The organism is Arthrobacter sedimenti (assembly GCF_042652025.1).
GTDB classification, from domain to species: domain Bacteria; phylum Actinomycetota; class Actinomycetes; order Actinomycetales; family Micrococcaceae; genus Arthrobacter; species Arthrobacter sedimenti.
On the sequence record NZ_JBHSDQ010000004.1, the window covers coordinates 111435 to 460721 of the forward strand.

Consider the following 349287-nt stretch of genomic DNA (forward strand, 5'->3'; position numbering starts at 1 on the left):
TCCAGTACTGCTCGAAGTGCTTTACCCAGCCGCCGATCTCGGCGAGCCGGGCAGGCTGGAGGTAGTACACCCTGTTCCTGCCCTGGCGTTCCTCCCGCACCAGGCCGGCTCCCCGGAGCACGGCAAGGTGCTCGGACGCGGCCGGACGGCTGAGGTGCAGCAGGCCGGTGAGTTCACCGGCGGTGCGTGACCCCTGCCGCAGTTCGTCCAGGATGACGCGCCGCGCCGGGTTGGACACGGCGGCGAAGACATCGGGAAGCACCAGCCCAGTATACGTCGGAAATATCCGACGCATTGATCACGACCAGCAGCCATGTTCCCTCCGTCACGGCCGGACTACGCTGGGCCGGAACAGGCGTAGTGTGGAATTGCATGCAAATGCATGAACTTATCCAACGGATCCGAAGGAGATGCCCCATGAAGGCATGGCAGTTCACCGGTACCAATAACCCCCTGACGCTGAACGAAGTGGCTGACCCCAGTGCAGGTCCTGGCCAGGTGGTGGTCAGCGTCAAGGCCGCCGGGGTGTGCCACTCCGACGTCACCGCCATCGACGACGCCGGCTGGATGCCGCTGTTCCCTGAGCTCCCGCGCACCATGGGCCACGAGAATGCGGGCGTCATCACGGAAGTGGGTCCCGGAATGGAGCACTGGAAGGTTGGCGACCGGGTTGGCCTCTCCCCCGTCATGAAGGACGGCGACGCATTGGGTTACGGCAAATGGGACGGCGGCTTCGGACCCAAACTCCTCGCCACCGATGACAACCTGGTGAAGCTGCCGGACGAGGTCTCCTTCGAGCTGGGCGCTATGGCAACCGACGCCGGACTTACCGCGTACCACGCCATCATGGCTGTGGGCGGGGCCAAGGCGGGCATGAAGGTGGGCGTGATCGGCCTGGGCGGCCTGGGCTACATCGGCGCCCGCGTCGCAGCGCTGTCAGGCGCAGAGGTCTACGGCGCCGAGGTGAACCCCGAGACGCAAAAGCTCGCCGGCGAGATCGGCCTCGTCGGAGTGGCCGAATCCATTACCGCCTTCAAGGACAAGAACCTGGACCTTATCGTGGACTACGCCGGCTTCGGCACCACCACGTCCGCGGCGCTTGAAACCCTCGCCGAGTTCGGCACGCTGGTCCAGGTGGGCATGGGACGCCTCGAAGCGACCATCAACACCTACCCGCTGATCATCAACCAGCTCTCCATCAAGGGGTCCAAGTCCGGCACCAAGGAGGACCTCGAAAACCTCTACGCCCTCATGAAGTCCGGCGAGCTGAACCCGCCCATGAACCTCATCAAGCAGGCGGACATCCCGGGCGCCATCGACAAGCTGCGCAAGGGCGGCGTGGTGGGCCGCTTCATCGCGGTCTACGAGGACTAAGCCGCTTCGCAGCTTCCCAAGCGGACGACTGCGGGCGCGTCCCGCCGTCGTCCGCTGACTTTTTTGACGGCTCCTGCAGCGCGCCCGCGGTTCATCCACTAGGCTCGCTTTGGTCCGTTGTGGGCCTTGGCCGGGCGCAGCTGGACTTATTGGGGGCATACTCATGGCGGGAAGCAGTACATCAAAGACGACGACGGGCGTGCCCCTGACTCGGCCAGCGGCGCTCCTCGTTGCTCTGTCGCTCGGGCTGGCCGGATGCACCTACTCCGATCACCCGGCAGAGCCGGCGGCAGCCGTCCAGTCCACCCCCGCCCCCACTGCGTCTTCGGCCGCGAAGCCCGCGCTGAGTGGGGAAACTGTGCGGGACTCGTTTGGCAACGTGGACTTCTACACCACGGCAGCGGGCGACACGCTCGCGGCAGTGGCCAGGGCCTACAAGCTTTCGGAGGCGAAGGTGGCCGGGTTCAACGGACTCCAGCCCGGAGCCGTCATCCTTGCGGGCACGAAGCTCCGGCTGATGCCGGCCGGTCCAACGCGGGGCGCAATGGGCGCTGCCACGGGCGAAGTAAACGGCATTCCAATGGATTACACAGTGGAACCCGACGACAGCCTGGCCGGCATCACCTACCGGTTCAACCTGACCGAGGAGCAGTTGGCGGAAGCCAACAAGGTTCCGTTCGCCTACGAAAAGGGGAACGTCTTCTTCATCCAGGCCGGAAGGGCCATCCGCCTGCAAAAAAACCCGGTGGACAGCCGCTCGGGGGCCGGAGCCGAGATCAAGAACTCGTTCGGCCAAACCGTCTACTACACCACGGTGGAAGGCGATTCGTTCGACAGCCTTGGCTACAAATACCGGTCCACCACTGCACAGATCCTGCTGTACAACCCATCATTGGCGGGGGACCAGCCCATTCCTGCCGGTACGAAGGTTCGCCTGATTCCGGGCGAGTTGAAGATCAAGGGTGCCCAGGGAACCTTCACCACCGACGCCAACGGCATCCCGTTGACCTATACCACCGCGCCGGGCGACATCGAGCGGCAAGTTGCCTTCCGCTTCGGTGTTGACCAGCTGCGCTCAGCCAACCGTCCGAGCTCGGGCACCGCCGGGGCTTGGTATGACTTCACCGACCTGCCCAGCGGCGAATTGGTGCCGGGCCAGACCATCAGCCTGGCGTTGGACAAGCCCATCAACAAACCCAGTCCCTGACCTCTGCTCCTTCCTGTCCGGGACCTCTCCCAGCAGGTGGTGTGGTGTCCTACTCTTGAGTAACCCTAGAGAGGACCCCACTTTGGCTTGTGACGGCTGCACCGCATCTTCCCGGCTGGACTTCGATTTCAGCATGGCCTTCCAGCCGATTTACGACGCCGAGGCGGGCCGCGTCTGGGGCTATGAGGCCCTGGTCAGGGGCTTGTCCGGCGAGGGTGCGTACGAGGTCCTGGGAAGAGTGCTGCCGGAACAACGGTACCGTTTTGACCAGGACTGCAGGGTGAAGGCCATCGAACTGGCATCCCGGTTGTTCCCGGCGGATGAAGAGCTGATGCTGTCCATCAACTTCATGCCCAACGCAGTCTATGAGCCGGCAGCCTGCCTCCGCGCCACGCTCCTGGCTGCGACACGCTGCGGCTTCCCGACGTCGTCCATCATGTTCGAGTTCACGGAGAACGAGGAAGTCACCGACACCGGCCATCTGACCAACATCATTACCGAGTACCGCAAGCACGGCTTCACCACGGCCATCGACGACTTCGGCGCCGGGCATGCGGGACTGGGGCTGCTGGTGGACTTCCAGCCGGACCTGATGAAAATCGATATGAAGCTGATCCGGGGCATCGACACCAGCCCGGCCCGGCAGGCAGTGGTGGCCGGCATTGGGGGTATCGCCAGGGAACTCGGCATCAAGGTCCTCGCGGAGGGCATCGAGACGGAGGAAGAGTTCCGGGTGCTCAAGGCAGCCGGGATCCGCCTGTTCCAGGGCTACTGGTTCGCCAAACCGGAGTTCGAGACCCTGCCGGAGATTCGACCCTTCGCTACGGCCGCGTAGATCCCCTCCGGCCCAGCCTGTATCCCGCCCAGAACGCGAGAATCAGCAGCCCCGCCACTGCCAGGGTCAGGCCGAACTGGGTGCCCCGCGTGATAAAGGCGGCACCGGGCACGCTGAACGGCTGATTGCTCAGCGGTGCGTACGCAAACCAGCCCACAAAGTCACGGTTCAGGTAAGCGATCAGGCCCCCGGCAAGCACCGCCACCAGTCCGCATAAGGGCACGACGGCGGCAGCAACTTTGCCCCGACGCGACGGTTGGCGTTCATGATCTACGGTGTTTTCCCCCATGCCCGCGAGTCTAGCTGGGAGCACAGCCCGCCCACCAAGGAGGAGGGCCGCCCCTTTCGCCTCTCCAAAAACATCAGCCACTTCTATTGCCGAGAAACCGCTTTCTCGGTAGGGTCCTTGTCAGCGCCCTCCAGTGATCGGCGTCATAGTGGACCGCGGACCGGGGCGCAGTTCATTCCAATGACGGAAGAGAGAACATGCGAAAACGCCATGCCCACCTGTCTTTAGCCGCAGCAATGGCAGTAGCCGGCGCCCTCATCATTCCAACCCAGGCAGGGGCGGCTCCAAACCCTGCTGCCGACCCCGCAGCCCAGACGGCGCAGACACCACTGGAACGCCAGATCCTCGCCCCGCGCGATGGCTGGGCGGCCGAGGGACCAGGAACCACCGGCGGTTCAACAGCATCAGCTGCCCATGTATACGACGTGCACAACAAGGCCGAAATGCTGGCGGCCTTCGCGGAAGCCGGTACCCAGCCGAAGATCGTCCGTGTCCACGGAACCATCAACGCGAACACGGCAGCGGATGGTTCGCCCCTGACCTGCCAGGACTACGCACAGGGCACCGGGTACAGCCTGGAGCAGTACCTGACCGACTTCGACCCCGCGACCTACGGCCGCGACCAGGAGCCCGCGGGCCCGCAAGAGGCCGCCCGCCGACTGGCCGCCGCCAAGCAGGCGAAAACCATCCGCTGGGACATCCCCAGCAACACCACCATCGTAGGAGCCACTCCGGACAGCAGCATCACGGGCGCGGCGATGCGCATCAACGGTGCCACCAACGTGATCGTCCGCAACCTCACACTGCGGGACTCCGCCGACTGTTTCCCCGCCTGGGACCCCACAGACGGGGCCGAAGGCAACTGGAACAGTGAATACGACCTGCTGCAGGTCATCAACAAAGCCACACATGTCTGGATCGACCACTCCTCGTTCACGGACGCCCCGAACCTGGACAGCTCGCAGCCGCTCTACTTCGGCCGCCCCTACCAGGTGCACGACGGGGCAGTGGATGTCACCAACGGTTCGGACCTGGTGACCATGTCCTACAACCGCTTCTCCGACCACGACAAACTGCTGCTGATCGGCTCCACCGACTCAGCCACGCGGGGCGACCCGGGCAAGCTCCGGGTGACCATCCACCACAACATCTTCGAGAACGTGGGCCAGCGCGCTCCGCGGGTCCGCTTTGGCCAGGTGGACGTCTACAACAACCACTACAAGGTAGCGGCGGACAGCCCCATCCCCTACGAGTACAGCCTCGGCGCCGGCTTCAGCTCCCATCTGTATGCGGAAGCCAACGCCTTCACCCTGCCGGACGGGATCACCGCCGCGGACATCATCGGCCGCTATAAGGGAACCGAGATCACCACCATCGGCAATGCTGTGAACGGCAAGATCACTGACATTCGTGCCGAGTACAACGCCGCTGCCGCGCCCGCAGACCAGCTGGCAGCAGACACCTCCTGGGCACCCGCCTTCCGCACCCAGGTCCATCCTGCCCAGGCTGTGCCGGCCCTGCTGCAGAACTCCACCGGCCCCATCTTTACCTCGGGGGCCGACTCCTGATGGCCGCCATCCAGCCCAGCCGGCGCAGCGTCCTGGCAACGCTGGCCCTTACCGCGGGGTCCGTGGCCTTGTCGGGAACAAGTATGGCGAGCGCGCTTGCCCAAACCAGCCCCGACCCCACCAAACCCCGCACCAAACCGGTCATCTTCGTGGTGGGGGACTCGACGTCGTCGGCGTACCAGCAGTCGGAGCGGCCCCGCGCGGGATGGGGCCAGGCACTCCCCCTCCTCCTGGGGCCTCAGGCCACGGTGTTCGATTACGCGTGGTCGGGAGCCTCCTCGAAGAGCTTCGCCGACGCAGGGCTGCTGGACAGGGTGCTCACTCTCATGCAGCCGGGCGACTACCTCCTGATCTCCTTTGGCCACAACGATGAGAAAGTTTCAGACCCCAGCCGCGGAACGCTTCCGGGCTCCACTTACAAGGAGTACCTGGGCCGGTACATTGACGGTGCCAGGGCACGCGGCGGCAAGCCGGTCCTGGTGACGTCCGTGGAACGGCGGCGCTTCGATTCCTTCGGTACTGCCCAGGATTCGCACGGCGCGTACCCACAGGCAGTGCGGGACCTCGCCGCAGCGACGGGGACGCCGCTGGTGGACCTGACGGTCTCTTCCAAGGAGCTGTGGCAGAAGCTGGGTCCGGAGGGGACCAAGAGGCAGTTCCTGTTCCTGGCTCCCGGCGAACACCCGCAGTATCCGCAGGGTTCGGAGGACAATACCCATTTCCAGGCGGCAGGGGCACTCTCCGTTGCACGCCTTGTGGCACGCGAATTGCAGCAGAAAGAGATTGCGCCGCCGGGCTACTTCCTGAACATTGACGCCGGCACAGACCCCCTGATGGCAATGTTCTGGCCCAGCGAGCGCCCGGTGGATGTGCCGCGAACCCTGGACGTGGGGCCTGGCAAAGCGTTCGCTACGGTCCAGGCGGCCGTCGACTCCATTCCATCCGGCAGTACGCAGCGGACAGTCATCCGGATCCAGCCCGGAACCTACCGCGAAGCACTCCGGGTGCCGGCGAACAAGCCCCGGGTCTCGTTGGTGGGGCAGGGCAGCAGGCCGGAGGACGTTCTGCTCGTGTTCAACAACGCGTCGGGCACGCCCAAGCCGGACGGCAGCGGGAATTACGGGACGTCCGGCAGCGCGTCGGTCCGGATCGACGGGCCGGACTTTGTGGCCCGGAACCTGACCATCAGCAATGATTTCGATGAAGCCGCGAATATGGGCATGAAGGACCGCCAGGCCGTGGCACTGCACATCACTGCCGACCGGTCCGTGCTTTCGCAGGTGAGGCTGCTGGGCAACCAGGACACCCTGTTGGTCAACTCGCCCGGCGCCGGCGTCCCGGCCCGCTTCTATTTCGACCGTTGCTATGTGGAAGGGGACGTCGACTTCATCTTCGGCCGCGGCACCGCCGTGTTCAGCGCCTGCGAGATCAAGTCACTGGACCGGGGTTCCACCACGAACAACGGGTATGTCACCGCCGGAAGCCAGGATCTCTCCATCAAGTACGGCTACCTTTTCGACCAGTGCCGGTTGGTGTCCGACGCCGCCAGGGACAGCGTCCACCTCGGCAGGCCGTGGCATCCAAGCGGCGACCCGAAGGCAGTGGCCCAGGTCCTGGTACGGGATTCGTGGCTCGGGGCGCATATTTCCGGCAGCCCGTGGACGGACATGAGCGGCTTCTCCTGGCGGGAGGCTCGGTTCCACGAGTACAACAACCGCGGACCGGGAGCCCAGGTGACCCCTGACCGCCCGCAGTTGCCCGGGCCGGAGGCGGGCAACTACACGGTCCGGAACTACCTGCAGGGTACGGACGGCTGGGCACCCCAGCTGGAAGGAACGACGGCGGACTGCAGCGTAGTGCCGTCGGCACCGGCAGCGTAACGACAGGCAGGGGCAGGCCCGGTTCCACCGCGGAACCGGGCCTTTCCCCTGCCGGCCATCCCTAGCCGGGCCGCACCGGCCGGGTCTAGGCTGGGCGGATGCTGACCATCGGAACCATTGTCCTCGGCGTCAACGACGTCGCCGCTGCCACCAAGTTCTGGCATGACGCCCTTGGCTATGTCCCCCGGGAAGAAGGCGACGAAACCTGGGTGACCCTTGTGCCGTCGTCGGGCCCTGGTGCGGAGCTGTCCCTGATGCTCAGTGAAACCCCTGTCCAGCACCATCCAAGGATCCACCTGGACCTTTATGCGGACGACCAGTCCGCGGAGGTGGAGCGGCTGGTATCGATCGGTGCGCAGCGGGTTGATTGGGATTCGTACCCGGACGACCCCGACTTCGTGGTCCTGGAGGATCCGGACGGCAACCGGTTCTGCGTGATCGACAAAAGCCCGCGCTAGCGCCGCCCGGGAACAATGCCTCCGACCAACCCGTTGGCATCCGTACAACCGCATCCTTCACGGGGCGGCAGCGACGGAAGGGAACTCATGGTCAGGGCTGTCTGGAACGGGAAAGTCATCGCCGAATCGTCGGACACCGTGGTGGTGGAGGGCAACCACTACTTCCCGCGCGAGGCCGTGAATCCCGCCTATTTGCGGGACAGCGACAAGAACACGTTTTGCCCGTGGAAGGGCACGGCCAGCTACCACACGCTGGACGTGGACGGTGAGCTGAACGAGGCCGCGGCCTGGTACTACCCCGAGGCGAAGCCGCGCGCCAAGCACATTCAGGACCGGATCGCTTTCTGGCGCGGCGTCACCATCGAGGACTAACGGGCATAGGACGCGGACGACGGCGGGTGGGAACCCGCCGTCGTCCGCTCTCCCGGCAGTGTGGCCCAGCACGCGCCGTTGAGCGCTGGGCCGGCTAGGCGGCGAGCGGCAGGTCGAACAGCTGCTCGGCAAGCCTGATGAGGTGGCGGGGAGCGTCGCATTCTTTATCCCGCCTGTCCAGGCCCAGGAAAAGGGCCGTCCCCTGGATCGTTCCGTCGAGGTCGGTTCCAGCCTCCCGAATGAGCACCTCAGCGCGGGGATTCATGAACGTCCTGTCAGTGTGGCTGTCCAGGTAGACGTGCCAATCGGTGCCCGCGAGGAGGCCGATGCCGCCTGATGCGATCTTCTGGAAGGCCGTCTCGTCGAGGTGGATCGGCTTGATGTGGACCGGTTGGGTGAGGCGCGTGGGGACGACGAGCGCGTTGAATGGGGTCAGCATGGTGTTGTCCTTGGGGGTCACGCCATTGATGGCTGCCCTTCGTTTCTGCAGTGTTGGCGCGGGCGGCCCCAGGCTAGGAGACCCGGCGGCCGCCCGCTGGCATGGTCAGCGCTGATTCTTGCGCGGTTTGGTGAAATTCAGCTCACTGTTTTCAGTTTTGGCTCTTTTTTCGGCACGTTTTTCGAGAATTGACTTGCCGACCTTTTTAGCGGCGCCGCTTTTGGGGGATTTTCCGGACATCGGAATCACGCCTTTCTTTGCTTGCGTTACCCGATACCATACCCACTTTTATTTTTTTATCCAGTCCTGCAAGCGCCCCCGCAAATCCGGCACTTCAGGCACCCAACGTCTTTTCACGAAGTACAACCCGGCAGAGAACATCGCCTTGCCGTTTATTTCCGACGACCAGCCCAGCATCTTATTCTTCTCTTTTGCGGAAATGCAGATGACTGTTCAGGGAACGCACGAAAAGAGGCTTTTTCTTTCCCCCCTTCCACTCACTGCCAGAATTCCGTAAGCCTCCCGGCGAGGGCTTTGCCTTGGTTATGTCCAGCTTGGGCCGCGGCGGGCCGCAGGGACAGGTCCATGGCGTTGGGTCCGAACATGTGCTCAGCATCGCTGTCCGGACCGATCACCTCGACTCTGCTGCCGCCGGCACGCAGTTCCTCAACCTGCGCTGCCAACTGCATTCCCCACTCAAGTGGCATGCGGGTCCTGCCGCCGAAGGGTGACAGCACCAGGACCAGGCCGTACCCGGCGGCCAAATCGGCGTTCTCGTTGCGCCGGTAGCCGCCGTCGATATAGCTGTTGTCCCCGATCCGGTACGCGGAGGCGCTGGAGCAGCTGGCCGCCACAGCGTCCACCAGATCGATGCCGCTGTTGCGGTGGAACACCGCCGGTTCCCCGGTACTGGCATCGACCGCAGTGATCAGCAGCTCGTGGTCTGGCCATTCCTGCCGGGGCAGGCGCGCGGCGACAGTGGCCCGCCACCGCTCGGAGCCGTCGTAGTCAGCCGCCAGGTCGAGTGCGGCCGCACCCATCCTGCGTCGCATGTCGGAGGCGTCCGTGGAGGCGGCGATGATCCTGCCGGTCCGCTCTAGATGGTTCGGCACCGGGCCCCCGCGAGCCGGGGTTCCTGCGGGACGGGGCCGCTGCGGAAGGGGAGCATCGAGGACGGCGGCATAGAGTTCCGCGGGAGTTGAGCCGGCGATCTGGGCGGCAGCCGTGGATCCTGCAGATGTTCCGATGACCATGTGGGCATTGGTCACGTCCAGTCCGGCATCAGCCAGGCCGGCCAGGACGCCAATCAACCAGGCGTTGCCGGTGGAGCCGCCGCCGCCGAGGACCAGTGCGCGGCGGGAATTCCCCGCCGGCGTGGCGTGCGGGAGGTAAGAAGATGTTGTGTTCATGGGAGTCGCCTTTCGCGAATTGCCTGTTCGGCGCTCCCGGTAGCGGCTGGGTCAGCCGCGGATCGTAGGCTGCGAGGGAGCACCCATTACGGATACAGCTTTCATGGGTCCCACCTCCTCGGCTCGTGTCACGATCATGGGAATCTTGGCACACCGCCCGCACGGTCCGCAACGGGTAAATTTGGAGCGGTGATTTCCATTGACCGCGACGACCCCGCACGTGACGATGTCCAACTGCTCCTGAGTGAACACCTGGCCGACATGTACGCCACCTCGCCGCCCGGAAGCGTGCACGCCCTGGACCATTCCGCGTTGTCCGTACCGTCAATCTCGTTCTGGACGGCCCGCGAGGACGGCAACCTGCTGGGGTGCGGCGCCCTCAAGCTCTTGGCCTCCCCCGCCGGGACGGAAAGGCACGGCGAGATCAAGTCGATGCGCACCACCGCGACTGCACGGGGCCGCGGCGTGGCCACGCTCATGCTCGGACACATCCTCGAGGACGCCCGGAAGCGAAACCTTGAGCGCGTCTTTTTGGAAACCGGAACTGAGGACTACTTTGCTCCCGCCCGCCGCCTGTATGCGCGGCACGGCTTCACCGAGTGCATGCCCTTTGCGGACTACGTCTTGGACCCGAACAGCGTCTTTATGGAGCTTCGCCTCCAGCGACCCACCCCCGGCACCCAGGAAAGCTGACGACGGCTGGTGGGCACCCGCCGTCGTCCGCTTGCTGCAATTGCCTAATTTCTATAGCTGCCCGCCGGGCCCGCTGTCCTTGACGTCACCGCGCCAACCGCCGGTTTCCGAGCCGCGCGATTCGATGAAGTCCTTGAACTTCCGCATGTCGGCTTTGACCTGCATCTCGTCGATCTTGAGGGCCGCCCCCGCCTTCTCGGTGACGGTCTCGGGCGCCCATTCAAGATGGACTTTGACCTTGGTGTGGCCCGCGTCCAGCGGCGTGAACCGGACGATGCCGGCGTGCGACCTGCCGTCGGTGCTGCGCCAGGCGATGCGGTCGTCGGGCTCCTGGTCAACGATCTCGGTGTCGAACTCCCGCTGGACGCCACCCACCTTGGTGACCCAGTGGTTGGTTCTGTCGGTCAGTTGGATCACCGATTCCACTCCGGACATGAAATGCGGAAAGGATTCGAACTGGGTCCACTGGTTGTACGCGGTCCGCACCGGAACTGCGACGTCAACGGTCTCTTCAACCTCTTGAAAGTGTTCCATCTGCTTCCTCCTCATCACGGACGGCCGCAACGGCGGACCGGCAGATCTGGCCTTCCTGCCAGCCAGGCAGCCGCCACCCCTGCACGATAGATCCGGGGGCCAGCTGTGTCCAGAGCCTTAAATACCAAAGCGGACGACGGCGGGTGGGCGCCGCCGTCGTCCGCTTTCCGGTGGCGCCTACTGGCTGAAGGGGACCTTTTCCCAGCTCAGGACGTCTGCGCCCTTGGCGCTGTTGCCCGCCACCGTGAAGCGGACGTAGTCCACAGCATTGTTGGCGCCGTCGACGGTGATGCGCTGCAGGTTGTCCGCGGCCGGTGAGCCGTAAATCTCCAGCCACGGGGAACTGGCGGCGAGAGGCTGGTTTTCAGCGAAGACGTGGCTGTCGCCGTTGACCAGGTACACCGGGGCATCGAAGTTGTTGGTTTCCTGGACGATGGCCTGCACGATCCCGCGGAAGCCGGAGACGGTGTCCGGGTTGGCGGTGGCGTCGGCCAGGAGCGACGGATCGAACATGTCGGCCTGCTGCATGAGCACCACGGCGCGGTCGTTGCTGCGCCTCGCGTCGGTGAAGGTCTGGTGGATCTGGGCGATCACGGCGTCCGTCCGGTGCTCCACTTCGGCCAGTTGCTCCGGCGTTAGTGCGGTCTTGCCCAGGCCGGTCCACGGCAGGAGGGAGTTGTTGCTGCCCTGGACGTTCAGGACGGAGAACGCCACCCGGTTCTTGTCGAAGCGGACGTCCTCGGGGAGGCCCAGGTCCTCCTGCGACTTCACCGGCATGGTGGTACCAAGCGTTTTGCCGGGCTGGTTGAAGAAGACCTCCCGGATCTTGTCCAGTCGCTCCAGCGGGTTGTAGGCGCCGTTGTTGGTGCGGTGGCAGTCGACCCACTCGTTGTCGCCGGGGGTGTAGACCAGCGGATGGGTGAAGGTGTCGAACTGGGTGCGGATGTAGGAGAAGTATTCGTCCGAGCAGACGGAGGAACCGTTCTTTATATCGCCCACGTGTGCTACAAACTTCAGGTCCTTGTCCGCATTAAGATCCTGGATCCGGGAGGGGAATTTGGCGATCTCGCTGGCTCCGTAGGGGATATCGCCGATGGCGGCGAAGGTGAAGGCCTGGTTGCCGTCGCTGGTGCTGTCCGCCTGTGCTGTTTCGGCGAAGGCGGGCTGCGAGGCAAGGAGGCCGAACGCCAGGGTGAGCGCCGCCGTCGTGATGTTGACTGTCTTTGAAGGCAAGGTGGTGGTCCTGTTTCTCGTGAGGGTCTGGACGGGGGCTTATGCGCCGCGGGCGGTGAGGAACTGCTGCAGGCCGGCGAGGTCGTCGGTGTTGATGTGGTCCACGCCGGCATCGGCGAGTTCGGTCCAGACGGCGTCGCGTGCCGCGCCGGGCTGGTCGGGGGTGGCCCAGAAGCGGACGCGGTAGCCGTTGGCGTGCGCGGTGGCGACGAAGTTGCGGAGCTTGGTGCGCTCCGCCTCCGGCATGGGGCCGACGCCCTGCCAGGTGAAGAGCTTGGTCCAGTTGTCGCTGACCAGCGGCATCAGGGCCGCGGGCAGTCCGGACGTAAGGTCGGTGGCGCGGCCGTCGTAGAAGCTGAAGCGCTGGGTTTGCGCCTGCATCGTGGTCAGCGGGCGGTTGCCACTGATGACCGCGGTGACCGGGCCGGTCTTGACGTTGCCGTTGGTGTAGCGGCTCATGATGTCCCGGTGGTCGGTCAGCTCCTGCTCGATGGCGGCGTAGGTGGCCTCGCCTTCGCTCTTGATGTCGATCAGGAGCTGAAGGCTGCCGTCCCATTTGGGTTAGACGCTGTGGCCGGGCTGGCTGCGGACCAGGTCCTGGAGCGGACCGAGGTAGAGGCTTTCGAGTGTGACCCCCTGCTTGGCGTCGGCCAGGTCATGGGCCACGCGGAGTTCACCGTCTACGAGCCAGACGTCCGCTTCAACGCTGGTGAAGCCGTGTTCCAGTGCGTCGAACAGGGGGGGTCATGCTCGTAGTCGTTGTGGGCGTGCGTCCCGGCAAGCGGCTGGCCGACGACGACGGGCGCGGGTTTGGGTGCCGCAACCTGCGCTGCGGCTGGGGCTGCTGCCGCCCCTGCCATGGAGGCGAGGATGGCGACGGCGGCGAGGGTGCTTTTCACGAACACGGGGAGTACTCCTGGTACCTCGGGATTTGTTGCCCGGTTGGCGCGACGGGCGGAAGGGTGCGTGAAAAGACTGCTTGACCTGCCGAAACGGCGTGAGGCCCCTTGGTTGCTGGGTGGTGAACGAGAGGGAACAACGGAACTGGGGCATGGCCGATACCGCTTGGACCGACCGCGCGCCAATCCGGGCAACGCAACAGCACGGAGGCACCAGAACGCAGGGACCGGGCCGACGGGCGGCGTCCTATAAGGCGATAAGGAAGTCCACAATTGACTCCAGTGGGCTTGTTCCCTCCGGTAGGAAGCCTGGTGGCCAGAGTGGTGGCTCCCGGTCCGGTTGTTCGGCGTTGTAGCGGCGGCCGGTGGGCGAGATCCAACCGGGTGGCTCATTGCTTGTTGCCGGACCCGGGCTCCAGCCGGTTCGATGCTTGAGTCGATGATGTTTGGGGCACAACTGTCCCAAGTTACTGATTCCGGTGGATCCTCCATGTTCCCAGGCCTTGAGATGGTCCGCCTCATTGTCCGGGCTGGGGTTGCTGCAGCCGGGGAAGGTGCATTTTCCGTCCCGCATCCGCAACCACCGTTTGAGCGGCTCCGTGAGCCGATAGTTTGTGCGGCCAAGTTCAAGCGGAGTTCCGTCGCTGGGGTCCACCAGGACCCGGTAAAACGAGCCGGCACCCTCAGCGACGAGCCTGCGGGCCATCGACGCCGGGATCGGCCCGTAGTTATCGAGTTCGGCTGGTTCGTCGGTGGCACCGAGGAGGGAGCAGGCCGGGACCGTAACCAGCACGTCCGCTTTGATAGACGGTCCGCCTCCGGCGAGCTGGCCGGTCTCGCCGAGCAGCAATCGGGCCGCCTCGTCGACCTTGAGTTGGGTAAGGGTCCGGGGTTCATCCGGCCCCTGCAGTCCGCGGGCCAAGGCAGACGACTTGTTCCAGATGGCACACGCCTTGTCCGCAGCCATGTAGAGGGAGACCCATGCCATGCCGTCGCGGTCCGGGCTGTACTCCATCCGCCGGTCTTCAACCGACTTCGCATGCCTGCTTTCGAGTGACTCGGGATGATGGCGCTCCCGCCAAGCACGCACCTTCCGCCGGAACCGGGCTGGTGCCAACTCCCCCGCCGCGGCGCCCCTGGCTGCGTTTGGGGCTTCCGGGTCCAGGAAGTGCGCAACAAGTGCAGCGGCAGCGGCGTTCTTGAGACCGCTGGTTTCATCAACGATGATCCGGGCATGCTGCCATGAGATTTCCCCGGCCTGCAAGGCATCGAGTGCGGCCGGTAAGGAAGTGGTCAAAGCGTGGGCGTCACCCAGCAAAGCCGCTGCAGCCCGTTCCCCAACAGTCAGCACGCAGGCGACTTCCGCTACCAGGCTCATCTCACGCGCTGATGACTCGTACGCACTCTCCGCCGGCGCCTCTAGCGCGTCTGCTGCGTCTGCATAGGTCGCCAGCAGGTGAACTTTTGTCGCCGCAGTGACGGCTTCAATCCGGGCCACAACGCCCAGACCGTCCAAGCACGAATCAGCAACTTCGCGAAGCGGATCCGCTTCGACCCGACCAGCGTGATCCGGGGTGGCCGTGGAGCCAGCCAGGACGGCGGCAAGCTCACCAGCCAGCGAGGCGAGGGATGTGACAGCAGCGGCCAGATCGACCTTGCTTCCACTTTCCAGAACCGCCCTGGTTTCCATAACCAAAGCCTGCCACTAGGGTCCGACATTTTGATTCCGGTGCCTAGGCCGGTTCAGTTTCGGGCTCCGAACAGGAGCCTTGCCTGCAAATTCTCATAAAAGAGGAAGACGCTAGACCTCCGCCACCGGCGCCGCGAACTGTGCCTCATACAGTCGGGCGTACGCCCCACCGGCGGCCAGCAATGAAGCATGCGTCCCCTGCTCAACGATCTGGCCGGCCTCCATCACCAGGATGAGGTCGGCGTCACGGATCGTGGACAGGCGGTGCGCAATCACAAAGGACGTCCGGTCGGACCGCAGCGCGCTCATCGCCTTCTGCACCAGCACCTCGGTCCGGGTATCCACGGAAGACGTCGCCTCGTCAAGAATCAAAACCGAAGGCTGCGCCAGGAACGCCCGCGCAATCGTCAACAGCTGCTTCTCGCCGGCGGAGACGTTGGAGCCTTCGTCGTCCAGCACGGTGTCGTACCCCTCGGGCAACGACTTCACGAACCGGTCCACGTACGTCGCCTGCGCGGCCTCCAGCACCTCGGAAGTAGAAGCAGCAGGCCGCCCGTACGCGATGTTGTCCCGGATGGTCCCGCCGAACAGCCACGTATCCTGCAGCACCATCCCCATCCGCGAGCGCAGGTCGTGCCGGGTCATGGTGGTGATGTCCACGCCGTCGAGCGTGATCCGGCCGCCGTCCAGCTCGTAGAACCGCATCATCAGGTTCACCAGGGTGGTCTTGCCGGCACCCGTTGGCCCAACAATCGCCACGGTCTGCCCTGGCTCAGCGACCAGGGACAGCCCACTGATCAGAGGCTTGTCCGGCGAATACGAGAAGGACACATCCTCGAACACCAGCCGCCCCCGCGCACGCCCATCCGGGCTCTGCAAGGCAGCCCCGGCAGGATCCGCCGACTGCTCCTCCGTATCCAGCAGCTCGAACACCCGCTCGGCGGAGGCCACCCCGGACTGCAGCAGGTTGGCCATGGACCCCAACTGCGCCAACGGCTGGGTGAACTGCCGCGAATACTGGATGAACGCCTGCACATCGCCCAGCTGCATCGCCCCGGACGCCACCTGCAAGCCTCCCACCACGGCGATGCCCACGTACACCAGGTTCCCGATAAACGTCATGGCCGGCATGATCAGCCCGGAAATGAACTGCGCTCCGAAGCTCGCCTCATACAGCTCTGCGTTCTTTTGCCGGAACCGGTCCCCCACTTCGCGCTGCCGCCCAAAGACCTTCACGAGCGCATGCCCGGTGTAGGTCTCCTCGATCTGCCCGTTCAGCTCGCCGGTGTTGGTCCACTGCTGCACGAACAGCTTCTGCGAGCGTTTGGCGATCAGCGTGGTGATCCCCAGCGTCAACGGAATGGTCACCAGCGCGATCAGCGCCAGCGTGGGCGACAGGATGAACATCATCACCAGCACGCCCAGCACCGTCAGCACCGACGTCACGGCCTGGCTGATCGACTGTTGCAGGCTCTGCGAAATGTTGTCCACATCGTTGGTCACCCGGCTGAGCAGCTCGCCGCGCTGGATCGAATCGAAATACCGCAGCGGCAGCCGGTTGATCTTCGCCTCAATCTGCTCGCGCAGCCCGAACACCGTCCGCTGCACCACGCCGTTCAGCACATACGCCTGCCCCCACATGAACGCCGAGCCAAGCACGTACAGCACCAGCGCCCACGTGAGCACACCCGCCAGCGCGGCGAAGTCGATCCCTGCGCCCGGCGTGAGCGTCATGGCGCTGAGCATGTCCGCCTTCTGGTTCTCCCCCGATGCCCGCAGCATCGCAATCAGCTGCGCCTGCGTCATCCCCGGCGGCAGCTGCTTGGACACCACCCCGGAGAAGATCAGGTTGGTGCCCTCGCCCAGCAGCCGCGGCCCAATCACCTGCAGCACCACGCCCGCCACAGCCATGGCCAGCACCAGCATCAGCCAGAACCGCTCCGGCCGCAGCGTGCCCAGCAGGCGTTTAGCGGAGCCGCTGAAGTTCATCGCCTTCTCCGCCGGGACGTTCATCCCGGCAAAGGGGCCGCCGTGTCCAGGGCCGCCGCGCGGCCTTGGGATGCGTACGACGTCGGCCTGGCCAGCTCCAGCGGCAGGCCCGGCTTTGGTGCCGCGTGAGGGGGTGGGACCGTGGCTCATACCGTCTCCTCCGCTGCCAGCTGGGACGACACAATCTCGCGGTACGTCTCCGACGTCTCCAGCAACTCATGGTGCGTCCCGTGCGCAACGATCCTGCCGTCGTCGAGCACCAGGATCTGGTCCGCATCGACGATGCTGGACACGCGCTGGGCGATGACCACCATCGTGGCCCCCGCGATATTGCGCTTGAGTGCCTGCCGCAGCCGGGCATCCGTCCCCGTGTCCAGGGAGGAAAACGAATCGTCAAAGATGTACAGCTCGGGCCGCTTCACCAAAGCCCTGGCGATGGCCAGCCGCTGCCGCTGGCCGCCGGAAACATTGGTGCCGCCCTGCGAGATGGGCGCGTCGAGCGCCTCTTCCATGCGCTCCACGAAATCGCGCGCCTGCGCAATCTCCAGCGCGGACCACAGCTCCTCCTCGGTGGCGTCCGGGTTGCCGTACAACAGGTTGCTGCGGACGGTTCCGGAGAACAGGTAGGGCTTCTGCGGCACCAGGCCAATGTGCCCCCACAGCAGGTCCGGGTCCAGATCCCGGACGTCCACACCGTCCATCAGCACCGCCCCGGAAGTGACGTCGAAGAGCCGCGGCATCAGGTTCACCAGGGTGGTCTTGCCCGAACCGGTGCTGCCGATGATCGCCGTCGTCTCCCCCGCACGGGCCGTGAAATTGATGCCCGACAGCACCGGATGCTCGGCACCCGGGTAGGCGAATCCGACGTCGCGCATTTCCAACTCACCCCGCCGGACCGCGCTGGTGACCGGCTGCTCAGGCGGCAGGACGCTGGAACTGGTGCCCAGCACCTCGCCGATCCGGTCCGCAGACACCGACGCCCGAGGAATCATCACCGCCATGAAGGTGGCCATCATGACGGACATCAGGATCTGCATCAGGTAGCTGAGGAACGCGATCAGGGTGCCCACCTGCATGGACCCATCCTCGATCCGGAACGCGCCGAACCAGATCACCGCCACGCTGGAGACGTTCAGGACCAGCATCACCGTGGGGAACATCAGGGCCATGAGCTGGCCGGCGCGGAGTGCCACGTCGGTGACGTCGGTATTTGCTCCGGCAAAGCGTTCCGTCTCCACGTCCTCGCGCACGAACGCCCGCACCACGCGGATGCCGGTGAGCTGCTCGCGCAGCACGCGGTTCACGGTGTCGATCCGGGCCTGCATCTTCCGGAACAGCGGCACCATCCGCGTCACGATAAGCCCGACGGCGATCAGCAGCACCGGGACGCACACAGCGATGAGCCACGAAAGTTGGGCGTCCTGCCGGATGGCCATGATCACCCCGCCGATGCTGAGCATGGGCGCCGCAACCATCAGCGTGGCGGACATCAGGACCAGCTGCTGCACCTGCTGCACGTCGTTGGTGGAGCGGGTGATAAGGCTGGGGGCACCGAATTTGGTGACTTCCTGCTCGGAGAACTGTCCCACCCGCTCGAAGATGGCGCCGCGCAAGTCCCGGCCCAGCCCCATTGCGGCCTTGGCACCGAAGTACACGGCAATGACGGTGCAGGCGATCTGCGCCAGCGTGACCAGCAGCATGACGCCGCCGGTGGACAGGATGTAGCCGGTATCGCCCCGGGCCACGCCCTGGTCGATGATGTCCGCGTTCAGCGTGGGCAGGTACAGCGACGCGATGGACTGCGCCAGCTGGAAAACCACGACGGCGGCCAGCAGCGGCCGGTGCGGCCGCAGGTATTCGACAAGCAACTTCCAGAGCATACGCAGAGCCCTCACCTGACGGAGTGTCCACAAAACCTCGTGCGAAGGTCAGTGTACGTCCGGAAAGGGCAGTTGATCCTGCCAGATGGCTGGGAAAAACGGCAGTTCTCCCACGGCGTATTGCAACGGTCCTGCGGGAGATTCGGAGGCGCCGGTGGGTACGTCCATGTGAGAGAACCGGTGGGGCGCTGGGAGCGCTCCGCTCACCGAAGGATGGAAGAACGAACGATGCCTGCCGCCACAAAGAACGCCCCACAACGCACTGCCAGGTTTGGAATGGCCTTCATCGGTGTCCTGCTCATCGCCGTCAACCTTCGGGTGTCCTTTGTCAGCGTGGGGCCGGTCCTGGTCAACATCAGCAGCGACCTGGGACTCTCCAGCGCCGCAGCCGGGTTCCTTACCGGCCTGCCGCTGATCGCTTTCGCGGTCTTCTCGCCATTGGCTCCCGGTTTCGCTTCCCGCCTGGGCCTGGACCGGGCACTGTGGATGTCCCTGCTGATCCTCGCCGGGGGCATCGTGCTTCGCTCCTTGCCCGTGCCCGGCTTGATCTGGGCGGGGACGATACTGATCGGCGTGGCCATAGCGTTTCTCAACGTCTTGGTGCCCTCCCTCGTGAAACGGGACTTTCCGTTGCGGGTCAGCCAGGTCACCGGAAGCTACACCGCTGCCCAGGCCGCCTTCGCAGCAGTGGGGGCCGCCGTCGTCGTACCCGTGGCGCAGACGTCCCCGGCAGGGTGGCGACTCGCCCTGGGAGTCTGGGCGGGACTGGCCCTCTTCGCCATGGCGGTGCTCCTGCCCTGGCTTCGCCGGCACACGGCAAGCAAGCAGCAATCCGCCAAGCCCGAAGCCGCCTACCGGTCACCCTGGGGTTCAGCCCTGGGCTGGCAGGTGACGGCCTTCATGGGGCTGCAGTCCATCGCCTTCTACGTCCTCATGGCGTGGTTGCCCACCATCGAACAAAGCCGCGGGACCCCGGCCACCACTGCCGGCGTGCACTTGTCCGTTTTCCTGCTGATCAGCGTGTTCGCCAGCCTGGGGACAGGCGGCGTCCTCCACCGGGGATCGGACCAGCGGCTGGTCTCCTTTGCCAGCGGGGCATTGGTGTTCGTGACCTTCCTCGGCCTGGCCCTGGCCCCGGACCTCGTCCTGCTGTGGGTTGTCCTGGGTGCTTTGGGGTGCGGGAGCCTCATTGTCATCGCCCTGTCGCTGTTCAGCCTCCGGACCGTGAACCACCCGCAGGCAGCATCACTGTCCGGAATGGCCCAGTCCGTGGGCTACGCCCTTGGCGCCGCGGGTCCAGTGGCTTTCGGCGCACTCCACGACGCCACCGCTGACTGGACGCTTCCACTGTTCGCCACCGCCGGTGCCATGGCGGTGCTGGCGCTGATGGGCCTGCTGGCCGGCCGTGACCGCGTGATCAGGGAACCAGTCGATCGGCACGGTAGCGGTCAAACAGCGCGGTAAAGGCATCGAGCGTCCGCCGATATCCCGTGAAGCCGGCATCCCTGCTCTTGCCCATGTCCGTCACCACCTCGATGTTCCGCCCCAGGTCGCCATCGGTGTGCCACCAGCTGGCAACACGGCCCAGGTCCGGTTCGCTGAGGTTGTTTTCCCCGGCAATTCGCCGCCACTGGTCCTCCCGGCCTGCCATGGACTGCTCCAGCGGACGGGGCTTCCCCTGGTACCCCTCCCACTCCACACCGAAGTAAGCGGCGAGCTTCGGCCACATCCAGCGCCAGCGGAACACATCACCGTTGACGATATTGAAGGCTTCGTTGGCGGCCACGGGAGTAGTGGAGGCCCAGACCATGTGCTCGGCGAGCAGGCCCGCGTCCGTCATGTCCGTCAGGCCGTTCCACTGGGTTTCGGATCCGGGAAAGACGAACGGCTCCCCGCTGTCCCGGCAGAGGGTGGCCTGCGCCGCGAGTGTGAGGCCCATGTTCATGGCGTTACCCACCGCATGGCCAATTACGGTGTGGGCGCGGTGTACCGACCAGGTGAATCCCTGCTCCCCGGCCGCGGCCCAGAGCTCGTCTTCCTGGGCATAGTAGAAGTTCCGCACCGGAAGGCGGGGCTCCTCCTCATGGAACGGCGTATCCGGCATTTCCCCGGCTGCATACGCCTCGAACGGTCCCAGATAGTGCTTGAGCCCGGTCATCAGGGCCACATGCGCCACGTCCTTTCCCCGCAGTGCGGCGAGGAGGTCACGCAACATGCCCGCATTAACGGCGATGTTCTCCTCCTCCGTGGCGCGCCGGGACCACGCGGTGAAAAAAACATGCGAGGGGTTCTCCGGAGCAAGCGCGGCGGCGAGGGAGGAAGCCGAGGTCAGGTCCGCGGAAAGCCACTTGACGCCGGCACGCTCCGGTCCGGGCCGCCGGGACAAGGCGAGGACGCCCCAGCCTGCACCAACCAGGGTATCCACCAGGGCGGACCCCGCGATGCCGGTGGCGCCTACCACCAGGGCCGTCCGTCCGTTGCCTGCTGCTGTTCCTGATTCGATGGTCATGGTACTCCTCTTGGTTTGGGTGCTGGGTGTGTCCGCGCGTCAGCACGGCCTCACGCTTTGGCGGAGGCCCGCGCGCTGCATCGCGCCGGGACAATGGGCCAACGAGGACCCACTGGCGACAAGCCACGGCGTCCGGCAGATATTCCGTTCGTAGGAAATCGCGTCGGAAGCGAGGAGCCAGCTGCGTTCGATCAGGACGATTCGCCCACAGGTTTCACCCATGGCGTAGGCGTGACTTGCGCTGTCAGCGGTCCATGTTCAAATAGGAGGGTTGCACCGGCTGCCCGAGTCCAACCGCGGCCTCGGCCCAACGGAAGGAAAAAGCACATGACCGAACCCCAAGACCATCCTCCGGTCCCCACTCCCGGGAGCGCACAGGGCCTGGACCAGAAGGTTGAGGGCGGGTGCCCGGTGGCCCATGGCAGTGCCACCGCCCAGGGCAGTGAGAGTGAAAACCCGGCAATCGATTCGCCCCAGCCCAAGGGTCACCGGCCGCGGACGAACCAGGACTGGTGGCCCAACCAGCTGGACCTTTCCGTACTGCACACCCACGGCCAGGCAAGCAACCCGCTGGGCCCCTCCTTCAGCTACCGGGAGGAATTCCAGAAGCTCGACGTCGAGGCGCTCAAGCGGGACATCACTGAGGTCCTCACCACTTCCCAGGACTGGTGGCCGGCGGACTTCGGCCACTATGGCGGCCTGATGATCCGCATGAGCTGGCACGCCGCCGGAACCTACCGCGTCCACGACGGCCGCGGCGGCGCAGGCGACGGCAGCCAGCGGTTCGCGCCGCTGAACAGCTGGCCGGACAACGCCAACCTGGACAAGGCCCGCCGCCTGCTGTGGCCCGTCAAGCAGAAGTACGGCCAGAAACTGTCCTGGGCCGACCTGCTGGTCCTCGCGGGCAATGTTGCCCTTGAGTCCATGGGCTTCAAGACGTTCGGCTTCGCCTTCGGCCGCGAGGACGTATGGGAGCCCGAACAGATTATCTGGGGCCCCGAGGACGCCTGGCTCGGTGACGAGCGGTACACCGGTGAAGGCACCATGGCGGACAACGTCGGTTCCACCGAGATGGGCCTCATCTACGTCAACCCGGAAGGCCCCATGGGCAACCCGGATCCCGTGGCTGCTGCAGCGTTCATCCGGGAGACGTTCAAGCGCATGGCGATGAACGACGAAGAGACCTTTGCGCTGATCGCCGGCGGCCACACCTTCGGCAAGACCCACGGCGCCGGCCCTGCAGACGCACACGTGGGTCCCGAACCCGAGGGTGCCAACCTCGAGGCGCAGGGCCTTGGCTGGCTCAGCACCTACGGCAGCGGCAAGGGCGGCGACACCATCACGTCCGGCCTGGAAGTCACCTGGACGGACAAGCCCACGCAGTGGAGCAACCGCTTCCTCGAGATCCTGTTCGAGTACGAATGGGAACTGGTCAAGAGCCCCGGCGGCGCCCACCAGTGGGTGGCCAAGGACGCCCCCGAGATCATCCCGGACGCGCACGACTCCAACAAGAAGCACCGCCCCACCATGCTCACCACGGACCTGTCGCTGCGCTTCGACCCCACCTACGAGAAGATCGGCCGGCGCTTCCTGGAGAACCCGGACGAATTCGCGCTGGCCTTCGCCAAGGCGTGGTACAAGCTGCTGCACCGCGACATGGGCCCGGTTGGCCCGCACATGCTGGGCCCGTGGGTTCCGGAACCGCAGCTGTGGCAGGATCCCGTTCCCGCCGTCGACCATGAACTGATCGATGAGCAGGACATCGCCCAGCTCAAGGCAAAGCTCCTCGATTCCGGCCTGACCATCCCGCAGCTGGCCGGCACGGCCTGGGCATCGGCCGCCACGTACCGCAAGACCGACCGCCGCGGCGGTGCCAACGGCGCGCGCATCCGGCTGGAGCCGCAGCGCAGCTGGGAGGCGCACGAGCCGGAGCAGCTGGATGCCGTGCTTCCGGTGCTGGAGCGGGTGCAGGAGGAGTTCAACGCGGCACAGTCCGGCGGCACGAAGGTTTCGCTTGCGGACCTGATTGTCCTGGGCGGCGCCGCCGCCGTGGAAAAGGCAGCGGCCGACGCCGGGTTCCCCGTCACGGTGCCGTTCCGTCCGGGCCGCACGGACGCGGCACAGGAGCAGACCGACGTCGAATCCTTCGGTTACCTGCAGCCGGAGGCCGACGGGTTCCGCAACTACCTGCGCCCCGGCCTGAAGCTCCAGCCGGAAACCCTGCTGCTGGACAAGGCGTACATGCTGGACCTCTCCGCACCGGAAATGACGGCGCTGGTGGGCGGCATGCGCGCGCTGGGCACCAACGTGGGCGGTTCCAGCCATGGCGTGCTGACGGACAAGCCGCAGGTCCTGACGAACGACTTCTTCGTCAACCTGCTCTCGCCCGGCACCAAGTGGAAGGCTTCCGAGTCCGAGGAGAACGCCTACGAGATCACCGACGTTGCCACCGGCGAACTCAAGTGGACGGCCACTTCGGTGGACTCGGTCTTCGGTTCCAACTCGCAGCTGCGGGCGCTGGCCGAGGTGTACGCGAGCGGGGACGCCAGGGAGAAGTTCGTGAACGACTTCGTGGCCGCCTGGTCCAAGGTCATGGAGCTGGACCGCTTCGACCTGAACTAAGCAACACCACGAGCCTCCGGGCCGGCCGCACTCCGCGGCCGGCCCGGAGCCGTTTAAAGTCCCTACAAGTCAGCCGGGAAGCTGATCACTGCCGTGGTTCCGCCGCCCGGCGTCTCCTTGAGCGTCAACTCTCCGCCGTGCGCCTCGGCAATGCGGCGGCAGATCGCCAGTCCCAGGCCGGACCCTTGTCCGTCGCCCTCCCGGTACAGCCGGACCAAAGGCTCCAGCACACGCTGCCGGTCCTCCACGGCAATGCCCTTGCCGTTGTCCGCCACCAGGACCGTCACACCGTGATAATTGGAAATGCCGCTGATGCGCACTTTCAAGTCCCGGTCCGGGCTTGGATAATTCACGGCATTGGCCACCAGGTTCTGCAGCAGGGTGCGCAGCTGGCCGGGGTCCACGTGAAGCTTCAGGTCCTCGCTGTCCACGGCAGCGTCGGGTCCGAACGGGAGGCCCAGGTCATTGGCCACCTCAACGGCCACGGTATGGAGGGATGCGGGCTGCCGCTGGATGCTTCCGCCCATCCGTGAGTAGCTCAGGACGTCTTCAAGCATCGCGAGCATCCTGTGGCCGCTGGCACCGATGAGCTGGAAATACTCTGCGGCGGGGTGGTCGGTGTCCACGTCGTCCTCGCCCATTTCCACGTAGCCCAGCATGGTGGTGAGGGGGCCGCGAAGGTCGTGGCTGACGCGGCCGGCGAACTCCGCCAGTTTGGCGTTGCTTTCCCGCACATCATTCAGCGCGGTGTGCAGCTGCAGGGTGCGGCGCTGGAGTTCGAGCAGTTGCACGGCCTGGCGGGCCAGGACCTCCAGCATGTCCTGCTGTTCCTTGCTCAGCACCGCAGGCGAATCGGAGAAGACACACAGGGACCCGATAACGAACCCGGATGCCGTTTCCAACGGCACGGACGCATAGAACCTGACGGCGGCGATCTCGCCGGTCACAAACGGGTTTGCCGCGAAACGCGGGTCCAGGGAGGCGTCCGGAACCACGGTGGCCTCCCCCGAGAGGAAGACCTTGGAGCACATGGAGTCGTCCCGGGAACAGACACCCGGATCGATGCCGACGGCTGCCACCTGGCGCTGCTCGTTAGACGTCACAACGTTAATCACGCCGTAGGGGACGCCGGAGAGCCTGACGGCGAGTTCGACGAGATTCTCAAGGGGCTCGCCGGACAATTCTGCGACTGCGGCCAGCGGGGCCTCGTCGAGCCGGGTGGCCAGGCCGTAGTCCCGCAGTAACTCGTCCCGCCCAGCCTGATCCATGAGAGCTGCCGTTGTTGTATGAATGCCCGTCACTAACCGTCCCCTTCCAGACCGCAATGTGGGTCCCGGGGCGATAGTACCGGCCAGCGGCAGCGCCCGCGAACACGTTTCAGCACGGTGCAGCCGGATCCCGCACGCACATATCTGCAAGACTGGCTCCCGTGATCACTGAACATGCGCTGCTCCCTGTCATTGCGGGCCGGGAAGAGGAATTCGAGGCCGCATTCGAACAGGCCCGCCCCATCATCGCTTCCATGCCAGGCTTCCTCTCGCTGTCCCTTTCCCGGTCGGTCGAAACGCCCAGCACCTATCTGCTCCTCGTGGAGTGGGAGTCGATTGAGGACCACACTGTTGGTTTCCGCGAATCTCCCGAATACCAGCAGTGGCGCGCGCTGCTGCACCGCTTCTACGAGCCGTTTCCAGTGGTTGAGCACTTCAATCGGGTGGAACAGGCCCGCTAAAAACCAGAGCCTTAATTGGGGGGAGCCCCCGCGCGAGTCAAGCTCCAGCGCGAGGGCTCCTGATGCTTCCTGCCGGGGAACTGACGTGGAAGCAATTACAAATTACCGGCCAGTAGGTTGGGCCTAGACCAAAAACTGACGCCTTGGGCCAATCTTGATCCAACCTTGAGCAGTGATTTTCAGGCTCCTAGTCGGCGGGATCGGCAGCAGCGTCCGGGTCCTCTTCGGGTTCGAAAGTGTTCGGCGCGGCGCCATCGGAAATCCCGACGCCGTCCTTCCCGCCCGGGATCCCGCCGTCGGCCTTGCCCTTGCCGGCTGGCGAATCCTCCTGCGGCTCATCCTCAGGCAGTGAATCAGGTGAATTGATGGACATCGCTCCTCCTTCTGTGGCTGGGCCTCCACGCTAACAGCACCCAAAGCAAAAGGCGCCGGAACGGCTGGAAGTTTCTGCCCGCCGTCGTCCCTTCCGCCCCTGTCAGCTCCCCAGTTCGGGGGCCCGCTGCTGCCTCAGGATGAAGCGCTGCAGCTTTCCCGACGGCGTCTTGGGCAGGTCCTTAACAAAGTGGATGCGGCGCGGATAGGCGTGTGCGGCGAACTGCGTCTTGACCATGTTTTGGAGCTCGGCCACCAGGGCATCACTGCCCGTGGTCCCCTCCGCCAGGACCACGTAGGCCTCCAGGACTTCGCCGCGGAGTTCATCCGGAGCGCCCACCACGGCAGTTTCCAGGACCGCCGGGTGGGTGGCCAGGACGCTCTCCACATCGAACGGGCCAATCCGGTAGCCGGCCATGATGATCACGTCGTCATCCCGGGAGGAGAAGAAGTAAAAGCCGTCTTCGTCCACCATGCCGGCGTCACCGGTCAGGTACCACCTGCCGTCCGGGCTGAACCGTTCGGAGGTCTTCTCCGGCGCGTCCTGGTACCCCCTGAACCACATCATGGGACTCTCCGCCACGTTGACCGCCACCCGGCCCAGCTCACCCGGCGCAGCCGGTTCGTCGGCATTGTCCTTGAGCACCGCGCAGCTCCATCCCGGAAGGGGGCGTCCCATGGAACCCGGCCTCAGCTCCGTCCGCACGTCGTCATGCCAGGCGTTGATGATCATCATCCCGTGTTCGGTCTGCCCGTAGTGGTCCCGCACCGGAACGCCCAGCACCTCCCGGGACCAGCTGATCACCTCCGGGGTGAGCGGTTCGCCGGCGGACGAGGCACGTCGAAGGCCGAAAGGGCCCGTTGCGGCGTCGGTTTTCGCGCGCATGGTCCGGTACACCGTGGGAGCCGCCGCGAAATTGGTGACGGAAAATGCCTCCAACACTTTGAAGCTGAGCTCCGGCGAGAACGCCGCCTGCAGCAGGAGGTTCCGCCGCCCCGCCGCCATCGGCCCCAGAATGCCGTAGTACAGGCCGTAGGCCCAGCCGGGGTCCGCCGCATTCCAGAAGACATCCTCTTCACTGACGTCCAGGCCCAGCTCGACGTACTGGCGGAACGCGGCCAACGCACGGACGGGCACCGGCACCCCCTTGGGGGCACCCGTGGTTCCGGAGGTAAAGATCAGCACCAGCGCGCCGTCCCCGCCCACCGCCTCGGAGGCGATTCCCGGCTCCTGCTTGGCCAGGAGCGGCGTTAGCGCCAGGTCCGGCTGTGATGCTTCCGCACCGACCACCACCACGGCGGCCGCGGTTTCCTGGATCTTCATCCGCTGGTCGGCGTCAGTGATCACTGCCTTGGCGCCGGAGGCTGTGAGGCGGAGTTCGATGGCCGGCCACGCGAACGCCGTGAACAGCGGCACATGGACTGCCCCGCGCCGCCAAATGGCCAGCAGCATCACCACAAGGTCCGCCGACTTTCCCATCAGCGTGGCCACCGCATCACCGGGACCGACGCCAAGCTCCGCCAGGGCCGCGGCTCCCCGTTCCGAGCGCTCCCGGAGCTCGCCGTAGGTGATGTCCTCCGCCGAAAGGTCGGCCGCGACCACCGTGAAGGCAACCTTGTTGGGATCGTGGCTGTCACACAGGAGGTCCGCGGCGCAGGCGTCGGCCGCACCGTATGTGGCAAGAAGGGCATCAACTGCTGGAACCGGACGGGACATTCGTTCTCCTTTGAACAGTTACACCGGAAGGGCAATGGCACCTGAAGGGCAGTGACATAAACCTACTGCAGGGTAGGGCCCTCCGCGCCATCCGGATGATGGGCGACGGCGGGACGCGGCAGGGTGCCGGGCCACGCCCTCGCGCTTTCGCAAAAGTCAGCCGTTGGCACCCGGCGGCCGGATGATCCGCCGCTGGGTGGCGGCGGCGATGGCGGCGGTGCGGTTGTCCACTCCGAGCTTGCCGTAGATGTGCACCAGGTGCGTTTTTACGGTGGCTTCTGAAATGAAGACTTGCTTGGCGATGGCCCGGTTGGACAGGCCGGTGGCGAGCAGTTCCAGCAGCTGCACCTCGCGCGGGGTCAGGGATGTGCCCGGATTGCTGATCCGGTCCATCAGCAGCGCGGCAGCGCGGGGTGCCAGCACGGTGCCGCCCGCAGCGGCCTGCAGGACGGCCTGCCGCAGCTGCTCCGGCGGGGCGTCCTTCAGCATGTAGCCGCCCGCCCCGGCCTCTACCGCCGCGAGGATGTCCGCATCCGTGTCGTAGGTGGTGAGGATAAGCACCGGCGGCGGCGCGGCGAGCTTCCGGATTTCGGCAGTGGCTGTGACGCCGTCCATCCCCTCCCCCATCTGCAGGTCCATCAGGACAACATCAGGCCCCTCGCCCAGTGCCGTCAGCCGCGCCAGTTCCTTCAGCGCGGCCTTGCCATCGGAAGCCTCGGCGGCAATCGAGATGCCTTCGAATCCTGTGAGCATGGCGCGGAGCCCGGCGCGGACCACCGGATGGTCGTCCACCAGCAGGACACGCACTTCACTCACTGTTCCTCCACAGGCAGCCGGATGGCCACCACCGTACCCTCACCCGCCGCCGACTCCACCGCCAACGAGCCGTTCAAAGCCGTGACCCGCTCGTGCAGCGAGCGCAGCCCGTATCCGCTGCCGTCCGCTGCGCCCGCTGCACCTTCCGGAGCTGACGGATCAAAGCCCGTGCCGTCGTCGTAAATGTCCATGGTCACCTCGGTGCCCAGGAAGGCGACGCTGACGACGGCGGTGGCGGCCCTGGCATGTTCGCGGACGTTCGCCAGGGACGCCTGGGCCGCGCGCAGCAAGGTGACGCGGACGGGCTGGGGCAGCTCCTGCGGTTCGCCGTCCACCTCCAGCCGGCAGCGCAGCTCCAAGCCTGAAGCCGCGGCTGAGGTCTCCGTCGTGTCGCAGAGCCGGCGCAGGGCCTCCACCAGCGAGGTGCCTTCGAGCTGGGGCGAGGAGAGGCCTCGGACAAAGCTGCGGGCCTCGGCCAGGTTGTCCGCCGCGGTCTGCTGCATCAGCGCCAGCCGGCCGGACGCAGTAGCGGCATCTCCGTCCGCGAGCGACTGCTCCGCCGCCCGCCCCAGCAGCACAATGCTGGACAGGCCCTGCGCCAGGGTGTCGTGGATTTCACGGGCCAGCCGCTCCCGCTCCGCGAGCACGCCGGCTTCGTGCTGGGACCGCGCCAGCTCCTCCCGCGTGCGGCGCAGCTCGTCGGCCGCGCGCCGCTGGTTTTCGGCCTCACGGTAGAGCGCGGCGTACGCCAGGCCGGTGATCACCGAGAAGACCGCGCCGAGGACGGGCCCGACCACGGCGGCCGCATGGGGTACGGGGGCACCGCTGGCTGCCCACTGGGAGGCGATCACCGCCACCGTCATCAGAGCGATGGTCAGCAGCGCCGGCCGCCGCGGAAGCAGGTGCAGGTGCAGGAAAAAGATGGGGAAGGCCAGCCAGGCGAAATCGGCACTTCCGGCGAGCAGGAACGCCCACAGGACCGTCACCAGTCCCAACCACAGCAGGCCGTGGCGGCGGGGGTCGAAGGCGATGCGGCCTTCCGCGTGCCGCTTCTCCAGGACGGTGCCGGTCAGGTAGACGGCAGCGAGGACGACGGCGGCGCCCGCCCACACCCAGCGGAGCGGGCCTCCGGCCATCAGCATCCGGACCAGGCCGACGGCCAGCAGCAGGGCGAATCCGGTGTGCAGGGTGACCCGCAGCACGCGGAGGATGGCCGCCGACGATGCGTTTTCCAATGCGCCCAGAAGCCCGCTGGATGGGGCCGTCTCCGAAGTTGGCGGCAGGGGCGTGGAGGGCATTGCATCAGCTTATGCCGGGACAGCGCGGAGGGGATCAACCAAAAGGTTGACCCCGGGATCAACCCTTCCATTCCCCCGGATCAACCATCCCCGCGATGCCCGCGCGGGAAACCGCCGGAAGAGTGGAGGTACAGAAACCATCCACCCCTGCTGAGAGAAGAAACAACGTGTTCCTGGCAATCCGCGATATCCGCTTCGCCAAAGGCCGGTTCGCCATGATGGGCGGCGTCGTAGCCCTGATCACCCTCCTGCTGGTCATGCTTTCCGGGCTAACGGCCGGCCTGGCCGAGCAGTCCACCTCCGCCATCGGGAAGCTGGGCGCGTCAGCTGCCAAGCCGGTGGACCTGGTGGCGTTTGGCGCCCCCGGCTCCGGCGTCCCCAAGGCGTCCTACACCGAAAGCTCAGTCACCGCCGCGCAGGTGGACAGCTGGGAGAGCCAGCCCGGAGTCCAGTCCGCCGAGCCGCTGGGCATCACCCAGACAAGGGCGCAGACGGCGGACGGCTCCGGCACCGCGAACGTGGCACTGTTCGGGGTATCACCCGGCAGCCCGCTGGCGCCCGTGGACGTATCCGCCGGAACCGCCGCGGTGGGGTCCTCGGTGGCAGAGGCCCTGGCGGTCGGCCAGGGGGACAAGGTGTCCCTGGGCGGGGTGGAGCTTTCCGTCGCCGCCGTGGTGCCGGACCAGTGGTACGCACACACCAGCGTGGTGTGGACGGCCCTGCCCGCATGGGCCAAGGCTGCGCACGTGTCCGACGCCGGACAGCTGGCCACCGTCGTCGCCGTCACCTACGCGGACGGGGCCACGATGGACGAGGCAGCGGCGAACGGCGCGGCAAACACGGTGAGCGAATCCCGCACCGGATCCTTTCAGGCCCTGGGCTCCTTCAAGAGCGAGAACGGCTCATTGACCCTGATGCAGGCGTTCCTTTACGGGATCTCCGCCCTGGTGATCGTGGCCTTCCTGACCGTCTGGACCATCCAGCGGACCCGGGATATCGCCGTCCTCAAAGCCATGGGCGCGCCCAGCTCCTACATCCTTCGGGATGCGATGGCCCAGGCAGCCATCGTCCTGCTGGCGGGAGCCGGCGTCGGTGGCGCCGTAGGTGTAGCCGCCGGCTTCTTCGCTGCCAAGGCGGTCCCATTCCAGTTGAACGTGGGCACCACGGTGCTTCCCGTCGTCGGGATCGTTGCCCTGGGTCTGGCCGGCGCAGCGCTGGCCGTGCGCCGGGTGACAAAGGTCGATGCGCTCCTCGCGCTCGGCGGCAACTGACCTCTTCCCTCCCCTGAAAGGAACTCTCCATGTCCACTCCCGCGCCCCTGAACTTGCTCAACGTCACCCTCCAATACCCCGACGGCGGCGGCACCACCACCGCCCTGGACCGGGTCAGCCTCACCGCGGAAGCCGGCCAGCTGGTGGCACTCGTGGGCCCTTCGGGGTCCGGAAAGTCCAGCCTCCTGGCCACCGCCGCCACCCTGGTCCGCCCCAATACGGGGCAGGTGGTCATCGACGGCACCGACACTGCAGGGCTCAAGGACAAGGAACTCACCACACTCCGGCGCGAAAAGGTGGGCATCATCTTCCAGCAGCCCAACCTGCTCCCCTCGCTCACCGCCGTCGAACAGCTCACCATCAGCCACCACCTGCGCGGAAAGTCGGCCAAAGCGGCCGGGTCCAGGGCAGCAGAACTGCTGGACATCGTCGGGCTGTCCGCCAGCGCAGGGAAACTTCCGCACCAACTCTCCGGCGGCCAGCGCCAGCGCGTGAACATCGCCCGTGCGCTGATGGGCAGCCCCAAAGTGCTGCTGGTGGACGAGCCGACGGCGGCACTGGACCACGAACGGAGCGCCTCCATCATCGCCCTCCTGCGGCAGGTGACCACGGAGTTTTCGGTGGCGACAGTGATGGTCACGCATGACACCGAGTTCGTGCCGCTGACCGACGTGGTGGCCACCATGCGGGACGGCAGGCTCACGACGCCGGTCCTGACGGATGTGTGAGCCTGCAGGAGGCTCCTGCGTCACATAGGAACTGCCTGCCCCTGGCCGGTCTCCTGCTGCACAGCGCTGCTGGTCAACGGTTCTGCGGGTTGCGGTGCTTCGGCCAGGGGCAGGATCAAAAGGTTGCGGTGCAGCGTCACCCACCCGTCCCGTTCCAATTCGCGGTGGTCGAACTGGTCAGGCACGAAGACAACTGTCCTATTGCCGGGGTCCGGCACCTCCACCAGGATGTCCCGGCCGTCACCGATACTGTTGCACGCTTCCCAATAGTTGTGTTCGTCGTACGGGTACTTTCCCACCAGGCACACCACACCGGGCACCATTCCGGGTGCAGCGTAATAGGTCATCGACTCGTACTCCGCCAGGAGCCGCGACTCACCGATCCTCGCGTCCCCGTCCTCATCCTGGATGGCGTGGACGGCATCCAGCTTGGTCAACTGCCGCTCCAGCACTTCCACCGTCCCGGGAACTGGGACGAAAAACTTCACGTAGAGGAACCCCAGGACCGCGCAGGTGCCAACGCCAACAACCGCGGCGAGGGTGATGATGAGTTTCCAAAACAGCGTCAGTGGTTCCGCGGGTTTTTGGACGGTCACGATGGTCAAGCGCTGCCCCCTCAGGCTGGTGAACTCCCTGAACGCTACACCAGAGACCTCACCCCAACCCCGCGTGTCGGTGGGACAGGCAGGTGGGGGCCCGGCCCGTCCCCGCCACACGCAAAATTGATGGGATCTTGAGGCAAACCTTGCCCTCCCTAGACGTTGCGGGTCCACGCTGGAGTCACAGGCAAAACCAGCTTTTGGGGAGCAGGAAGTCATGGGAAGCAAGACAGCGTTGGACAGCGAAGTCACAACCGTTGGCGGCGTGCTGACAGATCGTCAGCCGTTGGACTTCCACATGCTGGGGGTGGCAGGGTGCATCGACCGGCTGACGGCACCCCTGCGCCAGCGCGGGACGGCCGTTCAATGGGACACTCCGCACTGGGGCCTCGAGATCCCTGCGGAGTCCGCATTCCTCCTGTACCAGTCCGCCCGCGAGTTACTGAGCAACGCGTTCAAGTACTCCTCCGCGCACACGCTCACCATCCAGCTTGCGGCGGTTGACCACGGCATCCGCCTGGCAGTGTCCGACGACGGCACAGGCTTTGACAGCAACCTTGCCACCAGCGGACGGCACCACGGCTACGGTCTCCGGCTCATGTCAGTAGCCGTTCAGGAAGCGGGCGGAACGGTGGAGATCACCTCCAGCCCCGGCCGGGGCAGCAGCGTCACGGTCACGCTGCCGCTGGACTGAACGTACGGCTACACAGCCAAGGCGCCAAGAGGCTCGGATGCCCGCCGTCGCTGGGACGGCGGGCATCCGTACGCCCGGAAGGACGCCCGCGCGCACGTCCTTCCGCTGGCAAGCCGGCATCGTAATCCTTGACAGGTCCGGGAGCGAAGCGCTGAATGAGGGATGCGCCAACCCAACTATCCCCGCTCTACAAGTGACAGGAGCAGCCATGACTGAGAACCCAGCCAAGGACGACGACGACCGGGTCCATAGCGAGGCCCCCGCCGAAGGCGACCCCAATGCCAACCCCAGCGACCTGCGCGTCCACCCCCAGGATCCTGCCGAAGGGGCGGACGACGACGGGAAGACCACGAAGAGCTGAGCCTCCCTCAGATCCACTCAACCCTCCCACTCCGTGGAACACCCCTTGCGGGTACGAATCTCCGAGGCTATTTTGAAACGTATCAGAAAACGCTTTCAGGACAACGGAGTTGGATACATGGCGGACAGTCTCATCCGGTGGATCGACGGACAGGCCCCTACGGAAATCGGCGGAACCACCTGGGGCATGCCGTTCCCACGCGGGACAGTGCCCGGAGTGGAGTCCCTGACAGTTACCGATGCCGCCGGCACCCGGGTGCCCAGCCAGGCATGGCCCCTGGCCACCTGGCCGGACTCCTCATTGAAGTGGGCAGGCATCGCCCTGCCGGCAACAGAGGCACCGTCGGACAGCTACCAGGTGACGTCAGACGGCGACACAACCACCGCGGCCAGCCAGCCGGCGTCGGACGGTGCTTCAGTCAGAGTCACCGAACGTGCCGACGCACTGGTTGTGGACACCGGCGTCCTGGAGATGATGATCAACCGCAGCGGCTCCACCCTGTTCAGCAGCCTGGCCCGGGACGGCCGGGAAGTTGCCCGCGACGCACGACTGGTCAGCCTCCTGCAGGACGGCGTTGCGGAAGGCGAGGGCACGGTGGGCCGGCAGGCCTTCACGGGTGAGGTCACCGCCGTCGCCCTGGAACAAAGCGGCCCCGTCCGCGCGGTGGTTCGGCTGGAAGGCGCCCACCGCCCGGACGCGCCGGACAACGGGAAGCGGGAGTGGCTGCCATTCGTGGTGCGGTTCTACTTCTACGCCAATGCCCGCAGCGTGCGGATGGTGCACTCCTTTATCTGGGACGGGGACGCGGAGCAGGACTTCCTGGCCGGACTCGGCGTGCGCTTCACCGTGCCGCTGGAGGCCGACCTGCACGACCGGCATATCCGCATTGCGGGCGCAGACGGCGGCTTCCTCACCGAGGCGGTGCGCGGACTCACGGGACTGCGCCGGGACCCCGGCGCGGAGGTGCGGGAGGCGCAGATCGCCGGCCGCCCCACTCCCCCGGCGGATGCCTGGAACCCGGAAGTCTCCGGCCGCCTGCACCTGATCCCCACCTGGGGCGACTACACCCTCAGCCAGCTCAACGCGGACGGTTTCGAACTGCGCAAGCGCACCGCCGCCGGCCACGGTTGGGTGGGGATCTCCGGCGGAACGCGTTCGGCGGGCTTCTGTTCCCTCAGCGATACCCGGGGCGGCCTGGGCGTGGGGATCAAGGACTTCTGGCAGTCCCATCCGGGGCAGCTGGACATCCGCGGCGCCGCCACCGGCGAGGCAACGGTCACCGCCTGGCTCTACTCGCCCGAAGCGCAGCCCATGGACCTGCGGTTCTACCACGATGGCCTGGGCCAGGACACGTTTGAGGAACAGCTTGAGGGCCTTGAGATCACGTACGAGGACTATGAACCGGGGTTCGGCAATCCCACGGGCATTGCCCGTACCCACGAGTTGACCATGTTCGCCTATGAGGCCACCCCGTCCACCGAAAGCCTGGCCGCGGATGCTGCCTCCGCCTCCACCCCGGCCCTGCTCCAGGCCACTCCGGAATACCTGCACTCCGTGGGGGTTTTCGGCGACTGGGCCCCTGTGGACCGCAGCACTCCGGCGCGTGCCCGCCTGGAGGACCGGCTGGACTTCCTGTTCGACTTCTACGCCGGGCAGGTGGAGCAGCGCCGGTGGTACGGCTTCTGGAACTACGGCGACGTGATGCACACCTACGACTTCGACCGGCACGTCTGGCGTTATGACGTGGGCGGCTATGCCTGGGACAATTCCGAGCTCTCCCCCGATCTCTGGCTCTGGTACTCCTACCTGCGCTCGGGCCGGGCGGACATTTTCCGTTTCGCGGAGGCCATGACGCGGCACACCGGCGAGGTGGACGTGTACCACCTGGGCCCATGGAAGGGGCTGGGCTCCCGGCACAATGTCCAGCACTGGGGCTGCAGCGCCAAGCAGTTGCGGATCAGCACCCCCGCATACCGCCGCTTCTACTACTATCTGACGGCGGACGAGCGCACCGGGGACCTGCTCACCGAGCTCGTGGACAGCGACCAGAACTTCCTGGGCCTGGACCCGGTCCGCAAGGTCCGGCCGGACGCCGCCACCTACCGGCCCAACCGCGGCGCCCTGGGCGTCGGGCTCGGCACGGACTGGGGATCGCTCGCCGCCACCTGGCTGACGGACTGGGAACGCACCTGCAATCCGCGCTCACGGGACCGGCTGCTGGGCACCATGGCGGACATCGGGGCGCTCAAGTACGGGTTCCTCACCGGCGAAGCACTGTATGACCTGGACAAGGGCCGGTTCGATACGGGCCGGGAGCAGATTTCGGTGTCACACCTCAGCGCCGTGTTCGGGTTGGTGGAGATCTGCAGCGAACTGGTTGATCTCGTGGATGATCCGGAGTTCGAGCGCGCCTGGCTGCAGTACTGCCGGCTGTTCCTGGCCACCAAGGAGGAGCAGGTGGAAGCTGTGGACCAGCCACTGGAGGGCATCTACCTCACCCAGGCGCACAGCCGGCTCACGGCCTATGCGGCGTCGAGGTTGCAGGACCGTGACCTGGCAGCCCGGGCCTGGGTGAGCTTTGCCGAGGGCGGGGAGCACCTTAACCACGAATCCGCGTTCACCTTGCGGAAGATCGAACCGCCGTACGTATTGCTGCCGGTGGATGAAGCGCCCACGGTCTCCACCAATGACACCGCGCAGTTTGGGCTTGCGGTAATCCAGAACCTGGCACTGGTGGGCGACCACCTGGACTGACGCGTCGTCCCCAGCCGGGACCAACGACGGCGGCACCTGGCTTTCCCTTCCCTGGAAAGCAGCGTGCCGCCGTCGTCCGTTTCCCCGGCCTGGTGGAGCGAAAGGTAACGCCTGCATAACGCCCTTTTGGCGCGTAAACAGAAGTTACCCAGTCGACGCCTGCCACCTGTTTACACCCGCTTTAAGCCCGCCATAGGGTGCTCACCTAAACAAGGTTGAAAGCAACCTTGGGAAGGGAAAAGAGCACCATGAAGAGCAAGATCGCCGTCGTGGCTCTGGCAGCCGCGAGCCTGGTACTGGGCTTGCTGGCGGGCGCCCCCGCAGCAAACGCCGCCGACAAGCCGCTGATCGGCCTGACCTTCGATGACGGGCCGTCGCCCCAGCGCACCGCCTTTGTCCTGGACACCCTCAAAGCGAAGGGCGTCAAGGCCACGTTTTTCCTCCAAGGTTCCCATGTCCAGCAGTACCCGGACCTCGTCCGCCGGATCAAGGACGAGGGCCACACCATTGGTAACCACTCGTATAACCACTCCAATTTCCCGGAACTCACCCAGGCCAACCAGAAGCAGGAAATCGACAGCACCAACGCCGCCATCAAGGCCGTGACCGGCACAACGCCCACGCTGATGCGCTTCCCGTTCGGAAACAGCACCCCCTACACGATGGACTACATCAGGAGCATCGGTATGAGCGGAGGCATCCAGTGGCACTGGGAGGTCGGCGAACCCGGCGACTACGAGTGCCCCGGCGCAGCTGCAGTCCAGAAGTACGTACTGGATGAAGTTGCCCCCGGTGCAATCATCCTGCTCCACGACGCCAACGACGTGCTGTCCTGCCCCGCCTCCCAATGGGACTACCTGGCCGGCACCATCGACGCAATCCGCGCCAAGGGCTACGACTTCGGCGTGGTTGCTCCCTCCCCAACGGCCAATGCCCTCAACGAAGGCTCGTATGGCGTCGTGGTGGCGCCATAGGTAGGCCAGGCACCGCCGGTTTCACCTTTTGCACCGCCCGCTCTGGAAACCGAACCGACCAAAAGGTATGTTGGTAAGCATGCTGATGATTTTTACCACGTCATCGGTTCCCGGTAACAAAGCGAAGGAGACGTTATGAGCACGAAGGTGGAAAAACGCATTCTGGTGAACGTACCGGTGAGCACGGCTTACAACCAGTGGACCCAGTTCGAGGAGTTCCCGCACTTCATGGGCGGCGTCAAGAGTGTTACGCAACTCAGCGACGACCGGCTCGAGTGGGTGGCCGAGATCGGCGGCGTCCGCCGGCAGTGGGAAGCCAAAGTCCTTGAGCAGGTCCCGGATCGCAGGGTTGCCTGGGCCGCCACCGAAGGCGCCACGAACGCCGGCGCGGTGGATTTCGAGGACGTGGGAGGCGGCCAGACCTCCATCCAGCTGACTCTCGAATACGAGCCCGAAGGCATCGTCGAGAAGGTGGGCGACAAGCTCAACGTCGTTGACCGCCAGGCCGAATCGGACCTGCAGAAGTTCAAGGAATTTATCGAGGATGAGGGCTACGCCAGCGGCGCCTGGCGCGGATCCGTCAACGCCGGTTCCGCTGTGGGTACCCCCGGTGTTGAACACGCGGGCGCATCCCGTGGTGACTCCGGCAAGGCTGGCGTCTCCGGCAAGGTTGCGGCCGGCGTAGGCATCGCAGCTGCTGCGGGCGCGGCAGCAGCGATGGCGGCCAGCAGCAACAAGGACAAGACCGAGACCACTGACGTGACGGTTACGGAGACCACCCCCGTGGTTCCGGCGGAACCGGTGGTTCCTGCAGAGCCCCTGACCACCGGCGCCACCACCGGCGCGGCGGACGCGGGCACCGGGATCCCCGCAGCGGGCACGACGGCGGCAGCCGGCTCCACCGGTTCCGTCGCCGACCTGGACGACAGCAGGATCGGCCACCAGTTCGACCAGACCAACGGTTTGGTGGACACCACCGGCGAGTCCGATGACACGGTGGCAGGCGAGAACCTGAGCGCAGGCGAACGGCGTGAGGGTGACCGCAGCACCGAAGGCGGCCTGCCGCCCGTCGGCGGCAACCTCGGCGGTCACTGACCCGTCCCCCACAAGCAAGCGCCGCCTGCCTTCCCCCAAGGCGGGCGGCGCTCTTGCGTCCGGGCAGGTTTACTTCGTCTTGCCCGCGTAGAAGACAGCCGGCGCGGCCGGAGCCTGCATTCCCTCGCCGATGAAGAAGCTCGGGTGCGGCGGCTGGTTGTAGCCAACCGTTTCGCGGGCCACGCCCGTGCGGTACATCGGATCATGCATCAGGGTGCGCAGCCGGACCTCAGTGGGCGAGGTGGTGGTGTAGATCCGCAGCTCGGTGCTGTCCGCCGACGGGAACACCAGTTCCTCGCGCCAGTCACCCAGGAGGTCCGCCTGCAGGGACGGGTTGCCCTTGGTGTAGTTGTTGGTACGTGCCCCGGTAGCAGTCAGCAGTCGGTCGCTGGACTCGGTTTCCCAGTTCCATTTCGAGATGGTGGGGACACCATAGCCAACCTCGGCGTTGAAATCGTGGTCAACGATCTCGCGCAGCAAATCGCCGTCCCACCACGCCATGAAGTTGGCGGCCGGGATCTTGTCCGAGATCCGCTCACCCTTGGCAGACATCAGGTACCCCACGGTGGAGTTCCAGGCCGCGTCCCCACCTACTGCCCAGCTCTCCGAGCCCGGGAAACGCGGGTCGATGTCGCCCGTGGCACCGCGGCCCGTGTCCTTGAACGCCGGGATGCTCCACAGCACCTCGCCGGTGGCGGCGTCACGGAAGGTGGCGCCCCGGTTGCCGCTTTCCTTCATGCTCTCGTGCACGGCAAAGGTCTCCAGCCCGGGGCGCGAGGGATCCAGGTCGCCGGTGTGGATGGCGTCGCCATGCCCCAGCTTTGTGTTGTACAGCGGCGCGCCGTCGTCGTCGATGGTCATGGAGCCGAAGACGAACTCGTCCTTGCCGTCCTGGTCCACATCCGCCACGGACAGGTTGTGGTTGCCCTGGCCCTTGTACTCGGCCCCCGCCACGTCCGAGTCGAACTTCCAGCGCTTCACCAGCTTGCCGTTCACCAAGTCATAGGTGACCAACACCGTGCGGGTGTAGTAGCCGCGGCTGAACATCATGGACGGGTGCTCGCCGTCCAGGTAGGCCACACCGGCAAGGAAGCGGTCCACCCGGTTGCCGTAGTTGTCACCCCAGGCCGCAACGCTGCCGCGGGGAGGATCGTAGGGGACTGTGTCCATGATGGTGCCGGAGGCACCGTTGAAGACCGTGAGGAACTCCGGACCGGACAGGACATAGCCGGCGCTGGTGCGGTAATCGGCCGCGGGGTCACCGATGACAGTGCCCGCGTTGTCGGTGGTGCCGTCCGCCGTCTTGAATGCCACCTCCGCCTTGCCGTCGCCGTCAAAGTCGTACGCCAGCATCTGGGTGTAGTGGGCACCCGCGCGGATGTTGCGCCCCAGGTCGATCCGCCACAGCTTGGTGCCGTCCATCTTGTACGCGTCCACGTAGACGTTGCCGGTATAGCCGGACTTGGAGTTATCCTGCGCGTTGGACGGGTTCCAGAGCTGGATGATCTCGTAGGCGCCGTCACCGTCCAGGTCCGCCACGCTGGAGTCGTTGGCGCTGTAGGTATATGGCTTACCGTCCTTGCTGACGCCGTCCGCGGGCTTGTCCAGCTTGATGGGCAGGTAGTTCTGCGCCAGCGGGCTGAACTCGGCGCTGAGTTTGTCCTGCCCGTTGCCGTTGCCCACGGTCTTGATGACGTACTTGGAGTCCTTCGTGCCATCCGGGTCCAGATACGTGGTGGTGTCCCGGATGGGTTCGTCGGTGATGATGGCGCCGTCGCGAATGACCTGGAAGCCAATGCTGTCCTTGTCCAGGCCCAGCATTCGCCAGCCCAGCGAAACGCCCTGATCGGTCAGGACGGCAACCGGGGCGCGGTCCAGGTTTTCCACCTGCCGGGCGAGGCCCGAATTTGCCGGAGCCACGGGAGCGGCAGGGTTTCCCGCACCAGGGTCAGCGGCGGCAAGCGGGACGCCTGTAAAGGCCAGGGCGGCGGCAGCGAGGGTGGCCGCTGCCGCCGGCGCCGCCTTCCACGCCCCGCCTGCCCGGGATTTCGGGGAACACATTGAGGGGTATGCCAAAAGAACATCTCCTTTGATGCAGCGGCGGCTTAGACACCGCTGGTTTTGGAACGTTTCATTCGTACGGCGTTCCGACCCCTCGCGAGTGATTTCGAGGGATGTGAACTACGAGGAAGCGCTTTCTGCCCTTTAGGTCTACCAGCGCGTGACAAACAAGGTCAAGGGTTTGACCGAAAGGGATTGGGAGAATTTGTTCTTTTACGATTGTTTCTGGACATCACGCTCTGTCACCTTTGACACCCAGCCGGAAACGCCGGCTCTCCTTTTGAGTGGAAGGAGAGCGGGCGTCCGATGGGAGCCTGCCAGAGGTGAGCGGGCATCTAATGGGGTCAGCGGATGCCGCGGAACTTCACTCCCGCCACGAGGGCAACGATGCTGATAATCGCGATGACGGCAAGGTAGTAGCCGGGGGCCACCGCCTGTCCCGTCTGCTGCACCAAGTAGGAGGCGATCATTGGGGTAAAGCCGCCGAAGGCCACCACAGCGGTGTTGTAGCTGAAGGAGAGCCCCGTCGCACGGGCCCGGGCATCAAAGCAATCCGACATGACAGACGGCAGGGCACCGAAATACGCCGCCTTTAGTAGACCGAGGACGGTCATCACCAGGGCCAGCACCAGGAAGGACCGGGCGCTGATCACCCACAGGAACAGCGGGACGACGGCGACCAGCAGCACCACCACGGTGGGCACCATGATGGCCATCCGGCCAAACTTGTCCGAAAGGTGACCCACCACCGGTGTTCCAAAGGTCAGGATGACGCCTGTGATGATCAGCGAGGTGAAGGAAATGCCGGGTTCCAGGCCGAGTTCCTTGATGGCAAACGTGGGCATGTACTGAAGAATGAAGTTCAGGGCGGTGGAAACCGCCAGCGCGCCAGCGGCGATCAGCATGCCCACCTTCTGGGTGGCGAACACGTCCCGGATGGGCGAGTGCTTTTCGTCCTCCGGCTTTTCCGGAAGGGGAACCTCCTTCATCTCCTTGCGGATCAGGTAGCCGGCGGGGCCCACCAGCAGTCCGAAAAGGAAGGGGATGCGCCATCCCCATTCGGTCATCTGGGCATCCGAGAGGACGGTGGTGAGAACGGCCACCAGGATCGCGGCCAGCAGGCCGCCCAGGCCCTGGCTCGCGAACTGGAAGCTGCCCAGGAACCCTTTCCGCTTGCCGTTCTGCGCGATCAGGTAGGCGGTGGCGGCACCAAACTCTCCGCCGGCAGAAAAGCCCTGGATCAGGCGGGCCAGGACGATTCCGATCGGAGCCAGGATGCCGATGGTTCCGTAGCTGGGCATGAAGGCCAGCAGGGCCGTCCCCAGGACCATCAGCCGGATGGTGACGGTCAAGCCCTTTTTCAGGCCGTGCCGGTCGGCAAATGAACCCAGCACCAGGCCGCCGAGCGGGCGTATGAGGTAGGAGACGCCAAACACGGCAAAGGCCTGGATCAGCTCGACGCCGGGATCGTGGCTTGGGAAGAAGTTCCGGCCAATGTAGATGGCCAGGAGTGCGTAGATGGCAATGTCAAACCATTCGAGTGCGTTCCCGATGGTGGCGGCAACGATCCCGCGGGTGGCGGACTGCGTGCCCTCCGCCTGGACGACGCCGGGCTGGTTCTTTTGCTGCGGGATGGTCATGGGGGCTCCAGGGATTTCAGGAAGCGGAGCCGGCGGGAACGGCGGCCCCGGGGCGGGGGTTGCCGGCTGGAGTGGGGGTGGTGGCGAGGTCGAAGAAGAGTCCGGCCGCAATCTGCAGGCCTTCCCGCGCCACCGATTTGAGGAGATGCTCATCCGGGGCGTGCTGCTGGCAGCCGGGATGGGAATGCGGAACCCACAGCGTGGGCAGTTCAAGGACTTCGGCGAAGACGAAACTCGGCAGCGATCCGCCGATGTTGGGCAGCAGCACTGGGCTGCGCCCAGTGGTTTCCTCCAGGGACGACAGGGCCCACGCGACCCAGGGGCTGTTTGGGTCGAGCCGGCTGGCGGGGAAGGACTGGCCTACTCTGACGTCCACCATGGCGAATCCGGCCGCATCGAGGTGGCGCCGGACTGCGGACTCAAGGTTTGCCATGTCCGTTCCGGGAACGAACCGGAGTTGGAGGCTGGCGCTGGCTGAGCCGGGAATTGAGTTCACGGGTTTGGCAGGGTTGCCGGCACCGAGGGCCAGGACCTCCAGGGTGTTCCACGCGTACAACCGCTCGGCCGGACTGAGGGACCGGTCACCCCAGGTGGCGTCGGTTTTGGGGTCGCCCGGCTGGGGGACCACGTCGATGAGTTCCAGCGCCGCGGCCACTGAATCCGGGATTCCGGCGGGCAGCAGTTCCGGGAGCCTGATCATGCCGTGCCCGTCCACCAGGGATGCCACCGCAGCTGCCACGGTGGTGGCCGGGTTCCGCAGGAGGCCGCCCCAGTTGCCCGAGTGGTAGGACCCGCCGCGGAGGTCGGCCGTCAGGTGGAAGGTCATGCCGCCGCGGGCACCCAGGAACAGCGTGGGGTTGTCTGCGGCCAGGCGCGGCCCGTCCGACCCAAGAAAGACGTCCGCCTGCAGGGCCTCGCGGTGTTCACGGGCGAAATCCGCCAGGTCAGGGGACCCAATCTCTTCTGCCCCTTCCAAGAGGAACACCAGGTTGAAGCCAAGGTTCCCCTGCTGTTCCAGGAGCAGCCGCAGGGCCACGATATTGAGCCAGTGCTGGCCCTTGTTATCGGCGGAACCCCGGCCATACCAGCGGTCCCCCTCGTCGCTCAGCACCCAGGGGTTCCTGCCGCTGGTCCAGCCCGCGGCCTGTCCGTCCACCACGTCCGCGTGGCCGTAGCAAAGAACTGTCGGCAGCTCGGGGCTTTCCTGCCGGGTGGCCAGGAGGAAGGAATTGTTGCCGCTGCGCCAGGAGTCGAATCGCTCCACCGAGCAGCCAAGGGAAACAAACGCCGGCTCAACCACCTCGTCAAGGTATGACTTGAGCGCAACCCGGCCTTCCGCCGTCGAACTTTCTGACGGATAGGAGACGATCCTCTCCAAGTCCTCCTGGAAGCGGCCCGAATCCACGTACTGCCTTGCTGCCGCCGTCAGTTGTTCGCGTTGCTGCATCATTACTCCCCGTTGCTGTTGGAACGTGAGTTCAAAATTAGGGCTGTCCAGCCCAAACAACCAGTATCATTTTGTCGACGAGCTTTGACTTGGATGCAAACCGGCAGGAAACACCCCCTCATGAACATGCTCACCCCGGCCCTCCTGTACTTCCACGCCGTCGCGCAGGAGGGCACCCTCACCGAGGCGGCCGTGAAGCTCCACGTCTCGGCGTCGGCCATCAGCCGGCAGATCAACAAACTGGAATCGTCGTTGGGCACACCACTGTTCAACCGTCATGCGCGTGGTGTGGAGCTGACTGAGGCCGGACGGCTCCTGCTCGCCTATGTGCGGCGTGCCGAGGCCGAAGGGGCAGCTGTCCGGGAAGAACTGTTGGTGTCCATGCAGCGGAAGACCCGGACCCTGCGCGTGGCCTGCGCCGAAGGTTTTGCCCGCGTTTGGGTCCCGTCAGCCATCGCCAACTTCAGCCGCCAGCATGACGACGTGGAGTTCCACCTTGATGTCGTCTCATCATCGGAGGGCACACGGCGGGTTGCCGAGGGAGAGGCGGACATTGCCGCGGTGTTTTCCCTGGGACCGCAGTCCAGGGTCACTGTGGAGCACTCCATGCCCACCCCCGTCGCCTTCGCCTTGGTGGCGCCCGGGCATCCGCTGGCAGGCCAGCCCCGAGCCACCCTCCAGGACCTGTGCCGCTACAAACTGGCCATCACTGCACCGGGGTCCAGCCAGCGCGAACTCCTGGACCTCGCCATGCAGATTGAGGGCCTCACTCCCTCCATCAGCCTGCAAAGCGACCACATCAACCCGGTGATCCAGTTCGCGCGGGCAGGGGTAGGCGTTTCCCTGGTCAGCGGGCTTTCCCTGGACCGGCGGGACCGCGAGGACCTGGTGCTGGTCAACCTGGACCATCCGGTGCTGCGCCAGCGGCAGGGCCAGATCCAGACCATGACCGGCCGCACCCAACCCGCGATCCTCACAGCGTTCGTGGACGCCCTCATCGACGCCCTGGAACTGTTCGACTAGGGCGCCACTACTTCCGCGCCATAGCCTGCAGCAGCGGCACAGTCCGGGTGGGCATCACTTCCACCAGCGACATGGCGGTGCTGGTACGGACGACGCCGTCAATTGCCAGCATTGCGTTGGTGATCCGGTGCAGGTCGGCCGGGTCCCGCGCGGCCACCTTGGCAAGCAGGTCTGCATCCCCGGTGGTGGCGTGCATCTCGATGATTTCCGGGATGGTCTGCAGCGCTGCAACAGCAAGGTCGCTGGAGGACTGGCTGATGGAAATCGAGATGAAGGCGATGAGCGGCAGGCCCAGCGCCTCGGTCCGAACCCGTTGGCTGAAAGGGCCCAGGCTGCCGTCGCCGGCCAAACGGCGGAGCCGGGCATGCACGGTATTGCGTGCCACGCCCAGCGTCCTTGAGAGGGACAGGACCGTCGCCTGCGGGTCCCGGTCCAGTGTGAGGAGGATCTCTGCGTCCAGCGCGTCAATAGGGTGCATACTGAGCATTTTGCCACTCCAAGGCCTTCCAACTGCTGGATCTGTCCTACCTGATCCAATCCTGTTGCGCAGGCGTCCCAATTTCCCGCACCATGCTGTCCATGACCAGCACCCTTACCGAAGCCGCGGCGCCCGAGGTCCGCGCCGCCGTCGCCCAACTCCCTGCCTACGTGGCCGGCAAGAGCGCGCAGTCTGACCTGACCGCCGCCCTTGCGTCGAACGAAAGCCACTTCCCTCCCCTGCCGTCCGTCATCAAGGCGATTTCGGCGGAGGCGGACCGGATCCACCGGTACCCCAGCATGGGCGCGGTGGAGGCGCGTGAAGCCATCGCCGCGCACTTCGGCGTCAGCCCTGACGAAATTGCCGCCGGCCCGGGAAGCTCAGGGGTGCTGCAGCAGATCATTTCGGCCGTCTGCGGGCACGGGGACGAGGTGGTCTACGCCTGGCGGTCCTTCGAGGCCTACCCCATCCTGGTGGCGGTGGCCGGAGCCGTATCGGTGCCGGTGCCGCTACTGGCCAACGAACACCACGACCTTCCGGCCATGGCAGCCGCCATCACCGAGCGCACCCGGCTGGTGATCCTGTGCTCGCCGAACAACCCCACCGGAGTGTCCATCAGCGCGGAGGCGCTGGAAGAGTTCCTGCAGTCCGTGCCCCCGCGGGTCCTGGTGGTGCTGGACGAGGCGTATGTCGAGTTCCAGCGCGGGCCCGGCGTGGACTCGCTGGACTTCTACCGCCGCCACCCCAACCTCTGCATCCTGCGCACCTTCTCCAAGGCGTACGGGCTGGCGGGGCTGCGTATCGGCTACGCCATTGCCCGGCCGGACATCGCAGAGGGCCTTCGGCGCACGGCAGTTCCGTTTGGCGTGAACCGCATGGCGCAGGCCGCCGCGGTTGCCTCGCTCGCTGCCGGTGACGAGGTCCTGGAGCGGACCGAGGCAGTGGCGCAGGAACGCACCCGGGTGATCGGGGCCCTCCGCGGCTACGGCTGGGACGTGCCGGACAGCCAGGCCAACTTCTACTGGCTCCGTGCCTCCGACGAACTGCGGGAACAGCTCCTGGACGCACTGTCCGGCGCCGACATCCTGGCCCGCGGTTATGCCGTTGACGGCGTCCGGATCACGTTGGCTGACAAAGCCACCAACGACCGCGTGCTGGCGGTCCTGGCCGACCGCAAGAGGTTTGTGTCCCGATGAGCACCTCCACGAAACTTCCAACTGACTCAACCGTCGCTGACCCGGCCCGGCACCTGGAAGAGCCGACGGCGGCAAGTTCCGCGCCGCCGTCGGCCGTCCGCCACTCCGTGGTTGAGGATGTCCTGGGCATCCTGACCGGCACGTTCGCCGCATCGCTGGGGCTGTTCCTGCTCAAGTCGAGCGGCGCCGTCACCGGCGGCACGGCCGGGCTGGCGCTGCTGCTCAGCTATTCGGTGGCGCTGCCCTTTGGCGTCATCTTCTTCTCCGTCAACCTGCCGTTCTTCGTGCTGGCGGTGTGGAAGAAAGGCTGGAACTTCGCCCTCCGCACCGGCGCGGCAATTGCCCTGGTGTCCCTGATGGCCAGCCTGCATCCGGCGGCCCTGGGGTCACTGCACATCGACCCCACGTATGGGGTGCTGGGTGGAAACCTGCTCGCCGGCGTCGGCCTGCTGATCCTGTTCCGGCACCAGTCCAGCCTGGGCGGGTTCAACATCCTGGCCCTGCTGCTGCAGGAGAAGCTGAAATGGCGGGCCGGCTATGTGCAGATGGTGCTGGACGTGGTCATCGTCCTGGCTTCTCTCGTCCTCGTGTCGCCGTTGATGGTGCTGATGTCCGCTGCAGGCGCCACCCTCCTGAACCTCATTCTCGCGCTGAACCATCGGCCGGGGCGCTACCTCGGAAAGTAGACACCTGCCTGGCCTTTTATTCCCCTGGACCGGCTGAAATATCTTGGCAGGGGGCGGTGTTGGCGCCTATATGACGACAATCGGAATCATCGGTGCAGGACATATTGGAAGCCAGGTTGCACGGAAGGCCGTGGAACTGGGCTACGACGTGGTCATCAGCAACTCACGGGGGCCGGAAACCCTCCAGGACCTGGTGGCTGAGCTCGGCCCGAAGGCCCGGGCGGCCACGTCAGCGGAAGCGGCAGCAGCCGGCGACTTTGCGATGGTCACGGTGCCGCTGAAGAACTACAAGGACGTCCCGGTGGAGCCGCTGGCCGGCAAGATTGTGATCGATACGAACAACTATTACTGGGAGCGGGACGGCCGCATTCCGGCCCTGGACAACGGCGAGGCCACCACCTCGGGAATGCTGCAGGAACACCTCCCCCAGTCCAAGGTGGCCAAGGGCTTCAACCACATCATGGCCAAGGACATCACCACTGACGGAACTCCGGCCGGCACGGAGAACCGGCGCGCCCTTGCCACCGCCAGTGACCACCCTGACGCGGCCGAACTGGTAACCCGCCTGTACGACGAATTCGGTTTTGACACCGTCAACGTTGGCCCGCTCTCCGAGAGCTGGCGCGTGGAGCGCGACCGCCCGGCTTATGTGGCACGGCAGAACGCCACGGAGCTGAAGGACAACCTGGCCAAGGCGCCGCGGACCATCTGATTCGTTCCCATACAAAGACTGGCTGGCAGCTCCCGCTGCCGGCCAGTTGTGTTTTAAGCGGCGCTAATTTCGGGCCGAATCCAGCACCGCGAAGGCACGGGGGTACCCAATCTGCTTACAATCGAAACCTCTGACCACTACCGAGGGACCCATGAAGAAATTCGCCACAGCCCTGTTTGCCGCCGGCCTCGTTGCTTCCGCCACGGCCTGCACCGCCACCCATCAACTGACCACCGCTGAAACCTGCGAGCGGATCCAGGCCGTTGTGTCGAATCCCGCCAACAACGCCGGCAAGACGGGCATGAACAACCTCGCCAACCAGATCCGCCCCATCCACGCGGTGGCATCTGACGACCTCAAGCCCGCCCTCGCCTCGATCCTGGCGTACACGGACGAGCAGGCCAAGGAGAACCCGGACAAGGACAAGCTGGCCGGTCTCCAGTCCGGCTACCAGGAAGCCGGGGCAACCTACAGCAAGTTCTGCGGCCAGGCGGGCGGCTAAACGCTTGGATGAAAGGACCGGCCCCCTGTCCAGGTGGCCGGTCCTTTTGGCAGTGGCCTAAAGCGTTGCAGGGTCAGTGTTGGCGCCGCACAGAATGACGGCAACGCGTTCATCTTCCGCCGGCACGTACGCTCCGGAGAGCAGCGCAGCGTAGGCGGCTGCCGCCCCGTGTTCCACCACGATGCGGTAGTCGTTCCAGAGTGCGGAACGTGCTTTGATGGTGTCCGCGTCCGTTACCAGGACGCTGACGACGCCGCAGCGGACCGCGACGGAGAAGCCGATGTCGCCTACGCGGCGGGCACCCAGGGAGTCCGCGGCAACGCCGGATATAGCCACGTCCACCGGTTCGCCGGCAGCAAGGGCGGCGTGCAGGGTGGGCGCACCTTCCGGTTCCACGGCCACCACTTTGGCGGAACCTTCGACGGCGGCCGCCACTCCCGCCATCAGCCCGCCTCCGCCCGTGGCCACCAGGACCGTATCGACATCCGGCAGCTGTTCCAGCAGCTCGGAGCCCACGGTTCCGGCACCGGCCGCGATTTCCGGCTGGTCATAGGCGTGGCAGTACACCGCGCCGGTTTCCCCTGCGTGGGCCACGGCGGCCTGGTAGGCGGCTGCGTACTCGGCGCCGCCCTGGACCACCTCGGCTCCGATGGCCTTGAGTTTGGCAACTTTAACGGCCGGCGCGGCTTCGGGAACGAACACGGTGGCCGGCACCCCGAGCTGTTTCGCGGCATAGGCGTTGGCCAGTCCGGCGTTTCCGCCGGAAGCCACCACGATTCCCACGTCGGTTCGCAGCTCCCCGCGCTCCTTGCTGGCCAGGATGCGGTTAACGGCGCCCCTGGCCTTGAAGGTGCCGGTGTGCTGCATGAACTCACACTTGAACCAGACCTGGCCGTTGAACACTCCGGGGTCTGCCTGCATCACGGGTGTCCTGCGGATCAGGCCTGCCGTCCGGCGGGCTGCCTGATCGATATCGGCGTGGCTGATCATGCCTAGACTTCGTCGTCCCAGGTTCCCTGATCCTTGAGGGCGTCTTCCGGCTCGGGTTCCCGCGCTGCTTCTTCACCACCCACATAGGACGCCGGTACCGTTCCGGCGGCATGGGCCTGCTGTTCCTCCCGGATGTTTCCCGCGCCCGGCTGTTCCAGGTGCTGGCCGGATGTGGGTGCCTTCGTGGCCTGGTCCTTGGCCTCGTCCGGGTCGCCCGGCCCGCGGAGGTCTGCGGTGTTCTGGGGATCGTCGCTGGAAATGGTCATGGTCCTGCCTTTCACCTGGGAACTGCCTGTTTTGGATCCTGATGTTCAGCCGGGCAATCCCGGCCAAGCCTCCAGCCTACGGTCTGGATGCAGGCGGCGGGTCTTTCCGATTGCTTCGCATGGACCGCAATTTCCTCCCGGGCCCGGTCACTGGTCCCAGGCTGCCTCGCTTCCACCCCACTGCGCGCACATCCTGGTTTGGGCCTGCAATCGCGCTCCAGCCGGGACGCTGCGTCCGGCTCAAGCGTTAACAGAGCGGCGGAAGGAGGCCGGATGATCATTGTGCTGACGGGCATTGACGGGTCGGGAAAGTCGACGGCGGCACGGTCCCTGGTTGCATCGGTGCGGGCCCGGGGCGGCCGGGCCCTGCTGGTAAGCAACCACGCAGGCCGGCGGGTCATGTCCTTGGCGGCGGGCAGGCTCGGAGTGCGGCTGCCCGCGCGGCTGGCTGACGCCGTCGAAACAGTCCTCCGGGTGGGCAACGTGCTGCTCTCGCACCTCCGCGCCACCCGGTTCGACGGATTGGTGGTCATGGACCGCCACCTTCACTGCCAGCTGGCACTGCGGCGCGCGAAAGGGCTGCCCCGGGGACGGTTCCTTCCCTGGTTGTTGGCCCGCCTGCCGCAGCCGGACGCCATCCTTCACCTGGATCTGGACCACGCCGAAGCGCACCGCCGGATCAGTGCCCGGGGAACCGATTCCGAGACCCTTGATGACCTCGCGGCCTTCAACAGGGGGTACCGGGAACTGCCGGAGTACGCGGCATTTTTGCGAATCGATGCGTCGCGTACGGCGGTCGAGGTTGCGGCGGAGATGGACAGGTGGCTCGCCGGCGTAGCGGTCACAAAGCCCCATTAGCGTTCCGCATTGCGGAATTAGGTTTTCCTCTTGCGGAATAGTGTGACGAGGATTACTTTGGAAACGGCCCCGCGAACGGGCTGTTCCCAATTGATAGGCAAAGGTCAATGAAGATCCCCACCCCTGAGGCACTGAAGGCGAGTTCGGTGCCCGCGAAGAGGAAGCCGCTGCACAAGTCGCTCTTCTTCCAGATTCTGATCGCCGTCGTGGCAGGTGTCCTCATCGGGCATTTCTGGCCGGACCTCGGATCCCAACTGAGGCCGCTCGGAGATGGCTTCATCAAACTCATCAAGATGATCATCGCGCCGTTGATCTTCCTGGTGATCGTTACCGGAATTTCAGCCGTCGGCGACGTCAAAGCGGTTGGAAGGGTGGGGGTCAAGGCCCTGCTCTACTTCACGGCAGCAACACTGTTTGCCCTGGTCTTTGGACTGATTGTGGGAAATATCGTCCAGCCCGGTGCCGGCCTGAACATTGACCCGTCAACACTGTCCCAAGCAGACCTGGACGCAAAAACCGGCTCCGCGGCCCCCAAGGATGCCGCTTCCTTCATTCTCGATATCATCCCGGCCAGCGTCATCGGGGCGTTTGCCAGCAACAGCCTCCTGCAGGTCCTCTTCTTCTCTGTCTTCTTCGGTGCCGCGATCGTCGTGATCGGCCGCGAGAAGTGCCTGCCGGTCATCAACGTCATGGAAACGGTCCTGGAACTGATCTTCAAGATCATGGCTTGGATCATGAAAGTCGCACCGCTCGGCGCGTTCGGGGCCATGGCATTCATCATCGGCCAGTACGGTTTGGATACCTTGAGCACCTACGCAGTCCTGATCGCGGCCTGCTATGGCGCTGCAATTATCTTCATCGGCCTGCTGTTCGTTGTGGCATGGAGTTTCGCCCGGGTGCCGCTGTGGCAGTTCCTCAAGTACACCCGGGAGGAATTCCTCCTGGCCCTGGGCACTGCCTCAACAGAAGCGGTGATGCCCAGGATCATGACCAAGCTGACCAACGCCGGCTGCTCCAGGGCCACGACGGGCCTGGTGGTCCCCACTGGCTACTCCTTCAACCTCGATGGCGCAGCGATCTACCTTTCGATCTCGCTGCTGTTCCTGGCACAGGCCTTCGGGCACCATCTTGACCTGGGCCAGCAGTTGGCGGCACTCGGAGTGCTGCTGCTGACGTCCAAGGGCATGGCAGGGGTCCCGGGCTCGTCATTCCTCGCCCTCTCGGCTACCGCCGCAGCACTCGGGATCTTCCCGGTTGCCGGCGTCGCGCTCCTCCTCGGAGCCGACCGGCTCATGGACTCGATGCGCGTGGTAGTCAACCTGCTCGGCAACTGCGTGGCTACCTTCATCGTTTCCAAGTGGGAAGGCCAGTTCGACCGCAGCGTCATGGTCCGCGCCTTCAACGGTGAGATCACCAACCACGACTCTGCGATCCTGCTCGGCAAGGAAGAGGATTTCGAGGGCCAGGAGCTGCAGCGGCTGACGGAGGGACAGGAACCATCACCCAGGTTTAGCGGAGCACCCACACGCGACGTTGTTGCCGAACTTCCGGTCGATACCGGCGCCAGCGTCAGGCTTGGCGGCAAAGCCAAATAGCGCCTGCCCACGCAAAGGATGCGGGCCGGGACCCCAAGGTCCCGGCCCGCATTCGTTTTATGCTGGAAAGTTGCCTGCTACCGCGAAGCAGTCGGCGAGGCCGACGACGAGGCGCCAGTACCGGAGGACATCGTCGACGAAGAAGTCGGCGAGGCTGTCGACGAGGCTGAGCTGCTCGGCGAGGACATGCTTCCCGAACCGGACGAGCTGCTGGAGGTGGAGGTAGCGCTGGACGTTGCGCCGCCGCTCTCGGCCTTCTTCAGGACGTCGTTAATGAGGCCCTCAAGTTCCTTCTGGTCCTTGTCGCCCAGGTCGGAGCCGCTCTTGGTGGCGACCACCAGCAGGCGACCCTGGGCAGCGGATACCTGCATCAGCTTCTGCTGGTTGTCACCGCTGCGGGTACTGACGGTGGCGAAGGTCTTCTCCGCGTCCGTGTCAGCCTGCAGTTCCTCGCTGGAAACGTCATACTTCTGCCCCAGCGCGGAGACGGAGAACTTGGCGCACTGATCCATCTTGTCGCTGATGTCGGTCAGGGTCTTGACGGCGTCGGGGCCGTCGCTGCCGGACTGGGCGGACAGGGTACGCGGCTGGTTGCCTTCGGAAAGCGCCACGGCTACGTCCCCGTTCTCCACCTTGTCCAGCAGGCCGGCGGTGGCGATGTCCTTGCAGTCCTTGGGATCAATGGTCGCCGTGCTCATGAGCAGGTTGGCGATGTTGCCGCCCTGGGCCACCTGATCCTTGGAGTACAGCTTGAGTTCGTTGCCGTCCGCGTCCTTCATTCCGGAGATGAGGTCGCGGAGTTGGTCTTCCGAATACACCTTGGCGTCCGCCGTCTTGCTGGCAGAGGCCGACGCCGAAGCCGACGTGCTTGCCGTGCCCGACGGGCTGGCGGTACCGCTGCCTCCTCCCGAGCAGCCGGCCAACGCCAGCATCGCCGCAGCAACCACTCCAAGCGCAGAGACTTTTCGCATTAGGTTCACCCTCCGAAATAGACAGCATGCTTAGTAACTTCCACTGTAGATGTTCCCATCAGGAGTGTGAAATAACGCGGCGCGACTTTGGCCGGGTTCTCGTTTGGCCCCTGTGGAATAATCCGAGGCGGAAGGCGGGTGGAACGTGAACAGCGAATTGACCCTCCGCGGACGGATTGTCACCGCCACCATGGACTTACCGGACGGGGTTGTAACGGTCGACGGCGGCCTGGTTACCTTCGCCGGGCCGGCGCCGGATTTTCCGGGGGTTCTTCCGGAAAAGGGGCCTGGCGGCCAAATTTTTGTACCAGGACTGGTGGACCTGCACTGCCACGGCGCCTACGGTTCAGACTTTTCAGAGGGCGACCTGGACGGTGCGTCCCGAGCGGCCCGATACCTGCACAGCCGCGGCACCACCACCCTGCTGGCCAGTGTGGTGACCGGGACACAACCGGACCTGATCCGTAACCTCGGGATGCTCAAGGAACTGGCCGAGCAGGGCTTGGTTGCCGGCTCCCATCTGGAAGGCCCTTTCCTCTCGAGGCAACAGTGCGGCGCCCACGACCCTGACCTGCTGATCAATCCCGATCCGGCGTTGGTAACCGAACTACTGGAGGCGGCAGGACCCTCCCTCGTGTCCATGACGCTGGCGGCAGAACTCCCGGGCACCTCCGACCTGGTGGATCAGCTCAGTGCACTCGGCATCGTCCCGTCCCTGGGCCACACCGCTGCGGAACATATGACAGCGGCGGCCTTCCTTGAGCGCGCGGCCGCCGGGTTGCGCTCTGCGGCTGATAGCCACGGCAGGATCCGGCCCACGGTGACGCACCTTTTCAATGCGATGCCTCCGCTGCACCACCGCTCCCCCGGGCCCGTCTCGGCCAGCCTCAGCGCGGCACGGGCCGGCATGGCAGTGGTGGAGCTGATCGGAGACGGCGTGCACCTGGCACCGGAGACGGTGAAGCTTGTCTTTGACCTTGTCGGAGCGGACAACATTGCACTGGTGACCGATGCGATGGCCGCTACGGGTTTGGAGGATGGCCAGTATCGCTTGGGGTCGCTCTCGGTAACCGTGAGCGGCGGGGTGGCGCGGGTGGATGGTACGGGTGCCATCGCCGGCGGTACCGCCACATTATTGGACGTCGTCCGGGCTACCGTCGCTGCTGGTGTTCCCCTCCAGGATGCCGTGACGTCCGCGTCCGCCGTCCCGGCATCCGTACTGGGCCTTTCGACGAAAGCAGGGGACCTGCGCCCCGGGATGCCTGCAGACATCGTAATTCTTGGCCAGGATCTGCAGCTGGCTGGGGTGCTGCGCCGTGGTGAGTGGGTGCACGAGGCCGGATGAGTGCATGTCCTGCCACGTAGCTGCCCGCTCCCTTGCTGCCTCCGACCTCAAATTGTCAGACCCCTGTTAGATGATGCTTGTATGGGAATCAGCAGCGGTGTTGGGGCAGGTGCAGAGGGTATTCATGCCTCTGTGGGTGCCCTTGATGCCCTGGACCGTGAAGATGCTTTCCTGGCCTCCGGCACTGCTGTTGGTTCGGGTGCTGCTGTTGGTTCCGGTGTTGATGTCTTGCAGCGGCGGTACGAGATCCGGCTGGAACGCCTGGAGGTCACGGCACGCCTGGAGGCGCAACTCGCCCCGATGAAGGCACGGGACTCAGCCGAGGCCGTCGGGTTTCAGCAGGCCATGACACCGCCGGACGCGTCCCTGCACGACCGCACCTACGCGGAGATGTCCGTGGTGGAGGAGATCGCCGGGGTCCTGACCATCAGCTCCGCCGCGGCCGGTGCGTTCCTGGAACAGTCCCGGAAGGTTTGCTCCCTCCCGCCCGTGTTCGAGGCCCTGGCCGCCGGTGACATGTCCTGGCAGCACGCCAAGGTCATCGCCGACGAAACCGAAGGCCTCGACCCCGCCGGTGCTGCCGGGCTCGTGGCGCACTTCTTCGACCCCGACGCACCCAACGCCGCCCGCGGGGCAGCCCCGGGTGAACTCGTCCCGTCCCGGTTCCGGGCCAAGGTCCGTGGCTGGCGTGAACGCCACCACCCCGAATCCATCGAAAGACGCCACGCCAAAGGTTTTGCCGACCGGCGCATGGAATACACCCTCGACCGCGACGGCATGGCCTGGATCTCCCTCCACCTCCCTGGCGACACCGCCTGCGCCATCTGGAACCGCACCACCGCCACCGCCCGCGGACTCCAAGGCCCCGACGAACCACGCACCATCACCCAACTCCGCCCCGACATCGCAGCATCCCTGCTCCTCGGCACCGGCAACGCCATGGAGACCAACCGCAACACCACCGCCGCAGCAACCGAGCCGGTCAGCAACGATGAAGGAACCGGTAACGACGACGGGACCGGCACCGCTGCCGGTTCGCGGCCCGTCCGGGAGATCGGCAAGGTACCCGCCCCGCGGGCCGATGTCCTGGTCATGGTGCCGGTGTTCTCCCTGCTGGGTGCGACGGATGAGCCGGCAGTACTGGACGGGGTGGGACCGATCCCGGCCTCGATGGCACGCAAACTCGTCGCGGACGGGGCGGAGTCCTTCTACCGGGTCCTGGTCGACCCCAGGGACGGGGCACCGCTGGAGATCGGGAGGAGGAACTACCGGCTTCCCGAGTCCATCAAACGCTGGATCAGGATGCGCGACGCCAAATGCACCTTCCCCGGCTGCACCAACCGCACCCCGGACAACGAAACCGACCACCTCCAAGCCTGGCAACACGGCGGCAGTACTGATGTCAGCAACCTGGCGCAGCTCTGCCCCAAGCACCACCGGCTCAAACACCACAGCCAATGGACACCAGACCCAGCCACCAACAATGACCCACCCGGCTGGACCTCACCCACCGGCCGCCACTACAAACCCGAACACCCAGACCCCGAACCACCACACTGGCCGCAATGGCTGATGCCCACCAAAGGCCAGTGCCTCGATGCGGGGTGCGCAGATGCCCGGTGTGTAGACGCCGGCCCGGAAGACCTCCCACCATGGGAACCCGACGACGACTCACTCATCGACCCCGACGACCTCTCACCGGACGATCCCCTCTGGGCCGAACTCCTCGCAACGCCGCTCGTACCATCCGGGTGATGCCGCCCCGCGTAAGTAGCGCTGCTCTGCCCAAGTGATGCTGACCTGAGTAGATGGCAGTGTCCTGCCCTGCCCTGCCCTGCCCTGCCCAAGCCAGGCTGCCCTGCGTAGATAGCAGCGTCCTTGCGCTTCCCAGCAGGTCACCGCGACGCTCCCCCACGGCAGCTCTCAATCGGCAGCCCTGGATGCTCCGGCTTATGCAGCTCTCAATCGGCAGCCCTGGATACTCCGGCTTATGCAGCTCCCAACCCGCAGCCTGGGGTGCTCCGAGTTATGCAGCTTTCGGCGCTCCGCCGGTGCGGCGTCGAAGTGCCAGCCGTTGTGCCTGCTCCTTCGTCGCGACAGCGCGGAGCCGGGGAACGACCCCCATCGCAAGGGGCTGCCCATGTCCAGGCGCCAGCACCCGGGGGCCCAACTCAGCCAGTCGCGAAACGGTATCCATGGAGGTCTTCCAGTTCCAGGTGGTGTACCAGGGCGGACCGGACAGGTCCGGCGATCCCAGCAGGACTCCGCGCAGCGAGTTCAAGTTCACCGTCACCACCGCATCGCCCGTCATCAGGACGCCGTCTTTGGAGCGCCAGTAGGCGACGTGTCCGGGTGTGTGCCCAGGGGCCGGAACGGCAACCCAATCTGGCAGACCGGGGACTTCCCCGCTGAGCGGAAGACTTTGCACGACGTCAGTGATGTCGTTTGCCGCTTCCAGGCGTCGACGGGCACGTGTGGGCAATGACCACAGGAACGGGGCCACCAGCCAGCGGTCCATCGGCATGGAAAATTCGGGAATGTAGCGTCCGGCAGCCATGGGCAGTTCGGCCTGATGGACATACACCGGGATGCCCCAAGAGCGCGCCAGTACACCGGCGGCACCTGAGTGGTCCGGATGGATATGTGTCAGGAAGATGGCAGCCGGCGCATTCCCGGGTCCGAGCATCTTCTCCACCGCATCGAGAAGAGGCCTCGCACTGCCAGCCCACCCGCAGTCAATCATCACCCAGCCGGAGCCCGAACGGACAAGGTAGAGGTTTGCTGCCCTAGGCCCGCTGCCGGCAGTCATGAGCACCACGCCGGAGGCAATCTCCCGCGGTTCCGAAACCCGCATCACCGTGGCATCACACCGCTGGAAGAAAGGGGGTGTGCGGCGCACAGACGTGCAAAAGATCCACGCGCACGGGATATGCCGGTGCACTGCAGCGGGGACCGGCCGGACGGTTGCACCACTGGACCTCGCATGCACCCAGTTTTCCGCGGTCCTACCTTGCCCAGTAGGGCCGAATGGCCTTTCTAACCGTCCGCCCCGGGCAGGCACACCTCCACAAGCTCCCCACTGACGCGCGTCTCGAAAAGGGGCTGCCGGGAAGTTGCCGGCCCGGCCTTCACCTCTCCGGTGCGCAGCGAGAAGGTGCTCCGGTGCCATGGGCAGACGACGCACGGGTCCCCGCCGTCGTCCTTGATCTTGCCTTCGTGAAGCGGTCCGGAAAGGTGGCTGCAGACATCAGACAATACGTTAACGGTGTCGCCCTCGCGGTGCACCAGCAGCGGAATACCGGCCACCTCGCGCTTGTGCAGGCCACCCTCGGGCAGTTCCACCAACGGTGCCAGCGGATGCCAGCCGGCCGGGAACCGGTGCGGGATTTCCTCGCTGTGGTTCACGCCCGCGGCCTGGCGATAAGACAGGTGGCCGCCGAGGAAACCGCCGGTGCCGACTGCGGCAAGTCCAATATAGGCAAGGACCTTGCCGCTGCCTTCGCTGCCCCTGGCCCTTTGGACAAGCGACGCGATGTAAAGGCTGGTTGCGGTTACGTTGGCCGCCGCATGCACCAGGCCTACCCGCTGCTGCTGCGGGTGCAGCTGCGACCAGTCCGTGAAGCCGGCGAGCGCCGACGGAAGCACGCTGGCGGTGCCTACTCCGATCAACAGCCTGGCCGCTTTTTCAGCGCCTGGAACCGCGTCGAGCACGCCGGCTGACACCCAGGCACCGATCGGGACCTGGACGGCAAGGGGGTGCACGGGGTGGCCGATGGGAACGCCGTGCATGATGTCGCGGGCCCACTGCGGTTTGATGACCTTTTTGACGACTTTCCTGACGCTCTTGGCCAGCGGGTCAAGCCATTCGGCGTCCTCGAGGCGGGTGACAAGCTCAAGTGCAGGCAACGGTTTCATGTGACGTCCCTTACCCCGATCAGTGCCATCCAGTCGTCACGGAACGCCCCGTTTTATCCCAAACGCACTTTTAGGAAAAGCGGCTTGTTGGGGAGACCGAAAGTCACCGCAGCGGCGAGCCCAGAACTGTGAACCGATGGCCACCCATCTCCCCGGACAGCAGCGGCATGGCCTCAGCGATCGCCGCGCGGGTGCTGTCGAGTTGCAGTGAGGCCTGGTGTGCCTCCGCGGATTCCCAGAGTTCGGAAACGAACACTGTGTCCGGCACGTCGTCGTTGATGCCCACTTCATAGAGCAAGCAACCGGCTTCCTTCATCCCCGGCTTGGGCCGAAGCAGTATGGCAACGAGGGCATCCCGCTGCCCCGGCTTGGTACCAAGAGTTCCCACATTCGCAAATGTCATGGGAACAGTGTGCGGCAAGGCCCCGACAAACGGAGTGCCACTCCCCCTACCCACGGCAAAACCCCGCGAGTAGGGTAGTCGTTCCCCTAGTCCGCCCCTAGACGCCGGCGGAAGATTAAAAAACCGGATACCCGCATCAACATCAGACGGACGAATCCGGAGTCGAAGCCGCCCGCGTTTGCGGGTGAGCTGTTTGAAATGGGACGGGCAGGCCCGGGGCCGCCACACTGGTTTCACAACATACTCATTATTCGCGACGGTTCTGAAGGCTGCCCGCAAAGGTGAATCACACCCTTTGAGGAGCAACAAGAAATGTCCAACACTGCAACAAACCGACCAGCCAAGGCGCGGAGGGCCCTGGTCCCGTTGGTGTCACTGGGCCTGCTCGGGGTTTCCCTGGCAGTGGCCGCGCCGGCCAACGCGGAAACAAGCCGCAACGGCTGCACCGTGAACCCCTTGGATCCAAAGGATGTCCGCGGCAACGACGTCGATTTCAGAATCACCGTGGACTGCAACGGCCCAAAGACCGTCGAGATCCGCCAGCGGGCCTATGAAGACGAGCGCGGACCTCGCCACAACGACGACCTGCTCGCCAAACGGCAGGTCACGGAGGAGTTCAGCCACCATGACGACGCCAGGACCCTCCACTTCTATGTCGACGTCCGCAACCACGACCGCAAGGGTGAAGAGGTCTACCAACTCGTGTCGTTCCGGGTGGAGAACCACGGCGGCCATTGGTCGGACTGGACGCCATGGGAGAAGAGCGCCGTAGTGGAAGTGGACCATCACGGGCTTTAGGCGATTTAGTGCCACAAGTTCAGAGCCAGGGCAACGCCCCTGGCTCTGAACTTGCCGTTTCAGTCGGCGGCACCAGGGTTTCCGGCATGGACGACGGCGCCACTCGCCGTCGTGTCTTCGTTCAGCATCCAGCCCACCCGCTTCACCGTCCGCAACATCACTGCGCTCTCCACGATGTCGATTCCCGGCACCTTCTGCTGCAACGCCAGCTCAGCGGACATCACATCGGCCAGGGTCTGCAGCCACATAATGATCACAAAGTTGGTGGGACCGGTGGTGGAGGCGCTCAACCGGACATTGCTGATGGTGCGGATCTGGGCCGCAGCGGCGTCATGCTGGCCGGCCGGGACATTGACGAACCACTGGCAGGTCACCGGAAACGATGAGTAGGCCTGGGCGATCTCGCAGCGGAAGGACAGGATGCCGCTGGCCAGCACCCGGTTCAACTGTCGCTGGACGGTGGCCGGATGGCGGCCGAGGGAGCGGGCGATGTCCGCTGCCGTCGCCCGGCCGTCCCGGGCCAGGAAAGGCAGAAGGTCGAGGTGGCTCTGCGGAAGCTGGGCGGCCTGCACGGACTCCGGCGCAGGCGGGGAAGCAAGCGTCCGCAGGGTGGCAAGCTGGGCACGGCTCAGGACGTTCAGCCGCCAGTCGTCCCCGCTGCTGTGCAGGCGGGTGCACAGCGCCACCTGGTACTTGGTGAGCCCCTCGACGGCCTTCAGGCGGGTGATGATTTTGGCACTGAATTCCTCCAGGGAGCGGGTGATGACGGTCAGCATCAAATCGCGGTTGCTGGCTGCCTCCTCCACCGTGACGATCTCGGGGACGGCCGCCAGTTCCGCCGTGACGCTGTCCCGCAGGTTCATCTCGCAGTCCACCGCCACGTAGGCCAGGAGCATCTGCTTCGGGTCACCCGCCAGGTGCGCCGTCACCCAGGCTGCCCCGTTTGACGTCAGGCGGTCCCAGCGGGCGGCCAGGGTGGTGGCGTGCACGCCAAGGACCTTTGCGGCATCGGCCCAGCCCAGCCTCGGGATGGCCTGCAGGACCTGGATCAGGGCGAGATCGTCCTCGCTGAGCTCCACTGCGTCCTCCTATTGGTTGCACGAATCCTGCCAGGAATGGCAGGCGGAAGGATAATTCCTGCGGTTTCTGGAGATGTGAACTGCGCCACTTCAGAATAGTCCCCAAGCCCTGATGCCGACTGCCAAGGAGTTACCCGTGCCCATGAGAGACGACGCCCAAGACCTGCAGGAAGACCTGATCCGCCTTCGCCACGACCTTCACCGCCAGCCGGAAATCGGGCTCCACCTCCCGCGCACCCAGGAGAAGGTCCTTGAGGCGCTGGATGGGCTGCCGTACGAGATCACGCTGGGCAAGGAGACGACGTCGGTCACGGCAGTCCTGCGCGGCGGAAACACGGGTGGTGGGAAGCAAAAGGCAGAAGCAGACGACGGGCAGCGTCCTGCCGTCCTCCTCCGCGCGGACATGGACGGATTGCCCGTCCAGGAAAAGACGGGAGTGGACTTCACCTCCCGGGCCGATGGGGCAATGCACGCCTGCGGCCACGACCTGCACACCTCCATGCTCGCCGGAGCCGCCACCCTCCTGGCCGAGAAGAGGCACCAGCTCAGCGGCGACGTCGTCCTCATGTTCCAGCCGGGCGAGGAAGGCTTCGACGGCGCCAGCTACATGCTCCGCGAAGGCGTCCTGGATGCCGCGGGCACCCGGGTCAGCGCGGCCTACGGCATGCATGTCTTCTCCTCACTCGAGCCGCACGGCATGTTCTGCACCAAGCCCGGCGTCATGCTCAGCGCCTCCGACGGCCTGGAAGTCACAGTGCTCGGCGCCGGCGGCCACGGCTCCGCCCCGCACTCCGCGAAGGACCCCGTCACCGTTGCCGCGGAGATGGTGACGGCCCTGCAGGTAATGGTCACCCGGCAGTTCAACATATTCGACCCTGTGGTCCTGTCCGTGGGCGTGCTGCACGCCGGCACCAAGCGGAACGTCATCCCGGAATCGGCCCGCATCGAGGCGACCATCCGGACGTTCTCCGAGGCCTCGCGCCTGAAGATGATGGACGCGGTACCGCGCCTGCTCAAGGGGATCGCCGCCGCGCACGGCGTGGAGGTCGCCGTCGACTACCTCCAGGAGTACCCCCTCACCATCACCAGCGAGGACGAAACCCACACCGCAGAGAAGGTGATCACCAAACTCTTCGGCGAGCGGCGCCTCGCCCGCTGGGCCACCCCGCTGAGCGGCTCGGAGGACTTCTCCCGCGTGCTCGCCGAGGTGCCCGGCACCTTTGTGGGGCTCAGCGCCGTCGCCCCCGGCGATGACCACGACACCTCGCCGTTCAACCACTCACCGTACGCAACGTTCGACGACGGCGTGCTGGCTGACGGGGCCGCACTCTATGCGGAACTCGCCATTTCACGGCTGGCCGCCCTCGCCAACGCCTCCTAAAGAACCCGGCGCCTCCAAAAGAGCACAGCGCCGCCCAACAAACCGGCAGCAGCGCCGCTGCCCCTCCAGACCAACCGACCAGGAAGAAGACCATGTCAGTTGCAGCAACCAAGCCCAGGACGGGCCGCGTGTCCACCGCCAAGACTGTCGTCGGCACCGGCATCGGCAACGCCGTCGAGTGGTACGACTGGGCCATCTACGCCACATTCACCCCTTTCATCGCCAGCCAGCTCTTCAGCAAGGAGGACCCGGCGTCGGCAGTGCTGTCCACCCTGGCGATCTTCGCCGTCGGTTTCGTGGCCCGGCCCTTTGGCGGCTTCCTCTTTGGCTGGATCGGCGACCGGATCGGCCGCAAGTCCTCCATGACCCTGGCCGTGGGCCTCGCCTCGCTGGGCAGCCTGATGATCGGTGTCGCCCCCACGTTCGCCAGCGTCGGCGCGTTCGCCTCGCTGATGCTGCTGGCGGCCCGGCTGGTGCAGGGCCTGGCGCACGGCGGTGAGCTGCCGTCGTCGCAAACGTATCTGTCCGAGATGGCGCCCAAGGAGCACAGGGGCTTCTGGGCCACCCTGATCTACACGTCCGGGACGGTGGGCATCCTGTTCGGCACACTGCTGGGCGCCGTGCTCAACATGGCGCTGAGCACCGAGGCGATGAACGCATGGGGTTGGCGCGTGCCGTTCCTGATCGGCGCCGCGATGGGCCTGTACGCCCTGATCATGCGGTCCCGGCTGCACGAAACCGATGCCTTCCAGGGCGAGGCCGCCACCGAGAAGCGCGCCGCGATCTGGCCGCAGATTGTCCGTTACCGTAAGCAGGCGCTGCAGGTCATCGGGCTGACGGTGGGCCTGACGGTGATCTACTACATCTGGGGTGTGGTGGCACCCAGCTACGCCACCACCGCACTGAAGATCGACCGGGGCGAAGCACTGTGGGCGGGCGTTGTGGCCAACATCGTGTTCATTGCCGCGCTGCCGGTCTGGGGCAAGCTGTCCGACCGGATCGGCCGCAAAAAGGTCCTCTGGGCCGGCGCCATCGGCTCCGCGGTGCTGCACTTCCCCATGACCTGGCTGCTGAAGGACTCCGCCTGGCAGCTGGCCGTGAGCATGTCCGTGATGCTGATTTTCATCGCCGCGAGCGCCGCCATCGTCCCCGCCGTGTACGCGGAACTGTTCCCGACGTCGATCCGCACCGTGGGCGTGGGCGTCCCCTACTCCATCTGCGTGGCAGTGTTCGGCGGCACCGCACCGTACCTGCAGCAGTGGCTGGGCTCCTCGCTGGGCGCGCCGCAGGTGTTCAACGTGTACGCAGTGCTGCTGCTCGTGGTCAGCGCGGCGTTCGTCTTCACCATCCCCGAGACCAAGGGCAAGGACCTGACGCACTAGGCTTTGGCCCGTCGAAAGGTCCCCGGCGCATATGGGCGCCGGGGACCTTTGGTTCATGCCTGTTCGAGCCCTCCGGTCAGTGCGCGCCGATCCGCCGTGCCTCACGGACCGCTGCTTCCGCACCCTCTTTCCAGGGCATGCCATGGCCGGGCAAGAGCGTGGTTGCTCCCGTGGCCGCAATGGCCTCCAGCGAGGCCAGCGCTTGGCCTGTGTCCTTAGTGGCGGCGGATGCCACGATCTGGGGTCCGGACTGGCCGGTGTACGGGTCGAGTGTCACCAGGGCGTCGCCGGTGAGGAGGACGCCCCGGTCCGGCAAGTGCAGGATGCAGTGCCCGTCGGTGTGCCCGGGAGTATGGACGACGTCGGGACGCCCGGTGACAGCGTCAGCCACCCCGGTGCCCAACGGCTTGGTGTCGGGGACGCCTTTCACCGTCAAGGCTCCTGCTGCCGCCATCCGGCTAAGTGCCGGCAGCGACTTGGGATGGGTGAAGGGGTAGAGGAAGCGGTTGCGCTGCGGCTTGTAGCGGTACGGGTGGGCCGCCAGGCGGGCGTCCTCCGGATGGACCAGGACCGGGATGCCCCATTGCCTGTGTGCCCGCAGCGCAAAACCGACATGGTCGAAATGGCCGTGGGTGAGGACCAGGGCCTTGACGTCCTGCGGGCGCCAGTTCCGTTCCTCCAGGAGCTGCGTGAGCATGGGCCACATGCTGGGCAGGCCTGCATCCACCAGGGTCACGCCGTGGTCATCCTCGACAACGTAGCAGTTGACGTTGGCGTGGGTTATCAGGTGGACGCCGTCTGCGACGTTGGGGATAAGCATGAAAGGAAGGTACCCAGGAACCGTGTACCTAACGCTGCGACGGCAGGGGAACCGATGGCGGCATTGCCGTGAACGCGTTCATGGCCCTGGACCGGAGGAGCTAGGTTGCTGGGCCGGCAGGGGCAGCGACGGAATCGCGGACCATCAGGGTGCAGCCCAGTACGGAAGGCCCAGCTGCCATCCGGGAAAGGTCGATCTTCCCTTCGAGGGCGTCCATCAGGAGCCCGGCCGCCCAGGCAGCCATCCTGTAGTGCGGCAGTTCCACGGTGGTCAGGGCCGGGTGGAGACTGTCCGCAATCAACTCCTGGTCGGCGAAGCCCATGACGGAAAGGTCACCCGGAATGGAGAGTCCCAAGTGAGCAGCCGCGCGGTAGGCGCCCATCGCCATGCGGTCGTTGCAGCAAAACAGTGCAGTAGGCGTGTCGGCGGGGTGCTTGGGCGTGAGGATGCGCAGGGCTGCCTCGTAGCCGCCCTGCGCCTTGGGGACCCCTGACTCCACAGGTGCCGCGCCGCCGTCGAGCCCTGCTTCGTCAAGCGTCGCCCGGAAGGCCTGGACCAGTTGGCGGGATGAGGGAACGTCGTCGGCGTTGTCGATGAGGCCAAGGCGGGTGTGGCCTGCGTCAAGGAGGGCGTTCACGGCGTCGCGCATGCCGCCTTCCTCATCCGGAACCACTGCTGGAACTTTTGATTCCCCAGCCCCGGAGCCGATTAGGACTGCCGGCACACTGCCCAGGCTGGCCGGGACTTCCACCTTTCGGTGATGCAGGGTGGCGTACAGGATGCCATCCACGCGACGGTCCAGGAGGGCCCCGAAGTCTGCCTGGCGGGACGCACGGCCGGCTGAACCTGACGTGTTGATGATCAGAAGGCTGTACCCCCTGGCTTTGGCGGCCTCCTCCGCACCCAGGATGATCCTGCCTGCATGGGGCGTGGTGGCGATGTCCTCGCAGACCAGGCCCAGCATGCCGGTCCGCCGGGTACGCAGGGCCTGGGCCAGACGGTTTGGCCCGTACCCCAGCTGCTCCGCCGCGGACCGCACTTTGCTGCGGGTTTCCGGACTGATCCTGGCGTAGGGCACATCGTTCAGGACATGGGAAACCGTGGTGACGGACACGCCGGCGGCCACCGCCACGTCCTTGATGCCGATAGTCCTGTTGCTCACCCGATTCCCACCCACCTTTTGGGCTCTAGGGTATCGGCCCTAACGGATGTTGCCTGATGCCCGGCAAGGCATGCACGCAGGTCAGCCGGCCTGCGGCAGCACCAACAGATAACCGGCAGGCAGGGAGCTGCTCCACCGCCGCGGCTCGCGGACCACGAACTGCGTGGCCAACTGCTCCGGCGTCAGCAGTGCATTGGGTGCCGGCGACGGCCCCCACTGCCCGCTCCCGTAGGGGTACAGCGGGTCAAGGACGTGAATGCCGGTTACCTGGAAGTCCGGAAACTGGCGGGGGTCGCCCACCGACTCGAAGCCGCTCATCACCCAGGCGTGCCGGCCGCTCCACATCACCAGGCCGACGGGCCGACCCGTTTCGGTGATGGCACGCGCCGCCGTCCGCAGCGCTTCCTGGTAGTCGGGAACGCTGACGACGCCGTACGGTCCCATTCCAGACAGGGTCAGCACCTGCGCCCAGCCGAACGGGTTGGCACCGTTGAACGATTCGGACGAGCGGGCGCGGGCCATCTCCCACAGTTCACTCTGCTGCGCACGGTCGGCCCAGGTTCCGCCCCCGGTGTCGTCAATCAGGTTGTGCGCCATCTGGATGCTCGCGGCCACGCACCAGTCGAAGGTGTACTGCGGAACGAAGTCCCCCTCGCGATACAGGTTCAGGGCGAACGCCTCCGGCGCGGGCGCCGGGACCGGAACCTGCGCTGGGACGGGGACAGTTGACGAAGTAGTGGCCGTTGCCGGCGGCGGGACGGGTAGAGCTTCGGCGACGGCGGGCTGCGCCGGCGCAGCCGACACGGATGGAACCGGGGTGCCCTCATCCAGGCTGACCGCCGGCGCGCAAGCGGCAGCCGCGGTCACCAGGCCAAGAAGCCAAGCGAGAAGACGGAGTCGGGCACCGTTCATAGTTGGTCCAGTCTATCGCCGGGGAACCGGATTGGACCGGGGACCGGCGCCCCAATCCCGGCCTGCCATCCCACCTCCGGCGGCCCTCCAGTTGACTTGACAAATGCTCGGTGATGTTTATTGACAGAATAAAACAATTAACTTGACAAACTACACCAGTAGGCCGGTAGTCTCCCCCGGTAAGTTATTTGCCAAAAAAGGGGGAAATATGGAAAACGAAACCACTGTAGGCGACGTTGATTCATTGTTTGAGGTTGTTGTCGAAGAAGCGCCCGTCGTCTCACCTCGGCAGGACGTAGGCCACTAACCGAATGGTGGGTTCCGGGCCCACGTCCGGAACCCACCAGGCTGCACAGAATTATTTGGGGAATATTGAGTCTTACAAACGAACTCACGGCTGCGATCGACCGCGCCCTGACCTCCCGGAAAGCGGAACCTCGGTACCGTGTGTTCAAGGATGGCAACCTTGATTACCGCGCTTGCGCGGACGTCGCCATGAAGTGGCGGCAGCACGGCGGAAGGCCCCAGGACCAGTTGCGGGAGATTGCCGGCGGCGGCTCCGTGCTTGCCCTCAACGACATTGCTGCGTGGAACGATGGCATCCGCCAGTGCCTTCTTGACGACCAGCGGATGCTTCCGCCCACAGTTTCCGGCGGTGATATTGAGGCTACCGACGTCTACGCCTTCATCTCTGCCGGCGCCGGCTGGACAGCTTTCGGAGCCCACGTCGACTTTGAGCACTCCATCATCCTGGATGCCGACGGAGCCGGACGGGATGTCCTGACGTGGCCTGAAGGTGCGCAGTACGGACAAAGAATGAACGAGGCACAGTCCTTCTTCGGTATCTCCTTCGATTGGAAGAAGTACGCCGGTGAATCAACACGCAATCGGATCGGACCTGGAGAGGTCGCCGTCATCCGGTCCCGGCAACCGCATATCTTCCACGCCAACGGACCGGGCATGTTCCTGGGCATCAGCGCCGAGGGGCAGAACGGGACAGGGGCTGGATCCCCTATATCCCAACTGGCCGCCGGTAAGGCGTGGGCCCCCAAACACGATTCAGCTTTGGTAGAGGAAATCATGACCGCACCAATTCCTCCGCCGATCAGCATTTCAAGGGAATCTGGAATACGCCATTCCAGTACAGGAATACACTTTCACGGCAATTTCGTTGCAATTTCGTCCCATGAACACAAAATTATCGAGTCGCAGACAATTGGGGGCATTATTGCCTCCTACGGACCCGGCTCAAGCCCTGCCATCCGCGCCCTTACCGCCAAGCTCGTTATGATCGGAGCAGCAATTGTCCCAACAAGTTTGTGAAAAAGATGAGCTCCTCGGTGCCCTCGATGACCTGGGCCTCGTCCACGATGGCGGCACGTACACCTCGCTGCGCCAGGCCCTCACCCCGGAGACATGTTCGCGGCTCGCAGGCGTCTTTTTCAACGCCTTTGGCAACGTCGGCACGTCCCGGTTCTCGGTGCGCGTCATCCACGCAGGGAAAGACCTTCATCCGGCCCAATTCCTTGAAAGCCGCACCGGTGATGGACTGATTGACCATGTAAGCGTCAAGGATCGGGTCCTGCACCATTATCTGGAGCGGGGCGCAACGGTGGTTTTCGACCATGTGAACGACCACGTACCGTTTGCGCAGACCATCCAGGACCGGGTTGAAGCCCTCACCGGATCGAAGTGCTGGGTACAGTGCTACATCACCCAGGCCTCCAGCTCCGCTTTTGACATGCACCGGGACGATCATGCCTTCGTGATCGTCCAATTGTTCGGCAGTAAGGAGTGGCGCCACTCTGCCGAGACGGTACACGCGCCCGAGGCCACGGTGTACTCGCCGGGGACCGTGTCTTTTTACCCCAAGGGAACCCCGCACGATGTCCACGGCCTCGGTGAAATCTCCATGCACCTCACCATCGCCTTTGAAGCATTCGACGGCCGGAAGTTCCAGGAACTTCCCGAGCAGAGCGCGGAATCATCGATCGTCCGCCGCCGCGGATCGGGGCTCCCCTACTCCATCAATACCGCTCTCATCAGCGAGGACACCCCGGCACGCCTAGCAGTGAGCCACGTCCCTGACAAAGCGGAAGATTCGGCAGCCCTCCACGTATGGTCCGGCGCGGGTAAACTCGCCGTCCCGGCAAAATTCGAAGCGCTCCTCCACCACCTGGCCAGGCAACCTGAACTAACGCCGACGCAGGCAGCAGAGTGGTCCGGCATCGGCCTTGAAGACATCATGAATCTTTGGACCTTCGGGTTCAAGAACGGTCTTCTCCACAACCCGGCGCAGTAATGCTGCCAAAGTTGCTGCAGACTGCCGAACCGTTCAGGGTCCACGGATTTCCCCGGCTCTTCTTTGCCACCTTCGTCTCAGGATTGGGCGGAGCCCTCGTCCCCATTGCCTTCGCCCTTGAGAGCCACCGGATCGAGCCCTCTGGCTGGGGACTTACTGTTGTGTTGCTCGCGCTGTGGTCCGGCCGGTTTGCCGGGATGTTCATCGTCCAGAGGAGCCGGCCCGCCCGCAATCCACTGCGAGTTATGATCTCCTCGGACCTCGTACGCTTCGCCGCGCAGGCCGGCCTGCTGGTCTGGCTGCTCATCACGGGAACCGGGGAAAGCCCGGGCGGGGCCATCACCGTCCTGTCCATCTCATCCGGGATCTACGGTGCTGCCCTGGCCTTTTTCCAGCCAGCACGGTTCACGGCAATTCCTCGCCTGATCCCGGTTGAGCACCGGGGCCAGGTCAACGCCTGGCTGTCCGTGCTCGGCGATGCCTTCGCCATCATCGGGCCGCTCTTGGGCTCGCTGATCTTCCTATCCTTGGGGTTCGAAGCCATCCTGCTGATCGACGCGGCCGGATTCCTACTGGGCATCGCCGTCCTCTCCGGCATACGCCTGTCCGCCGGTTCCCGCGTGCCGGCTACTTCCTCAGAGGTACCGTCCCCGGCCAAGCCGTCCAGTCCCAGCCTGCCACCAGGGATCAACATGGGGCTGCTGACATGGCTGTTCGTGGCTTTGACAATCGGATTTCTGGGAACCGCCGGTCCCACACTGGTGATTGAGCAGAACTCACCGGCAACCTGGGCCGTTACGGCGGCGTTCATGGCCGCCGGGTCTTTAGTCGGTTCTGCGTCATCCTTGATCGGAGTCCTGCGGGAAATACCGTGGAAGTACCTGCACCTGTTGTGCTGCGTGGGTATCGCAGGCCAGCTGCTCTGCTTCCTGCTTGTTCCTGTTCCAGCGCTGCTTTGGGCCGCAGGGTTCATTGGGGCTGCATTGACTACGGCATCCGGGATCCAATGGGACACGTTGGGCCAGTCCCTGGAGGCTGAGCTGGAAGTCCACGCATTTGCCGCGCGTGACCAGATCGTCAACACCGTGGGAGTCCCCGCAGGCATGTTGCTTTTCGGTGTTGCCGGTGCTTCCGGATCCACGCCGTTCATTGTGGTCGCCGTTGCGGGCACTGTGGCGCTAATGGGCCTGCTGATTGTCTTTACCCGGCAACCAGCTGCCGAGGAGGTTCATCCCGTCCCCGCGGGGTGAACCGCCTACCTACGCTTCCTGCTCATTTTGGTGGCCTGTTTCCACTGCTTCCGCTGTTCGGCCATGGCCGCGGGGTTGTTCCGCCGTTCCTGGAAGGACAGCTCGCGCTGAACTGCCAGCCAGCTCTCCAACCGCCGCGCCGGAATCTCCCCGGCAGCGACTGCAGCCGCAACTGCGCATCCGGCGATTCCGTCGTGCGTGCAGTCCCCGAACCGGCAGTTCCGGGCAACGCCTGCGACGTCCTCGAACGTATCCGCAATCCCTTCCTGGGTAGCCTTCAGCGACAAAGACCGGATCCCGGGAATGTCCAGCATGACGCCGCTGGGCCACATGAAGAACAGGCGCCTCGTGGTGGTGGTGTGGCGGCCTTGCCCATCGCGCCGGACCGCTGCCACCGCCGCGTCAGCTCCGTCGAGGGCGTTGAGAAGCGAGGTCTTCCCGGCCCCTGAAGCACCGAGCATAGTGGTGGTTCCATGCTGTATCAGGCCACGCAAGTGGTCCAACCCGCGCCCATCGGCGATGCTGCTAAGGACTACCTCGATTCCAGCGCTGACCGGCGCCACATAGTCCAGTAGTTCCTCGGGGTCCGCGCATAAGTCAGCCTTCGTCACAACTAATACCGGTGTTGCACCCGAGTCCCATGCCATGACCTGCATGCGTTCCACGGCCCTGAGGCTGGGCCGCGGAACGGCGGCAACAACTATCAGCACAACGTCGATGTTGGCCGCCAGTACTTGCGTCCGGTTGCCGTCCGGATCGGGGCGTTCCACCGCAGTCCTGCGCCCGGCCAAACCCAGGATTTTTCCGTCCCGGACCGCCGCCCAGTCTCCGGCTACAGGAGTTACGTCCAAGGCGGAACTGAACGTAACAGTCTCACTGGCCATATACCCGTCCACAAGTAACATCACGTCTGCATATCCCCCATGGACAATAACCACCCGGGCGATCCGGGCACCTTCATGCGCCAGGGCGAATGAGGTGTCGTCGCCAGGCGTCCAGCCAAGGCGTTCATGCTGATGTCCATGCGAGGGCTGAGGATGTTGGGGGAGGTCTTCCGGCACGCGTCTTCCTTCGGCCTTTCAGCGGGGCCGGCAGACCGCAGACGGGCCCCAGCCTTCGGACGTAGACCCAATCCTATCGGCATGGTCCGGAATCCTTGCTTCAACAACTGGGCGTTGGCGTCCTCCCCCCGGAAGCGACAAATGCGGGATGGTTGCCGCGGAGCTTGCGCCGGCTCCCCTTGACTACCCTGCCCCACCTTACCTACACTTTTCATAAAGCAGAATCTAAATTCCACAAAGCGGAAAAGGTAAGGATGCCGGAAGCGCGGGAAGATAGATCAAAGCCCCTCCCTCGGAAGGACCTACGATGACGTACACAGTGAACTGCTCCATCCTCCTCACGGAGCTGCCCCTGCTCGAGCGCCCCGCCGCCGCAAAGGCAGCAGGCTTCGATGCTGTTGAGTTCTGGTGGCCCTTCGAGACGTCCGTCCCGGCGGACAGCGAGATCACCAAGTTCGAGAACGCCATCACGGACGCCGGCGTCCAGCTGACAGGCCTGAACTTCAACGCCGGAAACATGCCCGGCGGCGACCGCGGCCTGGTCTCCTGGAAGGGACGCTGCTCGGAGTTCAAGGACAACATCGACGTCGTAGCCGGCATCGGTGAGCGCCTGTGCTGCAAGGCCTTCAACGCCCTTTACGGCAACCGGCAGGACGAGTTCACCCCCGAAGAGCAGGACGAACTGGCCGTCAAGAACCTGGCGGCAGCAGCCGAAGGCGTCGCCCGCATCGGCGGCACCGTCCTCCTCGAGCCGGTGAGCGGCGCACCCAAGTACCCGCTCCTCACCGCCGACGACGCACTCAAGGTCATCGCCCGCGTCAAGGCGGAATCCGGCGTCGACAACATCAAGCTCCTCGCCGACTTCTACCACCTGGCAGTCAACGGCGACGACGTCCAGGCCGTCATCGAAAACCACGCCAAGGACTTCGGCCACATCCAGATCGCCGACAACCCCGGCCGCGGCGCACCCGGCACCGGCACCCTCCCCCTCGGCGAATGGATCGCCCGCAGCCGCGAACTCGGCTACGAAGGCTACATCGGCCTCGAGTACAAGGAACCGCAGGAAACGGCCTTCAGCTGGGCCATCCGCGAGCGCGTTTCCAACTGACCCCTCCCGCCGAACACATACAGACTTCAGAAAGAGAACCATCATGAGCAACGTTGCAGTTATCGGACTCGGAATCATGGGCCTGCCCATGGCCATCAACCTGGTCAAGGCCGGCCACACCGTCACCGGCTTCAACCGCAGCCAGGACAAGATCGACAAGCTGGTCTCCGAAGGCGGCAAGGGTGCCGCGAGTATCGCTGACGCGGTCAAGGATGCCGACATGGTCATCACCATGGTGCCGGACTCCCCCGACGTTGAGGGCGTAGTCAGCGGCAAGGACGGCGTCTTCGCCAACGCCAAGCAGGGGACCCTGTGGATCGATGCCTCCAGCATCCGCCCCGACGTGGCGGTCCGCCTCTCGGAAGAAGCCCGCGAAGCCGGCATCCGCCCCCTCGACGCCCCGGTATCCGGCGGCGAACAGGGTGCCATTGACGCCGTCCTGTCCATCATGGTCGGCGGCGACAAGGCAGACTTCGACGACGCCCAGGACGTCCTGAACGCCGTCGGCAAGACCATCGTCCACGTTGGTCCCTCCGGCTCCGGCCAGACGGTCAAGGCTGCCAACCAGCTGATCGTCGCCGTCAACATCGAGGTCCTCGGCGAAGCCGTCGCCTTCCTCGAGGCCTACGGCGTGGACACCGACGCCGCCCTCAAGGTCCTCGGCGGTGGCCTGGCCGGCTCCAAGGTCCTGGAACAGAAGGGCCAGAAGATGCTGGACCGCAACTTCGACCCCGGCTTCCGCCTGGCCCTGCACCACAAGGACCTGGGCATCGTTACCTCCGCCGCCCGCGAAGCAAACGTCGCCATCCCGCTCGGCGCCGTCGTCGCCCAGCTCGTCGCCGCCACCGTCAACCAGGGTGACGGCGCACTGGACCACTCCGGACTCTTCAAGCAGGTCCTGCAGCTCAGCGGCAGGAAATAGGGCAGGCACACAGCCGCCTAAGACACACAGCAGGGAACCCGCCGTCGTGAATTACGACGGCGGTTCCATCACCACACCCAAAAACAGACTTTCAAGCTTTCAAGGAGCACCCCATGAGCAAGATGCGTACCGTTGATGCAGCGGTGGCCATCCTGGAAAAGGAAGGCGCCATCGAGGCGTTCGGCCTGCCAGGCGCTGCCATCAACCCCTTCTACTCCGCAATGCGCGCCCACGGCGGCATCCGCCACACCCTGGCCCGCCACGTTGAAGGCGCCAGCCACATGGCCGACGGCTTCTCCCGCGCCAAGGACGGCAACATCGGCATCTGCATCGGCACCTCCGGCCCCGCCGGCACCGACATGATCACCGGCCTCTACGCGGCGTGGGCCGATTCCATCCCCATGCTCTGCATCACCGGCCAGGCCCCCGTGGCCAAGCTGCACAAGGAAGACTTCCAGGCCGTGGACATCGAGTCCATCGCCAAGCCCGTCACCAAGATGGCCATGACCATCCTGGAGCCCGGCCAGGTTCCCGGCGCCTTCCAGAAGGCCTTCCAGCTGATGCGCTCCGGCCGCCCCGGCCCCGTGCTGCTGGACCTGCCCATCGACGTGCAGATGGCAGAAATCGAATTCGACATCGACACCTACGAGCCACTCCCCGTCGAGAAGCCCAAGGCTTCGCGCAAGCAGCTGGAGAAGGCCCTGGACATGCTGCTCGCCGCCAAGCACCCGCTGATCGTGGCCGGCGGCGGCATCATCAACGCAGGCGCCTCCGCGCAACTGGTGGAGCTGGCCGAGACCCTCAACGTTCCGGTCATCCCCACCCTGATGGGCTGGGGCACCATCCCGGACGACCACCAGCTGATGGCCGGCATGGTGGGCCTGCAGACCTCGCACCGCTACGGCAACGAGAACTACCTGCAGAGCGACTTCGTGATCGGCATCGGCAACCGCTGGGCCAACCGCCACACCGGCGGCCTGGAGACCTACACGGCCGGCCGCAAGTTCGTGCACATCGACATCGAGCCCACGCAGATCGGCCGCGTGTTCTCGCCGGACCTGGGCATCGCGTCCGACGCCGGTGCGGCGCTGGCAGGGCTGGTGGAGCTCGCCAAGGAGCGCAAGGCGGCAGGGTCCCTGCCGGACTACAGGGCCTGGGTTGCCGAGTGCGCGGACCGCAAGGCCTCCCTGCACCGCAAGACGCACTTCGAGAACATCCCCATCAAGCCGCAGCGCGTGTACGAGGAGATGAACAAGTCCTTCGGCCGCGACACCACCTACGTGTCCACCATCGGACTGTCCCAGATCGCCGGCGCACAGATGCTGCACGTGTTCGGCCCCCGCAAGTGGATCAACGCCGGCCAGGCAGGTCCCCTGGGCTGGACCGCTCCGGCCGCGCTCGGCGTCGCCCGTTCCAATCCGGGCCAGACCGTGGTGGCCCTCTCCGGCGACTACGACTTCCAGTTCATGATTGAGGAACTGGCCGTGGGCGCGCAGTTCAACCTGCCCTACATCCACGTGGTGGTGAACAACTCCTACCTGGGCCTGATCCGCCAGTCCCAGCGCGGCTTCAACATGGAACAGAACGTGTCCCTGGCGTTCGAGAACATCAACAGCGCGCACCTGTCGGAGGACACCCGCGGCTACGGCGTTGACCACCTGAAGGTGGCCGAGGGCCTGGGCTGCAAGGCCGTGCGCGTCGAGGACCCCAGCGACCTGGCCGCCGCGTTCGACAAGGCCAAGGCGCTGATGGGTGAGTTCCAGGTTCCCGTGGTGGTGGAAGTGATCCTGGAAAAGGTCACCAACATCTCCATGGGCGTGGAAATCAACGCCGTGAACGAGTTCGAGGAACTGGCCGAAACCGTTGCCGACGCCCCCACCGCCATCCTGGCCCTGCAGGCATAACCATGCGCGTGGTTATCGCCCCGGACAAGTTCAAGGGATCGCTGTCCGCCCCGGAGGTGTGCAGCCACCTGGAAAAGGGCCTGCAGCGCGGCGCGGGCGGCAATCTTGACGTCGTCCGGATTCCGGTGGCCGACGGCGGCGAGGGCACCCTCGATGCCGCCGTCGGCTCCGGTTTCACCCGCCGCACGGCAACGGTGAGCGGCCCCATCGGGCAGCCGGTGGAAGCGGACTTCGCAGTCCGCGGGCACGAGGCCGTCATCGAAATGGCCGCCGCCTCCGGGCTCGCCCTGGTGCCAAGTGTCCAGAAGGGCGGACGGCCCACCCCGGCCGAGGCCACCACGGCCAGCAGCCTGGGCACCGGCCAGCTCATCCGCGCAGCGCTCGACGCCGGCTGCCGGAGGATCGTGCTCGGCGTGGGCGGCAGTGCCAATACCGACGGCGGTGCGGGGCTCCTGCAGGGGCTCGGCGCCAGGTTCCTGGACAACAGGAACAACGAACTCCCACCGGGCGGGGCTGCGCTGGCAAACCTGCACAGCATCGACTTCACCGATTTCGAACCCCGCCTGGTGGACACCCGGTTTGTGCTGGCATCCGATGTGGACAACCCGCTGCTGGGCGCCCAGGGCGCCGCGGCGGTGTTCGGTCCACAGAAGGGCGCCACACCCCAAGACGTCGGCATGCTCGACGCCGCCCTGGCCAGGTTTGTCGAAGTCCTGGCCAGGGAAATCGGATTCCGCGCCGTCAAGGCTGCCGAGGCTCCCGGAGCCGGGGCAGCCGGCGGCGTGGGCTACGCCGCCATCGCCGCACTGGCCGCAACGCGGCGGCCGGGCATCGACGTCGTCCTCGAATTCACCGGACTGGCGGACCGCCTGAGCGGCGCCGACCTGGTGATCACCGGAGAAGGCAGCCTGGACGAACAAAGCCTGCTGGGCAAAACCCCCATGGGTGTTGCCCGCGCGGCCGCGGCGCAGGGCGTTCCGGTTATCGCCGTCTGCGGCCGGACCACCCTGGACCAGGGACAGGCGGCGGCCGCCGGATTCGAGGACGTCTACGCTTTGACGGCGCTCGAAACCGATGTAAACAGGTGCATAGCAGAGGCCGGGCCGCTGCTGGAGCAGCTGGGCACCCAAATCAGTGCGGGGCTGGCGGCCAACAGGCCCGCCGCCGCAAGTACCAAGGAGGACCTCCGTGTCTGAAGAACGTTTTGACCTCGTCATCCGGGGCCAGCGCATCCTGACCACCGCCGGCATCGCGCCGCGCGAGGTAGGTGTCCGCAACGGCAGGATCGTGGCCATCGAACCGCTGGGCAACGGCCTGGCCGGCGCCGAAGTCATCGATCTGGCCGACGATGAAACCCTGCTCCCCGGCCTGGTGGACACCCACGTCCACGTCAACGAACCCGGCCGCACTGAGTGGGAGGGCTTCGCCTCCGCCACCCGCGCAGCCGCGGCCGGCGGCGTGACCACCATCATCGACATGCCGCTGAACTCCGTCCCGCCCACCACCACGGTGGAGAACCTCAAGCTCAAGCGCGAGGTAGCCGAGGACCAGGCCTTCATCGACGTCGGCTTCTGGGGCGGCGCCATCCCGGGCAACAAGGCAGACCTGCGTCCCCTGCACGACGAAGGCGTGTTCGGATTCAAGTGCTTCCTGCTGCACTCCGGCGTGGACGAGTTCCCGCACCTGGACGCGGATGAGATGGAAGAGGACATGGCCGAGCTGAAGGCCTTCGACTCGCTCATGATCGTCCACGCCGAGGACTCCCACGCCATCGACCGCGCACCCCACCCGGGCGGGGACCACTACGAAACCTTCCTGGCCTCCCGCCCCCGCGGCGCCGAGAACAAGGCTATCGCCGAGGTCATCGAACGGGCCCGCTGGACCGGTGCGCGTGCGCACATCCTGCACCTGTCGTCGTCGGACGCCCTGCCCATGATTGCCTCCGCCAAGCGTGACGGCGTGAAGCTCACCGTGGAAACCTGCCCGCACTACCTCACGCTGATGGCGGAGGAAATCCCGGACGGTGCCACCGCCTACAAGTGCTGCCCGCCCATCCGCGAAGCGTCCAACCGCGAGCTGCTGTGGCAGGGCCTGCAGGACGGCACCATCGACTGCATCGTTTCGGACCACTCCCCCTCCACCTTGGATCTCAAGGACTTGGAAAACGGCGACTTCGCCGTGGCCTGGGGCGGCGTCTCGTCACTGCAGCTGGGCCTGTCCCTGATCTGGACCGAAGCCCGCCACCGCGGCATCCCGCTGGAACAGGTGGTGTCCTGGATGGCAGAGAAGCCCGCCAACCTGGCCCGGCTCACCAACAAGGGACAGCTGGCGCTGGGCTACGACGCCGACTTCTCCATCTTCGCGCCGGACGAGGCCTTCGTGGTGGACGTCTCCAAGCTCAAGCACAAGAACCCCATCACCCCCTACGACGGCAAAGCGCTGTCAGGCGTGGTGCGCAAGACCTACCTCCGCGGCGCCGTAGTGGACGGCCAGACCCCTACGGGCAAGCTGATCCGCCGCGGCGGCGTATAAGGGCGCGCCATGGCAGTGGAAGCCCATCATCCACGGACGGCGGCCCCATACCAGGTTCCGCACCGGCCTCCAGCCAGGCGGGCCACGGCCCACGGGCTGGCCGTGTGGGTGGTTCCTGCCGAAGGAACCACCCCGGAACTCCTGCAGCACGCCGCCCAAATGGTCCTTGCAAGGGCCCTCGAAACTGCTCCGGAGGCGGAAGTCCATTGGCCTGCCGCCGGAGCCCCCACGTCCGCCGCGGAGGAAGCAAAAGATGACTCCTCCCGCGCTTCCTCCGCGGCGGAGAACCCCGACGCAACTGATGCCGACGGCGGCACCCGCCTGCCGCCGTCGGCCGGCCCCGTCAGCCGCGTCGCCGTGGACCTTGCCGCCGACACCGTCCTGCTGGACGGCCGCCCGGTGGCGCTGACCGGCGTCGAGTACAAGGTGCTCCGGTACCTGGTGACCCACCTGTCCCGCACGGTGGGCCGCGAGGAGCTGCAGGAGTTCCTGGAATCGCTGGATTTCCCCGGCGCCACCGCCCGCTCCATCGACGTGTACGTGGGCAGGATCCGCAAAAAACTGGGCAACGCCCGCCATGCCGTAGCTACCGTACGCGGCGGCGGATACCAGTTTGTTCCCGGCCCCCACGCGGCGGTTCGGGGTCCTGCGGAATACTGCATATGACGCGCTGGTTTGTATCAGTAAGCGGCAACCCGCTTCACTTGATGTTTGGCCATCACTGACCGAGTCTTACAAAGGAACGCCATGAGCCCCACCCTGACCACCAAGCTTCAGCCCGGCACCCCGGCTCCTGATTTCACCCTCCGGGACGCCCAGGGCCGGGAAACCTCCTTGGCCGATTACCGTGGCAAGAACGTCATCGTGTACTTCTACCCCAAGGCCGCAACCCCCGGTTGCACCACCGAAGCCTGCGACTTCCGCGACAGCCTTGCCTCCCTCCAGGGCAAGGGCTACGAAGTTGTCGGCATCTCCCCCGACGCCCAGGAAGCCCTGGCCGGCTTCAGCGGCGACTTCTCCCTGACCTTCCCGCTGCTCTCCGACCCCGACCACACGATTGCCCTGGCCTACGGCGCCTGGGGCGAAAAGCTGGTCAACGGCGAAATCCACGAAGGGATTGTCCGCTCCACGGTTGTGGTGGACCCCGCAGGCAACGTCACCCTGGCCCAGTACCAGGTCCAGGCCGACGGCCACGTCGCCCGCCTCAAGGAAGCCCTGGGAGTCTAAGCCCGCCGTCACTTCCTGCAGCTTTTTCCGGACGCCCCGGCACACAGTGCTGGGGCGTCCGGCATTTAACCTGCGGTCTGTGCCGCAACCTGCGCGTACGAGGCCGACACCCGGCGGTAGACCGGGGTGAAGAATGCCAGCAGCGCTGCCGCGATCATGATGATGCCGGCCACCAGGAACACCAGGGCGATCCCGCGGGAGGTGCCCTCACCCAGCAGCGGCGCCAGGGCGGTGGCGCCGTCCGCCGACCGTGCGTAAGGGATGATCCAAAACTGGGCAATGGGTGCGATGACGAACGCTGTCACCGGTGCCGCAGCGGATTCGAATGCCATGGCGAAGCCAAAGACGCGGCCCTGCCGTTCCAGCGGCACCACCCGCTGGATGACGGTCTGCTCGGCCGCCTCCACGAACGGGACCAGCAGCAGGTACAGCCAGATACCCAGGATGTAGAGCCACGCCCACTCCCGCAGCGTGAAGACCGCACCGAGCACACCCATGACCGCCACCGCCGCCAGCAGGGTGCGCAACGGGTTGTCCCCGAGCCCGAACCTGCCGATCAGCGCACCGCCGATGATGAATCCCGTGGAACCAACAGCAAAAACGGCGCCCCACATCTCCACCGAAAACATCTCCAGCCCGTACGGGTCCATCAGGGCCATATAGACACCGCCGATGAAATTGTTGAACGTGGAAAACACGATCAGCGCGAACAGCCCCGAAATGGCCAGCACCGCCGCGAAAGAGCCGCGCAGGTCGAACCCACCGTGGGCGTCCGTCGCCGCTGCCCGCACCTCCTCGGGCATCCGCAGGGTCAACAGGTGCGCCGCGGCCAGCGCCGTGAGCACCAGCGCCACGGCGATGGTCCAGCCCATGCCCAGCAGTCCGACGGACAGTCCGGAGAGCAGGGAGGTGACGATGAACATCAGCCCCTGCACCATTCCCACCAGGCCGTTGGCGTTGGCGCGGCGTTCCGGTTCGATGAGGATGGTGACGGTGGTGGACAAGGCGATGTTCCGCAGGTTTTCCACCACGGCGCCAATCAGGATGATCAGGGTGAACACCCAGAACCACGGCTGCCCCAGATCCAGCAACGATGCCGCAGGCGTCAGCAGGAACATCACCCCGGACAGCACGAACATCACCAGGGTGAATCCGGCGGCGAATCGCATCACTGCCAGCTTGCGGTAACGGTCCACTAAAGTGCCGAAGCTGATGCTGGACAGCGCAATCAGCAGCATGTACGCACCGCCCACCACGCCGGTGGCGATCACGTTGCGCGTCTCCAGGTAGAGCCAGAAAGTCAGGGCGAACCACAGGTAGCTGGTGGTGATGTTCGCCAGGGCGGTGTTGACCAGGATTCCGGCAAAGGTGCGGGAACGCTGGGCCGGGGTTCGCGGTGAGGTGCCGACGGCATCGGTATCCGCAGCGGCATTGCCCGGTTCCTGCTGGGTCATGCGTCCCAGTGTAGTGAGGGGCAACAGGAGCCAACAGGGTGGAAACTAGGCTGGTCAGGCGTTCAACTCCCAACCCATTGAGGAAAGGACCGGCATGGACAATGTGACGGAGAAGGAACCGCCGGAAGACGGGACGGATGCACGCCTCCGTCTGCTGCTGGACTCGGTCTTTGGAACAGGCCCCGACGCCACCTTGGAACTCACCGTGGTGGTTGACGGTGCCGTCATTTCGGGATCGGTGGTGTCGGAGCATGCGTGGACCCAGCGGCAGAATGACCAGGTACGGATCGGCAGCTGGGCCATCGCCGGGATCCTCGATTCCTGGGAAGCCGGGGCGGATGCAGCCAGTACGGCAGACCAGCCACGGTACATCCATTTCCTGGGACCCGTCCTGCTTTCCGGAGGTGTCAGGGTGCCGCTCCAGGCAACCAGGGTGGATGTCCGCAGGGTGGCGGCATGGAGCATCGGCAGGATGCCGGAAGACTAGGATGGCCGCATGGCGATTGAGGTGCGCCCGGCGACGAACTTCGAGGACGTAAAGGCACTGGTGGGGCCCAAACGGCCTGATGCCACGGTCTGCTGGTGCCTGAGCTACCGGATCCCTTCCAAAGAGAACGTTGCCCTGCGGGGCGAAGAGCGCGGAGAACTGGTCAGGCAGGTGGTTGCCCAGGACCCACCGCCCGGAGTTTTGGCGTACGACGGCCGCGAGCCGGTTGGGTGGGCAGCCGTCCACCCGCGGGCGGACACCAGTTTCGCCCGCAACCGAAAAATCCCGCACGTCGATGCCCGGGACGCCTGGTCGGTCTGGTGCCTCCGGGTACGCCCCGGCCACCGCGGGAAGGGAATCTCGCACCATCTCCTGGCCGGCGCCGTCGAGATGGCACGGGCCTACGGGGCGCCCGTAGTCGAGGGCTATCCGGTGGACAACGCCGGCAGCAAAGTGGACCTCACCATGGCCTACGTGGGCACCCGCAAGCTGTTCGAGGACGCCGGCTTCACCAAAGCCGCGGACACCACCTCGGTGCTCAACGGGTTCCCCCGGGTCCTGATGCGGGTGGAGTTGGCGTAGGCGCGGGCTTCAAAGGTGCCCGGACCTATTTCCGCCGCCAGTACTTGCCCCAATCAACTTCCATGGCCCACAACGCAAGCAGCATCGCGTCCATGGTCATGAGTCCCGCCATCAGGTACGACCAGCCCAGCAACAAACTCACAGCAATCTCCTGACTATCCCCCAGCCAATCGATTGCTGCTAAGTGTGGCACCTACAGGGCTGCGAAGGAATGCCCTCCACCCGCAGTCTTTAAAAGGGCCTCAAGCCTGTGGTGCGTCTCGGTCTCCAGCTTGAGCCGGTGGGTAAGCCTTTCCACCTGCCTGGACATGTCCTCCCCCACCTGCAGCCGGTCCCCCGGCCAGCTGGATACTTCCCGGGATTCGGCGAGCGCGTGCTCCAGATCCCTGGCAGCAGCCCGTACTTTGCGTGAGTGGAAGTAGAGGCGAAGCAATGCTTTGGCTTTGTCCGCTCCCTTCCTCTTCATCTGTTCCATTTGGCTTCCCCGCCTTCCGCAAGCCGTACAGCCTCCGTGCGGTTCGTCGTCGTGCGCTGTTGTGGAAGCTGCTGGTCCCTTCGAGTGTGACCGCTGGACCTCAACGTCCCGGCAAGCAGATGCCAAGATTCCCGCAAGATCTGCTGAGTGCCCCACCGGCAACAAGGGCGGGGATGCGGCGATGACGCCGCTGTCAGGCAAGTCACCGGAAACTGTGAAGCATAAGACATGCCCCATGCGCCTTAATACGGTAGAAGTAGAGCTATGGTCTCTCCCTCCGAATCCCGCCGTGCGGTGGTCATCGAAGATGATCCGGACATCCGCGGACTCTTGGTCCGCGTCCTGGTCAAGCAGGGCTTCGACGTCACCCAGGCCGGCGCCGGGCTGCCCGGAGTGGAGGAAGTCCGCCGCACAAAACCGGACCTGGTGACGCTGGACCTCAACCTGCCGGACCTCGACGGGCTGGAGGTGTGCAAGCTCCTGCGCGAATTCTCGGACGCGTTCATCGTGATGCTCACTGCCCGCGCGGACGAACTGGATAAGCTCACCGGCCTGGACAATGGCGCCGACGAATACATCAGCAAGCCGTTCAGCCCCCGGGAACTGCAGTCACGGATCAACGCCCTGTTCCGCCGCCGGCCGTCCCCGGCAGCGGCCTCCGCCGCACGCAGCGAGCTGGAGCGCGCCACGGAGGTGCAGCAAAGCCTGCTGCCCAAGGAGGATATCCGGGTGGACGGCTACGACGTTGCCGGCCTTTTCCGCCCGTCCCGCAGCGTGGGCGGGGACTTTTATGACTGGTACCAGACGCCGGACGGGCTCCACCTGACGTTCGCCGATGCCATGGGCAAGGGAATGGGCGCGGCGCTGATCGCGGCCACGGTCCGCGCAGTGATGCGCTCCACCGGCCTGCGGCAGGACCTGGACGCAGGGTTCGCTTCCGCCAGCAAGGCGATCGCCAGCGACCTGGACTCCTCCAACTCCTTCGTCACCTTGTTCCACGCCCGGCTTGATGCAGCGTCCGGCAAGGTCAGCTATGTCGACGCCGGTCACGGACTTGCGCTGCACGTCCAGCCGGCAGGTCCCGCGGACAGGCTCCCCACGGGAGGACCTCCGGTGGGTGCCTGGCCCGGAACGCAGTGGCCGCAGGCAGAGCTGGAGCTTGCGCCGGGCGATTCCTTGGTGGTGGTCAGCGACGGCGTGCTGGACGTGTTTGACTCGGTGGAGGACTTCACGGACGCCGTGCAGTTGGCAACGCAGTCTGCAGGGTCGGCCAATGAGGCCAGCAACTCCATCATGGCGCTCGCACCGGCGGAAACCGCCGAAGACGACGTCACTGTGGTTGTGGTCCGCCGGCTCCCCCTGGAGGTGGCAGCATGACCCGCTTCTGGACCCGCGTGGTGGTGGTCCTCACCGTCCTGACCGGCCTGAACTACATCGCTTGGCGGTGGGCGGCGTCCCTCAACTGGGATGCCTGGTGGATCGCGCTCCCCCTGGTGGTGGCCGAAACCTACAGCCTGATCGACGTCATGCTCTTCGGCATGACGGTATGGAAGCTGAAGATCCGCAAGGGCGCTCCGGAGCCGCCGTCCGACGCCACCGTGGACGTCTTCATAACCACCTACAACGAGGACCTGGACATGGTCCTCACCACCGCGCGGGCGGCGCAGAAGATCCGGCACCCGCACAGCACCTGGATCCTGGACGACGGTGCCCGGCCCGAGCTCAGGGCCCTGTGCGAACAGCACGGCCTGGGGTACGTCACGCGCAGCGAGGACTGGACCAAGGACCTCCCCCGGCACGCCAAGGCCGGCAACCTCAACAACGCCCTCATGGTGACCCACGGCGAGTTCCTGTTGATCCTGGACGCGGACCAGATCCCGGAGCCGGACATCCTGGAAAAGACCCTGGGCTACTTCAACAACCGCCGCGTTGCCCTGGTCCAGACGCCCCAGTACTTCAGCAACGTCCCCGCCTCCGATCCGCTCGGCAGCCAGGCACCGCTGTTCTACGGCCCCATCCAGCAGGGCAAAGACGGCTGGAACGCCGCCTTCTTCTGCGGCTCCAACGCCATTCTGCGCCGCGAGGCCCTGATGCAGCTGGGCCTGGTGGGCTACGTCAAGGAAACCGAGAAGAGCATCCGCCGTGCACTGGCCGCCTCCCGGGCAGCCATTAAGCAGGCCCGGAAGTCGACGGACATGGAGTCGCCCCTGGTGGCGGAGGTCCTGGACGAGGTGGAGGCTGCCACCCGCGAAGCCCAGGAGGAAGTGGACGCCGGCCGGCCCCTTAGCGAGGTGACCTACCGGGTCCGCCGCCGGGTGGACGCCGCCGTCCAGACCCTGGTCCAGGCCGACGTCGCAGCCCTGCAGGCTGACCTCGAGGAAATTGCCGCCATGGAACTGGCCCACGTGGGCGAGTCCGGCGTCCCGGTGGTGGCGGACGACGCCGTCCAGCGCATGTCCGCCCGTGATTGGTCCCCGCTGGGCGCCCTGGAGTCCGTCCAGGCCGTCCTTGACGCGCTGACCGTGGAGCGCAGCAACGAGGCCCAGCCGGTCATGCCGCTGGCCACCATTTCCGTCACCGAGGACATGGCCACCGCCATGCGCATGCACGCCATGGGCTGGGAGAGCGTCTACCACCACGAGATCCTGGCCTACGGGCTGGCCCCGGAGGACCTGAAGACCATGCTCACCCAGCGCCTCCGCTGGGCCCAGGGCACCATCCAGGTGCTCCTGCGGGAGAACCCCCTGGTGCAGAAGGGCCTCAAGCTGGGCCAGCGCCTGATGTACTTCGCCACCATGTGGACCTACCTCAGCGGATTCGCGGCGGTCATCTACTTCGCTGCCCCCATCATCTACCTGCTGCTGGGCATCCTTCCCGTCAGCAGCCTGAGCTGGGACTTCTTCATCCGGTTTATCCCGTTCATGGTGGTCAACCAGCTCCTGTTCGCCGTGGCCGGCCGGGGCATCCCCACCTGGCGCGGGCAGCAGTACAGCCTTGCGCTGTTCCCCACCTGGATCAAGGCATGCACGACGGCGGCCCGCAACGTCTGGTTCGGCCGTCCCCTTGGGTTTGCAGTCACCCCCAAGGCACGCCAAAGCGGCGGACCCAGCTGGAGCCTCATCCGGCCCCAGATCGTGGTGTCCGTCCTGCTGGCCGTGGCCACCGTCGTCGGAATCATCCGCCTGGCCACCGGACTGGCCGAGCCGTTGGGCACCTTGGTCAACGTTGTCTGGGTGGTCTTTGACCTGGTGGTCATGAGCATCCTGGTCCGCGCCGTGCTCTACAAGGGGTACGAGCCGGCCGCAGAACCTGCAAACAGAGAGGAATCCTGATGGAGTTCAGTTACGAGGTCAAAGATTCGTACGCGGAGGTCAAGGCGGACGGGCGGCTCAACATGGTCTCCGCGCCCAAGCTGCGCGAGTTCGTCACCGACGTCATCGCCGGCGGATCCAACCGGATCGTGGTCAACCTGGAGCACACGGCTTTCATGGACTCCTCCGGCCTGGGCGCGCTGATCGGCTGCCTCAAGGCCGCCCGCCAGGCCGGCGGTGACCTGCGCATCGCCGCCGTGCAGCCGCAGGTGAACATGGTCCTGAAGCTGACCAGCATGGACAAGGTCCTCACCGCCTACCCCACGGCCGAGGAGGCGTTCAGCAATGACTGAGGTGCTTGCTTCACGCAGCTTCCGCGGACCAGCTGCGGAGGACGCCATCGAGGCGGTCCACAACGACCTCGACAGCCTCTGGCTGGACGTCCCGTTCGTGAATGACATGGACCAGATGACGTTCACGACGGCCGTCATCGAGTCCGCGTCCAACATCGTCCAGCATGCGCAGCCGGCCGGGGACCGCGAGGTGGAGCTGGGTGTGGAGACCACGGTGCAGCCTGCCCTGCTGCAGGCGCGGGTCAGCGCCTATTACGCCAAGCCGCCGTTCGGCCCCATGGAGGCCTCCATTCCCGGGGACGACGCCGAGTCCGGACGCGGCCTGGCCCTGATCGAGGCGCTGGTGACCACGGTGACGTTTGAGCGCCAGGACGGAACCAACACGTGGGTGCTTTCCAGGACGTCGTCGGAAGACTGAGTCGTCACCGTCACCGCTTGACAGGGCACCGCAGCTGATCTTGAATATTACGTATGCTGAAATAACAGTTCCATGATGCGGAAGCTTGCTCGCTGCAGGCGCCGGGCAGTCCGGCATCCGCATAGCCGTCACCATGGATGCCAGCATGACACCAAGGATTACGACCAGCATGAAGCTTGCCGAATTCAACAGCGCGGATCCCACCGCGGCCCAGGCCACGCTCCGGCCGTGCATCGACATCAGCCGCTGGGTGGAGGCTGTGGCCGGGGCACGCCCCTTCGCCGGCCGGGACGAGCTCCTTGAGTTCGCCGCCCGGGCCGCCAACCCCTTCACCCCCGCCGAGGTCGAAGCCGCCATGGCGCACCATCCCCGAATCGGAGAGCGCCCGACGGCCGCCAGCACCGAAGCGTCGATGTCCCGTTCCGAGCAGGCCGGCGTCGACCCTGCAGATGCCGGGGCCGCAGAGGCCCTGGCCCGCGGGAACCGGGAGTACGAGGAGAAGTTCGGCCGCGTCTTCCTGATCCGGGCCGCCGGACGTACCGCACCGGAAATCCTGGCGGCGCTGAACCAGCGGCTCACCAACTCCCCCGAAGAAGAAGACACCATTGTGGCGCAGCAGCTGCGCGAAATCGCCGTACTGCGGCTCGAAGGACTGATCAGCGAATGAGCGTTTCCCACGTCACCACCCACATCCTTGACACCGGCGCGGGGCGCCCGGCGGCGGGTGTCGCCGTCGTCCTTTCAAAGAACGACGGCGGCACCTGGCGCGAGCTGGCAGCGTCCAGCACCGACGCGGACGGCCGCGCGAAGGACCTGGGGCCGGAGCAGCTGGAACCCGGGCACTACAAGCTGAACTTCGCCACGGGCAAGTACTACGCGGACCTGCAGACGCAGACGTTCTTCCCGGAAGTGGACCTGGTTTTCGAGGTCACCGGCCCCGAGCATTACCACGTCCCCCTGCTCCTCAGCCCGTTCGCGTACTCCACCTACCGGGGGAGCTAACCGACCGCTTCGGGGCCTCCAGGGCATCGACCGGCACCGCCTGATGTCACGGCCGTCACAATTCCCGGCATAGGATCAGGAAGTATGGCTCCTAAAAATGAACCCGAATCCGATACCGACGCCGAAGGCGGCCAGTCCGGCGGGGTCCAGTCCGTGGAGCGTGCGCTGACCGTCCTGGAGATCCTGGCCCGGGAGGGCCATGCCGGCGTAAGCGAGATTGCCGAAGAGATGGGCATCCACAAATCCACGGTGTCCCGGCTGATGGGTTCGCTGGTCACCCGCGAGATGGTCCACCAAAACAGCGAGCGCGGCAAGTACCAGCTCGGTTTTGGCATCCTGAGGCTGGCCAGTTCCATTCCCGGCCGGCTAAGCCTGGTCCACGAGGCACGTCCTGTCCTGGAAAGCCTTGCCGAGGAATTCAAGGAAACGGTCAACCTTGCCGTCCTGCGCTCAAACTACGCGGTGAACGTGGACCAGGCCATGGGCCCCTCCACCCTGGCCACCTATGACTGGGTGGGAAGCCTGACGCCGCTGCATGCCACGTCCAGCGGAAAGGTGCTGCTGGCGGCGCTGGAGGCGGACGACCGGGACCGGATCCTGAAGGAGACAGGCCTGACTGCCCGCACCGCGCGCACCATCACTTCCCGCAAGGAGCTGGACGCCCAACTGCTTGAGGTTGCGGCGAAGGGCTACGCGGTGGTGCGGGAGGAGTTCGAAATCGGCCTGAATGCCGTGGCCGTTCCCGTCTACAACCACCAGGGCATCGTGATCGGCGCCCTCAGCATCTCCGGCCCGGCTTTCCGGTTCGCCCCCGAGAAGATCCCGGGACTGCTCGAAACCCTCAAGGAAGCGGGGCTCAAAGTCAGCGCCAACATGGGCTACCACAGGCGTTAACAGAAAACGATGCCGGAGCCGACGGACCGCCTTAGGACCTGCAGCAACGCCGGCGCAGGGGAGAGCTAAACCCAGATCTGGTAGCCGGAGGACTTGTCGAAGATACGCCGGGTACTGATGCCCTCCGCCGCTATCCAGAGCACCGAGCCGTCCTCCGCAGCCTGGTCCACCACCCCGCAAGCCACGTACTCCCCGTGCAGCCACACTTCGACGCTGCGGCCGGGCAGGCGCGCCCAGTCGGCACGGAGGCCGAGGGCCTTTTTCAATGTGCCGCCGCCCTGGCCATCTTGTCCGAGGTCGTTGACATCACCTGGGGGTTCAAGGGTTGCCTGGAAGTTCACTGCTCACTCCGATCACCGGCACCTTCGCCGCTCGATTCCATCCCTGATATTTGATTGATATATCAATCTGGTTTCCGAGTATGGTCCAGGTCACAATCCAATGTCAACAGCGGCGCCGGCGCGGGTGGCCCTAGGCCTTGAAAAGCGTCTCCCGGACCGCACTTTCGAATCCGCTCACGTGGACTCGGGCAAGCTCCGCGGCCCGCTCCTCATCCCCGTCGATAACGGCGCGGAGCAGATCGAGGTGTTCATGCACGTGGCGGGACAGGTCCGGCAGCCGGTCGATCACCATGCACCAGATGCGCGTTGCCAAGTTGTCGTAGCGGATCAGGATGTCTTCGAGGTGCGGGTTGGCGGCGGCGGCATAGATGCCCTGGTGCACCCGGGCATCCAGCTGCAGCGTCTCCGTCACGGTCGCCGAGGACACATCGAACGCCTCAACCTTTTCGAGCGTGGCGCGCAGCTCGTCCCGGACGGCAGGGGAAGCCACCCGCGCGGCACGCGCCGCCGCGAGGGGCTCAAGTTGGGCACGGATCTCCGAGATGTAGGAAAGGTCGGTTACGTCCACCCGCGTAGCGAAGGTGCCCCGCCGGGGATAGGTCTTCACCAGCCGATCCAGTTCCAGCCGCTTCAGGGCCTCGCGCACCGGAGTGCGGCCCACCCCTAGGTTCTTGGCCAGGAGCTCGTCGTTCAGCAGCTCGCCGGGTTTGATCTCAAGGGTCAGCAACCAGTCGCGGATGCTCTCATAAGCAACGTCGGCCAGGGATTTCCTCCCCAAGTCGTCCGTCACCGCCAAAGCTTCGAATGCCATGCCGAGCCCTTTCTTCCCAACAAGAAAAAAACTATTGACCTCGCCTGTGACCCAGTATACGCTGGCAGCCAATCTAATATATCAGTCCGTTGCATTGGAATATATCTAGAAGGAGGAGGGTATGACCCTCATGGAAGCAGCATCAGCAACCGCCACTCTGCCGGCGCTCAAGGAAGAGCAGGCGCAGAAGTTCGTGCTGACCCTGTCCTGCAAGGAGCAAGCAGGAATTGTGCAGGCAGTAACCACGTTCCTGTTCGAGCGAGGCTTCAACATCGACGAGCACCAGCAGTTCGACGACAGCCTGCGCGAGACGCTCCACCTGCGCACCGCGTTCTCCGGCTCCCCCAACTACACGCCCGCCATGCTCGAGGAAGAGTTTGCGGGCATCGCCAGCCGGTTTGACATGAAGTTCAGCTTCCACGACCAGACCGCCAAGCGCGTCCTGGTCATGGTGTCCAAATTCGGCCACTGCCTCAACGACCTCATCTTCCGCTGGCGGGGCGGCAGCCTTGGCGGCGAACTGGTGGCAGTCGTTTCCAACCATGAAACCCACCGTGCAATGGCGGAAGCCGCAGGGCTCCCCTTCATCTACGTCCCCGTCACCCCGGACACCAAGGCCGACGCGGAGCGCCGGCTGCTGGAACTGGTGGATGAGTACGAGGCCGACCTCGTGGTCCTGGCCCGTTACATGCAGGTGCTTTCCGACGACCTCTGCCGGGCGCTGGAGGGCCGGGCCATCAACATCCACCACTCCTTCCTCCCCGGGTTCAAGGGTGCGCGCCCCTACCACCAGGCCTACGACCGCGGCGTGAAGCTGGTGGGTGCCACCGCCCACTACGTCACCGCCGACCTGGACGAGGGTCCGATCATCGAGCAGGAAGTCATCCGTGTGGACCACACCTATGGCCCGGCGCAGCTGTCCACCGTGGGCCAGGACGCCGAGGCGTTGGCCCTCTCCCGCGCCGTCCGCTGGCACTGCCAGCACCGCGTGCTGCTGGACCAGACCAGCACCGTGGTGTTCCGGTAGGCACCACTCGTCCGCAGACATAACCCGTAAAGCAGCAGGAGAGACTCCTTGGAATCGTCACCACGCATTGTCATTATCGGAGCCGGCATCGTCGGCACCAACCTCGCGGATGAACTCGTCACGCGCGGCTGGAACAACATCACAGTCCTGGACCAGGGACCCCTCAACATGACCGGCGGCTCCACCTCGCACGCCCCCGGCCTGGTCTTCCAGACCAACCCCTCCAAGTCCATGGCCCTGTTCGCCAAGTACACCGTGGAAAAGCTGCTGTCCCTGACGGAGGACGGGACAAGCTGCTTCAACCAGGTCGGCGGCCTGGAAGTCGCCACCACCGAAACCCGCCTCGCGGACCTGAAGCGCAAGCTCGGCTACGCGCAGGCATGGGGAATCGATGGCTCCATCCTCTCCCCGGCCGAGTGCAAGGAGCTCTACCCTCTCATCAACGACGAAGACATCCTCGGCGGCCTTCACGTTCCCAGTGACGGCCTCGCTTTGGCCGCCCGCGCCGTACAGCTCCTGATCAAGCGCACCGAGGCCGCCGGCGTGAAGTACATCGGCAACACCGAAGTCACCGGCATCGAGCAGTCCGGCCGCCGGGTCACCGGCGTCCAGACCCCCGACGGCGTAATCCCGGCAGACATCGTGGTCTCCTGCGCCGGGTTCTGGGGCGCAAAGGTGGGCGAGCTGATCGGTATGTCCGTGCCGCTGCTGCCGCTGGCCCACCAGTACGTCAAGACCACCCCGGTTCCGGCCCAGCAGGGCAAGAACGAACTGCCCCACGGCGCGCAGCTGCCCATCCTCCGGCACCAGGACCAGGACCTCTACTACCGCGAGCACGGCGACCGGTACGGCATCGGCTCCTACGCCCACAAGCCCATGCCCGTGGACCTGGACGAACTCGGCAGCTTCAAGCCGAATGAGATCAGCGAGCACAACATGCCGTCCCGGCTGGACTTCACCCTCGAGGACTTCCTCCCGGCATGGGAAGCCACCAAGCAGATCCTGCCGGCCCTGCGCGAAAGCGAAATAGAGGACGGCTTCAACGGCATCTTCTCCTTCACCCCCGACGGCGGCTCCCTCGTTGGCGAGTCCAGGGAACTGGACGGCTTCTTCGTGGCCGAGGCCGTCTGGGTAACCCACTCGGCAGGCATCGCCCGCGCCGTGGCCGAGCTCCTGGTGGACGGCAAGTCCTCCATCGACTTGGGCGACTGCGACATCCACCGCTTCGAGGAAGTCCAGCTGACCCCCGAGTACGTCAGCGAAACCTCGCAGCAGAACTTCGTGGAGATCTACGACGTCCTGCACCCGCTGCAGCCCAAGCTCTCCCCGCGCAACCTGCGCGTCAGCCCCTTCCACGCCCGCCACAAGCAGCTGGGCGGCTACTTCCTGGAAGGCGCCGGCTGGGAACGCCCCTACTGGTTCGAAGCCAACGCCGAGCTGCTCAAGGAGATGCCCGCCGACTGGCAGCCGCCGGCCCGCGACTCCTGGTCCGGCATGTTCAGCTCGCCCATCGCCGCGGCCGAGGCATGGAAGACGCGCACCGCCGTCGCCATGTACGACATGACCCCGCTCAAGCGCCTCGAAATCTCCGGACCCGGCGCCCTGAAGCTGCTGCAGGAACTGACCACCGCGGAAATGAACAAGAAGCCCGGAGCCGTCACCTACACGCTCCTGCTGGACGAGAAGGGCGGCGTCCGCAGCGATATCACCGTCGCCCGCCTCACCGAGGACACTTTCCAGCTCGGCGCCAATGGCAACATCGACACTGCCTACTTCGAACGCGCCGCCCGGCACCAGACAGCGAGCGGCAGCGCCGGCGACTGGGTCCAGGTGCGCGACACCACCGGCGGCACCTGCTGCATCGGCCTCTGGGGCCCGCTGGCCCGTGAGGTTGTCGGCGCGGTCAGCAGCGACGACTTCTCCAACGACGGCCTGAAGTACTTCCGGTCCAAGCAGGTGGTTATCGGCGGCGTCCCGGTGACGGCCATGCGCCTGTCCTACGTCGGCGAGCTGGGCTGGGAACTGTACACCAGCGCTGACAACGGCCAGCGCCTCTGGGACGCGCTGTGGAAGGCCGGCCAGCCGTTCGGGATCATTGCCGCAGGCCGCGCCGCTTTCAGCTCGCTCCGCCTGGAAAAGGGCTACCGCTCGTGGGGCACGGACATGACCACCGAGCACGACCCTTTCGAGGCCGGCCTCGGCTTCGCAGTGAAGATGGCCAAGGAGAACTTCGTCGGAAAGGCAGCCCTGGAAGGACGCACCGAAGAGAACTCCGCGCGGCGCCTGCGCTGCCTGACGGTCGACGACGGCCGCAGCCTGGTGCTGGGCAAGGAACCGGTGTTCTACAAGGACCAGGCGGTCGGCTACGTCACGAGCGCCGCTTACGGCTACACCGTCCGCAAGCCCATTGCCTACTCCTACCTGCCCGCCGAGGTCTCCATCGGCGACTCCGTGGAGATCGAATACTTCGGGCGCCGGATCCTCGCCACGGTCACCCAGGACCCGCTGTACGACCCCACCATGACCCGGCTCCGCGGTTAGCACCATGATCAGTTCAGAGACAATCAGCAGCTACCTCACCCGGTTGGCCGCAAAGCAGCCCACGCCAGGCGGCGGTGCTGCTGCTGCCCTGCACGCAGCCCAGGGCGCCGCCCTGGTGGCCATGGTGGCGCGCTACACCACCGGCAGCAAATACGAGCAGCACGCACCGCTGGTGCAGCGCATCACCCAGGCAGCCGACACCCTTGTCGTTGAGGCACTGGGGCTGGCCGATGCGGACGAAGAAGCCTTCCAGGCAGTCATTGACTCCTACAAGCTCCCGTCCGACACCGACGAGCTCAAAGCCGCCCGGGCGGCCGGGATCCAGTCCGCGCTCATCCAGGCGGCACAGACGCCGGCCCGGCTGATCAAGCTGTCCGGCGGCGTTGTGGACCTCGCCACCGAGCTGTTCGACGTGGCCAACCCCAACGTCATCAGCGACGTTGCCGCGGCCGCTGACGCCGCCCGCGCAGCTGCCACCACGGCGCGCGTCAACATCGACATCAACGTCGTGGCGGTCAAGGATCCGGAGGCACGCGCGCTGCTTGCCCAACAGACGGACGGCATTGAAGAGAAGGTGGTCCTGGCCGCAGATGCCCTCTCCGCCCGCGTCCGGGAAAGGATCCTCGGTTGAGCGCCGCAGAACTTTCCGGAAAGCCCTTGGCCGGTTTGTTCCAACAGAAGGTCCAGGACCAGGTCCGGTCGCTTGAACTGGACGGCGTCCGCCCGCTCGTGGCGGTGGTCATGGCCACCGCCGATGAGTCAACGCGCTGGTACGTCCGTTCCATCGAGCGGGCAGCGGAGCGCGCAGGAGTCGGCTGCCGGATCGTCGACCTGGGCCATGATGCAACGGAACCAGTGCTGGCCAACGTCCTGCGGGACCTGAGCGCTGAACCGTCCGTAAACGGCATCATCCTGCAAACCCCGCTGCCGGCGGGGGTCCGGACCGACAACCTCGTGGGCCTCATCGCTCCGGAAAAGGACATTGACGGTGCCAATCCCCTCAGCCTGGGACGCCTGGCCGTCGGTCAGCCGGCCTTTGCTCCCGCTACCGCCCGTTCCGTCGTCGAAATCCTGGACCACTACCAGGTTCCCGTCACGGGCAAGGGCGTGGTGGTGGTGGGGCGGTCCGCCGTTGTGGGCAAGCCGCTGTCCCTCCTCCTGTTGGCACGGGACGCCGCGGTAACGGTCTGCCATTCGAGGTCGGGCCCGCTGGAGCGCTACACGAAGGATGCCGACGTGGTGGTGGTCGCAGCCGGCCGCGCCGGGCTGCTGACCGGCCGCCATGTCTCCTCCCGGACCGTAGTGGTCGACGTCGGCACGAATGTCCTTGCCGACGGCTCGCTGGTGGGTGATGTGGACAAAGCCAGCGTCACCGGGACCGCAGCGGGGCTCACTCCCGTTCCCGGCGGCGTCGGCTCCGTGACCACCGCGCTGCTGCTCCTGCATACAGTGGAGGCCGCACGCCGTCAAGCGTCTTCCATGCCACTGCCGGCCGAAGCGCGGTAGGCCCAGGTACTGGAGGCCGCTGGCTAGGGAAAGCACAGCGTCAACAACGGGTGTCCCGTTTTTCGTAAAAGGTGCTTCGGTGGGCCTAAGACCTGGGGAGGTATTCCCCATCGAAGCACCGTTTTCGGAAAACGGGGCCCCGTAACGGGTGGTGCCTTCGGCGTGCCCGGGATTACCAGCCAGTACGCCTACATACTCCGTGTTTCTCGGGTCACACTCTTGACATTGAGTGTGACCCAGCGCACGATTTTGTTGCATAAAGCGAACGTTGTTGATCATCACGGAACGAAATTCGCCCGGACATGCTCCCCTCGTCCCCGGACACCACCCGGGCCGGCCTGGGGAACAGACGAACGAGTCCACGATGGCCGATCCATAAGGGGCCCTTGCCCGCGCATCGGCCGCACAAACATTGCCAGCATCCATGCGGCAGCGCTAAGTCACAGAAGGAATCTGTTTATGACTATCAAAGGTGGCAGCACCATCGATCAACGCAGCGCGGAGCGCCGGAACCTGGGGGCGACACCGGAGTCTGTCCCTGCGTCCACAAAACGGCACTCTGGCACCTTCAGCGGTTTGCGCTGAAGCCGGAAGGGAACGAATCTCAATGATCAATCCGACCAAGACGACGGCAACCGTCGACACCTCCTCATCAAAAGAGACCAGCTCCAGGTTCAAACGCCGCTTCATGGTGCGGCTTGTTGCGGTCTTCATCGGCGGGATGTTCCTCGACGGTTACATCCTGGGAATCATCGGCCCCGTCACCGGACCCATGCGGTCAGATCTCCAGCTCGACGCACTGTCGCTGGGCATGATCGCCGCAGGCCCCCTCGCAGGTATCTTCATCGGCTCCCCGCTGGCCGGCTGGGCTACTGACAAGTTTGGACGCAAGCCCATGTTCCTCGTGGACATGGGCCTGTTCCTGGTCGCCTCAGCGGCCCAGTTCTTCGTAACCTCCGGAGACGGCGCCGTGATCCAGCTGGCGCTCATCCGGTTCCTGATGGGCGTCGCGATCGGCGGCGAGTACTCAATCGGCGGCCCACTGCTGTCAGAGTTCTCCCCTCCAAAGCTCCGCGGGCGGCTGCTCGGGCTGACCCTGATCGCCTGGTACGTCGGTTTCATGATGGCATTTATCATTGGCACGCTCCTGCACGACGCCGGCACCCCCTGGCGCCTTGTCATCGGCACGAGCACGATTCTCGCCTTCGTCCTGTTCCTCGCACGCATAGGCCTCCCCGAATCGCCGAGTTGGCTCATCACGAAGGGACGGCGTGAGGAAGCACTCGCAATCGCACACAAATACGTGGAATCGCCCCAGATGCACAACAGCATCACCGAAGAAATCGACCTGAGGATGATCCAGGAAGCCCAGGCCGCGCAGGGCAGGACCAAAATCAAGAGCGCCTCGGTTGGAATGCTGTTCTCGAAGCAGAACTGGCGCACCACCCTCTTCACCTCGGGTTTTTGGTTCTGCGCTGTCACGCCGTACTTCGCGATCGCGACCTTCGCCGATGACGTGCTCACCCAGTTTGGCTTCGGCGGCGGCTGGGCCGGTGGAGTCGGGCTCTCCGCACTTGCCACCGCGGGTGTTGTCACCACCGTGCTTCTGATTGACAAGCTGGGCCGCCGGATCCTCACCGTGCCCGGACAGTGGCTCTGCGCAGGCATCCTACTGGTCATCGGCGTCTGGGCGGACGCACCAGCCATCCTCGTGCTCGCCCTGTTTCTCGCCTTCTCCTTCTTCAACGCCGGCTACACCACGTTGACCCAGGTCTATCCGGCCGAGCTGTTCCCCGGCCACCTGCGGGGCATCGGCATGGGCTTCTCGGCGGCTTTCAGCCGCATCGGAGCCGCACTCGGGACGTTCGCCCTGCCGTGGGCGATCAGCAACATCGGCATGGGCCCGAGCATGGTTGTAGCCGCCGCCGTCGCCCTACTCGGCGCAATCCTCTCGCAATGGCTCGCGCCTGAGACAAAGGGACGTACCCTCGCCGAAATCTCAGCAGACGTCACCCACTGACACCGGGACTGCACAGTAACTACAAGAGGCCCCCGCCGCACCAGCGGCGGGGGCCTCTTCGTCACCTCCCGACACAGCGCCCCGGACCCCCGCAACAAAGCAGAAAACCCTTGACATCGCCTGTGAGCTAGGACACCCTGTTGCATATAGTGATGCGCGTTGCTCATAGCGAAGCACGAACCATCACCCGGTCAGGCGGATTCCAGCACCAACCAGGAGAATCAGGAACTATGAGCGCATCATCCCGCGTCGTCATCATCGGAGCCGGCATCGTCGGCACCAACCTCGCCGACGAGCTGGCAAGCCGCGGCTGGAACAACATCACCGTGGTCGAGCAGGGCCCGCTGGAGCTCGCCGGCGGCTCCACGTCCCACGCTCCGGGCCTGGTGTTCCAGAACAATCCGTCCAGGACCATGACGGAGTTCGCCACGTACACCGTCAACAAGCTCCTCGCCCTGGGCAAGGACGGCGAGTCCTGCTTCAACCAAGTGGGCGGCCTCGAGCTGGCCACCACGCCCGAGCGGCTGGCCGACCTCAAGCGCAAGATGGGCCTGATGACCTCCTGGGGTGTCGAAAGCCGGATCATCGACGCCGACGAATGCGAAAAGATCTACCCGCTGTTGAACTCCGGCAAGCTTTCCGGCGGCCGCGAGGTCCTGGGCGGCCTGCTCATCCCCACCGACGGGATCGCCCTGGCGGCCCGGGCCGTGCAGCTGCTGATCGAGCGCACGCGCGGACGAGGCGTCACCTACCGCGGCTCCACCACCGTCACCGGCATCGCCCAGGAGGGCGGCAAGGTCACCGGCGTCGAGACCTCCGCCGGTGTGATCCCTGCCGACATCGTGGTGTCCTGCGCAGGGTTCTGGGGCCGTGAGCTCGGCCGGATGGTGGGACTGGAGGTGCCGCTCCTGCCGCTGGCACACCAGTACGCCGTCAGCACGCCCCTGGCCGAACTTGAGGGCGTCAACGAGCTTCCAAAGGGCGCCAGCAAGCCCATCCTGCGCTACCAGGACAAGGACCTGTACTACCGCGAATGGGGCGACCGGATCGGCATCGGCAGCTACGCCCACCGCCCGATGCCCGTGGACATGTCCGCACTGCCGAAGGTCCCGGCCGGGGAGATGTCGGACCACCGCATGCCCTCCCGCCTGGACTTCACCCTCGAAGACTTCCTGCCGGCCTGGGAGGACAGCCAGGACCTGCTGCCGGCACTGCGCAGCACCGAAATCCAGGACGGCTTCAACGGCATCTTCTCCTTCACACCGGACGGCGGCCCGCTCATGGGTGAAGCGCCGGACCTTGAGGGCTTCTTCGTGGCCGAGGCCGTCTGGGTTACGCACTCGGCCGGAGTTGCCAAGGCCATGGCAGAACTGATCGTCGACGGCCGGCCGCAGACCGACCTGCACGGCTGCGAGCTGACCCGTTTCGAAAAGGTGCAGACCTCCGACGCGTACGTCAGCGAGACCTCGCAGCAGAACTTCGTGGAGATCTACGATGTCATGCACCCGCTGCAGCCCCGCGAATCACCGCGGGACCTGCGCGTCAGCCCCTTCAACGTCCGCCAGAAGGAGCTCGGCGCCTTCTTCCTGGAGTCCGCCGCCTGGGAACGCCCGCACTGGTTCGAAGCCAACCGCGGACTCCTGGCCGAACTGCCGGAAGAATGGCGCGCCCCGGAGCGCGAGGAGTGGGCAAACATGTTCCACTCCCCCATCTCCGCCGCCGAAGCCTGGAAGACGCGTACCGCCGTCGGACTTTATGACATGACGCCGCTCAAGCGGCTCTCCGTCACCGGACCCGGCGCCCAGGCACTGCTGCACCGGCTGAGCACGGGCAACATCGCCAAGAAGCCCGGCGCAGTGACGTATTGCCTCCTACTTGAGCACGACGGCGGCATCCGCAGCGACGTGACCGTGGCCAGGCTCGCGGAGGAAGAGTTCCAGCTGGGCGTGAACAGCAACGTGGACTTCGACTACCTCCGGGTGGAGGCCCGCCGGCAGTCGGCGGCGGATCCCGCCCAGTGGGCGCACGTCACGGACATCACCGGCAGCACCTGCTGCATCGGCCTGTGGGGCCCGCTGGCCCGCGAAGTCATCGGCAAGGTCAGCGAGGACGACCTGACCAACGACGGCCTCAAGTACTTCCGGACCAAGCAAATCTCCGTGGCCGGCATCCCCGTCACGGCGATGCGGCTCTCCTACGTGGGCGAACTCGGCTGGGAGCTCTACACCACCGCCGAGTACGGGCTGAAGCTGTGGGACGTGCTGTTCGAAGCCGGCCGGGAGCACGGCATCATCGCCGCCGGCCGCGGCGCCTTCAACAGCATGCGCCTGGAGAAGGGCTACCGGCTCTGGGGCACGGACATGAACTCCGAGCACCACCCGTACCAGGCTGGCCTGGGCTTCTCCGTGGCCAAGGACAAGACCGGGTTCGTCGGCGCCGAGGCACTCGCCGGACTCAAGGAACAGCCGGCCGCCAAGACGCTGCGCTGCCTGACGGTCGACGACGGCACGTCAGTGGTGCTGGGCAAGGAACCGGTGTACGTGGCCGGCGAAGCCGCCGGGTACGTCACCAGCGCGGCTTACGGCTACACGGTCCGCAAGCCCATCGCCTACGCCTGGCTGCCCTCCGCCGTCGAAATCGGCGACTCGGTGGAGATCGAGTACTTCGGGCGGCGCGTGGCGGCCACCGTTTCCGCCGAGCCGCTGGTGGATCCCGGCATGGAGCGCCTCCGCGGCTGACCTGCTCCCACCGCACCAGGTGGTTGGGCCTGCTTGAGACCGGCAGGCCCAACCACCTTTTTGTTGCCCGGGGAACGCGCACTGCGGCAACGAAAAAGGAGCCAGTCCCAAGGTTGGTCCTTGGGACTGGCTCCTTTGCCCTTCAGAAACCGGGCTCCGGGTATCAGTTGTTGAGGTAGCCGTTCGGGTCCAGGACATACTTGGTGGCAGCGCCGGCGTCGAACTCCGCGTACCCGCGCGGGGCGTCGTCGAGCGAAATGGCCTGTGCATTGACCGCCTTGGCGATCTGGATCCTGTCATGCAGGATCGCCATCATCAGCTGCCGGTTGTACTTCATCACCGGGCACTGGCCCGTGGTGAAGGACAGGGACTTGGCCCAGCCGGTACCCAGGGACAGGGACAGGCTTCCTTTCCTGGCTGCCTCGTCCGCGGCCCCCGGATCGCCCGTGACGTAGAGGCCGGGAATGCCGACGGAGCCGCCGGCGGTGGTGAGGTCCATCAGCGAGTTGAGCACCGTGGCCGGTGCTTCCTGGGCGCCGTGGCCGTGTCCGCGGGCCTCGAAACCGACCGCGTCGATGCCGGAGTCGACCTCCCGGACACCGAGGATCTGCTCGATCTGGTCTGCGGGGTCGCCGTTGGCCACATTGACGGTTTCGCAGCCGAAGGAGCGGGCCCGGGCCAGGCGGTCTTCGTTGAGGTCGCCCACGATGACCACCGCGGCTCCCAGCAGCTGCGCACTGGCCGCTGCGGCAAGGCCTACGGGACCGGCTCCGGCAACGTAAACGGTGGACCCGACGCCGACGCCCGCCGTCACGGCGCCATGGAAGCCGGTGGGCAGGATGTCCGAAAGCATGGTCAGGTCCATGATCTTCTCCAGCGCCTGGTCGCGGTCCGGGAACCGCAACAGGTTCCAGTCCGCGTACGGAACCAGGACGTACTCCGCCTGTCCACCGACCCAGCCGCCCATGTCCACATAGCCGTAGGCAGAGCCGGGACGGTCCGGGTTCACGTTCAGGCAGATTCCGGTCTTGCGCTCTTTGCAGTTCCGGCAGCGGCCGCAGGAGATGTTGAAGGGGACCGAGACGATGTCCCCGACCTTGATGAACTCGACGTCGGGCCCGGTTTCGATGACTTCGCCTGTGATCTCATGCCCCAGGACGAGGCCGGCGGGGGCGGTGGTGCGGCCGCGGACCATGTGCTGGTCGGACCCGCAGATGTTGGTGCTCACGGTGCGGAGGATGACACCGTGCGGGACGTTCCGGCCGACGTTGGCGGGATTGACGCCGGGGCCGGCTTTCAGTTCAAACGAGGGATACGGGGTGTCGATGACCTCGACGACTCCGGGCTCCTTGTACGCAACAGCTTTGTTACCTGACATGGGCATGGCTCCTATCGTTGATGTTCACTTGCCACGGAAGGCCTGACGCTGGTGCATCAGACCTTCCGTGTGGTTCTACTTTTCACTTGCGGTGAAACTTTGGGGCGGCGCCGGGCGCCGGCCACTCCGGGGAACGGCTAGGCGTCGATCACCATGTCGGTGCGCGCCGTGGAGCAGCAGGGAAGGAACTTGCCGGCATCGATTTCCCGTTTCCGGATTCCGCCCTGGTGGTTCATGTCGATCTCCCCGGACAGCTTGACCACCTTGCAGGAGCCACACATGCCTTCCTTGCAGTTGGCGCCGATCCGGACACCCGCACGCTGCGCCACCTCCAGGATGTGCTCCTCCGGGTCGATCCGCACATTGATCCCGGTGCGCATGAAGGACAGGGTGAGGCTGCCGGTTCCCACGGTGTCGAAGCCAGAGGCATCGGGGACCTGCGCCTCCGGGGCCGCAGCCGGGGTGCCGCCGGCGGGAGCTTCAGGGGTGGCGGCTTCCAGAGCCAGTCCCGTGGCCTGCAGGGTTCCTTCCTCGTCGTAGCCGGGCTCGTAGATCCCGAACGCTGCCGGCTGGCCTTCGAAGTAGTCCTCCGCGGACTCCGCGATTTCCTCAGCGATCTCCCCGGCGATGTCCGCCGCCAGCGCGAGCTCGGCCTGGTATTCAAGGAGGGTCTGCCGGTCGCCGGAGAAGAACTCCATGTAAATGGAGGTATCGTCGACGCCCACTCTCCTGAGCAGCTCGGTGGCAGTGTTCAGGTACCCCTCGGGTCCGCAGGCGTAGACCTGCCGGCCGTTGGCGTCGGGCGCCACCTCATCGATCATGGCTGAGGTCAGCCGTCCGCTGAAGCCTTCCCAGTCCTCGGGCCGGCCGCGGTCACCCAGGGCGTAGAAGACCTTGATGCGCGAGTCCACGGAAGCGATGTAGGCCAGCTCCCGGTGGAAGGCAAAGCCGCCGGCTTCCGCGCCGTGGTAAAGCACCACCACGTTGGCGGTTCCCGGCAGGGAGTGGATGGTCCGCAGCATTGACATGATGGGGGTGATCCCGGCGCCGGCGGCCAGGAAGAGGTACCGGGCGCGCCGGTCGGCATCAGGCAGGTGGAACGCCCCCACGGGTCCCAGCATGTCCAGGACGGTGCCGGGCCTGACATTCTGGTGCACCCAGGGTGAAACCAGTCCGCCGGCGTCCTTCTTGACGGTGACGCTGAAGGTCCACGGCTCCGTGGGCGAACTGGACAGCGAGTAGCTGCGGTCCACGGGCTCCTGGTCCTCGCCGTTCACGGGGAAGGCGATGTTGACGTACTGCCCGGCACGGAACGCGAGAGGCGCACCGTCGGTGCGGCGGAACACGAACGTCATCATGCCGCCTGCCTCGGGGATGGTCTCGACGCATTCGGCCATGAATTCCTGCGGATGCCACGGGCCCAGGGCCTTGGCTGCGCTGGCGGGTCCTTCGATGCTGCCCATGACCCGGTTCCACGGCATTTCAAGGCCGCGGATGCGCTGCGGTTCCTGGACGGGCGTCTCAGTCAGGGCAACGTCAATCATGCCAAGTGCTCCTGCACCCGCTGGACGTACCAGTTGATGAAGGCCTCCACCTGGTATTCGCTCTTCATGTAGGGGCCGGGCTCGTAGGCGGGGCTGGCGGCACCCTGCTGGCACAGCTCAACGAATGCCTTGTCCTGGATGTTGGTCTGCTTCCAGGTGTAGGTCAGCTTGTCGAGGTCGTAGTCGACGCCTTCCTCGGCGTCGTCGGCCACCAGCCAGGTGGTGCGGACCAAGGACTGGTGCTCGTTGATGGGGAAGACGCCGAAGGTGATGACGTGGTCGCCCAGGAAGTGGAACCAGCTGTTGGGCTGCAGGTGCATGGAGCAGCGGCCCAGCCGGAAGTCCGGCAGGTCGCCGAGCAGCTTCTTGGAGAGCCTGCGGCCGTCGGCCGAGAACGATTCGCCTTCGCCGTCCAGGGATTCCCGGGAAATCCGGATGCCGGCAATGCGGGTATCGAGTTCCTCGACCACCTCGTAGGGCAGGCCGTAGCGGCGGCACCGCTCCTCGAGGGAGGACTGGGCTTGCTTGTTGCGGTCCCAGACCTCTTCGAGGTGGGTCGGGATCAGGCCCTCGGTGAGGCCCCAGGTGGGGAACAGCGAGCAGGCGAGTTCCGGGTGCCCGTCACAGTGGTAGCACTCACGGTTGTTTTCCATGACGAGCTTCCAGTTGCCCTCTTCAATGATGTTCTGCTGGTAGGCAATCTTCGTCTTGGACAGGTCATGGGGTGCCAGGTAGGGCTCGAAGATCTTGGCGGTCTCGTCGAAGTCCGCGGGCGGAACGTCTGCGATGCAGACGAAGATGAGTCCGGCGACCTCGCGGCTGTGGGCGCGCTTGAGCGCGAAGCAGTTCTTGTCGAACTTTGCTTCGCCGGGGGCGGAGGCATGGATGAGGTTGCCCTCGGGAGAGTAGGTCCAGGAGTGGTAGCCGCAGACCAGGTTTCCGGTGGAACCGGCAGCTTCGGTCAGGACACGTGCACCGCGGTGGCGGCAGACGTTGTGCAGGACGTTGACCTCGCCCTCATCGGTGCGGAGCACGATCAGGGAGTAGGGGCCGTAGTCCACCGTGATGTAGTCGCCCGGCTCCGGAAGCTCGGCAACGCTGCCGGCAAAGATCCAGTGCTGGCCGAAGATGGCCTCCATGTCGAGCTTGAAGATCGTCGGGTCGGTGTAGAAGGGGGCATCGAGGGAGTAGCCGGTGCGCCGCAGGGCGAACAACTCCGTAATCTCAGCCAGTTGTTCGGCAGGCAATGTCGACGGGAGCTTTCCGCGTGCGCTGAGGGGCGCGTTCACTGAGGTGGTCATGTGTTTCCTCCCGATCGGGCTGGATATTGAGCGTATTGAAGTGATTACGGAGCAGATGGGCCACCGCGAAGTGCCCGGGACGTTCTGTTCGTGAATGTGGGGAGGTCCATCAGCAACAGAAGCGATGACTCCAGGGGAAGCCTGGAAGCATCCAACGCAACAGCGATCACCATATGCAACAGTGTGACTCCTGCCACGCGCACTGTCAATGAATTTCAGATATGACGAACAAGTACGGAATGTGGCGTCCGAAGCGTGGTGCCCGCAGGCCCTTCCAAGTCAGCTGCAGCCCTGAAACTTGGGGATTGGCGAAGGTCCATGGTGTCTGTCCCGGGCCTACCTCTTGCAGCTGCTGCCTACCAAAATGTTTGGCTGTTGGAATGGCTGATGACGAGGTGTCCAAGAACGTTCCGGAAGACGAGCACCTGCGGCAGGACGTCGCACCTGAACCTGAGAGAGCAGCCCCGGACCCGCAGAAGGACCAGTTCGCGCCGGGCCAGACCAATGCCGGGCAGCAGGTGTCCGGGTTGGCCTCCGCCAGCGGCTACGGCAAAGACCTGGATCCGGAGGCCGGGCCTGACGGCAACAACCCTGCGTAGGCCCCGGGCCCCTGCCCACCCAACCAAAAACGGTAATACTGGAACAGTCCTTGAGCCGGCGTGACCCAGCCAAAAACTGACGTACCAGGCGGAACTGTCTTCCCGACGATCTGTCCGCCGGCTCAAGGTCCGTTAAAAGGGGTGTCGAGCCAGGCGGACATGACCTCATAGGAGCCTGATACGACCAGTCCCGTTACCGTTTTGTCTGCCCACCTGGCCCGCGCCCGATCGATCAGCATTCGACGCGACTGAGGGGCAATTTCCATCTTGGCAAGCGAACCAACAAAAGTCATCGCAGGTATCGACACCCACGCCGACACACACCACGTGGCCGTGATCAATGAGCACGGCAAATCTCTTGCGGACAAGGAATTCCTGGCCGTGGGGTCCGGATACCGGAAAATCATCGACTTCATCACCAGCTACGGGACAGTCACCGCCGTCGGTGTCGAAGGAACAGGCTCCTACGGCGCCGAACTCGGCCGAACCCTCCGGGGTGAAGGGCTTGCCGTGCTGGAGGTCAACCGCCCGAACCGGGCCGCCCGTCGACTCAACGGGAAGTCTGACCCGCTCGATGCCTACCAAGCCGCCAAATCCGTACTCGAGGGACGAACGAAGGCGATCCCGAAGGCCAAGGACGGCCCGGTGGAATGCCTCCGGATTGTACGTTCCGGACGCGCCTCAGCAATTAAGGCCCGGACCGCGGCCATCAACCAGATCAAGGCACTCCTCGTATCGGCCCCGGACAAAATCCGGGCGAGATACCGGGCAATGGCCAACTCCGCGCTGATTACTGCCCTGCAGCGAACAAGACCTTCAGGACATCTGGGTGACCCCGAGTACGTGACCCTGCTCAGCCTTAAAGCATTGGCAGCCCGCTGCCAAGTACTGACAACAGAAATCGAAGCTGCTGATGCGGCACTCAAGGAAATCCTCGCCAGCTATGCTCCGATGCTTTGTGATCTTCCGGGTGTCGGGACGGAAGTGGCCAGTCAGCTGTTGATCACCTTCGGGGATAACCCGGACCGTCTGGGGAACGAAGCCCAGTTCGCATCACTCGTCGGAGTCGCACCCGTACCGGCGTCATCCGGCAAGACAACCCGCCACCGGCTCAGCAGAGGCGGCGACCGTAGCGCCAACAACGCCCTGCATCAGGTAGTCCTGGTCCGCATGGGCTCGTGTCAACGAACCAAGGAGTACGTGGCCAAACGTACCTCCGAGGGCAAGGGTAAAAGGGAAATCATGCGCTGCCTCAAACGCTACGCAGCCCGGGAAATTTACCGCCAAATCACCAACCCACGGCCGGCACCCGACAACTCCGACCTCCGCCGCATCCGGACCGAACTCGGCCTCACCATCACGAACGTCGCCGGCGAACTCGGCCAATGGGTTTCCCTCATTTCGCGTCTGGAGCGTGGACATATCCGCAATGACAAGCTCGCGGCGACCTACCGCCAATGGCTCACCGAGCAATCGGACAAGAGAGCGGAGGTAGCCCAATGCCGGCGCGGTTGAGGCCGAGGCGCTGGAAACGAAGCTACGACGGAACAGGCGGCTGCCGTCGGGCTACTATTTTTTTAGGTGGGAGACTTACTGTGGGCGGATCCTCTCAACCAGGCTTGGGCTGGGCAGGAAAGGTGTGGATGGGCGGTACGGGATGAGGCTCAGTGAGCTGTGGGACCGGCTTGACTTAGGGACAGGTCAGTGGCTCTTCGATAATCCTGCGTGCGTGCTTGTTCCGAACACGGTCACGGCGCGGGTTCAGGAAGCTTCTGACCGGCAGCTCGACGTCGATGAGCACGGACAGATGATTCTTTGCCGCCAAGATCTTGATTTTATCCGCGAAAAAGGAGCCGGGGTGGGCGCCGCTCACATCAGCGTCGACCTGCGTTTCTTCGACGCGAACCAACCCAAGCAGAGCAACTAAGCCTTCAATCTCTCAGGGGCATTTCCCCGTATTTCCCTCATTTGGACCTAGAGCGCGTTGTCTTAGGCGGCCACTGAGGTTGTCGGCCGGTCAACAGATTGACCGAAACCGGCCGTGAAGGGAGCGCACTTACCGCGTGGGGCGGGGTCAGACCAGGTTCGGTGCGCTGGAAATGATGTAGTCGGCGGCGGCGGGTCCCTTCATCCCAACGTGATTGTTCCCGGGCGTAATGTTATGGGCCTTGAGCGCTTCCCACAGCATTGCGGGAGGCTGAGGTTCTTCGTTGTTCAGCAGACACCAGCTCGTGTACAGGCCGTACAGCTGATCCGTGCCAAGTCCGGTGTCTTTGTCCTTCTCTTCATCGATTGCCTGGGAGACGAAAGCCTCAAAATGCTGCCGGCTCATCACAACTGCCTTTCATCAACCCAACCCGGGCAGTAGCCGCGTTGTCCTACGCTGTGTTGATGAATCTACACCGCGGTTCGCCGACCGTCATGTCCCGTCTGGTGGGCCCATCCCGCCGCCAGGTGCCGGAACGGGACGCGTCTCAGGCAAGACTTAGCCGTGGCAGAGCACACGACGCTTGCCCGCGGACTCAGCACTCCCAATCGCGGTCGCTGTCCTACCTAGCTTGAGGTATTTCCCTTGCCGGAACCCGTTGTGGGCTGGGTCAACAGATCAGGTCTTAGGGCATTAGCTGCGGACTATTGGTCGCTGCATGATGTCGCTATGGCCTTCTTCCTGCAATACGCGACCAGCGTGACTGTCGGCCACATTACGGTCGAGGGGCCGGACTTCAGCACTATCCTGTCAAGCGCGCAAGCAGCCGTGCAGGGTTTGGGCTGCCGTTGCGCGGCGTTGTTATATTCCCCGGACCCCGTTCCGGCCTTCGGCAAAGGCAGGCTCCTCGCGGCCTATACCAGCACCGCCGGGTGGATCACGGCGGAGGAGTGGCCAGAGTAATCCGTTCCCCGCCATGGGCCCGGCAGTTCAGCGGGGTCGGTCCCGGCCCCTGGGATGGGGGAACAAAACTGCAGGCCAGCGGGGGTAACCATGCCTCATACATCTTCGGCCGCGCCAATAACGCCTTACACTAGTGGCCAAGCGCACGTCCGAGGGCAAGAGTAAACGCGAATCATGCGCTGCCTCAAACGCTACGCAGCGCGGGAACTCCACCGGCAAGCCACCAATCCCCGGCCGGCACCAGATAACTCCGACCTCCGACAGACGCGGACCGCCATCGGAATGACCATCACGACCGTTGGGGGCGGACTTGGCCAATGGGTTTCCATCATTTCGCGGCTGGAACGCGGACATATCCGCAATGACGACCTCGCGGCGACCTACCGGCAATGGCTAACTGATCAGCTCAAAGGAGAGGCACCCACCGCACCGGGATCCTGGGTCCCGTAAAAGCGTAGCCTTGAAGGACGGTAGATGATGGCCGTTCAAATACCTCACATAGCTGAACCCTGCAGAGGTCAAAATTGAAAAAATACGATCCTCGCCCAGCAGCCCTTCATCTCCTGGAAAAGGGTGAGTTCTCCCTTGACGACCTATGGCTTCAGTACATATCGCGGGGAGGAAGTGCTGACGTCTTGGAGTTGGATGGCTTCATCCATGGCATCCCCCTCCTCCAAGGGCTCGAGGTTGAAGTTCTGAGGGTGACACTGGAAGAACTCGTTCGCTCTGCCCGATGAGCGGGCGGGATTCGCCGTCCGGTAGTCCGGTCAGGCGGAGGCGTGTCCGTTGGGTATGCCTTCCTCTCGGTTGTTCGGTGCGCGGCCCCTGGTCTGGCTAGATGAATTGCGGCGGTGCTCCGTCTCTGATAGAGGGTCGTTGCCCGGAGCGGTAGGCCGAGGCAATGACGGGTTCGAGTTCGTCGATGACGGTGTGGTTTCCCGGAAGTACTACGTTGGCGAGAAATTCCGACTCCAGGGTAGCGACGCCGGCAGCGGCCGCTGCGAGTTTGGCGTCTGTTGAGAGGGCGAAGGCGTACCAGAATCTACGGATCTTCAGGTCCAGTGTCTTCGCTGCGGATTCCCCGGATGGTAAGGGGTCCCCGTGGACAGCTGGATGCTCGTCGGATTGCGGCACGGAAAGGACGATGCGGAATTGCCGCCCGCAGGCCTTGAAGGCGATGGCGTGCAGGTGTCCGCGTTGGCTGAAAAGAACATCGGTGGCGCCAAAGTTCAGGAGCGCGTGTTCGATGTGTTCCCGTGAAGCGACCACGGTGAAGGAATCACCTCGGGTGTAGTAACTTCGGGAATCATTCGAGGCCATAGTCCAACTATGCTCCTTCCCGGGCTGCCCGGCCCTTTAACACGAGCGGAAATGGACGATTGCCGAAAGGGCCGGCAAAACGGCTGGATACTGGGAAGTCGCACCGGCCGCGGATCGAGGGCGCGCCGCGACGGGTGGCAGGCAATATTCACTTCCCTGACAGAGGGTGCGGAGCGAGTTGCGTTTCCAGGCCGGTGAGTAATAAGTCGAGACCCTGATCGAGTTCGCCCGCGCCGTCGTACCCGGCCATCGCGGGCGCCAGGGCCCTAAGCCGAGGAAACGCCCGGGCAGGCAGCCTTTGCAGTCCCAGCCGCAGTAGCGGTTCGTCTTCGTCCGGATCCACGATATATTTCTGCAGTTCGATGAGGATGTGCCCGTAAAGGAATGCTTGAAAGGCCCGGTAGCCGCGGGCGGTATCTGCGGGTCTAAAGCCCGCGGCGGTCAGCAGCGAGAGGATGTTCTCGAGAGGACGCAGAGTGCCCGGCGGACGGAGCCCGAGTGGTGTAGACAGCGGCCGGGTGAGCAGAAGGGGCGCCACGTTGGGATGCCGGAGCGCCACCAGGCGCAGTTCCTGGGCCAGGAGGCGGAGTTGGCCCTTCCAATCCCCGTACCCGGACAAGACGGGGAGATCGTCCATGACGTGCCCGGCCACGGCATCCAGCAGCGCGCAACGGTTCCCGGTGTAACGGTAAAGGCTCATCGGGTCCCTGCCCAGTTCCCGGCCAAGCCGCCGCATCGTCAGGGCAGCCACACCTTGGGCATCAATCACCTCCAGTGCCGCTGATAGGACCCTCTCCCTGTTCAGCGGCAGCCCCTGGCCCTTCAGGCCGGGCCTGGGTGATCTGGGTTCTCGAGGTGATGCCATCAGTCCGTCCCGGTTTGTCCTGTGCCGCGCAGCTGGTGCGGGCTGTCGGCCCCGGCAGGCAGAAGGTGCCTACGAATGAAGTCGACGCTGAAGGTGTGTCGAGTCGGAGGCCAGTGGCTGAGGGCAGACCATGGGCCGGCCCCCCAACCGGGCACCGGCCCATGGCGGTGACCCCTCCAGGCCACCAGCACCTGCCGCCGCGCCTTCGGGGCAGCAGGTGGTCTCTCATCTCCTGCGGTGCGGGTGCCGCGCCGGTGCAGTGTTGCCAATGCCGAACGCGGCAGACCTGTCACGGCTACGCAGGCGGAATGCCAGGAGGGAAATGAGCTGGGTTAGGCCCTGTGTTGGTGCAGGAAGTCATGGGAGCTCTTATCGCAAGCGCGGTACGGCCGGATGCTCAACCACGATAAGTAATAGTTACCCCTACGCTCTTGAGCTAAACCGATTCAGAAATATTGACAGTACCGCCATCAGTTCAGGACCGTCGGTCAGCTTCTAGCCTGACTGGGCATGGTCCTGCCAGGGGCCCTCCGTTGAGCCGCTGTTCTTACAAGCACTCCCGGGCAGCTGGGCAGTGCCGAAGGGTGGGCGGTAATGATTGTTTTCCACCCGTTCGTCCCGGTTTGACCGCCACCTGGTATTGGTTCTCTCTAGACGGTGCCCATTTCCCCCTTAGAGATCACGCGTCACCGTCCAAGCAGAGGCGTTGACCGCACCCAGCCTCGCAAGGTCCCCTCAACGCCCCCAATAAACGACGCTGAGAGGAACCTGCCCGGGCCCCTTAGTGCTGGCCGCGCCCTGGCACAGCGTCTGTGCCGGGGGACTCGGCGGTCCTGAAATCGTGGCCTCAGGACCTTCAAACTTCATTCGCCTTCCTGCAAGTACCTTGCGACACGGGCCTTAGCCCTTGTGACCGTCAAGGTATCAGCAAGCCGCATGGCATCCAGTAGCAACATTCTGCTGGACGGCGGCGTGTTGCCAGCCTCGCTCGTGCAGATAACCAACGCCGCGGTGACTTCCGCGATCAGGTCCGGGTCACGGCTCCGTCGATACTCCTGTGCGAGGTCTCCTGTGTTTTCAAGTGCCCCGGAGACGAACACCGCGACCTCGGTCCTTCGTGCCATGTGCAATTTCATCAACACCGATGAGACCATGTTCTTCACGGTCTTCTCGGCCAGAAACAGCTCCTGTCCGATCTGACCGTTAGTCAGCCCTCGGGCAATCCCGATCGCTACCTTCAGTTCCTGCTTCGAAAGCATCCCCAACCGACCGTCGGGCCCATTCGTCCCGTCAGCATGGATCGGGGCCAGGATACCCGCCTGGAAACGACGACTGAAGGCTGTATACCCGTGCATTGCCCGCCGGATCAGCCTGAGTTGCTCCTCATTGTCGTCCTGTTGTGACAAACACCCCCAGGCACCGGCCAGAATAGCGCCAATAAGAACCGCTTCGTCAGTTTCGCCCGTCATCAGCACGCACCGGATGGTGGCATCAGCGGCTGCAATAGTTCGGCAAAGCCCCGCACCGGAACCATCGGGAAGAACATCGTCGATGATAGCCAGATCCGGACGTACCGCAGGGATCCGGCGGGCCGCCTGACGCACAGACCGGGATTCACCGGCAACGTCGAACCCGTTATCCTCCAGCAGCCCCCGCAAACCCCGCCCCACCAGCTCTTCAGCGGTCACGACATACACGCTCCCGAAGGAAGACGACGCCGAATCAGGTTGATAGCCAGTAGCCATATTGGTTCCGTTCGCTCGCCCTTAAAAAACCCAAAGGCGCCTGTTAGTCTCCTGCTGCCACCCTGGCCCCACCGTGAAAAGGAGAACAGCTACCTAAGAACGGGTACCTGCAAAAGCGAACGAACTTCCCGACTCACCTACAGGCTAGACCTACAAGCAGCATCCCAACACCCCGCCCGGGCTCCAACGCAGGACAACCTGTCACTACCAGCGCAAACCCATCCCCAGTTTGACGACTATAGGAGCATCGACGGCGACATTCGGCACAATGCCGGATGTCGCCGTCGTCCTTTCCGCCAGGCGGCTTTCCGCCTGCTACTCCGGAACCTTCGCCAACGTTTCCTGCTCCGCTCCTATGGTGGTGCTGTCCCCGTGGCCGGTACGGACCACGGTCTCAGCCGGCAGCGTCAGCAACTGTTCGCGGATGGAGGTCAGGATGGTGGGGTAATCGCTGTAGGACCGGCCTGTGGCACCGGGACCGCCGTTGAACAGCGTGTCCCCGGTGAAGACCGTACCTTCGCTCTCCAGGTAGAAGCAGGTGGATCCCGGCGAGTGCCCCGGCGTGTGGATCGCCTTCAGGGTTGCCCCTCCCACCTCGAACACGTCCCCGTCGGCGTGGTAGCGGTCCGGCTTGGCGTCCGGGTAGACCTGCTCCCACAGCACCAGGTCCTCCTGGTTCAGGAGGACCGGGGCGCCCAGAGCGTCAGCTACTTCGCGGGCGGCGCCGATGTGGTCATTGTGCGCGTGCGTGAGCAGGATGGCCTTGACCTTGCGGCTGCGGACCTGGTTGATGATCGCGGCAGCGTCGTGCGGCGCGTCGATGATGACGCATTCCTCGTCGTTGCCCACGATCCAGACGTTGTTGTCCACGTCCCAGGTGCCGCCGTCGAGCGAGAACGTCCCCGAGGTGACCAGGTTCTCGATGGTCACGGCCATCAGATCTCCACCGGGCTGACTTCTACAACAGAGCGCAGGACCTTGCCCTCGTGCATCTTGCCGAAGGCTTCCTCCACCTGATCAATGGTGATGCGTTCGGAGACAAAGGCCTCGAGGTCCAGGTTGCCCTGCTTGTAGTGCGAGACGAGCATGGGGAAGTCACGGGAGGGCAGGCAGTCGCCGTACCAGGAGGACTTCAGCGATCCGCCGCGGCCGAAGACGTCCAGCAGCGGCAGTTCCAGCGTCATCTCCGGCGTCGGGACGCCCACCAGGACCACGCGGCCGGCAAGGTCGCGGGCGTAGAACGCCTGCTTGTACGTTTCGGGACGGCCGACGGCGTCAATCACCACGTCCGCGCCGTGCCCTCCGGTGAGGGCGCGGATGGCTTCCACGGCGTCTTCCTGCCGGGAGTTCACGCCGTGGGTGGCGCCGAGGGACTTGGCCATTTCAATCTTGTTGTCGTCGATGTCCACGGCGATGATCGTCGTCGCACCGGCCAGCTTCGCGCCGGCGACCGCGGCGATGCCCACGCCGCCGCAGCCGATCACTGCCACGGACTCGCCGCGCTTGACCTCACCGGTGTTGATCGCAGCCCCGATGCCGGCCATGATGCCGCAGCCCAGCAGCCCCACCGCGGCGGCGTCAGCGTCGGGGTCCACCTTGGTGCACTGCCCGGCGGCCACCAGGGTCTTCTCGGCGAAGGCACCGATGCCCAGGGCCGGGGACAGGACCGTGCCGTCCTCGAGGGTCATCTTCTGGGTGGCGTTGTGGGTGTTGAAGCAGTACTGCGGCTGGCCCTTGGCACACGCACGGCACTCACCGCACACCGCGCGCCAGTTCAGGATGACCCGGTCCCCTGGCGCCACCGAGGTGACATCGGGACCCACGGCACTGACCACCCCGGTGGCCTCATGGCCCAGCAGGTAGGGGAAGTCATCCCCGATGCCGCCCTGCTTGTAATGCAGGTCCGTGTGGCAGACACCGCAGGTCAGGATGTCCACCAGCGCCTCGCCCGGGCCCGGATCCGGCACCAGGATGGTCTCCAGCGTCACCGGAGCGTTCTTTTCCTTAACCACTACTGCTTGGACTTTATGGACCATGGTCTTGTGTTCCTTTCCTGGATCCGGCTGGATCCGGTGAGTCGGCACCAAGTGCCAATCTAGCTGACATGCCATGTCCGGGGACCTCATCATGCCCTTACGGTGCACGCAATGGATTGCGTAATACGCAACACGGTGCACAAAACTCTCAGGGGAAATATGACAGCGGACACATTCCCTGTCAATAGATATATCAGTGAGCGGGCAGTTGGCTAGCAACCTTTGGACCTATGTACCTACCATGCGCTTGCTCCCGTTACACGGGGGCGAAAGTCCGGCAGTAGGCTGGATGGCATGGCTTTTGAGGAAACCCCTGCCGAGCGGCGCGAAGTGACCGTCCGCCGGGCACCCAAGTATGTTCCATTCCTGATCCTGGGTGCTGTGGTGGGAATTGTCGCTGCCGCAGTGGTGGCTTATGCGGTTCCGGGCGATGCCTCGTTCGATCCCGGGTCCGTCTTTGGTTTCTTCCTGATCATGTTCGCTGCCATTGGCGCCATCCTTGGCGCGGGCCTGGCGTTGGTCCTTGACCGTCGAAGCGTGAAGCGGCAGCAGCGGGCCGTGGTGGAAGCCGTCCCGGACTCGGAACCCGATACCGATCCCCAGGGGTAGCAGGTCACAAACCGGCAGCCGGAAAAGTCATACCCCATATCGTGCGATAATCGATCAGTGGCACGCGGCGACGGAAAACTTTCCCATGATCTTCTCCCCGGCGAAAAAGGCCCCCAGGACGCTTGCGGCGTCTTCGGCGTCTGGGCACCGGGTGAGGAAGTAGCAAAACTTACCTATTACGGGCTGTATGCACTGCAGCACCGCGGTCAGGAGTCGGCTGGCATAGCGACCAGCGACGGCAAACGGATCAACGTCTACAAGGACATGGGCCTCGTGTCCCAGGTCTTCGACGAGACCACCCTGAACACCCTGACCGGGCACTTGGCCGTGGGCCATTGCCGCTACTCCACCACCGGCGCCAGCCACTGGGCCAACGCGCAGCCCACCCTCGGCGCCACCGCCACGGGCACGGTGGCCCTGGCGCACAACGGCAACCTGACCAACACGGTGGAACTCAACGCCATGATCACCGAGCGCAACGGTGGCCAGCTCACCGGTGAGATGAAGCAGGGCAACACCTCGGACACTGCCTTGGTCACCGCCCTGCTGGAGGGCGAGCCGGGCAAGACCCTCGAAGAAACCGCCCTGGAACTCCTGCCCAAGATCAAGGGCGGCTTCTGCTTCGTCTTCATGGATGAAGGAACCCTCTACGCTGCCCGTGACACCTTCGGCATCCGCCCGCTGGTCCTGGGCCGGCTGGAGCGCGGCTGGGTGGTCGCCTCCGAACAGTCCGCCCTGGCCACCGTTGGTGCCAGCTTCATCCGCGAGATCGAGCCGGGCGAGTTCATCGCCATCGATGAGGAAGGCGTGCGGTCCCAGCGCTTCGCGGAGCCGACGCCGGCCGGTTGCGTTTTCGAATACGTCTACCTGGCGCGCCCGGACGCCGCCATCGCCGGCCGTTCCGTCTATGAGTCCCGCGTGGAGATGGGTCGGCAGCTGGCCCGGGAGAACACCCACGAAGCCGACATCGTTATCCCCGTGCCGGAATCCGGTACCCCGGCGGCCGTAGGCTACGCCGAAGAATCCGGTATTCCCTTCGCGCACGGCTTCGTCAAGAACTCCTACGTGGGCCGGACCTTCATCCAGCCGTCCCAGACCCTCCGCCAGCTGGGCATCCGGCTCAAGTTGAACGCACTGGAATCCGTAATCCGCGGCAAGCGCGTCGTAGTGGTGGATGACTCGATCGTCCGCGGCAACACCCAGCGGGCCATCGTGCGGATGCTCCGGGAGGCCGGCGCCGCCACTGTCCACGTCAAAATCTCCTCGCCGCCGGTCCAGTGGCCCTGCTTCTATGGCATCGACTTCGCCTCCCGGGCCGAACTGATCGCCAATGGCGCCACCATTGAAGAGATCTCCCAGGCTATCGGCGCTGACTCGCTGGCCTACATTTCCGAGGACGGCATGATCGGCGCCACCCGTCAGCCGCGCGAACGTCTCTGCACCGCCTGCTTCACCGGCAAGTACCCCATCAAGCTTCCGGATGCGGACAAGCTGGGCAAGAACCTGCTGGAGCGCACGGACCTGGGCGGCCTGAAGCCTTCCCCTTCCGCGCTTCCCGGTGAAACCGCAGCCCTTGCCGTGGACGCCACCGAGGATCCCGCGGAGAAGTCCGGTGCCACCGGCTGCGACCCGGGTCCGGACTCCGAATTCGAGAACCTGTTGACCGAAGCCGACCTTGTGCCCGACGTACCCGCCGCCACCAGCGCCGACAAGAAAGAGTCCGTATGACTTCCGCTAACACCGCCGCAGAAAACTCCGGCATCACCTACGCCTCCGCAGGTGTGGACGTCGAAGCCGGGGACCGCGCCGTCGAGCTCATGAAGGATGCCGTGAAGGCAACCCACAACTCCTCGGTGATCGGCGGGGTGGGCGGATTCGCGGGCCTCTACGACGTCTCCAGGCTGCTGACCTACGAGAAGCCGCTGCTGGCGACCTCCACCGATGGTGTGGGGACCAAGGTGGCCATCGCGCAGGCCATGGACATCCACGACACCATCGGGTTCGACCTGGTGGGCATGGTGGTGGACGACATCGTTGTGGTGGGCGCCGAACCGCTGTACATGACCGACTACATCGCCTGCGGCAAGGTGGTCCCCGAGCGCATCGCGGGCATCGTCCGCGGCATCGCCTCCGCCTGCTCGGTGGCCGGCACCGCCCTGGTGGGCGGCGAGACCGCCGAGCACCCCGGCCTGCTGGGCGAGCATGAATACGATGTTGCCGGGGCAGCCACCGGCGTGGTGGAAGCCGATGCGCTGCTGGGCCCGGACCGCGTACGCGCCGGGGACGTTGTGATTGGCATGGCCTCATCCGGCCTCCACTCCAACGGCTACTCCCTGGTCCGCCGCGTCATCAACCACGCCGGCTGGGCCCTGGACCGCCAGGTCTCCGAACTGGGCCGCACCCTGGGTGAAGAACTCCTGGAACCGACGCGCGTTTACGCGGCCGATTGCCTCGACCTCGCCCGCACCTTCCCCGTAAACGCCGGCGCAGCCATCCATGGCTTCAGCCACGTCACCGGCGGCGGCCTGGCCGCCAACCTGGCCCGCGTCCTCCCGCAGGGCCTGGTGGCAACAGTTGACCGCGCCACGTGGGAACTGCCGGCCATCTTCAAGCTGGTGTCCGAGCTGGGCAACGTCCCGCTCGCGGACCTGGAGCGCACGCTGAACCTCGGCGTGGGCATGGTGGCCATTGTTTCCGCCGAAGCTGCGGATGCCGCCGTTGGCCGCCTCAACGAGCGCGGGCTGCCGTCTTGGATCATGGGCACCGTCGCTGCGGACTCCGGCTCGATCGACAAGTCCGGCCCGGATTACGTGCAGGGCGCCAAGGGCGTGGACGGCGGCGCGGTCCGCCTGGTCAACGCCTACGCCTAATACCTTTCATCGAGTGCTGAGTATTTGTCGTTTTCACGCCTGGGAACGACAAATACTCAGCACTCGATGCATTTAAGCGATCTGGATCAGGTTGAGCACTCCGCCCTGCGGGTCCCTGATCGTGGCCAGTGAGCCGTCGACAGGGTATTCGTCCGGCTCCACGATGACTTCGCCGCCCGCTGCCTGGGCCTCCGCTGCCGCCCCGGCAACGTCCGCCACGCCAAAGTAGACCTGCCAGTCGGCCTGCTCGCCTTCGTCGGCAGGTACGACGCCAGCCACCTCGCTGCCGTCGATGAGCAGCGTGCTGTAGCTGCCGCCGTCGTCCTGGGGGTACTCGGTGACCTCGTGCCCGAACAGCTGCTGGAAGAAACCGACGGCGACAGGCGTCTCTGGTGTGAACAGTTCCGCCCACGCCAGCGCACCGGGCTGGTTGAACACGTGGCTTCCGTAGTGCGTTCCGGGCTGCCAGATGCCCGTGGTTCCGCCGCCGGGAGGGGCCAGGAAGCCAAGTACTCCCGTATCGCCTACGCTCTCCGGGCCGAACAGGGCAGTACCGCCGGCGTGGCGCGCTTCTTCCAGCACGTCCGCGGCGTCCTTGGCGGAGAAGTAGATGTTCCACCTGGCGGCAGTGCCTGCTTCCAGTTGCAGGGGGCTTTGCGGCGCGATCGTGGACACCAGCTCGCCGCCGACGAAGGCCTGGGCGTAACTGCGGCCGTCCGGAGTGGGAAAGTCCTGGTAGGTCCAGCCGAATATGCGGCCGTAGAAGTCTTTGGCGGCGGCAACATCGGGGGTCTGCAGATCCGCCCAGCAGGGCTCGCCGTGACGGTATCCCTCAACTTTTGGCATGGGACCAACGGTACACGGACCCCTTGAGCCACAAGGTTCGGCGGGGGAAAATAGCGCCAGAAAGATCCGCTGGGTACACCGCATGGCGGCACATCAGCAGCGGTCGATCCGGAATGGGAGTACACGAACATGGCCGGCTTCCTCGACATTGACGGGCACCCGACGTGGGTGGAAGACCGGGGTGGTGCGGGCGTTCCGCTGCTCCTGCTTCACGGTGGCCTCAGCAACAGCGACGCCCTCCTCAACACGCTCGGGGCGGGGCTGTCGAGCCACTACCGCGTTATCGCGTTCGACCGCCGCGGACACGGATATACGGCGGATACTGATGCGGACTTCCACTACGACGATATGGCCCGGGAGACGATCAGCGTCCTCGAAACAGTCGTGGGCGGGCCCGCGCATTTGGTTGGCTGGAGCGACGGCGGCATTGTCGCCCTCCTGGTGGCGCTCGCGAGGCCGGACCTGGTGAAAAAAATGGTTGTCATCAGCGCGAACTACGACGTGGACGGCGTTCAGCAAGTGGAAATGGACCCGGATTCGCCGGTCTTCCAAGAGCTTGGCCGGGCCTACGCCGAGCGTTCTCCTGATGGACCCGGGCACTTTGAGGAAGTAGCCCGGAAAGCCATGCAGTTGATCAGCAGCGAGCCGTCACTCAAGACATCCCAGATCTCGCGGATCCAACAGGCGGTGCTGGTGACTGTCGGGGACGACGACATTGTTACCCTGCCCCACGCCATTTCGTTGTATGAGGCACTGCCGAACGGACAGCTGGCGGTGGTTCCCGGCACGTCCCACGGCCTGCCGATGGAACGGCCCGCTACGCTTACCAGCCTTATCCTTCCGTTCCTGGAAGAGGATGGGCCGCCCAAGACCCTCATGCCTGTCAGGCGGGCCCGCATGTCAGGCGGGAACGGCGAAAGGACCCGTGGGGACATGCCGGAAACAGGCATGCCTCAACGGGCCTCTTGAGCGAGGTCAGCACTTTGGGGTGCTGCAAGGAAAGCAGCGTGGCGAAGGTTATTGCGACTGAGTGCCAACTGCTCTAGCGCAGCGACGGCCAGCGACAACTAGCCGATGCGACGGTGGTCTACCTCGTCGTCATCGTCATCCAAATCATCCGCGTACTTGTCCACATAAGCCGAATAATCCGGTTCGACCGGCTCATTCGAATATCGGCTCGTTGAACGACTGGCAGGGCCCGTCAGCTCACGCTGAAGTGCCGAGTAGTCAGTGTTCGGGGAGTAGTACTTGATGTCCCGAGCCTGCTTGGTAGCTTTTGCCTTTTGACGGCCGCGCCCCATGGCGTGACCCCCTTTTGTACTTGGACCGGAGGTGGTCACCTTGGCGATCGGTGAGGCCCCGGAATGTTTGGTCAATTTGTCGTACACCTAGATTACATGCTTTCGGCGGGCCCCGCTTGCCGCCAGGAGGCCCGGAGGGGCGCGTGGGGTACCATGACGCACTCCGGCCCGCAGGATTCCGCCATTTTTCTTCGGTAGAGTCACTTAAGAACTGCCAATTTTGTCTGGCCATTGGCGAGCCGCGGAACCAAAACCAGGAGGATGCGCACCCGTGAACCAGCAGGACCTTCCGCCGAAACCCTCCTCGCCGCCACGCACCGGAAACCTGCCGAAAGTCCCCGGCGGGAACGGCACTTCGGCCCCCGCCCCGGAATCCGTCACCTGGTCCCAACCGCGCCACGAGCCCGCCCCGGAGAGGCACACCAACAGGCGGCCCGCGTACTGGAAGGTGTTTTTCGCCGTCGTGATCCTGGCTGTTGCGGGCTCGCTGGTGTGGCTTGCCATGTGGCTGAACTCCTCGTCGGGCACCCAGGCGCCGAAAGCTGCTGCGCCGGGCGTACTGCAGACTGCCGTCACTCCGCCCGCCAGCCCCCAGCCCCTCCCCCGGGAAGGGGTGGCGCCGGCAGCGTACGCCGTCGGTGATTGCTTCAAGGACTTCGACCCCCAGGCGCTGACGTCCACGGTGGTGCCGTGCGATACGCCCCATTCGTCCCAGCTGGTTGCCACCCTCCGATACCCGGACGACGGCGACTACCCCGGCGCTGACCCGCTCAAGGCCAAGGCGCTGGAGGTTTGCCAGGCAGCAAAGCTCAGCCCGGCGGCCAAGCAGTTCCCACTCAACTACCAGCGCAGCTACCCCAGCAGCACCAGCTGGGGATCAGGCGACCGGCGGGTGGACTGCTACGTCGCGGCCGACGGCGGCAACGTGATCAACGCAAGCGTGCTGCCCTGACAGTCAGCCTGACAGGGCAGCACACCTCCACCTTCACCCGCGGCTAGTCCTTCCGACGCACCGACAGCCCTGAGCTCCGGGCACCGGTCAGCGTATCGACGCTGGATTCGGTGAGTTCGCCGAAGTCTGGCGCGGTATCCACCAGGACGGTGTCGCCGTCGCTGATCTCGCCGGCGAGGATGGCCTTGGCCAGCCGGTCGCCGATCTCGCGCTGCACCAGGCGGCGCAGCGGCCGGGCGCCGTAGGCGGGGTCGTAGCCGGACAGCGCCAGCCATGCCTTGGCGCCATCAGTAACGTCGAGGGTGAGCCGCCGTTCGTGCAGCCGCCGCCCCAGTTCCGCCACGTGCAGTTCCACGATGTGCGCCAGTTCCTCCACGGTAAGGGCGTCGAAGAGCACCACCTCGTCGAGCCGGTTCAGGAACTCCGGCTTGAAGGACGCGTTCACGGTAGCCATCACGGCGTTGCGCTTGGCCTCGGCGTTCAGCGATTGGTCCACCAGGAACTGGCTGCCCAGGTTGGAGGTCAGTACCAGGATCACGTTGCGGAAGTCCACGGTACGGCCCTGCCCGTCGGTGAGGCGGCCGTCGTCGAGCACCTGCAGGAGGATGTCGAACACCTCGGGGTGCGCCTTCTCCACCTCGTCCAGCAGCACCACGGAGTACGGGCGGCGGCGGACGGCCTCGGTGAGCTGGCCGCCTTCCTCGTAGCCCACGTATCCCGGAGGCGCTCCGACCAGGCGGGCCACGCTGTGCTTCTCGCTGTACTCGGACATGTCGATGCGCACCATGGCGCGCTCGTCGTCGAACAGGAAGTCAGCCAGGGCCTTGGCCAGCTCCGTCTTGCCCACGCCGGTGGGGCCCAGGAACAGGAACGAGCCGGTGGGGCGGTTGGGGTCGCTGATGCCCGCCCGCGCGCGGCGGACGGAGTCGGACACTGCCTGCACGGCCTTGGCCTGGCCGATCAGGCGCCGGCCCAGTTCCTCCTCCATGTGCAGCAGCTTCTGGCTTTCGCCCTGCAGCATGCGGCCGGCGGGGATGCCAGTCCACGCCGAGATGACCTCGGCGATGTCTTCCGCGGTCACTTCCTCCGCCACCATCTGAGCCGGCTTGTCCGTCACGGCAGCCTCGGCTTCGGCGGCGGCATTCAGCTCGCGCTCCAGGGCCGGGATCTCCCCATAGAGGATCCGCGACGCCGTCTCCAGGTCACCTTCGCGCTGGGCCTTGTCGGCGGCGGAGCGCAGCTCATCCAGCTTCGCCTTCAGGTCACCCACCCGGTTGAGGCCGGCCTTCTCGGCTTCCCACCGGGCATTCAGCGCGGACAGTTCCTCTTCCTTATCTGCTTTGTCCGCACGCAGGGCCGCCAGCCGCTCGATGGACGCCGGATCCGACTCCCCGCTCAAGGCCAGCTCCTCCATGGTCAGGCGGTCCACCTGGCGGCGCAGCTGGTCGATCTCCTCCGGGGCGGAGTCGATTTCCATGCGGAGGCGGGACGCTGCCTCATCCACCAGGTCGATGGCCTTGTCCGGCAACTGGCGGCCGGAGATGTAGCGGTTGGACAGCGTGGCCGCCGCCACCAGGGCAGAGTCGGCGATGGACACCTTGTGGTGCGCCTCGTAGCGTTCCTTCAGGCCGCGGAGGATGCCAATGGTGTCCTCCACGCTGGGCTCGCCCACATACACCTGCTGGAAGCGGCGTTCCAGGGCGGCGTCCTTCTCGATGTTCTCGCGGTACTCGTCAAGGGTGGTGGCCCCGATAAGCCGCAGCTCGCCGCGGGCCAGCATTGGCTTGAGCATATTGCCGGCGTCCATGGAGGAGTCGCCGGTGGCCCCTGCCCCCACCACGGTATGGATCTCGTCAATGAAGGTGACGATCTGGCCATCGGAGCCCTTGATTTCCTCCAGGACCGCCTTCAGCCGTTCTTCAAACTCTCCGCGGTACTTGGCACCGGCAACCATGGAGCCCAAATCCAGGGAGATCAGGGTCTTGCCGCGCAGGCTTTCCGGGACGTCCCCGGCCACCATCCGCTGCGCCAGACCTTCCACCACGGCGGTCTTGCCCACGCCGGGCTCACCGATGAGCACCGGGTTGTTCTTGGTGCGCCGGGACAGGACCTGGACCACGCGCCGGATCTCCGAGTCGCGGCCGATCACGGGGTCCAGCTTGCCTGCCCGGGCCATGGCAGTGAGGTCCGTGCCGTACTTCTCAAGCGCCTGGAAGGTGTTCTCCGGGTCCGGGCTGTCCACCTTGCGGTCATTGCGGATACCGGGCAGCGCGGCGAGCAGGGCTTCGCGGGAAGCGCCGGCGTCGCGCAGCAGGCGGGCAGCGGCATCATTGCCGGCGGACAGGCCTACCAGGAGCACTTCGGTGGACACAAAGCTGTCGCCCAGCCGGTCAGCTTCCTCCTTGGCCTGCTGGATGGCCTGCAGGGCGGGCCGGGACAGCTGTGCCTGCTGGCTGGAGCCTCCGGACGTGGCGGGCAGGGCCTTGATGGCGCTGCTGGCCTGGACGCTGACGGCATCTGGGTCGGCGCCGGTGGCGCGGAGCAGCGCGACGGCCACGCCCTCCCGCTGATCCATCAGCGCCTTGAGGAGGTGGGCCGGTTCCACCTGCGGGTTGCCGGCCGTCGAGGCGTTCATTGCCGCGGCGGAAAGAGCCTCCTGGCTCTTGGTGGTGAATTTGACGTCCAAAGAGAGCTCCTTTCGGGGGCTTGTTGACTAAGTTGAGTCTACTACGCTCAACTTTGGACGGCGAGGTCCAGTAGCCATGTTTGCCCACGGCGAAACGGCTGTCCAGAGCAGGAGGTCCCTTCCCGCCGGACGGCGCGGGATTCGGCGCTACTGCTCCGCGGCGGCGGCAGGTTCGGCTTGGCGAACGTTTGAAAAGGTTCCTTCGGGCGTCATGCCGAGGGCCACGTAACCCTTGCGGATGCGGTGCCGGAAATAGATGCCGGTCCCGTAGTAGATGACGAGGCTGGCCACCACGAACAGCAGGGCCAGGTCGCTCTCGGTGCGGTAGGAGTAATAGGCGGGATGGCCGAAGGCGATATCGCCGCGCAGAAGCGGGAAGACCACCCCTGCCCAGTACGCCCCGCTGGCAAGGAAGAGGATGGAAAACAGGGTGGTCATAGCGCCCATGCCCTTGCAGCTTCTTACAACCTGCTTTTCAACTTTTTTCCATGCTTCAAGATCGTCCACCAATAGGACGGGCGCTCCGTTTTCCATTTATCTCCCCCAAGATCGCGCAATGCTGCACAGCATACCGTCCTGCGGAAGTCCGCTGCGGCCCTACGTTCCGCCCCCTAGGTCCCGTACACCGATACGGCCGCAGCCTTCACCACGAAGTGCACCGTCATGCCGGGAACCAGGGCCAGGTCGGCGGAGGCGGCCGGCGTGATGTCCGCGGCCAGGCTTCCGGCACGGACGCGGACCTGGTCGCCGTGCGGCTCAAGGTCGGTGATGGTGACGGCAAACGAGTTCCGCGGGCTTCCATGGGCGTCCGTCAGGAACACGGAAACGGCCGACGGCGGAAACACCGCGACGCCGAAACCGCCCGGCGTGGGCAGTTGGCCGGGTTCGTCGTCGTGCCCGGCGATCCTGAGGCCGCCATCGGTCCGGACCCCGGTTCCGTCCAGGGTGCCGGGAACGAAGTTCAGCCCGGCAAGTCCGGCAGCGAAAGAACTCCGCGGGCGCTCCAGCACGGTCCGGGTTGGACCTTCTTCCGCGATCCTGCCGCCCTCCAGGATCACCACGCGGTCCGCGAGCATCAACGCATCCAGCACGTCGTGGGTGACGATGATGGCTTGCCGCCCGGCCAGGACACGCTTGAACAGGCGGCGCAGCAGCGGCGCGGAGTGGATGTCCAGGGCGGCCAGCGGCTCGTCGAGCAGGAGGAGGGCGGGGTCGGCCGCGAGCGCCCGGGCCACGGCGACGCGCTGGGCCTGCCCGCCCGAGAGCTCGGCAGGACGACGTGCGGCAAGATGGTCCGCTTCAACGTCAACCAGCAGGCGCAGTGCCCGCTCCTTGGCTTCACTCCTTGACACACCGGCACTCCGGGGACCAAAGGCGACATTGTCCAGGACGCTCAGGTGGGGAAAGAGCAGGGGTTCCTGGGCGAGCAGGGCCGTGCCCCGGTTGTGCGGCGGTGACCACGTGTGCCGGGATCCGTCGAGGTCGAAGAGGGTCCTGCCGTTGAGTTCGGCCCTGCCACTGTCCGGCCGCAGCAGGCCGGCGATGCCGGCCAGCAGCGTTGATTTGCCGGCGCCGTTGGGCCCCATGACGGCCACGGTTTCGCCCGGCCGGACGGTCAGGGCCACGTCGAAACCCCGCCCGGCCACGGCTGCCTGGAAGGACAGCGTCACTGGGCGTTCCCTCCTGCCGGGGCTGCCGCCGTCGTCCGTTGCCCTGGCCCGGCGCGGCCTGCTGCCGGGCGGCGGTAAGCGAGGGCAACCACCGCCACGGCCACGGCGACCAGGACCAGGGACAGGGCGACGGCGGCGTCCGGGTCCGTTTCGCGCTGCAGGTAGATCTCCAGCGGCAGGGTGCGGGTCACCCCCTGCAGGCTGCCGGCGAAGGTCAGCGTGGCACCGAACTCGCCCAGGCTCCGCGCGAAGGAGAGGACGGCACCGGACGCCAGGCCGGGCAGGACGAGGGGCAGCGTGACGCGCCGGAAGACGGTGCCGGGCCTGGCGCCCAGGGTCGCGGCCACCGCCTCATACCGGGATCCGGAGGTCCGTAAGGCGCCTTCCAGGCTCACCACCAGGAAGGGCAGCGCCACGAACGTCTGCGCCAGGACCACCGCCGTGGTGGAGAAGGCAATCTGCAGACCGAACACGTCCAGGGTCCGTCCCAGCAGCCCCTGCCGGCCGAAGGTATAGAGCAGGGCGATGCCGCCCACCACCGGGGGAAGCACCAGCGGCAGGAGCACCAGCGAGCGCAACAGGCCCTGCAGGCGGAAGGTATCCCGGGCCAGGACCAGGGCCAGCGGCACACCCAGCACGATGCACAGCACGGTGCTGGCGGCAGAGGTCCGCAGGCTCAGCCCCAGCGCCGTCAGCGACGGCCCGGACGTCACCAGCGGAATGAAGTTGGCCCAGTCCACGCGCAGCACCATGGCCAGCAGCGGAAGCACGACGACGACGGCGGCCACGGCTGCCAGCGCCCGCACCCAGGCCGGGATGCCGGAGTACCCGGCTGGGTGGGTGCGCGGGCGCGCCTCAGGCCGTCCTTGCTGCCGGGCCACCTCCCCCTGCCGGCTCACTTGCTGCCCGCGCCCTGGGCGGGCGGGCCGAATCCTGCGGCGGCCAGGACCTTTTGGCCTTCCGGCCCGGTGACCAGGTCCAGGAAGGCCTGGGCGGTGGCCTTGTTGCGGCCAGTGGCAACGCCGGCAATCGGGTAGGTGTTGACCGCACTCCCGGCTTCCGGAAACGGGATGCCTTTCGCGCTGGAGCCGGCGGCTTTGATGTCCGTGCCGTACACCAGCCCGGCGTCGGCCTCGCCGGAAGTGACCTTGCCCAGGACATCGGTGACGGCGTTTTCCTCGCTGACCGGGCTCAAGGCTAGCCCCGCCGCCTGCGCCACCTTGGCCGTGGCGGCCCCGCATGGAACCTGCCGGGCGCAGGTGACCAGTTTGATGCCCGGCCGGGCCAGGTCCTGCAGCGATGTGATTCCCGCCGGGTTGCCGGGAGGTACGGCGATGGCCAGGGTGTTGGTGGCGAACTCTTTCGGCGTCCCGTCCGCGAGGCCTGCGTCCTGCACTTTCTTCATGTTGGCCGTGTCCGCGGAAGCGAAGACGTCAGCGGGGGCGCCCTGGCTGAGCTGGCCGGCGAGGTCGGAGGATCCCGCGAAGCTCAGGGTCACCTTTGTTCCCGGGTGTTGCGCTTCGAAAGTGTGGGCGAGCTCGGTGAAGGTGGCTTTGAGGGAGGCGGCGGCGAAAACGGTGATGGTGCCGCTTGGCGTGCCGCCGGTGCTGGAGTCGGGGGCACTGCCCTGCGCGGCACATCCGCTAAGTGCGGCCGGCAGGAGGATGCCCAGGGCAAGCAGCGCGGTGGAGAACCGGGCCATCCGGATGGTCATGTTCCGCAGGCTCATGCCGTGGCCTTCCCCTTCGGGGCTTCGATAATGACCGTTGTTGCCTTGACGACGGCGGTGGCCACGGCCCCCGGTTCGAGACCCAGTTCGCGGACCGCCTCGCTGCTCATCAACGACACCACCCGGAAGGGTCCGCACTGCAGTTCCACCTGGGCCATCACCTTGTCCGTGATCACGTTGGTCACCAGGCCCACGAAGCGGTTCCGCGCGGAACTGCTGCCGCCTTTGGGGTCGTCCGGGAGCTGGGCAAGCTTCTGCGCGTGGGCCGCCAGTTCCAGCCCGTCGACCGCGAGGCGGCCGGAACTGTCACGGCCCGGGGTGAGGGTTCCGTTCTCGGTCCAGCGGCGGACGGTATCATCGCTCACGCCGAGGAACCGGGCAGCTTCGGAAACGCGGATAAGGGCCATTCGGCGATTCTAGCCCGCAAATACGGAACCAGAAACCGATTATGGGCGCAAAGAAGGAGCTGCACCTGTCCCGCGGGCCCCCGGCTTCCGGAAGTACTGCAGCACTAGACTCGCTTCCATGGCCATCTACATTGACCCGCCGCTGTGGCCTGCACACGGAACCCTCTTTTCACACCTGGTCTCTGATTCGTCCCTGGCCGAGCTTCATGCCTTCGCTGCCGCCGCCGGGATCCCGAAACGGGCGTTCGACGGCGACCACTACGACGTGCCGGAGCGCCGCTTCGACGAGTTGGTGGCGGCTGGCGCGGTGTCCGTGGAGGCCAGGGTCCTGGTCCGCAGGCTCATCGCCAGCGGCCTGCGGATCCCTGCCCGCCGGCGAAACAAGGCGCTGAAGGTCCCGCTGCTGAACCGGTGGGAGGCCATCATGCCGGGCCATGATGCGCTGTTCCTGGACCTGCTGGACCGGTGGAGCGAGCCGCACCGCCACTACCACGGCTGCACGCATTTGCTCTCCGTGCTGGAGGCGCTGGACCTGCTCACCGAACCGGACGAGGCGCCGCGGACCGTGCTGCTGGCCGCCTGGTTCCACGACGCCGTGTACCGCGGGGCCGCCGGCCAGGATGAGGAGGAATCCGCACGGCTCGCCGAGAAACGCCTTGAGGAGGCCGGGCTGCCGGAGGAAGAGGTGGCGGAAACGGCGCGGCTGGTCCGGCTCACATCCGACCACCGGCCGGAACCAGGCGACGGCGACGGGGCCCTCCTCTGCGACGCCGACCTGTCCATCCTGGGCGGCGAACCGGACGAGTACGCCCGCTACGTCGCCGCCGTACGGAAGGACTACGCGCATATCGGCGACGCCGACTTCGCAGCCGGCCGGGCCGCCGTCGTGCGCCAGCTGCTGGAACTGGACCCGCTCTTCCACCACCGGCGGGCAAGGGACCTGTGGCTGGACGCGGCACACCGCAACCTGGAAAGCGAGCTGGCATGAACGCGCCCGGCTCCAGCCCCCGGCACACGTTCTCCGCCAATGCTGCCCACCGGCAGCTCCCGTTCGCGGTCCGGCTGGACTGGGGGCTCGCCGGGGCGCTGACGGTGGCACCCGGCGCGGACATCGCGGTGGTGGTGGACGTGCTGTCCTTCGGCACCTGTGTCAGCGTGGCACTGGACCGGGGCGCCGACGTCTTCCCCTACCGGTGGCGTGACACCAGCGCGGAGGATTTCGCGGCCCACCATCAGGCGCAGCTGGCGGGGCCGCGCGACGGCGGCGGGCTGAGCCTGTCCCCGGAAAGCCTCCGGACTGCGGCGGCGCTGGAAAGAGTGGTCCTGCCATCCCCCAACGGATCGGAACTGTGCCAGTCGCTGGCCGGGGCGGTGCCTTTGGTGGCCGCGGTGTGCCTGCGGAACGCGGCAGCAACAGCGGAGTGGGTGGCCGCCAACCTTCCGGACGACGCGGTGGTGGCGGTGGTTGCCGCCGGTGAGCGCTGGCCGGACGGCACCCTTCGCCCTGCCGTGGAGGACCAGATTGGAGCGGGCGCGTTCATTGCCGGGCTGGTGGCCACGGGCAAGGGCGGCTATGAAGCCGGGGACGGCCGGCACGGCTATGCACCGGAAGCGGTGGCGGCCATGGCTGTCTACGAATCCGCCGAACCGCGCTTGCGGGAGGTGCTGCAGCAGTGCTCCAGCGGCCGGGAGCTGTCCGGGGCCGGGTACGCCGGGGACCTGGACATCGCGGCTGAACTGGACCAGAGCGATTCGGTGGCCATCCTGCGGAACGGGGCGTTCCGGCAGCTTTGAGAAGCTGCCGGTTTCGGGGACCTGCTTCGATTTAGCCGGGAGCTGTGCCACACTGCACGGATGAGCCTGCGCATCCAAGCCATCGCTGTTGATTCGACCGATCCCAGCATTCCCGCAGCCTTCTGGGAAAAGGCGCTTGGATGGCGCCGGACCCATGAAGAGGATGACGAGATCGTGCTGGAGCCGCCGGCAGGCAGCACCGAAGACGGCGTGCTGCCCGACCTGCTCTTCCTCAAGGTCCCGGAGCAAAAAGAACTTAAGAACCGGCTCCACCTGGACCTCCGACCGGAGGACCAGGACGCCGAAGTGGCGAGGCTGGAGGAACTGGGTGCCCGGCAGGTGTCGGTGGGCCAAGGCGTGGCCGCGACGTGGGTGGTGATGGCCGACCCGGACGGCAACGAGTTCTGCGTCCTCCGCGCCCTGCGGCCCGGCGGAACCGGCTAGCGGTACGTCCTGACCGGATAGGTGCTCACGAAAGGCGTGCTGGTGGGCACGATCTGCTTGCCCAGCGGCATCAGGGACACCGGGATGAGCTTCAGGTTGGCGATGGCCAGCGGAATGCCGACGATGGTGATGGCCATGGCGAACGCCGTGACCACATGGCCAATGGCGATCCAGATCCCTGCTACCAGCAGCCAGATCACATTGCCCAGCAGCGAGAAGACACCGGTGCCGCCGGGCTTGTCCACCACCATCCGGCCAAAGGGCCACAGGGTGTAGGCGGCGATCCGGAACGAGGCAATGCCCCACGGGATGGTGACGATCAGCAGGCAGCAGACCACGCCCGCCAGGAAATAGCCCAGGGCCAGCCAGAGGCCGCCGAAAACCAGCCAGATGATGTTCAGAAGTGTCTTCATGCACCCATTGTGCCCCCGCCCCTCTGACAAAAGGGTGGGGGACTCCCCTGATCCTGCCCTGATAACCGCCGGTGGCGAGGCAGGACAGTATCTAGACCGTGGCGGCGTCCTTGGCGGCGTGCACGAAAGCCCGGACCTTGGCCAGGTCCTTCACGCCCCGGGATGCCTCCACACCGGAAGAAACATCCACGCCCCAGGCATGGGCGGCTGCCGATGCCTGGCCCACATTCCCGGGTTCAAGCCCACCGGCCAGCAGCCAGGTCCGTCCCTGCAGCACCGGCAGGGCCGCCACGGAGGCGTAGTCCCAGGACTCGCCGGATCCGGGCACGGCTGCATCAATCAGGAGCAAGTCCTCGCCCCAGTCTTCGAACTCATCCTGCGCGGCACCCATGGTGATGGCCCTGACCAGCTTCATGCCGGCGTCGTGCACGGTTGTCACGTCCGCACGGGACCGGCTGCCATGCAGCTGGATCCATTCCAGGCCTGCGGCCCGGGCGATGGCGATGGCGTCGGCCACGGGTTCGTCGCGGAACACCCCGATCGGAGAGACGGTTTTGGGGACCCCTGCGAGCAGCGAAGCCGCCTGCGACGGCGAGACGACCCGGGGGCTGGCGGTGAGCACGAACCCCACGGCGTCTGCGCCGGCATCCACTGCTTCGCGCACCGATTCGGGCGTGCTGAGACCACACACTTTGACGAACATTCCCGGCTCCTTCAGGCTGTTTTCGTGTTGACCCCCCGCAGGAGATTAGCAGGGACGGGACGCAACTGCGATGCCGCCCGCAGGAGCAAACTAGGCTGGGCTGATGCAGATCATCCGCTTCGCAGAGCTCAAGGCCGAACCGTGGCGCAACGGCGGCGGGGTAACCAGGGAAATCGCACGCCAGGGCTCCGAAGACGGCGGCTTCGACTGGCGGGTGAGCATCGCTGACATTGCCAAGGCAGGGGACTTCTCGGCCTTTGCGGGAATGGAGCGCGTCCTGACGGTTATCGAAGGGGAGCTGCTCCTGCTCTCCGTCGATGGCGCGGAGCAGCCCCTGGAGAAGTACCGTCCCTTCCGGTTCGACGGCGGGGCCGCAACTGCAGCCAAGCTGCCCACCGGGGACATCAGGGACCTGAACGTCATCACCCGGGCCGGGGCCTACAAGGGCTTCACATCGATCATTGAGCTGTCCAGGAAGCGCGCCCACCCCGTGTTTGAGGGACAGTTCGGTGTGCTGCTGCAGGGGCAGGCGAAGGTCAGCCAGGGCGGCGGCGAGCCGGTGGAGCTGGGCCGCTATGACGCCGTGGCCGGCTCGGACGCCGATTCCCCCGAGATCCTGGGCCGCGGCTTCCTGGCCGTGGTTTCCATCGACGCACAGGAAGCCACAAACTAAGCACCCGCAGGTGGTGAGGTTGGGCACCAACGGTGGCTGGCCGCCGTCGTGCGTTGCTACGCTGAAATCCAAGGCTTCACACCCGAGCCTCCGGACGACGGTTCAGTACCCGGCATGCGACAAGACTGGCCAAAGGAATCTGTCATGTCGTGGGTAATCCTCATTCTTTCCGGCGCGCTGGAAGCCGTCTGGGCCGCGGCCCTGCACCGGACCTCCCAGGTTTCCGGACGCCGGCGCCTCGCCCCTGCCGCCCTTTTCCTCGTGGCCGTGGCGGCCAGTACCGGCGGCCTTGCCGTCGCCATGCAGTCCATTCCCACCGGCACCGCCTACGCTGTGTGGGTGGGTGTGGGCGTGGTCCTCACCTCCGCCTACGCGATGGCCACCAAAGTTGAACGCCCGACGGCGGCGCGCCTGCTGCTGCTCTCCGGCATCGCGGCCTGCGTGGTTGGCCTGAAGGTGGTGGCGTGATGCTGAGGGGCATGCTTCCGTGGCTGGTGCTCCTGGCGTCCGCGGTCCTTGAAGCAGTCTGGGCAACGGCCCTTGGCCTGTCCGACGGTTTCAGCAACCCCCTGCCCACCATCGTCTTCGCCGTCACCGCAACCCTGAGCATGCTGGGCCTGGGCATGGCCATCCGCAGTATCCCGCTGGGTACGGCCTACGCGATCTGGGTGGGCATCGGCGCTGCGCTCACCGTCGGCTGGGCGATGGCCACCGGCGTGGAACCCTTCAGCGTGGTGAAACTGCTGTTCATCGCCGGCATCGTGGCTTGTGCCGCCGGCCTGAAAGCGCTGCCGGCCGGGAAAAACGCGCCGGCTGCGCGCAGCAGTGACTAGGCTTTTGCCATGGACTCCCCCGAGATCGCCCAGGCCGTCGATGCGCTGCGGCGCAGGATGGTGCCTGGCTCGCGGACCATCCTGGGCATCGCCGGGGCGCCGGGGTCCGGAAAGTCCACGTTCGCGACCTGGCTCCAGGAGCAGTTCAGCCTGGGAACCTCGGTTGTGGTGCCCATGGACGGCTTCCACCTGGGCAACGCGATCATCGAGGGCACGCCGTTGCGGGCGCGGAAGGGCGCCATCGACACGTTCGACGGCGGCGGGTACCTTTCGCTGCTGCGGCGCCTGGCGTGCCGGGACGAGGCAGTGGTGTACGCGCCGGAGTTTCGCCGCACCCTGGATGAACCGGTGGCCGCGTCCATCGCCGTTCCCGCCGACGTCCCGCTGGTGATCACCGAGGGGAACTACCTGCTGGCGGACCAGGAGCCGTGGAAGGGGGTGCGGGCGCAGCTGGACGAGGTATGGTTCCTCGAAACCCCGCACGAGCTGCGGCTGCAGAGGCTGGTGGACCGCCATGTGTCGTTCGGGATGGACCGGGAGGCCGCGCTTGCGTGGGCCACTGGACCCGACGAGGCCAATGCCCGGCTCATCCAGGCCACCCGCCCGGCCGCGGACCGCGTCATACCCTGGCTGTAACTTCATTTTCAGGAAACGAACAGGAGCACCCATGGCTAACGCCCCCACCCATTCCGGCAGTACTGTCCAGCTCGGCGACGGCCTGGCCGTCAGCCCCCTGGGCTTCGGCGGCATGGCACTCACACCCGTGTACGGCGAGGTGGACCCAGCCGAGGCGCTGCAGACGCTGCACCACGCCGTCGACGCCGGTGTCAGCTTCATTGACACCGCGGACATCTACGGCGGGGGCAGCAACGAGGAGCTCATTTCCCAGCTGCTCAAGGACCGGCGGGACGAGGTCCAGCTCGCCACCAAGTTCGCGCTGGTGGGCACGCCCACGGACGGCTACACGGACATCCGCGGTGATGCTGCGTACGTGCGCCAGGCCGTGGAGCGGAGCCTGCAGCGGCTGGGCACGGACGTGATCGACCTCTACTACATGCACCGCCGGGACGTGCGCGTTCCCATTGAGGAAACCGTGGGCGCCATGGCCGAGCTGGTGAAGCAGGGAAAGGTCAAGCACCTGGGCCTGTCCGAGGTGACGGCACAGGAACTACAGGACGCCTCGGCGGTCCACCCAATCGCCGCGGTCCAAAGCGAATGGTCCATCTGGAGCCGGGACGTGGAACGCAACGTGGTTCCCGCAGCCGCCGCCCTGGGCGTGGGCTTCGTTCCCTACTCCCCGCTGGGCCGCGGTTTCCTCACCGGCACCGTGGACACCTCGAGCCTGGGCGACAAGGACTTCCGCCGGAACATCCCCCGTTTCGCCCCCGATGCCGCAAGCGCCAACCAGGCCGTGGTGGACGCGGTCCGGTCCGTGGCGGACCAGCTGCAGGCCACACCCGCGCAGGTTGCCCTCGCCTGGCTGCTGGCGCAGGGCAAGCGGCTGGGCCTGCCTGTGGTCCCCATCCCCGGCACCCGCAAGGCCGCCCGCATCGACGAAAACCTCGGCGCATTGTCCCTGGAACTCACCCCGGCGCACCTGGAAGCACTGGAGGCGGCCTCGGACGCGGTCGTCGGCTCCCGTTCCGCGGACCCTAAATGGGTGTCCGAGGGCCGCGAATAGCATCTCGTTCCACCACCAACCGACCCAACCCCAAGGAGCCCCATGCCTGCCATCGTGCACTTCGAAGTCCAGATTGACCCGGCCCGCCGGGACGACGCCGCCGGATACCTGTCTGAAACCCTCGCCGCCACCCGCGCCTGGCCCGGCAACCTGGGCATCGAAGCCCTGGTGGACGACGCTGATCCCTGCCACATCCTGGTAGTGGAAACCTGGGCCACCACCCAGGACCACGACGACTACGCGGCATGGCGGAAGACGCCGGAGGGAAAGCACAGGCTGGGTGAGGTCCTCGCCGGGACACCGTCAAAGCAGGTCTACTCCGCAACCATGCCGCTCGACCTGCAGACTTCCCAGGACTAGGCCCGTGGACTCACTTCTCTACGACCTGCCTGCCCTCACCATCCGCAGCATCTCCGTCAGCGCGATGGACAACAACGTGTACCTGCTGACCGCCAAGGAGAGCGGAGCGCAGCTGCTGATTGATGCCGCTGACGATCTGCCCGCCATCCAGCAGTTGCTGGCGGACGGGGCCGCGGACACGTCGGCGGCCCCCCGGCTTGCCCTGATTGCCACCACGCACCAGCACTGGGACCACGTGCGGGCGCTGGAGGAACTGGTGGCGGCAACGGGGGCGCGGACAGCTGCCGGCGCGGATGACGCCGATGCGTTGCCGGTCGCCGTGGACGTCCGGGTCAGCCATGGCGACGTCGGCAACTTCGATGGTTTTGATGTGACCGCAGTTCACCTGCGCGGCCACACGCCCGGTTCCATTGCCTTTGTGTACCAGGACCCGGAAGGGCCGGCGCACATCTTTTCGGGCGACTCGCTGTTCCCCGGCGGGGTGGGCAACACGGATAAGGATCCTGCACGGTTCAACCAGCTCCTGACCGATGTCACGGAGCGGCTGTTCGGCGCCTACCCGGACAGCGCCGTCGTCCATCCCGGCCATGGCAAGCCAACCACCTTGGGTGCCGAACGCCCGCACCTGGAAGAGTGGCGCGCCAGGGGCTGGTAGTGATCAGCCAACTGCCGCCAAATCCCACGAAGAGAGGGTCCGGGAACGCATGAAGGACATTGCCGTGGGCATCGACGCCCAAGACAACGGGCGGCTGGACCAGGAGCTGACGCCGAACTCCGCCGCGCGTCACCGGCGAATGCTCCTTGCAGGAACGCTGGCCACGGCCGGGATAGCCATCGCGGTCCTCGTGTGGGCCAAGTGGTACCCCTACGCCCTCAAGATCCCGGTGGTGGCGGGCAGCCACTCGCTGGGAAACTCCGTCCTGTCCGGCAAGGCAAGTGCGCCGCCTGCCCCCTCGTGGAACGCGGCCATCGAGTACAGCCTGGGCTACGTCGCATCGATCTGGCAGGCGCTCGTGGCCGGCCTGCTCGTGGCCGCGGCGGTGGAGGCGTTTCTTCCGGCCCGCCGGCTGCTCGCGCTGTTCCAGGCCAGGCGTGGCCCGGCGGCGAGCACGGTCTGCGGCGGGCTTCTGTCGATGTCGTCAATGATGTGCACGTGCTGCGCCGCCCCCGTTGCGTTGAACGTCCGCCGCAGAGGGGTTCCGGTGAGCTCCGCCCTCGCTTACTGGTTGGGCAACCCCGTGCTCAATCCGGCAGCCCTGGCATTCATGGCCTTTGTGCTCCCATGGCAGTTCGTCGCCGTCCGTGTGGGCACCGGCGTGATCCTTGTCTTTGGTGTCACGCTGCTCGTGAGCCGCCTGGCAAAAGGGACCAGCGTCGCGGAACCGGTGGAGCAGTCCGCCGAAACCGTGACTGCCGTTGGCGCTGTCCGCCGGTTCGCCAAGGCCCTGGCCCGGTTGTCGGTGCGCCTCCTGCCGGAGTATGCGGTGGTTGTGATGCTCCTGGGTGCCTTCCGTGGCTGGCTGTTTCCGGAGGCCGGCACGCTCGCGTCGTGGGGCGTGCTCGCAGCCGTCCTGCTCGCCGTCGTCGGAACCCTGTTCGTGATCCCGACGGCCGCGGAGATCCCCATCATCGGCGCGTTGATGGCCGCTGGAGTTGGACTGGTTCCCCTGGGCGCCCTGGTGCTGACCCTGCCCGCCCTGAGCCTGCCGTCGATGCTGATGGTCCGCGGGGCCTTCCCCGGCCGGGTAATTGCAGCCACGGGGGCTGCCGTGATGGGACTGGGCCTGGTGGGTGCCGCCGCGATGGCCGCCCTGACCTGAGCAGGACCGCGGCGGGCAGCCGCGTCCTTGGCTGCTAAACACCGTTTAACGCATCGAGTGCTCCGTAACTGTCGTTTAGAACCTCCTAAACGACGTTATCGGAGCACTCGATGGGCTGGGCGGGGCCCACGCCGGCAGGGTTCCCTGGTCGAGCTTGCGAGACGAGGGAGCCGGTGGGGCTACCGTCCCCGGCGCTCGTTGGAGGCCGGGGCGGAGGCGCGGCGGGGGCCGCTGCGGGCCGGACGGCCTGAACCGCCGTTGCCCGAACCGCCGTTGCCTGAGCCGAACGAACCGCCGGAGGTGCCGCCGGTGTTGGAAGACCAGACGGCCTTGCTGCCGCCGGTGGCTGCTGCGCGCTGTCCGGTCGCGGGGCGTCCACTGCGCTGGCCGCCGCCGGTTGCCGGACGCCCGCCGGAAGCGGCGCGTCCACCGGATGCGGGACGGCCCGTGCCGCCGCGGGGAGCCTCGCTGCGGGTGATCCGGGAATCGCTGCGGCCCTCGGCTGCACGTCCGTTCGATCCGCGGCCGGCCGATGAGCGGCCACCTGCTGCGGGAACGTCGTTGCGGTGCGTGGAAGCCGTGCCGCGGCCGCGGGCGTTGCGGCGGGCAGCTGCTGCGGCTACTGCGCGGTCCTCGTTCTGCTCGGCGTTGCGGTCGAATGCTGCGCGGGCCTCGGTGCGGCCTTCGAATGCAACGGCGCGGCGCTCGGCGCGGGGTACGTCGGTGCGTACTGCCTCGGCTGCAACCTTGCCGCGTCCGCCACGGCCACCACGGCCGCCGGCGGTGGGGGCAGCCTGGCGGCGTGCGCGCTTGCGCTCGGCGTTGGCTCCGGTGGAGGTGCCGCCGCCCTGTTTGGGGGCTTTGGCGGCCAGCAGTGCCGCGCGGGTACGCGGGTCCACCTTTTCGGCGATGTCACCGACGAGTTCGGCCACGATGGGCGAGTTGGCGGTGACGCGTTCGAAGCTGACGTCCACGCCTGCGGCCTTCATGAGCTTCTTCACGTCCGTCTGCTGCTCGGGCAGGGTCAGGGTGACCACGGTGCCGTCGGAGCCGGCACGGGCGGTGCGGCCGGAGCGGTGCAGGTATGCCTTGTGCTCGGTGGGCGGATCCACGTGGATGACCAGTTCGACGTCGTCAACGTGCACGCCGCGGGCTGCGACGTCGGTGGCGACCAGGACGCGGACGTCACCGTTGGAGAACTCGGCCAGGTTGCGGTCACGGGCGTTCTGCGAGAGGTTGCCGTGCAGGTCGACGGCGGGGATGCCGGCGTCGGTCAGGGTCTTGGCCAGCTTGCGGGCGTGGTGCTTGGTCCGCATGAAGAGGACGCGGCGGCCGGCACCGGAGGCCAACTCCACGATCAGCTGCTTCTTGACGGTCTGGTCGTTGACCACCAGCACGTGGTGCTCCATGGTGGTCACAGCTGCCTGCGGATCATCCACCGAGTGCGTGAGCGGGTTGGACAGGTAGCGCTGGACGATCTTGTCCACGCCATTGTCCAGGGTGGCGGAGAAGAGCAGCCGCTGGCCCTGGCTGGGGGTCATGTCCATGAGCTTCTTGACCACGGGCAGGAAGCCGAGGTCGGCCATGTGGTCGGCCTCGTCCAGGACGGTGATTTCCACGGCCTCGAGGGTGAGGATGCGCTGGCGGATCAGGTCCTCCAGGCGGCCGGGGCAGGCGATGACGATGTCGACGCCGGCGCGCAAGGCCTTTTCCTGGCGCGCCTGGGAAATACCGCCGTAGATCACGGTGGTGTTCAGCCCGGCGGCCTTGGCCAGCGGCTCGATGGTGGCGTTGATCTGGGTGGCCAGTTCACGGGTGGGTGCCAGGACCAGGCCCATGGGGCGGCCGGGCTTGCGGAAGTGCTTGGCTTCCCGCTCAGCGAGTCTTGCTACAAGCGGGATGGCGAAAGCGATGGTTTTACCGGATCCGGTCCGGCCACGGCCCAGGACATCTCGACCGGACAGCGTGTCCGGAAGGGTCTTGACCTGGATGGGAAACGGTTCAACGATTCCCTGCGCGGAAAGGGTGTCTGCAAGGGCCTTGGGAGTACCGAGGGCAGCAAAAGTAGTCATGTAGTTTTTACGGTCTTTCTGGCGGTATCCGGGCGGATATCGGCCCCCGATGCCGGTTGGACCAGGGGTTTCGCCGAAGAAAAGTCAGGTGATCAACCGGGCGCTGTAAATAAGGACAGCCGGCCGGGACCAAATGGAACGCGTTCATCGACGCAGGATGTGCCTCTCACATGAAGAAAGCCCACTCCCTGGAAAGTATCTCCAGACGCGGAGCAGGCGGGCATCACTGCACATCAAGTTCCCCCAGTCTAGCATCCCGACGCCCGGCACCCTTCCGCGGCGTTGCCTTGGACGGCCCGGCGGGGCAGTGTTGACGCATGAACGAACACCCTGAGCAGCACCAGGACAGGCACCAGCAGGAAGCGCACGGGAATCAAGCGCACGACGGCGGCGGCGCACCGGAGGCGGCCGGCGGCAGCATTGATGCCGCGTCCGTATGGGACGAGCGGTACCGCACCAAGGCGCGGCTCTGGAGCGGGAAGCCCAACCCGCAGCTGGTCCGTGAAGCCGGCGGCCTGCGTCCTGGAAAGGCGCTGGAACTGGGCTGCGGCGAAGGTGCCGACGCCATCTGGCTTGCCCAGCAGGGCTGGTCCGTGACCGCCGTCGATGTTTCCGCCGTCGCCCTTGAGCGGGCGCACTCACACGAGCTGGCCGAACTGGCGCGGGAAAGCGTGCAAGCGTCCAACGGTGGGATCGACAGCCGGATCATGTGGCAGCTTGCGGACCTGACGCAGTGGCAGCCGGAAGCTTCCTACGACCTGGTGACGTCACAGTTCCTGCATTCGCAGGAACTCGACTGGCGGATTCCCCTGCGCACAGCGGCCTCCGCGGTGAAGCCGGGCGGGACCCTGCTGGTGGTGGGCCACCACCCGGACCGGCTGCCGCCCTGGGGCCCGGCGCACCACCACGCCGGCATGTTCTACACGGGCGACCAGCTGGTGCAGGAGCTCGGGCTGGACCGGCATGATGCCAACGGCCGCCCGGAGTGGCAGCTGGAGGTCCTCACTGCACGGGAACGGCCGGTGACCGGGCCGGAAGGGCAGGAAGCGACCATCGCCGACGTAGTGCTCCGGGCAACCCGGCTCGCCTGACCGTCTCGTTCGGCCGTACTGGTGGTTCAGCGTGTACGGCCGGTAACCCGGGGCGCTACCAGCGCGGCGCCGACTGCAATGGCCGCGGTGAAGGCGAAGACGCCCGCGAAGGACTGGACCGCCGTCGTAGATGCCGCAAAGACTATCCCCGTGGTGGCCAGCGACAGCGCACCGCCCAGGGAGTCGGAAATGGACATGGCGGAGCTGTTGAAGCCCTCATTTTCCTTGGTGGAGAGCGCCAGGGTCATCACGCTGAGGCGCGGGTAGAGCAGGCCCATGCCACCGCCGGCCAGGACCCAGCCCGCAATGGCGATGGCGGGCGGCCAGTGCAGTGCCGTGGTGGCGAGGGCCAGGAGCACCGCGGCCAGGACCATCAGCGAGCCGGTCTGCACCGCGCTTTGGTGCGGCAGCCGGGACCCCAGCCTTCCCTGGACCGCCGCAGCACCGGCCCAGGCCAGCGCTCCCCCGGTCAGCGTCAGGCCGGCCAGGGTGGGCGGGAACGCGTACTGGTCGATCAGCAGGTAGGGAAGGTAGACCTCCGCACCAAAAAACGACGCCGACGCCAGCCCCCGTGCCAGGATCACGCTTGGCAGTCCGCGCCGGGCGGCCAGGGTACCGCGGGGCACCAAGGGCCGGACGGCCACCAGGGCAAGGACGACGGCGGCCGCTGCCAGGAGTGCCGTGGCGGCGGGGAACGAGGGGACGCTGGCGTCGGCCGAGAGGTTGAGGCCCAGCACCGCGAGCGCTGCCAGCGCCGCCCACCCCAGCCGCCCCAGAGCCCACGGCGGAACGGCTTGGCTTGATGGTCCTGCCGCGTCCGGTTGGCTGGTTCCTTGCGGCTGAACGGACTCCCGGGGCTCGTCCAGGCTGCGGAGTACCGGCACGATCATCGCCAGCGCGGGAATCACCAGGCCCACCACGCCCAGGAACACCCAGTGCCAGCTGAAGACCTGGGCCACCACGCCGGCGGCGAAGGGTCCCACCAATGAGGGGACCACCCACGCGGCTGAGAACGCGGCGAAGATCCGGGGATGCAGCGGGCCGGGAAAGAACCTCGCCACCAGCACGTAGAGCGAAACAGTCAGGGCTCCGCCGCCGAGCCCCTGGACCAGGCGCCCCGCTACGAGCATCGGCATCGACACCGAACTGCCCGCAATCAGGAGCCCCAGCACGAACAGCGACACAGAGGCGTACAACGGCATGGCAGGCCCGCGCCGGTCGGACCAGTTGCCGGCTCCCACCATGCCGATCACGCCGGTTGCCAGCGGCCCGGCGAAGGCCAGGGCGTAGAGGCTGCCGCCGTCCAGCTCCCGGCTGACCAGCGGCATGATGGTAGTGACGGCCAGGGACTCGAACGCGGCGAGGAACACCAGGGCGCACGTACCGATGGTCACCCAGAGGTACGGGGGCCGGAAGATCCCGGTGGCGGGATGGGCGGCCGGAAGGGTGGAGTCCCGCACGGCAGTTCCTACCCCACGAACCGGTTCCGGCCCGAGCGGTAGCCGAAGACCGCCGCGAGCATGCCCACCACCATGAAAAGGATGCCGGCAGGCACGAAGGAGCCGGTGGCCTGGTGCAGCTGGCCCACCATGAGCGTCCCGGTGGAGCCCACCCCGTAGCCCACGCCCTGCATCATGCCGGAGAGGTGGGCGGCGGTGTGCCCGTCGCGGGTGCGGAGCATGATCAGGGTCAGAGCCGCTGCGGTGAGGCTTCCCTGCCCCAGCCCCAGCAGTCCGGCCCACACCCAGATGAGGTTGAGCGGACCCAGGATGCTCAGCACGAATCCGCCGCCGGTCATCAACGCCACCACGGTATTGATGGCGCGCTGATCCCGGAACCTCGCGGCCAGGGCAGGGGCGAACAGCGAGCCCAGCATCTGCAGCACGATGCAGACGGCGACAATGAGCCCTGCGGTGGCACCGTCCACGCCCCTCTCCCGGAGGATGGGCGCCAGCCAGGCGAAACCGCTGAAGGACATCATGGCCTGCAGCACCATGAAGATGGTTACCTGCCAGGCGACCGGGGAGCGCCACACGTTCACGCCGTCCCGTACCGCCTGGTGCCGGACGGCCCCCTGCCGGACGGCTACGGGAAGGAACAGGAGAAGCACGACGGCGGCGGGCAGCGCCCAGACCCACAGCGCCTTGGTCCACTCCCCCGTCGCCGTGTAGACCGGGTAGGTGAATCCGGCTCCCAGCGCGGCGGACGCACAGATGGCCGTTGTGTAGAGGCCGCCCATGAGGCCCAGCCGGTGGGGAAAGTCGCGCTTCACCAAGCCGGGAAGCAGCACATTGCAGAGAGCGATGGCCGCGCCGCAGGCAGCCGTGCCAACCAGGAGGGCCGGCAGGTGGCCTGCGCCGCCCGTGCCTGCCCCGGTGTCCACGGGCCGCAGCAGCAGCCCCGCGGTCAGCAATGCCATGGCCCCCAGCAGCACCCGTTCAGCCCCGAACCGACGGGCCAGGACAGGGGCGAGCGGTGCGAATACGCCGAGCAGTGTCACGGGGACCGTGGTCAGCACCACCACGGACCAGCCCGGCAGCGCCGCCTGGGACGTCACTTCCGGAAGGACTGCGGAGAGGCTGGAAAAGACGCTGCGCAGGTTCAGGCCGATCAGGACCAGGCACACCCCCAGGTAGGCCAGGGCCCGGCGGCTGCCCACCCGGGTGGGTGCGGCCGCCGGGAGTTCATCGATTTCCGCATCCACCAGGGTGCTGAGGTCCACCAGGCTGCTGCCGGCACGGGTCCCGCCCTGGGAGTCCCCGGAGTCTGTCCTTCGCCGCTGCTTCCTTGCCTCGGCATTCATTGCGTCCTTCATGGGCCCATTCTTGCAGGAGACCGCAGAGGTGGGTTTTCCACATAGGGGAAGGGGCAGCTTCCAGCCTTTCCCGCAGCTTCGTAGGTTGAAAGCAGCCGCGGCCGCGCATGGCTGCATCAACCGACGGGAGCACCATGGAAAACACGCCACAACCGGAACCCGGTCCGGCACGCGTAGAAACTACGGGCACCGGGGCCGGCATCAATGGGCTGGGCAACAACGGCCCTGGAAACGAAGGACCAGGCAATGCGGGAGCCAACAGCAAGGCCACCAACAGCCTGGTCCTGGCGATCCTTGCCCCTGCAAGCATGCTCCTCACCGCCCCTGCTTCCATGTTCGCCATGTTGATGACCTACTCGGACAACGGCCATTCGGACAGGCCGTGGGTGACGCCCTTCGTGCTGTTCAGCCTGCCGGTCCTTTTCGCCTCGCTCGGTCTCCGCCAGGCCCTCCCAGCCCTGAAACAGTTGCCACGCGGATCCGGAAGTTGGTCCGCGGCGGCTGTTGCCCTTTGTATCTGCGGCCTGGTGTTCGCCCTTGCCCTCGGTCCGGTGCTCGACCTCATAGGCGTGTTCTGACCACAAGCATGTTCCGGGCACCAGCACGCACCGCCAGTTCCCGCGGCGCTATTCTGGAATGGATGAGCGAATCCCCTGAAAACCCCCAGCAGCCGCATGTCCCAAGGCCCGTGACGCCCGGAACCCAGGCCTCCTTTGGCACTTACGGCGGCCGCCCGGTCAGCTTCGTGCGCCGCGGCACCCGCCTGCAGGGGCGGCGGCAGGCCGCCTGGGCTGAACACGCCGAGCGGTGGGCCGTCGACGTACCGCGGCACGTAGCGAACACCTCGGTCCACCCCGACTACACCTTCGACGCGGCGGCTGAGTTCGGCCGCGATGCCCCGCTCATTGTCGAGATTGGTTCGGGCCTTGGCGATGCCATCTGCCACGCGGCGGAACAGAACCCGGACACGAACTTCCTGGCCGTGGAGGTCTACACCCCAGGGCTGGCCAACACCATCATCAAGATCAACAGCCGCCGCCTGAACAATGTCCGGGTGGTGGAGGCAAACGCCCCGGAGGTACTGGCCACCATGCTGCCCGAGGGCTCGGTCAGCGAACTGTGGGTCTTCTTCCCTGACCCCTGGCACAAGTCGCGGCACCACAAGCGCCGGCTCATCCAGCCGGAGTTCGCCAGCCTGGCGGCACGGGCCCTTAAGCCCGGCGGCCTGTTCCGGATCGCCACTGACTGGTCCAACTACGCCGTCCACGTCCGGGACGTGATGGCAGCGTCCACCGACTTCGAGAACCTGCACACCGGCGAGCGCCGCGGCCCCGAAAGCCCCCTGACCCAGGTGTGGCAGTCCGGCGTTGAATCCGTGGTGGGCGGCGCACCCGTCCGCGAGGGACGCGCTCCCGTGAGTACGGAACACACCGGCCCCAACGAAGGCGTGGACGAAACGGGCGGCTGGGCACCGCGCTTCGAGGGCCGGATCAGGACCAGCTTCGAGGCAAAGGCCCACGAGGCCGGCAGGTTGATTTTCGACCTCTGCTACCGGCGGCGCTGAACGGCGACGTCCAGGGCAGGACTTCAGCCCACGCTGATGGAGCCCACGATCTCCTTGAGCATGTCCAGCCGGGGCTCCGCCTCCGGGTTCAGGTAGGGCCAGATGACCACGACGCCAATGAAGCGCCCGCTCTCCCACACGCCGACCGTGGCAGCCACCTTGGCCGGCCCGCCGTCGTCGTCATATCCCACCACCACGGCGTAGGCAGCCTTGCCGGGCAGGTTCAATTCCCCCTCCGCCAGGAGGGTCCCGCCCCGTTCCTCAAGGTAGAAGTCCGACATCAGGTGCGCCCAGCCGTTGGCCTGGGGGGCGTCCTGCACGGAGGTGTCGTCCTTGATCACGGTGACCAGGACGCCGTTCAGCAGGCCGTACTGTTCGCTGTTGGGCCCGGCCGTGGAGTCGTCCAGGACCTGGGTGTGCTCGGGGAAGTTTGCGGTGAAGCCCAGCGGGGATTCGATGTGCACTGACATGGGTTTCAGAGCCTCTCGAGCTTGGTGTCGTTGGGGACCTTATAGTACGTGGAAACGTTGGTGGTGGCCTGGTTCTCGGTCTTGACCTCCACCTCGCCCAGCTTCACGTCGAAGCCTGCCTCGTTTTTGGCCGTCACCACCGAGTTCACTTGGACGGTGGCGGATCCGGCCTCGTAAAGCCGTGCCGCGTCACGGGCGGCGCCCGTGTCATTCCCCAGCGCGACGTTACGCAGGTAGCTGTCAATGATGGGGCGGTTCTCCGGGGAATAGTCCACGTCGATCTTGACGGTGCCCTGGGTTCCTGCCGTGACGGTGGAATCGAATTTTGCGGCCTCTGTCTTCACACCGGAGGTGACGCCCTGCGCCACGGTGCCGTCCATCGACACCGAGACGGAGTCGATGTTGTTGCTCTTGTCCATGTTGACCTGCAGCCCGCCCTTGCCCGACGCCTCGAAGACCCGGCCGTCAAGCTTAAGCTGGCCCTGCGCCGAGATCTCCCCGCTGGCTGTGGAAGTTCCGTCCGTCAGGTTCCGCTCATAGGCCAGGTCCAGCTTCGCCCCGCCCGAGGCCGTGCCGGCCTCGCCCTTTGCATCGAGCGAGAACGTGCCCTTGGCCTTGTCCGTCTGTCCCATGGAACCGTTGTCCTTGGCAGCGTCATTGATGGTGTCCAGGACGTAGCCGGGAGGATTGCCCGCCACATCCTTGATGTCGCCGATGCTGTCCGGCGGCAGGTCCCGGTACATCTGTTCACGGGCAGCCATGGCTTCCTCCACGCTCCCGAAGGTGTACTCGCGCGATACCTCGCCGGTCAGGGTGGCCCCCGCCGTGCCGGTGGTGTCATTCACGCCGAGGCCCAGGTTTCCGTACACCTTCATGGTGGCGGACCCGTCGGCGTTCTCCACCACCTCGGTCCCCACTTCGGCACCCCCGTGGACCCAGGCGACCCTGGCTTCGATGGAGGCCTTGCCCGTCTCCGAATAGACCGGGATGTCCGCCTTGGCCAGCTCCTGGAGGTGCTGCTTGGCCAGCTGCTGCGCGGCCGCGGGGATTCCGCCGTCCATGCGCATGAGGTCTTCGGCGAAGGGGCCATCGCTGCCCTCGCCCTCGATCAGGTATCTGCGGTCGGCGTCGGACAGCCCGGCCCACCACTTCGCCTGCTCTTCGGGGCTGGCGTTGAGCATCCGGTCAAGCCCAGATTCCAGTTCCCGGTGGTGTTCCGCGAGCGCCCTGGCGGCTTCGGCCTTTTCCTGGAACCATTCCTTGGCCTGCGTCGCCAAAGAGGTGATCCGGTCCCAGGTGCCGCCGCCGGAGCCGCCGCTTCCCTGGGTGGAAGCTTTCTCCTGCTCGTCGGCGTGCTTCATCAGGATTTTGGAGTTTTCCCGAAGGCTGGCGACGACTTTGTCGAGGCTGGGCCGGTGGCTGGCGCTCCACTCCTGGCGGAAGCGTTCACCGTCCCTGCCCTTCCAGGGCGCGGACTGGATCTGGCTGTGCAGTGAGCCGGCACGGCTGCTCAGCAGGGACGCTGCCTGGTCCGCCGCTTTTGCCAGCGCCCGCAGCTGGCTTATGTCTGCGCCGTAAAAAGTCATGGTTTCCCCCGGGAAAAGAGTGCGGTACCTGTCAATCGCTGGTCCTTATGGTTGCACAGGTACCGGGACCGGGCGATGGGGATCCCTCCCCATCGCCCCAGCCTCCCCATGCCGCGGTATTCCGGGAGGCGATGATGTGAGGAGCCGACTGTCCACCATCCCGGCACACGTGGCACGATTGCCCTAGTACGAAGGGCACGCACACCAGCGCACTACCGCGCCTGCTCAAAGGAAAGACGATAAAAGAAGAACTGAAACAGGTGGTCGACAAGGCCGAGGACGTCACGAATTCGCGCATCCTCGAGCTCCTGGCCCGGGCCGGGTTTGCGGTCAGCGGCATCCTGCACCTGCTGGTGGGTGCCATTGCGGTCCGGCTCGCCGTGGGCGGAACGGGCAGCGCGGATTTCAGCGGCGCGGTGGCCGAGTTGGCAACCATGCCTGTGGGTCCGTTCCTGCTGTGGGGCAGCTTCGCGGCCTGCGCCGCGTTGTCGCTCTGGCAGACGGGCGATGCGATTTTCGACTTCAACCACCAGGCCACCAAGACAAAGGTCAAGAACAAGGCCAAGGCCGCCCTGCAGGCGGTTGTATACGCCGTCCTAGCCGTGACTCTTTGGCATTTTGTCACTGGCACCGGGACAGGCGGGGACAACCGCAAGGCCACCAGCGATTTCACCATCGCCATGGTGCAGGCCCCGGGCGGGGTGGCCTTGCTCGTGCTGATTGGCTTGGCCGTGGCGGTGGCGGGCGTGGCGTACGGCATGCGCGGCCCTAAAAAGTCCTTCCAGAAGCACCTGCGGATGCCGGCCTCCGGGACGGCCCGGACCGCGGTGGTTACCCTGGGCGTTGCGGGTTACCTGGCCAAGGGCGCGGTGCTGCTGCTGACCGGCTTGCTCATCGTGATTGCCACCATCAAGGAACACCCGGAGGACTCCACCGGCCTGGACGGCGGTCTGCGTGCCCTCCGGGACCAGCCCATGGGCCCCTATCTCCTCGCCGCAGTGGGAGCCGGGCTGGTCTGCTACGGCGCGTACATGATCATGCGCGCCCGGCTGGCCAAAATGACCAAGTAGCCGGCCGAAGTGTGATGAGGTGGGGTGATGCCCCAGGTACGTGCCGAACGCCTAATCCGCATCGACCCGGAGACTGCGTTTGCCTTCTCCCAGACCACCGGGGAGTTCCGCCTCAAATGGGACCCCTTCATCTCCGCCCAAGCTTTCCTTGACGGAGCGCAGGCAGCGGGCAAGGGCGTCCGCACCCGCACCAGGTCCCGCCTGGGCCTGAAGATGGTGAGCCAGTACGTCTCGTACGCGCCTCCCCGGAACGTGGGCATGACCATGGTTTCAGGGCCCTGGTTCTTCACGAACTTTGGTGGCGGCTGGCGTTTCACGGCTGACGACGGCGGCACCCGGGCCGTCTGGAAGTACACCTTTTCGTGCCGCCCGGCCCTGCTCCGGCCCATCATGGAACGGATCGGTGGCTGGCTGTTGCGCTACGAGATCGAACGGCGGATTGATGCCTTCGCCCGTGCCTGCGAGGACGAGGCCCTGGTGGCGGAGTTCAAAGCACTGGGGAACCGGGACCACTCGCCAAGGACCTAGGGAACCGTAATCACCGCCACCGCGTGCTGCGCACCGTCCCTCAGCTCCACGCTGGAGATGCTGCCCAGCTGGATGGGCGTTGCACCCGTGACCTTGACCTTTCCGCTGGGCGTGGCCGTCCAGGCACAGGCCCGGTCCTCCCCGCCGGCGCGGTCTCGCACCCACAGCGAGAGCGTCCCATCCGCCGGCAGGCTGCTGCCGCTCACCGCAAGCTCGGTCCCCCACGTCTTCCGGGCCATGTCGATGTTCACCTGCAGCCCTCCCCCGGACACCACGGAATAGGTTGCGTCCGGCTGCGGCGGCCGGGCCAGCAAAGGCCCCACCGCCAGGCCCACCGCCAGGCAGGCAGCGGCGACCGCGCCCGCCAGGGCTGCCCAACGCCGTCGTGATGTCCGACGCCGGCGCGCCAGTTCGTCGAACAGGCGGACGGGGACGCCCGGGTCAGCCGTCTCGCTGCCGGGAGCGTCGGTAAGCGCCACGGCGTCGGGGACGGGAAGCGCGTCCAGCAGCGCGGGCACCTTCTCCAGCACTGCAAGTTCCTTGCGGCAGCCGGTGCAGCCCTGCAGATGTGCCTCGAAGAGGGCAAGGTCGGCGGGCTCGAGGCCGCCCAGCACATAGGCGCCCAGCAAAGTGTGCGGATTGGTGCTCACCGTTCCACCCCCATTTCGTCCAGGATGGTGCGCAGGGCCCGGAGTGCATAGTACGCGCGGGACTTGACCGTGCCACTGGGGATGTTGAGCTGGACCGCTGCCTCGTTGACCGTGAAGCGGCGGTAATGCAGGGCCACCAGGACGTCCCGGTGTTCCTTGCTCAGCCGGAGCAATGCCTCCTCCATCAGCACCCGGTTGAGCAGCTCATCAACGCGTCCCATCACCTCGACCGGGTCGGTGGGGCTGCCCTCCAGCGCCTCCGGCGGGCGGCGCCGGCTCCGGCGGTAGTTATCGATCATGATGTTCCTGGCTGTGCGGTACAAGTAACTGCGGAAGCTGCCGTTGACGTCCGGGGCGTGCTGCCAGACGCGGAGCACGGTTTCCTGCACCACGTCCTCCGCGATCTGGGGGTCATGGGTGGCGCTGAGCACGAACCGGCGCAGGGCGCTGCCGTGTTCACGGTAGATGGACTCCACCACGCTGTCGTCGAGCGGCATCCCGGCCCTCCCATCGTTGCCCCGGCGCTGCACCGCCCATGTCCCCTCACGCGGCCGGCTGCGCGGGAACGCCGCAGCAACCGGCGCTCCTGGCTGTTACCACGTATCAAGCCTCCCAACGGTTCAACGGCCCGCTCCGTAGCCCCGCTCGACGGTGATGTGAACCATTCTTTACCCGGCGGCGTCGTAGGGGTAGGCGCCCAGTGGCAGGAGTCCGGGCGCCGGCCATGACGGCATCAGCCACGAAGATCCCGGCAGGGAACATCACAGCCAAGGAGCACACCATGAAACAACATCTCGGGGCAGGCCTTGCCATCCTGGCCCTGGCGGCAACCCTGAGCGGCTGCGGCAGCAGCAGTACAGCGCCGGCAGGCAGCAGCCCGGCTGCGGGCAGCACAACCGGCAGCACCGCCGGCACCGGCTCGTCCGGGGCGTCGTCTGCCAGCCCGTCCCCAACTTCTTCGTCACCGCCCGCATCATCGTCGCAGGCGGGGGCCGCTGTCGACCTTAAGACGGCTTCCTCGACGGCAGGCAGCATCGTGGTGGACGCGAAAGGGATGAGCCTCTACTTCTTCACCAAGGACACCAAGGACTCCGGCACCAGCGCATGCACCGGTTCCTGCCTGGTCTCGTGGCCGCCGCTGACCACCACCTCGGGCACACCATCGGCCGAGGGAGTGACCGGGAAACTGGGCACCATCAGCACTCCGGACGGGAAGAAACAGGTGACCCTGAACGGCATGCCGCTGTACTACTTCGCGAAGGACACCAAGCCGGGCGACACCCTTGGCCAGGGCGTTGGCGGCGTCTGGTACCTGTCGGATCCGTCCGGTGCGATGATCAAGGCCGCCGGCCAGGGTTACTAGGGCTGCGTTCGGCCTACTTCAGCGGAACGTCGGGGACCTTGCCCGGAAGCGGGATTTCCGTGGGCACCGGAACAGGCAGTTTGGGGCTGCCCTGTTCCAGGCCCTTCTTGACTTCCCCCGGAACATCCGTGGGAAGTGAAGGCCGCGCCGGGGTCTCCGCCGGCTTTTCCGCGGGTACTCCGTGGGTGGGGGCGTTCCCGGGCCGGGCAGGAACGCTCGACGGCGCCACCACGGCAGGTGCCGACGCAGGCCCCGGTGCCGCCGGAACGGAGTCCGGGCTGCTGGTTGCCGACGGCCGGGGTGCCACGGGCATGGGTGCGGGTGCCTGGCCGCCGGTGTTGCCTGCGGGCGTCACGCCGGAGCCTGTCACGAAAGTGGTGACGGCATGGTTCAGCTGGGTGAAGGAGTCGCGGAAGCCCTGGTCCGAGGCGGCGGCAACCGCACCGCCGGCCGCCAGCGATGCCGCTACGGACAGTGTGGTGAGCGTGATGCGGCGCTTGGCCTTGCGGCGGGCGGCGAGTTCGTCAGCAGGCTGGTCCGCGGTTTTCGATGCGGCCCAGTGCTGCCCTGCGCCGGCTTGGGCGGCGCAGTCTTCAACGGTGGCCCCTGCTGTGGGTCCGGCGGTGGGAAGCACAGAGGTTTCGGCCAGCGTGGCTGCTCGCGAGGAGCCTGCCATCAACGCCGCGATTTCGGCGGAGGGCGCCGGTGCCTCTGCTGCGAGGGATCGCAGGTCGGCCAGGGCGTCGCGGAGCTGGCCGTCGTCGCCCATGCCTGCCTCCAGCAGGAGCTGGTCAATGGCCCCGCCTTTGCGGGATCCTGCGGTGTCACTCATGATGTGCCTGGTTTCTCTTGAGCGTTTGTGCCTTGAGGTTCTGCAGGGCCCGGCGCTGGAGCTGCTTGATGGCTCCGGCGCTCTTGCCCATGATGGCGGCCACCTGGTCGATGGACAGGTCGGCCACGACGCGAAGGGCCAGGACCTCCTGGTGTTCCTCGCTGAGCCCCGCCAGCATGGCCGCGGCTCCGCCGGTCAGTTCCACGGCGTGGTCTTCGGCTGACGGCGTGGTCCGGCCGTCGTGCTGGGGGTCGTAGGGTGTGAGCTGCGGCCTGCGCTCCAGCCGGCGGTAGTGGTCCACCATGCGGGCGTGGGCAATGGAGAAGATGAGGGACTTGGCCCCCTGCATGCCGCCGGTAAGGCTGCTGATCCGGGGATAGAAGGCCAGGAAGACGTCCTGGGTGACGGCCTCGGGGTCATCCACTCCGCGCGCTTTGAGGTACCCCTGCACCGGGCCCGCGAAGGTTCGATAGGCAGCAGCGAACAACGCGGCCGGATCGGTTCCGGCTGCGTTGTCGAATATATCGATTTCTTCTTGGGCCAAAGTGTCTAGCACCAGCGGCTCCTCCATCCCGGAACCTGGCTCACGCCGTGTCCCGGTTTCCGGTACGGACTGCCAGTCCCCCTGGTCATCCGGCTGCTTCTTTGCGGGTCTTTCAGGGGCGCCCTGCCAACCATGCGCGCCCCGCCCGGCTGACCGGACTGCGGCCGGTAAGCCGCAGTCCAGACTAGCCAATGAGCCTTAGCGGGCCGAAACCGACGGCGCGTGGACCGTGTTGCCCGTGGCCGGAACAGCGGGGACAGCAGGAACCGCGGGGACGGTGGTCTTGCCGTCGACACCCGGAACTGCCGGAACGGCGGGAACTGCGGGAACCGACGGAACAGCCGGAACCTCGGGCTTTTCAGCCTGGACGGACACGGAACCCTTGGTTTCGGCGCCGGCCTTCGCGGCGGCGTCAGCCTTGGTAACGACGTCAGCGCAGTAGCTCTTGATGTTCGCATCACCCTTGGCTGCGATGGACAGCGAGGAGAACGCCTTGGAGGAAGCGTCCAGGCCACCGTGAGTGAAGGCGGTGCAGAGGCCCAGGGCGGCGGGGCCGGCAGCGTCAACGGCCGTGTTGGCCTTTGCCGTCTCCGTTGCGTCGGCGCTGACCTTTTCGTCCGAAGCCTCGGCGGTGGCGGAAGCCTTGGCGGTGGCGTCCCCGGTGGCTTCTGCGGTCTTCACGGCATCGGACCCAGCGGCGGTTGCGGTGGGAGCGGGGGTTGCCTTCGCGTCAGCAGCTGTTTCCGCTGCCAGCTTGGGGGCGGGAGCACCGAAGACATCGTGGGCGGTCTGCTGGGCCTGGGTGGGGAGGACGCCCGAGACGGCGGCGGCACCGGTTCCTCCTACTGCCAGGGTTCCGGCGGCCAGGACTCCGGCGGCGACTTTGCTGGTGGCGAGAACGGTGAACACAGACATTTACTTCTCCAAACCTAGACAACACATCGGACTGGGCCCGCCGCGCGGACCCATCACCGACTACATCGCCTGGGGTCGCGGAAAGGTTACGGACCTTCAAAAGTTTCTTTTCCTGCGCCCAAATCGCTGGAAAAGTTCCGGATCGCCGGTCCGCACCGGCTGCTTCGCAGCGCTCCCGCGATCCGCGAAGCCGGGGCACCGGCGAAGGCCGCTCTCCTGCCGGCCAAGTCAGGAACCAGGGCCGCCGCGCGCTGAATGTAGGGCCCAATCTCCTCGTCATCCAGCACCAGCAGGTCCGGCTGACCACGCAGCCACCTGGAGTTGAGGGCGGTGATGTTTTCGCGCTCCAGCAGCTCTTCAAACTCGCCGTCCAGCTCCGCCAGCCGGAAGACGCCGTCGTGATCAGCTTCGGTGCCGCAGGCTCCCACGGCGCGGTTGAACAGGTCCAGGTGCGCGGCGGCACCCATTGCGGCCATGCCCTCACGCACCAATGCGTCGGCGGCACCGAGGCGGCGGCCCACCATCACGGCATACTGCGCAAAGCCGCCCTCCAGTACCTCGGAAAGGTAAAAGTCCACCAGGCAGCTCCGCACGGCAACCGGAGACATCTCATCCCTGAACAGCAGGGCGTGATGCATGGCGTTGACGATCGCAGCGTTGGCCTCCACCACTTCTTCGTCCCTGCCGCCGTCGATGCTGCTGCTGGTGAGGACGACGGGCAGGTACGTGAGGGTGGCCATGGGGATCCTTGCTGGAGGTGGTGGTGCGCCGGACGCCTTCACGGTACGGGGGAAGGGCCACAGCTGAGCCGGCGGGAAATGAACGCCAAGCGAAGTTTTCGGGGCCTGCGGAGAAAGCGCCCGGCAAAGGCCCGCACTGTGGCGAACTAAGATGGATCAGATAGCCACCCACCGGACCCGGCCCCGCCGTGACCTCCCGAAAGTAGTGCCACCATGCCATCCCAACCGGACGAAAGTGCGGATCTGGCAATACAGACACCTGCCATCAACGACCGCTCGCTGGCGGCCGGACTGGCGTATGCCATGGCCAGCAGGGTCTCCGGCATATCGTTCGACGGCGGTACGGGCCTCATGCTGGGAAAGGTCCGGGGCGGCGCGGAGGTTCCTTACTCCACCACGGCCAAGCTGGTCCGCAAGGCCGGCGGCTGGAGCTGCACCGTGGGTGTCTGCAGTTGCCCCGTCCGGAAGGACTGCAAGCATGTGGCGGCCCTGCTCTTCGCCGCGGAGGACAACCCCTCGGTCCGGATGCAGTTGCTGGCGCCGTCCACCGCGACGCAGGTGTCCCGCGCACCCTCCACCGCCCTTTCCGACTGGGAGCAGGCCCTCAGCCCGCTGATCTCCCAGCCGGGTTCCGCCCCCTCCACCAGCGGGGTTCCCCTGGCGCTGCAGTTCGAGGTGGAGGAACCGCCCCCGCACTTTTCCTACACGGGGCGCCGGGATCCGGTCCGCGGAGTGCGGCAGCTCAAGGTCCGGCCCGTCATCATGGGCGCCAAGGGCAAGTGGATCCGCGGCGACGTTTCCTGGAACACCCTGAGCTACCTGAACTTCCGGCGGGAGTCGAACCAGGCGCACGTGGAGTGGCTGCAGGAGTTCCTGGCCGGCCACTCCTCCTCCGCCAGCCGGATGCACAACTCCGCGGGCCTGTGGCTGGGGCTGAACTCCTATGCGGGGAAGAACCTCTGGGGCCTGCTGTCCGACGCCCGGAAGATCGGGCTCGCCCTGGTCCACTCGCGCGGCACCGAGCCGGTCCGCATCGCCGAGGCCCCTGCCGCCGTCGGACTTTCCCTGAGCCGGTACGGGGCTCCGGTGGCCGAGCCGTCCGGGGTGGACGCCGCCACGGCAGACGCGTCCGACGGCGGGCTGGAGCTTTCGCCCACCATCACCGTTGAGGGCGCAGAGGTTGATCCGGCGTCGGTGGGCACCATCGGCCGGCCGGCGCACGGGCTGTTCTTTACCTCCGGGGAGGCGTCACTGCCGGGCGTGCCCGACCCCAACGGAACCATTACCCTGGCCCCGCTCGAGAACGGGCTGAGCGAGGAACTGCTGGCGTTCGTCACGGCGGGAAGCACGCTGCACATCCCGGCTAAGGACGAGTCGCGGTTCCTGACGGGCTTCTACCCGAAACTGAAGCAGACGGCCCGGGTGACGGCGCGGGACGAATCCGTGGAACTGCCCGAACTCGCCCTCCCCACCCTGTCGCTGCTGGCGAACTACGGTGCCGACCACCGCGTGCGGCTGCACTGGGAGTGGCACTACAAAACCGGCAAGCTGGTCACCGCCCAACCCCTATGGCGGCACCCCGGCGATGCCGGCTACCGTGACGACACCGCCGAGTCCCGCATCCTGGAGGGCGTCGGCCAGCCTTGGGATGTGGTGCCCGCCCTGGGCGAATCGGCCACCGGCGGCTGGGGCACGCCCCGGCTGGCGGCTTCTGCCGAGCTGACAGGCCTGGATACGCTGGCGTTCACGGAGGAAGTGCTGCCGCGGCTGCGGGAGGCGCCGGACGTGGATGTGGAGACCGTAGGCGAGATCGCGGACTACCGCGAGGCCGAGGAAGCGCCCGTGGTGTCCATCTCCACCAAGGCTACGGAACAGCGCGACTGGTTCGACCTGGGCATCCAGATTTCCCTGGAGGGCCAGCCCGTTTCCTTCGCTGCCGTATTTTCAGCCCTCGCCGCCGGCCAGACCAAGATGCTGCTGCCCAGCGGCGCCTATTTCTCGCTGGACCTGCCGGAACTGCACCAGCTGCGGGCCCTGATCGAGGAAGCCAGGTCGCTGCAGGACAACAAGGACGCGCCGTTGCAGATCAGCCGGTTCCAGGCCGGGTTGTGGGACGAGCTGGCGCAGCTGGGGATCGTCGATGAACAGGCCGCGGCCTGGCGGTCCGCGGTGGGCGGCCTGCTGGAGGGCGGCACGGACGGACTGCCGCTGCCGGCTACCTTGAACGCCGAACTGCGTCCGTACCAGCTGGAGGGGTTCAACTGGCTCAGCTTCCTGTACAAGCACGGACTGGGCGGCATCCTCGCTGACGACATGGGCCTGGGCAAGACGGTGCAGGCGCTGGCACTGATGTGTGCGGCGAAGGAGCTGGCTGTTGAAGCTGCGTCGGCCCTGGCCGAGTCCGACGGCGGTGCTGCCGCTGTCTCCGTTGTGGACGGCGCAAACCGGCCTGCCGCCGTCGCGCCTTTCCTGGTGGTGGCGCCCACCAGCGTGGTGGGCAACTGGGCCGCGGAAGCCGCACGCTTCGCTCCGGGCCTGACCGTCCGGACTGTTGGCGAGACCTTTGCCAAGAGCGGGCAGGATGTGGCGGAAGCCCTGGGCGGCGCAGACATCGTAATCACGTCCTATGCCCTGTTCCGCATCGACTACGAGTCCTACGCCTCCCGCACCTGGTCCGGGCTGGTGCTGGACGAAGCGCAGTTCGTGAAGAACCACCAGTCCAAGGCCTACCAGTGCGCCCGCAAGCTGCCGGCGGCGTTCAAGCTGGCCATCACCGGCACGCCGCTGGAGAACAACCTCATGGAGTTCTGGTCACTGACGTCCATCGTGGCGCCGGGCCTCTTCTCCAGCCCCAAGCGCTTCGCGGAGTACTACCAGAAGCCGGTGGAGAAGAACGGCGACAAAGGGCAGCTGGAGAAGCTCCGGCGCCGGGTCCGTCCGCTGATGATGCGCCGCACCAAGGACCAGGTGATCAAGGACCTGCCGCCCAAGCAGGAGCAGGTCCTGGAGGTGGTGCTGAATCCGCGGCACCAGAAGGTGTACCAGACGCACCTGCAACGCGAGCGGCAGAAGATCCTGGGGCTGATCGAGGACGTCAACAAGAACCGGTTCACCATTTTCCAGTCGCTGACCCTGCTGCGGCAGCTCAGCCTGGACGTTTCGCTGGTGGATCCTGCCTTGTCCGCGGTGCGGTCCTCGAAGCTGGATGTGCTGTTCGAACAGCTCGAGGACCTGGTGGCCGAGGGGCACCGGGCACTGATCTTCAGCCAGTTCACCGGATTCCTGGGCAAGGTCCGGGAGCGGCTGGACCAGGAGGAGATCGAGTACTGCTACCTCGACGGCGGAACGCGGAACCGGGCCGACGTGGTCAGCGAGTTCAAGAACGGCACCGCGCCCGTGTTCCTGATTTCGCTCAAGGCCGGTGGATTCGGCCTGAACCTCACCGAGGCCGACTATGTCTTCCTGCTGGATCCCTGGTGGAACCCGGCATCCGAGGCGCAGGCGGTGGACCGGACGCACCGTATCGGCCAGGACCGGAACGTCATGGTGTACCGGCTCGTGGCCAAGGACACCATCGAGGAAAAGGTCATGGCGCTCAAGACCCGGAAGTCGCAGCTGTTCGCGGACGTCATGGAAGGCGACGCCCTGGCCGGCGGGGCCATCACGGCCGAGGACCTGGCGGGGTTGTTCAAGGAGTAGGACTGCGGGGCGCGGTTCTCGACGCGGATCGTGGTATTCGACGCGCGTGTTCCTTTTCGCGGCCCACATATCCGCCGCGCCAGGGAACCTGCGCAGCGCGGATGCGTTTGCGCGTCGTCAACGGGCGAATATGCTGGTTCCAACGTAAAACTACAACGTTGGAGAAACCGGTGAACCACCAGCAGACAGCCCCATCAACGGCAGAGCAGTCCGCCGCACCAGCGCCGCTGCTGCCCCTGCGCCCGGACGCCTTCACCGTCCCCTACCGCGATCCGGTCTGGGATGGCCCCACCGACCCCATCCTTGTGGCGGACCACCTCAAGGGCGAGTGGGTGCTCTTCTATACCCAGCGCCGCGCCACCGCCCCGGGACTGACCGGAGTGGAATGGGTGCACGGCACCGGCATCGGCGTCGCGCGGTCGTCCGACGGCGGCACAACCTGGCGCTACCAGGGCACCGTGGAGGGACTCGTCCCACCCGGAACGGAACTGCCGGCAACCCTCTGGGCGCCCGACGTTGTCCGCATCGGCGACCGGTGGATCATGTACCTGACCATCCTGGGCGGCAGGCGGACGGACTGGACCGGGAAGGCGGAAATTGTCCAGTTCGCCAGCCGGGACCTGGAAAACTGGGAGTACCTGGGGGCCATCGACCTGGACTCGCCGCGCGTGATCGACGCCGCCGTCGCCCTCTGCGGCGACGGCCGGTACCGGCTCTGGTACAAGGACGAGGCCAGGGGCTCCAACACGTACAGCGCGGTCAGCGACACCCCGGACGACCCGTCCTCGTGGGTTTTGGAAGGCGTCGCCATCCCCGGCCGGCCGCACGAAGGCCCCAAGGTCTTTCAGCTTGGCGGCAAGTACTGGATGATCGTGGACGAATGGCGCGGCCAGGCCGTCTACCGCTCCGATGCTGCGGCGGGCACCTGGGTCCGGCAGGAACACCTTGGCGGGTTGATCCTCACGGCGCCGGAATCGGTGGACGGAAGGGCCGTCGTCGGACGCCATGCTGATGTGGTGCCCCTGCCGGACGTGGTGCCCCTTCCGGAGGGAATGCAAGGTGGAACGTCCGACGGCGGCACGCAGCGGGCGCTGCTGGTCTACTTCACGCATCCCTACTGGGGCGGCGAGGACATCGACACGATGGCACCGGACCCGCGCACGCATCTTAGCCATGTCCGGGCAGCCGTGCTGGAAGTGCGCGACGGAAACCTGATCTGCACGGAACACTAGGCACTACGCGCAAAATTCCTGGCCACGCAGAAGGGCCAAACCTCGGAACTATAAGCCGGCGGCTGCCGGCACCGGTCCAAGGTTTGGCCCTGACTGGTGCGCTGGACGTGCGGGGTCAGACCCGCTGCGGCGAGCCCAACTCCACCGGGTCCTCGTCCGTCAGGTACGCCAGCTCGGAGTGCGCTGCAAGGTCGATGCCGCGCAGTTCGTCCTCGGGCTTGATGCGGAGGCCGCCCATGGCCTTGTCCAGGATCTTGGCCAGGACCCACGTGACGACGAAGGAGTAAGCCAGCACCGTAACTGTGGCCAGGGCCTGCACGCCCAGCAGTTCGAACCCGCCGCCGTAGAAGAGGCCGCTGACGCCGTTCGGAGCCTTGTCCGTGGCGAAGAGCCCGATCAGCAGGGTGCCAAGGATGCCACCCACCAAGTGGACGCCTACGACGTCGAGCGAGTCGTCGAAGCCCAGGCGGAACTTCCATTCGATGGCCAGCGAGCAGACGGCACCGGCGATCGCACCGATGGCCAGTGCACCCAGCGGGCTGACCGCGCCACAGGCCGGAGTGATGGCCACAAGGGCTGCGACCAGGCCAGAGGCGGCGCCCATGCTGGTGGCCGCGCCGTGGCGGAACCGCTCCACCAGCGCCCAGGCCAGCAGGCCGGTGGAAGCTGCCACGGCGGTGTTGAGGAACACCACCGCCGCCGACTGGCCGGCGGAGAGGGCGGAGCCGGCGTTGAAGCCAAACCAGCCCACCCAGAGCAGGCCTGCGCCCAGCAGCACCAGCGGGCGGCTGTGCGGCTTGGCGTGTTCCACCTTGGGCCAGCCGGAGCTCTTGCCCAGGACCAGTGCAAGTGCCAGGGCTGCGGCGCCGGCGTTCATGTGCACCGCGGTGCCGCCGGCGAAGTCGATGGCCTTGATGCCGTTGGCGATCCAACCGCCCACGGTGCTGCCGTCCGCCGAGTCGAACGCAAAGACCCAGTGTGCAATCGGGAAGTAGACAATAGTGGCCCAGATGCCCGCGAACAGCATCCAGGCGCCGAACTTCATCCGGCCTGCGGCGGCTCCGGCAACCAGGGCCGTGGTGACGCAGGCAAAGAACAGCTGGAATGCGGCAAACAGGATGACCGGGATGGACGCCGAATCATCCTTGGCCAGCAGCTGCCCCATGCCGGGGAATTCGGTGACGTCACCGATCAGGCCCAGGCCGCCGACGGAGTTGCCGAAGGCCATCGAGTACCCGAACAGGGCCCACAGGACGGCCACCAGGCTGGCGCCGCCGACGCACATCATCATCATGTTGAGGATGCGGCGCGACCCCACCATGCCCCCGTAAAACAGGGCCAGGGCGGGGATCATCATGCAAACCAGCGCCGAGCTGGCCAAAATCCAAGCGACATTTCCCGAGTCCATGGGAAACCCCTTTCAAGATGCGAACAGAGCGGTGAGTTGCCGTCAGAGCCGTTTCGCCGGAGGGACGTGGACGGAGAAACCACGTGCGGCGGAGGGGCGGCTTTTGCCGTCTGGTCTCAATCTATGGCGGCCATTTCTGGTTGGGTTTCAGGGGTGTTAAATGATGGTTTCCTTCATTTGCGCCGGGGTTTCAGGTGTAACGCAAGGCGCAGGAGCACCTGATGTTTCAGGGGCAGGACGACGTGGCAGCGCAGGACCAGGCGGTTGCGGGGCTAGGCTGGGGAAATCCGGGCAGCAACCCACCCCGAAGGAGCCAGCCCTTGAACAGCACGCAGCCCTCCCGCATGCCTCCCACTGAGCTCAGGGTGGGCGTGGTGGGCATCGGCTGGGCCGGCCAGCAGCACCTGAAGGCCTACGCCGCCATCGAGGGCGTCCGCATCGTCTCGCTCGCAGGAATGGAAAATGAGCTCCGGGACTCACTGCGGGCCGAATACTCCATCCCGAACGGCTTCGCCGACTGGAAGGAGATGCTGGACCACGGCGGCCTGGACGCCGTCAGCGTGGCACTTCCCACCTTCCTGCACGCGCCGGTCGCGATCGCCGCGCTGGAACGCGGGCTTCATGTGCTGAGCGAGAAGCCGATTGCGCGCAATGCCGTGGAAGGCCAGGCCATGGTGGACGCGGCGCGGAGGGCCGGGCGCGTGCTGGACGTTGCGTTCAACCACCGCCGCCGTGGGGACATCCAGGCCCTCAAGCAGGTCGTTGACGACGGCGGCCTGGGCCGCCCCTACTACGCCAAGGCATCCTGGCTGCGCCGCTCGGGCATCCCCACCCTGGGCAGCTGGTTCACCAACCCTGAGCTGTCCGGCGGCGGACCGCTCGCCGATATCGGTGTCCACGCACTGGACTACGCGCTGTACCTTCTGGGCGAACCGAAAGTTGTGGCTGTCTCCGCCGCCACCCACTCGGAGCTCGGGCCGCAGGGCAGGGGCGGCGGCACCCGGTTCACGGCCCAGGCCTCCAGCCACGCGTTCGAGGTGGAGGACTTTGCCTCGGCCTTCCTGCGGCTTGAAGGCGGCGGAACGCTTGTGGTCGAAGCAAGCTGGGCCACATACCGGGAAGCGGACGACCAGCTGGAGTTCACGGTCTACGGCACCGACGGCGGCGCCGAGCTCAAGGCCCATGGGGCTCCTTTTCCACCCATCGGCGAACTCCGGGTGTTCACTGACAAGGACGGCGAATCCGCCGACTACATGCCCGCCGTCATACCCGGCCGCGCCCACGATGCAGTGGTGGAGGATTTCGTCGCTGCCGTGCGCGGCGGTGCCCAGGTGTGGGGCCGGCATGACGGCTCCCTGGCGCTTTACCGGGCACAAATCATCGATGCCTGCTACCAGTCGGCACTGGAGCAGAGGGAGGTGCGGCTCTGATGAACAGCAAACTGCGGATCCGGATGTGGAACGAGGGCGCGCATGAGGCCAACAACGAGCCGTCCCACATTGGCACGATGTACCCCGACGGCATCCACGGCGCCATCGCTGCGGGGCTTCGCTCCCACCTTCCGGACGCGGAGGTTACGACGGCGGTCCTCGCCACAGATGATGAGCACGGCCTTGCGGAGGAGGTGCTCGCGGGCACCGACGTCCTGCTCTGGTGGGGGCACATAGCCCACGCCGAGGTCAGCGATGCCGCCGTCGAACGCGTCCACCGGCACGTGCTGGGCGGGATGGGGCTGATCGTGCTCCACTCGGGGCACTTCTCGAAGATCTTCACCAAACTGCTGGGGACAAGCTGCTCCCTTTCCTGGCGGAACGACGGCGAGCGCGAACTGGTGTGGACCGTGAAGCCCTCGCATCCCATCGCGGAAGGCGTGGACAGCCCCATCGTCATCCCCGAGCAGGAGATGTACGGCGAGCTGTTCGACATTCCGGACCCGGACGACCTGATCTTCATCAGCTCCTTCGCGGGCGGTGAGGTGTTCCGCTCCGGCGTCACCTTTACCCGGGGCAAGGGCCGCATCTTCTACTTCAGCCCGGGCGACCAGGAGTACCCGGTGTACCACCACCCGCAGGTCCAGCGCGTTCTGGCCAACGGTGCGAAGTGGGCGGCGCAGCCGGGCCTTGACCGTTCCGCCCCCTCGGTGACCAACCCCGGGCGGGAGTGGTTCCAGGCCGAAAACCGTCATTGACATCGGGTGCGCGCAAGAGCAGATTTGAGAGCGTTGATCCATGGGTCCGGCAGGCTCTGGACGGGGCACATCCCGCCCTGCCGGCCCCGATTCCCGGCCGCGCACAGCCCCGGACGAACTCAATAACCACTCCTTACGAAGGAGCCAGCAATGCCCGCAGTAACGGTGAAGGACCTGGAGTCCAAATCATTTGACCAACCGGATGAAAAGCGCCGCCCTCCCAAGACTCAGGTGGACGTAGTAAACATTGGTGGCGCCACCCTTGGCCGGTTCACCTTCGAGCCCGGCTGGCGCTGGTCGGAAACCGTCAAGACGGTGGTCCATACGGACAGCTGCCAAGTCAGCCACCTTGGTGTCTGCACCGCAGGGACCCTGACAGTGCAGCTGGACGACGGGAGCCGGATGACCATCCACGCCGGGGACGCCTACTCCATCCCGGCCGGCCATGACGCCTGGGTTGAGAACGATGAGACATATGTCAGCTACGAGGTCATGAGCGCAGCGGAGTTCGCCAAGCCGGCCTGATCGCGTAGAGTGCCGCCGGTTAAGGGGGGTCCGCCAGGACCTCCCTTTCCTGTTGCCAGGGCCCTACGGTGGAGGGAACACAACGATCGGAGAACAATGAAAGTCACCGTCATCGGCGGCAGCGGCCACATCGGGTCGTTCCTGGTTCCCCGGCTGGTCCGTGCGGGCCACGACGTCACCGTCATCAGCCGCGGCAGCCGCAAGCCCTACAGCGAGGCACCCGAGTGGCAGGATGTGCACCAGGTCACCGCAGACCGGGAGGCGGAGGACCGCGACGGGACTTTCGGGGACCGGGTGGCCGCCCTGAAACCGGATGCTGTGGTGGACCTGGTCTGCTTCACCCTTGAATCGGCAGCATCGCTGGTGCAAAGCCTGCGCGGCGAGGTGGGGCACCTGCTGCACTGCGGCTCCGTCTGGCGGTACGGTCAAAGCCTGAAGCTGCCCATCAGGGAAGGATCGGACTCGGCCGCGGAGCCTTTCGGCGAGTACGGCGTCCAGAAGAACCGGATCGCCCTGATGTTGAAGGAGGAAACGGCGCGCGGCGGACTGGCCACCACGTCGCTGCACCCAGGCCATATCGTCGGACCGGGCTGGCATCCGATCGGCCCGCTGGGAAACCTCGACCCCGCAGTCTGGCAGACCATCTCCGCCGGCCAGCCCCTCCGGGTTCCCGGCAGCGGCGCCGAGCTCATGCACCACGTGCATGCCGATGACGTGGCCCAGGCCTTTGAGAAGGCCATCGCACAGCGGGAAGCTGCTGCCGGCGAGGACTTCAACATCGTCGCCCCCACCGCACTGACCGTCCGCGGCTACGCGGACATCGCTGCGGCCTGGTTTGGCCACGCCGCGGTGCTGGAGACGGTCACGTGGGACCGCTTCCGGGAAGACACGACGCGGGACTACGCCGAGTCCAGCTGGGGCCACCTCTACCGCAGCCAGTGTTTCAGCATTGAAAAGGCGGCCTCAGTCCTGGGCTACGCTCCGCGATACGAGCCGGAGCAGGCCATCTTTGAAGCCGTCGAGTGGCTCGTTGACCACGGCCAGCTGCATGTCGCCCGCCCGCTGGGCGTGCCTGCCGGCTAAGCACGGCACCTACACAGACAAGTGCCGCAGTCGGGCCACCAGCGTGGCTGCGGACAAAGCCGTTGCCAGTTCCAGGGCGATTACCAGCAACAGTTGCGTACCGCCGGAGACAGCAACAGCGGACGACGGCGCCGGCGCACCATGCGCGTGTCCGGCGCCACTGCCGAGCAGCAGCAAAGCGTGCAGTGCAGCCATGGCCACGGCGGCCACCGTGACCTGGTGCAGGGCGCCCAGCCTGCAGTGCCGCCAGATGTGGCCCGTGCAGGGCAGGCAGACGGCGGCGAGCGCCACCATCAGGACGCCCAGCCACACACCGTGATGCCCCGAGACGGCCACCCAAAGGTGCACCGCGCAGGACACCGTGGTGACCACGGCCACCAGCCGGGGATGCAGGACGGGACCATTGGCACGGACCCGTCCCGCCGCCGTCGTACTCCCTGCCGGAGCAGGTACAAGGCTAGTGGCAACCACCGCTGCCGCCCTCGCTGTGGCAGGAGGACGCCTGCTGGTTGGGGTTGGCGGGGACGTCTAGAACGGGGCTGCGGTCGAAGAAGCCCTCGGGGCGGAGCTTGAAGCCCACCGTGTCCACGGGCATGATGGGCCAGTCCTCCACCCGGGGGAAGTGGGTGAGGCCGAAGGTGTGCCAGACGACGATGTCCTGGCCGTTGATGTCCCGGTCCTGCGCCACGTAGGCGGGCAGTCCGGCACCGCCGGCGTGCTGGTTCACGAAGTCGCCGGTGGGGTAGCGCTCGTCGTCCGCGTACCGCGTGACCCACACGTCCTTGGTGGCGAAAGCGGCGCGGCGGGCGATGGACGATTCCGGGTCCGCCAGCAGCGTGGGCTGGTTGTGCGGGTGCAGTTTGTAGCCCACGGGCTCGCCCAGCCGGTTGCGGGATTCGGGGTTGGAGATGATCCAGGTCCGGCCGGCGCGGGCGTCGGCTTCACGGACGCCGTCGGATTCGCGCGAAAGCACCGTGCGCCTGCGGGAGAAGGCGTTGCCGCGCTCGTTGCCGGGGCCCATTGGCTGCCGGACCACATCCTCTTCCTCCACACGGTTGGTGAACCCGTCGATGGCCATGTCCAGCCGGGCGCTGAACAGGTGCTGGTGGAAGGGCGCACCCAGGCCAGGGGCCAGCTGGGAGATGTTGTCCGAGCCGCCGTCGGGGAACGCGGAGGTGAAGACGATGCCGGTGGCTTTGGCCTCGAATTCGATGGTGCCGTCCAGGTAGAGGTACCAGTAGAAGCCGTAGTCGTAGTTGCCGATGGTGGTGAAGAAGGAGATCACCAGCCGGCGGTTGCGGCGGGTGTAGGTGACACCGCTCCACAGGTCGGAGTGCTTGGAGAGGATGCTCCAGTCCTCCTCATGCATGCAGATGCCATTGCGGATTTCGCGTGGGTTTCCGAACGCGTCACTGATGACGGGGCTGAGGTACGTGATCTCACCCAGGCAGTCGCAGCCCAGTTCCAGCGAGTTGGCGTACTGTCCCACCAGGTATTCGCCGGTGTCGAAGTAGTTCTGCCAGGACCGGATGGGCGACGGGTCGCCGTACGGGACCACCATTTCGGCGATGGAGGCGCGGTTGATGATCTGCCGCTTCCGGCCACCGTCCTGGAAGGCCAGGTTGTGCAGCACCACGCCTTCGCGGACATCGAAGCCGACGTCCACGCTCCACTTTTCCCACTCCACGTGGTTGCCGCCGGTGACGGTGAAGCTCGGCCCTTCGGGCTGGGTGATGCTGATGGGCTTCTGGGTTTCGCGGATGGGGCCGGTCAGCTCCGGGTCCGTGTAGTTGCCGTGTTCGGCGGGGATGGGGATGGCGCCGAGGTCGATCACCTGGGTGACCTCCTTGCTGACCACATCCACGTACGCCACCAGGCCGTCGACGGGGTGCGCCCAGGCGCTGTCCTCCGGGAAGTCCTGCACGAAGGCCAGCCCGCGAAGGATGCGCCGGCCCTTTTCCTCCGCATACTCAAAGACGCCTGCGGACAGCGGGGCCACCCGGACTTTTTCGACAGCGAGCCCGCGGTCCGCCAGCGCCTTGAGCCATCGCTCATCGGTGGCCAGGAGCGACTCCACCACCTCGAACTCCTCCTCCAGGACGGGCAGTTCGCCGGTCACCGCGGTGTCGAGTTCGACGGCGGAGAGCACCTTCTGCTGGGCGGTGGAGACGACGGCGTCGCGCGGCGCAGCCCCGGAAACGTCGTGGATAAAGACGCGGAAGCGCCGGTCCGCCGTGGCAGGGCCACCACCCCGGGCGGGGTCCAGCAGGCCCAGGTAGGCGATCCGGTGCTGCGGGCCCAGATGGCCTTCGGCGTGCAGGATGGAACGCACATCCAGGATTTCCGGCGCTGATGCCAGGCGGAAGGCGGAGGCAGTTTCGGTGGGTGCAAGAGTCATGGGAGAGCCTTTTGTCAGGGCCGTCACCGGCCGCTGGTTTATTTTCTATAGTTGTAGAGAATAAAGGTCCGTAACATGGCTCACAAGAGGTTGAGCCGAATATTTCCGGGGAGTGGCCGCGGTGCCGAAGATTGTTGACCATGACGAGCGCCGCCTGGAACTCGTGGATGCCACCTGGCGGATCATTGCCCGTCAGGGCCTGGAAAGCGCCACCATGCGGGAGATCGCCACGGAGGCAGGCTTCGCCAACGGTGCCCTGAAGCCGTACTTCCCCACCAAGGACACGCTGCTGGAATTTGCGTTCAGCCACGTGTTCAACCGGACCAATCAGCGCATCGCTCGGGTGACTGCGGGCAAGGCCGGGTTGGACGCGCTGCGGGCTTTCTGCCTCGAAGTCCTCCCCCTTGACGAGGAACGCGTGAACGAGGCGAGGATCGTGGTTCCGTTCTGGCAAAGGGCCATCAATGACCGCCAGAAAGCCGCGATCCACCAGCAGTCCATGGACGAATGGCTGGCCTCCATCCGCCGCTTCCTCGCCGAGGCGAGGGACAGCGGGGACGTGAGCGCCGCCGTCGACGACTCCGTCCTTGCCGGCCAACTGCTCAACATGCTGCTCGGAGCGCAGATCGAGGCAGCCCTGGCATCGGACGGACGGGTGGACTTTGGCCACGCGGAACAACTCGAGGGCTACCTGGCACTTCTGGGATGCTCCTGACCCGTTTCACAAAAAAGTACGACGCCGGATGGGCACCAAAGTCGAAAGCATGCTTAGTATGGAGGGGTCAGGCTCTGGCTTTGGCCAGGGAGAGCACCAACTGTAAGGAGCACCTCCATGGGTTTGGATGACAAGATCGGCAACGCCGCAGAGAAGCTTGGCGGCAAGGGCAAGGAAGCTGCCGGCAGCGCAACGGGTGACGAGAGCCTGAAGGCCGAAGGCAAGACCGACCAGGCCAAATCGGACCTGAAGCAGGCCGGCGAGAACGTCAAGGACGCCTTCAAGAAGGATTAGTCCGCGTCTTACAACAATGGGTGCAGCTCCAGCGGGGGCTGCACCCATTGGCGTTTCTAGGGTTTGTCGCGCAAGTCCCGGAGCTCCTGCAACAACTTCAGCTGTTCGGCGTTGATGTCCATGAGCATTTCGATTTGGGCGGCCGCGCGCACATCTGTCTCATAGTCATGCTGGGCCATGGCAGAGGCGATGGCATCCTGGCGCTTGGCCGCAATGAGCAGGATGGCACCCTGCAGCCCAGCAAGCATTGACAGGAACAGATTCAGCAGGATGTAGGGGTACGGGTCCCATGCATTAGTGGCCAGGACGTAGGAATTCACCGCCGCCCAGAGCACCATGAAGCCCACGAAGATGCCCACGAAAGGCCAACTGCCCATGCCGTTCCGGAGCCTGTCCGCAGCCCTGTCGCCCGCACTGAGGCCCTCTTTGTGCTGCCGGTGCCAGTTCACTCTCATCTCAACCATGCGCTCAGGATAAATCCCCGGCCCCAGGCAGGCCGGCTCCTGAGGGCGCGGCTTCTATCGGCTAGTGAATGAGCCCCGAAACCAGGTTGATGGTGGTGGCCAGGACGATGGCGCCCAGGAGGTAGGACAGCAGCGCCTGCCGCAGGACCGTGGAGCGGATGGCATTGGTTTTCAGGTTGGTGTCCGAGACCTGGAAGGTCATGCCGACAGTGAAGGCCAGGTACGCAAAGTCCGAGTAGCGGGGCTGGGATTCCTCGTTGAAATCGACGCCGGTGCCGTCCCGGTAGTAGATGGCGGCATACCGGAGGGTGAACAGCGTGTGCACCAGGAACCATGACAGGGCGATGCTGCCCAGTGCCATGCCGACCGTGGCGTCCTTTGCTCCGCCCTGCTCATTGGAGGCGTCAAGCAGGATCAAGGCCACCCCCGCAAAACTGGCCACCGTGGCAGTGAGCACCAGGGCGTCCGAAAAGACGCGGCCCGGATCCTCCCGCCGGGCATGGGCGGCGGTGGCCGCGGGCCCGAGCCGCCCGATGACGCTCCACACCCAGACCAGGTAGGTGGCCGAGGCCGCTGCCCACCCGAGCGCTGGCGCGTAGGCCCAGGCCCCCGAAGGGCCGACCAACAGCGCCGCAGCGAGGCCAATGACCAGCATGACCAGCACCCGAAGCCGCGAATGGTGCGCCCGGGAGTTGAAGTTCCGGTGATGGTCGCCGGTAACCGTCGTGGACTTCATTGCCCGATCATGGCACGGCAGGCTGAAGCGTGGCTGGAAGAGCACGACTTCTTATTTTCGCCAACCGTTGAAAAACGTTTCGCCGGGCGTTAACCTGAAAGCACTGTGTCGCAGGGCACGCCAACGGGGAACGTCGAGTGGCCATCCGTCGCGAGGAAGATCCATGCCAGCAACCGCAAAAACCGGCGCAACCGCCAGTCCCCCACGCCAGGATCTGACATCCAGCGTGGCCACGTCATTCGATCACTGGAAGCACATGGTGGCCGAGTCCTTTGTGCCGCTCAACGCCCGGACGGCCGACGTCGACGGCTTCCGGGGCCGGATGCGCTCCCGCGCGCTGGACCGGATGTCCGTCGTGGAGGTGACCGCCACCTCGCATGAGGTGCACCGCACGCCGGCGCTGATCGCCCAAGCCCACGAGCGCTATTTCAAGCTGAACCTGCAACTGGAGGGCACCGGCCTGCTGATCCAGGACAACCGCGAAGCGGTCCTGCAACCCGGCGACTTGGCCATTTATGACACCAACAGGCCATACACCCTCGCATTCGAGGAACAGACCCGGATCATGGTGCTGATGTTCCCCTGCGACGCACTGTCCCTGCCCACCGACTATGTGGGACAGCTCGCAGCGGTCCGCATGGGCAGCGGGGGCCTCAGCGGAATAGTTGGCCAGTTCATCCGGGAGCTGTCAGCCAACCTGGACGTCCTGAACGGGCCCAGCGGAGCCCGGCTTGCCACCAACGCCCTGGATCTGGTGTCCACCATGCTGCACGCGGAAATGGACATCATCCCGGACCGGATGAAGCCGCAGGCGCTGCTGGCCGTCTCGGTCCGGGAGTACATCGAAGCGAACCTCTCCGACCCCCTGCTCTCCCCCGCGAGCATTGCCGCGGCGCATTTCATCTCCACCCGGCACCTGCACAACGTCTTCCATGAGTCCGGAACCACGGTGGCCGGCTGGATCCGGACACAGCGGCTCGAAGGGGCCCGGCGCGAACTCCGGGACCCGCTGCACGCGGGCAAACCGGTAGGGGCGGTAGCAGCGCGCTGGGGGTTCCTGGATGCCGCCCATTTCAGCCGCACCTTCCGGGACGCGTTTGGTGTTTCGCCCAGCCAGTGGCGGCGGGACGGCTGAAGCAACCCGCCTAGATCAGCCCCTGCGCCAGCATCGCGTCGGCCACCTTCACGAACCCGCCGATGTTCGCACCCAGCACGTAGTTTCCGGGTTCGCCGTACTCGTCGGCGGCGGCGGCGCAGCGGTCGTGGATGCCCACCATGATCTCCGTGAGCCGTTCCTCCGTGTGTTCGAAGGACCATGAATCGCGGCTGGCGTTCTGCTGCATCTCCAGGGCCGACGTGGCCACGCCGCCGGCATTGGCAGCCTTGCCGGGTCCGAACAGCACCCCAGCTTCCTGGAACACCGCCACTGCGTCGCGGGTGGAGGGCATGTTGGCCCCTTCGCCGACCGCCAGCAGTCCGCCGCGCACCAGACGGGCGGCAGCATCGCCGTCGAGCTCGTTCTGCGTGGCGCACGGCAGCGCCACCGTGGCGTCCACGTCCCAGACTGAGCCGCCGTCCACGTAGGAGACTCCGGCGCGGCGTTCCGCGTAGTCCTTCAGGCGGCCTCGCTCCACTTCCTTCACCTCGCGGAGGAGGTCGACGTCGATCCCCGCCTCGTCCACCACGTAGCCTGACGAGTCGGAGCAGGCCACAACGGTGGCGCCGAGGGTCTGCGCCTTGGCGATCGCATTGATGGCCACGTTGCCGGACCCGGAGACCACCACGCGCTGGCCGTCCAAGGACGTGCCGCGGGTTTTCAACATTTCCTGGGTGAAGATGACGGTTCCGAAGCCGGTTGCCTCCGGGCGGACCAGGGAGCCGCCCCAGGAGATGCCCTTGCCGGTAAGGACACCGGACTCGTAGCGGTTGGTGATGCGCTTGTACTGGCCGAAGAGGTAGCCGATTTCACGGCCGCCCACGCCGATGTCGCCTGCCGGCACGTCCGTGTACTCGCCGATGTGGCGGTAGAGCTCGGTCATGAAGGACTGGCAGAACCGCATGACTTCGGCATCGCTGCGGCCGCGGGGATCGAAGTCGGAGCCGCCTTTGCCGCCGCCGATGGGCATGCCGGTGAGGGCGTTCTTGAAGATCTGCTCGAAGCCGAGGAACTTGACGATGCCCAGGTATACCGACGGATGGAAGCGCAGGCCGCCCTTATAGGGGCCCAGCGCCGAGTTGAACTCCACCCGGAAGCCGCGGTTGATCTGGACACGGCCGGAGTCGTCGGTCCAGGGAACGCGGAAGATGATCTGCCGTTCGGGCTCGCAGAGGCGCTCCAGGATGGCAGCCTCAAGGAATTCGGGGTGCCTGTCATGGACCGGACCAAGGCTTTCGAACACCTCTACCACCGCCTGGTGGAACTCCGCTTCGCCGGGGTTCCGCGCGAGGACAGTGTCCTTGATGGATTCGAGCCGTGCGTCCATGAACAGTTCCTAACTTTGCCGACATGAAGGACGGCACAGGAAAGCACCGTCGCTTCGAAGGTTCACGTTTCAACCTATCCGATTACGACCGGGCACCAGTAGGCCGATCCCCCCAGCTCCACTAACCTCCGTAATGTGACAGCAAAATTCCATTATTCGATAACCGCCAAGCCTCGCCCTAGCACCGGAAGGAGGCACTGATGCCCTACATTTGCCTTCTCCTCTCCGGCGCCGCGCTGCTGGTCAACGGGCTGGCGGCGCTCGGGCAGCTCCCCCGCCGCGACGGAGCCGCGTTCAGCCTGGTGCTCGGCGGTACCCAACTGGTGCTCGGCGTCGTGCATCTTTCCGGCGCCGGCACCGGCACCGAAGCCCTCATGACGGCGGCCGGCATGTTCCTGTTCGGACTGACCTACGTCTATGCCGGGTTGGACGTCCTGCTGGGGCTGGGTTCGAAGGGACTGGGCTGGTTCTGCGGCATGGTGGCTTTCGTGGGGCTGCTGCTGGCGGGAACCTGGCTGGGCACCGACCCGCTGCTCGCCGTGCTCTGGGTGTGCTGGTCGGTGCTGTGGGGTCTGCTGTTCGCCTCCTCAGCCCTGGGCGCGGTACGGCTGGAACCGTTCGCTGGCTGGGCGCTGGTCCTGGCAAGCCAGGTGACGGCCACGGTTCCGGCATTCCTGGGCCTGGCCGGGGCCTGGCCGCGGAGTTCCTGGGCTGCAGGGGTGGCCGCCTTGCTCGTGGCCGCGGTCTTCCTGGCAGCACGCGCATTGGCCCGGCGCGGACGTGGTGGTCCGCGCCGGGCCGGTGCAGGCGCTTCGGAACAGGCGGTGGGGCAGGAACGCCTTACGGCCGGCTGAGCACCGGACGGGCGGCGGTGGCGTGGCTCCGCCGCTCGATCACGGATTCCACCAGCACCCCGGCCAGGAAGACCACCGGTACGACGGCCAGCAGGGCGGTGGCGGTTTCAGCGCTGCCACCGATCAGGGCGGTGAAGTTGCTGACCACCAGGAACAGGACCCACCCGAGCAGCACCGTTGCCAGCACCGGGGCGATCCTGGTTTGCCAGAGCTGGGCGCCGGCACGTTCGCGGCGGAAGAAGCTGACCACGGCGACCGAGCACAGCATGTAGAGGACCAGCAGCGCAGCCACGGCCAGGCCGCTGAACCAGGAGAAGAGGGTCAGGACCGGGTCCAGGGCAAGGATGGCGAACGGAAGCACCAGCACGACGGCGGCAGCGGACTGGATCCAGGCAGCGACGGCGGGTGCGCGGTGCCGGTTGGTCCGGGCCAGGACGGCGGGCATGGAGCCCTGCAGGGCCAGGGAGTGCAGGTAGCGGTTGATGCCGTTGTGGAACGCGATGATGCCCGCCAGCAGCGACGTGACCAGCAGGATGCCCGCCACGACGCCCGCCCACGGGCCGAACAGCTCCACCAGGGGGCCGATCACGAACGAGGTGGCGTCCCCTGATTCGAGGGCGGCACCTGCAGCACCCATCACCTGGGACGGGCCGTAGTAGCTAACCAGCATCCACGAAATGAAGGCGAAGAAGATTGAGATGACGCCGACGGACAGGTAGGTTGCCCGGGCCACTGTGCGGTGCGGATCCTTGGCTTCCGCCGAGTAGATGGCGGTGGACTCGAAGCCGAACATGGACGCCACGGCGAACATGATGGCCACGCCGGGCGCACCGGCGCCGATCGCTTCGGGCGAGAAGGACGCGGCCACGCTGATGCCTTCGGGGCCGCCGCCACTGAACAGGACGGTGAAGCCGAACAGCAGCAGGATTGCCACCTCGAGCCCCACCAGCAGGGCCAGGACGCGGGCGCCGAGTTCAATGTTCAGGGAACCGAGCACCTGGACCCCGGCCATGGTGGCCAGGGCCAGCAGCCACCACGGAACCTGAAGTCCAATGGAGGCCAGCAGTCCCGAAAAGGCGGAACCGTAAAGCCCGTACATGGCGGCTTGGACGGTGTTGTAGGCAAGGAGGGCCAGCCAGGCGGCGCCGGCACCCGTCTTCCTGCCGAACGCAGCAGTGACGTAGGCGTAGAACGCGCCGTTGGCCTGGATCTTGCGGCTCATGGCCACGAAGCCCACTGCGAAGATCACGATGACGATGCCCACGATCAGGTAGGCGCCGGGTGCGCCGGCACCGTTGCCAAGCGCGGCGGCAAGCGGCGAGGCACCCACGATCCCCGTCAGGGGCGCCTGTGCCGACAGGACGAAGAAGAGGATACCCAGGACGCCGATGCTGCCGGCGCGGAGGGCAGTTGAGCGCTCCTTGACCGGAGCGTCAGTGGTCCGGGGCTCGGAATTCGAAATACTCATTTGATCCTTCTTAACGGTCATGAGTTGGGGAAAATTGCTATGGAATCCAGACTGGCAGCGCGGCGCGGCAGCCCGTTGTCCGCCAGCGCCCAGTTGTTGTATGTCAGCGCAGTGCCTGCTCCCGGCGGAAGCGGTAAGGCATTGCTGCACACGAAAAAGACCCCTGCCGTAAGCTGGGTGGCTTCGCGGCAGGGGTCTTTCGGTTTACGAGTCGGTGGTTCTCAGGGAACAGCGACTTCTTCCGCATGCCGCCGGTGGCTTCCGTGCCTGCTGCTGCGGCCCGTGCGGGCGGTCCAGCGCTCGTGCCGGTACTCGACGTCGATGGGGTGCCCGAAGGCGGCAGTGATGTTTTCGCTCGTGATGACCTCGGCAGCGCGCCCGGCGGCCACGGCCTGCCCGGCTGTGATCAGCAGCGCGTGGCTGGTGGTGGCAGGCAGTTCCTCGAGATGGTGGGTGACCAGGACGGACGCCATGCGCGGGTGGGTGTAAGCGAGGTCGTCGATGGTCTCCAGCAGTTGCTCCCGGGCAGCGATATCCAGACCGGTGCAGGGTTCATCGAGCAGCAGCAACTCCGGGGAGGAGATGAGCGCCCGGGCGATCAGCGCACGCCCACGCTCGCCCTGGGAGAGGGTGGGCCAGCGCAGTCCGGCTTTGGGGGCCAGGCCGAACTGTTCCACCAGGGCGTCAGCCTTGGCCAGCTCGGCATGGGTGGGCTCCCATCGCGGCGACAGTTCGTTACTGCCGGTCAGCCCGGTCAGTACAACCTGGCGGATGGTGAGAGGTGCAAGGATCTGGTGGCGCGGGTTTACATGGCCGATGGACCGGCGAAGCGCCTTCATTTCCACCCGGCCCAGGCGTTCGCCCAGGACAGAGACCGTGCCGGAGCTGGGGTGGTTGACAGCCCCGCACAGCGCCATGAGGGTGCTCTTCCCGGCTCCGTTCGCACCCAGCAATGCCCAGTGTTCTCGGGCTTTGACCGAGAGCGAGATCCCGCTGATGATTTCCCTGCCATCCCGGCGGAACGAAACGTCGTCCAGTTCCAGTACCTGGTCGCCCATCGGCCGGTCATTCATCCTGGGATCTCCTCAAAGGGGTTGGTGTTTCCCCAACTCTCCCGCCCCGTCCCGCGGCAATGCAAAATGGGCCGGTAATACAGCAACGCGGCCGGCTGTCCCTTGGGACAGCCGGCCGCGCTTTCGTGTGGAGGCTTGTTCCGCTACCGCAGCACCACGGTGCGGTTGCCCTGCAGGATGACCCGGCCTTCGCAGTGCCACTTCACGGCGTTGGACAGGGCCTTGCATTCGGTGTCGCGGCCGGCGGCCACCAGGTCCTCCGGCCCGTAGGTGTGGTCCACGTCCACCACCTGCTGGGAGATGATGGGTCCCTCATCCAGCTCGGCGTTGACGTAGTGAGCGGTCGCACCGACCGTCTTGACGCCGCGGGCGTAGGCCTGGTGGTACGGCTTGGCACCCTTGAAGCTGGGCAGGAACGAGTGGTGGATGTTGATGGCCCGCCCGTCCAGCTTCCGGGTCAGGTCATCGCTGAGCACCTGCATGTAACGGGCCAGCACCACCAGTTCCACGTCCAGTCCGTCCACCAGCGCCATCAGTGCCGCTTCCGCGGCGGGCTTGGTGTCGGCCGTAACCGGGATGTGGTGGAACGGGATGCCGTGCCACTCCACCAGGGCCTCGTGGTCCCGGTGGTTGGACACCACCGCAACGATCTCCACGGGCAGTTCGCCGATCCGGGACCGGAACAGCAGGTCGTTGAGGCAGTGCCCGAACTTGGACACCATGATCAGGACCTTACGCTTGGAGCCCTGGCGTTCCAGCTGCCAGCGCATGCCGAACTTTTCCGCCACCGGGGCGAACGAGGTCCGCAGCTCCTCCAGCGTGGAATCGTCGCCTTCGGAGACGAAGTGCACGCGCATGAAGAAGTGGCCTTCGGAGCGCTCACCGAACTGCTTGTTGTCGATGATGTCGCAGCCGTGTTCCAGCAGGAACCCGGACACTGCGTGCACAATGCCGGGGCCTTCCGGGCAGTCCAGGGTCAGGACGTGTTCCACGGTGGCGGGCGCCTTTGATGCGGGGAGATGGGTTTCAGTAACAGTCATGGCTCAGCACTCGATCACATTCACGGCGAGGCCTCCTCGGGAGGTTTCCTTGTACTTGGTTTTCATGTCGGCTCCGGTGTCGCGCATGGTCTTGATCGCCTTGTCCAGCGAGACCTTGTGACTGCCGTCTCCGTGCAGGGCCAGCCGGGCCGCGTTGATCGCTTTCACGCTGGCGATCGCATTCCGCTCGATGCACGGGATCTGCACCAGGCCGCCCACGGGATCGCAGGTAAGGCCCAGGTTGTGCTCGATCCCCACCTCGGCGGCGTTCTCCACCTGTGCCGGCGTTCCGCCGAGCACTTCGCAGAGACCGGCCGCAGCCATCGAGCAGGCGGAGCCCACCTCGCCCTGGCAGCCCACTTCGGCGCCCGAGATGGAGGCGTTCAGTTTGAACAGGATTCCGACGGCGGCCGCCGCCAGCAGGAAGCGGACCACACCGTCGTCGTTAGCCCCTGGAACAAACTTCACGTAGTAGTGCAGGACGGCCGGGACGATGCCAGCGGCTCCGTTGGTGGGGGCGGTGACGATCCGGCCGCCGGCGGCGTTCTCCTCATTCACGGCCAGGGCGAAGAGGTTTACCCATTCCATGGCGAGCAGCGGATCCGCCGGTGCCTGGACGGGCGACGGCGACGCTGCCGCGGCTTCGGCGGTGGCGGCCGAAGCCGTCAGGGTGCGGAACAGGGCCGGCGCCCGCCGGGTGACGTTCAGTCCTCCCGGCAGGATGCCTTCGGCGTTGCAGCCGTTCTCCACGCATTCGCGCATGACGGCCCACAGCCCCAGCAGTTGTTCGCGGAGTTCCGCTTCGCTGCGCCAGGTCAGTTCGTTGGCCAGCATGACCTCGGAGATGGATATACCTTCACGGCTGCAGATCTGCAGGAGTTCATCCGCCGTGGAGAACGGGTACGGCAGCACGGTGTCGTCAGGCACCACCTTGTCCGCACCCTCGGCGTCGCCGTCCACCACGAAGCCGCCGCCGATCGAGTAGAAGCTCCGCTCGCTCAGGACTGCTCCGGTGTGGTCCAGGGCCCGGAAGGTCATGCCGTTGGGGTGGGCGGGAAGAGACTTGCGGCGGTGGAGCACCACGTCCTCTTCCCAGTTGAAGTCCACCCGGTGGCTGCCTGCAACGTGCAGTTCAGCGTTCAGGGCCGCGGCCGCCACCTGGTCGTCGGCAGTGAAAGTGTCCACGGTCTCCGGTTCCAGGCCCTGCAGTCCCAGGACCACGGCCTTGTCCGAGCCGTGGCCGCGCCCCGTGGCGCCCAGGGAACCGAAAAGTTCCGACTGGACGCGCACGGTGGAGGCCAGCTGCCCGTCGCCCTTCAGCCCGTCCGCGAACAGCTTGGCCGCCCGCATCGGGCCCACCGTGTGTGACGACGAGGGCCCGATGCCGACGGAAAAGAGGTCAAGGACGCTGAGCGCCATCAGGGGACCTCTGGCGAGGCGTACTCCCGCATGGCGTCCAGCAGCCACCGGCCCAGGAACTCGGCGAAGGAAGCGCGCGGGAAGATCCGGAAGGACTCCTCACCGGTCTTCCACAGGATGGCGGGGATGTTCGCGATTTCGGTGGAGAAGGCGGTGCCGGCTTTGAAGACCCGCGGGTGCAGGTCCAGCGAGTTGCCCTTTTCCAGGACGGCGCGGGCCCGGGGGCCCGTCAGTTCGAACGTGGTCCGGTTGGCGGACAGGTCCACCACCTGGCCCGCGTCGCTGCCCAGCGCTTCCCGGAGGGCGGGGATCAGGTCCCCGCCGAGGGATTCGTGCGCCTCGGTGGGTGCCACCACCAGGAATTCGGAGGGGCCAAGCCACAGCACGGACACGTCGCCGTTGCCGGCCACCGCGCCGGAGCCGGAGGGGAGGCCGCCGGTGACGCCGGCCAGGCGCTCCGCCGCGGCGGATCCGGCCGGTGCGCGGAGGCCCACCATGGTCAGGAAGGGCACCTCGGAGATTTCAACGGTGCCGGCCAGGGAGCCTGCTGCGAACTCGTCCGCCAGCTGGCGGGCCGGGCTGACGCGGGCGGCGAGGTTCTTCTCGGCATTGGTCTTTGCGGAGGTCGGGGATGCTGCTGTCTCAGCCATCTTTACGGGTCCCTTCAGAGTCAAAAAGCACTGTTTCTGCCACAACCACGTCCACCAGCTGGTCGCCGGCGGCTGCCACCAGCGTTTCGCCGATGCGGTTGCGTCCGTTCTTGATCAGGGCCAGGCCGAACGAGCGGCCCAGCGCTGCGCTGTGGTAGCTGGAGGTGACGAACCCTTCCATCGGCACGGGGCCGTAGGCGGGGTTGGTGGAGCGTCCCTTTTCCACGAGCTGGGTGCCTTCCGGCAGGCGCAGCGAGCCGTCCACGGGAAGGACGCTGACCAGGTGCTTGCGGTCCTGACGCTGGGCGTCCGACCGGGTGTAGGAGCGCTTGCCGATGAAGTCCTTGGCCTTGGAAACGATCCATTCCATGCCGGCGTCCTGCGGGGTGACGGTACCGTCGGTGTCCTGCCCGACAATCGGGTAGCCCTTCTCGGCGCGCAGCACGTGCATGGTTTCGGTGCCGTACGGGGTGATGTTGAACTCGGCACCGGCGGCGGCCACTGCCTCCCAGGTGTTCAGCCCGTACCAGGCCGGAACGTTGATCTCGTAGGCGAGTTCACCGGAGAAGGAGATCCGGCAGACCCGGGCGCGGACGCCGGAGGCGAGGGTGGTTTCGCGGAAGGTCATGAACGGGAAGTTCTCCGCGTCCAGTCCGCCGTTGGCGGCGAGTTCCGGGGCCACCTTGGCTATCACTTCGCGGGACTTGGGCCCGACGACGGCAATGGTGTTCCACTGTTCGGTCACCGAGGTGCACTGCACGTCCAGCTCGGGCCATTCGGTCTGCAGCCATTCCTCCAGGTGGTCCAGCACCTTCGCGGCACCGCCGGTGGTGGTGGTCATGAAGAAGGTGTCCTCATCCAAGCGGAGGGTCACGCCGTCGTCGAAGATCATGCCGTCAGCCAGGCACATGACGCCGTAGCGTGCCGAGCCCGGGGCGAGCTTCTTGAACGCGTTGGTGTAAACGCGGTTCAGGAACTCGCCCGCGTCCTTGCCGCGGATTTCGATCTTGCCGAGGGTGGTGGCATCCATGAAGCCCACGGAGTCGCGGACGGCGGCGCATTCACGCAGCACTGCAGCGTCCATGTCCTCCCCGCCCTGCGGGTAGTACCAGGGGCGCTTCCACTGTCCGACGTCCTCGAAGAGTGCGCCCTTGGCAACGTGCCACGGCTGGATCGAGGTGATGCGGGCGGGGTCGAACAGTTCCCCGCGCTGGCGTCCTGCCAGTGCGGCAAAGGCCACCGGGGTGAACGGGGCGCGGTAGGTGGTGGTGCCGATGTCGCCGATGCCGCGCGAGGCCTCGCCGGCCGTGCGCAGCGCCGCGGCGATGACGCCGATGGCGTTCACGCCGGAGGTCTTGCCCTGGTCGTTGGCGGTGCTGATGGAGGTGTACCGCTTGATGTGTTCCACGGAGCGCATGCCCGCGCCGGTGGAGCGGAGGACATCCGCCACGGACTGGTCGCGCTGGAAGTCAACGAAGTGGTTGTGCCAGTCGTCAGGGGTGCCGTTCTCGCCCGGTACCAGCCAGAGCTGGCGGGTGGGGGCGGAGGCCTTCGGCTCACCGAACACGGAAGGCTCGACGGCGGACGCGAACCCGGCAGCGATGGCCGCCTTTGCGCCGGCGGAGATGCCTTCGGCGAGGCAGTCGGCGGTGGCGAAGGAGCCGCGGCCGGAGCCGATGGTCTGCTGGTTGGGCACTTCGGTGCTGGGCACGAAGGCGGCCAGGTCCTCGTCCCAGCGCAGCTTGCCCTGCCGCTGTGAGTGGAGGTGGACCAGCGGGCTCCAGCCGCCGGACACCGCCAGCAGGTCGGCGGCGATCTGTTCGACGCCGGAGGTGAGCTCGCCGTCGTCGTTGATGCTGCGGACCGTAACCCCGTCCAGCCGGCCATCGGCGCCTGCGGAGGTGTTGGCCACCGCACTGCCGATCAGGACGCGGATCCCGGATTCGACGGCGGCCGTTGCCACCGTGGTAAGCGACGGACGGGCATCCACCACGGCTGCCACCTTGACGCCGGCGGCGGCGAGGTCTGCGGCGACGGCATAGGCGCTGTCATTGGTGGTGCTGATGACCACGCGCTTGCCGGCGGCAACGCCGTACCGGTTGAGGTAGGTGCGCACGGCCGAAGCGAGCATGATGCCGGGGCGGTCATTGTTCTCGAACACCAGCGGACGCTCGTGGGCGCCGGGGGCCAGCACCACCTGATTGGCACGGATGTGCCAAATCCGCTGGCGGGAGACGCCGGGGGCTGCGGGGCTGGAGAGGTGGTCGGTGCGGTTCTGGACGGCAATGACGTAGTTGGCGTCGTAGGCGCCGAACGCGGTGGTGCGGTTCAGGACGGTGGATTCGGCGCCGGAAACCAGCTCGGCTTCAACGTCGGCAACCCATTCCAGGGCGGGCTTGCCTTCGATGGTCTCGGCCAGTCCCTCGGCGGTGGAGCCGGAGAGCAGGGAACCGCCGAGTTCGGGCTGGTCGTCGAGCAGCATGACGCGGGCTCCGGTGCGGACGGCTTCGCGGGCCGCGGCGAGTCCGGCGGGGCCGCCGCCGATGACCAGGACGTCGGTGTGGACATACTTCTTGTCGTATTCGGCGCGGTCGTCCTCCGGGTCAAGCTTGCCCAGGCCGTTCAACAGTGTCGCTTGCAGCCCGTCCACCAGGGAGACGGTGGTGGCGGGAAGCATGGATTCGGCCACGTGGCCGGGGAAACGGGCTTCCACTCGGACAAGGGCGTTGGCCTCTTCAACGCCGGCGGACATGATGCCGCGGGGCCGGTCCTCGTAGAGCGAATTCCCGGCGGCGATGCGGCCGTTGGCCAGCAGGGCGGAAGCCAGGGTGTCGCCGGGGTGGCCGGTGAATTCCTCGCCGTCCACGGCGAAGCGCCAGGAGATGGTGCGGTCGATGCGGCCGCCGGTAGCCAGGCGGGCGTTCTGGGAAGTCACTTGGTCGCTCCTTCCGGGGCGGTGGTGGTCGGGATGCTGGTGCCTGAGATGTCGGGCGCGGCGGCCCCGGTGGTGGTGCTGTCCGCGGCAAGGCTGGCGGTGCCGGATTCGGCGGCCGGGGAGCCGGCCACGTCAGGCCGCTTCGATCCCATCGGGTAGACAGCCTTGATGTCGTAGCTCACGGTGTCGCGGAGCATGTTGAACCACTGGCGGCAGCCGGTGCTGTGGACCCAGCGTTCAGCGAAGATGCCTTTGGGGTTCTCCCGGTAGAAGAGGTAGCGGGACCACTCCGTGTCGGTCAGCTCGTTGGGGTTCTCGGGGTAGGCGACGTGGGCCTGTCCCCCGTAGTGGAATTCGGTTTCGTCCCGCGGGCCGCAGTTGGGGCATGGGATCAGCAGCATGTGCGTTAGTCCTTTTCTGGTGGCGGCGGCTAGTGGGCCACGGCGGCAGCGCCGTGTTCGTCGATGAGGGCGCCGGTTTCGAAGCGTTCCAGCGAGAACGGCGCATTCAGCTTGTGCGGAGCGCCGGTGGCGATGGTGTGCGCGAAGGTCAGGCCGGCGGCGGGGGTGCCCTTGAAGCCGCCGGTTCCCCAGCCGCAGTTCACGAACATGTTCTCCACCGGGGTGGTGCCGACGATCGGCGAGGCGTCCAGGGTGGTGTCCACGATGCCGCCCCAGGTCCGGAGCACGTGGGCCCGGGCGAAGATCGGGAAGAGCTCGACGGCGGCGGCCATCTGCTGCTCAATGACGTGGAAGGAGCCGCGCTGGCCGTAGCCGTTGTAGGAGTCCACGCCGGCACCCATGACCAGTTCACCCTTGTGCGCCTGGGAAACGTAGACGTGCACGTGGTTGGACATGACCACCGTGGGGTGGACGGGCTCGTGCAGTTCGGACACCAAGGCCTGCAGGGGGTGGGACTGGATGGGCAGCTGGAATCCGGCCATCTCGGCCAGGACCGAGCTGTGGCCGGCGGCGCAGAGGCCCACCTTTTCGGTGTTGATGGTGCCGCGGTTGGTCTTGACGCCCACCACGCGGTCGCCGTCCTTGAGGAAGCCGGTCACCTCGCAGTTCTGGATGATGTCAACGCCCAGCTCGTCGCACTTGCGGGCGAAGGCCCAGGCAACATGGTCGTGCTTGGCGATACCGGCGCGGGGCTGGTAGGTGGCACCCATGACGGGGTAGCGGATGTTGTCGCTGATGTTCAGGATGGGGCAGAGTTCCTTGACCTGCTGCGGGTCCAGCCATTCGGCGTCCACACCGTTGAGCTTGTTGGCTCCAACGCGGCGCATGCTTTCGCGCACATCGCCCAGGGTGTGGGCCAGGTTCATCACGCCGCGCTGGCTGAAGAGGAAGTCGTACTCGAGCTCTTCCGGCAGGATCTCCCACAGCTTGAGGGCCTGCTCGTAGATGGCCGCGCTTTCGTCCCAGAGGTAGTTGGAACGGATGATGGTGGTGTTGCGGGCCATGTTGCCGCCGGCCAGCCAGCCCTTTTCCAGGACGGCGATGTTGGTCATGCCGTGGTTCTTGGCCAGGAAGTAGGCGGTGGCCAGGCCGTGTCCGCCGCCGCCGACAACCACGGCGTCGTAGGAGGACTTGGGTTCCGGGTTCCGCCAGAGGAAGTCCGGGTGCTCAGGAAGGTGCGGGGCGCTCACTGTGCGGCTCCAATCAGGTCTGCCTCGGCGTCGGCCAGGGTGGCGTCGGCGGTGAGGTGCGGGTAGAGGGGGAACTTTTCGGCCAGGGTGGTCACGCGTGCGCGGAGTTCGACGGCGGTGTCCCCGGGCAGGGTGCCCGTGCTGTTTGTGCCAGAAGCGGCAGCCGCGATCAGTGCCGTGGCGATGATGTCTGCAACCTCGGTGAATTCGGCGGCGCTGAAGCCGCGGGCGGCCAGGGCGGGGGTGCCGATCCGGAGGCCGGAGGAGACCATCGGGGGGCGGGGGTCGAACGGGACGGCGTTGCGGTTGACGGTGATGCCGATGCGGTGGAGGGCGTCCTCACCCTGCTGGCCATCGAGTTCGGAGTTGCGGAGGTCCACCAGGACCAGGTGGACGTCGGTACCGCCGTTGACCACCGAAATGCCTGCGGCTGCGACGTCTCCCTGGAGGAGGCGGTCGGCCAGCAGCTTGGCGCCTTCCAGAACGCGCTCCTGCCGCTCCTTGAACTCGGGGGCTGCTGCGAGCTTGAAGGCCACGGCCTTGGCGGCGACAACGTGCTCCAGCGGGCCACCCTGCTGGCCCGGGAAGACAGCGGAGTTGATCTTCTTGGCGTACTCTTCCTTGGCCAGGATAACGCCGCCGCGGGGGCCGCCCAGGGTCTTGTGGGTGGTGGTGGTGACCACGTCCGCGTACGGGACGGGGTTGGGGTGCAGCCCGGCGGCGACCAGGCCGGCGAAGTGCGCCATGTCCACCATCAGGTAGGCGCCTACGAGGTCTGCGATGCGGCGGAACTCGGCGAAGTCCAGCTGGCGGGAGTAGGCGGACCAGCCGGCCACGATCAGCTTGGGCTTGTGTTCGAGGGCAAGGGCTTCCACCTCGGCCATGTCGATCCGGAGGTCCTCTTCGCGGACGTGGTACGGGACCACGTTGTAGAGCTTGCCGGAGAAGTTGATCTTCATGCCGTGGGTCAGGTGGCCGCCGTGGGCCAGGGAGAGGCCCAGGATGGTGTCGCCCGGGTTCAGCAGGGCGAACATGGCGGCGGCGTTGGCCTGCGCGCCGGAGTGCGGCTGGACGTTGGCGAATTCGGCGCCAAACAGGGCCTTCACGCGGTCGATGGCCAGCTGCTCGATGACGTCCACGTGCTCGCAGCCGCCGTAGTAGCGCTTGCCCGGGTAGCCCTCGGCGTACTTGTTGGTGAGGACCGAGCCCTGGGCCTCCATGACGGAGGACGGAGCGAAGTTCTCCGACGCGATCATTTCCAGGGTGGACTGCTGGCGGTGCAGTTCACGTGCCACAGCGGCGGCGACGTCGGCGTCAACTGTGGCGAGCGAGGCGTTCAGTACGTCCTGCATTGTTCTCCTTCAAAGCCCTTCGGAGTTACTGACCTATAACTGATCTGTAACTGATATATTAGAACTGTCGTAATAGTATGTTCCAGATCACTTGGACGTCAATAGCACTCCTGGGAAGGCTCGGAATGAGCGTCACATTAGAGAACCACCTGGCCGGGGACGGCGACCTCTCGCTCTCCGAACAGGCCTACCGGCACCTCCGCGACCGGCTCATCATGCTGGACATCCGGCCGGGCGAGGCCATCAACGACGGCAAGCTCGCCGCCGAACTCGGGATTGGCCGGACGCCGGTCCGGGAAGCACTCAAGCGCCTGGAAAGCGACCACCTTGTAGTCTCCTACCCGCGCCGCGGAACGTTCGCCACCATCGTCGACATCACCGAGCTCGCCGACGTCTCCGAACTGCGCGAATCCCTGGAGCCTCTGGCGGCACGCCGCGCGGCCAAGCTGGCGACGCCCGCGCTGCGCGCGGAAATCCGGGAGACCGCGGCGGCAATCTCCACCATGGGCGATGGCGACGATCCCTACGACCTCATGCGGTACGACATCAAGGTCCACCGGCTGATCTACCGGGCCGCCGCGAACGCGCACCTCGAGGACGTCCTGATCCGCTACGACAACCTGGCCACGCGCATCTGGTGCATGGTGCTGGAAAAGGTGCCCTCCGTCGCGTCCCACATCGCCGAGCACGTGGAGCTGCTGGAGGCAGTGGCCGATGGCGATGCGGAGCGGGCGGGCAAGCTCGCCCTGGAGCACGTCACCAGTTTCGAACAGGCCATCCGCAACGTGCTTTAGTGGTGGTGCTTCAGGCGCAGTTACCGCAACCGGCTGCGCACTTCCTTGGCAAACTCCAGCGTGGTGGCTGAACCGCCAAGATCCGGCGTCGCAATCCCTTCCGCGAGCGTGGACTCGAAAGCGGAGGTCAGGGATCGCGCCGCGGCCTCCTCCCCCAGGTGGTACAGCATCATGGCCGCGGCCCACAGGGCCCCCACGGGATTCGCGATGCCCTTGCCGGCGATATCCGGGGCAGAACCGTGGACCGGCTCGAACATTGAAGGGTATCGGCGTTCAGGGTTCAGGTTGGCGCTGGGAGCGATGCCGATGGAGCCGGCAACTCCGGCCACCAGGTCGGACAGGATGTCGCCGAACAGGTTCGACGCCACAATCGTGCGGACGCTGGTGGGCTTCATGACCAGTCGTGCCGCGAGCGCATCGATCAGCACCTTGTCCACGGTGACGCCCGGGAACTCTGCCACCGTCCGGGCCACCACTTCGTCCCAGAACGGCATGGTGTGGATGATGCCATTGGATTTGGTGGCTGAGACCAGCGTGCCGCCGCGTCCGGCAGCGACCTCCGCAGCGTAGCGAGCCGCCCTTCTAACGCCTGCCTTGGTGAACACGCTCTCCTGGACGGCGAATTCGGCATCCGTCCCCGCGCCGAAGCGGCCGCCGATCTGAGAGTATTCGCCCTCAACGTTCTCCCGCACCACCACGATGTCCAGGTCCTCGATCCCTGGCATCGCCCCCTTCACGCCGGGCAGCAGCTTCATGGGGCGAAGGTTGATGTACTGGTCGAACTCGCGGCGGATGGGAATCAGCAGTCCCCACAGGGTCACGTCATCCGGGACGTCGGGCGTTCCCACGGCTCCCAAATAAATGCCGTCGCCGCTGCTCAGTTGCTCGATGCCGTCAACCGGCATCATCCGGCCCGTCTTGACGTACAGGTCGCTGTTCCAGTCGCGGACCCGCCACGAAACAGAGAAACCGTGCAGCCCGGCTACCGCGTCCACGCACTCCATGGCCACGTCGGTGACATCAACGCCGATGCCGTCACCGGGAATGGAATCGATGGTGTAGGTGCGCGTCATGTTTTTCCTGTCTTTTCCGGCGTTCGTGGGTCTGGGTAAAGCTTAGGCCCGGGGCGGGCATCCCCTGCCTCCGGCCCGCCCGGGATCCAATGAACGTAACTGTCCCGCCGCCGTCGAACGCCTTCCGCTTGTGACGTGGAATACTTCCCTACAGGTGCGCGGCCAGGGAGGCCGGTGGAAGTGCGGAAAGGCCGGTCAACATGCAGGAAACGGTGAACGAGGACCAGGAAGCGCGCCGGCATGTGCTGTCCGCCGTATCCCGCGAACGGGGCCTTGGGCTGCACCCGGACCCGGACTTCGACCGGCGCCTTGAGGAGCACTTCCCCACGCTCCGCAGCCTGTTCCACTCCCTGTACGGCGACCGCAACGACTGGCTGGACCAGCTCACTGACCTGGTCCTCCAGTGCGCCCGGTCGTGGCAGGAGCGTTCCGCCGAGCTGAAGGCCACCGATGCAGAGCGGGAAGGCAACCCGGACTGGTTCCAGTCCAACCGGATGCTGGGCGGCGTCTGCTACGTGGACCGCTACGCCGAAAGCCTCGAAGGGGTGCGGGCCCGGATCCCGTACTTCAAGGAGCTGGGCCTGACCTACCTGCATCTCATGCCCCTGTTCCTGGCACCCGAACCGCACTCGGACGGCGGCTACGCGGTGTCCAGCTACCGCGAGGTCAACCCCAAACTGGGCACCATGGAGCAGCTGCGCTCCCTGGCCGCGGAGCTCAAGGACAACGGCATCAGCCTGGTGGTGGACTTCATCTTCAACCACACCTCGGACGAGCACGATTGGGCGCGGAAGGCAGCGGCAGGCGATCCGGAGTACAGCGACTACTACTGGATTTTCCCGGACCGGACCATGCCGGATGCTTTTGAGGCAAACGTCCGCGAAATCTTCCCGGAAAACCACCCGGGCTCCTTCATCCAAATGGACGACGGCCGGTGGGTGTGGGCAACCTTCCACACGTACCAGTGGGACCTGAACTACTCCAACCCTGAGGTCTTCCGGGCCATGGCGGCCGAGATGCTGTTCCTGGCCAACCAGGGCGTGGACATCCTGCGCATGGACGCCGTGGCCTTCATCTGGAAACAGCTGGGCACGCCCTGCGAAAACCTTCCGCAGGCGCACACGCTGCTGCGCGCCTTCAACGCCGTGTGCAGGCTGGCGGCGCCGTCGCTGTTGTTCAAGTCCGAGGCGATCGTGCACCCGGACGAGGTGGCTCTCTACATCGACCCCAAGGAGTGCCAGCTCTCCTACAACCCGCTGCAGATGGCCCTGATCTGGGAGTCGCTGGCCACACGGGACGGCTCACTCCTGGCCCAGGCACTGGAACGCCGGCACAACATCCCGGACGGCACGGCGTGGGTGAACTACGTCCGCAGCCACGACGACATCGGCTGGACCTTCGCGGACGAGGACGCCGCCGAGCTGGGCATCAACGGCTTCGACCACAGGCGCTTCCTGAACTCCTTCTACGTCAACCGGTTCCCCGGCAGCTTCGCCCGCGGCGTCCCCTTCCAGGACAACCCCAAGACAGGCGACTGCCGGATTTCGGGCACGACGGCGTCCCTGTGCGGCATGGAGGTTGCCCCGGCTGAGGCGGTGGAGCGGATCCTCCTGGCCCACTCGGTGCCGTTCAGCACCGGCGGCATCCCCCTGCTGTACCTGGGTGATGAGGTGGGGCAGGTCAACGACTACGGTTACGCATCCGAACCCGGCCACGGCGAGGACAGCCGATGGGTGCACCGCCCGCACTTCCCCACGGAGCAATACGCCCGCCGATTGGACCCGGCCACGCCGGAAGGTGCCGTCTACGCGGGCCTGAAGCGGATGATCGAAGTCCGGAGCGCCACCCCGGAGCTCGCCGGGACCACGCTTATCGATTTCGCCACGAACAACCGGTCGGTCCTGGCGTACCAGCGGCCGGGTGGGGAAGAGGGCGGCAGCAACGTCCTGGCCCTCGCCAACTTCAGCGACTCAGCCCAGACGCTCCCGGCGGAAACCTTCGGCGGGTACTCCCCTGCCGCCGTCGACCTTCTCTCCGAGGCAGCCCTGCAGCTGGACGACGGCGTGACGCTCCTTCCCCGGCAATACCTCTGGCTGCGCGTCACCCCCGCGTAGCATCACGGGGCCTGTTTTCGTATCGGACGCCGGCGCGTGAAACCATACGGATCATGGCCTCCAAGATTGCGTACCAGGGTGAGCCCGGCGCCAACTCCAATATCGCGTGTCAGCAGATGTTCCCGGACATGGAAAGCGTCCCGTGCGCCAGCTTCGAGGACGCCTTTGAGCTGGTGACCAGCGGCGAGGCGGAGCTGGCCATGATCCCCATCGAGAACTCGATCGCCGGCCGGGTGGCGGACATCCACATCCTGCTGCCGCAGTCCAACCTGCAGATTGTGGGCGAGTACTTCCTGCCCATCCACTTCGACCTGCTGGGCATCCCGGGCAGCACCATTGACGGCGCCACCGAGGTGCACAGCCACATCCACGCGCTGGGCCAGTGCCGGAAGCTGATCCGCGAACACGGGCTCAAGCCGGTCATCGCGGGTGACACCGCCGGGTCCGCCCGCGAGGTGGCCGAGTGGAACGATCCCCGCAAGCTCTCCCTCGCTCCCCCGCTGGCCGCACAGATCTACGGCCTCGATGTCCTGGCGTCCCGCGTTGAGGACGACCCCTCCAACACCACCCGCTTTGTGGTCCTGGCCCGGGAAACGGCACTGCCGGCCCGGGATGAACTTCCCGGCCCGGCAGTGACGAGCTTCCTGTTCCGCGTCCGCAACGTTCCCTCCGCCCTTTACAAGGCGCTGGGCGGCTTCGCCACTAACGGGGTCAACATGACCCGCCTGGAAAGCTACATGGTGGGCAACGAGTTTGCCGCCACCATGTTCATGGCGGACGTCGAAGGCCACCCCGAGGACCTGCCGCTGAAGCTGGCCCTCGAGGAACTGGACTTCTTCACCACCGAGGTGCGGATCCTCGGCGTGTACCCGGCAGCGGACTACCGGGCGGCCGCCACCGCCTGACGCGGCTGCGCGCCCGGTTCCCCGCTCTTGAGCAGGGGGCCGAAGAACGCCCCCAGCTCAGCAGTTGCCGTCAGCGGCAGGACGTTGGCCACGTACTGGTCCGGGCGGACCACCACTACGGCGCCGTTGCGGTCGATGCCGCGCAGGTCAAAGATGTCGGCCTTGGGATCTGTGGCGTACACCTTTTCGTAGTCGGTCAGCTTGAACGGGCCCACCTGTGGCTTGAAGACGGCGGGCGCGGCGTTGATGTCGACGGCGGTGTGCGGCTGCTGGTAGATGACCTTAAGGTCGAACCAGGCGTCCAGGTCCGCGCCGGCGGGGGTGGCGGCCAGCGGGGACTCGGGCGAGTTTGCAAACCAGTCGGCAAGCTTGTCCGTGGCGGAGTTGGTGCCGGGCAAGGCGGGATCGGCGAAGACGTAGATCCGCCAGCGCCCGTCGGCGGTGGCGTGGTGGCCCAGGTGGATGGGGTTGGTGTCGCCCACCCGCATCACGGGTGCGGACTTGAAGCGCTTGCCCACGGGGAACCCGGCAGCCAGGTCCTGGTGGTCGCTGCTGCCAACGATCAGCGACGGCGTGTACTGGGTCATGAAGCCGGCCGGGAATTCCGCCGTCTGCACGTAGAAGTCCTCGAGGTCGGAGGGGTGCTCGAACTCCTCCGGCTTCTTGGCCATCATGGTGGACCATTCCTTGTCGAAGTCGATCAGGTTCTTGGCCACCACCTGGCGCTCCTCGGAGTAGGTGCTCAGCAGGCTCTCGGGGCTGCGGCCTTCCAGGACGTGGCCCAGTTTCCAGGCAATGTTGAAGCCGTCCTGCATGGACACGTTCATGCCCTGGCCGGCCTTGGCGCTGTGCGTATGGCAGGCGTCGCCGGTGATGAACACGCGCGGGGTGCGCGTGCCGCGCTCCGCCGGCAGGACGTCGTCGAACCTGTCCGTGAGGCGGTGCCCCACTTCGTAGACGCTGTGCCACGCGACGTTCCGTACGTCCAGGGTGTAGGGGTGCAGGATCTCGTTGGCCTTGGCGATGATCTCCTCGATGGAGGTGTCCCGCACCGAGTGCTGGCTGTTGGGATCAACTTCGCCCAGGTCCACGTACATACGGAACAGGTGGCCGCCCTCGCGTGGAATGTGCAGGATGCTGCCCTTTTCGCCCTGGATGGCGCACTTGGTGCGGATGTCCGGGAAGTTGGTGACGGCGAGCACGTCCATGACGCCCCAGGCGTGGTTGGCCTGGTCGCCGGCCAGGGTGCAGCCGATTGCCTGGCGGACCTTGCTGCGGGCACCATCGGAACCCACCACATACTTGGCGCGGACAATCCGGTCCCGGCCTTCGTTGGGTCCGGCAGTGTGGCGGAGCGTGACGGTCACCGGGTAGTCGCCGCTGTCCGCCACCTCCAGGCCCTGGAACTCGTAGCCGTAATCGGGCTTGAGGCGGGTGGGTGAGTTTGCGGCGAATTCGGCGAAGTAGTCCAGGACGCGGGCCTGGTTGACGATCAGGTGCGGGAACTCGCTGATGCCCATCTCGTCGTCGACGGCGCGGGCGGTCCGGATGATGTTGGCATGGTTGGCCGGGTCCGGCTTCCAGAACGCCATTTCGGTGATGCGGTACGCCTCGGCGATGATCCGCTCCGCGAAACCGAAGGCCTGGAACGTCTCCACGCTGCGCGCCTGGATGCCGTCGGCCTGGCCGATGGCAAGCCTGCCGGGACGGCGTTCGACGATGCGCGTGGTCACGTTGGGGAACATGGACAGCTGCGCGGCGGCGAGCATCCCAGCCGGACCGGAGCCGACGATGAGGACGTCCACTTCCTCCGGGAGCTCCTCGGGGCGGTTAAGTCCGACGCCGGCGGCCGGTTGGACGCGGGGGTCTCCGGATACGTATCCGTGGTGGTGGAACTGCACGGGCTTTCCTCACTTCGTTGTGGCTTGTTCTCAGCAGAGCGTGTTCTATATCTGAACAGACGATTCGATAATCGAAAACTAACTTGATTTCCACTGTACGCCGCATGTGACGAGGGCGACAAGTGGCAACAATCAGGCCTGAAATCTCCCGGGATTTAGGGGTTGACGGATCCCGCGAAAGCGGTAATAGTGATCGTATACGATTTCGTACCTGATGAGGAGAAGGCTTTGGAGCAGGTCAACGGCGACACCCTGGCAGCAGCACGCAAGGTGATCGCGGTGCACATCAACTACCCCAGCCGGGCGGCGCAGCGTGGCCGTGCCCCGGCGCAGCCCTCCTACTTCCTCAAGCCTTCCAGCTCCCTGGCCGTGAGCGGAAGCCCTGTTGAGCGGCCGGCCGGCTGTGAACTGCTCGGCTATGAGGGCGAGATTGCCCTGGTGATCGGCAAGGCCGCCCGCCGCGTTTCGATCGAGGACGCCTGGAGCCACGTCGCCGCCGTCACCGCCAGCAATGACCTCGGCGTCTACGACCTGCGCTACGCGGACAAGGGTTCCAACCTCCGGTCCAAGGGTGGGGACGGGTTCACCCCGGTGGGCCCGGCACTGATTCCGGCAGACGCCGTCGACCCTTCAAAGCTGCGCATCCGCACCTGGCATAACGGCGAGCCGGTCCAGGACGACACCACGGAAGACCTGCTCTTCCCGTTCGCCCGCCTTGTGGCGGACCTGTCCCAGCTGCTCACCCTCGAAGAGGGGGACATCATCCTTACCGGCACCCCAGCCGGCGCCTCCGTCGCAAAGCCCGGAGACATCCTGGAGGTGGAGGTGGACACTTTTGATGGTGCGCTGTCCACCGGCCGCCTGGTCACCACTGTTGAGGAAGGCACGACGCCGTTCGCTGACTTTGGTGCCCGGCCCAAGGTTGATGACCTGCAGCGGGAGGAGGCCTACGGGTCCCGCGAAGCCGCAGGACTTGCCACAGTTTCTCCTGCCCTCTCCCCCGAGCTGAAGGCCAAGCTTGAGTCGGTGGCCACCGCAACATTGTCCTCGCAGCTGCGCAAACGCGGCCTTAACAACGTGAGTATCGACGGGCTGCAGGCCACCCGACCGGACCGGCGCGTGGTGGGCCTGGCCCGCACGCTGCGCTACGTCCCCAACCGCGAGGACCTGTTCAAGACCCACGGCGGTGGCTTCAACGCGCAAAAGAAGGCCATCGACTCCGTCAACGAAGGCGAAATCCTGGTCATGGAGGCCCGCGGGGAAAAGGGCACCGGCACGGTAGGGGACATCCTGGCCCTGCGCGCCCAGGTCCGCGGCGCAGCCGCCATCATCACCGACGGCGGCGTCCGCGACTATTCAGCCGTGGCGGACCTGGAGATGCCCACCTACTTCGCCAACCCGCACCCAGCCGTCCTGGGCCGCCGCCACATCCCCTGGGACACGGACATCACCATCGCCTGCGGCGGCGCCACCGTGCAGCCCGGCGACATCATCGTGGCCGACTCGGACGGCATCCTGGTGATCCCGCCGGCCGTCGCCGAGGAACTGGTGGACGACTGCATCCAGCAGGAGAAGGAAGAGGCCTTCATCTTCGAGATGGTCAAGCAGGGCAACAGCGTGGACGGCCTCTACCCGATGAACGCCGAATGGCAGAACAGGTACAAGCAGTGGGCAGGGAACACCAATGACTGACACAACATTGACCGGGGTGCCGGTTTCCAACGCCGCGGTCGGCAGCAAGGCGGAGCAGGCCTATCAGGCCGTCAAGGCCCGGATCGTGGAAGGCACGTACACCCCCGGCTACCGGCTGGTCCTGGGTTCGATCGCCAAGGACCTGGGGTTCAGCGTGGTCCCGGTCCGGGAAGCCATCCGGCGGCTCGAGGCCGAGGGCCTGGTGACCTTCGAACGGAATGTCGGCGCCACGGTGGCGGGGATCGACCCCACCGAGTATCTGTACACGATGCAGACACTCAGCATCGTCGAGGGTGCCGCCACCGCAATGTCCGCTCCGCTGATCGACTCCGGCGCTGTAGCCCGGGCCCGCGCCGTGAACCAGGAGATGCGCGAATGCCTTGAGCACTTCGATCCCGTCCGGTTCACCCAGCTCAACCAGGACTTCCACAGCGTCCTGTTCGAGCACTGCCCCAACCCGCACATCCTGGACCTCGTCCACCGCGGCTGGAATCGGCTCGCAGCCATCCGTTCCTCAACCTTCCGCTTCGTCCCCGGCCGCGCCCGCGACTCCGTGGACGAACACGAGAACCTGCTGAAGCTCATCGAAACCGGAGCTGACGCAGACGCCATCGAAAAAGCAGCCCGCCTCCACCGGACCGCCACTCTCGACGCCTACCTCGCCCAAACCACCTAGCCGCTCTGCCCGGCAGAACGCACACACCACCTGTACGCAAAGAACACAGTAAGGACTTCAACGATGACTGCCTCTGTAGAAACCGCCAAGCACTACGTTCCCGAGGATCTGCCCACGCACATCCAGCACTGCATCAACGGCCAGTTCGTGGACTCGGTCTCGGGAAAGACGTTCGACGTCCTGGACCCGGTCTCCAACCGCAACTACGCCACCGCCGCAGCAGGCCAGAAGGAAGACATCGACCTGGCCGTCGCCGCTGCCCGCGAAGCCTTCACCAACGGCCCCTGGCCGAAGATGAAGCCGCGTGAGCGTGCCCGCGTCCTCAACAAAATCGCCGACGCGGTCGAAGCGCAGGAAGCCCGCCTGGCCGAACTCGAAACCTTCGACACCGGCCTGCCCATCACCCAGGCCAAGGGGCAGGCCCTGCGCGCAGCCGAGAACTTCCGGTTCTTCGCGGACCTGATCGTGGCCCAGTTCGATGACGCGATGAAGGTCCCCGGCTCGCAGATCAACTACGTGAACCGCAAGCCGATCGGCGTCGCCGGCCTCATTACCCCGTGGAACACCCCGTTCATGCTGGAGTCCTGGAAGCTCGCCCCGGCACTGGCCACCGGCAACACTGTGGTTCTCAAGCCCGCCGAGTTCACCCCGCTCTCCGCCTCCCTGTGGGCCACCATCTTCAAGGACGCCGGCCTCCCGGACGGTGTCTTCAACCTGGTCAATGGCCTTGGCGAGGAAGCCGGCGACGCGCTGGTCAAGCACCCGGACGTTCCGTTGATCTCCTTCACCGGCGAGACCACCACGGGCCAGACGATCTTCCGCAACGCCGCCGCGAACCTCAAGGGCCTGTCCATGGAGCTTGGCGGCAAGTCCCCCTGCGTCGTCTTCGCTGATGCGGACCTGGACGCCGCCATTGACTCCGCGCTGTTCGGCGTCTTCTCCCTCAACGGCGAGCGCTGCACCGCCGGCTCCCGCATCCTGGTTGAGCGCGCCATCTACGACGAGTTCTGCGAGAAATACGCCGCCCGGGCCAAGAACATCGTGGTGGGCGATCCCCACGACCCCAAGACCCAGGTGGGCGCCCTGGTCCACCCGGAGCACTACGAGAAGGTGGCATCCTACGTGGAGATCGGCAAGTCCGAGGGCCGGCTCCTGGCCGGCGGCGGCCGCCCGGACCACCTGCCCGAAGGCAACTACATCGCACCCACGGTGTTTGCCGACGTCGCCCCTGACGCCCGGATCTTCCAGGAGGAAATCTTCGGACCCGTCGTGGCCATCACCCCGTTCGAGAACGATGACGAGGCCCTCGCCCTGGCCAACAACACCAAGTACGGCCTGGCCGCCTACATCTGGACCCAGAACCTGACCCGGGCGCACAACTTCTCCCAGAACGTGGAGGCCGGCATGGTCTGGCTGAACAGCCACAACGTCCGCGACCTGCGCACCCCGTTCGGCGGCGTCAAGGCCTCGGGCCTGGGCCACGAGGGCGGCTACCGTTCCATCGACTTCTACACCGACCAGCAGGCCGTGCACATCACGCTCGGCTCCGTCCACACCCCTAAGTTCGGCGCCTAAGCCAGCCGGCCGCCGTCGTACTTTCCAAGCCCCCTTTCAAAGAAGAGAGAATCCAATGACCAACTTCGTTCCCACCCCCACCGTCCCGGCTCCGGACATCGTCCGCTGCGCCTACATGGAAATCGTGGTCACCGACCTCGCCAAGTCCCGCGAGTTCTATGTGGACGTCCTGGGCCTGCACGTCACCGAAGAGGACGAGAACGCAATCTACCTACGCTCCCTGGAGGAGTTCATCCACCACAACCTGGTGTTGCGCAAGGGCCCCATCGCCGCTGTCGCCGCCTTCGCCTACCGGGTGAAGTCCCCCGCCGAGGTGGACGCCGCCGAGGCCTACTACAAGGAACTCGGCTGCCGGGTGGAGCGCCGCAAGGAAGGCTTCACCAAGGGCATCGGCGACTCCGTGCGCGTCGAGGACCCGCTGGGCTTCCCCTACGAGTTCTTCTACGACGTGGAGCACGTGGAACGCCTCACCCAGCTCTACGACCTCTACTCCGCCGGTGAACTGGTCCGGCTGGACCACTTCAACCAAGTCACCCCGGACGTCCCCAAGGGCCGCAAATACCTGGAAGACCTGGGCTTCCGCGTCTCAGAGGACATCAAGGACTCCGACGGCGTCACCTACGCCGCGTGGATGCACCGCAAGCAGACCGTCCACGACACCGCCCTGACCGGCGGCAACGGCCCGCGGATGCACCACGTTGCCTTCGCCACGCACGAGAAGCACAACATCATCCAGATCTGCGACAAGATGGGCGCCCTGCGCATCAGCGACCGGATCGAACGCGGCCCCGGCCGGCACGGCGTCTCCAACGCCTTCTACCTCTACATCCTGGACCCCGACGGCCACCGTATCGAGATCTACACCCAGGACTACTACACCGGCGACCCGGACAACCCCACCATCACTTGGGACGTCCACGACAACCAGCGCCGCGACTGGTGGGGCAACCCCGTGGTCCCGTCCTGGTACACCGAGGCCTCCCTGGTCCTGGACCTGGATGGCAACCCGCAGCCGGTGATCGTCCGCGAGGAAAAGTCCGAGATGGCAGTCACCGTGGGCGCCGATGGCTTCTCCTACACCCGCAAGGAGGGCTCGCCGGAAGGTGACCGGACGGGCTTCAAGCTGGGAGTCCAGGTCTAGCCATGCTGGAGCCGACGACGATTGAGGCCATCGCAGACGAGCTGGTGGAAGCCGGCCGGACCCGCACCCCTGTTCCCCGCCTGACCGCCCGCTACCCGGAGATGACGGTGGAGGACTCATACGCGGTGCAGCAGCTGTGGCGGCGCCGCAACGAGGACGCCGGCCGGACCCTGGTGGGGCGCAAGATTGGCCTCACGTCCAAGGCCATGCAGGCCGCCACCGGCATCACCGAACCGGACTACGGCGCCATCTTCGATGACATGGTGCTGGACACCGGCTGCTCGGTGCAGTGGGACCGGTACACGCACCCGCGGGTGGAGGTGGAGCTGGCGTTCGTGTTGAAGGACGGGCTGAAGGGCCCGGGCGTCACCATCTTCGATGTCCTGAATGCCACCGACTACGTGGTTCCGGCCCTCGAGATCCTGGATTCCAGGATCGAGATGGAGGGCCGGACCATCGTGGACACCATCTCCGACAACGCGGCCATGGGTGCCATGGTGATCGGCGGAAACCCGGTCAAGCCGGACGCTGTGGACCTGCGCTGGGTCTCGGCCATCCTCTACAAGAACCAGACCGTGGAGGAGACCGGCGTGGCCGCCGGCGTCCTGGACCACCCCGCCAACGGAGTGCACTGGCTGGCCAACAAGATCGCCGCCCACGGTGACGCCCTGAAGGCCGGGGACATCATCCTGGCCGGGTCCTTCACCCGGCCCATGTGGGTCTACAAGGGCGACACCGTCCACGCCGACTACGGCCCCCTGGGGAGTGTGACATGCCGCTTCGAATAGAGGACACCTTCCGGGACGCCTTAGCCCAGGCGGGCCGGCCCCTCGCCGGCATGTGGGTTTGCTCCGGCAGCCCGCTGGTCGCCGAACTCTGCGCCGGGTCCGGCCTGGACTGGCTGCTGGTGGACGCCGAGCACAGCCCCAACGGGCTCGAATCCATCCTGGCCCAGCTCCAGGCCATCCACGGCCACCCGGTCCATGCCATGGTCCGGCCGCCCGTGAACGACACCGTGCTGATCAAGCAGTACCTGGACCTGGGCGTGCAGAACCTGCTGATCCCCATGGTCAACTCGGTGGCCGAGGCCGAAGCCGCGGTGGCCGCCACCCGCTACCCGCCGCAGGGCGTCCGCGGGGTGGGTTCCGCCCTGGCCCGGGCCGCCCGCTGGAATCGGGTCCCGGACTACCTGGCCCGCGCCAATGAGACCATCAGCGTCACCGTCCAGATCGAATCCACCTCCGCAGTGGAGTCAGTGGAGGACATCCTGAAGGTGGACGGAGTGGATGCTGTCTTCGTCGGACCCTCCGACCTCGCCGCCTCCATGGGCCTGTTGGGACAGCAGGAACACCCGGAGGTGCGCGCCGCCGTCGAGCACTGCCTCTCCGCCGCCAAAGCAGCCGGCAAGCCCGCCGGCGTCAACGCCTTCAACCCCGACACCGCCAAGCGCTACCTCGCGAACGGCGCCGGTTTCATCCTGGTGGGCGCCGACGTCGCCCTCCTCGCCCGCGGCTCCGAAGCCCTTGCTGCCAAGTTCGTGAAGCCAACCGACGGCGACACCCCGCCCAGCTACTGACCAACTTTTAGGACTTATGCAATGACAGTCACTTCTGCGGTTACCCCTGCCCATTCACCGGAGCGCGAGGCTTCCCTGCTCGCGTGGGTGCCCACCGGCCTGCTGATCAACGGCGAGTGGCGGGACGCGTCCGACGGTGGCACGTTCGATGTGCATGATCCCGCCACCGGGGAGGTGCTGGCCACCCTCGCGTCCGCCACGAGCGACGACGCGGTGGCGGCATTGGACGCGGCCGACGCCGTGCAAGCGTCCTGGGCACGGACCGCGCCGCGGGTGCGGTCGGAGATCCTGCGCCGCGCCTTCGACCTGGTGACCGAACGGGCCGAGGACTTCGCGCTGCTGATGACCCTGGAGATGGGCAAGCCCTTGGCCGAGGCCCGCGGCGAAGTCACCTACGGGGCGGAGTTCCTGCGCTGGTTCGCCGAGGAAACCGTCCGCGACTACGGCCGCTACCTCACCACCCCCGAGGGCAAGAACAAGATTTTGGTCCAGCACAAACCCGTCGGGCCCTGCCTGCTCATCACCCCCTGGAACTTCCCGCTCGCCATGGCCACCCGCAAGGTCGCCCCCGCCGTCGCCGCCGGCTGCACCATGGTCCTCAAGCCCGCCAAGCTCACCCCGCTGACGGCGCAGTACTTCGCGCAGACCATGCTCGACGCCGGCCTCCCCGCCGGGGTTTTGAATGTGGCGGCCTCCTCCTCTGCTTCCGGGATCTCCAGGCCCCTGCTGGCCGACCCGCGACTGCGGAAGGTCTCCTTCACCGGCTCCACCCCGGTCGGAAAGCGCCTCATGGCCGACGCCGCCCAGAACGTCCTCCGGACCTCGATGGAACTCGGCGGGAACGCCCCTTTCATCGTCTTCGAGGACGCCGACCTGGATGCCGCCGTCGAAGGCGCCATGGCCGCGAAGATGCGGAACATGGGCGAGGCCTGCACCGCCGCCAACCGGTTCCTGGTCCACGAGTCGGTGGCGCAGGAATTTACTCGGAAGTTCGCCACGGCCATGGGCGCCCTCGCCACCGGCCGCGGAACCGACCCGGACACCAAGGTCGGGCCCCTCATTGACGGGGGCGCCCGCGACGACGTCCACGCCCTCGTGACGGCTGCAGTTGATGCCGGGGCGGTAGCGGTGACCGGCGGGGCCCCTGTGGACGGGCCCGGCTACTTCTACCAGCCGACCGTCCTGGCCGACGTCCCCAACGACGCGGCGATCCTGGGCCAGGAAATCTTCGGCCCCGTCGCCCCCATCACCACCTTCACCACCGAAGAAGAGGCCATCAAAGTCGCCAACGCGAGCGAATACGGGCTCGCGTCCTACCTCTACAGCCGCGACTTCAACCGCCTCCTGCGCGTAGCCGAACAGATCGAGTTCGGCATGGTCGGGTTCAACGCCGGCGTCATCTCCAACGCCGCAGCACCCTTCGGCGGCGTCAAACAGTCCGGGTTGGGCCGGGAAGGCGGATCCGAAGGCATCGCCGAATACACCACCACCCAATACATCGGCATCGCCGACCCCTACGCGGGCCACTAGCGCCAAACTGGCCCAGTTTTGACGGCGGGAACTCGGAAACCCCGGGTTCCCGCCGTTTGCCGCGCCCCAAAACTGGGCCAGTGCAGGCCTTCCTGACGTTCGCAGCCTTCGGTTTCGCCTATCCCGCCAGCGCGTTCGCCACCAGGATCAAGGTATTGGCGGCGTACTGGCTGACGTGTTTTTGCGACTGGGCCTTCAGCTCCTGGATGAACGCGCCCAACTGGTGGTCTTCCAGTTTGTTCAGGAGGCTATCCCGCAGGCCTTGGTTGTCGATGTCACCTGAGCTGCCATAGACATCTAGGAGCTTCTGCAAGGTTGCATAGGGATTGCCCTGGTCAGCGAGGTAGCCCAAGCCATGGGTTTGCAACGCACTGCCGGCCACCGGCTTCATGAAGGAAACATCGGGGAGAGCACCGTCTGGTTTCCGTGGTGCCATGAGTTGCTGCATGTCGAGGCTTTCGAAGTCACCTGCAGCTACCTGGAGACCACCGTCAATCGTCCACGAATTGTTCGTCTCGTTTTCTGCCGGAGTATTGTCGTTCGAGGTCGGCGCCCCGGTGTAGGCCACGTTGTTGTGCAGGACCTCCCGGTAGCCGGGAATGTTGTCCGGGCTTGTGGGGCTTACGCGCTCCAGCATGTTGAAGTTGGCGCCGTACCCTGGCTTGTAGGCTGTGTTGTTGATCCAATAGGCCGACTGGCCGGGCTGGTGATTGGCATAGAAGTTGTTGGCACCGTTGTCCGCAGCCATGGAATTGATGACCGTGTGCAGCGGGATGGGCTGGGGAAGCCCTGTGGTGCGGTAGGCATATCCGCCAACCTTGAATCCGTTTTGGTCGCCTACCCCGTTTTGGTTGCCATGGTGGTCGAAGGACCAGTCGTTGACGTAGGCGACCCGTCCCTCCGATGTGATGCTGTCGAAGCCGTCGTCGCTGTTATGCCATGCCCGGTCGTTGATGAACCACACGTCTTTTGCGTGGGCACCGAACCCGTCCGTATTGCCCGCTGACCGGGCCGTGGGACCGATGTTGTTGTAGGCGTCGCTGTTCAGTACCACCCCGGTCCCGTCCATGGTGTAGTAGAAGCCGATGGCTTCGTTGTCATGGGCGGCCATGTTTACGAAGTTGGCACCACCGGCAATCCTGAAAGCCTCTGATTGCTTTTGGTCTCCCACCTTGACGCCCGTTACGTCAAAGCCGACGAAGTTCACGTCGGTCACCTGCGTTTCCACGTAGAACGCGGCCACACGTTGATCGGTGGGCACACTGCTGAAATCAAAGACGGGCCGATTATCCCCCGGGAACGCGGCGTAAGTGATCCCGCTCTTATAAATGTCATTGACGTAGTGATAAACGTCTTCGAACGGGTTATCGGTTTCGCGCACTTCGAACTGGTTGTAGCTGCCGCCCCGGATATAGACGGTGTCTCCGGCCGCTGCTGCTGCCTGCGCTTTCATCAGCGTTTTGAACGGCGCGTCCTGCGTACCCGCGTTGTCGTCGTTTCCTTCCGGCGAGATGAACCAAACGTGGGCATCTGGAGAGGGGACCACCTTCAACGCACCCAGCACCGACAGTGCCGAATCCCGGGTACGGTCCACTGACGCCGCATGGGCAGGGGCTGTGATGCCGAAGGCTCCCAGGACACAGACGCCGGCCACTGCTACAGCCGCTCGCTTTGAGTTTTTCACGGACATGACTCCTTTGTATGTCGATTCATGGCGTCGGCCCCCTGGCGCCCAGCCACCCCCAGCATGGGTGGAGTCATAATTCGGCACCATCACGACGATGAATCGATTCAAGCAGCCGGAAAGCGCTTTCACAAGGGGTCGGACGAAATTCGCGTTCTCTTGGTGCTCCGTTGCTGGCACCCGTCCGGCTCCGTCCGGCTGCTCAGCCTTCGCTCCCACACAACTGTCCTGCGCCCAGAGACAAGAGCACGGACGGGGGTGCAACCCACACTGGGAGTAACCCGCTACGCCGTCCGGCTGGCGTCCTTGCCTACTCGAAGTGGAGTATCCCTTGGAAACCTACGATGCGCTCCTCGCGTCCATTGCCCCCGCAGCCGGCACCGGCCGCACCATCTTTGATCCGGCAACCGGCGAAGCAGTGGGCGAGGCCCCCATTCACGACCTCGACTACCTGGAAAATGCCGTGGCCACCGCCGTCGCCGCCCAGCTGGCCTGGGCTGCCCTGGGCCACGCCGCCCGGTCCGCCGCGCTCCTCAAAGCGGCCGACGCCGTCGAACGGTCCGCCGAGGAACTGGCCCGGCTGCTCTCCCGGGAGCAGGGCAAGCCGCTGAACGGCCCCAACGCCCGCTTCGAAGTCGGCGCCTGCGTCGCCTGGCTGCGCGCGACGGCCAGCCTTCCACTGGAACCGGAAACCATCGTGGACGACGGCGAGACCCGGGCCGAGCTGCACTACCGGCCCATCGGCGTCGTCGCGGCCATCGGCCCGTGGAACTGGCCCATGATGATCGCCGTCTGGCAGCTCGCCCCCGCCCTGCGGATGGGCAACGCCGTGGTGGTCAAGCCCTCCGGCAACACTCCCCTGTCCGTGCTGGCCCTGGTCAAGGTCCTCAACGAGGAACTCCCCGAAGGCATCCTCTCCGCCGTCTCCTGCGGCCGCGAAGTAGGCGCCCGCCTGACCGATCACCCCGCAATCGGCAAGATCATGTTCACCGGCTCCACCGCCGGCGGCCGCGCCATCATCAAATCCTCTGCCGACACGGTCAAGCGGCTCACCCTTGAACTGGGCGGCAACGACGCCGGCATCGTCCTGCCCGACGCCGACCCCAAGGCCATCGCCCAGGACGTCTTCTGGGGCGCGTTCCTCAACACCGGCCAGACCTGCGCAGCCCTCAAGCGCCTCTACGTCCACGACTCCGTCTACGACGCCGTCTGCGAAGAACTGATCGCCGTGGCCAAAGCCATGCCTATGGGTAACGGGCTGGACGAAAACAACGTCCTGGGCCCGCTGCAGAACAAGGCGCAGTACGACATCGTTGCCAACCTCGTTCAGGCCGCCAAGGACTCCGGCGCCCGCATCCTCCTGGGCGGCAACCCGGACACCAGCCAGCCCGGCTTCTTCTACCCCACCACCCTCGTGGCGGACATTGACAACGACAACCCGCTGGTGGCCGAGGAACAGTTCGGGCCCGCGCTGCCGATCATCCGCTACAGCACGGTCGATGAGGCGGTGGAAAAGGCCAACGGGCTCGACGTCGGCCTGGGCGCCTCCGTATGGTCCCCCGACCTGGCTGCGGCCCGGGAAGTCGCCGCCCGCATCCAGGCTGGAACGGTGTGGATCAACCGGCACGGCGCCGTGGACCCCCGCATCCCGTTCGGCGGAGCCAAGCAGTCCGGCTACGGGGTGGAGTTCGGCGTCGAAGGCCTCAAGGCCCTCGGCGTACCACAGGTCATCAACGGCTGACCGCTTTGATGCCGCCGCTCCGGTCCTGGGTTCAGCCCATGGCCGGGGCGGTGGACGTCCGGCCGGCGAACTGGCGGCGGGCCCAACGCGCGAGTTTCTTGCCTTTGCCCTTCCACCAGTTGTCCTCGTCCTGGTTGTGGTGGAAGCGGAACACGATGGCCACCAGCACGAACATTCCCATCACCACGTCCACCCAGGAGGAGAGCACCAGGGCGACGAAGACGGTCAAGGCGTTGGCCATGATCGAGGGGATGGCCAATGTCCGGAACACGGTGCTGGCCACATAGCGCCGGTGCGATCGTGGGACGGACAACTCGCGGACCATATCAAAGCAGACACAGACCACAACGATGGTTTGTCCGATGGCCAGCAGGACCTGGCCCGGCAGGGAGTGGCTGAAAGCGGCCACGGATTCCATTCCCGGACTCATGGCCGGGCCTTGCTGTTGAAACCTTTGCTGAGAACTTTAAACACGGAAAACCCCCAGAACTTGTGGAACCACCGCCGCTGATCCGGCGATGGTTCCATTCAAGTTTCAGGGGGCTTTTCGGTCACGAGTAGTGGGTACTCTATTTTGGCCAGGCAGCCGGACGCGGTACTTACTGTCCGATGGCCCGCGGCCGCCACAGCATGACGGCCTGCGACCTCGGCCGGGGCCGCTGACCGCGCGCCAGGCTCACCACGTCACCGGCTGCGCCAGCTGCGAAGATCCGCGAGTCCACCGCGCGGGGCCTCCGCCCGAGTTCCTCGGTAAGATCGCTGATGCGGCTCTGGAGGGCCGCCACCTGGTTTTCGAGTTCCAGGATGCGCTTGATTCCCTCCAGCGACACGCCTTCCTGGGACAAACGCTGCACTTCCCGCAACATGTTCACGTCACGCTGGGAGTAACGCCGCGACTTCCCGGGGGCGCGGCTGGGCTTGACGATGCCCAGCCTGTCGTACTGCCGCAGGGTCTGCGGATGCATGTCCGCCAGCTCGGCCGCCACGGAAATCACGAAGATCGGCTGGTCAGCACTGATGTCCACGGCTCACCTCCGCCCTAAAGCCGGGCCTTGGCTGCCAGGCCTTCGCGGACGTCCGCCGACGACGTTGCCTCGGCGAACGCCTTGACCGCAGCTTCGGCGTCCTTGTTGAGATTCTTGGGAACTGCGACGTCGATGGTCACCAGCAGGTCGCCGGTGCCCTTGGACGTCTTCACGCCTTTGCCCTTCACCCGCATGGTGCGGCCCGACGGCGTTCCCGCCGGAACGCGGACCTTCACCGTCTCGCCGTCGATGGTGGGCACCTGGATGTCGGCGCCCAAAGCGGCCTCCGGGAAGGTGACCGGGACATGGATGCGGAGGTTGTCGCCGTCGCGCGTGTAAAAAGCGTGGGGCTGTACGGACACGGAAACCACCAGGTCGCCATTGCCGGCGGCACCGGGCTGGCCCTTACCGCGCACCCGGACCTTCTGGCCGTCCTTGATGCCTGCCGGGACACGAACGTCGATGACCTCGCCGCTGGGCTCGCGCAGGCCGATGGTGGTGCCGCGGATGGAACCGGCAAACGAAATGCTGGTGGACGCGGTCCGGTCGGCACCCTTCTGCGGGGTGCGCTGGAATCCGGGCGCTCCGCCGAAACCGCCAAAGAGGTCGGCGAACTCGGGCGGGATGCCGCCGCCTGCGGGGTTGAACCCGCCCGCGTGGCGTCCGGTGTTGCCGGTGAAGAGGCCGCCGAACATGTCCTCGAACCCGCCGTTGCCGCCGGCGGCACCGCCGGGGGCAAACCTGGCCCCGCTGCCCATGGCCCGGATGGCGTCATACTGCTGGCGCTCATCGGGATCCGAGAGCACCGAGTAAGCCTCGGAGATGTCCTTGAACTTCTTCTCGGAAGCGGCGTTCCCCGCGTTGGTATCAGGGTGGTGCTGCCGCGCAAGCTTCCGGTAGGCCTTCTTGATATCGGCATCGGAAGCGTCCTTGGCAACACCAAGGATCTTGTAAAAGTCCTTGTCCACCCAATCCTGGCTAGCCAATGGCGTTTCCTTTCAAGTCTCTTAACTAATAGCTCTCCGCGGTACAGGGGGCCCCCGCCCCTACGCTGGGTGGCTGAGGATCTACGATCCCCAGCCACCCAGCTTCGGCAGGCCCGATGCCACTCCCGGGGCCCCTGTACCGCTGCGAGCTTCGTGGTTACCTCACCTTAGGCGAGATGACCGCCGGCGCGGAGGCCGGATATGGGGCGGCGGTGTGGAGGGCACCGCGAAGCGGGCACCGCCCCATATCCGGCGTAGCGCGAGCCAACCCCGGCTAGGCCGGGACCGCCACGATGACCTGCGCTGCGCGGAGCACGCGGTCTCCTGATTTGTAGCCCGAGCGGAGGACCTGGCTGACGGTGTCAACCTCGATGTCCTCGCCGGGCTGCTGGATCAGGGCCTCGTGGATTGTGGGATCGAACTCCACGCCCGTCTCGTTGATGCGGACCAGGCCGTAGGTCTTCAGCGCGTTCTCCAGCTTGTTGGCGATCGCGGCGAAGGGTCCGTCGGTGAGGTCGCCGTGCTGCCGGGCGGCGTCGACGTCGTCCAGGACCGGAAGCAGGGAGTTCAGGACGCCAATGACGGCCATTTCCCCTGCCACGGCGCGGTCGCGTTCAACGCGCTTGCGGTAGTTGACGTACTCAGCCTGGAGGCGAAGCAGGTCGTTGCGCAGTTCGGCTGCCTCGGCGTTGCCGCCGGAACCTGCCGGAGCCCCCTGGGCCACGGATTCCTCGGCCGGCACGTCCACGCCGTTGAGAATCTCCTCGGCCTGGGCCAGCGCGTCGCCGTCGGAATCTGCTCCGGCCTGGGCACCGGCCCCGGGGGCGGACTGGCCGCCCTCGGGGTGCCGGGCCTGCCCGGTCACCGGATCAACCTTGCGGTTGTCCCGGATGACCGGCTCACCGTTCTGCCCGCGCTCCTGGCCGGCGGATGCGTTGTGCTCTTCCTCGTTACCGTGGTGCGGCATGGGTTACTTCTTCGCTTCGTCTTCGTCGATGATCTCGGCGTCGACGATGTCCTCGTCGGACGAACCGGCCGAAGCTCCGGCGGCACCTTCAGCACCGGCAGCACCTGCGCCGTCCGGCGAACCGGCCTGGGCGTAGATCGCTTCGCCGAGCTTGGTCTGGGAAGCCTGCAGCTTCTCGAATGCAGACTTCACAGCGGCGTCGTCGGTACCTTCGAGGGCCTTCTTGAGGCTGTCGACGTCACCCTGGACCTCGGTCTTGACCTCTTCGGGCAGCTTGTCCGCGTTGTCGGCGATCAGCTTGTCCACGGAGTAGGCCAGCTGCTCGGCGGTGTTGCGGGTGTCGGTGGCCTCGCGGCGGGCCTTGTCCTCGGCTGCGTGCTCCTCGGCGTCACGGACCATGCGCTCGATGTCTTCCTTGGAGAGGCTGGAGCCACCGGTGATGGTCATGGACTGTTCCTTGCCGGTGCCCTTGTCCTTCGCGGAGACGTGCACGATGCCGTTGGCGTCGATGTCGAAGGTGACCTCAACCTGCGGAACACCGCGCGGTGCCGGGGCGATGCCGGTCAGTTCGAACGTGCCCAGCGGCTTGTTGTCGCGGGTGAATTCACGCTCGCCCTGGAAGACCTGGATGGCCACGGACGGCTGGTTGTCGTCGGCGGTGGTGAAGGTCTCGGAGCGCTTGGTGGGGATGGCGGTGTTGCGCTCGATCAGGTGCGTCATCACGCCGCCCTTGGTTTCGATGCCGAGGGACAGCGGGGTGACGTCGATCAGGAGGACGTCCTTGCGCTCGCCCTTCAGCACGCCTGCCTGCAGGGCTGCGCCGACTGCCACGACCTCGTCCGGGTTGACGCCCTTGTTGGGCTCCTTGCCGCCGGCCAGTTCCTTGACCAGCTCGGAGACGGCGGGCATACGGGTGGAGCCACCGACCAGCACGATGTGGTTGATGTCGGAGAGCTTGATGCCGGCTTCCTTGATGACGTCGTGGAACGGCTTCTTGGTGCGCTCAAGCAGGTCCTTGGTGAGGTCCTGGAACTTGGCGCGGGTCAGCTGCTCGTCCAGGTGGACTGGGCCGTCAGGGGTGACGGAGAGGTACTGGAGCGAGACGTTGGTACTGGAGGAGGAGGACAGTTCCTTCTTGGCCTGCTCGGCAGCTTCACGGAGGCGCTGCAGGGCGATCTTGTCCTTGGAGAGGTCGATGCCCTTGACCTTGAGCTGGTTCAGCAGGTAGTCAACGACGCGCTGGTCCCAGTCGTCACCGCCCAGGCGGTTGTCACCGGCGGTGGCGCGAACCTGGATGGTGGAGAAGTTGTCTTCGTCCTTTCCGACTTCCAGCAGCGAGACGTCGAAGGTACCGCCACCGAGGTCGAAGACCAGGATGAGTTCGTCTTCCTTGCCCTTGTCCAGGCCGTAAGCCAGTGCTGCGGCGGTGGGCTCGTTGACGATGCGCAGGACGTTCAGCCCGGCGATTTCGCCTGCTTCCTTGGTGGCCTGGCGCTCGGCGTCGTTGAAGTAGGCCGGGACGGTGATGACGGCGTCGGTGACCTTTTCGCCCAGGTAGGACTCGGCGTCGTTCTTCAGCTTCATGAGGATACGCGCGGAGATTTCCTGCGGGGTGTACTTCTTGTCATCGATGGCAACGGTCCAGTCGGTGCCCATGTGGCGCTTGACCGACGCGATGGTGCGTTCGATGTTGTTGACGGCCTGGCGCTTGGCGATCTCGCCAACCAGGACCTCGCCGGACTTGGAGAATGCAACGACCGACGGCGTGGTGCGGCCACCCTCGGCGTTGGCAATAACGGTGGGCTCGCCACCTTCGAGAACGGAGACGACGGAGTTGGTGGTTCCGAGGTCGATACCTACTGCACGTGACATGTGTTGCTTCCTTCTTTCCTTGGAAACTGGGTGGCGCCCTAAGCATTGAGCGTTCTGCACTCAACTTTACTCAGGGCGCCGGCGATGTCAATCCAAAGTTGAGTGAGGTCCGCTCAACTTTGAGCCCGAGGACAGACGTGCGCCGCCACATTGCTTGAAACGACGCGGAACCTGATGGGAAAGTACGACGGCGGCACGCCGGTTCGCTCTGCGAGAACGTGCCGCCGGACTGCTTAGCGTTCCGTGTTCCGATCCCCGTGCAGCGGCCCGCGCTCTTCCGCAGTGGTCTGGACCTGGCCGTCCGTGAGCCCTTCGCGGATGGCGTCCTCGGTCCTCGCGCCGCCGGCGGTTCCGGCGTCGCCGTAATCGCCTTCCTCGTACTCGTCGTCGGCCGGCCCCGGAGCGGGCTCGTTGAGGCTGCCCGCTTTCCCGTAGTTGCCATCCGCGTACTGGCCCTCATCCAAGCTGTCTGCACGGGCAGCCCCGGCGGCACCATAGTTGCCTTCTTCGTACTCACCGTCCGCCGGGCCCCGCTCCGCCTCGCTAATGCTGCCGGCGTCGCCATAATCCCCGTCGACGTACTGGCCGCCTTCCCCTTCCAGGCCAGGTGCGCTGCTGCCGCTGCGGGGTTCCTCGGCTGCAAATTCCGGGTTCTCAGTCATGGTGCATCTCTCCTTCGAGGCTCCGCGTCCGTGCGGGCGCACTGGCAGTCTACCGACGGGGCAGGCACTCCAACAGGCCCCGGCAGGCGGCGTCAGGAGGCCGCCACCTGCAGCCCCGCGACGCTGGCCAGAACGGCGAGATGGTGGTCGAAAAGCTCTTCGGGCGCTTTAAAGGTGTCCGAACCGTACTGGTTGAACACCTCGAAGCTGACGGCGCCGAAAAGGGAACTCCACACAAGGACACCCCGCGCCACAAGTTCCTCCGGGATGGCAAGCCCGAACTCGGAGCGGATGGCGTCAAGGTCGGCAGCAAGGGTGGGCGCCAGCTCCGCGGACCCCGGGGGAACTGCAAGCTGCCCGGCCCGGGAGGCAGCATCCAGGATGCCGATGAGGCCGACAATGACCCGCGTGCCCGGACCCGTCGTGCGCTCGGTCGGGGCGTTGTAGCCCGGCACCGGGCTGCCGAACAGGAGGGCGTAGCTGGCCGGCTCGCGCAGGGCCCAAGCGCGGACAGCCTGGCCCAGCGCCATGAAGCGTCCAGCATGGTCATCTTCGGACACTTCCCCGACGGCGGCATCCACTGCGTCCCCGAGCTCACCGAAAGCGTCAATCAGCAACAGCGTCAGCAGTTCGTCCCGGCTTTCCACATACCGGTAGACGGCGGAGGACACGACACCCAGGTCCCTTGCCACTGCGCGCAGGGAGAGCGCTGCTGCGCCATGTGTTGCCAAGTGCTTCCGGCCGAGCCGGACGATGTCCGCCACGGTCCGGGTCCTGGCCCGCTGCCGGGGCGTCAAGGGGCGGGCAGCCGCGGCGGGTGTATTGCTGGCTTCAGTCACGGGTCCAGCATGCCACAAGCAAGAGCGGCGGCAGCAAAAGAGAGCGCCGCTCTTGACTTTGCCGCACCAAACCCTCATTCTATTTCTGAGAGCACTGCTCTCTCATTCGAATAAGGAGACCGAGATGTCGAAGGTATACGTCGTGACCGGAGCGGGACCCGTGGGGTGGACTGTGGCGGAACAACTGGCGGAGCAGGGGCGCCAGGTGCGTGTCCTGACGCGATCGGGCAGCGGACCGGAGCACGAGCTGATCGAGCGGATAAGAGGGGACGCGAAAGATCCTGCGGTCCTTCGCTCGGTCCTTGCCGGCGCCCAGGCGGTGTTCCACTGCATCCACGGCTCGGCGTACAACGCGTCGGTCTGGCAGGCAGAACTTCCCGCCGCCGAGCAGGCGGTCCTTGATGCCGCGCAGGAGGTGGGCGCCGTCGTCGTCTTCCCCGAAAGCCTCTACTCCTACAGCGAGCCGGACAGCGTCATGGCGGAGGGCAGCCTGCGCCGGGCCACCGGGGGCAAACGGGGCGTGCGGACGGAACTGCTTCGGGCGCGCGCCGCCTCGGCCACGCCCACGGTGAGTGTGGTGTCCGGTGACTTCTTCGGCCCGCGGGCCCGGATTGCCCACGCCGGCGAACGCATGGTGGCGCCGATCCTGGCGGGAAAGAACGTAAGCGTGGTGGGCAGTTCCCGGCAGCCGCACTCGTTCACGTACGTTCCCGATCTGGCCTCCGCCATGATTGCGGCAGCGGATCGGCCGTCCGCCTGGAACGCCGTGTGGCACGCGCCCACCGGCCCCGCGCTTACCCAGCAGCAACTCGTCCATGCCTTCGCTGCCGCAGCAGAACGGCCAGCCCCGAAGGTGCGCGTCCTCCCCGGGTGGACGCTGCGGGCCGCGGGAATTTTCTCAGCCGATGCACGCGAACTCGCGGAGATGCTGTACCAGTTCGAGCGGCCGTTCATCATGGGCTCGGCCGCTTCCGAGGCCGCCCTTGGCGTTACCCCTACCCCGCTGGAAACGGCGGTTGCCGCCACCGTGGACTGGTGGCGGCAACAGGGTTAGTGCCATCGAAAGCAGGGCTAGCGGCTGGGAACCTCTTCCAGCGGCTCGACGCCGGGTTCCCGCGGCCGGGCGGCGTCGCGGCCATCCGTCCGGCCCAGTTTGCTGGGCCACCAGATCTTCGGCCCGATGTCGTAGGCCAGCGCCGGAACCAGCAGCGAGCGCACCAGCACGGTGTCCAGCAGCACGCCGAACGCTACGATGAAGGCCAACTGGACCAGGAACATGATGGGAATGACGCCCAGGGCAGCAAATGTCGCCGCCAGGACCACGCCGGCCGAGGTGATCACACCGCCGGTGACCACCAGACCGCGCAGGATACCGGGCCTGGTGCCGTGCTTGAGCGATTCCTCGCGGACGCGGCTCATCAGGAAGATGTTGTAGTCCACGCCCAGGGCCACCAGGAACACGAAGCCGAACAACGGTACGGTGGCGTCGGCTCCCGGGAACCCGAAGAGGTTGTTGAAAACGAAGGCCGAGACTCCCAGTGCGGCCGCGTAGGACAGGACCACCGAGAGCACCAGCAGGACCGGGGCCACGATGGAGCGCAGCAGCAGCATCAGGATGAGGAGGATCACCACCAGGACCACCGGGATGATGACCAGGAGGTCGCGCTGGGCGGTGGTGTTGGTGTCCAGCGCCGTAGCGGTGACGCCGCCTACCAGGGCACCGGGATCAATGGCCTTCACCTCGGTGCGCAGGGACTTGATGGTTTCCTCCGCCTCCAGCGAGTCCGCGGCATTCTTCAGGGTGGCATTGATGAGGACTTTCCCGTCCCGGACGTCCGGCGTGGTGGGAGCACCGGGGGCGCCGGTAACCGGCACGCTGCCGCGGCCCAGCAGGTAGGCCTCGCCCACGCCGCCGTCCGCTTTCACCTTGTCCAGCACCTCTGCCGCCTTGCCTTGGTCGGCGACCACGACGGCGGGGCTGCCGCTGCCGGCGTCGAAGTGGCGGGCCAGAGCGTCCTGGCCGTCAACGGCGTTGGAGGCGGTGAGGATGACGTCCGTCTGTGGTACGCCGTTGGCTTTCAGCTGGAACAGGCCGCCGGCGGCGACGAGGAGCAGGAGGACCGAGGCAACCCAGACGGTCCGGGGCCGCCGCGACACCAGGGAGCCGGTGGCGCGCCAGAGACCCTTCTGGCCTTCCAGGCCGGTGACCAGTTCCGGTTCGCGCTGGTCTGCAGGGAGGAGCTTGGGCCGGAAGGGCCAGAACGCGGCCCTTCCGAGCAGCGCCATGAGGGCGGGCAGCAGGGTCAGCGCGGCGAACAGGGCGCACAGGATGCCTGCGGCGGCAACCGGGCCCAGGGCCTTGTTGGAGTTCAGGTCGGAGAAGAGCAGGCACAGCAGCGCGATGATCACCGTGGCACCGGAGGCAAGGATGGGCTCGAAGGACGCTTTCCAGGCGGTCAGGACCGCCGCGGTGCGGTTGGTGGTGTGGGTGAGGGCCTCGCGGAAGCGGGCCACGAAGAGCAGCGCGTAGTCGGTGGCGGCGCCGATCACCAGGATGGAGAGGATGCCCTGGCTTTGGCCGTTGAGCTGGATCCAGCCGGCCTTGGCCATGCCGAACACCAGCAGGATGGCCGCGCAGAGGGCAAACACCGAGGTCAGCAGCACCATGATGGGCAGCAGCAGGGACCGGTAGACGATCAGGAGGATCACGAACACGGCGGACAGGGCCACGAGCAGGAGGATGCCGTCGATGCCGCCGAATGCAGCGGTAAGGTCCGCCGCAAGCCCGGCAGGTCCGGTCACGAAGGTCTGTGCACCTTGCGGCGCTGCCGCTTTGACCGTGTCGCGGAGTTCCTTGACGGCGTCCTTGAGCTCGGCCGACGATCCGATGGGCACGACGAACTGCACGGCCTTGGCATCCTTGGAGGGAATGGGGCCGATGACCGCGCTGCCCAGCCTGAGGTTTTCAAGATCGGACTTCAGGGTGGCGAGTTCGCCCAGCTGCGGGGGCGTGAAGGCCTCACCCTTTTCGATGACGATGATGCCGGGAACTTCGTCAGAGTCGCGGAACTTCGCCTGCCAGTCCTGTGCCTCTGTGGCCTCAGCGCTGGCGGGCAGGAAGGATGCCTGGTCGTTGGACGAGACCTCCTCCAAGCGGCCGAAGGTGGGGCCGCCCACCCCGGCCAGTCCCAGCCAGGTCAGCACCAGGACAACGGGGACCAGCCAGCGCAGCCAGAACGGGACACGCTCCCTGCCAACTTTTGTGCGTTTCATGATGCCTTCCGTGGATGAGCAGGAGGAGTAGTATTTGTTCCAGCATAGATTATCTCCATGACAGAGATAAGTGCCAGTCAAGCTTTTCTATATCGTCGGAACCAATGGGCCGGTGGTGCAGTTGGCTCCATGGAGCCTGGAGTAATATCCGTCAGGACGCCTGGGCAAAAACACGGCGCAGGAGCGAAGGCTGGGAGGTGGAGATGGCGGATTACAACACTCCGGGTGCCTCCCCCTTCGAGCAGGGCGGCCCGGAGTTCGGGCACCCGCTGCTCCGGATCCTGCAGGAGTTCACCATCGAGGCGAACCGGTATGTGGACGCGGCCGGGGACCGCAAGGACATGCACCGCACGGACATGAACGCCCTCGCCGTGATCATGCGCCATACCGCCAGGGGCAACGTTGTGACGCCCGGGCTGCTGCGGAAGGAACTGAACCTGAGTTCACCCGCCACCACCGCACTGATCGACCGGCTGGACCATTCCGGGCACGTGGTCAGGGAACGCCACGCCACGGACCGGCGGCAGGTCCAGCTGAAAATGACGCCCAAGGCATTCCGGGAGGGCGGCGCCATCTTCGCCCCGCTGGCGCAGCGCATGGGCAGCGCCATGGCCGGGTTCTCGGAGGAGGAACTGGACACTGTCACGCGCTTCATGACGGCAATGATTGACGCAACCGTGGCGGCACGGACGGAATCCGAATAGCAAGCCCTCGCCAGGGGTAGCGTTTGGGTTATGAGTGCGCAGCAGCCCGGGGACGACGTTTACACGCACGGCCACCACGAATCGGTGGTCCGCGCCCATGCCGCAAGGACCGCGGAAAATTCCGCGGCCTTCGTTCTGCCCTACCTCTCCCCCGGATCCACCCTCCTGGACGTCGGCTGCGGGCCAGGCACCATCACCTGCGACTTCGCCGCCCTGGTCAGCCCGGGCAAGGTCACCGGCCTGGACCGCTCACCGGACATCATCGCCCAGGCGCAGGCGCTCGCCGTCGAGCGCGAAGTGCCCAATGTGGAGTTCGCGGCGGGCAATATCTATGACCTGGACTTCGCCGACGAAAGCTTCGACGTCGTCCATGCCCACCAGGTGCTCCAGCACCTGACCGATCCCGTGGAGGCTCTGCGGGAGATGCGGCGCGTGGCCAAACCGGGCGGCATCGTGGCGGTGCGGGATGCCGACTTCCACGGCATGAGCTGGTACCCCGAGATCCCGGAGCTGGACGAGTGGATGGACCTGTACCAGCGGGTTGCCCGCCGCAACGGAGCAGAGCCCGACGCCGGGCGGCGGCTGGTCAGCTGGGCCCAGTCCGCGGGCTTCACCGATGTTGCACCCACCAGCAGCAACTGGCTTTACGCCACGGCGCAGCAGCGCCGCTGGCAGGCACGCGTCTGGGGTGAGCGGGTGCTGCATTCGGCCTTCGCCGAGCAGGCACTGGAGTACGGATTTGCGGAGCCCGCGGACCTGGCGCGGATCTCGGCCGGCTGGCACCGCTGGGGATCCACGGGCGACGGCTGGTTCCTGATCCCCAACGGCGAGGTCATCGCACGGGCGTAGCAACGCAGGGGCCTGCTGTTGCCCGCGTAAGATTGGTTAGTGCAATTTTCCCTGTGGCTGGCCCTGGCGGGTGCCGGCGTCCTGGTCAGTTTCACCCCGGGGGCCGGGGCCATCAACACCATGAGCAATTCGCTCAACGCGGGCTTCCGCCGCTCCATATGGGGAATCCTGGGCCAACAGGCGGCCCTCGTAGTGCACGTCCTGATCGTGGCCCTGGGCGTTGGCGTGCTGGTGGCAAGCTCCCCCGTCGCCTTTAACGTGATCCGCTACGCCGGCGCCGCCTACCTGGTGTACCTGGGCATCCGCCAGTTCCTCAGCAAGCCCACGGCCCAGCAGGAGCAGGCGGCCGCCCTGCGCAACGAACCCACGTGGTCCATCTTCCGGCGGGGCTTCTGGGTCAACCTGTTGAACCCGAAGGCAATAGTCTTCTTCCTTGCCTTCACGCCGCAGTTCATCCGGCCGGACCAACCCCTGTTCACCCAATACGCCGTCCTCACGGCCACCATTGTGGCCATCGACATCCTGGTGATGTGGTTCTTTTTTGCGGCCGCCGCGCGTTCGTTCCAGCGCTTTACCAGCACCGAGCAAGGCCAAACAGTGCTCAGCAGGGTCTTCGGCGTCCTGTTCGTAGGCGTGGGCATCTTGCTGGCCCTGATCCACTGACAAGCGCCCTTTCCGGTTCGCCACCAGCATGGGACGTACCCATTTCCCATCGAGTAATGCATCTTTACAAGCTTGTAAAACAATGTGAACAGGCGGGTAGCCAAGAGGGTTCGCCAGCGCGCATGCTAGGTTCCATGAACTCAACGTCGAGCGCATATCGCGTTATCACCGTCTGCACGGGCAACATCTGCCGGTCTCCCATGGCCGAGCTTATGCTCGGGGCGGCCTTGGAACGCGAAGGCCTTGACGGGCTGGTGGAGGTGGACTCCGCCGGCATTACCGGTTACGAGGCCGGCCGGCCCATCGATCCCCGCGCGGCCCGCCGCCTGGCGGTGACCCAGCTGGCCTCGGAGCACCATGTGGCCCGGGAGTGGGAGCCTGAGTGGTTCCGCGAGCGCGACCTGATCCTGGCGCTGGACATTGACCACTACGCCTGGCTGACCGAAGCCGCCCCGGACCAGGAAGCGCTGGACAAAATCCGGATGCTTCGCAGTTTTGATCCGGCCATGGCGGACCTTGACCGGCTGGACCAGGGCATCGAGGACCCCTGGTATGGCGGGCACGCGGATTTCGATGCAGTCTGGCATCAGATCCACGCCGCCCTGCCGGGCCTGGTCCAGCACATCAAGGGCGCGGTCCTGCAGAACACCCAGCTTCAACCGCACTAGCCGAAAGCGCCCGGCAGAGGCTGCGGGTGCAAAAACGGGTGCGGCACGGCGGCACCAGGAGTATTTTGTGCTCATGCGCGCCGCTTCCAGCCCCGGCAGGTACACCCGCTTCCTTGGCAGCCTTGAGGATGCCACGACGTTGGACGCCGCTGTCGAAGCAGCGGAGCCACTGGCATCCAGGCTGATGTCGCAGCCCCGGATCCGGTCAATTGTCCGCGGCGACATTACCGGCATACCGCTGCACACCATCCTCACCGACGGGCCCTTCGGCGCCTGGTGGTCGGCAGTGTTCCTGGATTTCTTTGCTGACGACAGTTCCCGCCGCTCCGCCCAGCGGCTGGTGGCCCTCGGCGTCATTGCCGCCGTTCCCACCGCCCTGTCCGGCTGGGCGACCTGGTCCGGCAAGGACCGGCCCCTGAAGCGTGTGGGCATCGTGCACGCCGGCGCCAATGCCGCAGCCACCGTTGTTTACACCGCTTCCTGGCGTGCGCGCTCCCGCGGCAACCACCGGCTGGGCGTGCGGCTGGGGCGGGCCGGAGCAGTCCTTCTGCTGGTGAGCGGGTTCCTGGGCGGCCACCTCAGCAGCGGCCGCCATGCGTCACGGCAGGGTGTGCTTCATGCCTGAAAGCGGACAACGGAAAACGGTACGCTCTAGTCCATGAGCCCAGCCCCCGTCATCATCGCCGTCGACGGGCGCTCCGGCGCAGGGAAAACCACCCTCGCCGTCGAACTCGCGGCACGCCTCCGCGCCCACCACAAAGTCTCGCTGTTCCACCTGGAGGAGATCTACCCCGGCTGGGACGGACTGGCCGCCGGCATCGAACGCTATGTCACCACGGTCCTCACGCCGCTGAGCCGCGGCGAGGCTGCCGCCTGGACCAGCTGGGATTGGGAAAACCATTACGACGGCGACGCCCGGGTGACGCTGCCCGCGGAGATCGTCATCGTGGAGGGCGTAGGGGCCGCCGCGGAAGCCGCCCGCCCCCTGATTGACGCAGTGGTCTGGGCCGAGTCGCCGGACGACGTCCGCCGGACCCGGGCGCTGGACCGGGACGGCGCAACCTTTGAACCACATTGGGACCGCTGGGCTGCGCAGGAGGAAGAGTGGCTGGGACGCGACGACGTGCCCCGACACGCTGACCTCCGCGTACAGAACCTTGCAGACGGATCGGCCCCGTACGACCTGCTGCAGCTCCTCCCCTACCTGCCTGCCCTGGCACAGGTCCTCGCGCCTGAACTCTCCGCACGCCGGGGCCTCCGGCTGCACGCCGAGCGGCTGGATACCGCGCCGGACGCGCCTGCACTGTTCCAGTCGCTCTATGGAGCATCGGGCAATGCCATGTGGCTGGACTCCTCGAACGCGGGTACAGGTGGACAGGACGAACCGGACCCGGCGGTGCGTACTGCCGCCGGGCGCAGCCGGTTCAGCATCATGGCGGACGACGGCGGCACGTTCGGACAGTCCGTCACGCACCGCTCGGGGGTAAGCCGGATCAGCGCCGGCTCCTGCACCGCGAAAGTCCCGGGCCCGTTCTTCCGGTGGCTGGATAGCGTCTGGGGCCGTCGGGCGGTGCGCAGCCCGGAGGGCTACCCCGGTGAATTCACGCTGGGCTGGCTGGGCTGCCTGGGCTATGAGTTGAAGCGCGAAACGGGCGGCAGCGACTTGTCCGCCCCCACCCCGGACGCCGCCTTGGTTTTCGCCGGCCGGGCCGTGGTCCTGGACCATGCCGAAAAGGCCACCTGGCTGCTGGCGCTGGAGGCACCCGACGCCGGCGAGTGGCTGGCCCGGGCGCGGGCGGCCGTGAAAGCCGCCGCAGCCGTGGAAGCGGGCGCAACCGTGGATGCCGGCGGCAGCACCGGCGTCGTACCTTCCCCGCCGCCGGCCTTCCTCAGCCGGGACACCGGCGCCGGGTACCGGGAAAAGATCGCCGCCGCCCAGCACGAGATTGCCCAGGGAAACACCTACGAGGTGTGCCTGACCACCACGCTCGAAGCCCGGATCCCGGCCGGCTCGCTGGACCCGTGGGCCACCTACCTGGCACTGCGCCGCAGGAACCCGGCGCCGTTTGCCAGCTACCTCCGGCTGGGAGACCTCACAGTGGCCAGCACCTCACCCGAGCGGTTCCTGAAGATAGCGTCCGACGGCGGGATGCGCGCTGAACCGATCAAGGGCACCCGGCGCCGGGCCGCCGACCCGGAGGAGGACGGCAGGCTGCGCACGGACCTGGCCGCCTCCCTGAAGGACAGGGCCGAGAACATCATGATCGTGGACCTGCTGCGTAACGACCTCAGCCACTTCGCCGAACCCGGCTCCGTTACGGTCAGCCGGCTTTGCGCGATCGAAAGCTACGCCACCGTGCACCAGATGGTCAGCACCATTGACGCGCAGCTCCTCCCGGGGGCACCACGGGCAGAGGCGGTGGCAGCCTGTTTCCCGGCGGGCTCCATGACCGGGGCCCCCAAGATCAGCACCATGGCCATCCTGGACCGGCTGGAGGCGGGGCCGCGGGGGCTCTATTCCGGCGCCGTCGGCTACTTTTCGCTCAACGGGGCGGCCGACCTCGCCGTCGCCATCCGGACGCTGGTGCTCAACACGGAGGGGGACGGGACCGTGGAACTCTCTCTCGGCGTCGGCGGCGCCATTACCTCGGGCTCCGTTCCTGACGAGGAATATGAAGAGATCCGCACCAAGGCCTACGGTGTGCTCTCAACCCTGGGCACAACCTTCCCCGAAGCCTGACACAGGGACCGCCCCGCCCCTGCCACGCGGCCTCCATCGTGCCTTGCATCCACACTGCGGACGCCGGTTTAGGAAGTCGGCACCGGGGGTAGGGCCTCAGAGCGTCAGCTGAACCGCTCAAGCCATGCGGCGGGCTCCAAGGCGCTTCAACGAGTTAGGTTTGCCGCGTGACGGACTCCTCCCATCCCCGCACCACCAGCAAGCAGGCACCGCGCAGCTTCAAATATGTCCTCATGCTGGGCGCCCTGGCCGCGCTTCCGGCACTCACCACGGACATGTACCTGCCCTCGCTGCCCGCCGTGGAAGCCGATCTTCACACCACCCAGACCGCGGCCCAGCTGACATTGTCCGGAACCCTGGTCGGGGCAGGGTTCGGCCAGCTGGTGATCGGCCCGTTCTCGGACCGGTTCGGGCGGCGGCTTCCGCTCATCATCGGCATTACCCTGCACGTGGCCATCTCGCTGCTGTGCTCCATGACCCCAAACATCGAAACGCTGACGGGGCTGCGGGTGCTGCAGGGCTTCTTCAATGCGGCCGCCGCGGTGGTGGCACTCGCCGTGATCCGTGACCGCTTTGTTGGCTCGGCTGCCGCCCAGCTGCTCTCCCGGTTGATGCTGGTGATCGGCGTGGCGCCGCTCCTTGCCCCCACCGTGGGGCAGGCCATCGCCGGGGCCTGGAACTGGCGTGCCGTCTTCTACGCGCTGGCACTCATCGGGGTGGTCCTGGTGGCAATCGTCCTGAAGTTCATGCCGGAGACGCTGCCGGAGGACCGGCGCAGTCCCGGCCACCCCAAGCACGTTGCCCGGGCCTACTGGGCGCTGCTGCGGGACAGGCACTTCATGGCGCTGGCCGTCATTCCCGGGCTGGGGCTGGCCCTGATCATGAGCTATGTGGTGGGGTCGCCCTTCGTCTTCCAAAACGAGTACGGCCTCACCGCCCAGCAGTTTGCCCTCGTCTTCGCACTCAACGGCGCCGCGCTTGTCCTGTCGGCCCAGCTCAACGCCGCCTTGGTCAAGAAATTCCCGCCGGTACGCCTCCTGCGCACCGCACTGCTGGTCCAGCTGGTCCTGGCCCTGCTGCTGCTCGTGGTGGTGGCAACGGGTGCCGGCGGAGCATTCGGGGCAGTCGCAGGCCTCTGGCTGGTGCTGTCGATGCAGGGCATGGTCCCGGCGAACGCCTCAGTCCTGGCACTGCACAATTACGGCCACATGGCGGGAACCGCGGCAGCGGTGATCGGCGCCCTTCAGTCCGGGGTGGCCGGACTCGTCAGCCCACTGGTGGGGGTCCTGGGCGGGAATTCGCTGTCGATGGTCATCGTCATGATCGGCAGCTGCGCCCTGGCGGTGACGGTGCTAGCCGTGGGAACGCCCGCCTACCGGAAGGGCGGCTGGGCGGAACATGCAGGGCGCGACGACGGCCAGCGGGTAAGTGCCGACGACTAGGGGTTGCGGCAGTTAGTGCACGTACCTCTATTGGACGGTGGCTATTGCACGGTGGCCGTCAGCCGGGCCACATTGTCCACGTAGCGCGCAGCGAGCGGGCGGTTGAGCCAGTCCTCCAGCTTGAGCTCATGGGATATGTCCCGGTAGGTGTCCTCCACTGCGCGCATCTTGTTCACGATGTCCTCGCCCAGGAGCATCACGGACACCTCAAGGTTCAGTGAGAAGGACCGCATGTCCATGTTGCTGGAGCCCAGGACGGCCACTTCGTCGTCAATGGTGAAGTGCTTTGCGTGCAGCACGAACGGGGCCTTGTACAGGTAGATGCGCACGCCGGCTTCCAGGAGGGCCTCGTAATAGGACCGCTGGGCGTGGTGGACCAGGAACTGGTCGCCCTTTTCGGACACGAACAGCTCCACGTCAACGCCCCGCTGGGCCGCCGTGGTGATGGCGTACAGCAGGGAATCGTCCGGAACGAAGTAGGGGCTGCAGATGGAGATCCGGTGCTGCGCCGAGTAAATGAGGGTGTTGAACAGCCGCAGGTTGTTCTCGGTAATGAAACCCGGGCCGCTGGGCACCACCTGGGCCGTGATGCCTCCGGGATGGGGGTCGGAGGGAAGCTGGAGCTGGTGTTCCAGGGATTCGTCGGTTTCGCTCAGCCAGTCCGTGGCAAACACCACGTTCAGGGTGGTGACGATGGGTCCGCGCAGGCATGCCATCAGCTCCACCCATTCGCGGCCTGCCTTGCGGTGGCGGGGGTTGTTGTAGGAGGGCTCGATCAGGTTCTGCGACCCCGTGAATGCAATTTCACCGTCCACCACCATGATCTTGCGGTGGTTGCGGAGGTCCGGGCGGCGCCACTGACCGTGGATGGGCAGGAGGGGCAGCATCCGCTTCCACTGGATCTTGCCCGCCTTGAGCCGCTTGAGCAGCTTCCTGTACCCCTGGATGCGCAGCGTGCCGATGTGGTCGAACAGGATGCGCACTTCGACGCCGCGCTCGGCCGCTTCCTCCAGGGCGGTGAGGAGATCGTTGGTGACGTGGTCCGAGCTCATGATGTAGAACTCGGCATTGACGAACTTCTTCGCCTTCCGCACAGCCTTCGTCATTTCCAGGATGGAGTCCGGGTAACCGGGAATGAGGTCCACCGTGTTGCCGTCCACCATGGGCAGCGACCCCAGGGTGCGGTTGAGCTCAGAGGCGGACTTGACCCACTCCGGGCCGGGGTAGTCGCTTTCTACATCCGACAGCGCCGTGATGCCTGCCTGTACCCGGTCGTTGACCAGCTGCTGCTGCGCGCGCCGCCGGCGGGACAGCTGGAAATTGCCGAACAGGAGGAACAGGACGATGCCGACGAATGGAATGAAGAATATCCCCAGCAGCCAGGCCATGGCCGTGGTGGGGCGCCTGTTGCCGGGAATGATGCCCAGGGCCAGGACCCTGATGGCCAGGTCGGCAAAGCCCAGGAGGACCACCACCCACGTGGGCGCGGTGCCGGCAAGCGAAAAAGGCCACAACACGTCTATAACTCCCGGGAAATTGGGCTCCGGAGGACTGCTTCCGGCCGGGGCGCTCTGCCCAGCTTATCCGCGGTGTCGCACTAAGCTGGTGCCATGACCTCTCCAGCCCCAGTGGTTCTCCTTTTCCTCGATCCCGCATTTCCTGACGGCAGGGCGGCCGACGCGTCCCAACCCCAGTTGCTGGTCACGGATCTTGGGGTTACAAGGGGCGACGGCGTCTTCGAAACCATGCTGGCGGTGGGCGGGTCGGTGCGGAAAATGCAGGCCCACCTGGACCGCCTGGCAGGCTCCGCCGCAGCACTGGACCTGGACATCCCGGACCAGGACCCGTGGCGCCGTGCCATTGCCGCTGCCGTGGCCCGGCACCGGTCAGAGAACCCGCCTGCGGACCCTGCTGCCGATGAACTGGTGGTCAAGCTGGTGGTGACCCGCGGCGTGGAGGGCGCTCCCGCACCCACGGCCTGGGTTCAGGCATCCCCCGCCGGGTCCGTCGGCCGCCGGCAACGTGAAACGGGCATCGACGTCATCCTCCTTGACCGCGGCTACGACAGCGACGTGGCCGAACGGGCACCCTGGCTGCTCCTGGGCGCCAAGACTCTTTCCTACGCCGTCAACATGGCAGCGCTCCGCTATGCGCACAAGCAGGGCGCGGACGACGTCATCTTCCTGTCCTCCGACGGCCGCGTCCTGGAGGGCCCCACGTCCACGGTCCTGCTGGCGCATGCGGGAAAGTCCGACGACGGCACGCCGGTGAAGCGCCTCATCACACCCCAGCTGGACAGCGGCATCCTCCCTGGAACCTCCCAGGGCGCCCTTTTCGCTGCCGCGAAGGCGGCGGGCTGGGAGCTGGGCTACGGCCCGCTGGAACCGCAGGACCTCCTGGACGCGGATGCGGTCTGGCTGATCTCCAGCGTCCGCCTGCTTGCTCCCGTGAACACGATCGACGGAAAGCAGATCGGCAGCCCCTCCCTCCAGAAGGAGCTGACTGCAGAGTTGAGCGGGCTCTTTGCGGGCATCCAGTAGGCCCCTGCAACAGGCGCTTAATCCCTTTTCCCGCTCCCGGTTCACCCGTAAGGTGTGGACCATGGACTCGCGAAACCTGCCGATCGAAAACCTGTCCTTCGACGACTGCTGGGAACTGCTCGACAATGACACGGTGGGCCGTCTGGCCATCGTGGTGGACGAGCATCCGGAAATCTTCCCTGTGAACTATGTCGTGCACCTGCGCAGCATCGTCTTCCGCACGGCTCCTGGGTCAAAGCTCTGGGGCGCCAGGATGGAACGGCCGGCCGCGCTGGAAATCGACGGCTACGACTCCTCCACTGAACGGGCCTGGAGCGTGGTGGTCCGGGGCGACACGGAAATCATTGAGGACCAGGCCGTCAGGGATGCAGTGGACGGCCTTGGCCTGGAGCCGTGGCAGCCCGGCGAGAAGGCCAACTATGTCAGGCTGGGAGCTAAGGCGTTGACAGGGCGTAGGTTCCAGGTGAACCGGCCGGACGTCTGGAACACCCGGGTCCAGGACCGGCGCCGCGCCTCGTTCGAGTAGCAGGCGCCTGCGTCAGGCGCCGGAACGGGCCGCCTGCCGTGAAAGCTGTGCCTCCAGCCCGGAGAGCAGGATGGTGAGTCCCTGATCAAGCTCCGCGGCGCCGTCGTATTCCGCCAGGGCCGGAGCCAGGGCACGCAGCCTGGGAAACTCCTTGGCAGGCAGGCGGTGGAGCCCCAGCCGCAGCAGCACCTCGTTTTCTTCCGGGTCCACCACGTACTCCTGCAGCTCGTTGAGGATGTGCCCGTAGAGGAAGCCGTAGTAGGCGCGGTAGACGTGGAGCGCATCGGCCGGCTTGAATCCTGCCGCCACCAGCAGGGACAGGATTTGCTCCAGCGGCCGCAGCGTGCCCAGCGGCCGCAGGCCCAGCGGAGTGGACAGGGGCCGCGTCACCAGCAAGGGCACAACGTTGGGGTGCTCAAGTGCCAGGCCGCGCAGCTCGTGGGCAAGGACCCGCAGCTGCGCTTTCCAGTCCGGGTCCCCGGCATCGATTGAGAGCTGGTCGAGGACAAGCTCTGCCACGCCGTCGAGCAGGGCGGCGCGGTTTTCGGCATACCGGTACAGGCTCATGGGATCCCTGCCGAGTTCCTGCCCTAGCCGCCGCATGCTCAGCGCTTCCAGGCCTTCGGCGTCAACCAGTTCCAGGGCTTTGGCCAGCACGATGTCCCTGCTGAGCCTCGTTTTGGGCGAGCCGGGCCCGGAAGTATCGGCGGAAGCCATCGAAAAATCCTTACTGCCGGCCGTGGTCCTGATAGGCGCCGGGCCGGTTGCCTCATATCTGGTCTACAGGTAAAGTCTACAGTGTAGACATCGTGGTGAGAGCACATGCGCTCCCCGAAAGTCCAGGGGAACGCCTACAAAATCCTTTGCCATCTTGTGCAGGGCATCGAGATTCGCCGCTGTAGCCTACCGGCGGCACCAGGCACCGAGCGAAGGGACGCCGTCATGGCCAATTCGCAGTTCGATCTTTTCTTGTACGAAGCCACCTATTCCGACCACGCTTCCGGCTTCACCCTGGACCGGGACCGGCTCTATGGGTTGTACACCAGCTGGTGCATGATCAATCAGCAGCGGCTCGGCAGCGAATCCACTTTCTGGTCAGCCATGAAGCACAGGATCAACCCCGGGCACAACGGACTCCGCATGAAGGGCCCAGCCGCCGCAGACTATATCCTCGCCAGCTATCCGGGGCTTGTCTAGCTTCCCCGGGCCGCCTTGGGGCAACCCGCGGGCGCACGAACACATGCTGTGGCACTCCGGTGCCACGGCATTTTTCATGTCCGGCTCAGGTGGGGATGATCCGGAAGAGGAACCTGGTGCGCACCATCACCCACAGCAGTCCCAGGACCACGGCATAGGCCGCGGTGTTGAGGAAAATGCTCTGTTGCTGCAGCGCCGGAATGTTGGCTACGACGGCGATCAGCAGCACGTGCATGATGAACACGTAGAGCGTGGCCCGGCCCAGTGGAATCAGGAACCAGCCCAGGGCCCGCTGCACCGGCTTCCAGTAGGCGCTGAGGAATGCGTAGGCCGCTACCACCAAAACCATGACATTGAGCAGGCGGCCGGGAGCCAGGTACGTGCGGCCAAAGAGGGCGTCGTACATGCCGCGGTATGCCGCGTCCGGCATGAGCGCCAGGCGGACGTCGTAGTTGTTGGCCAGGTAGGGGTTGCCCCAGGACAGGAAGGCCAGCGCAAACGCCGCGGCGGTGCAGGCAACCACCACCCAGATGTGCCTGGACAGCCAGGAAATGATGGCACGGCGGTGATAACCGGCAACCAGCCCCAGCACGAACAGCACCTGCCACACCAGCAGGGGGAACGAATCCTCGAACTGCGACGGCAGGACGCGGAACCTGGTCACCGTACCCACCACGTACACGGCGAGGGTCGCCGCCAGCACCCAAACGGCCTTTCCACGGTTCAGCGCCGCCAGGATGAGCGGGCTGATGAGCAAAAGCACCACATAGAGGCCCATGACGTTGAACTGCCACGGCCCGAACTGTAGCAGGATGATGGCCGGCAGCACCTGGGGCGGCACGGGGAACTGGAACAGCGACGACATGCCCGCGTAGAGGTCGTAAGTCCTGCCGGCACCGTTGTGCCCGGCGCCGCCGGTTCCCTGGTCCACAAAGGTGGTCAGCGCCTCGGTGTGGAAGAACGGGAGCAGGGACAACAGGAAGACGCCGATCAGCACGGCGAGCGCCGTCAGGTAGAGCTTGCCGGCCCGGCGTGACGTGAGGTCCACAACCCGTCCGAAGTCCTCCTTGGCTTTGGGCCCGTACACCATGCCCACCACCAGTCCGGAGAAGAGGACAAACAGCTCTGCGCCTGACACGAAGCCCACTGCCTCCTGCGTGAGCAACTGGAACAGCGAGGCCATGCCCAGGTGGTTGACCACCACAAAGACGATGGCCATGCCGCGCAACAGGTCCACGCGCGAGTCCCTGGTGGAAGGATCCTGGTAGCTCCAGGCCGTGGCTGCATTGATCCTGCGCGGAACCTGCCACAGGGCCACCAGAAGGATGAGCATGGCAGCGGCAACAGTCCAGGCAGCAGGCCCGGAAAGTGTGTTGGCGCGGACATAAGTGCCGGTGGATGCCTGATCGGTCACAGGGCCGGTGACCATCGGCGAGGCTTTCAGCCGATCCGCCGCCGCTTTGGCAATGTCCGGGCTTCCGGTGAGCAGCCAGCTGATGCTCGCCACCCCGGTGTCCCTGGTGCTGGTGCGCTCATCCCACACGACGGCGGCCGTGCGGCCGAATCCCGGGGAGGTGGCAGTTCCCACCACCTGGTCCCACCAGCCGGTTTTGATGTCGGCTTCGGGTGCGCCGCCCGTTGAAGGGCTGTAGAAGGCCGACGTCTGGAGCAGGAAGGGTTTCCGGCGCCCCTCTGAATAGGTGCCGTAGAAGTTTTCGCCCCCGGAGGCTGTCAGCATCTCCTGGAGTTCACCGGCCCGGGGCACGGTGTTGACGGCGGCTCCGCCGGCCGTGTCGTCGTGGTAGGCGGCAAGACCCACCCAGTCCACGGCGTCGTCGCCCGGGTAATACGGTGCGTAGGCGTTATCGCTCCCGTTCCAGGCCCCGTCCCCGTTCGTGTCCAGCAAAGCGAACCCGTCGCTTCCCGGCTGCGGCGCGTTCCGGCTCCGGTCAAAGGGGTAGTCCTTGCCCAGGTAGGGTGACCACACCATGGCGACCCGGCCGCCGTCGTCCTTCTTGAATGCCTTGGACACTGCTTGGAAGGCCTGGCGGTACGCGGCGGGCTGCTGGCCCCAGCCCACCCAGCTGGTGTTCATGTCAGGGGCAAACCGGATCAGCAGCTGCCCCTTGAACCCGGAGGTGAGGCCGTGCACCTGCTGTGCGAAGGCTTCGGCCTCGCTGGTGCCGAGCTGGTCCAGCGGCACCGACGGCTTCACCGTGAGCAGGGCGTGGGAGCCTTTGGCTGCGGCCTGCTGCAGGAAGCCGTCGATGTCATTCCGTTCCGAGTCACGGAATGGAATGGTGATGTCGTGTCCGAAGACAGCGGGGCTGGCACCCAGCCGGTCGCTGAAGCCTGCGGCGGTATCCTCGCCCCACTCGAGGACCGCACCCAACCACGGCTTTCCGTTTTCAGGTGCAGTCTGGGCCGCCTGCGCCGGACCTGCCGGCGCCAGCACGGCCAGGAAGGCGATGACGATGGTTGCCAGATAGGCGACGGCAGAACGCGGACGGTTCCGCCAGACGGCGTGGTGGTGCGATGTGACTGCCCGCATGTTGCAAGGACCCCCCGGTACTCATTGCTCTGCTGCCCGTTGCTTAGGCGACGGGGCGGTGCCCCCGGTAAGACTTTATCGGGCGGCGGGCCTTCGCGTGTCGCCTGGGCGTCCGGCGAATTACGGAACATGACGACGGCGGCCGTGCGGCTCGGGAGCGCAGGTGTTACGTTTTTGGGGAGTAATGAGTACCGGCGCCAAGCCCTGACTGGCCGGTCGGCAACCCTCCCTTTCGCGGCGGGGTGCCTCAGGTGAATACTCGGCATATCGACCCATTCGAGCTGCAAGCGTGAAAGAAGGAGATCCGTCGTGTCTGACGCACCCGCCCCTGACGAAAGACTGTCCTACCGCCTGATTACCGGCGCGGACACCCGTGAGTTCTGCGAGCGGATCTCCGCTGCACTCGCCGACGGGTACGTGCTGCACGGCAGCCCTGCGGCAACCTTCAACGGCACCACCGTCATCGTGGCGCAGGCCATCGTCCTTCCGGCCGCCATCGCCTCGGCGGATGCCGCCGTGGCCACTGCCGTGGACGAGCTCGAGGGCGAGTTCGACGGCGAGGGCCACGCATGAGCTACGCCGGAGACCTGACGCCGCAGGAAGCCTGGGCCAAGCTGGAGCAGGGCGCCGTCCTGGTGGATGTCCGCACCGAGGGCGAATGGGCCCACATCGGCATCCCCGACACCAAGGCCACAGACAACGACCCCCTGTTCATCCAGTGGACCTTCCCCGGCGGCATCCCCAACCCGGACTTCATCAAGGACCTGACGAACCAGGCACCGGAGGATCCCCAGGCGGAACTGGTGTTCCTGTGCCGCTCCGGCAAGCGCTCCATCGCCGCGGCCACCGCCGCCACCCAGGCGGGATTCACCGCCTACAGCGTCCTCGAGGGCTTCGAAGGCGATCCCGACCGCTTCGGCGAGCGGACCGTCAATGGCTGGAAAAACCGCGGCCTGCCCACCAACCTCGGAAAGAACTAAGTGAGCTTCAACCAAGACGCCCCCGGCTGGAACCCCGACACCCAGGCAGTCCGCGGCGGGCTGGACCGCAGCAACTTCCAGGAAACGTCGGAGGCCATCTTCCTCAACTCCGGCTTCGTCTACGAATCCGCGGCCGCTGCTGAACGCGCCTTCACCGGCGAGGATGAGCGCTTCGTCTACTCCCGCTATGGCAACCCGTCCGTGGCCACCTTCCAGGAACGGCTCCGGCTGCTCGAAGGCACTGAAGCATGCTTCGCGACGGCGTCGGGCATGTCCGCGGTGTTCACGGCCCTGGGTGCCCTGCTGGCAGCCGGCGACCGGGTAGTGGCCGCACGCTCGCTGTTCGGTTCCTGCTTCGTAGTCCTTAACGAGATCCTGCCCCGATGGGGTGTGGAGACGGTGTTCGTGGACGGGCCGGACCTGGACCAGTGGCGCGAAGCGCTCTCCAAGCCCACCACGGCTGTCTTCTTCGAATCCCCGTCCAACCCCATGCAGGAAATCGTGGACATCGCCGCTGTCAGCGAACTGGCGCACGCCGCCGGGGCCACCGTGGTGGCGGACAACGTCTTCGCCACTCCCCTGCTGCAGCGCTGCGGGGACCTCGGCGCCGACGTCATCGTCTACTCGGGCACCAAGCACATCGACGGGCAGGGCCGGGTGATGGGCGGTGCCATCCTGGGCACCAAGGAGTTCATCGAGGGACCCGTGAAGCAGCTGATGCGACACACCGGCCCCGCGCTGTCCCCATTCAACGCCTGGGTCCTGACCAAGGGCCTGGAAACCATGGGCCTCCGCGTCAACCACTCCTCCGCCACCGCCCTCCGGCTGGCCGAGTGGCTGGAGGAGCAACCGGCCGTGAGTTGGGTGAAGTATCCGCTGCTGAAGTCGCACCCGCAGTACGGGCTGGCGGCGAAGCAGATGAGCGCGGGCGGGACCGTCCTGACGCTGGAGCTTGCTCCTTCGGGTGGGCGCTCCGGCAAGGAGGCCGCCTTCGCCCTGCTGGACGGGCTGCGGATCATCGACATCTCCAACAACCTGGGCGATTCCAAGTCCCTGATCACCCATCCCGCCACCACCACCCACCGCGCCATGGGACCGGAAGGACGGGCTGCCATCGGGCTCAGCGACGGCGTGGTCCGTCTCTCCGTGGGGCTTGAGGACCCGGACGACCTCATCCGAGACCTGGAACAGGCTCTGAAGCAGATCTAGGTTTTCGACGCGCTTTCCCGTTTTCGCGGCGCAGATTCCCGGGCGCGGCCCAAATGCGGGCCGCGAAAGGGAATAAGCGCGTCGAAAAGGAAGCTGCGCGTCGCGATGCGCCAGGCGGCCGGTCAGGATTGGCGGACCCGCAGCAGCTCGGGAGTGGCCGCCACTTCGGAGAGATCAAGCGCTCCGCGCATGGTCACGTTCACGGCCTGCCTCACCACGGCCCCGAACCCCATGTCCCCGGGCGGCGGACCGGCCAGGGCATTGTCACGGGCGCGGCGTTGTTCGGCTGCCCCCGTCCCGCGGGCGATGATGTCCTCTACACCCTGCCGGGCAAGGGCCAGCTCGCCCTGTTCCTGCAGGACGGGAGCCAGGTAGTCCACCAGTGAACGGGCCACGTCCGCAGCGGGGGCAGGACGGAAGTTGCCGAAATCCAGGAGTTCGCCGCTGAGCCCTTCACTGCTGGCCTGCCAGGAAGCCATCCGCAAAAGAACCGTGGGAACGGGTGCAGGATCAACGTCCTCGCGCCACTCCCTGCTTGCTGATTCCACCAGCGCCCGGACCAGGACCGCAATGAGGGCCGCGTCCTCGGCCCGGAGGCAGACGTCCGCCACCCGTACCTCGACGGTGGGATGGTTGCGGGACAAGCGGGCGTCGAAGTAGACCATGCCCTCATCGAGCATGACGCCGGTTTCCAGCAGCCGGGCCACCACCCGCCGGTAGGTGGGGTACGTTCCGTAAATGCCTGCCGGTCCGGCCGTCGGCCACCGGTTCCATGCCTGGGTCCGGTAGCTTTCGAACCCCGTGGGTACGCCGTTCCAGAACGGCGAGTTGGCGCTCAGTGCCGTCAGCACGGCCAGCTTGTCGCGGATGCGGTCCAGGACGGCCACGCCTTCTTCCGGCGATTCGATGTAGGTGTGGACGTGGAAGCCGCAGGTCAGCTGCTCCTGCGCAGTGAGGCCAAAGCGTTCCAGCATCCTTGCGTAGCGCGGGTCCGGCGTTGTGTGGCTGGGAGATGCCACCGGCGACGTGGCGAGGGCCGCCACCCTTGCACCATGCTTCCGGGCCGCCTGGTCCGCCAGGGCACGGCCCGCGCGGATCTGTTCCAAGAGGCTGCCATAGTCCACGCAAGGCCGGGTCTGCGTCTCGATCTGCTCAAGCTTCAGCTCGGCACTCAGGCCCATCTCGTCGTCGTAATCCCTGTGGGTCCCGGCGTGATGGGCGTCAGGATCGACGGGGAGATCGTCCGCCGCAACGCGATGGCTGGCAAGGAGGGCGTCAGCCAGCGCAAGCGGTTCTCCGGACTCCGGATCAACGATCAGGAGTTCTTCCTCTACGCCGAACGTACGCATACGAACATTCTGCGGCAGCGCCGGGGCATTGGAACTGTCAGACGCGGTTCATGACGAACCGTGAAAGCCTAGTCCTGGAAGTACTCCACCTTGGCGCCGATGGTGTTCAGCCGCTCCGCCAGGTCCTCGTAGCCGCGCTCGATCACATAGATGTTCCGCAGTTCGGAGACGCCGCGGGCAGCCAGCATCGCCAGCAGCAAGCAGGCGGCCGGGCGGAGTGCGGGCGGGCAGCCCACCTCGGCGGCGCGCCATTTGGTGGGCCCGTTGACGTAGATCCGGTGCGGGTCCAGGAGCTGCACCTGCGCACCGAGCCGGTTCAGCTCCGTCAGGTAGATCGCCCGGTTTTCGTAGACCCAGTCGTGGATCATGGTTTGGCCGTGGGCGTTCGCCGAAATGACGGCAAAGAACGGCAGGTTGTCGATGTTCAGCCCGGGGAAGGGCATGGGGTGGATCTTGTCCTCGGGGGCACGCAGCTCGGAGGGTTTGGTGGTGACGTCCACCAGGCGGGTGCGGCCGTTGCGGGCCATGTATTCGCCCGAAACCTCAAGCTTCTGCCCCATTTGGCCCAGGGTGGCCAATTCGATTTCCATGAACTCGATGGGAACGCGCCGCACCGTGACCTCGGAGTTGGTGACGATGCCGGCCGTGATCAGGCTCATGGCTTCGATGGGGTCCTCGGAGGGGAAGTATTCAATCTCGGCGTCGATTTCGGGCCGGCCGGTGATCTTCAGGGTGGTGGTGCCCACCCCCTCGATGGTGACGCCGAGCATCTGCAGGTAGAAGCAGAGGTCCTGGACCATGTAGTTGGGGCTGGCGTTGCGGATCACGGTTGTTCCCGGCCGATGCGCCGCGGCCATGATCGCGTTCTCGGTGACGGTGTCGCCCCGCTCGGTGAGGACGAAGGAACGGTCCCGGGTGTCGGCAGGGGGTGCCTGCACGGTGTAGAAACCTGCAGTGGCCTCCACGGACAGGCCGAACTCGCGCAGGGCCTGCATGTGGGGCTCCACCGTGCGGGTGCCCAGGTCGCAGCCGCCGGCGTAGGGCAGCCGGTACTCCCGGGACTCGTCCAGCATGGGGCCGAGCAGCATGATGACGCTGCGGGTCCTGCGTGCCGCGTCCACGTCCATCGCTTCCAGGTCCAGGACGGCGGGACGGCGCAGGCGCAGGTCCGTGTCGTTGAGCCAGGTGCATTCCACGCCGATGCTGGTCAGCACCTCGACAATACGGTTGACTTCCTCGATGCGGGCCAGCCGGCGGAGCACTGTGGTGCCGCGGTTGATGAGGCTGGCGCAGAGCAGGGCGACGCCGGCGTTCTTGCTGCTGTTCACGTCCACGGCCCCGGACAGGGTGCGGCCACCCTCCACCCGGAGGTGGGTCATCTGCGGCTTGCCCACGTTGACGATGCTGCGGTCGAAGATGTTTTCCAGCCGCTGGATCATTTTCAGGCTCAGGTTTTGCTTGCCCTGTTCCATCCGGGCCACAGCGCTCTGGCTGGTGCCGAGTTCGGCGGCCAACTGGCCCTGGGTCCACCCTTTCTCGCTCCGGGCGTCCCTCAGCATGGCGGCAACGTGTTCAGCGGTTTCCTGGGTCATACCGCGAATATATCATAAATGAGTTATCGGGCCTCCCGTGAGACTACCCAACGGCGCTTATGGGGGCTACGGGACGGCTGTACCCATCGGGTGCGATAGGGAAGCATACGTAGTTCCTGGGCCGGACGCTCAGCTACCCAGCCACACCATATTCCACGTACCGGCGGTGACAGCCGCGAAAAGAGCCAGCCCGGCCACCACGATGCCGCCGGCCACCACTCCGAGATCCAGCAGGCTGAAGGTTGATTCCCGCGCCCAGGTCCGCGTGGCACCGCCAAAGCCCCGCGCTTCCATGGTGACGGCCAGCCTCGACGCGCGCCGGATGGCCTGCACCAGGAGCCCGAAGCTTTGCCCCAGCGTGGCCTTCACCCGCTGGGCCAAACTGCCGCGGGAACCCACGCCGCGGGCACGCCGTGCCATGCCGATTGTCTGCCATTCCTCGGCCATGAGTCCCACCAGGCGCATCGCGGCCAGTGTTCCCAGGACGAACCTGTGCGGCAGGCGTGCTTTCTGCGCCAGCGCATCGGCGAGGTCCGTGGGATCGGTGCAGCTCATCAGGAGTACCGCCGGAAGGGCGATGGCAAAGCCGCGCAGCAAAAAGCCGATCCCCAGCTGGAGGGAACCTTCACTCATGGTCCAGATGCCGGCGTCGAGCAGGATCCTGCCGCTGTCCGGCGCCAGGATGGACGTGCTCCACCCGCCAATCGCCGCCGCAAGGATCAGCGGCCACCCCCGCTGCCACAGCAGGGACAGGGTGAGCCCGGCCAGGGGAAACAGCAGCAGCTCAAAGACCAGTGCCACGGAGGCCGAAACCCAGTCGATGGACAGGGCAAGGACGGCCGTGATGAGCAGGACCGCCGCGAATTTGCTGAGTGGATTGGCGCGGGTCAGGAGCGCGCGGTTGCCGCTGAGGGTGAGTTGCTGCCTCATGGCGCCACCGCTTCCGCAGCGGCCATGCGCAGCTCCTCGCCGCCCAGCGCCTCCGTGAATTCGGCGTCGTGGGTCACGGAAACCACCGCCGTTCCGGCGTCAAGCAGCTCGGACAGGAACGAGGCCAGCTCGGCCCAGGTGTTGGCATCCTGCCCGAAGGTGGGCTCGTCAAGGACAAGGACCTGGGGGCTGGCGGCAAGGACGGTGGCCACGGACAGCCGCCGCTTTTCACCCCCGGAGAGCGTGTAAGGGTTGGCGTCCACCAGTTGGGTGAGCCGCAGCCTCTCCAGCAGCTCGTCAACCCGGCCCTCCCCGTGGCCCAGGTGCCGGGGACCAAAGCGCAGCTCATCCAGCACCTTGCCGGTCACGAACTGGTGCTCAGGCTCCTGGAACACCGTCCCCACGCGCGAAATCAACTGCTCGGCCTTCCACCGGACCGGGTCGATGCCCGCACCGCGGCTCAGGTCCAGGGTGGCGGACACCTTTCCGGACACCGGCTCCAGGAGGCCGGCGAGGGTCAGCGCGAACGTGGACTTGCCGGCGCCGTTGGGACCGGTGATGGCCAGCGCCTGCCCGGCGCGGACCTGGGCGGCTACACCTTCCTGGACGGGGACGGGCGGGATTTTGCGGAAGCCATGGCGGCGGGAACGTTCGCGGGAGACGCCCAGCTGTTCGGCGGCCAGCAGGAGGTTGCCCGTTCCCGGCGCCGGCACCGCAGCCCGGGCCCGGGTGGCCGGGACGTACCCGGGGACCCATACCCCTGCGGTGGCGAGCATGGTCCGTGCCTCGCTGAGTACCCGGTCCGGCGGCCCGTCCAGGAGCACGGCGGGCTCGCTGGACGAGCCCGGCTGCAGGACCACGATCCGGTCCACCAAGTCCTTCCACACGGACACGCGGTGCTCCACCACCACCAGCGTGGCCCCCGTCTTGTCCAGGCAGCGCGCCACGGCGTCGCGGACTTCCAGCACCCCGTCCGGGTCCAGGTTGGCGGTGGGCTCGTCCAGCAGGATCAGCCCCGGCCGCATGGCCAGGATCCCCGCCAGCGCCAGGCGCTGCTTTTGCCCGCCGGACAGGGCCGACGTCGGGTGGTCCAGCGGGAGGTGGGACAGTCCGACGTCGGCAAGCGCCTCGTGCACGCGCGCCCAGATGGCATCCCGCGGCACGGCAAGGTTCTCGGCGCCGAAGGCGACGTCGTCCCCCACGCGCGAAAGGACCACCTGCGTCTCCGGGTCCTGCTGCATCAGGCCGGCGCGGCCACGCTGGGAGCGGGGCACGGCACCGTCAACCAGCAGCGAACCCGACTCGTCGGCGTCGCCTGCCTCGCCGTCGTCGTTGATGTCTCCCAGCACGCCGGCGAGGGCATGGAGGAGCGTCGACTTTCCGGCGCCCGAGGGGCCAAGCAGCAGCACCCGCTCGCCGGGGCGGATGTCCAGGTCAAGGGCATGGACGGCGGGCTTGGCCCTGCCGGCGTGCCGCCAGCCCCAGCCGCGGGCGGTGACGGCGGCTGGGCGGACGGGGCCGCCGGCGCCCTGGGAGGGTGCCATCAGGAGAAGACTGGCTCCGTGGCAGCCTTGCGGGAGGCGAAGGAGCTCAGGACGCCGGTGCGGGCCAGGCCGCGGGTGGCGAGCCAGGCCAGGGCACCTGCCAGGACTGCCCCGGAAATGGTGGTGAGGACGATGTAGGCGAACTTGTCCGCGCCCGAGTAGGCGATGTTCCAGCCCCACGGCGCAAAGGAGTCATTCAGGCCGCAGAAGAATCCGGCCGCGGCGCCGGCGAGCAGCGATACGGGCAGGTTGAACTTGCGGTACACGAAGATTGCGAAGATGATTTCCGCGCCGAGGCCCTGGATGAAGCCCGAGAAGAGGACCGAGGCGCCGTACTGGGAGCCCATGAGCAGTTCCCCGGTGGCGGCCACGGTTTCGCAGAACAGGGCGGCGCCGGGCTTGCGGATGATGAGCATGCCCAGCACGCCCGGGATCATCCATCCGCCGGCCAGCAGCCCGGTGAGGGGTGGGTAGGCGGCGTTCATGGGGGCCGACAGCGCTGCCGCGCCCTGGTCCCACGCCCAGAAGATGACGCCGCCGGCGATGGCCACCAGCGCAGCCACCACGATGTCCACGACGCGCCAGGACCTGCTGGTGGTCTTCTTGATTGCTGCAGTGCTCATGTGATCCTCCTGGGAAACAGGAGGGGAAAGTGGACCCGGCTGACGGCCCGTTGCCGTGCAGCCGCGACACTTTGAGAACTCGACTCCCTTGCGCCGGTACTAACCGGATCAGGTTCGAGGGTCTGCGGCTGTCCGCACTCTCAGCGCCCACCTGCGGTGCCCGGCTTGTGCCAGGATGCCCGACGGCGGCGCTCCCCTGTCGTTTTTAGTGTTGCTTTTTGGTTTGGGTAAGGCTTGTGATTGCCCTTCCGGGCGTGCTCCAGTTTACACCGGCCGGCGCAGGATTGAGGGCTGCGGGCGCCAAGCGGACCGGATGTGACCGGCCGCTTTGTGATGGCGTGACGCCTGGAGGTCAGTGCGCTTAGCTTTTATTAGTAATCATGCTTACTATGTTGTCTCCCGGGTTTCGAGGAGGACGGGCATGGGACTCACCATGGGCGGCCCCCCGTTCGTTCCCGTCAGCAGTGCGGCAGACCAAGGAGCACCATGAGAATCCCGGAACCCAGAGGACCCGTCAGCAGCGCACTGTTCCAGGTCCTGGCGCAGGCTCCGGACACCGCCGGGCCGGGCCTGGACGGGCTGTACTCCCTGGTGGTGCGGCAGCTGGCCGGGTCCGGCGACATCATCTCCGACGAGGACATCCAACTTTCGCTTTTCTGCCTTTACGAACTCCATTACTCCGGCCTGGACGGCGTTTCAGACCTCTGGGAATGGGAGCCGGCGCTGATCAGCGTCCGGCGGTTGATCGAGGAACCCTTCGAAGCGGCACTGCGCGCTGCCGCGTACCAAACCGCCGGGAACTTCGAACTGCCCGGCGGGGTTGCCATGACCAGCGACGCGGTTGCCGACGTCCTCTTTGGCCTGGCCGCCACGGATACCGGTCCCAGCGTGTCCCGCTACGTGGCCAGGAAAGCCACACTGGACCAGCTCAAAGAGTTCCTGGTCCACAAGTCCATGTACCAACTGAAGGAAGCCGATCCGCACACATGGGCCATTCCGCGGCTCAGCGGCCGGCCGAAGGCGGCCCTGGTGGAAATCCAGGCGGACGAATACGGCGGCGGCCGGCCTGAGCGGATGCACAGCGCGCTGTTTGCCCGGACCATGCGCGGCCTGGGCCTGGACGACAGCTACGGCGCCTACGTGGACGCCGTACCGGCGGTCTCCCTGGCTTCGGTCAACCTCATGTCGCTCTGCGGCCTGAACCGGCGGCTCCGCGGTGCCATCACCGGGCACCTGGCAATCTACGAAATGACGTCCTCCCAGCCCAACCGCTTCTACGGCAACGGATTCCGCCGGCACGGCTTCGGCCCGGAAATCACGCACTACTTTGACGAGCACGTGGAGGCCGACGCCGTCCACGAACAGATCGCCGGACGCGACCTCGCCGGCGGCCTGGTGGAAGCTGAACCCCAACTGCTGGCCGACGTCCTGTTCGGGGCCACGGCCGTCATGGCCATCGACAGCCGCCTTTCCGCCCACCTGATGTCGTCCTGGGAAGCCGGGCAGACTTCACTCCGGGCGGCCGTGCCGGCGGCAGCGTGACAGGCGCCGCCGCGGCAGGGCCAGGGCGTCCCGGGCCGGCCAGAAACAACAACGATGGATGCGGTGCAGGCATGAGCCTGGAACAGCAGGGAACAGGAGCCGACATGGACCAGGTACACGAGGAGCAGGAACCTGCCGCGAGCTCGATCGTGGTTTGCCCGGACGGGCCACTCATTGTCCGGGGCGAATTTGAGATCGTCACCCCATCCGGCGGTGCCGTGCCCCGGGAGCGGAAAACGGTGGCCTTGTGCCGGTGCGGGGCGTCCGCCATCAAGCCCTACTGCGACGGCACGCACAAGATGATCAAGTTCCGCACCGAGCCCCAGGCCACCTAGCCAGCCGGCGGGCTAGCCAGTTCAACAAGCCCCGCCGGCCGGCCACGCCCTTGCCCCGACTCTTGCCGGGACCGCGACGGGTGTACGGCTAGGCTGGAGGCAGTCCGTTTTCCGTCCGCAAGGAGTATTAGGAATGAACCTTCTCATCAAGCTGCTCGGGACCGGGGTGAGCCTCGGCGCAGGCCTGGCCGGCACCAAGCTGGTCAACACCATCTGGGAAAAGACCACCGGACAGAAGCCGCCCACCGGCAAGCACGAGGATGTCCCCACCAGCCTACGTTCGGCGTTGACCTTTGCACTGATCTCGGCATCGGTCAGCGCCATCATCCAGGTCCTGGCAAACCGCGGCACCCAGCGCGCCATTGCCCGGTTCGCCAAGACCCAGGACATCGTCTAGCTCTTCCTTAGCGTTGCCGGCCGTCGTCGGGGCTGTCCTTCCGGGCAGCCTCGGCGGCGGCTTTTTGCACCACGGCCTCCAGCTCATCGGCGGTGAGCAGCTCCCGGTGCAGGTGCTTGGTCCGGTAGCCCGCGCGGCCCACCATGTGCGCGGATACGGGCACCGTCAGCAGCTGGAAGATCCAGGCCACCACCAGCACCGGCCACACCCACCATGTCCGCATCTGCAGCCCAATCGCGGCCAGCAGCAGGAACAGGCCCAGGACCTGCGGCTTGGTGGCCGCGTGCATGCGGCTCAGCAGGTCCGGGAAACGGAGCAGGCCGATCGCGGCGCCCAGGGACATGAGCGCCCCCACCACCATGAACACGGCCGACACAAGGTCGATCCAGGCGTCAGGGCCCGAAAAGTCAGGATTCATCAGGCTTCACCCTCCGGTCCGCCACGAACCTGGCCACCGTCACGGACCCGATGAAGCCGATGACGGAGATGGCCACCACCAGCATCAGGTTGTTCAGGTGCCGGTTCACGGCCATGTCGATGCACAGCGCCCCGCCCAGGATGGCCAGCAGCACGTCGGTGGCGAGCACCCGGTCCAGCAGCGAAGGTCCGCGGGCGATCCGGATGATGGCTGCGGCCGCGGCCAGCGAAAAGATGACGGCTGTAACAGCCAGGACTACGTTCATCATGCGGCGGCCTCCATGCGGACGGCTTCAAGTTCTTCCCGGCTGCCCATGATGCGGATCAGGCCGGCCTCAATGGACCGCACCTCGTTCCGCAGGCCCTCCACGTCTTCCGGGGAAGTGATGTTCAGTGCGTGCAGGTAGAGGGTGGAGGTGGAGCGGTCCACCTCCACCACCAGCGACCCCGGGATGAGGGAAATGACATGCCCGGTGGCGGTGACGATCAGGTCCTGGTGGCTGCGCAGCCGTACGGCGACGACGGCGTTGGTCACCTTGGACCCGCGGACCGTTGCGAGGTAGAGCACCTGGCCGCTGGCCACCACCACCTTCCACAGGAACACCAGGGCAAAGGGCACGGCGTAAAGGATGTTGAACCGGCCGCTGAGCTCCACGGGCGGAAGGTAGAAGAGCCGGGCCACGCCTACGGCCAGCAGGGCACCGAACAGGAGGTTGCCGGGGCTGAAATCCTGCCAGAGGGCACCCCATACAATTACCAGCCAAACCAGGAGCGGCAGTTCCTGGCGCAGGGAAATGCGTTTGCGGCTCATCGCGCTCCTCCCCCGGTGCTTGCGCTTGTCCCGCCCATGGCTCCCGGTACGGCGGTGCCCTCTCCCAGGACCGCGTGGATGTATGGGGTGCGGTCGAGCATGTCCCGGGCTGCCCGGTCCGAAAGACTGAACAGCGGCCCGGCGAACACGGTCAGGGCGACACCCAGGACCACCAGGCCCGCCGTGGAACCCACCATGGTGCGCGGCAGGAGCGTCACCGTGTTGTTGACCTTGGCCCCGGGGCCGGACACCCTCGCCGCGGGACTGGCAAGGAGCACCGGATCCGGATGCTCGGCGTCGGTGGGGCGGCGCCAGAAGGCGCGGTTCCAGACCCTGGCGATGGCCAGCAGCGTCAGCAGGCTGGTGACCACCCCGCCGATCACCAGCGCGTAGGCCAGCGGCGTGCCCAATTCAATGCCCGCCTGCAGCAGCCCCACCTTGCCAAGGAAGCCTGAGAACGGCGGGATCCCGGCCAGGTTCATGCCGGGGATGAAGAACAGCAGGGCCAGCATGGGCGACAGCTTGGCCAGGCCGCCCAGCCGGTCCACGGAGGAACTGCCGCCACGGCGTTCAATGAGCCCCGTCACCAGGAAGAGGCTGGTCTGGATGGTGATGTGGTGGGCCACGTAGAACACTGCGGCCGCCAGGCCAACCGCGGAGGACATGGCCAGCCCGAACACCATGTAGCCGATGTGGCTGACCAGGGTGAACGACAGGAGTCGTTTGATGTCGCTCTGGGCCAGAGCGCCCAGGATGCCCACCACCATGGTCAGCAGAGCCGCCACCATCAGGGGCGTGTTCAAGGTGTCGCCGGGGAACAGCAGGGTCTCGGTGCGGACCATCGCGTACACGCCCACCTTGGTGAGCAGGCCGGCGAACACAGCGGTGACCGGCGCCGGGGCCGTGGGGTAGGAGTCCGGGAGCCAGAAGGACAGCGGGAAGACGGCTGCCTTGATGCCGAACGCCACCAGCAGCATCACGTGCAGGAGGGTCTTGGTGCCTTGGTCCAGGTCGCCGAGTTTGAGGGCCAGGTCCGCCATGTTGACCGTTCCGGTGGCGCCGTAGACCATGGCGATGGCGATCAGAAACAGCACGGAGGACACTACGGACACCACCACGTAGGTGACGCCGGCCCTGATGCGCGGCCCGGTGCCGCCCAGGGTCATCAGCACGTAGCTTGCGGTCAGCAGGATCTCGAAGCCGACGTAAAGGTTGAAGAGGTCCCCGGACAGGAACGCGTTGGACACCCCGGCCACCAGGATCAGGTAGGTGGGGTGGAAGATCGAGACCGGGGCGTCCTCGTCGCCGTCGGCCATGCCCTGCCCGGTGGCGTAGACCAGCACGGCCAGGCTCACGGCGGAAGACACCACCAGCATCAGCGACGAGAACTGGTCCACCACCATGACGATGCCGAACGGCGGCACCCAGCCGCCGATGGTCACCGCGGCAGTGCCCCCGTTCCAGGCGGACGCCAGCAGGAGGCACTCAAGCAGCAGGGTCAGCGACAGCAGGCCGATGCTCACCGCACGCTGGGCCCGGGAGTGCCGGATGAGCAGGAAAGTGAGGGCCGCGCCCAGGATGGGAAGGACGACGGCGAGCGGGGCCAGGCTTGCGATGTTCACTTGCCGCCTCCTTCCGGGTTGGGGTCAACGTTGAGCGAGCCGGGCTTTTCCTCCGCGGCAGCGTGTTCGGCGGGCATTTCCCGGCCGCCGGCCACCAGCGTGGCCACGGGCTGGTCCGTTTCGTGGCCTCCGTCGGCGAGGCCCGCATCGGCGCTGGAAGCGCCGTGGTTGGAGATGTCCCGGCCGTCGGACCCGAGCATGGTGAGCGGGAACTCGGAGGTTTCCGCGGGGATCTCGGCGTCGTCCTCAGCGTCAAAGCTGGGGGTGGCGGCCACGCGGCGGTCCTCGAGGTCGTCCTGGATCTCGTCCTGGCGGGCCAGGACCCAGGTGCGGTAGATGATGCCCAGCATGAACGCCGTGACCGCGAAGGAAATCACGATCGAGGTCAGGATCAGGGCCTGCGGCAACGGGTCGTTGTACTCCTGGGCGGCCGTGTCCTTGGCGAACAGCGGCGCCAGGCCGGCGTAGCCCCCGGTGGCCAGGATCAGCAGGTTGGTGGCGTTGGCCAGGAGCATCAGCCCCAGCAGCACGCGGGTGAGGCTGCGTTCCAGGATCAGGTAGATGCCGCAGGCATACAGGGCGCCCATCACGATCAGCAGGGTCAGGTTGACGCTCATGCGTGGCCCTTTGCGGTGGTCTCGGCAGGAATCCCGTCCGGTTCCTGTTCCTGCTGGACCGGTTCCTGCTGGCCCTGGACCTGCGTGCGGTCAGGTTCCTGCCCGTGCCGGTCGTGGTCCGGTTCGTGCCCGCCTCCGGCAGACCGTTCCTCCATGTGTTCATCGATTTCAGCCCCGAGGCTGCGGAGCACGTCCAGCACCAGGCCCACCACCACGATGTACACGCCGATATCGAAGATGGTTGAGGTGACGAACTTGATGTCACCGAACACGGGCAGCCACACCTGGATGATGGCGGACTGGAACACCTGGCCGCTCAGCAGCAGGGGCATCACCCCGGAGATGGCCGCCAGGGCCAGGCCTGTCCCCAGCAGGCCGCCGGCACTGATCGGTGCCGCTTCCCGGAGTTCGAAGCGCCCGCCGGCCAGGTAGCGGATGGTCAGGGCCAGGCCTGCGGTGAGGCCGCCGGCAAAGCCGCCGCCTGGCAGGTTGTGGCCCGCCAGCAGCAGGTAGAGCGAGAAGATGATCATGGAGTGGAAGATCAGGCGGGTGATCACCTCGAAGATGATGGAGCGGCGTTCCGGGGCCAGCGTCCGCCCTGCCACGATCCAGGCGTCGCGGGCGGAGGCTGCGAACTTCCGGCTGATGGCCAGTGCGGCCCCGTCACGGGATCCGGGGTCCACGCCGCGGTAGCGTCCCACCGTGCCTTCGGCAACGGACGCCGATGCCTGCAGGCGGTCGCCGCGTCCCCGCACGAAGATCAGGCTGGCCACGCCGGTGGCGGCGAGCGCCAGCACGCTGATTTCCCCGAACGTGTCCCAGGCGCGGATGTCCACCAGGGTGACGTTGACCACGTTCAGCCCGCCGCCGCCCTCGTAGGCAAGCTGCGGGAACTGGAGCGAAATGGGAATGGCGGTGCGGGCACCCATGGCGAAGATGGCGGCGAACACCATGGTCACGCCGAATCCCACGCCGATGATGACGCGCACCACCCGGTACCTGCCGCCGGTACGGTCGCGCAGTTCGGGCGGCAGGCTGCGCATGGCCAGGACGAAGGCCACCAGGATGATGGTCTCCACCAGCATCTGGGTCAGGGCCAGGTCCGGAGCGCCCTGCAGGGCAAACACCAGGGCGATGCCATACCCGGTCACTGACACCATCAGGACTGCAAGGAAGCGTTTGTTCGCCTTGACGGCCGCAAGCGCGCCGATCACGATCCCCGCGCCCGCCACGAGCTGCAACGGGGAGTTGGGATCCACCAGGTAGATGTTCTGCGGCATGGCGCTGCCGCCCAGCAGGATGGCCACGAGCGGCAGGACGAAGGCCACGCTGAGGATCACGGCAAGGTAGAAGTACAGGGAACCGCGCTGGGTGCGCCCGGTGATCCACACTGCAACATCGTCCAGGGCCCCGATGGTCAGCTGGTAGGCGCGGTCGCCGTCCACCCACGCCGGGACCAGCGACTGGGCCCGGGCCACCGCGTTGCGGCCAAAGTACATGGCGGCGCCCAGCACGAAGGTGAGGGCTGTCAGCCCAAGCGCCGGAGTGAGGCCATGCCACAGCGCAAGGTGCCCTGCCTGCTCGGCCGGAGTGCCGGCGTCGGGCGCTGTGGACGCGAAAAGCGCGGCGTACGGCTGGATCCATGCGTCCACCGGAACCGGCCAAAGCCCATAAACGATGGTGAGGAGGCTGAGGATGGCGGGAGCGGCAAGGAAGGAGGGCGTGATCGCCTTGAACGGGGTGGGGTCGATGCCTGGCTTGACGGCAAAGGCACCCCACATGAAGCGGGCGCTGTAGGCAAAGGTGAGGATGGAACCCAGCACCAGCCCCACCAGGACCACCAGGCCCCACGGTCCGGAGTGCGGCTCCTTGGCGTGGTGCACGAAAGCGTCCAGCACCGATTCCTTGGCCACGAAGCCGCCCAGCAGCGGAATGCCCGCCATGGACGCGGCACCGATGGCAGCCACGATGCCCAAAGCGCGTGAGGAGCGGAAGACGCCGGACAGCTTGCGCACGTCCCGGGTTCCGGACTGGTGGTCGATGATGCCCACCACCAGGAAGAGCGTGGCCTTGAACAGGCCGTGGGCAAGCAGCATGGCCAGGCCCGCCAGCGCGGCGTCGGGCGTTCCCAGGCCCACCACCATGGTGAGGAAGCCCAGCTGGCTGACGGTGCCGTAGGCAAGGATCAGCTTGATGTCGGTTTGCCGCAGCGCCCGGTAGCCGCCCACCAGCATGGTGGCCAGGCCCAGCCCCAGGACAACGGGCTGCCAATAGGCAGTCTCCGAAAAGCCTGGCGCGAGCCGCGCCACCAGATAGATGCCGGCCTTAACCATGGCGGCGGCGTGCAGGTAGGCGCTGACGGGAGTGGGCGCGGCCATGGCGCCGGGCAGCCAGAAGTGGAACGGGACCAGCGCGGACTTGGTGATGGCACCCACCAGGATGAGGACGACGGCGGCGCTCACCAGGGCGGCCGACGGGCCGGTTGCGAGCGCAGCGGCTTGCTCCAGGATGCCGGAAATGCGGTAGGTCCCGGCGGTGTAGCCAAGCATGATGAGGCCCACCAGCATGGCCAGGCCTCCGGCGGTGGTGACCATCAGGGCCTGGAGGGCGGAGCGGCGGGCGGCAAGCCTGGTCCTGGCGAAGCCGATCAGCAGGTAGGACAGGATGGTGGTCAGTTCCCAGAAAATGAACAGCAGCAGGAGGTCATCCGCTGTGACCAGGCCGAACATGGCGCCGGCAAAGGCCAGCAGTTGGGCGCCGAACGCACCCAGGTCCTGGTCCTTCCGTTTGAAGTACCGCGCGCAGTAGACCAGCACCAGGGAGCCGACGCCGAGCACCAGGAGGGACATTACCCAGGCCAGCGCGTCCATGCGGAAGGCCAGTTCCAAGTGGAGGCTGGGGATCCATTCGAAGGTCTCGGTGATGGTTCCCGGACCGGAATAGATGGGCCCGTGCTGGAGCATCAGCCAGCCGAAGGAAACCGCGGGAACTGCCGCCAGCGCGTAAAAGGCGTTGCGGCCCCAAACCCGGAAAAGGAAGGGCGCGAGGACAGCCACCGAAAAGTGCACGGCAAGGACTGTGATCACTGGATTCTCCGCAACGTCAGGGATTCGATTGTCAAAAGTTGGAGCAGGCGGCAAAAAAGTAAGGTTCGGGAGGGCCCAGTTTACCAAGGTAGGTGCGCTATCCTTCACCCCTCATTGGCCCGCAATGGGCAGAATCCCCGGCAGCACGGGCCCACGCTCCCCCGGGTGTTCGCCGTCGGCGGATACGATGCATCGTATGAACAGCGCCAGCGCGCCGGGGGCAATGCAGCCGGCCTCGGAACTCGAAGCCGGAACCCCCTTGTCCAGCAAGGGCCGCATCTTGGCCTGGGCCTCCTGGGACTGGGGTTCGGCGGCCTTCAACGCAGTGATGACCACCTTCGTCTTCACCGTCTACCTGACGTCCAAGGCCTTCGGCGGCGAGGACAGCGCGTCCGCCGTGCTGGGCGCGGCCCTGGCCGTGGGCGGATTCGCCATCGCGCTGCTGGCACCCGTGACGGGCCAGCGCTCCGACGCGGGCGGCAGGCGAAAGCTGTGGCTGGGAGTGAACTCAGCCGCCGTCGCCGTCCTCACGGCCCTGTGCTTCTTCGTGTTCCCGCGCCCGGAGTTCCTGCTCCTCGGCGCATGCCTGATCGCGCTGGGCAACGTGTTCTTCGAATTCGCCGGCGTCAACTACAACGCCATGCTGGCCCAGGTTTCCACGCCGCAGAACATCGGAAAGGTCAGCGGCTTCGGCTGGGGCGCAGGCTACCTGGGCGGCATCGTGGCCCTCCTGATCGTCCTGCAACTGTTCGTCCAGCCCGCCTTTGACTGGTTCGGTGCGTCCACCCAGGACAGCCTCAACATCCGGCTCGTGGCCGTCTTCTCCGCCCTGTGGTTCTTCGTCTTCGCCCTTCCTGTCCTGTTCGCCGTCCCAGAGCTTCCGCGGACCACCCAGGCCACGCGCCTGGGTTTCCTTGCCAGCTACGGCCTGTTGTTCCGGCGGATCAAGGCCATCTACGCCACCAGCCCGCACACCCTCTATTTCCTGCTGGCCAGCGCCGTCTTCCGTGACGGGCTCGCCGCCGTCTTCACGTTCGGCGGGATCATCGCTGCCGGCACCTTTGGCTTTGCCCTGTCGCAGGTGATCTTCTTCGCCATCTTCGGGAACGTGGTGGCGGCCATCGGCGCGATGCTCGGCGGGTTCCTGGACGACAAGGTGGGTCCCAAGGCGGTCATCACCGGCTCGTTGGTGGGACTCCTCATTGCCGGCACCGCCATCCTGGTCCTTGGCAACGGAACATATTCCCTTTTTGGAATGCAGTGGGCCGGCAGCACCACGTTCTGGGTGTTCGGGCTGTTCCTTTGCCTGTTCGTGGGACCGGCCCAGTCCTCGTCCCGGGCGTACCTGGCTCGGCTCGCGCCATACGGGGAATCCGGCGAGCTCTTCGGCCTGTATGCCACCACCGGCCGGGCCGTCAGCTTCCTGGCGCCCGCCCTGTTCACACTCTGCATCACCCTGGCAACCCCGCTGGTGCCTGCCGGCCAGGCACAGCGGTGGGGCATCCTGGGCATCATGTTGGTCCTCCTGGCCGGACTCCTGGTGCTGCTCCCGGTGAAGTCACCAGCAAAGGCGCCCGTCGCCGTCGTACCCGCCAACTAAGAGGACCGTTCCAGTCCGGCTCCGGCACTCCGCCAAGCAGGGCAACGCAGACTAGGCTGGACCCATGAACGTGGACGAAACGAACCTTCCGGGCCTGGGCCTCCGGAAGGACTTCATGACCGCCTCCGGACGCCGCATCGGCGTAGTGGAGCGGCGGGAAGGCCAGACGGAACTCATCGTTTCCACCTGGGACGATCCCGATACCTGCCAGGCGTCGATTCCGCTTACCAGCGACGAAGCAGCCACCCTTGGCAACCTCCTGGGCGGCACGCACCTGGCCATGAAGCTCGCGGAGGAGCACAAGGACGTCCCGGGGATTGTCACCCGGCAGTTCTCCATCGCCGCCGACTCGCCGTTCCAGAACCAGCCCATGGGCAAGGCGTCCATCCGCACCCGGAGCGGCGTCTCCATCGTTGCCATCATGCGCGAGGGTGAGGTGCTGCCATCGCCCGGGCCCGACGTCGTCCTCCACCCCGGTGACCTGCTGGTGGCAGTGGGCACCCAGGAAGGCCTCGACTCGGCGGCCTATATCCTGCGCCACGGCTAGCTCCCATGGACCCGTTGGCCCAGACCCTCGTTGAACTGGGGGCCGTTGTGTTCTGCCTCGGCCTCCTGGCCAGGCTGGCCGGACGGATCGGCATGTCGCCCATCCCGTTCTACCTGCTGGGCGGACTGGCCTTCGGCGCCGGCGGCATCATCAAGCTCGAGGGCATGCACGAGTTCGCCCATCTCTCCGGCGAGATCGGCGTCATCCTGCTCCTGCTTATGCTCGGGCTGGAATATACGGCTGCTGAACTTTTCACCGGGCTGCGCCGTTCGTGGCAGGCCGGCATCCTGGACCTAGTCCTGAACTTCCTGCCCGGGGCCGGGCTCGCCCTGCTCCTGGGCTGGGGCGGCGTGGGTGCCATGGTCATGGGCGGGGTCACCTACATCTCTTCCTCGGGCATCGCCGCAAAGGTCATCACGGACCTGGGCCGGCTCGGAAACCGCGAAACACCCGTGGTGCTCTCCATCCTGGTGTTCGAGGACCTGGCCATGGCGGTCTACCTGCCCATCCTCACGGCCACGCTGGCCGGGGTCAGTTTCCTGGGCGGGCTGACCACGGTGGGGATTGCCCTGGCGGTGGTCAGCGTGGTCCTGATGGTGGCGCTGCGGCACGGGCACCACGTGTCCAAGGCCGTCCACAGCGAGAACTCCGAAGTCTTCCTGCTCAACGTCCTGGGCGCCGCCCTGCTGGTGGCGGGCGTAGCGTCCGCCATGCAGGTCTCCGCGGCAGTGGGTGCCTTCATGCTGGGCATCGCCATCTCAGGCGCCACCGCGCACAACGCCACCCGGATCCTTGAGCCGCTGCGGGACCTGTTTGCCGCGATCTTCTTTGTGGCATTCGGGCTCAACACGGACCCCACCTCCATTCCGCCGGTCCTGGGCTGGGCCCTGGTCCTGGCGGTGGCCACGGCGGGCACCAAGATGATCACCGGGATCTGGGCCGCCAAGCAGGCCGGGATCGCCCGGCCCGGCCGTTTCCGGGCGGGCGCCGCCCTGGTGGCCCGCGGCGAATTCTCCATCGTGATTGCCGGCCTGGCTGTTGCCTCGGGGGCGGTTCCGCATGACCTCGCGGCGCTGGCCACCGCCTACGTGCTGCTGATGGCGGTGTTGGGCCCGCTGGCCGCGCGGTACGTGGAACCGCTGGCCAAGCCGTTCATCCGGCCGCGCCAAGTGGCCCCGCAGCTTTAGGCGGCCGAGGGCCTTAGGGCGCGCAGGAGTTCTAAGCGCCGTAGCTTTAGGCGCGCCGCTACCGGGTGGTGCTGCTAGATGCTGGTGCGGTGGAAGTTCAGGTGGCTGCGGCTGGCGGTGGGGCCGCGCTGGCCCTGGTACCGGTTTCCGTACTCCCCCTGGCCGTACGGGTACTCCGCGGCCGAACTCAGCCGGAAGAAGCAGAGCTGGCCAATCTTCATGCCCGGCCACAGCTTGATGGGCAGCGTTGCCATGTTGGACAGCTCAAGGGTGACGTGGCCGGAAAAGCCGGGGTCGATGAAACCTGCAGTGGAGTGCGTCAGCAGGCCCAGCCGGCCCAGCGATGATTTGCCTTCCAAGCGGGCCGCGATGTCATCGGGCAGCGTCACGGTCTCATAGGTGGAACCCAGGACGAACTCCCCCGGATGCAGGATAAAGGCCTCGTCCTGCTCCACTTCCACCAGCCGCGTCAGCTCGGGCTGCTCCTGTGCCGGATCGATGTGCGCGTACTTGTGGTTGTCGAACAACCGGAAGAACTTGTCGATCCGGACATCCACGGACGACGGCTGGACCATCGCCGGATCGTACGGTTCAAGCACGATCCGCTCGGAATCAATTTCGGCACGAATGTCGCGGTCAGAGATCAGCACCGTCCCAAATTACCGTATCGGTTATCCACAGCCACACTTTCCCGTTGTTGCTGTGGCCTCCTGGGGCTAATGTTGCGAATGAAAGCCGCCGGAATGGTCTCCCGGATGGCGTAACAGAGCTGGGGATGTTGTGAATAAATTAGTGGCACCGTCTTTTATTGGCGTGCTCTGTGCGTTGGCGTTGGTCTCTTCGTCCGCTGCCGCACCACCCGAACCGCTGCCGTTCGGCCAGGCGTCGGGCACGGCGAGCATCACGTTGCAGACCCCGCTGGTCCGCAGCGGCGGAACGTCAGCTCAGGCGGACCCGGCAGGCAAACTCACCCCTGCCGTGGACCCGGACATTCGCATCGCTTCCCCCCTGACCGGGCCAACCCCAGCACCGCAGCCTGCTCCCTCGACCGGCACGCCCGGCCCCGACGTCGCCCGTTCGTCCGAGGCAGGGGTTGCGCCTGCCACGGAAACGCTGTCGGCTCCGGAGGCCACTGCCGCTTCCACGCAGCCCACACCCCAAACGGCGTCCATCCCACCGCTGTGGGCACCAGACCAGGAACTGGCATCACCGTCCACAACACAGCTGCCGGCTCCCGAATCCGCTACCCTTTCCACCGAGGCACTGGTACCGGACAGCAACGCGTCCGCCGTCCTTACCGTCTTTAACAAGATCAACGAGTACCGGGTGGCCAACGGCCTGAACAAGGTCAAGTACCACCCCACGGTGGCCGGGATGTCGCAGGAATGGTCGGACAGCATTGCCTCGCGTGAAGTGATCGAGCACCGGGCGAGTTTCTGGACCGATCCGCGCGCCCTGAACCCCAACAACGGCGCCGGCGAAGTCATTGCCATCCGCACCGACCGCGACGCCGCCCAGCTCGTGGAGTGGTGGAAGGGATCGCCGGGCCACAACGCCATGCTTCTCGACCCGCGCTTCAACGTAATGGGCGCCGGGATCTCCTACACGAACTCCACCTACCAGATCTGGGGTGTAGTGAACTTCTTCGGATACACCACACTGCCGGCAGGTACGCTCGATTCCCCGGGCGGCGCCGGGTCGGGCGGGGCTTTCCCGCCGCCGCCGCCAAGTCTGTGCGATGCACCCGTCAAGCACATGCCGCCCACCCTCAACCTCGCCGCCGCGGCAATCACCGGCCCGGCCGACCTCGTTTCCGTCGACTCCGCCGGCCAGCTGCTGAACCGGGCGTCCACCGGGCCCCGCACCTACGCCGCAGCCAAGGTCATCGGATCCGGCTTTGGCGGAGCCAAGGAAGTCTTTGTCACCGACTGGGACCGGGACGGCGCCTATGACGTCCTGACGCAGTGGACCGGCGGCAACCTGACCCTGCACAGGGGCATCGCCAGTGGCGGGTTCCAGGCGCCCATCACCCTCGGAACAGGCGGCTGGAACACCCTGACCCTGGCGGTCGGTGGGTGGTGCGCCAACAACCGGATGCCCCAGATCCTGGCGCTGGATGGCGCCGGCAACCTGTTCATGTATGCCAACAAGGGCACGGGGGATATCGCGGACCGGGTCACCATTGCCACGGGCGTCTACGCCTCCCGGCTCTCCATGGTGGACTACGACGCTGACGGCTTCCAGGACGTCCTGGCGTTGAAGACCGACGGCACCGTGCAGCTCTACCGCGGGTGGGGCACCACCGCCGTTCGCGCTGAGGCCCGGCCCACCGTCGCGACGGGGTGGACAGATGTTACGGGAATCCGGGCGCTGCGCAATGTCACCGGACTGAATTCCACTGGCATAGCGCTTCGGCGGGCCAACGACACCGTGCAGTACTGGGACCTGACCTCGGGAAGCCTCGCGTCGCCGTCGAACATCGCCGGCCCCTGGGCCGGGCAACGGCTGGCGCAATAGGCCAAAGCCGGCAACCGAAACCCGGAACCCTGGCGCCCCTCAGCCGGCGTCAGATTGCGGGCTGCAGTTCCAGTACGTGCTTCAGCCGGTCCAGCTGGGCCACATCGGAGCAGACGCGGCGCTGCAGCATCCCGTCGAGAAACGTGAACGTGCTGAGGAAGCCGAAGCGGCCGCCGCGTTTCGCTTCCATGGAGAACCGCACGCGGGTCCCGGCGTCCTCGGTGCTGAGGTAGTAGCCGCCCCAGCGCGTTGCCGGGCCGGAGACAATGTGGAATTCTATTTCGGCCCCGGGCCGCACGTTGGTGATCTCCAGCTCGGCCGGGATGCTCAGGCCGGAGCGGCCGGCCACCATTTTGCGGTACAGCGCGCCGTTGGCATCGGCCGGGCCGTGCAGGAGCTTCACGCTCCGGACATCGCTGCGCCAGGCGGGAAGATTGGTCGCGTCAAGGAGGTATTGGTACACGGCCATGGCGTCGCGTTCGATGAGGACCTCGTGCTCTGCGATTGCCATGAAAAAAGTTCCTGTGGTTGACGTCGGCTGCCGCAATAGCTGCCTCCCCCAAATGCGGCCGCTACCCGGATCAGGTTAGCCAGCGCTCACCGCCCGGACCTAGCAGGCAGCGCGGACGTTATTGAAGAGTTACTGGATGACGCCGCGGGTTGCATGGCCTGTTTCAAGGACACGACGCCGCTGCTTGCCGGGTTGGCGGGGAGCCCGGAGATCTGCGCTAAGCTAAGTTCTGCCCCGCTCAAGCGAGGGCGCTGCGGCTGTAGCTCAATGGTAGAGCGCTAGCTTCCCAAGCTTGATACGCGGGTTCGATTCCCGTCAGCCGCTCCAACCCCTTCCTGCCGGACCAGGCCCCCTCCCCTCTTCCCTGACCCTGCCAGCACGGCCCTGTTACGCCGCCGCCCGCCGCGCGATCTGCACCGGATGCCGCCGGTCCCGCCAGTCCACCTTGAGCTGCAGCGAGCCCTTCCGCGCGAGGATTGCCCCCACCGTCGCGGCCGCCAGCGCCGGGACGCCGCCGGAGACCAGCAGGGCAACATGGGGGTTGGCATGTTCGGCGATCGAACCCAACATGGGCCCGCCCAGCGCCTGGCCCCCGATCTGCACCATGATGTACAGGCTCATCACACGGCCGCGGATGCCTAGGTTGGAACTGATCTGCACCAGCTGGTTGCAGCCGGTCAGGAACATAAGGCACCAGAATCCGGACAGCACCATCACCGCCCCGAAGGTCACCATCGACGGGGCAAGCGCGGCAAGGCAGAGCATCAGGCCGTACATGCCGGCGCAGAACACCACGGACCGAAGGCGCAATTGACGACGGCGGGTGGATGCCACGGCGCCGGAGAGGGCACCGAGTGCCACCAGGGCATTGAGCACGCCGTAGCCGCCGGCGCCCACCTGGAAGATATGGTCCGCGAAGGCGGCGAGGATTACGGGCAGGCTCATGGCAAAGACTGAGACAAATCCGGCCATCAGCCATGGCCAGTAGATGGTGGGCTTGCTCAGGGCATAGCGGAGCCCCTCCCGCAGCATTCCCTTGCTCTTGGGTGTGGGGGCGCTGACGAACAGCTGGTCCTTCCGCAGGACCAGGAGCATCACCACGGTGGAGCAGCAGGCCAGGGCGTTGGCTGCGAAGGCCCAGCCGGCACCCACCGCCGTCAGCAGCAGGCCTGCGATGGCCGGGCCGATCAGGCCGCCCAGCTGGAAGGTGGTGGAGTTGACGCTGATAGCGTTCCGTAGGTAGGTGGGGCCCACAAGTTCGTTGACGAACACCTGGCGTGCGGGCTGGTCCAGGACTGTCACCAGGCCCAGGATCAGCGCAATGCCGTAGACATGCCAAACCATGATGACACCGGTGAGGGCAAGGGTGGCCAGCGTTGCGGCCAGGACGGCGGCCATGCTCTGGCACAGGATGAGGATCTTCCGCTTGGCGAACCGGTCGGCGATCATGCCACCCCAGGGGCCCAGCAGCAAGGAGGGCAGGAACTGCAGCGCCACGGTGACGCCAACGGCTGTTACGGAGCCGGAAAGCTGGAGCACCAGCCAGTCCTGGGCGATCCGCTGCATCCAGATGGCGATGACCGCGATGAAGTGGCCGGCAGCAAAGATCCGAAAGTTGGGCACCTTCAGCGAGATGAAGGTGTGCTTCCATGGGAGCCGGTCTGCGACGACGGGAATCGGCTGGGTCTGGTTGTCCGGCGGCGCTGAGCCCGCCGCGTCGATGATTGGCTGGGAGATGGAGGCCGACGAAGGCGGTGGGGGTGCCACAGGGATGTCCTCAAAATTGCGGGGCGGTCTGGGATGTCCTTAACGCTAGGCTGGCAGAGCAGATTATGGAGGCGTATGGTCCCTATAACTCGTATTGCAATACGCAATAGGTCCGCAGCCCCAGAGACACCGGAGTCCCCATGTTCGAACCAGCCCAGTTGCGCTCCTTCCTGGCCGTGGCCGACACCCTCAGCTTCACCAAGGCCGCCGAGCGCCTGGGGCTGGCCCAGCCCACCATCAGCCAGCACATCCGCAAGCTGGAAGCGGCAGCCAAACGCAGCCTGATCACGCGCGATACCCGCGACGTCCGGCTCACGGACAACGGCGATGCCATGGCCGGATTCGCCCGGAACATCCTGTCCGCCCACGACGCCGCCGCCCGTTATTTCTCCGGCTCCGCGATGCGGGGCCGGTTGCGGTTCGGCACCGCGGACGACCTCGCCATCACCGGGCTGCCCCGGATCCTGCGCGAGTTCCGGCAGATCTATCCGCAGATCAACCTGGAACTGACGGTGGGGCAAAGCGACCAGCTGTACCGCAAGCTCAACGCCGGACAACTGGACCTGGTCTTCGTGAAATGGGTGGCCGGGGCAAAGGACGGCACTGTGGTTCAGCACGATTCCTTCTCCTGGGTGGGCCTGGAGCAGACTGTGATGGAGCCGGGCAACCCTGTACCGCTGATTGCCTACCCCGCCCCCAGCCTCAGCCGGAAGCTCGCCATCGATGCACTCGAAGCGCATGGCAGGACGTGGCGGATCACCTGCACCACCCGGCAGATCAGTGGCGTACTGGCAGCGGTCCGGGCCGGGATCGGCGTTGCGGTGATGCCGACATCACTGGTGCCCGAAGACCTGAAGATCATCACCCGCCGCTTCGATCTTCCCCCCGTGGGGGATGTGGACTTCACTTTGATCCGCAACCCGCTGGCAAACGCCGAGGTGATCGACGCCCTTACCCAGTCGATCGTCGGCCGGACCATTAACCGGCAAACCTAACTCTCTTCCGGCACGATTTCCAGCATTTGGGGGAGTTAGGGGGTCCGTGTCCATTGATAGGGGAACTGGCATGGCCTATGCTGAATTTTCAAGGTCAAGCAGCAGGCCAGTTCACTAAATCAAGCGCGTCCCCTGCATGGGAAAACGCTTGGGACAGGCAGCCAATGACGACAGCCAGGAACATCCATCTCGGTTCTGCCCACGCACGCCCGTACTCTGCACCGCGGCCGTCCACGCGCCAGAACACCCTCGGAACCGGACACGCCTCCCTTGACTCCGGTTACGTGGGAAAACCAACCTGCGACAAATGCCGTACTGACGAATTCGTCTACCTTGAGTCGTACATTCCGCCCACGTACCGACGTGACGGAAGCGTGGCCACCCTTGGCGAGGTAGCCTACACCTGCACCCGCTGCGAGGATTTTTCCGCGCACAGCGTCCCGGCCACCTGGGCACCACCCGGCTGGTACCTGGGCTAAAGGACATAGAAAAGGTCCGGTGGTTGGGCTTGTGTAAACAAGCCCAACCACCGGACCTTTTTACCGCCTGCCTGCCCTAGATCAGCGTGTCCGACAGGTGGTTTGGGGTACCGAAGCGGTGGGCGGTGATGCTGACGGCCTGCTCGTGCAGGAACGGCAGCAGCTCCACCCGGCCGGCCTCGGTAACGGCGTGGGCGTAGATGGCCAGGTCCGGGCGTCCGCCGGTCGCTTCGGCCAGTGCGGAAGCGTCGCCTTCGATCAGGCGGATGCGCGCCCCGGACAGCCTGCCCGCCGCGGCGAGGTGCCCCGCCGAAGCCAGCCAGTCGGCGTCGGAGTCCACCTTCACGTCAATGTCCTGCGCGGTGAGCACGGAGCGCAGCTGGGCGGGAAGTTCGACGGCGGTGGACACCGTGAGTGCCGAACCCGCCAGCACCCCGGCTGCCACAGTCCGGACGAGGTGTGCCAGCGGCGCACCTTCAGAGAGGCGGATGGTGACCGGCAGGCTGCGGTAGCGGAAGACGTTGCGCTCCGCGCTCAGCCCGGAGACGTCCTTGGCGGTGCCGAACTCCTCAGCCCAGGCCTCGGCGTCGGACGCCAGGGCACGCTGGACGGACTCGAGCTCGGCGGGCTGCAGGGCGGAACCAGTTGCGTCCAGGATGCGGCGCACCCCAGCGTGGGTGACAGAGGCAGTAGCCGTGCTCTCGGCCGGCGCCCAATCCCCCAGCCCCGCCAGGTAGTTGGGGCCGCCCGCCTTGGTGCCGGCGCCGACTGCCGATTTCTTCCAGCCACCGAAGGGCTGTCGCTGGACGATGGCGCCGGTGATGCCGCGGTTGACGTAGAGGTTGCCGGCCTGGATGGTGTCCAGCCAGATGCCGAGTTCCTCGGTGTTGAGCGAGTGCAGGCCCGCGGTGAGGCCGTACTCGATCTGGTTCTGGATGGCGATGGCCTCTTCCAGCGTCTCGGCGGTCATCACGCCCAGGACGGGGCCGAAGAACTCGGTGAGGTGGAAGTAGGAGCCCCGCTTGACGCCGTGGCGCACGCCCGGGCTCCAGAGCCGGCCGGTTTCGTCCAGCTTCTTCGGTTCCACGGCCCAGTTTTCGCCGTCGCCCAGCGTGGTGAGGGCGTTTAGCAGCTTGCCGTTGGCGGGCTCGATGATCGGGCCCATCTGACTGGTGGGATCCTGCGGGTAGCCCACCTTGAGGGAGGTGACGGCGTCGATCAGCTGGTTGTGGAACCGCTTGGAAGTGGCCACCGAGCCCACCAGGATCACCAACGAGGCGGCGGAGCACTTCTGCCCGGCGTGGCCAAACGCGGAGTACGCCACATCCTTGGCAGCGAGGTCCAGGTCCGCGCTGGGGGTGACGATAATGGCGTTCTTGCCACTGGTTTCGGCCAGCAGCGGCAGGTCCTTACGGAAGGAACGGAACAGCTCAGCGGTTTCGTAGCCGCCGGTGAGGATCACGCGGTCCACGGCAGGATGGCTGATGAGCTGGGTGCCGAGCTCCCGCTCCCCCAGCTGCACCATGGTCAGCGCACCCTTGGGCACGCCAGCCTCCCACAGCGCTTCGACCATCACAGCGCCGCTGCGGGCGGCCTGCTTGGCGGGTTTAATCACGACGGCGGAGCCGGCGGCGAGTGCCGCAAGGGTGGACCCGGCCGGGATGGCGACCGGGAAGTTCCATGGCGGGGTGACAACGGTGAGCTTAGCTGGGACGAACGTGGCGCCGTCGACCGTTTCCAGCCTGCGGGCGGATTCGGCGTAGTAGTGGGCGAAGTCCACGGCCTCGCTGACCTCGGGATCGCCCTGGTCGATGGTCTTGCCGGTCTCGCTCGCCATGACCTCGAGCAGGTCAGCGCGGCGGGCTTCCAGGATCTCGCCCGCGCGGTGCAGGATCTCGGCACGCTCGTTGCCGGAGAGCCGGCCCCAGGCCTTGCCCTTCTCAAGGGCATTGTCGATGGCGCTATTGAGGGTTTCCTCGTCGTTGATGAAGGCAGCCTTGACGGAGTCCTCGCCCAGGGCGGAGGAGGCGACACGGCCCAGGATGGCGCGGCCCCAGGTGCGGTTGGCGGGGAGCGCGGGATCGGTGTCAGGGGTGTTCCGGAAACCGGTGTGCGGCATCGGCTCCGGCGGGAGGCTCCGGTCCTGGCGCCGGTTTGGCAGCGGGACGGTGTTGTCCAGGGCCTCCAGCGAGGAGAGGAAGCGCTGCTTTTCGCGCTCGAACAGGCCCTCGTTTTCGCTGAGCTCAAAGACCGCGGACATGAAGTTTTCCTGGCTTGCGCCCTCTTCCAGGCGGCGGATCAGGTAGGCGATGGCCACGTCGAATTCGGCAGGGTGCACCACGGGCGTGTAAAGGAGCAGGGAGCCAACGTCCTTCTTAACGGCCTCGGCCTGGCCCTGCGCCATGCCCAGCAGCATCTCGAACTCAATGCCCGACTCCACGCCGCGCTCCTTGGCCAGCAGCCAGGCGAAGGCGATGTCGAACAGGTTGTGGCCGGCCACGCCGATGCGGATGTTCTTAATCCGGTCCGGGTGCAGCGCGTAGTTGATGACCCGCTTGTAGCTGGTGTCGGAGTCCTGCTTGCTGCCCCAGGTGGCCAGCGGCCAGTCGTGGAGGGAGGCTTCCACCTGTTCCATGGGCAGGTTGGCGCCCTTCACCACGCGGACCTTGATGCCGGCACCGCCGTTGGCGCAGCGCTCTGCGGCCCAGTCCTGCAGGCGGATCATGGCGGACAGCGCGTCCGGGAGGTAGGCCTGGAGCACGATGCCGGCCTCGAGGTTCTTGAACTCGGGTTTATCCAGGATCCGGGTGAAGACCGCGATGGTCATGTCCAGGTCCTTGTACTCCTCCATGTCCAGGTTGATGAACTTGGCCTTGCGGCCGCCCGCGGCGAAGGAGTTGGCGCGCTGGAAGAGTGGGGTGAGCTTTTCGACGACGTGTTCCACCGCTTCGTCGAAGGCCCAGGCGGAGTGCGGTGCCACGGTGGAGGAGACCTTGATGGAGACGTAGTCGACGTCGGGACGCGCCAGCAGGGTATGCGTTCCCTCGAGGCGGCGGGAGGCCTCATGCTCGCCGAGGACCGCCTCGCCGAGCAGGTTGACGTTGAGCTTGATGCCGTCCTTCTTGATCTTTGCGATGGCCGGGCCCAGCTTGGCGTCGGTGGCGTCCACGATCAGGTGGCCCACCATTTCGCGCAGTACCTTGCGGGCGATGGGGATAACCACCTGGGGCATGACCGGAGCCATGGTGCCGCCGAGTGCCACGGCGCTGCGCATGTACCAGGGCAGGAAGGCCGGAACCTTGGGGGCGAGTGCGGCGAGGTTGCGGGCTGCGACGTTCAGGTCCTCGGGACGGACCACACCGTCCACGAAGCCCACGGTGAAGTCCAGGCCGTTGGGATCCTTGAGGACGCCGGCAAGCTGCTGGGCCGACGGGTCCACCGGCACCTTGGCGGCCTCGGTAAGCCAGTGGCGGACCAGTGCGACTGCCTCATCGGCGAGGGCCTTTGCCTGGGGGACGTCGACGTCGACCGCCTGCGGGGTGGCCGCTTTGGCGACTGCCGGTTCCATTGCAACGTGGGTCATGATGTTCCCGATCTTTCTTACTGAGGGAGGGGTCTTTCCATCAGTATGAGCTTCCAATCACATAAGATAAAGCGATCTTTTCCAACTAATACAGGTTAGAAAAACCAATGCTTTGCAAACTCCAAACGCCCGCTCACTTTTGGCGGCTAAAACCCAAACGCCCGCTCACTTTCAGCGGCTAAACAAAGAACCCTCCTGCACGTGATGTGCAGGAGGGTTCCTGTTCTGACGGAACGTGAGCGAGGGTTTTAGAAAAAACCGCAAGACGTGAGCGGGCGTTTCAGGAAAACCCGCGAGACGTGAGCGGGCGTGCGGGGGTTGGGGTTAGGAAAGCGGGCGGTGGAGGTCCGCCAGTTCCTGGTGGCGGGGGCTGTTGGGGTTCATCAGCGAGTGCTTGCGGCCGTAGCCGAAGTAGATGACCAAACCAATAATCAGCCACACCACGAACCGCAGCCAGGTTTCCCAGTGCAACTGGAGCATCAGGAAGGCCGAGGCCAGGACACCGAAGGCAGGGATCACAGGCATCAGCGGCAAGCGGAAGGTGCGGGGAGCATCGGGGCGCTTGTAGCGGAAGATGATGACGGACAGGCATACGACGACGAACGCGGCCAGGATGCCGATGTTGGTCAGATCCGCGACGGCCTTAATCGGGAAGACGCCGGCCAGGAACGCTGAGGCGATGCCGCCGATCCAGGTGACGCGCTGCGGGGTGCCGTGGCGGTCGGTCTTGGAGAACCAGCCGGGAAGCAGCCCGTCGCGGCTCATCGAGAACCACACGCGGGTGACGCCCAGCAGGAAGGTGAGCATCACGGTGAGGATGGACAGCACGGCAAACACCGAGATGATGGTGGCGATCACAGGCAGGCCCACGGAGGTGAAGGCGGAAGCGAAGCCGGCCTTGGGGTCGATGTCCTTGTAGTTCTGCATGCCGGTAAGGACCAGGGTGGCGGCAACATAGAGCAGCATGGCGATGATGAGCGAGAGCACGATGGCCTTGGGCATGTGCTTCTTGCCGTCCTTGGCTTCCTCGGCCGCGGTGCTCATGGCGTCGTATCCAAACACGGCAAAGAAGACGGTGGCGGAGCCTGCAACAACCGGGCCGAATCCGCTGGGCATGAACGGGTTGTAGTTGTTGGTGTCGATGTAGAACACGCCGAGGCCGATGATGAAGAGGATCAGGACGATCTTGATGGCGACGGCGACGAGTTCGAACCGGCCGAACGCCTTGGTGCCGCGGGACAGGATCCACGTAACCAGGAGGCAGACCAGGATGGCGGGGATGTTGATGATGCCGCCCTTGCCCTCGTCCACCGTGGACGTCATCCAGGCAGGCATGTGGATGCCGATGCCGGACAGGAAGGCGTCAAGGTAGCCGGAGATGCCAATGGCCACCACGGCCACGATGGCGATGTATTCCAGCAGCAGGTCCCAGCCGATGAACCAGCCGATCACCTCGCCGAGCGCCACGTAGCCGTAGGTGTAGGCGGAACCGGCGCGGGGAATCATGCCCGCGAATTCCGCGTAGGACAGGGCCGCGGCCGCAGAGGCCAGGCCCGCGATCAGGAAGGAAATCAGTACCGCGGGCCCCACTCCCGGGTTGCCTTCACTGCCGGCGGCCACCAGTCCCGCGAGGGAGAAGATGCCGACGCCGATAATGCCGCCAACGCCGATGGCGGTGAGCTGCCACAGTCCCAGGGACTTAAACAGTCCGCTGTGCTTGCTCTCTTCTTCGATGTCATCGATGGGCTTGCGCCGCATGATCGACTGGCTCAAATCTTTGGTGCTCATCAGGAACTCCTGCTTGGGGGGCGACCCCGCCGCGGCACGCCAAGGGACCTGGCTGTGACGGGGGTAACTCGATTTCAACAGTATGCGTGCGGGTTTGCGTTAGATAAAGTGACTACTTCTAACCTATATTCGTTAGTTTCAGTTAGGAATATGCCATGCTCGACGTCCGCAGGCTCCGGCTGCTCCGCGAATTAAGCATCCGGGGGACGCTGGCTGAGGTGGCGGAGGCCCTGCAGTACAGCCCGTCGTCGGTCTCGCAGCAGCTGGCCCTGCTGGAGAAGGAAGTGGGCGTGGAGCTGCTCCGCAAAACGGGGCGCCGGGTCCAGCTGACCCCGCAGGCGGAAGTGTTGGTGGCCCACACCGCCCAGCTGCTGGAAACCATGGAACAGGCGGAGGCGGATCTGGCAGCCTCGCTGACCACCGTCACGGGCACGGTGCGCATCGCGGTGTTCCAGTCCGCGGCGCTCGCCCTGATGCCGGACACCCTGACGCGCATGGCCAGCACGTACCCCGAAGTCCGGATCGAAATGATCCAGCGGGAGCCGGAAACGGCGCTGCATGAAACATGGGCGCGCGACTTCGACCTGGTGATCGCTGAGCAGTACCCCGGCCATGCGGCACCGCGGTACCCGGAGCTGGACCGGGTGAAGCTGACCACCGATGCCATCCGGCTGGCCGTTCCCCCGGCGTCCCACGGCGCACCCGCCATCCGTTCACTGGTGGACACCGCGGAGCTCGCCTGGGTCATGGAACCGCGGGGTGCCGCATCGCGCCATTGGGCGGAGCAGGCGTGCCGCAGCGCGGGCTTCGAGCCGGACGTGCGCTTCGAGACAGCGGACCTCCAGGCCCAGGCGCGGCTGATCGAGTCCGGCAATGCCGTGGCCCTGATGCCGGACCTGGTGTGGACCGGCCGCGGCACCACCGCCCAGCTGCTGGAGCTGCCCGGCAAGCCGCACCGCACCATCTTCACCTCGGTCCGCCGCTCCAGCGCCCAGCGCCCTGCCATCCTCGCCGCCCGGGAAACCTTGGCTGCTGCCGCCGCCGCAGTGGCAACGGACGACGCCGGGTGACCGGCCGCCGTCGTACGCCTCCTTACTGCGCACCCAGGGAGCTCGTGGTTGCGCAGGTGCGTCCCCTGCGCACTGACGGCCGGACTCAGTGCGCAGCGGCGTCATCTGTGGGCCTGTGTTTCGTGCGTCACTGCAGGTGAGGAACCGCAGGTCTAGACTGGACCCGTTATGAATCGAACAATGTTCAAGTCCAAAATCCACCGGGCCACCGTCACGCACGCCGACCTGCACTACGTAGGCTCGGTCACCGTTGACCTCGACCTGCTTGAGGCCGCCGACATCCTTCCCGGCGAGTTGGTGTCCATCGTGGACGTCACCAACGGCGCGCGGCTTGAAACTTACACCATCGCCGGCGAACGCGGCTCCGGCGTGATTGGCATCAACGGTGCAGCGGCGCACCTGATGCACGAGAACGACATCATCATCCTGATCACCTACGCCCAGATGACCACAGAAGAGGCCAAGTCCTTCGAACCCCGAGTGGTCCATGTGGACGAGAACAACCGCGTGATCCAGCTGGGCAATGATCCCGCCGAGGGCCTTACCCCTGGCGTAGTGCGCCCGCCGTTCGCGCTGAACAACGCCACCGTCTGATCCCGGAGCGTGAACTCCGGTAGACCCTTCTTCCATGCCCCGCGAGGCATCCTTTGCTAGGGGTGCTGGCCGGATTCTTCGTGGTGTGGTGCATCATCCTGGTGGGCTGGTTCGTGGGCCGGCAAAGGATCCTCGGCGACAACGCCCGGCCCGTCCTCAGCGGCCTGACCTTCTTCGTCGCCAGCCCGGCACTGCTCTTCGAAACCCTCAGTAAGGCGCGGCTGCAGGAAGTTTTCGCTGAACCGCTGCTGGTCACGGCGGTCGCAGCAATTGTTACGGCGGCCATTTTCTTCACCATCACCAGGTTCTGGCTGAAACGGGCACTCCCGGAATCGCTGATGTCGGCAATGTCCGCCTCCCTGGCCAACTCGGCAAACCTGGGTATTCCCATTGCGGTATATGTTCTGGGCGATGCCAGCTATGTGGCACCGCTGCTGATTTTCCAGCTGGCGTTCTTCACCCCGATGTTCCTGATGATCCTTGACTCGAGCACCAGCACGCACCGCACCACCGTGCTGGGCTTCTTCCTGATGATCCTGCGCAACCCCATGATCGTGGGGTCCGGCTTGGGGCTGCTGGTGGCCGGCACCGGCTTCCAGGTCCCGGAGCTGGTCATGGAGCCCATCCACCTGATCGGCGGCGCGGCGATTCCCGCCATGCTCATCGCATTCGGCATGAGCCTGAACGGCACCCGGCCGCTGCAGGCATCCGCCAACCGGCGCCTCGACACCCTGCTGGCCAGCGGCTTCAAGCTGGGAGTCCAGCCGGCCCTTGCCTACCTTTTTGCCCGCTTCGCGCTGGGGATGGACGGGCATGCCCTGTTCGCCGTGGTGGTCACCTCGGCCCTGCCCACTGCGCAGAACGTGTTCGTTGCGGCCAGCCGCTACCAGACAGGGCTTACCGTGGCCAAGGACACCGTGCTGATCACCACCGTGGTGGCGGTACCGGCGATGATCGGTGTGGCGCTGCTCCTGGCATAGGCATTGAGCAGGCATAACCGCAGCTTGGAGGGCTGATGAATACTGTGCTGGATACCGTGGTGATCGGCGGCGGGGCCATGGGTTCCGCGGCCGCGTGGGCCTTGTCGCGGCGTGGCCGGCAGGTGACGCTGGTGGAGCAGTTCGGCCCCGGACACAAAATCGGCGCGTCGCACGGCGCCACCCGGAACCTGAACCCGGGCTACCACCAGCCGGACTACGTGGCCATGCTGGCCGAGGGGCTGGCGCTGTGGGAGGAGCTGGAGCAGGAAAGCGGCGAGCGGCTGCTGACGCGGACCGGCGTCGTCACCCACGGCCCGGGCTTCGACGCTCAAAGAATTGCGGCAGCCCTCACCACCGCCGGCATCCGCGCCGAGTTCCTGCACCCGGCCGAGGCCGGCGAACAGTGGCGCGGCATCCACTTCGATCAGCAGGTCCTGCACATGCCCGACGGCGGCCAACTCAACCCGGAAGCGGCGCTCCCCGCCTTCCAGCGGCTGGCGTCCGCCCGGGGCGCCGAAGTCAGGCATAACACCAGAGTGGTGGGCTTCGAGGTGTTCGACGACGGCGTGCGGCTGACGCTTGATTCGGCCGCAGGCACTGAGCTGGTCACCGCAGCCCAGGCCGTGGTGACGGCAGGCGGCTGGACCGAGAAGCTGCTGGGCAAAGTTAGCGGCCCGCAGGGCATCAGGATTCCCCGCCTCAGGGTGACCCAGGAGCAGCCGGCGCACTTCCGGGTGACGGACGCCGGCGCCGTGTGGCCCGGCTTCAACCACTACCCCGCCCCGGACTACCAGGGCTGGTACTCCCCTGTTTACGGCATGCAGACCCCAGGCGAGGGCATCAAGGCAGGCTGGCACGGGGTTGGCCCGGAAGTGGACCCGGACCACCGCGACTTCCTGCCGGAGCCAACGCAGCTCGCCGCCCTTCAGGAGTATGCCCGGCAGTGGCTGCCCGGCGTGGATGCCGACTCGTTCGAGGCCATCAGCTGCACCTACACCACCACCCCGGACGAGGACTTCATCCTGGACCGGATCGGGCCGGTGGTGATCGGCGCGGGCTTCTCCGGGCACGGCTTCAAGTTCACGCCGGTGGTGGGGCGGATCCTGGCGGACCTGGCCACGGGGACCCGGCCGGCACCGTCGATCTTCCGGGCGTCGCGCTAGCTGCTGCGGCCTTCCGCCCGGCTGGGAACCTGGCCTGCTTCACCTGCACCGTCGCCCGCCTGCTCCACGCTGTCAGCCTTGACTGCAGGCATGGTCAATACGGCGACAACGGTCAGCAGCCCGGCCACCAGCGCGGCCAGGAAGACGGCCCCGGACGCGGAAATAACAGTGGCGGGATCGGCGTCGCCACCAGTGCTGCCGCCGTAGATGGCGTTGGCCACGGCACCGAAAACGGCCACGCCCAGGGCGCTCCCGATGGAGCGGGCAAACATGTTGGTGCTGGTCACCACGCCGCGTTCGTGCCAGGGGACGCTGGACTGGGCGGAAATCAGCGTCGGGGTGGCCAGCAGGCCCAGGCCGAGCCCGACGACGAAGCAGCTCACCGCGATCAGCGCCACGTTGGGCGAAGAGGCCGTGAGCGACAGGATCAGCAGGCCAACCACGGAGATGGCAATGCCGATCAGCGCCGTGGTCTTGAACCCGATTCGCAGGTAGAACTTCCCGGCCTGCGAGGCGCTGAGCGGCCAGCCGAGGGTCAGGGCGGCGAGCGCCAGGCCGGCCACCAGCGGCGAGGAGGACAGGGCGCCTTCAAGGAAGGTGGGCACGTAGGACGTCAGGCCGATCATTACCGTGCCGACGCCGAAGGACACCAGCGCGGTGGTGGCGAGCAGGCGGCGGGACACCACCCAAGCCGGCAGGATGGGCTCCGCTGCCCGGCGTTCCACCAGGAGGAATGCCGCCAGCAGGACTGCGCCCACCACGAACACGCCGATGCCGATGGGCGAATTCCAAGCCCACGCCTGGCCGCCCTGGAGGGCGCCGAGGATGAGCAGGCCAAGTGAGCCGGCCAGCAGCACGGCGCCTGCGTAGTCCACCTTGTGCTTCTTCCGTTCCACGTTCTCGTGCAGGGTGCGGACCAGCATCCACCCGGCCAGGAGGCAGAGCGGGACGTTGACCAGGAAAATGCCGCGCCAGATGCCCAGTGCGGAGAAAACACCGCCCAGGCTGGGGCCCACTACGGAGGAAATGGCCCAGACGCTGGCCAGGTAGCCCTGGACCTTGGCGCGCTCCTGAAGGGTGTAAATGTCGCCGGCGATGGTGACGGCCACCGGCAGGACAGCGCCGGCACCGAGCCCCTGCAGTGCCCGGAAGGCGATCAGCGAGGGCATGCTCCAGGCCACGCCGCACAGCACCGAACCCAGCAGGAACAGGCCGATGCCGGTGAGGATGATGGGTTTGCGGCCCGCCATGTCGGACAGCTTGCCGTAGATCGGCACGGACACGGCCTGCGCCAGCAGATACGCGGAGAAGAGCCAGGGGAAGGAGGAGAAGCCGCCGATGTCCCGCACAATCGACGGGACGGCCGTGGCCACGATGGTGGAATCGATGGCCACGAGTCCCGTGGACAGCATTAGGGCAATGAGGATGGGCCCGCGCTCGGACCGGAACCCTACGCCGTCTTTGGCGTTCGCCGCGTTTGCCATGTCAGACCGCCACCAGGCCGGCGGCCTGCGCCAGCAGCTCGACGGACCGCAGGCGGTCCTGGGTTCCTGGGCTCTGGTGCGCCACGATGAGTTCGTCGGCGTCGGCGTGCTTGCCGAAGCTCTCCAGGTAATCGATGACGACGTCGGGCGTCCCCACCGCGGAGTACGTCATCATCTGCGCCATGTGCCGTCCCTGCGGCGAGTCAAGGATCATGTCAGCTTCGTCGTCTGTGAACTCGCGGCCGCCGCCGAAGAACAGGGAGACGCGGGCGCGCTTGGTGGCCTGGAACATCGCCTGCGCTTCCGAGGCGGAGTCGGCGGCGATCACGTTGACGCCGGCGATCACGTGCGGGGCGTCAAGCTGGGCTGACGGCTTGAACTCGCGGCGGTAGATTTCCACCGCATCCTGCAGCGCGGCCGGGGCAAAGTGCGAGGCGAAAGCGTAGGGCAGGCCCAGCTGCGCGGCCAGGCGGGCGCCGAACAGGGACGAGCCCAGGATGTACAGCGGGACATTGGTCCCCTTACCCGGGGTGGCCTCGACGCCCTGGATGCGGGTGGGGCCGGTCAGGTAGCCCTGCAGCTCAAGGACGTCCTGCGGGAAGCTGTCCGCGGACATCGGGTCGCGGCGCAGCGCCCGCATGGTGTTCTGGTCGCTGCCGGGCGCCCGGCCCAGGCCCAGGTCGATCCGGCCCGGGTGCAGGGTTTCCAGGGTGCCGAACTGTTCTGCGATGGTCAGCGGCGAGTGGTTGGGCAGCATGACGCCGCCGGCACCCAGCCGGATGCTTTCGGTGTGCGCGGCCACGTGCGCGATCAGCACGCTGGTGGCGGAGGAGGCGATGGAGGACATGTTGTGGTGCTCGGCGTACCAGATGCGCCGGTAGCCCAGCTTTTCGGCGCTCTGCGCCATGGCCACGCTGCCCGCGAAGCTCTCCGCCGCCGTCTGGCCTTTGCCGATGGTTGCCAGGTCAAGGATGGAAAGGGGAAGAGTCACGTCAGTTGCGGCCTTTCAGGAACGTTTCGTAAGAATCGCCGGCCGGATTGCGGCGGGCACTTGAGGCATAACGACGGCGGAGCCCGGCTTATTTCGTCTCCGCCGGAATACTCAGCACGCTTACGATGTTGCCGCCCCTATGAGCCATGATTCAAGGAACCAGCTGGAACTGTCCGCAACGATCGACCTCAAGGACCTGGGAACCGTGCACCGGCTCGGTTTTGGTGCCATGCGCATCGTGGGTGACGGTGTCTGGGGTGAGCCCAAGGACCGCCAGGCCGCCATCGACGTGGTGCGCCGCGCCGTCGAACTCGGCGTGGACTTCATCGACACCGCCGACTCCTATGGCCCCAACATCAGCGAGGAAATCATCGCCGAGGCCCTGCACCCGTACAAGGAGGGGCTGAAGATCGCCACCAAGGTGGGCTTCACCCGCACCGGGCCCAACAAGTGGATTCCCGTTGGCCGGCCCGAATACCTGCGCCAGCAGACCGAGCTGAGCCTGCGGAAGCTGAAGGTGGACACCCTTGACCTGCTTCAGCTGCACCGGATTGATCCCAAGGTGGACGCCGAGGAACAGTTCGGCGTCCTGCGCGAACTCCAGGACGAAGGCAAGGTCCGCGCCCTGGGCCTGTCGCAGGTGAGCGTTGAGGACCTGGAGGCTGCGAGCAGGCATTTCACGGTCTCCACCGTCCAGAACCGCTACAACCTGACCGACCGGAGCTCCGAGGACGTGCTGCGCTACTCCGAGGAAAACGGCATCGGCTTCATCCCGTGGGCTCCGATCTCGGCGGGCGAGCTCGCCCAGCCGGGCGGCCCGCTCGACGAGGCCGCGAAGCGCCTGGGCGCCACCACCTCCCAGGTAGCCCTGGCCTGGCTGCTGCGCCGCTCACCCGTGATGATGCCCATCCCCGGCACCGGCTCCGTGCAGCACCTCGAGGAGAACATGGCCGCCGCCGGCATCACGCTCGACGACGACACGTACGCTGAGCTTGAAGCAGCCGGCAAGTAGCAAGCGGCTTCCAGCCACTCACGTCAGCAAAGACACTCACGTCAGCAAGGACAGGAGAAACACCATGGCAAACATTTTGATGGTCGTCTCGGCCGCAGATTCCCTCACCATGAAGGACGGCAGCGAACACCCCACCGGCTACTGGGCAGAGGAACTGGTGGTGTCCCACCAGACCCTGACCGAGGCCGGCAACACGGTACACATCGCCACCCCGGGAGGCCGGAAGCCCACGGTGGACCAGGTGAGCCTGGCTGCCGAGTCGGCAGGTGGGGACGAGCGGGCGCAGGGGTTTAAGGACTACATCGCGAAGATCGACGGCGAGCTGGCGCACCCGCTGGTCCTGGCCGACGTCGACGTTGCCTCCTACGACGCCGTGGTGATGCCCGGCGGCCACGGTCCCATGGCCGACCTGTACAAGGACGCCGACCTGGGCCGCATCCTGGTGGCAGCCAACAAGGACGGCAAGATCATTGCGCCGTTCTGCCACGGCCCCGCCGGGCTGCTGAGCGCAACGGACGACGACGGCGCATTCGCCTTCAAGGGACGGCGCCTCACGGTCTTCACCAACGAGGAAGAGCTTGGCGGCGGCACCGGTGAGAACACGCCGTGGCTGGTGGAGGACGCGCTGAAGGAGAAGGGCGCCGTCGTCGAAAACGGCGCGGCCTGGTCCTCCAATGTGGTCCGGGACGGCAACCTCATCTCCGGCCAGAACCCGCAGTCCAGCGAGGACGTGGCCAAGGAAGTTCTTACCGCGCTGAGCTAGCCGGCACGTCTTTCAGGCAGTAACAGAGGGGACCAGTTCGTAAAGAACTGGTCCCCTCCTTGCGGCGCACGCCATTGGACGCCGGTCCTCACGCCTCGTTGATCAGGCGGCGCAGCCCCCGTTCGCGATGGTGGGATCGATCGCGGCGATCTGCTTCTGGATGTCCGCCAGCTGCGTTTGCAGACTGGCTACGACCAGCTTCTGCGCCTCCACCGCGTCCTTGCTTGGCTTTTTCTGTGTCTGCAGGGTTCGGAGCTGGCCCTGCGCCGCGGTCAGCTGGGTGTCCACCGCGCTCAGCTGGCTCTGCAGCGCCTTGAGGTTGGCTTCAGCGGCGCTGATCTCGCCATTGAGGCCATTGAGCTGATCCAGCAGCGGCGTCACCCGGCCCTGAAGGTCAAGGACGTTGGCTTCGGCGGTGGCGATCTGGCCATTGAGATCGTTGATGCGGGCGACCAAGTCGTCGCCCAGCTGATTGAGCGAGTTGATTTCACCGGTCTTCGTGGCGACGGCCGTGTTCGCGGCATCAAGGGTGGCCTGGAGTCCGCTGATCTGGCCCTGCAGGGTGGAAAGCTCTGTCTGCTTGTCCTGAACGGCGGTATTGGCTGCAGTGAGCGCCCCCTGCGCGACCGTCAATGCTGCATTTTTCGCGTCGAGGACCGTTTTTTGGTCCGTGATGGCCTGCTGTGCCTGCTCAACGTTTTCGGTGAGGGTTGGCAATGCGTCTTCGAGGTCCGCCACCACCTGCTGCTGGGCGGTCACCGCGCCGGCAGCGTCCTTCGCCGCCTGTTCCAGCGCCGGGAGCTGCCCCTGCAGGGTGCTGAGCTCGGACTGCTTGCCGGCAACAGCGGCGTTTGCCTGGTTCACGGCATCCTGCAGCCCGGGCACCTGCGCCTTGAGGGTGGCGATGTCGTTCTGTTTTGCCGTGACCGCTGAATTGGCTGCATCGAGCGCTGCCTGAAGCGGGGCTGCCTGCTGCTGCAGGGCGCTGCTTTCCTGCTGCTTGGCCACAAGCTGGGAGTTCAGGCTGTCCACCTGGCTCTGGAGGGTAGCCAGGTCGCCCTGAAGGCCGGAGATGGTAGCGCTCTTGTCAGCGATCTGACTGTTTACAGTTACCAGCTGGGCCGCGGCGGCGTCGCGCTGGGCCTGAAGCGTCCGTTTCTTACTGGAGTTACCGTTGATGGCGGCGATTTGACTGTCCAAATCGGCAATCTGCGCAGTTAATGTGTTCTTCTGCGTAACCAGGGTTGCGAGGTCGGACTGGGCTTGGGTAAGGGTGGCCTGCTTCGTGGCGATCTGGCTCTTCACGCTGTCAATCTGGCTCTGGAGGTTGGCGATGTCAGTGTTCACGGCAGAGATCTTCGCGTTGTTGTTGCTGACCGCCTTTGCAGCGGCCGCCGCGTTGGTTTGAAGGGTCCGCAGGTCCGACTGGGCTGCGGTGATCTCTGCGTTCTTGGCATCGAGTGCCGCCTTGGCAGTGGAGGCTGCGGACTGCAGGGCCGTAAGCTCCGTCTGGGCCGTCGCGATCTGATCCTTCTTGCTGCTGACAGCGGCGTCCGCGGCGGCAGCGGTTTCCTGCAGTGTGGCCAGTGCGGCTTTGGCCGCATCCACCTTGTCCTGCTGCGCCTGAAGGTCCGCGACCGCGGTGGTTCCGGCAGCTTCAAGTACCTTCAGCTGATTTTCGGCGTCAGTGACTTCCGTCTGTGCAGCGTTCACGGCATCTGCGGCCTGCTGCGCCTGAGTGGTCAGGGTGGCCAGTTGTTCCTTGGCCAGCTGGATCTGTGCATTCTTGGCAGTGACGTCTGAAGCCGCCTGGTCCGCGGCCTGCTGCAGCCGGGAAAGCTCGGTTTGGGCAGCCGCAATCGCCGTGCTGTTGGCCACCAGTTCTGCGCCGAGCTTGTCCGCCTGGTCCTTCAAGCCGGCGGAGGCGGCCTGGGCCGCGGCGAGTTCATCCTGCAGCGGCGCCAGCTGGCCCGCCACGCTTGCCTGCTGGTCCTGTAGGTCGGCGAGGGCGGCTTCCGCTGCCGTCACCTGGGAGGCCAGGCTCGTCTGCTGGGCAGTTAGCTTGTCCACCTCTGCCAGCGCTGCTGCTTCCTGGCTGTCCAGCTGCGTCTCCTGCGCTGCAAGGTCAGCCAGCGCCTTCTCCGCGTCCGCCTTCTGTGCCGCCAGTGCATCTGCCTGGGCCTGAAGGGCAGCCTTCTCCGCCTGCCGGGCAGCAATGGCGTCGGCGTTCTTCTTGGCGGCGGCCTTCAGGAGGTTCTCCTGGACGGCGCCGCGGTGCGCCAGCTGGTTGACCACGCCGTTACAGATTCCGGGGGCCGTGCCGGGGGCTGCCACCGCGGGCTGGACCAGCACCAGGCTTGTTGTGAGCAGTCCGGGCAGGACCACAGCTGCAGCCAGGCGCCGGGGCAGGGGGGATTTGGACGGGGAAGTGCGCATGCGAGCTCCTGATAAGACCATTGCGGCGGACCTCTCTGGCCGCCTCACAGCCCCACCGTAATTTCCCGGGTATGGGGAGAACACGCGTAATCACCACTTGTCTTTTTTCCCCAAGTACTCGCTTTCTGCTGAATGTGTGACAAGCCCTACTTGACTGCAGGAACAGGGATCGGAGGGAAGCCCAAATGTGACCGCCGCGGTCCTCCGGTTAACCGCCGTTACTCCCTGTATCCCAGGGTTTCGAGGGCCTTTGGTTCCCCCTCCGGGGGTGCCGGATAGTTGCTGCAACGCGCACATTCCGTTGCATCTTTCGCCCCTTTCCCAGGAGGAACCATGGCCTTCACAACCAAGCCGGCCGCCGTCGTGGCCCTTGCCGTCTCAGCGCTGCTGGGACTGGCTGCCTGCTCCGATCCCGGCGCCTCGGCGGCGGAAGCACCGTCGTCGTCCGCTGCCAACTCAGCCGGCAAGACCTTCAACCTCTCCCCGCAGCAGGACCGCTTCAAGGTCTCCGCCGACCCCGCCGCTGCCGCCTTGGTCCCGGAGGCGATCAAGGCCGACGGCAAGCTCACCGTGGTGACCACCGGCGGGGCGGCTCCGCTCAGCCTCTTCGCCACGGACAACAAGACCCTGATCGGCAGCGAGGTGGATATCGCCTACGCGGTGGGCGAGACGCTGGGACTGGAAGTCGAGGTCCTGCCCGTAGCGTGGGCGGACTGGCCGCTGGGCATTGAGTCATCCAAGTACGAGGCCGTGCTCTCCAACGTCACCGTCACGGAGGCGCGCAAGGAGAAGTTCGACTTCGCCACCTACCGAAACGACCTGCTGGGCTTCTACGCCAAGAGTGATTCCAGCATCGGCGAGATCAAGGAAGCCAAGGACGTGGCCGGCAAGCGGATCATCGTGGGCTCCGGCACCAACCAGGAAGCCATCCTGGTGCGCTGGGACGAAGAGAACAAGAAGAACGGCCTGGCGCCGGTCCAGTTCCAGTATTACGACGACGACTCCGCCTCGAGCCTGGCGCTCCAGTCAGGCCGTGCGGACCTGACGTTCGGGCCCAACGCCGCCGCCGCGTACAAGGCGGCGCAGGACGGGAAGACGAAGCAGGTGGGCACGCTGAACGGCGGCTGGCCGCTGACGGCACAGATCGCCTTCACCACCAAGAAGGGCAACGGACTGGCAGTCGCCGCGCAAGCTGCGCTGAACCACCTGATCGACGACGGCACCTACGCCAAGATCCTGGACCGCTGGGGCCTTTCCTCCGAGGCCATCCAGAAGTCCGAACTGAACCCGGCGGGCCTGCCCAAGAAGTAGCGGCCTGCCGACGAAGGAATCCCCGCCGGTCCCAGCAATCGCTGGCGCCCGGCGGGGATTCTTTGGCTTTACCAGGCCGGCAGCGCGGGCACCGGACCCCCCGCTTCAATATCTTCGGCGTCACCGCGTGCCAGCCATTTCAGGAGGCCTTCCCGGTCCGACTCAATGCGCAGGCCGCCGTCACCGATGATCCACTCGTCGCGTTCCTCGGTCACCAGCGTCATCCCGGGTGCACCCTTGGCGCGCATGGCACGGACCACGGCCTCGATGGCGTTCAGCAGTGAATCGGGGTCGGCCTCTTCAATGGTCCAGGCGGTGTCCAGGTCATGATGGTGCACCACCACCTCGGCAATCCGCAGCGCCACAATGGACGTTGCCGGCAGCTCCCGGCCACCCACCTTAACTTCCGGCGCCGCAAGCTCCCCGGTCAACCGCCGGGCTTCATCGGCAAAAGCGGCGACCGAGTCCCGCACTTCAGCCAGGAGCTCCTCCCGCGGCAGGGCCGCCAGGGCAGCGATGGCCTGCGAGCGCGCTTCGGGGGACGCGTACAGCTGGCGTTCCTCCCCGGACGTAGCCCAGTCGATCAGCCCAACCAGTGCGCGCCCGCTGGAGGCGACGTGCGCGATGACGTGGGCGCGGGTCCACCCTTCACACAGCGAAGGAGCAGCCAGCTCTTCATCGGACAAGGAGGAGACCGTGGCAAGGAACATGTCCGTCTCCCGGCCCAGGCGGGACAGGTCTGAGTGCAGCCGTGCTGGATTGATCATTCCGCCAGCCTAACCGCGGCGCCATGCCCCCGGCCACGGTTACGGGCCGCCTGGTTCATACCGTCCGCCTATGGAATAAGACGCGGTCTGCCAGCACCGGCCGGACGCCCCTGCCGCCGGGTGCATTGAGCCTGTTCCTGCGGGATCCATCGCAAAAACAGCCCCTTTGATACGCAGGAACGGCACAATGCACCCCCGGCGCGAAACCGGGAATTCCCCTCATATGCCGTGCGTCACATTGCCTGTCACGCTGGGGTGCCGAGGCCCCCTGCGCGGATCCATCCGAATACCGCAAACGCCTCTCCACCCGCTCCCCCGAAAGGACCTGCGCCATGACGCTGCCGCACCCCCAACCCACGATCTCCGGAAACCCGGGAAAGGAGACACGGACAGCCAACTGGGTGGCTTTCGTCATCTGCGCCGCCCTCCTGTTCGACGGCTACGACCTGGTGGTCTACGGCACCGTCCTTCCGGGACTGCTCGCAGACGCAGGCCAAATCGGGCACTTCGATGCTGCCACCGCCGGGCTCCTGGGGTCCTGGGCCCTCATCGGCGTACTGGTGGGGTCGCTGGCATGCGGGGCGATCGGTGACTTCTTCGGCCGCCGCCGGCTGATGCTCGCCGGCATCGCCTGGTTCTCCCTGGGCATGTTCGCCACCGCCCTGGCCACGGACGTCACCGCCTTCGGCGCCCTCCGGTTTGCCACCGGGCTGGGCCTGGGCGTCGTCATCGCCAGCGCCGGCGCCACCATGGCCGAGTTCGCACCCGCGGGACGGCGGCAGTTCTACAACGCGGTCGTGTACTCCGGGGTCCCCGCGGGCGGCGTGCTGGCATCCGTCCTGGGCATCGCCTTCCTGGACAGCATCGGCTGGCGCGGCCTCTTCATCATTGGATCCCTGCCCCTTCTGGTCATCCTGCCCATTGCCTGGCGGAAGCTCCCGGAATCCCCGCGCTGGCTGCTGGCCCGGGGTCGGGAAGAGGAAGCCCTCGCCGCAGCATGGCGCACCGGGGTGCCGCTCGGCGAAGAGCAGGTGATCAGGGAGGCCGGCGCCGCTCCGCGGAAGTCCGGGTTCGCCGCCGTCTTCTCCCGCCAGTTCGCCGTGGCATCCATCCTGCTGGGCCTGATGTCCTTCTGCGGCCTCCTCCTGACCTACGGGCTCAACACCTGGCTGCCCAAGATCATGGAGGGCTACGGCTACGGCCGGACCTACGCCCTGTTCTTCCCGCTGGCCCTGAACCTCGGTGCCGTGGTGGGCGGACTGGTGGCCTCCCGGATGGCAGACCGGAACGGACCCCAGCGGGTCATCGCTGCCACGTTTGCCCTGGCCACCCTCTCCCTGGGGCTGATGACCTTCAGCTTCCCGCTGCCGCTGCTCTTCACGTTCATCGCCACCGCAGGGGTGGGAACCCTGGGCACCCAGGTGCTGGTCTACGGTTTCCAGTCCAACTACTTCACCACCAATGCCCGTGCCGCCGGCGTCGCCTGGTGCGCCAGCGTGGGCCGGCTCGGCGGGGTCCTGGGTCCGATCATCGGCGGCTGGCTGGCAGCCGCGGGGATCGGCGGGGCAACAGCCTTCTACATTTACGGCGCGGTGGCCCTGCTCGGCGGCGCCGTCACCATCCTGGTGCCGCGCCAGCACAGGCTGGAGGAAGCCCTGCCGGTCGTTGAAGAGCCACAAGATTACGTCGAAAAACTATCTAAGTAAGGCCTTTTATGGTTACTCTATGAATCAATGAGGCCACGCCGCGCCTCCTCCCGGCCAGTGGAAAGGTGGCACAGGATGGAAATCCGCCAGCTGAACTACTTCATCGCGGTCGCGGAGGAGCGGCATTTCGGCCGGGCGGCAAAGCGCCTGCACATGGCGCAGCCGCCGTTGTCCCAGCAGATCCGCCAGCTCGAAGACCAGCTGGGCGTCCAGCTCCTCAACCGCACCACCCGCCGGGTGGACCTGACGGCGGCGGGCCAGCTCCTGCTGGACCGCGGCCGCCAAATCGTCAACGACGTCGAGACGCTCCGCGCAGATGTCTACCAGGTGGGCAAGGGCGCCACCGGCGTCCTCCGGGTGGGGTTCTCCGGCTCGGCAACCTACGGTGTCATGCCCCGGATCGCGCGGCTCACTAAGCAGGTCCTTCCCGGCCTGTCGTTGGCGCTGAACGGAGAGATGCTGACGCCGTCCATGGAAGCGGGGCTGCGGAACGGCACCCTGGACGCGGCACTGCTGCGTCCTCCCGTTGCCTCCGAGGAAATCGACTACCGCGTGGTCACCCAGGAGCCACTCGTCGTCGCGCTCCCCTCCTTCAGTGCCCTGGCGGTGGACCGCCCCGTGGCCATGCACGAACTGCAGGACCAGGACTTCATCGCCTACTCACCGGAGTCCGTGCTGAACCGCATCACCTCGGACCTCTGCCGCCAGGCAGGCTTCCAGCCGCGGATCACGCAAGTGGTGGGTGAGACCTCCACCATGCTGGCGTTCGTGGCCGCGGGCGGCGGCGTCGCCGTCATGCCGTCCAGTGTGCGCGCCTTCCAGCTCGACGGCGTCGCCTACCGGGAAATCGACAATGTTCCCCCGGTGGAACTCGCCGTCGCCTGGCTGCGCGGCCACCCGTCCGCACTGCTGCAAAACTTCCTGGACATCGTGGCCACGGCAACCGCTGACGCCGCCACCCCCGCTCCTGCTGATGAAAGGCTCCCGCCATCATGAAGATCGCAGCCATCGAGGCGATCCCCTACTCGATCCCGTACCGCCACCCGCTCCATTTCGCCTCAGGCTCCGTGCACGAGGCCGACCACGTCCTGGTCCGCGTCCACACCGACGACGGCGTGGTGGGAACCGCAGACACCCCGCCCCGCCCGTACACCTACGGTGAGACGCAAAAGTCCATCGTCGCGGTCATGCAGGACGTCTTCGCCCCGCAACTGGTGGGCCTTGACGTCTTTGACCGGGAAAAGATCCAGGCCGTAATGGCACGCACCATCCACAACCAGACGGCCAAGGGCGCGGTGGACATCGCTGTTTGGGACGTCATCGGCAAGACCCTTGGGCAGCCCGTGACCAAGCTCCTGGGAGGCTACACCGACTCGCTGCGCGTCTCGCACATGCTCGGCTTCAAACCCGCCAAAGAGCTTCTGGCCCTGGCCCTGGAGTTCCGGGAAACCTACGGCATCAACACCTTCAAGCTGAAGACCGGACGCCGTCCGCTGAACCTGGACATCGAGGCCGCCAAGGTACTGCGGGAAGGCCTGGGCGAGGACGCCGAGCTGTACATGGACGCAAACCGCGGCTGGACCGCCAACGAGGCCGCCGAGGTGCTGCGCCGCACCGCCGACCTCGGCCTGCAGTTCCTTGAGGAACCGGACGACGCCCGCGAGGTCCTGGGCCGCCGGCGGCTGGTCACCAACTCCCCCATCCCCATTGCCGCGGACGAATCCGCCGCCAACCTGGGCGAGGCGGCCCGCGAAATCCTCACTGGCGGGGCCAACCTGCTGTCCATCAAGACCGCCCGGTCCGGCTTCACCGAAGCCGCCAAGATCGTTGGCATGGCCGAGGGCATGGGCATCGACGTCTACATCGGCAACCAGATCGACACCCAGGTAGGCACCGTGGCCTCCGTGGTGTTCGGCGCAGCCTTCGCCCACACCGCCAAGCGTGCGGCGGAACTTTCCAACTACCTCGACATGACCGATGACCTGCTGGCCCAGCCGCTGGCCATCACCGGCGGGCGGATCCACGTTCCCGAAGGCCCCGGCGCCGGCACCGACGTGGACGAGGACAAGCTCGCCCATTACCGCACCGACTGACACCCTTCCATTCCAATTCCACCGAGAGGTCACCATGAAGTATCTGGTCCATATGGACGTCAACCTGCCCGCCGGCATGCCTGCCGAAGAAGCCGCCGGAATCAAGGCAAAGGAGAAGGCCTACTCCCAGGAACTGCAGCGCTCCGGCAAATGGCCCGAGATCTGGCGGGTGGTGGGTGAATACGCCAACTACTCCGTCTTCGACGTCGAATCGAACGACGAGCTGCACGGGATCCTGCAGGGCCTTCCCCTGTTCCCGTACATGGACATCACCGTGGTGCCGCTTGCCAAGCACCCCTCGGACGTGAAGTAGCCGGCTCAGTCCTTGGCCCGGAACGCGGCCGCGAGTTCGCTGCGTGACCGGATTCCCATCTTCCTGTACAGCCGCGTGAGGTGGTACTGCACCGTCTTTTCGGCCAGGAACAAGGCCCGGGCCGCCTCCTTGTTGGTTGCGCCCGCCGCCACCAACTCGGCCACGGCCTGTTCCTGGGCCGTGAGCTGTTGATGGTGGCTGCCCACCGACGAAAGCACCGGGTCCGCCGGGTCCGGCAGGTTCCCGATGTCCAGGCCGGTGGCCTTCAGCTCGCGGTCGCACCGTTCCACATAGGTGGTCGCGCCAAGGGTGTCGTACAGGTCCCGCGCCGCCCGCAGCACCGATGAGGCCAGGCGCCGCTTTCCGGCCCGGCGCATGCTTTGCCCGAACGCGAAACTGATCCGCGCCCGCAGATAGGGGCGGTTGAGCCCACGAAGGTGACCCAGCGCCGCCTCGAAGTACTCCCTCGCCGTGTCCGGGTCCCCCTGGGCGGCCAGCAGCCGGCCCCTGGCCCACGCCACCCGGGCCAGGTCGGAGGGGACTTCGCGCTCGCGGTGCACTCCTTCGAATGCGGTAAGGAACGTCTCTGCGGCGTCGAGTTTGTCGGTCATGACCAGCGCATTGACATAGGTGTCCTGCCACGGCCAGAAGGACACCCGTTGATCGGTCCAAGGGTCCAGCTCCGGCAGCGGCTGCAGGGCCGCCAGGGCGCTTTCGTAGTCCGCCCGCGCCTCGTGGAAGCGGGCACGCGCCAGGCTGGCCGGGACCTGCATGGCCCGGTATGTTCCCGGCTGCACCGCGGCCTGCGACACGTAGTAGCGTGCCCGGTCCCAATCGCCCCGCATGGACCACAGCTCGGCGGCCGTCCAGTACAGCAGCGGCCGGATCAGCGGCATCCGCGAGGTCTCCAGCCGGACGCTTGCCCGGGAGATGGTGGCGGCGGCCGCGTCCCAGTTGCCCAGCACCAGGTGCGTGCGGGCCAGCCAGGCCTCGGCCCACAGGGAGATCCGCAGCGATCCCCCGCGGTACTCGGTGGGGGCGGCAGACTCGAAATTCACCAGCGCGGATTCGGCGTTGTCCAGGCGCAGGGCCAGCCAGCCGGCGCCCATCTGCACCCGCTGCTTCTGGGCATTCTCGGCGGCCTGGGCAGAGGCCCGCTGGTAGGAGGCCTCGGCGTCCGCTATCCGGCCCTGGGCGTACAGGCCCAGGCCGTAGATGGCCTCCGACTCGATGTGCGCCGGAGTTCCAGGCTCCGTCAGGGCCATGGCGCGTTCGGCCCAGCCGGTGATTATCGGACCATTCCAGGAGGCCACCCCGTGGAGCACGAAACGCTGGGCCACCTGCGCCGCCGCGGCGGGTTCGTGCTGCGGATTGCTGGTCCGCCAGGCCATCTCCAGCTGGCTTTGGGCGCTGTCATTCTGGCCGGACACCGTGGACAGGTACCCCAGCACCGAGGAGCGCAGGGGCGACGGCGGCAGGGCGTCCACCGCGCCGGCCCAGGCCTGCGCCTGGGCCACGTTGCCGGAGCCCACCAGGGCGTCGACGGCTTTCAGGAGCCGGAGGTTGCGGGCGCGGATGTCAGGGGAGAGCCGCGAGGCGGAGAACAATGCGGTGGAGGCATCCTGCCATGCGCCCACCGTGGCCTGCCGCCGGGCGAATTCCTCCAGTTCGGCGGCCAGGGTTTCGTCCGCGGCCGGGGTGGCAGCGACGCGGTGGCCCAGCTGTTCGCCCTCGGACTGGACAACCTCGGCGGCTTTCCGGTGCAGGGCAATGCGCCGGCTGGGGACGATCTGTTCGTAGACGGCTTCCGCGGTGCCGGGTTCCAGGAAGGCGACGGCGGAGCGGGACTGGTCCACGGACAGCCCCAGCAGCCCGGCGCGGTGCCCCTCATCGAGCGCCGGCATGACGGATTCCAGGCCGCCCACCCTAGCCACCTCGGCCAGGCCCGCGCCGGGGCCGAGCACCGCAGCGGCTTCCGCGGCGGTCACCAGGGCAGGGGACGCGGCCGCCAGGACACTGCGGACCCTGGCGCGCACCCGGGAAGTGGGCGGAAGGGACGGGAACCACGACTGCCAGGTCTCCGGCGGCAGCTCACGGAGCAGCTCCACGATGGACTGGGCGATCCCGCCGGTGTGCGTCACCAGGCCGTGGGCCGCCGTCGCGCTGAGGTCCAGGCCGAACAGGCCCCGGGCCACGTCCTGGACCTGCTGCGGCGTGAGCGGTTCCAGTGGAATACGGACCACCTGGTGGCCGGTGAGGAAGTCGAGGACACCGGCGGGGACGCGGGACGCGTCACCAGGGTTCAGTGTCAGCAGGAACAGGACCCGCTTGTCGTGCAGCCTGCGCATGACGAAGGTGAGGACACGCAGGCTCTCCTCATCGAGCTTGTGGACGTCGTCGACGGCGACCACCACGCTGCCGTGCGTCTGCAGGCCTTCGAGATGGGTGCTGAAGGTGGAGGCGTAGTTGATCACCTGGTCGGGGGTCAGGGAGGCGACGGGCCCCGGCGCCACGGCCGGGCCGCCGTCGTAATCCTTAGCCGTCCGGAGCGGCAGGGTCCGCATGAGCTGGGAGTAGCCGGCCAGGGCGAACTGCGCCTCCCAGTCGTCCCCCATGGCGGACAGGACGCGGACGCCGCGGGCGGCCGTCCGGCAGTGGTCAAGGAAGAGTTCCAGGAGCGCGGTTTTGCCGGACCCGGACGGTCCGGAGAGGACCACGGTTCCCACCTTGCCCTTGCGGACGGTGCGGAGGATTTCCAGCAGCTGCTCGAACGCCGCGGCCCGGCCCGCCAGCGGGAAGCCCTCCGCCATCTCGCCCTGGGTGGAGCCCGCCGTCATGGCCGCCATCCTACCGGAGCGGCCCGGGCGCCCCCATTGCGCGCATCCACCGGATGCACTAGCCCAGGTCGCCGCCGGCCACAGGGAGGATGCTGCCGGTGAGGTAGGAGGCCTCGTCCGAGGCAAGGAACACGATGGGCGCTGCCTGCTCATCCAGGGTGCCGTAGCGCTTCATGAACGAGGACTCCACCGTCTGGTCAACGATGGTTTGGTACCAATCCTTCTCGGTGGCGGATTCGGCTTCCGGCCCGCGCTTGACCTTGCGCGGAGGGGCTTCCGTGCCTCCCGGGGCGGTGGCCACCACGCGGATGCCGTGCCCGGCCACTTCCATGGCCAGCGACTGGGTCAGGGCGTTCACGCCGCCTTTTGCGGCGGCGTAGGGCACCCGGTGCATTCCCCGGGTGGCTACGGAGGAGACGTTCACGATCGTGCCGGAGCCCTGCTCCATCATCGCCGGCAGGACCGCCCGGCAGGTCCAGAGCGTGGGAAAGAGGGAGCGGCGGATTTCCTTCTCAATCTTGTCCTCGTCGTACTCCTGGTAGGGCCGGGCCCAGATGGTGCCGCCCACGTTGTTGACCAGGACGTCCACCCGGCCGTGGGCGGCGAGGGCGGCCTTGACGGCCTGGGTGGCGCCGGCGAAAGTTTCCAGGTCCGCGGTGACGGATGTGGCCGAGCCGCCCGAACCCGACGCCTTGGCGGCCTCCCCGACGCCGCGGGCAACATCGTGGACCAGGTCCGCGCGGTCCACCAGGACCACGGCGCCGCCTTCGGCGCCGATGCGTTCGGCCACCTTCTGGCCGATCCCCTGGGCGGCACCGGTGACGACGGCGACCTTGCCGCCGAACCTGCCCGGGGTCACGTATTGCCCGGCGTACGGCGCGGCCATCAGTGGGCCGCCTTGGCGTCGATGGCACCGACCATGGTGCCCTTGGCATCCTGGGCGTGGGCCATGATGACTTCGCGCAGCCGGGCTTTGTCCCCGCGTTCAAAGGCGTCGACGACGTCGAGGTGGTCCTGCGTGACGCGCTCGAAGATCGGCGTGCCGGCTTCGAAGGCCGCGGCCATCTGCGCGTGGACGTCCAGGCGGCGGTAGGACTCCAGGAGCATCGGGTTGTCGCAGATCGTGAAGAGGTACTCGTGGAATTCCTCGTTGGTGCGTGCAAACGCGTCGGGATCGGTGATGTTTCCTGCCTGCACCGAACCGGTGGTAGCTTCGGCCAGGCGGCGGAACTGGCGCAGCTGCTCCTGGCTGAGCCGCCCCAGCAGCAGTTCGCTGACGGCAAGCTCCAGGCCCATGCGGGCGTCCAACTGGGCGAAGCTGTCCTCCTTGCGGAAGTCCAGCCTGCCGGTCTCCAGCGAGGACACGGCCTCGCCGCGGCTCATGGTGTCGCCATCGGCCTGGATTTTCTCAACCGGAGCCGGGGCACCCGTTTCGGCGTCGCCTCCGGTGGTTTCCTTCGGCGCGAACCGTTCGAAGTAGAAGTTGGCGGGCTTGATGCCTTCGGTGTCCAGCCATTTGGAGACGGCGTTGACCATGGGCGGCGGGCCGCAGAGGTAGATGTCCACGTCGCCGTCGTTGAGGTGCTTCGGTTCGATGATCTGGGTGACGTAGCCGGTGTGCGGGGCGGAGGTGCCGGGCTCGGAGGCGATGTAGTCCCAGGTGAAGCCGGGCAGTTTCGCTTCGTAGGCGCGCAGCCAGTCCAGGCCGACGATGTCGGCCTCGCGGGTGAGCCCGTAGATCAGGTGGACCGGGGTGGAGGGCGGGTTTTCGGCGAGCTTTTCCAGGATGGACAGCAGCGGGGCCAGGCCGGTGCCGCCGGCCAGGAGCAGCAGGGGCCGCTTGGGCTCGCGCAGGAAGAACGATCCGTACGGGCCGGTGAAGTTGATGGTGTCACCCACGGCGGCACGGTCGCGGAGGTACTCGGACATGGCGCCCTGGGGGGTCACCCGGACCATGAAGGATGCGTCCTGGACCTCGGGGCCGCTGCTGAAGGAGTAGGAACGCTCGGCGTCGGTGCCGGGGACTTTGAGGTTGACGTACTGTCCGGGGAGGAAGGCCAGCGCGTCGCGGTTGTCCACCTCAAGGGTGAAGGAGACGGTGGTGTCCGTGTGCCGGTTGAGCTCCTTGATGGTGGAGGTGAAGGACGCGGCTGCCGTCTTCGCCGATTCGGACGTGGCCGGGATCTGGATGGCGAGGTCCGACTCCGGCACGGCCTGGCAGGTAAGCAGGTAGCCCTTTTCGAGTTCCTCCTCCGTCATGGCGTCGTCGATGAAGTCGCCCGGGTCGAAGGAACCGGAATCGCAGAAGGCCTTGCAGGTGCCGCAGGCGCCGTCCCGGCAGTCCGATGGAATGTTGATGCGTGCCTTATAGGCGGCATCCATGACGGTCTCATAGTCGCCGACCTTGATGACTTTGGTGACGCCGTCCTCGAAGCTGAGGGCTACTTTGTGGCCCATGGGGTCCTCCTGACTGTCCGGGCGCGCCATCGCGGTCCGGAAAAAGTTATGGCGTGCCCGGTGGGCACAGGGTGGAAAATGCCGTGCGGCGCCCGCAGGTCCCGGGCGCCGGCTGCTGGCAGGTCAGATCATGTAGACGTCCACCACGTGGTGGATGTAGTCGTTCTTCAGGACCACCTTCTTCTTCAGGATCACCGGCTGCGGACCTGAAAGGTCCAGGGTGTAGTAGCTGGTGCCGAAGTAGGTGTCCGTCGTGTTGTAGCGGAAGTAGAGGGTGAACCAGTTGAAGCGCACGTCCACCGTGCCGCCGTCGTTCGTCAACACCTCGACGTCCGTGATGTTATGGCCCGTGCGGGGCTCCGGGAGGGAAGTGGCGGAGGACCTGTCGGTCTTGATCCGGAACACCCGGTCCTCGATGCCGCCTCGGTTGTCGTAATAGATCAGGGAGATCTCGTTCTGGGGGTCCTGCGTCAGCTGGTCGTCCACGTCCCAGGCCGGCATCCAGAATTCGGAGTCCGGGTGGTAGCACTCCAGCCATTCGTCGAACTGGCGGTCATCCAGCAGGCGGGCTTCCCGGTAGAGGAACGCGCGGACGGTTTCGAGGGTTGCGATCTCCTCCGCGGTCTTCAGGGCCGGGGCGGTGTGGGTCAGGTTGGTCATGGGTTCTGCGCTCTCTGTGGTTCGGCGGGCTCTCAGGCGGAGACGGGAACGGATTCCAGGGCGGAACGCTCCTCTTCCTCCGCCAGGGCCCGGTCCATGACTTCCTTCCAGTACCCGTGCTGGATGGGGTAGAGCCCTTCGTCTTCGGTGCGCATGCCGGAGGCGATCACCCGGGTCATGCCCAGGGCCTGTGCCTGCTCATCCGGCCCGGTGATCTCGTGGGCAGAGCCGCGGGTCATGTCGTTCCACGGGGCGCTGGTGGCCCAGTAGGTCTTGTTGCAGGAGCGGAATTCCTCCAGGTCGTCCGGCGTGGCCATGCCCGTGGCGTTGAAGAAGTCCTCGTACTGGCGGATGCGCTTGGAACGGTTCTCCTGGGACTCGCCCTTGGGGGCGATGCAGTAGATGGTCACCTCGGTCTGGTCCGCGGAGATGGGCCGGAAGTGCCGGATCTGCGAGGAGAACTGGTCCATGATGTAGACGTTCGGGTACAGGCAGAGGTTGCGCGAGATGTTGATCATGAAGTTCGCCATCTCCTCGCCGTACTTGGCCACAAGCTCGTCGCGGCGGTCCCACAACGGGCGGTCCTGGGGGTTGGTCCATTCCTGCCACAGCAGCAGGTGCCCGTGGTCGTAGGAGTAGAACCCGCCCTTGACTTTGCCCCACTTGCCGGCGTCCATGGCCTTGGTCTTGTTGGCCGAATCCCCGGCGCTGCGGCGGGCCGTGGTGGCTGCATAGTTCCAGTGCACGGCGGTGACGTGGTAGCCGTCGGCGCCGTTCTCGGCCTGGACCTTCCAGTTGCCGTCGTAGGTGTAGGTGGAGGAGCCGCGCAGCACTTCCAGGCCCTCGGGCGACTGGTCCACGATCGAGTCGATGACCTTGGTGGCATCGCCCAGGTGCTCCTCGAGCGGGAGCACGTCGGCCTTCAGCGAGCCGAACAGGAAGCCGCGGTAGGACTCGAAGCGGGCCACCTTGGTGAGGTCGTGTGAGCCTTCCTTGTTGAAGGTCTCGGGGTAGCCGGCGTTCCGGGAGTCCTTGACCTTCAGCAACTCGCCGGAGTTCTTGAAGGTCCAGCCGTGGAACGGGCAGGTGAACGTGGTGCGGTTGTCCGTCTTGCGGCGGCACAGCATGGCGCCGCGGTGCGAACAGGCGTTGACCAGGCAGTTCAGGTTTTCATCCTTGTCCCGGGTGATCATCACGGGGGTACGGCCGATGTAGGTGGTGAAGTAGTCGCCCACGTTAGGGATCTGCGACTCGTGGGCGAGATACACCCAGTTGCCTTCGAAGATGTGCTTCATCTCGAGTTCGAAGATCTCCTGGTCGGTGAAGATCTCGCGCTTGGCCCGGATGACGCCGTTCTCGCGGTCGTCGATCACGGCGTCGGCAAGGACCTCGCGGGCATGGATCAGGTTCTCGGTCATGGCGTGCTCCTTCATTGGAGATTGCTGGACGGATGGTCGGAGGTCCACTCGGGAAGGGGCTTCGGCGGCGGACGTTGTCCAGCAATTCTTGCCGCTCGTGATTGGCCTCACATCAGGCAAATACCTAGGTTCCACCAAGGGTGTCTTTATGTATCGATAATGACTCAAAAGACGCCTAGTTGATATTTGTAGCGTCCTTATCTGCGGGCCTACGATTGAGACCGACATCACGCGGTGCGGCGCAGGGCATGACGACTGGCCCGGCAGCCCGCGTCGGGTGCAGGAGCCCTTCCTGTCCCCATTCAATGAGGAAGGTGGACATTGTCATGACCCAAACCCCAACGGACAGCCGCACGGAAAACGAAGGCACCGCCGTCGAAGCAGGCACCAAGGCAACCGAGCGGTTCGCAGCGTCGGGCAAGCTCTCCAAGGTGGATGTATCCAAGGAACGGGTGAGCCTGCTGGCCGGCGCGCTGATCAAGGCCGCCAACGACATCGTCGAGGAACACCAGGTCACCTACGAGGAATACAACGCGCTCAAAGCGTGGCTGATCAAGGTCGGGACGGACGGTGAATGGCCGCTGTTCCTCGACGTCTGGCTTGAGCACACCGTTGAGGACGTCAACTCCCAGGACCGTCCCGGCACCGTGGGAACCATTGAGGGCCCGTACTACGTTCCCAATTCCCCGGAACTCCAGACGCCCGCCACGGTTGAAATGCGCGACGGCGAGGAGGGCACCCCGCTGCGCTTCAGCGGCCAGTTCACCGACACCGACGGCGACCCCATCCAGGGTGCCCAGGTGGAGATCTGGCACGCGGACGCCGCCGGTTTCTACTCCCAGTACGCCCCGGGCCTGCCCGAGTGGCTCTTCCGCGCCACCGTCAAGGCTTCCGACGATGGCCGGTTCGAGATCAACACGATGCGTCCGGCGCCCTACCAGATCCCCACGGACGGGGCCTGCGGGCAGCTGATCAGTGCGGCGGGCTGGCACGCCTGGCGTCCGGCGCACATCCACATCAAGGTGTCCGCACCGGGCTACGAGCCGGTCACCCAGCAGCTCTACTTCCCCGGCGATCCGCACAACGCCGACGACATCGCCTCGGCAGTGAAGCCTGAACTGATGCTGGACCCCCGCCCCCGTACCGACGGAAAGGGCGAGGAAGTAGTTTATGACTACGTCCTGGCAAAGCAGGGCCAGAAGAAGTAGCACGCAAACTGGGAGATATCCCCGCACGGAGGCGCTCCGGAGCTGATGCTTCGGAGCGCTTCCGGTTTTTCCGCCCCCCAGCCAGGAGCCCCGATGAGCCACCCCCGCCACCATCCGACCGCCAGCTCCGTCGAGCCAGGCCGGCCGGCGCCGGAACCCCTGCTGGAACGTCCGGGGGTCCGGCCCGCGGGTCCCCGCCGGATCCTCCGCGACCTGGGCCTGTCGTATGTCTCAAACGGCGCCATTGGGCTCATTTTCGCGGCGTCCGGGCCCATCGCCGTCACGCTGGCCGTCGGGACCGCGGGCGGCCTGACCCAGGGCCAGCTGTCGTCCTGGGTTTTTGGCATCCTCTTTTCCGGCGGGGCCGCCACCCTGCTGATGTCACTGATTTACCGGCAGCCGCTGGGCTTCGCCTGGTCCATCCCAGGGACGGTACTCCTGGGGCCGTCCCTGCAGCACCTGGCCTTCCCCGAAGTCGTCGGGGCCTTCTTCACCTCCGGCGTGCTGATCCTCGCCCTGGGCGCAACCGGCGTGGTGCGCAAAGCCATGGCACTGGTGCCCATGCCGCTCGTAATGGCCATGGTGGCTGCGGTGTTCCTGAAGTTCGGCACGGACATTGTTGCCTCCGCCCAGGACAACCCGGCCGTGGCTGCCCCGATGGTGGCTGCGTTCCTGGTCCTCACCGCGGTTCCCAGGCTGGGCCGGTACCTGCCGCCGGTCCTGGGCACCCTGGTGGCGGGCGGCATCGCCGTGGCGGCCAGCGGCCAGTTCAACCTGCCACCCGGCGGACCGCTCCTGGCCACCACGGTCTTCACCGCCCCTGATTTCACGTGGGCCGCCCAGCTCGAACTGGTGGTTCCCCTGACCCTGACCGTCCTGTTCGTCCAAAACGGCCAGGGCATCGCCGTCCTCCGCGCTGCCGGCCATCAGCCGCCGGTCAATGCCTTCGCTATTGCCTCCGGCGCCTTTTCGGTGCTGAATGCCGGTTTCGGCGCAGTTTCGGCGTGCGTTACCGGCCCCACCAACGCTCTGTTGACCTCGTCCGGGAAGAGGGAGCGCCAATACACGGCGGCCGTGGCATACGGGCTGCTGGCCCTGGTGTTCGCGGCATTTGCCCCCACCCTGACACGGCTGATGCTGGCCGCGCCCAAGGAGTTCGTCCTGGCACTGGGCGGCATCGCGATGCTGCGGGCCCTCCAGCAGGCGTTCGTCACGGCCTTCGCCACCAGCTTCACCCTGGGTTCGCTGGTGACGTTCGTGGTGACCATCTCCGGCATGAACCTCTTCAACATCCATGCAGCCTTCTGGGGCCTGGTCATTGGCTACGGGGTGTCCCGCCTGCTGGAGCGCGCCGACCACGCCCAGCCTTGATCCTGACCGGGCTTCTCACAGCGGCCGCCGGAACCTTGCGTCAGTGCGGGTCCGGCTCCAGCGCCCACGCCAGCCGGTGCAGGAGGGTCGCGGTCCTGCTCCGGAAAGCCAGCCAGGCGGACCGCTTCCGCCCGGGCTGCGCGCTGAAATGCGGCGCGTGGGGCTGCGCGCTTTCGCCGGCGCGGAAGGCGCCGGCGAATAAGAGGGCCATGAGGCTGGCGCTTTCCATCGTTCTCCAAGCTGTACTAAAGAATCCCGCGTGTACAACCACCGTGCCCTTTAGCGGGGACTTCAAACACAATTCACTGGCTGGCCGCCCGCCGGCAGAGCGCGCTGGAGCCGCGTTAGGCACGCGCAAGGCACAGGCAATAGTCTGGCCAGATGGGGACCAGTGCCGTGAACTCCGGCGAACAGACTGACAGGCAATCGCGCATCCTTGACGCAGCCATGGAACTGCTGTCACGCCACGGGATTTCGGGCGTAAGCATGCGCGCCGTGGCGCGGGAGGCCGGCGTGGCGCTGGGCCTGGTCAACTACTACTACGACGACAAAACCACCCTGATCCGCGCTGCGTTGAGCCGCGTGGACGAGCATGACCTGTTACTCGTCGCCCCCGACCCGTCGGTTGCCCCGGATGAACAGCTGCGGCGGGCGCTCCGGCGGGTGGCAGGAGCCGACCTGCTCACCACGCGCTACCTGTCATTGCGCCTGCATCTGTGGGCCCTGGCCCAGGCCGATGAGGACTACGCGCAGATCAACGCCGCCGCCTTCGACCGGTATATCGACGGCGTCGCGGCACTCATTTCCAGCGCCAGGCCGGAGTTGCCGTGGGAGGTGTGCAGGGAGCGGGCGTCGGACATTGTGGTCATCCAGAACGGCGTCTGGCTGACCGCGCTGCTGGGCGTTGACAAGGCTTCAATTGAGCGAAGCATCGAGCGGACGGAGCAGATCGCGTTCGCACCGCTGGACGGCACGGCCAGCCAGGAGCAGGAAGCCGGCCAGCCCTAAGAAACCCTGCAGCAGCGCAACTGTAGCGCCCCTGCGTAGTATTGAACAAGTGTTCAAGAAAAGTATTGAACACTCGTTCAATGTGCATTACTGTCCTTCCTATGACTTACGCCACACCGGCCCAGGAAGCCGCCCAGAGCACTGCAACCGAGACAGCCGCCACCTTGTTCGTCAACGGCAAATGGGAACCGGCAGCCTCCGGCGCCGTCCGTGAAATCCGCAACCCGGCCGACGGCGAGCTGGTGGCCCTGGTGTCCGAGGCAGGCCGCGAAGACGCCGAACGCGCCATCACGGCAGCCCGCGCTGCCTTCGACTCGGGCGTCTGGTCCTCCGTCCCGGCCCCTGAGCGCGGCACATTCCTCCTGAAGGTGGCCGCCGGGCTGCGGGAGCGCCGGGAAGAGTTTGCCCGTGCAGAGTCGCTGGACACCGGCAAGCGGATGGTGGAAAGCCGCATCGACATGGACGACATTGCCGCCTGCTTCGAGTATTTCGGCCGGCTGGCCGGGCAGCAGGCAGGGCGCGTCGTGGATGCCGGGAACCCTGCCGTCGCCAGCAAAATCGTCTACGAACCCGTGGGCGTCTGCGGACTCATCACGCCGTGGAACTATCCCCTGCTCCAGGCGGCGTGGAAGATCGCCCCCGCGCTGGCCGCAGGCTGCACCTTCGTCCTCAAGCCCTCCGAGCTGACCCCGTCCACCAGCATCCTGGCCATGCAGCTGCTGCAGGACCTCGGCCTGCCGGACGGCGTGGCCAACCTCGTCACCGGTGCCGGCGCCCAGGCAGGCGCACCGCTCTCGGAACATCCCGACGTCGACCTCGTGTCCTTCACCGGCGGCCTGGAAACCGGCAAGCGCATCGCCGCGGCCGCCGCCGGCACCGTCAAGAAGGTGGCGCTGGAACTCGGCGGTAAGAACCCCAACGTGGTGTTCGCCGACGCGGACTTCGACGCCGCCGTCGACAACGCCCTCAACGGCGCGTTCGTCCACTCCGGACAGGTCTGCTCCGCCGGCGCCCGGCTGGTGGTGGAGGAATCCATCGCCGGCCGCTTCGTGGATGAACTGGTCCGCCGCGCCAAGGACATCCGGATCGGCGGCCCCTTCGACGAGGACGCCGAGACCGGCCCGCTGATCTCCGCCGCCCACCGGGACAAGGTGGACGCCTACGTCCAGCGCGGCATCGCGGAGGGCGCGCGGCTGCGGACGGGCGGCGCGGCGCCGCAGGGAGAAAAGTACGACGCCGGGTTCTACTACCAGCCCACCATCCTGGACCAGGTGCAGCGGGGCATGTCCGTGGTCACCGATGAGGCGTTCGGCCCGGTGGTGACGGTGGAAACCTTCCGCACCGAGGACGAGGCAGTGGCCACCGCCAACGACACCATCTACGGCCTGGCCGGCGCCGTCTGGACGCAGGATGCCGGCAAGGCCCAGCGCGTGGCCGGCAGGCTCCGGCACGGCACCATCTGGATCAACGACTACCACCCCTACCTCCCCCAGGCCGAGTGGGGCGGCTTCGGCCAGTCCGGCGTCGGCCGCGAGCTGGGCCCCACGGGCCTGGCCGAGTACCAGGAAGCCAAGCACATCTACCAGAACACCAGCCCGCAGGTCACCGGCTGGTTTGCTGACCACGGCAAGGAGAACTAGATGCACTACGACAACATCGAGGACGTGAGCGACCGCGGGTTCGACTACGTCGTCATCGGCGGCGGGTCCGCCGGTGCCGCCGTGGCAGCCCGGCTCAGCGAGGATCCGGACGTGATCGTGGCCCTCGTCGAGGCGGGCCCGGATGACCGGAACATTCCCGAGATCCTGCAGCTGGACCGCTGGATGGAACTGCTGGAATCCGGGTATGACTGGGACTACCCCATCGAGCCGCAGGAAAACGGCAACTCCTTCATGCGCCACGCCCGCGCCAAAGTCATGGGTGGCTGCTCCAGCCACAACTCCTGCATCGCCTTCTGGGCCCCGCGCGAGGACCTGGACGAATGGGAGTCCAAGTACGGCGCCACGGGCTGGAACGCCGCCAACGCGTGGCCTCTGTACCAGCGGCTGGAGACCAACGAGGACGCGGGCCCGGACGCACCCCACCACGGCGACTCCGGCCCCGTGCACCTGATGAACGTGCCCCCGGCGGATCCTGCCGGCGTCGCGCTTTTGGATGCCTGTGAGCAGACCGGGATTCCCCGGGCGAAGTTCAACACCGGCACCACCGTGGTCAACGGCGCCAACTTCTTCCAGATCAACCGCCGCGCTGACGGCACCCGCTCGTCCAGCTCCGTCTCCTACATCCATCCCATCGTGGACCGCCCCAACTTCACGCTGCTGACCGGACTCCGCGCCCGCCAGCTGGTGTTCGACGCGGACAAGCGCTGCACTGGCGTGGACGTGGTGGACGGCGCGTTCGGCCGGACCCACCGGCTCACCGCCCACCGGGAAGTCATCGTGTCAACCGGCGCGATCGACTCCCCCAAGCTGCTGATGCTCTCCGGCATCGGCCCGGCAGAGCACCTCGCCGCACACGGCATCGAGGTCCTGGTGGACTCCCCCGGCGTGGGCGAGAACCTGCAGGACCACCCGGAGGGCGTGGTGCAGTTCGAGGCCAAGCAGCCCATGGTGCAGACCTCCACCCAGTGGTGGGAGATCGGCATCTTCACGCCCACCGAGGACGGCCTGGACCGCCCGGACCTGATGATGCACTACGGCTCTGTCCCGTTCGACATGAACACGCTTCGGCACGGCTACCCCACCACGGAGAACGGCTTCAGCCTCACCCCCAACGTCACGCACGCCCGCTCCCGTGGCACCGTCCGGCTGCGCAGCCGCGACTTCCGCGACAAGCCCATGGTGGATCCCCGCTACTTCACGGACCCGGAAGGCCATGACATGCGCGTGATGGTGGCCGGCATCCGCAAGGCCCGCGAAATCGCCGCCCAGCCCGCCATGGCGGAATGGACCGGACGCGAGCTGTCCCCCGGCATCGAAGCACAGACCGACGAGGAGCTCCAGGACTACATCCGCAAGACCCACAACACCGTGTACCACCCCGTGGGCACCGTCCGCATGGGAGCGGACGACGACGGGATGTCGCCTTTGGATGCCCGGCTGCGGGTCAAGGGGGTCACCGGCCTCCGGGTCGCCGATGCGTCCGTCATGCCTGAACACGTCACCGTCAATCCCAACATCACCGTCATGATGATCGGCGAGCGCTGCGCCGACCTGATCAAGGCGGACTACGCCGGCACCGACGCCCTGGAAGAGAAGGAGCTCACCACGTCCCTCGCCTGAGCGGCGGGTCACAAGGGGCCGCGTTCCCAACAGCGCGGCCCCCGCAGAACGTTTATCTCGCCGCACCCCAGGGCGGCCGTACCCATCGTGCTTTTCTGAACTAGGAGTCCATATTGGAACCCAGCAAGAGTATTGATTCAAGCGGCATGGACGAATTCGGCTACACCCAGACGCTGGATCGAAGCATCGGCAAGTTTGCCAGCTTCGCGGCGGGTGTCAGCTACATCTCCATCCTCACCGGTGTTTTCCAACTGTTCTACTTCGGCTTTTCCATGGCCGGCCCGGCCTATGCCTGGTCCTGGCCCATCGTGTTCGTCGGCCAGCTGATGGTGGCCCTCTGTTTCGCCGAGCTGGCCGGCCGCTACCCCGTGGCCGGTTCCGTCTACAACTGGGCCAAGCGGCTCGCCTCCGGAACCTCGTCCTGGCTGGCCGGATGGCTGCTGCTGCTGTCCTCCATCATGGCGCTCGGTTCCGTGGCCCTGGCCCTGCAGATCACCCTCCCCCAGCTCTGGGAGGGCTTCCAGTTCGTCGGCGACGGCACCGGCCCCTACGACTTCGCCATGAACGGCGTGGTGCTGGCCACCATCATGATCACCATCTCCACCCTCATCAACGCGTTCGGCGTGAAGCTGATGACCCGGATCAACAGCATCGGCGTCTTCGTGGAACTCATCGCCGCCGTGCTGCTGGTCCTCGCCCTCGGCTGGCACGTGGTGCGCGGACCCGAGGTCTTTTTCCAGACCAACGGCTTCGGTGAAGGCAACGACCTTGGCTTCTTCGGCGTCTTCCTGATCGGCGCCATGGCCTCCGGCTACGTCATGTACGGCTTCGACACCGCCAGCTCCCTCGGCGAGGAAACCAAGGACCCCAAGAAGACCGCACCCAAGGCCATCCTGCGGGCTGTCACGGCGTCCTTCGTGCTGGGCGGCCTGATCCTGCTGTTCGGCATCCTGGCAGCACCGGACCTCACGGACCCCCAGGTGGGATCCCCCGACGGCGGGCTGCAGCACATTGTCCTCTCCGTCCTGGGCGGCCCTTTCGGCAAGGCCTTCCTGGCCTGCATCGTGGTGGCCGTGGTGGTCTGCACCCTGGCCGTGCACGCCGCCGCCATCCGCATGATGTTCGCCATGGCCCGCGACAACAACCTGCCTTTCAGCCGGCAGCTCAGCAAGGTGGACCCGGTTCGCAGGACCCCAACGGTCGCTGCGATCGTCATCGGCATCATGGCGGTCATCCCGCTGCTGGTCAACGTCATGCAGCCGGCCATCTTCACCATCCTGTCCAGCATCAGCATCGTGCTGATCTACCTGTCCTACCTCCTGGTCACGGTGCCCCTGCTGCGCAAGCGGTTCGCCAGGAAGTGGCCCATCCTGGATGACGGTTCCGAGCCCGGATTCTGCATGGGCAAGTGGGGGCTGCCGGTGAACATCCTGGCCGTCCTGTGGGGCGCCGCCATGACCATCAACCTGGTCTGGCCCCGGCCCGAGATCTACAACTCGGTGCCGCCGTTTGAGTGGTACCTGCAGTGGGGCGGGGTGATGTTCGTGGCTGCCGTGGTTGTTGGCGGTGCCCTGCTCTACCGCCTGAAGATCCGGCACCAGACCGGCGTACTGGCCGAGCACGCCGCAGCCGTGGCGGCCCATCCTTCGTCCAATGACCCCCGGTACGACGCGCCGGAGGAGACGGTGCCGGCAAACGCGGTCATGGCAACCGAAAGCTAGCAACACCACATGCCAGGGGTCGACGGCGGCACTCACTCGAGTGCCGTCGTCGGCCCTTTTCCGTCCCCAGCGCCTGCGCATGGTGAGGGCCCGCGTCACACAACGGAACGGCCATCGGCTCCGGGGCGCCAACGCCCTACCCTTGACAGGTGACATTGACTAAACTTCGCACCGCGTCCGCGGGCTCCCTGGCCGCCGCAGGCCTCCTGCTGACCCTCGCCGCCTGTTCCACGCCGGCCTCCACCCAGCCCAGCTCCTCGGCCCCTGCCACTTCCGCAGCGGCTTCGTCGAGCGCCAGCGCCGCTTCAACCTCCGCCGCCCCCTGCGCCGGCGTGAAAGTCATCGTCGATTCCGGCGCCTTGAAGCAGTCCGCCGCCGACACCTCCGCCTGCGTGTCCGTGGACGGACCCACCGTGGCCGCCAAGGTCCTCGAACAGGCCAAGATCAAGACCGAGGGCACCGCCAAGTACCCCACGAGCTTCGCGTGCCGCGTCAACGGCGTGCCCGCCGCGGACTTCGACATCAAGCACAAGGGTGGCACCACCCGTGAAGCGTGCGATGACAAAAACACTGTCTCGTACTGGGCACTTTGGGTGAAGCCCGCCGCCGGCACGTGGGCTTACGCGCAGGAAGGCCTGGACAGCCTGAAGCTCAACCCCGGCGAGAGCCTTGAACTGCTCTACACCGTGGACAACGAACCGGCAGCTCCCGCGTCATGACCTTCCGGCCCGCGCCGTTGCGCGCAGCGGCGGTTCTCGCTGCTGTGTTCATCGCGGCGCGGGTCGTCTACCGCGTCCTCTTCAACGGAGCCGGCACCGGCAGTCCGGTCCTGCTCAATCTCCCGCCGCTGCGGCTTCCCGCCCCATACGCCCATGTGGTGTTCCTGGGCCCCATCACCGCCCCGGGGCTCTGGGCGGCCGTGCTGTCAGCGCTCCCGATCGCCGCGACGATCCTCGGCTTCGGCCTGCTCAATGCCTGGGTGGATGTGTCCCGCGGCTTTGTCCGCCTGGCCCGGGGCGGTCCCCTGCAGGGGGTGGCCCGGATGCTGGTGGTGGCCTGGGCGGCGCTCCCCGCGCTGGCCGACGCCGTGGCCTCCATGCGCCTGGCCTTCCGGCTCCGCGGCGAACGCTTCGGCCCCCGCGCCCTGGTTCCCATCCTCGAACGCACCCTGGAACACGCCGGCCGCATTGCCGCGGCCCTGGAGCTGCGCGGCTTCGGCAGCCGGGCATCCCGCCAAGGACACCACGACGACGGCGGCCCGCTTCAGGTGCGCGACGCACAGTTCCGCATCGCTGACGCGCGCATCCAGGTTGATTCGTTTGCACCGCCGGCCGGGTCCGTCGCGGTGATCACCGGGCCCACGGGCTCCGGCAAGTCCACCATCCTGCGCGGCCTCGCGGGCCTCCTTTCCCACGTGGACGGAGGGGAGCTTTCCGGCACCGTACAGATTGCCGGGACGGACCGCGCCTCCGCTCCCCCGCGTGATACCGCGGACTTGGTGGGCGTCGTCCTGCAGAACCCACGGGCCGCCTTCGCCACCACCCGAGTCGGGGACGACATCGCCCTGGCCCTTGAACTCCGTGGCGTGCCCTCCACTGCCGTGAAGGCCCGGGTACGGGAGGTGGCCGACAGGATCGGGGTCGCGGCGCTGCTGGACCGGAACGTCAGCACCCTTTCTGCAGGTGAGGCAACGCTCGTTGCTATCGCCGCCGCCGTCGTGGATAACCCGCAGCTGCTCCTGGTGGATGAGCCCCTGGCCGACCTTGATGCCGCACACCGCCGCCGCGTCATTTCCGTGCTAGACGCCCTGGCCCGCGAACACGGCGTGTGCGTCATCGTGGCCGAACACCGGGCGGCGGCGCTGGTTCCCGTGGCTGATTCCTGGTGGGCCATCGACGGCGGCGCGCTGGTGCCGGGCGCCCCTCCCTCCCCCGCAACTCCCGCCGAGGCCCGGCCAGCGGCCGTTCCGGATCCCGGTCGCGCCCCTGTGCTGACGGCAACCCACCTTGAGGTGCGTCGGAAGGGCGTACCGCTGGTCCGCGACGCCTCGCTGGCCCTGCACCACGGCGAGATCGTGGCGCTGGTGGGACCGAACGGGGCCGGGAAGTCGTCCCTGCTGGTGGCGCTGGCCCTGGGTGAAGGTACCGGCGCAACGTCCGACGGCGGCCGGGTCGCCCTGGTGCCGGACGCGTCGGACGACCTCTTCACCAGGGACACGGTAACGGGCGAGCTGCGGTCGGCGGAGCGGCGGCAGGCGCGGCGGAACAAGGGCACAGCGGTTACTGCCGGTACCGCGGCGGCACGGCTGTCCCGGCTGCGGGGAGGCAGCAGCATTCCCGTCGGGAACGGGCATCCGCGGGACCTCTCCGCCGGCGAACGCAGAATCCTGGCCATCACCCTGCAGACGATGGATGACCCGGATGTACTGCTCATCGACGAACCCACGCGCGGGCTCGATCCTGCCGCACGGACTGCGGTGGCCGCGGCCCTGCGCACCGCGGCAGAGGACGGCGAAGCGGTCCTGATCGCCACGCACGACCTCGACTTCGCCCACAGCCTGGGCGCCCGGATCCTCCCGATGCGCGATGGCGTGGCACCATCTTTGGAACCTGTCGCTGCTCCGGAACCGTATGTCCGGGCGCCCCGCGTCCAAACATCCGGGCCCGCTCTTGCCGGAGCACAGGCGGGGGTGTCCACCGCTGAACAGGCAGACGACCCGCGTGCCAGGAAGCCCCACCGGGTACGGATGCCGCGCGGCGCCGAGCTTGCTGTCCTCGCCGTTGCCAACCTGGCCGCCCTTGCGGCGTTCTGCTGGCCGCTGCTTGCCGCGGCGCTCCCCCAGGACGCTGCCGCCGCAACCCCTTACATTGCCCTGGCCATCGCACCCGTGGCCGCGGTCGCCGTCGTGCTTTCGCTGGACGGATCGGTGCGCTCGGCACATACGGTGGCGCTGCTCGGCGTGCTGGCTGCCGTCGGTTCCGCCGTGCGGGTGGCGAGCACCGGCGTCGGCGGCGTGGAGGCCGTGTTTATCCTGCTGATCCTGGCCGGGCGTGCGTTCGGTGCCCGGTTCGGGCTGCTGCTGGGCGCCGCCACCATCGCCGTGTCCAGCGCACTTTGGGGCGGCATCGGGCCCTGGACGCCGTTCCAGATTTTCGCCTGCGCGTGGGTGGGCGCCGGCGCCGGGCTGCTCCCCAAGCGGGTGCGCGGCAAGGCCGAACTGTGGATGCTGGCCGGCTACGGCGTCGTGGCGTCCTACGTGTTCGGGCTGCTGCTGAACCTGTGGTTCTGGCCGTTCGCTGTGGGTGCGGGCACCGGCATTTCCTATGTTCCGGGCGCACCGCTGGGCGCCAACCTCAGCAGCTTCCTGCTCTACTCGCTGCTGACCTCGACGGCGGGCTGGGACACCCTGCGCGCCGTCACCACGGTAATTGGCATCGCCGTGGTGGGCCGGGCGGTGCTTGCCTCGCTGCGGCGGGTGAAGCCGGTATCCAGCGCGGTTGCGGGCCGGGGCCGGCAGGACTCACTGCCGCCTGCAGCGCGTGGCGGATCGGATCGCAGGGAAAGCGCCGGCGCACACCTGTGATGGCGGATTGCGTTCCCGTACTGAATTTGTGACACTGATGTCCTCTGTTCCCCAGTGTTAGGCAATCTTGTGACGGGCATTTCAGGTTTCGCGACGCAGTCCGCGCGCTGACACTTCCCTGATGCCCTAAGGGCCCGGCAGGTCTCAGCGCTTCTACCGCTGAAACCACCCGGAGCCCGATGCCAATCCATGGCGTTCTTTGCCCTGCACTGATTTCCCGCCACCCTGCACAGCCTGGTGCTTATCCCCGCGCGCCCTGGCCGGCTTCCGTGGCAGCCCGTCCCCCGTAGGACTTCCCGCGCGTTCCACACCTGACCTTTTTGGCGAACCGCGGCCCGGCCGCCCGGCATCTTCTATTGGGAGCACCATGCCTACATCACATACTCCATCCGTCGTCCTCACGGACGTCCATTTCCAGTGGCCGGACGGCTCACCGGCGCTGTCCGGGATCTCCGGCAGTTTCGGGCCGGGAAAAACCGGGCTGGTGGGAACCAACGGTTCCGGAAAATCCACCCTGCTACGCCTGATAGCAGGGACGTTCGCGCCCACCGCCGGCACCATCTCCACCGGAGGCGACGTTGGCTACCTGCCTCAGACCCTGACGCTGCGCCGCGATGCCACGCTGATGGAACTGCTGGGAATCAAGGACAAGGTCACCGCCCTGCGCGCCATCGAATCCGGAGATGCCGCAGTGGAGCACTTCGACGTCCTCGGTGACGACTGGGACATCGAAGCCCGCGCTGGTGAAGCGCTGCAGGATATCGGGCTCTCCGGGGCCGGGCTTGACCGGAGCGTGGGTGAGTTGTCCGGCGGGGAGGCGATGCTGGCCGCCATCAGCGGGCTGAGGATCCGGCGGACTCCCATCACGCTGCTGGATGAACCGACCAACAACCTGGACCGGGATGCCCGTTCGGCACTTGGCCGGATGCTGGGTGATTGGCCGGGAAGCCTGCTGGTGGTCAGCCACGACCTTGCGCTGCTGGAGCTTATGGACGAAACGGCAGAGCTGTTTGAGGGAGGGCTGACGGTGTTCGGCGGACCCTACAGCGAATGGCGGGACTACCTGGATGAACAGCAGGCCGCCGCGGTGCAGGCCACCCGTTCGGCCGAACAGCAGGTGAAGAAGGAAAAGCGCCAGAAGCAGGAGGCGGATACGAAGCTGGCCAGCCGGGCCAGGACAGGCCAGAAGAGCTACGAGAACAAGAAGGGGTCCAAAATCCTGATGAACCAACGGGCCTCCGACGCCCAGGTGGCGGCAGGAAAAATGCGCTCCGGAATGGATTCCAGGGTGCAGGCGGCCCAGGATGCCTTGGACGCCGCTGCTTCCCGGGTGCGCGAGGAGGAACGGATATCGGTGGATCTTCCCGACCCGCAGGTTCCGCGCAGCCGGCGGATCGCCGAGCTGTGGGGCACCGACCGCTCCTACGTGGTGCAGGGCCCCGAACGGGTCGCGATCATTGGCCCGAACGGAGCCGGAAAGACCACGCTCCTGGAGAGGCTGGCCGGTTGCCTTCCGTGCACCGACGGTGAAGCCGGCGGCAGCCTGCTCACGGACCGGGCCGGGTACCTGCGCCAGCGGCTCGATGGGCTCAGGGAAGAAGCCACCACGCTCGAAAACGTCCAGGACGCCGCTGCGGCGGTGCCTTCCGGTGATATCCGGAACCGGTTGGCACGGTTCCTTTTGCGCGGGGACAGCGTGAACCGGCCGGTGCGGACGCTCTCCGGCGGTGAACGGTTCCGGGTTTCCCTGGCCACGCTGCTGTTCGCGGACCCGCCCGCCCAGGTGCTGATCCTGGACGAGCCCACCAACAACCTGGATATCCGCAGCGTGGACCAGTTGGTGGAGGCCCTCGCTGCGTATCGGGGCGCCGTGATTGTGGTCAGTCACGATGACGCGTTCCTGGACCGGCTGGACCTGGACCTCATCCTCAGCCTGGACCGCGGCGGTTCGTTGACCCAGCTGGCCTCGCTGCCGGGCACCTCCCTCCCGGGCGGGGAATGACAGGAAACGGCCCCGGAGTGACAGTCGTGCCGCTCCGGGCCGGCCCACCTCACACCTTGAAGTACTTGGCCTCCGGGTGGTGGAACACGAACGCGTCGGTGGACTGCTCGGGGTGCAGCATGAGCTCGTCGCTCAGGATGACGCCCATGCGCTCGGGCTTCAGCAGCTCGGTGACCTTTCGGCGGTCCTCCATGTCGGGGCAGGCGGGGTAGCCCAGCGAGAACCGGGCACCGCGGTAGTCCAGCTTGAAGTACCCTGCCGTGTCCTTGGGCTCCTCGGACCCAAAGCCGAGTTCCTTGCGGATGCGCGCGTGCCAGAACTCGGCCAGCGCCTCGGTGAGCTGCATGACCAGGCCGTTGAGCTCGTAGTAGTCGCGGTACTGGTTGGCAGCGAACATCTTGGACGTGAACTCTTCGATCTTGGAACCGGCGGTGACCAGCTGCACCGGCAGCACGTCGATCTGGCCGGACTCGCGGGACTTCACGAAGTCGGCCAGGCACAGGTGCCGGTCGCGGCGCTGGCGCGGGAAATCGAAGCGCAGGCGGTCGGTGCCGATCGGGCCGCCTGAACCACCGTCGGGGGCGAGCAGGCCTGCCTGGCCCAGGACGCCGTCGGGATCCTCGCCGTGGTGGAGGACCACCACCTGTTCGCCCTCGGAGACCACGGGGAAGTAGCCGTAGGCCACGGAGGCGTCCAGCATGCCTTCGCCGAGGATGCGGTCCAGCCAGTAGCGCAGGCGCGGGCGGCCTTCGCGTTCCACGAGTTCCTCGTAGGAGGCGCCGTCCTCGCCGCGGCCGGGCTTGAGGCCCCACTGGCCCATGAAGGTGGCGCGCTGGTCGAGGAACGCGGAGTAGTCGTGCAGCGAGACGCCGCGGACGATGCGGGTGCCCCAGAACGGCGGCACGGGCACGGGGTTGTCGGTGGCGACGTCGGACCGGCCGGGCATGGCTTCCGGCTCAGTAATTGTGAACTTGGCGCCGCCCTTGTGGATGCGCTTTTTCAAAGGCGGCAGGCCGACGTCGTCCGGTGATTCTCCGCGGGCCACGCGGACCAGCGGCTCCATGAGGGAGAGGCCCTCGAAGGCGTCCTTGGCGTAGCGGACCACGCCATCGAACTGCTCGGCCAGGTCCTGCTCCACGTAGGCGCGGGTGAGGGCTGCGCCGCCCAGGATCACGGGCCACTTCTTGGCGAGGCCGCGGGACTGCAGCTCGGCGAGGTTTTCCTTCATCACCACGGTGGACTTCACCAGCAGCCCGGACATGCCGATCACGTCGGCGTTGTGCTGCTCAGCCGCTGCGATGATCTCGGCGATGCCCTGCTTGATGCCGATGTTGACGACCTTGTAGCCGTTGTTGGTGAGGATGATGTCCACCAGGTTCTTGCCGATGTCGTGCACGTCGCCGCGGACGGTGGCGATCACCATGGTGCCCTTACCGGAGGAGTCCGCCTTCTCCATGTGCGGCTCCAGCAGGGCCACGGCGTTCTTCATGACCTCGGCGGACTGCAGCACGAACGGCAGCTGCATTTCGCCCGCGCCGAAGCGTTCGCCCACCACCTTCATGCCCTCGAGCAGATGGTCGTTGATGATGCCGAGCGGGGTCATGCCTTCGCTGCGGGCCAGGTCCAGGTCCTCTTCGAGGCCCTTGCCCTCGCCGTCGATGATGCGCCGTTCCAGGCGTGCGCCCGTGGGGAGGGCAGCGAGTTCAGCTGCGCGCTGGTCCTTGAGTGCTGCGGTGTCGACGCCGGCGAACATGTCCAGCATGCTGGCCAGGGGGTCGTAGGTGGTGTTGCCGTCGGCGTCGTATTCGCGGCGGTCCCAGACCAGGTCCAGAGCCACCTTGCGCTGTTCCTCCGGGAGGGAGGCGAGCGGGACGATCTTGGCGGCGTCGATGATGCCGCTCGTCAGGCCGGCCTGCACAGCTTCGTGCAGGAACACGGAGTTCAGCACGATGCGCGCGGCCGGGTTGAGGCCGAAGGAGACGTTGGAGACGCCGAGGGTGGTGTTGATGCCGGGGTATTTCGCGGTGATCTGGCGGATGGCCTCGATGGTTTCGATGCCATCGCGGCGGGTTTCCTCCTGGCCGGTGGCGACGGGGAAGGTGAGGCAGTCGACGATGATGTCCTCGACGCGCATGCCCCACTCGCCCACCAGGGAGTCGACCAGGCGGGAGGCGATAGCGACTTTGCCCTCGGTGGTGCGGGCCTGGCCTTCTTCGTTGATGGTCAGGGCGATGACGGCGGTGCCGTGTTCCTTCACCAGCGGCATGATGCGGGCGAAGCGGCTGTTGGGGCCGTCGCCGTCCTCGTAGTTGACGGAGTTGACCACGGGGCGGCCGCCGATGAGTTCCAGGCCAGCTTTGAGGACGGGCGGTTCGGTGGAGTCGATGACCAGCGGGAGGGTGGAGGCGGAGGCGAAGCGGGAGACGATCTCCTTGACGTCCGCCACGCCGTCGCGGCCCACGTAGTCGACGCAGACGTCCAGCAGGTGCGCGCCCACGCGGATCTGTTCGCGGGCGATGTCCACGCAGTCATCCCAGCGTTCCTCGAGCATGGCCTGGCGGAAGGCTTTGGAACCGTTGGCGTTGGTGCGCTCACCGATGGCCAGGTAGGCGGACTCCTGGTCGAAGTTGACGTGCTGGTAGAGGGAGGCGACGCCGGCCTCGCGCTCTTCGGGGATGCGGGCTGGTGCGTTGGCTTCCTTGGTGTCCACGGCTTTAGTCCGGAAGGGAGCCAAACGTTCGACGACGGCGGCCATGTGCTCCGGCGTCGTACCGCAGCAGCCGCCCACCAGGCCCAGGCCGAATTCGCGGACGAATTGTTCGTGCGCGGTGGCGAGTTCGGTGGGGGTGAGCGGGTAGTGCGCGCCGTTGGCGCCGAGGATGGGGAGGCCGGCGTTGGGCATGCAGGCGATGGCGACGGAGGACTGCTTGGCGAGGTGGCGGAGGTGCTCGCTCATCTCGTCCGGGCCGGTGGCGCAGTTCAGGCCGATCGCGTCGACGCCGAGCGGCTCGAGGGCGGTAAGTGCGGCGCCGATTTCGGAGCCCATGAGCATGGTGCCGGTGGTTTCGACCGTGACTTCGACGAAGATGGGGAGGCGGATTCCCTTGGCGACGATGGCCTGTTTGCAGCCGTTGACCGCAGCCTTGGTCTGCAGGAGGTCCTGGCTGGTTTCGATGAGGAAGGCGTCGGCGCCGCCGTCGATGAGGCCCTCAGCCTGGAGGGCGAAGGTCTGCTTGAGGTAGTCGTAGCTGGTGTGGCCCAGGCTGGGGAGTTTGGTGCCGGGGCCCATGGAGCCGAGGACCCAGCGCATGCGGCCGTCTGTTTCTTCTGCCGCTTCCGCTCGCTCGCGGGCGATCCTTGCGCCCTTTCTCGCGAGTTCTTCGATGCGGTCATCGATGCCGTAGTCGGAGAGGTTGGACCAGTTGGCGCCGAAGGTGTTGGTCTCGACGGCGTCGATGCCGGTGGCGAAGTAGGCGTCGTGGATGTCGGCGATGACGTCCGGACGGGTGTCGTTAAGGATCTCGTTGCAGCCCTCGAGGTTCTGGAAGTCCGTGTCCAACTGCAGATCGCGGCCCTGCAGCATGGTGCCCATGGCGCCGTCGGCAATGACCACCCGGTGGTTTACGGCGTCCAGGAGTTCCTGTGAACGGGCGGGGCGGGGGACGGACTCGATGTCCAGTGCGAAACGAGGCATTTAAACAGGTTACGGGCGGGGGCGCCAACGTTGCGCTGTGTGTCTGGATGCTACGGCGGGAGGGATCTGAGGTGGTCCCGAGCCGACCCCGGTTCAGGACCGGGCGGGGCAGTTGCCGACACAATGATGTTGTTCAGGCTTCGTCATGCGAGGCAAAGGGATCCCCTCCGGGGAGGCGCTCAAGCCTCGCTGTTTGTTCGTATTCTCGACCTAGGAGCGAGAGCGTTCTAAATGCGCTGCTCAGGAAGTCCAGACGGCCCAAAAAGAAGTTGGAGTCCAGGAGACTCTCTGGAGGACCATCAAGTGCCTTAAGTTCTGCCTTCAAGTTGGCGGTACGCTCCTTCAGTTCATTGAGGGCCTGGCGATGATTTTCAAGTGCCGCCCACTCGTTGTCGGTCTTGCGCCAAATATCTAGCTCTGCCACTTCATTCGTAAACGTCTCAACCCTGTGAATGTAGTCCGCCGCCGCGGGCCCAAAAAAAGTTGGGTCCATCTCGTCTGCGAAGAGTTTGTCTGAAGCATGCTCGAGCTCTACCGAATAGTGGTGCGTCAGATTCGCGGCACTGTAGATCTTGCTTCTTTGCGCGAGCCTGGCGAAGTATCCCCAGTGCGACGACCCATCGAACTCTTCATCAGTAACCCTGATTTCGTTCCGGATAGGGATATACAGAGTGATGCTCTGCTGGTCTCGCCACGTAGGGCTGCTAACGGCCAGCTTCTTGGAGATGTAGTCGTTCAGGCATACATAGAAGAGCTTCATGTCTGCTCTATCCACCACGAGGAGAACGACAGGAACACTGGCCCCCATAGCCTCCACCAGCTTGAGTTCTGCAGTCTCTATCGAGAACTTCAGCACAGGGGTGACGCGGTCATCCTCCACGTGTTTGGAAAATTTGAACTTGTCCGTCGTCTTCACCTGAAGGTAAAGGTGCTCGCCCCAAGTTTGATACATCTGTTTCCCCCCTCTGCCCGGACAGGGTGGAAGACCTCGACTTCCAGGTCGAGTCCGTAGTCGTGCTGGATGGGACGGACGACCCATTCTGGTGGGAAGGCAAAAGACGCAAGCAACTCCCCAAATCGGCCTTTCAGCTGATTTTCGTTCTGGAATTTGGTCAATGTGTCTCCTCTATATGTCAAAGTAAAGGCTTCAAAATGGTCAGTGCGGTCACTCAAGTCATACCCAATTCATAGCTCGCCGGACCGCCGGGTTTTCTGAGTATCTCTCCAACCGTATTCCGGGGAAGCCTCTGCTTATGCGCCTCACCGTTGTCGCTGCGACTGGATCATGTAGGGACTTCGCCTTCGCAGCTGTTCCGTCAAGGAAGCCACGGAAGGAACCACCCCTGGGGCGCTCCGAAGCCTCTGATGAGGCGCAATTTGAAGCAGAAGGCAAGCTTTGTGAAACCAAACCATCGACACGCATGACTCCATGCCTGGGACCGCGAACGTGGTTATATCTTCATCTACACAGAGCGTGGCGTCTTGGGAGGTAGCCTTGGGGAGGCGATCGTTGGGAATCGCTATTGGCCACTACGGGGGTGACGATGCTACTGACACCAAACTGGCGTGATTGGTACCACTTCCGTCACCAGCAGGAGTGCTTCAAATCCGGCACACCCTTTGAGGATTACGTCTCGAAGGTCCTCTCACTTTTTCACCCAGACTTCGTGAACCCCGCCCCATCCGGGACGCTTGGAGACGGCGGCTGTGATGGCTTGGCTGAAGGGGGCACCATCTTTTACGCCTGCTATGGGCAGAGGCCGGGTCGCAACGCCGAACGAGAACTGGCCGCGAAAATCAGCTCCGACTTCACACGCGGTTTGAGTCAGTGGGGCAGTTTCCACACTTGGAAGTTCGTGACGAACGCACCCATCGGCCCAGAGTCATTGAGGACCGTAACGGAGCTGCAGAAGGATCACGGACCGGCAAGCGATCGGCCCTTGACAGTCCGCGTCGTTAATTCGGAGGCCCTGTGGCGGCAGGTAGTCGGCACTCTGGAGACGGCAGTCCTTAACGAACTTTTCCCTGGCGCACCTGGAGCCGAAAACGTGGAGCTCGCAGATTTGCTCCCGCTGCTCGATACTCTTGGTACTCAGGGTTCAGCTATCGACGCTGGCGCAGACGTACTTCCGGTTCCCGCTTCCAAAATGGACTTCAATGAACTGCCGGAGGCAAGCCGTATCGAATTTAATGCAGGAAGGCTTCTGGCGCCCCGGATTGATCGTTGGTACGAGGAGTCGTCGGATCCAGGTCTCTACGATGTTCACGGGGACAAGTTCCGGTCTCTTTATGAGGAAGCCCGAGCAGTCACGACAGTGCCGGCCGAGATTCTGGAGCGGCTGTATGTGTCTGTGGCCGGCGCTAACTTCCGGATGGATGGAAAGCGGGCCAATGCAGCGTTCGCCGTTGTCTCGTATTTCTTCGATTCCTGCCACATTTTCGAGACGCCACCGGCAGAAGGAGATGTGGCAAGGGGAGAGGTGCCCGATGCTGTTGCCCACTAAAGGAGTATCATCCGAGCGCGCCCTCATGACAATCGGCTCAGAAATCCTTGAAGAGCTTCGCGATCCGATGTCCGTGTCAGCGCTCTGGGAGCGCTATAGGGTTCGGCAGCGTGCTTCGGCTAGGTCGCGCCGAATCACATTTGACTGGTTCTCGCTAGCACTAGCCGCCCTTTATGCAATGGGATTGGTAGATAGGTCGGTTGATGGCTACCTCAGGCGTGCGCATGTTTCTTAGCTCGCTTACCTCATCTGACCCGAGGTTTAAAACCCTTCGCTTTCGCGAAGGACTGAACATCCTAGTCGCTGACCGCACGGAGGCATCAGCGCAGGGTGACAGCCGAAACAGTATTGGCAAGACAAGTTTTGTCAAAATTCTGCGGTACATGCTCGGTGGTGATCTACCATCTGAATTCAAGGTGCCTGAATTGGCTGAACACAGTTTCACAGTCATCCTCGGACTTCCGACAGTGGAGGGGGCCGGGGAAGAAAAGGTTTCCGTCACACGCGCCGTTTCCCCAACTACGCGGGTCCAACTATCTGGTTGGTCCGCAACTCCCGGGTCCACGGACCTTCATGTTGATGAGTGGCGCGAGCTACTGTCTCGTCATGTTTTTCGCATCCCCGCTGATGCAATTCGACCGACAGTCGGACAGCTTTGGGCGCAACTCATCCGGACGTATTTCGGCAACCCCATCAAGGGTCACCAAGCCGAGGCCGATTGGGAATCCGGTGTGAAGATTGGCTTCATGTTGGGCCTGTCGCCAGAAATCCTAGGCAAGGCTGGAGATGTCGATCGTCTCACCAAGCAAGGTAAGGCAATCCGCCGAGCAGTCCGGGAAGGAGCAATAGCGCACCTCTCACTTGATGAGCCAGCGCTGCGTGCACAGCTCGCCACAACCCGTCGTCAGCGGGATCGCATGCAACAGGATTTGCGCTCGTTCAAAGTCGACGAACGGTACGCCGACCACCAACAAGAAGCCGACAGGATCAGTGGTGCGATACAGAGTCTCAATGATGAGGCGCTGGCCCTGCAACGCCGATCACGTGAGCTAGATGAAGTGTTGAGGGATGAGGTACAGCCTCCCCAAGGCGGCGATCTGACGGCGAGACTTGCTCGCGTATATGCTGAAATAGGTCTCGTTCTCCCTGACGTAGTAAGCAGACGCTACGACGAGGTCGTGGCTTTCCATGAGTCCGTCGTGCGTAATCGGCGGTCGTTTTTGGAGCAGGAACTCGGCGCCGTAAAATCACGGCTTGAGTCCATAGACGCGGAACGCCGAGCTTGGACGGCCAAAGATCTCAGATCATGCAGCTACTCAACGAGACTGTAGCGCTTGACACTTTTTTGAGCATTCAGCGGGATCTTGCGAAGCAGGAAGCCGACGTTGCGGACTTGGAGCGTCGGCTAGAAGCGGCAAATTCAATCAGCACCATCAGCGATACGATTAAACTTAGAACCGCAGAACTCGTCGCATCAGTTCGTATAGAACTAAACGAACGAGATGACAAACTCGATGAGTCGATCTCATTGTTCAGCGATCTTGGTGCGGAAATATACACCGATCGTGAGGCTTCGCTGCTTGTTTCTCCAACCGCGAAGGGTCTCCTTAGCGTCGAGCCTCAAGTTTCAGGGGATGCGAGCACCGGTGTCCGAAACGTTGAGACGTTCATGCTTGATGTTGTTTGTGAGATAGCGGCAATCAAGGCGGGGCGATCACCCCGGATACTCGTCCACGATAGTCACCTATTCGACGCAATTGACGGACGGCAAGTGGCTTCGTGCCTAAACATTGGGGCCAGGCTGGCCGAGAAGCACGGTTTCCAATACATCGTGACTCTCAACTCCGACTTTCTCGCGACTGTTGAGGCTCAGAGTAACGGCGCCTTTGACGCAGAGCCATATATACTTGAAACTCGGCTCACTGACGAGACAGACGCGGGAGGGCTTTTCGGCTTTCGCTTCGGCTAACCCGCGCCGACGCGGAGACTTAACCTTGGTTATATTCCTTGATTGTTGGGCCTGCTGCCTTTCTTCAAACTTTGTTGACTGGCAGCCGGCAGCCGTGTAAACGCATCCCCGCAATAAGGACATTAGGGCAGACCGTCGTCTCCTTTCCCAGCCCCCGTTTGGATACCTCAAGCTAACGTCAGGTTTCGGAAGAAGGTAGGCGTCGGAATAGGGTCGTAGGCACTAATTCCCTAGGAACCACGAACACTCATAGAGTCAAAGCTGACACTTTCGTCCCAAGGTTTTCGAGCAATCGGGCCAAAGTCTTGATCGCGGTGAGGCTCTGCTTCTCCAGGGCACGCTCATTCAGCACTGTTGCCGTGCTGGCTGGCAGCAGGCGAGCTCACAAAACCAGCATATGCTACTACGCCGGCTGCCCAGCCTCCCCTGCCACCCAGCCCAAAGCCGGCCCCAGCTTTCCGGCAATGTCGGTAAGGATCTGGACGTAGTCCTCATGCTCGAAGCTGAAGGGCAGGGCAAAGGCCACCTCGTCCACTTCCTGGAACCCGGCATGCGCGTATAGCTGCTCGGCAATCTCCTCGCTGGTTCCAATGAGATCAGCCGCGAACATCATGCCTCGCGGCCCCTGCGGCGCAGCGGTGCGGGGAGTGCGTTCGTCCACGTACCGCTGGTACTTCTCCCGCTGGGCCGGCGATGCCGAGTCGGTCGGAATTACCACCAGGCCCTGCGACACCCGCGCCCCAGCATGCCCCGAGGCCAAAGCAGCCTCCCGGAACGCCCGGATCTGCGACTGCTGGACCAGGGCGAAGTCCGGTTCCTGGTCCTTGTCCGGGAAGATCACGCTGCTGGACAGCAGATTGAACCCCTGAGCACCCGCCCACACCGCCGACTTCGTGCTGCCCGCTCCGTACCAAAGCCGGTCTCGCAGCCCAGGTGAGTGCGGCTCCACCCGATTGGAGAACTCCTCCACCACGCCCTGCTTGCCGGAGAACTCCCGCACCGGCGCCCCCGCTACCAGACGCGCAAACCGCTCCACCCGGGCGTAACTGAAGTCCTCCACGTCCGCGGTGTCCGGGTACAGCTCATGCTTCACCGTGTCGTACTGCATCGGCTCCCCCACGCTCACGCCGGGATTGATGCGTCCCCCGGCCAGCAGGTCCACGGTGGCCAGGTCCTCCGCCAGCCGCAGGGGGTTCTCCCAACCCAGGGGCGTCACGGCGGTACCAAGCTCAATCCGGGAAGTCCGCTGGCTGGCCGCGGCCATCACCGCCACAGGAGAGGAGATCCCGAACTGCAGGTGCCGGTGGCGCAGCCAGGCACTGTCGAACCCCAGCTGCTCCCCCAGCTCGATGATCTGCAGCGTGGACTCGTGGCCCGCGGCCGGATTATCGGGATCGAACAAACCAATGGTGAGGAATCCCAGCTTGCGCAGGGGACGGTCGGGGTGCGGCATCGGCTTCCTTCAAAGAGACGGGATTGGTTTCAGACTAGGCGGAAGCCCCCTAGATGAACCAGCAATCATTGACGCACATGACGGCCTTATGGTTAGGCTCGCCTCAAGCCGGCGACGGCGCCGGCATGGGAGGAAGATATGTCACTGCAGGAAATCGAATTCATGTCCGCCAACGGCCGCGACACCATTCAGGCGTGGGTCTACGAACCCATCGGGCAGCCCAAGGCCATTGTGCAGCTGATCCACGGGCTCGGCGAGCACTCCCGCCGCTACCTCCACCTCATCTCCACCCTGGTGGAGGCGGGGTTCATCGTGGTGGCGGGCGACCACTCCGGGCACGGGCGCACGGCCATGCAGCAGGGCACCTGGGGCGACGCCGGCGAGGACGCCGCCAGCGTGGTGGTCGCCGATGAGGTCACCCTCCAGGCCAAGGCCCGGGAAGCACTCCCCCACCTTCCCTACGTGGTGTTCGGCCACAGCTGGGGATCCATGATCGCCCGCGCCCTGGCCACGGACCCGCAGGCGCAGCTCTCCGGCCTGATCCTCTGCGGCATCGCTGCCCAGATGCGCGGCATCGAGAAGATGATCGACCGGCCCGAACTGGCGCGGCTTGCCACCGGCGAGCGCGCGGCAGAGCCGGCGCCGCAGGAGCTGGTGGCCCAGCTGTTCGACGGTTTCCTGGGCCGCTTCGGCGATGATGCCGAACCCACCGCCTGGGTGGCCCTGGACGCCGACGTCGTCACCGACCACGGCAGGGACCCCTTCAACAACTTCGGCGCACCGCTCAGCGCCCGGTTCCTGCAGGGCTTCGTGGACCTCTACGACCAGGTCACCTCCGACGACTGGTACAAACAGCTCCCCGCGGAACTCCCCGTCCTGATCCTCGCCGGCGACCAGGACCCCGTCACCAACTACGGCGAAGGCGCCTACCACGTGGCCAACCGCCTGGCTGATTCCGGCCACGCGGACGTCCGCACCCGCGTCTTCCCCGGCGTCCGCCACGAGGTCCACAACGAACCCACCACCCGCGCCGAAACGGAACGCGAAACGGTCGAGTTCATCCAGCGGGTAGCAGGCAGCTGACGGTCCCAAAGCACCTCCAGCAGAAGGCACGACGGCGGCACTCGCCGCGCCGCCGTCGTCGTGCCTTCCAGCAGTAGCACCTCCAAAGTACTTAACGTTGCTTAACGCTCAAGCAGGCTCCTACTGTAATTGACGTCACAAGGACACCGCGGATGCACGTCAATGGAGAGGGGGCCGATGGTGAGCGGCCATAAAGTCAGCGCAACCCCCGGGCCCCGCGCCACAACGGTTTCCGCTGCTGCTGTTGCCCGTGCGGCCGGCGTTTCCCCTGCCACGGTGTCCTACGCGCTGAACGGCAAGGGTGGTGTGTCGGTCGAAACCCGGCGGCGCATCATCGGCGTGGCGAATGAACTGGGGTTCAGGCCCCGTAAGTCGTCTTCATCTTCTGATCCGCTGCGGACTCGTGTCGTTGGGCTGATCCTGCCCAACATCATCAACCCCATGTATCCCCGGTGGGCCCAGGGCATCATCTCCGCAGCCGCCGAATCCGGATACGAAGTGTTCGTTGCCACCACGCAGGACGACGCGGCCACGCTTGCCCAGGTCACCGCCACGCTCGCGAACCGCAACGTGGACGGCGTCATCCTTGCCGCCGCCCTGAGGGAAGACGCCACCGCCTTACGCACCCTGCGGACTGCCCGGATCCCCTACGTTTGCCTGTCCCGAAGGGCGGACTTCCTGCAGGGCGACTTCGTTGGCATTGATGACGACGCCGCGGCAACCCTGCTGATGGAACACATGCTGGGCCACGGTTACCGGGACATCGCCACCGTGGTGGGACCGCGCTTCTCCACCGCCTCCCTTACCCGCGAACAGGCCTTCGTCCGCACTGCAGCCATTGCCGGCGTCACCATCGGCGGCGAGTGGAAGATCAGCACCTGCGTCAACAACGAAGGTGGCCGGCTGGCAGCCGAACGGCTGTTTTCCTCGCCCAACCCGCCCCGGGCCGTGGTGTGCGGCAGCGACGAACTCGCCATCGGCGTCATGGAATACGCGCTTGCGCAGGGCCTGCGCATCCCGGAGGATGTGGCGGTTGCGGGGTGCGACGGGCTGGCCCACAGCCGTTCCGGACTGATCAACCTGACGAGCATTGTCCAGCCGCAGCAGGAGATGGCCCAGGAGGCATTTGCCATGCTGCTGCGCAGGATCGGATCCCCGTCCAACACCTACAGTTCTTCGATTTGTCCGCACCGCATTCACATCGGAAGAACGTGCGGGTGTAACGCACCGCCCGCCTAACCGCCCCTCCGCTTCACCAGCCAGGGCATCGGCATCTGTTGCCGGCGCCGTGATCCCGCACGCCCAAAAAGCGTCTTCCCACCCACCCAACAAAGGAAACCCTATGGACTTCAGTTCCAAACGCGTCCTGGTTACCGCCGGCGCAAACGGCATCGGCCTGGCCATCGCCACCAAATTCAAGGCCCACGGGGCGAACGTCTTCGTGACGGACATCGACCCCGACGCCGTCGAAAAAGCGCGTGCCGAGGGCTTCCACGCCGCTGTCAGCGACGTATCGGATGAATCGCAGGTCCAGGACCTCATGGCCCGGATCCAGGACGACTTCGGCGGCCTTGATGTCCTGGTGAACAACGCCGGCATCGCCGGACCAACCGGTCCAATCCAATCCCTCAACAGCGCGGACTGGAAGGCGACGTTCGACGTCAACATCCACGGACAGTTCTACTGCATCAAGCACGCCCTGCCGCTCCTGCGCTCCACCCCGGAGGCATCAATCATCAACCTCTCCTCGGCGGCTGGCCGCCTGGGCATGGCCGGCCGGAGCGCCTACTCGGCATCCAAGTGGGCAGTGGTCGGATTGACGAAGACTCTGGCGATTGAGCTCGGGGCGGAGGGAATCCGGGTCAACGCCATCTGCCCGGGTGCCGTCAATGGGCCAAGGATCGCCGCTGTCATCGCGGCCAAAGCGGACATGCTGGGCGAGCCCGTGGAGACCGTCTCCGCCCTGTACCACAACCAGTCGTCGCTGGGCCGGCTGATCGAAGCCGAAGACATCGCCAACATGGCCCTCTTCGCCGCCAGCGACATGGCGCGCAACGTCAACGGCCAGGCCCTGGCCGTCGACGGAAACACCGAAAAACTCTACTAAGACCCCGAAAGGAAACGTCCCATGGCAGCAACACGCAAGGTCATCATCACCAGCGCCGTTACCGGCGCCATCCACACCCCCTCCATGTCCGAACACCTGCCCGTCACACCCCAGGAAATCGCTGATGCGGCCATCGGCGCCGCTGAGGCAGGAGCCGCGATCGTGCACATGCACGCCCGCGATCCACGGGACGGGCGCCCATCGCAGAATCCCGAGCACTTCGAGCCCATCCTGGACAAGCTCAAGCGGAACACCGACGCGGTCATCAATATCACCACCGGCGGGTCACCGCACATGACCGTCGAAGAACGCATGCAGCCGGCGGCCCTGTTCAAGCCCGAGCTCGCCTCGCTGAACATGGGGTCCATGAACTTCGGGCTCTACCCGATGCTGGACCGGTTCAAGGACTTCACCCACGAGTGGGAACGCGAAGGGCTGGTCAAAAGCCGCGACCTGGTTTTCAAGAACACGTTCCAGGACATCGAGACCATCCTGGAGATCGGCAATGCCAACGGGACACGCTTCGAGTTCGAGTGCTACGACATCTCCCATTTGAACAACCTGGCCCACTTCCACGCCCGCGGCCTGGCCAAGGGACCGCTGTTCGTCCAGTCCGTCTTCGGCCTGCTCGGCGGCATCGGCGCCCACCCCGAGGACCTGATGCACATGCGGCGCACCGCGGACCGGCTCCTGGGCGACGACTACCAGTGGTCCATTCTTGGCGCCGGCAAGAACCAGATGCCGCTTGCCACCATCGGCGCAGCCATGGGCTCCCACGTCCGGGTGGGGCTGGAGGACTCCCTATGGATCGGGCCAGGCCAGCTGGCACGCTCCAACGCCGAGCAGGTCACGCGCATCCGCACCATTCTCGAAGCACTCAACTTCGAGATTGCAACACCCGATGAAGCCCGCGAGATGCTGGGCCTCAAGGGCAGGGACAACGTCGGATTCTGACCGCTCCGCCGTGGCCCACACGGAAGGTACGACGGCGGCACTCACCTTGCCGCCGTCGTCGGCCCTTCCAGCGGGAGGGTCTTCGTGGCAACACCTTCTCCGGCTGCGCCTGCAGAATGTGGCCGGATCTTCCTTTACTGGATTTCAAATGTGGCGGTGAGCCTGGCCCGTCCAATGGCGTGGCTGAAGAGCTGGAAGCCAAGGTAGGCGGGGCTTGCATCGGCGGGGATGTCGAGTTGTTCCACGTCCACTGCGTGAACCACGAAGTGGTAGTGGTGCGGACCGTGCCCTGCGGGAGGAGCCGCGCCGACGAAGCCCCGGAAGCCGGCGTCGTTCATCAGTTGCACCGCAGGCGCGGGCAGGCCGGCCTCGGCCGCGCCCGAAGGAAGGGAGGTGGTGGACGCAGGCAGGTTGAAGGCTGCCCAGTGCCAGAACCCGCTGCCGGTGGGAGCGTCCGGGTCCAGGACCGTCACGGCAAAGCTTTTGGTCTCCGGCGGGAACCCCTCCCAGGCAAGTGCCGGAGACCGGTCTTCTCCGCCGTCGACTCCCATTTTCCCGCTCGCTTGGGCCGCGGGGAGCGCCTGCCCGTCCTGGATATCGGTGCTGGACAAGGAGAATTCAGGAAGCTGGGGAAGTGCGGCATACGGATCGTGGGACATCTCTTTATTACCTTTCCTGACAACGGGATGTGAACTGCCGGCATACGCCATTGAAACGGGCTGCCTGCTGCACACTCTAATGCCCAGTTCTGTGGATGAGTTCGACGGCGGGCCCACCCCGCCGCGGTCGTAGCCCGCGTGGGCCGTGTCGTCCTAGATGGTCACGTTAAGCCCCGCCGTGTAGCCGGCGGCAGCTGAACCCGTCATCGTTGCCAGCTGGTAGATGCCGCCGTCGTCGCCGAACACGTTGTCCGACTTCAGCGAAGTACGGCTCATGTTCGTGATGCTGCGCTCGTACCCCGGAGTGGCGTACACGTCGTCGCAGGCGGCTTGCGGCAGCGCGATCTGGGAAACAGCCAGGACCTGCCCGGCCGCCGTTGCGTTGTTCATCGACTCGAACACCTCGAAGTGGATGTGCGGCCAGCGCCCGGAGTAGGCCGCCGGGAAGATCGACGTAAAGGTGACCTGTCCATTGGCATCCGCCTCCTGCACGCCGCGGAGATAGTTTTCGTTTTTCAGGCTCGAGTCGTACATCGAATACTTCCCGTCCCTGTCGCAGTGCCACGCGTACACGGCGGCACCAGCCATCGGGGCGCAGCCGTTGGCGTTGTCCAGGAGGGTCAGCGTGAACGTCAGCGGAACGCCCTCCGCCTTGGCGGACGCGCTTCCGAAGCTCGCGGTGATGTCCCGGCGCACCACTCCGGACGCTTCCAGGACGTTCGGTCCGTTGGAGCCGTCGCCGGGATAGGGGCCCGCGGTTTCCTGTGGGATTTCCACGCCGCACTCAGCGATGGCCCGCGTGAGGGTCGGGGTGGCAGTGGCGGCGTCCGTGGCAGAGGCAGCCGCGGAGGAGCCTGCTGCGGACGAGGCTGCGCTGGTAGCCGTGGATGTCGCAGAAGAAGTGGATCCGGTGTTTCCGGCCGGGGCACAGGCGGCGAGCGCGGCGGCGGCCCCGCCTGCACCGAGGAACAGCCCCAGCGAGCGGCGGCTCACCAAGGTATTCAAGTCGAACTCCAGCCCCCGGTCGTGGTCGGGATGCGGCTGGTCGACGTCGGGCAGGCGGGGTGTGCGTGAAGTGGTCATGGCTCCAACAAAACCGCACAAGGCTATGGACCGGACCATTCGCCGCTGTGCCCTGACTGTGAGTCGGCTGGACGATGCCGGCGAGCACCGGCCCCTACCCGGCGGGCTCCTCCGCTATGTCCTCTGCCCACAGATCCGGGTTGTCCTCCTGGAACGTCCGCATCATCTCCACGCACCGCTGATCGTCCAGGACCACCACCTCAACGCCACGTGACCGCAAAAGGTCGAACTCGCCGTCGAACGTTCGCGCCTCACCCACCACCACGCGCGGGATCTTGAACTGGATGATGGTTCCCGTGCACATGGCACAGGGAGCCAGCGTCGTGTAGAGCGTGGTGTCCCGGTAACTCTTCTGCCGGCCTGCGGCGCGGAGAGCGGACATTTCCCCGTGCGCTATGGGGTCGCCGCTCTGGACCCGTTCGTTGTGGCCGCTCGCGATGACCACACCGTCACGGGCAAGCGCGGCCCCAATCGGAATGCCGCCCTCGTTGAGGCTCTTTTGCGCAGCCTGGTAAGCGGCCTCGAAGGCGGGGTCGAAGGGTGCGGCTCCTGCCGAGGCGGACGGCTCATTGGGGTGCGTCATGCGGTCATTCTTGCATGCGGTCTCATGACCCTGCGGAGAATTCGTCGGTCGATGAGTATCGAGTCGCCAAGCACGAAACGAGCGAAGGCGCCGGGCCTCGGTAAAAGTGCCTCACACGAGTTAGCTAAGCTGGTCCGAGAGGCAAGGGGATGAGCATGGCGAAACGTAAGGCGACCGCACTGGACGTGGCGAAGCGCGCGGGCGTGTCCCGCAGCGCTGTATCGCTGGTGCTTAATGGCAGGGCTCAGGGCAATGTCACGGCGGAACGACAAGAGCGCGTCCTCCGCGCTGCCGCTGAGCTGGATTACACACCCAATTCAGTCGCCTTGAGCCTGCGCAACCAGCAGACGTCAACCATCGGCGTCATCACGGACGACATCGTCACCAGCCCGTTCGCCGGCCGGCTGATCAGTGGCGCCTCACGCACGGCCCTGACCCGTGGATACATGCTCTTTGTCATTGACTCGGAGCACGACGTGTCCCGTGAAAGCACTGCAGCACAGCAGCTGGTACACCGGCAGGTGGACGGCATCATGTATGCCACCGGCAGCCTGCGCGAAGTAACTACCCCTACTACGATGCGCACTCTGCCGGCCATCCTTGCCAATTGCACTGACGCCGCCTCCCCGTTCCGCTCGGTCATACCTGCGGAGGTCGACGGCGGGCGCGCCGCCGCACAGCTGTTGATCGACCTGGGCCACCGCCGCATCACCCTGCTGACCGGGACCCTCAGCTCGCCTGCTGCCCCGCAGCGCGAACAGGGGTACCGCGAGGCGATGGAAGCGGCGGGACTGGGCCGCGAGCAACAACGTGTCCACCCGACCGGCTGGGACATTGACGACGGCTACCGGGCTGCGTCTGCCGTCCTGGGCGGCGAAGACCGGCCGACGGCGATCATCTGCTCCAACGACAGGGTGGCCACCGGCGTTTTGCTGTTTGCGGCATCCGCAGGACTGCGTGTACCGCAGGACCTGTCCGTTGTGGGATACGACGATCAGCAGCACGTGGCCGCCAACCTTGTTCCCGCCCTCACTACCGTGGCACTTCCGCACGCCGAAATCGGAGAAACGGCCATGTCCATGCTCTTGGATGAGGTTGAAGGGAAAGCGCCCGAAGCAGAAAAGGATGAGGGCGAAATCATCCTGGTGCCTTGCCGGGTGATCACCCGGGCATCCACCGGCGCTCCCCCTTCTTCCTAGGACGACGGCGGCTCCCGCACCAACGGGGTCAGCTGAGTAAAAAAATCCCTTGACACGTGTTAGGTGCCGCTTCTAATCTACTTAACACGTGTTAGGAGGAGCCGACAATGACGTCTGAAAAGACACCGGGGCAACCAGCCCCTTCGCATCCGCTGCCGTCCAGCAGCAAACTCTCACAACTCACCCGCCGGTCCATGCTTGGCCTGAGCGGACTCGCCCTGGCGGGAGCCACCGTGGGGGCGTGGCCCCGACTGACTGGCGCCGATATCCCGGGCCGCGGCAGCAAGGCCCTGAACATCGCCATCCTGGGGACGGCAGCGGATGCCGCGGGACGCCAGGGCCTCATCCAGGCCTTCACCGCCGCGCACCCCGACATCCCGGTGCAACTGCAGGCCATTCAGGGTGCGGACTGGAAGGACTTCTTTTCCAAGATCCTGACCATGGTGGCCGCGGGAACGCCGCCGGATGTCGTCTATGTAGCCACCGAAGGCGCCCAGCTCTTTGCCGACAAGCTCGCCGAGCCTCTAGACAGTTATGTCCGCCGGGATGCCGCCGCCATGAGCGATTACTTTGCCGACGTCCACCCGAGCCTGCTGGAAGCCTTCATGTACCAGGGAAGCCTCTACCAGCTTCCACTGGACTGGAACGCGGCGAACATGAATTTGAACACCACCACCTTCGCCCAGGCCGGGCTTGAGCGGCCAAAAGACGACTGGACGAAGGACGACTTCACCGCCACCCTGCGGGCCCTACGCAAGGCCCGCCCGGCTGACTTCACCCCGTACTACTGGACCAACCGGCTTTTCGGCGGCGTCGTGCCGTGGCTTTACGCCAATGACACCAGCTTCCTGTCCGAAACGAAGGCTCCCGGCGGGGACTGGCTTTGGGACCGCTTCTACGCAAACGATCCTGCCCGGAGCACCCGCGGCGGCGGGTATCAGTGGCTGGCCCCCAACGCCGAGGACGGGCGGGTTGTCGAAACCTTCGACTACCTGCGCGAACTGGTGGCCGAAGGACTCGGCGTCCGTCCCGAATCCGGCGGCGGAAACGCCCTGGTGGGCCTGTTCGGCAACAACCGCATCGGCACCACGCCGGCCGGTGGCTATTGGGCGCAGGGCCTGCACGAGGCCGGGATGACCGCCGATCAATTCGACGTTCAGTTCTTCCCCCGCTGGCGGACCCAGCGCCATCAGTTCGGCGCTGCCGGCTACGCGATCATGCGCACGGCCAAAGACAAGGACGCGGCGTGGGAATGGGTGAAGTTCTGCTCCAGCCGCGAAGCGATGCAGTTGGCCATTCCCAAGCCCAACACCACGCCCACCCGCCGTTCGATGGTCAACGAATCCTTCTACGCAGCCACCGGGCCGCGGCACTGGAAGGTCTTCTACGACACCCTGGACAGGTTCCCCACCTCCGGTCCGATCCCCGCGCCGCCGCAGCAGGCGGCCGTCGAGACTGCCCTGATGAAGAACGTCTCCACCGCAGTCAGCGGCAGCTCCGCCGATGTGCGGGCAGCCATGGGCAACCTGCAGCGTGACCTTGAACTGGCTCTGAGGAGGAACTCATGACCACCACTTCCGCCGCCCCGCGGCAAACCGTGAAACCACCGGCCGTGCGCCGCTCCTTTGTCGAGCGATGGCTGGCCAGGATCTTCCTTGCTCCCACAGTGCTCGGGATGGCCCTGTTCACGTTCCTGCCGATCATCGCTTCGCTGGTCCTGGCCTTCTTCCGCTGGGACATCATCTCCGCACCGCAGTTCGTCGGTTTCGCCAACTTCGCAGCACTGGCACAGGACCCCACCGTGCGGGTGTCCTTCCTGAACACCATCGGGTTCGTAGTTGTTGCAGTAATCCTTCAACTGGGCATCGCGCTTGGCCTGGCCTCCATGCTGCAGGCCAGGATGCCGTCCTGGCTGAGGGTGTTCCTCCGTTCCACCTTCTTCTTCCCGCTGGTCCTGTCCGCCGCATCGGTGTCCATCTTCATGCGGTACATGTTCAACGAACAGTTCGGCGTGGTGAACTGGCTCCTGTCGCTCGTCGGGATTCCCGCTGTGCCGTGGCTGACAAGTCCCACGGCGTCTGCCGCCGTCGTTGTCCTGGTCTACGTCTGGCAGAACTTCGGGTTCTCCTTCCTGCTCTTCCTCGGCGCCCTCACCAACATCCCGAAAGAACTGCACGAAGCAGCGAACCTGGATGGCGCCACGGGCTGGAAACAGTTCAGCAATGTGACTCTTCCATTGATCAGCCCCACTGTGCTCGTGGCCTCTGTCATGGCCATCATCAGTGCCCTGCAGGTCTTCGACCAGCCGTACGTCCTGACCAACGGCGGTCCCGGCGACTCCACAAGGACCGCCGTCATGGTGATCTTTGAATCCGCGTTCCAGCAGCTGGAGTTCGGCAAAGCCTCTGCAATCGGCCTGGTGCTCACCGTGCTGATCCTTGCCGTCACCGCTCTCCAATTCCGCCTTAGCCGCCGCTTCGTCTTCTACCAGTGAGGCCCCCCATGTCCAGCCAGACTTTGCAGACCAGGACCGGCAAGCATTCCGGTTCCACCGCCGAACCGCCCGCCACCCCCAAGCCGTACCGCACCCGCCGCCTGCCCGCAGCCGGCACCATCGGAAGGTACGCCGCCCTGGCCGTGGCAGCGGCGCTGACCCTCGGCCCTGTCCTGTGGACCCTGTCCACCTCGCTGCGGACGCCGTCGGAATCGTTCAACCTGCCGCCGTCGTTTCTGCCCATCAACCCTGACTTCACCGCCTACCAGGAGGTGTTCAAGCAGATCAACGTCGGCCTCCTGGTCCTGAACAGCGCCCTGGTGACCGGGCTGATCGCACTTGGCCAGATGGCGTCGGCCACCCTGGCCGGCTACGCCTTCGCCCGCCTGGACTTCCGCGGCAAGAACGCCATCTTCTCGCTGGTGCTGGCCACCATGATGGTCCCGGTGCAGGTCACTATCGTCCCGGTGTTCATGCTGATCCGGGGCATGGGCCTGTCCGATACCCTGCTGGCCCTGATCCTGCCGGCTATTCCGACAGCATTCGGCACCTTCCTGATGCGCCAGTACTTCCTGGGCCTGCCAAACGACTTCGCCGAAGCAGCCGCCCTGGACGGTGCCGGACCATGGCGGATCTTCCAGTCGGTCTACGTCCCCCTGGCGGTCCCCGGCATGGCCATCGTCGGGATCCTTGCCTTCAACTTCCACTGGAACGAGTTCTTCCGGCCACTGATCCTGACGATCAGCGAACAGAACTTCACCCTTCCCCTCGGCCTGGTCACGCTCCAAGGCAACCTCGGCACCGGCAGCATCTCCGTGGTCCTCGCCGGCGTAATCCTGTCCATGCTGCCGGCACTGGTCGTCTTCATCTTCGGTCAACGAACCCTGCGGGAAGGCCTCACGGCCGGCGCCAGCAAATAGCCCAGACTTCCAAAGGAACCCATGGAAACCCTCACGACGAACAATGCAGCAGCCACCGACATTTACAGGCCTGCCCTGCATTACGCAGCCCGGGACACCTGGCTCAACGACCCCAACGGCCTGATTTTCCATGACGGCGTCTACCACCTCTATTACCAGAACAACCCGCTGGGCAACGTCTGGGGCAACATGTCCTGGGGACACGCGACATCCACGGACCTGCTGGCCTGGACCGAACACCCCGTCGCCATCCCCTGCGACGACAACGAAGACATCTTTTCCGGCAGCATCGTCTATGACAGGACCAACACCAGCGGCTTCGGCACCGGTTCCGTTGCCCCGCTCGTGGCCATCTACACCAGCGCCTACAAGCCGGGCTCCGAGCACGAGGGAATCCAGGCCCAGTCCCTGGCGTACAGCCTGGACGGTGGCTACACCTGGACAAAACACGCCAACAACCCCGTACTGGACCGCCGGTCAGCCAACTTCCGCGACCCTAAAGTCATCCGGTACGACGGCGGCGAGGGCAGTTGCTGGGTGATGGTCGCCGTTGAGGCGCAAGACTTCAAGGTGGTGTTCTACAAGTCCGAAGACCTGAAGAATTGGGAATTCCTCAGTAGCTTCGGCCCCGCGAACGCCACCGGCGGCATTTGGGAATGCCCCGACCTTTTCCCGCTGCCTGTGGACGGCGACCCGGAAAACGTCAAGTGGGTGCTGACCGTGAACCTCAACCCTGGCGGCCCCAACCGCGGGTCGGCCGGCCAATACTTCATTGGCGACTTCGACGGAACCTCATTCACCTCCACCAGTGCGGAGACCGCGGGCCTCCACAGCCCTGACGACCACGGCGCCTACCACTGGCTGGACTGGGGCCGGGACTACTACGCAGCCGTCTCCTTCAACGACGCCCCGGACAACCGTCGCCTCATGATCGGGTGGATGAACAACTGGGAGTACGCCAACCACATCCCGACCACACCCTGGCGCAGCCCCATGAGCCTGGCCCGCGAAGTCTCCCTTCAGACCATCGACGGAAACCTGTGCCTGGTCCAGCGACCCGCAGGCGACTGGACTGCATTGGTGACGCAGGAGCCTTTCTCCCTTGCTGAAACCACTATTGACGACAGCGAGCAGGTGCTGCCGGGCGCGGCAGGCACGGTTCAGCGCATTGATGTCAGCTTCGCTCCCGGAAGTGCTAAGGAATTCGGACTTGTCCTGCGGGGGGACGGCGCCAAGGGCACCCATGTGGGCATCCGGCCGGACGAAGGCAGACTGTTCGTCGATCGGCGGCAGTCCGGGCAGACTGACTTCCACGAATCCTTCCCCTCCGTCGACACCGCACCCGTCCGGTCATCATCGGATTCCTACGACCTCAGCATCTTCGTTGACCGCTGCTCCATAGAAGTGTTCGCCCAGGGCGGCCAGGTCACCATGGCTGAACTGATCTTCCCGGCCGAGGACAACACCGACCTCGCGGTCTTCGCCGCCGGCGGTACAGCGACGATCAGCAGCCTTCAGGTCACGCAGCTCGAGTAGGAGGCGACCTAATCACCGAGGTCGGCGCCCTCGGCGTTCAGGCCCCCACGCACACTTCAAGTGGTAAGTTCGGGCGCATGGAATGCGTCGTGCTGTACACCGTGCGTGAGGGCGTGGATCGCTCCAGGATCATGGAGATCTACCCGCGCCACAAGGCCTATTACCAGGCCTTCCACGCAGACGGCGGAGGCCTCGTTGCCCTCGGCCCGTTCCAGGACCCCGACCCGGCCGCCAGCTCGATGGGCATCTTCACGTCCCGCCAGGAAGCGGAACGGTTCGTCGCCGGCGACCCTTTCGTCACCGAAGGGCTGGCCGACGCGCGGCTCCTGGAGTGGAACGCTGTGCACCCCGCATAGGAGAACCCTTCCGGTCCAGGATCAGCGCCAGGGCAATGCCGAACATCCAGATGTCCTTTGCCAGTACGGTGCCTTGCTGGCTGGGCCGGATCCCGTCCTCCAGGGTCATTTCCGGAATCCTCCGGTACATGGTCAGGAGGGACCCGGAGAAGATACCAAGGCCCAGCCCCGCCAGCCTGCTCGGCACGAACGGCGCCAGGAGTATTGCCCCCAGGGTCATCTCGGCATAGCTAAGAAGCTTGCCAAATTTTTCCGGCTCCAACCGGGCCACCTGCGGGTACACCTTGGCCCCCATGCCCTGCAGTCGAGCGGCGCTGTCCTTGTCCAGGTTCCGCTTGCTGTAGCCGGCGTTGAAAATAAAAGCTCCGGTGGCCAGGCGGAGGGGAATGTGGCTCAGTTTCATCATTAATCCCTTCACGACGTGCTGGGTGATGCGAGCGAGCATAGTTCGGCCGGCCTTGCACCGCCAGAGCCTTGTGTCCCGGGGAGTTCCTCCCAGCGGAAGCACCCCCGGAAGGGCCGACGGCGGCACTCACCTGCCCGCCGTCGTCGTACGTTGGACCATGGCTGGCTGAGGGGAAAGGCAAGGTGGAGCAGGCTCATTGGAGCCTGCCCCACCTCTTGCGCCGGCGAATCTCCTGCGCCCGACTTTCGGGTTACCTGTTGCGATGGAGTATGCAGGAACATCTGCCGGCGGGCTTGAAAAGGAACGCCTCGGGGCCGCCGATGCGGCCTAGAGCGTCCTGGGATCTTCGGCGTACATCTTCAGCCTGATGGCCAAAGCGTCCGACATGTGGCGGGCGGCGATCTCCCCCGCGTGCCCGGAGTCCCCGTCCTCGATGGCGGCCAGCATGGCGGCGTAGTCCGCCAGCACTGCCGGCCACCTGCCGGGGTAGGTCAACGTGGTCAGGGTGTACCGGCGCACCTGCTGGTCCAGGCGTTCCAGCAGTCCGATCAGCGACGGGCTGTGCGTGGCGTGCCACAGCTGCGCGTGGAAGGCGCGGTTGGTTTCTGCGAGCGCACGGCCGTCGGTGGGATCCAGCTGCTGCATCTGCAGCAGCAGTCCCTTGAGCAGCTGGTGGTCCAGGGCGGTGGCCTTGACGGCGGCCTTGGCCGCGGCGGCCTGCTCGAGGATGATTCTCGACTCATAGATGTCGATGATCTCCTCGGCCGAATGCGTGCGGACAACCACCGCTTTGCCGCGCCTTTCCACCAGCCCGTCCTGCTCCAGCCGCTGCAGGGCTTCCCGCACGGGCGTCCGGGATGCCCCGTACCGCTCGGTGAGCTTGGCTTCCGTGAGCGGCTCGTCAGGCGCAAAGACACTGGCGAGAACGTCTTCGCGAAGCCGCTGATGGACGGGACTGGCCACTTTTTCCTCTTTTCCGTTTGATCTTCGGGACTGCTGTGTTGGCGTCTAGGCGATTGAACCGGCCCGGCGTCCGAAGACCGCGCCTGCCGCAAGCCCGGAGCCGCCGGGGTAGTTTCCGCTGAACAGTCCGCCCAGCGCTTCCCCGCAGGCATAGAGCCCTTCAAGCGGCTCCGGGTCTTCGGTGAGCACGCGGCCCCAGGTATCAGTCTTCAGGCCGCCGAAGGTGAAGGTGATGCCGCAGGTAACGGGGAAGGCGTAAAACGGTCCGGTGGCGATGCTGCGGGCCCAGTTGCTCTTCGGGGGCTGGGTGTCGGCGCGGCGTCCGTCCTTGACGTTGGGGTCAAACGGCGCGTCCTCAGCGATCGAGTTGTTGAAGCCCTGCACCGTCTCTGCCAGGCCTTCCGGGCTGATGCCGGCTTTCTGGGCCAGCTCGGCCAGGGTGGGCGCGGTGACCACCGAGACTCCGGGCATGTCGTACTCCTCGGCCCGCAACATGGGGCGGGAGGAGGCGTCAAAGATCTGGAAGGCGGCCGAGCCCGGCTGGGCAAGGATGTCGCGGCCGTACTTCGCGTAGGTGTAGTTGCGGTAGTCGGCGCCTTCGTCCACGAACCGCTTGCCCTCGGTGTTTACCACGATGCCCAGCGGGTACCCGCCGCGGGTGAGCTGGTTGGTGAGTTCCAGGTTGCCCTCGTTCTCCGGGTGCCAGGCGTCCCAGGCGACGCTGTGGCAGGTGGACCAGTCCCCGCCTTTGGCCGCCCCGGCTTCAAGGGCAGCGAGGATCATCTCGCCCGTGTTGCCGGGCGTGCCGCGTACTTTCGCGTTCTGCCAGCCCTCACCCAGGTGCTCGCGACGCAGTTCAGGCGATGCCTCGAAGCCTCCCGACGCGAGGACTACGGACTCAGCCCGGAACTCGCCCTCTTCGGTTGAGGTGCGGTACCGGACCCCGCTTACACGGCCGTCCTCCTGGATGAGGCCGGTGGCTGCGCAGTCGTAGATGACCTCCACGCCCATGCGCTCCGCGGCTGCCCGGTGGTCGGCCATGAGCCCCTTGCCGCCGCCCACGTTGCCCACGTGCAGGCCGCCCCAGAACAGGTATCCTCCGTCCTGGGTGCGGTATGCCTGGCGTTCATACATCAGGCGGTATTTGAGTCCCACGCCCTGGAGCCAGCGCAGCGTCGGGTTGCTTTCGCTGACCAGGACGGCGGACAGTTCGGGGTCGTTGCGGCCTTCGGAGACCTTGGACAGATCGGCGAGGTATTCGGCAGCGGTGTAAGCGGGGACTTCGGTGACGGCGTGCCGGTCATCAGGCTCCACGAATTCAATGACCTCCCCGAGCCCGTCATGGGAGATGCGGGTGGCGCCGGCGGTGTAGAAGCTGTTGCCGCCGGATGCGGCTTCCCGGGCCTTTTCCAGCAGGACAACCTTGCGTCCGCGCTCGGCGGCTGCAAGTGCTGCCGCGAATCCGGCGTTGCCGCCGCCAACTACCAAAACATCGCTCTTGTTCATCATCATCTCCTCAGCTCCATCGCTGTACACGATTGTATACATAGGTATGCCCTTGGATGCAATGACGTGGTTGCTGCCTTTTTCGGGTGCGCAGGAGCGGACTGAGGTGTGGGTCCTTGCGGCTAGCCCAGGCGCGGAGGGCTGATTTCCTGCGCGTCGATGTACATCTGGATCCGGATGTTCTTCGCCTCGTCCATATGGGCGCTGGCAATGCGGCCGGCCTCCTCCGCGTTCCGCGCGCGGATAGCCACCAGCAGTTCCTCATGCTCCTTCAGCACCCGGTCCCACCGCTCCCTGGTGGAAAGCGTGGTGCCGGGGTAGCGGATGAAGTGCACCAGGATCCGGTCCAGCAGGTCAAGGAGCGCTGCGCTGTGGCTGGCAGCCCAGATGCGCTCATGGAAGGTGCGGTTGGCGGCGGCCAGCTCAGCCGGAGTGGCGGCATCAAAGTCGAGGGTGACCATGGCCTGGTGCGCACGGTCAATGAGCATCAGGTCCATGTCCGTATGCCGGAGGGCGGCGGTTTTGGCGGCCGCTTCCTCGAGGAAGGTCCGGACTTCGTAGAGGTCCAGCATCTCCTCCGGCCGGTACTCCCGCACCTGCATCCGTGACCCGTAACGCTCCACCAAGCCCTCCGTTTCGAGGCGCCGCAACGCTTCCCGAATGGGAGTCCTGGAGACGTTGTACTTCTTAGCCAGGGCGCTTTCCACCAGCTGGGCACGGGGAGGCAGCTCCTGCGAGATGATGGCGTTCCTGATCATCAGGTAGGGGCTTGTCTCAGCTTGCGACGCCACGGGCGGCCTCCGGTCTTCATGGAACAAGCGGCAAGACGCAAACAGCGCCATACCTTTAGCCGCAATTCTAACGCACTGCATACCGTTTCGCGCGGCTGTGAACACCGTGCACGATCAGCAGCACGCGATGGAGCGGGGCTGCACGCTGTTGAAGCAGATCTGTATTCAACAATTCCCAATCTGTTGCTTAAGTCACTCCAGCGGTATACCGTTTGTGACCAACGCCATACAGACCAGGAGTTTCCGGATTCCAGATCGTGCGGCTCTGAACATTTATCCACCAGCTGCACACGGCGGTTCGGTGTTTTCAGGAGAATCAATGACGCTTCTATTCAGGGAAGAACCGCAGGCAGGCAGCCTTCCCGTCACCGCAGTCCCGGCAACCCTGGTCCGCGGAGGTACCAGCAAATGCTGGATCTTCCGTGACGAGGACCTTCCCGCGGACCCCCAGGAGACCGAACGGCTCCTGATCCGCACCTTCGGCTCACCGGACCTTCGCCAAATCGACGGGGTGGGCGGCGCATCCTCAACCACCAGCAAGGCAATCACCGTGGGTGGCACCGGCCCGGACGGAACCGTGCATTACCGGTTCGCGCAGGTTGCCATCGATAAACCAGCGGTTGAATGGGCCAGCAACTGCGGAAACTGCGCAACCGCACTGGGGCTCTATGCACTCCACGCCAGGCTGGTCACCCCCACCGGCGACGTCACCCGGGTCCCCATCCTGAACACGGTCACCGGACTGCGCCTCATCTGTGAAATCCCGACACCGGGCGCGCAGGTTCCGGCGTACGGCGGCCGCCGGCTCGATGGCCAGCACTACCCCGGCGTCCCCATCGACGTCGTTTTCCAGAAGACGTCGTGGTCCAGCTACGGAGCACAGTTCCCTACCGGCAAGGCCCTTGATGAAATCGACGTTGACGGACGGCGGTACCAGGCGACACTGATCGACGCGGGTGCCCCGGCTGCGCTCTTCGATGCACGGGACCTGGGACTGGACGCGACGGGCAGTGAGGAAGCGCTGGAGGCGCTGGTCCGGATTGCACCGCAGTTGCGTGCCGCGGCTGCCCGCAAGATGAACCTTCCGCAGAACCTCAGCTCCATCCCCAAGGTGGGCGTCGTGGGGCCTCCGCCCGAAGGAACAACCGGAGTGTCAGCCCGGATGATCTCGATGAGCGCGCTGCACCCCGCCATCGGGCTCACCAGCGCCGTCGCCGTCGCTGCCGCTTCCGGGACGGAGGGCAGCGTAGTGCGGCGCAGCATGGTTCCCGCAGCCGAGGCCGGACTGTCCATCCACCTGCTGAACGGCAAGACCGCACTGGCGCTGGATGCAGCCGATCCGGCTGAGGTCTCCTTTCAACGCTCGGCCCGCGTCATCAGCGAAAGCACCATCCTGGTGCCAAATGACTGAAGTAACCCCTACCGGAAAAACCCAGCCCAAGGAACCAGCCATGAAGATCAGCATTCAAAACCTGCAGCTGAAGTACGGAAGCTTCACTGCCATCGAAAACCTCAACCTCGACATCGAGGACGGCGAGGCGCTCGTCCTCCTGGGCCAATCGGGATGCGGCAAAACCAGCACGATGCGCAGCATCGCCGGCCTGGAGGAGCCCACCTCAGGGCGCATCATCATCGACGACGTGGTGGTCTTCGACTCCGAAAAGGGCATCAACCTGCCACCGAACAAGCGCAACGTCGGCATGGTCTTCCAGTCCTACGCCGTGTGGCCGCACATGACCGTGGCCCAAAACGTCGCCTACTCCCTGAAACAGAAGAAGCTTTCCAAGAGCGAAATCGATGAGCGCGTCATGGAGGCCCTTACCCTGGTTGGCCTGGAGCCCTATGCGGACCGCGGCGCGAGCCTGCTCAGCGGTGGCCAGATGCAGCGCGTCGCCCTGGCGCGCAGCCTGGTGATGCGGCCCAGCGTGCTCATGCTCGACGAACCGCTTTCCAACCTGGACGCCCGCCTCCGTGACCGCCTCAGGGTGGAGCTGCGTGAGATCCAGCTTCAGTTGGGCCTCACCTGCGTATATGTCACCCACGACCAGCACGAAGCCTTCGCACTGGCGGACCGCATCGCGCTGCTCCAGGGCGGCCGGATCGTTCAGATGGGCGCCCCCCAGCACATGTATGAAGCCCCCGCCAGCGCCTCGATCGCGCACTTCCTGGGCGTCTCCAACATCATGGACTGCACTCCGGAGGGCACGGCTGCCGGATCCACCACCGCACGCATCACCGACAGCGGACTCACCGTCCAGTCGGCGCAGACAACCACCGACGCGGGCACATCCCCCAAGGTGTGCATCCGCGCCGAGGACCTGCAGATCACCGCCATGCCCACCGAACACCCGAACTCATGGCCGGGAACCGTGCGGGTAGCCGGCTTCCAAGGCAACGACATCCGGTACGCCATCCAACTGGAATCCGGGCCCGAGCTGGACGCCCTGGGCGGCCTGCGCCGCGGCGAACAGCACAAAGTCGGGGACCGCGTCTGGGTGACGGTCAACCCCCGTGAAGTCCAGATCCTTCCGGCCGAGGTCCTCGCATGAGCCTCAAGACCGTAGCGACCAGCCGGGCCGAGGCCCGCCCGGCCTCGACGCCCGCGCCCAAGGATTACCGCTCTGCCCGGACCCTTGCGGGCCTGCGGAAGAACACGCCGGGCCTGATCGTCCTGGTCATCCTCGGCATCCTCATTGTGCTTCCGCTCGCCCTGGTCCTGCTGGCAGCCTTCTCCGACAGCGTCCCGCGGCCCGGCAGCATCTCCCTGGGCGGCCTGACGCTGTCCAACCTGGCACTGCTGGCCACCCCGGAGGCACTCGGGGCTCTGGTCAACTCGCTCATGGTGGGAGCAGGCTCGGCCGTCATCGCCCTGCTGATCGGTGCGTTCCTGGCCTTTGTCTGCGCCCGCTCCGATGCGCCGTGGCGGAAGTTCATCTTCTTCATCGGCATGGCCCCGATGTTCATCCCGGCCCTGGTCGGCGCCCTGGCCTGGTCCCTGCTGTGCTCGCCCAGCGCCGGCTACATCAACATCTTCCTCCGGGACCTCGGCATTGATGCCGCGATCAACATCTACAGCCTTCCGGGCCTGGTTTTCGTGCTGGGAATCTTCTACGCCCCGTACGCCTTCCTGCTGCTGCACAGCTCCCTGTCGATGATGAACGCCGACCTCGAAGAGGCTGCGACCGTCCACGGCGCACCGCTGCGCACCATGCTGCGGACCGTCACCCTGCCCCTGGCCCTGCCGGCCATCCTGGGCTCCGCCGTCCTGGTCTTCGCACTGACGATGGAAAACTTCCCCGTGGCCCAGGTCATCGGCAACCCGGCCGGCGTGGACACGCTGCCTACCTATATCTACCGCCTGATGAGCGCCACACCGGCCAAGAGCAACCAGGCCGCCAGCGTCGCCGTCATCCTGACGGTTGCGCTGATGGCCGTGACGCTCATCCAGCAGCGCATCATCAACAAGCGCAAATTCACCACGATGACCGGCAAGGGCAACCGTCCCCGCCAGGTGCCTCTGCGCAAGATGCGCTGGCCTTTCACCATCATTGCCCTGGCCTACTTCGCAGTGTCCGTGGTCCTGCCCATGCTCGCCCTGCTGGCCGCGTCGATGCAGGCCACCCCGTTCGTGTCCTCGATGTCCCAGCTACTGGAGGCGAATGCCCTCAGCTTCGCCAAGCTGGGCGAGGTCCTGGGCTCCAACGACTTCCAGCTCGCCCTGAAGAACAGCGTGCTGGTGGCCCTGATCGCGGCCTTCGCCGGCACAACCCTCAGCTTCATCGCCTCCTACATCCGGTACCGCACCAAGTCCAAGGTGGGGCGCCTGATCGAACTGGTGGCCATGACCCCGCTGGCCGTCCCCGCCATCGTCATGGGCATCGGACTGCTCTGGACCTGGCTGCTGCTTCCGTTGCCCATCTATGGCACCCTGGCGATCCTCGCCGTCGCCTGCGTGGCAGTGTTCATGCCGCAGGGCTACCGCGGCGTCTCCGCCTCCATGCTCCAGATGGACCAGGACCTCGAGGACAGCGCCGTGATGCTCGGCGCCGGCCGGACCAGGTCCGTCCTGGACGTCACCCTGCCCCTGATGCGGGTGGGCATCATGTCCTCCTTCCTGCTGTTCCTCATGCTCTCCATGCGTGAGCTCAGCGCCTCCATCTTCCTGTTCACCTCCAACACCCGCATCCTGTCCATCCTCGTGTTCGACAACTTCGACAACGGCCAGAGCCAGGCAGCTGCCGCCGTCAGCGTCCTGTACTGCCTCGTCATCGGAATCCTCGCCGTCATCGCCCAAAAAGTCGGCGGCGAACGCAAGACCAAGAACTGACCTTCCACCCCACCTTTGAAAGGGACACCCACAATGAAGTTAGCGTCCAAACTCCCCGCCCTCACCGCCGCCGGAGTGCTCCTGGCCCTCAGCCTGACCGGCTGTGGAAGCGCCGCCCAGAGCGCCGGCGTCGTCACGGCCACCGCGGCCGTGAACACCGACAACGGCCTGGTGATCAACGGCGAATCCATCGCGGACAAGGCCACCTACGAGAAGGCCAAGACCCAAACCCTGTCCCTCTACTCCGGCTACACCGATTCCTCCGAAAGCGCCCTGGTGGACGCCTTCACCAAGGACACCGGCATCAAGGTCAACGTCGTCCGGCTCACCCCGAACAAACTCTCCGAACGCGTACTGTCCGAACAGGGTGCCGGCAAGCTCAGCGCCGACGTGATCCGCACCTCCGACTACCGGATCGCCAAGTCCATGGAGGACGCCAAGGTCTGGAAGGCCTACGACGTCCCCGGCGCCTCCGCACTCAAGGACGTCTCCGTGGACGGCGGCCAGTTCACGCGCATGTTCAACTCCGTGTACACCCTGGGCTACAACACCCAGCTGGTGAAGGAAGCTGATGCCCCCAAGTCCTGGGCAGACGCCGTCGGCGGCAAGTGGCAGGGCAAGCTGGGCATCGTCCAGGGCGGCTCTGGCGGCAGCACCGCTGCGCTGAACCGCTTCATGGAAACCAAGATGGGCGGCGACTACTTCGCCAAGTATGCGGCGCAGAAGCCCAAGATCTACGACTCCCTGGGTGCTGAAGCCACCGCCCTGGCCCGCGGTGAAGTCGCCGTCGGCACGGTCACCATCAGCGGCACCAACATCTCGGCCGTGCAGGACAAGGCTCCCGTGAAGTTCATCGTGCCGGAGGAAGGCCTGGTCTCCTACGACTACTACCTGGGCATGACGGGCACAGCCACGAACGTGGAAGCCGCCAAGGTGTTCATGAACTACAACCTTTCCAAGCAGGGCCAGCAGGTCTTCGCGCAGATCGGTGAATACCCGGTCCGCACCGACGTGGCACCGCCCACCATCATGGGTGTGACCCTCCCCGCCGTCGATTCCGGCAAGGTCTACCGCATGCAGAACAGCGACGCCACCACTTACGGCAAGGACGACCTGGCCAAGTGGAACCAGGTGTTCGGCTACACCAAGTAAATCCCTCCCGTGCCTGGGGACCCGGCAGCCGCCGGGTCCCCAGGCACGTTTTTTATACCCCAGGAGCCCCGTGACCTCCCCGCACCCCGCCTTGCCTGTCCCCCGGAACACCACAGCCCTGCTGGTCCTCCGGGATGGGGCAACCGTCCTTGAACTCGGCGACACCGCCCGGGCCAGCTACGTCGCCTCGGTGCGCAAAAGCCTGCTCTCCATCCTCTTCGGCATCCAGGTGGAAGCCGGCACTGTCAGCCTGGATGACACGTTGGGCGCGCTGGGGATCGATGACACCGGCAGCCTGCTCCCCCTCGAGAAGACAGCGAGGCTCCGCCACCTCCTGACGTCGCGGTCGGGGGTCTACCACCCACCGTCCAGCCCCGGCAGTGATGAGGACGCCTTTCCGCCACGCGGCACGAAGACGCCGGGGCAGTACTTCGTCTACAACAACTGGGATTTCAACGCCGCGGGCGCCATCTTCGAGAAGGCCGGCGGCCTGACCGTCTTCGAGGCGTTCGAGAAGTACCTGGCCGGTCCGTTGGGGCTGAGCGACTACGACCCCCGCCGCCAGCGGATGCTCGGCGACCCCGGAAAGTCCGCTTTTCCGGCCTACCACTTCTTCCTCTCCGCCCGGGACCTGGCCAAGATCGGGCTGCTAATGGCGGCCGGCGGGCAATGGGAGGGCCGGCAGCTTGTGCACCGGGAGTGGGTCAGGGAAAGCCTGGCACCGCACGTGAGGCGCGCGGACATGGCGCCGGCCACCGGTTTCGGCACCTGCGACTACGGCTACCTGTGGTGGCTGCCCCGGGAAACCGGCCCCCAATGGGAGGGCGCGTTCCTGGCGGCGGGCAACTACGGCCAGTTCCTCCTGGTCCTGCCGGCCATCGGCAGCGTCATCGTCCACCGCCGCTTCGTCAGCGACCGCTTTGCCATCGCCCGGAACACCCGCGCCGTAGGTGCCCCGGCGGCGTCCCCGGCTCCGGTCACGCACGCCGAATTCACGGACCTGGCCCGCGCGCTGGTGGCCGGTCCCCTTGCCCGGTAGGCGTCTTAAAGACCATGCACGACGGCGGCACCGGCCTTCGTCAGGAAGCCGCGCCCTTGGCGATGGACCGGAATACCTTGGTTGCCTGCTGCGCGGCGGGGCTCAGCCTCCGGTTTTCCAAGTGGGCGAGGAGGATGCGCCGCTTCGGTGCCCCGGCGAGCGGGACGGCCACCACATCGGGGCGCAGGGCCGTGAGCGCCAGCCTGGGAGCCAGGGCAATACCGATGCCGGCGGCCACCATGCCCTGGGTCTCCTGGTAATCGTTGGCGGCGAAGGCGATCCGCGGCTCGAACCCGGCGTCCCGGCATACCCGGCTGAGGACGTCGGCCACGGGGTGCTCGTCGCGCACCACCCATTCCTGGTCACTCAAGGCGCCGATGCGGACCGAGCCCAGTTTTGCGATGGGGTGCTCCCGCGGCACCAGCAGCACCGTGGGATCGTTGGTCAGCCGGACCAGTGCCAGGTCGGGGTCCTCGATCTGCTGCCAGGGATAGTCCCACAGCAGCGTCAGTTCGATTTCCCTCCGCCGCAACCGCTCCAGCAGGCCGTCGCGGCGGGCGCTGACCACGGTCACGGCCACGTCCGGATGGCGGGCACGAAAGGCCAGCACCACGTCCGGCATCAGGGAAGCCCCGCCGGTGGGAAAGGTCCCCAGCCGGAGCTGGCCCCGCCGGAGGCCCGCAAACTCCCCCATTTCGGCGCGGGCAGCTTCCACGGTCCTGTCGATGTCATCGGCATAGTGCAGCAGGGCGTGGCCCGCTTCGGTGAGCACCACGCCCCGGGGGTGGCGCTCGATCAGCACCACGCCCATCTCCTGCTCGAGTTTCGCGATTTGCTGCGAGACGGCCGAGGTGGTGAAGGAAAGGGCGGCCGCAGCGGAGGTCAGGGAGCCGGACCGGCCCACCTCGCGGAGCACGTGGAGCCGGTGGAGATCGAGGATTGCCATGCACTGAGTTTAGCAAAAGTAGATAGTTGTCCATTTATTTGCGATTGTGCTGAAGGCTCTCATCCCGGATCGTAGAAGTACAAGGTGCTGTGAAGTAGAGCACCTGAAAGTTACGAGGGAGAAATACAGTGGGACTCAAAGGACATTGGTACCGGGGCGGCACCAGCAAGTGCTGGCTCTTCGATGCCAGGGACGTGGCCCTCCACGCCCCCACCCGCGAGGACATCCCCGCACTGCTGTCAGCCGCTTTCGGCGCAGCGGATGCGCGGCAGCTGGACGGCGTGGGCGGCGGAACATCCACCACGTCAAAGGCTGCAGTCATCTGGGCAACCCCCGGCGGCGAAGCAGACCTCGACTACCTCTTCGCCCAGGTGGGGATTGGTGACCCCACCGTTGAGCTGGGTTCCAACTGCGGCAACTGCGCCACCGCCATAGCCCTGTTCGCAGTCCAGACGGGCATCGTTCCCGCCCGGGACGGCATGACCAAGGTCCGCATGCGCCACGTCACTTCCGGCGCGGTCCTCAGCGGGGCGGTTCCCACCCCCCGGGGCCGCATTCCCAAGTCCGGCCTGGCCCGGGTTCCCGGCAGCAGCGCGGCCGGTGTTCCCGTCAGCCTCTCGTTCCACGGCCCCTGGGGCCAGAACACCGGTGCACTCCTGCCTACCGGCAACCCGGTGGAGCAGCTCCAAGTGAACGGCCGGACACTGGACGCAACGATGGTGGACGCCGGCGCCCCTGCCGTGCTCCTCGCAGCCGACCAGGCCGGCGTCGATCTTTCCTCAATGACGGACAACCTCGCCGCCCAACTGCCGGACCTCATCGCGGCACGGGCATCAGCCGGCCTCATCATGGGGCTGCGGAAGCCCGAGGATCCGCCGCAGAACGCGGTCCCGAAAGTCGGGGTCGTGGCTCCTGCCGGCGACTACACCGCCGCGGACGGAACAACCATCAGCGCCGGCAGCCACGACGTGCGGGTGCGGATGCTGTCCATGCTCGCGCCGCACCCGGCCATCGGCCTCACCTCAGCGGTGGCAGTCGCCCTGGCGGCCTCGCAGCCGTCATCGGTGGTAGCCGCCGCGGCGGGCCAATCGCCCTCCACCGGCACCGGAACCCCCCGCTTGCTGCGGGTCGGGACGCCCGCCGGCGTGATCACCGCCGAAATCATCACCGATGACACCGGCGCTGTCAGCGAAGTGGCCCTCCACCGGGCAGCCCGCCACATCGCCACCGCAGACATCGATGTGGCCCCGGCCGCCGAGCTGTCCGCCTAAAACCCCCATCTCTTTGCCCCATTATTAAGGGGCCGCACCAACCAGGAAGTTGTTCAATGAAGATCAAATCCATCCTCGGACACCTGTATGTCCAGGTACTCATCGGAGTCGCCCTCGGCGTCGTTGTAGGCGCACTGTGGCCGGACCTCGGTTCCTCCCTCAAGCCGATCGGCGACGGCTTCGTGAAACTCGTGAAGTTCATGATCGCCCCCATCGTGTTCTGCACCATCGTGGGAGGCATCACCTCCCTGCGGGACACCAAGAAGGTGGGCCCCACCCTGATCCGGTCGCTGGGCCTCTTCTACGCACTGACCGCACTCGCCCTGGCCTTGGGCCTGGCCGCGGTGACACTGTTCCAGCCCGGGGCGGGCATGCACATCGATCCCACGCACCTGGACTCCTCGGTGGCGCAGAAGTACACCACTCAGCTGCCCAGCAGCAACCCTGTGGACTTCATCCTGAGCATCATTCCCACCACGTTCGTTGGCGCCTTCGCCGACGGTGAGGTCCTGCCCGTGCTGGTCATCGCCATGCTCTGCGGCTTCGCCTTCAGCAAGCTCGGCGCACCGGGCCAGCTGGCCCTGAACGTGGTCAACAGCTTCAACAAGCTGCTCTTCATCATGTTCGGCTACATCATGAAGGTAGCTCCCCTGGGTGCCTTCGGCGCCATGGCCTTCACCGTGGGCAAGTACGGTGCCCACTCCATCGGCAACCTCGGCATGCTGATCCTTGCCTTCTACGCCGCCTGCATCGTCTTCGTGGCGGTGGGCCTAGGCATCCTGGCCAAGGTGACCGGCTTCAGCCTGTGGCAGATCCTGCGCTACTTCAAGGACGAATTCCTGATCGTCCTGGCCACGTCCTCCAGCGAACCGGTCCTGCCGCGCCTGCTGTCCAAGCTCGAACGGATCGGCTGCGACCGCAGCGTTGTAGGCCTGGTGGTCCCCACCGGATACTCCTTCAACCTGACCGGCACGGCCATCTACCTCACCCTGGCCTCCATGTTCATCGCCCAGGCCTGCGACATCCACCTCAGCTGGGGCCAGATCCTGCTGATGCTCGGCATGATGCTGCTGACCTCCAAGGGTGCGGCCGGCGTCACCGGAAGCGGCTTCGTGGCCCTGGTGGCCACCCTGACGGTTATGCCCACCCTGCCCGTGGCCGGCGTGGCCCTCATCGTTGGCATCGACCGCTTCATGAGCGAGGCCCGCGCCCTCACCAGCACGGTCTGCAACATCGTCTCCTGCGTGGCAATCGCCAAGTGGCAGGGCGAGCTGGACATGGCCAAGCTCCGCTCCGAGCTCCAGGCGGGCTTCGTGCCCACCGAGGCGGAAAAGGTGCAGCTGGCCGAGCCCGCCCTGGCACACTAGCCGGCGGGCAGGCCACCACCTCCCACTGAATGCCCGGGACCCCATCAGGGGTCCCGGGCAGTTTTTTGCCTGGCGCGGTCCGGAACTAGAAGGCCGCGCCCGGATCCTTGGCGACGTCCAGGAGCGTGCCCTGGAAGGCAATCTCCGCGGCAGCGCGGACCCTCTCGTGGCGGTGCGCCAGGAGGATCCGGCGGGACGGCGCACTGGCGCCAAGGGAGAGGATGCTCACGCCGGGATGTTTGTTTACGACGGCCGTCCGCGGGGCCAGTGCGATCCCCAGCCCAACGCTGGCCATCGCCTGGGCTTCCTGATAGTCGTTCGCCTCGAAGGCAATGCGCGGGGTGAATCCCGCAGCCTCGGAGCTTCTATGCAGTACTTCAACGACGGGATGCTCGTCCCCACGCACTATCCATTCCTCCGCCGAGAGGTCGGCCATAGCCACCTGCTTGCGGCGGGCAAGCCGGTGCTCCTTACCGACGATCAGGACGGTTGCATCCTCAAAGACAGTGGTGAGGGCGAAGGTTTCCGGCTGGATCCTGTCCCACTCGTAGTCCCACAACAGCGACAGCCCCACCTGGCCGTTTTCGAGCATCTCAACGAGTTCCTCAAAGCGGCTGCTGCGCACGCGCAGCTCGATGGCGGGGTATTGCTTCTTGAAGCGGCTGATGACCAGCGGCAGGAAGGAACCGCCCAAAGTGGGGAAGGTTCCCATGGTGACTGAGCCGCGGCCCAACCCCGCGATTCCCGCCAGGTCCGACTCCGCCGCAGCCAACTGCCGAAGGATCCGGCGGGTATGCGACGCCAGGACGTGGCCGGCTTCGGTAGGCACCATCCCCCTTGTGTGCCGCTGCAGCAGCGGTTGCCCAACTTCCGTTTCAAGCCGCCTCAGCTGCTGGGAAACACCAGATGGGGAGTATCCGTGTTTGGCGCCCGCAGCGGTGACTGATCCCAGTTCAACGACATCAAGAAGCAATTCCAGTCTTTTTACGTTAAGCATCGCTGCACCCTTGAAGTAAAACTTCCAATACCTTGCACAATTCTACGATCACAGTTCAGGCCAAGGCAGACGGTCGGGGGCAGCCTTCACTGCGGCACCACCGCCAAGGCTGAAATAGCACCAACCGGCGTCAGTTCTCATTGAGAGATGAAGGAAAAGTGCATGCCGTTGAACAATTATTTGCTTGTAATTCACGCAGAACCCGGGTGACACTTGATTGCCGGCAAGGCACGCAAGGGCGCAAACGAAAGGCCTCAAGGGCAGTGGAAGCAGATAACCTACGCAACGGATTCCCCCGCCGCCATCCCCGCGGCCAGCCAATCCCGAACTGGTGCTCGCTCAAGCGTTCAGATGAGGTGGAAGTATGCCGGGACGGCCGCCCCATCGCCGCCGGCCAGATCGATATGCTTGCCCTTGACGGCAGCATGGTGTGGATCCTCAAGGAGCACGGGAACGACCGCGCACTCTTCCTGCACAGCGACGGCGTCACGCTCCATCGGCGGCCGGCAAAGAGACCACTGTGACCGGAGCTCCGGCCCGCACGGCAGATCGGAGCAGGCCATGACAGCCACCCAGATCATTCCGCTTGTCATTCTGGTGGTGATGTTCGTCGTTGCCACCAAGTGGCCGCTGAACATTGGCGTGATGGGACTGGTGGCCTCGTTCGGAGTCGGCTACTTCATGCTTGGACTGACCGACAGCGAAATCCTTTCCGAGTTTCCGGCCGCCATCGTCCTGACGATTGTTGGTGTCACGTACTTCTTCAGCATGGCCCACCGGAACGGCACCATCGACATCATTGTCCAAACCTGCGTCCGCCTGGTCAGGGGACGCACCATGCTGCTGCCCTGGGTCTTCTTCCTCATGGCCGCCATCCTGACGTCCCTGGGCACTTTCTCTCCCGCCGCCGTCGCCCTCCTCGCCCCGGCTGCCATCGGCTTCGCCTACGAATCGCGCCTCCACCCTGTCCTCATGGGGGCGTTCATCATCAATGGGGCCCACGCGGGCGGCTTTTCGCCGTTGTCCGTGGCCGGGGTGCTGGTCCACAACATCGCGCTGAAGAACGGTTTCCCGGTTTCCCAGGCCGCGTTGTTCGCAGCCAGCTTCGCGGTCAACCTCCTCCTGTCCGTGTTGACCATAGTCGCCTTCGTCCTCCTGCGCCGGCTGCATGATTCCCATGGCAGCCCGGAGATGACCCAGGGCCCCGCCACGGCCACCCGGCCCCACGGCCAGCAGGTCCTCACCCTGGTGCTGATCCTGGCGCTGCTCGTGTGCACTTTGGGTTTCCAAATGCCGATCGGCTTCGTTGCCCTCTCCGCCGGCCTCCTGCTGGCACTGGTCAACATCAAGGAGCACCGCACGTTCATCGGCGGCATCTCCTGGTCAACCGTCCTCCTCGTGGCGGGAATGATCACCTACGTTTCGCTGCTCCAACGCATCGGCGTCATCGACACGCTGGCCAAACAGGCCCTGGCCCTGGGCGCACCCCTGCTCATCGCGCTGGTCCTGTGCTACGTCATCGGCGTGGGCTCGGCGTTCGCGTCCTCCACCGCGCTGCTCACGGCCTTCATCCCCATGGCCGGGCCGCTCCTTGCCACCAGCAGCCTCAGCGCCTCCGGAACTGTCGCTTCCCTTGCCATCGCCGCAACCGTTGTCGATGTTTCGCCTTTCTCCACCGACGGCGCCCTGGTGGTTGCCAACGCCCGGGAAGACGACCGGCAACGGGTCTACCGGCAACTCATGTTCTACGCCGGGGCGGTGGTCCTGGTTGCGCCAGCAATGGCCTGGGCGCTGCTGGTCCCCACGGGCATCCTGTAGCCCACACCAACACCTGACATCGAACAACCCCACCGAAAGGACCCGGAATGAACGAGCCCCAAACGGACCAGGAAACAACAGAAGACTGCGATTCCGGCAACTGTTTCTACTGCCACGGCCCGGAAACCGACTAGGGGTCCGGGGGCTGGCCCGGCCCCGCTCCTACACCCACTGCTCCCAGACCGTCAGCAGCAAGCTGACCGTCCCGGAGCCGGCCCCGGCTGAAGCACCGCCCACTGAAGGGTCGACGACGGCGCCCACCTCGCCGCCGTCGTCGTTCCTTCCAGCCGACCCGGCCCTTCCAACAAAGCCGGCCCAGGCAGCAAAACCAGCCCAGCGCATCAGGCGCGGACAACCTCGGCAGCTTGGTCCGCGGTGCGCTCCGGCGCCTCCAGCCCCAGGTGCTCGCGGAGCGTGCTGCCCCGGTACTCGGTGGGGTACACGCCGCGTTCCTGCAGCTCCGGCACGAGGTGGTTGACGATGTCGTCCAGGCCGGTGGGAATCAGCCACGGCGAGATGTTGAATCCGTCCACCGCGCCGACGCGCGCGTACTCGGCCAGCTGGTCCGCCACAGCCGTGTAGGAACCGGTGAAGGTGGAATCGATGCGGGCCGTCTTGGAGGTGACGAACTGCCGGATGGACAGCCCTTTGTCCTTGGCTTCGGCCCGCCACTGGTCCGCCAGCTGCCGTGCCTTGGCCCCGTGGAAGCCGCTGCCGCGGGTCTCCGACGTCTCCTCCACCACGGGATCGATCTCCGGCAGCGGCCCGTCCGGATCGTAGCTGGACAGCTCGCGGCCCCAGAACTGCTCCAGGTAGGCGATGGCCTGCTGCGGGCCGATCTGCAGGCTCCGCACCCACTCCTTCTTATCCGCCGCTTCCGCAGCAGTGGCCGCGAGGATGAACTCGCTGGCGGGCATGATCTGCACGGCGTTGGCCGCGCGGCCGGCAGCCAGCGAACGCTCCACCAGGTCCTTGCGGAACTCCACGGCGTCGTCGAACTTGGGGTGGGCCGAGAAGATCACGTCCGCCTGGCGGGCAGCGAAGTTCCGGCCCTCAGGCGAATCGCCCGCTTGGAACAGCACCGGCCGGTACTGGGCGCTCCGCGGCAGCCGCGGCGTCACGTCCACCGTGTAGTGCTGGCCCTCGTGCAGCACGCGCCGGGCAGGACCATCCGGAGACTCCCACGAGTCCCAGATCCGCTTGGCCGTCTCCACGAACGCTTCCGCGTGCTTGTACCGGTCGGCGTGGTCCAGGTAACCGCCGCGGCGAAAGTTCGCCCCGGTCCAGGCGTTGTCCGTGGTCACGATGTTCCAGGCCGCGCGGCCGTCTGAGATCAGGTCCAGCGAGGCGAGCCGGTGCGCCAGGTCCGCGGGATCGTTGTACGTTGTGTTCTGGGTGGCCACCAGGCCGATGTTCCTGGTGACGGATGCCAGAGCGGCGAGCATGGTCTGCGCGTCCGGGCGGCCCACCACGTCCAGCGCGTGCGGGCGTCCCAGGTGCTCCCTGAGGCGCAGCCCCTCACCCAGGAAGAACGCGGCGAACAGCCCCCGCTCGGCGGTCTGCGCGATGCGACGGAACGACTCAAAGTCCGTCTGCGAGCCGGATTCCGCCGCCTTCCAGATGGTGCCGGAGTTGACTCCTTGGAAGAAGACGCCGAACTGGATCTGGCCGCTCGGCATAAAAACGTCGGATTTAGCACGGGTGTGCTGCGTCATGGTTTTCCCCTTACTTTCCGGCACCGTCAGGCGCGGCAGTATCTGATGTGTAACGGCTGGCCGGGCGCTCCAGTCCCAGCAGGTAGCGGAAGGTCCCGTCCTGTACCGGCGCGCGGAGCACACCGCGGCGGCGCAGCTCCGGCACCACAAGGCGGCCCAGTTCCTCCAGGTCCACAAAGAGCGACGCCGGATGGAGGCGCACGCCGTCCGCCTCGGCCAGCAGGGACGCCAGGAGGTCAGAGAGACCGGCTGCAGTACCTGCGAAAGCCGCCCGGCCGCCGTCGAACGCTGATTCCCGCGAACCCGCAGCCTGCCCGCGGGAGTCCAGCACAACGTCGAGCTCGGCGATCACCGCAACCGGGGCACCCACCCTGGTGCGCACGTCCCGGACCTCGGCGGCCAGCAGCTCGGGAGTCGGCGCGGACACCAGCACGCCGTCAACGGCGTCAGCCGGCACTTCACCCAGCAGCGACGCCGGTACCAGCACCGGCAACTGCGCCTGCAGCGGCCGCGGGATGATCGACGGCCCCTTCACGGAGTAGCCGGCGCCTGCAAAATCGGCAGGCGTCTCGAAATCGGCGTAATGAAGCTTGTCCACGTCGATATACCGCCCGGTGGCAACGTCACGGATCACGGCGCCGTCCTCCCACGAGTCCCAGAGCCGCCGGGACACCTCGATGGACGCCGCGGCCTCCTGCCCCAGCCCGGCACCCGTCACCGAAGAACGTCCGACGGCGGCCGCCGCTTCCGGCGATTCGGCAGCCGTCACGATCCACCCGGCCCGGCCGCCGGACACATAGTCCAGGCTGGCCAGCTGGGTGGAGACGTGGAACGGCTCGGTGTAGACGGTGTCCACCTCGGGAACCAAGGCAATGGACCGCGTGGCCGGTCCGGCGAACGCGGCGCGCTGCAGCGCATTGGTGCGGCCGGGAGCCGGTGCGTCCGTGAAGGTGGCCGCGTGGAAGCCCGCGGACTCGGCGACCAGGACGGCACGGGTGAGGTCCGCACCGTCCCAGCCGGCGCCGTCGAGGTCGATGGCAAGGAAACCCTGAATATTGCTCACTGCTGGTCCTGACGTTCGTAGGGAATTTTCTCGCCGGCCTCGATGGCCACGGGCAGCCGGTTTTCGGCCGGCGGCAGCGGGCAGGTGGCCAAGTCGGTGTACGCGCAGGGCAGGTTCACGGCGCGGTTGAAGTCCAGCAGCACGGAGCCGTCCGCGGCGGGCACCACCGAAAGCGAGCGATTCGCCGCATAGGTGGTCTTGCCGGAGGTCTGATCCGTGAACAGGACGGACAGGGAACCGGGCGCGTGGCCGTTGAAAGCGGTGAGCGCCAGTTCCTGGCCGGCCAGTTTGAAGCGGATCTCACCGGGAGCCTCGTAGACGTGTTGGATGCCCTCGACGGCGGCCCCCACGGTGGTGGGCCTCGGCGCCTCGAACGGCACGAACGTCCCGCGGACGGCGTACGCGGCGTCCGGCGAGTAGGCGGGCGTGCCCTGGTAGTGCCGCAGCAGCGCGTTCGAAGGATTCCGTGGCCGCACGATGTACTCGCCGCCGCGCTTGGCCACCTCGATAACCGTGTCGCCGGAGAGCAGGTTGATGCCGCCGCGCTCCTCGATGGGCCCGAACTCCAGGGTGGCGCCGGACGGACCGTTCAGCTCCCTGCCGTCCTGCTGCAGGCTGTCGCCCGGCTCCAAAACCAGACGGACGACGCCGGCCTTCACACTCCAGGTGCCCGGGGCACCTTCCAGCCGGGTGGCCTCGTCGCCCAGCCAGTGCAGGTGGGTCACGGCCAGGAAGCCGTGCGGGTGTGCCCGCTGCCGTTCGTGGGCCGCGTGCCACTCCTGCCAGTCGGTTTCGAAGGATTCAAGGGCGGTGCCAGTGGATGCTGTGGTCATGATGCCTTCCCGGAAGGAGTTGGAGTGGGCTGCGTCGCCGCGAAGTTTTCCGCGGTGATGGTCTTGGATTCGGGCAGCGCTTCCTCGGACAGGCCCCAGCGTTCCAGCACCTTCCCGTACGAGCCGTCCTTGATCACGGCGTTGAGGGCCTCCGAAATCACCGGCGCCAGCCCGTTGCCCCGCAGGGTGGTGGCGGCCACAAGGGTTTCGGAGGGCCAGCCGGCGTTCACCTTGCCCACCACTTTCAGGTCGTCCCGGGTGTTCTCCCGGTACACGGTGGACGGATACGGCGCGATGTTCAGGTCCGTGCGGCCGGAGGACAGCGCCAGGATGGTGTCGGCGTCGGACGAGTAGTACTGCAGGGTGGCCGGCGGTTTGCCCTTCGATTCGAGTTCCTTGTTCCAGGCAAGCAGGATCTTCTCCTGGTTGGTGCCGGACCCCACAGAGATCTTCAGGCCGGAGATGTCGTCCGCGCCCTTGATGTCGTAGGTGGAGGACTTCTTGGCCTCGAAGCCCATGTACGCGGCCCGGTAGCTGGCGAAGTCGAACAGCTTCACCCGGTCCTTGTTCACACCCACGTTGGAGAACACGGCCTCGAAAGCGCCCGACTGGGTCTTCAGCGGCCAGTTCTCCCAGGACGTGACCTGGACGTCGAGATCCAGGCCCAGCTTGTCCGCCACCAACTGGGCGATGTCCAGCTCCGAGCCGATCGGCGTTTTGTCGTCCGTGGCGTGGAAGGACAGCGGGATAGACCCGGCCGTGGTGGCCACGGTGAGCTTGCCGTCCTTGCTGATCAGCGCAGGCACCTTGGCGGCGAGCGCCGCATCCTTCTCCGCCCGGATCCGCTGCTGGTCCGGTGAGGTGTTGTAGACCACGCCGTTGCGGGCCGCCGTCGTCTGCGCTCCTCCGCTGGGGTTTGCGGCAGCCGAGGCGCCGGGGTCGGCACAGCCGGCGAGCGCGGCAGTGCCGAAAAGGACAGTGCCCAGAAGGACGACGGCGGGACGCGCCGCGTGTAGGCGGCTGCGGCGCAGGCCGCTGGTTGGGAAAGCCATGGGATTCCTTAGATGTTGAAGGCCGGTTCCAGCACCTTGGAGAAAAAGCTCCGGGTGCGCGGTTCCTGGGGGTTGCTGAAGATCTCTTGCGGGCTGCCCTGTTCCACGATCTGTCCCTGGTCCATGAACACCACGGTGTCCGCCACGTCGCGGGCGAATCCCATCTCGTGGGTCACCACGATCAGGGTGGTGCCGGAGGTGGCAAGCTCGCGGATCACGTCCAGCACTTCGTTGACCAGTTCGGGGTCAAGGGCTGAGGTGGGCTCGTCGAACAGCAGGATCTTGGGGTCCAGGGCCAGGGCGCGGGCGATGGCCACGCGCTGCTGCTGGCCGCCGGAGAGCTGCCGGGGGTAGGCGTCGGCTCGGTCCTTGAGGCCCACCCGGTCCAGAAGTTCCAGGCCGCGGCGCCGAGCCTCCTCCTTGGAACGTCCCTGCGCTACCACCGGGGCTTCCGCAACGTTCTCCAGCGCAGTGAGGTGCGGGAACAGGTTGAAATTCTGGAACACCATCCCGATTTCGGTGCGCTGCTTGAGGATGTCCTTTTCGCGCAGCTCGTGCAGCCGGTCGCCGCGGACCTCGTAGCCCACCAGCTTGCCGTCGATGGCGATGTACCCGCCGTCCACCTTTTCCAGGTGGTTGATGGTGCGCAGCAGGGTGGACTTGCCGGAGCCGGACGGGCCCACGATCACGGCCACGCCGCCCGGTTCCACGGTGAGGCTGACGCCTTTGAGGACTTCGGTGTGTCCGAAGGATTTCCGGACGCCGGTGATCTCCACCAGGCCGCGGGTGGCGGTGGGGGCGGTAAGGGTCTCAGTCATCAGAAGTTCCTTCGGTTGGGCACTACCGCGTGGGTGGCGAAGAATTTACGGGCCTTCTGCAGGGGCGTCAGCGGCAGGTTCCGCACCGCGCCCTTGGAGTAGTGCCGTTCGATGTAGTACTGGAACACACTGAGCACGGACGTGATCACGATGTACCAGAGCGTGGCCACCAGCAGCAGCGGCAGGACCTGCTGGGTGCGGTTGTAGATGACCTGCACTGTGTAGAACAGCTCGGAGTAGGCCAGGACGTAGACGATCGAGGTGCCCTTGACCAGGCCGATGATCTCGTTGAACGCCGTGGGCAGGATGGCCCGCATGGCCTGCGGGAGCACGATCCGGGTGGAGCGGCGCCAGGCGGGGATGCCCAGCGCGGCGGCGGCCTCCAGCTGGCCCTGGTCCACGGACAGGATGCCGCCGCGGATGATCTCCGCCGAGTACGCGGCCTGGTTCAGGGTCAGCCCCAGCACTGCCGCCGCGAACTGGCTGATCAGCGTGGTGGTCTGCACCTCGAAGAACCGGACGTCGGTGAACGGGATCCCCAGGCCGATCTTTTCGTACAGGTAGCCCAGGTTGTACCAAAGCAGCATCTGCACCAGCAGCGGGGTGGACCGGAAGATCCAGGAGAACGTCCAGGACACCGAGACCAGCAGCGGCGACGCGGACAGCCGCATCAGCGCCAGGATGAAGCCCAGCACGAAGCCCAGGACCCCGGAGATGGCGGTGAGCTTCAGGGTTTCCACCAGCCCGTTGACCACGGACTGCGCGGTGAACCACTGCGCCACCACGCCCCACTCCCAGCGCGGGTTGGTGGCCAGGGACCAGGCCACGGCAAGGACACCGAGCGCGACGACGGCCGTCCCCACCCAGCGCCCCGGATGCTTGGCTGCCACCACGCGGTAGGACGAGTAGTCCACGGCCTGCCGGACGGCGGTATCAGGCTGACTACCGATGCTGCTCGGCGGCGCTTCCGCCGCCGGCTGCGGTTGTTGTGACTGCGCCACCTTGGTTGCTGCTGAACTCATGCGCCACCTCGCTTCTTGTCGTGGGTTCCGTGTGGGCCGGTTGCCCCTGGCTGTTGCTCTGGCTGTAGGGCCCTTCCGGCCGCTGCTGGCTGCAAATCTAGGACCGGCCGGAACGGGCCAGCAAGGCGGCCGGTTGCATATCTTCACCGGAGTTCGCACGGCGTCATGAGTCGGTTCTTTGCGTCTTTTGACCCGCTGTGACGCGGAGTTAACGGGCGTGACCAGGTCCTCGACCGCAGTCGTCACCGCTGCCTAGCATGAGGCTCTCCATCCCACCCCCACCGCCAGGAGCGCCCATGCCAGCCACCATCCCGGCCATCGTCTTCATCGGCGGCGGGCCGCGCACGGCGGGGGTGCTGGAGCGGATTGCAGCCAACCGGCCGGACGTCTTCACCGGGCCGCTGCAGATCCACGTGGTGGAGCCGCACATCCCGGGTTCGGGCCGGATCTGGCGGTACCACCAGGACCCAGGCCTCCTGCTGAACTCCATGGCGGCGGACATCACCATGTTCACGGACCAGTCAGTGGAGTGCGCCGGGCCTGCCGCCCCCGGCCCCGGCCTGGCCGAGTGGGCCGCCGGGGTGCTGGACGCCTCCATCATTGACGTTCCGGACTTCCCGCAGCCGCTGTGGCAGCAGCTGCGGACCCTGACCGGCACCACCTTCCCCACCCGCCAGCTGCAGAGCCAGTACCTGGAGTGGTTCTTCCGCCGCGCGTCCAGGTCGCTGGGCCGCAGCGTGACCGTCCACCGGACCACCGCCGTCGGCATCACGGCGCAGGAGGGCGGCGGACACCACGTTGAGCTGGCCAACGGGCGGACGCTGCATGCCGACATCGTGGTCACCGCCCTGGGCCACACGGACTCCCGGCCGGATGCCATCTCTGCCAGGTTCTCGGACTTCGCTGCCCGGCACGGCGGCTACCACGCGGCACCCAGCTACACCACCGACGTCGACTATTCCCCTATTGCCGCGGGCCAGGATGTGATCGTCGCTGGGATGGGACTGGCGTTCGTGGACCTGCTGGTCCTCCTCATGGAGGGCCGCGGCGGCAGGTTCCAGGAAACGGACGACGGCGGGCTGCGCTACCTTCCGTCCGGACGGGAACCGCGGCTGTGGGCAGGGTCGCGCCGAGGGGTGCCGTACCACTCCAAGATTTCGGCAGCACTGCGGGGCCTGGCGCCGGGGCCGCTGCGGTTCTTTACCGCCGACGCGGTGGAGGCCCTGCTGGCGCAGCACGGCGAACTGGACTTCCGGCAACACCTGTGGCCGCTGATCGCAAAGGAGGCCGGCTATTACTACTACCGTGAACTCCTGACCGGCAGTCCTGAACGGGGTGCCATGGGGTGGGATTCCTTCGCCGCGCGGTACACCGGCCTCGACTGGTACAGCGGCGAGCGCACCGACCTCGTGGCCGCCGCCGTCCCGGACGCGGGCCTGCACCTGGACCTGGAGCGGCTGGACCGGCCCTTCGCCGGTCTTCGCTTCGACGGGCACCGTGCCGTCCAAGAGGCGGTGGCGGGGTACATCGAGCAGGACCTCGCGCTGCGCGACAGCCGCGATCATCCGGAAACCCTCGCCCTGTTCCTGGCCCTGCTGCACGTCTATATGGAGGTGGGGCGCGTGGTCCAGCCGGAGCGGCTGAACGCACGCTCGCAGCAGGTAATCCACGGGTGGTGGCACGGCTTCTTCAGTTTCGTGGACTCCGGGCCGCCGCCGCACCGGCTCCGGCAGATGCTGGCGCTGCACCGGGCCGGCCTGCTGCAGTTCCTGGGCCCGGGCCTGGAAGTCACCCCTGATGAGGCTAGTGGAACCTTCCGCGCCACCTCACGGCAGTCGGATGTCACAGTTTCTGCCAAGGCGTTGATCGAGGCGCGGCTGCCGTCCACGTCGGTGGCCAGGTCCCTGAACCCCGTGCTTGCCTCGCTGCATGAGAGCGGGCTGGGCAGCGAGCAGCGGCTGTTGACCTCCGACGGCATCCACTCCACCGGGAAGCTGCTGGTCTCCGCTGAGCACCGGCTGGTGGGAGCCGACGGCCAGGCGCAGGCCACCCTCTTCGGCATCGGCCCCGGAACGTCCGGATGGGGCGCCGGCGCCTTTGCCCGTCCCAACACCAATGCCGCACCGTTCCGCGAAAACGACGCCCTGGCCCGGACCATCCTCGGGGTTTCCCGGGATATCGCCGCCCGGCCGTCCGCCACGGTAATTTCAGAACCAACAACTCCAGAACCAGCCGCCGCCGGAAAGAACTGAATCAATGACCGCAGAATCCGATCTCAAACCCTGGCCACTCGATCCCGCCCGGCTCGACATCCTCAGCCTGCCCATGCACGATCCCCGGGTCCGGCCGCTCCTGGACGAGCTCGCCGTCGAATATGACACGCGCTACGGGGACCTGTTCGGGCGCAGCGCCGCCGCTGACGAGCTGAACCGCTACCCGGCGGAGGAATTCGAGGAGCCGCACGGCGCGCTCCTGGTGATCCAGGAGAACGGTGAGTCAATCGCCGGCGGGGCGTTCCGCCGGTACGACGAAACCACCGCGGAACTGAAACGGATCTGGACCCACTCAGCGCACCGCCGTCGTGGTTTGGGCCGCCTGGTGCTGGCTGAGCTGGAAGCCCTTGCTGCCGCACGGGGCTACACCCGGCTGTACCTCACCACCGGGCCGCGGCAGCCCGAGGCCAAGGACCTTTACCTGAACACGGGCTACCAGGCGCAGTTCGACGTGGACGCCGACCCTGAGACCATCGGGCCGCTGGCGTTCACCAAAGACCTGCCGAATTGACAGGCGCCGGCTCCCTGCAGAGAAGGCACCCGCCGCTAAGCTAACGCCATGGCCACCAAAACCACAGCAGAGAAGCTTGCCACCATCCAGAAGGGCTACACCCTGGAGGGCGCCACCATCGAGCTGGGAGCCGCCATCATCGACGGCGAACTCCACAAGGACGCGCCGGTGCGGCTGCCGCTGGCCATGATGAACCGGCACGGACTGGTGGCCGGCGCCACCGGAACCGGCAAGACCGTCACGCTGCACATGATGGCCGAACAGCTGTCCACGGCCGGCGTCCCCGTGTTCCTGGCCGACATCAAAGGCGACCTTTCCGGCCTGGCGACGGCCGCCGTCGGCAGCGACAAACTCAAGGCCCGCACGGACAGCATCGGGCAGCCGTGGGAGGGCAAGACGTTCCCCGTGGAGTTCCTGGCGCTCGGAGGCGACGGCAACGGCGTCCCGGTCCGCGCCACCGTGACGTCGTTCGGGCCCATCCTGCTCTCGCGGATCATGGAACTTAACGACACGCAGGAATCCAGCCTGCAGCTGGTGTTTTACTTCGCGGACAAAAACGGCCTGGAGCTGATCGACCTCAAGGACCTGCGCGCCGTTATCCAGTTCCTCACCTCGGACGAGGGCAAGGACAAACTGGCGGAACTCGGTGGGCTGTCCAAGGCGACAGCGGGCGTGATCCTGCGGGAGATCGTGAACCTGGAGGCGCAGGGGCTGGAGAAGTTCTTCGGCGAGCCGGAGTTCGATACCGCGGAGCTGCTGCGCACCGCACCGGACGGCCGCGGTGTGGTCACCTGCCTGGAGCTGCCCACCCTGCAGACCAAGCCCATGCTGTTCTCCACCTTCCTGATGTGGCTGCTCGCCGACCTGTTCGAGGACCTCCCCGAGGCCGGCGACCTGGACAAGCCCAAGCTCGTCTTCTTCCTGGACGAGGCACACCTGCTGTTCAACGGCGCCACCAAGGCGTTCCTGGACGCCATCACCACCACCGTCCGGCTCATCCGGTCCAAGGGCGTAGGCATTTTCTTCGTCACCCAGACCCCGAAGGACGTTCCCGCCGACGTCCTGGGCCAGCTGGCCAACCGGGTGCAGCACGCCCTGCGCGCATTCACCCCTGAGGACGCCAAGGCTCTGAAGGCCACGGTGTCCACGTTCCCGGTGAGCGACTACGACCTGGAAGAGACCCTGACCTCTGCAGGTATCGGGGAGGCCGTCATCACCGTCATGAATGAAAAAGGTGCGCCCACGCCCGTGGCCCTCACCCGGCTGCGGGCACCGGAATCCCTCATGGGCCCCAGCGAGGACGCTTTGGTGCGCAGCACGGTTGCCGGGTCCGCGTTGCTGGGCAAGTACGGGACTGCGGTGGACAACCCGTCCGCGTACGAGAAGCTGAACGGCAAGGCTGCGGCGCCCACGGGTCCGGCAGCGGAGCCTGTTGGGACGCCTTCTGCCGGTGCTCCTGCTGCCGGTACTCCAGCTGCTCCGGGCTCCTATGACGTGGACGCCGAAGCCCGGCGCATCGAGGAGGAGATCCTGGGCCGGCCCAGCAGCAGGCCGCCGCAGGCCACGGAGCCCGTGTCACAGGATTTCGACGTCCAGTACGGCACGCCCGATTACAGCGAGCCACGTGAGTCCAAGCCGCGGGCCAAGGCTCCGCGGACCCGAAAGCCAGCGTCCCAGCCCAGTCAGCCACAGCCGGAGCCCGGCGGCATGATGGGTGACCTGGGCGGGGTCCTCGGTGGCGCCCTGGGCGGCGGGCTGAAGAGCATGGCGCGGTCCATGGGTACCCAGCTGGGCCGCGAACTGCTCCGCGGAGTGTTCGGCACCTCGTCCCGCCGCCGTCGTCGCTGAGCCAAGTTTCCCACCGGGCAACTGCTGTCCCTGGTCAGCGCCCAAGGCTCCTTTTGCCGCTGTCCCGGCGGCCCGCCGTCGGGCCTTAGGTAGGTGTTGTCCGCCCGATTAGGGGAGACACCAACTTTAGAGTGCGTCCGCACTGAGGTTACTGTGTAGAACGTGCAGATGAGTCAAGCGTTGGTGAGGATCGCGGCCGGATGGCTGTTGGGCCTCATGCTTGCCGTCGCCGGAGCCGTCGTGGCCATCAACATTGTGAACAACACTGTGGCCAGTCCGCAGCAACCGGTCCGGGAGTACCTGGACGCACTGAAGAGCGGGGACGGCGGGCGGGCACTGGGGCTCCTGAAGGCCGCGGTTCCGCCCAGCAACGCCGCGATGCTGGACGGCCCGGGGCTGCAGTCATCCGCTTCCCGGCTCTCCAACATCAGCATCGGGGACCCGGAGGAACGCCCGGGCAACCAGGTGACGGTTCCCATGGACTACACGATCGACGGCAGCCGGCTGCACACGGAATTCCTGCTGCAGAAGACCGGCACCGAGTGGCTGTTCTTCAACACCTGGGCGTTCGTGCCGTCCCGGCTGCCCACGGTCGACATCACCGTGGTCAACGGCAACGAGGCCCAGGTCAACGGGGTTCCGGTGAACATGCCCAATGGCCGCAACTCCTTCGCCGTGTTCTACCCCGGCCAGTACGAGGCTTCCCTGGACGGCCAGTACTTCTCGGCTCCCGCCACGCGCGCCACGGTCACCTCGAAGGATGCCCCCGTGGCTCCGCTCAACCTGCTGACCCAGGCCACGGACAAGCTGAAGAGCGACGTCGCCGCCAAGGTGCGGGAGTTCCTGGACGGCTGCGCCTCGGAGGCGGTCAAGGAGCAGAAACTCCAGCCGGACTGCCCCTTCTACTACGCCAGCAACAACCGGGTCCAGGACGGCAGCATCCGATGGTCCGTGACCGAATACCCGGGTGTCTCGGTGGAACCGTTCGATGGCCGCTGGGTGGTGGCGCCCCTGGATGGCAAGGCCAAGGTGGAAGCGCTGCAGCAGAACTCGTTCACCGGGGCCTGGTACCCGCTGGACGAAGAGGTGGACTTCAGCTTCACCACCAGACTGGACGTCACGGGTGACACGGTCAAGGTCACCCCGCAGCTGAGCTTCTAGGCTCCGCCGACACTTCCCTGTGCCCAGACTGGCCCAGTTTTGAAGCCATGCCTGCCGTGTTCCTCGCCGTTTTAGACCCAATCGCCCCGAAAACTGGGCTGGTTCGGCTGCGGCCACCGCAGTGACCCCCGTGCCAGGACCTCCCGGACCTGCGCCAGGACGGATTCCGGGGCGTAAACCACGTCGTCATAGAAAAACCTGAGTACGGGCAAGCCGTGGCGGACAGCCATGTTGTCCCTGCGGCGGTCCTTTTTGAATTGGCGGGCGTCGAGGTGGAAGGCGAGCCCGTCAATCTCCACGATGAGGAACCCCTCCAGCAGGAAGTCCACGCGGCCGACCCCCTCAATCCACACCTGGGTCTCGGTGGATATGCCGGCACCCCTGAACAGCACCCGGGCCAGCGTTTCCAACAGGGAGTCTGCGCCGCGCTCAACCTTTGACACAACACTGCGTGCTTTGCCTGATCGGTTGCCCTTCAAGTGGCGCAACAGCAGGGACGGCTCAATGTCCCCTCTGTTGTAGGCGCACTCCACCATGACCAGCGACTCGAGTTCAGGCAGGCACAACAGTGCGTGAAGCAGGACGTCGGGAAGTGCTGCAAGTGTCCGGTGACGGGGCCGCTGTGTCAGGGGAAGCCGGTGGCTGACGCAGCGGACGGTACGTCTTCCGTTGCTTTGCCAGTAGTGCGGCCGGGCAGCCGGTTGAAGCTGCCACAGTCCGTAATGTGGGGCGGCCGATGCGCATGTCAGGAGGCCGCGGGCCTGTCCTGCGCCCACCAGTTCCGCGTCCGCACCCGGAACGGCCAGCAGCCCGCGCTCGAGCCGCACCACATGCCCGCCACGGATTGCACGGCTAATGTCCGCTTCCGTTGCCCCTGCGGCGGCCAGGTCACGCCGCAGCAGCACTCCTCCGGCTGATTTGAGGATTTCCGATGGGTCCATGACGCCACAATGTCTGTCCCCTGTGGCTGCCGGCAGGTGTCGGGAGTCCTATGTGGACAAGGGGCCGCGCACACTGGCCCAGTTTTGGCGCCGGAGAAACAGAACTGGCCCGGTCTTCAGGCTTTCAAAGCTTGAAGACTGGGCCAGTTCAGCGGGTGAGAACCCGGTCAGTCCATGCCGCGGAGGTCCAGGACCAGTTCGGTGTCGCCGTCAGCCTGCAGGACCACGGGGATGCCCCAGTCCTGCTGGTAGAGGTGGCAGGCGGCGTGGTCCGGGATCTCGCCGTCCTCGGTTTCGGGGCCGTCGCAAGCGGCGGCGCGGGCGGTAATGTGCAGCACGCCCTCGGGAACGTCCGGGGACAGCTCCAGAGTGCGGAGGAGGCCAACCGAGGTTCCGCCGCCGGACACCAGCAGCTCGGGCGGGGTGGAGGAGATCTTCAGCTGCGTGGGGTCGCCCCAGCGGTCATCGAGCTTCTGCCCGGTGGGTGCGGTGAAGCGAACGGTCAGGTCCAGCGCGCCGGGGGCCACGGGGCTCTTGGGCCGCTGGGTCTGGGAGGCGCCCTCGTCCACCTGCTGCGCTTCCTTGGGAATGGGCACGTAGACCAGCTGGTGCTTGTTGGCCTCGACCACCACCAGGAGGGGCTCCGTGCCTGCGGACTGGGTGTGGTCCACGATCACGTCGGACGGCTCAGCGAGTCCGCGGGCCAGCGTGGAAACGGTGCCGGACGCAGGATCGTAGCGGCGCACGGCTCCGTTGTAGGTGTCCGCGATAGCCACGGAGCCGTCCGGCAGGACGGTCACGCCGAGCGGGTGCTGGAGGCGGGCTTCGGCTGCGGGGCCGTCGCGGAAGCCGAAATCGAACAGGCCCTTGCCCACGGCGGATTCCACGGTGATGGAGGCGTCGTCGGCGATGACAAGCTTGCGGAGGGCGGACGTCTCGGAGTCCGCCACCCAGATGTTGCCGTCGGCGTCTTCGGCCAGGCCCGACGACTGTGCGAACCAGGACTCGTGCGCCGGTCCGTCGAGCAGGCCTTCGAGCCCGTTGCCGGCGATGATCGACACGGCACCGGTGACAGGGTCGAAGCTGAAGATCTGGTGCGTGCCGGCCATGGCCACCACCACCGCGTTCAGCTTGCGCGACCACACCACGTCCCACGGCGAGCTCAGCGCCACGTCCAGCGGGTCATTGCCCAGCGAGCCGCTGAAGCCGGCGCCTTCCTCGTCCACACGCGCCGGGCCGGTCTCCAGCAGGCGCTGGATGCCGTTGCCGGCCAGGGTGGAGGCCTTGCCGTCCGTGAGCGAGAGTCCACGGAGGCGGTGGTTGACCGAGTCGGCAATCACGACGTCGTAGCCCGCCTTGGCTGCCACATCTTCCGGCAGCAGCACCAGGCCTTGGGGTTCATTGAACTGGGCACTGGCGGTTTCACCCGCGGCGGGGCCGTCGGCGAAGCCCTTGGTGCCCGAGCCGAAGGTGGCCAGAACGGTTTCGAAGTCGGTGCCGAGTTCCACCAGGCGGTGGTGCCCGGTATCGGTGACCAGCCAGGAACCCTTCTCCGCAGCAACGGCAGCCGCGGCACCTGCTGGCTTGCCGCCGTCGGACGTTTCACCCGAAGCCGCGGAACCGCGGCCCGGAGGCAGGAACAGCGCCTTGCCGGGGAAGCGGAGGGTGCCGGAGGTCGCTTCGGGTGCCACGTAGGGGCCGGAGCCGCGGTGCAGCGTGCCCTTGGCTTCGTGCTCGGCGATCAGTTCGGGGATCAGGACGGCCAGCCCGTCAGCGTGGCCCTCACCGGAGAGGTGCGCCACGATGTAGCCCTCGGGGTCGATGACCACCAGGGTGGGCCAAGCGCGGGCCGTGTAGGCCTTCCAGGTGTCCAGCTCGGGGTCGTCCAGCACGGGGTGGTGGATCTCGTAGCGCTCCACGGCCGCGGCCAGCGCCACCGGGTCAGCCTCGTGCTCGAACTTGGGCGAGTGGACGCCCACGGTGACCAGCACATCGGAGTACTGCTGCTCCAGCGGGCGCAGCTCATCCAGGACGTGCAGGCAGTTGATGCAGCAGAAGGTCCAGAAATCGAGCAGCACGATCTTGCCGCGCAGGGCCTCCAGGTCAAGGGTCTTGCCACCGGTGTTCAACCAGTTGCGGCCCACCAGTTCGGAGGCCCGGACCCGGGCATGCGTGCGTACGGTTTCGCTCATCAGCGTCCTTCCAGCTTGTTGCGTTCAGCCAGCTTGGCATCGCGTTCGGCCAATTTGGCAAACATAACGTTGTAAGCGGTTAGATCGGCGTCATTATTCCTGTCCGCCGCGCGGTCCACGCGTGTCGCCTCCCGCTGGCTCGACCCGGACCACATGATGGCGACGCCGATCGCCACCAGCAGCGTGGGCACCTCGCCGATCCCCCAGGCCACGGCGCCGCCGGCCTGCTGGTCGGCCAGGGCCGAGGGCCCCCATGCCCTGCCCAGGTTGCCGAAGTAGTCGGCGGCCAGGAGCCCGGTCCCGCCCATGATGGAGACGCCGAAGAAGGCGTGGAAGCCCATGGTGGCCAGGAGCAGGAGCAGCCGCATCGGGTATGGGGCGCGGCGCGGAAGCGGGTCCGTGCCGATCATGGTCAGCACGAAAATGTAACCCGTGAGCAGGAAGTGCAGGTTCATCAGCTCGTGGCCCACGTGATCGCGCATCGCGTAACCGAAGAGGTCCGAGTAGTAGAACAGGATGATGGAGCCGGCGAAGTTGGCAGCGGCGAACAGCGGGTGGGTGACCAGTTGGGAGAACTTCGAGTGCACGAAGACCAGGAGCCACTCGCGCATCCCGCGTGAGCCGTCGCCGCGGGCGGCCAGGGCACGCAGGGCTAAGGTGACCGGCGCGCCGAGCACCAGGAAGATCGGCGCCACCATGGTGAGGGCCATGTGGTCCACCATGTGCGCGGAGAACAGGATGCGGCCATAGACCGACGGCGGCCCTGACGTAATGTACGTCAGGGCCGCCAGGCCAACAACCCAGTTGACGGACCGGAACCACGGCCAGGAGTCCCCGCGCCGGCGGATCTTGGCGACGCCCCTGAAGTAGGTCACCAGGCCGAAGAGGGCCACGCCCACCCAGATCCAGTCCAGGCGCCACTCCGTGAACCAGCGTTCCGGCGTGAGTTCCGGGGGCAGCTCGTAGCCGCTGAGGATGAAGGCGGGGGATGCGTTGGGTGCCAGCTCGGTGGGTTGCGGCGGGGCTGAGCGGCCCAGCGCCACGGCGATGCCGGAGGTGGCGCCCATAATCAACAGTTCGGCAACGATGAGCTGCCACAGGACGCGCCTGGAGGACATGGTGGAGCCCTTGCGTCCCAGCTGCGGAATGACCCACTGCCGGTGCATAAAGCCGATCCCGCCCAGAACCACCGCAGCCGCCGTCTTGGCCAGGATGAGCTGCCCGTAGGCGGAACCGAAGAGATCGGACCAGCTGGTGACGCGGATGCTGGCGTTGATGATGCCTGATGCGAAGACCAGGACGAAGGCGAACCCGGCCAGGCTGGAGAAGCGCCGGAGCGTAGGTTCGGTGATGTCCGTTGCGGCCCCGGGCTTGGTACCGGTCAGGATGCCCGACAGCAGGGCCAGGATGATGATGCCGCCCACCCAGGTGGTCACACCCACCAGGTGCAGGCCGAGCGAATTGATGGCGCCTTCGTGATCCGAGGAGCTTGATGAGTGGCCGATCAGGGCCGTGGGTACCAGGCCGATCAGGGCCAGGATGAGGGTGAGGGCCAGGCCGCCCAGGGACCGAACGCCAAACAGCGCGGTGGTGACCACTGCGGCAATGATGATGACGGCGAGCCATGCGCGCCCGGTTTCGATATCCGTCATGAAGTAGACCAGCGCTTGGGTGAACGCCGGGTCGCCGGACAACCCCTGCCCTGCTACGTCGCCGTACGTGAGCACCAGGACTGCGATGGCGGACAAGGTCCAGACAGCACCCGCCACAGCTGCTACCGCCAAGGCCCTCGTGAAGGCGGGATGCTCGGGCTCCTCGCTGCGCGCTTTTGGATCCTGGCCGCGCGGCGCGTGGGCCCGGGCTTTGAGGTTCTTAGGAAGGATGCCGACGGCGAAGACCAGGCCCCCGACGACGGTTGCCAACGAGACGTTGTGGATGGCTTTGCTGATGGGGAGGCCCCACCGCACCAGGGCACCGGGATCGGCTACGCTACGGGCCGCTGCGGCGCCGGAGAAGATCAGTGCTGCCGCGAGGCCAAGGAAGAGCGCCGCCAGGCCCGCAAGCTGCCAGGGCAGGGTAATCCCCCGGGTTCCGGCATCCCGGACCGCAGCTCCCTTGCCGGGATCGGTCTGGGGAGGGGTGGAACGTGGTTTTGCGGCAGAAGACACCATTCCATTGTCCGCCACGCCCGCCCAGGCCGCGAATCCGGGTTAAAAGGCAAGGAGCGGCAACCTCTCGGTTGCCGCTCCTGTTCCGGCCGACAATACGCCGGCAGGGGAAGCTCTACTTCTTGGAGACTGCAGCCTTCAGCTTGGAGCCGGCGGTCAGCTTCACGCTGTGGCCTGCTGCAATCTGGATGGTCTCGCCGGTCTGCGGGTTGCGGCCGGTGCGGGCTGCACGGTCGGTGCGCTCAACTGCGAGCCAGCCCGGGATGGTGATCTTCTCGCCGGCGGCGACAGAGGTCTCGAAAACCTCGAACAGTGCATCGAGGACGGAGTTAACGGCAGCCTGGCTGGTGCCGGCCTTGCCTGCTACCTCTGCAACAAGTTCACTACGGTTCTTAGCCATTTATGTCCTCCTGGACGGTTCTGATTCTGGAGCCTGCACGCGGCATGCGCACAGGCCACTGTCCGAAAACTTACCAGCTTGGGCCGTTACGGTCCGCAAATTCCGCGTGTTTCCGGGACTTTTTGAGGTTAATCACCGATTCCGGGGCATATTCGCACCCCTCCAGGACCGCTTTGAGCTTCCGGCCCCGTTTCTCTCCGGACGCCCGCTCACGTCTGGCAGCCTCTCCCCGAACGCCAGCTCACCTCTGGCAGGCTCTCCCCCGACGCCCGCTCACCTCTGGCAGGCTCTCCCCCGACGCCCGCTCACCTCTGGCAGGCTCTCCCCCGACGCCCGCTCACCTCTGGCAGGCTCTCCCCCGACGCCCGCTCACCTCTGGCAGGCTCTCCCCCGACGCC

General features: G+C 66.1%; 317 protein-coding genes, 1 tRNA gene, 1 pseudogene and 3 riboswitches (1 of these 322 cut by a window edge). Of the genes and pseudogenes, 175 read left to right on the forward strand and 144 right to left on the reverse strand.

Translation table 11 applies throughout. The annotated features are described in order from the left end of the window. Window positions 1-262 carry the 5' portion of an ArsR/SmtB family transcription factor gene (locus tag ACFO0G_RS11075; RefSeq protein WP_286399428.1) on the reverse strand. It extends 53 nt beyond the left edge of the window, so the window shows 262 of its 315 coding nt (coding positions 1-262); the start codon lies at window positions 260-262; its stop codon lies beyond the left edge, outside the window. A 155-nt stretch (window positions 263-417) separates the two neighbouring features. Between ACFO0G_RS11075 and ACFO0G_RS11080 the strand changes: the two genes are divergently transcribed. The 3 genes from ACFO0G_RS11080 to ACFO0G_RS11090 all read left to right on the forward strand — a co-directional run bounded on the left by ACFO0G_RS11080 (window position 418) and on the right by ACFO0G_RS11090 (window position 3416). Further along, complete coding sequence (locus tag ACFO0G_RS11080; protein ID WP_376977605.1) at window positions 418-1374, forward strand: zinc-binding dehydrogenase; 957 nt, start codon at window positions 418-420, stop codon at window positions 1372-1374. A gap of 199 nt (window positions 1375-1573) precedes the next feature. Next, a complete protein-coding gene (locus ACFO0G_RS11085; protein WP_376977607.1) occupies window positions 1574-2581 on the forward strand; it encodes a LysM peptidoglycan-binding domain-containing protein in 1008 nt (335 codons plus the stop codon). A 55-nt stretch (window positions 2582-2636) separates the two neighbouring features. After that, window positions 2637-3416 carry an EAL domain-containing protein gene (locus ACFO0G_RS11090; protein WP_376977609.1) on the forward strand — a complete coding sequence of 260 codons (780 nt, stop codon included), beginning with the start codon at window positions 2637-2639 and terminating at the stop codon, window positions 3414-3416. Here the strand turns inward: ACFO0G_RS11090 and ACFO0G_RS11095 are convergent. Further along, complete coding sequence (locus ACFO0G_RS11095; protein WP_376977611.1) at window positions 3403-3705, reverse strand: hypothetical protein; 303 nt, start codon at window positions 3703-3705, stop codon at window positions 3403-3405. The two genes, ACFO0G_RS11090 and ACFO0G_RS11095, sit on opposite strands and share 14 nt — an antisense overlap. Before the next feature lie 197 nt (window positions 3706-3902). Between ACFO0G_RS11095 and ACFO0G_RS11100 the strand changes: the two genes are divergently transcribed. From ACFO0G_RS11100 to ACFO0G_RS11115, 4 genes are all read left to right on the forward strand, one after another. After that, entirely contained in the window at window positions 3903-5273 is a 1371-nt protein-coding gene (locus ACFO0G_RS11100; RefSeq protein ID WP_376977613.1) for a pectate lyase family protein, read from the forward strand. Next, window positions 5273-7153, forward strand: coding sequence for a pectinesterase family protein (locus ACFO0G_RS11105; RefSeq protein ID WP_376977615.1), 1881 nt, complete (start codon window positions 5273-5275; stop codon window positions 7151-7153). The genes ACFO0G_RS11100 and ACFO0G_RS11105 overlap by 1 nt, the downstream gene beginning before the upstream one ends. Before the next feature lie 98 nt (window positions 7154-7251). After that, the gene (locus tag ACFO0G_RS11110; RefSeq protein WP_286399446.1) at window positions 7252-7611 is read left to right on the forward strand and encodes a VOC family protein; all 360 of its coding nucleotides are present in this window, start codon (window positions 7252-7254) and stop codon (window positions 7609-7611) included. An 87-nt stretch (window positions 7612-7698) separates the two neighbouring features. Next, window positions 7699-7983: a DUF427 domain-containing protein gene (locus ACFO0G_RS11115; RefSeq protein WP_376977617.1), complete on the forward strand. Its 285-nt coding sequence runs from the start codon at window positions 7699-7701 to the stop codon at window positions 7981-7983. A gap of 94 nt (window positions 7984-8077) precedes the next feature. Here ACFO0G_RS11115 and ACFO0G_RS11120 read toward each other — a convergent pair whose 3' ends face one another. Beyond that, window positions 8078-8422: a hypothetical protein gene (locus ACFO0G_RS11120; RefSeq protein WP_286399448.1), complete on the reverse strand. Its 345-nt coding sequence runs from the start codon at window positions 8420-8422 to the stop codon at window positions 8078-8080. A 130-nt stretch (window positions 8423-8552) separates the two neighbouring features. Here ACFO0G_RS11120 and ACFO0G_RS11125 point away from each other — a divergent pair, with 130 nt between their 5' ends. Next, window positions 8553-8939 carry a hypothetical protein gene (locus ACFO0G_RS11125; protein WP_376977619.1) on the forward strand — a complete coding sequence of 129 codons (387 nt, stop codon included), beginning with the start codon at window positions 8553-8555 and terminating at the stop codon, window positions 8937-8939. On the opposite strand, the gene ACFO0G_RS11130 is transcribed toward ACFO0G_RS11125, so the two are convergent. Further along, complete coding sequence (locus ACFO0G_RS11130) at window positions 8920-9831, reverse strand: patatin-like phospholipase family protein (RefSeq protein WP_376977621.1); 912 nt, start codon at window positions 9829-9831, stop codon at window positions 8920-8922. The genes ACFO0G_RS11125 and ACFO0G_RS11130 overlap by 20 nt on opposite strands. A 189-nt stretch (window positions 9832-10020) precedes the next feature. On the opposite strand from ACFO0G_RS11130, the gene ACFO0G_RS11135 reads away from it, so the two are divergent. After that, window positions 10021-10524, forward strand: coding sequence for a GNAT family N-acetyltransferase (locus ACFO0G_RS11135; protein WP_376977623.1), 504 nt, complete (start codon window positions 10021-10023; stop codon window positions 10522-10524). Window positions 10525-10575: 51 nt separating this feature from the next. Here the strand turns inward: ACFO0G_RS11135 and ACFO0G_RS11140 are convergent, their stop codons facing one another. The 6 genes and pseudogenes from ACFO0G_RS11140 to ACFO0G_RS11165 form a co-directional block, all read right to left on the reverse strand. Then, complete coding sequence (locus ACFO0G_RS11140; protein WP_376977625.1) at window positions 10576-11058, reverse strand: SRPBCC family protein; 483 nt, start codon at window positions 11056-11058, stop codon at window positions 10576-10578. Between the two features lie 177 nt (window positions 11059-11235). Next, window positions 11236-12291, reverse strand: a complete 1056-nt coding sequence (locus tag ACFO0G_RS11145) for a hypothetical protein (RefSeq protein WP_376977627.1) — start codon at window positions 12289-12291, stop codon at window positions 11236-11238. Between the two features lie 39 nt (window positions 12292-12330). After that, window positions 12331-13196 (reverse strand): annotated as a pseudogene (locus tag ACFO0G_RS11150) (phosphatidylinositol-specific phospholipase C/glycerophosphodiester phosphodiesterase family protein). 241 nt (window positions 13197-13437) lie between these two features. Continuing rightward, a complete protein-coding gene (locus tag ACFO0G_RS11155) occupies window positions 13438-14880 on the reverse strand; it encodes an HNH endonuclease signature motif containing protein (protein WP_376977629.1) in 1443 nt (480 codons plus the stop codon). A gap of 111 nt (window positions 14881-14991) precedes the next feature. After that, a complete protein-coding gene (locus ACFO0G_RS11160) occupies window positions 14992-17019 on the reverse strand; it encodes an ABC transporter ATP-binding protein (RefSeq protein WP_376977631.1) in 2028 nt (675 codons plus the stop codon). Then, complete coding sequence (locus ACFO0G_RS11165) at window positions 17016-18749, reverse strand: ABC transporter ATP-binding protein (RefSeq protein WP_376977983.1); 1734 nt, start codon at window positions 18747-18749, stop codon at window positions 17016-17018. The genes ACFO0G_RS11160 and ACFO0G_RS11165 overlap by 4 nt, the downstream gene beginning before the upstream one ends. Before the next feature lie 228 nt (window positions 18750-18977). On the opposite strand from ACFO0G_RS11165, the gene ACFO0G_RS11170 reads away from it, so the two are divergent. After that, complete coding sequence (locus ACFO0G_RS11170; RefSeq protein WP_376977633.1) at window positions 18978-20213, forward strand: MFS transporter; 1236 nt, start codon at window positions 18978-18980, stop codon at window positions 20211-20213. On the opposite strand, the gene ACFO0G_RS11175 is transcribed toward ACFO0G_RS11170, so the two are convergent. Further along, entirely contained in the window at window positions 20167-21258 is a 1092-nt protein-coding gene (locus ACFO0G_RS11175) for an SDR family oxidoreductase (protein ID WP_376977635.1), read from the reverse strand. The two genes, ACFO0G_RS11170 and ACFO0G_RS11175, sit on opposite strands and share 47 nt — an antisense overlap. 327 nt (window positions 21259-21585) lie before the next feature. Here ACFO0G_RS11175 and katG point away from each other — a divergent pair, with 327 nt between their 5' ends. Further along, complete coding sequence (katG, locus tag ACFO0G_RS11180; RefSeq protein WP_376977637.1) at window positions 21586-23880, forward strand: catalase/peroxidase HPI; 2295 nt, start codon at window positions 21586-21588, stop codon at window positions 23878-23880. 62 nt (window positions 23881-23942) lie between these two features. On the opposite strand, the gene ACFO0G_RS11185 is transcribed toward katG, so the two are convergent. Continuing rightward, window positions 23943-25148: a GAF domain-containing sensor histidine kinase gene (locus ACFO0G_RS11185; RefSeq protein WP_376977985.1), complete on the reverse strand. Its 1206-nt coding sequence runs from the start codon at window positions 25146-25148 to the stop codon at window positions 23943-23945. A 161-nt stretch (window positions 25149-25309) separates the two neighbouring features. On the opposite strand from ACFO0G_RS11185, the gene ACFO0G_RS11190 reads away from it, so the two are divergent. Beyond that, on the forward strand, window positions 25310-25609 hold the full coding sequence (locus ACFO0G_RS11190) for an antibiotic biosynthesis monooxygenase family protein (protein WP_286399483.1): 300 nt from the start codon (window positions 25310-25312) through the stop codon (window positions 25607-25609). 187 nt (window positions 25610-25796) lie between these two features. Here ACFO0G_RS11190 and ACFO0G_RS11195 read toward each other — a convergent pair whose 3' ends face one another. The 4 genes from ACFO0G_RS11195 to ACFO0G_RS11210 form a co-directional block, all read right to left on the reverse strand. Beyond that, window positions 25797-25982 carry a hypothetical protein gene (locus ACFO0G_RS11195; RefSeq protein ID WP_286399485.1) on the reverse strand — a complete coding sequence of 62 codons (186 nt, stop codon included), beginning with the start codon at window positions 25980-25982 and terminating at the stop codon, window positions 25797-25799. Between the two features lie 102 nt (window positions 25983-26084). Beyond that, a complete protein-coding gene (locus ACFO0G_RS11200) occupies window positions 26085-27698 on the reverse strand; it encodes an AMP-binding protein (protein WP_376977640.1) in 1614 nt (537 codons plus the stop codon). Between the two features lie 156 nt (window positions 27699-27854). Next, on the reverse strand, window positions 27855-28514 hold the full coding sequence (locus ACFO0G_RS11205) for a response regulator (RefSeq protein ID WP_286399490.1): 660 nt from the start codon (window positions 28512-28514) through the stop codon (window positions 27855-27857). Then, window positions 28511-29812 (reverse strand): sensor histidine kinase, encoded by a 1302-nt coding sequence (locus tag ACFO0G_RS11210; RefSeq protein WP_376977643.1) that lies wholly within the window; start codon window positions 29810-29812, stop codon window positions 28511-28513. The genes ACFO0G_RS11205 and ACFO0G_RS11210 overlap by 4 nt, the downstream gene beginning before the upstream one ends. Window positions 29813-29979: 167 nt before the next feature. On the opposite strand from ACFO0G_RS11210, the gene ACFO0G_RS11215 reads away from it, so the two are divergent. Both ACFO0G_RS11215 and ACFO0G_RS11220 read left to right on the forward strand, forming a co-directional pair. After that, window positions 29980-31083: an ABC transporter permease gene (locus ACFO0G_RS11215; protein ID WP_376977645.1), complete on the forward strand. Its 1104-nt coding sequence runs from the start codon at window positions 29980-29982 to the stop codon at window positions 31081-31083. Window positions 31084-31112: 29 nt separating this feature from the next. Continuing rightward, window positions 31113-31811, forward strand: a complete 699-nt coding sequence (locus tag ACFO0G_RS11220) for an ABC transporter ATP-binding protein (protein ID WP_286399496.1) — start codon at window positions 31113-31115, stop codon at window positions 31809-31811. A 20-nt stretch (window positions 31812-31831) separates the two neighbouring features. Here ACFO0G_RS11220 and ACFO0G_RS11225 read toward each other — a convergent pair whose 3' ends face one another. After that, on the reverse strand, window positions 31832-32407 hold the full coding sequence (locus tag ACFO0G_RS11225; protein WP_376977987.1) for a hypothetical protein: 576 nt from the start codon (window positions 32405-32407) through the stop codon (window positions 31832-31834). Window positions 32408-32627: 220 nt separating this feature from the next. Here ACFO0G_RS11225 and ACFO0G_RS11230 point away from each other — a divergent pair, with 220 nt between their 5' ends. The 5 genes from ACFO0G_RS11230 to ACFO0G_RS11250 all read left to right on the forward strand — a co-directional run bounded on the left by ACFO0G_RS11230 (window position 32628) and on the right by ACFO0G_RS11250 (window position 38288). Further along, window positions 32628-33104 (forward strand): sensor histidine kinase, encoded by a 477-nt coding sequence (locus ACFO0G_RS11230; protein WP_376977647.1) that lies wholly within the window; start codon window positions 32628-32630, stop codon window positions 33102-33104. A gap of 208 nt (window positions 33105-33312) precedes the next feature. After that, window positions 33313-33465, forward strand: a complete 153-nt coding sequence (locus ACFO0G_RS11235; RefSeq protein ID WP_376977649.1) for a hypothetical protein — start codon at window positions 33313-33315, stop codon at window positions 33463-33465. Window positions 33466-33582: 117 nt separating this feature from the next. Then, a complete protein-coding gene (locus tag ACFO0G_RS11240; protein ID WP_376977651.1) occupies window positions 33583-36219 on the forward strand; it encodes an exo-rhamnogalacturonan lyase family protein in 2637 nt (878 codons plus the stop codon). Between the two features lie 248 nt (window positions 36220-36467). Next, complete coding sequence (locus ACFO0G_RS11245) at window positions 36468-37193, forward strand: polysaccharide deacetylase family protein (protein WP_376977653.1); 726 nt, start codon at window positions 36468-36470, stop codon at window positions 37191-37193. A gap of 135 nt (window positions 37194-37328) precedes the next feature. Next, window positions 37329-38288 (forward strand): SRPBCC family protein, encoded by a 960-nt coding sequence (locus ACFO0G_RS11250; protein ID WP_376977655.1) that lies wholly within the window; start codon window positions 37329-37331, stop codon window positions 38286-38288. Between the two features lie 69 nt (window positions 38289-38357). On the opposite strand, the gene ACFO0G_RS11255 is transcribed toward ACFO0G_RS11250, so the two are convergent. The 3 genes from ACFO0G_RS11255 to ACFO0G_RS11265 all read right to left on the reverse strand — a co-directional run bounded on the left by ACFO0G_RS11255 (window position 38358) and on the right by ACFO0G_RS11265 (window position 43439). Further along, entirely contained in the window at window positions 38358-40349 is a 1992-nt protein-coding gene (locus ACFO0G_RS11255; RefSeq protein WP_376977989.1) for a rhamnogalacturonan lyase, read from the reverse strand. A gap of 344 nt (window positions 40350-40693) precedes the next feature. Continuing rightward, window positions 40694-41989: an MFS transporter gene (locus ACFO0G_RS11260; RefSeq protein WP_376977657.1), complete on the reverse strand. Its 1296-nt coding sequence runs from the start codon at window positions 41987-41989 to the stop codon at window positions 40694-40696. Window positions 41990-42005: 16 nt separating this feature from the next. Further along, window positions 42006-43439 carry a M20 family metallopeptidase gene (locus tag ACFO0G_RS11265; RefSeq protein ID WP_376977659.1) on the reverse strand — a complete coding sequence of 478 codons (1434 nt, stop codon included), beginning with the start codon at window positions 43437-43439 and terminating at the stop codon, window positions 42006-42008. Between the two features lie 117 nt (window positions 43440-43556). Between ACFO0G_RS11265 and ACFO0G_RS11270 the strand changes: the two genes are divergently transcribed. Then, window positions 43557-44459, forward strand: a complete 903-nt coding sequence (locus tag ACFO0G_RS11270) for a LysR family transcriptional regulator (protein ID WP_376977661.1) — start codon at window positions 43557-43559, stop codon at window positions 44457-44459. A 7-nt stretch (window positions 44460-44466) separates the two neighbouring features. Here ACFO0G_RS11270 and ACFO0G_RS11275 read toward each other — a convergent pair whose 3' ends face one another. Further along, the gene (locus ACFO0G_RS11275; RefSeq protein ID WP_376977663.1) at window positions 44467-44946 is read right to left on the reverse strand and encodes an Lrp/AsnC family transcriptional regulator; all 480 of its coding nucleotides are present in this window, start codon (window positions 44944-44946) and stop codon (window positions 44467-44469) included. An 83-nt stretch (window positions 44947-45029) separates the two neighbouring features. Between ACFO0G_RS11275 and hisC the strand changes: the two genes are divergently transcribed. The 4 genes from hisC to ACFO0G_RS11295 all read left to right on the forward strand — a co-directional run bounded on the left by hisC (window position 45030) and on the right by ACFO0G_RS11295 (window position 48033). Continuing rightward, the gene (gene hisC, locus ACFO0G_RS11280) at window positions 45030-46133 is read left to right on the forward strand and encodes a histidinol-phosphate transaminase (protein WP_376977665.1); all 1104 of its coding nucleotides are present in this window, start codon (window positions 45030-45032) and stop codon (window positions 46131-46133) included. Further along, window positions 46130-46819, forward strand: a complete 690-nt coding sequence (locus ACFO0G_RS11285) for a YitT family protein (RefSeq protein ID WP_376977667.1) — start codon at window positions 46130-46132, stop codon at window positions 46817-46819. Before hisC ends, ACFO0G_RS11285 begins: the two co-directional genes overlap by 4 nt. 70 nt (window positions 46820-46889) lie before the next feature. After that, a complete protein-coding gene (locus ACFO0G_RS11290; protein WP_376977669.1) occupies window positions 46890-47531 on the forward strand; it encodes an NADPH-dependent F420 reductase in 642 nt (213 codons plus the stop codon). A 151-nt stretch (window positions 47532-47682) separates the two neighbouring features. Beyond that, complete coding sequence (locus ACFO0G_RS11295) at window positions 47683-48033, forward strand: hypothetical protein (protein WP_142132493.1); 351 nt, start codon at window positions 47683-47685, stop codon at window positions 48031-48033. A 57-nt stretch (window positions 48034-48090) separates the two neighbouring features. Here the strand turns inward: ACFO0G_RS11295 and ACFO0G_RS11300 are convergent, their stop codons facing one another. Both ACFO0G_RS11300 and ACFO0G_RS11305 read right to left on the reverse strand, forming a co-directional pair. After that, the gene (locus ACFO0G_RS11300; protein ID WP_376977671.1) at window positions 48091-49023 is read right to left on the reverse strand and encodes a threonine/serine dehydratase; all 933 of its coding nucleotides are present in this window, start codon (window positions 49021-49023) and stop codon (window positions 48091-48093) included. Between the two features lie 2 nt (window positions 49024-49025). Further along, entirely contained in the window at window positions 49026-49289 is a 264-nt protein-coding gene (locus ACFO0G_RS11305; protein WP_286399538.1) for a hypothetical protein, read from the reverse strand. Window positions 49290-49562: 273 nt separating this feature from the next. Here ACFO0G_RS11305 and ACFO0G_RS11310 point away from each other — a divergent pair, with 273 nt between their 5' ends. Further along, the gene (locus ACFO0G_RS11310) at window positions 49563-50147 is read left to right on the forward strand and encodes a nucleoside/nucleotide kinase family protein (protein ID WP_376977673.1); all 585 of its coding nucleotides are present in this window, start codon (window positions 49563-49565) and stop codon (window positions 50145-50147) included. A gap of 107 nt (window positions 50148-50254) precedes the next feature. Continuing rightward, a complete protein-coding gene (locus ACFO0G_RS11315) occupies window positions 50255-51742 on the forward strand; it encodes a cation:dicarboxylate symporter family transporter (RefSeq protein WP_286399541.1) in 1488 nt (495 codons plus the stop codon). Between the two features lie 77 nt (window positions 51743-51819). On the opposite strand, the gene ACFO0G_RS11320 is transcribed toward ACFO0G_RS11315, so the two are convergent. Beyond that, window positions 51820-52713, reverse strand: coding sequence for a hypothetical protein (locus ACFO0G_RS11320; protein ID WP_376977676.1), 894 nt, complete (start codon window positions 52711-52713; stop codon window positions 51820-51822). A 145-nt stretch (window positions 52714-52858) separates the two neighbouring features. Between ACFO0G_RS11320 and ACFO0G_RS11325 the strand changes: the two genes are divergently transcribed. Together ACFO0G_RS11325 and ACFO0G_RS11330 are read left to right on the forward strand one after the other, a co-directional pair. Beyond that, complete coding sequence (locus ACFO0G_RS11325; protein WP_376977678.1) at window positions 52859-54058, forward strand: N-acetylglucosamine-6-phosphate deacetylase; 1200 nt, start codon at window positions 52859-52861, stop codon at window positions 54056-54058. An 81-nt stretch (window positions 54059-54139) separates the two neighbouring features. After that, window positions 54140-55813 carry an HNH endonuclease signature motif containing protein gene (locus ACFO0G_RS11330; RefSeq protein WP_376977680.1) on the forward strand — a complete coding sequence of 558 codons (1674 nt, stop codon included), beginning with the start codon at window positions 54140-54142 and terminating at the stop codon, window positions 55811-55813. Between the two features lie 271 nt (window positions 55814-56084). Here ACFO0G_RS11330 and ACFO0G_RS11335 read toward each other — a convergent pair whose 3' ends face one another. From ACFO0G_RS11335 to ACFO0G_RS11345, 3 genes are all read right to left on the reverse strand, one after another. After that, window positions 56085-56912 carry an MBL fold metallo-hydrolase gene (locus tag ACFO0G_RS11335; protein WP_286404625.1) on the reverse strand — a complete coding sequence of 276 codons (828 nt, stop codon included), beginning with the start codon at window positions 56910-56912 and terminating at the stop codon, window positions 56085-56087. Window positions 56913-57094: 182 nt separating this feature from the next. Further along, window positions 57095-57973 (reverse strand): Rieske (2Fe-2S) protein, encoded by an 879-nt coding sequence (locus ACFO0G_RS11340; RefSeq protein WP_286399550.1) that lies wholly within the window; start codon window positions 57971-57973, stop codon window positions 57095-57097. Between the two features lie 103 nt (window positions 57974-58076). Beyond that, window positions 58077-58376 carry a putative quinol monooxygenase gene (locus ACFO0G_RS11345; protein WP_142132485.1) on the reverse strand — a complete coding sequence of 100 codons (300 nt, stop codon included), beginning with the start codon at window positions 58374-58376 and terminating at the stop codon, window positions 58077-58079. A gap of 312 nt (window positions 58377-58688) precedes the next feature. On the opposite strand from ACFO0G_RS11345, the gene ACFO0G_RS11350 reads away from it, so the two are divergent. Further along, window positions 58689-59174, forward strand: a complete 486-nt coding sequence (locus tag ACFO0G_RS11350) for a hypothetical protein (protein WP_376977683.1) — start codon at window positions 58689-58691, stop codon at window positions 59172-59174. Window positions 59175-59233: 59 nt separating this feature from the next. On the opposite strand, the gene ACFO0G_RS11355 is transcribed toward ACFO0G_RS11350, so the two are convergent. Then, the gene (locus ACFO0G_RS11355; RefSeq protein ID WP_376977685.1) at window positions 59234-60253 is read right to left on the reverse strand and encodes an Lrp/AsnC family transcriptional regulator; all 1020 of its coding nucleotides are present in this window, start codon (window positions 60251-60253) and stop codon (window positions 59234-59236) included. A gap of 142 nt (window positions 60254-60395) precedes the next feature. Between ACFO0G_RS11355 and ACFO0G_RS11360 the strand changes: the two genes are divergently transcribed. After that, on the forward strand, window positions 60396-61634 hold the full coding sequence (locus ACFO0G_RS11360; protein ID WP_376977991.1) for a M20 metallopeptidase family protein: 1239 nt from the start codon (window positions 60396-60398) through the stop codon (window positions 61632-61634). A gap of 92 nt (window positions 61635-61726) precedes the next feature. Next, the gene (locus tag ACFO0G_RS11365) at window positions 61727-63016 is read left to right on the forward strand and encodes an MFS transporter (protein ID WP_376977687.1); all 1290 of its coding nucleotides are present in this window, start codon (window positions 61727-61729) and stop codon (window positions 63014-63016) included. A gap of 76 nt (window positions 63017-63092) precedes the next feature. Here the strand turns inward: ACFO0G_RS11365 and ACFO0G_RS11370 are convergent, their stop codons facing one another. The 3 genes from ACFO0G_RS11370 to ACFO0G_RS11380 form a co-directional block, all read right to left on the reverse strand. After that, entirely contained in the window at window positions 63093-63836 is a 744-nt protein-coding gene (locus tag ACFO0G_RS11370) for an MBL fold metallo-hydrolase (protein WP_376977689.1), read from the reverse strand. Between the two features lie 100 nt (window positions 63837-63936). Beyond that, window positions 63937-64998, reverse strand: coding sequence for a LacI family DNA-binding transcriptional regulator (locus ACFO0G_RS11375; protein WP_376977691.1), 1062 nt, complete (start codon window positions 64996-64998; stop codon window positions 63937-63939). Between the two features lie 81 nt (window positions 64999-65079). Continuing rightward, window positions 65080-65910 carry a hypothetical protein gene (locus ACFO0G_RS11380; protein WP_286399570.1) on the reverse strand — a complete coding sequence of 277 codons (831 nt, stop codon included), beginning with the start codon at window positions 65908-65910 and terminating at the stop codon, window positions 65080-65082. A gap of 534 nt (window positions 65911-66444) precedes the next feature. On the opposite strand from ACFO0G_RS11380, the gene ACFO0G_RS11385 reads away from it, so the two are divergent. Genes ACFO0G_RS11385 through ACFO0G_RS11395 form a run of 3 tightly spaced genes read left to right on the forward strand, consistent with a single transcriptional unit; the run spans window position 66445 to window position 69462 of the window. Then, on the forward strand, window positions 66445-67233 hold the full coding sequence (locus tag ACFO0G_RS11385) for a hypothetical protein (protein WP_376977693.1): 789 nt from the start codon (window positions 66445-66447) through the stop codon (window positions 67231-67233). After that, a complete protein-coding gene (locus ACFO0G_RS11390) occupies window positions 67214-68212 on the forward strand; it encodes a JmjC domain-containing protein (RefSeq protein WP_376977695.1) in 999 nt (332 codons plus the stop codon). Before ACFO0G_RS11385 ends, ACFO0G_RS11390 begins: the two co-directional genes overlap by 20 nt. A gap of 11 nt (window positions 68213-68223) precedes the next feature. Further along, window positions 68224-69462: an MFS transporter gene (locus ACFO0G_RS11395; RefSeq protein ID WP_286399579.1), complete on the forward strand. Its 1239-nt coding sequence runs from the start codon at window positions 68224-68226 to the stop codon at window positions 69460-69462. 5 nt (window positions 69463-69467) lie between these two features. Here the strand turns inward: ACFO0G_RS11395 and rsgA are convergent, their stop codons facing one another. Further along, entirely contained in the window at window positions 69468-70346 is an 879-nt protein-coding gene (rsgA, locus tag ACFO0G_RS11400) for a ribosome small subunit-dependent GTPase A (protein WP_286399583.1), read from the reverse strand. 484 nt (window positions 70347-70830) lie between these two features. On the opposite strand from rsgA, the gene ACFO0G_RS11405 reads away from it, so the two are divergent. From ACFO0G_RS11405 to bcp, 7 genes are all read left to right on the forward strand, one after another. Beyond that, window positions 70831-71631: a hydroxypyruvate isomerase family protein gene (locus tag ACFO0G_RS11405; RefSeq protein WP_376977698.1), complete on the forward strand. Its 801-nt coding sequence runs from the start codon at window positions 70831-70833 to the stop codon at window positions 71629-71631. A gap of 43 nt (window positions 71632-71674) precedes the next feature. Next, window positions 71675-72553: a 2-hydroxy-3-oxopropionate reductase gene (locus tag ACFO0G_RS11410; RefSeq protein ID WP_286399589.1), complete on the forward strand. Its 879-nt coding sequence runs from the start codon at window positions 71675-71677 to the stop codon at window positions 72551-72553. 113 nt (window positions 72554-72666) lie between these two features. After that, entirely contained in the window at window positions 72667-74457 is a 1791-nt protein-coding gene (gene gcl, locus ACFO0G_RS11415; RefSeq protein WP_376977700.1) for a glyoxylate carboligase, read from the forward strand. A 2-nt stretch (window positions 74458-74459) separates the two neighbouring features. Beyond that, window positions 74460-75653, forward strand: a complete 1194-nt coding sequence (locus ACFO0G_RS11420; RefSeq protein WP_376977701.1) for a glycerate kinase — start codon at window positions 74460-74462, stop codon at window positions 75651-75653. After that, a complete protein-coding gene (allB, locus tag ACFO0G_RS11425; RefSeq protein WP_286399598.1) occupies window positions 75646-76989 on the forward strand; it encodes an allantoinase AllB in 1344 nt (447 codons plus the stop codon). The genes ACFO0G_RS11420 and allB overlap by 8 nt, the downstream gene beginning before the upstream one ends. 9 nt (window positions 76990-76998) lie before the next feature. Further along, on the forward strand, window positions 76999-77655 hold the full coding sequence (locus tag ACFO0G_RS11430) for a winged helix-turn-helix domain-containing protein (protein ID WP_286399600.1): 657 nt from the start codon (window positions 76999-77001) through the stop codon (window positions 77653-77655). An 81-nt stretch (window positions 77656-77736) separates the two neighbouring features. After that, on the forward strand, window positions 77737-78216 hold the full coding sequence (gene bcp / locus ACFO0G_RS11435) for a thioredoxin-dependent thiol peroxidase (protein ID WP_286399603.1): 480 nt from the start codon (window positions 77737-77739) through the stop codon (window positions 78214-78216). Between the two features lie 65 nt (window positions 78217-78281). Here bcp and ACFO0G_RS11440 read toward each other — a convergent pair whose 3' ends face one another. Beyond that, window positions 78282-79670, reverse strand: coding sequence for an MFS transporter (locus ACFO0G_RS11440; protein WP_286399606.1), 1389 nt, complete (start codon window positions 79668-79670; stop codon window positions 78282-78284). Between the two features lie 94 nt (window positions 79671-79764). On the opposite strand from ACFO0G_RS11440, the gene ACFO0G_RS11445 reads away from it, so the two are divergent. Further along, window positions 79765-80157 (forward strand): hypothetical protein, encoded by a 393-nt coding sequence (locus ACFO0G_RS11445; protein ID WP_286399608.1) that lies wholly within the window; start codon window positions 79765-79767, stop codon window positions 80155-80157. A 9-nt stretch (window positions 80158-80166) separates the two neighbouring features. Then, complete coding sequence (locus ACFO0G_RS11450) at window positions 80167-80739, forward strand: GNAT family N-acetyltransferase (protein ID WP_376977704.1); 573 nt, start codon at window positions 80167-80169, stop codon at window positions 80737-80739. Window positions 80740-80932: 193 nt separating this feature from the next. On the opposite strand, the gene ACFO0G_RS11455 is transcribed toward ACFO0G_RS11450, so the two are convergent. Next, on the reverse strand, window positions 80933-81214 hold the full coding sequence (locus ACFO0G_RS11455) for a hypothetical protein (protein WP_376977706.1): 282 nt from the start codon (window positions 81212-81214) through the stop codon (window positions 80933-80935). 264 nt (window positions 81215-81478) lie between these two features. Here ACFO0G_RS11455 and ACFO0G_RS11460 point away from each other — a divergent pair, with 264 nt between their 5' ends. The 7 genes from ACFO0G_RS11460 (at window position 81479) to ACFO0G_RS11490 (ending at window position 87192) form a co-directional block, all read left to right on the forward strand. Beyond that, complete coding sequence (locus tag ACFO0G_RS11460) at window positions 81479-82591, forward strand: PP2C family protein-serine/threonine phosphatase (protein WP_286399616.1); 1113 nt, start codon at window positions 81479-81481, stop codon at window positions 82589-82591. Further along, complete coding sequence (locus ACFO0G_RS11465) at window positions 82588-84546, forward strand: glycosyltransferase family 2 protein (RefSeq protein ID WP_376977708.1); 1959 nt, start codon at window positions 82588-82590, stop codon at window positions 84544-84546. The genes ACFO0G_RS11460 and ACFO0G_RS11465 overlap by 4 nt, the downstream gene beginning before the upstream one ends. Next, window positions 84546-84878, forward strand: a complete 333-nt coding sequence (locus tag ACFO0G_RS11470; RefSeq protein WP_142132465.1) for an STAS domain-containing protein — start codon at window positions 84546-84548, stop codon at window positions 84876-84878. Before ACFO0G_RS11465 ends, ACFO0G_RS11470 begins: the two co-directional genes overlap by 1 nt. Further along, window positions 84871-85296: an ATP-binding protein gene (locus ACFO0G_RS11475; RefSeq protein WP_286399623.1), complete on the forward strand. Its 426-nt coding sequence runs from the start codon at window positions 84871-84873 to the stop codon at window positions 85294-85296. Before ACFO0G_RS11470 ends, ACFO0G_RS11475 begins: the two co-directional genes overlap by 8 nt. Before the next feature lie 169 nt (window positions 85297-85465). Next, window positions 85466-85963, forward strand: coding sequence for a 2-oxo-4-hydroxy-4-carboxy-5-ureidoimidazoline decarboxylase (gene uraD, locus ACFO0G_RS11480; protein ID WP_376977711.1), 498 nt, complete (start codon window positions 85466-85468; stop codon window positions 85961-85963). Then, window positions 85960-86298: a hydroxyisourate hydrolase gene (uraH, locus tag ACFO0G_RS11485; protein WP_286399629.1), complete on the forward strand. Its 339-nt coding sequence runs from the start codon at window positions 85960-85962 to the stop codon at window positions 86296-86298. The genes uraD and uraH overlap by 4 nt, the downstream gene beginning before the upstream one ends. Before the next feature lie 84 nt (window positions 86299-86382). After that, window positions 86383-87192 (forward strand): IclR family transcriptional regulator, encoded by an 810-nt coding sequence (locus ACFO0G_RS11490; RefSeq protein ID WP_376977714.1) that lies wholly within the window; start codon window positions 86383-86385, stop codon window positions 87190-87192. Between the two features lie 65 nt (window positions 87193-87257). On the opposite strand, the gene ACFO0G_RS11495 is transcribed toward ACFO0G_RS11490, so the two are convergent. Beyond that, the gene (locus tag ACFO0G_RS11495; RefSeq protein WP_376977716.1) at window positions 87258-87533 is read right to left on the reverse strand and encodes a hypothetical protein; all 276 of its coding nucleotides are present in this window, start codon (window positions 87531-87533) and stop codon (window positions 87258-87260) included. A 130-nt stretch (window positions 87534-87663) separates the two neighbouring features. Beyond that, complete coding sequence (locus ACFO0G_RS11500; protein WP_286399636.1) at window positions 87664-88344, reverse strand: GntR family transcriptional regulator; 681 nt, start codon at window positions 88342-88344, stop codon at window positions 87664-87666. 121 nt (window positions 88345-88465) lie between these two features. Here ACFO0G_RS11500 and purU (ACFO0G_RS11505) point away from each other — a divergent pair, with 121 nt between their 5' ends. From purU (ACFO0G_RS11505) to ACFO0G_RS11530, 6 genes are all read left to right on the forward strand, one after another. Continuing rightward, entirely contained in the window at window positions 88466-89371 is a 906-nt protein-coding gene (gene purU / locus ACFO0G_RS11505) for a formyltetrahydrofolate deformylase (protein WP_286399639.1), read from the forward strand. A gap of 48 nt (window positions 89372-89419) precedes the next feature. Further along, window positions 89420-91912 carry a GcvT family protein gene (locus ACFO0G_RS11510; protein WP_376977719.1) on the forward strand — a complete coding sequence of 831 codons (2493 nt, stop codon included), beginning with the start codon at window positions 89420-89422 and terminating at the stop codon, window positions 91910-91912. Between the two features lie 4 nt (window positions 91913-91916). Then, window positions 91917-92543 (forward strand): cyclodeaminase/cyclohydrolase family protein, encoded by a 627-nt coding sequence (locus ACFO0G_RS11515; RefSeq protein WP_376977721.1) that lies wholly within the window; start codon window positions 91917-91919, stop codon window positions 92541-92543. Next, window positions 92540-93418, forward strand: a complete 879-nt coding sequence (locus ACFO0G_RS11520; protein WP_286399645.1) for a bifunctional 5,10-methylenetetrahydrofolate dehydrogenase/5,10-methenyltetrahydrofolate cyclohydrolase — start codon at window positions 92540-92542, stop codon at window positions 93416-93418. The genes ACFO0G_RS11515 and ACFO0G_RS11520 overlap by 4 nt, the downstream gene beginning before the upstream one ends. Window positions 93419-94025: 607 nt before the next feature. Next, entirely contained in the window at window positions 94026-95438 is a 1413-nt protein-coding gene (locus ACFO0G_RS11525; RefSeq protein WP_286399648.1) for an MFS transporter, read from the forward strand. Window positions 95439-95668: 230 nt separating this feature from the next. Next, window positions 95669-98176: a GcvT family protein gene (locus tag ACFO0G_RS11530; RefSeq protein ID WP_286399650.1), complete on the forward strand. Its 2508-nt coding sequence runs from the start codon at window positions 95669-95671 to the stop codon at window positions 98174-98176. Between the two features lie 163 nt (window positions 98177-98339). Here ACFO0G_RS11530 and fdhA read toward each other — a convergent pair whose 3' ends face one another. The 3 genes from fdhA to ACFO0G_RS11545 all read right to left on the reverse strand — a co-directional run bounded on the left by fdhA (window position 98340) and on the right by ACFO0G_RS11545 (window position 102399). Next, window positions 98340-99554 (reverse strand): formaldehyde dehydrogenase, glutathione-independent, encoded by a 1215-nt coding sequence (gene fdhA, locus ACFO0G_RS11535; protein WP_286399653.1) that lies wholly within the window; start codon window positions 99552-99554, stop codon window positions 98340-98342. A 137-nt stretch (window positions 99555-99691) separates the two neighbouring features. Then, a complete protein-coding gene (locus ACFO0G_RS11540; RefSeq protein ID WP_376977724.1) occupies window positions 99692-101098 on the reverse strand; it encodes a ferredoxin reductase in 1407 nt (468 codons plus the stop codon). Beyond that, window positions 101095-102399 carry an aromatic ring-hydroxylating oxygenase subunit alpha gene (locus ACFO0G_RS11545; protein WP_376977726.1) on the reverse strand — a complete coding sequence of 435 codons (1305 nt, stop codon included), beginning with the start codon at window positions 102397-102399 and terminating at the stop codon, window positions 101095-101097. The genes ACFO0G_RS11540 and ACFO0G_RS11545 overlap by 4 nt, the downstream gene beginning before the upstream one ends. A 380-nt stretch (window positions 102400-102779) precedes the next feature. Between ACFO0G_RS11545 and ACFO0G_RS11550 the strand changes: the two genes are divergently transcribed. The 3 genes from ACFO0G_RS11550 (at window position 102780) to ACFO0G_RS11560 (ending at window position 104925) form a co-directional block, all read left to right on the forward strand. Continuing rightward, window positions 102780-102998 (forward strand): hypothetical protein, encoded by a 219-nt coding sequence (locus ACFO0G_RS11550; protein WP_286399661.1) that lies wholly within the window; start codon window positions 102780-102782, stop codon window positions 102996-102998. A gap of 267 nt (window positions 102999-103265) precedes the next feature. Then, entirely contained in the window at window positions 103266-104513 is a 1248-nt protein-coding gene (locus ACFO0G_RS11555; protein ID WP_286399664.1) for an IS110 family RNA-guided transposase, read from the forward strand. A gap of 214 nt (window positions 104514-104727) precedes the next feature. After that, window positions 104728-104925, forward strand: coding sequence for a hypothetical protein (locus tag ACFO0G_RS11560; protein WP_376977729.1), 198 nt, complete (start codon window positions 104728-104730; stop codon window positions 104923-104925). Between the two features lie 147 nt (window positions 104926-105072). Here the strand turns inward: ACFO0G_RS11560 and ACFO0G_RS11565 are convergent, their stop codons facing one another. Then, the gene (locus ACFO0G_RS11565) at window positions 105073-105330 is read right to left on the reverse strand and encodes a hypothetical protein (protein WP_286399669.1); all 258 of its coding nucleotides are present in this window, start codon (window positions 105328-105330) and stop codon (window positions 105073-105075) included. A gap of 324 nt (window positions 105331-105654) precedes the next feature. Here ACFO0G_RS11565 and ACFO0G_RS11570 point away from each other — a divergent pair, with 324 nt between their 5' ends. Then, a complete protein-coding gene (locus ACFO0G_RS11570; RefSeq protein ID WP_188573464.1) occupies window positions 105655-105888 on the forward strand; it encodes a hypothetical protein in 234 nt (77 codons plus the stop codon). Window positions 105889-106170: 282 nt separating this feature from the next. Next, window positions 106171-106338, forward strand: coding sequence for a hypothetical protein (locus ACFO0G_RS11575; RefSeq protein WP_376977731.1), 168 nt, complete (start codon window positions 106171-106173; stop codon window positions 106336-106338). Window positions 106339-106722: 384 nt separating this feature from the next. On the opposite strand, the gene ACFO0G_RS11580 is transcribed toward ACFO0G_RS11575, so the two are convergent. From ACFO0G_RS11580 to ACFO0G_RS11600, 5 genes are all read right to left on the reverse strand, one after another. Next, window positions 106723-107208, reverse strand: coding sequence for a hypothetical protein (locus tag ACFO0G_RS11580; RefSeq protein WP_286399673.1), 486 nt, complete (start codon window positions 107206-107208; stop codon window positions 106723-106725). Between the two features lie 148 nt (window positions 107209-107356). Beyond that, window positions 107357-108073, reverse strand: a complete 717-nt coding sequence (locus ACFO0G_RS11585; RefSeq protein ID WP_286399676.1) for a TetR/AcrR family transcriptional regulator C-terminal domain-containing protein — start codon at window positions 108071-108073, stop codon at window positions 107357-107359. An 863-nt stretch (window positions 108074-108936) separates the two neighbouring features. Continuing rightward, complete coding sequence (locus ACFO0G_RS11590; protein ID WP_286399679.1) at window positions 108937-109761, reverse strand: response regulator; 825 nt, start codon at window positions 109759-109761, stop codon at window positions 108937-108939. A gap of 372 nt (window positions 109762-110133) precedes the next feature. Then, window positions 110134-110754, reverse strand: a complete 621-nt coding sequence (locus tag ACFO0G_RS11595; protein ID WP_286399682.1) for an MBL fold metallo-hydrolase — start codon at window positions 110752-110754, stop codon at window positions 110134-110136. Then, window positions 110754-111854, reverse strand: coding sequence for an S-(hydroxymethyl)mycothiol dehydrogenase (locus ACFO0G_RS11600; RefSeq protein WP_286399685.1), 1101 nt, complete (start codon window positions 111852-111854; stop codon window positions 110754-110756). The genes ACFO0G_RS11595 and ACFO0G_RS11600 overlap by 1 nt, the downstream gene beginning before the upstream one ends. A gap of 294 nt (window positions 111855-112148) precedes the next feature. Between ACFO0G_RS11600 and ACFO0G_RS11605 the strand changes: the two genes are divergently transcribed. Genes ACFO0G_RS11605 through purM form a run of 3 tightly spaced genes read left to right on the forward strand, consistent with a single transcriptional unit; the run spans window position 112149 to window position 115333 of the window. Then, window positions 112149-112463 carry a hypothetical protein gene (locus tag ACFO0G_RS11605; RefSeq protein WP_286399688.1) on the forward strand — a complete coding sequence of 105 codons (315 nt, stop codon included), beginning with the start codon at window positions 112149-112151 and terminating at the stop codon, window positions 112461-112463. A 57-nt stretch (window positions 112464-112520) separates the two neighbouring features. Next, the gene (gene purF / locus ACFO0G_RS11610; RefSeq protein ID WP_286399690.1) at window positions 112521-114191 is read left to right on the forward strand and encodes an amidophosphoribosyltransferase; all 1671 of its coding nucleotides are present in this window, start codon (window positions 112521-112523) and stop codon (window positions 114189-114191) included. Next, window positions 114188-115333: a phosphoribosylformylglycinamidine cyclo-ligase gene (gene purM, locus ACFO0G_RS11615; protein ID WP_376977736.1), complete on the forward strand. Its 1146-nt coding sequence runs from the start codon at window positions 114188-114190 to the stop codon at window positions 115331-115333. Before purF ends, purM begins: the two co-directional genes overlap by 4 nt. A gap of 72 nt (window positions 115334-115405) precedes the next feature. Here the strand turns inward: purM and ACFO0G_RS11620 are convergent, their stop codons facing one another. Then, on the reverse strand, window positions 115406-116179 hold the full coding sequence (locus ACFO0G_RS11620; RefSeq protein ID WP_376977738.1) for a VOC family protein: 774 nt from the start codon (window positions 116177-116179) through the stop codon (window positions 115406-115408). 129 nt (window positions 116180-116308) lie between these two features. Between ACFO0G_RS11620 and ACFO0G_RS11625 the strand changes: the two genes are divergently transcribed. Beyond that, window positions 116309-117148: an alpha/beta fold hydrolase gene (locus tag ACFO0G_RS11625; RefSeq protein WP_286399700.1), complete on the forward strand. Its 840-nt coding sequence runs from the start codon at window positions 116309-116311 to the stop codon at window positions 117146-117148. A 98-nt stretch (window positions 117149-117246) separates the two neighbouring features. Here the strand turns inward: ACFO0G_RS11625 and ACFO0G_RS11630 are convergent, their stop codons facing one another. After that, complete coding sequence (locus ACFO0G_RS11630) at window positions 117247-117480, reverse strand: DUF3073 domain-containing protein (protein WP_142135039.1); 234 nt, start codon at window positions 117478-117480, stop codon at window positions 117247-117249. A gap of 271 nt (window positions 117481-117751) precedes the next feature. Here ACFO0G_RS11630 and ACFO0G_RS11635 point away from each other — a divergent pair, with 271 nt between their 5' ends. Then, window positions 117752-118432 carry a septum formation family protein gene (locus tag ACFO0G_RS11635; protein ID WP_286399702.1) on the forward strand — a complete coding sequence of 227 codons (681 nt, stop codon included), beginning with the start codon at window positions 117752-117754 and terminating at the stop codon, window positions 118430-118432. Between the two features lie 43 nt (window positions 118433-118475). Here ACFO0G_RS11635 and clpB read toward each other — a convergent pair whose 3' ends face one another. The 6 genes from clpB to ACFO0G_RS11665 all read right to left on the reverse strand — a co-directional run bounded on the left by clpB (window position 118476) and on the right by ACFO0G_RS11665 (window position 124924). Then, window positions 118476-121118: an ATP-dependent chaperone ClpB gene (gene clpB, locus ACFO0G_RS11640; protein WP_286399706.1), complete on the reverse strand. Its 2643-nt coding sequence runs from the start codon at window positions 121116-121118 to the stop codon at window positions 118476-118478. 147 nt (window positions 121119-121265) lie between these two features. Further along, the gene (locus ACFO0G_RS11645; RefSeq protein ID WP_376977741.1) at window positions 121266-121556 is read right to left on the reverse strand and encodes a hypothetical protein; all 291 of its coding nucleotides are present in this window, start codon (window positions 121554-121556) and stop codon (window positions 121266-121268) included. Between the two features lie 173 nt (window positions 121557-121729). Further along, window positions 121730-122788, reverse strand: coding sequence for a sulfate/molybdate ABC transporter ATP-binding protein (locus ACFO0G_RS11650; protein WP_286399709.1), 1059 nt, complete (start codon window positions 122786-122788; stop codon window positions 121730-121732). After that, window positions 122785-123687 (reverse strand): ABC transporter permease, encoded by a 903-nt coding sequence (locus ACFO0G_RS11655; protein WP_286399711.1) that lies wholly within the window; start codon window positions 123685-123687, stop codon window positions 122785-122787. The genes ACFO0G_RS11650 and ACFO0G_RS11655 overlap by 4 nt, the downstream gene beginning before the upstream one ends. After that, a complete protein-coding gene (gene modA, locus ACFO0G_RS11660) occupies window positions 123684-124517 on the reverse strand; it encodes a molybdate ABC transporter substrate-binding protein (protein WP_376977744.1) in 834 nt (277 codons plus the stop codon). The genes ACFO0G_RS11655 and modA overlap by 4 nt, the downstream gene beginning before the upstream one ends. After that, window positions 124514-124924: a TOBE domain-containing protein gene (locus tag ACFO0G_RS11665; RefSeq protein WP_286399713.1), complete on the reverse strand. Its 411-nt coding sequence runs from the start codon at window positions 124922-124924 to the stop codon at window positions 124514-124516. Before ACFO0G_RS11665 ends, modA begins: the two co-directional genes overlap by 4 nt. 118 nt (window positions 124925-125042) lie before the next feature. Here ACFO0G_RS11665 and ACFO0G_RS11670 point away from each other — a divergent pair, with 118 nt between their 5' ends. Genes ACFO0G_RS11670 through ACFO0G_RS11680 form a run of 3 tightly spaced genes read left to right on the forward strand, consistent with a single transcriptional unit; the run spans window position 125043 to window position 127162 of the window. Then, window positions 125043-125912, forward strand: coding sequence for a DUF4031 domain-containing protein (locus tag ACFO0G_RS11670; protein ID WP_286399715.1), 870 nt, complete (start codon window positions 125043-125045; stop codon window positions 125910-125912). Further along, window positions 125909-126718, forward strand: coding sequence for a 2-phosphosulfolactate phosphatase (locus ACFO0G_RS11675; protein WP_286399717.1), 810 nt, complete (start codon window positions 125909-125911; stop codon window positions 126716-126718). Before ACFO0G_RS11670 ends, ACFO0G_RS11675 begins: the two co-directional genes overlap by 4 nt. Window positions 126719-126778: 60 nt before the next feature. Beyond that, window positions 126779-127162, forward strand: coding sequence for a VOC family protein (locus ACFO0G_RS11680; protein WP_286399720.1), 384 nt, complete (start codon window positions 126779-126781; stop codon window positions 127160-127162). Here the strand turns inward: ACFO0G_RS11680 and ACFO0G_RS11685 are convergent. Together ACFO0G_RS11685 and ACFO0G_RS11690 are read right to left on the reverse strand one after the other, a co-directional pair. Beyond that, a complete protein-coding gene (locus tag ACFO0G_RS11685; RefSeq protein WP_236799854.1) occupies window positions 127159-127575 on the reverse strand; it encodes a YccF domain-containing protein in 417 nt (138 codons plus the stop codon). The two genes, ACFO0G_RS11680 and ACFO0G_RS11685, sit on opposite strands and share 4 nt — an antisense overlap. Window positions 127576-127666: 91 nt before the next feature. Then, complete coding sequence (locus ACFO0G_RS11690; RefSeq protein WP_286399726.1) at window positions 127667-128278, reverse strand: phosphoribosylanthranilate isomerase; 612 nt, start codon at window positions 128276-128278, stop codon at window positions 127667-127669. 103 nt (window positions 128279-128381) lie between these two features. Between ACFO0G_RS11690 and ACFO0G_RS11695 the strand changes: the two genes are divergently transcribed. The 8 genes from ACFO0G_RS11695 (at window position 128382) to ACFO0G_RS11730 (ending at window position 133645) form a co-directional block, all read left to right on the forward strand. After that, a complete protein-coding gene (locus tag ACFO0G_RS11695; RefSeq protein ID WP_286399729.1) occupies window positions 128382-128951 on the forward strand; it encodes a HutD/Ves family protein in 570 nt (189 codons plus the stop codon). A 68-nt stretch (window positions 128952-129019) separates the two neighbouring features. Beyond that, window positions 129020-129085, forward strand: a riboswitch (guanidine-III (ykkC-III) riboswitch). A gap of 10 nt (window positions 129086-129095) precedes the next feature. Beyond that, on the forward strand, window positions 129096-129419 hold the full coding sequence (locus ACFO0G_RS11700; protein ID WP_286399732.1) for a DMT family transporter: 324 nt from the start codon (window positions 129096-129098) through the stop codon (window positions 129417-129419). Beyond that, the gene (locus ACFO0G_RS11705; RefSeq protein WP_286404629.1) at window positions 129419-129784 is read left to right on the forward strand and encodes a DMT family transporter; all 366 of its coding nucleotides are present in this window, start codon (window positions 129419-129421) and stop codon (window positions 129782-129784) included. The genes ACFO0G_RS11700 and ACFO0G_RS11705 overlap by 1 nt, the downstream gene beginning before the upstream one ends. A 9-nt stretch (window positions 129785-129793) precedes the next feature. Further along, window positions 129794-130420: a nucleoside/nucleotide kinase family protein gene (locus ACFO0G_RS11710; RefSeq protein WP_286399735.1), complete on the forward strand. Its 627-nt coding sequence runs from the start codon at window positions 129794-129796 to the stop codon at window positions 130418-130420. Between the two features lie 31 nt (window positions 130421-130451). After that, window positions 130452-131465, forward strand: a complete 1014-nt coding sequence (locus ACFO0G_RS11715; protein ID WP_376977749.1) for an aldo/keto reductase — start codon at window positions 130452-130454, stop codon at window positions 131463-131465. A gap of 42 nt (window positions 131466-131507) precedes the next feature. Beyond that, window positions 131508-131825: a putative quinol monooxygenase gene (locus tag ACFO0G_RS11720; protein ID WP_376977751.1), complete on the forward strand. Its 318-nt coding sequence runs from the start codon at window positions 131508-131510 to the stop codon at window positions 131823-131825. A 4-nt stretch (window positions 131826-131829) separates the two neighbouring features. Then, window positions 131830-132480: an MBL fold metallo-hydrolase gene (locus ACFO0G_RS11725; RefSeq protein ID WP_376977753.1), complete on the forward strand. Its 651-nt coding sequence runs from the start codon at window positions 131830-131832 to the stop codon at window positions 132478-132480. Between the two features lie 49 nt (window positions 132481-132529). Continuing rightward, complete coding sequence (locus ACFO0G_RS11730; RefSeq protein WP_376977755.1) at window positions 132530-133645, forward strand: permease; 1116 nt, start codon at window positions 132530-132532, stop codon at window positions 133643-133645. 179 nt (window positions 133646-133824) lie between these two features. On the opposite strand, the gene ACFO0G_RS11735 is transcribed toward ACFO0G_RS11730, so the two are convergent. After that, window positions 133825-135717, reverse strand: a complete 1893-nt coding sequence (locus tag ACFO0G_RS11735; RefSeq protein ID WP_376977757.1) for a DEAD/DEAH box helicase — start codon at window positions 135715-135717, stop codon at window positions 133825-133827. 317 nt (window positions 135718-136034) lie between these two features. Here ACFO0G_RS11735 and ACFO0G_RS11740 point away from each other — a divergent pair, with 317 nt between their 5' ends. Continuing rightward, on the forward strand, window positions 136035-136808 hold the full coding sequence (locus ACFO0G_RS11740) for an SAM-dependent methyltransferase (protein ID WP_286399754.1): 774 nt from the start codon (window positions 136035-136037) through the stop codon (window positions 136806-136808). A gap of 26 nt (window positions 136809-136834) precedes the next feature. On the opposite strand, the gene ACFO0G_RS11745 is transcribed toward ACFO0G_RS11740, so the two are convergent. Both ACFO0G_RS11745 and ACFO0G_RS11750 read right to left on the reverse strand, forming a co-directional pair. After that, the gene (locus ACFO0G_RS11745; protein ID WP_286399757.1) at window positions 136835-138268 is read right to left on the reverse strand and encodes an MFS transporter; all 1434 of its coding nucleotides are present in this window, start codon (window positions 138266-138268) and stop codon (window positions 136835-136837) included. Window positions 138269-138276: 8 nt separating this feature from the next. Next, window positions 138277-139623: an MFS transporter gene (locus ACFO0G_RS11750; protein ID WP_286399760.1), complete on the reverse strand. Its 1347-nt coding sequence runs from the start codon at window positions 139621-139623 to the stop codon at window positions 138277-138279. A 107-nt stretch (window positions 139624-139730) separates the two neighbouring features. On the opposite strand from ACFO0G_RS11750, the gene ACFO0G_RS11755 reads away from it, so the two are divergent. Together ACFO0G_RS11755 and trmB are read left to right on the forward strand one after the other, a co-directional pair. Continuing rightward, window positions 139731-140201: a hypothetical protein gene (locus ACFO0G_RS11755; RefSeq protein ID WP_286399763.1), complete on the forward strand. Its 471-nt coding sequence runs from the start codon at window positions 139731-139733 to the stop codon at window positions 140199-140201. Window positions 140202-140263: 62 nt separating this feature from the next. Continuing rightward, entirely contained in the window at window positions 140264-141187 is a 924-nt protein-coding gene (gene trmB / locus ACFO0G_RS11760; protein WP_286399766.1) for a tRNA (guanosine(46)-N7)-methyltransferase TrmB, read from the forward strand. Window positions 141188-141210: 23 nt separating this feature from the next. On the opposite strand, the gene ACFO0G_RS11765 is transcribed toward trmB, so the two are convergent. Beyond that, on the reverse strand, window positions 141211-141657 hold the full coding sequence (locus ACFO0G_RS11765; RefSeq protein WP_376977760.1) for a hypothetical protein: 447 nt from the start codon (window positions 141655-141657) through the stop codon (window positions 141211-141213). A 5-nt stretch (window positions 141658-141662) separates the two neighbouring features. Further along, window positions 141663-143243 (reverse strand): fimbrial protein, encoded by a 1581-nt coding sequence (locus ACFO0G_RS11770; RefSeq protein WP_376977762.1) that lies wholly within the window; start codon window positions 143241-143243, stop codon window positions 141663-141665. Between the two features lie 251 nt (window positions 143244-143494). Between ACFO0G_RS11770 and ACFO0G_RS11775 the strand changes: the two genes are divergently transcribed. After that, on the forward strand, window positions 143495-144313 hold the full coding sequence (locus tag ACFO0G_RS11775; RefSeq protein WP_376977993.1) for a DUF1206 domain-containing protein: 819 nt from the start codon (window positions 143495-143497) through the stop codon (window positions 144311-144313). Window positions 144314-144340: 27 nt separating this feature from the next. Next, window positions 144341-144841: an SRPBCC family protein gene (locus ACFO0G_RS11780; protein ID WP_376977764.1), complete on the forward strand. Its 501-nt coding sequence runs from the start codon at window positions 144341-144343 to the stop codon at window positions 144839-144841. Here the strand turns inward: ACFO0G_RS11780 and ACFO0G_RS11785 are convergent. Beyond that, a complete protein-coding gene (locus ACFO0G_RS11785; protein WP_376977766.1) occupies window positions 144838-145491 on the reverse strand; it encodes an anti-sigma factor family protein in 654 nt (217 codons plus the stop codon). The two genes, ACFO0G_RS11780 and ACFO0G_RS11785, sit on opposite strands and share 4 nt — an antisense overlap. Continuing rightward, window positions 145488-145988, reverse strand: a complete 501-nt coding sequence (locus ACFO0G_RS11790; protein ID WP_286399779.1) for a sigma-70 family RNA polymerase sigma factor — start codon at window positions 145986-145988, stop codon at window positions 145488-145490. Before ACFO0G_RS11790 ends, ACFO0G_RS11785 begins: the two co-directional genes overlap by 4 nt. A gap of 284 nt (window positions 145989-146272) precedes the next feature. Between ACFO0G_RS11790 and ACFO0G_RS11795 the strand changes: the two genes are divergently transcribed. Continuing rightward, on the forward strand, window positions 146273-146854 hold the full coding sequence (locus ACFO0G_RS11795; RefSeq protein WP_376977768.1) for a COG4315 family predicted lipoprotein: 582 nt from the start codon (window positions 146273-146275) through the stop codon (window positions 146852-146854). A gap of 13 nt (window positions 146855-146867) precedes the next feature. Here the strand turns inward: ACFO0G_RS11795 and ACFO0G_RS11800 are convergent, their stop codons facing one another. The 4 genes from ACFO0G_RS11800 to ACFO0G_RS11815 all read right to left on the reverse strand — a co-directional run bounded on the left by ACFO0G_RS11800 (window position 146868) and on the right by ACFO0G_RS11815 (window position 149885). Next, window positions 146868-147686: a hypothetical protein gene (locus ACFO0G_RS11800; protein WP_376977770.1), complete on the reverse strand. Its 819-nt coding sequence runs from the start codon at window positions 147684-147686 to the stop codon at window positions 146868-146870. Then, window positions 147679-148257 carry an RNA polymerase sigma factor gene (locus ACFO0G_RS11805; RefSeq protein ID WP_286399787.1) on the reverse strand — a complete coding sequence of 193 codons (579 nt, stop codon included), beginning with the start codon at window positions 148255-148257 and terminating at the stop codon, window positions 147679-147681. The genes ACFO0G_RS11800 and ACFO0G_RS11805 overlap by 8 nt, the downstream gene beginning before the upstream one ends. Window positions 148258-148428: 171 nt before the next feature. Beyond that, window positions 148429-149145 (reverse strand): protein tyrosine phosphatase, encoded by a 717-nt coding sequence (locus ACFO0G_RS11810; protein ID WP_376977772.1) that lies wholly within the window; start codon window positions 149143-149145, stop codon window positions 148429-148431. Window positions 149146-149231: 86 nt separating this feature from the next. Next, window positions 149232-149885, reverse strand: a complete 654-nt coding sequence (locus tag ACFO0G_RS11815; RefSeq protein WP_376977774.1) for a DMP19 family protein — start codon at window positions 149883-149885, stop codon at window positions 149232-149234. A gap of 213 nt (window positions 149886-150098) precedes the next feature. On the opposite strand from ACFO0G_RS11815, the gene ACFO0G_RS11820 reads away from it, so the two are divergent. After that, window positions 150099-153584 (forward strand): DEAD/DEAH box helicase, encoded by a 3486-nt coding sequence (locus ACFO0G_RS11820; protein ID WP_376977776.1) that lies wholly within the window; start codon window positions 150099-150101, stop codon window positions 153582-153584. A 170-nt stretch (window positions 153585-153754) separates the two neighbouring features. After that, entirely contained in the window at window positions 153755-154816 is a 1062-nt protein-coding gene (locus ACFO0G_RS11825) for a glycoside hydrolase family protein (protein ID WP_376977778.1), read from the forward strand. A 115-nt stretch (window positions 154817-154931) separates the two neighbouring features. Here ACFO0G_RS11825 and ACFO0G_RS11830 read toward each other — a convergent pair whose 3' ends face one another. Beyond that, on the reverse strand, window positions 154932-156224 hold the full coding sequence (locus ACFO0G_RS11830; protein ID WP_286399802.1) for an ammonium transporter: 1293 nt from the start codon (window positions 156222-156224) through the stop codon (window positions 154932-154934). 344 nt (window positions 156225-156568) lie between these two features. Between ACFO0G_RS11830 and ACFO0G_RS11835 the strand changes: the two genes are divergently transcribed. The 4 genes from ACFO0G_RS11835 to ACFO0G_RS11850 all read left to right on the forward strand — a co-directional run bounded on the left by ACFO0G_RS11835 (window position 156569) and on the right by ACFO0G_RS11850 (window position 160020). After that, the gene (locus tag ACFO0G_RS11835) at window positions 156569-157654 is read left to right on the forward strand and encodes a Gfo/Idh/MocA family protein (RefSeq protein WP_376977995.1); all 1086 of its coding nucleotides are present in this window, start codon (window positions 156569-156571) and stop codon (window positions 157652-157654) included. Continuing rightward, complete coding sequence (locus ACFO0G_RS11840; protein ID WP_376977781.1) at window positions 157654-158412, forward strand: ThuA domain-containing protein; 759 nt, start codon at window positions 157654-157656, stop codon at window positions 158410-158412. The genes ACFO0G_RS11835 and ACFO0G_RS11840 overlap by 1 nt, the downstream gene beginning before the upstream one ends. A gap of 150 nt (window positions 158413-158562) precedes the next feature. Continuing rightward, window positions 158563-158937: a cupin domain-containing protein gene (locus tag ACFO0G_RS11845; protein WP_376977783.1), complete on the forward strand. Its 375-nt coding sequence runs from the start codon at window positions 158563-158565 to the stop codon at window positions 158935-158937. 96 nt (window positions 158938-159033) lie between these two features. Then, on the forward strand, window positions 159034-160020 hold the full coding sequence (locus tag ACFO0G_RS11850) for an NAD-dependent epimerase/dehydratase family protein (RefSeq protein ID WP_376977785.1): 987 nt from the start codon (window positions 159034-159036) through the stop codon (window positions 160018-160020). A 9-nt stretch (window positions 160021-160029) separates the two neighbouring features. On the opposite strand, the gene ACFO0G_RS11855 is transcribed toward ACFO0G_RS11850, so the two are convergent. Beyond that, on the reverse strand, window positions 160030-160491 hold the full coding sequence (locus tag ACFO0G_RS11855) for a hypothetical protein (protein ID WP_376977787.1): 462 nt from the start codon (window positions 160489-160491) through the stop codon (window positions 160030-160032). Beyond that, window positions 160478-162418 carry a primary-amine oxidase gene (locus ACFO0G_RS11860; RefSeq protein ID WP_286399833.1) on the reverse strand — a complete coding sequence of 647 codons (1941 nt, stop codon included), beginning with the start codon at window positions 162416-162418 and terminating at the stop codon, window positions 160478-160480. The genes ACFO0G_RS11855 and ACFO0G_RS11860 overlap by 14 nt, the downstream gene beginning before the upstream one ends. A 121-nt stretch (window positions 162419-162539) precedes the next feature. Between ACFO0G_RS11860 and ACFO0G_RS11865 the strand changes: the two genes are divergently transcribed. Both ACFO0G_RS11865 and ACFO0G_RS11870 read left to right on the forward strand, forming a co-directional pair. Further along, window positions 162540-163133: a TetR/AcrR family transcriptional regulator gene (locus tag ACFO0G_RS11865; RefSeq protein ID WP_376977789.1), complete on the forward strand. Its 594-nt coding sequence runs from the start codon at window positions 162540-162542 to the stop codon at window positions 163131-163133. A gap of 117 nt (window positions 163134-163250) precedes the next feature. Continuing rightward, window positions 163251-163427: a CsbD family protein gene (locus ACFO0G_RS11870; protein ID WP_214946270.1), complete on the forward strand. Its 177-nt coding sequence runs from the start codon at window positions 163251-163253 to the stop codon at window positions 163425-163427. 56 nt (window positions 163428-163483) lie between these two features. Here ACFO0G_RS11870 and ACFO0G_RS11875 read toward each other — a convergent pair whose 3' ends face one another. Both ACFO0G_RS11875 and ACFO0G_RS11880 read right to left on the reverse strand, forming a co-directional pair. After that, entirely contained in the window at window positions 163484-163891 is a 408-nt protein-coding gene (locus tag ACFO0G_RS11875) for a DUF1003 domain-containing protein (protein WP_286399839.1), read from the reverse strand. 61 nt (window positions 163892-163952) lie between these two features. Further along, window positions 163953-164627, reverse strand: coding sequence for a DUF1345 domain-containing protein (locus ACFO0G_RS11880; RefSeq protein ID WP_286399842.1), 675 nt, complete (start codon window positions 164625-164627; stop codon window positions 163953-163955). 163 nt (window positions 164628-164790) lie between these two features. On the opposite strand from ACFO0G_RS11880, the gene ACFO0G_RS11885 reads away from it, so the two are divergent. After that, complete coding sequence (locus tag ACFO0G_RS11885) at window positions 164791-165762, forward strand: AraC-like ligand-binding domain-containing protein (RefSeq protein WP_376977793.1); 972 nt, start codon at window positions 164791-164793, stop codon at window positions 165760-165762. A 10-nt stretch (window positions 165763-165772) separates the two neighbouring features. Here ACFO0G_RS11885 and gdhA read toward each other — a convergent pair whose 3' ends face one another. After that, entirely contained in the window at window positions 165773-167110 is a 1338-nt protein-coding gene (gene gdhA / locus ACFO0G_RS11890) for an NADP-specific glutamate dehydrogenase (RefSeq protein WP_376977795.1), read from the reverse strand. A 200-nt stretch (window positions 167111-167310) separates the two neighbouring features. On the opposite strand from gdhA, the gene ACFO0G_RS11895 reads away from it, so the two are divergent. Beyond that, window positions 167311-167964 carry an AmiS/UreI family transporter gene (locus ACFO0G_RS11895; protein WP_286399849.1) on the forward strand — a complete coding sequence of 218 codons (654 nt, stop codon included), beginning with the start codon at window positions 167311-167313 and terminating at the stop codon, window positions 167962-167964. Here ACFO0G_RS11895 and ACFO0G_RS11900 read toward each other — a convergent pair. The 9 genes from ACFO0G_RS11900 to glyA form a co-directional block, all read right to left on the reverse strand. Beyond that, a complete protein-coding gene (locus ACFO0G_RS11900; RefSeq protein ID WP_286399852.1) occupies window positions 167951-169432 on the reverse strand; it encodes an APC family permease in 1482 nt (493 codons plus the stop codon). The genes ACFO0G_RS11895 and ACFO0G_RS11900 overlap by 14 nt on opposite strands. A 221-nt stretch (window positions 169433-169653) precedes the next feature. Continuing rightward, window positions 169654-170505 carry an ABC transporter ATP-binding protein gene (locus ACFO0G_RS11905; protein ID WP_286399855.1) on the reverse strand — a complete coding sequence of 284 codons (852 nt, stop codon included), beginning with the start codon at window positions 170503-170505 and terminating at the stop codon, window positions 169654-169656. Between the two features lie 143 nt (window positions 170506-170648). Further along, complete coding sequence (gene purU / locus ACFO0G_RS11910; protein ID WP_286399858.1) at window positions 170649-171545, reverse strand: formyltetrahydrofolate deformylase; 897 nt, start codon at window positions 171543-171545, stop codon at window positions 170649-170651. Between the two features lie 3 nt (window positions 171546-171548). After that, the gene (locus ACFO0G_RS11915) at window positions 171549-172964 is read right to left on the reverse strand and encodes an L-serine ammonia-lyase (protein ID WP_286399861.1); all 1416 of its coding nucleotides are present in this window, start codon (window positions 172962-172964) and stop codon (window positions 171549-171551) included. Further along, complete coding sequence (locus ACFO0G_RS11920) at window positions 172964-173614, reverse strand: sarcosine oxidase subunit gamma (RefSeq protein WP_286399864.1); 651 nt, start codon at window positions 173612-173614, stop codon at window positions 172964-172966. Before ACFO0G_RS11920 ends, ACFO0G_RS11915 begins: the two co-directional genes overlap by 1 nt. After that, the gene (locus ACFO0G_RS11925) at window positions 173607-176549 is read right to left on the reverse strand and encodes a sarcosine oxidase subunit alpha family protein (RefSeq protein WP_376977799.1); all 2943 of its coding nucleotides are present in this window, start codon (window positions 176547-176549) and stop codon (window positions 173607-173609) included. Before ACFO0G_RS11925 ends, ACFO0G_RS11920 begins: the two co-directional genes overlap by 8 nt. Beyond that, entirely contained in the window at window positions 176546-176950 is a 405-nt protein-coding gene (locus ACFO0G_RS11930) for a sarcosine oxidase subunit delta (protein WP_376977801.1), read from the reverse strand. The genes ACFO0G_RS11925 and ACFO0G_RS11930 overlap by 4 nt, the downstream gene beginning before the upstream one ends. A 29-nt stretch (window positions 176951-176979) precedes the next feature. After that, window positions 176980-178200: a sarcosine oxidase subunit beta family protein gene (locus ACFO0G_RS11935; protein ID WP_286399871.1), complete on the reverse strand. Its 1221-nt coding sequence runs from the start codon at window positions 178198-178200 to the stop codon at window positions 176980-176982. Continuing rightward, window positions 178197-179552 (reverse strand): serine hydroxymethyltransferase, encoded by a 1356-nt coding sequence (gene glyA / locus ACFO0G_RS11940; RefSeq protein ID WP_376977803.1) that lies wholly within the window; start codon window positions 179550-179552, stop codon window positions 178197-178199. Before glyA ends, ACFO0G_RS11935 begins: the two co-directional genes overlap by 4 nt. Before the next feature lie 125 nt (window positions 179553-179677). Between glyA and ACFO0G_RS11945 the strand changes: the two genes are divergently transcribed. After that, entirely contained in the window at window positions 179678-180346 is a 669-nt protein-coding gene (locus ACFO0G_RS11945) for a GntR family transcriptional regulator (RefSeq protein WP_376977805.1), read from the forward strand. A gap of 20 nt (window positions 180347-180366) precedes the next feature. Here the strand turns inward: ACFO0G_RS11945 and ACFO0G_RS11950 are convergent, their stop codons facing one another. Then, the gene (locus ACFO0G_RS11950) at window positions 180367-181419 is read right to left on the reverse strand and encodes a tartrate dehydrogenase (protein ID WP_376977807.1); all 1053 of its coding nucleotides are present in this window, start codon (window positions 181417-181419) and stop codon (window positions 180367-180369) included. Between the two features lie 200 nt (window positions 181420-181619). Between ACFO0G_RS11950 and ACFO0G_RS11955 the strand changes: the two genes are divergently transcribed. Both ACFO0G_RS11955 and ACFO0G_RS11960 read left to right on the forward strand, forming a co-directional pair. Continuing rightward, on the forward strand, window positions 181620-183533 hold the full coding sequence (locus ACFO0G_RS11955; RefSeq protein WP_286399879.1) for an alpha-amylase family glycosyl hydrolase: 1914 nt from the start codon (window positions 181620-181622) through the stop codon (window positions 183531-183533). 53 nt (window positions 183534-183586) lie between these two features. Continuing rightward, the gene (locus tag ACFO0G_RS11960; RefSeq protein ID WP_376977810.1) at window positions 183587-184438 is read left to right on the forward strand and encodes a prephenate dehydratase; all 852 of its coding nucleotides are present in this window, start codon (window positions 183587-183589) and stop codon (window positions 184436-184438) included. Here ACFO0G_RS11960 and ACFO0G_RS11965 read toward each other — a convergent pair. Further along, window positions 184414-186339 carry an FAD-binding monooxygenase gene (locus ACFO0G_RS11965; protein ID WP_286399883.1) on the reverse strand — a complete coding sequence of 642 codons (1926 nt, stop codon included), beginning with the start codon at window positions 186337-186339 and terminating at the stop codon, window positions 184414-184416. The genes ACFO0G_RS11960 and ACFO0G_RS11965 overlap by 25 nt on opposite strands. 228 nt (window positions 186340-186567) lie before the next feature. On the opposite strand from ACFO0G_RS11965, the gene ACFO0G_RS11970 reads away from it, so the two are divergent. The 7 genes from ACFO0G_RS11970 (at window position 186568) to ACFO0G_RS12000 (ending at window position 194529) form a co-directional block, all read left to right on the forward strand. Beyond that, the gene (locus ACFO0G_RS11970) at window positions 186568-188031 is read left to right on the forward strand and encodes a fumarylacetoacetate hydrolase family protein (RefSeq protein ID WP_286404637.1); all 1464 of its coding nucleotides are present in this window, start codon (window positions 186568-186570) and stop codon (window positions 188029-188031) included. Then, window positions 188024-188707: a GntR family transcriptional regulator gene (locus ACFO0G_RS11975; protein WP_286399884.1), complete on the forward strand. Its 684-nt coding sequence runs from the start codon at window positions 188024-188026 to the stop codon at window positions 188705-188707. The genes ACFO0G_RS11970 and ACFO0G_RS11975 overlap by 8 nt, the downstream gene beginning before the upstream one ends. 63 nt (window positions 188708-188770) lie before the next feature. Further along, window positions 188771-190282: a 5-carboxymethyl-2-hydroxymuconate semialdehyde dehydrogenase gene (hpaE, locus tag ACFO0G_RS11980; RefSeq protein ID WP_286399886.1), complete on the forward strand. Its 1512-nt coding sequence runs from the start codon at window positions 188771-188773 to the stop codon at window positions 190280-190282. A gap of 55 nt (window positions 190283-190337) precedes the next feature. Further along, window positions 190338-191423 carry a 3,4-dihydroxyphenylacetate 2,3-dioxygenase gene (hpaD, locus tag ACFO0G_RS11985; RefSeq protein ID WP_376977814.1) on the forward strand — a complete coding sequence of 362 codons (1086 nt, stop codon included), beginning with the start codon at window positions 190338-190340 and terminating at the stop codon, window positions 191421-191423. Between the two features lie 2 nt (window positions 191424-191425). Beyond that, on the forward strand, window positions 191426-192211 hold the full coding sequence (gene hpaH / locus ACFO0G_RS11990) for a 2-oxo-hept-4-ene-1,7-dioate hydratase (protein WP_286399888.1): 786 nt from the start codon (window positions 191426-191428) through the stop codon (window positions 192209-192211). Next, entirely contained in the window at window positions 192196-192999 is an 804-nt protein-coding gene (locus ACFO0G_RS11995; protein WP_286399890.1) for an HpcH/HpaI aldolase family protein, read from the forward strand. Before hpaH ends, ACFO0G_RS11995 begins: the two co-directional genes overlap by 16 nt. A gap of 21 nt (window positions 193000-193020) precedes the next feature. Beyond that, on the forward strand, window positions 193021-194529 hold the full coding sequence (locus ACFO0G_RS12000; RefSeq protein ID WP_376977817.1) for an NAD-dependent succinate-semialdehyde dehydrogenase: 1509 nt from the start codon (window positions 193021-193023) through the stop codon (window positions 194527-194529). A gap of 118 nt (window positions 194530-194647) precedes the next feature. On the opposite strand, the gene ACFO0G_RS12005 is transcribed toward ACFO0G_RS12000, so the two are convergent. Beyond that, window positions 194648-196213: a right-handed parallel beta-helix repeat-containing protein gene (locus ACFO0G_RS12005; RefSeq protein ID WP_376977819.1), complete on the reverse strand. Its 1566-nt coding sequence runs from the start codon at window positions 196211-196213 to the stop codon at window positions 194648-194650. A 331-nt stretch (window positions 196214-196544) separates the two neighbouring features. On the opposite strand from ACFO0G_RS12005, the gene ACFO0G_RS12010 reads away from it, so the two are divergent. After that, window positions 196545-197954, forward strand: coding sequence for an aldehyde dehydrogenase family protein (locus ACFO0G_RS12010; protein ID WP_376977821.1), 1410 nt, complete (start codon window positions 196545-196547; stop codon window positions 197952-197954). A 31-nt stretch (window positions 197955-197985) separates the two neighbouring features. On the opposite strand, the gene ACFO0G_RS12015 is transcribed toward ACFO0G_RS12010, so the two are convergent. The 7 genes from ACFO0G_RS12015 to ACFO0G_RS12045 form a co-directional block, all read right to left on the reverse strand. Continuing rightward, window positions 197986-198372, reverse strand: coding sequence for a hypothetical protein (locus ACFO0G_RS12015; RefSeq protein ID WP_376977997.1), 387 nt, complete (start codon window positions 198370-198372; stop codon window positions 197986-197988). 181 nt (window positions 198373-198553) lie between these two features. Next, the gene (locus ACFO0G_RS12020) at window positions 198554-198979 is read right to left on the reverse strand and encodes a heat shock protein transcriptional repressor HspR (RefSeq protein ID WP_286399897.1); all 426 of its coding nucleotides are present in this window, start codon (window positions 198977-198979) and stop codon (window positions 198554-198556) included. Between the two features lie 14 nt (window positions 198980-198993). Next, window positions 198994-199965 carry a DnaJ C-terminal domain-containing protein gene (locus ACFO0G_RS12025; protein WP_376977823.1) on the reverse strand — a complete coding sequence of 324 codons (972 nt, stop codon included), beginning with the start codon at window positions 199963-199965 and terminating at the stop codon, window positions 198994-198996. A gap of 274 nt (window positions 199966-200239) precedes the next feature. Beyond that, complete coding sequence (locus tag ACFO0G_RS12030; protein ID WP_142132369.1) at window positions 200240-200932, reverse strand: nucleotide exchange factor GrpE; 693 nt, start codon at window positions 200930-200932, stop codon at window positions 200240-200242. Window positions 200933-200935: 3 nt separating this feature from the next. Further along, window positions 200936-202804 (reverse strand): molecular chaperone DnaK, encoded by a 1869-nt coding sequence (dnaK, locus tag ACFO0G_RS12035; RefSeq protein ID WP_142132368.1) that lies wholly within the window; start codon window positions 202802-202804, stop codon window positions 200936-200938. Window positions 202805-203037: 233 nt separating this feature from the next. Beyond that, window positions 203038-203466 (reverse strand): hypothetical protein, encoded by a 429-nt coding sequence (locus tag ACFO0G_RS12040; protein ID WP_376977826.1) that lies wholly within the window; start codon window positions 203464-203466, stop codon window positions 203038-203040. Window positions 203467-203558: 92 nt separating this feature from the next. After that, window positions 203559-204305, reverse strand: a complete 747-nt coding sequence (locus tag ACFO0G_RS12045; protein ID WP_376977828.1) for a TetR/AcrR family transcriptional regulator — start codon at window positions 204303-204305, stop codon at window positions 203559-203561. Window positions 204306-204429: 124 nt separating this feature from the next. Between ACFO0G_RS12045 and ACFO0G_RS12050 the strand changes: the two genes are divergently transcribed. Continuing rightward, window positions 204430-205359 (forward strand): NAD-dependent epimerase/dehydratase family protein, encoded by a 930-nt coding sequence (locus ACFO0G_RS12050; protein ID WP_376977830.1) that lies wholly within the window; start codon window positions 204430-204432, stop codon window positions 205357-205359. A gap of 17 nt (window positions 205360-205376) precedes the next feature. Here ACFO0G_RS12050 and ACFO0G_RS12055 read toward each other — a convergent pair whose 3' ends face one another. Next, the gene (locus ACFO0G_RS12055; RefSeq protein ID WP_376977832.1) at window positions 205377-207578 is read right to left on the reverse strand and encodes an MMPL family transporter; all 2202 of its coding nucleotides are present in this window, start codon (window positions 207576-207578) and stop codon (window positions 205377-205379) included. Between the two features lie 203 nt (window positions 207579-207781). On the opposite strand from ACFO0G_RS12055, the gene ACFO0G_RS12060 reads away from it, so the two are divergent. From ACFO0G_RS12060 to ACFO0G_RS12090, 7 genes are all read left to right on the forward strand, one after another. Continuing rightward, window positions 207782-208282 (forward strand): MarR family winged helix-turn-helix transcriptional regulator, encoded by a 501-nt coding sequence (locus ACFO0G_RS12060; RefSeq protein WP_376977834.1) that lies wholly within the window; start codon window positions 207782-207784, stop codon window positions 208280-208282. Window positions 208283-208312: 30 nt separating this feature from the next. Then, window positions 208313-209131, forward strand: a complete 819-nt coding sequence (locus ACFO0G_RS12065; protein WP_376977836.1) for a methyltransferase domain-containing protein — start codon at window positions 208313-208315, stop codon at window positions 209129-209131. Between the two features lie 39 nt (window positions 209132-209170). Then, window positions 209171-209794: a LysE family transporter gene (locus ACFO0G_RS12070; RefSeq protein ID WP_376977838.1), complete on the forward strand. Its 624-nt coding sequence runs from the start codon at window positions 209171-209173 to the stop codon at window positions 209792-209794. Window positions 209795-209928: 134 nt separating this feature from the next. Further along, window positions 209929-210462: a low molecular weight protein-tyrosine-phosphatase gene (locus ACFO0G_RS12075; RefSeq protein WP_376977840.1), complete on the forward strand. Its 534-nt coding sequence runs from the start codon at window positions 209929-209931 to the stop codon at window positions 210460-210462. 73 nt (window positions 210463-210535) lie between these two features. Further along, the gene (locus tag ACFO0G_RS12080) at window positions 210536-211087 is read left to right on the forward strand and encodes a DUF2231 domain-containing protein (RefSeq protein ID WP_286404644.1); all 552 of its coding nucleotides are present in this window, start codon (window positions 210536-210538) and stop codon (window positions 211085-211087) included. Window positions 211088-211120: 33 nt separating this feature from the next. Beyond that, on the forward strand, window positions 211121-213202 hold the full coding sequence (gene pabB / locus ACFO0G_RS12085) for an aminodeoxychorismate synthase component I (RefSeq protein WP_376977842.1): 2082 nt from the start codon (window positions 211121-211123) through the stop codon (window positions 213200-213202). Between the two features lie 167 nt (window positions 213203-213369). Further along, window positions 213370-214644: a multidrug effflux MFS transporter gene (locus ACFO0G_RS12090; RefSeq protein ID WP_286399922.1), complete on the forward strand. Its 1275-nt coding sequence runs from the start codon at window positions 213370-213372 to the stop codon at window positions 214642-214644. A gap of 41 nt (window positions 214645-214685) precedes the next feature. On the opposite strand, the gene cls is transcribed toward ACFO0G_RS12090, so the two are convergent. Continuing rightward, window positions 214686-216161, reverse strand: coding sequence for a cardiolipin synthase (cls, locus tag ACFO0G_RS12095; RefSeq protein WP_376977844.1), 1476 nt, complete (start codon window positions 216159-216161; stop codon window positions 214686-214688). Window positions 216162-216254: 93 nt separating this feature from the next. Here cls and ACFO0G_RS12100 point away from each other — a divergent pair, with 93 nt between their 5' ends. After that, window positions 216255-217184, forward strand: coding sequence for an aminodeoxychorismate lyase (locus ACFO0G_RS12100; protein WP_376977846.1), 930 nt, complete (start codon window positions 216255-216257; stop codon window positions 217182-217184). Between the two features lie 61 nt (window positions 217185-217245). Next, complete coding sequence (locus tag ACFO0G_RS12105) at window positions 217246-217710, forward strand: pyridoxamine 5'-phosphate oxidase family protein (protein WP_286399925.1); 465 nt, start codon at window positions 217246-217248, stop codon at window positions 217708-217710. Between the two features lie 12 nt (window positions 217711-217722). On the opposite strand, the gene ACFO0G_RS12110 is transcribed toward ACFO0G_RS12105, so the two are convergent. Continuing rightward, window positions 217723-218427 (reverse strand): TetR/AcrR family transcriptional regulator C-terminal domain-containing protein, encoded by a 705-nt coding sequence (locus ACFO0G_RS12110; protein WP_286399927.1) that lies wholly within the window; start codon window positions 218425-218427, stop codon window positions 217723-217725. Between the two features lie 225 nt (window positions 218428-218652). Between ACFO0G_RS12110 and ACFO0G_RS12115 the strand changes: the two genes are divergently transcribed. Next, entirely contained in the window at window positions 218653-218907 is a 255-nt protein-coding gene (locus ACFO0G_RS12115; RefSeq protein WP_376977849.1) for a hypothetical protein, read from the forward strand. Between the two features lie 85 nt (window positions 218908-218992). On the opposite strand, the gene opgC is transcribed toward ACFO0G_RS12115, so the two are convergent. Beyond that, window positions 218993-221458, reverse strand: coding sequence for an OpgC domain-containing protein (opgC, locus tag ACFO0G_RS12120; RefSeq protein ID WP_376977851.1), 2466 nt, complete (start codon window positions 221456-221458; stop codon window positions 218993-218995). A gap of 180 nt (window positions 221459-221638) precedes the next feature. Beyond that, window positions 221639-221754: riboswitch (SAM riboswitch) on the forward strand. A 13-nt stretch (window positions 221755-221767) separates the two neighbouring features. Between opgC and ACFO0G_RS12125 the strand changes: the two genes are divergently transcribed. The 3 genes from ACFO0G_RS12125 to ACFO0G_RS12135 are packed head-to-tail and all read left to right on the forward strand — an operon-like array spanning window position 221768 to window position 223647. Then, window positions 221768-222031 carry a DUF1737 domain-containing protein gene (locus ACFO0G_RS12125; protein WP_286399933.1) on the forward strand — a complete coding sequence of 88 codons (264 nt, stop codon included), beginning with the start codon at window positions 221768-221770 and terminating at the stop codon, window positions 222029-222031. After that, window positions 222028-222438, forward strand: coding sequence for a rhodanese-like domain-containing protein (locus ACFO0G_RS12130; RefSeq protein WP_286399935.1), 411 nt, complete (start codon window positions 222028-222030; stop codon window positions 222436-222438). The genes ACFO0G_RS12125 and ACFO0G_RS12130 overlap by 4 nt, the downstream gene beginning before the upstream one ends. Continuing rightward, window positions 222439-223647 carry an O-succinylhomoserine sulfhydrylase gene (locus tag ACFO0G_RS12135; RefSeq protein WP_142132351.1) on the forward strand — a complete coding sequence of 403 codons (1209 nt, stop codon included), beginning with the start codon at window positions 222439-222441 and terminating at the stop codon, window positions 223645-223647. 122 nt (window positions 223648-223769) lie between these two features. Here ACFO0G_RS12135 and ACFO0G_RS12140 read toward each other — a convergent pair whose 3' ends face one another. From ACFO0G_RS12140 to ACFO0G_RS12160, 5 genes are all read right to left on the reverse strand, one after another. Further along, entirely contained in the window at window positions 223770-224996 is a 1227-nt protein-coding gene (locus ACFO0G_RS12140) for a glutamate--cysteine ligase 2 (RefSeq protein ID WP_286399936.1), read from the reverse strand. A gap of 68 nt (window positions 224997-225064) precedes the next feature. Then, window positions 225065-226588 (reverse strand): UDP-N-acetylglucosamine 1-carboxyvinyltransferase, encoded by a 1524-nt coding sequence (locus ACFO0G_RS12145; RefSeq protein WP_286399938.1) that lies wholly within the window; start codon window positions 226586-226588, stop codon window positions 225065-225067. A gap of 129 nt (window positions 226589-226717) precedes the next feature. Next, complete coding sequence (locus ACFO0G_RS12150) at window positions 226718-227518, reverse strand: energy-coupling factor transporter transmembrane component T family protein (RefSeq protein ID WP_286399939.1); 801 nt, start codon at window positions 227516-227518, stop codon at window positions 226718-226720. Further along, window positions 227515-229062, reverse strand: coding sequence for an ABC transporter ATP-binding protein (locus tag ACFO0G_RS12155; RefSeq protein WP_286399942.1), 1548 nt, complete (start codon window positions 229060-229062; stop codon window positions 227515-227517). Before ACFO0G_RS12155 ends, ACFO0G_RS12150 begins: the two co-directional genes overlap by 4 nt. Beyond that, window positions 229062-229685 carry an ECF transporter S component gene (locus ACFO0G_RS12160; protein WP_286399945.1) on the reverse strand — a complete coding sequence of 208 codons (624 nt, stop codon included), beginning with the start codon at window positions 229683-229685 and terminating at the stop codon, window positions 229062-229064. The genes ACFO0G_RS12155 and ACFO0G_RS12160 overlap by 1 nt, the downstream gene beginning before the upstream one ends. Window positions 229686-229752: 67 nt before the next feature. Continuing rightward, a riboswitch (TPP riboswitch) is annotated at window positions 229753-229893 on the reverse strand. A gap of 278 nt (window positions 229894-230171) precedes the next feature. On the opposite strand from ACFO0G_RS12160, the gene ACFO0G_RS12165 reads away from it, so the two are divergent. The 3 genes from ACFO0G_RS12165 (at window position 230172) to ACFO0G_RS12175 (ending at window position 231959) form a co-directional block, all read left to right on the forward strand. Continuing rightward, complete coding sequence (locus ACFO0G_RS12165) at window positions 230172-231227, forward strand: iron-containing redox enzyme family protein (protein WP_286399946.1); 1056 nt, start codon at window positions 230172-230174, stop codon at window positions 231225-231227. Between the two features lie 71 nt (window positions 231228-231298). Beyond that, the gene (locus tag ACFO0G_RS12170; protein ID WP_376977856.1) at window positions 231299-231562 is read left to right on the forward strand and encodes a CDGSH iron-sulfur domain-containing protein; all 264 of its coding nucleotides are present in this window, start codon (window positions 231299-231301) and stop codon (window positions 231560-231562) included. A 133-nt stretch (window positions 231563-231695) separates the two neighbouring features. After that, a complete protein-coding gene (locus ACFO0G_RS12175; protein WP_142132343.1) occupies window positions 231696-231959 on the forward strand; it encodes a DUF4235 domain-containing protein in 264 nt (87 codons plus the stop codon). Window positions 231960-231966: 7 nt separating this feature from the next. Here the strand turns inward: ACFO0G_RS12175 and mnhG are convergent, their stop codons facing one another. From mnhG to ACFO0G_RS12205, 6 genes are read right to left on the reverse strand one after another with little or no spacing between them, the layout of a single operon-like run. Next, entirely contained in the window at window positions 231967-232377 is a 411-nt protein-coding gene (gene mnhG, locus ACFO0G_RS12180; RefSeq protein ID WP_286399949.1) for a monovalent cation/H(+) antiporter subunit G, read from the reverse strand. Then, a complete protein-coding gene (locus ACFO0G_RS12185; protein WP_286399952.1) occupies window positions 232367-232645 on the reverse strand; it encodes an MrpF/PhaF family protein in 279 nt (92 codons plus the stop codon). Before ACFO0G_RS12185 ends, mnhG begins: the two co-directional genes overlap by 11 nt. Then, window positions 232642-233187 (reverse strand): Na+/H+ antiporter subunit E, encoded by a 546-nt coding sequence (locus ACFO0G_RS12190; RefSeq protein ID WP_286399955.1) that lies wholly within the window; start codon window positions 233185-233187, stop codon window positions 232642-232644. The genes ACFO0G_RS12185 and ACFO0G_RS12190 overlap by 4 nt, the downstream gene beginning before the upstream one ends. Beyond that, the gene (locus ACFO0G_RS12195) at window positions 233184-234809 is read right to left on the reverse strand and encodes a Na+/H+ antiporter subunit D (protein ID WP_286399956.1); all 1626 of its coding nucleotides are present in this window, start codon (window positions 234807-234809) and stop codon (window positions 233184-233186) included. Before ACFO0G_RS12195 ends, ACFO0G_RS12190 begins: the two co-directional genes overlap by 4 nt. Then, a complete protein-coding gene (locus tag ACFO0G_RS12200; RefSeq protein ID WP_286399959.1) occupies window positions 234806-235426 on the reverse strand; it encodes a Na(+)/H(+) antiporter subunit C in 621 nt (206 codons plus the stop codon). Before ACFO0G_RS12200 ends, ACFO0G_RS12195 begins: the two co-directional genes overlap by 4 nt. Beyond that, complete coding sequence (locus ACFO0G_RS12205) at window positions 235423-238512, reverse strand: Na+/H+ antiporter subunit A (protein WP_376977860.1); 3090 nt, start codon at window positions 238510-238512, stop codon at window positions 235423-235425. Before ACFO0G_RS12205 ends, ACFO0G_RS12200 begins: the two co-directional genes overlap by 4 nt. A 196-nt stretch (window positions 238513-238708) precedes the next feature. On the opposite strand from ACFO0G_RS12205, the gene ACFO0G_RS12210 reads away from it, so the two are divergent. The 3 genes from ACFO0G_RS12210 (at window position 238709) to ACFO0G_RS12220 (ending at window position 241846) form a co-directional block, all read left to right on the forward strand. Further along, a complete protein-coding gene (locus ACFO0G_RS12210; RefSeq protein ID WP_376977862.1) occupies window positions 238709-240112 on the forward strand; it encodes an MFS transporter in 1404 nt (467 codons plus the stop codon). Window positions 240113-240176: 64 nt separating this feature from the next. Then, entirely contained in the window at window positions 240177-240659 is a 483-nt protein-coding gene (locus ACFO0G_RS12215; RefSeq protein WP_286399967.1) for a cation:proton antiporter regulatory subunit, read from the forward strand. Between the two features lie 5 nt (window positions 240660-240664). Further along, window positions 240665-241846 (forward strand): cation:proton antiporter, encoded by a 1182-nt coding sequence (locus ACFO0G_RS12220; protein ID WP_376977865.1) that lies wholly within the window; start codon window positions 240665-240667, stop codon window positions 241844-241846. Between the two features lie 74 nt (window positions 241847-241920). On the opposite strand, the gene dcd is transcribed toward ACFO0G_RS12220, so the two are convergent. Continuing rightward, window positions 241921-242496: a dCTP deaminase gene (gene dcd / locus ACFO0G_RS12225; protein WP_286399973.1), complete on the reverse strand. Its 576-nt coding sequence runs from the start codon at window positions 242494-242496 to the stop codon at window positions 241921-241923. 142 nt (window positions 242497-242638) lie between these two features. On the opposite strand from dcd, the gene ACFO0G_RS12230 reads away from it, so the two are divergent. Continuing rightward, window positions 242639-244363, forward strand: a complete 1725-nt coding sequence (locus ACFO0G_RS12230) for a CAP domain-containing protein (protein WP_286399976.1) — start codon at window positions 242639-242641, stop codon at window positions 244361-244363. A gap of 49 nt (window positions 244364-244412) precedes the next feature. Here ACFO0G_RS12230 and ACFO0G_RS12235 read toward each other — a convergent pair whose 3' ends face one another. Next, window positions 244413-244874 carry an SRPBCC family protein gene (locus ACFO0G_RS12235; RefSeq protein ID WP_286399979.1) on the reverse strand — a complete coding sequence of 154 codons (462 nt, stop codon included), beginning with the start codon at window positions 244872-244874 and terminating at the stop codon, window positions 244413-244415. Between the two features lie 253 nt (window positions 244875-245127). Here ACFO0G_RS12235 and ACFO0G_RS12240 point away from each other — a divergent pair. Further along, a tRNA-Gly gene (locus tag ACFO0G_RS12240) sits at window positions 245128-245201 on the forward strand. 60 nt (window positions 245202-245261) lie between these two features. Here ACFO0G_RS12240 and ACFO0G_RS12245 read toward each other — a convergent pair. Further along, window positions 245262-246641 (reverse strand): MFS transporter, encoded by a 1380-nt coding sequence (locus ACFO0G_RS12245; protein ID WP_376977868.1) that lies wholly within the window; start codon window positions 246639-246641, stop codon window positions 245262-245264. 140 nt (window positions 246642-246781) lie between these two features. Between ACFO0G_RS12245 and ACFO0G_RS12250 the strand changes: the two genes are divergently transcribed. Then, entirely contained in the window at window positions 246782-247636 is an 855-nt protein-coding gene (locus ACFO0G_RS12250) for a LysR substrate-binding domain-containing protein (protein WP_286399985.1), read from the forward strand. A gap of 164 nt (window positions 247637-247800) precedes the next feature. Further along, window positions 247801-248115: a hypothetical protein gene (locus tag ACFO0G_RS12255; RefSeq protein WP_236799977.1), complete on the forward strand. Its 315-nt coding sequence runs from the start codon at window positions 247801-247803 to the stop codon at window positions 248113-248115. A gap of 76 nt (window positions 248116-248191) precedes the next feature. Here ACFO0G_RS12255 and ACFO0G_RS12260 read toward each other — a convergent pair whose 3' ends face one another. Both ACFO0G_RS12260 and ACFO0G_RS12265 read right to left on the reverse strand, forming a co-directional pair. Further along, the gene (locus ACFO0G_RS12260) at window positions 248192-251698 is read right to left on the reverse strand and encodes a bifunctional proline dehydrogenase/L-glutamate gamma-semialdehyde dehydrogenase (protein WP_286399990.1); all 3507 of its coding nucleotides are present in this window, start codon (window positions 251696-251698) and stop codon (window positions 248192-248194) included. A 324-nt stretch (window positions 251699-252022) separates the two neighbouring features. Continuing rightward, entirely contained in the window at window positions 252023-253486 is a 1464-nt protein-coding gene (locus ACFO0G_RS12265) for an amino acid permease (RefSeq protein WP_142132328.1), read from the reverse strand. Between the two features lie 155 nt (window positions 253487-253641). Between ACFO0G_RS12265 and ACFO0G_RS12270 the strand changes: the two genes are divergently transcribed. The 4 genes from ACFO0G_RS12270 to ACFO0G_RS12285 all read left to right on the forward strand — a co-directional run bounded on the left by ACFO0G_RS12270 (window position 253642) and on the right by ACFO0G_RS12285 (window position 257293). Then, window positions 253642-254556, forward strand: coding sequence for a LysR family transcriptional regulator (locus ACFO0G_RS12270; protein WP_286399995.1), 915 nt, complete (start codon window positions 253642-253644; stop codon window positions 254554-254556). Between the two features lie 168 nt (window positions 254557-254724). Then, on the forward strand, window positions 254725-255150 hold the full coding sequence (gene panD / locus ACFO0G_RS12275; protein WP_200830651.1) for an aspartate 1-decarboxylase: 426 nt from the start codon (window positions 254725-254727) through the stop codon (window positions 255148-255150). A 53-nt stretch (window positions 255151-255203) separates the two neighbouring features. After that, a complete protein-coding gene (locus ACFO0G_RS12280) occupies window positions 255204-256130 on the forward strand; it encodes an AEC family transporter (protein WP_286400000.1) in 927 nt (308 codons plus the stop codon). A 35-nt stretch (window positions 256131-256165) separates the two neighbouring features. Next, window positions 256166-257293 carry an FAD-dependent oxidoreductase gene (locus ACFO0G_RS12285; protein ID WP_286400003.1) on the forward strand — a complete coding sequence of 376 codons (1128 nt, stop codon included), beginning with the start codon at window positions 256166-256168 and terminating at the stop codon, window positions 257291-257293. Here ACFO0G_RS12285 and ACFO0G_RS12290 read toward each other — a convergent pair. Both ACFO0G_RS12290 and ACFO0G_RS12295 read right to left on the reverse strand, forming a co-directional pair. Continuing rightward, window positions 257290-258777: an MFS transporter gene (locus ACFO0G_RS12290; protein WP_286400006.1), complete on the reverse strand. Its 1488-nt coding sequence runs from the start codon at window positions 258775-258777 to the stop codon at window positions 257290-257292. The two genes, ACFO0G_RS12285 and ACFO0G_RS12290, sit on opposite strands and share 4 nt — an antisense overlap. A gap of 1 nt (window position 258778) precedes the next feature. After that, window positions 258779-259768, reverse strand: coding sequence for an LLM class flavin-dependent oxidoreductase (locus tag ACFO0G_RS12295; protein ID WP_286400009.1), 990 nt, complete (start codon window positions 259766-259768; stop codon window positions 258779-258781). A gap of 139 nt (window positions 259769-259907) precedes the next feature. Here ACFO0G_RS12295 and ACFO0G_RS12300 point away from each other — a divergent pair, with 139 nt between their 5' ends. Together ACFO0G_RS12300 and ACFO0G_RS12305 are read left to right on the forward strand one after the other, a co-directional pair. Next, window positions 259908-260780: an aldo/keto reductase gene (locus ACFO0G_RS12300; protein WP_286400012.1), complete on the forward strand. Its 873-nt coding sequence runs from the start codon at window positions 259908-259910 to the stop codon at window positions 260778-260780. A gap of 64 nt (window positions 260781-260844) precedes the next feature. Beyond that, the gene (locus ACFO0G_RS12305) at window positions 260845-261543 is read left to right on the forward strand and encodes a type 1 glutamine amidotransferase domain-containing protein (protein ID WP_376977872.1); all 699 of its coding nucleotides are present in this window, start codon (window positions 260845-260847) and stop codon (window positions 261541-261543) included. Window positions 261544-261645: 102 nt separating this feature from the next. Here the strand turns inward: ACFO0G_RS12305 and ACFO0G_RS12310 are convergent, their stop codons facing one another. Further along, window positions 261646-263979, reverse strand: a complete 2334-nt coding sequence (locus tag ACFO0G_RS12310; protein ID WP_376977873.1) for a coiled-coil domain-containing protein — start codon at window positions 263977-263979, stop codon at window positions 261646-261648. Window positions 263980-264312: 333 nt separating this feature from the next. Here ACFO0G_RS12310 and ACFO0G_RS12315 point away from each other — a divergent pair, with 333 nt between their 5' ends. Next, window positions 264313-265290: an ABC transporter substrate-binding protein gene (locus tag ACFO0G_RS12315; protein ID WP_286400020.1), complete on the forward strand. Its 978-nt coding sequence runs from the start codon at window positions 264313-264315 to the stop codon at window positions 265288-265290. Between the two features lie 68 nt (window positions 265291-265358). Here the strand turns inward: ACFO0G_RS12315 and ACFO0G_RS12320 are convergent, their stop codons facing one another. After that, window positions 265359-266057, reverse strand: coding sequence for a maleylpyruvate isomerase family mycothiol-dependent enzyme (locus ACFO0G_RS12320; RefSeq protein WP_286400024.1), 699 nt, complete (start codon window positions 266055-266057; stop codon window positions 265359-265361). 332 nt (window positions 266058-266389) lie between these two features. Here ACFO0G_RS12320 and ACFO0G_RS12325 point away from each other — a divergent pair, with 332 nt between their 5' ends. From ACFO0G_RS12325 to catC, 4 genes are all read left to right on the forward strand, one after another. Further along, window positions 266390-267763: an MFS transporter gene (locus tag ACFO0G_RS12325; protein ID WP_376977874.1), complete on the forward strand. Its 1374-nt coding sequence runs from the start codon at window positions 266390-266392 to the stop codon at window positions 267761-267763. A gap of 75 nt (window positions 267764-267838) precedes the next feature. Beyond that, entirely contained in the window at window positions 267839-268759 is a 921-nt protein-coding gene (locus ACFO0G_RS12330) for a LysR substrate-binding domain-containing protein (protein WP_286400030.1), read from the forward strand. Further along, window positions 268756-269856 (forward strand): mandelate racemase/muconate lactonizing enzyme family protein, encoded by a 1101-nt coding sequence (locus tag ACFO0G_RS12335; RefSeq protein ID WP_376977876.1) that lies wholly within the window; start codon window positions 268756-268758, stop codon window positions 269854-269856. The genes ACFO0G_RS12330 and ACFO0G_RS12335 overlap by 4 nt, the downstream gene beginning before the upstream one ends. Window positions 269857-269890: 34 nt before the next feature. Beyond that, entirely contained in the window at window positions 269891-270169 is a 279-nt protein-coding gene (catC, locus tag ACFO0G_RS12340) for a muconolactone Delta-isomerase (protein WP_286400035.1), read from the forward strand. A gap of 5 nt (window positions 270170-270174) precedes the next feature. Here catC and ACFO0G_RS12345 read toward each other — a convergent pair whose 3' ends face one another. From ACFO0G_RS12345 to benA, 5 genes are all read right to left on the reverse strand, one after another. Beyond that, window positions 270175-273006, reverse strand: a complete 2832-nt coding sequence (locus ACFO0G_RS12345) for an AAA family ATPase (RefSeq protein ID WP_376977877.1) — start codon at window positions 273004-273006, stop codon at window positions 270175-270177. A gap of 58 nt (window positions 273007-273064) precedes the next feature. Next, complete coding sequence (locus ACFO0G_RS12350) at window positions 273065-273892, reverse strand: 1,6-dihydroxycyclohexa-2,4-diene-1-carboxylate dehydrogenase (RefSeq protein ID WP_376977879.1); 828 nt, start codon at window positions 273890-273892, stop codon at window positions 273065-273067. Further along, the gene (benC, locus tag ACFO0G_RS12355) at window positions 273892-275463 is read right to left on the reverse strand and encodes a benzoate 1,2-dioxygenase electron transfer component BenC (protein WP_376977881.1); all 1572 of its coding nucleotides are present in this window, start codon (window positions 275461-275463) and stop codon (window positions 273892-273894) included. Before benC ends, ACFO0G_RS12350 begins: the two co-directional genes overlap by 1 nt. 123 nt (window positions 275464-275586) lie before the next feature. After that, window positions 275587-276123: a benzoate 1,2-dioxygenase small subunit gene (gene benB / locus ACFO0G_RS12360; RefSeq protein ID WP_376977883.1), complete on the reverse strand. Its 537-nt coding sequence runs from the start codon at window positions 276121-276123 to the stop codon at window positions 275587-275589. 32 nt (window positions 276124-276155) lie between these two features. Continuing rightward, the gene (gene benA / locus ACFO0G_RS12365) at window positions 276156-277541 is read right to left on the reverse strand and encodes a benzoate 1,2-dioxygenase large subunit (RefSeq protein WP_376977885.1); all 1386 of its coding nucleotides are present in this window, start codon (window positions 277539-277541) and stop codon (window positions 276156-276158) included. 326 nt (window positions 277542-277867) lie between these two features. Between benA and catA the strand changes: the two genes are divergently transcribed. Then, window positions 277868-278749, forward strand: coding sequence for a catechol 1,2-dioxygenase (catA, locus tag ACFO0G_RS12370; protein WP_286400052.1), 882 nt, complete (start codon window positions 277868-277870; stop codon window positions 278747-278749). Window positions 278750-278842: 93 nt separating this feature from the next. Then, window positions 278843-280120, forward strand: coding sequence for a benzoate/H(+) symporter BenE family transporter (locus ACFO0G_RS12375; protein ID WP_376977887.1), 1278 nt, complete (start codon window positions 278843-278845; stop codon window positions 280118-280120). Window positions 280121-280160: 40 nt separating this feature from the next. Here ACFO0G_RS12375 and ACFO0G_RS12380 read toward each other — a convergent pair whose 3' ends face one another. Next, window positions 280161-280349 carry a hypothetical protein gene (locus ACFO0G_RS12380; protein WP_376977889.1) on the reverse strand — a complete coding sequence of 63 codons (189 nt, stop codon included), beginning with the start codon at window positions 280347-280349 and terminating at the stop codon, window positions 280161-280163. Window positions 280350-280501: 152 nt separating this feature from the next. On the opposite strand from ACFO0G_RS12380, the gene ACFO0G_RS12385 reads away from it, so the two are divergent. The 7 genes from ACFO0G_RS12385 (at window position 280502) to ACFO0G_RS12415 (ending at window position 291715) form a co-directional block, all read left to right on the forward strand. Beyond that, window positions 280502-281128 carry a TetR/AcrR family transcriptional regulator gene (locus ACFO0G_RS12385; RefSeq protein ID WP_376977891.1) on the forward strand — a complete coding sequence of 209 codons (627 nt, stop codon included), beginning with the start codon at window positions 280502-280504 and terminating at the stop codon, window positions 281126-281128. 101 nt (window positions 281129-281229) lie between these two features. Continuing rightward, window positions 281230-282768, forward strand: coding sequence for an aldehyde dehydrogenase family protein (locus ACFO0G_RS12390; RefSeq protein ID WP_376977893.1), 1539 nt, complete (start codon window positions 281230-281232; stop codon window positions 282766-282768). Then, a complete protein-coding gene (locus ACFO0G_RS12395) occupies window positions 282769-284409 on the forward strand; it encodes a GMC family oxidoreductase (protein WP_376977895.1) in 1641 nt (546 codons plus the stop codon). 146 nt (window positions 284410-284555) lie between these two features. Continuing rightward, the gene (locus tag ACFO0G_RS12400) at window positions 284556-286130 is read left to right on the forward strand and encodes an APC family permease (RefSeq protein ID WP_376977999.1); all 1575 of its coding nucleotides are present in this window, start codon (window positions 284556-284558) and stop codon (window positions 286128-286130) included. A gap of 155 nt (window positions 286131-286285) precedes the next feature. After that, entirely contained in the window at window positions 286286-286849 is a 564-nt protein-coding gene (locus ACFO0G_RS12405) for a hypothetical protein (RefSeq protein ID WP_376978001.1), read from the forward strand. Continuing rightward, window positions 286846-289713 carry an ATP-binding cassette domain-containing protein gene (locus tag ACFO0G_RS12410; RefSeq protein WP_376977897.1) on the forward strand — a complete coding sequence of 956 codons (2868 nt, stop codon included), beginning with the start codon at window positions 286846-286848 and terminating at the stop codon, window positions 289711-289713. The genes ACFO0G_RS12405 and ACFO0G_RS12410 overlap by 4 nt, the downstream gene beginning before the upstream one ends. Window positions 289714-290080: 367 nt before the next feature. Continuing rightward, window positions 290081-291715, forward strand: coding sequence for an ABC-F family ATP-binding cassette domain-containing protein (locus tag ACFO0G_RS12415; RefSeq protein ID WP_376977899.1), 1635 nt, complete (start codon window positions 290081-290083; stop codon window positions 291713-291715). A 49-nt stretch (window positions 291716-291764) separates the two neighbouring features. Here ACFO0G_RS12415 and metH read toward each other — a convergent pair whose 3' ends face one another. Further along, window positions 291765-295409 carry a methionine synthase gene (metH, locus tag ACFO0G_RS12420; RefSeq protein ID WP_376977901.1) on the reverse strand — a complete coding sequence of 1215 codons (3645 nt, stop codon included), beginning with the start codon at window positions 295407-295409 and terminating at the stop codon, window positions 291765-291767. Window positions 295410-295542: 133 nt separating this feature from the next. Then, entirely contained in the window at window positions 295543-296448 is a 906-nt protein-coding gene (locus ACFO0G_RS12425; RefSeq protein WP_376977903.1) for a DUF4365 domain-containing protein, read from the reverse strand. Window positions 296449-296953: 505 nt separating this feature from the next. Between ACFO0G_RS12425 and ACFO0G_RS12430 the strand changes: the two genes are divergently transcribed. Genes ACFO0G_RS12430 through ACFO0G_RS12445 form a run of 4 tightly spaced genes read left to right on the forward strand, consistent with a single transcriptional unit; the run spans window position 296954 to window position 299882 of the window. Further along, window positions 296954-297913, forward strand: a complete 960-nt coding sequence (locus tag ACFO0G_RS12430; RefSeq protein WP_376978003.1) for an ABC-three component system protein — start codon at window positions 296954-296956, stop codon at window positions 297911-297913. A gap of 25 nt (window positions 297914-297938) precedes the next feature. Further along, window positions 297939-298148, forward strand: coding sequence for an ABC-three component system middle component 6 (locus tag ACFO0G_RS12435; protein ID WP_376978005.1), 210 nt, complete (start codon window positions 297939-297941; stop codon window positions 298146-298148). After that, entirely contained in the window at window positions 298117-299244 is a 1128-nt protein-coding gene (locus ACFO0G_RS12440; protein WP_376977905.1) for an ABC-three component system protein, read from the forward strand. The genes ACFO0G_RS12435 and ACFO0G_RS12440 overlap by 32 nt, the downstream gene beginning before the upstream one ends. Further along, on the forward strand, window positions 299220-299882 hold the full coding sequence (locus ACFO0G_RS12445; RefSeq protein ID WP_376977907.1) for a DUF2326 domain-containing protein: 663 nt from the start codon (window positions 299220-299222) through the stop codon (window positions 299880-299882). The genes ACFO0G_RS12440 and ACFO0G_RS12445 overlap by 25 nt, the downstream gene beginning before the upstream one ends. Before the next feature lie 403 nt (window positions 299883-300285). Here ACFO0G_RS12445 and ACFO0G_RS12450 read toward each other — a convergent pair whose 3' ends face one another. Next, a complete protein-coding gene (locus ACFO0G_RS12450) occupies window positions 300286-301335 on the reverse strand; it encodes an LLM class flavin-dependent oxidoreductase (protein ID WP_376977909.1) in 1050 nt (349 codons plus the stop codon). 138 nt (window positions 301336-301473) lie between these two features. Between ACFO0G_RS12450 and ACFO0G_RS12455 the strand changes: the two genes are divergently transcribed. From ACFO0G_RS12455 to kce, 4 genes are all read left to right on the forward strand, one after another. After that, window positions 301474-302418, forward strand: coding sequence for an alpha/beta fold hydrolase (locus tag ACFO0G_RS12455; RefSeq protein WP_376977911.1), 945 nt, complete (start codon window positions 301474-301476; stop codon window positions 302416-302418). 180 nt (window positions 302419-302598) lie between these two features. After that, window positions 302599-303657: a LacI family DNA-binding transcriptional regulator gene (locus ACFO0G_RS12460; protein WP_376977913.1), complete on the forward strand. Its 1059-nt coding sequence runs from the start codon at window positions 302599-302601 to the stop codon at window positions 303655-303657. Window positions 303658-303760: 103 nt separating this feature from the next. Continuing rightward, a complete protein-coding gene (locus ACFO0G_RS12465; RefSeq protein WP_286400125.1) occupies window positions 303761-304525 on the forward strand; it encodes an SDR family oxidoreductase in 765 nt (254 codons plus the stop codon). A gap of 21 nt (window positions 304526-304546) precedes the next feature. After that, on the forward strand, window positions 304547-305479 hold the full coding sequence (gene kce, locus ACFO0G_RS12470) for a 3,5-dioxohexanoate:acetyl-CoA acetone transferase (RefSeq protein WP_376977916.1): 933 nt from the start codon (window positions 304547-304549) through the stop codon (window positions 305477-305479). A gap of 134 nt (window positions 305480-305613) precedes the next feature. Here the strand turns inward: kce and ACFO0G_RS12475 are convergent, their stop codons facing one another. The 3 genes from ACFO0G_RS12475 to ACFO0G_RS12485 all read right to left on the reverse strand — a co-directional run bounded on the left by ACFO0G_RS12475 (window position 305614) and on the right by ACFO0G_RS12485 (window position 307804). Continuing rightward, on the reverse strand, window positions 305614-306138 hold the full coding sequence (locus tag ACFO0G_RS12475) for a YbhB/YbcL family Raf kinase inhibitor-like protein (RefSeq protein ID WP_376977918.1): 525 nt from the start codon (window positions 306136-306138) through the stop codon (window positions 305614-305616). A 153-nt stretch (window positions 306139-306291) separates the two neighbouring features. Next, window positions 306292-307221, reverse strand: a complete 930-nt coding sequence (locus tag ACFO0G_RS12480) for an intradiol ring-cleavage dioxygenase (RefSeq protein ID WP_376977920.1) — start codon at window positions 307219-307221, stop codon at window positions 306292-306294. 94 nt (window positions 307222-307315) lie between these two features. After that, window positions 307316-307804, reverse strand: a complete 489-nt coding sequence (locus ACFO0G_RS12485; RefSeq protein ID WP_376977922.1) for a nucleoside deaminase — start codon at window positions 307802-307804, stop codon at window positions 307316-307318. Window positions 307805-307959: 155 nt separating this feature from the next. On the opposite strand from ACFO0G_RS12485, the gene ACFO0G_RS12490 reads away from it, so the two are divergent. The 6 genes from ACFO0G_RS12490 (at window position 307960) to ACFO0G_RS12515 (ending at window position 314309) form a co-directional block, all read left to right on the forward strand. Next, complete coding sequence (locus ACFO0G_RS12490) at window positions 307960-309003, forward strand: LacI family DNA-binding transcriptional regulator (RefSeq protein WP_376977924.1); 1044 nt, start codon at window positions 307960-307962, stop codon at window positions 309001-309003. A gap of 107 nt (window positions 309004-309110) precedes the next feature. After that, window positions 309111-310571: an extracellular solute-binding protein gene (locus ACFO0G_RS12495; protein ID WP_376977926.1), complete on the forward strand. Its 1461-nt coding sequence runs from the start codon at window positions 309111-309113 to the stop codon at window positions 310569-310571. Further along, a complete protein-coding gene (locus tag ACFO0G_RS12500) occupies window positions 310568-311497 on the forward strand; it encodes a carbohydrate ABC transporter permease (RefSeq protein WP_286400142.1) in 930 nt (309 codons plus the stop codon). Before ACFO0G_RS12495 ends, ACFO0G_RS12500 begins: the two co-directional genes overlap by 4 nt. Before the next feature lie 8 nt (window positions 311498-311505). After that, the gene (locus ACFO0G_RS12505; RefSeq protein WP_286400145.1) at window positions 311506-312417 is read left to right on the forward strand and encodes a carbohydrate ABC transporter permease; all 912 of its coding nucleotides are present in this window, start codon (window positions 311506-311508) and stop codon (window positions 312415-312417) included. A gap of 21 nt (window positions 312418-312438) precedes the next feature. Then, complete coding sequence (locus ACFO0G_RS12510; protein WP_376977929.1) at window positions 312439-313953, forward strand: glycoside hydrolase family 32 protein; 1515 nt, start codon at window positions 312439-312441, stop codon at window positions 313951-313953. 89 nt (window positions 313954-314042) lie between these two features. Then, a complete protein-coding gene (locus ACFO0G_RS12515) occupies window positions 314043-314309 on the forward strand; it encodes a YciI family protein (protein WP_376977931.1) in 267 nt (88 codons plus the stop codon). Here ACFO0G_RS12515 and ACFO0G_RS12520 read toward each other — a convergent pair. The 4 genes from ACFO0G_RS12520 to ACFO0G_RS12535 form a co-directional block, all read right to left on the reverse strand. Next, entirely contained in the window at window positions 314251-314712 is a 462-nt protein-coding gene (locus ACFO0G_RS12520; RefSeq protein WP_286400151.1) for a hypothetical protein, read from the reverse strand. The two genes, ACFO0G_RS12515 and ACFO0G_RS12520, sit on opposite strands and share 59 nt — an antisense overlap. A gap of 330 nt (window positions 314713-315042) precedes the next feature. Next, window positions 315043-315678: a GntR family transcriptional regulator gene (locus ACFO0G_RS12525; protein WP_376977933.1), complete on the reverse strand. Its 636-nt coding sequence runs from the start codon at window positions 315676-315678 to the stop codon at window positions 315043-315045. 45 nt (window positions 315679-315723) lie between these two features. Next, a complete protein-coding gene (gene tcuA / locus ACFO0G_RS12530) occupies window positions 315724-317226 on the reverse strand; it encodes an FAD-dependent tricarballylate dehydrogenase TcuA (protein ID WP_376977935.1) in 1503 nt (500 codons plus the stop codon). Window positions 317227-317306: 80 nt separating this feature from the next. Continuing rightward, a complete protein-coding gene (locus ACFO0G_RS12535) occupies window positions 317307-317975 on the reverse strand; it encodes a GntR family transcriptional regulator (protein ID WP_286400156.1) in 669 nt (222 codons plus the stop codon). Window positions 317976-318294: 319 nt separating this feature from the next. Here ACFO0G_RS12535 and ACFO0G_RS12540 point away from each other — a divergent pair, with 319 nt between their 5' ends. The 5 genes from ACFO0G_RS12540 (at window position 318295) to ACFO0G_RS12560 (ending at window position 324493) form a co-directional block, all read left to right on the forward strand. Continuing rightward, window positions 318295-319386, forward strand: coding sequence for a PrpF domain-containing protein (locus ACFO0G_RS12540; protein WP_376977938.1), 1092 nt, complete (start codon window positions 318295-318297; stop codon window positions 319384-319386). A gap of 40 nt (window positions 319387-319426) precedes the next feature. After that, window positions 319427-320524 carry an ABC transporter ATP-binding protein gene (locus ACFO0G_RS12545; protein ID WP_376977940.1) on the forward strand — a complete coding sequence of 366 codons (1098 nt, stop codon included), beginning with the start codon at window positions 319427-319429 and terminating at the stop codon, window positions 320522-320524. Further along, entirely contained in the window at window positions 320521-322302 is a 1782-nt protein-coding gene (locus ACFO0G_RS12550) for an ABC transporter permease (RefSeq protein WP_376977942.1), read from the forward strand. The genes ACFO0G_RS12545 and ACFO0G_RS12550 overlap by 4 nt, the downstream gene beginning before the upstream one ends. A gap of 33 nt (window positions 322303-322335) precedes the next feature. Next, window positions 322336-323454, forward strand: a complete 1119-nt coding sequence (locus ACFO0G_RS12555) for an ABC transporter substrate-binding protein (RefSeq protein ID WP_286400165.1) — start codon at window positions 322336-322338, stop codon at window positions 323452-323454. Window positions 323455-323524: 70 nt separating this feature from the next. Then, window positions 323525-324493: a serine hydrolase domain-containing protein gene (locus ACFO0G_RS12560; protein ID WP_286400168.1), complete on the forward strand. Its 969-nt coding sequence runs from the start codon at window positions 323525-323527 to the stop codon at window positions 324491-324493. Window positions 324494-324533: 40 nt separating this feature from the next. Here ACFO0G_RS12560 and ACFO0G_RS12565 read toward each other — a convergent pair whose 3' ends face one another. Beyond that, the gene (locus tag ACFO0G_RS12565; protein ID WP_286400171.1) at window positions 324534-325439 is read right to left on the reverse strand and encodes a LysR family transcriptional regulator; all 906 of its coding nucleotides are present in this window, start codon (window positions 325437-325439) and stop codon (window positions 324534-324536) included. Between the two features lie 128 nt (window positions 325440-325567). Here ACFO0G_RS12565 and ACFO0G_RS12570 point away from each other — a divergent pair, with 128 nt between their 5' ends. After that, on the forward strand, window positions 325568-326710 hold the full coding sequence (locus tag ACFO0G_RS12570) for a PrpF domain-containing protein (protein WP_286400173.1): 1143 nt from the start codon (window positions 325568-325570) through the stop codon (window positions 326708-326710). A 56-nt stretch (window positions 326711-326766) separates the two neighbouring features. Further along, window positions 326767-328077 (forward strand): C4-dicarboxylate transporter DctA, encoded by a 1311-nt coding sequence (dctA, locus tag ACFO0G_RS12575; RefSeq protein ID WP_286400175.1) that lies wholly within the window; start codon window positions 326767-326769, stop codon window positions 328075-328077. Between the two features lie 85 nt (window positions 328078-328162). Here the strand turns inward: dctA and ACFO0G_RS12580 are convergent, their stop codons facing one another. After that, window positions 328163-329074: a LysR family transcriptional regulator gene (locus tag ACFO0G_RS12580; protein WP_376977946.1), complete on the reverse strand. Its 912-nt coding sequence runs from the start codon at window positions 329072-329074 to the stop codon at window positions 328163-328165. Between the two features lie 263 nt (window positions 329075-329337). On the opposite strand from ACFO0G_RS12580, the gene ACFO0G_RS12585 reads away from it, so the two are divergent. Together ACFO0G_RS12585 and ACFO0G_RS12590 are read left to right on the forward strand one after the other, a co-directional pair. Beyond that, complete coding sequence (locus ACFO0G_RS12585; RefSeq protein WP_376977948.1) at window positions 329338-329598, forward strand: hypothetical protein; 261 nt, start codon at window positions 329338-329340, stop codon at window positions 329596-329598. Between the two features lie 37 nt (window positions 329599-329635). Continuing rightward, on the forward strand, window positions 329636-330892 hold the full coding sequence (locus ACFO0G_RS12590) for an SLC13 family permease (protein WP_376977950.1): 1257 nt from the start codon (window positions 329636-329638) through the stop codon (window positions 330890-330892). Window positions 330893-331054: 162 nt separating this feature from the next. Here the strand turns inward: ACFO0G_RS12590 and ACFO0G_RS12595 are convergent, their stop codons facing one another. From ACFO0G_RS12595 to ACFO0G_RS12625, 7 genes are read right to left on the reverse strand one after another with little or no spacing between them, the layout of a single operon-like run. After that, a complete protein-coding gene (locus ACFO0G_RS12595) occupies window positions 331055-331234 on the reverse strand; it encodes a hypothetical protein (protein WP_376977952.1) in 180 nt (59 codons plus the stop codon). Then, entirely contained in the window at window positions 331234-332607 is a 1374-nt protein-coding gene (locus ACFO0G_RS12600; protein ID WP_376977954.1) for an NtaA/DmoA family FMN-dependent monooxygenase, read from the reverse strand. The genes ACFO0G_RS12595 and ACFO0G_RS12600 overlap by 1 nt, the downstream gene beginning before the upstream one ends. Before the next feature lie 10 nt (window positions 332608-332617). Next, complete coding sequence (locus ACFO0G_RS12605; protein WP_376977956.1) at window positions 332618-333670, reverse strand: LLM class flavin-dependent oxidoreductase; 1053 nt, start codon at window positions 333668-333670, stop codon at window positions 332618-332620. Further along, window positions 333667-334503: a DUF1684 domain-containing protein gene (locus ACFO0G_RS12610; RefSeq protein WP_376977958.1), complete on the reverse strand. Its 837-nt coding sequence runs from the start codon at window positions 334501-334503 to the stop codon at window positions 333667-333669. Before ACFO0G_RS12610 ends, ACFO0G_RS12605 begins: the two co-directional genes overlap by 4 nt. After that, window positions 334500-335555, reverse strand: coding sequence for an ABC transporter substrate-binding protein (locus tag ACFO0G_RS12615; protein ID WP_376977960.1), 1056 nt, complete (start codon window positions 335553-335555; stop codon window positions 334500-334502). Before ACFO0G_RS12615 ends, ACFO0G_RS12610 begins: the two co-directional genes overlap by 4 nt. Window positions 335556-335563: 8 nt before the next feature. Next, a complete protein-coding gene (locus tag ACFO0G_RS12620; protein WP_376977962.1) occupies window positions 335564-336373 on the reverse strand; it encodes an amino acid ABC transporter ATP-binding protein in 810 nt (269 codons plus the stop codon). After that, window positions 336373-337395 (reverse strand): amino acid ABC transporter permease, encoded by a 1023-nt coding sequence (locus tag ACFO0G_RS12625; RefSeq protein WP_376977964.1) that lies wholly within the window; start codon window positions 337393-337395, stop codon window positions 336373-336375. Before ACFO0G_RS12625 ends, ACFO0G_RS12620 begins: the two co-directional genes overlap by 1 nt. A gap of 296 nt (window positions 337396-337691) precedes the next feature. Between ACFO0G_RS12625 and ACFO0G_RS12630 the strand changes: the two genes are divergently transcribed. The 4 genes from ACFO0G_RS12630 (at window position 337692) to ACFO0G_RS12645 (ending at window position 343188) form a co-directional block, all read left to right on the forward strand. Next, window positions 337692-339647: an FAD/NAD(P)-binding protein gene (locus tag ACFO0G_RS12630; protein ID WP_376977966.1), complete on the forward strand. Its 1956-nt coding sequence runs from the start codon at window positions 337692-337694 to the stop codon at window positions 339645-339647. A 4-nt stretch (window positions 339648-339651) separates the two neighbouring features. Further along, the gene (locus ACFO0G_RS12635) at window positions 339652-340179 is read left to right on the forward strand and encodes a GNAT family N-acetyltransferase (RefSeq protein WP_376977968.1); all 528 of its coding nucleotides are present in this window, start codon (window positions 339652-339654) and stop codon (window positions 340177-340179) included. Between the two features lie 48 nt (window positions 340180-340227). Continuing rightward, window positions 340228-342027, forward strand: a complete 1800-nt coding sequence (locus tag ACFO0G_RS12640) for a helicase HerA-like domain-containing protein (RefSeq protein WP_286400209.1) — start codon at window positions 340228-340230, stop codon at window positions 342025-342027. A gap of 168 nt (window positions 342028-342195) precedes the next feature. After that, window positions 342196-343188 carry a hypothetical protein gene (locus tag ACFO0G_RS12645; RefSeq protein WP_376977971.1) on the forward strand — a complete coding sequence of 331 codons (993 nt, stop codon included), beginning with the start codon at window positions 342196-342198 and terminating at the stop codon, window positions 343186-343188. Between the two features lie 71 nt (window positions 343189-343259). Here the strand turns inward: ACFO0G_RS12645 and ACFO0G_RS12650 are convergent, their stop codons facing one another. The 4 genes from ACFO0G_RS12650 to ACFO0G_RS12665 all read right to left on the reverse strand — a co-directional run bounded on the left by ACFO0G_RS12650 (window position 343260) and on the right by ACFO0G_RS12665 (window position 348889). Then, window positions 343260-344129: a DUF559 domain-containing protein gene (locus tag ACFO0G_RS12650; RefSeq protein ID WP_376977973.1), complete on the reverse strand. Its 870-nt coding sequence runs from the start codon at window positions 344127-344129 to the stop codon at window positions 343260-343262. A gap of 167 nt (window positions 344130-344296) precedes the next feature. Next, window positions 344297-346321, reverse strand: coding sequence for an NHL domain-containing thioredoxin family protein (locus ACFO0G_RS12655; protein ID WP_376977975.1), 2025 nt, complete (start codon window positions 346319-346321; stop codon window positions 344297-344299). Further along, window positions 346321-348492 carry a bifunctional copper resistance protein CopD/cytochrome c oxidase assembly protein gene (locus tag ACFO0G_RS12660; protein ID WP_376977977.1) on the reverse strand — a complete coding sequence of 724 codons (2172 nt, stop codon included), beginning with the start codon at window positions 348490-348492 and terminating at the stop codon, window positions 346321-346323. Before ACFO0G_RS12660 ends, ACFO0G_RS12655 begins: the two co-directional genes overlap by 1 nt. Before the next feature lie 112 nt (window positions 348493-348604). After that, a complete protein-coding gene (locus ACFO0G_RS12665) occupies window positions 348605-348889 on the reverse strand; it encodes an HU family DNA-binding protein (RefSeq protein WP_011693739.1) in 285 nt (94 codons plus the stop codon). Window positions 348890-349287: the final 398 nt, after the last annotated feature.

Coding starts and splice junctions, on each gene's coding strand:
- ACFO0G_RS11080 (WP_376977605.1), top strand. CDS start 418: ATGAAGGCATGGCAGTTCACCGGTACCAATAACCCCCTGACGCTGAAC.
- ACFO0G_RS11095 (WP_376977611.1), bottom strand. CDS start 3,705: ATGGGGGAAAACACCGTAGATCATGAACGCCAACCGTCGCGTCGGGGC.
- ACFO0G_RS11100 (WP_376977613.1), top strand. CDS start 3,903: ATGCGAAAACGCCATGCCCACCTGTCTTTAGCCGCAGCAATGGCAGTA.
- ACFO0G_RS11105 (WP_376977615.1), top strand. CDS start 5,273: ATGGCCGCCATCCAGCCCAGCCGGCGCAGCGTCCTGGCAACGCTGGCC.
- ACFO0G_RS11110 (WP_286399446.1), top strand. CDS start 7,252: ATGCTGACCATCGGAACCATTGTCCTCGGCGTCAACGACGTCGCCGCT.
- ACFO0G_RS11115 (WP_376977617.1), top strand. CDS start 7,699: ATGGTCAGGGCTGTCTGGAACGGGAAAGTCATCGCCGAATCGTCGGAC.
- ACFO0G_RS11120 (WP_286399448.1), bottom strand. CDS start 8,422: ATGCTGACCCCATTCAACGCGCTCGTCGTCCCCACGCGCCTCACCCAA.
- ACFO0G_RS11130 (WP_376977621.1), bottom strand. CDS start 9,831: ATGAACACAACATCTTCTTACCTCCCGCACGCCACGCCGGCGGGGAAT.
- ACFO0G_RS11140 (WP_376977625.1), bottom strand. CDS start 11,058: ATGGAACACTTTCAAGAGGTTGAAGAGACCGTTGACGTCGCAGTTCCG.
- ACFO0G_RS11155 (WP_376977629.1), bottom strand. CDS start 14,880: ATGGAAACCAGGGCGGTTCTGGAAAGTGGAAGCAAGGTCGATCTGGCC.
- ACFO0G_RS11160 (WP_376977631.1), bottom strand. CDS start 17,019: ATGAGCCACGGTCCCACCCCCTCACGCGGCACCAAAGCCGGGCCTGCC.
- ACFO0G_RS11165 (WP_376977983.1), bottom strand. CDS start 18,749: ATGCTCTGGAAGTTGCTTGTCGAATACCTGCGGCCGCACCGGCCGCTG.
- ACFO0G_RS11170 (WP_376977633.1), top strand. CDS start 18,978: ATGCCTGCCGCCACAAAGAACGCCCCACAACGCACTGCCAGGTTTGGA.
- ACFO0G_RS11175 (WP_376977635.1), bottom strand. CDS start 21,258: ATGACCATCGAATCAGGAACAGCAGCAGGCAACGGACGGACGGCCCTG.
- katG (WP_376977637.1), top strand. CDS start 21,586: ATGACCGAACCCCAAGACCATCCTCCGGTCCCCACTCCCGGGAGCGCA.
- ACFO0G_RS11185 (WP_376977985.1), bottom strand. CDS start 25,148: ATGGATCAGGCTGGGCGGGACGAGTTACTGCGGGACTACGGCCTGGCC.
- ACFO0G_RS11195 (WP_286399485.1), bottom strand. CDS start 25,982: ATGTCCATCAATTCACCTGATTCACTGCCTGAGGATGAGCCGCAGGAG.
- ACFO0G_RS11200 (WP_376977640.1), bottom strand. CDS start 27,698: ATGTCCCGTCCGGTTCCAGCAGTTGATGCCCTTCTTGCCACATACGGT.
- ACFO0G_RS11210 (WP_376977643.1), bottom strand. CDS start 29,812: ATGCCCTCCACGCCCCTGCCGCCAACTTCGGAGACGGCCCCATCCAGC.
- ACFO0G_RS11220 (WP_286399496.1), top strand. CDS start 31,113: ATGTCCACTCCCGCGCCCCTGAACTTGCTCAACGTCACCCTCCAATAC.
- ACFO0G_RS11230 (WP_376977647.1), top strand. CDS start 32,628: ATGGGAAGCAAGACAGCGTTGGACAGCGAAGTCACAACCGTTGGCGGC.
- ACFO0G_RS11235 (WP_376977649.1), top strand. CDS start 33,313: ATGACTGAGAACCCAGCCAAGGACGACGACGACCGGGTCCATAGCGAG.
- ACFO0G_RS11240 (WP_376977651.1), top strand. CDS start 33,583: ATGGCGGACAGTCTCATCCGGTGGATCGACGGACAGGCCCCTACGGAA.
- ACFO0G_RS11245 (WP_376977653.1), top strand. CDS start 36,468: ATGAAGAGCAAGATCGCCGTCGTGGCTCTGGCAGCCGCGAGCCTGGTA.
- ACFO0G_RS11250 (WP_376977655.1), top strand. CDS start 37,329: ATGAGCACGAAGGTGGAAAAACGCATTCTGGTGAACGTACCGGTGAGC.
- ACFO0G_RS11255 (WP_376977989.1), bottom strand. CDS start 40,349: ATGTGTTCCCCGAAATCCCGGGCAGGCGGGGCGTGGAAGGCGGCGCCG.
- ACFO0G_RS11260 (WP_376977657.1), bottom strand. CDS start 41,989: ATGACCATCCCGCAGCAAAAGAACCAGCCCGGCGTCGTCCAGGCGGAG.
- ACFO0G_RS11265 (WP_376977659.1), bottom strand. CDS start 43,439: ATGATGCAGCAACGCGAACAACTGACGGCGGCAGCAAGGCAGTACGTG.
- ACFO0G_RS11270 (WP_376977661.1), top strand. CDS start 43,557: ATGAACATGCTCACCCCGGCCCTCCTGTACTTCCACGCCGTCGCGCAG.
- ACFO0G_RS11275 (WP_376977663.1), bottom strand. CDS start 44,946: ATGCTCAGTATGCACCCTATTGACGCGCTGGACGCAGAGATCCTCCTC.
- hisC (WP_376977665.1), top strand. CDS start 45,030: ATGCTGTCCATGACCAGCACCCTTACCGAAGCCGCGGCGCCCGAGGTC.
- ACFO0G_RS11285 (WP_376977667.1), top strand. CDS start 46,130: ATGAGCACCTCCACGAAACTTCCAACTGACTCAACCGTCGCTGACCCG.
- ACFO0G_RS11290 (WP_376977669.1), top strand. CDS start 46,890: ATGACGACAATCGGAATCATCGGTGCAGGACATATTGGAAGCCAGGTT.
- ACFO0G_RS11295 (WP_142132493.1), top strand. CDS start 47,683: ATGAAGAAATTCGCCACAGCCCTGTTTGCCGCCGGCCTCGTTGCTTCC.
- ACFO0G_RS11300 (WP_376977671.1), bottom strand. CDS start 49,023: ATGATCAGCCACGCCGATATCGATCAGGCAGCCCGCCGGACGGCAGGC.
- ACFO0G_RS11305 (WP_286399538.1), bottom strand. CDS start 49,289: ATGACCATTTCCAGCGACGATCCCCAGAACACCGCAGACCTCCGCGGG.
- ACFO0G_RS11310 (WP_376977673.1), top strand. CDS start 49,563: ATGATCATTGTGCTGACGGGCATTGACGGGTCGGGAAAGTCGACGGCG.
- ACFO0G_RS11315 (WP_286399541.1), top strand. CDS start 50,255: ATGAAGATCCCCACCCCTGAGGCACTGAAGGCGAGTTCGGTGCCCGCG.
- ACFO0G_RS11320 (WP_376977676.1), bottom strand. CDS start 52,713: ATGCGAAAAGTCTCTGCGCTTGGAGTGGTTGCTGCGGCGATGCTGGCG.
- ACFO0G_RS11330 (WP_376977680.1), top strand. CDS start 54,140: ATGGGAATCAGCAGCGGTGTTGGGGCAGGTGCAGAGGGTATTCATGCC.
- ACFO0G_RS11335 (WP_286404625.1), bottom strand. CDS start 56,912: ATGCGGGTTTCGGAACCGCGGGAGATTGCCTCCGGCGTGGTGCTCATG.
- ACFO0G_RS11340 (WP_286399550.1), bottom strand. CDS start 57,973: ATGAAACCGTTGCCTGCACTTGAGCTTGTCACCCGCCTCGAGGACGCC.
- ACFO0G_RS11345 (WP_142132485.1), bottom strand. CDS start 58,376: ATGACATTTGCGAATGTGGGAACTCTTGGTACCAAGCCGGGGCAGCGG.
- ACFO0G_RS11350 (WP_376977683.1), top strand. CDS start 58,689: ATGTCCAACACTGCAACAAACCGACCAGCCAAGGCGCGGAGGGCCCTG.
- ACFO0G_RS11360 (WP_376977991.1), top strand. CDS start 60,396: ATGAGAGACGACGCCCAAGACCTGCAGGAAGACCTGATCCGCCTTCGC.
- ACFO0G_RS11365 (WP_376977687.1), top strand. CDS start 61,727: ATGTCAGTTGCAGCAACCAAGCCCAGGACGGGCCGCGTGTCCACCGCC.
- ACFO0G_RS11370 (WP_376977689.1), bottom strand. CDS start 63,836: ATGCTTATCCCCAACGTCGCAGACGGCGTCCACCTGATAACCCACGCC.
- ACFO0G_RS11380 (WP_286399570.1), bottom strand. CDS start 65,910: ATGAACGGTGCCCGACTCCGTCTTCTCGCTTGGCTTCTTGGCCTGGTG.
- rsgA (WP_286399583.1), bottom strand. CDS start 70,346: ATGGCCAGTGAGACTGTTACGTTCAGTTCCGCCTTGGACGTAACTCCT.
- ACFO0G_RS11405 (WP_376977698.1), top strand. CDS start 70,831: ATGACGTACACAGTGAACTGCTCCATCCTCCTCACGGAGCTGCCCCTG.
- ACFO0G_RS11410 (WP_286399589.1), top strand. CDS start 71,675: ATGAGCAACGTTGCAGTTATCGGACTCGGAATCATGGGCCTGCCCATG.
- gcl (WP_376977700.1), top strand. CDS start 72,667: ATGAGCAAGATGCGTACCGTTGATGCAGCGGTGGCCATCCTGGAAAAG.
- ACFO0G_RS11420 (WP_376977701.1), top strand. CDS start 74,460: ATGCGCGTGGTTATCGCCCCGGACAAGTTCAAGGGATCGCTGTCCGCC.
- ACFO0G_RS11430 (WP_286399600.1), top strand. CDS start 76,999: ATGGCAGTGGAAGCCCATCATCCACGGACGGCGGCCCCATACCAGGTT.
- bcp (WP_286399603.1), top strand. CDS start 77,737: ATGAGCCCCACCCTGACCACCAAGCTTCAGCCCGGCACCCCGGCTCCT.
- ACFO0G_RS11440 (WP_286399606.1), bottom strand. CDS start 79,670: ATGACCCAGCAGGAACCGGGCAATGCCGCTGCGGATACCGATGCCGTC.
- ACFO0G_RS11445 (WP_286399608.1), top strand. CDS start 79,765: ATGGACAATGTGACGGAGAAGGAACCGCCGGAAGACGGGACGGATGCA.
- ACFO0G_RS11450 (WP_376977704.1), top strand. CDS start 80,167: ATGGCGATTGAGGTGCGCCCGGCGACGAACTTCGAGGACGTAAAGGCA.
- ACFO0G_RS11455 (WP_376977706.1), bottom strand. CDS start 81,214: ATGGAACAGATGAAGAGGAAGGGAGCGGACAAAGCCAAAGCATTGCTT.
- ACFO0G_RS11460 (WP_286399616.1), top strand. CDS start 81,479: ATGGTCTCTCCCTCCGAATCCCGCCGTGCGGTGGTCATCGAAGATGAT.
- ACFO0G_RS11465 (WP_376977708.1), top strand. CDS start 82,588: ATGACCCGCTTCTGGACCCGCGTGGTGGTGGTCCTCACCGTCCTGACC.
- ACFO0G_RS11470 (WP_142132465.1), top strand. CDS start 84,546: ATGGAGTTCAGTTACGAGGTCAAAGATTCGTACGCGGAGGTCAAGGCG.
- ACFO0G_RS11475 (WP_286399623.1), top strand. CDS start 84,871: ATGACTGAGGTGCTTGCTTCACGCAGCTTCCGCGGACCAGCTGCGGAG.
- uraD (WP_376977711.1), top strand. CDS start 85,466: ATGAAGCTTGCCGAATTCAACAGCGCGGATCCCACCGCGGCCCAGGCC.
- uraH (WP_286399629.1), top strand. CDS start 85,960: ATGAGCGTTTCCCACGTCACCACCCACATCCTTGACACCGGCGCGGGG.
- ACFO0G_RS11490 (WP_376977714.1), top strand. CDS start 86,383: ATGGCTCCTAAAAATGAACCCGAATCCGATACCGACGCCGAAGGCGGC.
- ACFO0G_RS11500 (WP_286399636.1), bottom strand. CDS start 88,344: ATGGCATTCGAAGCTTTGGCGGTGACGGACGACTTGGGGAGGAAATCC.
- purU (WP_286399639.1), top strand. CDS start 88,466: ATGACCCTCATGGAAGCAGCATCAGCAACCGCCACTCTGCCGGCGCTC.
- ACFO0G_RS11515 (WP_376977721.1), top strand. CDS start 91,917: ATGATCAGTTCAGAGACAATCAGCAGCTACCTCACCCGGTTGGCCGCA.
- ACFO0G_RS11525 (WP_286399648.1), top strand. CDS start 94,026: ATGATCAATCCGACCAAGACGACGGCAACCGTCGACACCTCCTCATCA.
- ACFO0G_RS11530 (WP_286399650.1), top strand. CDS start 95,669: ATGAGCGCATCATCCCGCGTCGTCATCATCGGAGCCGGCATCGTCGGC.
- fdhA (WP_286399653.1), bottom strand. CDS start 99,554: ATGTCAGGTAACAAAGCTGTTGCGTACAAGGAGCCCGGAGTCGTCGAG.
- ACFO0G_RS11540 (WP_376977724.1), bottom strand. CDS start 101,098: ATGATTGACGTTGCCCTGACTGAGACGCCCGTCCAGGAACCGCAGCGC.
- ACFO0G_RS11545 (WP_376977726.1), bottom strand. CDS start 102,399: ATGACCACCTCAGTGAACGCGCCCCTCAGCGCACGCGGAAAGCTCCCG.
- ACFO0G_RS11550 (WP_286399661.1), top strand. CDS start 102,780: ATGGCTGATGACGAGGTGTCCAAGAACGTTCCGGAAGACGAGCACCTG.
- ACFO0G_RS11565 (WP_286399669.1), bottom strand. CDS start 105,330: ATGAGCCGGCAGCATTTTGAGGCTTTCGTCTCCCAGGCAATCGATGAA.
- ACFO0G_RS11570 (WP_188573464.1), top strand. CDS start 105,655: ATGGCCTTCTTCCTGCAATACGCGACCAGCGTGACTGTCGGCCACATT.
- ACFO0G_RS11575 (WP_376977731.1), top strand. CDS start 106,171: ATGACCATCACGACCGTTGGGGGCGGACTTGGCCAATGGGTTTCCATC.
- ACFO0G_RS11580 (WP_286399673.1), bottom strand. CDS start 107,208: ATGGCCTCGAATGATTCCCGAAGTTACTACACCCGAGGTGATTCCTTC.
- ACFO0G_RS11585 (WP_286399676.1), bottom strand. CDS start 108,073: ATGGCATCACCTCGAGAACCCAGATCACCCAGGCCCGGCCTGAAGGGC.
- ACFO0G_RS11595 (WP_286399682.1), bottom strand. CDS start 110,754: ATGGCCGTGACCATCGAGAACCTGGTCACCTCGGGGACGTTCTCGCTC.
- ACFO0G_RS11600 (WP_286399685.1), bottom strand. CDS start 111,854: ATGGTCCATAAAGTCCAAGCAGTAGTGGTTAAGGAAAAGAACGCTCCG.
- ACFO0G_RS11605 (WP_286399688.1), top strand. CDS start 112,149: ATGGCTTTTGAGGAAACCCCTGCCGAGCGGCGCGAAGTGACCGTCCGC.
- purM (WP_376977736.1), top strand. CDS start 114,188: ATGACTTCCGCTAACACCGCCGCAGAAAACTCCGGCATCACCTACGCC.
- ACFO0G_RS11620 (WP_376977738.1), bottom strand. CDS start 116,179: ATGCCAAAAGTTGAGGGATACCGTCACGGCGAGCCCTGCTGGGCGGAT.
- ACFO0G_RS11625 (WP_286399700.1), top strand. CDS start 116,309: ATGGCCGGCTTCCTCGACATTGACGGGCACCCGACGTGGGTGGAAGAC.
- ACFO0G_RS11630 (WP_142135039.1), bottom strand. CDS start 117,480: ATGGGGCGCGGCCGTCAAAAGGCAAAAGCTACCAAGCAGGCTCGGGAC.
- ACFO0G_RS11645 (WP_376977741.1), bottom strand. CDS start 121,556: ATGACCACCCTGTTTTCCATCCTCTTCCTTGCCAGCGGGGCGTACTGG.
- modA (WP_376977744.1), bottom strand. CDS start 124,517: ATGAGCCTGCGGAACATGACCATCCGGATGGCCCGGTTCTCCACCGCG.
- ACFO0G_RS11665 (WP_286399713.1), bottom strand. CDS start 124,924: ATGGCCCTTATCCGCGTTTCCGAAGCTGCCCGGTTCCTCGGCGTGAGC.
- ACFO0G_RS11670 (WP_286399715.1), top strand. CDS start 125,043: ATGGCCATCTACATTGACCCGCCGCTGTGGCCTGCACACGGAACCCTC.
- ACFO0G_RS11675 (WP_286399717.1), top strand. CDS start 125,909: ATGAACGCGCCCGGCTCCAGCCCCCGGCACACGTTCTCCGCCAATGCT.
- ACFO0G_RS11680 (WP_286399720.1), top strand. CDS start 126,779: ATGAGCCTGCGCATCCAAGCCATCGCTGTTGATTCGACCGATCCCAGC.
- ACFO0G_RS11685 (WP_236799854.1), bottom strand. CDS start 127,575: ATGAAGACACTTCTGAACATCATCTGGCTGGTTTTCGGCGGCCTCTGG.
- ACFO0G_RS11690 (WP_286399726.1), bottom strand. CDS start 128,278: ATGTTCGTCAAAGTGTGTGGTCTCAGCACGCCCGAATCGGTGCGCGAA.
- ACFO0G_RS11695 (WP_286399729.1), top strand. CDS start 128,382: ATGCAGATCATCCGCTTCGCAGAGCTCAAGGCCGAACCGTGGCGCAAC.
- ACFO0G_RS11700 (WP_286399732.1), top strand. CDS start 129,096: ATGTCGTGGGTAATCCTCATTCTTTCCGGCGCGCTGGAAGCCGTCTGG.
- ACFO0G_RS11705 (WP_286404629.1), top strand. CDS start 129,419: ATGCTGAGGGGCATGCTTCCGTGGCTGGTGCTCCTGGCGTCCGCGGTC.
- ACFO0G_RS11710 (WP_286399735.1), top strand. CDS start 129,794: ATGGACTCCCCCGAGATCGCCCAGGCCGTCGATGCGCTGCGGCGCAGG.
- ACFO0G_RS11715 (WP_376977749.1), top strand. CDS start 130,452: ATGGCTAACGCCCCCACCCATTCCGGCAGTACTGTCCAGCTCGGCGAC.
- ACFO0G_RS11720 (WP_376977751.1), top strand. CDS start 131,508: ATGCCTGCCATCGTGCACTTCGAAGTCCAGATTGACCCGGCCCGCCGG.
- ACFO0G_RS11730 (WP_376977755.1), top strand. CDS start 132,530: ATGAAGGACATTGCCGTGGGCATCGACGCCCAAGACAACGGGCGGCTG.
- ACFO0G_RS11735 (WP_376977757.1), bottom strand. CDS start 135,717: ATGACTACTTTTGCTGCCCTCGGTACTCCCAAGGCCCTTGCAGACACC.
- ACFO0G_RS11740 (WP_286399754.1), top strand. CDS start 136,035: ATGAACGAACACCCTGAGCAGCACCAGGACAGGCACCAGCAGGAAGCG.
- ACFO0G_RS11750 (WP_286399760.1), bottom strand. CDS start 139,623: ATGAAGGACGCAATGAATGCCGAGGCAAGGAAGCAGCGGCGAAGGACA.
- ACFO0G_RS11755 (WP_286399763.1), top strand. CDS start 139,731: ATGGCTGCATCAACCGACGGGAGCACCATGGAAAACACGCCACAACCG.
- trmB (WP_286399766.1), top strand. CDS start 140,264: ATGAGCGAATCCCCTGAAAACCCCCAGCAGCCGCATGTCCCAAGGCCC.
- ACFO0G_RS11765 (WP_376977760.1), bottom strand. CDS start 141,657: ATGTCAGTGCACATCGAATCCCCGCTGGGCTTCACCGCAAACTTCCCC.
- ACFO0G_RS11770 (WP_376977762.1), bottom strand. CDS start 143,243: ATGACTTTTTACGGCGCAGACATAAGCCAGCTGCGGGCGCTGGCAAAA.
- ACFO0G_RS11780 (WP_376977764.1), top strand. CDS start 144,341: ATGCCCCAGGTACGTGCCGAACGCCTAATCCGCATCGACCCGGAGACT.
- ACFO0G_RS11790 (WP_286399779.1), bottom strand. CDS start 145,988: ATGCCGCTCGACGACAGCGTGGTGGAGTCCATCTACCGTGAACACGGC.
- ACFO0G_RS11795 (WP_376977768.1), top strand. CDS start 146,273: ATGAAACAACATCTCGGGGCAGGCCTTGCCATCCTGGCCCTGGCGGCA.
- ACFO0G_RS11800 (WP_376977770.1), bottom strand. CDS start 147,686: ATGAGTGACACCGCAGGATCCCGCAAAGGCGGGGCCATTGACCAGCTC.
- ACFO0G_RS11805 (WP_286399787.1), bottom strand. CDS start 148,257: ATGGAGGAGCCGCTGGTGCTAGACACTTTGGCCCAAGAAGAAATCGAT.
- ACFO0G_RS11810 (WP_376977772.1), bottom strand. CDS start 149,145: ATGTCTGTGTTCACCGTTCTCGCCACCAGCAAAGTCGCCGCCGGAGTC.
- ACFO0G_RS11815 (WP_376977774.1), bottom strand. CDS start 149,885: ATGGCCACCCTCACGTACCTGCCCGTCGTCCTCACCAGCAGCAGCATC.
- ACFO0G_RS11820 (WP_376977776.1), top strand. CDS start 150,099: ATGCCATCCCAACCGGACGAAAGTGCGGATCTGGCAATACAGACACCT.
- ACFO0G_RS11830 (WP_286399802.1), bottom strand. CDS start 156,224: ATGGACTCGGGAAATGTCGCTTGGATTTTGGCCAGCTCGGCGCTGGTT.
- ACFO0G_RS11835 (WP_376977995.1), top strand. CDS start 156,569: ATGCCTCCCACTGAGCTCAGGGTGGGCGTGGTGGGCATCGGCTGGGCC.
- ACFO0G_RS11840 (WP_376977781.1), top strand. CDS start 157,654: ATGAACAGCAAACTGCGGATCCGGATGTGGAACGAGGGCGCGCATGAG.
- ACFO0G_RS11845 (WP_376977783.1), top strand. CDS start 158,563: ATGCCCGCAGTAACGGTGAAGGACCTGGAGTCCAAATCATTTGACCAA.
- ACFO0G_RS11850 (WP_376977785.1), top strand. CDS start 159,034: ATGAAAGTCACCGTCATCGGCGGCAGCGGCCACATCGGGTCGTTCCTG.
- ACFO0G_RS11860 (WP_286399833.1), bottom strand. CDS start 162,418: ATGACTCTTGCACCCACCGAAACTGCCTCCGCCTTCCGCCTGGCATCA.
- ACFO0G_RS11870 (WP_214946270.1), top strand. CDS start 163,251: ATGGGTTTGGATGACAAGATCGGCAACGCCGCAGAGAAGCTTGGCGGC.
- ACFO0G_RS11875 (WP_286399839.1), bottom strand. CDS start 163,891: ATGGTTGAGATGAGAGTGAACTGGCACCGGCAGCACAAAGAGGGCCTC.
- ACFO0G_RS11880 (WP_286399842.1), bottom strand. CDS start 164,627: ATGAAGTCCACGACGGTTACCGGCGACCATCACCGGAACTTCAACTCC.
- ACFO0G_RS11885 (WP_376977793.1), top strand. CDS start 164,791: ATGCCAGCAACCGCAAAAACCGGCGCAACCGCCAGTCCCCCACGCCAG.
- gdhA (WP_376977795.1), bottom strand. CDS start 167,110: ATGGACGCACGGCTCGAATCCATCAAGGACACTGTCCTCGCGCGGAAC.
- ACFO0G_RS11895 (WP_286399849.1), top strand. CDS start 167,311: ATGCCCTACATTTGCCTTCTCCTCTCCGGCGCCGCGCTGCTGGTCAAC.
- ACFO0G_RS11900 (WP_286399852.1), bottom strand. CDS start 169,432: ATGAGTATTTCGAATTCCGAGCCCCGGACCACTGACGCTCCGGTCAAG.
- ACFO0G_RS11905 (WP_286399855.1), bottom strand. CDS start 170,505: ATGAATGACCGGCCGATGGGCGACCAGGTACTGGAACTGGACGACGTT.
- purU (WP_286399858.1), bottom strand. CDS start 171,545: ATGACTGTTACTGAAACCCATCTCCCCGCATCAAAGGCGCCCGCCACC.
- ACFO0G_RS11915 (WP_286399861.1), bottom strand. CDS start 172,964: ATGGCGCTCAGCGTCCTTGACCTCTTTTCCGTCGGCATCGGGCCCTCG.
- ACFO0G_RS11920 (WP_286399864.1), bottom strand. CDS start 173,614: ATGGCTGAGACAGCAGCATCCCCGACCTCCGCAAAGACCAATGCCGAG.
- ACFO0G_RS11930 (WP_376977801.1), bottom strand. CDS start 176,950: ATGCTGCTGATCCCATGCCCCAACTGCGGCCCGCGGGACGAAACCGAA.
- glyA (WP_376977803.1), bottom strand. CDS start 179,552: ATGCAGGACGTACTGAACGCCTCGCTCGCCACAGTTGACGCCGACGTC.
- ACFO0G_RS11945 (WP_376977805.1), top strand. CDS start 179,678: ATGAGCGTCACATTAGAGAACCACCTGGCCGGGGACGGCGACCTCTCG.
- ACFO0G_RS11950 (WP_376977807.1), bottom strand. CDS start 181,419: ATGACGCGCACCTACACCATCGATTCCATTCCCGGTGACGGCATCGGC.
- ACFO0G_RS11955 (WP_286399879.1), top strand. CDS start 181,620: ATGCAGGAAACGGTGAACGAGGACCAGGAAGCGCGCCGGCATGTGCTG.
- ACFO0G_RS11960 (WP_376977810.1), top strand. CDS start 183,587: ATGGCCTCCAAGATTGCGTACCAGGGTGAGCCCGGCGCCAACTCCAAT.
- ACFO0G_RS11975 (WP_286399884.1), top strand. CDS start 188,024: ATGACTGACACAACATTGACCGGGGTGCCGGTTTCCAACGCCGCGGTC.
- hpaE (WP_286399886.1), top strand. CDS start 188,771: ATGACTGCCTCTGTAGAAACCGCCAAGCACTACGTTCCCGAGGATCTG.
- hpaD (WP_376977814.1), top strand. CDS start 190,338: ATGACCAACTTCGTTCCCACCCCCACCGTCCCGGCTCCGGACATCGTC.
- hpaH (WP_286399888.1), top strand. CDS start 191,426: ATGCTGGAGCCGACGACGATTGAGGCCATCGCAGACGAGCTGGTGGAA.
- ACFO0G_RS11995 (WP_286399890.1), top strand. CDS start 192,196: ATGCCGCTTCGAATAGAGGACACCTTCCGGGACGCCTTAGCCCAGGCG.
- ACFO0G_RS12000 (WP_376977817.1), top strand. CDS start 193,021: ATGACAGTCACTTCTGCGGTTACCCCTGCCCATTCACCGGAGCGCGAG.
- ACFO0G_RS12015 (WP_376977997.1), bottom strand. CDS start 198,372: ATGGAATCCGTGGCCGCTTTCAGCCACTCCCTGCCGGGCCAGGTCCTG.
- ACFO0G_RS12030 (WP_142132369.1), bottom strand. CDS start 200,932: ATGCCGCACCACGGTAACGAGGAAGAGCACAACGCATCCGCCGGCCAG.
- dnaK (WP_142132368.1), bottom strand. CDS start 202,804: ATGTCACGTGCAGTAGGTATCGACCTCGGAACCACCAACTCCGTCGTC.
- ACFO0G_RS12040 (WP_376977826.1), bottom strand. CDS start 203,466: ATGACTGAGAACCCGGAATTTGCAGCCGAGGAACCCCGCAGCGGCAGC.
- ACFO0G_RS12050 (WP_376977830.1), top strand. CDS start 204,430: ATGTCGAAGGTATACGTCGTGACCGGAGCGGGACCCGTGGGGTGGACT.
- ACFO0G_RS12055 (WP_376977832.1), bottom strand. CDS start 207,578: ATGAAACGCACAAAAGTTGGCAGGGAGCGTGTCCCGTTCTGGCTGCGC.
- ACFO0G_RS12060 (WP_376977834.1), top strand. CDS start 207,782: ATGGCGGATTACAACACTCCGGGTGCCTCCCCCTTCGAGCAGGGCGGC.
- ACFO0G_RS12065 (WP_376977836.1), top strand. CDS start 208,313: ATGAGTGCGCAGCAGCCCGGGGACGACGTTTACACGCACGGCCACCAC.
- ACFO0G_RS12075 (WP_376977840.1), top strand. CDS start 209,929: ATGAACTCAACGTCGAGCGCATATCGCGTTATCACCGTCTGCACGGGC.
- ACFO0G_RS12080 (WP_286404644.1), top strand. CDS start 210,536: ATGCGCGCCGCTTCCAGCCCCGGCAGGTACACCCGCTTCCTTGGCAGC.
- pabB (WP_376977842.1), top strand. CDS start 211,121: ATGAGCCCAGCCCCCGTCATCATCGCCGTCGACGGGCGCTCCGGCGCA.
- ACFO0G_RS12100 (WP_376977846.1), top strand. CDS start 216,255: ATGACCTCTCCAGCCCCAGTGGTTCTCCTTTTCCTCGATCCCGCATTT.
- ACFO0G_RS12105 (WP_286399925.1), top strand. CDS start 217,246: ATGGACTCGCGAAACCTGCCGATCGAAAACCTGTCCTTCGACGACTGC.
- ACFO0G_RS12110 (WP_286399927.1), bottom strand. CDS start 218,427: ATGGCTTCCGCCGATACTTCCGGGCCCGGCTCGCCCAAAACGAGGCTC.
- ACFO0G_RS12115 (WP_376977849.1), top strand. CDS start 218,653: ATGGCCAATTCGCAGTTCGATCTTTTCTTGTACGAAGCCACCTATTCC.
- opgC (WP_376977851.1), bottom strand. CDS start 221,458: ATGCGGGCAGTCACATCGCACCACCACGCCGTCTGGCGGAACCGTCCG.
- ACFO0G_RS12130 (WP_286399935.1), top strand. CDS start 222,028: ATGAGCTACGCCGGAGACCTGACGCCGCAGGAAGCCTGGGCCAAGCTG.
- ACFO0G_RS12140 (WP_286399936.1), bottom strand. CDS start 224,996: ATGCGTACGTTCGGCGTAGAGGAAGAACTCCTGATCGTTGATCCGGAG.
- ACFO0G_RS12145 (WP_286399938.1), bottom strand. CDS start 226,588: ATGACCCAGGAAACCGCTGAACACGTTGCCGCCATGCTGAGGGACGCC.
- ACFO0G_RS12150 (WP_286399939.1), bottom strand. CDS start 227,518: ATGAGGCAGCAACTCACCCTCAGCGGCAACCGCGCGCTCCTGACCCGC.
- ACFO0G_RS12155 (WP_286399942.1), bottom strand. CDS start 229,062: ATGGCACCCTCCCAGGGCGCCGGCGGCCCCGTCCGCCCAGCCGCCGTC.
- ACFO0G_RS12160 (WP_286399945.1), bottom strand. CDS start 229,685: ATGAGCACTGCAGCAATCAAGAAGACCACCAGCAGGTCCTGGCGCGTC.
- ACFO0G_RS12165 (WP_286399946.1), top strand. CDS start 230,172: ATGAGAATCCCGGAACCCAGAGGACCCGTCAGCAGCGCACTGTTCCAG.
- ACFO0G_RS12170 (WP_376977856.1), top strand. CDS start 231,299: ATGAGCCTGGAACAGCAGGGAACAGGAGCCGACATGGACCAGGTACAC.
- ACFO0G_RS12175 (WP_142132343.1), top strand. CDS start 231,696: ATGAACCTTCTCATCAAGCTGCTCGGGACCGGGGTGAGCCTCGGCGCA.
- mnhG (WP_286399949.1), bottom strand. CDS start 232,377: ATGAATCCTGACTTTTCGGGCCCTGACGCCTGGATCGACCTTGTGTCG.
- ACFO0G_RS12185 (WP_286399952.1), bottom strand. CDS start 232,645: ATGATGAACGTAGTCCTGGCTGTTACAGCCGTCATCTTTTCGCTGGCC.
- ACFO0G_RS12190 (WP_286399955.1), bottom strand. CDS start 233,187: ATGAGCCGCAAACGCATTTCCCTGCGCCAGGAACTGCCGCTCCTGGTT.
- ACFO0G_RS12200 (WP_286399959.1), bottom strand. CDS start 235,426: ATGAGCGTCAACCTGACCCTGCTGATCGTGATGGGCGCCCTGTATGCC.
- ACFO0G_RS12210 (WP_376977862.1), top strand. CDS start 238,709: ATGAACAGCGCCAGCGCGCCGGGGGCAATGCAGCCGGCCTCGGAACTC.
- ACFO0G_RS12215 (WP_286399967.1), top strand. CDS start 240,177: ATGAACGTGGACGAAACGAACCTTCCGGGCCTGGGCCTCCGGAAGGAC.
- ACFO0G_RS12220 (WP_376977865.1), top strand. CDS start 240,665: ATGGACCCGTTGGCCCAGACCCTCGTTGAACTGGGGGCCGTTGTGTTC.
- ACFO0G_RS12235 (WP_286399979.1), bottom strand. CDS start 244,874: ATGGCAATCGCAGAGCACGAGGTCCTCATCGAACGCGACGCCATGGCC.
- ACFO0G_RS12250 (WP_286399985.1), top strand. CDS start 246,782: ATGTTCGAACCAGCCCAGTTGCGCTCCTTCCTGGCCGTGGCCGACACC.
- ACFO0G_RS12255 (WP_236799977.1), top strand. CDS start 247,801: ATGACGACAGCCAGGAACATCCATCTCGGTTCTGCCCACGCACGCCCG.
- ACFO0G_RS12260 (WP_286399990.1), bottom strand. CDS start 251,698: ATGACCCACGTTGCAATGGAACCGGCAGTCGCCAAAGCGGCCACCCCG.
- ACFO0G_RS12265 (WP_142132328.1), bottom strand. CDS start 253,486: ATGAGCACCAAAGATTTGAGCCAGTCGATCATGCGGCGCAAGCCCATC.
- ACFO0G_RS12270 (WP_286399995.1), top strand. CDS start 253,642: ATGCTCGACGTCCGCAGGCTCCGGCTGCTCCGCGAATTAAGCATCCGG.
- panD (WP_200830651.1), top strand. CDS start 254,725: ATGAATCGAACAATGTTCAAGTCCAAAATCCACCGGGCCACCGTCACG.
- ACFO0G_RS12285 (WP_286400003.1), top strand. CDS start 256,166: ATGAATACTGTGCTGGATACCGTGGTGATCGGCGGCGGGGCCATGGGT.
- ACFO0G_RS12290 (WP_286400006.1), bottom strand. CDS start 258,777: ATGGCAAACGCGGCGAACGCCAAAGACGGCGTAGGGTTCCGGTCCGAG.
- ACFO0G_RS12300 (WP_286400012.1), top strand. CDS start 259,908: ATGAGCCATGATTCAAGGAACCAGCTGGAACTGTCCGCAACGATCGAC.
- ACFO0G_RS12305 (WP_376977872.1), top strand. CDS start 260,845: ATGGCAAACATTTTGATGGTCGTCTCGGCCGCAGATTCCCTCACCATG.
- ACFO0G_RS12310 (WP_376977873.1), bottom strand. CDS start 263,979: ATGCGCACTTCCCCGTCCAAATCCCCCCTGCCCCGGCGCCTGGCTGCA.
- ACFO0G_RS12315 (WP_286400020.1), top strand. CDS start 264,313: ATGGCCTTCACAACCAAGCCGGCCGCCGTCGTGGCCCTTGCCGTCTCA.
- ACFO0G_RS12320 (WP_286400024.1), bottom strand. CDS start 266,057: ATGATCAATCCAGCACGGCTGCACTCAGACCTGTCCCGCCTGGGCCGG.
- ACFO0G_RS12325 (WP_376977874.1), top strand. CDS start 266,390: ATGACGCTGCCGCACCCCCAACCCACGATCTCCGGAAACCCGGGAAAG.
- ACFO0G_RS12330 (WP_286400030.1), top strand. CDS start 267,839: ATGGAAATCCGCCAGCTGAACTACTTCATCGCGGTCGCGGAGGAGCGG.
- ACFO0G_RS12335 (WP_376977876.1), top strand. CDS start 268,756: ATGAAGATCGCAGCCATCGAGGCGATCCCCTACTCGATCCCGTACCGC.
- catC (WP_286400035.1), top strand. CDS start 269,891: ATGAAGTATCTGGTCCATATGGACGTCAACCTGCCCGCCGGCATGCCT.
- ACFO0G_RS12345 (WP_376977877.1), bottom strand. CDS start 273,006: ATGACGGCGGGCTCCACCCAGGGCGAGATGGCGGAGGGCTTCCCGCTG.
- ACFO0G_RS12350 (WP_376977879.1), bottom strand. CDS start 273,892: ATGGCCGCGCCGTACGCCGGGCAATACGTGACCCCGGGCAGGTTCGGC.
- benC (WP_376977881.1), bottom strand. CDS start 275,463: ATGGGCCACAAAGTAGCCCTCAGCTTCGAGGACGGCGTCACCAAAGTC.
- benB (WP_376977883.1), bottom strand. CDS start 276,123: ATGACCAACCTGACCCACACCGCCCCGGCCCTGAAGACCGCGGAGGAG.
- benA (WP_376977885.1), bottom strand. CDS start 277,541: ATGACCGAGAACCTGATCCATGCCCGCGAGGTCCTTGCCGACGCCGTG.
- catA (WP_286400052.1), top strand. CDS start 277,868: ATGACCCAAACCCCAACGGACAGCCGCACGGAAAACGAAGGCACCGCC.
- ACFO0G_RS12375 (WP_376977887.1), top strand. CDS start 278,843: ATGAGCCACCCCCGCCACCATCCGACCGCCAGCTCCGTCGAGCCAGGC.
- ACFO0G_RS12380 (WP_376977889.1), bottom strand. CDS start 280,349: ATGGAAAGCGCCAGCCTCATGGCCCTCTTATTCGCCGGCGCCTTCCGC.
- ACFO0G_RS12385 (WP_376977891.1), top strand. CDS start 280,502: ATGGGGACCAGTGCCGTGAACTCCGGCGAACAGACTGACAGGCAATCG.
- ACFO0G_RS12390 (WP_376977893.1), top strand. CDS start 281,230: ATGACTTACGCCACACCGGCCCAGGAAGCCGCCCAGAGCACTGCAACC.
- ACFO0G_RS12395 (WP_376977895.1), top strand. CDS start 282,769: ATGCACTACGACAACATCGAGGACGTGAGCGACCGCGGGTTCGACTAC.
- ACFO0G_RS12400 (WP_376977999.1), top strand. CDS start 284,556: ATGGACGAATTCGGCTACACCCAGACGCTGGATCGAAGCATCGGCAAG.
- ACFO0G_RS12410 (WP_376977897.1), top strand. CDS start 286,846: ATGACCTTCCGGCCCGCGCCGTTGCGCGCAGCGGCGGTTCTCGCTGCT.
- ACFO0G_RS12415 (WP_376977899.1), top strand. CDS start 290,081: ATGCCTACATCACATACTCCATCCGTCGTCCTCACGGACGTCCATTTC.
- metH (WP_376977901.1), bottom strand. CDS start 295,409: ATGCCTCGTTTCGCACTGGACATCGAGTCCGTCCCCCGCCCCGCCCGT.
- ACFO0G_RS12425 (WP_376977903.1), bottom strand. CDS start 296,448: ATGGGTCGTCCGTCCCATCCAGCACGACTACGGACTCGACCTGGAAGT.
- ACFO0G_RS12430 (WP_376978003.1), top strand. CDS start 296,954: ATGCTACTGACACCAAACTGGCGTGATTGGTACCACTTCCGTCACCAG.
- ACFO0G_RS12435 (WP_376978005.1), top strand. CDS start 297,939: ATGACAATCGGCTCAGAAATCCTTGAAGAGCTTCGCGATCCGATGTCC.
- ACFO0G_RS12440 (WP_376977905.1), top strand. CDS start 298,117: ATGGCTACCTCAGGCGTGCGCATGTTTCTTAGCTCGCTTACCTCATCT.
- ACFO0G_RS12445 (WP_376977907.1), top strand. CDS start 299,220: ATGCAGCTACTCAACGAGACTGTAGCGCTTGACACTTTTTTGAGCATT.
- ACFO0G_RS12450 (WP_376977909.1), bottom strand. CDS start 301,335: ATGCCGCACCCCGACCGTCCCCTGCGCAAGCTGGGATTCCTCACCATT.
- ACFO0G_RS12455 (WP_376977911.1), top strand. CDS start 301,474: ATGTCACTGCAGGAAATCGAATTCATGTCCGCCAACGGCCGCGACACC.
- ACFO0G_RS12465 (WP_286400125.1), top strand. CDS start 303,761: ATGGACTTCAGTTCCAAACGCGTCCTGGTTACCGCCGGCGCAAACGGC.
- kce (WP_376977916.1), top strand. CDS start 304,547: ATGGCAGCAACACGCAAGGTCATCATCACCAGCGCCGTTACCGGCGCC.
- ACFO0G_RS12475 (WP_376977918.1), bottom strand. CDS start 306,138: ATGTCCCACGATCCGTATGCCGCACTTCCCCAGCTTCCTGAATTCTCC.
- ACFO0G_RS12480 (WP_376977920.1), bottom strand. CDS start 307,221: ATGACCACTTCACGCACACCCCGCCTGCCCGACGTCGACCAGCCGCAT.
- ACFO0G_RS12485 (WP_376977922.1), bottom strand. CDS start 307,804: ATGACGCACCCCAATGAGCCGTCCGCCTCGGCAGGAGCCGCACCCTTC.
- ACFO0G_RS12490 (WP_376977924.1), top strand. CDS start 307,960: ATGGCGAAACGTAAGGCGACCGCACTGGACGTGGCGAAGCGCGCGGGC.
- ACFO0G_RS12495 (WP_376977926.1), top strand. CDS start 309,111: ATGACGTCTGAAAAGACACCGGGGCAACCAGCCCCTTCGCATCCGCTG.
- ACFO0G_RS12500 (WP_286400142.1), top strand. CDS start 310,568: ATGACCACCACTTCCGCCGCCCCGCGGCAAACCGTGAAACCACCGGCC.
- ACFO0G_RS12505 (WP_286400145.1), top strand. CDS start 311,506: ATGTCCAGCCAGACTTTGCAGACCAGGACCGGCAAGCATTCCGGTTCC.
- ACFO0G_RS12510 (WP_376977929.1), top strand. CDS start 312,439: ATGGAAACCCTCACGACGAACAATGCAGCAGCCACCGACATTTACAGG.
- ACFO0G_RS12520 (WP_286400151.1), bottom strand. CDS start 314,712: ATGAAACTGAGCCACATTCCCCTCCGCCTGGCCACCGGAGCTTTTATT.
- tcuA (WP_376977935.1), bottom strand. CDS start 317,226: ATGTATACAATCGTGTACAGCGATGGAGCTGAGGAGATGATGATGAAC.
- ACFO0G_RS12540 (WP_376977938.1), top strand. CDS start 318,295: ATGACGCTTCTATTCAGGGAAGAACCGCAGGCAGGCAGCCTTCCCGTC.
- ACFO0G_RS12545 (WP_376977940.1), top strand. CDS start 319,427: ATGAAGATCAGCATTCAAAACCTGCAGCTGAAGTACGGAAGCTTCACT.
- ACFO0G_RS12550 (WP_376977942.1), top strand. CDS start 320,521: ATGAGCCTCAAGACCGTAGCGACCAGCCGGGCCGAGGCCCGCCCGGCC.
- ACFO0G_RS12555 (WP_286400165.1), top strand. CDS start 322,336: ATGAAGTTAGCGTCCAAACTCCCCGCCCTCACCGCCGCCGGAGTGCTC.
- ACFO0G_RS12565 (WP_286400171.1), bottom strand. CDS start 325,439: ATGGCAATCCTCGATCTCCACCGGCTCCACGTGCTCCGCGAGGTGGGC.
- dctA (WP_286400175.1), top strand. CDS start 326,767: ATGAAGATCAAATCCATCCTCGGACACCTGTATGTCCAGGTACTCATC.
- ACFO0G_RS12580 (WP_376977946.1), bottom strand. CDS start 329,074: ATGCTTAACGTAAAAAGACTGGAATTGCTTCTTGATGTCGTTGAACTG.
- ACFO0G_RS12590 (WP_376977950.1), top strand. CDS start 329,636: ATGACAGCCACCCAGATCATTCCGCTTGTCATTCTGGTGGTGATGTTC.
- ACFO0G_RS12595 (WP_376977952.1), bottom strand. CDS start 331,234: ATGCGCTGGGCTGGTTTTGCTGCCTGGGCCGGCTTTGTTGGAAGGGCC.
- ACFO0G_RS12600 (WP_376977954.1), bottom strand. CDS start 332,607: ATGACGCAGCACACCCGTGCTAAATCCGACGTTTTTATGCCGAGCGGC.
- ACFO0G_RS12610 (WP_376977958.1), bottom strand. CDS start 334,503: ATGACCACAGCATCCACTGGCACCGCCCTTGAATCCTTCGAAACCGAC.
- ACFO0G_RS12615 (WP_376977960.1), bottom strand. CDS start 335,555: ATGGCTTTCCCAACCAGCGGCCTGCGCCGCAGCCGCCTACACGCGGCG.
- ACFO0G_RS12620 (WP_376977962.1), bottom strand. CDS start 336,373: ATGACTGAGACCCTTACCGCCCCCACCGCCACCCGCGGCCTGGTGGAG.
- ACFO0G_RS12625 (WP_376977964.1), bottom strand. CDS start 337,395: ATGAGTTCAGCAGCAACCAAGGTGGCGCAGTCACAACAACCGCAGCCG.
- ACFO0G_RS12630 (WP_376977966.1), top strand. CDS start 337,692: ATGCCAGCCACCATCCCGGCCATCGTCTTCATCGGCGGCGGGCCGCGC.
- ACFO0G_RS12635 (WP_376977968.1), top strand. CDS start 339,652: ATGACCGCAGAATCCGATCTCAAACCCTGGCCACTCGATCCCGCCCGG.
- ACFO0G_RS12640 (WP_286400209.1), top strand. CDS start 340,228: ATGGCCACCAAAACCACAGCAGAGAAGCTTGCCACCATCCAGAAGGGC.
- ACFO0G_RS12645 (WP_376977971.1), top strand. CDS start 342,196: ATGAGTCAAGCGTTGGTGAGGATCGCGGCCGGATGGCTGTTGGGCCTC.
- ACFO0G_RS12650 (WP_376977973.1), bottom strand. CDS start 344,129: ATGGACCCATCGGAAATCCTCAAATCAGCCGGAGGAGTGCTGCTGCGG.
- ACFO0G_RS12655 (WP_376977975.1), bottom strand. CDS start 346,321: ATGAGCGAAACCGTACGCACGCATGCCCGGGTCCGGGCCTCCGAACTG.
- ACFO0G_RS12660 (WP_376977977.1), bottom strand. CDS start 348,492: ATGGTGTCTTCTGCCGCAAAACCACGTTCCACCCCTCCCCAGACCGAT.
- ACFO0G_RS12665 (WP_011693739.1), bottom strand. CDS start 348,889: ATGGCTAAGAACCGTAGTGAACTTGTTGCAGAGGTAGCAGGCAAGGCC.